The sequence below is a fragment of the Acinetobacter sp. YH12086 genome (genome assembly GCF_013419345.1).
Classification (GTDB): Bacteria; Pseudomonadota; Gammaproteobacteria; order Pseudomonadales; family Moraxellaceae; genus Acinetobacter; species Acinetobacter amyesii.
Genome location: NZ_VPAF01000001.1, coordinates 1 through 461,373, shown reverse-complemented (window position 1 = coordinate 461,373; position 461,373 = coordinate 1). Strand labels below are relative to the sequence as shown.

The 461,373-nt window shown below is 39.5% G+C and carries 439 protein-coding genes, 6 tRNA genes, 1 other RNA gene and 11 pseudogenes; 187 read left to right on the top strand and 270 right to left on the bottom strand.

The annotated features are described in order from the left end of the window. Positions 1-367: 367 nt before the first annotated feature. Together FTU29_RS02280 and FTU29_RS02275 are read right to left on the bottom strand one after the other, a co-directional pair. Positions 368-640 carry a hypothetical protein gene (locus FTU29_RS02280; RefSeq protein WP_180120104.1) on the bottom strand — a complete coding sequence of 91 codons (273 nt, stop codon included), beginning with the start codon at positions 638-640 and terminating at the stop codon, positions 368-370. Positions 641-655: 15 nt separating this feature from the next. Then, complete coding sequence (locus tag FTU29_RS02275; protein ID WP_180120102.1) at positions 656-1,879, bottom strand: phage/plasmid replication protein, II/X family; 1,224 nt, start codon at positions 1,877-1,879, stop codon at positions 656-658. A 114-nt stretch (positions 1,880-1,993) separates the two neighbouring features. Here FTU29_RS02275 and FTU29_RS02270 point away from each other — a divergent pair, with 114 nt between their 5' ends. Further along, complete coding sequence (locus tag FTU29_RS02270) at positions 1,994-2,197, top strand: hypothetical protein (RefSeq protein ID WP_180120100.1); 204 nt, start codon at positions 1,994-1,996, stop codon at positions 2,195-2,197. A 624-nt stretch (positions 2,198-2,821) separates the two neighbouring features. On the opposite strand, the gene FTU29_RS02265 is transcribed toward FTU29_RS02270, so the two are convergent. The 7 genes from FTU29_RS02265 to FTU29_RS02235 form a co-directional block, all read right to left on the bottom strand. Then, on the bottom strand, positions 2,822-4,159 hold the full coding sequence (locus tag FTU29_RS02265) for an MFS transporter (RefSeq protein ID WP_180120098.1): 1,338 nt from the start codon (positions 4,157-4,159) through the stop codon (positions 2,822-2,824). A 202-nt stretch (positions 4,160-4,361) separates the two neighbouring features. Further along, positions 4,362-5,387, bottom strand: coding sequence for an enoyl-CoA hydratase/isomerase family protein (locus FTU29_RS02260; protein ID WP_180106501.1), 1,026 nt, complete (start codon positions 5,385-5,387; stop codon positions 4,362-4,364). A gap of 23 nt (positions 5,388-5,410) precedes the next feature. Beyond that, a complete protein-coding gene (locus tag FTU29_RS02255) occupies positions 5,411-6,184 on the bottom strand; it encodes an enoyl-CoA hydratase (protein WP_180120096.1) in 774 nt (257 codons plus the stop codon). Positions 6,185-6,264: 80 nt separating this feature from the next. Next, positions 6,265-7,392 carry an acyl-CoA dehydrogenase family protein gene (locus FTU29_RS02250; protein WP_180120094.1) on the bottom strand — a complete coding sequence of 376 codons (1,128 nt, stop codon included), beginning with the start codon at positions 7,390-7,392 and terminating at the stop codon, positions 6,265-6,267. Positions 7,393-7,512: 120 nt separating this feature from the next. Continuing rightward, positions 7,513-9,168, bottom strand: a complete 1,656-nt coding sequence (locus FTU29_RS02245) for an AMP-binding protein (protein ID WP_180120092.1) — start codon at positions 9,166-9,168, stop codon at positions 7,513-7,515. 89 nt (positions 9,169-9,257) lie between these two features. Next, positions 9,258-10,151 carry a 3-hydroxyisobutyrate dehydrogenase gene (mmsB, locus tag FTU29_RS02240; RefSeq protein ID WP_180120090.1) on the bottom strand — a complete coding sequence of 298 codons (894 nt, stop codon included), beginning with the start codon at positions 10,149-10,151 and terminating at the stop codon, positions 9,258-9,260. Positions 10,152-10,166: 15 nt separating this feature from the next. After that, entirely contained in the window at positions 10,167-11,684 is a 1,518-nt protein-coding gene (locus tag FTU29_RS02235) for a CoA-acylating methylmalonate-semialdehyde dehydrogenase (RefSeq protein ID WP_180120088.1), read from the bottom strand. 163 nt (positions 11,685-11,847) lie between these two features. Here FTU29_RS02235 and FTU29_RS02230 point away from each other — a divergent pair, with 163 nt between their 5' ends. Together FTU29_RS02230 and FTU29_RS02225 are read left to right on the top strand one after the other, a co-directional pair. Continuing rightward, positions 11,848-12,729 carry a LysR family transcriptional regulator gene (locus FTU29_RS02230; protein ID WP_078193328.1) on the top strand — a complete coding sequence of 294 codons (882 nt, stop codon included), beginning with the start codon at positions 11,848-11,850 and terminating at the stop codon, positions 12,727-12,729. A 121-nt stretch (positions 12,730-12,850) separates the two neighbouring features. Beyond that, positions 12,851-13,009 carry a hypothetical protein gene (locus FTU29_RS02225; protein ID WP_168379604.1) on the top strand — a complete coding sequence of 53 codons (159 nt, stop codon included), beginning with the start codon at positions 12,851-12,853 and terminating at the stop codon, positions 13,007-13,009. Between the two features lie 219 nt (positions 13,010-13,228). Here the strand turns inward: FTU29_RS02225 and FTU29_RS02220 are convergent, their stop codons facing one another. Beyond that, positions 13,229-14,044: a hypothetical protein gene (locus tag FTU29_RS02220; RefSeq protein ID WP_180120086.1), complete on the bottom strand. Its 816-nt coding sequence runs from the start codon at positions 14,042-14,044 to the stop codon at positions 13,229-13,231. 197 nt (positions 14,045-14,241) lie between these two features. Between FTU29_RS02220 and FTU29_RS02215 the strand changes: the two genes are divergently transcribed. Next, positions 14,242-15,666, top strand: coding sequence for a PLP-dependent aminotransferase family protein (locus tag FTU29_RS02215; protein ID WP_180120366.1), 1,425 nt, complete (start codon positions 14,242-14,244; stop codon positions 15,664-15,666). Between the two features lie 120 nt (positions 15,667-15,786). Beyond that, positions 15,787-17,223 carry an amidase gene (locus tag FTU29_RS02210; protein ID WP_180120085.1) on the top strand — a complete coding sequence of 479 codons (1,437 nt, stop codon included), beginning with the start codon at positions 15,787-15,789 and terminating at the stop codon, positions 17,221-17,223. A 106-nt stretch (positions 17,224-17,329) separates the two neighbouring features. On the opposite strand, the gene FTU29_RS02205 is transcribed toward FTU29_RS02210, so the two are convergent. From FTU29_RS02205 to FTU29_RS02190, 4 genes are all read right to left on the bottom strand, one after another. Further along, positions 17,330-19,459 carry a TonB-dependent receptor domain-containing protein gene (locus FTU29_RS02205; protein ID WP_180120083.1) on the bottom strand — a complete coding sequence of 710 codons (2,130 nt, stop codon included), beginning with the start codon at positions 19,457-19,459 and terminating at the stop codon, positions 17,330-17,332. Positions 19,460-19,828: 369 nt separating this feature from the next. After that, positions 19,829-21,091: a DcaP family trimeric outer membrane transporter gene (locus tag FTU29_RS02200; RefSeq protein ID WP_257226889.1), complete on the bottom strand. Its 1,263-nt coding sequence runs from the start codon at positions 21,089-21,091 to the stop codon at positions 19,829-19,831. Positions 21,092-21,268: 177 nt separating this feature from the next. Further along, positions 21,269-22,642 carry an MFS transporter gene (locus tag FTU29_RS02195; RefSeq protein ID WP_180120080.1) on the bottom strand — a complete coding sequence of 458 codons (1,374 nt, stop codon included), beginning with the start codon at positions 22,640-22,642 and terminating at the stop codon, positions 21,269-21,271. 191 nt (positions 22,643-22,833) lie between these two features. Then, positions 22,834-23,748 (bottom strand): LysR family transcriptional regulator, encoded by a 915-nt coding sequence (locus FTU29_RS02190; protein ID WP_180120078.1) that lies wholly within the window; start codon positions 23,746-23,748, stop codon positions 22,834-22,836. Between the two features lie 281 nt (positions 23,749-24,029). On the opposite strand from FTU29_RS02190, the gene catA reads away from it, so the two are divergent. The 6 genes from catA to benE all read left to right on the top strand — a co-directional run bounded on the left by catA (position 24,030) and on the right by benE (position 30,136). Next, complete coding sequence (gene catA / locus FTU29_RS02185; RefSeq protein WP_078193335.1) at positions 24,030-24,950, top strand: catechol 1,2-dioxygenase; 921 nt, start codon at positions 24,030-24,032, stop codon at positions 24,948-24,950. A gap of 85 nt (positions 24,951-25,035) precedes the next feature. Then, positions 25,036-26,433, top strand: coding sequence for a benzoate 1,2-dioxygenase large subunit (gene benA, locus FTU29_RS02180; RefSeq protein ID WP_180120076.1), 1,398 nt, complete (start codon positions 25,036-25,038; stop codon positions 26,431-26,433). Further along, positions 26,430-26,939: a benzoate 1,2-dioxygenase small subunit gene (gene benB, locus FTU29_RS02175; protein ID WP_078190730.1), complete on the top strand. Its 510-nt coding sequence runs from the start codon at positions 26,430-26,432 to the stop codon at positions 26,937-26,939. The genes benA and benB overlap by 4 nt, the downstream gene beginning before the upstream one ends. A 94-nt stretch (positions 26,940-27,033) precedes the next feature. After that, entirely contained in the window at positions 27,034-28,050 is a 1,017-nt protein-coding gene (gene benC, locus FTU29_RS02170) for a benzoate 1,2-dioxygenase electron transfer component BenC (RefSeq protein ID WP_180120074.1), read from the top strand. Positions 28,051-28,064: 14 nt separating this feature from the next. Beyond that, positions 28,065-28,850 carry a benzoate diol dehydrogenase BenD gene (benD, locus tag FTU29_RS02165; protein WP_180120072.1) on the top strand — a complete coding sequence of 262 codons (786 nt, stop codon included), beginning with the start codon at positions 28,065-28,067 and terminating at the stop codon, positions 28,848-28,850. 62 nt (positions 28,851-28,912) lie between these two features. Beyond that, positions 28,913-30,136, top strand: a complete 1,224-nt coding sequence (gene benE / locus FTU29_RS02160) for a benzoate/H(+) symporter BenE (RefSeq protein WP_180120070.1) — start codon at positions 28,913-28,915, stop codon at positions 30,134-30,136. A 377-nt stretch (positions 30,137-30,513) separates the two neighbouring features. Here the strand turns inward: benE and hcaR are convergent, their stop codons facing one another. Both hcaR and FTU29_RS02150 read right to left on the bottom strand, forming a co-directional pair. Continuing rightward, positions 30,514-31,407: a DNA-binding transcriptional regulator HcaR gene (gene hcaR, locus FTU29_RS02155; RefSeq protein WP_180120068.1), complete on the bottom strand. Its 894-nt coding sequence runs from the start codon at positions 31,405-31,407 to the stop codon at positions 30,514-30,516. 307 nt (positions 31,408-31,714) lie between these two features. Continuing rightward, positions 31,715-32,551: an SDR family oxidoreductase gene (locus FTU29_RS02150; RefSeq protein ID WP_078193339.1), complete on the bottom strand. Its 837-nt coding sequence runs from the start codon at positions 32,549-32,551 to the stop codon at positions 31,715-31,717. A gap of 526 nt (positions 32,552-33,077) precedes the next feature. Between FTU29_RS02150 and FTU29_RS02145 the strand changes: the two genes are divergently transcribed. Next, positions 33,078-33,518 carry a DUF2147 domain-containing protein gene (locus FTU29_RS02145; protein ID WP_078190743.1) on the top strand — a complete coding sequence of 147 codons (441 nt, stop codon included), beginning with the start codon at positions 33,078-33,080 and terminating at the stop codon, positions 33,516-33,518. 87 nt (positions 33,519-33,605) lie between these two features. On the opposite strand, the pseudogene FTU29_RS02140 reads toward FTU29_RS02145, so the two are convergent. The 3 genes and pseudogenes from FTU29_RS02140 to FTU29_RS02130 all read right to left on the bottom strand — a co-directional run. Then, a pseudogene (locus FTU29_RS02140) lies at positions 33,606-34,448 on the bottom strand (Rieske 2Fe-2S domain-containing protein); the annotation flags it as partial. A gap of 28 nt (positions 34,449-34,476) precedes the next feature. Further along, positions 34,477-34,929: a GNAT family N-acetyltransferase gene (locus tag FTU29_RS02135; protein WP_180120364.1), complete on the bottom strand. Its 453-nt coding sequence runs from the start codon at positions 34,927-34,929 to the stop codon at positions 34,477-34,479. A gap of 304 nt (positions 34,930-35,233) precedes the next feature. Continuing rightward, positions 35,234-35,629: a hypothetical protein gene (locus FTU29_RS02130; protein ID WP_180120067.1), complete on the bottom strand. Its 396-nt coding sequence runs from the start codon at positions 35,627-35,629 to the stop codon at positions 35,234-35,236. Between the two features lie 265 nt (positions 35,630-35,894). On the opposite strand from FTU29_RS02130, the gene yddG reads away from it, so the two are divergent. Further along, on the top strand, positions 35,895-36,818 hold the full coding sequence (gene yddG / locus FTU29_RS02125) for an aromatic amino acid DMT transporter YddG (protein ID WP_180120065.1): 924 nt from the start codon (positions 35,895-35,897) through the stop codon (positions 36,816-36,818). A gap of 23 nt (positions 36,819-36,841) precedes the next feature. Here yddG and FTU29_RS02120 read toward each other — a convergent pair whose 3' ends face one another. The 14 genes from FTU29_RS02120 to FTU29_RS02055 form a co-directional block, all read right to left on the bottom strand. Beyond that, positions 36,842-38,140 carry an MgtC/SapB family protein gene (locus FTU29_RS02120; protein WP_180120055.1) on the bottom strand — a complete coding sequence of 433 codons (1,299 nt, stop codon included), beginning with the start codon at positions 38,138-38,140 and terminating at the stop codon, positions 36,842-36,844. 275 nt (positions 38,141-38,415) lie between these two features. Then, entirely contained in the window at positions 38,416-39,303 is an 888-nt protein-coding gene (locus tag FTU29_RS02115) for a DMT family transporter (protein ID WP_111885468.1), read from the bottom strand. 241 nt (positions 39,304-39,544) lie between these two features. Then, the gene (locus FTU29_RS02110) at positions 39,545-41,173 is read right to left on the bottom strand and encodes a long-chain-fatty-acid--CoA ligase (RefSeq protein WP_180120053.1); all 1,629 of its coding nucleotides are present in this window, start codon (positions 41,171-41,173) and stop codon (positions 39,545-39,547) included. 405 nt (positions 41,174-41,578) lie between these two features. Continuing rightward, positions 41,579-42,325 carry an OmpA family protein gene (locus tag FTU29_RS02105; RefSeq protein WP_249679969.1) on the bottom strand — a complete coding sequence of 249 codons (747 nt, stop codon included), beginning with the start codon at positions 42,323-42,325 and terminating at the stop codon, positions 41,579-41,581. Between the two features lie 20 nt (positions 42,326-42,345). Further along, positions 42,346-43,305, bottom strand: a complete 960-nt coding sequence (tagF, locus tag FTU29_RS02100) for a type VI secretion system-associated protein TagF (RefSeq protein WP_078190765.1) — start codon at positions 43,303-43,305, stop codon at positions 42,346-42,348. 57 nt (positions 43,306-43,362) lie between these two features. Further along, entirely contained in the window at positions 43,363-47,193 is a 3,831-nt protein-coding gene (gene tssM / locus FTU29_RS02095) for a type VI secretion system membrane subunit TssM (RefSeq protein WP_180120048.1), read from the bottom strand. A 28-nt stretch (positions 47,194-47,221) separates the two neighbouring features. Next, positions 47,222-48,667, bottom strand: coding sequence for a hypothetical protein (locus FTU29_RS02090; protein ID WP_180120046.1), 1,446 nt, complete (start codon positions 48,665-48,667; stop codon positions 47,222-47,224). 2 nt (positions 48,668-48,669) lie between these two features. Continuing rightward, on the bottom strand, positions 48,670-49,662 hold the full coding sequence (gene tssG / locus FTU29_RS02085; protein ID WP_180095180.1) for a type VI secretion system baseplate subunit TssG: 993 nt from the start codon (positions 49,660-49,662) through the stop codon (positions 48,670-48,672). Further along, positions 49,626-51,434, bottom strand: coding sequence for a type VI secretion system baseplate subunit TssF (tssF, locus tag FTU29_RS02080; protein WP_180120044.1), 1,809 nt, complete (start codon positions 51,432-51,434; stop codon positions 49,626-49,628). The genes tssG and tssF overlap by 37 nt, the downstream gene beginning before the upstream one ends. Positions 51,435-51,449: 15 nt before the next feature. Beyond that, positions 51,450-51,926, bottom strand: a complete 477-nt coding sequence (gene tssE, locus FTU29_RS02075; protein WP_078190770.1) for a type VI secretion system baseplate subunit TssE — start codon at positions 51,924-51,926, stop codon at positions 51,450-51,452. Positions 51,927-51,996: 70 nt separating this feature from the next. Next, positions 51,997-52,500: a type VI secretion system tube protein Hcp gene (locus tag FTU29_RS02070; RefSeq protein WP_078190771.1), complete on the bottom strand. Its 504-nt coding sequence runs from the start codon at positions 52,498-52,500 to the stop codon at positions 51,997-51,999. A gap of 48 nt (positions 52,501-52,548) precedes the next feature. After that, positions 52,549-54,033: a type VI secretion system contractile sheath large subunit gene (gene tssC / locus FTU29_RS02065; RefSeq protein ID WP_180064163.1), complete on the bottom strand. Its 1,485-nt coding sequence runs from the start codon at positions 54,031-54,033 to the stop codon at positions 52,549-52,551. Beyond that, the gene (gene tssB / locus FTU29_RS02060) at positions 54,026-54,529 is read right to left on the bottom strand and encodes a type VI secretion system contractile sheath small subunit (protein ID WP_078193364.1); all 504 of its coding nucleotides are present in this window, start codon (positions 54,527-54,529) and stop codon (positions 54,026-54,028) included. The genes tssC and tssB overlap by 8 nt, the downstream gene beginning before the upstream one ends. 15 nt (positions 54,530-54,544) lie before the next feature. Beyond that, entirely contained in the window at positions 54,545-55,156 is a 612-nt protein-coding gene (locus tag FTU29_RS02055; RefSeq protein ID WP_180023731.1) for a hypothetical protein, read from the bottom strand. 465 nt (positions 55,157-55,621) lie between these two features. Between FTU29_RS02055 and tssH the strand changes: the two genes are divergently transcribed. Genes tssH through FTU29_RS02025 form a run of 6 tightly spaced genes read left to right on the top strand, consistent with a single transcriptional unit; the run spans position 55,622 to position 63,264 of the window. Further along, positions 55,622-58,294, top strand: coding sequence for a type VI secretion system ATPase TssH (tssH, locus tag FTU29_RS02050; protein ID WP_180120037.1), 2,673 nt, complete (start codon positions 55,622-55,624; stop codon positions 58,292-58,294). A 19-nt stretch (positions 58,295-58,313) separates the two neighbouring features. Continuing rightward, the gene (gene tssA, locus FTU29_RS02045) at positions 58,314-59,444 is read left to right on the top strand and encodes a type VI secretion system protein TssA (protein ID WP_078193367.1); all 1,131 of its coding nucleotides are present in this window, start codon (positions 58,314-58,316) and stop codon (positions 59,442-59,444) included. Between the two features lie 5 nt (positions 59,445-59,449). After that, entirely contained in the window at positions 59,450-60,814 is a 1,365-nt protein-coding gene (gene tssK, locus FTU29_RS02040; RefSeq protein WP_078193368.1) for a type VI secretion system baseplate subunit TssK, read from the top strand. Positions 60,815-60,823: 9 nt separating this feature from the next. Next, on the top strand, positions 60,824-61,627 hold the full coding sequence (gene icmH, locus FTU29_RS02035) for a type IVB secretion system protein IcmH/DotU (RefSeq protein WP_180079158.1): 804 nt from the start codon (positions 60,824-60,826) through the stop codon (positions 61,625-61,627). Positions 61,628-61,639: 12 nt separating this feature from the next. Continuing rightward, positions 61,640-62,311: a hypothetical protein gene (locus FTU29_RS02030; protein ID WP_180120030.1), complete on the top strand. Its 672-nt coding sequence runs from the start codon at positions 61,640-61,642 to the stop codon at positions 62,309-62,311. Continuing rightward, positions 62,308-63,264, top strand: coding sequence for a M15 family metallopeptidase (locus FTU29_RS02025; RefSeq protein WP_078193371.1), 957 nt, complete (start codon positions 62,308-62,310; stop codon positions 63,262-63,264). The genes FTU29_RS02030 and FTU29_RS02025 overlap by 4 nt, the downstream gene beginning before the upstream one ends. A 45-nt stretch (positions 63,265-63,309) precedes the next feature. Here the strand turns inward: FTU29_RS02025 and FTU29_RS02020 are convergent, their stop codons facing one another. The 5 genes and pseudogenes from FTU29_RS02020 to FTU29_RS02000 form a co-directional block, all read right to left on the bottom strand. Further along, entirely contained in the window at positions 63,310-64,071 is a 762-nt protein-coding gene (locus tag FTU29_RS02020) for an alpha/beta fold hydrolase (RefSeq protein WP_180120029.1), read from the bottom strand. Between the two features lie 176 nt (positions 64,072-64,247). Further along, positions 64,248-64,691 (bottom strand): annotated as a pseudogene (locus tag FTU29_RS02015) (hypothetical protein); the annotation flags it as partial. Between the two features lie 330 nt (positions 64,692-65,021). Then, positions 65,022-65,267: a hypothetical protein gene (locus tag FTU29_RS02010; protein ID WP_180095205.1), complete on the bottom strand. Its 246-nt coding sequence runs from the start codon at positions 65,265-65,267 to the stop codon at positions 65,022-65,024. 43 nt (positions 65,268-65,310) lie between these two features. After that, positions 65,311-66,066, bottom strand: coding sequence for a zeta toxin (locus FTU29_RS02005; protein ID WP_227591799.1), 756 nt, complete (start codon positions 66,064-66,066; stop codon positions 65,311-65,313). A gap of 3 nt (positions 66,067-66,069) precedes the next feature. Beyond that, on the bottom strand, positions 66,070-66,330 hold the full coding sequence (locus FTU29_RS02000; RefSeq protein WP_078193376.1) for a hypothetical protein: 261 nt from the start codon (positions 66,328-66,330) through the stop codon (positions 66,070-66,072). Positions 66,331-66,497: 167 nt separating this feature from the next. Between FTU29_RS02000 and FTU29_RS01995 the strand changes: the two genes are divergently transcribed. Then, positions 66,498-66,689, top strand: coding sequence for a hypothetical protein (locus FTU29_RS01995; RefSeq protein ID WP_180023739.1), 192 nt, complete (start codon positions 66,498-66,500; stop codon positions 66,687-66,689). Between the two features lie 199 nt (positions 66,690-66,888). Here the strand turns inward: FTU29_RS01995 and FTU29_RS01990 are convergent, their stop codons facing one another. Further along, a complete protein-coding gene (locus FTU29_RS01990) occupies positions 66,889-67,266 on the bottom strand; it encodes a hypothetical protein (RefSeq protein WP_180120025.1) in 378 nt (125 codons plus the stop codon). An 18-nt stretch (positions 67,267-67,284) separates the two neighbouring features. Then, the gene (locus FTU29_RS01985) at positions 67,285-67,653 is read right to left on the bottom strand and encodes a hypothetical protein (protein WP_078190788.1); all 369 of its coding nucleotides are present in this window, start codon (positions 67,651-67,653) and stop codon (positions 67,285-67,287) included. Between the two features lie 1,119 nt (positions 67,654-68,772). Between FTU29_RS01985 and aroQ the strand changes: the two genes are divergently transcribed. Genes aroQ through accC form a run of 3 tightly spaced genes read left to right on the top strand, consistent with a single transcriptional unit; the run spans position 68,773 to position 71,039 of the window. Beyond that, complete coding sequence (gene aroQ / locus FTU29_RS01980) at positions 68,773-69,228, top strand: type II 3-dehydroquinate dehydratase (protein ID WP_067766951.1); 456 nt, start codon at positions 68,773-68,775, stop codon at positions 69,226-69,228. Positions 69,229-69,243: 15 nt separating this feature from the next. Then, a complete protein-coding gene (gene accB, locus FTU29_RS01975; protein ID WP_078190790.1) occupies positions 69,244-69,660 on the top strand; it encodes an acetyl-CoA carboxylase biotin carboxyl carrier protein in 417 nt (138 codons plus the stop codon). Positions 69,661-69,677: 17 nt separating this feature from the next. Next, complete coding sequence (accC, locus tag FTU29_RS01970) at positions 69,678-71,039, top strand: acetyl-CoA carboxylase biotin carboxylase subunit (RefSeq protein WP_111885487.1); 1,362 nt, start codon at positions 69,678-69,680, stop codon at positions 71,037-71,039. Between the two features lie 70 nt (positions 71,040-71,109). Here the strand turns inward: accC and FTU29_RS01965 are convergent, their stop codons facing one another. After that, positions 71,110-71,592, bottom strand: coding sequence for a hypothetical protein (locus FTU29_RS01965; RefSeq protein ID WP_078190792.1), 483 nt, complete (start codon positions 71,590-71,592; stop codon positions 71,110-71,112). A gap of 251 nt (positions 71,593-71,843) precedes the next feature. Here FTU29_RS01965 and FTU29_RS01960 point away from each other — a divergent pair, with 251 nt between their 5' ends. Further along, positions 71,844-73,274, top strand: a complete 1,431-nt coding sequence (locus FTU29_RS01960) for a GGDEF domain-containing protein (RefSeq protein ID WP_180079153.1) — start codon at positions 71,844-71,846, stop codon at positions 73,272-73,274. A gap of 24 nt (positions 73,275-73,298) precedes the next feature. Here the strand turns inward: FTU29_RS01960 and FTU29_RS01955 are convergent, their stop codons facing one another. Next, a complete protein-coding gene (locus FTU29_RS01955) occupies positions 73,299-74,459 on the bottom strand; it encodes an MFS transporter (RefSeq protein ID WP_180120023.1) in 1,161 nt (386 codons plus the stop codon). A 250-nt stretch (positions 74,460-74,709) separates the two neighbouring features. Next, entirely contained in the window at positions 74,710-76,107 is a 1,398-nt protein-coding gene (locus tag FTU29_RS01950; protein WP_180120020.1) for an iron-containing redox enzyme family protein, read from the bottom strand. A 247-nt stretch (positions 76,108-76,354) separates the two neighbouring features. On the opposite strand from FTU29_RS01950, the gene FTU29_RS01945 reads away from it, so the two are divergent. The 5 genes from FTU29_RS01945 (at position 76,355) to FTU29_RS01925 (ending at position 80,746) form a co-directional block, all read left to right on the top strand. After that, positions 76,355-76,828: a CinA family protein gene (locus FTU29_RS01945; RefSeq protein ID WP_180120018.1), complete on the top strand. Its 474-nt coding sequence runs from the start codon at positions 76,355-76,357 to the stop codon at positions 76,826-76,828. Between the two features lie 189 nt (positions 76,829-77,017). Next, positions 77,018-77,425: a hypothetical protein gene (locus FTU29_RS01940; RefSeq protein WP_180120017.1), complete on the top strand. Its 408-nt coding sequence runs from the start codon at positions 77,018-77,020 to the stop codon at positions 77,423-77,425. A gap of 84 nt (positions 77,426-77,509) precedes the next feature. Beyond that, positions 77,510-77,806, top strand: a complete 297-nt coding sequence (locus FTU29_RS01935; RefSeq protein ID WP_078193446.1) for a hypothetical protein — start codon at positions 77,510-77,512, stop codon at positions 77,804-77,806. Positions 77,807-77,845: 39 nt separating this feature from the next. Beyond that, the gene (locus FTU29_RS01930; RefSeq protein ID WP_078193447.1) at positions 77,846-78,541 is read left to right on the top strand and encodes a DUF421 domain-containing protein; all 696 of its coding nucleotides are present in this window, start codon (positions 77,846-77,848) and stop codon (positions 78,539-78,541) included. A gap of 126 nt (positions 78,542-78,667) precedes the next feature. Beyond that, positions 78,668-80,746 (top strand): catalase, encoded by a 2,079-nt coding sequence (locus FTU29_RS01925; protein WP_180120015.1) that lies wholly within the window; start codon positions 78,668-78,670, stop codon positions 80,744-80,746. 45 nt (positions 80,747-80,791) lie between these two features. Here FTU29_RS01925 and FTU29_RS01920 read toward each other — a convergent pair whose 3' ends face one another. Beyond that, positions 80,792-82,762, bottom strand: coding sequence for a choline BCCT transporter BetT (locus tag FTU29_RS01920; protein ID WP_180120013.1), 1,971 nt, complete (start codon positions 82,760-82,762; stop codon positions 80,792-80,794). Positions 82,763-83,163: 401 nt separating this feature from the next. Here FTU29_RS01920 and FTU29_RS01915 point away from each other — a divergent pair, with 401 nt between their 5' ends. From FTU29_RS01915 to FTU29_RS01905, 3 genes are all read left to right on the top strand, one after another. Further along, on the top strand, positions 83,164-84,033 hold the full coding sequence (locus FTU29_RS01915; RefSeq protein WP_180120363.1) for an IS982 family transposase: 870 nt from the start codon (positions 83,164-83,166) through the stop codon (positions 84,031-84,033). Positions 84,034-84,266: 233 nt separating this feature from the next. Further along, positions 84,267-84,827, top strand: a complete 561-nt coding sequence (locus FTU29_RS01910; protein ID WP_078190805.1) for a lipocalin family protein — start codon at positions 84,267-84,269, stop codon at positions 84,825-84,827. Between the two features lie 175 nt (positions 84,828-85,002). Continuing rightward, positions 85,003-85,236 (top strand): DUF2171 domain-containing protein, encoded by a 234-nt coding sequence (locus tag FTU29_RS01905; protein WP_078193451.1) that lies wholly within the window; start codon positions 85,003-85,005, stop codon positions 85,234-85,236. A gap of 776 nt (positions 85,237-86,012) precedes the next feature. Here FTU29_RS01905 and FTU29_RS01900 read toward each other — a convergent pair. The 7 genes and pseudogenes from FTU29_RS01900 to FTU29_RS01870 all read right to left on the bottom strand — a co-directional run. Beyond that, positions 86,013-86,222, bottom strand: a complete 210-nt coding sequence (locus FTU29_RS01900; protein ID WP_180115730.1) for a cold-shock protein — start codon at positions 86,220-86,222, stop codon at positions 86,013-86,015. Positions 86,223-86,585: 363 nt separating this feature from the next. Then, complete coding sequence (locus FTU29_RS01895; RefSeq protein ID WP_078193453.1) at positions 86,586-86,855, bottom strand: hypothetical protein; 270 nt, start codon at positions 86,853-86,855, stop codon at positions 86,586-86,588. A 169-nt stretch (positions 86,856-87,024) separates the two neighbouring features. Further along, a pseudogene (locus tag FTU29_RS01890) lies at positions 87,025-87,369 on the bottom strand (hypothetical protein); the annotation flags it as partial. Positions 87,370-87,423: 54 nt separating this feature from the next. Further along, positions 87,424-87,636, bottom strand: a complete 213-nt coding sequence (locus FTU29_RS01885; RefSeq protein ID WP_180102256.1) for a hypothetical protein — start codon at positions 87,634-87,636, stop codon at positions 87,424-87,426. A gap of 3 nt (positions 87,637-87,639) precedes the next feature. Further along, positions 87,640-87,855 (bottom strand): cold-shock protein, encoded by a 216-nt coding sequence (locus FTU29_RS01880; protein WP_067766972.1) that lies wholly within the window; start codon positions 87,853-87,855, stop codon positions 87,640-87,642. 123 nt (positions 87,856-87,978) lie between these two features. Continuing rightward, complete coding sequence (locus FTU29_RS01875) at positions 87,979-88,200, bottom strand: transposase (protein ID WP_067766975.1); 222 nt, start codon at positions 88,198-88,200, stop codon at positions 87,979-87,981. A gap of 503 nt (positions 88,201-88,703) precedes the next feature. After that, positions 88,704-88,946, bottom strand: a pseudogene (locus tag FTU29_RS01870) (IS982 family transposase); the annotation flags it as partial. A 280-nt stretch (positions 88,947-89,226) separates the two neighbouring features. Here FTU29_RS01870 and FTU29_RS01865 point away from each other — a divergent pair. Further along, positions 89,227-90,401, top strand: a pseudogene (locus FTU29_RS01865) (IS256 family transposase). 161 nt (positions 90,402-90,562) lie between these two features. Here FTU29_RS01865 and FTU29_RS01860 read toward each other — a convergent pair. Beyond that, a complete protein-coding gene (locus FTU29_RS01860; protein WP_078190858.1) occupies positions 90,563-90,793 on the bottom strand; it encodes a hypothetical protein in 231 nt (76 codons plus the stop codon). A gap of 236 nt (positions 90,794-91,029) precedes the next feature. Here FTU29_RS01860 and FTU29_RS01855 point away from each other — a divergent pair, with 236 nt between their 5' ends. Together FTU29_RS01855 and FTU29_RS01850 are read left to right on the top strand one after the other, a co-directional pair. After that, entirely contained in the window at positions 91,030-91,506 is a 477-nt protein-coding gene (locus tag FTU29_RS01855) for a CinA family protein (RefSeq protein ID WP_180120012.1), read from the top strand. 78 nt (positions 91,507-91,584) lie between these two features. Beyond that, positions 91,585-92,202: an aminotransferase gene (locus tag FTU29_RS01850; protein ID WP_180120010.1), complete on the top strand. Its 618-nt coding sequence runs from the start codon at positions 91,585-91,587 to the stop codon at positions 92,200-92,202. A gap of 65 nt (positions 92,203-92,267) precedes the next feature. Here the strand turns inward: FTU29_RS01850 and prpC are convergent, their stop codons facing one another. Both prpC and prpB read right to left on the bottom strand, forming a co-directional pair. Then, positions 92,268-93,404 (bottom strand): 2-methylcitrate synthase, encoded by a 1,137-nt coding sequence (prpC, locus tag FTU29_RS01845; RefSeq protein ID WP_111883699.1) that lies wholly within the window; start codon positions 93,402-93,404, stop codon positions 92,268-92,270. Between the two features lie 3 nt (positions 93,405-93,407). Then, positions 93,408-94,292 carry a methylisocitrate lyase gene (gene prpB / locus FTU29_RS01840; RefSeq protein WP_111883701.1) on the bottom strand — a complete coding sequence of 295 codons (885 nt, stop codon included), beginning with the start codon at positions 94,290-94,292 and terminating at the stop codon, positions 93,408-93,410. A 239-nt stretch (positions 94,293-94,531) separates the two neighbouring features. Here prpB and FTU29_RS01835 point away from each other — a divergent pair, with 239 nt between their 5' ends. The 3 genes from FTU29_RS01835 (at position 94,532) to FTU29_RS01825 (ending at position 96,785) form a co-directional block, all read left to right on the top strand. Continuing rightward, positions 94,532-95,185, top strand: a complete 654-nt coding sequence (locus FTU29_RS01835; RefSeq protein WP_078188637.1) for a TetR/AcrR family transcriptional regulator — start codon at positions 94,532-94,534, stop codon at positions 95,183-95,185. 112 nt (positions 95,186-95,297) lie between these two features. Further along, positions 95,298-96,218, top strand: a complete 921-nt coding sequence (gene argF, locus FTU29_RS01830; protein ID WP_180120008.1) for an ornithine carbamoyltransferase — start codon at positions 95,298-95,300, stop codon at positions 96,216-96,218. Between the two features lie 90 nt (positions 96,219-96,308). Beyond that, entirely contained in the window at positions 96,309-96,785 is a 477-nt protein-coding gene (locus tag FTU29_RS01825) for a hypothetical protein (RefSeq protein WP_180120006.1), read from the top strand. 47 nt (positions 96,786-96,832) lie between these two features. Here the strand turns inward: FTU29_RS01825 and FTU29_RS01820 are convergent, their stop codons facing one another. The 8 genes from FTU29_RS01820 to rpiA all read right to left on the bottom strand — a co-directional run bounded on the left by FTU29_RS01820 (position 96,833) and on the right by rpiA (position 103,911). After that, positions 96,833-97,186, bottom strand: a complete 354-nt coding sequence (locus FTU29_RS01820) for a YnfA family protein (RefSeq protein ID WP_180120361.1) — start codon at positions 97,184-97,186, stop codon at positions 96,833-96,835. 76 nt (positions 97,187-97,262) lie between these two features. Next, positions 97,263-99,539: an ATP-dependent Clp protease ATP-binding subunit ClpA gene (gene clpA / locus FTU29_RS01815; protein WP_078188640.1), complete on the bottom strand. Its 2,277-nt coding sequence runs from the start codon at positions 99,537-99,539 to the stop codon at positions 97,263-97,265. 12 nt (positions 99,540-99,551) lie between these two features. After that, positions 99,552-99,965 carry an ATP-dependent Clp protease adapter ClpS gene (gene clpS, locus FTU29_RS01810; RefSeq protein ID WP_078188641.1) on the bottom strand — a complete coding sequence of 138 codons (414 nt, stop codon included), beginning with the start codon at positions 99,963-99,965 and terminating at the stop codon, positions 99,552-99,554. Between the two features lie 18 nt (positions 99,966-99,983). Continuing rightward, positions 99,984-100,733 (bottom strand): hypothetical protein, encoded by a 750-nt coding sequence (locus FTU29_RS01805; protein WP_180120004.1) that lies wholly within the window; start codon positions 100,731-100,733, stop codon positions 99,984-99,986. 79 nt (positions 100,734-100,812) lie between these two features. Continuing rightward, the gene (argC, locus tag FTU29_RS01800) at positions 100,813-101,865 is read right to left on the bottom strand and encodes an N-acetyl-gamma-glutamyl-phosphate reductase (protein WP_180120002.1); all 1,053 of its coding nucleotides are present in this window, start codon (positions 101,863-101,865) and stop codon (positions 100,813-100,815) included. Between the two features lie 184 nt (positions 101,866-102,049). After that, positions 102,050-102,421: a hypothetical protein gene (locus FTU29_RS01795; protein ID WP_180120001.1), complete on the bottom strand. Its 372-nt coding sequence runs from the start codon at positions 102,419-102,421 to the stop codon at positions 102,050-102,052. An 11-nt stretch (positions 102,422-102,432) separates the two neighbouring features. Then, positions 102,433-103,113 carry a SprT family zinc-dependent metalloprotease gene (locus tag FTU29_RS01790; RefSeq protein WP_180119999.1) on the bottom strand — a complete coding sequence of 227 codons (681 nt, stop codon included), beginning with the start codon at positions 103,111-103,113 and terminating at the stop codon, positions 102,433-102,435. 126 nt (positions 103,114-103,239) lie between these two features. After that, positions 103,240-103,911, bottom strand: coding sequence for a ribose-5-phosphate isomerase RpiA (rpiA, locus tag FTU29_RS01785; RefSeq protein ID WP_078188646.1), 672 nt, complete (start codon positions 103,909-103,911; stop codon positions 103,240-103,242). A 107-nt stretch (positions 103,912-104,018) separates the two neighbouring features. Here rpiA and ilvA point away from each other — a divergent pair, with 107 nt between their 5' ends. From ilvA to FTU29_RS01765, 4 genes are all read left to right on the top strand, one after another. After that, entirely contained in the window at positions 104,019-105,557 is a 1,539-nt protein-coding gene (gene ilvA, locus FTU29_RS01780) for a threonine ammonia-lyase, biosynthetic (protein ID WP_180119997.1), read from the top strand. A 189-nt stretch (positions 105,558-105,746) separates the two neighbouring features. After that, positions 105,747-106,214, top strand: a complete 468-nt coding sequence (locus FTU29_RS01775; protein WP_180119996.1) for a hypothetical protein — start codon at positions 105,747-105,749, stop codon at positions 106,212-106,214. Positions 106,215-106,318: 104 nt separating this feature from the next. Further along, positions 106,319-106,978, top strand: coding sequence for a TrkA family potassium uptake protein (locus FTU29_RS01770; RefSeq protein WP_078188649.1), 660 nt, complete (start codon positions 106,319-106,321; stop codon positions 106,976-106,978). A gap of 51 nt (positions 106,979-107,029) precedes the next feature. Next, entirely contained in the window at positions 107,030-108,367 is a 1,338-nt protein-coding gene (locus FTU29_RS01765) for a TrkH family potassium uptake protein (protein WP_078188650.1), read from the top strand. A gap of 64 nt (positions 108,368-108,431) precedes the next feature. On the opposite strand, the gene FTU29_RS01760 is transcribed toward FTU29_RS01765, so the two are convergent. The 4 genes from FTU29_RS01760 to FTU29_RS01745 form a co-directional block, all read right to left on the bottom strand. Next, positions 108,432-109,589: a phospholipase A gene (locus FTU29_RS01760; protein ID WP_180022830.1), complete on the bottom strand. Its 1,158-nt coding sequence runs from the start codon at positions 109,587-109,589 to the stop codon at positions 108,432-108,434. A gap of 18 nt (positions 109,590-109,607) precedes the next feature. Beyond that, positions 109,608-112,547, bottom strand: a complete 2,940-nt coding sequence (locus FTU29_RS01755; RefSeq protein ID WP_180119994.1) for an insulinase family protein — start codon at positions 112,545-112,547, stop codon at positions 109,608-109,610. A 141-nt stretch (positions 112,548-112,688) separates the two neighbouring features. After that, a complete protein-coding gene (locus tag FTU29_RS01750) occupies positions 112,689-113,462 on the bottom strand; it encodes a hypothetical protein (RefSeq protein ID WP_373423552.1) in 774 nt (257 codons plus the stop codon). Between the two features lie 167 nt (positions 113,463-113,629). Next, entirely contained in the window at positions 113,630-114,079 is a 450-nt protein-coding gene (locus FTU29_RS01745; RefSeq protein WP_078188654.1) for a GNAT family N-acetyltransferase, read from the bottom strand. Between the two features lie 277 nt (positions 114,080-114,356). Here FTU29_RS01745 and FTU29_RS01740 point away from each other — a divergent pair, with 277 nt between their 5' ends. From FTU29_RS01740 to FTU29_RS01730, 3 genes are read left to right on the top strand one after another with little or no spacing between them, the layout of a single operon-like run. After that, entirely contained in the window at positions 114,357-115,361 is a 1,005-nt protein-coding gene (locus tag FTU29_RS01740; RefSeq protein WP_180119993.1) for an adenosine kinase, read from the top strand. Next, the gene (locus FTU29_RS01735; protein WP_078188656.1) at positions 115,361-115,687 is read left to right on the top strand and encodes a Rieske (2Fe-2S) protein; all 327 of its coding nucleotides are present in this window, start codon (positions 115,361-115,363) and stop codon (positions 115,685-115,687) included. Before FTU29_RS01740 ends, FTU29_RS01735 begins: the two co-directional genes overlap by 1 nt. 16 nt (positions 115,688-115,703) lie before the next feature. Next, positions 115,704-116,312, top strand: coding sequence for an OB-fold-containig protein (locus FTU29_RS01730; protein WP_180041403.1), 609 nt, complete (start codon positions 115,704-115,706; stop codon positions 116,310-116,312). Between the two features lie 98 nt (positions 116,313-116,410). Here FTU29_RS01730 and FTU29_RS01725 read toward each other — a convergent pair whose 3' ends face one another. Together FTU29_RS01725 and FTU29_RS01720 are read right to left on the bottom strand one after the other, a co-directional pair. Next, positions 116,411-117,037 carry a YidB family protein gene (locus tag FTU29_RS01725; protein WP_180119991.1) on the bottom strand — a complete coding sequence of 209 codons (627 nt, stop codon included), beginning with the start codon at positions 117,035-117,037 and terminating at the stop codon, positions 116,411-116,413. Positions 117,038-117,149: 112 nt separating this feature from the next. Beyond that, positions 117,150-117,620: a DUF6231 family protein gene (locus FTU29_RS01720; RefSeq protein ID WP_168378602.1), complete on the bottom strand. Its 471-nt coding sequence runs from the start codon at positions 117,618-117,620 to the stop codon at positions 117,150-117,152. 34 nt (positions 117,621-117,654) lie between these two features. Here FTU29_RS01720 and FTU29_RS01715 point away from each other — a divergent pair, with 34 nt between their 5' ends. After that, positions 117,655-118,524 carry a DUF2797 domain-containing protein gene (locus FTU29_RS01715; protein ID WP_180120357.1) on the top strand — a complete coding sequence of 290 codons (870 nt, stop codon included), beginning with the start codon at positions 117,655-117,657 and terminating at the stop codon, positions 118,522-118,524. 77 nt (positions 118,525-118,601) lie between these two features. On the opposite strand, the gene FTU29_RS01710 is transcribed toward FTU29_RS01715, so the two are convergent. The 4 genes from FTU29_RS01710 to FTU29_RS01695 all read right to left on the bottom strand — a co-directional run bounded on the left by FTU29_RS01710 (position 118,602) and on the right by FTU29_RS01695 (position 122,691). Next, entirely contained in the window at positions 118,602-119,528 is a 927-nt protein-coding gene (locus FTU29_RS01710; protein ID WP_257226888.1) for an alpha/beta fold hydrolase, read from the bottom strand. A 255-nt stretch (positions 119,529-119,783) separates the two neighbouring features. Then, positions 119,784-121,649 carry a SurA N-terminal domain-containing protein gene (locus tag FTU29_RS01705; protein WP_180115749.1) on the bottom strand — a complete coding sequence of 622 codons (1,866 nt, stop codon included), beginning with the start codon at positions 121,647-121,649 and terminating at the stop codon, positions 119,784-119,786. Positions 121,650-121,781: 132 nt separating this feature from the next. Further along, positions 121,782-122,054 carry an HU family DNA-binding protein gene (locus FTU29_RS01700; protein WP_078188662.1) on the bottom strand — a complete coding sequence of 91 codons (273 nt, stop codon included), beginning with the start codon at positions 122,052-122,054 and terminating at the stop codon, positions 121,782-121,784. Between the two features lie 166 nt (positions 122,055-122,220). Beyond that, entirely contained in the window at positions 122,221-122,691 is a 471-nt protein-coding gene (locus FTU29_RS01695; protein WP_078193479.1) for a phasin family protein, read from the bottom strand. A 205-nt stretch (positions 122,692-122,896) separates the two neighbouring features. On the opposite strand from FTU29_RS01695, the gene FTU29_RS01690 reads away from it, so the two are divergent. The 8 genes from FTU29_RS01690 to fdx all read left to right on the top strand — a co-directional run bounded on the left by FTU29_RS01690 (position 122,897) and on the right by fdx (position 129,072). Beyond that, positions 122,897-123,544 carry a hypothetical protein gene (locus FTU29_RS01690; protein WP_180119989.1) on the top strand — a complete coding sequence of 216 codons (648 nt, stop codon included), beginning with the start codon at positions 122,897-122,899 and terminating at the stop codon, positions 123,542-123,544. Between the two features lie 112 nt (positions 123,545-123,656). Continuing rightward, positions 123,657-124,130: an Rrf2 family transcriptional regulator gene (locus tag FTU29_RS01685; protein WP_078188665.1), complete on the top strand. Its 474-nt coding sequence runs from the start codon at positions 123,657-123,659 to the stop codon at positions 124,128-124,130. A 1-nt stretch (position 124,131) separates the two neighbouring features. Further along, positions 124,132-125,349 carry an IscS subfamily cysteine desulfurase gene (locus FTU29_RS01680; protein WP_180119987.1) on the top strand — a complete coding sequence of 406 codons (1,218 nt, stop codon included), beginning with the start codon at positions 124,132-124,134 and terminating at the stop codon, positions 125,347-125,349. Positions 125,350-125,453: 104 nt separating this feature from the next. Next, a complete protein-coding gene (gene iscU / locus FTU29_RS01675; RefSeq protein WP_078188667.1) occupies positions 125,454-125,840 on the top strand; it encodes a Fe-S cluster assembly scaffold IscU in 387 nt (128 codons plus the stop codon). 37 nt (positions 125,841-125,877) lie between these two features. Continuing rightward, the gene (gene iscA, locus FTU29_RS01670; protein WP_078188668.1) at positions 125,878-126,198 is read left to right on the top strand and encodes an iron-sulfur cluster assembly protein IscA; all 321 of its coding nucleotides are present in this window, start codon (positions 125,878-125,880) and stop codon (positions 126,196-126,198) included. Positions 126,199-126,302: 104 nt separating this feature from the next. Then, positions 126,303-126,818 (top strand): Fe-S protein assembly co-chaperone HscB, encoded by a 516-nt coding sequence (gene hscB / locus FTU29_RS01665; RefSeq protein ID WP_180034816.1) that lies wholly within the window; start codon positions 126,303-126,305, stop codon positions 126,816-126,818. Between the two features lie 39 nt (positions 126,819-126,857). Further along, a complete protein-coding gene (hscA, locus tag FTU29_RS01660; protein ID WP_180119985.1) occupies positions 126,858-128,717 on the top strand; it encodes a Fe-S protein assembly chaperone HscA in 1,860 nt (619 codons plus the stop codon). A gap of 16 nt (positions 128,718-128,733) precedes the next feature. Continuing rightward, positions 128,734-129,072 carry an ISC system 2Fe-2S type ferredoxin gene (fdx, locus tag FTU29_RS01655; protein WP_180119983.1) on the top strand — a complete coding sequence of 113 codons (339 nt, stop codon included), beginning with the start codon at positions 128,734-128,736 and terminating at the stop codon, positions 129,070-129,072. Between the two features lie 174 nt (positions 129,073-129,246). On the opposite strand, the gene FTU29_RS01650 is transcribed toward fdx, so the two are convergent. The 5 genes from FTU29_RS01650 to aspA form a co-directional block, all read right to left on the bottom strand. After that, complete coding sequence (locus FTU29_RS01650; protein WP_180119981.1) at positions 129,247-130,713, bottom strand: adenylate/guanylate cyclase domain-containing protein; 1,467 nt, start codon at positions 130,711-130,713, stop codon at positions 129,247-129,249. A 61-nt stretch (positions 130,714-130,774) separates the two neighbouring features. Continuing rightward, positions 130,775-131,209, bottom strand: coding sequence for an HIT domain-containing protein (locus FTU29_RS01645; RefSeq protein WP_067762788.1), 435 nt, complete (start codon positions 131,207-131,209; stop codon positions 130,775-130,777). A 222-nt stretch (positions 131,210-131,431) separates the two neighbouring features. Next, positions 131,432-134,899: a transcription-repair coupling factor gene (mfd, locus tag FTU29_RS01640; protein ID WP_180120353.1), complete on the bottom strand. Its 3,468-nt coding sequence runs from the start codon at positions 134,897-134,899 to the stop codon at positions 131,432-131,434. A 179-nt stretch (positions 134,900-135,078) separates the two neighbouring features. After that, complete coding sequence (locus FTU29_RS01635; protein WP_078193486.1) at positions 135,079-135,435, bottom strand: hypothetical protein; 357 nt, start codon at positions 135,433-135,435, stop codon at positions 135,079-135,081. 317 nt (positions 135,436-135,752) lie between these two features. Then, on the bottom strand, positions 135,753-137,201 hold the full coding sequence (aspA, locus tag FTU29_RS01630; protein ID WP_171319157.1) for an aspartate ammonia-lyase: 1,449 nt from the start codon (positions 137,199-137,201) through the stop codon (positions 135,753-135,755). 423 nt (positions 137,202-137,624) lie between these two features. Between aspA and putP the strand changes: the two genes are divergently transcribed. Beyond that, positions 137,625-139,127 carry a sodium/proline symporter PutP gene (putP, locus tag FTU29_RS01625; protein WP_078193488.1) on the top strand — a complete coding sequence of 501 codons (1,503 nt, stop codon included), beginning with the start codon at positions 137,625-137,627 and terminating at the stop codon, positions 139,125-139,127. Between the two features lie 62 nt (positions 139,128-139,189). On the opposite strand, the gene FTU29_RS01620 is transcribed toward putP, so the two are convergent. After that, positions 139,190-139,684, bottom strand: a complete 495-nt coding sequence (locus tag FTU29_RS01620; RefSeq protein WP_078188676.1) for an Lrp/AsnC ligand binding domain-containing protein — start codon at positions 139,682-139,684, stop codon at positions 139,190-139,192. Positions 139,685-139,817: 133 nt separating this feature from the next. On the opposite strand from FTU29_RS01620, the gene putA reads away from it, so the two are divergent. The 4 genes from putA to FTU29_RS01600 all read left to right on the top strand — a co-directional run bounded on the left by putA (position 139,818) and on the right by FTU29_RS01600 (position 145,844). Continuing rightward, entirely contained in the window at positions 139,818-143,549 is a 3,732-nt protein-coding gene (gene putA, locus FTU29_RS01615; protein WP_180119979.1) for a trifunctional transcriptional regulator/proline dehydrogenase/L-glutamate gamma-semialdehyde dehydrogenase, read from the top strand. Between the two features lie 229 nt (positions 143,550-143,778). Continuing rightward, on the top strand, positions 143,779-144,861 hold the full coding sequence (trmA, locus tag FTU29_RS01610) for a tRNA (uridine(54)-C5)-methyltransferase TrmA (RefSeq protein ID WP_180119977.1): 1,083 nt from the start codon (positions 143,779-143,781) through the stop codon (positions 144,859-144,861). A 252-nt stretch (positions 144,862-145,113) separates the two neighbouring features. Then, entirely contained in the window at positions 145,114-145,338 is a 225-nt protein-coding gene (locus FTU29_RS01605) for a hypothetical protein (protein ID WP_078188679.1), read from the top strand. 257 nt (positions 145,339-145,595) lie between these two features. Next, complete coding sequence (locus FTU29_RS01600) at positions 145,596-145,844, top strand: hypothetical protein (protein WP_180119975.1); 249 nt, start codon at positions 145,596-145,598, stop codon at positions 145,842-145,844. A gap of 56 nt (positions 145,845-145,900) precedes the next feature. Here FTU29_RS01600 and FTU29_RS01595 read toward each other — a convergent pair whose 3' ends face one another. Further along, entirely contained in the window at positions 145,901-146,677 is a 777-nt protein-coding gene (locus FTU29_RS01595) for a phosphodiester glycosidase family protein (RefSeq protein ID WP_257223090.1), read from the bottom strand. A 135-nt stretch (positions 146,678-146,812) separates the two neighbouring features. On the opposite strand from FTU29_RS01595, the gene FTU29_RS01590 reads away from it, so the two are divergent. After that, on the top strand, positions 146,813-147,349 hold the full coding sequence (locus FTU29_RS01590; RefSeq protein WP_111883727.1) for a lecithin retinol acyltransferase family protein: 537 nt from the start codon (positions 146,813-146,815) through the stop codon (positions 147,347-147,349). 139 nt (positions 147,350-147,488) lie between these two features. Here FTU29_RS01590 and FTU29_RS01585 read toward each other — a convergent pair whose 3' ends face one another. Beyond that, positions 147,489-147,947, bottom strand: a complete 459-nt coding sequence (locus FTU29_RS01585; RefSeq protein ID WP_372491103.1) for an SRPBCC domain-containing protein — start codon at positions 147,945-147,947, stop codon at positions 147,489-147,491. Positions 147,948-148,027: 80 nt separating this feature from the next. After that, complete coding sequence (locus FTU29_RS01580; RefSeq protein WP_180119973.1) at positions 148,028-149,092, bottom strand: aldo/keto reductase; 1,065 nt, start codon at positions 149,090-149,092, stop codon at positions 148,028-148,030. A 96-nt stretch (positions 149,093-149,188) separates the two neighbouring features. On the opposite strand from FTU29_RS01580, the gene FTU29_RS01575 reads away from it, so the two are divergent. Further along, positions 149,189-150,112 carry a LysR family transcriptional regulator gene (locus FTU29_RS01575; protein WP_180119971.1) on the top strand — a complete coding sequence of 308 codons (924 nt, stop codon included), beginning with the start codon at positions 149,189-149,191 and terminating at the stop codon, positions 150,110-150,112. Positions 150,113-150,121: 9 nt separating this feature from the next. Here the strand turns inward: FTU29_RS01575 and FTU29_RS01570 are convergent, their stop codons facing one another. Together FTU29_RS01570 and FTU29_RS01565 are read right to left on the bottom strand one after the other, a co-directional pair. Continuing rightward, positions 150,122-151,033, bottom strand: coding sequence for a bestrophin family protein (locus tag FTU29_RS01570; RefSeq protein ID WP_180119969.1), 912 nt, complete (start codon positions 151,031-151,033; stop codon positions 150,122-150,124). 136 nt (positions 151,034-151,169) lie between these two features. Then, positions 151,170-152,897 (bottom strand): glutamine--tRNA ligase/YqeY domain fusion protein, encoded by a 1,728-nt coding sequence (locus tag FTU29_RS01565; RefSeq protein ID WP_078193499.1) that lies wholly within the window; start codon positions 152,895-152,897, stop codon positions 151,170-151,172. A 168-nt stretch (positions 152,898-153,065) separates the two neighbouring features. Between FTU29_RS01565 and FTU29_RS01560 the strand changes: the two genes are divergently transcribed. Together FTU29_RS01560 and FTU29_RS01555 are read left to right on the top strand one after the other, a co-directional pair. Next, positions 153,066-153,575, top strand: a complete 510-nt coding sequence (locus FTU29_RS01560; RefSeq protein ID WP_078193500.1) for a peptidylprolyl isomerase — start codon at positions 153,066-153,068, stop codon at positions 153,573-153,575. Positions 153,576-153,713: 138 nt separating this feature from the next. Then, positions 153,714-154,433, top strand: coding sequence for a UDP-2,3-diacylglucosamine diphosphatase (locus tag FTU29_RS01555; RefSeq protein WP_180119967.1), 720 nt, complete (start codon positions 153,714-153,716; stop codon positions 154,431-154,433). Positions 154,434-154,668: 235 nt separating this feature from the next. On the opposite strand, the gene FTU29_RS01550 is transcribed toward FTU29_RS01555, so the two are convergent. Together FTU29_RS01550 and FTU29_RS01545 are read right to left on the bottom strand one after the other, a co-directional pair. Continuing rightward, positions 154,669-155,928, bottom strand: coding sequence for a monooxygenase (locus FTU29_RS01550; RefSeq protein WP_180119965.1), 1,260 nt, complete (start codon positions 155,926-155,928; stop codon positions 154,669-154,671). A 12-nt stretch (positions 155,929-155,940) separates the two neighbouring features. Beyond that, positions 155,941-157,188, bottom strand: coding sequence for an SfnB family sulfur acquisition oxidoreductase (locus FTU29_RS01545; protein WP_180119963.1), 1,248 nt, complete (start codon positions 157,186-157,188; stop codon positions 155,941-155,943). Between the two features lie 304 nt (positions 157,189-157,492). Between FTU29_RS01545 and FTU29_RS01540 the strand changes: the two genes are divergently transcribed. Further along, positions 157,493-158,878: an LLM class flavin-dependent oxidoreductase gene (locus FTU29_RS01540; RefSeq protein ID WP_180119961.1), complete on the top strand. Its 1,386-nt coding sequence runs from the start codon at positions 157,493-157,495 to the stop codon at positions 158,876-158,878. A 75-nt stretch (positions 158,879-158,953) separates the two neighbouring features. On the opposite strand, the gene FTU29_RS01535 is transcribed toward FTU29_RS01540, so the two are convergent. Both FTU29_RS01535 and hpaI read right to left on the bottom strand, forming a co-directional pair. Continuing rightward, positions 158,954-159,172 carry a transposase gene (locus tag FTU29_RS01535; protein WP_111883736.1) on the bottom strand — a complete coding sequence of 73 codons (219 nt, stop codon included), beginning with the start codon at positions 159,170-159,172 and terminating at the stop codon, positions 158,954-158,956. Positions 159,173-159,500: 328 nt separating this feature from the next. Continuing rightward, positions 159,501-160,295 (bottom strand): 4-hydroxy-2-oxoheptanedioate aldolase, encoded by a 795-nt coding sequence (hpaI, locus tag FTU29_RS01530; protein ID WP_078193506.1) that lies wholly within the window; start codon positions 160,293-160,295, stop codon positions 159,501-159,503. A gap of 252 nt (positions 160,296-160,547) precedes the next feature. Here hpaI and nfsB point away from each other — a divergent pair, with 252 nt between their 5' ends. Continuing rightward, on the top strand, positions 160,548-161,201 hold the full coding sequence (nfsB, locus tag FTU29_RS01525) for an oxygen-insensitive NAD(P)H nitroreductase (protein ID WP_111883737.1): 654 nt from the start codon (positions 160,548-160,550) through the stop codon (positions 161,199-161,201). Between the two features lie 115 nt (positions 161,202-161,316). After that, positions 161,317-161,550, top strand: a complete 234-nt coding sequence (locus FTU29_RS01520; RefSeq protein ID WP_078188692.1) for a hypothetical protein — start codon at positions 161,317-161,319, stop codon at positions 161,548-161,550. 338 nt (positions 161,551-161,888) lie between these two features. Here FTU29_RS01520 and FTU29_RS01515 read toward each other — a convergent pair whose 3' ends face one another. From FTU29_RS01515 to FTU29_RS01500, 4 genes are all read right to left on the bottom strand, one after another. Beyond that, the gene (locus tag FTU29_RS01515; RefSeq protein WP_180084315.1) at positions 161,889-162,743 is read right to left on the bottom strand and encodes an EamA family transporter; all 855 of its coding nucleotides are present in this window, start codon (positions 162,741-162,743) and stop codon (positions 161,889-161,891) included. 111 nt (positions 162,744-162,854) lie between these two features. After that, positions 162,855-163,892, bottom strand: a complete 1,038-nt coding sequence (gene fba, locus FTU29_RS01510; RefSeq protein ID WP_078188695.1) for a class II fructose-bisphosphate aldolase — start codon at positions 163,890-163,892, stop codon at positions 162,855-162,857. Positions 163,893-164,014: 122 nt separating this feature from the next. Next, positions 164,015-164,290, bottom strand: a complete 276-nt coding sequence (locus FTU29_RS01505; protein ID WP_078193510.1) for a hypothetical protein — start codon at positions 164,288-164,290, stop codon at positions 164,015-164,017. Between the two features lie 151 nt (positions 164,291-164,441). Then, positions 164,442-165,629, bottom strand: a complete 1,188-nt coding sequence (locus FTU29_RS01500; RefSeq protein ID WP_180078411.1) for a phosphoglycerate kinase — start codon at positions 165,627-165,629, stop codon at positions 164,442-164,444. Positions 165,630-165,769: 140 nt separating this feature from the next. On the opposite strand from FTU29_RS01500, the gene FTU29_RS01495 reads away from it, so the two are divergent. The 4 genes from FTU29_RS01495 to FTU29_RS01480 all read left to right on the top strand — a co-directional run bounded on the left by FTU29_RS01495 (position 165,770) and on the right by FTU29_RS01480 (position 168,661). Continuing rightward, on the top strand, positions 165,770-166,153 hold the full coding sequence (locus FTU29_RS01495; protein WP_078188698.1) for a DUF2237 family protein: 384 nt from the start codon (positions 165,770-165,772) through the stop codon (positions 166,151-166,153). Continuing rightward, entirely contained in the window at positions 166,153-166,746 is a 594-nt protein-coding gene (locus tag FTU29_RS01490; protein ID WP_180027243.1) for a nucleoside triphosphate pyrophosphatase, read from the top strand. Before FTU29_RS01495 ends, FTU29_RS01490 begins: the two co-directional genes overlap by 1 nt. Positions 166,747-166,852: 106 nt before the next feature. Beyond that, the gene (locus FTU29_RS01485; RefSeq protein ID WP_180119959.1) at positions 166,853-167,398 is read left to right on the top strand and encodes a hypothetical protein; all 546 of its coding nucleotides are present in this window, start codon (positions 166,853-166,855) and stop codon (positions 167,396-167,398) included. A 96-nt stretch (positions 167,399-167,494) separates the two neighbouring features. Then, entirely contained in the window at positions 167,495-168,661 is a 1,167-nt protein-coding gene (locus FTU29_RS01480; protein WP_180119957.1) for a cupin domain-containing protein, read from the top strand. A 63-nt stretch (positions 168,662-168,724) separates the two neighbouring features. Here FTU29_RS01480 and FTU29_RS01475 read toward each other — a convergent pair whose 3' ends face one another. The 6 genes from FTU29_RS01475 to FTU29_RS01450 all read right to left on the bottom strand — a co-directional run bounded on the left by FTU29_RS01475 (position 168,725) and on the right by FTU29_RS01450 (position 174,349). Then, the gene (locus FTU29_RS01475) at positions 168,725-169,408 is read right to left on the bottom strand and encodes a hypothetical protein (RefSeq protein WP_180119955.1); all 684 of its coding nucleotides are present in this window, start codon (positions 169,406-169,408) and stop codon (positions 168,725-168,727) included. Positions 169,409-169,431: 23 nt separating this feature from the next. After that, positions 169,432-171,324 carry an ATP-binding protein gene (locus tag FTU29_RS01470; RefSeq protein ID WP_180119953.1) on the bottom strand — a complete coding sequence of 631 codons (1,893 nt, stop codon included), beginning with the start codon at positions 171,322-171,324 and terminating at the stop codon, positions 169,432-169,434. Beyond that, positions 171,324-172,007 (bottom strand): response regulator transcription factor, encoded by a 684-nt coding sequence (locus FTU29_RS01465; RefSeq protein WP_180119951.1) that lies wholly within the window; start codon positions 172,005-172,007, stop codon positions 171,324-171,326. Before FTU29_RS01465 ends, FTU29_RS01470 begins: the two co-directional genes overlap by 1 nt. A 225-nt stretch (positions 172,008-172,232) precedes the next feature. Next, positions 172,233-173,012 (bottom strand): glutathione S-transferase N-terminal domain-containing protein, encoded by a 780-nt coding sequence (locus FTU29_RS01460; protein ID WP_180119949.1) that lies wholly within the window; start codon positions 173,010-173,012, stop codon positions 172,233-172,235. A gap of 148 nt (positions 173,013-173,160) precedes the next feature. After that, positions 173,161-173,673 carry a ribonuclease E activity regulator RraA gene (gene rraA / locus FTU29_RS01455; protein WP_180059082.1) on the bottom strand — a complete coding sequence of 171 codons (513 nt, stop codon included), beginning with the start codon at positions 173,671-173,673 and terminating at the stop codon, positions 173,161-173,163. A 10-nt stretch (positions 173,674-173,683) separates the two neighbouring features. Then, positions 173,684-174,349 carry an NAD(P)H-binding protein gene (locus FTU29_RS01450; protein WP_180119947.1) on the bottom strand — a complete coding sequence of 222 codons (666 nt, stop codon included), beginning with the start codon at positions 174,347-174,349 and terminating at the stop codon, positions 173,684-173,686. A gap of 215 nt (positions 174,350-174,564) precedes the next feature. Here FTU29_RS01450 and rpsT point away from each other — a divergent pair, with 215 nt between their 5' ends. After that, positions 174,565-174,831, top strand: a complete 267-nt coding sequence (rpsT, locus tag FTU29_RS01445) for a 30S ribosomal protein S20 (protein WP_078188707.1) — start codon at positions 174,565-174,567, stop codon at positions 174,829-174,831. 104 nt (positions 174,832-174,935) lie between these two features. On the opposite strand, the gene FTU29_RS01440 is transcribed toward rpsT, so the two are convergent. Then, on the bottom strand, positions 174,936-177,593 hold the full coding sequence (locus FTU29_RS01440) for a M66 family metalloprotease (RefSeq protein WP_180119945.1): 2,658 nt from the start codon (positions 177,591-177,593) through the stop codon (positions 174,936-174,938). A gap of 382 nt (positions 177,594-177,975) precedes the next feature. Between FTU29_RS01440 and FTU29_RS01435 the strand changes: the two genes are divergently transcribed. Continuing rightward, positions 177,976-178,419: a hypothetical protein gene (locus FTU29_RS01435; protein WP_078193520.1), complete on the top strand. Its 444-nt coding sequence runs from the start codon at positions 177,976-177,978 to the stop codon at positions 178,417-178,419. An 89-nt stretch (positions 178,420-178,508) separates the two neighbouring features. Here FTU29_RS01435 and FTU29_RS01430 read toward each other — a convergent pair whose 3' ends face one another. Then, positions 178,509-179,252, bottom strand: a complete 744-nt coding sequence (locus FTU29_RS01430) for a histidine phosphatase family protein (RefSeq protein WP_078188709.1) — start codon at positions 179,250-179,252, stop codon at positions 178,509-178,511. 69 nt (positions 179,253-179,321) lie between these two features. After that, the gene (locus FTU29_RS01425; RefSeq protein WP_180119943.1) at positions 179,322-180,173 is read right to left on the bottom strand and encodes a 3'(2'),5'-bisphosphate nucleotidase CysQ; all 852 of its coding nucleotides are present in this window, start codon (positions 180,171-180,173) and stop codon (positions 179,322-179,324) included. A gap of 13 nt (positions 180,174-180,186) precedes the next feature. Here FTU29_RS01425 and FTU29_RS01420 point away from each other — a divergent pair, with 13 nt between their 5' ends. The 4 genes from FTU29_RS01420 (at position 180,187) to FTU29_RS01405 (ending at position 183,234) form a co-directional block, all read left to right on the top strand. After that, positions 180,187-180,888, top strand: a complete 702-nt coding sequence (locus FTU29_RS01420; protein ID WP_180078393.1) for an HAD-IA family hydrolase — start codon at positions 180,187-180,189, stop codon at positions 180,886-180,888. Then, on the top strand, positions 180,881-181,321 hold the full coding sequence (locus tag FTU29_RS01415) for an RNA-binding S4 domain-containing protein (RefSeq protein ID WP_168377604.1): 441 nt from the start codon (positions 180,881-180,883) through the stop codon (positions 181,319-181,321). Before FTU29_RS01420 ends, FTU29_RS01415 begins: the two co-directional genes overlap by 8 nt. Positions 181,322-181,466: 145 nt before the next feature. After that, positions 181,467-182,510: a recombinase RecA gene (gene recA / locus FTU29_RS01410; RefSeq protein WP_078193524.1), complete on the top strand. Its 1,044-nt coding sequence runs from the start codon at positions 181,467-181,469 to the stop codon at positions 182,508-182,510. Positions 182,511-182,589: 79 nt separating this feature from the next. Then, a complete protein-coding gene (locus FTU29_RS01405; protein ID WP_180119941.1) occupies positions 182,590-183,234 on the top strand; it encodes a regulatory protein RecX in 645 nt (214 codons plus the stop codon). Positions 183,235-183,340: 106 nt separating this feature from the next. On the opposite strand, the gene ffs is transcribed toward FTU29_RS01405, so the two are convergent. Next, positions 183,341-183,437, bottom strand: an RNA gene (gene ffs / locus FTU29_RS01400) — signal recognition particle sRNA small type. Between the two features lie 291 nt (positions 183,438-183,728). On the opposite strand from ffs, the pseudogene FTU29_RS01395 reads away from it, so the two are divergent. Beyond that, positions 183,729-184,590, top strand: a pseudogene (locus FTU29_RS01395) (YbgF trimerization domain-containing protein). Positions 184,591-184,649: 59 nt separating this feature from the next. Here the strand turns inward: FTU29_RS01395 and lpxA are convergent. From lpxA to rimO, 12 genes are all read right to left on the bottom strand, one after another. Then, a complete protein-coding gene (gene lpxA, locus FTU29_RS01390) occupies positions 184,650-185,438 on the bottom strand; it encodes an acyl-ACP--UDP-N-acetylglucosamine O-acyltransferase (RefSeq protein WP_180119939.1) in 789 nt (262 codons plus the stop codon). After that, positions 185,435-185,920 carry a 3-hydroxyacyl-ACP dehydratase FabZ gene (gene fabZ, locus FTU29_RS01385; RefSeq protein ID WP_171263789.1) on the bottom strand — a complete coding sequence of 162 codons (486 nt, stop codon included), beginning with the start codon at positions 185,918-185,920 and terminating at the stop codon, positions 185,435-185,437. The genes lpxA and fabZ overlap by 4 nt, the downstream gene beginning before the upstream one ends. Before the next feature lie 5 nt (positions 185,921-185,925). After that, positions 185,926-186,996 carry a UDP-3-O-(3-hydroxymyristoyl)glucosamine N-acyltransferase gene (gene lpxD / locus FTU29_RS01380; RefSeq protein WP_180084304.1) on the bottom strand — a complete coding sequence of 357 codons (1,071 nt, stop codon included), beginning with the start codon at positions 186,994-186,996 and terminating at the stop codon, positions 185,926-185,928. A gap of 3 nt (positions 186,997-186,999) precedes the next feature. After that, positions 187,000-187,500: an OmpH family outer membrane protein gene (locus FTU29_RS01375; protein ID WP_180023808.1), complete on the bottom strand. Its 501-nt coding sequence runs from the start codon at positions 187,498-187,500 to the stop codon at positions 187,000-187,002. Between the two features lie 41 nt (positions 187,501-187,541). Beyond that, a complete protein-coding gene (gene bamA, locus FTU29_RS01370; RefSeq protein ID WP_373423558.1) occupies positions 187,542-190,004 on the bottom strand; it encodes an outer membrane protein assembly factor BamA in 2,463 nt (820 codons plus the stop codon). 85 nt (positions 190,005-190,089) lie between these two features. Continuing rightward, positions 190,090-191,445, bottom strand: coding sequence for an RIP metalloprotease RseP (gene rseP / locus FTU29_RS01365; RefSeq protein ID WP_180119937.1), 1,356 nt, complete (start codon positions 191,443-191,445; stop codon positions 190,090-190,092). Between the two features lie 3 nt (positions 191,446-191,448). Further along, positions 191,449-192,645 carry a 1-deoxy-D-xylulose-5-phosphate reductoisomerase gene (ispC, locus tag FTU29_RS01360; protein WP_180119935.1) on the bottom strand — a complete coding sequence of 399 codons (1,197 nt, stop codon included), beginning with the start codon at positions 192,643-192,645 and terminating at the stop codon, positions 191,449-191,451. Next, the gene (locus FTU29_RS01355) at positions 192,646-193,470 is read right to left on the bottom strand and encodes a CDP-archaeol synthase (RefSeq protein WP_078193533.1); all 825 of its coding nucleotides are present in this window, start codon (positions 193,468-193,470) and stop codon (positions 192,646-192,648) included. Further along, positions 193,471-194,226 carry a polyprenyl diphosphate synthase gene (gene uppS / locus FTU29_RS01350; protein ID WP_180041113.1) on the bottom strand — a complete coding sequence of 252 codons (756 nt, stop codon included), beginning with the start codon at positions 194,224-194,226 and terminating at the stop codon, positions 193,471-193,473. A gap of 6 nt (positions 194,227-194,232) precedes the next feature. Beyond that, a complete protein-coding gene (gene frr / locus FTU29_RS01345; protein WP_078188724.1) occupies positions 194,233-194,787 on the bottom strand; it encodes a ribosome recycling factor in 555 nt (184 codons plus the stop codon). 79 nt (positions 194,788-194,866) lie between these two features. After that, positions 194,867-195,595: a UMP kinase gene (gene pyrH / locus FTU29_RS01340; protein WP_078193535.1), complete on the bottom strand. Its 729-nt coding sequence runs from the start codon at positions 195,593-195,595 to the stop codon at positions 194,867-194,869. A gap of 45 nt (positions 195,596-195,640) precedes the next feature. Next, positions 195,641-196,984, bottom strand: coding sequence for a 30S ribosomal protein S12 methylthiotransferase RimO (rimO, locus tag FTU29_RS01335; RefSeq protein WP_111883759.1), 1,344 nt, complete (start codon positions 196,982-196,984; stop codon positions 195,641-195,643). Between the two features lie 352 nt (positions 196,985-197,336). Between rimO and glnL the strand changes: the two genes are divergently transcribed. Further along, positions 197,337-198,443 (top strand): nitrogen regulation protein NR(II), encoded by a 1,107-nt coding sequence (gene glnL / locus FTU29_RS01330; protein WP_180119933.1) that lies wholly within the window; start codon positions 197,337-197,339, stop codon positions 198,441-198,443. Then, complete coding sequence (glnG, locus tag FTU29_RS01325) at positions 198,433-199,908, top strand: nitrogen regulation protein NR(I) (protein ID WP_180115185.1); 1,476 nt, start codon at positions 198,433-198,435, stop codon at positions 199,906-199,908. Before glnL ends, glnG begins: the two co-directional genes overlap by 11 nt. A 70-nt stretch (positions 199,909-199,978) precedes the next feature. Here the strand turns inward: glnG and FTU29_RS01320 are convergent, their stop codons facing one another. From FTU29_RS01320 to mnmG, 3 genes are all read right to left on the bottom strand, one after another. After that, positions 199,979-200,305 carry a hypothetical protein gene (locus tag FTU29_RS01320; protein WP_078193710.1) on the bottom strand — a complete coding sequence of 109 codons (327 nt, stop codon included), beginning with the start codon at positions 200,303-200,305 and terminating at the stop codon, positions 199,979-199,981. Between the two features lie 114 nt (positions 200,306-200,419). Then, positions 200,420-201,625, bottom strand: a complete 1,206-nt coding sequence (gene mhpT, locus FTU29_RS01315; protein WP_180109131.1) for a 3-(3-hydroxy-phenyl)propionate transporter MhpT — start codon at positions 201,623-201,625, stop codon at positions 200,420-200,422. Positions 201,626-201,966: 341 nt separating this feature from the next. Continuing rightward, on the bottom strand, positions 201,967-203,847 hold the full coding sequence (mnmG, locus tag FTU29_RS01310) for a tRNA uridine-5-carboxymethylaminomethyl(34) synthesis enzyme MnmG (protein ID WP_180119931.1): 1,881 nt from the start codon (positions 203,845-203,847) through the stop codon (positions 201,967-201,969). 253 nt (positions 203,848-204,100) lie between these two features. On the opposite strand from mnmG, the gene FTU29_RS01305 reads away from it, so the two are divergent. The 8 genes from FTU29_RS01305 to purD all read left to right on the top strand — a co-directional run bounded on the left by FTU29_RS01305 (position 204,101) and on the right by purD (position 212,120). Beyond that, positions 204,101-204,451, top strand: coding sequence for a hypothetical protein (locus tag FTU29_RS01305; RefSeq protein ID WP_078188731.1), 351 nt, complete (start codon positions 204,101-204,103; stop codon positions 204,449-204,451). A 147-nt stretch (positions 204,452-204,598) separates the two neighbouring features. Further along, on the top strand, positions 204,599-205,477 hold the full coding sequence (locus tag FTU29_RS01300; protein WP_180119929.1) for a bile acid:sodium symporter family protein: 879 nt from the start codon (positions 204,599-204,601) through the stop codon (positions 205,475-205,477). Between the two features lie 75 nt (positions 205,478-205,552). After that, positions 205,553-206,440, top strand: coding sequence for a bile acid:sodium symporter family protein (locus FTU29_RS01295; protein WP_180119927.1), 888 nt, complete (start codon positions 205,553-205,555; stop codon positions 206,438-206,440). A 126-nt stretch (positions 206,441-206,566) separates the two neighbouring features. After that, positions 206,567-207,469 carry a 50S ribosomal protein L11 methyltransferase gene (prmA, locus tag FTU29_RS01290; protein ID WP_078188734.1) on the top strand — a complete coding sequence of 301 codons (903 nt, stop codon included), beginning with the start codon at positions 206,567-206,569 and terminating at the stop codon, positions 207,467-207,469. Positions 207,470-207,487: 18 nt separating this feature from the next. Next, positions 207,488-208,372 carry a DUF3426 domain-containing protein gene (locus tag FTU29_RS01285; RefSeq protein ID WP_180119926.1) on the top strand — a complete coding sequence of 295 codons (885 nt, stop codon included), beginning with the start codon at positions 207,488-207,490 and terminating at the stop codon, positions 208,370-208,372. Between the two features lie 392 nt (positions 208,373-208,764). Further along, the gene (gene fis, locus FTU29_RS01280) at positions 208,765-209,034 is read left to right on the top strand and encodes a DNA-binding transcriptional regulator Fis (protein WP_001086304.1); all 270 of its coding nucleotides are present in this window, start codon (positions 208,765-208,767) and stop codon (positions 209,032-209,034) included. 95 nt (positions 209,035-209,129) lie between these two features. Beyond that, entirely contained in the window at positions 209,130-210,704 is a 1,575-nt protein-coding gene (gene purH / locus FTU29_RS01275; protein WP_180119924.1) for a bifunctional phosphoribosylaminoimidazolecarboxamide formyltransferase/IMP cyclohydrolase, read from the top strand. A gap of 132 nt (positions 210,705-210,836) precedes the next feature. Then, positions 210,837-212,120, top strand: coding sequence for a phosphoribosylamine--glycine ligase (purD, locus tag FTU29_RS01270; protein WP_180102149.1), 1,284 nt, complete (start codon positions 210,837-210,839; stop codon positions 212,118-212,120). A gap of 61 nt (positions 212,121-212,181) precedes the next feature. Here the strand turns inward: purD and FTU29_RS01265 are convergent, their stop codons facing one another. Continuing rightward, positions 212,182-212,961 (bottom strand): hypothetical protein, encoded by a 780-nt coding sequence (locus FTU29_RS01265; RefSeq protein WP_180119922.1) that lies wholly within the window; start codon positions 212,959-212,961, stop codon positions 212,182-212,184. Positions 212,962-213,017: 56 nt separating this feature from the next. On the opposite strand from FTU29_RS01265, the gene FTU29_RS01260 reads away from it, so the two are divergent. After that, positions 213,018-213,575, top strand: coding sequence for a GNAT family N-acetyltransferase (locus FTU29_RS01260; RefSeq protein ID WP_180119920.1), 558 nt, complete (start codon positions 213,018-213,020; stop codon positions 213,573-213,575). A 242-nt stretch (positions 213,576-213,817) separates the two neighbouring features. Here the strand turns inward: FTU29_RS01260 and FTU29_RS01255 are convergent. Next, positions 213,818-214,138: pseudogene (locus FTU29_RS01255) on the bottom strand (pyrimidine/purine nucleoside phosphorylase). Between the two features lie 657 nt (positions 214,139-214,795). On the opposite strand from FTU29_RS01255, the gene FTU29_RS01250 reads away from it, so the two are divergent. The 14 genes and pseudogenes from FTU29_RS01250 (at position 214,796) to FTU29_RS01185 (ending at position 232,875) form a co-directional block, all read left to right on the top strand. Beyond that, entirely contained in the window at positions 214,796-215,668 is an 873-nt protein-coding gene (locus FTU29_RS01250; protein WP_180023817.1) for a MetQ/NlpA family ABC transporter substrate-binding protein, read from the top strand. A gap of 74 nt (positions 215,669-215,742) precedes the next feature. After that, complete coding sequence (locus FTU29_RS01245; RefSeq protein ID WP_180119918.1) at positions 215,743-216,768, top strand: methionine ABC transporter ATP-binding protein; 1,026 nt, start codon at positions 215,743-215,745, stop codon at positions 216,766-216,768. Then, a complete protein-coding gene (locus FTU29_RS01240) occupies positions 216,765-217,460 on the top strand; it encodes a methionine ABC transporter permease (RefSeq protein ID WP_180119911.1) in 696 nt (231 codons plus the stop codon). The genes FTU29_RS01245 and FTU29_RS01240 overlap by 4 nt, the downstream gene beginning before the upstream one ends. 587 nt (positions 217,461-218,047) lie before the next feature. After that, a complete protein-coding gene (locus tag FTU29_RS17380; protein ID WP_257226882.1) occupies positions 218,048-218,332 on the top strand; it encodes a hypothetical protein in 285 nt (94 codons plus the stop codon). A 129-nt stretch (positions 218,333-218,461) separates the two neighbouring features. Further along, complete coding sequence (gene dnaE / locus FTU29_RS01230; RefSeq protein ID WP_180084291.1) at positions 218,462-222,034, top strand: DNA polymerase III subunit alpha; 3,573 nt, start codon at positions 218,462-218,464, stop codon at positions 222,032-222,034. A gap of 51 nt (positions 222,035-222,085) precedes the next feature. Continuing rightward, entirely contained in the window at positions 222,086-222,928 is an 843-nt protein-coding gene (locus FTU29_RS01225; protein WP_180106543.1) for an RNA methyltransferase, read from the top strand. After that, the gene (gene cysE, locus FTU29_RS01220; RefSeq protein ID WP_111883774.1) at positions 222,921-223,730 is read left to right on the top strand and encodes a serine O-acetyltransferase; all 810 of its coding nucleotides are present in this window, start codon (positions 222,921-222,923) and stop codon (positions 223,728-223,730) included. The genes FTU29_RS01225 and cysE overlap by 8 nt, the downstream gene beginning before the upstream one ends. A gap of 106 nt (positions 223,731-223,836) precedes the next feature. Further along, on the top strand, positions 223,837-224,751 hold the full coding sequence (locus FTU29_RS01215; protein ID WP_078193555.1) for an ABUW_2363 family tetratricopeptide repeat lipoprotein: 915 nt from the start codon (positions 223,837-223,839) through the stop codon (positions 224,749-224,751). Positions 224,752-224,879: 128 nt separating this feature from the next. Next, positions 224,880-226,886, top strand: a complete 2,007-nt coding sequence (locus tag FTU29_RS01210; protein WP_180094456.1) for a triacylglycerol lipase — start codon at positions 224,880-224,882, stop codon at positions 226,884-226,886. Between the two features lie 520 nt (positions 226,887-227,406). Next, positions 227,407-227,589 (top strand): annotated as a pseudogene (locus tag FTU29_RS01205) (diguanylate cyclase domain-containing protein); the annotation flags it as partial. Positions 227,590-227,876: 287 nt separating this feature from the next. Continuing rightward, positions 227,877-230,507, top strand: coding sequence for a DNA mismatch repair protein MutS (mutS, locus tag FTU29_RS01200; RefSeq protein ID WP_180119901.1), 2,631 nt, complete (start codon positions 227,877-227,879; stop codon positions 230,505-230,507). 386 nt (positions 230,508-230,893) lie between these two features. After that, on the top strand, positions 230,894-231,217 hold the full coding sequence (gene fdxA / locus FTU29_RS01195; RefSeq protein WP_004651686.1) for a ferredoxin FdxA: 324 nt from the start codon (positions 230,894-230,896) through the stop codon (positions 231,215-231,217). Positions 231,218-231,355: 138 nt separating this feature from the next. Then, on the top strand, positions 231,356-232,078 hold the full coding sequence (locus FTU29_RS01190) for a D-Ala-D-Ala carboxypeptidase family metallohydrolase (RefSeq protein WP_078188751.1): 723 nt from the start codon (positions 231,356-231,358) through the stop codon (positions 232,076-232,078). Positions 232,079-232,209: 131 nt separating this feature from the next. Beyond that, positions 232,210-232,875 carry an O-methyltransferase gene (locus tag FTU29_RS01185; RefSeq protein ID WP_078193558.1) on the top strand — a complete coding sequence of 222 codons (666 nt, stop codon included), beginning with the start codon at positions 232,210-232,212 and terminating at the stop codon, positions 232,873-232,875. A 211-nt stretch (positions 232,876-233,086) separates the two neighbouring features. On the opposite strand, the gene FTU29_RS01180 is transcribed toward FTU29_RS01185, so the two are convergent. From FTU29_RS01180 to FTU29_RS01130, 11 genes are all read right to left on the bottom strand, one after another. Next, positions 233,087-233,929, bottom strand: a complete 843-nt coding sequence (locus tag FTU29_RS01180; protein WP_078193559.1) for a universal stress protein — start codon at positions 233,927-233,929, stop codon at positions 233,087-233,089. A gap of 130 nt (positions 233,930-234,059) precedes the next feature. Beyond that, positions 234,060-234,677, bottom strand: a complete 618-nt coding sequence (locus FTU29_RS01175; RefSeq protein WP_180102636.1) for a DapH/DapD/GlmU-related protein — start codon at positions 234,675-234,677, stop codon at positions 234,060-234,062. Continuing rightward, a complete protein-coding gene (locus tag FTU29_RS01170; RefSeq protein ID WP_180119899.1) occupies positions 234,670-235,269 on the bottom strand; it encodes a YigZ family protein in 600 nt (199 codons plus the stop codon). The genes FTU29_RS01175 and FTU29_RS01170 overlap by 8 nt, the downstream gene beginning before the upstream one ends. 102 nt (positions 235,270-235,371) lie before the next feature. Continuing rightward, entirely contained in the window at positions 235,372-236,562 is a 1,191-nt protein-coding gene (locus FTU29_RS01165) for an HlyD family type I secretion periplasmic adaptor subunit (RefSeq protein ID WP_078193562.1), read from the bottom strand. A 3-nt stretch (positions 236,563-236,565) separates the two neighbouring features. Then, positions 236,566-238,692 (bottom strand): type I secretion system permease/ATPase, encoded by a 2,127-nt coding sequence (locus tag FTU29_RS01160; RefSeq protein WP_180119897.1) that lies wholly within the window; start codon positions 238,690-238,692, stop codon positions 236,566-236,568. Beyond that, positions 238,689-240,212, bottom strand: a complete 1,524-nt coding sequence (locus FTU29_RS01155) for a TolC family protein (protein ID WP_180120351.1) — start codon at positions 240,210-240,212, stop codon at positions 238,689-238,691. The genes FTU29_RS01160 and FTU29_RS01155 overlap by 4 nt, the downstream gene beginning before the upstream one ends. Before the next feature lie 166 nt (positions 240,213-240,378). Beyond that, positions 240,379-241,122 carry an LPS export ABC transporter ATP-binding protein gene (lptB, locus tag FTU29_RS01150; protein WP_078188759.1) on the bottom strand — a complete coding sequence of 248 codons (744 nt, stop codon included), beginning with the start codon at positions 241,120-241,122 and terminating at the stop codon, positions 240,379-240,381. After that, positions 241,122-241,688: a lipopolysaccharide transport periplasmic protein LptA gene (lptA, locus tag FTU29_RS01145; protein WP_180119896.1), complete on the bottom strand. Its 567-nt coding sequence runs from the start codon at positions 241,686-241,688 to the stop codon at positions 241,122-241,124. Before lptA ends, lptB begins: the two co-directional genes overlap by 1 nt. Beyond that, the gene (gene lptC / locus FTU29_RS01140) at positions 241,678-242,220 is read right to left on the bottom strand and encodes an LPS export ABC transporter periplasmic protein LptC (RefSeq protein ID WP_180027055.1); all 543 of its coding nucleotides are present in this window, start codon (positions 242,218-242,220) and stop codon (positions 241,678-241,680) included. The genes lptA and lptC overlap by 11 nt, the downstream gene beginning before the upstream one ends. Positions 242,221-242,255: 35 nt before the next feature. After that, the gene (locus FTU29_RS01135; RefSeq protein ID WP_078188762.1) at positions 242,256-242,795 is read right to left on the bottom strand and encodes an HAD family hydrolase; all 540 of its coding nucleotides are present in this window, start codon (positions 242,793-242,795) and stop codon (positions 242,256-242,258) included. Positions 242,796-242,799: 4 nt separating this feature from the next. Continuing rightward, complete coding sequence (locus tag FTU29_RS01130; protein WP_078193567.1) at positions 242,800-243,777, bottom strand: SIS domain-containing protein; 978 nt, start codon at positions 243,775-243,777, stop codon at positions 242,800-242,802. A 356-nt stretch (positions 243,778-244,133) separates the two neighbouring features. Between FTU29_RS01130 and cysS the strand changes: the two genes are divergently transcribed. The 3 genes from cysS to FTU29_RS01115 all read left to right on the top strand — a co-directional run bounded on the left by cysS (position 244,134) and on the right by FTU29_RS01115 (position 248,416). After that, positions 244,134-245,555, top strand: coding sequence for a cysteine--tRNA ligase (gene cysS, locus FTU29_RS01125; protein ID WP_180114022.1), 1,422 nt, complete (start codon positions 244,134-244,136; stop codon positions 245,553-245,555). Between the two features lie 62 nt (positions 245,556-245,617). After that, a tRNA-Gly gene (locus FTU29_RS01120) sits at positions 245,618-245,693 on the top strand. A gap of 623 nt (positions 245,694-246,316) precedes the next feature. Then, on the top strand, positions 246,317-248,416 hold the full coding sequence (locus tag FTU29_RS01115) for a TonB-dependent siderophore receptor (protein WP_180119894.1): 2,100 nt from the start codon (positions 246,317-246,319) through the stop codon (positions 248,414-248,416). 87 nt (positions 248,417-248,503) lie between these two features. Here FTU29_RS01115 and FTU29_RS01110 read toward each other — a convergent pair whose 3' ends face one another. Then, positions 248,504-248,779: a hypothetical protein gene (locus tag FTU29_RS01110; protein WP_168377639.1), complete on the bottom strand. Its 276-nt coding sequence runs from the start codon at positions 248,777-248,779 to the stop codon at positions 248,504-248,506. A gap of 417 nt (positions 248,780-249,196) precedes the next feature. Here FTU29_RS01110 and FTU29_RS01105 point away from each other — a divergent pair, with 417 nt between their 5' ends. Beyond that, complete coding sequence (locus tag FTU29_RS01105) at positions 249,197-249,904, top strand: glutamine amidotransferase (RefSeq protein WP_180119892.1); 708 nt, start codon at positions 249,197-249,199, stop codon at positions 249,902-249,904. Positions 249,905-249,970: 66 nt separating this feature from the next. After that, a complete protein-coding gene (locus tag FTU29_RS01100) occupies positions 249,971-250,600 on the top strand; it encodes a LysE family transporter (RefSeq protein WP_180023833.1) in 630 nt (209 codons plus the stop codon). Between the two features lie 75 nt (positions 250,601-250,675). Here FTU29_RS01100 and FTU29_RS01095 read toward each other — a convergent pair whose 3' ends face one another. Beyond that, positions 250,676-251,272: a YceI family protein gene (locus FTU29_RS01095; protein WP_078188771.1), complete on the bottom strand. Its 597-nt coding sequence runs from the start codon at positions 251,270-251,272 to the stop codon at positions 250,676-250,678. 286 nt (positions 251,273-251,558) lie between these two features. On the opposite strand from FTU29_RS01095, the gene FTU29_RS17375 reads away from it, so the two are divergent. Continuing rightward, positions 251,559-252,074, top strand: a complete 516-nt coding sequence (locus FTU29_RS17375; protein ID WP_257226881.1) for a nuclear transport factor 2 family protein — start codon at positions 251,559-251,561, stop codon at positions 252,072-252,074. Positions 252,075-252,139: 65 nt separating this feature from the next. On the opposite strand, the gene FTU29_RS01085 is transcribed toward FTU29_RS17375, so the two are convergent. From FTU29_RS01085 to FTU29_RS01070, 4 genes are all read right to left on the bottom strand, one after another. Beyond that, a complete protein-coding gene (locus FTU29_RS01085; RefSeq protein WP_373423551.1) occupies positions 252,140-252,583 on the bottom strand; it encodes a GNAT family N-acetyltransferase in 444 nt (147 codons plus the stop codon). Between the two features lie 187 nt (positions 252,584-252,770). Next, positions 252,771-252,986: a hypothetical protein gene (locus tag FTU29_RS01080; RefSeq protein ID WP_180119888.1), complete on the bottom strand. Its 216-nt coding sequence runs from the start codon at positions 252,984-252,986 to the stop codon at positions 252,771-252,773. Between the two features lie 181 nt (positions 252,987-253,167). Beyond that, positions 253,168-255,156, bottom strand: a complete 1,989-nt coding sequence (gene tkt / locus FTU29_RS01075; RefSeq protein WP_180119886.1) for a transketolase — start codon at positions 255,154-255,156, stop codon at positions 253,168-253,170. A gap of 464 nt (positions 255,157-255,620) precedes the next feature. Next, the gene (locus tag FTU29_RS01070) at positions 255,621-256,046 is read right to left on the bottom strand and encodes a pilin (RefSeq protein ID WP_180078335.1); all 426 of its coding nucleotides are present in this window, start codon (positions 256,044-256,046) and stop codon (positions 255,621-255,623) included. 444 nt (positions 256,047-256,490) lie between these two features. On the opposite strand from FTU29_RS01070, the gene metK reads away from it, so the two are divergent. The 5 genes from metK (at position 256,491) to FTU29_RS01045 (ending at position 260,958) form a co-directional block, all read left to right on the top strand. Further along, positions 256,491-257,657 (top strand): methionine adenosyltransferase, encoded by a 1,167-nt coding sequence (metK, locus tag FTU29_RS01065; RefSeq protein ID WP_078188779.1) that lies wholly within the window; start codon positions 256,491-256,493, stop codon positions 257,655-257,657. A 169-nt stretch (positions 257,658-257,826) separates the two neighbouring features. Beyond that, entirely contained in the window at positions 257,827-258,267 is a 441-nt protein-coding gene (locus FTU29_RS01060; protein WP_180119884.1) for an SMI1/KNR4 family protein, read from the top strand. A 151-nt stretch (positions 258,268-258,418) separates the two neighbouring features. Beyond that, positions 258,419-258,763: a hypothetical protein gene (locus FTU29_RS01055; RefSeq protein WP_078193577.1), complete on the top strand. Its 345-nt coding sequence runs from the start codon at positions 258,419-258,421 to the stop codon at positions 258,761-258,763. Between the two features lie 146 nt (positions 258,764-258,909). After that, the gene (locus FTU29_RS01050; protein WP_180034757.1) at positions 258,910-259,611 is read left to right on the top strand and encodes a VIT family protein; all 702 of its coding nucleotides are present in this window, start codon (positions 258,910-258,912) and stop codon (positions 259,609-259,611) included. Positions 259,612-259,746: 135 nt separating this feature from the next. Then, a complete protein-coding gene (locus FTU29_RS01045) occupies positions 259,747-260,958 on the top strand; it encodes a YeeE/YedE family protein (RefSeq protein WP_180119882.1) in 1,212 nt (403 codons plus the stop codon). Positions 260,959-260,997: 39 nt separating this feature from the next. On the opposite strand, the gene FTU29_RS01040 is transcribed toward FTU29_RS01045, so the two are convergent. From FTU29_RS01040 to FTU29_RS01030, 3 genes are all read right to left on the bottom strand, one after another. Next, the gene (locus FTU29_RS01040; RefSeq protein ID WP_180106561.1) at positions 260,998-261,519 is read right to left on the bottom strand and encodes a hypothetical protein; all 522 of its coding nucleotides are present in this window, start codon (positions 261,517-261,519) and stop codon (positions 260,998-261,000) included. Positions 261,520-261,583: 64 nt separating this feature from the next. Beyond that, complete coding sequence (locus FTU29_RS01035) at positions 261,584-262,363, bottom strand: TIGR03915 family putative DNA repair protein (protein WP_180119880.1); 780 nt, start codon at positions 262,361-262,363, stop codon at positions 261,584-261,586. Between the two features lie 9 nt (positions 262,364-262,372). After that, entirely contained in the window at positions 262,373-263,632 is a 1,260-nt protein-coding gene (locus FTU29_RS01030) for a putative DNA modification/repair radical SAM protein (RefSeq protein ID WP_180119878.1), read from the bottom strand. 213 nt (positions 263,633-263,845) lie between these two features. Between FTU29_RS01030 and FTU29_RS01025 the strand changes: the two genes are divergently transcribed. Further along, positions 263,846-264,889 (top strand): nitronate monooxygenase family protein, encoded by a 1,044-nt coding sequence (locus tag FTU29_RS01025; protein ID WP_111883795.1) that lies wholly within the window; start codon positions 263,846-263,848, stop codon positions 264,887-264,889. 219 nt (positions 264,890-265,108) lie between these two features. Here FTU29_RS01025 and dusB read toward each other — a convergent pair whose 3' ends face one another. Next, positions 265,109-266,155: a tRNA dihydrouridine synthase DusB gene (dusB, locus tag FTU29_RS01020; protein WP_180119876.1), complete on the bottom strand. Its 1,047-nt coding sequence runs from the start codon at positions 266,153-266,155 to the stop codon at positions 265,109-265,111. A gap of 103 nt (positions 266,156-266,258) precedes the next feature. Here dusB and FTU29_RS17365 point away from each other — a divergent pair. Beyond that, a pseudogene (locus FTU29_RS17365) lies at positions 266,259-266,614 on the top strand (site-specific integrase); the annotation flags it as partial. Between the two features lie 16 nt (positions 266,615-266,630). Here FTU29_RS17365 and FTU29_RS01015 read toward each other — a convergent pair. Next, positions 266,631-266,978 (bottom strand): hypothetical protein, encoded by a 348-nt coding sequence (locus FTU29_RS01015; protein ID WP_168377460.1) that lies wholly within the window; start codon positions 266,976-266,978, stop codon positions 266,631-266,633. Positions 266,979-267,542: 564 nt separating this feature from the next. On the opposite strand from FTU29_RS01015, the gene FTU29_RS01010 reads away from it, so the two are divergent. Then, a complete protein-coding gene (locus FTU29_RS01010; RefSeq protein WP_180119874.1) occupies positions 267,543-267,917 on the top strand; it encodes a hypothetical protein in 375 nt (124 codons plus the stop codon). 313 nt (positions 267,918-268,230) lie between these two features. Continuing rightward, entirely contained in the window at positions 268,231-268,401 is a 171-nt protein-coding gene (locus FTU29_RS01005; RefSeq protein ID WP_168377461.1) for a hypothetical protein, read from the top strand. Positions 268,402-268,492: 91 nt separating this feature from the next. Here FTU29_RS01005 and FTU29_RS01000 read toward each other — a convergent pair whose 3' ends face one another. Together FTU29_RS01000 and FTU29_RS00995 are read right to left on the bottom strand one after the other, a co-directional pair. Next, positions 268,493-268,708: an acyl-CoA thioesterase gene (locus tag FTU29_RS01000; RefSeq protein WP_306422792.1), complete on the bottom strand. Its 216-nt coding sequence runs from the start codon at positions 268,706-268,708 to the stop codon at positions 268,493-268,495. A gap of 115 nt (positions 268,709-268,823) precedes the next feature. Then, the gene (locus FTU29_RS00995; protein WP_078193584.1) at positions 268,824-269,006 is read right to left on the bottom strand and encodes a hypothetical protein; all 183 of its coding nucleotides are present in this window, start codon (positions 269,004-269,006) and stop codon (positions 268,824-268,826) included. Positions 269,007-269,282: 276 nt separating this feature from the next. On the opposite strand from FTU29_RS00995, the gene FTU29_RS00990 reads away from it, so the two are divergent. The 3 genes from FTU29_RS00990 to FTU29_RS00980 all read left to right on the top strand — a co-directional run bounded on the left by FTU29_RS00990 (position 269,283) and on the right by FTU29_RS00980 (position 271,464). After that, the gene (locus tag FTU29_RS00990) at positions 269,283-270,488 is read left to right on the top strand and encodes a DUF1615 domain-containing protein (RefSeq protein WP_078193585.1); all 1,206 of its coding nucleotides are present in this window, start codon (positions 269,283-269,285) and stop codon (positions 270,486-270,488) included. Further along, on the top strand, positions 270,455-271,084 hold the full coding sequence (locus FTU29_RS00985; protein WP_180115211.1) for an HAD-IB family hydrolase: 630 nt from the start codon (positions 270,455-270,457) through the stop codon (positions 271,082-271,084). The genes FTU29_RS00990 and FTU29_RS00985 overlap by 34 nt, the downstream gene beginning before the upstream one ends. 176 nt (positions 271,085-271,260) lie before the next feature. Next, positions 271,261-271,464: a hypothetical protein gene (locus tag FTU29_RS00980; protein ID WP_180003812.1), complete on the top strand. Its 204-nt coding sequence runs from the start codon at positions 271,261-271,263 to the stop codon at positions 271,462-271,464. A gap of 82 nt (positions 271,465-271,546) precedes the next feature. Here FTU29_RS00980 and FTU29_RS00975 read toward each other — a convergent pair whose 3' ends face one another. Then, positions 271,547-272,641 (bottom strand): acyl-CoA desaturase, encoded by a 1,095-nt coding sequence (locus FTU29_RS00975; protein ID WP_078193588.1) that lies wholly within the window; start codon positions 272,639-272,641, stop codon positions 271,547-271,549. 12 nt (positions 272,642-272,653) lie between these two features. Continuing rightward, positions 272,654-273,721, bottom strand: a complete 1,068-nt coding sequence (locus FTU29_RS00970; protein ID WP_180119872.1) for a ferredoxin reductase — start codon at positions 273,719-273,721, stop codon at positions 272,654-272,656. A 168-nt stretch (positions 273,722-273,889) separates the two neighbouring features. Here FTU29_RS00970 and fabR point away from each other — a divergent pair, with 168 nt between their 5' ends. Beyond that, entirely contained in the window at positions 273,890-274,564 is a 675-nt protein-coding gene (fabR, locus tag FTU29_RS00965; RefSeq protein ID WP_372491111.1) for an HTH-type transcriptional repressor FabR, read from the top strand. Positions 274,565-274,627: 63 nt separating this feature from the next. Here fabR and FTU29_RS00960 read toward each other — a convergent pair whose 3' ends face one another. Next, positions 274,628-275,425: an alpha/beta fold hydrolase gene (locus FTU29_RS00960; protein ID WP_180119871.1), complete on the bottom strand. Its 798-nt coding sequence runs from the start codon at positions 275,423-275,425 to the stop codon at positions 274,628-274,630. Positions 275,426-275,531: 106 nt separating this feature from the next. After that, positions 275,532-275,795, bottom strand: coding sequence for a PAAR domain-containing protein (locus FTU29_RS00955; RefSeq protein WP_078193592.1), 264 nt, complete (start codon positions 275,793-275,795; stop codon positions 275,532-275,534). Positions 275,796-276,310: 515 nt separating this feature from the next. Between FTU29_RS00955 and FTU29_RS00950 the strand changes: the two genes are divergently transcribed. Further along, positions 276,311-276,748: a hypothetical protein gene (locus tag FTU29_RS00950; RefSeq protein WP_180119869.1), complete on the top strand. Its 438-nt coding sequence runs from the start codon at positions 276,311-276,313 to the stop codon at positions 276,746-276,748. 112 nt (positions 276,749-276,860) lie between these two features. Here FTU29_RS00950 and rapA read toward each other — a convergent pair whose 3' ends face one another. The 5 genes from rapA to FTU29_RS00925 form a co-directional block, all read right to left on the bottom strand. Continuing rightward, the gene (gene rapA / locus FTU29_RS00945; protein ID WP_180119867.1) at positions 276,861-279,698 is read right to left on the bottom strand and encodes an RNA polymerase-associated protein RapA; all 2,838 of its coding nucleotides are present in this window, start codon (positions 279,696-279,698) and stop codon (positions 276,861-276,863) included. 141 nt (positions 279,699-279,839) lie between these two features. Next, on the bottom strand, positions 279,840-280,484 hold the full coding sequence (locus FTU29_RS00940) for an RluA family pseudouridine synthase (RefSeq protein ID WP_180119865.1): 645 nt from the start codon (positions 280,482-280,484) through the stop codon (positions 279,840-279,842). Positions 280,485-280,617: 133 nt separating this feature from the next. Beyond that, positions 280,618-281,322, bottom strand: a complete 705-nt coding sequence (locus FTU29_RS00935) for a phosphopantetheine-binding protein (RefSeq protein ID WP_180119864.1) — start codon at positions 281,320-281,322, stop codon at positions 280,618-280,620. Positions 281,323-281,483: 161 nt separating this feature from the next. Beyond that, positions 281,484-281,816: a hypothetical protein gene (locus tag FTU29_RS00930; RefSeq protein WP_078193595.1), complete on the bottom strand. Its 333-nt coding sequence runs from the start codon at positions 281,814-281,816 to the stop codon at positions 281,484-281,486. Between the two features lie 384 nt (positions 281,817-282,200). Then, the gene (locus tag FTU29_RS00925) at positions 282,201-282,983 is read right to left on the bottom strand and encodes a hypothetical protein (protein ID WP_180119862.1); all 783 of its coding nucleotides are present in this window, start codon (positions 282,981-282,983) and stop codon (positions 282,201-282,203) included. Positions 282,984-283,139: 156 nt separating this feature from the next. Between FTU29_RS00925 and FTU29_RS00920 the strand changes: the two genes are divergently transcribed. Further along, positions 283,140-284,054 (top strand): LysR family transcriptional regulator, encoded by a 915-nt coding sequence (locus tag FTU29_RS00920; RefSeq protein ID WP_180119859.1) that lies wholly within the window; start codon positions 283,140-283,142, stop codon positions 284,052-284,054. 115 nt (positions 284,055-284,169) lie between these two features. On the opposite strand, the gene FTU29_RS00915 is transcribed toward FTU29_RS00920, so the two are convergent. The 4 genes from FTU29_RS00915 to FTU29_RS00900 form a co-directional block, all read right to left on the bottom strand. Next, entirely contained in the window at positions 284,170-284,580 is a 411-nt protein-coding gene (locus FTU29_RS00915) for a heme-binding protein (protein ID WP_180119857.1), read from the bottom strand. Between the two features lie 102 nt (positions 284,581-284,682). Beyond that, positions 284,683-285,981: a glutamate-1-semialdehyde 2,1-aminomutase gene (gene hemL, locus FTU29_RS00910; RefSeq protein WP_180119856.1), complete on the bottom strand. Its 1,299-nt coding sequence runs from the start codon at positions 285,979-285,981 to the stop codon at positions 284,683-284,685. Positions 285,982-286,016: 35 nt separating this feature from the next. After that, positions 286,017-286,637: a thiamine phosphate synthase gene (gene thiE, locus FTU29_RS00905; protein ID WP_078188828.1), complete on the bottom strand. Its 621-nt coding sequence runs from the start codon at positions 286,635-286,637 to the stop codon at positions 286,017-286,019. Between the two features lie 592 nt (positions 286,638-287,229). Further along, complete coding sequence (locus tag FTU29_RS00900) at positions 287,230-287,613, bottom strand: DUF962 domain-containing protein (RefSeq protein WP_180119854.1); 384 nt, start codon at positions 287,611-287,613, stop codon at positions 287,230-287,232. A 320-nt stretch (positions 287,614-287,933) separates the two neighbouring features. On the opposite strand from FTU29_RS00900, the gene FTU29_RS00895 reads away from it, so the two are divergent. Further along, on the top strand, positions 287,934-289,394 hold the full coding sequence (locus FTU29_RS00895) for an inorganic triphosphatase (RefSeq protein WP_180120346.1): 1,461 nt from the start codon (positions 287,934-287,936) through the stop codon (positions 289,392-289,394). Between the two features lie 223 nt (positions 289,395-289,617). Next, positions 289,618-290,049 (top strand): hypothetical protein, encoded by a 432-nt coding sequence (locus tag FTU29_RS00890; RefSeq protein WP_180119852.1) that lies wholly within the window; start codon positions 289,618-289,620, stop codon positions 290,047-290,049. 66 nt (positions 290,050-290,115) lie between these two features. Here FTU29_RS00890 and FTU29_RS00885 read toward each other — a convergent pair whose 3' ends face one another. Continuing rightward, on the bottom strand, positions 290,116-290,805 hold the full coding sequence (locus tag FTU29_RS00885) for a TetR/AcrR family transcriptional regulator (protein ID WP_306422784.1): 690 nt from the start codon (positions 290,803-290,805) through the stop codon (positions 290,116-290,118). A gap of 117 nt (positions 290,806-290,922) precedes the next feature. Between FTU29_RS00885 and FTU29_RS00880 the strand changes: the two genes are divergently transcribed. Beyond that, on the top strand, positions 290,923-292,167 hold the full coding sequence (locus tag FTU29_RS00880) for an MFS transporter (RefSeq protein WP_180119850.1): 1,245 nt from the start codon (positions 290,923-290,925) through the stop codon (positions 292,165-292,167). Between the two features lie 35 nt (positions 292,168-292,202). On the opposite strand, the gene FTU29_RS00875 is transcribed toward FTU29_RS00880, so the two are convergent. Beyond that, complete coding sequence (locus FTU29_RS00875; RefSeq protein ID WP_180119848.1) at positions 292,203-292,835, bottom strand: hypothetical protein; 633 nt, start codon at positions 292,833-292,835, stop codon at positions 292,203-292,205. A 106-nt stretch (positions 292,836-292,941) separates the two neighbouring features. On the opposite strand from FTU29_RS00875, the gene FTU29_RS00870 reads away from it, so the two are divergent. Together FTU29_RS00870 and FTU29_RS00865 are read left to right on the top strand one after the other, a co-directional pair. Next, positions 292,942-293,343: a DUF3144 domain-containing protein gene (locus FTU29_RS00870; RefSeq protein WP_180119846.1), complete on the top strand. Its 402-nt coding sequence runs from the start codon at positions 292,942-292,944 to the stop codon at positions 293,341-293,343. 172 nt (positions 293,344-293,515) lie between these two features. Then, positions 293,516-294,580, top strand: a complete 1,065-nt coding sequence (locus tag FTU29_RS00865; protein ID WP_180119843.1) for an amidohydrolase — start codon at positions 293,516-293,518, stop codon at positions 294,578-294,580. 81 nt (positions 294,581-294,661) lie between these two features. Here the strand turns inward: FTU29_RS00865 and FTU29_RS00860 are convergent, their stop codons facing one another. Together FTU29_RS00860 and FTU29_RS00855 are read right to left on the bottom strand one after the other, a co-directional pair. Continuing rightward, complete coding sequence (locus tag FTU29_RS00860) at positions 294,662-297,430, bottom strand: pitrilysin family protein (RefSeq protein WP_180119841.1); 2,769 nt, start codon at positions 297,428-297,430, stop codon at positions 294,662-294,664. Positions 297,431-297,579: 149 nt separating this feature from the next. Then, the gene (locus tag FTU29_RS00855) at positions 297,580-298,401 is read right to left on the bottom strand and encodes a PhzF family phenazine biosynthesis protein (protein ID WP_078193606.1); all 822 of its coding nucleotides are present in this window, start codon (positions 298,399-298,401) and stop codon (positions 297,580-297,582) included. A gap of 104 nt (positions 298,402-298,505) precedes the next feature. Between FTU29_RS00855 and FTU29_RS00850 the strand changes: the two genes are divergently transcribed. Beyond that, entirely contained in the window at positions 298,506-299,114 is a 609-nt protein-coding gene (locus tag FTU29_RS00850; protein ID WP_180119839.1) for a flavin reductase family protein, read from the top strand. Positions 299,115-299,223: 109 nt separating this feature from the next. Then, a complete protein-coding gene (gene gloB / locus FTU29_RS00845; protein ID WP_180094232.1) occupies positions 299,224-299,955 on the top strand; it encodes a hydroxyacylglutathione hydrolase in 732 nt (243 codons plus the stop codon). A gap of 91 nt (positions 299,956-300,046) precedes the next feature. Here gloB and FTU29_RS00840 read toward each other — a convergent pair whose 3' ends face one another. Next, positions 300,047-300,313 (bottom strand): hypothetical protein, encoded by a 267-nt coding sequence (locus FTU29_RS00840; RefSeq protein WP_111883866.1) that lies wholly within the window; start codon positions 300,311-300,313, stop codon positions 300,047-300,049. A gap of 441 nt (positions 300,314-300,754) precedes the next feature. On the opposite strand from FTU29_RS00840, the gene FTU29_RS00835 reads away from it, so the two are divergent. Beyond that, on the top strand, positions 300,755-300,958 hold the full coding sequence (locus tag FTU29_RS00835) for a hypothetical protein (protein ID WP_078188846.1): 204 nt from the start codon (positions 300,755-300,757) through the stop codon (positions 300,956-300,958). A gap of 305 nt (positions 300,959-301,263) precedes the next feature. Here the strand turns inward: FTU29_RS00835 and FTU29_RS00830 are convergent. From FTU29_RS00830 to FTU29_RS00805, 6 genes are all read right to left on the bottom strand, one after another. After that, a tRNA-Leu gene (locus FTU29_RS00830) sits at positions 301,264-301,348 on the bottom strand. Between the two features lie 73 nt (positions 301,349-301,421). Next, a tRNA-Leu gene (locus tag FTU29_RS00825) sits at positions 301,422-301,506 on the bottom strand. Between the two features lie 38 nt (positions 301,507-301,544). Next, positions 301,545-301,618, bottom strand: a tRNA-Trp gene (locus FTU29_RS00820). Between the two features lie 37 nt (positions 301,619-301,655). Then, positions 301,656-301,740 (bottom strand) — tRNA-Leu (locus FTU29_RS00815). A gap of 107 nt (positions 301,741-301,847) precedes the next feature. Beyond that, positions 301,848-302,672 carry a protein kinase gene (locus FTU29_RS00810; protein ID WP_180119838.1) on the bottom strand — a complete coding sequence of 275 codons (825 nt, stop codon included), beginning with the start codon at positions 302,670-302,672 and terminating at the stop codon, positions 301,848-301,850. Further along, positions 302,650-304,161 carry a DUF3336 domain-containing protein gene (locus tag FTU29_RS00805; protein ID WP_180119836.1) on the bottom strand — a complete coding sequence of 504 codons (1,512 nt, stop codon included), beginning with the start codon at positions 304,159-304,161 and terminating at the stop codon, positions 302,650-302,652. Before FTU29_RS00805 ends, FTU29_RS00810 begins: the two co-directional genes overlap by 23 nt. A 189-nt stretch (positions 304,162-304,350) precedes the next feature. On the opposite strand from FTU29_RS00805, the gene FTU29_RS00800 reads away from it, so the two are divergent. Further along, a complete protein-coding gene (locus FTU29_RS00800; protein ID WP_180063101.1) occupies positions 304,351-305,223 on the top strand; it encodes an ATP-binding protein in 873 nt (290 codons plus the stop codon). A gap of 69 nt (positions 305,224-305,292) precedes the next feature. On the opposite strand, the gene FTU29_RS00795 is transcribed toward FTU29_RS00800, so the two are convergent. After that, the gene (locus tag FTU29_RS00795) at positions 305,293-306,636 is read right to left on the bottom strand and encodes an amidase (protein WP_180119834.1); all 1,344 of its coding nucleotides are present in this window, start codon (positions 306,634-306,636) and stop codon (positions 305,293-305,295) included. Next, positions 306,633-307,928, bottom strand: coding sequence for an MFS transporter (locus FTU29_RS00790; protein WP_180119832.1), 1,296 nt, complete (start codon positions 307,926-307,928; stop codon positions 306,633-306,635). The genes FTU29_RS00795 and FTU29_RS00790 overlap by 4 nt, the downstream gene beginning before the upstream one ends. Before the next feature lie 97 nt (positions 307,929-308,025). Here FTU29_RS00790 and FTU29_RS00785 point away from each other — a divergent pair, with 97 nt between their 5' ends. Next, complete coding sequence (locus FTU29_RS00785; RefSeq protein WP_180023872.1) at positions 308,026-308,994, top strand: Lrp/AsnC family transcriptional regulator; 969 nt, start codon at positions 308,026-308,028, stop codon at positions 308,992-308,994. A gap of 38 nt (positions 308,995-309,032) precedes the next feature. On the opposite strand, the gene tsaD is transcribed toward FTU29_RS00785, so the two are convergent. Continuing rightward, entirely contained in the window at positions 309,033-310,049 is a 1,017-nt protein-coding gene (tsaD, locus tag FTU29_RS00780; protein WP_180119830.1) for a tRNA (adenosine(37)-N6)-threonylcarbamoyltransferase complex transferase subunit TsaD, read from the bottom strand. A gap of 146 nt (positions 310,050-310,195) precedes the next feature. Here tsaD and rpsU point away from each other — a divergent pair, with 146 nt between their 5' ends. Together rpsU and FTU29_RS00770 are read left to right on the top strand one after the other, a co-directional pair. Beyond that, the gene (gene rpsU / locus FTU29_RS00775) at positions 310,196-310,411 is read left to right on the top strand and encodes a 30S ribosomal protein S21 (RefSeq protein ID WP_001136722.1); all 216 of its coding nucleotides are present in this window, start codon (positions 310,196-310,198) and stop codon (positions 310,409-310,411) included. 39 nt (positions 310,412-310,450) lie between these two features. Next, a complete protein-coding gene (locus FTU29_RS00770; RefSeq protein WP_078193617.1) occupies positions 310,451-310,897 on the top strand; it encodes a GatB/YqeY domain-containing protein in 447 nt (148 codons plus the stop codon). Positions 310,898-311,010: 113 nt separating this feature from the next. Here FTU29_RS00770 and FTU29_RS00765 read toward each other — a convergent pair whose 3' ends face one another. The 14 genes from FTU29_RS00765 to FTU29_RS00700 all read right to left on the bottom strand — a co-directional run bounded on the left by FTU29_RS00765 (position 311,011) and on the right by FTU29_RS00700 (position 324,570). Beyond that, positions 311,011-311,568: a GNAT family N-acetyltransferase gene (locus FTU29_RS00765; protein ID WP_180119828.1), complete on the bottom strand. Its 558-nt coding sequence runs from the start codon at positions 311,566-311,568 to the stop codon at positions 311,011-311,013. 47 nt (positions 311,569-311,615) lie between these two features. After that, positions 311,616-311,975, bottom strand: coding sequence for a hypothetical protein (locus tag FTU29_RS00760; RefSeq protein ID WP_180119826.1), 360 nt, complete (start codon positions 311,973-311,975; stop codon positions 311,616-311,618). A gap of 121 nt (positions 311,976-312,096) precedes the next feature. Beyond that, positions 312,097-313,536: a M48 family metalloprotease gene (locus tag FTU29_RS00755; RefSeq protein WP_180119824.1), complete on the bottom strand. Its 1,440-nt coding sequence runs from the start codon at positions 313,534-313,536 to the stop codon at positions 312,097-312,099. 85 nt (positions 313,537-313,621) lie between these two features. Next, positions 313,622-314,593, bottom strand: coding sequence for a D-glycerate dehydrogenase (locus tag FTU29_RS00750; protein ID WP_180119822.1), 972 nt, complete (start codon positions 314,591-314,593; stop codon positions 313,622-313,624). 20 nt (positions 314,594-314,613) lie between these two features. After that, a complete protein-coding gene (locus FTU29_RS00745) occupies positions 314,614-315,261 on the bottom strand; it encodes a hypothetical protein (protein WP_180063108.1) in 648 nt (215 codons plus the stop codon). Positions 315,262-315,435: 174 nt separating this feature from the next. Further along, on the bottom strand, positions 315,436-317,325 hold the full coding sequence (locus FTU29_RS00740) for a M48 family metalloprotease (protein WP_171263783.1): 1,890 nt from the start codon (positions 317,323-317,325) through the stop codon (positions 315,436-315,438). Between the two features lie 91 nt (positions 317,326-317,416). Then, positions 317,417-318,955: an amidophosphoribosyltransferase gene (gene purF / locus FTU29_RS00735; RefSeq protein WP_078193623.1), complete on the bottom strand. Its 1,539-nt coding sequence runs from the start codon at positions 318,953-318,955 to the stop codon at positions 317,417-317,419. A gap of 24 nt (positions 318,956-318,979) precedes the next feature. Further along, entirely contained in the window at positions 318,980-319,567 is a 588-nt protein-coding gene (locus tag FTU29_RS00730) for a CvpA family protein (protein WP_078188866.1), read from the bottom strand. 5 nt (positions 319,568-319,572) lie between these two features. Continuing rightward, positions 319,573-320,574 carry a quinone-dependent dihydroorotate dehydrogenase gene (locus FTU29_RS00725; RefSeq protein WP_078188867.1) on the bottom strand — a complete coding sequence of 334 codons (1,002 nt, stop codon included), beginning with the start codon at positions 320,572-320,574 and terminating at the stop codon, positions 319,573-319,575. A 90-nt stretch (positions 320,575-320,664) separates the two neighbouring features. Further along, complete coding sequence (gspM, locus tag FTU29_RS00720) at positions 320,665-321,144, bottom strand: type II secretion system protein GspM (protein ID WP_078188869.1); 480 nt, start codon at positions 321,142-321,144, stop codon at positions 320,665-320,667. After that, a complete protein-coding gene (gspL, locus tag FTU29_RS00715; RefSeq protein ID WP_078193625.1) occupies positions 321,144-322,283 on the bottom strand; it encodes a type II secretion system protein GspL in 1,140 nt (379 codons plus the stop codon). The genes gspM and gspL overlap by 1 nt, the downstream gene beginning before the upstream one ends. 27 nt (positions 322,284-322,310) lie before the next feature. Then, a complete protein-coding gene (locus FTU29_RS00710; protein WP_078193626.1) occupies positions 322,311-322,766 on the bottom strand; it encodes a histidine phosphatase family protein in 456 nt (151 codons plus the stop codon). Between the two features lie 79 nt (positions 322,767-322,845). Next, a complete protein-coding gene (locus tag FTU29_RS00705; protein ID WP_180023883.1) occupies positions 322,846-323,919 on the bottom strand; it encodes an NAD(P)H-dependent glycerol-3-phosphate dehydrogenase in 1,074 nt (357 codons plus the stop codon). A gap of 60 nt (positions 323,920-323,979) precedes the next feature. Further along, entirely contained in the window at positions 323,980-324,570 is a 591-nt protein-coding gene (locus FTU29_RS00700; RefSeq protein ID WP_171525909.1) for a nitroreductase family protein, read from the bottom strand. Positions 324,571-324,782: 212 nt separating this feature from the next. On the opposite strand from FTU29_RS00700, the gene FTU29_RS00695 reads away from it, so the two are divergent. Beyond that, positions 324,783-325,172 carry a hypothetical protein gene (locus FTU29_RS00695; protein WP_078188876.1) on the top strand — a complete coding sequence of 130 codons (390 nt, stop codon included), beginning with the start codon at positions 324,783-324,785 and terminating at the stop codon, positions 325,170-325,172. Positions 325,173-325,270: 98 nt separating this feature from the next. On the opposite strand, the gene rhlB is transcribed toward FTU29_RS00695, so the two are convergent. Both rhlB and FTU29_RS00685 read right to left on the bottom strand, forming a co-directional pair. After that, on the bottom strand, positions 325,271-326,422 hold the full coding sequence (gene rhlB, locus FTU29_RS00690; RefSeq protein WP_180003018.1) for an ATP-dependent RNA helicase RhlB: 1,152 nt from the start codon (positions 326,420-326,422) through the stop codon (positions 325,271-325,273). A 99-nt stretch (positions 326,423-326,521) separates the two neighbouring features. After that, the gene (locus FTU29_RS00685) at positions 326,522-326,734 is read right to left on the bottom strand and encodes a cold-shock protein (protein WP_005014923.1); all 213 of its coding nucleotides are present in this window, start codon (positions 326,732-326,734) and stop codon (positions 326,522-326,524) included. Positions 326,735-327,149: 415 nt separating this feature from the next. Here FTU29_RS00685 and FTU29_RS00680 point away from each other — a divergent pair, with 415 nt between their 5' ends. From FTU29_RS00680 to FTU29_RS00655, 6 genes are all read left to right on the top strand, one after another. Then, positions 327,150-327,344, top strand: a complete 195-nt coding sequence (locus FTU29_RS00680; protein ID WP_078189214.1) for a sulfurtransferase TusA family protein — start codon at positions 327,150-327,152, stop codon at positions 327,342-327,344. 142 nt (positions 327,345-327,486) lie between these two features. Beyond that, positions 327,487-328,356 carry an RNA polymerase sigma factor RpoH gene (gene rpoH / locus FTU29_RS00675; protein WP_078188879.1) on the top strand — a complete coding sequence of 290 codons (870 nt, stop codon included), beginning with the start codon at positions 327,487-327,489 and terminating at the stop codon, positions 328,354-328,356. A 168-nt stretch (positions 328,357-328,524) separates the two neighbouring features. Beyond that, entirely contained in the window at positions 328,525-328,890 is a 366-nt protein-coding gene (locus FTU29_RS00670; protein ID WP_180010328.1) for a DUF423 domain-containing protein, read from the top strand. Between the two features lie 57 nt (positions 328,891-328,947). Continuing rightward, a complete protein-coding gene (thiS, locus tag FTU29_RS00665; protein ID WP_180007313.1) occupies positions 328,948-329,145 on the top strand; it encodes a sulfur carrier protein ThiS in 198 nt (65 codons plus the stop codon). A gap of 12 nt (positions 329,146-329,157) precedes the next feature. Beyond that, complete coding sequence (locus FTU29_RS00660; RefSeq protein WP_111885685.1) at positions 329,158-329,943, top strand: thiazole synthase; 786 nt, start codon at positions 329,158-329,160, stop codon at positions 329,941-329,943. 67 nt (positions 329,944-330,010) lie between these two features. Beyond that, on the top strand, positions 330,011-330,697 hold the full coding sequence (locus FTU29_RS00655) for a hypothetical protein (protein WP_180119820.1): 687 nt from the start codon (positions 330,011-330,013) through the stop codon (positions 330,695-330,697). Positions 330,698-330,779: 82 nt separating this feature from the next. On the opposite strand, the gene FTU29_RS00650 is transcribed toward FTU29_RS00655, so the two are convergent. Continuing rightward, positions 330,780-331,391 (bottom strand): glutathione binding-like protein, encoded by a 612-nt coding sequence (locus tag FTU29_RS00650; RefSeq protein ID WP_078188886.1) that lies wholly within the window; start codon positions 331,389-331,391, stop codon positions 330,780-330,782. A gap of 215 nt (positions 331,392-331,606) precedes the next feature. Here FTU29_RS00650 and FTU29_RS00645 point away from each other — a divergent pair, with 215 nt between their 5' ends. The 3 genes from FTU29_RS00645 to trmB all read left to right on the top strand — a co-directional run bounded on the left by FTU29_RS00645 (position 331,607) and on the right by trmB (position 336,170). Further along, positions 331,607-333,049 (top strand): SulP family inorganic anion transporter, encoded by a 1,443-nt coding sequence (locus FTU29_RS00645; protein ID WP_180119818.1) that lies wholly within the window; start codon positions 331,607-331,609, stop codon positions 333,047-333,049. A gap of 289 nt (positions 333,050-333,338) precedes the next feature. Further along, positions 333,339-335,279: a sensor histidine kinase gene (locus FTU29_RS00640; RefSeq protein ID WP_257226886.1), complete on the top strand. Its 1,941-nt coding sequence runs from the start codon at positions 333,339-333,341 to the stop codon at positions 335,277-335,279. 174 nt (positions 335,280-335,453) lie between these two features. Then, complete coding sequence (trmB, locus tag FTU29_RS00635; RefSeq protein ID WP_078188891.1) at positions 335,454-336,170, top strand: tRNA (guanosine(46)-N7)-methyltransferase TrmB; 717 nt, start codon at positions 335,454-335,456, stop codon at positions 336,168-336,170. A gap of 103 nt (positions 336,171-336,273) precedes the next feature. Here trmB and FTU29_RS00630 read toward each other — a convergent pair. The 6 genes and pseudogenes from FTU29_RS00630 to FTU29_RS00605 form a co-directional block, all read right to left on the bottom strand. Beyond that, a pseudogene (locus FTU29_RS00630) lies at positions 336,274-337,890 on the bottom strand (GMC family oxidoreductase). 214 nt (positions 337,891-338,104) lie between these two features. Next, complete coding sequence (locus tag FTU29_RS00625) at positions 338,105-338,788, bottom strand: methyltransferase (protein ID WP_180119814.1); 684 nt, start codon at positions 338,786-338,788, stop codon at positions 338,105-338,107. 62 nt (positions 338,789-338,850) lie between these two features. Beyond that, a complete protein-coding gene (locus FTU29_RS00620; protein WP_180119812.1) occupies positions 338,851-339,627 on the bottom strand; it encodes a Rossmann-like and DUF2520 domain-containing protein in 777 nt (258 codons plus the stop codon). A 225-nt stretch (positions 339,628-339,852) separates the two neighbouring features. Continuing rightward, positions 339,853-340,065 (bottom strand): hypothetical protein, encoded by a 213-nt coding sequence (locus FTU29_RS00615; protein WP_078193638.1) that lies wholly within the window; start codon positions 340,063-340,065, stop codon positions 339,853-339,855. A 332-nt stretch (positions 340,066-340,397) separates the two neighbouring features. Beyond that, complete coding sequence (gene pepN / locus FTU29_RS00610) at positions 340,398-343,007, bottom strand: aminopeptidase N (RefSeq protein ID WP_180119810.1); 2,610 nt, start codon at positions 343,005-343,007, stop codon at positions 340,398-340,400. 354 nt (positions 343,008-343,361) lie between these two features. Then, the gene (locus FTU29_RS00605; protein WP_180119808.1) at positions 343,362-343,637 is read right to left on the bottom strand and encodes a hypothetical protein; all 276 of its coding nucleotides are present in this window, start codon (positions 343,635-343,637) and stop codon (positions 343,362-343,364) included. Between the two features lie 493 nt (positions 343,638-344,130). On the opposite strand from FTU29_RS00605, the gene FTU29_RS00600 reads away from it, so the two are divergent. The 3 genes from FTU29_RS00600 to thiM all read left to right on the top strand — a co-directional run bounded on the left by FTU29_RS00600 (position 344,131) and on the right by thiM (position 346,581). Next, on the top strand, positions 344,131-344,394 hold the full coding sequence (locus FTU29_RS00600; RefSeq protein ID WP_078188903.1) for a hypothetical protein: 264 nt from the start codon (positions 344,131-344,133) through the stop codon (positions 344,392-344,394). Between the two features lie 148 nt (positions 344,395-344,542). Further along, positions 344,543-345,700 (top strand): hypothetical protein, encoded by a 1,158-nt coding sequence (locus FTU29_RS00595; RefSeq protein WP_111885041.1) that lies wholly within the window; start codon positions 344,543-344,545, stop codon positions 345,698-345,700. 11 nt (positions 345,701-345,711) lie between these two features. Next, a complete protein-coding gene (gene thiM, locus FTU29_RS00590; protein WP_180119806.1) occupies positions 345,712-346,581 on the top strand; it encodes a hydroxyethylthiazole kinase in 870 nt (289 codons plus the stop codon). A gap of 95 nt (positions 346,582-346,676) precedes the next feature. On the opposite strand, the gene FTU29_RS00585 is transcribed toward thiM, so the two are convergent. From FTU29_RS00585 to FTU29_RS00575, 3 genes are all read right to left on the bottom strand, one after another. Beyond that, complete coding sequence (locus FTU29_RS00585; protein ID WP_180119804.1) at positions 346,677-347,228, bottom strand: hypothetical protein; 552 nt, start codon at positions 347,226-347,228, stop codon at positions 346,677-346,679. Between the two features lie 19 nt (positions 347,229-347,247). Further along, positions 347,248-347,976 carry a hypothetical protein gene (locus FTU29_RS00580; RefSeq protein ID WP_180084230.1) on the bottom strand — a complete coding sequence of 243 codons (729 nt, stop codon included), beginning with the start codon at positions 347,974-347,976 and terminating at the stop codon, positions 347,248-347,250. Positions 347,977-348,355: 379 nt separating this feature from the next. Further along, on the bottom strand, positions 348,356-349,876 hold the full coding sequence (locus tag FTU29_RS00575; protein ID WP_180119802.1) for a transporter associated domain-containing protein: 1,521 nt from the start codon (positions 349,874-349,876) through the stop codon (positions 348,356-348,358). 615 nt (positions 349,877-350,491) lie between these two features. Between FTU29_RS00575 and FTU29_RS00570 the strand changes: the two genes are divergently transcribed. Continuing rightward, positions 350,492-350,956 (top strand): MarR family winged helix-turn-helix transcriptional regulator, encoded by a 465-nt coding sequence (locus FTU29_RS00570; RefSeq protein ID WP_078193646.1) that lies wholly within the window; start codon positions 350,492-350,494, stop codon positions 350,954-350,956. A gap of 20 nt (positions 350,957-350,976) precedes the next feature. On the opposite strand, the gene FTU29_RS00565 is transcribed toward FTU29_RS00570, so the two are convergent. Beyond that, positions 350,977-351,636, bottom strand: a complete 660-nt coding sequence (locus FTU29_RS00565) for an SOS response-associated peptidase family protein (RefSeq protein ID WP_180119800.1) — start codon at positions 351,634-351,636, stop codon at positions 350,977-350,979. A 38-nt stretch (positions 351,637-351,674) separates the two neighbouring features. Here FTU29_RS00565 and FTU29_RS00560 point away from each other — a divergent pair, with 38 nt between their 5' ends. Beyond that, complete coding sequence (locus tag FTU29_RS00560; protein WP_180119798.1) at positions 351,675-352,646, top strand: hypothetical protein; 972 nt, start codon at positions 351,675-351,677, stop codon at positions 352,644-352,646. A 92-nt stretch (positions 352,647-352,738) separates the two neighbouring features. On the opposite strand, the gene FTU29_RS00555 is transcribed toward FTU29_RS00560, so the two are convergent. From FTU29_RS00555 to FTU29_RS00535, 5 genes are all read right to left on the bottom strand, one after another. Beyond that, positions 352,739-354,181: an aldehyde dehydrogenase family protein gene (locus tag FTU29_RS00555; RefSeq protein ID WP_180119796.1), complete on the bottom strand. Its 1,443-nt coding sequence runs from the start codon at positions 354,179-354,181 to the stop codon at positions 352,739-352,741. A gap of 111 nt (positions 354,182-354,292) precedes the next feature. Then, positions 354,293-354,769 (bottom strand): hypothetical protein, encoded by a 477-nt coding sequence (locus tag FTU29_RS00550; RefSeq protein ID WP_180119794.1) that lies wholly within the window; start codon positions 354,767-354,769, stop codon positions 354,293-354,295. An 88-nt stretch (positions 354,770-354,857) separates the two neighbouring features. Continuing rightward, positions 354,858-357,020: a malate synthase G gene (locus FTU29_RS00545; protein ID WP_180119792.1), complete on the bottom strand. Its 2,163-nt coding sequence runs from the start codon at positions 357,018-357,020 to the stop codon at positions 354,858-354,860. A gap of 526 nt (positions 357,021-357,546) precedes the next feature. Then, complete coding sequence (gene zapE, locus FTU29_RS00540) at positions 357,547-358,698, bottom strand: cell division protein ZapE (protein ID WP_111885050.1); 1,152 nt, start codon at positions 358,696-358,698, stop codon at positions 357,547-357,549. A gap of 84 nt (positions 358,699-358,782) precedes the next feature. Then, positions 358,783-359,790, bottom strand: a complete 1,008-nt coding sequence (locus FTU29_RS00535; protein ID WP_180119790.1) for an AraC family transcriptional regulator — start codon at positions 359,788-359,790, stop codon at positions 358,783-358,785. Positions 359,791-359,947: 157 nt separating this feature from the next. Here FTU29_RS00535 and FTU29_RS00530 point away from each other — a divergent pair, with 157 nt between their 5' ends. Both FTU29_RS00530 and FTU29_RS00525 read left to right on the top strand, forming a co-directional pair. Then, positions 359,948-361,477 carry an NAD(P)/FAD-dependent oxidoreductase gene (locus FTU29_RS00530; RefSeq protein WP_180120342.1) on the top strand — a complete coding sequence of 510 codons (1,530 nt, stop codon included), beginning with the start codon at positions 359,948-359,950 and terminating at the stop codon, positions 361,475-361,477. A gap of 49 nt (positions 361,478-361,526) precedes the next feature. After that, positions 361,527-362,435: a lysine exporter LysO family protein gene (locus FTU29_RS00525; RefSeq protein WP_180119788.1), complete on the top strand. Its 909-nt coding sequence runs from the start codon at positions 361,527-361,529 to the stop codon at positions 362,433-362,435. 77 nt (positions 362,436-362,512) lie between these two features. Here the strand turns inward: FTU29_RS00525 and pyrF are convergent, their stop codons facing one another. The 28 genes from pyrF to FTU29_RS00385 all read right to left on the bottom strand — a co-directional run bounded on the left by pyrF (position 362,513) and on the right by FTU29_RS00385 (position 384,545). Further along, complete coding sequence (gene pyrF / locus FTU29_RS00520) at positions 362,513-363,193, bottom strand: orotidine-5'-phosphate decarboxylase (RefSeq protein WP_180119786.1); 681 nt, start codon at positions 363,191-363,193, stop codon at positions 362,513-362,515. Between the two features lie 240 nt (positions 363,194-363,433). Continuing rightward, positions 363,434-363,799 carry a lipopolysaccharide assembly protein LapA domain-containing protein gene (locus FTU29_RS00515; RefSeq protein ID WP_180023907.1) on the bottom strand — a complete coding sequence of 122 codons (366 nt, stop codon included), beginning with the start codon at positions 363,797-363,799 and terminating at the stop codon, positions 363,434-363,436. A 24-nt stretch (positions 363,800-363,823) separates the two neighbouring features. Further along, on the bottom strand, positions 363,824-364,126 hold the full coding sequence (locus tag FTU29_RS00510; protein WP_067767464.1) for an integration host factor subunit beta: 303 nt from the start codon (positions 364,124-364,126) through the stop codon (positions 363,824-363,826). A 162-nt stretch (positions 364,127-364,288) separates the two neighbouring features. Beyond that, on the bottom strand, positions 364,289-365,968 hold the full coding sequence (rpsA, locus tag FTU29_RS00505; RefSeq protein WP_078193655.1) for a 30S ribosomal protein S1: 1,680 nt from the start codon (positions 365,966-365,968) through the stop codon (positions 364,289-364,291). Between the two features lie 107 nt (positions 365,969-366,075). Then, positions 366,076-366,759, bottom strand: a complete 684-nt coding sequence (gene cmk / locus FTU29_RS00500; RefSeq protein ID WP_078193656.1) for a (d)CMP kinase — start codon at positions 366,757-366,759, stop codon at positions 366,076-366,078. 17 nt (positions 366,760-366,776) lie between these two features. After that, positions 366,777-367,208, bottom strand: coding sequence for an SRPBCC family protein (locus FTU29_RS00495; RefSeq protein ID WP_180102905.1), 432 nt, complete (start codon positions 367,206-367,208; stop codon positions 366,777-366,779). A gap of 26 nt (positions 367,209-367,234) precedes the next feature. After that, a complete protein-coding gene (tadA, locus tag FTU29_RS00490; protein WP_180119784.1) occupies positions 367,235-367,786 on the bottom strand; it encodes a tRNA adenosine(34) deaminase TadA in 552 nt (183 codons plus the stop codon). Positions 367,787-367,793: 7 nt separating this feature from the next. Then, entirely contained in the window at positions 367,794-368,915 is a 1,122-nt protein-coding gene (locus tag FTU29_RS00485; RefSeq protein WP_078188941.1) for an enoyl-CoA hydratase/isomerase family protein, read from the bottom strand. Continuing rightward, entirely contained in the window at positions 368,912-369,625 is a 714-nt protein-coding gene (gene ung / locus FTU29_RS00480) for a uracil-DNA glycosylase (RefSeq protein WP_111885056.1), read from the bottom strand. The genes FTU29_RS00485 and ung overlap by 4 nt, the downstream gene beginning before the upstream one ends. A gap of 36 nt (positions 369,626-369,661) precedes the next feature. Further along, complete coding sequence (locus tag FTU29_RS00475) at positions 369,662-370,258, bottom strand: 6-carboxytetrahydropterin synthase (RefSeq protein ID WP_180077646.1); 597 nt, start codon at positions 370,256-370,258, stop codon at positions 369,662-369,664. 130 nt (positions 370,259-370,388) lie between these two features. Then, entirely contained in the window at positions 370,389-371,336 is a 948-nt protein-coding gene (gene gspK, locus FTU29_RS00470; protein WP_180119782.1) for a type II secretion system minor pseudopilin GspK, read from the bottom strand. A 39-nt stretch (positions 371,337-371,375) separates the two neighbouring features. After that, the gene (gene gspJ, locus FTU29_RS00465) at positions 371,376-372,005 is read right to left on the bottom strand and encodes a type II secretion system minor pseudopilin GspJ (RefSeq protein WP_180120340.1); all 630 of its coding nucleotides are present in this window, start codon (positions 372,003-372,005) and stop codon (positions 371,376-371,378) included. Between the two features lie 46 nt (positions 372,006-372,051). Then, positions 372,052-372,444 carry a type II secretion system minor pseudopilin GspI gene (gene gspI, locus FTU29_RS00460; protein WP_078188947.1) on the bottom strand — a complete coding sequence of 131 codons (393 nt, stop codon included), beginning with the start codon at positions 372,442-372,444 and terminating at the stop codon, positions 372,052-372,054. Continuing rightward, positions 372,434-372,991 (bottom strand): type II secretion system protein, encoded by a 558-nt coding sequence (locus FTU29_RS00455; protein ID WP_180119780.1) that lies wholly within the window; start codon positions 372,989-372,991, stop codon positions 372,434-372,436. The genes gspI and FTU29_RS00455 overlap by 11 nt, the downstream gene beginning before the upstream one ends. Before the next feature lie 9 nt (positions 372,992-373,000). Continuing rightward, the gene (locus FTU29_RS00450) at positions 373,001-373,615 is read right to left on the bottom strand and encodes a TetR/AcrR family transcriptional regulator (protein ID WP_078193665.1); all 615 of its coding nucleotides are present in this window, start codon (positions 373,613-373,615) and stop codon (positions 373,001-373,003) included. 42 nt (positions 373,616-373,657) lie between these two features. Further along, positions 373,658-374,431, bottom strand: a complete 774-nt coding sequence (locus tag FTU29_RS00445) for a TatD family hydrolase (RefSeq protein ID WP_111885060.1) — start codon at positions 374,429-374,431, stop codon at positions 373,658-373,660. A 31-nt stretch (positions 374,432-374,462) separates the two neighbouring features. Next, positions 374,463-374,804, bottom strand: coding sequence for a PilZ domain-containing protein (locus FTU29_RS00440; RefSeq protein ID WP_111885061.1), 342 nt, complete (start codon positions 374,802-374,804; stop codon positions 374,463-374,465). Positions 374,805-374,819: 15 nt separating this feature from the next. Then, a complete protein-coding gene (locus FTU29_RS00435) occupies positions 374,820-375,803 on the bottom strand; it encodes a DNA polymerase III subunit delta' (protein WP_180119778.1) in 984 nt (327 codons plus the stop codon). A 13-nt stretch (positions 375,804-375,816) separates the two neighbouring features. Further along, on the bottom strand, positions 375,817-376,578 hold the full coding sequence (kdsB, locus tag FTU29_RS00430; RefSeq protein WP_180119776.1) for a 3-deoxy-manno-octulosonate cytidylyltransferase: 762 nt from the start codon (positions 376,576-376,578) through the stop codon (positions 375,817-375,819). Positions 376,579-376,581: 3 nt separating this feature from the next. Next, on the bottom strand, positions 376,582-377,595 hold the full coding sequence (lpxK, locus tag FTU29_RS00425) for a tetraacyldisaccharide 4'-kinase (RefSeq protein WP_180119774.1): 1,014 nt from the start codon (positions 377,593-377,595) through the stop codon (positions 376,582-376,584). Positions 377,596-377,598: 3 nt separating this feature from the next. Continuing rightward, complete coding sequence (gene msbA, locus FTU29_RS00420; RefSeq protein WP_180119772.1) at positions 377,599-379,326, bottom strand: lipid A export permease/ATP-binding protein MsbA; 1,728 nt, start codon at positions 379,324-379,326, stop codon at positions 377,599-377,601. Beyond that, positions 379,326-379,748 carry a biopolymer transporter ExbD gene (locus tag FTU29_RS00415; protein ID WP_078193671.1) on the bottom strand — a complete coding sequence of 141 codons (423 nt, stop codon included), beginning with the start codon at positions 379,746-379,748 and terminating at the stop codon, positions 379,326-379,328. The genes msbA and FTU29_RS00415 overlap by 1 nt, the downstream gene beginning before the upstream one ends. A 13-nt stretch (positions 379,749-379,761) precedes the next feature. Continuing rightward, positions 379,762-380,403 carry a MotA/TolQ/ExbB proton channel family protein gene (locus tag FTU29_RS00410; protein WP_078188956.1) on the bottom strand — a complete coding sequence of 214 codons (642 nt, stop codon included), beginning with the start codon at positions 380,401-380,403 and terminating at the stop codon, positions 379,762-379,764. Between the two features lie 31 nt (positions 380,404-380,434). Further along, complete coding sequence (locus FTU29_RS00405; protein ID WP_111885065.1) at positions 380,435-381,322, bottom strand: ParB/RepB/Spo0J family partition protein; 888 nt, start codon at positions 381,320-381,322, stop codon at positions 380,435-380,437. Continuing rightward, complete coding sequence (locus FTU29_RS00400) at positions 381,319-382,101, bottom strand: ParA family protein (protein WP_078188958.1); 783 nt, start codon at positions 382,099-382,101, stop codon at positions 381,319-381,321. The genes FTU29_RS00405 and FTU29_RS00400 overlap by 4 nt, the downstream gene beginning before the upstream one ends. Positions 382,102-382,125: 24 nt before the next feature. Continuing rightward, positions 382,126-382,758: a 16S rRNA (guanine(527)-N(7))-methyltransferase RsmG gene (rsmG, locus tag FTU29_RS00395; protein ID WP_180003083.1), complete on the bottom strand. Its 633-nt coding sequence runs from the start codon at positions 382,756-382,758 to the stop codon at positions 382,126-382,128. Positions 382,759-382,842: 84 nt separating this feature from the next. Then, entirely contained in the window at positions 382,843-383,532 is a 690-nt protein-coding gene (gene murU / locus FTU29_RS00390) for an N-acetylmuramate alpha-1-phosphate uridylyltransferase MurU (RefSeq protein ID WP_180023918.1), read from the bottom strand. Continuing rightward, the gene (locus FTU29_RS00385) at positions 383,532-384,545 is read right to left on the bottom strand and encodes an aminoglycoside phosphotransferase family protein (RefSeq protein WP_180023919.1); all 1,014 of its coding nucleotides are present in this window, start codon (positions 384,543-384,545) and stop codon (positions 383,532-383,534) included. Before FTU29_RS00385 ends, murU begins: the two co-directional genes overlap by 1 nt. A 120-nt stretch (positions 384,546-384,665) precedes the next feature. Between FTU29_RS00385 and FTU29_RS00380 the strand changes: the two genes are divergently transcribed. Further along, positions 384,666-387,137 carry an LPS-assembly protein LptD gene (locus tag FTU29_RS00380; protein ID WP_180119770.1) on the top strand — a complete coding sequence of 824 codons (2,472 nt, stop codon included), beginning with the start codon at positions 384,666-384,668 and terminating at the stop codon, positions 387,135-387,137. Beyond that, a complete protein-coding gene (locus FTU29_RS00375) occupies positions 387,137-388,444 on the top strand; it encodes a peptidylprolyl isomerase (RefSeq protein ID WP_180119768.1) in 1,308 nt (435 codons plus the stop codon). Before FTU29_RS00380 ends, FTU29_RS00375 begins: the two co-directional genes overlap by 1 nt. Before the next feature lie 155 nt (positions 388,445-388,599). Here the strand turns inward: FTU29_RS00375 and hfq are convergent, their stop codons facing one another. The 4 genes from hfq to tsaE form a co-directional block, all read right to left on the bottom strand. Beyond that, a complete protein-coding gene (gene hfq, locus FTU29_RS00370; protein ID WP_168378882.1) occupies positions 388,600-389,109 on the bottom strand; it encodes an RNA chaperone Hfq in 510 nt (169 codons plus the stop codon). 92 nt (positions 389,110-389,201) lie between these two features. Next, positions 389,202-390,146 carry a tRNA (adenosine(37)-N6)-dimethylallyltransferase MiaA gene (gene miaA / locus FTU29_RS00365; protein ID WP_180119766.1) on the bottom strand — a complete coding sequence of 315 codons (945 nt, stop codon included), beginning with the start codon at positions 390,144-390,146 and terminating at the stop codon, positions 389,202-389,204. Positions 390,147-390,152: 6 nt separating this feature from the next. After that, complete coding sequence (gene mutL, locus FTU29_RS00360; RefSeq protein WP_180119764.1) at positions 390,153-392,165, bottom strand: DNA mismatch repair endonuclease MutL; 2,013 nt, start codon at positions 392,163-392,165, stop codon at positions 390,153-390,155. Further along, entirely contained in the window at positions 392,155-392,634 is a 480-nt protein-coding gene (gene tsaE / locus FTU29_RS00355) for a tRNA (adenosine(37)-N6)-threonylcarbamoyltransferase complex ATPase subunit type 1 TsaE (RefSeq protein ID WP_180119762.1), read from the bottom strand. The genes mutL and tsaE overlap by 11 nt, the downstream gene beginning before the upstream one ends. 135 nt (positions 392,635-392,769) lie before the next feature. Between tsaE and FTU29_RS00350 the strand changes: the two genes are divergently transcribed. The 3 genes from FTU29_RS00350 to FTU29_RS00340 all read left to right on the top strand — a co-directional run bounded on the left by FTU29_RS00350 (position 392,770) and on the right by FTU29_RS00340 (position 394,677). Further along, a complete protein-coding gene (locus tag FTU29_RS00350) occupies positions 392,770-393,675 on the top strand; it encodes a pseudouridine synthase (protein ID WP_180119755.1) in 906 nt (301 codons plus the stop codon). A gap of 112 nt (positions 393,676-393,787) precedes the next feature. Beyond that, positions 393,788-394,135 (top strand): type II toxin-antitoxin system RelB/DinJ family antitoxin, encoded by a 348-nt coding sequence (locus FTU29_RS00345; protein ID WP_180119753.1) that lies wholly within the window; start codon positions 393,788-393,790, stop codon positions 394,133-394,135. Positions 394,136-394,233: 98 nt separating this feature from the next. Then, entirely contained in the window at positions 394,234-394,677 is a 444-nt protein-coding gene (locus tag FTU29_RS00340; RefSeq protein ID WP_078193684.1) for a GNAT family N-acetyltransferase, read from the top strand. Positions 394,678-394,810: 133 nt separating this feature from the next. On the opposite strand, the gene FTU29_RS00335 is transcribed toward FTU29_RS00340, so the two are convergent. Beyond that, positions 394,811-395,530 carry a pseudouridine synthase gene (locus FTU29_RS00335; protein ID WP_180119751.1) on the bottom strand — a complete coding sequence of 240 codons (720 nt, stop codon included), beginning with the start codon at positions 395,528-395,530 and terminating at the stop codon, positions 394,811-394,813. A gap of 151 nt (positions 395,531-395,681) precedes the next feature. On the opposite strand from FTU29_RS00335, the gene FTU29_RS00330 reads away from it, so the two are divergent. Beyond that, entirely contained in the window at positions 395,682-396,137 is a 456-nt protein-coding gene (locus tag FTU29_RS00330) for a DUF441 domain-containing protein (protein WP_111885075.1), read from the top strand. Positions 396,138-396,169: 32 nt separating this feature from the next. Here FTU29_RS00330 and FTU29_RS00325 read toward each other — a convergent pair whose 3' ends face one another. From FTU29_RS00325 to FTU29_RS00280, 10 genes are all read right to left on the bottom strand, one after another. Continuing rightward, positions 396,170-397,336, bottom strand: a complete 1,167-nt coding sequence (locus tag FTU29_RS00325; protein WP_257226880.1) for a CynX/NimT family MFS transporter — start codon at positions 397,334-397,336, stop codon at positions 396,170-396,172. Positions 397,337-397,657: 321 nt separating this feature from the next. Continuing rightward, on the bottom strand, positions 397,658-398,668 hold the full coding sequence (locus FTU29_RS00320; RefSeq protein ID WP_180115275.1) for a sensor domain-containing diguanylate cyclase: 1,011 nt from the start codon (positions 398,666-398,668) through the stop codon (positions 397,658-397,660). A gap of 250 nt (positions 398,669-398,918) precedes the next feature. Continuing rightward, positions 398,919-399,185 (bottom strand): gamma-glutamylcyclotransferase family protein, encoded by a 267-nt coding sequence (locus FTU29_RS00315; protein WP_227591810.1) that lies wholly within the window; start codon positions 399,183-399,185, stop codon positions 398,919-398,921. A 69-nt stretch (positions 399,186-399,254) separates the two neighbouring features. Next, complete coding sequence (locus tag FTU29_RS00310; RefSeq protein WP_078189020.1) at positions 399,255-400,175, bottom strand: LysR family transcriptional regulator; 921 nt, start codon at positions 400,173-400,175, stop codon at positions 399,255-399,257. Positions 400,176-400,420: 245 nt separating this feature from the next. Then, positions 400,421-402,136, bottom strand: a complete 1,716-nt coding sequence (locus FTU29_RS00305; RefSeq protein WP_180003112.1) for an AAA family ATPase — start codon at positions 402,134-402,136, stop codon at positions 400,421-400,423. Between the two features lie 96 nt (positions 402,137-402,232). Beyond that, positions 402,233-404,248, bottom strand: coding sequence for a hypothetical protein (locus FTU29_RS00300; RefSeq protein ID WP_180119747.1), 2,016 nt, complete (start codon positions 404,246-404,248; stop codon positions 402,233-402,235). A gap of 212 nt (positions 404,249-404,460) precedes the next feature. Next, positions 404,461-405,228, bottom strand: a complete 768-nt coding sequence (locus FTU29_RS00295; RefSeq protein ID WP_180119745.1) for a 1-acyl-sn-glycerol-3-phosphate acyltransferase — start codon at positions 405,226-405,228, stop codon at positions 404,461-404,463. A gap of 11 nt (positions 405,229-405,239) precedes the next feature. Further along, a complete protein-coding gene (locus FTU29_RS00290) occupies positions 405,240-406,355 on the bottom strand; it encodes a beta-ketoacyl-ACP synthase III (protein ID WP_111885081.1) in 1,116 nt (371 codons plus the stop codon). 30 nt (positions 406,356-406,385) lie between these two features. Further along, positions 406,386-410,273 carry an ATP-dependent RNA helicase HrpA gene (hrpA, locus tag FTU29_RS00285; protein WP_218954841.1) on the bottom strand — a complete coding sequence of 1,296 codons (3,888 nt, stop codon included), beginning with the start codon at positions 410,271-410,273 and terminating at the stop codon, positions 406,386-406,388. 534 nt (positions 410,274-410,807) lie between these two features. Continuing rightward, positions 410,808-411,251 (bottom strand): hypothetical protein, encoded by a 444-nt coding sequence (locus tag FTU29_RS00280; protein WP_180119741.1) that lies wholly within the window; start codon positions 411,249-411,251, stop codon positions 410,808-410,810. Between the two features lie 357 nt (positions 411,252-411,608). Between FTU29_RS00280 and ahpC the strand changes: the two genes are divergently transcribed. The 3 genes from ahpC (at position 411,609) to FTU29_RS00265 (ending at position 413,364) form a co-directional block, all read left to right on the top strand. Continuing rightward, positions 411,609-412,172 carry an alkyl hydroperoxide reductase subunit C gene (gene ahpC, locus FTU29_RS00275; RefSeq protein ID WP_078193727.1) on the top strand — a complete coding sequence of 188 codons (564 nt, stop codon included), beginning with the start codon at positions 411,609-411,611 and terminating at the stop codon, positions 412,170-412,172. Between the two features lie 290 nt (positions 412,173-412,462). Then, positions 412,463-412,939 carry a hypothetical protein gene (locus FTU29_RS00270; protein ID WP_180119739.1) on the top strand — a complete coding sequence of 159 codons (477 nt, stop codon included), beginning with the start codon at positions 412,463-412,465 and terminating at the stop codon, positions 412,937-412,939. A 218-nt stretch (positions 412,940-413,157) separates the two neighbouring features. Then, entirely contained in the window at positions 413,158-413,364 is a 207-nt protein-coding gene (locus tag FTU29_RS00265) for a KTSC domain-containing protein (RefSeq protein ID WP_078189026.1), read from the top strand. 86 nt (positions 413,365-413,450) lie between these two features. On the opposite strand, the gene FTU29_RS00260 is transcribed toward FTU29_RS00265, so the two are convergent. Both FTU29_RS00260 and FTU29_RS00255 read right to left on the bottom strand, forming a co-directional pair. Further along, a complete protein-coding gene (locus FTU29_RS00260) occupies positions 413,451-414,044 on the bottom strand; it encodes an O-methyltransferase (protein ID WP_180119737.1) in 594 nt (197 codons plus the stop codon). Between the two features lie 57 nt (positions 414,045-414,101). Then, entirely contained in the window at positions 414,102-414,320 is a 219-nt protein-coding gene (locus tag FTU29_RS00255) for a DUF1653 domain-containing protein (protein ID WP_180119736.1), read from the bottom strand. 283 nt (positions 414,321-414,603) lie between these two features. Here FTU29_RS00255 and ahpF point away from each other — a divergent pair, with 283 nt between their 5' ends. The 3 genes from ahpF to FTU29_RS00240 all read left to right on the top strand — a co-directional run bounded on the left by ahpF (position 414,604) and on the right by FTU29_RS00240 (position 417,109). Then, on the top strand, positions 414,604-416,169 hold the full coding sequence (gene ahpF / locus FTU29_RS00250; protein ID WP_180119734.1) for an alkyl hydroperoxide reductase subunit F: 1,566 nt from the start codon (positions 414,604-414,606) through the stop codon (positions 416,167-416,169). Positions 416,170-416,435: 266 nt separating this feature from the next. Continuing rightward, the gene (locus tag FTU29_RS00245; RefSeq protein ID WP_180119732.1) at positions 416,436-416,678 is read left to right on the top strand and encodes a hypothetical protein; all 243 of its coding nucleotides are present in this window, start codon (positions 416,436-416,438) and stop codon (positions 416,676-416,678) included. Between the two features lie 236 nt (positions 416,679-416,914). After that, positions 416,915-417,109 carry a hypothetical protein gene (locus FTU29_RS00240; protein WP_111885752.1) on the top strand — a complete coding sequence of 65 codons (195 nt, stop codon included), beginning with the start codon at positions 416,915-416,917 and terminating at the stop codon, positions 417,107-417,109. Positions 417,110-417,178: 69 nt separating this feature from the next. On the opposite strand, the gene FTU29_RS00235 is transcribed toward FTU29_RS00240, so the two are convergent. Continuing rightward, the gene (locus FTU29_RS00235) at positions 417,179-417,826 is read right to left on the bottom strand and encodes a LysE family transporter (RefSeq protein WP_180119730.1); all 648 of its coding nucleotides are present in this window, start codon (positions 417,824-417,826) and stop codon (positions 417,179-417,181) included. A 145-nt stretch (positions 417,827-417,971) separates the two neighbouring features. Beyond that, positions 417,972-418,544 (bottom strand): FxsA family protein, encoded by a 573-nt coding sequence (locus tag FTU29_RS00230; protein WP_180119728.1) that lies wholly within the window; start codon positions 418,542-418,544, stop codon positions 417,972-417,974. Positions 418,545-418,676: 132 nt separating this feature from the next. Between FTU29_RS00230 and ruvC the strand changes: the two genes are divergently transcribed. Then, complete coding sequence (ruvC, locus tag FTU29_RS00225; RefSeq protein WP_078189034.1) at positions 418,677-419,222, top strand: crossover junction endodeoxyribonuclease RuvC; 546 nt, start codon at positions 418,677-418,679, stop codon at positions 419,220-419,222. 71 nt (positions 419,223-419,293) lie between these two features. On the opposite strand, the gene FTU29_RS00220 is transcribed toward ruvC, so the two are convergent. Both FTU29_RS00220 and FTU29_RS00215 read right to left on the bottom strand, forming a co-directional pair. Then, positions 419,294-419,569 (bottom strand): acylphosphatase, encoded by a 276-nt coding sequence (locus FTU29_RS00220; RefSeq protein WP_180120334.1) that lies wholly within the window; start codon positions 419,567-419,569, stop codon positions 419,294-419,296. A gap of 1 nt (position 419,570) precedes the next feature. Continuing rightward, entirely contained in the window at positions 419,571-421,058 is a 1,488-nt protein-coding gene (locus tag FTU29_RS00215) for an NAD(P)H-hydrate dehydratase (protein ID WP_180119726.1), read from the bottom strand. A gap of 20 nt (positions 421,059-421,078) precedes the next feature. Between FTU29_RS00215 and queG the strand changes: the two genes are divergently transcribed. Continuing rightward, a complete protein-coding gene (gene queG / locus FTU29_RS00210; protein ID WP_111885754.1) occupies positions 421,079-422,173 on the top strand; it encodes a tRNA epoxyqueuosine(34) reductase QueG in 1,095 nt (364 codons plus the stop codon). 277 nt (positions 422,174-422,450) lie between these two features. Then, the gene (gene bioB / locus FTU29_RS00205; RefSeq protein ID WP_111885747.1) at positions 422,451-423,443 is read left to right on the top strand and encodes a biotin synthase BioB; all 993 of its coding nucleotides are present in this window, start codon (positions 422,451-422,453) and stop codon (positions 423,441-423,443) included. A 125-nt stretch (positions 423,444-423,568) separates the two neighbouring features. Here bioB and FTU29_RS00200 read toward each other — a convergent pair whose 3' ends face one another. Together FTU29_RS00200 and FTU29_RS00195 are read right to left on the bottom strand one after the other, a co-directional pair. Further along, a complete protein-coding gene (locus FTU29_RS00200) occupies positions 423,569-423,793 on the bottom strand; it encodes a hypothetical protein (RefSeq protein WP_111885746.1) in 225 nt (74 codons plus the stop codon). Positions 423,794-424,329: 536 nt separating this feature from the next. Then, complete coding sequence (locus FTU29_RS00195; protein WP_180119724.1) at positions 424,330-426,534, bottom strand: OsmC domain/YcaO domain-containing protein; 2,205 nt, start codon at positions 426,532-426,534, stop codon at positions 424,330-424,332. A gap of 368 nt (positions 426,535-426,902) precedes the next feature. Between FTU29_RS00195 and FTU29_RS00190 the strand changes: the two genes are divergently transcribed. Continuing rightward, positions 426,903-426,979, top strand: a tRNA-Ile gene (locus tag FTU29_RS00190). A 559-nt stretch (positions 426,980-427,538) separates the two neighbouring features. Here FTU29_RS00190 and FTU29_RS00185 read toward each other — a convergent pair. Next, the gene (locus tag FTU29_RS00185) at positions 427,539-428,303 is read right to left on the bottom strand and encodes an IS5 family transposase (protein WP_373423550.1); all 765 of its coding nucleotides are present in this window, start codon (positions 428,301-428,303) and stop codon (positions 427,539-427,541) included. Positions 428,304-428,611: 308 nt separating this feature from the next. Here FTU29_RS00185 and FTU29_RS00180 point away from each other — a divergent pair, with 308 nt between their 5' ends. Then, complete coding sequence (locus FTU29_RS00180; RefSeq protein ID WP_111885726.1) at positions 428,612-429,637, top strand: SUMF1/EgtB/PvdO family nonheme iron enzyme; 1,026 nt, start codon at positions 428,612-428,614, stop codon at positions 429,635-429,637. 408 nt (positions 429,638-430,045) lie between these two features. Here the strand turns inward: FTU29_RS00180 and FTU29_RS00175 are convergent, their stop codons facing one another. From FTU29_RS00175 to FTU29_RS00165, 3 genes are all read right to left on the bottom strand, one after another. Continuing rightward, positions 430,046-431,041 (bottom strand): hypothetical protein, encoded by a 996-nt coding sequence (locus FTU29_RS00175; protein ID WP_180119722.1) that lies wholly within the window; start codon positions 431,039-431,041, stop codon positions 430,046-430,048. Positions 431,042-431,194: 153 nt separating this feature from the next. After that, entirely contained in the window at positions 431,195-431,932 is a 738-nt protein-coding gene (locus FTU29_RS00170; RefSeq protein ID WP_228144798.1) for a putative type VI secretion system effector, read from the bottom strand. A 17-nt stretch (positions 431,933-431,949) separates the two neighbouring features. Continuing rightward, the gene (locus FTU29_RS00165) at positions 431,950-432,153 is read right to left on the bottom strand and encodes a hypothetical protein (RefSeq protein ID WP_180119720.1); all 204 of its coding nucleotides are present in this window, start codon (positions 432,151-432,153) and stop codon (positions 431,950-431,952) included. Between the two features lie 128 nt (positions 432,154-432,281). Here FTU29_RS00165 and FTU29_RS00160 point away from each other — a divergent pair. The 3 genes and pseudogenes from FTU29_RS00160 to FTU29_RS00150 all read left to right on the top strand — a co-directional run. Beyond that, positions 432,282-433,198, top strand: a pseudogene (locus FTU29_RS00160) (IS5 family transposase); the annotation flags it as partial. 699 nt (positions 433,199-433,897) lie between these two features. After that, positions 433,898-434,467 carry a 1-acyl-sn-glycerol-3-phosphate acyltransferase gene (locus tag FTU29_RS00155; RefSeq protein WP_180119718.1) on the top strand — a complete coding sequence of 190 codons (570 nt, stop codon included), beginning with the start codon at positions 433,898-433,900 and terminating at the stop codon, positions 434,465-434,467. Between the two features lie 302 nt (positions 434,468-434,769). Continuing rightward, the gene (locus tag FTU29_RS00150) at positions 434,770-435,522 is read left to right on the top strand and encodes a YebC/PmpR family DNA-binding transcriptional regulator (protein WP_078194353.1); all 753 of its coding nucleotides are present in this window, start codon (positions 434,770-434,772) and stop codon (positions 435,520-435,522) included. An 89-nt stretch (positions 435,523-435,611) separates the two neighbouring features. On the opposite strand, the gene FTU29_RS00145 is transcribed toward FTU29_RS00150, so the two are convergent. Beyond that, on the bottom strand, positions 435,612-436,082 hold the full coding sequence (locus FTU29_RS00145) for an Lrp/AsnC family transcriptional regulator (protein WP_067763303.1): 471 nt from the start codon (positions 436,080-436,082) through the stop codon (positions 435,612-435,614). A 484-nt stretch (positions 436,083-436,566) separates the two neighbouring features. Between FTU29_RS00145 and FTU29_RS00140 the strand changes: the two genes are divergently transcribed. Further along, positions 436,567-437,895 (top strand): hypothetical protein, encoded by a 1,329-nt coding sequence (locus FTU29_RS00140; RefSeq protein ID WP_180119716.1) that lies wholly within the window; start codon positions 436,567-436,569, stop codon positions 437,893-437,895. Between the two features lie 81 nt (positions 437,896-437,976). On the opposite strand, the gene FTU29_RS00135 is transcribed toward FTU29_RS00140, so the two are convergent. Beyond that, the gene (locus tag FTU29_RS00135) at positions 437,977-438,741 is read right to left on the bottom strand and encodes a glutathione S-transferase family protein (protein ID WP_078194356.1); all 765 of its coding nucleotides are present in this window, start codon (positions 438,739-438,741) and stop codon (positions 437,977-437,979) included. 270 nt (positions 438,742-439,011) lie between these two features. Between FTU29_RS00135 and ychF the strand changes: the two genes are divergently transcribed. Together ychF and FTU29_RS00125 are read left to right on the top strand one after the other, a co-directional pair. Continuing rightward, on the top strand, positions 439,012-440,103 hold the full coding sequence (ychF, locus tag FTU29_RS00130) for a redox-regulated ATPase YchF (RefSeq protein ID WP_078189045.1): 1,092 nt from the start codon (positions 439,012-439,014) through the stop codon (positions 440,101-440,103). A gap of 231 nt (positions 440,104-440,334) precedes the next feature. Then, positions 440,335-440,769, top strand: coding sequence for a hypothetical protein (locus FTU29_RS00125; protein WP_180119677.1), 435 nt, complete (start codon positions 440,335-440,337; stop codon positions 440,767-440,769). A gap of 63 nt (positions 440,770-440,832) precedes the next feature. Here the strand turns inward: FTU29_RS00125 and FTU29_RS00120 are convergent, their stop codons facing one another. After that, positions 440,833-441,372, bottom strand: coding sequence for a DUF962 domain-containing protein (locus tag FTU29_RS00120; RefSeq protein ID WP_180119714.1), 540 nt, complete (start codon positions 441,370-441,372; stop codon positions 440,833-440,835). 100 nt (positions 441,373-441,472) lie between these two features. Between FTU29_RS00120 and FTU29_RS00115 the strand changes: the two genes are divergently transcribed. Beyond that, positions 441,473-442,180 carry a Crp/Fnr family transcriptional regulator gene (locus tag FTU29_RS00115; protein WP_180119712.1) on the top strand — a complete coding sequence of 236 codons (708 nt, stop codon included), beginning with the start codon at positions 441,473-441,475 and terminating at the stop codon, positions 442,178-442,180. A 96-nt stretch (positions 442,181-442,276) separates the two neighbouring features. Here FTU29_RS00115 and FTU29_RS00110 read toward each other — a convergent pair whose 3' ends face one another. Then, positions 442,277-442,435 carry a hypothetical protein gene (locus FTU29_RS00110; protein WP_227591814.1) on the bottom strand — a complete coding sequence of 53 codons (159 nt, stop codon included), beginning with the start codon at positions 442,433-442,435 and terminating at the stop codon, positions 442,277-442,279. Positions 442,436-442,868: 433 nt separating this feature from the next. Further along, positions 442,869-443,348 (bottom strand): hypothetical protein, encoded by a 480-nt coding sequence (locus FTU29_RS00105; RefSeq protein ID WP_180119710.1) that lies wholly within the window; start codon positions 443,346-443,348, stop codon positions 442,869-442,871. A 103-nt stretch (positions 443,349-443,451) separates the two neighbouring features. On the opposite strand from FTU29_RS00105, the gene FTU29_RS00100 reads away from it, so the two are divergent. The 6 genes from FTU29_RS00100 to dapC all read left to right on the top strand — a co-directional run bounded on the left by FTU29_RS00100 (position 443,452) and on the right by dapC (position 450,554). Next, positions 443,452-444,204, top strand: coding sequence for an AzlC family ABC transporter permease (locus FTU29_RS00100; protein ID WP_078194362.1), 753 nt, complete (start codon positions 443,452-443,454; stop codon positions 444,202-444,204). Further along, positions 444,201-444,548 carry an L-valine transporter subunit YgaH gene (gene ygaH / locus FTU29_RS00095; protein WP_078189050.1) on the top strand — a complete coding sequence of 116 codons (348 nt, stop codon included), beginning with the start codon at positions 444,201-444,203 and terminating at the stop codon, positions 444,546-444,548. The genes FTU29_RS00100 and ygaH overlap by 4 nt, the downstream gene beginning before the upstream one ends. Positions 444,549-444,776: 228 nt before the next feature. Beyond that, complete coding sequence (locus FTU29_RS00090) at positions 444,777-445,289, top strand: hypothetical protein (protein ID WP_180119708.1); 513 nt, start codon at positions 444,777-444,779, stop codon at positions 445,287-445,289. A gap of 160 nt (positions 445,290-445,449) precedes the next feature. Then, positions 445,450-446,664, top strand: coding sequence for a formate-dependent phosphoribosylglycinamide formyltransferase (gene purT, locus FTU29_RS00085; protein ID WP_171263820.1), 1,215 nt, complete (start codon positions 445,450-445,452; stop codon positions 446,662-446,664). A 29-nt stretch (positions 446,665-446,693) separates the two neighbouring features. Then, on the top strand, positions 446,694-449,360 hold the full coding sequence (glnD, locus tag FTU29_RS00080) for a [protein-PII] uridylyltransferase (RefSeq protein ID WP_180119706.1): 2,667 nt from the start codon (positions 446,694-446,696) through the stop codon (positions 449,358-449,360). Between the two features lie 24 nt (positions 449,361-449,384). Beyond that, entirely contained in the window at positions 449,385-450,554 is a 1,170-nt protein-coding gene (gene dapC / locus FTU29_RS00075) for a succinyldiaminopimelate transaminase (RefSeq protein WP_180119704.1), read from the top strand. 364 nt (positions 450,555-450,918) lie between these two features. Here the strand turns inward: dapC and FTU29_RS00070 are convergent, their stop codons facing one another. The 3 genes from FTU29_RS00070 to msrB form a co-directional block, all read right to left on the bottom strand. Beyond that, entirely contained in the window at positions 450,919-451,428 is a 510-nt protein-coding gene (locus FTU29_RS00070) for an energy transducer TonB (protein WP_180119702.1), read from the bottom strand. 112 nt (positions 451,429-451,540) lie between these two features. Beyond that, positions 451,541-452,029 carry a glutathione peroxidase gene (locus FTU29_RS00065; protein ID WP_078194370.1) on the bottom strand — a complete coding sequence of 163 codons (489 nt, stop codon included), beginning with the start codon at positions 452,027-452,029 and terminating at the stop codon, positions 451,541-451,543. Then, positions 452,026-452,445, bottom strand: coding sequence for a peptide-methionine (R)-S-oxide reductase MsrB (gene msrB / locus FTU29_RS00060; protein ID WP_078194371.1), 420 nt, complete (start codon positions 452,443-452,445; stop codon positions 452,026-452,028). Before msrB ends, FTU29_RS00065 begins: the two co-directional genes overlap by 4 nt. Before the next feature lie 229 nt (positions 452,446-452,674). Between msrB and FTU29_RS00055 the strand changes: the two genes are divergently transcribed. Both FTU29_RS00055 and FTU29_RS00050 read left to right on the top strand, forming a co-directional pair. Further along, positions 452,675-454,105, top strand: coding sequence for a pyridoxal phosphate-dependent aminotransferase (locus tag FTU29_RS00055; protein WP_180119700.1), 1,431 nt, complete (start codon positions 452,675-452,677; stop codon positions 454,103-454,105). A gap of 232 nt (positions 454,106-454,337) precedes the next feature. After that, positions 454,338-455,513, top strand: a complete 1,176-nt coding sequence (locus FTU29_RS00050; RefSeq protein ID WP_180119698.1) for a YbfB/YjiJ family MFS transporter — start codon at positions 454,338-454,340, stop codon at positions 455,511-455,513. A 302-nt stretch (positions 455,514-455,815) separates the two neighbouring features. Here the strand turns inward: FTU29_RS00050 and FTU29_RS00045 are convergent, their stop codons facing one another. Both FTU29_RS00045 and icd read right to left on the bottom strand, forming a co-directional pair. Beyond that, a complete protein-coding gene (locus tag FTU29_RS00045; RefSeq protein ID WP_168379654.1) occupies positions 455,816-455,992 on the bottom strand; it encodes a hypothetical protein in 177 nt (58 codons plus the stop codon). Positions 455,993-456,397: 405 nt separating this feature from the next. Then, on the bottom strand, positions 456,398-457,651 hold the full coding sequence (gene icd, locus FTU29_RS00040) for an NADP-dependent isocitrate dehydrogenase (RefSeq protein WP_180119696.1): 1,254 nt from the start codon (positions 457,649-457,651) through the stop codon (positions 456,398-456,400). Positions 457,652-458,028: 377 nt separating this feature from the next. Between icd and FTU29_RS00035 the strand changes: the two genes are divergently transcribed. Genes FTU29_RS00035 through FTU29_RS00025 form a run of 3 tightly spaced genes read left to right on the top strand, consistent with a single transcriptional unit; the run spans position 458,029 to position 460,168 of the window. Continuing rightward, positions 458,029-459,240 carry an integrase arm-type DNA-binding domain-containing protein gene (locus FTU29_RS00035; protein ID WP_180119694.1) on the top strand — a complete coding sequence of 404 codons (1,212 nt, stop codon included), beginning with the start codon at positions 458,029-458,031 and terminating at the stop codon, positions 459,238-459,240. Between the two features lie 9 nt (positions 459,241-459,249). After that, positions 459,250-459,474 carry a hypothetical protein gene (locus FTU29_RS00030; protein WP_180119688.1) on the top strand — a complete coding sequence of 75 codons (225 nt, stop codon included), beginning with the start codon at positions 459,250-459,252 and terminating at the stop codon, positions 459,472-459,474. Continuing rightward, positions 459,467-460,168, top strand: coding sequence for a hypothetical protein (locus FTU29_RS00025; RefSeq protein WP_180119686.1), 702 nt, complete (start codon positions 459,467-459,469; stop codon positions 460,166-460,168). The genes FTU29_RS00030 and FTU29_RS00025 overlap by 8 nt, the downstream gene beginning before the upstream one ends. Positions 460,169-460,173: 5 nt before the next feature. On the opposite strand, the gene FTU29_RS00020 is transcribed toward FTU29_RS00025, so the two are convergent. The 4 genes from FTU29_RS00020 to FTU29_RS00005 form a co-directional block, all read right to left on the bottom strand. After that, on the bottom strand, positions 460,174-460,323 hold the full coding sequence (locus tag FTU29_RS00020; RefSeq protein ID WP_373423549.1) for a hypothetical protein: 150 nt from the start codon (positions 460,321-460,323) through the stop codon (positions 460,174-460,176). Continuing rightward, complete coding sequence (locus tag FTU29_RS00015) at positions 460,304-460,693, bottom strand: hypothetical protein (RefSeq protein ID WP_218954836.1); 390 nt, start codon at positions 460,691-460,693, stop codon at positions 460,304-460,306. The genes FTU29_RS00020 and FTU29_RS00015 overlap by 20 nt, the downstream gene beginning before the upstream one ends. After that, positions 460,675-461,181 carry a lysozyme gene (locus FTU29_RS00010; RefSeq protein WP_180119682.1) on the bottom strand — a complete coding sequence of 169 codons (507 nt, stop codon included), beginning with the start codon at positions 461,179-461,181 and terminating at the stop codon, positions 460,675-460,677. Before FTU29_RS00010 ends, FTU29_RS00015 begins: the two co-directional genes overlap by 19 nt. Then, positions 461,165-461,373 (bottom strand): hypothetical protein (locus FTU29_RS00005; RefSeq protein WP_180119680.1); only part of this gene is annotated, 209 nt, incomplete at its 5' end. The genes FTU29_RS00005 and FTU29_RS00010, both read right to left, overlap by 17 nt.

Below are 461,373 nucleotides of genomic sequence, written 5' to 3'. Positions count from 1 at the left end.
GGTTGTGATGTGAAATGCGACAGTTTTTTAAATACCCACGCTAATGCGAAATTAGCAGCGGTTAATGCCAAAAGCTGATTTATGTCGCTGTAAGTCAGCATTGACAATTCGATAAGAAAGTTAGACTGTTCAAGCCATAGATCACATTGTTTAGTAACCTCGTTCGGTACTTGACAGACATACGACATTCTTAAATTCTCTTTGTACAGTTATAAAAATGTTGGCAATAAACCAATTGACTTTGGAATTTTGCCCCGCACTTCTTGCACTTATAATAAGCTTGTGACATTATGATTATTATCCTAAGTTATTGATTTATTTACATATTATACATTATACGAAATGTTCTAAACTAAACCTTTGATACTTAAGGGTTTTTCTTAGGCATCGGCTTAACACTGAAAATTTGCATCTGTGGACCATACTTAGTTTGAGATTCTGTGAACTCAATTTCGACCTCTTGAGAATTTTCAGCACACTGTTCAATAACAGCTTTCATTTGCTCAACTGGCATAAGACCTTCACCAAAGCTCAAGCTATAGCGAACTGGCGAAAACAACGTGGTGTTGTAATAAGTTGTACCTTTGTCATTGGTAAATGTTGTTGGCAAGATTGAGCGTTTGTTAAATTGAATTTGCATGAGTGATAACCTCTCTTAGGCAACTAAATGTAAGCCACGTTTTGGGCTGTATTGTGAAACTGGAATTTGATAGTCAGATGGCTGCTGATCGCACATCTTAAGTTCAAGCAAACGAACGAATGGAATGACTTTGCCGTTTGGATTTTTATTTAAATTCTGTAGGTGTGATTTACTAATATCGCAGTCTAAAAGTGAATTAACGCACTTATAAAATTGTGCTTCGCTATAAAGGTCTTTAGTAGCCTTTAAACCCATTTGACGAACCAATGAATAAAACTTCATTGCGTTGGTAGCTTTGGTATAACTTGGCTTACCAGTCTTGGTGTAAGTAACTAACTTGGACTTAAGCAAATCCAAGATTTCTCCATCAGATGAAAAATTCATATATTTGCCCTTCATTGTGTCTAAGATCGGGTCGAAAGCTACGTGCCAGAGTCGTAGCAATAATTCTGGCTGTTCATGTTGCAAATTAATAAGCTGAAATAAATTAGACGGATAACCGTTTTTAGTTAGATAGGTCTTACAAATACGTCCTTCCATACGGACTACAGCATTAGAAAAAGGTAAAGCATCGTGCATTGCACAAACTAAAGCTTTAGAGCGCATACAGCCTTTGTCTGCTTGCTTTTGGATTTTATTTAATTGGCTTTTTACTTCTTCAAATTTGCCATAAGCCTTTGGACGTACACTGGCACCATCATTACCCCAAGTGATGTAATTTTCATATTTCACTTGGCGAGCCTTACGATGACCAGATGCAAGATTTGCCATGTAATCCAAAACAGGTTGAACCATGTTCTGATGTGGCAATCTAAAAAGATAAGTCGTGTCTAAACAAAGAACTTCTGTTTTATCTACATCAAGAATTGGCGCTAATTTAGGAAATGCTTCAAGCAACATGCCAAGCATGTGAAATGCACCAAGTTCAATTGAGTCAAAACCATAAACATTGTGCCCTTGGAGAAGCTTTAGTGGAGATGCTTTTATCTCAACATAAGGCACAGTGTTCATCGTATTTGTATAAAACTTTACAGCCATATCAGTAAAGTCTGATGGAATGGCTTCATAAGGATGGTACAAGTCCCCTGTTATGGTCTGTCCATCATCGGTCTTACTAACATGACGAGTTGCAGCAGGAATTCCAAAGTCGCGAATATCACCATTAAATTGATGGTGATTGTCAAAACTACGCACATGCGTAGGAATGACTGGAATCGCTAAACGGAGGAAATCGAGCATATGAAATCACATATTCATAAATCACTTTTAACACATAAAAACATAAATCACATATGTATTCAAGCACAAATCACAAATTCATTTAGAATTAAGTGATTTTAAAAGGATTATCAAATGGCTAAGACATTTCGATTTACAGATGAAGAAGAACAGGCACTAAATGAAGTAGCCTTAAAACTGAATAGAGATTTAGTTAAAGCTGGCAAAAAGCCATTAAGAGACACAGAAATATTTCATGAGATCATCAAACAAACTTTGCTTGATGGAATAATTGAAGTAACTAGAGACGGGAATGTAAAAGTAGAAACAAAAAACTAAATATATTGTTTATTATTTAATCAATATAATTAGTTAATAAGAAATATTCTCAATAACTCTGGAAGCTCCGTTATATATAGCTCATAGAGCGAATTGCAAAAAACTTTCGAGAGTCAGGCACACTATTAGACAGTAGTGTGCCTCCTCAAAAACGATCAAAAAAAGAACTCAAATGTCCTTCTTCCTCCGCCTCCTGTCTCAGTCCTCATGCTTCGTCCTCGTCGTCGTTGTCGTCAGAAAGACTGATTTCGTATAATGCGGATTGATGTTAAATGCACTTCTCTGCCCTCTGCGATCCTAGCAACATTGACAAATAAAAAGCCCACTGGAGAGAATTTACCAATGGGCTTTTTATTTATAGCAATGTGAAGTGCAAGTAACATAATCACGGCTACATTATACGAAATGCTTCAACTTTATTTACAAAGATGATAATTCACAGCTCTTGCACATAAACCGTATTCAAATTGCTATGTTCCTAAGCTACGCTAAAAATAAATTTGTTCTGGCACAATCCTTAAACAAAAAAAAGCCATAACAACGATTGCTATGGCTAAATCACATGTATTTCTATAGTTGAAATTCTGAATTTTAAATCAATCAATTGTTTTACTGATTGTTGATTTAGGAAGATTTGATTTCCTCACTGCTAAATGCATTTTCCTTTCGCTCTATTTGATCCGGCTTTAAGAATGATGATGCAATAATCGCAATCACTGCAAAGCCTGAAATATAGGCAATAATTAAATTTGGGCTTCCATCACCAATACTTAGCAATTTTGTCGCGATTAATGGTGCTAAACCGCCACCTAGCACGCCTGCAAATTGAACTGAGATTGAAATACCGCTATAACGTATTTCTGCTGGAAATTGGCGTGAAAATAACTGTGACTGCGGCGCATACATCAAAGGAAAAACCACGCCAATACCAATCACAATGGCCGTCCAAACCAATACAGGATCCTTGGTATTTAACATCGCAAAAAATGGATAGCTATATAAAGCCAGTACACATAAACCAAATCTAAACATGTTTTTTTGCCCAACTTTATCAGACAAATGTCCAAAAATTGGCGTAATAACCATGATGACTGCAGCACCACAAATCGTTGCAAACAAGATATCTTGTCGAGGAATGTTTAACTGTGTGGTGGTATAAGCTAAAGCAAATGTCGATGCCAAATAGAACCAAGCATTTTCAGCAGCTCGAGATAAAATAATCGTAATCAACTGCTTAGGATGATTTTTAAACACTTGTTTTGCTGGAACTTTAATTGATTTGGTTTGAGCTTTAACTTTTTCAAAGTCTGGTGATTCAGGTACTTTTACACGAATATACCAACCTACAGCCAGTAAAATAATGCTGGCTAAAAATGGTAGACGCCAACCCCAGCTAAATAACGCTTCTTCAGGTAACATTGAGACTAGACCTAAAGCCACCGAAGCGAGCAATAAACCACCACCTGTACTGGCTTGCGGCAAACTTCCCCAAAAGCCTTTTTTACCCGCTGGCGCATGCTCTACCGCCATGAGGACTGCTCCGCCCCATTCTCCACCCATGGCCATGCCTTGTATAAATCTTAAAATAATTAAACAAACCGTTGCCCAATAACCAATGGTTTCAAATGTCGGTAACAACCCAATCATCACCGTTGGAATACCCATCAACATTAGTGTGACCAATAACATTGATTTACGACCAATTTTATCGCCAAAATGGCCAAAAACAATGCCACCAAGTGGTCGACCAATAAAGCCTACAGCATAGGTAGCAAATGCTGCCAATACGCCAGTTAAGGGATCAAGATTTGGGAAAAAAAGTCGATTGAAAATGAGTGCTGCGGCAGCACCATAGATAAAAAAGTCATACCATTCGATGGTTGTACCCACCATGCTGGAAATACCCGCTAAACGATGCGAGGACTTAGCTGGTGGAGCTGTGTTTCCCTGTACATTTTGCATTGTTATCTTCCTTATTCTGCAAGATATTTCTACGTTGCATTTTCACGATGCTTGATTTGTATGATGATTTTCTTCATGAAAATCAATATTTTTAGATCTTATATGTGTTTAATTTACGCTGAGTCACTGGTTCATATCGAACATAAAATCAAATATGAATATTGACCAAGGGTTTGAACCGTTAAAAATATAAACCTACTGATTAAATAGATATTTCCTCCATTATTTTGTCTAAAGTCGGACTAGACTGTTGCCACTTTGGCTGTTTGTCTTTATCCACAATTAATGCGCGAACACCTTCGACAATATCGCCATGTTGAAACCAAACATCTTGCAAATGTCGTTCAATTTGCATGCATTGCTTTAGAGAAAGCCCACGACCTAAATGCTGTAGTTGTAAACTGATCCTTTTCGCGATTGGAGAGCGTTGTTCCAAGGTATTGCGTATTTTTAACGCCCACACTTGAGCATCATTATGCTGTTCATTTTCAAGACTATTTTCAATCGCATCAATGCTCTCAAAACCAAAATGCTTACGAATTAAATCTGCATTTTGACTAAGTTCACTTTCCGCTGGTCGAGTAATATATTTCGCAATCAATTGTTCAATATTTTCCTTACTTAGTTGCTTAGAATTTCTTAAATCTTCTTCTAATTGAACAAGTTGCTCACTCGGAACATGGTAGTCAATCAAATCTAGGTATAACGCATCGCTGGCACTGATTTGATCGCCCGTAGTTGCCATGTACACACCAATATCATCCAAACGTGATAAAAAATGTGTCGCAGCCACATCTGGGAAAAATCCAATGGCAGTTTCAGGCATGGCAAATCTAGATTTTTCGCTACTCACAAGCACATGACATGCTTGCGCTAAGCCAAATCCACCGCCAAGTACATAGCCATCGAGTATGACAATAATGGGTTTTTCATACGCACGAATGGTATTCAGCATTTCATATTCAGCTTGAAAATAAGCTTGATGATCTTCTCTACCATTCATATAACTATCATAGAGATAGCGAATATCTCCACCTGCACAAAATGCTTTGGGACTATTTGAGCGAATAAGTACGGCATGAATATTGGTTTGATCAGCCCATAGTGCTAATTGCTGTTGAATTCCTTGGATCATTTCCAAAGACAAGGCATTTAAACTTGCCACGCGATCTAAGCTGATTTGGCCTAAATGTCCATGTTCTTCAATCATTAAGTTATTTGTACTCATATCCGTATCATCCTTTTTTATTTTTAATTGTTTTTAAAATTGGCTTGGCCCTTTTCAACAAATGCTTGCATGCCTTCTTTTTGGTCTTGAGTTGCAAAAATCGAATGGAATGTTCTGCGTTCAAAACGTAAACCTTCTTGCAAACTGACTTCAAATGCACGGTTAATTGACTCTTTGATCATCATGGTTGCGACTACAGATTTTTCGGCTATTTTTTCAGCAGCTTTTAAGGTTTTTTCGACCAACTCCTCTTTAGGGAAGACTTGAGCAACTAAACCACTCTGCTCTGCTTCTACTGCGCCCATTTGTCTCGCAGTCAGACACATTTCCATGGCTTTGGCCTTACCTATAGCAAGCGTTAAGCGCTGTGTCCCACCTATCCCTGGGATTACTCCTAATGTCACTTCTGGTAAACCGAATTTTGCATTGTCGGCACAGTAAATAAAGTCGCACATGAGTGCTAACTCACAGCCTCCACCTAACGCATAACCACTGACAGCTGCGATTAGAGGTTTACGGCGCTGAGCAATTCGATCTGCCAGATGAAAAAAATCATCCAAATAAATATTCGGAAAACTCAGTTCAGCCATTTCTTTAATATCTGCACCAGCGGCAAAGGCTTTTTCTGAACCTGTAATAACCATACAACCGATGGTTAGATCTCGATCTAGATCATCCAAGGCAGAATTAAGGTCTTGAATTAATGTACTATTTAACGCATTTAAGGCCTGAGGACGATTTAAAGTAATGAGTCCAACACCCTTGTTCTTTTCAAGCAGAATCGTTTCAAATTGCATGTAATATCCCTATATATGTTCAATATTTATAAGTAGGCTTCGTCTGAAGCCTTGTCGTTTTAAATGTCTTAAAGACAACGTTATAAGCTGCGGGCAATCACTAAACGTTGGATATCACTCGTACCTTCATAGATTTGGCAAATACGTGCATCACGATAAATACGCTCTATAGGGAAATCTTTGAGATAGCCATAACCACCAAAGACTTGTAATGCTGCGGAGCAAACACGCTCAGCCATTTCAGATGAAAAAAGCTTGGCCATAGACGCTTCATTTAAACAAGGTTGTCCTGCTTCTTTTAAACGTGCCGCGTGATAGACCAATTGGCGTGCAGCTTCTATTTCTGTTGCCATACTTGCCAATCGGAACGCAACTGCCTGATGTTCAAAGATCGGCTTTCCAAAAGTAATACGCTCTTTGGCATATCGGGTTGCTTCTTCTAATGCTGCTCGTGCAAGACCAACCGCTTGCGCCGCTATACCAATACGACCGCCTTCTAGATTTGATAAGGCGATTTTCAAACCTTCACCTTCTTTTCCTAACATTAGGCTTTCATGCACTCGCACGTCTGTGAGTGCGATTTGGCAGGTATCTGAGGCATGTAATCCAAGCTTTTCTTCAGTACGAATCACTTCATAACCAGGTGTTTCTCTTGGGACAATAAAAGCACTCATGCCTTTTTTCCCTGCACTTGGATCAGTCACAGCAAAGACAATAATGACCCCTGCATTATGACCAGAGGTAATAAACTGCTTAGCACCATTAATCACCCATTCATTGCCATCTTTAACTGCACGAGTTTTAATGGCAGCAGCATCTGAACCTGTATGCGGCTCAGTTAATGCAAATGCACCGATCATTTTGCCTTGTGCTAAAGGCACTAAATATTTCTGCTTTTGTTCTTCTGTGCCAAATTTAGCAATAGGAACACAGCCTACAGAGTTATGTACACTCATAATGGTTGAGGTTGCCCCATCGGCCACGGCAATCTCTTCTAAAGCCATAACATAAGCAAGATTACCTGTGTCTGAACCACCCCATTCATCTGATACCAGCATGCCCAATAAACCCAGTTCACCCATCTGCGCTAAAGCCGCTTTGGGAAAGGTACCGTTTTTATCCCATTCAGCCGCTTGAGGTTTAATTTGTTCCTGTGCGAAACTGCGTGCCATGTCCTGAATTAATAATTGTTCTTCGGTAAATTGCATCTTATCTTCCTGTACATCAATCAATTGCTTTCATCCAGTTTGAAAATGACTAGAATTGAATGAAAGCTTGATTTTGATCCTGATTGTTCGGCATTAATTAAGGGTTAATCGTTGCGTCTTTTAACTTGCATGCTGCGTAGATTGTTTTGCAATCTCTTGATTTCTTAATAAGAAGCGCTGAATTTTTCCGCTTGGAGTTTTCGGTAGTTCTTGAACGAACTCCACCAATCGTGGATAAGCATGTGCAGATAGGCGCTTTTTCACAAATTGCCCCAGCTGCTCCGCTAATTCTTCTGACGCTGTGACATGCTCAGCTAAAATCACAAAAGCTTTTACGATTTCTGTCCGATCTGGATCAGGCACACCAATGACCGCAGCTTCAATCACTGCATCATGCTCAAGTAAAGCGCTTTCTACATCGAATGGCCCGATACGGTAACCGGATGTTGTAATCACATCATCATTACGACCAACGAAGCTCATACTGCCATCTGCGTGTAATTCTGCGGTATCACCCGTGAGGTAATAATGCTTTACAAAGGGTGACTTACGACTTTCTTTATAGCCACCAAACCACATCATCGGTGATTGACTGATATCGACGGCAAGCACTCCCGGCGTTCCTGCAGCTAGCTCTTGCCCTTGTTCATCAACAACCGCCACGCGATATCCCGGACTGGCATAACCTGCGACACCTGCGCGAATATCATGTTGTAAGCCATGATGATTACACACCACCATACCAACTTCAGTCTGACCATAATGGTCAAAGATCGGTGCATCTAAAACTTGTTTAAACCAGCGGAACACTTCAGGGTTAAGCGGTTCACCAGCGCTACTGACGACTCGAAATTTCCCTTTGAGTTTTGCCATTTGTTCAGGATCAGCTGCCATCATCATCCGATACGCTGTCGGTGCGCCTGCAAGGTTCGTCACCTTGTAGTCATCTACGATCTGACACAAACTATCAATGCTAAAACCACCTTCGTAAAAGAGTGTTGCATGTCCCAGTAAAAGTGGCCCAGTGATTCCGTAATACAAACCATAAGCCCAACCCGGATCGGCAATATTCCAAAACGAATCATCTTCACGTAGCCCTACCGCATTTTTCATATATTGACCAAAAGCGATTAAGGCTTTGAGCGGGACTTCTAAAGGTTTTGCGGGACCTGTAGTACCTGAAGTAAACATCAAAAGAAATGGATCATTGATGCTCTGTAGGACAATTTCACAATCTGTAGACTGTGCTTTGACTTCATCCCAAAAGTTTAAATCCCCCAGTTGAATCCCTTGATCCGCTGGATCTGCAACAGTAACGATTTGGGGACAATGTGCAACTTCATCTAATTTACTGAGATTACCCACATCACTGATCACCAATTTGCTTTGTGCAAGGTGTAAACGATGTTCAATGGCTTTGGGGCCAAAGGCGGTAAATAGCGGTTGATATACAGCACCTATTCGCCAAGCCCCTAAAATCACCACAAGTAATTCAACTGTACGGGGTAATAAACCCGATACACGATCACCTTTTTGCACACCCTGTGACTTTAAAAAATTGGCAAATTGGCTAGACCACTGTTGCAGCTCTGCAAAGGTATATTGTTCTTTCCGTCCATCTTTGCCTTGCCAATACAGTGCAACCTTATCTTGATCAATCGCATGACGGTCGCAGCATTCATAACATGCATTTAATTGCTCTAAAGAGCCTGATAGCATTTCTTTGGCAGCATGATTTAAGTCAAATGCCTTTGCAACATCTTGATAATTCGACATCTTCTCTACCTCAGTCTCAATTTATTGTTATTCCGACACGAGTGTTTATATTGTTAGCCATCCCTAGGCTAGATTGGTGTTCAAAACGATTATTCAGCGTCCTTAGGTAAGTATTGTTGCACAATGCTGGAAAAATCTAAGTGTGCATTACCTTGTAAACACAGCTGTTGATACATTTGCTGAACCAATCCGCCTAAAATAATTGGCTGTTTGACTTGTCCTGCGGCTTCTACAGCTAATCCTAGATCTTTCAACATCAACTGCGTTGCAAAACCATCGGTATAGCCACGTCCCGCAGGTGCATTTGCTGAGATACCCGGCCATGGATTACATACATCCGAACTCCAGCAACGTCCGCTCGAACTATTCACCACACCTGCTAAGGCTTGAGGATCAATCCCCAGACGCGCACCGAGCGCCATACCTTCAGCAACGGCTGCCATGGAAATACCAAGAATCAAGTTATTGCAAATTTTCGCAATTTGACCTGCACCCACATCACCACAATGCACAATGTTTTTACCCATGTGGCCCAATACCGCTTTGGTTTTTTCAAAGGTTTGATCATCCGAACCGACCATAAAGGTTAATGTACCTGCCTGAGCACCAATAGTGCCGCCTGAAACAGGTGCATCACAGATTTTTATCTGATGTGCAGCACCTGCCTCGGCTATGTCCTTAATGGTTTGCGGATCAATGGTACTGCTATCGATACATAAGCTTCCTGCTTTCATTACCGCCAATACACCATTTTCTCCCAAGTACACCTCTTTGACATGCTTGGCAGCAGGCAACATGCTAATCACGACATCTGCTTGCTTCGCGGCATCTTGTGGGCTGTGGCAAACAATGCCACCTGCTTCAGTAAAATGCTGAATCGCAATTTCGCTTAAGTCGAAACCGTAAACCGTAAAACCTGCTTTGAGTAGGTTTTGGGCCATTTTTCCGCCCATGTTTCCTAAACCGATAAAGGCAATATTCATCCTTGAACTCCTAAATTAACGTAGGTTAATGGTGGTATTCACTTCACCTTTTTCTTGTGTATCTTCGAACCAACGACTGGTGATGGTTTTGGTTTGTGTATAGAACTGAACTGCTTGCTTACCATATGGACCTAAGTCACCCAGTTTTGAACCACGCGATCCTGTAAAGCTAAAGAAAGGTACAGGTACAGGAATTGGAATATTGATACCCACTTGACCAATATCGATATCGCTTTGGAATGTACGAGCCACTGCACCGCTTTGTGTAAATAGTCCAACACCGTTGCCAAATGGATTGGCATTAATTAATTCAATCGCCTGCTCTAACGTATCGACATGAATAATGGCTAATACGGGTCCAAAGATCTCTTCGGTATAGATACGCATATCAGTTGAAACTTGATTAAAAATCGTTGCTCCGACAAAGTTTCCTTGCTCATAGCCGATGACTTGAACATCACGACCATCCAGCAGCAACTCCGCACCTTGCTCTACACCGCTTTGAATTAAATCCAGTACACGTGCTTTTGCGCGAGGTGAAATAACTGGGCCAATATCGGTATTCGGCTCATGCCCTGCATTGACCTTCAGCGTTTTGGCTTTTTCAACCAGTTCATTGACCCATTCTTTACTTTCACCAACCATGACAGCAACCGACAAAGCCATACAACGCTGACCTGCCGCACCGAATGCTGCACCAACGAGGGCATTTAAAGTTTGTTCTTTATTGGCATCCGGCATTACCACCACATGGTTTTTGGCCCCCATCATCGACTGCACACGTTTTCCATGCTGTCCTGCAAGGTTATATACATGTGTACCAACGGCTGTAGAGCCTACAAATGAAATGGCCTTAATAGCTTGATGTGTGCATAAACGATCAACAACGTCTTTACCACCATGCACTACGTTTAATACACCTGCTGGAATACCGGCTTCAATCGCAAGTTCGACAAGCATCATGGTCGACAATGGATCTTGTTCAGATGGCTTTAAAACAAAGGTATTTCCACAGACGATGGCCATTGGGAACATCCACAGTGGAATCATCGCAGGAAAGTTAAATGGCGTAATTCCTGCACATACACCCAAAGGTTGCTGCAAAGTATAGGTATCCACACCACGTGCAACACCTTCTATATATTCACCCATTTGAAGTGTGCCAACCGAACACGCATGCTCAACGACTTCTAAACCACGTTGAATATCACCTTCAGCATCTGCAAGTGTCTTTCCTTGCTCAGCAGTCAGTACACGGGCAATGTCTTTCATATTGCTACGGATGAGATCTTGTAGCTTCAGCATAATGCGCATACGTGCTTGTACGGGTGTTAAGCGCCAAGTTTTAAAAGCCTCGTGCGCTGAAGCAATCGCTGCATCCACTTCTTCCATAGTCGCCATTGGAACACGACCTAAAACCTCTTGAGTTGCAGGATTTAAAATGTCTTGCCACTCTGTAGTGTTTGACTCTACAAATTTACCGTTAATTAATAATTTAGCCGTCGCTGACTGAATATTTGACATTGTGTTCATGACCTCTCCATAGGCACTTATTGTTTTGTACTGACTTAGAAAATATCCAAAAGCCTTATATTTATATTTTCCAATTCACTTCAAACTAGCAAAGAAAATTTTGACTACCAATAGAGATTCACGCACGATTGATGTGCAAATATGCACAGGGATGACAATAACAATGAAAGTAGACTGGGATCATTTACAGTATTTTTTGGTTTTGGCTCGTGCGAAAACCCTAACCAATACCGCCCGTATTATCGGTGTTGAGCACAGTACGGTTTCTCGACGTATACATGCGCTAGAACTGGCTTTAGGCACACCATTATTTAAACGTGAAGCCACAGGTTATGAGCTCACTTTAGAAGGTTTGGCACTGGTTCCTCGCGTTGAACAAATGGAACAGGCTTTTTTACAAATCGAAAAACCTAACCAACCTATGCAAGGTCGTGTGCGAATTGGCACACCCGAAGGGTTTGGAACAGCATTTTTGACACAGCTCTTGGCAGAATTGTCCAAAAAATACCCTCTATTGACTATCGACCTTATTCCTGTCCCGAAAATGATCAAACTTTCACATCGTGAAGCAGATATTGTTATTTCCATCGATCGACCGAAATCAGGACCTTATATTATTACTCGACTGGCAGACTATTGTTTAAAGATTTATGGCAGTAAAGAATACTTAAAAAACACGCAACCCATTCATACATTAGAAGATTTAAAATCACACACTTTTGTGAACTATATAGATGATCTAGTCTATAGCCCCGAACTGTATTGTTTAGAGCGCTTACCTATTCAGCTCAATGCCAACTTTAGAAGTAGTAGTATTTTGGCACAACAAATTGCCGTGAGTGCGGGTGCAGGATTGGCAATATTGCCCAAATTTTTGGCCGAGGAAAAACCCGAATTAGAACAAGTCTTGGCACAAGATGTTCGTTTTGTGCATACCTTTTGGATGCTGACCTTAGTCGATTTACAGCATGAGCCGCGTATTAAACTGGTTTGGGACTTTTTGAGAAAAAGAACCGACCAATATCATAGTTTATTAATGGATTAAGTCAGGATGGCTTCTTCCAAACTATAACTGTTATAGAAATTTAGATGAATGTTGTATCTATGCTTTCAAGCGATATACCCCAATAATCACCTATAACCACTAGGGATTTAGAGTACATCTTATGAGCAATCAAGAGCCTAAAAAACCGCAAAAATATGCAGACAGTGAAATTTCAGATAAGGCCTTTAAACGTGCCATTATTTGGTTCTCTATCTATGTGCTTTTATTCTGTATTGGTGTAGCGTTTGTCGTTGGTGCAGATAATTCTTATCTACCTTAAGCGATAATCTATTCGCTTATTGCAACTCGCTATTACATGTTCATCTTACATTTCATGTTCGCTCATGATCAGTTCATAAAGTATTAATCGGATCATTAGGCCAAATAAATTGGTTTAAATTTGAATTTAAAAAAAGCTTGTAAGTCTAGATTTACAAGCTTTTTGCATTTTTAAAGTGATCAATTCACAGCTATAAACTTAATTAGTCATCTTTATCGCTTATGCAGGACTCTGTTTTTTAACTTGGTGCTGAAGATGCGTTTGAATGTATTCACCGTAGACCGACATTTTTTCAAAGATATGCTCTGAATAAAACATGTCTTCTACCAAGACTTGCGCACGGTCAAATTCATATAAACCTAATCGTTGTAAAATTTTCGCATTGATAAATGAAAACTTTTGGCATAAATCGATATATTGCTGATCTTTGTCTTTAAATAGCAGCTTTAACATATTGATTTTATTTAGATCAAAATCAATCGGTTCAGCTTTATCCGCCAAGACATAGATTTCAACATCTAAAAATTCAGTGAGCTGTTTTAATTTTTCTAAGTCGATATCTAGATGTGTAATACAAATGATTTTGGAAACTTTCGGATTACATAAGCTATTGATCAAACTAAAATAGAAGTATTCTGCTGGCGATAGCTGTTCATTATGTAGCTCAATGTAGACATTTAGTCCCGATAAAACATCATCAACTTTAAATGCGCTAAGTTTGGCCTCAGCATGATAATAACGATTTAATATCGCAACATTTTCAGGACTTTGCGGTGTAGCGTAGATCACCTTCTGATTCAAATTCGCCAGGATAAATGGTGCAAATAAAAAAGCCGCATTTTCAGCCTTGGCTTGCATATGCTCCTGACAAATACTGACATAGCCCACTTGCTGTACTTGGCGCAAAATTCGACTGCGTAACAGCACCGCTTCTAAATTTGTATGTTGTTGTTGCAACAGATGCAGCGTTGAATCTGTCAATGGAACATCCACCAGTAAATGTTGTAACAGTTCTAATTCACTGGCTTTAAACATATTCAACTCCCTAACTTCCATACCATTTGACGCCACAAGTGTTGTGGTCAATGCACCTTATAAAAAATTCAAACTTAAAACTAGATACAGTGATTTTGAAAAAACTTATAACAGTACAGACTCATCTGTTATAAAAATATAATGTACAACTAATTTTACTGATATATTTATAACAGAATCTTGTCTTGTTAATGACTATGTATAAATCGGAACAGCTTGCTCAGCACCTACGTCAACTGATTGAAAATGGCACTTTAAAAGCTCACGAAAAGCTCCCGTCTTTGCGTGAACAAGTGCAGTTGTCCGGCTTTAGTTTAATCACGGTCATGAATGCTTATCAGGAGTTAGAATCGCGTGGCTTAATCTATGCACGTGAAAAATCAGGCTACTATGTGGCGCAAGGCTTAGTCGAAATAGAGGCTGAACACGCTCAAATCGTGTCCTTAAACACTCCTGTTGAAATTAACTCTCTGGTATTTAAGTATTTAAAATCGATACAAGATGAAAAAATCGTTCCATTGGGATCAGCTTTTCCAGCTCAAGACATTGTTTTTTCTAAAAAGTTAACCCAAATCATGGGGCAAATTTCCCGAAATCCCAAAAGTTACGATGCCATTGATAATCTTCCACCCGGTAATTTAGCCCTTCGTAAGTTGATTGCACAGCGTTATTGCATGCAAGGCATTGCCACAGATCCAGAGGATATTGTGATTACCTCAGGCTGTATGGATGCACTGAATCTTTCCTTACAGGCCATTGCGTCACCGGGTGATTATATTGTGTTACAGCAAAATATTTTCTATGGCGCCTTGCAAGCTGCAGAGCGCTTAGGCCTTAAAGTGGTGACCTTACCGGAACATCCACAAGACGGTTTTGATTTAACCGCGTTTGAACATATTCTAAAAACTTATCCCGTCAAGATCTGTTGGTTGATGCTGAATTCGCATAATCCTGTGGGCTTTACTGTCAGTGATGAAATTAAGCAAAAAATTGCCGTGTTATTACACCAATATCATGTGCATTTAATTGAGGACGATGTGTATGAAGAAATGCATTATGCGTCTAAGAAACCCGTATCAATGAAATACTTTGACCAAAATAATATGGTCTTACATTGCTCATCTTTTTCTAAAACTTTGGGCGCTGCATTTCGGGTCGGTTGGGTGCACGCCGGTAAATACTCTCAAGCGATTCAACACTTACAGCTTATGAGCACTATTTCCGTCAATACCTTATTGCAAAATGCCTTGGTGGAATTTATTTCAAATTATCATTATGAAAAACATTTACGGGTCCTAAGAAAAAGTCTACAGCAACACAAATTACAGTTTTACCGTTATTTGGAATGCCGCCTACCGACTGGATGCAAATTACAATATCATCCATGTGGTTATTTTCTTTGGTTAAAATTACCGGAAAATGTTGAAAGTATGGCAGTCTATGAAGCCTTAATTCAACAGCAGATCGGCATTGCACCAGGCCGTTTATTTAATGTTGCGGAAGCCAAAACTCAATATATCCGTTTAAATTGTTCCTTTGCATGGAAGGATGAGATTCAACAGGCTTTAGATGCCCTCCTTAGTACAATCTCTGCACTTTCCTCAGATCAGACGAATATTTGACAATTTTTATTGTCATTATTATGCTCAAACAGATATTGTTCAAATACATATATTTGTTGTTGAGATAACAATGAATTCATTCAATATTTACCAAAATTCAAAAAACAAATAGGTTAGTTCATGGAAGATCAAAAACACAGTCAACGCATACATGCCTTTAGTTCGGATGTACTCACAGATCTAGATGCTGTGGGGATTGCACAGCTCATCAAATCTAAAGAAGCTTCTGTACAGGAAATAACACAAGCGGCCATTGCACGTGCGGAACAAGTCAATCCGCATCTAAATGCCATTGAACTGGACTGTTTTCAACGTGCTTTAGAGAAAAATCAATATGTTGAACATGGTCTATTTGCGGGCGTCCCTTTTTTCTTTAAAGATAATCTAGATTATCAAGGCTTGCCATCACGCCATGGTTCAAAGGCCATAGGTTCAAAACCAGCCGATCGTAATCCTCAAATTAGCCAACAAATCTTAGATCAAGGTTTTGTCGTATTAGGAAAATCTAAACTGCCTGAATTTGGTCTAAATGCCAGTACCGAATATAAAGATGGATCAGCCACCTATAACCCTTGGAATCTAAGTTATTCCTGCGGCGCATCTTCTGGCGGTTCCGCAGCTCTCGTTGCAGCCGGTGTAGTGCCGATTGCCCATGCCAATGATGGCGGTGGTTCGATTCGTATCCCTGCTGCATGCTGCGGTTTGATTGGATTAAAGCCTAGTCGTGGTCGTACTTATGACAGTGAAGCAGCAGGCTCTCTTCCGATTAATATCATCAGTGAAGGTGTCTTAACCCGTAGCATACGAGATACTGCGCATTTCTATGCAGGAATGGAGTCAAGTTATTACAATAAAAAGCTGCCACGCATAGGCATGATTCATGGCCCTTCTAAACGTCGACTACGCATCGGTTTAGTCCCGCAATCGATTACAGGGCAAATAGATAGCGAAACAACTGCAACATTAATGAATAGCGCAGCACTCTTAGAAAAATTAGGTCATCATGTTGAAGAACTTCAGTTACCTTTTTCCTTAAGCTTTGTTGAAGATTTCAGTGAATATTGGGGGATGTTGTCCTTTTTACTGAGTACCTTTGGCAAGAAAATCTTTGGCGCTGACTTTAATCCAAAAGAGTTAGATCACTTAACCGTTGGTTTATCGAAGTTGTATAAAAAGAACTTTTATAAAACCCCGCTATTTCTGTATCGATTAAAGAAAATGCAGCAACAATATCGTGAAATCTTTAAGCATTATGACGTTTTGCTATCGCCTGTACTTGCACATACCACACCTAAAATCGGCTATTTGTCACCTCAATTACCGTTTGACCAGTTATTTGAACGTATACAGAACTATGTGACTTTTACCCCTATCCAAAATGTGGTGGGTGCGCCGGGTATGTCGATTCCTATGGGAGAAACGCACAACGACGGACTACCGATCAGTATGCAAATATCAGCCGATGTCGGTGATGAAAAAACCTTGATCGAACTGGCATTTGAAATTGAAGAAGCTCAGCCATGGCGACGTATTCAAGATATACCTCGAACTGCTTAACAAACTAATCAAAGAGTAAAAAAAGGGAGCTGATTGGCTCCCTTTTTTTATTCAAATCCGCAGAATAAGGCTTTTTAATTGTTCGCTGTATTTAAATATAAGAGGCTTAATTAAAATGATACGTCAGTCCTGCATATACGGCCCGACCTTCACCCGGTGTTAAACGAGCAGGATCTTTGCCAGCATCGTTATAGCCCGGTGTCACGGTAGATGCATATTTTTTATTGGCTATATTTCTAAAATCCAACCACGCCATATATTGTTTTTGTGGTTGTATATAGCCGAACGATGCTCCCCAAATTTGCCAATCTTTTGCGTAGAAACTATTGGCATAGTCGGTTGCGACCTTTGCGGCATAAAGTGTATTCACCGCAGTATAAAAGCCTAAAGGATGTTCGTATTTAAGTTCAGCCTGATAGATGTGTTTCGGTATACCTGCAAGTTCATTTTTTCCAAATACCGCATCATTTTTATAGTGAAAATCATTCAAGGTATAGGCTTGTTTCAGTTGAACTTGTCCATATGTATCATTTTGCCAAAGTGAACTGTTTAAACCGAGTTCAAGCCCCTGATGGACGGTGTCCGAAGCATTCGATTCGGCAATAATCTTTTTAGGTTCTAATTGGATTTCAACAGCCAACAGTTCATTTTTAACCTGTGAATAGTAATATGCAATATTCCACTCACCCAGTGCATGTTGACCACGCCCACCTAGTTCAAGAGTATTCGCTGTCTGACTATTCAAATGAATCGGAGCACTTTGGCGTCCCGTCGCTGCGCCACTACCATCAGGGAAGTATTGATCCGAACCCCAAATTAAAGCCCATGGATGTGGTGCTTCTAAGCTTCGACTGACATTGGCAAAGAGCTGTGTTTCAGGTTGGATTTGATATCGAACGCCTAGCGATGGCAGGACATTCCATTCACGAATATTTTCTTTATGACTTTGCACAGGCCATGTCACTTCACTTTCACGATGGGTGTACGCCAATGCAACACGACTATCGAGCCAAAACTGTGGGTGTAGTGCCAAGGCGTTGGCATAATGTAAAACATAGTCACCACCTTGGTAGGTGTAATGCCGCGTTTCTGTACCCGCAGCATACGTGCCTTGCGCAACACGCAAGCGTTCAACGACCTGACCATCTGGCAAATGCGTGGTACTACGGAAACCTAAAGTATTTTGGCTTTCATGCTCCCATAGCATCCGGTCAAATCGGTAGTTAAATAAGGTGCTGATATCGTCATAGTCAACATCTGTACTATACAACCCTTCTTGCAAATCCATCGGATAATGATGATAAGCCAGACCCAACTGTAAACGATCGCCCGAGTCCAAAGTCATATTGGTTTTATTCGCCAACCAAAGACTTCCCGGCTGCGGACGATTATTATTCAGCGAGATATTTTGGGCTACTGCTTGTTTTGGATCTTGTTCAATCTGTTGTTGGGTTAGACGTCCCGGTGTTTGGTGTTTAGTTTCTCGGAAACGCAGATAAAAACGTGTATCAAGGTTAGGATTTATTTGATATCCCACATTGGCCGATATACCTTTACTCTGGCTTGAAGCATGATCTTGAAAACCGTCATCATCACTTTGCGTTAAGGAAAGATAATAATCTAAGTCACCAATTTGTTGTCCTGAATTGATTTCACTTTTTTGATAACCGTGGCTGCCCATTTCATGATGCACTGACAGTTTTGCTGCATTTTTTCCTGTTGGGCTTGCATAGTTAATTAGACCACCCAAGCTTAATGCGCCACGTGTTAAACCATTAGCCCCTCGTAAAACCTCTATATGGTCTACCCACAGCGGCTCAAGCAGTTCATAAGGTGTTCCTCCTGGCCCTGTAAATGGCAAATCATCTAAGGTCACATACAACCCTGAAGCATGCGCCCCCGGTGCACGATTGATCCCCGAGCCACGTATCGACAGTTTCACCCCTTCATTTCCTGAAGATGCCGCGTATATCCCCCGTTGATTTTTAAATAAATCAGCATTTGTTCGCTTGGGTACATCTTGAATGTCTGCTGCAACGATCGCATTGGTTGCACCATTTACTTTAGTCAGTGCTTTTTTTATTTGATCATCCATTGAACTTTGTTCAACGTTAATGGTGATTTCAGGTAATACATTGCTATCTGCAACACTATATTGTGCCATTGCAGTAAGCATCATCAGGCTTAAAAGCTTAAGTGACGTGTTGTTATATTTGGAAAATTGAGGGACATCCATGATTGCGTCTTCTAAGTGAAACGAATTTGACGGCAAGGATTGTAGTGTGTTTTATCATCATGTATGTATCAAAATATTTCAAAATTCATGATTTTTATCGATATTCTTCTTCGTATTTTTATATTCAAATGATTTGTTAAATGAAATAAAACAGATAATTATATTTTTTAGTCAAAAAATAAAATTTTCTAAATAAGATAAAAGCCCTCAATTGATAAAGATCAAGGGCGTGTATTGATTAAGAGTAGGCATTGAAAGATTGTCGGAAAGTCAGATGTCAAAACCTGAACATACTTCCAATCACGCTCTCGTTAAATTGATATTGAAATTTCTAAGGCAATTTAAATTAAACAATTCTCTGTAACAGCATTAGAAGTTGTACATCGCGACTGCATTGATTCGATTATCTTCACCTTTAGTACTGCCATTTGGTGCAGCGCCAAAAGCTTCACGTTCACCATAGACATATTCCAGACCTAAACTAATCGGCTTAACAGGGCTGTAAAATACATTTGCCCATGCTTGCCACAAGTTTTTATTGGCCTTGGTTTTATCAACTAATGAGTTGACATAATCTGCATTGTTATCTGCTTTCATATAACCATAGCCCAATGTTCCGCGCCATTGTGCTGAAATTTGTTGAGTTAAACCTACTGTAATCGAGTCAAATTCATTGGTGGCGATGATGTCTTTATCCGCATTGGTCACAAAACCTTGGTTGGTCCATGACACAAAACTGCTGTCGCCTTTGACATGGTAATAATCCGCTTTGAACACTGTTTTATCCGTCAAATCTAGTTTTGCGCCCAGACCAAGCCCCCATGCAGTTTCTGTGTCCGTATCCGTTTTCTTTTCAGCACCCATCGCACGTGCGCTTAACATCAGCGTATCTTTCATTTTATGGTTTAAACGCGCTGTTAATGCAGGCAAACGCATATTTGAGCTGTCATCCTTAGAATCTTCTGCAGCGAGTACAAGATTTGTTTCTGGACTAAATTTGTAACTATAGCGAACTTGCGGTGTACGTTTAACAGCACCACCGACATAGCCCAATGCATCAATGGTTTCAGGCATATAATCAGGTACAGCAAAGTTAGACCATGTTTGCCCCACCAGCCAATCACCATAGGTCAAATAGGCATGACGAATCCGCAGTCCATCATTTGCACCCAAAAAGTCGACTTCAATTTTACCGCCTACATCGCCCACTTGAGTCGGTGTTTTAAAGTCTAGTCCTAAACGTGTGGCAGCAAGTGTTGCTTTTAAACGATCTGAACTTTCAGCATTCCCTTCTAGCGGAACACTATTCATTTGGTTATACAGGCGAGATAAACTGCCGCCTTCTGCCTGATAAGATGCATCTGCTCGCACATTGCCATACAAGCTAAACTCAGCGCCCGATTTGGTATTTAAACTCAGGCTCGGTGTTTGAGTCGGTTTTTGATTCTGCACAGCAACTACAGGCCCTTGTTTTACGTCTTTGATTTCACTCGACAAGGTATTTTGCTGTTGAACATATTGCTGCATCATGGCTTTTAACGCTTTGAGTTCTTCACGCAACTGTTCAACTTCAGCCTCGCTGACTGCCGCATGTGTCCACATGGGTAACACGGCTGCACAAGCCAGTAGCATCGGTTTAATTTTAAAGGTTTTTTTGACTAAATTTAGCTTTTGAGTTTTCATCCTGACCTCGATTTGGGCGATGCCCTTTCCTTATTTTTTGTCACAATTTCCCACTAGCCCTCATGTTGTGCATCAGGGCCTAGAAACTTAAAATTTTGGGGTAATGTTAAATTTATTTAAGAATGCTTAATTCGCTGTATTTTTGATGGCTTGCGTATTGAGCTTTGGCGATTGACCTTGAGTAGACGCTTCTACTGAAGCTTGTAAATTCACCATAAAGATTGCTAATGCAGCGATGACACCGGGAATGGCAATCACCAAGAAGTTCATTTGATGCGGTAAATTCATGGTTAACAGCGCACCAGTAAGTACCGGTCCAACGATTGCACCAATTCGTCCAATACCCGATGCCCAGCCCATACCTGTAGAACGTACCGTGGTTGGGTAGTATTGTGCGACAAAGGTATAAAGTAAGATTTGCGAACCGATGGTAGCTGCACCTGCTACAGCAATTAAGGTATACAGAACCATTTGCGGACTGTTAAAGCCTAGTAAGATTAAAGCCAATGCGCCACACATGAACATGATGCTCAGTACTTTTTTGATATGGAAGCGGTCTGCCAAAGCACCACCACCAATAGCACCTACCATTCCACCAATATTCAGTGCAAAGAGGAAGATCATACTTGCACCAAGCGAATAGCCGGCTTGAATCATCAATTTTGGTAACCAGCTTCCAAGTGCATAAACCATCAATAAGCACATGAAAAATGCAATCCAGAACATGAACGTACTGAAGCTACGGCCTTGTTGAAATAATGCTTTTAACGGAGCTTTGTCTTCTTCAGAAATTTCATTGAGTACAAATTGAGTATCTGTTGTAAGGACTTGTTCAGGCGCAATTTTAGAGACAATCGTTCGAGTCGTATCTGTTTGATGCTTTGAGGTTAAATACATCAATGACTCAGGGAGGAATTTCCAGATTAAAGGCAGTGCAAGACATGGAATAATTGCAATATAAAACATGATTTTCCAGCCATATACTGGCACCAACCAAGCACCCAATAACGCTGAAGCCATACCACCAATAGCATAACCACTAAACATCAGTGCAACCAAGGTACTACGTATACGTTTTGGCGCGTATTCTGTCATTAACGCCACAACGTTCGGCATAACGCCACCGATGCCTAGACCGGCAAGAAAGCGTAAAATACCAAACTCGACTGGCGTACTTGCAAAAGCGCCGCAGAAGGTAAAACCACTGAAAATACCGACACAGATCATAATGGTTTTTTTACGACCAATTTTATCGGACAGTGTTCCAAAACACATGGCACCAAACATCATGCCAAATAAAGCCGTACTTGCCAGTAAGCCAGCTTGTACCGCAGATAAGGACCATTCTTGCATCAACAGCGGTAAGGCAACGCCATAGATCACCAAGTCATAACCGTCAAAAATAATAATCAAAAGACACCAAATCAAAACACCCCAATGAAATGGCGTAAATTTGGCTTCATCAACCAAGGTATTAATATTAATTTTCTGGTTTTGCATAGCCCACCTCCTAATTGTGAAGCTTGTAAAATTCGCTTTTCACAATGAATAAGTCGGTGCTTAATGTCCAAAACCGATTAGGCATGTTTGTATACCTAAAAAGTTGAATACAAATTAATTCCTTGATTCCACTTTATTTAAATAGATCATTTCATATGTGCAGTTCATCTGAACGTCTATCAACACATTACTTAAAACACAGCACGATCATATGGAATCGCTTCTAAATCATATACTTGATAAACACTATCAAATAAACCACGAATATCTTCGCTTTCATCCATATTACGCACAGCCATAAATATAGGACTAATCGCGGCTTCATCTAAGATCGGAACAAATGTTAAATGTGTTAATTGCACACTTTGGGCACTCATTGGGGTGATACAAACTCCTTCATTCGCTGCAACAAAGCCCAAGGCCAGTTGTAATTCACGTACTTCACGTACTTTTTTAGGTTCCAAACCATACTCTGAAAATATGCCACGCACTTGGGTCGAAAAGTTTGGTTTGTTGTGATTTGGGTAAAAAATCAATTGCTGATCGATCAGATCTGCAAGATAGACTCCTTCCTTTTTTTGTGCCAAAGGATGACTTGCATGTAAGGCTACCACTAAGCGTTCTTCACGCAGTAAAACCCGTTTGATCGCGGGGTCTGAAATACGCAAACGCCCAAAGCCGACATCTATACGACCTTCTTTTAATGCTTTGATTTGTTCAGTGGTCGCCATTTCCTCCATTTCTATTTTTAAATGTGGATGTTGTTGTTTGAATAAATACAAAATATTCGAGAGTAAACCAAACAATAAAGAGCTCACAAAACCGATTGTCACTGTTCTTTCTGTCAAACCGATTCGTTTCGTCATCGATTTAATTTCTTCTGCATTAGACAAAAGTTTTAAAGCATGATGATAAAAAAATTGACCTGCTTCTGTAGTCTTAAGCGGACGGCTACCTCGTTCAAATAACCGAATTCCAAGCTCATGTTCCAAATTTTGAATCTGCCGACTCAAAGGTGGTTGAGCTATATATAGTTTTTCTGCCGCTTTGGTAAAACTCTGCTCTTCAACCACCGCGACAAAGTATCTTAAGTGTCTTAGTTCCATAGTTATCGATACCTATTAAGTATAATAAAATGCAAATTTGATCTTCGACGTGAAGATTTTATTCTTTTAAGGTATATCACATAGACAGGATTAAGCAAATTTAATCCCATCCAACAGATCAAAAACATCGTGCAGCGCATTACCTGAAAGAGGCTTCAACCGCTACACGAAACAACTTAAAAAGTATTGTTAGACAACCAAACAAGGAACGTGGCAGCCAAAGACCTCTTTTATCGAGTGATAGCCACCCAAACTTAAATGCATACTTAAGGAGATATAGTATGAACCGTCAAGAGATTGATGTTCTGGTTAAACAAATGAACGTAGATACAGCGACAGGGCCTGTTGACCAACGTGTACAGCAAGTTGTGGTACGTTTATTGGGTGATTTATTCCAAGCGATTGAAGATCTAGATATTACTCAAACTGAACTATGGAAAGGTCTAGAGTATTTTACAGACGCGGGTCAAGCAAACGAATTGGGTCTTTTAGCCGCTGGTTTAGGTTTAGAGCACTATCTAGATTTACGTGCCGATGAAGCTGATGCGAAAGCAGGTATTACAGGTGGTACACCACGTACCATTGAAGGCCCTTTATATGTGGCTGGCGCACCTGAATCAGTGGGCTTTGCTCGTATGGATGATGGTACGGAAACCGATAAAATTCCAACTCTGTTTATTGAAGGTACGGTAACAGATACCGAAGGCAACATCATTGAAGGCGCTAAAGTTGAAATTTGGCATGCCAACAGCCTAGGTAACTATTCTTTCTTTGATAAGTCTCAATCTGACTTTAACCTTCGCCGTACGATTCTTTCTGACCAAGACGGTAAATATGTTGCACAAACTACGATGCCCGTTGGTTATGGCTGCCCTCCAGAAGGTACAACTCAATTTGTTTTAGACAAATTAGGCCGTCATGGTAACCGTCCATCACATGTTCATTATTTTATCTCTGCACCGGGTTACCGCAAGCTAACTACTCAATTCAACATCGAAGGTGATAAATACCTTTGGGACGACTTTGCCTTTGCAACTCGTGATGGTCTGGTGGCAACTGCTGTTGATATCACAGACGAAGCTGAAATTGCACGTCGTGGTCTAAACCAACCGTTTAAGCACATTAGCTTTAATGTTGAGTTAGTTAAAGAACAAGCTGCTGCACCAAATACTGAAGTAGATCGTCGACGCGCTAGCGCTTAATTACTCAATCTAAGGAAGCCGAGCTGTCTCATCCAAGTTTGACAACTCGGTGACTATCCCCTCATTGGACAGTCGGAGAATGGACATGCCACGTATTCCTGTAATTAACACCAGCCATCTAGATCGTATTGATGAACTTCTTGTCGATAATTTTGACACTGGTGAATTTAAACTGCACCGCTCAGTATTTACCGATCAAGCGTTGTTTGATCTTGAAATGAAATACATTTTTGAAGGTAACTGGGTATATTTGGCACATGAAAGCCAAATTCCAAATAACAATGATTATTACACGACTCATATCGGTCGCCAGCCCATTATCATTGCACGTAACCGTAATGGTGAACTGAATGCCATGATCAATGCCTGCTCACACCGTGGCGCACAGTTATGTCGTTATAAAAAAGGCAACAAAGCAACCTACACCTGTCCATTCCATGGTTGGACTTTTAATAACTCAGGTAAATTGCTCAAAGTTAAAGACCCTGCCGAAGCGGGTTATTCAGATTGCTTTAACCAAGATGGTTCACATGACTTGAAAAAAGTCGCGCGCTTTGAAAGTTATAAAGGCTTTTTATTTGGTAGCTTAAATCCTGATGTGCCAAGCCTTGAAGAATTCTTAGGTGAAACCACCAAAATTATCGACATGATCGAAGGTCAGTCGGAAAACGGTTTGGAAGTTTTACGTGGTTCATCTACCTATACCTATGAAGGTAACTGGAAACTGACAGCTGAAAATGGCGCAGATGGCTATCACGTATCAGCCGTGCATTGGAACTATGCAGCGACCACTCAGCACCGTAAAGAAGCACAAGCGGCAGATAATATTCGTGCCATGAGTGCGGGTTCTTGGGGCAAGCAAGGTGGTGGTTCTTATGGTTTTGACAGTGGTCACATGTTGTTATGGACCCAATGGGCAAACCCAGAAGACCGTCCAAACTTTAGCAAAGCCAATGAATATACCGAAAAATTTGGCGCGCCGATGTCGAAATGGATGATTGAACGTTCACGTAACCTATGTCTTTATCCAAACGTTTATTTGATGGATCAATTTGGTTCACAAATTCGAGTTTTACGCCCGATTTCTGTCAATAAAACTGAAGTCACCATTTACTGTATCGCCCCTGTCGGTGAAGAGCCAGAAGCACGTACACGTCGTATTCGTCAATATGAAGACTTCTTTAATGCTTCAGGCATGGCAACACCTGACGATTTAGAAGAATTCCGTGCCTGCCAAGCAGGTTATGCAGGGATTGAATTGGAATGGAACGACATGTGCCGTGGTTCAAAACACTGGATTCATGGACCGGATGATGCAGCCAATGAAATTGGATTAAAACCACTATTAAGTGGCATCAAAACCGAAGATGAAGGTCTTTACCTTGCTCAGCATCAATATTGGTTAAAAACCATGAAACATGCCATCGCTGAAGAAAAAGAATTGGCAGAACAAGTCGCAAATGAACAAGGAGATGTCGCATGAATGCAACTGCACATTTAGACAGCGTAAGCATTGAAGCTGTATCTCAGTTCCTCTACCGCGAAGCGCGTTTTTTAGATGATGAACAGTGGGATGAATGGCTAGCGTGCTATGCCCCATCTGCATCATTTTGGATGCCTGCTTGGGATGATGATGACCGCCTGACAGAAGATCCTCAGTCTGAGATTTCTTTGATTTATTATCCAGACCGTCAAGGTTTAGAAGACCGTGTCTTCCGCATTAAAACCGAGCGTTCATCTGCCACGATGCCAGATACCCGAACCAGCCACAACATTAATAACGTCGAGATTATTGAACGTGATGGCGACAAAGTGACGGTGCGTTTTAACTGGAACACCTTAAGTTTCCGCTACAAAACCAACTATAGCTACTTTGGCATGTCACGTTATGAAATTGATTTTTCAGGTGAGCAGCCAAAAATCCTCAGCAAATATGTTGTTCTGAAAAACGATTATATCAACCAAGTTATTGATATTTATCACCTCTAAAAGCTTATTTCACTAAGCAAGGTTTTACTTTCAGCCAGAAGGATATTTGGCTGAAAGGACACGTTATACCAGATTTTCAAAAGGATATTCAGCCATGTCAAACCATAATGTTGCACTTCAATTTGAAGATGGCGTTACTCGTTTTATTAGTGTTGCTCAAGGTGAAACCCTTTCCGACGCAGCCTATCGTCAAAAAATCAATATCCCTCTAGATTGCCGTGATGGCGCATGCGGGACATGCCGTGCATTTTGTGAGTCGGGTACTTACGACATGCCTGAAGAATCTTATATCGAAGATGCTTTAACCCCCGAAGAAGCTGAGCAAGGTTATATTTTAGCTTGCCAATGTCGTCCAAGTTCAGATGCTGTTTTCCAAATTAGTGCATCATCTGACGTGTGTAAAACTGAAATTCATGAGTTTCAAGGCACATTGTCTCGTGTTGAAAATATGTCGGATTCTACGATTACCTTTGATATTCAACTGGATGAAGATCAACCGGACATTAACTTCTTGGCAGGTCAATACGTCAATGTCGGCATTCCGGGGACTGAAGAAACTCGTTCGTATTCGTTTAGTTCAAAGCCGGGCAATCGTTTAACAGGCTTCGTGGTTCGTAATGTCCCTGAAGGAAAAATGAGTACCTTCCTGAGTGCCGATGCGAAAGCCGGCGACAAAATGACCTTCAAAGGTCCTTTTGGTAGTTTTTATCTGCGTAATGTCGTCCGCCCTGTGGTCATGCTTGCAGGTGGTACAGGTATTGCGCCGTTTATGTCCATGTTACAAGTGCTTGAAGAAAAAGGTTCTGAACAACCTGTTCGTCTTGTATTTGGCGTAACCAATGACTTTGACATCGTGGCAAAAGACAAGCTCGATGAATTACAAAGCAAACTCCCTTGGTTCGAATACCGTACTGTGGTCGCTCACCCTGAATCACAGCATGAACGTAAAGGCTATGTGACCAGTCATGTTGAAAAAAATTGGTTAAACAACGGCGATGTAGATATTTATCTCTGTGGTCCTGTACCGATGGTTGAAGCTGTACGTGGCTGGTTAGATACAGAAGGCGTTAAACCTGCAAACTTCTTGTTTGAAAAATTCTCAGCGAATTAAGGGAGAATAGTTTAATGTCAGAACAAGCCAGATTTAACAATAAAGTTGTCATCGTTACCGGTGCCGCTCAAGGTATCGGTCGTGGAGTGGCACTACAAGTGGCTCGAGAAGGCGCTCAAGTAGTATTGGCAGATCTCTCAGATTTTGTTGAAGATACGCTAAACGATATTCAAGCCCATAATGGCGATGCCATTATTGTTAAAGCCAATCTTGAAACATATTCAGGCGCTCAATTAGTTGCTACCCAAGCCATTAAAAAATATGGCCGAATTGATATCTTGATCAATAACGTTGGCGGTGCGATTTGGATGAAGCCCTTCCAAGAGTTTTCAGAAGAAGAAATCATTAAGGAAGTTAATCGTTCATTATTTCCAACTATGTGGTGCTGCCGAGCCGTGTTACCTGAAATGATTAAAAATCAGCAAGGGACGATTGTGAATGTATCTTCTATTGCAACCCGTGGTATTAACCGTGTGCCATATTCAGCGTCAAAAGGTGGGGTCAATGGCTTAACCGCTGCACTCGCTTTTGAGCATGCAAAAGATGGTATTCGAGTCAATGCCGTAGCCACAGGTGGCACAGAAGCGCCACCACGGAAAGTACCAAGAAACGCCAACCCATTGTCAGATCATGAAAAAAAATGGATGCAAGACGTAGTCGATCAAACCATTGACCGTACATTCTTGGGACGCTATGGCACAATTCAGGAACAAGTCAATGCCATCTTATTTTTGGCATCCGATGATTCATCTTATATGACAGGAACAGTCGTCCCTGTTGGTGGTGGAGATCAAGGTTAAACGATACCGTCATTGGTTGAATTCAACAGGCTCATTGACATAGTCGCATGGAGGCAAAAGCGATGGCACCCCTGTTAAAAACATTAAAAGAAGATTGGTCGATCTCAGCGACGGTTGCAGGATTTTTAGCCGTGCTGATCTCCTATTCAGGTCCACTGATTATTTTTTTCCAAGCCGCACAAAAAGCCCAAGTCTCCCCAGCCATGATGATTTCATGGATTTGGGGGATTTCTATTGGCGCAGCACTGGCGGGTATTTATCTCTCTATTAAATATAAAACCCCGGTGATTACCGCGTGGTCAGCGCCCGGTACGGCTCTTTTAGTCACTCTCTTTCCGAATATTTCGCTGAATGAAGCCATAGCAGCTTATATCACGTCCGCTATTGTTATTTTTTTGATCGGCATCACTGGTTATTTTGACAAACTCTTAAAATGGATTCCTCAAGATGTCGCTGCGGGGATGATGGCAGGTATTTTATTTCAGTTTGGACTTGGACTGTTCATTGCTACAGATAGTATGCCGATCATTGTCTTTGGCATGTTATTGGTCTTTCTGATTTCTAAAAGACTATCGCCACGCTACGCGATGATTTGGGTCTTACTGACTGGAGTCGTTTTGAGTTTTTCATTAGGAAAAATTAATCCTGTTGATGTGAATTTTCAACTCGCTATACCGCAGTTTATTGCCCCAATTTGGACTTGGAACTCAACTTTAAATTTGGCGATTCCCTTAATCTTAGTCAGTCTGAGTGGTCAATTCCTTCCGGGGATGGCGATCATGAAACTCAGTGGATATGACACGCCAGCCAAGCCGATTATCACAGCGACCAGTATTGCCTCGCTCGCTGTCGCATGTGTCGGAGGCATTACCATTGTTTTAGCGTCTATCACCGCAGCCATGTGTATGGGCAAAGATGCACATGAACTGAAAGAAAAACGCTATATAGCCGGTATTGCCAATGGTATTTTTTATATTTTAGGCGGCTTATTTGCAGGCAGTATTGTCATGTTATTTAGCCTATTACCTAAAGAGTTGGTCGCTGCACTTGCAGGTCTAGCGTTATTAGGTGCGATTGGAACAAATATGTCGGTTGCGATGAAAAATGAGGCCAACCGTGATGCAGCGCTGATCACATTTTTAGCGACAGCCTCAGGTATGCATTTTTTAGGGCTAAGCTCTGTATTTTGGGGGATTTGTATCGGTGTTGCGGCACATGTCATTTTGACCAAACGAGTAGCCACACAAGCACCGATAACAACGACTCAAGATTCTAAAAGTTCATAATATCCAAAAGCATTACTACTACAAAGAAGATGGAAAATTACATCTTCTTTGTTTAATCAAAAATAAAATGCTTCCGTTTAGACTTCGGTTAATTCAGGCAATTCTCGATGAGCGATTTCAAAAGCTTCTTGCACATCTAATCCCACAGCAGTCAATAAAAGCTCTACAACTTTAGCAATCCAGTGAACCCTTTAGGCAAATAAGCATAGCACCACACAGATTCAATTTTTAGGATGAAGTAATCGCCACCTAGCCTTAGTTTAAAAAAACCATCTAATTTGAACCAACATAAACTTTATCATCAGCGTAAATCTAAAGGTTTTTACCCCCTAAGCAGATCATTTATTAAACAGAATCAATTAACTAAATGATATACTTCAATCAAACTTCAAATGAAAAAAATCGTTAATTAAATTTATAAATGCTTGCACACTAGGTGATGTATTTGTACTGCGCTTACTCATATATAAGTTGATTGTTGGAAGATCCGTATCTAACTTTTTGACAATAATATTTTCATAAGCAATATCCGCAATATAACTCGGTAAAATCGTACACGACTGTGTGATATTGATTGAATTAATGTTGAATAAAATATTACTGGCGCGTTGGATGATTTTTAAGTTGATCTTTTTATCTTCTGCAAATTTTAAAATCTTATGATGCAGAACTGACGACACTTCCTCAGCAGGTATAATAAAATCTATTTCTTCTAAAGATTTGACTGATATTTTATTTTGATTTGCAAATGGATGCTGATTATTCATCAAGAAAATCAAAGGCTCTTCAAAAATTAACTGACTCGAAATTTCATGGTTATTAATATCTGCCCTAGAAATGGCGATATCAATACGTCCATTATGTAAATCACTGATGATTTGAGTGTCATTTAAGCTTAAAAGTTCAACCTTTAAGTCAGGAAATATCTCTGTGAGTTTCGGAATAATAAAAGGGAAAATTTTCATTTCTGCAACAGGTACAAAGCCAATGGTGATTTTTTGGTCTTTGGCTTTTTTGACTTGGCGCGTCATTGCAACTGCTTTATCGGCACTTTCTAAAATGTTTTTGGCATGTTCTAAAAACACAATTCCTTCATCGGTCAGTTCAACTTTACGTTTAGAGCGAATAAATAACTGTACGCCAATAAACTCTTCGAGGTCTTTGATTTGTTGGCTAAGAGAAGGCTGAGCCGTATAAAGTTTTAAGGCCGCTTGGCTAAAATTAAGTTCTTGTGCAACCATGACAAAATATTTTAAATGTCTTAATTCCATTTAAGTCACCTGTGTAGTCCAATCCTTAGGACGTTTTTAATACAATTCCGTTAGCAAGCTAAAATAGTCTTATATTTTGTGGTGAAGTGTTCATTTTTTATTTAAATATCATTTTTTCTCATATTTTACTTCTAAATAGTTCAAAATTTTTAATCAATTGAACTCATGCTAAATTTTTGTGATTTCAAAATAGCGACTTCTCTAGCACCGCAAAATTCAGTTTAGAAATACATTTTCAAATATATATTTTGACAAAAACAAAAAAAAGGGATCATGTTGCATCATCCCTTTTTTACTTATCTTTGAATTATTTACGCTTTTTCTTACCACTGAGCAGATCTATGGCTTGGGCATAACGTGTAGGTGCAATCCGCTGAATTAAATCAATGATTTTGGCGTCATTGCCGATTAAAACACGACGTTTATTCTGTTTCACTGCATCTAAAATCACTTTTGCTGCAACTTCAGGCGGTGTTTTCAGCACTTTATTAAAGGCTTTCGTGGCTCTATCTGGGTTCATACCCAACGCGCGAATACTGTCACTCATACGTGCGCTATTTGCAATATTGGTTCGAATTCCACCCGGATGCACGCAGGTAGCGCTCACTCCGACATTTTCCAAGTCTAATTCTTGACGTAAAGATTCTGTAAAACCACGGACTGCAAACTTCGTTGCATTATAGGCACTTTGAGTCGGTTGAGCTGTCAAACCAAATAAGCTGGAAATATTCACAATATGTCCATCGCCACTTTGTCTTAAGTACGGTAAAAATGCTTTTGTCCCATACACCACGCCCCAGAAATTGATATTCATAATCCACTCAATTTCATCATAATGCATACCTTCTACTGTACTGGCTAGCGCGACACCCGCATTATTAAAGATCAAATTGACCTGACCAAATTCAGCTTGGGTTGCAGCCGCCCATTGCTCGACAGCGGCACGATCAGATACATCTAACTGGGTCTGAGTTATTTTCACACCGGTGTGCTTAATCATTTCAGCCGTTTGTGCAAGGCCGTCGAGGTTGCGATCACTTAATGCTAGATGCGCACCTGATTGAGCCAGTTGAATGGCTAATTGCTGCCCAATACCTGAACCTGCTCCAGTAATGGCAGCGACTTTGTTGTTAAAATTTTTCATCTTTATTCCTATACATACTTAATCCAGTTCAGTGATCAAGCCGCATTTTCGTATTATTCATAGCTACAAGCTTAACGAGTTCTAATCTATGAATGAAATGATTTTATTTAATTCTAAAATATGAATGCTATACATAGCTATTTAGCGTTATTTCTTCAAATCAAATGAATGTAATTCGCCATGATTAGAGCAAAAATTAAAAGCTTTAATGAGCTTTTTAGCTCATGCTTTTTTTACGGATTGTAGCTCCAATTCTTTTAAATCAAACTGCGTTTGAAATTTATAAAAGTGATACAAATGCCAAATGTTATAAACAAAGCTCAACATTTATTCTATTTTTCTACACGATCCAGATTCTAGATATTCAAAATCAGTATATAAAATCCACAATATATACTTATTTTTTTGTGAATATAGCCCTTGAAGACAGCAAGGCTGATGCTTTGTAATTTTCCAAGTCTTGTGTATCCACCTTTTGGAAGATCAGGGATGCACATCTCTTACTATGTTTAATAGAGGTTCTAAAATGATAAAAACAACTCTTAGCCTAATCGGTTTGTCACTGGTGTCTAGCTTAGCTTTGGCTGCTGATCCATTGCATGGTACTAAATGGAAAACCATCGATGATCAAACCAAAAAACCTTTATCCGTAGTTCAATTTAACGAAACCTCAAATGGCGTTTTATCTGCAAAAATCGTGGATGTACTCACCCCGGGTGAAGCAGAAAACTGCCAAAAATGTGTTGGTAAATTCCACAATAAACCATTACTCGGTGTACAAATCGTGAATGGTTTGAAAAATACCGGTAAAAATACCTATGATGGCGGTAAAATTACTGACCCGAAAAATGGTAAAACCTATAGCTTCAATGCCAAAATGTCGAATGACGGTAAGACCTTAAATGGTCGTGGCTATATTGGTGTATCTGCGCTTGGACGCAGCCAAACATGGATACGTGTAAACTAATCCTTAGCCTACAAATTCAAAAAGCGACTCGATTGAGTCGCTTTTTTGCATGAATACTTCAAATATAAAATTATGCGATTATAAAAATTATACGGTATAACGTTTGCTTAGCCCCCACTCAGCTAATATTCGACGATACATTGTGGATGAGCGATCTGCTTCGAAATGCGCCTCCATACTGATATCCAGTGGCAATTCCTCAGGTTTTTGACTTTCCACCATGTCCTGATCTTCAGCAAAAATTTGTGCATTAAAATCATAGACCGCTTGTAAATCTCCTGTGGTATCAAAATTACGAGTTAAAGGCACAAATAAACGGGTTTTATTATGCGATACAGGACAACAGGCATTTAAGATTTTCAACACCCCATTTTCAGGAAAATCGATGGTTAAAATTGCTGAAAATGGCGGATAGACATCAAATGTTCTTTTCCATAAAAAATCTTCTGGCGCTAAATGTTGTAAGCCATGCGGATAATTACTCACATCACTGAGATATTCTGTATGTAGTCCATAGTCCGTACGTACTGTGGAATATTTTTGTACTTTAGGATTTTCACGGTCTGCAAAGCTCTCATGATGCACCCATGCGAAATGTGCAACATCAATAAAGCCTTCGAGCTGACGCCCACTTGAACCACCAATATCTACATAAGGTGGCAATATCGATTGGTGCTGCTCGGTATCCCACGTGTCTAAATCTGGAAAATTGGCCGTAGATTCGTCTCGGTTAAATAAACTGGTCCACACTAATCCATATTTCAATACAACTGGAAATTTAGTTAATGAAAAACGCTCTGAAATTTGAGTCAGCTCTGGCTGTGCGGGAATTTTTACACACTTTCCTGCGCCGTTATAATGTAAACCATGATATGGACAAATAATGTCTTCACCCTTGACCCAGCCTTTAGTTAATGGCACCCCACGATAATGATTTTTAAATAAGATTTAATATTTTTCAATGTTTTATAGGTTTAGTTATCTGCTTTCTCATAGGTATGTAGTGAATTCCCCATTGCTGAGTTAATTCACCTACAATCTCAAAGCCAAATTTTTTATAAATTTCTAAAGCATAGAAACTCGAATTTACCGTAATATGCTCAGGCTCATACTGCATTATTACGCTTTCTATAAACTCCCACATTTGACGTCCAAAACCTTGGCCATGATATTCAGGTTTCAAGAAAAAATGCATGAGATGTGCAGGATGCACATAAGCTACATTGCCAACGATTTCTTGATTTATTTCAGCAACAAAATAATGGATTAAATCACGCTCAAAAATATGTTTGAGCATGTGGGGCTTAAAGCGCTCACGACCTTCTTCACTGCAAATAACATCATCGACAAATGGTTCAATGACTGCCGCGATTCCATCAACATCCTCTACACAGGCTGGGCGTATGATCATTTTTAGCATGTTGTTCTCTTTATAAAAGTAATCCTTAAACTTCCTCCGTCAAAGAAAATAAACTTTCTTAAAAGAGTCATTTAATGAATTATCGCTTTTAGCTGTTATTTTTCAATACGTTTAAAAGTTACTTCAGCTAAATTTAAAGTAGATGTTGTACATCCAATATGCAATTGTCATTCAAATATTTTTCAGCACAATTTTAAAATATATGTGAGGCATAAATGCTGAATGAATTCAGAAAACATAAAAATCCCCCACGTTTGGAGGATTTTTTAATTTATTTATTGAATAGCCATTATTTTTAATACACATCACGGCGGTAACGACCTGCTTTACGCAGTGTATGCAGTTGTTCAATGCCCAGTATCTCTTGCAAAGTGGCATCTACCGCTTTGGCCATATTCAAACTGCCGCAGATATAGAGACAAGCCCCTTGCTCTAGCCAATCAATCAATTCAGCTTTTTTTACAACTAGGACATCTTGCACATACTTTTCAGCAAATCCATCACGAGAAAATACCCGATCGATTTCTGCAATTTTACCTTGGCTTTGTAATTCATGCAGTTCATCAGCAAAAATTGCATCAAAAGCATGTTGACGTTCACCATAAATAAACCTGTTTTGATAGTGCTCTGTTGCGACACGTTGCTTAAGATGTGAAAGCAAACCCGCCATTCCTGAGCCATTGCCAATCATAATTGCCGACTTAACGCCCTCTGCTAAGTCAAAATTTGGATTCGCACGAATATAGGCATGAATACATTGTCCAAGTTTTAAATCTTGTGTTAATAAACCAGAACCTAAACCTAGTTCATCGCCATGCTGCTCTTGACGTACGACGAGCTCTAAATCTTTTTAATTAAATAGAGTTTGATAATTTCACGCTTATACTAAACGACTGAATAAAGACTATAATAAAAATTAAAAATTCATTCGCTATTTGCGAAATCTTCGAGCAATCATGTCCAAAAATCTTGCAACGCTGATTGGATTCAGTGCAATCTTACAATGGTCTTCTATTGTTGGTTTACTTAAGAAAATTAGTTTCAGTATTGGCCCTGATCTTGCTGTGCTCTTTATGTATACCTTGAGCGCAATTATTCTATTGCTCTTATTTAAAATTCCAAACCTTAAACTGGTTCCGCGCCAATTTTTGATATATGCCACCCTTTTATTTGTGATTTATGAGTTGTGTTTTTCGTATGCCATTGCTTTGGCTCAAACAGCTCAACAAGCGATTGAAATCAGTTTAGTCAACTATTTATGGCCGAGTCTGACAATTGCCGCGTTAATATTATTTAAAGAATTAAAATTTAACTTTTTCGTAATCATTGGTTTAGCCATTAGTTTGGGCGGCATTATTTTGATCCAAACGGGTAATGGAAGTTTTAACTGGTCTACAGTCTTTACGAACATTCAGTCCAATCCATTAAGCTATTTTCTTGCTTTTATGGGCGCGAGTTTATGGTCACTCTACTGTGTGATTACCCGTAAATACAGTCATGGACATAACCCTATTTCATTCTTTTTCGTCGTGATCACCATTGTGCTATGGCTAAAAATGTTGATATTTCACGGTATCCCGCGAATGCCTGCCGTAGACTTACATACCGGTAAGTATATGTTAATCGTGTCCATCGTGACCGCATTGGGCTATGCAGCGTGGAATGTTGGTATTATAAAAGGCAATATTACGATATTGGTGACCTTATCGTATTTTAGTCCGATTTTTTCTTCGGTTATTTCAATGTTTATATTACAGACACCACTGAGTTTAAGTTTTTGGCATGGTGCCATTTTGGTGACATTAGGTTCGCTGGTATGTTGGATTTCAACCAGTTGGCCACAAATTAAAGCCAGATTAATGCAATTGCGCCATGAATAATAAGAAGCAGTCACTTGGCTCATTTATCTTAAACTGAATAGCAAAACCGCGATTAGGCACAGCATGTGAAGTAACTGTGTTGGTGCAAAATATAGAAAATATTTCCATCCACCTGTGAGAAATGCATTCACACATTTTGAAATTGCATGGGCTGATAATCCAATCACCACAGCATAAACCAGTGTGAAATTGTCGATATTACCTTGCATCACCACGGTTGCCATAGCGGCATGGACTTCAAATAGTGATGCTAATAATGTCCCTAAAATTAAACCTTTATCACCTAAAGCGAGATTTAATCCATAGACAAGTGTTTGAATCAAAGTAAGCGTGATGGCTATGATTGCCGCCTGTTTTAAGCTAAACATTCGACTATCAGTCTTTTCTAACTTTGCTGGTTCATTCGCTTCTACACGAAGCATTTCAGGTTCTGACTCTTTATTATGCTGAACTTGAGATAAGCCATAAATCAGATATAGCGCAGCAAGGACCAATATCAAGATGCCGACGATACTTGGTATAACTAATATTTTAAACCATGCAAAACTCACCCCAAGGACGATGATCAAGAGTTGAACCAATGTCGCAACACATGAAAAAAGTCCTGCCCCTGCATTACTTTTGGCACTGGCTTTTCCTGCTCGCACTTCCATGCCTAAGCTTGCGATTGTTGCTGTGCTCGACACAAAACCTGATGCCAAGGCCGATAAGATAATCGCTTTATCAGAGGATAATAGCCGCTTAGCGATGTGCGCTAATGACTGCACCACCAAGATCAATATCAGTAATTTTAAAATCACATAGGGATTTAATACTGAACCCCAATAGGCTTGATTCGGCGTTAAAGGTAAGGCAATTAGGATCAATGCCAGTAAAAAGACCCCATCTCTTAACTCATAGTCTTTGATCCAATGCGCTGCAAAATGATGTAAGCCTTTTTTTCCAAATAATATGAGGGTCAACACCACAGCCAAACACGCAGCAAGTGGAATATTAAAAACACAAGCGGCGCCGATCAAATAAGTCATGACAAAAGCAAGTTCAGTCGTTGTTCCAATATCTTGTTTTTGTTGACTTAATCCATAATAGCTAAACATACTGACGACAATTGCACCGATTACACCAACAGCTAAATGGATTAAAAAACACAATGCTCCAAACAGCGCACAAATGGTAAATGAGCGTAAACCGGCAAAGCTCTGTTCACTGTCCAAATTGTTGTTACGTTGACGCTCCAAACCAATGAGCAATCCACAGCCTAAAGCCGAAGCTAAAATAGTTAACAACGCTGGGAAGGATAATGTTTGTATGAGTATTTCCAAATTTAAGCCCTCCCATCAATACATTGTTTATTTTGGCAATATAAATAAAAAATAATATAAAAATTTAACGCTAAAATTTGAAAAAAACATATAAATTGAACAACTTGAGCATTTTCAATCATGTTCAAAGTTTAGTCATACTTTAAATCATAAACAATTCAATGATAAATATCCTAGTGGACATCAAATATTTCTCATCTTTTAATTAAAAAAATATTCGAAAATCTGACTTAAATTCGGACTTTTTTTACCTTCATGTCTGTTTAAAGCACACATTAAGCCCAAATCACCATAATGGCCGCAATCACCACTAAGGCTAAGCCCCAATGATCAGTTCTTGCGAGTTTTTCCTTAAAGAAATATGCAGAGATTAAGAGGCTAAATAAGATTTCGATTTGACCTAGGGTTTTGACAATCGCAACCGTTTGCATACTCATAGCAGTAAACCAGCCCAAGGATGCTAGAAAGCTACAGACACTAACGCGAAAGGTCAGACCGACTCTATCCCACATGGCAATGAGCGTTTTGCGGCTAAATAGACTGAGGTAGAGCAGCATAATCACACATTGAAAGCCAATTACACTCAACAATACCCACGCCGCACGATGCAAAGTCGGTAAATCACTTAGCTCTAAACTGGCTTCACGAACCAATAAAGAGGTAATAGCAAAACTTAATCCACTCCCTACACCGATGCATAACGTTGGCAGAGATAATTTTTGTCGTTGAGAACCTTTGCTTAAAAGAAAAACGGCAACACCACCAACCAAAACACCAATCCAACCAAATAAACTTAAATGTTCACTTAAGAAAATCACCCCAACAATGGCCGCAAATATCGCTTCACTTTTCGCTAAACCAACACCAATGGCATAATTCTTTTGTTTAAAAAGCAAGACCATTAAAATCGTCGCTAAAATTTGACTTAGTCCTGCAATCACCACATAGACCCAAAACATAGTTGTAAATGTGGTCACCTGAGTCACAGGCTGTTGTTGGTACAGCACATATAAATAAATGCAGGCAAATGGGAGCCCAAAAATAAACCGTGCAAGGGTGACACCATACACATCAACAGTGGTACTGAGTTGTTTTTGAAATGCATTGCGCCATGACTGCATAAAAGCAGCCATTAAAGTGAATAAGATCCAAACTGGAAACATAAGAAAGGTGGTTTAACGGTGGATGCCTCATCAATTTACGCTTTTATTGAATTGAATGCGACCTAACACGGCTAGATTATTCATTGAACTTGGTTATGGATTCATTGAAAAAATTTTATTTAAAAACCTCATATTAAGAATATGGTATTTATCAAAATTTAAGTTTTTATAAAAATACGCAAAGGCATGTTACCTTTGCGTTTTGCTCTTTACCAATATTTAGTTGGTAACTTACAGTAAGTTAGCTTTCAAGTAGTACAGCACCAAATTGCTCACGTAGATCTTTTTTCAGCATTTTACCTGTTCCGCTCAAAGGAATAGCATCCACAAAAATCACTTTATCTGGCACCTGCCATTTAGCAACTTTATCTGCATAATAATCCAAAATTTCTGTATCAGATAAATCGACATCTGGCTTTTTAATTGCAATCAATACAGGACGCTCATCCCATTTTGGATGGGTTGCTGCAATCACTGCCGCCATTGCAATTTTAGGATGTCCCATAGCTAAATTTTCTAACTCAACGGAAGAAATCCATTCACCGCCCGATTTGATCAAATCTTTTGAACGGTCACTAATTTTTAAGAAACCATCTTCGTTCAGGGTTGCAATATCCCCGGTATCAAACCAACAATCTGAGGTTAATGCAGATTCTGTTTTGCCAAAGTAATTGCCAATAATCCAATGCCCTTGGATCTGTAAATTACCCGTCGTTTCGCCATCACGTGCAACTTCGTGTGTACCGTTTTCTTCATCGGTAATACGTAAATCGACCCCAAATGGTGGACGACCTTGTGACAATCGTACTTGTAATTGTTCTTCTTCAGATAATAACAAATGTTTGGCTTTAAATTGGTTTGAAGAACCTAATGGACTGGTTTCGGTCATTCCCCAAGCATGAATCGTTTCACAGTTAAATTGTTCTTTAAACACTTTTAACATCGCAGGAGGACAAGCAGATCCACCAACCACATTACGCACTAAACTTTCAAGCTGACTACCCGCTTGTTGCGCAGCATTAATCAAACCCTGCCAAATCGTTGGAACACCCAATGCAACGGATACTTTATAGTCATCAATCATTTGCGTCAGGCTTGCTCCATCTAAACCTGGGCCTGGCAGCACTAAAGTACATCCCACCATTGCCGCAGCATATGGCGTACCCCATGCGTTGACATGGAACATCGGCACAACGGGCATCATAATATCTCGCGCTGAGATATTTAATGAATCCGGCATACAAATCGCATAACTGTGTAAGACTGTTGAACGATGACTATACAACACGCCTTTCGGATTGCCTGTGGTACCTGAGGTATAACATAACGAACTAGCCGATAATTCATCTAATTCTGGCCATGTATAGTCTGCAGATTGCGCCGCGATGAGTTCATCATAAAATTTAACTTCTGGTACCGCTTCGATAATTGCTGCATCTGGTGCATCTAAACAAATAAAATGTTCAACAGATTTTAATAAAGGTTTTACTGCTTTGATTAAAGGCAAAAAGGTTTTATCAAATAACATCACGCGGTCTGCGGCATCATTGATGATAAAAATTAATTGTTCTGGAAATAAACGTGGATTAATGGTGTGACAGACATAACCACTACCTGAAATAGCGTACCAAGACTCTAAGTGACGGTGGTTATTCCAAGCGATCGTCGCAACACGATCCCCTAAATTTAAACCGAGAGATGCAAGAACATTAGCAAATCGTTTTGAATTTTTATGGACTTCACCCCAAGTGGTTTTCGTAATCGTCGAGTCTGTATTTTTTGAAATGACTAAACTATCCGCATGATAGCGACCCGCATGTTCAATCATGCTACTAATCAAAAGCGGTTTAAACATCATATTACCAAGCATTCTTTGCTCCCACATTCATCCATATTGAGTTGTTGTTTTTCCGCACTGTCCTGCAGATTTTTTAAAACTTTGCACCATGTCAAAAGTGATTATTCTTCATCGGCAAGGTTGAAAGCAGTAGATATGAAACGCATATCCAAAACTGATTCTTATGTTTTAACCTTAATTGATTTTAGAATCCACTGTTTTATTGCTCAAAATATGAATGCTTTAGTGGTATAAAATGCAAAAATTAAAGCTTTAGCCCTATTCAAAATATAGTCTTATTTAGTTATAACACTGCTGCTTTAAAAAATGTCGTTTTCAGTTATCAAATAATTGACTGAGTCAATTAGCATAAAAAAACCCAGTCTAGATACACTGGGTTCATTCATAGTATTAGCCGTTGTAGTTAAGTTAACATAGTTACAGTACTTCAAACTCAATACGACGGTTTTTCTTACGACCTTCAGGCGTAGCATTGTCTGCTACAGGCTTATTTGATCCCATCCCTTCAGTACTTAAATTCGCCGCCGCAATATTTTTTGAAATCAGGTAGTTTTTAACCGCATTAGCACGATCTTGGCTTAAACTTAAGTTTTTCTCAGGATTGCCCGAACTGTCTGTGTGACCAATAATTCGTACTTTTTTCCCACCGACGCGGTTCAGTGCGACAACCATTTCATCTAAGATCTGTACCCCAGATGGCGCTAAAATAGCACTGCCCGATTCAAATTCAATAATACGATTACGTAAAGCCGCATCAATAATGGCTTGTTCAGCCTGATTGACAGAAAGCTGTGCATTGAAACGAAAAGGTGCTGTGACCAAAGACTGAAACTTGGTGGTCGTGGGTTGGATATCATTTTGATTTGACATCTTGCCACTTAAATCGACTTGCGTTCCGCGTACAGAGAGTTTCCCCTGTTTTACTTTTTTTAGGTCATCATTAATCATTTGGCTTACGCTATTACCCCAACCATTAGGTGCTGTAACCGCTCGAACCTGAATTTTATCAACCACATTTGCCTGACCATAGGTCAAATAGGCTTTATTTAATATTTCTTGCTTGGTTGCTTCATTCGGTACAGCACCTTCAATCACAATAGGCTCTGCCCAAAGCAAAGTCGAACAACCTAAAATGCATACACTCGCAATAAATTTGGGCAACATTGATAAGATTCTTTGCATCATTATTCTTCTATAAAAGTCTGTCTAAAAAGTTTAATGCCATGAATAAGGCTGATCTGACGCTCACTCAAAGACTGTTCCAAAACGGCTAAACCTGCATTTTGTTCAAGATAAGGATCAATCCAACTGGCATCGATCAGGGAAACCCAATGATCACTTTGCATATTTTGGGTAAAAACATCACTGAGTGCAGTAATATCAGCACCTTGAAAACCAAACAGTAAAACAGGTGAATCACTGTGTAGGATGCCAATGAGTAACTCAGCATCTTGGTTTTCGACAAAACGACTAATTAAATTGACCCAAAAAGCCGCAATTTCATAGCAGTAACTAATATTATTGATTGGTAAGATCAGCACTTTATTCAACCGAGACGTACCCTGATGAATAATCGGTTGTAGCAGCAAACCGAGACCAATCATGCTTTGCGCCAACTGATAAGGCGTAAAATTCAATAAACGTGCAAATGAATGCAACGTATGATGCTCATAAAAAGAAGAGGTTTCTTCTGTCCCGAACACTTGAATTTCGTTATTCAGTTTGCCTAATTTATCGAGCAAAATATCGGGATCGCGAATAGAACGCATCACTCGGTTACGCTGATATAAGTCAATTAAGGTTTGTTTATAACGATAAGGTGCATACAAAATATTATCGAAAGGATCATCGATTTCTAGCAGATGAGCGAGCACCATTGGAAATTGACGCTTTGAACTGTCTTCACTACTAATCAAATTGGCAACCAAAAAACGCTTATCTTTTGGACTGGCAATAAAGAAATCTAATGAAGGCAGTGAGTTATACGCTGCATTAAAATTGTCTGAACGCATAGCGAACTCAAGCGCCTCCGTGATCCACTGATCGATTAACTGAATCAGTGAATATTGTTCACGGCTCTTTAAGAAGTCACCACGAGCTGGACATTTCCCATAATACAGCGGTGTCGTTCTCACTTCATACATCGTCACACTCCTTGTTCTTTTGCACGAATGCCACCGCTCTCATTTTTAAATTCATCATCATGGCGTTGCTGTTCCTTGTACAACACTCATCGGTGAAGTCGCTGGAGCTACAGGCGCTTGTCCTGCAGGCATCGTTTGCGCTGCGACGACACGAACACCTTTATTCGTCACCACTTGATCAACAAGAGTCATACCTGAATAGCCTGAACCTGTAGTTGGGCCAGATGCGTTACCACTAATTAAACGGAAATTCACTTTAACAAACACTTTTGGATTTTGTTTGCTACGCCACACCATTTCAAATGAATTACCATTTTGTGTACGCTGAGCGCCTTCAACCAATCGGTTAATACCATATTCACCCGGCTCATCAAAAATCGTATGCGTTTGACCTTCCAAGTCAATTGCAGTAATACGTGCACCCGGAATTGCCCCTTTATTTGGCCAAACGAAGTTCACCCATTGCTGAACACCGTTTTCATACACCATACGCTGACCATCAATATCAATGGTATATGAAAGCAACTGTGTATTTTCTAATGGGAAGAACTGGAAGTTCGATTGATTGGTTGCCGCAGGTGCTGCTTGACTCAACTCCCCTGTAGCAACGCCATTACTTGGCGCAACATAGCGTTGGAAATTCGCTACGAATTGTGGATTTAAACCAATGCCCAAATCTTTCCATGTTTTCGTGGTTAAGGTATAGCCACGACGAATCACCAATGGATCTAAATATTCTTTTACAAAGCGAGCGATACTTCCGTTTTCACCAAAAATTTGGCTAATTTCATTACTGGTCGCTTGTAAAGTAGCATTGCTATTAAATGGATATTTAGGCGCAAGATTGGTTGTAAATGGTTGATACGCCTGCATTGCCCACAACTTATTAATTTCGTTTTGCGCTGGGATCAAAAGAACTTCAAATGACTGTGTCACCGGCTGCATAAAGAGTTTTTGAATCAACTGTTGATCTAATTCATTCAGACCGACAGACATTTTTTCATCCACAAATTTTTGCGTGCTATTGAAGACAGAGCTTTGATCATTGATGGTTTGTTTCACCAATGTCATGCTTGCAGGTCCCATATCACCGCCACTCTTCAAGTCATTGAACTTGCTGCGCACTTGACTCAAAGACAGCATGTATTCATCTAAAATAGATTTGTTTTGCTGATCATCACGCTTACGAACCAATTGATAGAACACATCAAATTCTTTTGCAATAACACCTTGACCGGCTTTAGAAGCCACTTGCTGTGCCTGCTGCGCATCATCACGGCTGAGAACTTTACGTTTAAACCACGCAATAAAACCTTTCTGAGGCGCAGCCAGTTCTGCTTGAACAATTGGATTATCCCAACTGGTTTCTTTCGCAATACGGTCCACCACTTTACGAATTGGCGAATTCTCAGGTTCACCTAAAATATCGATAAAACGTGACTGCTGAGCAACATCTGCACCTTTTCCATAATGCACAGCATTTAAAAACTTACGCCATTCAGCGACATATTCCTGCTTATAAAGTTCGGTTAACTGTTTACTGATCTGATCTGGACTACCACTAAACGTCAGGTCATCAGAGCGATTGGTATTGAGTACCCAATCTTGAGTATCCGTCGGATTATTCGCGGCTTGGTTAATCGCATCTTTTACATAATCATTCCAAGCTTGGTAAGTAAAGATACCCGGCAAGGCGTAACTACCCAACATGCTGTTTTGGCCTGTTTCACCTAATATTTGCTTCACTGTCACCGCAGGGAAACGTACCGAACCACGCATTTTAATTTCGTTATAAACGCGGTCACGTGCAGGAATACCCATAGTAACAGCCGTCAATAATTGACGTGTTTGATCAACCAATAAAGGATCAGATTCCATTTGCGGGAACGCAGGATCAGCAGCTAAAGTCATCGCATAAGATAAAACTTGTTCAGCTTTTTGAATCATTTCCCCACGTGGCATTTGACCGCGATTTGAATCTAACCATGAACGCCAGAAACGAGTAACTTGGTCACTCAAATGGCTCGATTCCATATATTTATGATTGCTCATCATCAAATACGCCTTCAGTGCATTGTAGGCATCCTGAGGATTAGTATCCGATGGTTCTAAATAGGGCTGATTTGATTTCACAGCTTGAGTGATTTGCACATTGACGTGATTTTCTTTCAACGTCGCTTCATTGGCTTTAACGCGTTGTAAGTACTGTGCCATATTTTGCTGAGATGGTGCCAATACAATTTGTTGAATACCACGTAAATACTCAACTTTAAGTTTTTCACGGATTTTATTCCCTTGGTATAAACCAAAGCTGTATTTCAAAGGACGATCTTCATCAAAGTGATCGAGCTGCTGTAAATGCCCTTGTAATATCAGCAATGCATCCAATTGAGTCGAAAGCTCACTTCCGCTACGGCTTTCCATTTGCACAACTTTGTCTAAGTCAGCTTGAACTTCCGCCACGAGTTGTTGGTTATTACGATACGACCAAACCCATAACCCAAGCACCACAGCAACCAATAACAATGCAGCAATAAATGCCATAAAGCGCTGACGTTTACGTGCAGGATTGATATGTTGTTTAACTAGATTTTTATCTTTTAAAATGACGGTTGAAAAGAGTCCTTTTAAGAAATAACCATGGTCTTGCGAAACAGAATTCGTAGGAATGCCAAACTCACTATCCGTACTTTTCACCAAATGAAAATCTTCAGCGATTTGCTCCGTCATTGGACTTTCAATCACACCTTCTTGCAACGCACTGGTGAAATAGAACCCACGGAATACCGGTTTAAACTGATAAGGGTTGTCTTGAAACAACGTACCAATAAAAGTTTTTAACACTGGCTTTAAACTTTTAAACTCAAGTGGAAATGTCATTACACTTGGAGAAATATTTTGCGAATGACGACGACTCAAGTGCGTAGTACTGACACTCTTCAAACCATCGTATAAAATTGAATAATGCTTTTCGAACATCTCAACGGCATGCTCAGATGAGTCTGGATCATAAGGCAGTGTTGCACCCCAAACTTGATCAAATTCATCCTTATCATAACAATCAAAAAATTCAGTAAAGCCGGCAATCAAATCCATTTTTGAAAAAACGATATACACTGGCGCAAAAATTTCTAAACGTTCCGTCAAATCCTGTATACGTGCGCGTAAGTTTTTGGCTAATTTGATTGATTTTTCAGGACTTTGACTAACAAGCTCCGCCACAGAAACAATCACGATTAAACCGTTAATTGGTGCTTTAGAACGGTTTTTCTTGAGAATATTTAAGAAACCTAACCATTCTGAATGGTCTTCGGCATAAACTGAATATCGACCTGCGGTATCGAGTAACACACCATCTGTAGAGAAAAACCAATCACAGTTACGAGTACCACTTAGACCTGCCGACACCATTTTCTGATGGGTTTCTTCAAATGGAAATCTAAGGCCAGAATTATAAATCGCTGAACTTTTACCCGCTGCTGGGTTACCAATCACCATGTACCAAGGTAATTCATATAGCGCTGCATTTCCCTTTTTGTCGCCAAGTTTTGATTTACGGATAAGTTGAATCGATTCTTTCATTTGCTGATTGATCAGCGCAAGTTCTTCTTTATTCTTTTGTTTGCCGTATTCAGCTTCATTATCTTTGGCAATCGCCTCAGCCAGCTCTTCGCCTTGCTGTTTATGACGATAATGCTGCACTAATTCATAAATACCCCACAGAATTAATCCGAGAATATAAACAGCAACCACAATGTAAAAAGTCTTTTGTGGAATCGAATTATGCATAGCCACAATGGCCACAAAAAATGACAAAGCCACCATCGCTTTAGGATTGGTGACGTACTGCCAAACATAACCGAGGATCGTATAAAATAGTGTGTTCACAATGTTCTCAATTTCGTCTTAATTCTAATTAAACAGTTTCTTGTTCAAGTTCATCTTCTACTGAAAATGCTTGAATAAAAGCAAATGTCGATTCTTGGTCTGTGCTATAAATCATGGCAGTTAACTCTTCTGGCAAGTGCATACCCAACATGAATCCAAAAATTTTTGCCAATTGCTGGGTATTTCCAAGATTCTGTTTTGTATATAAAAAATGATAGGTTTCAATCGCGGTTTCATTAAATTTATACTGTAATTTTTTCACCACTTTCATATCCGTTACATCATCTAACATCAATAAAAAGGGTTGTTCTTGATCATACTGATCTAAATTATTCAGTGCTTTAAGCTCTAAATTACGTTTCAACTCAGGCTCATGTGCCACCACTTGTAGCACTTTATTTGGAGTTAAACCTCGAACTTGAACGTCTGAAGCAGCCAAACACCAACTCGATGCAAACTCTGCAGCAATGTATTTTTCTTGTAACCACATCTTTTCATCAATCCATTCTTGGTCGATTTCAGAGTCAGCATTGAGAATCAAACTGACTTCAAACTTTTGTTTTGAAATCATCTCTAAAATGCTTAACCATTCTGAATAAGCGACTTGAGTGCCGATAAAATGTGGCTCGATATGAATTTGTTCGGGAATGATCGAAAATCCGTCAGATAGATACTGCTGAATAATTTGAGCATAATCATCATTCCATTGATGAATCAAATTATCAGCAAGCAAAATATGGACATTTAAACGATTTAAACGTGAAACTTGCTGTGCATTGTTCGCCAAATGTTCTGGATGTTCATCTTGCGTATAATCTGGATCCACCCAACCCGGATGCATACGATACTGATATGCCAATTCACTATCATAAAAGAGTGCTGATTGCTTCAGATGCTCAGCAATTAAAAATAGACTTTCAGCGTGTTGTTCTAGTTGTTGCTGAATAAGTGACTGGATTCGTTTTTCACGCATGGTGATGGCACTATATTCATCATCTGCTTCTTCATTAGTGAGTTCATCTAAATCTTTGATTCGAAATGAAAGAACAGGCAAACCGTATGCATTAAATAACTTATCATCGAGTTCAGGACTTTTGAATTGTTGAATATCTTGGATAATTTGTTCGTTTTCACCAAAACTATGCCAAGCCGCTGAAGAATAAACATTTAAACGAAATTGCTGTACATCAATAGGCTTCGGTTTTGCTTGTTCATTGGCCTCAAGTTGTTGTTGCTCAGCTTGTTCTTCTGCACGTTTTTCAGCTTCAAGTTTTTTTTCTTTTTGATGTTGAATGCCCTTGTAAAGCAAATAAGGCGACAAAATAATTGCACATAAAGCTAAAGGAAGAAGTAAAAAGTATGTGACTAAATCGAAAGCCGTCGGGTCATAGCCTGTATCTCGCCAGTAAAAAATCACGAAAGCAGTACACAAAACAAAAAGCGTACTAAAGGTTCCAATTATTAATTTCAGCATTATTATGCATTCCCCATTAAGGCATAACAGGTTTCTGTATTATCGACCTGTTTATTCGGCTGTAAAAATGCTCCCTGAGCTAAACCAATTCCGCTCAAAGAATTTAAACATACCGGTTTTATTTCTTCTTTTTGTAAAATTAAGCGCACATCCACCATTAATGTTGGACTGCACCAAGTTTGAATCATTTGTTTTAATTTTAGGCTGCGTGCCTGATTCGGTAAAAATGTTAAATAATCTTCATGATTTAAAGGTCCAATCACGATTTCAATTTTTTCGTCAATCTGTTGAATCTTCTCACCACAAAAAGTATTCAGCCCCAATAAGCTCGGCTGAGATCCACCTAAACATGTTCTCTGATCTTCTTCAAATACAAAAGTTTCAGGGATAAATTCTCGAATATCAAATTTCTGCTTAAAGATACAATTCAGCATGGTTTTTAATGCATAAGCTGTATTGTTTTGCCCCTGCATTAAACCTGAGAATTCAGCAAAATAATCATCTAAATCTGGCTGATCATGCTGGCTACTGATATAACCATTTAATGCATGTAAAATATCAAGATAGTGATTATCCTGCTCGATTTCATAACGAATAGGTAAATGATAATTTAAACTGGCATCAACATAATGTGCTGTTAATTTATGATTAAACAGCCCTAAAAACTTTTGTGTTTCGTGTCGCTGATGTCGCCCGCTGAGCTTAATCTTATTGGTATAGCTATAAGGTAATGCACCTTGAATACCCGTTAAACCCACCATTAAATTTGTCAGTTCAACTTTCTCATCGTTGAACTCTAAACTTTCAATTTCAGTGTTCGGGAAGTTCAAATTAAGTGAACTATTAAACTCAAAGTCATTGGCCCAATGGACTTGAGCTGCTCCATAAGGTGCATGTCTTAACAAACGAGTAGCTTGAACAAACTCGTAGGCTTTCGGTTCTTGGAAAAGTCCGTCAATTACAGAGCTTTCTTGCCACCAACGTTCTGCACGCATTGGTATAACTCCTGTTGACTATTTGCATCAAAAACCGAGACATCGACAAAGCTGTTCATATTGACTTTTAAATTAAAGATATGGGCTAGCAATTGACTAAATATATACAGGCTATGCCCTCTAAATATATCCGCATCGATATCGAGCTGTACTTTTAAACCTCTGACAAATAATGGAAACGGTTTACTATCTACAAGTTTCTGTGTGGTAGAAAACTGAATATTTTTTATGGAGTCGATAATAATTTGGTTTTCTTTCGATTTAGGTAAATTATACAATTCCAAAAGTTCTTTAATATGAGAGACCGTATCGCCTTTCATTAAAGACATATTATTCAAAGATAAATGTGAAATGACCCGCCACTGTTCTTGTTTATTTTGCTCAAAATAATACGGTAACGACGGTCGTTTGAGCATCAGGGCACGACGGGCCAAATTACTATCATTCAGAGTTAATGCATTCTGATCTTTATTATAACTTTCGTAAGGTAACTCACGATTACTACATAGTAGTTCAGTACTAATAAAATCGGACTGAGTGCTATGTGGGTCTAAAGCACGAGATATGATTGAATAGTTTAATTCCTGATGTTTATTCTTCATCTGCTGCGGATTTAAACTATAAAAAAACTGGACTTTATCCTGATGATAATGACTCATTGCAAAAAAAGGCAGTACCGGATAATACACTTCATCTTGGTTGCTTTTTTCACGCACCATATTCATTTTTAAAATGCTATAGGCTTGAAAATATTCAGGATGGTGTGCATCTGTCACCAATGGATATTCCATTCGCTTATGATTAATCTTTTGCGGCTCTGCTTGTTTATTGAAAAGATTAACAATTGGTGTAGCAAACAATTTAAAATTTGCCGCATTTAATTCTGAATAATTTCGAATCGCCGCTTGATCATTTAAATTGAGTTTAAAGTGCATTTGAACTTCAAATTCACTATGTTCTAAACTTAAAAACTTAATGAAATCTAAATTTAGATTTAAAAAATTGAATTTTTCAGGAACACAAAAATATTCCATCAATAAACGATATGCATGATGTGTATGTTGATCGATAGGTAGAACACTTTGAACTTCATCAAAGCCCATAATTTCAAATGGATTGGCAATATCAAAAATGTGCTGCCCCACACGAATCGAAAAACTTGTAGTGGATTTAAAAATACTATCTAAAACCTGCAAAGGAAAATTAGAAATAGCGTCTAAAAATATCGGCAAAGTTTCATTTTTGAGTAAAGCGTGCTTATTCGAAAAAATTTCAAATCCTAAGCTCAATGTAGCATTTTGATTTAAATGCATATGTGCCGATGGATGAGTTTTAAAATGGAACTGTTTTAATTGAATCGGTAATAATGTGACTTCTTGTACCGTCTGATATTCACATTGAACACCGCGCGTACTTTTGGCTTTTAGACTGGTCGCCTTTGGAATAACGTGTCGATCTGTTAATTGCTTAATTTTATTAATATCTTCGAAGCTTACTACAGAACATGCAGGAAATGGTTTTAAATATTGAGGAAACATCACCTCAAAAATTGAACGGGTAAAAACGTCATAACTATCTGCAAGTTTTTTATCAATCCGTGCAGAAATTAGAGAAAATGCTTGAATTAAACGCTCAATATGCGGGTCATCTATTTGTTCTTGGTTTAAAGACAAACGCTGGGCGATTTTGGGGTATTTACTGGCAAACTCACGGGACTGTTGTCCAAATTCCTGTAGTTGTTTTTCGTAATACGGTAACAGCTCTTCAATCACAGATAACCCACTTCATTAAGCTCTTGGAGAAATAACATATTGTTGTGTTGTTGGTTTTAATAAGGCATCAAAAATAACCGGTTCATATAAAGGATGAATATTTAAATATGCTTGAATACTTAAACATAGTGCCCCCATATTATGACCATCCATGAGCATTTCGACTCGAATCTGCTTTAAACGCGGTTCATGTGCAGCAATCGATTGTTCAATAGACTGGCAAATTTTGTCGCGATCCGATGGATTTGCTGTCGATAAGCCCACAAAATCGATAATGCCAAATTGCAAAATAGACTTTTTTGCTAATGGAAAGTCATCAATCAGTTCATCTAACTTTGCCACCCGACTATTGAGGAGATCCTCTAAATCGGAAGCAACAGATTCACGAAGTTCTTGCAAAGACAGACCTTGAGTCTGTTGAGCATCAGCTGGTAATAAGCGGTCAAATAATGTCGTTCTAAAACCATAAGGATAAAGCTGATCGAGATTCATATCTTCTTATAAATATTTAAAAAAATGAAAATAGAGGCTACCCAAGTTAGCCTCTATCTGAATCCATCTATTACGCTGCGTATGAAGCAGTGTTGTTAGATAATGACCACTTCTTAGTAACAGCACCTTTCGCAGTACCGTTAATATCTTGTTGGTTATATGTCCACTCTACTGCAGCATATTTCAAACCAAATGATTCGTGTGGAACACCTTCATCATTTACAGTTGGAGTCACGCTAGAAACCAACACATGTTTCAGTTTGATTTGAAGATATTTAATACGTTTGTCGCCATTCGCACGGTAGAAATCAATTTGAACTTCATCAAATGTATAACCTGCTGAACATGCTTCCCAAAGTTTAGGGCTTGTCGCGTCTAAATCTTTAACAAAAACCATGTCAGAATGCTCTACACGTTCTGCAGTGTGACCACCCACACTTGAAGAAGTCGCAGATTTAGGTTGACGGATGTTATGCGTCCAAGAGTTAACTTCTAACCAACTCTTGTGCTCTGCATCACGAGATTCGCCGTCTACTTTGTACTTACCACGAAATTGAATGTATATATCTTTCATTGTTCTGAATACCTATTTATTTAAAGTTATTATAGTGTTGACCCAAAATTAATTTGAGGACTGAGGTAACTCGGTCACAAGTCGTAATGAAACAGACAACTCATCCAACTGGAAATGTGGTCTTAAGAAAACCACAGATTTGTAGTGACCAGGCAAAGCTGGATTTTCTACAACTTTTACAGAAGCTTCACGCAATGGATACTGAGCTTTAGCTTCTTGAGATGCACCATCATCAAGTAATACATATTGCGACAACCATTCATTTAAGAAGGTCTCAACATTACCCGCTGATGCAAAACTACCCACTTTGTCACGCATCATTGCTTTTAAATAATGTGCAATACGTGAAACTGCCATGATGTATTGGATCTGGCTAGACAATGCAGAGTTGGCATTTGCTGTATCGCTATCATATTTTTTAGGTTTTTGCGTCGATTGCGCACCGAAAAATGCTGCATAATCCGTATTTTTGCAGTGTACCAACGGAATAAAACCAAGGTCACTCAGTTCTTTTTCACGACGGTCAGTAATGGCAATTTCAGTTGGGCATTTAAAGACCACTTCGCCATCATTGGTTTTGAACGTATGGACAGGCAAGCCTTCAACTAAACCACCACCTTCTACACCACGAATCGCAGCACACCAACCATGCATATCAAATGCATTGGTTAAACGCGTACCAAAGGCATAAGCCGCGTTCATCCATAAATATTCATTATGATTTTCACCTGAAACTTCTTCAACGAAGTTAAATCCTTCAGTGGCAATGCCTTCTTTTGGATCATATGGCAAACGACCCAATACACGTGGCATTGTCAACGCAACATAACGTGCATCGTCACTTTCACGGAATGAACGCCATTGTACATATTCAGCAGTTTCAAAGATTTTAGACACATCGCGTGGACGATCAATATCTGTAAAAGATTCTAGACCCAACATATTTGGGCTTGCAGCCGAAATAAACGGTGCGTGTGCAGCCGCCGCGACATGTGAAATTTGCTCAAGCAAATACATATCAGAAGGTGTACGGTCAAACTCAAAATCACCAATCAGTGTTGCATAAGGTGCACCACCGAATGATCCATATTCTTCTTCATAGATTTTTTTGAACAACGTGCTTTGGTCAAAATCGGTCGCACCTTGGAAATCTTTAATCAATTCTTTTTTCGTCGTATTTAACATACGAATTTTTGTTAAAGAATTTGAAGGTGTTTCTTGGCAGAAATAATACAAACCACGCCATGTCGATTCAATTTTTTGAAATTCAGCATGGTGCATGATTTTACTTAACTGAGATGAAATCAACGCATCAATTTCAGCAATACGCTTATCAATTGATAAAGTCATATTGTCTGAAACGGTGATGGTACCTGCCATCACTTCTTTAGCAAGTTCACCAATCAAACTTTTTGCACGATCATGTTCTTGATCTGTACGCGCGATACGACTTTGTTCGACAATTGAATCTAAAAGTGAATATTCTTCGGTTGCTTCAAGGTTTGCAGCAGTTGCAGTATTATAATTACTCATTTTCTGCCTCCACGCTCAACTTACGAATTTGATCAGTGTTATGTAACACTTCATCCAATAAATCTTCTAAGCGTTCATTATTTGAAATTTTATTACGCAAGTCAGACAGACGCTCACGCGCAGCAACTAACTTTTGTAGTGGATCAACCTGTTGTACAACTTGCTCAGGAGTAAAATCGGCCATGCTCTTAAATGTAAGATCTACCGACATTTTTCCACCGTCTTCAGTCAAGGTATTTTCAACTTGAAAATTAGCACGTGGCGCTAAAGACTCCATGACTTCATCAATATTATCTAAATCAACATTAATGAATTTCTTGTCTTTTAATTTGGTTTTCTCTACTTCAGATGCCGCTGAGAAATCACCTAACACCCCTACAACGAATGGTAATTCTTTAATTTCTTTACCGTCGCCAACTTCAACATCGTAAGTCAATTGAACACGAGGAGGACGAATTCGTTGAAGTTTTTTCTGTACACTTTCACGTTTTGCCATGAGTGCTTTTCCTTGTTATTTATTTTTTAATGTATCGAAAGGTGAACCACTGGCAGCAGGTTTTTTCGCTGTAGTCTGCGTTTTTGCTGTCGTGGTAGTTTTCTTTTTGCTTGCTGCTGTAGTCGTTTGTTTAGACTTGGTAGACGCTGTATTGGTTCGTTTTTTAGCTGGTGTTGTCTGTTTAGATTTCACATTGCTCGAAGATTCTGTACTTTTTTCACGAACATCTGCTGCAGCAGACGTAGATTTATCAATCGTCGGCTGAATATAACGAATATTATCCGACAACACTTTGGCAGGAGAATAGGTCTGTTCATCTAGAGTACGATTTTCATTACTCCGCATATGATTCAGCGCATTATAAGAAATAGCGATACCTGCTAAAAAAGTGACATCAGTAAGTTCAGGCGACTGATAGTTCTTTTCTCGCAGCAGATTGACCGCTTGCAATGCTTTTAAATTGTAACCATTAGCTTGATATTTTTTGGCAATATCTACAAAAATTTCATTTTTTAAGTTCTCATTTTTCTTATTTTTTTTGTCACATAACTGATTATAAAAACCAATAATCTCTGGATCTGTATCACCTACTGCCAGTGGATAATCCTTTAAACAGGATTTTTTCACAGATGCCGCTTTATCTTTTGCAAAAACGGTTTGTGTTAAACTAGCTGCTAAAATTATAGGTAATAAAACACTAAATTTATTCAAAATTGCCTCTGTATTTCTACGTGCTAAAACTTAATTTATGTGGATATGTGGAGAAATCACCACTTATTTTCCCGTGGGTTTTCTCTTCATTTATCAAAATTAAAAATATGCTGCAGATTTAACAAAAAATAAGCACATAGAGTCAATACAAAAATGTGCCAAATACTCCAAAGTTTGTCGACGATTTGTTTTTTTTTGTTTCATTTTATAAAAAAATCTTTTTCCTTTTTTTATTTAGTCTGTATTATATCGCCTAAAGCAAGACACTAAAAATATATAAGGTGTTGATTTTAAAGTTTTTATTTTTATAGCAAGAAAAAAGAGATCACAGTCAAACTTGTAAAATTTCGTACTGTGGATTCTAAATTTGATGAGTTATTTATGAATAATTTAAAAGTTTTAATTACTAAACTTTCACCTCACGCCCGCATTTCACTCGAAAAGTCAGCCAATACATGTATTTCACAGCAAAATTATGAAATCGAAATTGAACATTTTTTACTCGAATTATTAACCTATAACAATAAAAATGACCTTCAAATACTCTTAGAAAAATACAAAGTTTCTGCAGACGGTTTGACAGATGACCTCAAAGAAAGTATTGCTCAACTACCAAAAGGAAATACGCGCACCCCTATTTTTGCCCAATCCATTGTGCGCTTACTTGAACAAGCTTGGTTATTAGCATCCGCTGAACAAAATCCACAAATTCGTAGTGGTCATTTACTTGTTGCGCTCCTTACCGCGCCAGATTTATACCAAATTGCAGCAAGAGCTTCTTCTCTTTTCGATTTATTACCTATTGATACGATTAAACATAAATTTTTAGATCTTTGCCTAAAAAGCATTGAAAATGAAGATTTAGCAACAGCATCACTTGATGAAAAATCAGCAGCACAAACGAATGCAACTACGCCAGTTAAAACACCAGCTCTAGACCAATACACCATTAATCTTACGGAAAAAGCTAAAAATGGTGGCATTGATCCTGTGATTGGTCGTGAGTTTGAAATCCGCCTAATGCTCGATATTTTGATGCGTCGTCGTCAAAACAATCCGATTTTAACGGGTGAGCCTGGTGTTGGTAAAACGGCCGTTGTTGAAGGTCTTGCATTAAAAATTGCAACCAACCAAGTTCCAGATGCTTTAAAAAATGTCAGCATTCATACTTTAGATATGGGCTTACTACAAGCGGGTGCCAGTGTTAAAGGTGAATTCGAAAATCGCTTAAAACAAGTCATTCATGAAGTTCAAGCCTCTGCACATCCAATCATTTTATTTATTGATGAAGCACACACGTTGATTGGTGCGGGTGGTCAAGCAGGTCAAAATGATGCAGCAAACCTGTTAAAACCGGCGCTTGCACGTGGTGAGTTAAGAACCATTGCCGCAACCACATGGGCTGAATATAAGCAGTTTTTTGAAAAAGATGCCGCATTAAGCCGACGCTTCCAAGTAATTCAGGTTGAAGAACCGACTGAAGAAGTCGCAATCGATATGCTGCGTGCCATGATTCCCGTGATGGCAAAACATTTCAATTTACAAATTGACGATGAAGCTATCGTTACTGCAGTCCATGCTTCGCACCGTTATATCACTGGCCGTCAATTGCCTGATAAAGCGATTAGTGTCTTAGATACAGCTTCTGCGCGTGTTGCGTTAACGCAAAATGCACAACCAGTAAAATTGGATCAACTTCAAGCTCAATTACATAATTTGAAGCTTGAATTGGCGATTCTTGAAAATGAACATAAGAATATTCCGATTCACCACGAACGCATTGAAAGTGTAAAAACACAAATATCCGCGCTTGAACAAGAGATTCAGTCAACAGAAACGCAGTGGAAAAAAGAACTCGAAATCATTCAACAGATTAAAACGCTTGAACAAGAGTCCGAGCAAAAACCAGAAAATATTGAAACTTTAAGCAATATTCGTAACCAACTGGCAACTTTACAAGGTCAAACGCCGCTGGTTTTTGAACGTGTAAATGCTCAAATTATTAATGAAATCATTTCAGACTGGACCGGCATCCCTGTTGGTAAAATGGTGAATGATGAAATTCAGCAAATTTTGAAGCTTGAAGCACAGTTAGAACAACGTGTGATGGGTCAAGATTATGCACTGCATCAACTGGTACAAGGCATTAAAACCTCTAAGGCAAAATTGGAAGATCCAAATAAACCTCAAGGCGTTTTCATGCTGGTTGGCCCAAGTGGTGTGGGTAAAACTGAAACTGCACTCGCGTTAGCAAACGAGTTATATGGTGGTGAGTCACATTTAATCACCATTAACATGTCTGAGTATCAAGAAGCACATACCGTGTCGTCTTTAAAAGGTGCCCCTCCGGGCTATGTCGGTTATGGCCAAGGCGGCGTACTGACAGAAGCAGTTCGCCGAAATCCATATAGTGTGGTTTTGCTCGATGAGATTGAAAAAGCACACAGCGATGTTCAAGAGCTATTCTACCAAGTATTAGATAAAGGTACTTTGGAAGATGGCGAAGGTCGTGTCATTGACTTTAAAAATACTACGATCTTATTGACTTCAAATGCAGGCTCAAGTGCCATTATGCAGGCCTGTTTGAATCAGCCAGTAGAAGAATGGCCGTCAGCAGAAGAACTTTTAGATGTATTAAAACCAGCTTTATATAAACAATTTAAGCCGGCATTTTTAGGTCGTATGCGTATCGTACCGTATTTCCCATTGCACGATGATCTGCTCGTACGCATTATTCAGCATAAATTAGGTAAAATCACCGTGCGTATTGAAAAACAATATGGTACGCAAACACGTTATACCGACGATTTAGTCGAATTATTATTAAGTCGCTGTACTGAGGTCGATAGTGGTGCGCGTAATGTCGATAACATTTTAAATGCGACGGTCTTACCTGCTTTAGCCACTGAATTGTTGATGGCGATGAGTGAACAAAAGATACCATCAGTCATTGAAATCGATGTCAAAGACGATGAAATTATTTATGTTTTAGATCCTAAAAGTAAACCTGCGAAAAAACGCAGCAGCAAAAAGACTAAAACCTTAGAAGCATAAGTTAGGAACGATGTAGAATATGAGTTTAGAGCTCGACGCTTTATTGCAACCGATTACGGATGATTTACCTTGTGGTAGTGATTTTTCATTTTCAAATGATTTTCATGCAATTAAAAAAGCTAAAACACAAGATGACCCGCTCTTGGATCAAGGCGACTGGATCGCAGAACCAAAACAGGCAGATTGGGGCTTTGTGCACCAAAAATCGTCAGATCTACTTCGCGAACATACAAAAGATATTCGCTTATATGGTTGGTTGCTTGAAGCGTGGACTCACATTCATGGTTTCGAAGGGATTGCCAAAGGGATTGAACTTACACAAAAAAGTTTGCAAGACTTTTGGCTACAACTTCATCCTGAAATTGAAGATGATGACCTTGATCAACGTCTAGGTTTATTACAAGGGATAATTAATCAAATCCCAACATTAATTAAATCAGTTTCAATCGTTCATGGCGCGGCAGCTTATTCCCTATCCGACTATGATCGACTACTTCATGTTCAAAACCAAAGACGTAAATCCAACCATGAAGATGATGATCAAGAAGAGTCTTTTAATGGTATGGAACAGTTTGAACATGCCTTGTTCAATACGTCAAAATCAATTCAATACCAGTATTACCAACAGTTTTTAGATATTTTAAACCATTGGGAAAACTTAAAAACGACTCTTGATGATTTGATGGGTTTAGATGCGCCAAGCTTTGCTGGCATTGACTCTCAAATCGAAATGATTCACTTGAGCTTAAAAAAAATCTATAAAGCAGATGCTTTTATCAATTCATCGAGTGCTGAACAGGTTCAATCAAATTCTCCAATTGAAAGCCAGACACTTTCCACTGTAACTTCCGTGCAGAATGATATGCAAATAATACAACAACAGCATACACAGCAGTTTAAACCTCAAGTGCAAAATCATCTTGAAAATCGTGAACAAGCCATGAAAGTCTTGCAAGATATTGCTGACTATTTTCAAGTGAATGAGCCGCATAGCCCTGTCAGTTATATGCTGCAAAAAACCATTAAATGGTCACAAATGCCTCTACATGAATGGTTAACTCATGTGATTAAGGATGAAAACCCTCTTGAAGCTGTACAAGAAATGTTAGGTGTTCAGCAACAAAGCAATGAATCGAATAGCGACTGGTAAAAACAATGTTTAAAGCAGAAAAAATTTTATGGGGCGAAGGATTATTTTTACGCCCACAACACTTTCAATTACAAGATGCTTATCATGAACAGCGTTTAAACCATACGGTTCGCGCAACAATACCGTTCGCTTATGGTATTCAAAGTTTAATTTTTGATGAATCACAACTCAGTACCAATACTTTGGCTTTAAATAAAGTTGAAATGATTTGGCAAGATGGCGAGATTTATCAGGCGCCTGCACAAGACTTATTACCTGAGCCTGTACTACTTGATTCATTAAATTTACGTGGTGAAATGCAAATTTATTTAGCATTACCGATCGTTCAACCGAATAAACGAAACGTCAATTTTGAAGAAAATACCCAATCAAGTCGTTATCATTCACATTTGACTGAAACTCATGATTTGTTTACAGATGCGACGGCTGCTGAAATCACTTTATTACGCCGCCGTGCAGAGTTTAAAATCTTTGAATTAGGCCAAGAACCACAGCACAATCTTGATGGTTTTCTTTACATGCCTATAGGCCGAATCAAGCGCCAAAGTTCAGGTAATTTTGTCTTAGATTATCAATTTATCCCACCAATATTACATATTAGTTCGTGTGATTCGCTGATTACTGGGCTCAAACGAACGCTCAATATCATCAAAGCTAAAATTAAAACCATTCAATCGAATAATCGTGAAAACGAACAAAAGTTAATTGAATTCCGTTCAGGTGATATTGTGTCATTTTGGTTGGTTAATGCGCTAAATACTGCACATGCGACCTTAAATCATTTATTGCAATATCCACTGATTCATCCTGAACGTTTGTATTTTGAATTATTACGTCTGACAGGTTCTTTACTCACCTTCTCTACAGCTTATGAAGTAGATCAACTCCCACAGTATCAACATCATAATTTGCAAGAAAGTTTTGCTCAATTAGATGTGATTTTACGTGAGTTGCTCGATACGATTATTTCAAATCGATATATCAGTATTAACTTGAAAGAAACGCGTCAATCCTACTGGGTGGGCAGCCTTGAAAGTGACAAAATTACTCGCGATTCTCGCCTGTATTTAGCTGTTTCAAGTAGTGTGATGCCTACACATGACATTATTTCTTATGTACCGCTGCGCTTTAAAGTCGGTAATACCGTTGATGTTGAACAGCGTGTCATGGCGGCATTACCGGCTGTGCCATTGCAACATATGATGCAAGTGCCAACAGCAATTCCGGTACGTTCAGGTGTGAGTTATTTTGAAGTTGAGCCAAATAATGATTTGTATCAGCGTATGCTTGATTCTGAATCGATCTGTGTTTACATACCAGCTGGCTTCCAAGATATCTCGATTGAACTTATTGCAGTGATGAATGGTTAAGGAGCAATCATGAATATTTCAAATAATGCCCCTTCACTTTTTGACGATGGTCAAATTGGATTAGGCTCTTCAAAACCAAGTTCTGAACCTAAAATCAACAGTTCAACCAATTTAGTTGATCTACTGCATGATGGTTTTTACATCGTATTTTTACTCAAAAATCAATATGTTCCATCCAGCCCTGAAAGTTTCAGGACAAAAATTATGGATCTATTAAACCGATTTGAAAGCCAAGCCCGTAAGCTTCAATTCAGCAATGAAGATATCACGGACGCAAAATATGCCTATTGCGCTTTATTAGATGAAACCATTGTCACCCAACAAGATGCACGTTTTTTTGATTTACAAAACAATTGGATGATGAATCCACTGCAATTAAGTCTTTTTGGTTCACAGCTAGCAGGTTATCGTTTTTTTGAAAATTTAGAGCAAATTCGTTCTAAGAATAAAGATCGCTTAGCAGCACTTGAAGTTTATCATTACTGCATGCTCCTTGGTTTTCATGGTAAATACCGACTTGAATCGATTGAAATGCTCAATTCACTCGTTGCACGTGTCGGCGATGAAATTGATTATATGAAAGGTAAAAAGGCGTTTTCGCCTTTCGCGGCACTGCCGGATCAAATTAAAAATATTATTCACCGTGAATTACCATTTTTTTGGATCATTATCTTTTGGGCATTGTTTGCTGTATTAGCATTTGGTGGACTGAAATATATGTTATCCAGCCAAAATAATCAGGCGTTATCACAATATCAAAATGTCATAACTGCACCATCGGAACAGGCTTATATCACCATTCATTTACCATAAGACTTAGACACCATGGCAAACGAAAAATCGAATAACGTTAGAATTTTACAGTCGACTCAAAAGAATAATTTACCGCCTTTAGCTCATGCTGCGATTGGCTTTCTTGTTGGTGCTGCGGTCATTATTGTTGTTGGCCTGGGATATTTTTATCTAAGTTCTGACGATCAGCCTGCAAATACAGAAATGACTACTTCTGCCCCAACTGAAGATAAAGCTGAAACTGAGGCAACCACTGCACCCCGTCAAAGTGAAAATGAGCAATCTTCAGCTGAAAAAGCACTGCAAAGCGTTCATGCTATGGACGAAAAAGATCAGGATAATGGTTTATATTCGAATGATTTAGCTACTGCTTTCAATCATGGCAATACGGCTAAAGTGACTCAGCCTGTTCAAGCTGTAGCGAATAACCGTTCGCCTTTTGAAATTACCCAACCGCAGCGCCCTGTTGTAGCTGCTACAACAACCGTTAAGCAACATATTCCAACTACATTAGTAAAACCAAAAGCTGTGCCAACAACAGCTAAGGTGACCAAACCTACAGAGCTTTCTACGAAAGCAGCAAAAGAAGAAGAGCACTTTGAAGAACCGATGGGTGGAACGCAAATTTCTGAAACTAAACGTCCGAAAGTGGTTGCTGCAACAAACACTGCTAATGCGACTGTGAGCGCTACAGTTTCCCCATGATCATCTTTTTGGTTAGTTGTTTCTTTGTCTTAGCACTGGTGACAGTGCTTTGTTTTTCTTATGAACTCAGAGTTAAAGTTCAGGATTTTTTCTTTCAAATCATTCCACAAAGTAAAAAAAGAATTCAGCACGCCAAAAATTTTGCTTATGAACTGAACTATGCAGCAGCACCACAACAAATTCAATCACACTGGCATTTACAACAATGGTGGATTTTATTTGCAGGCTTCTTACTGTTTGCCAGTATTTTATTATTTGCTTTTACTCGCCCGATTACTGCAAGTAAAGTGGAAGCTGATTATTTGCGTAAAGTCGACCCACAAATTTACGCCATGCTTGATGGACAGGTTTTAGATGCGCCTCCTGAGGTTGAAGAATATCTTGTTCAAGAAGCGATCGCTGAAGAAGCAGCAATGATTGAGCAGCCATCTGTTATGGCTTCTAGCTTTAACCCAGAAGTTCAAGATATCCATACGCACTCATACTCAACAGATGTACCTTCAGCAGACCGTAAATGGCATAAAATGAACCCTCGTTATAAGCAGCGCTTATTAATGGTGTTTAAAATCATGCGTGAACAACATGGCTATGAAATGGTTTTACTCGAAGGTTATCGTAGTCCAGAACGTCAAAATAATTTAGCCACCAATAAAAATACCACTCGTGCCCGTGGCTTCCAAAGTTATCATCAGTTTGGTTTAGCAGCTGATGTTGCATTTAAACGCAATGGCAAAGTGGTCATTACTGAACGAGACCCTTGGGCTATGCGTGGTTATCAACTTTATGGTCAAGCCGCTGAGTCTGTTGGTTTAACATGGGGCGGACGCTGGAAATCTATTCAAGATTATGGTCATACAGAATATCGTATGCCAGGCCTGAAAAAAACTGCAGAGATGGCCGCACTACTGACCTCAGAAGGTCAGCTTCAAGCCAATAACATTTCGATTGAGTAATATTTCAATGTTTTGCCTTCAAAATATAATTGAAGGCACACCGTATTAATTTAAATAATTTTGTATTTGCTCTAAAACGTCAGTTGTTTTTTCTGCATGTAACCAATGGCCTGCACCTTCTATTTCTACAATTTTCGCATGTGGAAATTGGTGTTCTATCGCCTTAGTATGTTCCGTGTTTGAAATATAAGGTGACTCTCCACCTTTGATGAACAATACAGGCTGTTGCCAAGTATTTCCGATATTTTCCCAACCAATAATCTGGTCATACTGTTTATACAACGCATCTACATTAAACAACCATTGTCCTTTACTAAACGATTTGAGTAGAAACTGTATAACCATATCCGAATGAATATACTCACGCATAATTTCAACCGCTTGCTGTCTAGATTGAATTTGTGCATTTTGTACAGCGATCAAAGCTTTAAATATTTCATCATGATGACGTTCTTGATATGCAAAGGGTGCGATATCCAATACAACAAGTTGCTCTACCCGCTCTGAGATTAAAGCCAATTGCATTGCGACCTTGCCTCCCATGGAATGGCCAATCACTGAAAACTTATCAATGCCAATTACATCTAATGTCTCAAGTACATCGTTTGCCATCTCACGATAATCCATTTCTGTACTTTGAGGTGATTTACCATGGTTTCGTAAATCAAGCTGAATGACAGAATGTGAATTTTGAAAAGCTCTGGCAAGCATCCCTAAGTTACTGAGGCTGCCAAATAAACCGTGAATAAAGACTAGTGGGTGAGTTTCGCCTTCTAATTTTTGATGATATTCGTAATTTAGGATCATTTTTGAATACTTTGCTATGTTGATATAATGATGCCTAGTTGAATGAATGAAATCAAATGACAGTTAAAACTTATTGATCTTACTTAGGCTATTTTTAGGTGGCAATCAATTAACTTGCTTAGGCTATTTTATTAAGTGAAATAGCCAACCGCATTCAACCTAAAGGTTCTTTGTCTTTAATTTGCAGATTTAAAGTGATTAAAAGGAATTTTTAAATAGCGAATACCATTCCCTTCTGGTTTTGGAAATTTACCTGCATCCATATTGATTTGTATTGCAGGTAAAATCAGTTTTGGCATAGCCAAATTTGCGTCACGCTGAGTTCGCATTGTGACAAAATCTTCTTTTTTCGTACCAACGTGGATATGAATATTCTGCTGTTTTTGCGCATGCACACTGCTTTCGCAGCAGTATTTTGACCGGTTTTCTGGTAAATAGTCATGACATAAAAACACGCGCATTTCGTGTGAATTAAAATATTTCATATCAAAATTTTAAATGGCGCTAAATTTTTCCTGCATAATCTTAATCTTATATATCATCGTAATTTTACTACCAAGAAACTGTTTTAAATATTGAGATGAGATTAATTGATATGCGTGCACATGCATTTCTAAAATCTATTGTATGCTTAGGCTATTTTACTGAAGTAGCCAACTGCCTGCACACCCATAAAGTTCTCGCCAATAAAAGCGGTTAGAAATGGATGCATATTTATCAGCCATAAAACATATATGTTTTTATAATATGTTATTAAAAAAAGATGCAAACTCGCCAGTCTAAATATTCATTCTGACATGCCTTTCCTGATTGAAAAGTTTAACGCTTCAAGAGTGTTTGATTAGTTTTATTTAGAATTAATTTATAAACTTGAAAAATCACGAAATATATCCTCGGAGATTTTTCAATAAAGGCTGTTTATTATGAAGTTAATTGAAATAATAGATAATTTATAGATCAATACTGATATCGCTGAGTGCATCGCTCACCCACGTTAAAGCACCTGAACCCAAATCTATAATATTCGAACCAATTTCAGCTAAGTCAGTCAAATCTAGAGAAGATAAAGGATCAGATGATGTACTATTTTTTTGCTGTTCTTGTTCAGCTTGCTGCTCAATGGCTTGATCAAGATTAGTTTGATCTAGTGGAGATGAGTTTGAATGTTGTTGTAATTCATAGTCGTTATTTTGCATAGGTTCATTCTGGTATTTTGTTTTATATGATATTCAGTTGACATTAATTTGGCTCAAACTCTTTAAGCACCTTATCTACAAACCACCACGGTAAACGCTGAATACCTGAATTCATCTTTAAAATTTCAGCCTGTTCAATTTCCGCAATGAAAGAAGCATGCTGTCCATCGGCAGAGTTATCAAATAAATAACTTCGATCCGTTGCTTCTACCGCCTGCATTAACAGATCCATACTTCGATAATAACGTTCGCGAATTTTTTGTTCTGGCACTCCGTGTCCACCCGTTTTCACTCGGTACTGAACACGTGAAATATTGATAACAGGATCAATAGTGGAAACATAATACAGATAGGTTTTAAAGCCTTTTCTTTTTGCTTCGCGTAGAAACTCCACCTTTGAAATATGGGACATCACCGTTTCAAAGGTAAAACTAATTTTTAGTTCTAAAAACTGCAAACGAATGTAATCGATAATTCTTGCACAAAGATATGAGTCAATCTGGTCTGGATGAAATTCTATTTTCCACGGATCTAATATCTGCGGTTTTCGTGCTAATAGCGGAATAAATTCTCCATTCGCGGGACGTTTTTTCGTATCGAGAAAGTCAATTAATGCTTCTGATTTTAAAGCGGAATGGTAATCCAACAAATTGAGCCGGTGTGAATGTTTCAGTTGAGCTTCGAGTTCATCCGCATTTAAATATGCCCCAATATGATGGGGCAATAAATATTCTTTAACTGTGCTTTTACCTGAACCATTTGGACCCGCGAACATTCTAATGCGAGGTTGTGGAGGCATGTATTAAACAATTTCCTCTGTTTTCTTTTTACGTTTTAAAATTTTTGGTAGATCATCCACTTGTACGAAGTCGGCTGATACATCTTTTATTTGTACTTCTTGACCATTTTGCAGACGTTGAACCAGTTGTAGACCTTTTACATAAACCACAGTGGATGACGCACTTGCTTGTTCAAAAGCATGGCGAAATGCATGGATAGCAAGGCTCGGGATCATATCGTCCTCATATTGGCTTGCTTTCATTACTGAAGTATAAGCTGTCATGTAACAACTCCTCAAACATCAAAAATAATGTGCTCAATCATCTTATCATACTCGCAATATTTGTCTATTTATCCATCACTCATATCGAGAGTAAAATAATAAAAATACAAAGTGATTTAATCATTTGATTGTATTCCTCGAACCAAACTGCACATATGAGTCAATGTATGGGGATGCCACATCATGAAAAATTTAAATTTTATCCAAATTCGATTTATAATCTGATTAAGCATTTAATTTTTCACAAAAAAATAGCCACTTATTCAGTGGCTAAAAGAGAACGACATCAACAAGTTGATGTATTAGGACTGACCTATGCAACAGGACCAGGGATGTTTGTTGCATATAAATCGTTCTAACTTGATCATAATAATGTGATGGACTTATCATTTTAAGCATATTTCATATCATTTCCTGACAATCTGCATTTTCAATTTCTAATATTATTAGAAACTGCACTTATAGTGAATAATGCTGTAATAATTTTGAAAAATAGAACAAAATGAAAGAAAGTTAGACTATAGCCCAAAAGTTTTAGAAGAGAAATTTAAACCTAAATTATTTTGTAGGACTCGAACAAAATGCACTTTCATTTAAGCCAGATGACTGCATACTCTGTTGCTGTTGTAGTAAATAATGTTGTGAAGCCACTCGCATTAGATTGGCCATTTCAAGAGCTGAGTTTTGCTGAGATATTTCTAAAATCTGTCGATATGCATTCAATCTTAAACAAAAAGCTTGAGTTTGCTGCTGACCCGTTGCTGTAGATGCAGGGTCATCTAAAATAGCTTTGGTTGAATTAATTTGCTCAGTATATGCTTTTATCTGAGCATTATATTCAGCTTGAGTCAGTTGTGGAGTAACCGCTTCATTCACATTTGCATATGCTACAGAAGCAGTAAACACAGAGAAAATAAGGACATAAAGTTTATACATCAACGGAGAATGCGTAAATTAAGCCTCATCACCTTCTTTCCAGACATCTTCATAATCATCAGCATCGATCATAAAACGATAACCTACATCCAAAGCTAAATACGGTAGCACTTCAGGCACGACATCTTGCAGTTTACGCACAGTCATTGTTTCAAAGTTATCTGCGCCTTCAAGCTCCCCGCCATAAATATACCAACTGACATTTTCATCACCTTCTGCAGGCTTACGAATACCGACTATTGGATCTTTATTTAAGGTATGGACAGCCACAGCAATTACATCATCGCCCTGCACTTCTACATATGCAGATCCCACTTCTTCACATAAAAGTTTTTGTTCTGCAATCAATTCTGCCAAAGGTGATGAATTTTGCGTATGTTTTGCCATGTTTGTTCTCAGGCCATATAGGTTTCGGGCATTCTACCGTGAATTACACTTATATAGATAAATTTTTTCCGCGGGAAAGCATTCGAGCCTTGTTTTATCAATTCATTTATAGAAAAAGACTCAATGCGGTAGATTCCACCTAAAAGTATAAACAAGAAGAAAGGAAACTTATTCAACACATATACCGCTAAAACATAGAAATAGACGAATAAAAAATAGAATCAGCATGCAAACAGCAAGCTTCTTTACCACCACAGATTTAACTTTTGCCAATGCCTGTGCAAATTTGGACAAATACCCGATTTTCCAAACTTACATGATTTATGAAAGAAATCGTCAATGCCTTGCACGTTTCATAGATTCAAAACACTGACTAGAAAATACACAGGATGGTTAATACGCTTATATATAGGTCTATAAAGTATGACTTAGCTAGGCAATAAATGTTCATCATATCTAAAGCTGCCTACTTATAAGGAAATGCTCCCACAGAATATTTAATTCGCTAAGGCAAACAAAATATCTAGCTTGAGCCCTATCATCTATGAAAAAAATTTCATTGGCCTAGAAATATGCTTTATAAATCATAGAAAAATTAACTATCTTTTAATTTTTATATACTTAGCACACAAACCTGATTTATTCTTTCAAATAACTCGATTGAAAACTGAGAACAATTTAGATTCCTTTACGCGTGAAATAAGTTAAACCTTAGAATTTTTTAAGTCGCTGTATAAATACCATCTTTACGACTATGCATGCGTAGGCTGTTCAACTGACGATCTATAAGACAAATGTACAAGCCATCTCACCTTTCAAATCATTTATACTGGTTATTGCTACACGAATGCACCACGATAAAGCAAGTTTACACAAAAGATATCAACAGTTTTAGCCAATTGGGTTTAAAATGATGTCCTACAATATAATGATAAAAATGTAATTTTTTAACATTGCCAATTCTTTGCAAAGTTCGCATTATATAGCCCATTCTCGGCACATGCTTTTCACGTCATTTCAAAGAAATTATAAAAAAAATGTGGAATTTTATGCCATAATGAGCAAACTTTGCAGGTATCTTGCAAAGTAAATTTGCAACTTTTTATTGGAGCAGGCTGAATGAGCTCGACCATTTTGGTCATTCATGGACCGAATCTCAACTTACTGGGAAAACGTGAACCCGAAGTTTATGGCTATCTAACACTCGATGATATCAACCAAAAACTGATTTCACAGGCTCAAAACGCTTCCATTTCTCTCGACACTTTCCAAAGTAATTGGGAAGGCGCTATCGTCGACCGAATTCATCAAGCGCAACAAGAAGGCGTTCAATTCATCATTATTAACCCAGCAGCCCTAACACATACTTCGGTTGCTGTTCGTGATGCCCTTCTTGGTGTAGCCATTCCGTTTATCGAAGTACATCTATCAAATGTCCACGCTCGCGAAGCATTTAGACATCACTCCTATCTATCTGATAAAGCCGTTGGCGTTATTTGTGGTTTAGGTGCAAAAGGCTATGCCGCAGCACTAGACTTCGCCATCGAAAAAATTCAACCAACTTCTCAATCTTAATTAGGAATACTGTTCATGGATATCCGTAAAATCAAGAAACTCATCGATTTGATGATTGAATCTGACTTACAGGCGATTGAAGTTAAAGAAGGCGATCAATCGATTGCTCTAACTCGTCGCAATCCAGTAGTTGCTGCCGCTGCGCCTGCTATGGCTGCACCTGCCGCTGCGCCTGCTGCACCTCGTTCACCACGTGGTGCTGTTGAGCCGTCTCCTATGGTTGGTGTGTTCTATGCTGCGCCAAATCCAGGTGAAGCACCATTTGTGAAAGTTGGTCAAACTGTATCTGCTGGTGAAACACTCGGTATCATCGAAGCAATGAAAATCATGAACCCAATTGAAGCAACTCAAAGCGGTGTAATTGAAGAAATTTTGGTTAAAAATGGCGAAGTGATCCAATTCGGTCAACCATTATTCCGCTATCGCGCTTAAGACCACGGGGAATCACAATGTTGCAAAAAGTTTTAATTGCAAACCGTGGTGAGATTGCGCTCCGCATCACCCGCGCTTGCAAAACTTTAGGAATTAAAACCGTAGGGATTTATTCCGATGCCGACAAAGACCTAATGCACTTACGCTTCTGTGACGAAGCAGTGTGTATTGGACCAGGTGCCAGCAGCGAAAGTTATCTCAATATCCCTGCCATTATTACAGCGGCTGAAATCACCGGTGCAGATGCCATCCATCCAGGTTATGGTTTCTTATCTGAAAATGCTGAGTTTGCTGAAATTGTAGAAAACTCAGGTTTTATCTTTATCGGCCCGCGTCCTGAACACATTCGCTTAATGGGGAACAAAGTTTCTGCCATTATTGCCATGAAAAAAGCCGGCGTACCGACTGTTCCAGGTTGTGACCATGCTGTAACGATTCACAATGCTTTGGCAGAAGCTAAAGAAATTGGCTTTCCATTGATCGTAAAAGCAGCTTCTGGTGGTGGTGGTCGTGGTATGCGTATCGTTGAACGTGTAGACACACTCCTCGAATCTGTACAAGCTGCTCAACGTGATGCTGAAATGTGGTTTGGTGACGATACCGTTTATATGGAACGTTTCCTTCAAAAGCCACGCCATGTCGAAGTGCAAGTTCTTGCAGATGGTAATGGCCATGCAATTCACCTTTATGATCGTGACTGTTCATTGCAACGTCGTCATCAAAAAGTACTTGAAGAAGCTCCTGCACCGGGTCTACCTGAAGAAGCACGTGCGCATATTCTTGAAGCATGTGTAAATGCTTGTAAATTGATGCAATACCGTGGTGCGGGTACATTCGAGTTCTTATTTGAAGAAGGTGAATTCTTCTTTATTGAAATGAATACTCGTGTGCAAGTAGAACATCCTGTTACTGAGCAAGTGACTGGCGTAGATATTATCGAGCAACAATTACGCATTGCTGCTGGCTTAGGTTTGGATCTTCAACAAGAAGATATTCAACTTAAAGGTCATGCGATTGAATGTCGTATTAATGCAGAAGATCCATCTACATTTATGCCTTCACCGGGTAAAATCGACCATTTCTATGCACCGGGTGGCGCAGGTATCCGACTAGATTCTCATATCTATCAAGGATATAGCATCCCACCATACTATGATTCAATGATTGCAAAACTCATTGCGCATGGTAAAGATCGTGAAACCTCTATTGCGCGTATGAAACAAGCTCTCGAAGAGATTATCTTAACTGGCGTGAAAACCAATATTCCGCTACATAAAGATTTGATTCTTCAAGATAAAAATTTCTGCGAACAAGCAATGGATATTCACTATCTTGAAAAGCATCTATTAAAGAAAGTCGAAGGACATGAAGATAAATAAATCTTCAGCGTCAAAAAAACCACTCAAATGAGTGGTTTTTTATTTTCATAAGAAAGATCTATAGTCATGCTTAAGGCAATACTCGACGCAATGTCGCAAAACACTGCTGAGCCTGATCGTTAGCACAGAAGTTAATGACCGATGGACTTTTCCACTTTACAAAGTACTGTGAAATTTCGCCGGTTTGATCTTGAATATTGCCCGAACAATCCATCTGATTATTGTCATATTTCACTTGTAAAATCAGTGCTGGAATTTGCACATTCGGATCTTGCGCAGGTTGATAGTCATATACCCCAGATGACCACTCTTCACCGCTTTTGATCACAACATCATTATTGCTCTTAAAATTATAATATTCAACGCACTTTTTATTGGTCGGAATTTCCATACCCCATAAGCCGACCAATTCAGAACGTGTTGTCACCCTAAAGCTATTCACCGCTTCAACTTGATTTTTAGCCTCTGAATTTTGAGTTGTATTCTTATTATCTGCCGCCATCACCAACGATGAACTCAACATGAGTAAAACTGTAAGATATGCTATTTTCATACATTTAATCAGTCATATAAATCATGCTCTTAAAGTAACACATTTTTTTACAAATCCGCGGTTTATCACATTTTCATAACAATCATTTTTCCTATTTATCCAAAAAATCAATCTCGGTTAACGAAACTACAAATCAGCTAAATGCCAAACAAATCACACTATTTACAATAAAATAATATAAAATCTTTTTTATCGTTTAATATACGAAAAAAACGAATTCTCCCATATTTAACCTAGGCTTACATAAGCTAATGAAACTGCATTCGAATAGTCTTGCTCCGCTTAATGCACGCCACAGCATGGCTTTTGTCATAGTCGCTGCAGTTATTCTTTGCTGCTGCTTAATCGGTATTTTCACCCGCCCATTAAGCTATTTAGCGATTTTTTGGCCTGCGAATGCAGTATTGTTAGCAATATTCTTAAGGTTCCCTAAACTGAGTAATCTGGGAGGATGGTTAGGTGCATTTACCGGTTATATGCTCGCAGATTTAGTGACGGGCAATTATTTCCAACTCACTTTATTTCTCACTTTTTCAAATTTAACCAACAGCATGGTATCGCTATTTTTTATGCGATATTTTCAGGTGAACTATCAAAACTATAATAAAGGTTTCACCTTTCTGACCATGATTGTCATCATCGCTTGTGGTGGATGCCTTGCAGGTGCTCTTTTTGCTATTTTCACTGTGCCTTATATCCCCAACACGTTTATGTCGACCGATAGATTATCGATTGATTTTGGTATGTGGTGGATTACTGAAATATTAAATGCGCTGATTATATTACCGCTTATTCTGTCTTTTCCTAAACTGGCCGATCTTAAACTTTATTTCAAAGATCGACGTCATCAAAGCTTTCAGATCAATAAAATATTTCCGGCAATTGCAGTTATCTTCTGTGTATTTTTAACAGCTGTTTCTGCAGGTCCAGGGGCAATTCTCTACCCTTTAGCGGCTCTAATTTGGGCAGCATTAACCTATCGCTTATTTACCTTATCCCTAATTAATGCCGTGGTAATTTTAGCGACCTATTACAATTTAAATGCGTTCTACTTACACGATTCTTCATTAGCCTATTTATCGACAGCAATTTCAGTTCGTATTGGCCTAGCCATGCTGATTCTCTCGCCGTTGATTCTTTGTATTATTAGCCGAAATCGGCACGAACTATATAAAGAGGTTTTATACCTTGCAAATCATGATAGTTTAACGCATGCGATGAATCGTCGATATTTTTTCGAGCAAGGTGAGCTTTACCTACAAAACCAAATTCAGCTTAACTTTTCCATTATCATGATGGATATTGATCATTTTAAAAAATTAAATGATCAATATGGGCATTATGTCGGTGACCAAGTTTTACAAGAATTTTCGAGTATTGTGCGTAAGAATTTACGTGAAACTGATTTATTTGCACGAATTGGGGGAGAAGAGTTTAGTGTATTACTCACGAACATTGCTGCAACTGAAGCTCAAGGTATTGCTGAACGCATCCGAAAAGTCTTTGAAACTACACCTATCATCATTGATGAACAAAATACGATTTATATTACGGTGAGTATTGGTCTGATTCATCAGTCTTTGCCCAATGCTCCAAGTTTGCAAAGTATGATTAATCAAGCCGATCAGGCCTTATATCAAGCCAAAGAGCTCGGCCGTAATCAGGTGATTTTAGTTCATTGAGATTTATCAAAATACTGAATTGTTTTAAGTTGGCTTTTGGATCGTTTTAGGCAAGCCCACGACCAAAAACATGGCAGGTATAACAGCCAATCCCGCGATCATAAAAATGACGGGTCCCGAAAGCATGTCCCAATATCGACCTGCTAAAATACTGCCACTCGCAACACCTAAGCCCCACATGGTACTATATAGCGCTTGACCACGCCCTTGTTGACTTGCGGTAAAATTTTGAAAAATGATTCGCATAGCGATTAAGTGGAATAATCCAAAACTAAAGGCATGAATCGTTTGCGCAGCAAATTGAGTGATAAACACCGTCGGATATAAGCCTACAATCAACCATCGCATCCCTGTTAGCCCCAAACAAATGAGCACTAAGTTACGCCAAGAATATCGATTAAAAAAGACATTGGCATAGGCAAACATAATGATTTCCGCAATGACTCCGACAGACCATAAAAAACCGATTTGGCTCGTCGAAAAATCAGCCTGCATAAGGTAATTGCTATAAAAACTATAAAACGGTGCATGCGAAAAGAGCAGAAAAAATTCAATGATAAAAAAACTCGCTACAGCTGGTCGTTTTAAGATAGGCCAAAGTGGTTCAAGTTTTTTCTGTGAAGATGGTGCAGTAGCGGGCTCTTTAATCGTAAATGACCAAATAAATGCGAGAAATGCAATGCATAACAACATGATAGGTAGCATTGAAACAGGTATTATTTCTAGCAAAGCCCCTATTCCAAATACTCCAATAATGAAGCCAACTGATCCCCATTTTCTGACTTTTCCATAAAGTTCTGCACGCCGCTCAGCTAACCAAAATAAAGTTACTCCTTCAAACTGAGCCAATATAGCATTTTGAAAGAAACTAAAAACCAGCATGAGTAATGCAACAGACTGAAAACTGTTGGGAATTATAAAAATCAGAAACCAAATACAGGCTTCCATCCATGTTGCTATTCGGACTAAAAGCATGCGCTTGCCGGATTTATCTGCAATCCAACCCCAAATAAATGGGGCAAAAAAACGTGTCACAATTGCAATCGAAGATAAAACCCCTATTTCTTGATAATTAAACCCTTGATCCTCTAAATACAAACTCCAATACGGCATGAATGTACCCACTATTGAATAATAGAAAAAGTAGAATCCACCTAGTTTTGTTTGGATTGGAATTGATTGCATTTGGTTATATTCACTTGTATTTTCAAACACTTAAATAAGTTAATGGTTATATAAGATTGCACTCATTTGGCTGTATTTGTAGCTCAACAGTCTACAAATTGCAAAAAAATATTTTTTTTGATTTTTTGTAGACTGCTTTAAAAACTCATTAATTTTCACTATTTTATCACTGTTTTTCGCATAAAAGAAAAACCGCCCGAAGGCGGTTATTTTTGACGATGAAAGTTATAAATCTTTTGGAGTATTTATTTTATTGGCGGGCTAGAGATGGAAATAAACTCTCTACGATACGCTGGGTACTCCATAAACCAATTTCTTGATGATGCATATGAGGTGCTAAATACTTTAGAAGTTTGTTGATCTTATATCCTGTATTCGTACTTCCATCAAATTGTTTCTTAAGCTCAACCATTTCATGATTGGCTAAATAATTAAATGAATTGGTCTCTAGGAAGTTTTTCACAAACTCATTATTCACTTGATTTTGTTTGGAATCTACTGATTTACCTGCAATCCAGTCATAAATAAAAGTTTTTTCAACAGCATTAAACACTCCAAACATTTTACCATCTTCGTCGTGAATCATCTGCCAAAATCTACTCTCTTCAGGTGGTCGATTCAATTTTATCCAGCCCATACGTACAAGCTCAAAAATAAACTCTTCAACACTATCATCTTCAGACAGCCATTCATTCGTTGTTTTATTATTAAACATGCACTTATTGCTATGCATGTGTTTACCAACGATCGCCTTTTTCTTAAATATTTCTAGCACCATCTTTTCAGTGCTTAAATTTTTAATTATCTGAACTGAACTCATTCCTTTGTTATTTAGGAGATAGCCGATTTTGAGTTTACGAATGAACTCTTCTTTAGATCTGTACCTTGTAGAAAGTTTTTTAATGGCATTGGTCGCAAGCTGCGCATGCCCATTATCAAAATTATCTATCGTGATATGAACATTAAAATAGTGTGCATCAATTCCAAGTTCTTTTAACTCGTAATTGCTAATTAGCAAATGTAAAGGAAGTTGTTCATAGCCTAAATTAAAACCTGCTATCTCTGGTATAAACTCTGAAGGTGCATATGCAAGCGCAAGCTGTATGGCTGCCTGATGGTAATAGGCATCAGATAAGTTTAAAGATAGTTGATTCAAACCATGTGCCAGTAGTAGGTTGTCGTACATTCTCACGTGATTGGCTTTTTCTGAACCGAGACCAAGTTCCTCTAAATATATCTGAATAAAATCTCTAAATACTGGATCATTCCAATACTGAGTAAAGCTATATAGCCATGAACCATCCACTTTTTTTGTGGGTGCAACCTTGTATAAAAACTCATAAGCTTTACTAACTGATGAAAAATACTCTCTTCCTCCACCTTGCTTTCTTCTATCTAGATATTCTTTATAATATTCACACTGTGTACGGTTATTATGATGAATCCAATCGACAAGATGGTCTATCTCATTTGGCATCTCATCAATGTGCTCGAGAGTTAGAATTTCATTTTCTAAAACCTTAAATGCCTTTAATTCTTTGGCTGAATTAGGTATTGAAGCATCTAAGAAGAACTCAACAATTTCGAAATATTTCTGATGATCTTTGGTTATTAAATTTAAGATTCTTTCTTTTACTGCTGTAGGCATTATAATTCTCACGCGGTAAATGATTCTTCTTAACCATAGTTTAGAAAATAAGTAGTATTTGTTAATTTTTTTTAATAAAATTTAACGCAATGTAATATTTTAAAAATTTTAATATATAAAACACACCTTTAGCATAATTTTTAACAAGTTTTTAAAAAGTAACATTTTTTTGATGTGACATAATTCACATATTCATATTTAAATATCAATTATGATTCTTTTATAAAATATTCATAGGATAATTTATATGAAATCAATTTTTGACTTTATTTCTAAAAAATCCCTATCGATAACGCTATTTGAAAGTGCGAGTGCAGGTTATTTAGCATATAGAATTTCACAAGATAAAAACTCTGGAATACTTCTGGATGGTTCTATTGTTAGTTATGACTTACTATTCAAGAAGCGTATTTTAAATATAAAACAATCACTTATAGATAAATATACTGCTGAATCCCCAGAAGTAACCACTCAAATGATTGTAAATGGAAAAAAATTATTCAAATCAGATATTTATATATCTTGCACTGGACTTTTAAAGCGCGGAGGATCCGAAAACAAAAAGAAACCTGTAGGTACTTTTTTCTATTGCATTTATTTTAAGAAAAAATTTTATAATTTCAAAATTTTAACTAAAGGTAAGCCTATCAAAAAATTAAAAATACTATATAAAGCTCTATGCAAGTCACTCACTAAAATATTAAAAAATTATTATTGTTAGTTTCATGTAATTAAAAAATAACTATTTATGTATATAAAACAGCCCCCAAAGTATTACTTTTAAACAAATTGAAACTTAATAAAGATTATGTAACATCTTTAATAATCATATTAGCAATATTCATGTTAATAATAAATGATCTACTGTAATTGAGTAGATTATCTAATTAATCTTTAAAGGAACAGTATTATGTCTAATTATAACCAAGATCAAAATAATGATACTCGCTTACAGCACCAACGTGGCGATACTCAAAAACCTCAAAACCAACAAAATCAGCAGTCTGATCAACAGCGTCAGCAGAATGATCAGCAACAACAGCAGCAACCCCAACATCAACAAAATCAACAATCTGATCAGCAGCGCCAGCAGAATGGTCAGCAACAGCAGCAGCAACCCCAACGCCAACAAAATCAGCAGTCTGATCAACAGCGTCAGCAGAATGATCAGCAACAACAGCAGCAACCCCAACATCAACAAAATCAGCAGTCTGATCAGCAGCGCCAGCAGAATGGTCAGCAACAGCAGCAACCCCAACGCCAACAAAATCAGCAATCTGATCAACAGCGTCAGCAGAATGATCAGCAAGACCAATAGTCAGAGTAACAACATTAATTTTTATTTGCAGAAGTAGCTCAGGGATCGCTACTTTTGCAATTTATTAAATAATTTATCGGAGTTATTACTATGAACGACCATCAAAATGAACATCCAATACATCATGACTGGCGCACGGATTACTCCAATAGACCGTACTATGGGGATCTGCAACGCGAAGTGCCAGATATAGATTATGACCGTGATCTAAGGTCAGCTTATGAGCTTGGAGAGAGGGAACGTCATTTATACGGTGAAAATGCGCGTTTCGAAGATTCTGAGCCGGATTTACAAACCAAATGGGAAGAGTTTAAAGCAGATTCTCGCTTGAAATGGGAACATGCTAAGCATGCGATTAAGGATGCTTGGGATAAAATTTAACCCTGTATGTATAACTAGAATTAATAAATTGTATCAAATATGGACTTCATAAAAATAATTCTGCATGACACCTCTTTTAACTTTGCATTGGAAATTATTTTCCGATGCATCATTATGTTTATCTTAATTATTATTTTTTTAAGATTTTCAGGTAAAAGAGGTGTTAGGCAACTTTCAGTATTTGAGTTAGCTATTATTTTAAGTTTGGGATCTGCAGCAGGCGACCCCATGTTTAATGATGATATCCCCATCATTCAAGCACTCATTGTATTTGCAGTCATTATTCTTCTCTATAGATTAACTACATACCTCATCATGAAATCAGATTCGTTTGAAACCATGTTAGAAGGTAGGCCAATGTATATCGTTAAAGATGGCTTATTGATTGTTGAAGATATCAAACAGGAAAAGTATTCATATGACGAATTTTTTGCTGAGTTAAGGCAAAACAAAATAGAACACTTAGGGCAAGTCAAATCAGCCTTACTTGAAACAGATGGATGTCTAAGTGTAATCCCTTATGCCAAGGATAATATTAAATGGGGACTACCAATTTTTCCTGATCACTACCAAAAAGCACAGCGTTTTGATTCCAAAAAATACTATTCGTGCATGCTGTGTGGTCAAACACAATTTATTAGTTCTCTAAATGCTCAGTGCCCCCGCTGCAAATGTGACCGCTGGGCTGAATCTGCTTTTTATTGTGAAAGTAGCTCCAATCAACCATCAGATTGAACATAAAATAGACAATTTTTTACTCTAATTTTGCCAAGCATTTTTATTGTCTATATTAGCTTTATGCAATAGCAAAACCTTATCTAGCACATGTACTAAATAACATCAGACAAAGGGATGTAGCTCATGAAAAAATCAAATAATCCTAAAATTGATCAGTTTGAAAAAGAGGCATATGTAGACCCTAAAGGTAAAACACTGACCTCATCTTTGGGTGTACCTGTAGCTGACAATCAAAACAGTTTAAAAATAAATCAGACTGGTCCTACTCTGTTAGAAGATTTTCTCTTACGAGATAAGTTAATTCACTTTGACCGTGAACGTATCCCTGAGCGTGTTGTGCATGCTCGTGGTGTTGGAGCGCATGGTTATTTTGAAGCTTATGAAGGCAACGAAAAATGGACTAAGGCTAAATTTTTGACTAATACTCAAAATCCAACACCAATCTTTGTCAGAATTTCTACAGTACAAGGCGGGCGCGGCTCAGCTGATGTAGTCCGTGATGTACGCGGATTTTCCATCAAATTTTATACCGAAGATGGAAACTACGATTTAGTCGGTAATAACATTCCTGTATTTTTTATTCAGGACGCAATCAAGTTCCCTGACTTTGTCCACGCAGTGAAGCCTGAAGATCCGAACGAAGTTCCTACTGGTCAATCTGCGCATGATACCTTTTGGGATTTTATTTCTTTAAATACCGAAGCCTCTCATATGACAACCTGGGTGATGTCAGATCGTGCTATTCCTAGAAATTTACGATCGATTCAAGGTTTTGGTGTACATACCTTCAGATTAATTAACAAAGATAATCAGGCGCATTTGGTTAAATTCCACTGGACACCGAAACAAGGTGTTGCCCAAGTCGTTTGGGATGAGGCCTTAAAGCTTAATGGTAAAGATCCTGACTTCCATCGTCGCGATCTATGGGATGCCATTGAACGTGGCAATTATCCTGAGTGGGAATTAGGGGCACAGATCTTTACTGAAGAAGAAGCGGCTCAATGGGACTTTGATGTGTTGGATGCTACAAAATTGGTACCTGAAGAGCTCGTACCTATTACTCCACTAGGTAAATTTACTCTAAATCGAAATACAGATGATTTCTTTGCGGAAACAGAGCAAGTTGCTTTCAGTCCAGCCAATATTGTTTCAGGAATTGATTTTAGTAACGACCCTTTATTGCAAGGCCGATTGTTCAGCTATACAGATACGCATCTGCACCGCTTAGGAACAGCAAACTTTAATCAAATCCCAATCAATAAGCCTGTCTGCCCTTTCCATACCAATCGTCGTGGCGGCTATGCAAACCATGAAGTCTATAAAGGTAAAGCGAATTATGAGCCAAATTCTGTAGATGAAAATTGGCCTAGAGAATCTAATAATGATCCGCATGCATTTCGGACCCATCCTGAACAAATCGAAGGCAGTAAGTTAAGAATCCGACCAGAAAGCTTCGCAGATCATTTCTCGCAAGCGACAATGCATTACCAAAGTCTTGCTAAGCATGAACAGCAGCATATAAAGGATGCTTATGCATTTGAACTCTCAAAAGTGAAAGCTATTGAAATTAGGGAGCGAGTTGTAAATGAAGTGCTTGCAAATATTGACTTGGATTTAGCGAAATTTGTTGCAAATGAATTAGGGTTAGCTGCTCCGACTAAGCAAAATAAATCGGTTAAGAAAGCTACCGTCGCTAAATCTGATCACTTAAGCACATTGGCATACCCTGCATCTGATATTAAGCAACGTAAAATTGCACTGTTGGTACACAACGGTGCTAATGCTTCCTCTATCGATGCAATCAAGACTTGGGGCGAATCAGAAAGCGCTGTAGTTGAAGTTTTAGCCCCTAATGCAGCGCCGGTGAAATCTAACGATGGTAAAGAAATTGCAGTTGATGGATGTCAGAATGGCGAACCTTCAGTTACCTACGATGCCGTCGTTGTTGTTGATGGTGATAATCTAGATGAGTTCTTAAATGATGGTGTAGCAAAACACTATGTTTTAGAAACATTTAAGCATCTTAAACCTATAGTTTTATTGGGTGATAAAGAGGCTTTAATTAAAGAACTGAATCTCACCAAAGATGCTGCACTTCTCACTTCACAAAGTTTCAAAGATGTCAGTGATCAATTTAAAACAGCGATACAGAATCACCGTTGTTGGGACCGTGAAGATAAGGTTGCTTCTATACCGGCCTAATTTAACTAAGAAGAAAAAAACCGCCTTTCTGGGCGGTTTTTTTATCTATTGGTTCTTGGTTCGAACTAGATTTAAAAAATGTAGATGACGTTCGTATTGATCAATAACATCTTGCAAAATATCTTCTTGCGTCCATTCGATGATGTCATAATTTTGACCACCTTCTCTCAAAAACACTTCAGCTTGGTAATCTTGCATAATTTCATCTGAATCAATCATAAAACTTGGTGTATTTTTTTCTTGAACAACCACTTGGTAAATAAAGTTAATCTCATCTTGATGGTTTACACGTAACTCCAAGCCATCATCAATCATGTTTACTATTACATCCAAATGACGACGCATAAATTCTTTCTGAAGATTTGAAAATGCCTGACTTACCGTTTTTTCAATATAATCTTCAACTTCTTTACGTGTATGCGGATAATGCATAATCAATCCTAAACGTTGCTGCCAACTTCTTGGATTATGAATTGCTCTAGGTGTAATACGTGCATCCTGTAATGCTTGCATCTTGGTTGCATCTAAATGTAGAGCCTTGACTAGCCCCCAGCAAATTAAAAGCATTACAAAAGTAAATGGTAATGCACTCAACATAGTCGCTGATTGCAAAGCACCTAAACCTCCAGCGAACAACAAAACAATCGCAAGCACTGCCATTAACGTTGTCCAAAACAATCGTTGCCAAGTCGGAGAGTTTTCCGATTTTGCTGTTAAATAGTCTGTAACTAAAGCCCCAGAGTCTGCCGATGTCACAAAAAACAACATGACCAGAATGGTCGCCACAAAACTCATCACACCTGAGAATGGCAAGGTCCCTAAATATTCAAATAATGCAACGGATGAATCTCGTTGCACTGCAGAAATCAGCGAGGTGTTCGCTTCGTTTAAAATGCTATATAGTGCGGCGTTCCCCATAACTCCCATCCAGATCAGCGTAAAGCCTGTTGGAATAAGTAAAACACCTACAATAAATTCACGAATAGTACGTCCTTCAGACACACGGGCAATGAACATACCTACAAATGGTGACCATGAAATCCACCATGCCCAGTACATAATGGTCCAACCACCGATCCAACCATCAGACTGGTAGGCATATAAATTAAAGGTCATATTGAACAAATTTGAAATGTATTGCCCCGTGTTTTGGATAGTCGTTTGCAATATAAACATGCTTGAACTAGCAAAAAATACAAATAGCAACAGCACTAAAGCTAGGCCCAGATTAATCTCTGATAATCGTTTAATACCCTTGTCTAAGCCCATAAATACAGATAAAGAGGCCATAGCTGTAACAATGACGATTAGAATTAGTTGCGTCGTCGTTGAATATTCAATCCCGAATAGATAATTCAGGCCGGAGTTAATTTGTGTTACACCAAAACCTAAAGTCGTTGCGACACCAAATACAGTACCGATCGTTGCAAAGGTATCTACACCATCACCAATTGGACCATAAATTTTCTTTCCAATAAGAGGATATAAAGCAGAGCGAATCTTAAGAGGTAGATTATGTCTATATGCAAAGTAAGCTAAAGCTAAGCCCACAATTGTGTAAATTGCCCAAGCATGAAGTCCCCAATGAAAGAATGTTACACGCATGGCTTGCTGCGCTGATTGAATTGTTTCAGGTTCATCAGTTGGAGGTGAAACATAGTGCATCACTGGTTCCGCGACACCGAAGAACATTAAGCCAATGCCCATACCAGCTGTAAATAGCATAGCGAACCAAGAGCTATTACTAAACTTTGGCTGGCTATGGTCTAAACCAAGTTTAATTTTACCCATATTTGAACAGGCAATATAAATAAGCACTAAGAGAAAAATGGCTACAGATAGTACATAGAACCAACTGAATGAGTTTGTAACCCATTGATTCAGTTGTTTAGTTATTAAATCAAAAGCATTGGGAGCTAAAAATACAATGGCAATAAAAATGCCAATAATAACAACTGTGCTAATAAACACATTTGGATTCACATTGGAATACCATGACGGTTTCAATGAAGACATACCTTCCCTATTCCGTTTTATTTGTAAGACAGATCTAAATTGATCAAAGAGATATCCGCTATTTGCGGAAGAAACAGGCTTGTATTGAAAAGTGCTGGCATTTTCATTTTCGTTTGAAAATTTAAAGCTGACTCGTTCAAAGCCGTTGTTTAGAGTTTGAGCATGTTATCATATTTTTAGATATATAATCTAATATTAAGTAGTAAAGCAAATTAAGACCATTACTAAACTATTTATTTCGTCAATTAATTTTCTTATTCAATACTCTCTTGAAGTGCTTTAGAAGTAAGTGAGTTCTTAGAAAGTAATTAACCCGAATCGCGGATAAGAAATAAACTTGAAAATAAGAAGACTAGAGCCATCAGTTGAGTTACCACACAAAACTCACAACTCTAGTCCTAATGTTCAATAGTACCGAATTATTCTGCGTAATTGATGATTTCTTTCTTAAATTTGAAGCAACTTATTGGAACTTTCTCAAACAAAATAGCCATTCTTTAAGAATCAGACGTGCTCATCTGACGATCTCAGAAATCTGCTTTATTGCCATTTGGTATAAATGTTCTTATTTCAGCAATTTCAAAGCCTTTTTCACATGGTTAAAAGAAGATAAAAGACATTTGTTTAAAAGCTTACCATGTTACCAACGGATGATTCATCTGATCAATATGCACCAATTAGCAATACATGCTTTACATGTGGCTCTGATGAAAGGTCAAAATACCCAATATTTGTGGATTGATTCAACGACTTTGCCAGTCTGTAAAAATCAACGTATTCAACGCCATAAATCATTAGCTCAAATAGCATCTCGTGGTAAAAGCTCGATGGGCTGGTTTTATGGCTGTAAGCTACATATTGCGATGAACCCATTTGGTGAAATCGCTTGTTATGCTTTATCAAATGGGCATATAGCTGACATAAAAATGGTTGAGCAATTGGCTGACGGCTTAGAAGCAAAGCTATATGGAGATCGTGGTTATATCAGCCAGGAACTAAAAAGCAGGTTAAAAGATCAAGGTATTGATTTAATTACTTACCATCGAAAAAACATGCAATCCATCCAACTATCTGCATCAGATGAATATCACTTAAGACAACGAAATAAGATAGAAACGTTATTCAGCTTATTGAAAGGACAATACAATTTAGTGACGAGTAAAGCTCGTAGTATTCATGGATTTCTGAGTGGGATTTACGCATCGTTATGTGCATATCAACTTAATCATCAAAATAAACCAACAATTCAAATTATGGAATCATTGGCTTAAGCGGGATTCGGGTTAATTATAATTTTGCTTAATGTAAGCATTTTTTCACTTAGTTTTTGGGCTTATATAAGTAATATTATTTTATCTGTTAAAAATGGTAGTAAAAGGATTAATAAAACTTGAAAAGTTAAACAATGATTAAAGATCAAATACTTAATACATAAAAAAACAAAATGACCTTAAAAGCAATTTATAGTAATTAATTCACTTTCAAATTAAAGTAGGCTTATAACATGAATTCAAAAACCCGTAAGCTCCTTTTAGCTGGTGGTGCAGTACTTATAGCTGGTTCAATGCTCTCAACTGCAAATGCAAACACTACGGAAGTCCAAGCGGTATCAAAGGTAGATTTAAATAAATATCTTGGTACATGGCATGAAATTGCACGTAAGCCGCTATATTTCCAGAACAAATGTGATTACAACGTCACTGCTAAATATTCTTTAAATGAAAATGGTAACGTGAAAGTAGATAATAGTTGCTATAGTGCAGACGGCAAACTTAACCAATCAATTGGTGAAGCATATGTTCAGAATGCGCCAGCCAACTCGAAACTTAAAGTGAGCTTTTTACCAAAAGCAATTCGTTGGTTGCCAGTAGGCCGTGGTGATTATTGGGTTCTAAAAATTGATGATGACTATCAAACTGCATTAGTTGGGTCACCAAATAAAAAATATCTTTGGGTACTCAGCAGAACTGCTAACCCTGACCAGGCCACAGTTGATGAATACTTAGATTATGCAAAATCCATCGGTTTTGATTTATCAGATCTGATTAAGACTAAGCATAAGTAATAATCCAATAAGTCCCCATCATGGGGACTTATTTCTAAATAATACAATGTAATTTATCTGGCCATGAACGTAAGAATATAAGGCCCTTTGTATCCCTTCTATTTCAATCCCTGATATCAGCGTCTATTTACGATAGGCTGAATGCTCACTCACATTGAAATAGGATAATATTCTAATGACTACTATTAATGTTGAAAATATTAAGAGCCATGCAGATGTAATTGCTTCATGTGGGACTAAAGTTGGTGAAGTAGACCACTTGCAAGGTTCGGATCAAATTAAACTGACTAAGCATGGTGATGGTCATCACCACTTAATTCCAGTTTCATGGGTTGGTGAAATTACAGACAATAAAATTGTACTGACTAAAGACTCTCAAGAAGTTAAAGATAATTGGATTGAAGCTTAAAACCCTAATCCAAAAAAACCCTCTTAATGAGGGTTTTTTCATATCTGCTGTAATAATCATTGGAGGAAGTTAGTCTTTATCTAATGTATGAGGTGTTGTCGTCTCTTCATTTTCATTGCTGTCTTTTTGCTGGCAACCTACCAGCCCCAATACGAGTACCACGCTTATAATGGCTAACGTTTTCATACTTTAGGCCTATATATTTGTTAAAACTCTACACTAACAAAGCATGACGATTACTGTGTAAATTTATGAAAATCATTGATGAGATAAATAATAAGAAATTCTTTAAATAAAGTTTTTTCATATATTAATGATTGTCTAGATTATGAAGTTATCCCTACATTTAAATAATTATCTTTCACCCAGGCCAATAATTCTTGTGCTGCTGCAAGACGTATGGCGTCTTCTTCCTCGGCCTGATCAATTAGATCTGAAGGAGGGAATGGTCTAAAGTATTCCAAGTTTAGCTCCTATTATTGAGCGTGACTTAATCCTGCTCTAGCTTCGACGATGATTTTTTGAATTTCTTCCCGTCGTTGTTTCTTCTTTTCATGGTAAATCCACACAGAAGAAATCAACACACTTATAATTAGTCCGCCAATCAGTACTTGTAGTCTTGTAAAGGCCATTTTTTATTGCTCTTATCATGTAGTTTTCATTTAATTAAATTAAGCATTTAAATATTAAAACTTAATGGCAATTAATGACAAAAACCCGTCAATTATTGACGGGTCAAGACATGACATGTCATTACATGTTTAGTAAATATTTTTTTAGAGAATTTGGATATTGCTGGCTTGCTTGCCTTTCTTGCCATTTGTAATTTCAAACATTACGCGCTGACCTTCCTCTAGTATTTTATAGCCATCGATTCGTACTTCACTATAGTGTGCAAATAATTCTTCACCAGTATCGGAAGCAATAAATCCAAAACCTTTTGTACCGTTGAACCACTTCACTGTCCCGTTTGTTAAATTAGACATTCATATTTCCTTTAAGTAATTATAAGTTTAGAAATTGCTGTAAATATTAATTAACAAGCATATTCAATATAACCAATAATCCTTAAATATGAGGATACAACTGTTAGATCTATGTGAATCAAGTTCTTGTTTTATTTCGCAATTACACACAAAAGTGATAAATTTCTCTCATATTAAGGTAATAATCAGATATAGATTGTAATATTCGATCATTCACACTTTCCATAAATTGAATGAAAAAAGCCCCACATATACATGTGGGGCTTCACCCAATTCATTTGCGCTGATATGAGCCAGTAAATTATAAAGCACTTTAATCAAAATATGTATTCAAAATATATCTTTAAAGCTAATTAATATAAACTATCGATTCAACTGCGTGTATGCCCATTTTAAAAATTTATCTTTATCATGAAAGTTTGGTACATTGATTAAGTGAATAAAACTCACTGCTCCAAATTTACCCGCAATCTTTTTAGGATCAACAATTTCAAAATCATTGTCATTACCTAAATTAAGTTCTTTGAAAAACTCCAGAACCTTGTTATGCAAACCTTGCTGTGAATGTTCAGTTCGCTCTATCAGAAAATCATAAATCTGGCTTAAAACATGTAATTCAAAATTTTTATTCATGACTTTCTTCTCATAATTGTTAAGGTTGGAATCCCAAACTAACGGTTATTATGAGAAAATTAAAGTAATCTAGCATCCTGAAACAATATGCTTTGAAATATCTAATTTAAGATAACTCATGTTTTTTTTAAGCTTTTAGTCAGGCCTTTGCCCGCCCCATATTGATATCTGCAAGTTCAAATCTGTGAAATCGATACCCCAATTCTTCAGCATGGTCATAACGATCCATACTCCAAGCCTTTGTTGCTAGTTTACCCTTGCGACCTCCAGACCATGGACCAGTTGCTATTTCAATTAGCATGCGATGTTCGATGAGGTGTAAATCAAAACGCCAATGTTTGGTACTTTTGAAATGAAAGTACTCCTCATACTTCATTTCCATCCGGTCTAATATTTCTTTTAACCTCTCGAATGCTTCTAAGTATTTTTCACTGGCTTTAGGTAAAGGCCTGGTGCGTGGTTTCTTTTTGGGACGTATCTTTTTGGTTAGCGCTTTATATACATCAGGCTCCATATTTCACCCAATAAAAAACCTCCCGGAGGAGGTTAATTTAATTGCATGTAAAAATTAAAATAACTTAAATATTTTTCCAGTTTTATCACTGTAGAAATGCATATCAAAGCTAGGCTTAATTATTTCATCATCTATATTTAGATAACGGACGCAATCCCCAAAACTATTTGGCTCATCAGATGACTTTTCGCACATAGCTTCTAGTGTATAGACAGCGCCATGTTGATCAACCACATCTAACATTACTTTGTTTAGTAAAGTATCCATGTATTAGCCATCAATCCCAACGATTTCACTCGCTTGGAAACCACGTTGACCTTTTGATACGCTAAATTGTACACGCTGACCTTCAGCAAGTGATTTGAAACCACCTGAAATGATTTGAGAAAAATGAGCAAAAACTTCTTCGCCATTATCAGCCGCGATGAAACCGAAGCCTTTAGTATCGTTAAACCACTTAACAGTGCCTGTAGTTAAATTTGACATAATAATTTCCTTTAATAATATTTAATTTAGAGTTCTTCAAAAATTAAGAAAATAAATAGTTAATCTATAAATAATTTAATTAAAAAATTTAGCTCTAAACTGTTTAGGTTTGAGAGTGAATGTTTAAAAATACAATTTATATAGTTTATTTAGTTCAGTATAAAAAGATTTACCATCAATATTTAAAGTTAACTTTTGTCCTGATTCCAAGACAACTTGTTTAGCAACTTCAACTAAGGTTTTACCATTCAAATTGCTTTGAATTTTTTTTAACGGAATAATATTCACACGAATTTCATCGCCGTTAGTTGCTGAAGCAGTAGTCCAGCCGTTAGATATGTTCATTTATTGACTCATATAATGAGCTTTTGTAAACAGAATAGTATTAAAAATAAAACCAACTTTAATTTTGGAGATTGTTCACTTAAGAAAAATTTAAACTTATGATATTTACAGTAGCTGTGAAATTTAAGAAAAGATATAAAAATTAAATCATTATCTTAAAAATATGATTTAAGGAAAACCCACGGATAGCTGCAGGCTTCCCTTGATCGGCATGATGCGAATTCATGCTATGCGTTAACTGTTTGAATTTGATGCTTGAACATCAGAATGGAGGGAATACGCAATTCCGTTAACAACTCAAACACTACCGTTCCGCTTACGGATTCGATCAAACACACTATATCAAATATTTTAATATATACCTAATGTTATTTCAATTTTATTTATATTTCATAACTTATAAATTAACTTTTTTGTTAGCTAGGCATATTCGGGGCATTAGGATTACAACACTTCATACTAATTTCTAAGTCTAGGTTCGCCTGTGCTTTGTCTGTCATATGGTAACATGGTAAGCTTTTAAACAAATGACTTTTATCTTCTTTTAACCATGTGAAAAAGGCTTTGAAATTGCTGAAATAAGAACATTTATACCAAATGGCAATAAAGCAGATTTCTGAGATCGTCAGATGAGCACGTCTGATTCTTAAAGAATGGCTATTTTGTTTGAGAAAGTTCCAATAAGTTGCTTCAAATTTAAGAAAGAAATCATCAATTACGCAGAATAATTCGGTACTACTGAACATTAGGACTAGAGTTGTGAGTTTTGTGTGGTAACTCAACTGATGGCTCTAGTCTTCTTATTTTCAAGTTTATTTCTTATCCGCGATTCGGGTTAAATAATATCTGGGGGATTAAATAGCTGTTAGTCGAATAGCGAAGACGACACGATCAAGTGGTCTAAAAGAGACTGTAATTTAAATTGTGTAATTGCCTGAATTTGCTACCTTCATATTCACAACGGAGTCAGGCAATATGATGAACGAACAAAAACTAAAAGACCTTGCAGCAGAATTTGCTTAAGGAATCAAAACAGAAGACGATCTCAACCAATTCACCCGATTGTTGACTAAACTCACTGTTGAAACGGCTCTCAATGCCGAACTTACCGAACATCTCGGACATGAAAAAAATGCCCGTAAATCTGGCTCAAATTCACGCAATGGTTATTCTAGTAAGACTGTACTTAGCGATGATGGGGAGATTGAGATCACCACACTAGGTGATCGTTATGATACTTTCGAACCTCAGTTGATTAAGAAAATCAGACCCGTATCACGCAAATGGATAACCAGATTCTATCCCTTTATGCCAAAGGTATGACCACCCGTGAAATCGTTGCTACCTTCAAGGAAATGTACGATGCCGATGTATCTCCTACGCTCATTTCCAAGGTGACTGATGCCGTCAATGAGCAGGTTGCTGAATGGCAAAACCGTCCGCTGGATGCAATCTATCCCATCGTTTATATGGACTGTATTGTGGTTAAAGTCCGTCATAATGGCAGTGTCATCAACAAGGCTGTATTCCTTGCCTTAGGCATTAATCTTGATGGACACAAAGAACTGCTCGGCATGTGGATGGCTGAGAATGAAGTTGCCAAGTTCTGGCTAAATGTTATGATTGAGCTGAAAAACCGAGGGTTGCAGGATATTCTGATCGCCTGCCTTGCGAAGCAGCGCTTCTCGGGACTAAAAGGCTTTCCTGATGCCATTAACAGCGTATACCCGCAAACCCACATCCAGCTGTGCATTATCCACATGCTACGCAACAGCTTGAAATACGTGTCATGGAAAGATTACAAGGCGGTCACTCAGGATTTAAAAGCCGTTTATCAATCACCCACTGAAGAGGCAGCCTTGATGGCCCTAGATCAATTTGCCCAAACATGGGATGACAAGTACTCACAGATCAGCAAAAGCTGGCGTACGCATTGGGAGAATCTGAATACCTTCTTTGCTTATCCAGCCGAGATACGCAAAGCCATCTACACTACCAACGCAATCGAGCCATTAAACAGCGTAATACGCCAAGCGATCAAAAAACGTAAAGTCTTTCCAACGGATGATTCTGTACGTAAAGTGATTTACCTGGCCATTGATGCTGCATCTAAAAAGTGGAATATGCCGATTCGCGACTGGCGTTTAGCCATGAGCCGCTTTATTATTGAATTCGGTGACCGCTTAAGCAATCACCTTTAAATTGATGAAAAGCAATTACACAAAATTATTTACATGCTCCATTAAAAATACATATCTCCTTTAAATCTAGATTTATATATAAATTTGAGTCTGTCAAATACAAAAAAAACAGCTCCCAACTCAATGAGAACTGTATTTTTAATACTACAAATTGATCGAAATTAAACGGCAAGTACTTTCACAATAATGGTTTGCATGTCTTCATTTTCTTCCGCCAAATAAACACGCTTTAACTCTTTGCTTTTCACTTTGAATTGATGATTTTGATACTGAATTACAGCCGGAATTTGATCAAAATACAGGCTATCTGCGTCTAATTCTTCTTGAAAAAGTGGCGTGCCCAATTGATAGTCTAGGCTTTTTAATACTACATATTTTACAGTCGTTTTCATTGAAATAAACCTACTTTTGTTACGCTCTTTATTTTAAGTTTTAACATCGTTTTCCTTCCGAAGAAACCTTTATTTCATATTTTCGTACAGCTTCTAAACAATCACGCTATTTTCGTGAATTCCACAACACACACAGTACCAACTTAGACTTTTAGTGAAATTACAGGCGAGCGAAATCAATGCTAAAATTTTAAGAATACTAATGATCATTCACCATTCTACTTTGGGGTAAGCACATGCTTAAACAGTGTTGCGATGCTTTAGAACAAAAATCCATGACTATCGCGTTTATCGAGAGTGCAAGCTCTGGTTATTTATGTAGTCAATTTTCAATTTATAAGAATAGTGGTGCAGATATCTTATTAGGTGGACTAGTGAGCTATGATCCATCAATCAAGCGTGAAATTTTAAAAGTAGATCCTCTACTAATAGAAAAATTTACGGCCGAATCCGCAGAAGTGACTCAAGCGATGGCTGAGCAAGGACAACAACTATTTTTATATGCGGACTTTGTGGTGGCCTGCACTGGATTACTCAAACCTGGTGGCAGTGCAACCGTAGAAAAACCCGAAGGTACATTTTATATTTCAATCTTACATGACGGTCGTATATATAATTATCACTATTTTATTTTGGGTACGGTGTTAGAACGCTTAGATCAGTTAACTGAAAATGTTGCTCACAGTGTATTAGACATCTTAAATGCAGAATAAAACATACATAATCTTCATATTTAAATATCATTTTGCATCGCATACTGTATTGAGGAATTTACTTATCAGGACAAGAAAATGCAGCTACGTCATTTCAATGCATTCGCAATTAGCACCCTACTGTCCTGCTCTGCTTTCGCGACGGTAGGCGGCCCTCAAAACATTGAGGTTTTGGGTTTTGATAAAAAAGACCAAAAAATCTATTTAATGCGTCATTTTGAAGATGGTCGTGGTCGTTTACCACAATTATATTATTATCAATTAAATAGCCAAAAACCGACGCAATTAATTACAGTGAAGTCTTTGTATATTAATCCAAAGACAAAACGGATTGATTACGATCAAGACAGCACCCAGTTTGATAAAGAAATCGCGAAAATAAAAAAACGTTTGGTCGAATTAACACCTGTAAATAACAATAATGCTCGAATACAGGTATTAACAACCATGAATGGCACTGCAAAATCATGGTATGACCCGAATGAAACCATTGATAAATGGACCTATCAATATCGTGTTAAAAATTCGCAGTATAAAAGCGCTGTACAAAAGGCTGAGACCTATAAAGAAGGTTTAAAAATCTCTAAAACTTATCGTGTAATGCAAAAGCCCTTTTATTTAGTGACTGTTAAATATCTAGGGATTCCATTTGAAACAGGATATAGCGTTGAAGATCCGGTTTTACTAACCAAATAGATTGTTAACTCAAATACCAAATAATAAAAAAGCCTCTTTTGAGGCTTTTTTATTACACTTCAAAATTATGCCGCTGAACGTTCTGCAATCGGCACAACTTTACGTAGTTCAGGACCTGTATAATCAGCACTTGGGCGAATAATACGATTGTCCGCACGCTGCTCCATTACATGTGCAGCCCAACCTGTTACACGTGACATTACAAAGATTGGCGTGAACAACTTGGTTGCAATATCCATGAAATGATATGCAGATGCATGGAAGAAATCAGCATTACAGAATAATTTCTTCTCACGCCACATCACTTCTTCACAGCGCACTGATACAGGATAAAGTACAGTATCACCGACGTCTTTTGCTAGGCGTTCAGACCATTTCTTGATAATGCCATTACGTGGATCGTTATCTTTGTAAATCGCATGACCAAAGCCCATGATCTTTTCTTTACGCTCAAGCTTGCCGAGCATTTCACGCTCAGCTTCTTCTGGAGACGTCCAGTTTTCGATCATTTCCATTGCGGCTTCGTTTGCACCGCCATGTAATGGACCACGAAGTGAACCAATTGCACCTGTAATACAAGAATGCATATCAGACAATGTTGATGCACATACACGCGCTGTGAATGTAGAGGCATTAAATTCATGCTCTGCATATAGAATCAGTGACACGTTCATCACTTGCTCATGCAATTCATTTGGTTTTTCACCACGCAGTAAATGTAGGAATTGTGCGCCGATTGAATCATCATCAGTGTTTTCTTCTACACGTACGCCATCATGGCTGAAACGGTACCAATAGCAGATGATTGCCGGTAGTGTTGCCAAAATACGGTCTGCAACATCTTGTTGCTCTTCAAACGATTTTTCAGTTTCTAAATTTCCAAGCATTGAAACGCCTGTACGCATCACATCCATTGGGTGCGAGTCAGCAGGAATGCGTTCTAACACCTCTTTCAACGCCTGCGGTAATTGACGCAATGATTTGAGTTTGGCTTTGTATGCTGCAAGCTGTTCTGTTGTTGGTAATTCACCAAAGAAAATCAGGTACGCGACTTCTTCAAACTGACAGTTTTCTGCCAAGTCTTGAACGTCATAACCACGATAGGTTAAGCCCGCACCACTTTTGCCTACAGTTGACAATGCAGTTTTACCAGCTACTTGTCCGCGCAGTCCTGCGCCCGTGAGTACTTTTCCTTCAGCCATTTTTTATTTTCCTTCAGTGAACAATTTATCTAAGGTGTTTTCAAAAGTGTGATAATCGAGGAATTGATAGAGTTCTTTTCGTTGTTGCATTTTATCCAGTACATTGACTTGTGTACCGTCATTGCGGATCGCATGCATTACTTCGAGTGCCGCTTTTTGCATTGCACGTGTTGGTGATAATGGGTAAAGCACCATTGCAATACCCTGCTCGCCTAGTTCTTCTTTGGTGTAGTAAGGGGTATCACCAAACTCTGTAATGTTTGCCAGTACAGGTACACCCACAGCATCGCAGACAGTTTTGTACATGGTAATATCAGTCATTGCTTCAGCAAAGATCGCATCAGCACCGGCTTCAACACATGCACATGCACGGTCAATCACTGCTTGCAGACCTTCTTTCTGCAAAGCATCTGTACGTGCCATCACCACAAAGTTTGAATCAGTTTTTGCATCGACAGCCGCTTTAATACGGTCAACCATTTCCTGCTGCGTCACAATTTCTTTGTTCGGACGGTGTCCACAGCGTTTTTGCGCGACTTGGTCTTCGATATGAACCGCTGCTGCACCCGCAGCAATCATTTGTTTCACAGTACGAGCAATGTTAAATGCACCGCCCCAACCTGTATCGATATCGACGAGTAATGGCGTATCTACACGTTCAGTAATACGACGAACATCTTCCAAAACATTGTCTAAACTGGTCATGCCTAAGTCAGGTAAACCATATGAATAGTTCGCCACACCTGCACCAGATAAATATATGGCTTTATAGCCAACTTCTTTTGCCATCATTGCTGCATAGGCATTTACTGTGCCAATGATTTGTAATGGTTTTTCGATTTCCAATGCTTGTCTAAATCTTAAGCCTGCAGACGTTTGTTGTGTCATATTCCTTTCCACGGCATTTACTTTAATTTTCGAAGTTTGAGTATATCCATATTTTTTTCCAACTCTATGGCTTTGTAGAATATTAACTCTAAAACTTTAGTCAAATATTTCACTTGTCACCTATCTGTTGTTATTCTTTAGTCAAAGATCCCTTATTTATGAGCAAAGCAGAAAAGTACTGAATTTTTTGCTATAATTATCGTCAAATCAGCTCTTTTTTTGTTAAATATTATCACTTTATGCAAGATTTAATACACATTGAACCTTTAACGCATGACCAGCCACAAACGCGGCGCGGACATGAACGATGTGTTGCGCTTTTAGAAAGTGCTACGGAGCTTTTTTTAAAACGTGGGTTTGATGCAGTTTCATTAGATGACATCGTGAATCATGCGGGTGGTTCAAAAGCGTCAATCTATAAATATTTTGGTAATAAAGACGGGTTATTTAAGGCTATTTGTGACTATCGTCGCTGCTTATTTTTCAAAGATATTTGCCTACCATTTACAGTCAGCCCTGACACCGATATTCGTGCTTATCTCATCAATACTTTAAGTGACTTTCATCAGCATATCGTGATGCCTGAAAATGCGGCATTTATGCGGTTAGTCTTAGAACAAACAGGACGTAATCCTGAAATAGCACGTTATATTCATGAGCAAGGCCCAAAACAAATTCAGAACACCGTTGCAGAAATTTTAAATCAAGCGCATCAACACGGTTTGCTGTATTGTGAAAACCCGCTGTTTTCGGCTCAATTTTATTTTGGAATTTTGCGAAATTTAGAATGGCGCGTTCTCATGGGCATCACCATTGATGAAAATGATCAAGAAACCATCAATTACATCAGTTATTGCGTCGATCGTTTCCTAGACGGTCACCAAAAGCGCTAGATTTTTTGCAATTTACCTCTCTTATAGTATATTAATCGATTCCTTTTTCTCTAACCAACCAACAACTAATTGTTGTTTTGTTTTTTGATTCAGCAATTATTGTGGAGTAACAATGGCTCTACGTCACTTTCTAACTTTACGCGATTTATCGACTTTAGAACTTAACCAAATTGTACAGCGCGGTATCGAACTCAAGCGCAAACAGCATAACAATGAAGTTTTCCAACCTTTCGTTGGTAAAGTCATGGGCATGATTTTTGAGAAATCGAGCACCCGTACACGTGTATCGTTTGAAGCAGGAATGAGCCAATTTGGTGGTAGTGCAATTTTCCTTTCATCTCGCGACTCTCAATTAGGTCGTGGTGAGCCAGTGGAAGATTCTGCACGTGTGATTTCAAGCATGCTTGATATTGTGATGATTCGTACTTTTGGTCATGACATTGTTGAACGCTTTGCTTCTTATTCAAAAGTTCCTGTCATCAATGCATTAACAGATGATCACCACCCTTGCCAATTACTTGCCGATGTTCAAACATTTGTTGAACACCGTGGTTCTATTGAAGGTAAAACGGTTGCTTGGATTGGTGATGGCAACAATATGTGTAACTCATATATTGAAGCTGCTCATATGTGGGGCTTTAAATTAAAAATCGCTGCACCTAAGGGCTATGAACCTAAAGCAGAATTTTTATCTGAATTTGCACACTGTGTGGAACTTGTTGATTCTGCCGAAGATGCTGCAGTTAATGCAGATTTAATCGTGACAGATGTTTGGGCAAGTATGGGCCAAGAAGAAGAGCAAAAAATTCGTGAAAAAGCGTTTGCTGATTATCAAGTGAATGAACGCCTGATGGATCTTGCTCACGCTGACTGCTTATTTATGCACTGCTTGCCTGCGCATCGTGGTGAAGAAATTTCTGAAAATATGCTTGACCACAAAAATGCCATGGTTTGGGATGAAGCTGAAAATCGCTTACATGCACAAAAAGCACTTGTTGAATTCTTAATTAACGAAAATCTTAAAAAAGACTAAGGTTTTACTTAGATAAAAAAGCACCTTCGGGTGCTTTTTTTGTTTTTGCATGCTTTAATAAAACCATAACTTTTATAAGTGATTAAGATTATGCGTTTAAAAAATATTTGCTTATTGGCTCTTGGATTGAGCTTATCTACTTTTAGCTTTGCTGGTGAACCAAGTGAATTAGATCAATACTTGGTGAAAAATCAGATTTTAGATAGCAATTTTAAAATTAAAAATAAAACAGGTTTAAACGAAATACTGGCTGCCATTAGTGATGAAGATTCACGCACTCTTCCCTATCAAGTTGATCAGAATATGTTGATGGAAAAAATGGAAATTGAAGCGGATAAGATTGAAATTGATGGTATTATCACCACCCCTGATTTTGCGCAATTTGAACAATCAGTCGGTGAACATAAGGTGAAGCAACTCATCAAGCATAATTCACTCCAAAACTGTGAATTACTATTCGAGCATCAATTTCAACGTGTTAATCCATATAAAATTGAAATGGATCTAAGCTCGGGTAGCAATCAATACGAAATTATCATTAAAAATACAGAGTGCAAATTTAAATAAATATCTAATTTCTTACAGCTCTTGGTTTAACTTTTGCATTGTTTAACTTAACGAATTAAACCTTGAGGCTGTAATACAATCACAGCTGTGCCCACCAACACAATGACGCCACCTAGCATATCCCAACGTGTTAGAACTACGTGATCGACAAAACGCAACCACAGTAACGCAGAAAAAATGTAGATTCCGCCATAGGCTGCATAGATACGACCCGAAGCTGCTGGATGTAACGTCAATAACCAAACAAATGCAGCCAATGCAAGCGCTGTTGGAATCCATAACCACTGCGATTTTTGCTGATTTAAAATCAAATATGGGAAGTAACAGCCTAAAATTTCCATCAGTGCTGTCAGTGCAAATAAACCAAACGTGGTCAGCACTTTTGTAAATGCTATGTCCATCATAGAAAAATCCAAATCTAGCGTCGAATAAATATAAAAAACCCGTGCAAGCACGGGTTTTTTATAAATAAATTATTTAAGCAGGTTCAGCGGTTTGGTCTTCAAACACTTCGAGTTTTAAGCCCACAGCTTTACCATTTTCTTTCTTCACTGAAACAGCAACATTGCCGCCATGTTCCGCAAGCTCACCAAACAGAATCATTTCAGCAAGCGGTTTTTTCAAATGCTCTTGGATTAAACGCTGCATTGGACGAGCGCCCATCAAGCGATCGTATCCTTGCTCAGCCATCCATTCACGTGCATCTTGATCAACTTCAAGAACCACTTTCTTATCATCTAACTGTGCCTGAAGCTCTGTTAAAAACTTATCAACCACACTTTCAATGACAGTTGTTGGCAATGCTTTAAATTGAATGACACCATCTAAACGGTTACGGAACTCTGGTGAGAAGGCTTTTTTCATCGCGTCTTGGTTGTCATTACTGTTGTCTTGATCCATGAAACCAATGCTCACACGTGAAATTGATTCTGCACCAATATTAGTCGTCAGTACTAACACGACGTTACGGAAGTCAGACTTACGACCGTTATTATCCGTTAATGAACCATGATCCATAATTTGAAGTAACAAATTAAAGACATCTGGATGTGCTTTCTCAATTTCGTCTAGTAATAGCACGCAATGCGGATTTTTATGAATCGCGTCGGTCAGCAAACCACCTTGATCAAAACCGACATAACCCGGAGGCGCACCAATTAAACGTGATACTGCATGACGTTCCATGTATTCCGACATATCGAAACGTACAAGTTCAACGCCTAACAATTTCGCCAATTGCTTAGTGACTTCAGTTTTACCCACACCTGTAGGACCCGCAAAGACAAAATTACCCACTGGCTTATCTGGTGCTTTAAGACCTGCACGAGATAATTTAATCGCAGATGCGAGCGCTTCAATGGCCTCATCCTGACCAAACACCACACGTTTCAGATCTCGCTCAAGATTTTCAAGAACGCTCTTGTCATCTTTAGACACAGTTTTCGGCGGAATACGGGCAATTTTCGATACGATATCTTCAATGTTTTCAACTGAAATGACCGTATCATCTTGCTCAGCTTTTAAACGACGCTGCGCACCAGCTTCATCAATCACATCAATGGCTTTATCAGGCAAGAAACGATCATTGATAAATTTCGCTGAAAGCTCAACCGCAGAAACCAACGCTTGATCTTCGTATTTCACATGATGGAATTCTTCAAATTTGCCTTTTAAACCGCGAAGAATATCAATCGTTTCTGAAATAGATGGCTCATTGACATCAATTTTTTGGAAGCGACGTGATAATGCATGATCTTTTTCAAAGACTTGGCGGTATTCTTGGAAAGTCGTTGAACCGATACAACGCAAAGTACCATTCGCCAAAGCTGGCTTGATGAGGTTCGATGCATCCATCGTGCTGCCCATACTTGAGCCTGCACCGATGATCATGTGAATTTCATCAATAAATAAAATAGCTTCGGGCTTTTTCTTCAAGGCATTTAGCAGTTGTTTTAAACGCTTTTCAAAATCACCACGGTATTTAGTTCCTGCAACTAAAGCACCAATGTCTAAACTAAATACTTCTGCATTTTCAAGCGGTTTAGGTGCTTTGCCATTTACAATGAGCCAAGCCAAACCTTCAGCAATCGAAGTTTTACCTACACCCGGATCACCCACCAAAAGTGGGTTGTTTTTACGGCGACGGCATAGAATTTGAGCTGTACGTTCAATCTCTTTTTCACGACCAATCAGTGGATCTGTTTTGCCTTTTTGAGCTTCAACATTGAGATTGGTCGTATATAGCTCTAATGGGCCAGAATTTGAAGACGTGGTGCTTTCACCATCGAGCTCTTCGATTTCTTCTTCGGCTTGGACTTCATCTTTACGTGTGCCATGTGACAAATACTGCGTTAATGTCAAACGGTTGATTTGATGGCGTTTAAGTAAATACACCGCAAATGAATCACGCTCTGAATACATCGCAACTAAAATGTCTGCACCTTCTACAGTGCGGTCATTACCACTCGATTGCACATGGAAAATTGCACGTTGCAAAATGCGATCAAAACTTTCTGTAGGATGTGGTGCTTGATCGCTATTTTCGCCAAGCTTAGGGGTATGTTGTTCTACGTATTCTTCAAGTTCTTTGCGAAGCACAATAATGTCTGCGCCACATGCTTTCAATGCATTAACAGCGGAATCATTATCCAGTAAAGCCAATAATAAATGTTCTACCGTCAAAAATTCATGTCTCTTTTGACGAGCCATGCTGACAGCCAAACGTAGTGATACTTCTAATTGACGACTGAGCATGTAATCCCCTTATTAATCTTTTGGCTCAATCTGACAAAGTAATGGATGACTTTGCGACCGAGCGTAATTATTGACCTGATTTGCTTTAGTCTCTGCGATGTCTCGCGGATAAACCCCTGCAACACCCTTTCCTTCATAATGTACAGTTAGCATTACTTGAGTGGCTTGGTCAAGATTCAAAGCAAAGTATTGTTGTAAAATTTCAATTACAAAGTCCATTGGGGTGTAATCATCGTTCATTAAAACGACAGCATACATAGGAGGACGCTTTAACTCAGGTGGCGCAGTCAATACTTGAATGTCTGAATCACCATCATCCTGCGTACCTTGGCTGAGAGTCGGGTTTAGATGCCAGTCCACTAAACCAGATTGGTAAAATGAATTTTTAATGTCAGATAAACACGTTTGACGCTTATTGGTTCGCATAGGATTTAGGTTTCACACTTAGTTTGCACTTGCTTCAGTTTGAGGAATTTCTGAAAGGAAGGCAGATTGATTTTCAACAGGCTGACCTTTCGACCAGCTAAAACGGCGAATAACGGGTTTAGAACCGGTTAAACGCACTTCAATAAAGTCTGGACTAAAGCCTTTTGGCATGGTCCAACGTCCAGTGAGTCGCTCACTTTCGCTAAAGTTAAAGTTTTTGTCTTCTAAAGGCACTGCAAGTACTTCTGTACCCTTAATTAGACGCAGCTCAACACTTCCAGACACATTACTTTTTGACGGACTTACTTGAACGAGATCAAGTTGGTATTCATACGCATTTTCAGGTAACGGTTTAATCGCTAAATGTTGTACTGCAAGCGGCATACCACCACGTTGGCGCAATACTTCACGATACAAAACACCCAAATTACCGGTTAATTCTTGATCATCACGTGCTTTTTTAACAGCCAAATATAAATCATTTGAATTACTTACAGCGACATCACGCTCTTGAATTGCCGCATTCAAACTTTTATTCAGGCCTGCTAATTCATTTTTTTGCTTTTGCACCACATCAACCAGTTGCTCTGCATCTGCATCATATCCGACCACAGTTAAGCCCTGACGATGACCGATACTATATCCGAGCAAACCGCTGCTCAATGCAAGTACAACTGCACCAATCGCCAGTGGCATATTCGTCTTCATAAAAGGCGTTTTTTCACTGTTTTCTGGTTCTGACTTGAAATTAGATTCTGTATTCGACATCGTCATCTCTTATTTTTAGTTCACTCAAGGCACACATTTAAATCCAGTTTTAAATGTGTGTGAAGTTTTAAATCGTTTCTTATGGTAATAAACCAATGCCTTGAAGTCCTGCATTTTCAGCAAAACTAAACATCAAGTTCATATTTTGTACGGCTTGACCTGCAGCACCTTTCACCAAGTTGTCTTGAGCCACCAAAATCACCAATTTTTTCGGTTGAGGCTTGCAAATCGCAATACGTAATTGGTTCGCACCACGCACAGTACGTGTTTCAGGTGAGCTACCTGCAGGCAACACATCTACAAACTGCTCATTGGCATAGAACTGTTCATATATGCTTTGTAAATCCGCAGAAGCACCTGCGTCTGTCAAATCAATATAGATAGTGCTGAGCATGCCACGAATCATCGGTACTAAATGCGGTACGAATAAAATTTCGTTAAACACACCTTTTTGACCTGAAATATTTTCTAAGGCTTCTACTATTTCGGGATGATGACGGTGACCCGCTACACCATATGCTTTAAAGTTATCTGCATTTTCAGAATAGATCATACCTAGGCTGGCTTTACGACCTGCACCAGACACACCTGATTTTGCATCAATAATAATGCTTTCAGGTTTCACTAATCCTTCGGCTTTTAATACTGGCGCTAAACCGAGCTGAACAGTTGTTGGGTAACAACCTGGGTTACCAATCACTGAAGCCTTTTGAATTTTTTCACGGTTTAATTCAGACAAACCATAAACTGAATCTTTTAATAGCTCTGGACAGGCATGGTCTAAACCATACCATTTCTCAAATTGAGCTAAGTCTTGCAAGCGGAAGTCTGCTGCCAAATCGATCACTTTCGTATTTGCAGCGACCAATTCTTCTGCATGCTTCATTGCTACACCATGCGGCGTCGCAAAAAATACAACGTCACATTGTTTTAGTTCTTCAATATTTAGATCTGAATAGCAAAGGTCTGTATGTCCACGCAAGCTTGGGAACATATCATCCACACGGCGGCCATTTTCAGTACGCGAAGTTAAAACTTTCACTTCCGCATTTGGGTGTCGCAGTAAAATACGCAGTAATTCAACACCTGTGTAACCTGTACCGCCGACAATACCTACTGAAATCACGCTCATTACCTCTATTCAAAGTATCCATTTGATGACTGCGTAGTATGACAGGAAGTTGAGGATTTCTGAACTGTTTTGGTTGGGTTTATTTCTTCATACAGGATAAATTTATAAAAAAACAATAGTGCTCCATAAACTGCTTCAAGCTAGGATTACAGAAACTAAGTAGCGAGTAGTAAATATAAGTTATCTAGTCAAAATAAAGTTTGATACGATCTACCTTTAAACTAATTATTTTATTGTCTAAATACCCGTATTCACTTAATAGAATTTCATCTTTAAAAAAGATATCTCCTACTGATAAAGTTCCGTTATTTAACATCCCAATAATTTCATAAGCAAAAGACTGATCAATATTTCTAAATTGAGGTGAGTTATCTGTTATCTTGGGTACATACTCATCAAATATTTCATATTCTAATTCAACATGATAAACACTATTAACGTTGAAAACAAAATTATAATCACTACAAAAAACGTTTAATATTTTTCCATCAACTTCAATCCAAAGTGATTCTTCAACATGCCCATCTTGAGACAGTATTTTAATTTTATAACTCATTTGTATACCCCCTATTTTTCCACCCACCACCAAGGCATTGCCGTCATTTTTAGTATTTTTCGATGCTGCTGAAAATTTATATCATGCTTTTGCACTTCAGCCCAAAAATTTAGACTATGATCAAAGTGCTTAGTATGCGCTAACTCATGTACAGCCACATAACGCGTGATTTCCAACGGAAAAAGTACCAGCCCACTATTCAACATAATGTCATGCTTTGCAGAACAGCTGCCCCAGCGAGTTTTGGGCTGACGAATTGAGCAATCACCATATTTCAAGCCTGTTTCACTGCTCACTTGCTTTAAATAAATTGGTAAATACTCTTTGGCATAAGCAATCACAAAGCTTTTTAAATATTGCTCAGGCTGCCGAACACTGATGAAAAGCTGATGCTTTTCTTCATCTAAGATGAATGAGTTTTTTTGTACTTTATAAACAATACTTAGAGGCTGCTCTAAATTGAATAGTTTTAATTCTACTGGTAGCGTTTTATCAATCTGCCCTGTTTTTTCCTGCTGCTTCTGCCATGTCTCAATCATCCATTGTTCCGATTGTTTAAGAAAATCTTGAACTTGGCGCTGTGTACAAAACTGGGGAACCGTTAATTTAATTTGAGTTGGTTCTACACGCAGTCTTAGGCGTGTGGCACGTAATTTTCGGGTGATTTGAATTTCAGGAAGGTTGGGAGTCATATTTTTTATTAATTTTAAATCCTCCCTAACCCTCCTTTTACAAAGGAGGGAAAACCACCTAAATAAATTCAGGTGAAAAGTCCCCCTTTATCAAAGGGGGATTTAGGGGGATTCTAATAGAACAGATTAAACCGCAGTACGCTCTTCAATACCGTTATCAGTGGCTACAACAGCAATATCCGCCTTGTTTAGAGCAAAGATACCGTTACACACTACACCCGGAATGTCATTCAAAGTCTTTTCAAGCTCTAAAGCATTTAAGATATTTAAGTTGTGTACGTCTAAAATTACATTACCGTTATCAGTTACTACGCCTTCACGGTACACAGGGTCGCCGCCTAAAGAGACAATTTTACGCGCAACAGCAGAACGTGCCATTGGAATCACTTCTACAGGAAGCGGGAATTCACGTGCCAACTGATCAACCCATTTAGAATCATCTACGATACAAACGAATTTTTTCGCAATTGATGCAACGATTTTTTCACGAGTCAACGCAGCGCCGCCGCCTTTAATCATGTGCATATGACGGTCGATTTCATCAGCGCCATCCACATAGGCATCTAAACCACCAACATGGTTCATATCAACCACTTCAATGCCTAATTTTTTCAAACGTTGTGCAGTTGCTTCAGAACTTGCAACAGCAGCTTCAAGTTGAAGCTCTGGCAATAATTCGATGAGGAAGTTCACAGTACTTCCTGTACCAACACCCAAAATGCCGCCCTTTGGCAAATGCTTTAACGCAGCTTTTGCGGCAGCTTGTTTCTTTTCATCTTGGGTAGCATACAGACTCATAACTTGGCTCAACTATTTTTTGACATTTGTTGCTGATTTTACAGCCCAAATGTACGGGTGTTTGTTACAATGAACGCCTATTTTAAACTGTTAGATGGAAAATTAACATGCTGTCTCGTTTGGTTCGACAAATATTACAGGCAACGGTCTATGACGTTGCAATCGAAACCCCACTCGAAGCAGCGCCACGAATTAGTGAAAAACTAAACAATAACATTCGCTTTAAACGCGAAGATTTACAACCTGTCTTTTCTTTCAAGCTACGCGGTGCCTACAACCGTATTAGTCAATTACCGAAATCTCAGTTGGAACGTGGCGTTATTACTGCTTCTGCAGGTAACCATGCTCAAGGCGTGGCATTATCTGGTAAAAAGTTGGGTATTCGCGCCATTATTGTTATGCCTAAAACCACACCAGACATTAAAGTACAAGCGGTTAAACGCTTAGGCGGTGAAGTGGTTCTGCATGGCGATTCTTTTGATGTAGCCAATAAATACGCAATCCAATGTGCAAAAGATGAAGGTATGACCTTTATTCCACCTTATGACGACGAACTCGTTATGGCCGGTCAAGGAACCATTGCCAACGAAATTTTGCGTCAATGGCGTGATGTAGACTATGTATTTGTTGCTGTGGGCGGTGGTGGTCTCATTGCCGGTGTAGCTGCTTACTTAGGTGATGTGGCACCGCATGTTAAAGTCATTCCTGTTGAATATGACGAATCAGCATGTTTAAAAGCAGCCTTTGAAGCTAATGAACGTGTCATTCTTCCATCTGTAGGTTTATTTGCCGACGGTACAGCAGTTGCTCAAATTGGTGAAAAACCATTTGAAGTGATTCAGCTACAAAAATCAGATAACTCAGGCCCTATTGTTGAGCGTGAAGTTGTACTGGTAAATACCGATGAAATCTGTGCAGCGATTAAAGATACCTTTGATGAATGCCGCAGCATTGTAGAACCGTCAGGTGCAATGGCGCTTGCAGGTATTAAGAAGTATGTTGCTGAGCATGGTCTAGAAGGCAAGAATATGGTATCGATTGTTTGCGGTGCAAACATGAACTTTGACCGTCTGCGCTACATTGCAGAACGTACCGAACTGGGTGAACGCAAAGAAGCGATCTTTGCTGTGACCATTCCAGAAGAAAAAGGTTCTTTCCTTAAATTCTGCCGTGCACTACAAGGCCGTAACATCACTGAGTTTAACTACCGCGCAAGCAACTCAAGTGCCGCTCAAGTATTTGTGGGTATCAGTCTCAAAAATGGCGAAAAAGAACGTCAGGAAATTTTTGAAACCTTAAAATTCCAATACGATGTAGACGATCTTTCCGATGATGAAGTGGCTAAACTGCATATCCGTTATTTGATTGGCGGTCATGCCGATATTGAAAATGAACGCCTATTCCGCGTGGAATTCCCCGAACGTCCGGGCGCACTACTGACTTTCTTAGAACGTCTTGGACCTACACATAACATCACCCTATTCCACTACCGTAACCACGGTGCTGCGGAAGGTCGTGTATTGGTGGGTATGGAAGCAACTGATGCGAAACAAAACCCAGATGGTTTAATTGAAACATTGGAAAATATTACCTATCCATATGCTGAGATTACCAATAACCTTGGTTATCAACGTTTCTTGAAATAAATAAAACTTCTATAAAAAAGCTGGGATCTAGATTCCAGCTTTTTTATTTGTATCAACTATTTTCTACATCAAAATGAATATATTCATCAATTTAATTCATCAACGCTGTCATTGTTGTTAAATTCACCACACCCTATAATCCATTAAAAATAAAATAGATATTTAAAATTGAATTTTTATGCCTTATTTATGATCGTTATTGTGGGTATAGGTGGACATTATTATGTATATCCGGCTTATCAACTTAAGCAAGAGGAAGATAAGATTCGTCAAAGTATGAAACAAATTCCAAATCAGTCCCGTACGCAAAATCTAGAAAATATTTACGGCTATACCGCGCAGGCTGAAATGTTGAATCAATATCCAAATTACATTGTATATATTCGCTTTGATGAGCTAAGTGATCAAACCGCTCCCGAATCTGTTCAAGCCATTATCCGTGAATTTTCATGCGATGGCTTAAACCGTTTAAAGAACAATTCCGAGCTCGTTCGTAAAGCTACCCTAAATGTCATTAAAGAAGATCAACATCAATTTCAATATATTCTAAAAAATAAATTAGGCTATGAAATTTTTAAATATCAACAAGTTATGGATAATTGCCCCAGTATTGCTGAACTTTATGCCTATCAAAACACTGAAGAAATTAAAAATTAGAGCTTTTCGGTTTAGATGGATTATGTAAATTTTCATAGCCGCTCTAGGCTGAACAAGCTAACATCAACATATTCAATAACTTTAGAATAATTTAGGAATACGGCATGGCTCAATTCGCTGTGATTGGCTTAGGAAGTTTTGGCGCAACTGTAGCCACAGAACTCATGGGTTTAAAACACGATGTCATTGGAATCGATAGCAACAAAAAGTTTGTTGAAAGTATTTCGGACCAACTGACCCATGCAGTGATTGCTGATGCAACAGATGAGCACGTTTTACAAGAACTCAATATTCAAAATTGTGAAGCCGTCGTAGTCGCAATTGGTGAAGATATTGAAGCCAGCATCTTATGTGTGCTCCATCTTAAAAATATGGGGATCAACAAAATTTGGGCCAAAGCTAAGTCCAAAGCGCATCACATGATTTTAACCCATTTAGGTATCAGCAAAATCATCCACCCTGAAGAAGATATGGGCGTCCGTGTTGCCCAGTCACTGAGTTATCCGATGGTGAGTCGCTACATGGTGCTCGAAGATGATCATTATTTGGTGAAGGTTGAAATTAAAGAATCACAACAAGGTACGCGTTTAAATCAAATTATGGATCATGTCCCTGAAGTGAAGACGATTCTGCATAAACGTGGCACCGAGCTTCAATATAGTTTAGATCCGAACCTGATCTTACAAACTGGTGATATTTTAGTGGTTGAAGGTTTACTCGAACATTTACGTCGACTGGCTAAACACTTTAAAGCAACTTTGTAATCAGCGTCGTGTCTATTTGCACACAATCGCGCAAGATGACAGTAGAAAAACATGAAACTGCACAATAAACAGCGTAATACCATTAATCTTAGCCCACCCAGTATTTTGGCATTGGGTTTTCTTGGGCTTATTATCATTGGCACCTTGCTGTTAAAACTCCCTTATTCACATCATGGCGATTTAAGTTGGATCAATGCCCTCTTTACAGCGACCTCTGCCGTAACCATTACAGGACTTTCAGTTGTAAATGTCGGCGAGGCCTATACGGTATTTGGTAAAGTCGTGATTATGGGTTTACTACAATGCGGCGGTCTCGGCTTTATGACCTTTGCGATATTAGCCGCTATGAGTTTGTCCCCTAAAATTGGGCTAAAACAACAAATTATGGCTCAAGAAACCATTGGACAGACCAGCCTTGCCAAAGTGACCATGACCATCAAAGGCGTACTGCTGTATTCACTATTTTTTGAAATGGTGGGAACGGTAATTTTGACCATCGCTTGGATGCAAGAATACAATTTTAACCAGGCCCTGTTTTATGCTGCCTTTTATAGTGTTTCAGCATTTAATAATGGTGGATTTTCATTATTTCCCAATAGTTTAATGAGCTTTGCTGACCGTTATTTCATTACGTTTACCATCAGTATGCTTTACATCATTGGTGGTATCGGCTTTTTGGTACTAATGGACATTAAGCGCAATAAAAGTTGGAAAAAACTCAGCACCAATAGCAAGCTGATTTTATCGACTATTGCGGGTTTAAATGTCTTTGCCTTCATCACCATTTGGTTATTAGAAGCCAATAATGCTGCTACCTTAGCTACGATGTCACTTGGTGACCAAGCCCTCAACGCATGGTTCCATGCAACGGTTCCGCGCTCTTCGGGTTTTAACAGCTTACCCATGGAAAGCATGAGCGATGCATCATCACTCATCACGATGTTACTGATGTTTATTGGAGGTGGTTCTCTCAGTACAGCTGGTGGCATCAAAGTCGGGACGTTTATTATTGTTGTACTCAGTGTGGTCAGTTTTTTAAGACGTGAAGATGAACTGCGTGTGTTTAACCACTCTGTTTCAGAAAAAACCACCTTTAAAGCATTAGCGGTAATTTTCATTACAGTGACGTTGATATTTATTGGTTTTTTCAGTCTATTGCTTCTCGAACCTGATAAACGCTTTTTAGATTTGCTGTTCGAAGCGGTATCCGCTGCTTGCACCGTTGGTCTATCTCGTGGCATCACCAGCGACTTACAACCCGCCAGTTTAGTCGCCCTGATGTTATTAATGTTCGCAGGCCGCCTTGGACCCTTAACACTGGCTTATCTGATTGCTACACCAAAGAAGAGTCGTTTAAAACACCCGCCTTCTGAGATCCAAATCGGTTGATTTATACATTTTCTCTCAGTCATAAAAAACCACGCCGTAGCGTGGTTTTTTTATTTGCGAATCTTTAGAACCAATTCATTAATGACACACCGACACCGACATAGGTTGCCCGATGGTTATAGTCAATCAGGCTTTCACCATAGCCATCAAACAATTGAACTGTGCCGCGCAATTTACCATTGATTGGGAAAGTCCAATCGAACTGCACAGCACCATGTGAATCATCACCACCTTTCAATGAATGACGTAACATCAAACTAAAGTCATGATCTTTATGACGATAAAATGCTGTTAAATCCCCACGTCCCACATAATCGGTAATATCTGGGTTGTTATCATCTTTGGTATCTTCTTCGAAACGATACCAAGGACGTAACATCAGTGCAAAATTGTCACGTTCAAATCCTAGATTTAACATGACACGGTTCCAACTCCGCGATAAGGGATCAGAACGTCCATTAGACTGATGGTTAAAGGTTAGACCCAACATACGCCAGTTCAAACCCAAGAGTTCATAGTTGGTACGAAAAACCAGACTGGCTTCAGGTTCATAGTTGGTTTCACGGAATGGTCGAGATTCATCTTCGTTGTAGACTTGCCAACGAGAAGACTGGGTATAGCCCAACCAGATATCACCATTATCACCAAATAAGTTTTCAACAGCTTTGGTTTTTAATGATAATTGGAACTTGGCTTCCATCGATTTCAGGTTTTGTTCCTGATCGGCTTGTACCGTGTTATTTTCATTCGGGCTAGATGGACGTTCATTTTTATCCGACGTCCAATATCCCGGCATTAAATACACAGGTTGATAGCCGCGAATATTCCATGTTCCCAATTTACTTTCTGGAGAAAGCTCCCAACGACTATCCAATAATGAAAGATTTGGATTGAGGTTCGGTGCTTCTACAGCAAATAAACGGTCCGTAAACGCATGACTGACTTTTTCTTTGAAAGTTAGCTTCTCTGTCGGTTCAGGCTTAATTTCTTGTGCGGCTTGACGCTCAGAGACCAACATTTCTTTTTCAGCAGGTTGCACTTTAAACAAAGCGTCATAACACGATAATCGCTCTGCATTTGACTCAAGTGCCACACATGCTTCTGCGGTTGCAGGCTTAGCAGCCACATCCGCATTTTGTGCATTTACAGTACTGACATACATTGAACTGAGCGCAATGAGGCTCAGTTGCAATGTCGTACGCTCAAGAGATTTGAACGCCATAAAAACCCCTTTTTTGTTTTAATTCACTTGTTTTATTTCGAAACCAAGCTCAACCAAAGTATCTCGCTTAGCCACCGGTGCAACCACAGCTTTTGTCGGTTGTTGTTCAACCAAATACGCCACAGCAACACGTTTTAGATCTTCCAAAGTCACATTCAAAAGACGTTCACGTAACATTTGACGGAAAGCTGGCGTGCGTTTATGCAATAAAGCATAACAAGCTGTAATGGCTTCACCCGCTGGTGATCCTGGTTTATCCATGCTAGCAATTAGGCCCAAAATCGCTTCTTCTAGCTGATGAGGTTGTTGTTCAGCATTCAGTAGCCACTGCACACTTGCGTCAAAATCTTTAAACGTTTCAGCTAAACGTGGGTCACGGTAGCTATAGAAACGGAATGAACATGCATTACCGTCATAGCTTGCACCACCACCATAAGCACCACCTTTTTCACGAATCGCGCTATGTAAGAAGCCATTCCGTAAATAAGCCGCCAAAATCATTAAAGGTGCTGCATCTGGATGCGACACTTCCACCGCAGGATATGCTGAAGCACAGAACTGAACATTGGCTTGAATGAGCCAAGCTTCGTCATTGTTGCTATCTGCAAAATTCACTTGAGTTAAAGCATGCGGGTTATCATCAATCGCCACTTTATCCCAAATGGTTTGAACTTCTTCAACCAATCTGTCTGAATGATGCTCCTCACACACCACCAAGAATTGTTTTGGTGCTTTAAGCAAACGGTTGTGAATTAACTTAAGCTCATCAATCAAAGCATTATAAGCCGTGTCGTCTTGCTCAATTTTGCTGACAAGTTCTGACAACCAGTTCAGCGCGCCTAGGCCTGTATTATGATAATCACGTAACGCCAATGCACTATGTTGACGACCTGCAATTTGCATTGCATAGCTATGACCAGAGCCAGAAACACGTGAATGCCAACGTGCTTTACGTTGTTGCAATAACTCTACGATACGGTTTTTCTCATCAAAACGTAGCTGTTCAAAAGCCAATTTCAATAAGCGAATTGCTTCAAGATTATTCACCAATGATTTAGTGGTCAACGTTAGCCAAGCACTAATTTGACCTTTATCGTCCACTTTTGAACGCAGGGATGCACCCATACCTAAACCGCCACTCACAGCTGTTTGCAACTGTTGTAGCTCTAAGTAGTCGTATTCACCTGCACCAACTTCACCCATCAAAATCGACAAGAGGTTGAAATACGGCGATTGCACCACTTCATCAGGAATCTGAATCAAAACTTGTTGGTAATAAAGACCATTGGTGCCTGCGTGGTAAAGATTTAACGGTGTATCTAATCCATTACTGATAATTTCGCGTAATTGACCTTGTACAATCTGTAATTGTGCAGGAACGTCTTCTAAACCTACTTTAGGCAATAGGTTCAAATCATCTGGGGTATCTTGACGAATGTTCAGTGCTTCAGTCTGCGCAATAATCTCTGCTTTTTGCGCTTCAGTTAAGTTCGCAACAATTTCTTTTAAACGTGCTTTTTCTGCTGCCGCTTCCAACGCATTTTTTTCAGCATCTGGAACCAAAGTTAATTGCACACGATGTTGATTATCAAGCAAGTAAGTTTTGATTAAGTTAGATAACCACATTGGGTCTTTCAACTCTTCCTTCACTTGTTCAATGGCCGTATCCACATCCCAAACATCCACAGGGTCTGAATGGTGAATCGCACTGCTTAAACCATTCAGAATTAAGCTTAGGCCATATGGTGTACCATCACCATTAATTTCACGCTGATGCAATTCAATTTGATGCAAAATCGCCTCAACGAAAGTCGGATCAACAGGCTTAGCCGCAACGTCTTCTAATACTTTAAACACGCCATTTTTAAATTGTTCTGCATGCTCAGGGTTTGAACCTTGAATTGCACAGTAGAACGTCATTTCATAGTTTGAGTCATCTACGCCCATGAATGGACCAGTCGACTGTGCATAACCACAGGTTTCTAAGTAATGACGTAATGGTGAAGCAGAATCTTCAAGCAATACCCCCTCAACCAAACGCATACCTAAACGTAATTTGATATTACTTGCTTCTGGCAATAACCAAGAAAGCACATGATAGGTTTTGTCTTTGAGGTCTTCAGCATCAACTGCATACGTTTCAGTTACAGTTACAGGCGCAGTTAAACGACGTTCAGGTTTTGAATACAGCGTTTGACCTTTTTCAAATTTAGACAAAGCAAGCGTTTCAAACTGTTCTTGTAAATTATATGCAGGCTCATTACCAAAGGTCATGAACACCGCATTACTTGGGTGATAATGTGATTTGTAGAAACTGACCAACTCTTCATAGCTTAAGTCAGGAATGTCTTTCGGATCACCGCCTGAGTTGTAGTGATATGTTGTTTCTGGGAATAAATGATGGGCAAGTTGGTGATACAATTGATCTGAAGGTGAACTCATTGCACCTTTCATTTCATTAAATACCACGCCTTTATATACAGCTTCGCCATTTTCTAGCTCAATACGAATCCCTTCTTGCGCAAAATCAAGCGGGTTCAAATTCGCAGCAAAAGCAGCATCCATATAAACTTCTAACAAGTTTTGGAAATCTTTTTTGTTTTGCGTTGCAAATGGATATGCTGTCCAATCCGCTGCGGTAAACGCGTTCATAAATGTATTGAGTGAACGACGAATCATTAAAAAGAATGGGTCACGTACAGGGAACTTTTCTGAGCCACACAGTGCTGTATGCTCAAGAATATGCGCCTCACCTTTTGAATCCATCGGCTGCGTACGGAAGGCAACTAAAAATACGTTTTCGTCATGGTTTGTGGCTAAGTGATAATGCACTGCGCCAGTCACTTTGTGTTTATATTCAGACACTAAAATGTCTAAAGCTTCAACATGATGTTGACGAATCAACTGAAACGCGGGATGTACAGTTTGAGAAATGGTTTCAGTGACATCTACAGTCATGTGTGCTCCTAATCTATTCATTTAAATTAGGCAAAGTATACCTTAAAAAATCACAACTAGATTCACCGAAACAACATTTCCAACTGTTTTAATCAACTTGAACTTTAATTTTAAAAATCACTTGTTTTAGCTCTAAAACATTTAGACAGATTTTATGGATTGCCTATCATTTCGTGTTGACCAATAAACACAAATCACAATCGCCAATAACAATACAAAAGAAGCCATAAAGCGACTCAAATCCAATCCACCTGAACTGATTGGCTTATCTAGAAAATCGCCGACAACTGCGCCCAATGGACGTGTCAAAACAAAAGTAGCCCAAAATAAAATCGTCTTTGAGACCTGACTAAAAAAGTACAACAACGCCATCAAGATAATTAGACCACCAAATAGCCAAATGCCACCGCTATAGCCTAATCCTGCACTATCGGAAGTCCAGTCCCCCAAAGCTGTACCTAGCGTTTGAGAAAATGTAATCGTCAACCAATAAAAGATCTGTGTTCGCGGCAAATTCACTACACTTGGATTGATCGATCCTTCGACTCGATACCAACTAAAAAGCGATATGAGCACCAAACTCAGCAACAGCAAACTACCACCCAAGTAGCCAATCCCTAAAGAACGATCTACAAAATCCGCTAAAGTCGTACCTACCGTGGTACTGGCAATAATCGTGGCCCAATATAAATAAGGTTTATAGGCTTTGGACTGTATTTGAAAATACAGCAGACTGATAAATATGCCTGCGAAAATAAAGGTACTGAGTAGATAGCCCAAATTTAAGGACATGGACAATGCATCACCACTGGTTTCACCAAAGGTGGTCGCAAAAATTTTGGTCAACCAAAACAGTGCTGTAATCTCAGGGACTTTTTTAACGTAGTTTTGTAGCTCAGACACTTGCATATGCATCACTCTATGCAGTTATTTTGATGCTTATATCTTCGATAACTAAAATGAATTTTTGCTTAAAAATTTGCTTAAAATAAGGCGCTCTTTTTTAGAATTATCACAAGAAAAAAGCACCCGATATCGGATGCTTGATTTATAGTGTTTACTGTCTATTTTTGGATTGAAAACTAAACCAGATATTTGAAATAATTATAATTTGGATGGCTTTCAACATAGACATAATTCTGTTTTTGATAGAATTTTGCAGCATTTTTAAGTTCTGTATTTAAGCATAATGCAGAAAAGTGTTTTTTTGCACCCTTTTCCAATTCCACCAATAGCTGCTTACCCACGCCATGCTGACGGTACTGCGGATGCACATAGAAACGGCGAACTCGTCCAATCCGTTCTTCTACACCAGTATCACCCCATTGCTGATTTAAACCGCCACAAGCAATCAATTTATCGCCATCATAAGCAAGCAATAATTGCTCACCCGTTTGGTCAAAACGATTTTTACCACTTTGATATTCTTCAATTAAACGGTGTATAAATGTATAGCCTTCATGCTGCGCCAAAGCAGCAATATTTTCGATTTGAGCAGGAAGTTGCTCTGCTGGACGAATCGTAATTTCCATATATTCACACTTTTAATCTGTTATCTATTTATGATGACCAAATCATCTTGATTCAGTCTGAACACCCTATAGCTCTATAAAAGTAAAAATTTTCGATTTGCACAATAGCAAAGCTGATTAAAACGGCAACTAATTCAAAAAAAATGTAAAAATATAATGGATTTGCCCGATTTTTATACACACCTGTCCTTTAATTGAATTTTCTTCAACAAACTACAGCATTCCTGAGCATTCGTGTAAACTTAGCACTTTCATTTTTTTGATGTGATTATACAACATGGCAACTGTTGACCTTTTTGCAATTGGTAATGCACTTATTGACCAAGAATTTAAAGTCTCTGACGAATTCCTAATTCAACACAATCTGCAAAAAGGTACGATGCAACTGACTGATGGTGATACTCAAGCAGCCCTTTATAACAATCTAAAAGCGACTCAAGAATATAAAGGTCAAGCTTCTGGTGGTTCTGCAGCAAATACAACGGTTGCTTTTAGTGCTTTAGGCGGAACTGCATTTTATGGTTGTCGTGTCGGCAATGATGACTTAGGTCAAATTTACCTAAATGGTTTAAACGACGCAGGTATCCAAACTGCAACTCAATCAATCAGTGAAGGTGTAACCGGCACATGTATGGTATTGGTCAGCCCTGATTCTGAACGTACGATGCATACTTACCTCGGTATTACTGCTGAATTAACTGATAGCCAAATTGATTTTGGCAGCTTAAATACTGCGAAATGGTTATATATCGAAGGTTATCTTTCAACATCAGATAGCGCGCGTCTTGCGGTAAAACAAGCACGTCAAATCGCCAAAGCCAATGGTGTACAAATTGCATTGACCTTATCTGATCCAGCAATGGTGCAATATGCACGTCAAGGTCTAGATGAGTTACTCGATGATGGCGTAGACTTATTGTTCTGTAACGAACAAGAAGCACTGATGTACACCGAAACAGATCATTTAGATGCTGCACTTGCTAAATTGCAATCACTAAGCAAACACATTGTCATTACATTAAGTGCCAAAGGTGCCTTAATTCATACTGAAGCAGCAACATTTACTGTGCCAGGTCGTAAAGTTACCGCAGTTGATACCAATGGTGCTGGTGATGCATTTGCTGGTGCTTTCCTATATGCACTGAATGTAGGTCATGACTATCAAACGGCTGCTGAACTTGCTATCCTGATTTCAAGTGAAGTTGTGGCTCAGTTTGGTCCACGCCTAGCAGTTGAAGACTATGCTCAGCTTTTACAATCATTTCAAAAGGAATGTGCTTAATGTTTAAAATTTGCATGACGGATGATGTACCTGAACGTGAAGCACGATCATTCGAAACGCCTGAAGGTGAAACGATTTTTATCACCCAACGCGACGGCATGTTTTACGCTTATCAAAATAACTGCCCACACTTGCACGTAGAACTTGAGTTTCTAGAAAATCAGTTTCTAGATCGTGACCAAGAATTTATTGAGTGCTCAACACATGGCGCCCTGTTTATGGTCGAATCTGGGGAATGTATTTCTGGTCCATGCCAAGGTCAAGCCCTTGAAAAAGTGAACATTAACGTGCATTCTGATGGTGGAATCTACCTCACAGAAGAATAAACACTGGAATACAACCATGTCCGCATTTTTAACAGACTATAACTTAATACCCTTTCATTTAAGTTTATTGGCCGTACTGTTATTGGGCATGGTTGAAACCATTGGCTATTACATCAATATTAGTCCTAGCCAAGTTTTAAAAAGAATTGCCCCTCAGCGCATACAAGAGTTGGCATTATTGAATGTCAAATTTTCCAAGTCTCTGATTTTGTTCTTTTTACTGATGAATTTTAGCTTTGCAGGCTATGTACTTCAGTTTTGCATCCATGCCAAAGAAGGTCAATTCGTTCCCGCTTATTATTTAATTTTACCTGCGTTGATTATTGCCATATTCTTTACGGTATTTATGATTCATTGTTTGGATCAGGTTATCCCGCCCAAATATAAAAAACAAACCGTTAACCTACTGGGTCGTCTAGCCACCATTTCAAGTGGAAATGCCCGTCCCGGCTTTTCAGCTCAAGCGCGGGTGCGTGATGAGTTTGGTCAACTACATTATGTGCAAGTTGAGCCAGAATTTGGTGAGTTAGAGTTTCAGTCGAAAATCATTTTGATTCGTCAAAAAAAATCACACTATATTGGCAAAAAAATCAGTATGTCGAACCGTTTATTTAATCCATCCTAGTGACAATCTAAGCGTCACATTGTTATCATTTTTCAAATCATAAAAAAGCCAGTGTTCACTGGCTTGTATTCAATCAAATCCCTAAATCGATATTTTGATTAACGCTTCAGGAAACCTGAGACCAAATTCATCACGTGTTGAATATCAGCATTCGCTTCTTGCTGATTGGTTTGTCCAGCTTGTGGCGTCAATGAGTCAATAATTTGCGGCAATACCCTTGAAATTGCGCTATATACATCTTGTTTCTGAGTTTGTGTTTCTTGTGCAACTTGCTCCACTTCGGCATCATCAAATAAATTTTGTACTTGTTGATTAGTCACAGCAGCATTATCACCAGGGCCTGTAGATACCCAATCATCAACCTGACTGCTCAAGCCCTGTCCACGTAATTTATCCAAAGCACCTTGTAGGCCACCTTGTTTTTGAATCCAAGCCAGCACCAGAGGTAACACTGCTACTAAAATGGTTGATGCATTACCCCCGCTACTACGTTGCTGCGGCTGCGCTGCACCACCCAGTTGGCCCAACACAGAGCCTAAAATTCCACCCAAACCACCCGCTTGGTTTTGAGCATTGGTCTGGGTATTTTGAGTGCCTGCATTTGCGCCCAATTGACCCAGCACCGAACCTAAAATACCACCCAAACCACCTTGTTGATTTTGATTGTTTGCACCACCAAGGGCCTGCTTTGCTAAAATCTCAACAATATTATTTAAATTTGTCATTTTATTTTTCCCAGTGAAACCTAGATAAACTTAATTACAGCATACGTGGGAAAACACAGATTTATCATAAATGTTTGTTAATTTTTGCAATTTCTCGCAGGCTAAGTATTTGTTACCAACGGAATTTATCCCAGTTTTCAGGATTCGCCCAAAATTTAGAGTTAAACCAATCTGGAATATGTTTATAAGTCAAAATATTAAACTGCCATAAAGCAAAATCACTTTCATGCGTGGTTTTATCAATGAGCTGAGTAAAGCCTAAAGCACGTAATAATTGTTCATCGTGTAACTTACTCACCACCACGATGCGTTTGGCAAATAGGTCACGCAATTTTACCAACATCTGAGTTTTCTGCTGCTGATCCAAACTCAACATCATTTCAGTATCAAGAATCACAAATCCAAGGTCAAAACGCTGGGTAAAAGGCAGATTTAAAAACTCAGTTACGTTAAAATGTTGCCATTGAATTGGATGAAATTGATTGTATTGCTCAAGATCCTGACCAATACAGATTGCGGTTGAAATGGGCTGCTCTTTTGACAAATCGTCTAGCATAGAAGTGATGACATTTTGCTCAGCCATTGACCGCATCCTTAATAATGAAGTGAGTATTCGTATGGAACTACAAGGCATTTGCCATAAAATGCATGCAGGTCTTAAAGACCTTAGTGTAACTGATCAACATACACACAAGGCAAATGTTGAGTATAAATTTATTCTAGATCGCTCAGAAGTTGATCTACCGTTTAGCCTTGGCCAAGAAATTGAAATTGAAGCCACTGGAAATATCTACTGCATTTCTTGCGGTGCAAAAACGCCTAAATCGTATTCACAAGGTCATTGCTTCAAATGCATGAAGACTAAGGCTTCTTGTGATATGTGCATTATGAAGCCTGAAACCTGTCATTATCATCTCGGGACTTGCCGTGAAGATGATTTTGCCCATGAAGTTTGCTTTCAACCGCATATTGTCTATTTAGCTAATTCGAGTGCCTTAAAAGTGGGGATTACTCGACTTGGTCAAATGCCTACACGTTGGCTGGACCAAGGTGCGACGCAAGCTTTGCCTATTATGAAAGTTGGTTCACGTCGTCTATCTGGTCAGCTTGAAGTCATGTTTGGAACGCAAGTGGCCGATAAAACTGATTGGCGTAAATTGCTCAAAGGTGAAGCAGAACCCATCAACCTGATCGAAATTCGCGACCAATTGGTAGAAGAATTCGCACCTAAAATTCAGACCATTCGCGAAGAATTTAGCCAAAATTTAGATTTTAATGAAACCGTCGAACTGTTAGAAGATGAGTTACCACGCCAATTTATCTACCCGGTAGATGAATATCCTGAAAAAATCAAATCGCATAATTTGGACAAAACACCGATTATTCGAGGAAAATTACAAGGGATTAAAGGTCAGTATCTGATTTTGGATACCGGTGTGATTAATATTCGAAAATACACGGGCTATGAAATTAAAGTACGTACTTAAATCGACTTAACGTGTCTAATTAAGTTTAAAAAAGCGAGATATTTCTCGCTTTTTTTCACACACTTTACCGATTTGATTCATTGAACAGTTGAAAGAAACTTTAAATATGGCAACGCCATTAACTGCTCCGCTTCTAAGATAGGCATATGACCAACATGGTCTAAAATCAGAGGCTTTTCGGCTTTTTTAAATAAGCGTCTCAGTTCTTCTGCCACTTCAACATTGATAATCTGATCTTGCTTCCCCCAGATAATAAACACAGGTGCATCAATGCCTCGTGCAGCCAAAGCAAAGGACTCTGGCGTATACAAGATCGCCATTTTTTGCAGTTGCTCCACCATTTTATTGGTTTGTTTAGACTGAACTATCATCAACTTTTCTTGCCCAATTTTTAATTCTTGTGGAATAGAAGGCGGGGATTGCATCACGATCTTCATCACGCGATCAAAATCACCAGTTTTTCTGACCACTAGCTCTGCAAGCTTTGCCGTATCTTTTAGATACGCTGTATTGCTCGACTTAAAGACACCTGCCGAATCCACCAACAATAAAGATTTCACTTCTAAGGGATACTGAGCACTATAGAGCATGGCAATTGCACCACCCATCGAATGCCCTGCGATATGTAAATTTGGGTCTAACTTTGTAGCATCAATAAATCGTCGTAATTTTTCTGTTAAATTTGGAATCGATAGATCAAATTGATCTGCGACAATAGTTTCTCCATGTGCTGGCAGATCTGGAATAATGACATGATAGTTGGCCGTTAAATAACGGGCAACGCGGTTCCAATTATCACGCGTGCCTGACAAACCATGCAGCAACAGCAGCGTCGGTTTTTGTGGATTTCCCCCTTCACTGTATGTCCATTCGATTTCATTATTTTTGACTTTTTTACTGGTCAAGCCCGCCCAAGCTCTTTCCTGCTCTAGAACATTTTTAAAGTTCAGTTCGGCAGCTTGAATACTACTAGCAACGCAAATCTTTAGTAGCATCAGTATCATGTGCTTAAAATAATGATCCATCCATCGCAATAAGAAGTTCTTTAAACGCTTAAATTGAAGCATATACAGAGATGTCATCCGCTTAATCCTTGCCGTGATGAGTTATTTCTTCTTCATATTATTTTTTTGAGAACACCAATCTACGATGCTAGAGTCGATATTTCATTTGCCAAATCTTTTAAATAAAAATTATATCTATCAATTTAAGTCAAAAAAAACCAGCTCAGAAGCTGGTTTTTTTTAAAGCTGCCTTAATTATTTAATTTTGGCATGATCTTTTAGATAACGTGTGTAGTCATCAAATTCTTGCTGACCACGAAGCTGTTGATAAAGTTTTTTTAACTCATCTAACTGCTCACCCGTTAATGCCGCATCAGATTGTTTATTCACTGCAGTCACAGCAACCACAACTAACTCATTTGGTAGATTGGTTGTAGTAACAGACCAATGACCTGCTTTCGGCGCTTTTACACTAAATGCAGCACGTTGAATTTCGCGTTTCAACAAACCATCAGCACGAGTGAAAGTACCCGCATTTTCAAAGTTTAAATTGCCTTTCGCGACTGAAGCAGCAGGTTTTGCAGCAAACTCTTTCAATGTCGCTTGAATTTGGGCTTTTGCAGCATCAGACGCTTTCTTTTCAATCAGCTGAGTTTTCACATGCGCTTTCGCTTCAGCTAAGGTTTGAACACCTGCAGCATGATAGTTACGCACTTTTACCCAAACTACATCACCGTTTTTCAACTGAATGCTAGATGAAACATTACGTTCACCATTTTTAACATCATCGTTAAACAATTTAACTTTGACGTTTGCATCACTTAAAACTGGATGTTGCGATGCTAATGTTAAGCCATTCAATGATTGAACTTTTACACCTTTCACTTCTTGACCCACGACATCAAGGGCATCACTGCTCACAACCATATCATTGAGGCTGTTTACAGTGTCAGAAAAAACATTGGCTTTTTTCGAAGCAGCGACTTCTGCTTGCAGACGAGCTTTTTCTTGTTCAAATGAAGCCACTTTTACAGCTGGCGCCACTTTTTCGATCAAGTGATAACCACTGTCTGTTTTCACTGGAGCAGTCACTTGACCAGCTTGAGCACCTTCAACTGCTGCATCAAATGCATCACCAAATACACCTTTTTCATAAGCAACCAGTTCACCACCTTTTGCTTTAGATTCAGGATCTTCAGAGAATTGCGCAGCAGCTTGGTCAAAGCTTAAACCCGCTTTAATTTTAGCTTGAACACTTTCAGCCAGTTTTTTAGCTTCGGCATCTGAACGATTGTCCGCAGTGATCATAATGTGCTTAACGATAGGTTTAACTGACTTCTGTGCATTCTCAACAAAGCTGTTATATGCTTCTTTCAGTTCAGCATCAGTTGCAGCTTCTACAGGTGCAGTAATATTGGCAGGTGTTAATACGACAAAATCTGCATCAACACTAGTTGCTTGCTTAAATTTGTTTTTATGTTGCTCATAATAAGCCGCAATTTCTGCATCAGATACTTTTACATTTTTCTTGTAATTTTCAAGATTAATGCTTGCCAACTGAATACTACGTTGTTCCGTTTGTAAGTTCGCAATTTGCAAGATATCAAGCTTACTCACCAATGCATATTCCATAAATGTTGTAGACAACATTTTTAAAGCATGGTCTTTACGTAAATTATCAATGAATGTGCGATTCGTCATACCAATCGATTCGAGGTATCGCGCAAACGCTTCATCAGAAAATTGACCATTGACTTGAAAGCTTGGCTGCTGATGAATCATTTGCACAATTTGTGCATCACTCAAGCTAATGCCTAATTTATCAGCTTGTTGCAATAGCAATTGGCGTGAAACCAAAGTATCCATCGCTTTATTGCTAATGAAATTTTGATTCAATAATGTTTCATCACCCTGAGCATATGCCAGATATTGTTCTTTTAATGAGTTCGTCAGTGCTTCGAGTTCTTTTTGAGAAATTTCAGTACCGTTTACAGTCTTTGCTGCATCTTTAGATCCACCACTAAAATATCCTTCAATACCTACAAGTGCTAAAGGGGTCAAAAACAAAACGAGCAAGACCTTGCCCAGCCAACCCTTAATGACTTTACGAAACGATTCCATAAGTATTCCAATATTTTATTTGCGGTGAATTTTAACCGAAAACCCGAGATGAATGAATGCGATATATCAATTAATCACATTTACCAATAAAAAACGCGCCAATTTATGGCGCGTCTCATGTGCTTAATAAGATTAAGCTACAGAATCTTTCAAGCCTTTACCCGCTTTGAAGCTAGGAACTTTGCTTGCTTTGATTTCTAAAGTCGCACCAGTTTGTGGGTTACGACCAGTACGTGCAGCGCGTTCTTTTACGCTGAAAGTACCGAAACCAACTAAAGTAACTGTATCACCAGCTTTTAATGCATTGGTAACTGCAGCAATTGTAGCATCTAAAGCTTTACCGGCATCGGCCTTAGATAATCCCCCATTTTCGGCAATTGCATCAATTAATTCTGATTTATTCATGAAAATTACGTCCTCTTAATATCGTTTATTTAAGGTTCAAGAATTTGTATAAAACGCCATAACGCCTTTATAGCAATGCTTTAGGGTTAAACGCAATACTCCTCAACCTCTTTTTATAGAATTTTTTGACGAAAAAAACCTTGAAAATTCGATAATATTAAAAAAGTTAGTGTTTTTTTAATATTTCGGCCCTCAGTTGGGCATTTTCTTCGGCTAATTGGTCAACTTTAGTATGTAATTGAAGTATAAGCCTTTCTAAGTGCTGTAAATCCTTTACAGTCACCAATCCTAAACGGTTTAAAGAATGATTAACACTATTATCTAAAATTTTTTCCACTTTATCTTTCGTATCGGTTACAGATTCCTTGGCTTTTTCTGAAACTTTTTCGACAGTTTGATCTGCAATATCAATCGTTTTGGACTCAAGCTCCTCTCCAACTTTGACTAAAGAGTCAAAAAGCTTATTTCCCTCTCCCTCAGCACGTGAAAAAGCACCTAATCCAGCCAACCAAATCTGTTTGGTGTATTTACGAAAATCCATTTTAGAGCGACGATCAGAATGACTACGTACCCGAGGTTTAGCCAGCTTTTCTGATGTTTCCTGTGCATCGTCAATTATGCTTTCTTTATTTTCCATAATCCGCACTTCTCCTGATTATTTTATGTGCACATCAACACGTGATTCTTCATTTTAACAACATAATAGCAAACATATAACTTGATAGATTGATTAAACTGTTCTACAAAGCTAGTGAATTACCAACTTTTTGGTATATTCTAAGTTCCTCTAGAGCAGGACGCTCAGTTTCCAGTGCTTTCAGATTTTAACAAGGACATTTTTTATGAGCGATACGCAACAAACACAAGCTCAACCACATTTGTTGCTTACTATGACCCTGATTGTTTTAGAAACGATTTTTACCTTCATTTTAAAACATGACCGTGTTGTAGCATTACAAGCTAAAAAATTTGTTGATCAAAAAGTCGCACTAAAAATAAATAGCTACATCCCTTATTTTGACTTTTATGTTCAGTTTACTGAGCACGGTATCCTGTTCGACACGAAATCTCCAGATAAACCGATCGACCTTGATGTCCGTACGACATTAATGGATTTGGTGAAAATTTTTGTATTTGGTAATCGTAAAAGCATCAAAATCATGCGTATCGATGGCGATGTGGTTTTAAAAGATGAATTTCGTGATTTGGTTTCTTTATTTAGTGTGCCGAAAATTTTATCTGACTGGAAACACTGGTTGTCTGAACCTGTCGAAGAAAACGATATCGTTGCGTCTAAAAAACGTATTGCCCCACTTTTAGAAAAAATCGAACAGCAACGCTCTAAAATAAACACGCTACAAGTTGAAGTTAAACAATACAAAAACCGTATTAAGCGTATCGAACGTCGTCAAAAGCGGATTAATATCGCTTTTAGTCTAATATCTGTTCTTTTAATAACGTTATTAGTGTATAATGTGTGGTTCAAATAAATACATAATTTTTCAGACAAAATAAAACAAATAAACAATCTCAAAAAAACTTGACTATTTTAGTCAGGATTCATAAAATCTGCACATCTAGACTTAACATGTGTATCGAATCATGCGCTTAACAACTCGCGGTCGCTACGCAGTGACTGCTCTACTTGATCTAGCTTTGCAGCCAACTGAACAAACGATCACTCTTGCAGAAATTGCAGCTCGTCAAACCATTTCAGTGGCCTATCTTGAGCAGTTATTTGCAAAATTAAAGCGTCACGGCTTAGTTTCCAGCATCCGTGGAGCAAACGGTGGTTATCACCTTGCTCGTAGTGCTGAAGACATCACTGTTTTGGAAATTATTGAAGCTGTAAATGAAACAGTTGATGCAACCCGTTGTGACCACAAAGGCAACTGCCAAAATGGTGCAATGTGCTTGACTCACGATTTATGGCAGGAACTCTCCCACCACATTGCCGATTATCTTGCAAAAATCACCCTTGCTGACCTTGTAGCACGCGATAACGTTCAAACCGTATCAATTCGTCAAAATTCAGCAAACTTTGATTCAGCCCTTTTATCGGTTACAGGTATTTGACATGAAGCGTCCTATTTATCTTGACTATGCAGCAACTACACCTGTAGACCCTCAAGTCGCAGAACGTATGATGGAATGTCTAACGTTTGACGGTACTTTTGGTAATGCAGCTTCTCGTTCTCATGCTTACGGCTGGCAGGCAGAAGAAAAAGTAGAATATGCACGTGAACAAGTTGCTAATCTAGTAAAAGCTGATCCACGCGAAATCGTTTGGACTTCTGGTGCAACTGAATCTGACAACCTTGCGCTTAAAGGTATTGCTCAGTTCTATGCATCTAAAGGCAAGCACATTATTACAAGTAAAATTGAACATAAAGCAATTCTTGATACTTGCCGCGAGCTTGAAGAAGAAGGCTTCGAAATTACTTATCTTGAGCCAGAAGCAAAAACAGGTTTAATCACACCTGAAATGGTTCAAGCAGCCCTTCGTCCAGATACAATTCTTGTATCTTTGATGATGGTGAACAATGAAATCGGTACAACTACAGATGTAGCTGCAATCGGTGAATTGACTCGTGCAAACAAAACTTATTTCCATGTAGATGCTGCGCAAGCTGCTGGTAAAGTAGAAATTGATCTTTCAACAATGAAAGTTGATTTGATGAGTTTCTCTGGCCACAAAATCTATGGTCCTAAAGGTATTGGTGCTCTTTATGTACGTCGTCAACCACGTGTACGTATTAAAGCGCAAATGCACGGTGGCGGTCATGAACGTGGCATGCGTTCAGGTACGTTAGCGACTCACCAAATCGTGGGTATGGGCGAAGCGTTCGAACTTGCCGGCAAAAACCTGCATGCTGAACAAACTCGTATTCGTGCACTTCGTGACAAACTTTGGAATGGCTTGCAAGATCTTGAACAAGTCTTCCTGAACGGTCACCCAGAATACAACGTTGCAAACTATTTAAACGTCAGCTTTAACTTTGTTGAAGGTGAATCGTTAATGATGGCACTTAAAGATTGCGCAGTATCTTCTGGTTCCGCATGTACATCAGCAACCTTAGAACCATCCTATGTACTTCGTGCATTGGGTCTTTCAGACGAATTGGCCCACAGCTCGATTCGTTTCAGCTTTGGTAAATACACCACTGAAGCCGATATTGACCACGTACTTGAAATTACCAAAGCAGCAGTTGAAAAACTACGTGATCTTTCACCGCTTTGGGACATGTACAAAGAAGGTATCGACCTTAATTCTGTAGAATGGGCTGAACACTAATTCATCCCGGTGAGATAGCTTTTATTTTAAGGCTATCTCATTGATTAACGTAATTTCACCCCCATATTAATCTTAAGACTGACCCCGAGGTTTGGAGAAGCATCATGGCTTATAGCGAAAAAGTAATTGATCATTACGAAAACCCTCGTAATGTTGGTGTTTTAGACAAAAATGCAGAAAACGTTGGTACAGGTATGGTCGGTGCACCAGCTTGTGGCGATGTTATGCGTCTACAGATCCAAGTTGATGACAACGGCGTAATTGAAGAAGCTCGCTTCAAAACTTACGGTTGTGGTTCAGCAATTGCATCTAGCTCATTAGTAACAGAGTGGTTAAAAGGCAAAACTCTTGATGAAGCTCAAGCAATTAAGAACATTGATATTGCAACTGAACTTGCACTTCCACCAGTAAAAGTACACTGCTCTGTACTTGCTGAAGATGCAATCAAAGCTGCTGTAGAAGACTACCGTAGCAAGAAAGTAAAAGCTTAATTGTTTACGTGTTTTAAAAAAGATTAACGGAGTTTTCATGATTCATTTAACTGAAAATGCTGCAACTCATATCAGCAATTACATCAAGAATCGCGGTAAGGGTGAAGGTATTCGCGTTGGCGTGAAAACTTCTGGCTGTTCTGGTTTAGCTTATGTACTTGAGTTTGTCGATGATATTGACACGCATGACCAAGTATTCGATCAGTTTGGCGTAAAAGTATTCGTTGATCCAAAAAGCTTAGTTTATCTTGAAGGTATGGAGATGGACTATGTGAAAAATGGTTTAAACGAAGGTTTTGAATTTAATAACCCAAATAAAAAAGGCGAATGTGGCTGCGGCGAATCGTTTACAGTTTAAGCCATTTCCACGCTCCTTTTTCGCATTAAAACAGTGTAAAATTCACTGTTTTAATTGCATTTAAAGCAACACTTTTTGCACCTCTATTGCGGACACCATCTCCCATGAATCATTTTGAGTTGTTTAACTTACCTGTAGCACTCGATATTGATTTAGCAGTTTTAAAAGCTGAATTTTTAAAGTTGCAGCAACAATATCATCCAGATAAAGCCGAAGACAAAGATCTAGCCCTGATAAAATCTAGTGAGATTAATCAAGCATTTAAAGCTTTATCCAATGTTGATAGCCGCGCTGCATATCTTTTAAGTCTCAAAAAACAAGATTATCACCTTGATCAATCGATTAGTGATTTTGAGTTCCTACAAGATGCCTTAGAAATTCGTGAACAGTTAGATGAGGCAGGCTCTGCTGATGACCTCACTTCACTTAAAACTGAAGTTCAGCAATGGATTGACGGTTTGGTTCGTGAATTCAAGATTGATTATGACGACGAAGACTGGGCTGAAGCACGTGATACTGTACGTAAATTACGCTTCTTCCAAAAAGTAATGGCTGACATCGATAAAGCTGAAGATCGCTTCTTAGACGACGATAGCTTTGATTTAGACGATGATTTTTAATTTATTTTTTATATTTGACGTTCAAAGGATGTAACACACATGGCTCTCTTGCAAATTGCAGAACCTGGTCAATCAAGTGCGCCGCATGAACACCGCATCGCAATTGGTATCGATCTTGGGACTACACACTCTTTAGTAGCCACGGTACTTTCTGGTAAAGCGAAAGTGCTTAACGATGAACATGGTCGTGTGTTACTCCCTTCTATTGCACACTATGGCGAATCCACTACGCAATATGGTGACGACGCAAAGGCATTCTTAACGACTGATCCTAAAAACACCATCGTTTCTGTAAAACGTTTTATGGGGCGCTCTAAAGCAGATATTAAATTCCAACACCCGTACAACTTAGTCGGTGAAGGGAATGAAATGCCTGCTTTTGAAACTGCACAAGGTCGTAAAACACCAGTTGAAATTTCTGCTGAAATTTTAAAACAACTTAAAGACCGTGCAGAAATCAGCTTAAACAATCCAGTAAATGGTGCTGTCATTACAGTGCCTGCCTATTTTGATGAAGCACAGCGTCAAGCAACGCGTGATGCAGCACAACTTGCAGGCTTAAATGTACTCCGTCTTTTAAATGAACCGACTGCTGCGGCAGTGGCTTATGGCTTAGACCAAGACACCAATCTTGCACATGATCAAAACTATGTGATCTATGATTTGGGTGGTGGTACTTTTGACGTTTCAATTTTACGTTTCTCTCAAGGCGTTTTTGAAGTTCTAGCAACGGGTGGCCACACGGCGCTTGGTGGTGATGACTTAGACCGTCTGATTGTAAAATGGGCAAAAAAACAACTGAATATTGAAACTTTAGATGATGCTGAATATGCCCATTTCATCGTTTCTGCTCGTAAAGCAAAAGAAGCTCTAACCGAGGCTGAATCTGTAGAGCTTAAAGTTCTTGATCAATCATTGACTTTAGACCGCCCTACTTTTGAATCCATCATCAAAGTTGCTTTGGATAAAACCATCAGCGTTTGTAAACGTGTCATGCGTGATGCCAAGCTTGAACTCAGCGATATTCAAAATGTGGTATTGGTCGGTGGTTCTACCCGCTCGTATGCTGTACAAAAAGCTGTTCAAGATGTCTTCAATCAAGAACCGCTCTGCACTATTAACCCTGATGAAGTTGTGGCCATTGGCGCGTCGATTACAGCGAACCAGCTTATTGGTAACTCTAAAGATGGTTCATTGCTTTTAGACGTCACACCGCTTTCTTTAGGTTTAGAAACCATGGGCGGTTTGGTTGAGCGCCTTATTTCGCGTAATACAGCTATTCCAGTGGCTCGTCGCCAAGAATTCACAACCTATCAAGATGGTCAAACAGCGATGTTGATTCATGTTGTACAAGGTGAACGTGATCTAGTTGAACATTGCCGTAGTCTAGGTCGTTTCGTGCTTCGTGGTATTCCACCGATGACTGCGGGTCAAGCGCGCATTGAAGTGACTTTCCAAGTTGACGCAGATGGTTTACTCACGGTGTCTGCCAAAGAAACCACTTCTGGTGTGCATGCCCAAATTGACATCAAACCTTCTTATGGTTTATCTGATGCCGACACTGAACGCTTACTGATTGATGGTTATAAGTTTGCTGAAGAAGATAAAAACTTACGTCATCTTCAAGAAACCAAAGTGGAAGCAAAACGTGAACTTGAAGCACTTGATCAAGCACTTAAAGTGGATGCTCAACTTCTCAGCCAAGAGCAACTCAGTTCCCTCACTGCAGCACGCACTGTTTTAGATGCTGCACTTGAAACGACAGATATTAAAGCTATTGAACATGCTGTAGAACAGCTTAAAATACATAGCGATGCATTTGCTGCAGCTCGTATGAATCAGCACATTGATGCCGCACTGAAAGGCACAAAACTCGATGACTGGTCAAACTCAAATTAATTTATAGGTCAAGATTATGCCACGTATTAAAGTACTGCCTCACGCAACAATCTGCCCAAACGGCGCTGAGTTTGAAGTCGAAGCAAATGCTAACCTTTGCGAAAGCATGTTAAAAAACGGCATCAAAATTGAACATGCATGCGACATGTCTAAAGCATGCACCACTTGCCATGTGATTGTACGTAAAGGTTTTGATGGTCTAGATGAAATGGATGATGTCGAAGCAGATCTTCTCGATCGTGCTTGGGGGTTAGAACCAGACTCTCGTCTGTCATGCCAAGTAAAAATTGAAGATGAAGATTTGGAAATTGAAATTCCTAAATACACCATCAACCATGCTTCAGAAAATCATTAATTTATAGATAATTTTCTATAATCAAAAAGCCAGTTCATCGTAACTGGCTTTTTTATGCATAAATCTATTCAAGAATTCAAAAAAAGAAGACGTTTTGATAAAAGAATGAATTGAGTTATTTTTACAATTTAAGGCAATACGATTAGATCTAATTTTTATAATGTATATGTGAAATTAAGAGTGAGATTCAGTTTTTTTGACTTCTTCGATCACTTCGTCTTCTAAATTCAGTTTAACAATACCAGCAGAGTTGGTCATTTTTTGCTGAGTTTGTAAGCGTTTAATCATACGTTCTAAAACATGTATTAGTTCAGGATATTCAAAGTTTTGTACTTCATCTAAGTTCAACAATAGATTAAAGCCTTTATATTCGTAATCGAACCAACGTTGATAATCTGTTTTCTGTGAGGTGTATTTTTCCATCACTTGCCAAGTACGTACTGGGCCTTTGATGCCTTTTAAGAAGATCGGTGCTTTAGGTGCACATAAATAGTCATTTTTCACTAAATGATGCGTATCGTCTGAAATCAAAATTTCATCGACTTCGGCCGCACTTTGCAATCGTGCAGCCAAATTCGCATCACGCCCCACGATGGTATAAGCCATACGGTGAGCCGCACCATAGTTCCCAACGTGACAATACCCTGTAGAAATACCCATACGAATGTGTAGCGGCGGATAACCCATTTTAATCCAGCGTTCACGCAGCAACTTCATTTGCTGACGCATGACCATTGCCATCTCTAAACAAGTTTTTGCATCTTGCTCTACACCTTGGCTATGTGGATCACCAAAGAAGATTAGAATTGCATCACCCATAAATTTATCGACAGTCGCTTCATACTGTTTGGCAATCTCAGTCATATGACTCAAATAGTCATTGAGTAGAAATGCTAAATCGTCTGGGATTAATGTTTCAGAAAGTTCTGTGAACCCTTGGATATCTGAAAAGAAAATCGTGAGTTTTTTCCGTTTATATTCGATTTTAGCTTCAGACTCACCTTTCATAATCGATTGCCAAAGCTGCATTGGCGCATAACGACTCAATTGATTAGCGAATTCCATATAACGATTCATCTGATCATAATAGTGGTTCTTTTTATTGCTCAAAGACTGAACTTGGGTGTGTTGATAAAATGTCCCCACACTGAAATATGTAATAAGACACAAAAAACCTAGAACGGTTAACTCACTGCTGGTTGACTCAAAATATTCTTGAAAACCAAAGATATAAATATTACATAAATAAAATACAGTGACACCAACAATCCCAGCCAAGGACATCATTAAGAAATTAATTTTGTTATAAATGGTTGTATATAGCAGCGCAAAGACCGCAAGAAAGGTTAAAACGAGGCTTAAATGTACTGCAGACATCAGTACAGCAATAACGATGATATCGATCAGAAAAAGCACATTACGCTTAACTTGATTGCTATATCGATAAATTAACCAATGAGAAAACTTAGGAACGACTAAAATCAGAAAAAATAAAAATGCAGGAATATAGATTTGATATTGCGTATCTGGCTGAGTGTAATGATAGACAACAATCACCAAAGACAGCATGATATATCCCATCAAACGATGAAAATATTCAAACTGTTTAGGCTCTTTGCTGATTAAATTGTCTAACGGCACTCGATCGCCCCCATACGGACACTCATTCTTCTACTATCCTGATATTGTCCGTAAATCGGGATTAGTCCATACGCCAATCAAAAGGCATATCGCCTTGACCACGTAGTGCAAGCATTAGTGTTTGGCGCATGTGTGCCAAGACATCATTGTTATAAGGAACTGCTGGCGTACCCCAAACTGGTTTCGGCCAAGCCACATCATTTTGATAACGAACAACATGATGAAAATGTAATTGTGGAACCATATTACCCAATGCAGCTACATTCATTTTGTCTGCACGGAATACACGTGACAATTGGCTTGATAACCAGCTTGATTCACGTAAAAACTGCTCTTGGTCTGCCTGACTTAATTCATAAAGCTCTGTAATTCCCGGAACACGTGGAATCAAAATAAGCCACGGGAATTGCATATCATTCATCAAACGACATGTTGACAGAGGAAAGTCGCCTACATAAAACGTATCTTGAGCAAGTTGTGGATGTAAACTAAACATATCTTTATAAATGATGCAAAATTAGAATGATGGCTAATACTATCACATCCTTATGGGTGTGAATATTCTGTACAGAACGTTTCATTACAAATAAACTGTATTTGAATAAAACGTTGCTTGCTTATGACTCTAATAAATTTTTCAAAAAAATCAAGCGTTTCTTCTATATATAAAACACGCATAAAATCTACTCATTCTGAACAAGCAATTTATACGCCAAATCTAGTGATTTGGCGTTAATTCCTTCAGTAAACTGTCTAATATGTCATTTATAAATTGAATTCGTTTGTCATATTCTTCGAGCATGACCATCACTTTTAGACGCTGTCCACCTTCCATTCGGAAGAAAGTCGGATGCTTTTGCATCATTTGGATGATGGATATGGCTTGAACTGGTGTATCTGGCGAGAACTCAATACTGCCGCCATGTGAGCTGATATCAATTTTAGTAATACCCAATTGTTCCGCTTTTAAACGCAACTGATGGACAGAGAATAACTGCTTAACTGCTTGTGGTGGTAAGCCAAAACGATCGATCAACTCCATACGAATGTTATCGAGTTTCTCTTGAGTATCCGTATTACTAATGCGTTTGTAGAACAATAACCGTTGATGTACATCACCTAAATAATCATCTGGAATTAAGGCTGGCATATGCATGCTAATTTCAGCCGTTAATGATAATGGTGAGTCAAAATTAGGTGTTTTGCCTTTTTGAATGGCTTTGGTGGCTTTTTCAAGCATTTCCATATATAGACTATAACCGATGGTTTGCATTGAGCCACTTTGCTGTTCACCCAGCAACTCACCTGCACCACGAATTTCTAAGTCTTCTGTAGCCAACATGAAACCCGCACCCAAAGTCGATGCACGTGAAATGGCATCTAGGCGTTTTTCAGCATCACCCTTTAAGCCTTTGAGCGAAGGTACAAGTAAATAGGCGTATGCTTGATGGTGCGATCGACCAACACGACCACGTAATTGGTGCAACTGCGCAAGCCCCAGTTTATCTGCACGTTCAATCAAAATGGTATTGGCGTTTGGCACGTCAATCCCAGTTTCAATAATGGTTGAACACACCAGCACGTTATATTCTTTGTGATAGAACTGTTGCATGATTTGCTCTAGTTCACGCTCACGCATTTGACCATGAGCAACCGCAACACGTGCTTCAGGGACCAATTCCCGTAAGGTTTCTGCCGTACGTTCAATGGTCTCGACTTCGTTGTGTAAGAAATACACTTGTCCACCACGTAGCAATTCACGCAAGATGGCTTCTTTGATCGAATCTCCAGTATGCTCTTGTACAAAGGTTTTCACAGCAAGTCGACGTGCAGGCGGCGTTGCAATAATAGATAGATCACGCATGCCACTAAAAGCCATATTCAGCGTACGTGGAATAGGCGTTGCAGTTAGCGTCAGCATATCAACATCGGCACGTAAGGCTTTAATTCGCTCTTTATCACGCACACCAAAACGGTGTTCTTCATCCACGATCATGAGACCGAGATTTTTAAATTGCACACTTTCCTGCAAGATTTTATGTGTACCAATTACGATATCCACTTTGCCTTCTGCGAGGTCTTCAATGGTTTTAGTATGTGATTTTGATGAACCAAAACGTGAAAGGACTTCAATACGTACAGGCCAGTCCGCAAAACGGTCTTTGAAAGACTCGTAGTGCTGCTGCGCCAACAACGTGGTTGGCACAAGTACAGCCACTTGTTTGTTATTTTGTACTGCCACAAATGCAGCACGCATGGCCACTTCTGTTTTACCAAAACCGACATCACCACAAACCAAGCGATCCATCGGCTTCGCTTGTTGCATGTCATACAGTGTCGCTTCAATAGCATTGGCTTGGTCTAAAGTTTCTTCATAGGCGAAGCCACTTGCAAACTGCATATAGAGGCTCTGATCCAGTTCAAAACCATAACCCGGTTTCGAATGACGACGTGCTTGAATATGCAAAAGTTCTGCCGCCACATCATGGATCTGCTCTAAAGCCTTGCGTTTGGCTTTAGACCATGCATCTGTGCCTAATTTATGTAATGGTGCTAGATCAGGGTCACCACCGCTATATCGGCTAATTAAATGCAGGTTTGTTACAGGGACATACACCTTAGCTGCATCGGCATAATCTAACTGCAAAAACTCATGGTCTTGGTCATCGATACTCAAGGTGATTAAACCTGCATATCGCCCCACACCATAATCAATATGAACCACAGGTGCGCCAATACTTAGCTCGGTTAAACTACGAACAAGAAACTCTTCTGATACTTCCTGTTGGCGTTTACGACGACGTTGAACCACACGGTGTTCATAAAGCTGATTTTCAGAAATTACACTGAGCTTGTCAGTTAGCAATAAACCACGATCTAAGGGCGCATTGGTGATCGCAATCGCATGCATAGAATGCATAAAATCATCAAAACTTTCGACCGTTGGGATATCACCCAAACTTGGACGCAATGCATCTTTTAAAGTTTCACGTCGACCAGCGCTTTCAGCCACTAAAAGCACTGGATAATTTGCCGCATCGATATATTGCTTAACAGCAGAAAATGGCTTTTCACGTTTTGGATCGACAGGTAAACGGGGTGGAATCTCAGCTGCAAGATTGATCACGCCATTGCGTTCATCAAAAGCCTCAGGCGAAGCCACGATACGACGGCAGAGATTTAATTGTTCTAACACTTGATTTGGTTGTAGGAAAATCTGCTCTGGCGGCAAAATCGGTTGGTCGACATTATGACGCCGGTCTTCATAGCGACGCACAATATCCGACCAAAACTGAATCAATGTATCATCTATGGCTCTGTCTGTAATGACAATGCCATTCTCAGGTAAGTACGAAAACAGGGTACTTTGCTCTCGCATGGCTTGTTCAGAGAAGAACAACGGAAAATAAAACTCAATACCCGGTGAAGCTATACCATCTTGTACATCTTGATAAATTGGGTTTTTCTTTGGATTTGCTGTCGGAAAATTTTCCGCATATCGATCACGAAACAGTGAACGCGCTTCTTTTAATGGAAATTCTTTTGCAGGTAAAACCGTGAAATGATCTAAATTTTGGGTGGTTCGCTGAGTTTCAGGATCAAAGAATTTGAGGGTATCGATTTCATCATCAAATAAGTCAATACGAATCGGTGAACTTTGTCCCGAAGCGTAAATATCCATGATGCTGCCGCGTACTGCAAATTCACCATGATCATAAACGGTATCCACCAAGTGATAGCCCGCTTGTACTAATCTTAATTTTTGTTGTTCTATATCAAATTTTTGACCCACTTTAATATCAAAGTGTTCACCTAATACCCAAGACGCAGGCGCAACTCGCTGCGCCAAGGTTGTTGCCGAAACCAACAACACACCTTGCTGTGGCATATTGGACAAAATCGCCAAGCGCTCAGAAACGATGTCTTGATGTGGCGACAGCCGGTCATAAGGTAAAATTTCCCAATCTGGGAAAATAGTCGGCTTAATTCCGTAAAATTCCAGCTCACTTTCTAACTGCCCGAGATGCTGATTATTACGTGCTACAATCACAAACAACTGTTTCGATTGTTTGCTAATTTCTTTAAATAATAATGCAGCAGATGAGCCTTGTAAGTTTCCGACCCACCGCTTTTCGCCAGCTTTGAGCTGTTTAAGATTGAGTTGTGAAATTTCTTGCTGGAACATGATGTAAATAGCTTTTAATGTTTTAATCACTTAGTGATCATATTAACACGATGCTTTTTACATTCCGAGATTTAAGCAACTATATACAGTGTTTTAACCAATATGGATTTGCGTTTGTATTTTCTATTGATGAGTACCATTAACGCACCCATCAAACTCAAACACTGCAGTCCATTCACTTACTTACGATCACGGATGAATTGACGATAATAATCATTCAATAGTTTGACATAGAGTTTAAACTGCAACAGATTTTCTTCAGTATTGCCTAATCGTGCAACAAAGCGTTGACTTGCAATTTCCAAGTCTATTTTTTCATTGATAATCATTGCAGTTGCATAGAGCTGTTTTAAATCATCGAAATTTGTCATTTTTCTATTCGACAGATATTCCATACGTTCAGACAATGTATTTAAAACTACGCCTTCAATGATATAGCCCTGTGTTTCATCATATTGAATGTGGTGTTGTTCTAAGTAAAGTTGCTCAGGCGACTCTTTAGCGCCTTTGAATAAATCGACTAACTTATTAAACATCTGACTATCTACAACATGATAAAAAACCTATTGTACTTCGATTACATCCTTTTTTGGGCAAGTTAAAGTATTTCTGACTTTATCTATGCGCTAAATTTTTCATCCAAACCTTCATGACTATATATAGAACTATAATTACGATCTTAAGCAAATATAGCGTTTTATTTTCAACCCAATACTTTCTTTTAGAAACCTAAAACATCACTGCCATCAGATTAGTTTTCTAGATTTACCACTAATTTCTTCAAATAAAAAACGAAGGATTAACCTTCGTCATTTACTCATCATGGGGCTATTTAAAAGTCTTAAATAAGCATTTAACTCACTTGAGCGAGTGGCATACTAAATGGTGTCACTTCAGAAACTAAATTTTCAATCGAGAAAATTTCATCCAATTGACTTTCAGTTAACAGCTCTTGCTCTAAAACCACTTGGCGAATGGTTTTATTTTCGGCAATACATTGCTTACCGATTTCATCACATTTTGCATGACCTAAATATGGATCGAGTAAGGTCACGATTCCTACACTACGCATCACAGCATCAAAACACGCTTGCTCATTTGCCTGAATCCCTTGAATACATTTGCTGTCTAATGTTTTTACGGCATTCACCAAAAGCTCAATCGATTCATTCATGGACAATGCAATGACCGGCTCCATGACATTTAATTGTAATTGCCCTGCTTCTGCAGCCAAAGTAATGGTTAAATCATTACCCATCACTCGAAATGCAATTTGGTTGACCACTTCTGGGATCACTGGATTAACCTTTGCAGGCATGATCGACGAACCTGCTTGTAACTCAGGTAAACGAATTTCCGCTAAACCTGTTCGTGGCCCCGAACTTAAAAGACGTAAGTCATTACAAATTTTAGAAAGTTTGACAGCTAAACGTTTTAAGCAGCTTGATAATAAAATAAATACGCCACAATCGCTGGTTGCTTCGACATAGTCTTCTGCACCTTGCAATTTTAGACCGGTCAAATGAGCTAGATTTTCAACGGCCTTCGCTGCATAACCCGCAGGAGAATTCACGCCAGTGCCAATTGCCGTCGCACCTAAATTAATTTCCAATAGAAGCTGTCGATTTTGCTCAATCAACTTCAAATCTTCTTTTAATAATGTTGCAAATGCTCGGAACTCTTGCCCCAAAGTCATCGGAACAGCATCTTGTAACTGTGTACGCCCCATTTTGATGACATGTTTAAACTCATCGGCTTTAATATGTAAGCTTCCAATTAGCTGATTTAAAACCACAAATAAAGCATCAAAAGCGCTAAATGTTGCTAGACGCAGCGCTGTTGGATAGACATCATTGGTGGATTGTGACTTATTAACATGATCGTTTGGATGAATCCGTTGATAACTGCCTTTAGCATCTCCGAGCGACTCAAGGGCAATATTGGCAATGACTTCATTGGCATTCATGTTAATAGAAGTGCCTGCTCCACCTTGATAAATATCAATTGGAAATGAATCCGACCATTGTTCTGGATGATCAATCAATGCATCACACGCCTGCTGAATCGCTTGGCGAATATCATCTTGTATTAAGTTAAATTGATAATTGGTTTCTGCTGACGCTTTTTTTACCTGAGCAATAGCGCGTACAAAGTTTAAATTTTGTCCGACATGCTGCTTTGATATTTGAAAGTTTTCGATGGCACGCAATGTGTGTATGCCGTAATAACATGACTGCGGGACTGCCTTATCCCCCAGTAAATCATGCTCTATTCTCGTTTTTTCCATTTGAACCGTTGTCACTGCGCATTCCCTCTAATTACGCACCAAGACTGTGCATACCTCATATTCGACCTGTTCAAATCATCTCACTACAGATGATGTGATGCACATTTGCAACCAAATATTTCAAATGCACATTTCTTGTTCAATATGTAACATTGTGTAATTTTTACATATTTTCATTAGTTCTCTTTTTGTGATGAAAAGTCTTAGGTAGATTTACTTAACAAAATTTAAATTCCCTTCAGGACAACATTTCAGCAGTACAATAAAAAATTCGATTTGTAATAAGAAAAAATAGTGTTTACACAAAATATACATAAAATATGCTTAAAGGTTACAGAGTGTAATTTTTAAATCGTGCTTGAATCTGCGACTTACGACAGAAGTACAAATTTTCATCTAGGACAGAGATGATTTGCTTTCATTAAGGACGAACCGCCTATGAGCCATTTAAACCCGACATTAGTCACCTTTATTTTTTATATTCTTGCAATGCTTGCCATTGGTTTGTATGCCTACAGAGCTACGCATAACTTTGACGAATACATTTTAGGTGGACGAAGTTTAGGAAGTGTTGTGACCGCACTTTCAGCAGGTGCATCCGACATGAGTGGTTGGCTACTCATGGGTCTCCCTGGTGCAATTTATCTATCTGGTCTTTCTGAAGCTTGGATTGCAATCGGCTTAATTATCGGTGCTTGGTTGAACTGGCTGATCGTTGCCGGACGCTTGCGTGTTCATACCGAATATCAAAATAATGCCCTGACCCTGCCCGATTATTTCACAAGCCGTTTTGCAGACCGTAAAAAGATTTTACGTATCATTTCAGCTGTAGTGATTTTAGTTTTCTTTGCGATTTACTGTGCTTCTGGCATGGTGGCTGGCGCACGACTTTTCGAAAGTTTATTCGGTTGGAACTACACAACAGCACTGTGGATTGGTGCCATTGCAACCATCAGCTATGTCTGTATTGGTGGATTCTTAGCGATCAGTTGGACCGATACTTTCCAAGCGGGTCTGATGATCTTTGCACTGCTGATCACACCGATCATCGCCTACCTTGCTTTAGGTGATAACAGTCAAAATCTTGCTGCTATTTTGGAAACAGCTCGTCCGCAAGCTTCTAATTTATTTGAAGGTTTAAGTACAGTTGCGATTTTATCCAGCATGGCATGGGGCTTAGGCTATTTTGGTCAGCCGCATATTTTGGTTCGCTTTATGGCAGCCGATTCTGTTAAATCCATTCCGAATGCACGACGCATTGGTATGACATGGATGATCCTGTGTCTAGGCGGTGCTGTAGCAGTGGGTTATATCGGTATTGCTTACTTCCAAGTCCACCCAGAACTGGCAAGTGTCGTTAATGCCAACCCTGAAACGGTATTTATGGAGTTGACTAAAATTCTATTCAATCCGTGGATTGCTGGGATTATTTTAGCCGCAATTTTAGCTGCGGTGATGAGCACACTTAGCTGTCAGTTATTGGTGTGTTCAACAACCTTGACGGAAGATTTGTACAAAGGATTTATTCGTAAAAACGCATCGCAAAAAGAATTGGTTTGGATTGGACGTGCGATGGTTTTGGCAATTGCCGTATTTGCAATCACCTTTGCAATGAACCCTGCAAGTAAAGTTTTAGGCTTAGTGGCTTATGCATGGGCAGGTTTCGGTGCTGCATTTGGCCCACTGATTATTCTTTCATTGCTGTGGAAACGTATGACGCTTAACGGAGCAATCATTGGCATGATCGTGGGTGCTGTGACTGTCATCGTGTGGAAAAACTACTTAGGCCACCTTGGTTTATACGAAATCATTCCAGGCTTTATTTTCTCTGCGATCAGTATCGTTGTGGTGAGCTTATTGGGCAAAGCACCAGAGGCGGATGTGGTTGAACGCTTTGAAAAAGCCGAAGCGCAATATCAAAAAGAAATGTCTGAAATCTAAAATTTTTGACACTAAAAAAGGGGCTAAATGCCCCTTTTTAGTACTCAATTATTGATGATTAGCTACTTCGGCCGAGCCGCAGGTTTCAGTTTAATTTGCATACTTTCTTTAATTACTTCCATCACAGGATAACTACGCGTTTCCTTGATACCAGGTAATTGCCAAAGCACCTGCCCTGAAATTTTTCTAAATTCTTCCATGTTTGCACAGCGTATTTTCACTACAAAATCAAAACCACCACTGATCATGTGACATTCTACGATTTCTGGAATTTGACGTACTGCATCCGAAAAATCTTCCAATACATTGGGCGTGGTTTTATCTAGTAAAATCTCCACAAAAACCACAAATCCATTGTTGAGTAAGACCGGATTTAAACGTGCTTCATAGCCTAAAATAAAGCCCTCTTTCGATAATTTTTGCACACGTGCCAACGCCGCAGTGGGTGATAAATTCACCATTTCCGCAAGCTTAATATTGGACAATTTTCCGTCTTCTTGCAACAGCTCTAAAATTCGAATATCTATACGGTCTAAGCTCAAATATGGGCTAGTCATCTGAATTTTTCTCTAAATATTATTAAAACTATAGTGAGTTATTCGCTAAATATTCTGTGATGATAAATTAAATAAAGGATCAAGCTCAAGATTTATTTGCTCGTCATAGAACTTTGACACGGAAAATTGAAATATGAATGGAAAAGTATTTGAAGTCACGGGAAGCGATGACTACATCACTGAATTTAAAGACAAGAATAGCTTTGAACAATCGATTAATACAGCATGGCGTCGTGCTGAAACTGAGTGCATTGAAAACTTATTAGCACACAGTGAAATCCCTTCCCCGATCAGCGATCAAATTCAACAATTGGCTTTTGACTTAGCCCATTCATTACGTGAACGTAAAAGCGGTACAGGTAAAGCAGGCATTGTGCAAGGCTTGCTACAAGAGTTTTCATTGTCTTCTCAGGAAGGCATCGCGCTCATGTGTTTAGCTGAAGCGCTACTCCGTATTCCAGACAAAGCAACACGTGATTTACTGATCAAAGATAAAATCAACCAAGGTAACTGGAAAGATCATGTTGGCCAAAGTAGCCTCATGTTCGTAAATGCTGCTGCTTGGGGCTTAATGCTGACGGGCAAACTGATGGAAACCCCTCAACAAAAAAGTCTGTCTAGCCTACTGACCGGTATTTTAGCACGCAGTGGACGTGGCATTATCCGTAAAGCTGTAGACGTGGCTATGCGTATGATGGGCGAACAGTTTGTTACAGGTGAAACCATCAATGAAGCGCTTAAACATGCAGAAATTTTAGAAGACAAAGGCTTCCGTTATTCATATGACATGTTAGGTGAAGCAGCATTAACTGAACCTGATGCTGAACGATATTATCAAGACTATACCGATGCGATCCACGCGATTGGTCAAGCTTCTGAAGGTAAGGATGTTTATAACGGAGCAGGCATTTCGATCAAATTATCTGCCCTACACCCGCGCTATCAACGTTCACAGATCGACCGTGTGCATAACGAACTTTATGGCAAAGTGCTTGAACTTGCAGTATTAGCCAAGCATTACAATATTGGTCTAAACATTGATGCTGAAGAAACTGACCGCCTAGAAATTTCTTTGGAACTACTTGAGCGCCTGTGTTTTGAGCCTAAATTAGCGGACTGGAAAGGTATTGGATTTGTGATTCAAGCCTACCAAAAGCGCTGTTTCTATGTGGTCGACCATATTATTGACCTCGCTAAGCGTAGCCAAAAACGTTTAATGATCCGCTTAGTGAAAGGTGCATACTGGGACAGCGAAATTAAGAAAGCGCAAATTGAAGGTATGAGTGACTATCCTGTATTTACGCGCAAAGTTCATACCGACCTGTCTTATATTGCATGTGCTAAAAAACTTTTAGCAGCGCCTGAGCAAATTTATCCTCAGTTTGCAACACACAATGCGCAAACCGTTGCTACGATCTACCAATTAGCACAGCCAGAGCTTTACTATCCAGGCCAGTATGAATTTCAGTGCCTTCACGGTATGGGTGAACCCCTCTATGAACAAGTGGTGGGTTCGAAGTCTGATAACAAACTGGGTGTGCCTTGTCGTATTTATGCACCAGTGGGTAACCATGAAACCTTATTGGCCTATTTGGTTCGACGTTTACTGGAAAATGGTGCGAATACCTCTTTCGTCAACCGTATTGCAGATAAAAATTTAAAAATTGAAGATTTAATTGAAAATCCAAGACAGACGATATTAGCGACGGCTGAAAAAGAAGGTATCACTGGAGCTAAGCATCCTTCTATCCCATTTCCGCAAGATTTGTATGGCACAGAACGTCGCAACTCAAAAGGACTCGATTTAGCCAATGATCGCGACTTATCTCAGCTCAATACCACGGCAGTACAGCATGCACATACCCAGTGGCATGCTAGTGCAATGGGCGCTAATTTAGAAGAAATTCATACTGCAAGTATCAACATTACAAACCCTGCAAACCGTAGTGATGTGGTCGGCAGTGTCAGTGAAGCTAGTCTAGAGCAAGCGGAAATCGCTCTCAATAATGCTGTAAATGCCCAAGCTTCATGGAAAACTTTAGCCAAAGATCAGCGTGCAGCATACTTAAACCGTGCGGCAGATTTGATGGAAGCACAATTGCAATCTCTCATGGTGTTGTTGTCACGTGAAAGTGGTAAAACTTATGCCAATGCTATTGCTGAAGTCCGTGAAGCTGTAGATTTTCTACGTTATTATGCAGCTCAAATGATTGATCTAGCAGAAAATACGCAAATTGAACCCCTAGGTACTGTGCTGTGCATTAGCCCATGGAACTTCCCGCTTGCTATTTTCACAGGTCAAATTGCTGCAGCCTTGGTTGCAGGTAATACCGTGATTGCCAAGCCTGCTGAACAAACGCCACTGATTGCTGCTCAAGCTGTACATATTTTATGGGAAGCAGGTGTTCCCTTCGATGTATTGCAACTCCTTCCTGGCCGTGGCGAAACCATTGGTGCCAAACTCAGCGCGGACTCACGTGTCCAAGGCATCATGTTTACAGGCTCCACTGAAGTCGCACGTATCTTGCAAAAAACCGTGGCACAGCGCTTAAACCAATTTGGCGAAAGTGTGGTTTTGATTGCTGAAACTGGCGGTCAGAATGCCATGATTGTTGACTCATCTGCATTGACAGAACAAGTGGTATTAGATGTCGTTAACTCTGCCTATGACAGTGCAGGCCAACGCTGTTCTGCCCTACGTATTCTCTGTGTACAAGAAGATAATGTGGACGTTGTCCGTACCATGTTACAAGGTGCGATGAAGCAACTTCGTGTCGGAAATCCTGCACTTTTAGCAACTGACATTGGCCCAGTGATCGACCTTGAAGCACAGCAAAATATTGAAAAACATATTGAGAAGATGCGTAGCAAAGGCTATCCAGTACATCAAATCATGTTTAATGTTGATGGCAATTCCTTAAGTACGGGAACTTTCGTTGCACCAACTTTGATTGAACTGCCAAATTTAAATGATTTAGAACGCGAAGTTTTTGGGCCAGTATTGCATTTAATTACCTACAAATATGGTGAGATTGAAAACCTATTAACACAAATTAATGCCAAAGGTTATGGTTTAACCATGGGCTTGCATACACGTATTGATGACACGATTCAAAAAGTCATCGGTCATGCAGAAGTCGGCAACCTGTACATTAACCGTAATATTGTAGGTGCTGTGGTCGGTGTACAACCTTTTGGTGGCGAAGGCTTATCAGGTACAGGTCCAAAAGCGGGCGGTCCTTTATATCTTTACCGTTTAATGCATCAAATTTCTGAGAAAAAATTGGCTACACCTTATGCTGCTCAGGCAGAAACACAAGCTGCACACTTCCCTGCATATGAAGCTTTTAACGCTTGGGCGAAGCAGCATTTTTCAGGCATTGCGATTCAAACACCACAGGCCATAGCCGCAGGACAAAGTTTTGAACTGCAAGGACCAACCGGTGAAAACAACCAATATGCCATTTTGGCACGTAAGGGTGTGCTTTCATTAGCTAATAATGATGCAGATCAACTGAATCAAATTGCTGCGATTTTATCGGTGGGTAGTCAGCCTGTTGTACTTGCAGACAATACTTTTGTGTTGAAACACTTAAATAGCATGCCAAAAATCCTCGTAGACCAATTTAAAGTGATCACGGATCTTTATCATGGCAATTTTGATGCGGTTTTACACCATGGTGAACAAGCTGAGTTATTAAAGATTCAACAGGTTATCGCTTCTCGTGAAGGTGCAATTATTGGCATTACGCATTTAGCTTCAGGCCAATATGACATCCCTGTAGAACGTTTCGTGATTGAACGGGCAATCAGTGTCAATACAGCGGCAGCCGGTGGTAATGCCAGCTTAATGACAATGAATTAAACACTGAATTGAACTCCAACTAATCAGTTCCTCACTTAGCTCAATCTTTATGAATGTTCCATAAAGATTGAGCGTTTTTTTAACTACCCCTAGATAAATATTCTGTTTAGCGCATTCAGACTCATTTTCTCGACAGATAAATACAGCCAAAAGTGGAATTAATTTAGTCTTATAATGTGAATTTTGCTAACATGACTTTTTTTAATATGTTTGCGATTTTTTACTGCATATGACTTCAACTTATCAGCAACAACTTGATGCCAAAGTTGCCCGCATTACGGCTCAATTTTCAGAATACAACCCTCCCTCTTTAGAAGTTTTTCCTTCTGCTGAACAAAACTTTCGTATGCGAGCGGAATTCCGAATTTGGCATACTGAAAATGATATGTTCTATGCAATGTTTGAACGCAATGCAGACAATGAAAAACAAGTTGTCGAAATTAAAGATTTCCCGATTGCAGATAAAAGCATTAATGATTTAATGCCCGTATTATTAAATGAACTCAAGGCACAAGAGATCTTATCTAGCCGATTATTTGAAGTTCATTTCTTAGCAACGCTGAAAGGTGAAATGCTGGTTTCATTGGTTTACCGCTGCCCGCTCAATGCTGAATGGGAAGTTGCTGCCAAAGCGCTGTCTGAAAAGCTCAATATCAAGATTTATGGTCGTAGTCGTGGTCAGCGCGTGATTTTAACTGATGACTATGTGGTTGAAGAACTCCAAGTATTTGACCGTAAATATCAGTATAAACAAATTGAAAGTAGCTTCACACAGCCAAATGCCGGCGTATGTCAAAAAATGCTGGAATGGGCGTGTCAGGTTGCGGATCACTCAGACAAAGACTTACTTGAGCTCTACTGTGGTAATGGTAATTTCACGCTGCCTCTTTCAACACGCTTTAATCGCGTTTTGGCAACAGAATTAGCCAAGTCTTCAGTCTATGCAGCACAGTGGAATATTGAGCAAAATGGCATTAATAATATCCAAGTGGCTCGTCTATCAGCTGAAGAGTTTACCCAAGCCTACAATGCTGAACGTACATTCCGCCGCCTTGAAGAAGCTGAAATTGAAATTTCAAGCTATAACTTCGATACGGTATTTGTCGATCCACCGCGTGCAGGCATCGATGATGAAACACTAAAACTGTTGCAACGTTTTGAACGCATTATCTATATTTCATGCAACCCAGATACTTTGCATGACAATCTTAAACTGCTTTCACAAACGCATAAAATCAGCAAATTCGCCTTGTTTGATCAATTCCCTTATACACACCATGTAGAGTCTGGTGTGTTTCTTGAGAAGATTTAAACAAATTATTTCAAGTCATGTTATTGTCATAAAAGGAGCTTTCTAAAAGCTCCTTTTTTATATACCAAAAAAGCTTTATTTTCTCGCCACATGCGGTGTAATGGATGCCTTTTTATATCAATTAGGCAAAGATTCTAAAAGTCCAATCGAAAAAATGATCATTCAACTGGCTAAAATATCACTTTAGTAGTCTTGCTTTATTTATTGGATTGGTTATATTTCGTCCTATGTTAGGTCGCAAATGAAGGCTCTATGAGTTTTTGGCATAAGTTGTTCGCTAAAGAACAGCAAAACGGGCATAAGAATCAAATTGCCTGTGTTGAAAATGATTGCTCTTGTAAAACCAATGAACAGCTTATTGCTGCTCTTACAAAGGCAACGGATGAAGATGTTATCCTCGGTATTAAAAAAGTACTCGCTTCGCGCGGTTATAGCCGTAAGGAATTAAATGAAATCCAGCATCTACCTCTACAGTAGAGTCTGAACATTCAATGTTCAAACAAGGCATTCTGTTTTACAGAGTGCCTTGTTTTTTTGTCTAATCAAAAATATGCCGCTTATTTACAGAACGGGTTTTGTGGATCGGCCACCTCTATTTACAGACCTTATGCTATGCTCCAAGGCAACTCAGTGATGTCTAATTTTTAAACATACGACAATAAAACCTAATATTGCATCAAATAAAAAGCAGATAACCACTAAACTGGATTGATATAAAAACTAAAGGAATGAACATGAATAAATTAACAATTTGCCTAATCGCCTGCTGTATACTTAGTCTAAGTGCTTGTAGCCAAATCCCCCAAGAATGCGAAGAATCCTGGGATAAACTCGAAGCCTTGTCGAAACAAATGGGCTTAAACGAAGAACAAATCAAAGAACAGAAAAAACAGTTTGAAGAAAGTATTAAAAAACAATCTAAAGAACAAGCCATTCAAATGTGCCAAACCCAAAGTACCTTTTTAGGTTTAGTCGGCAAATAAACAGTAGTTTCTATCAATCTAAACACTGTACAGATGAAACCCGATTATTCGGGCTTTTATTGTTTGCATTGAGATGCTGTTGTATACGCTACAATTGGCCCTAAAGGTTTCAAACTTGAATCATGTCTATTCAATGCTTGAATATCTGCACTAGACACAGATCCATCTAAATACAAGGCATTGTTAATCGATAATTGCTGCTTAAAATATTGTGCAAATGCATAAAACGACACGCCTTCACGACTGATCACAAAATACAACTTCCCGTTCTTGATCCCCACGCCATTGCGGATTTTCAATGAATCTGACTGTGGGATAAAGTTTGGATTGATTTTTCCATCTACCACCAGCATTGGACCTGACTGCGTTGCATAACGTGCCTTAAAATCTGTGGAAGCATATTTTTGTGTAGTTAATATCACCGCTTGCTTGTCATTCCATGCCAGAACACCATTCGGCTGAATTAAAAAATTACCAAAGCCTCGTGTTGCACGATTCAAGGCTTTTTTCTGCAGCCCATTTTCAACGTAAAGACCAACAGGCGCTAAGTCTGCATGATACATCCCTGCATTCATTGCGAAGTTCATCGTATTACACTTACGCGCTAATGACTGCTTTAAACGCTGTAGGTCTCGATATGGCTGCTGCTCTGCATCATATAAATAGAGCTCTAGTTTACTCAAATCCGAAATTTCAACCACATCCACTGCAATGGGCTGACTGACACGTTTCGCTTGAATATTGGCATAGGAAATAGTCGGTGAGAAAATCAGACCGAGCAGCATCATAAAGCGCATTTTTTTAAACATTGAGGTTGATTGAAGACCAAGCATGACCCTATCCATAGTGCACGTTAAAAATCGAACAAATTTTAGCTAAATCATCGCTAAAATAGTCGATTAATTCACAGATTAAAAGTAGACTAATCTTTAAAAATAATTCGGATTTAAAGTAGGACTGGTAAATTCATGCACGTGCAGAAAGATGGTTTTCCTCTTGGAACACATCTGATTGTTAAACACTTCGGTTATAGCCATCATGGCATATATGCCGGCCGCGGTAGAGTCATTCACTACTCTGGTTTTGCACACCTTTTCAAAAAACATCCAATTGAAATGACTTCTATCGAAAATTTCAGCCACGGCAAAAAAATTATCGTTCAGTCATATAGCAATCCAAAATTTAAAGGTCGTAAAGTGGTGCGTCGTATGCGCTCTCGCATGCATGAAAACAACTATCATCTGATTATTAATAACTGTGAACACTTATGCACATGGGCTATTACCGGCGTTGAAAGTAGTCCTCAAGTGTTCCGTATGATGAACCGACTCACCACGATTGGCTATGTCAGTTCTCTGATGAGTTTTATGAGCAGTATGATGCTGACCGTGACCACCACTTGCTTTGCACTGGTGTTCTATATCAAAAAGAAACTGCGCGAAAAAGCCAAAATGCAAATGCCGGTTTATACCTATTTAAAGCGTGAAGAACATAAAAATCGTTAATTCACTGCAGCAGCATTGAACCGTGGCTTTATCAAATTTCAATACATCAGCACATTGCTTAGAAATACTGCGCTAATACACAAGCTTTTCCTTACGGCGTATCAGATGTCATGCTTAATTTTGGTCACTCTTCACATTGCTAAAAGTTCGCATTGCTAAAAGGTGGAAATTTATCTTCAACCAAATTGCTTTGCAGGCCATGTTCTAAATAAATTTTGGCTGCATCCAAAACCGTTGTAAAACCACCTGTACTATCGATAATAAAATCAATTAATGCCTGACCTTGCAGAGGAATCTTTGAATTTTTGATACGAACGTAGGTTTCCATCGGGCTAATCTGCTCAAAAATAAAATCGACTTGAGTTTTTGGTTCTCCCCACTGTATTTGAATTAATTTGTTTTCCTTAATACTCAGCACGTCTACATCGGCGACTGCATTATATTTCTGCCAAGTCCATTGCACGGTTTTACCTTCTTCTAGATAGCCACTCGATGCACTAAACCAAAAATGCTGTGTTATTAAAGGATCAACAAAAGCATTAAATACGATATTGATGGACTTACGAATTAACATCTGGGTTTCAATCACGACACTCATCAGCATTCCTACAGTATTTTAATTTTATTCAGTGATAGCACAGAGCACTGATCATTGCCTACCACTGAATTGTTATTGCCCTATTCTGCTGTATGTTCTGAAATAAATGCTGATGTCACTAGCGTTGGATTTTTCTCTGCAAATTGCCCATTCCAATACGGATAGTATGGATAAGGTGGATACACTGCACTGACTGCGTCTAATCGGGCTAACTGCTCTACGCTTAATGACCATTCCTTCGCCGCAAGGTTATCCGACAGTTGCTGTTCATTACGTGCGCCTATCAAAATACTAGACACAGTCGGTCTGGTTTTCAGCCAATTCAATGCAATCTGCGGGATAGAGTGCCCTGTTTCCATGGCAATTTCTTGCATTACATCTAACACTGCAAATAACTTTTCATGTCGAACTGGCGGTGCGAATTGTGCTGTTTCATGCAGCCGACTTTGCTTTGGAATCGCATGCTCACGATCAAATTTTCCTGTTAATCTCCCCCAGCCCAGCGGACTCCAAACCACTGCACCAATCTGTTGATCATGCTGCGCAGGCATCAACTCCCATTCATAGTCACGTCCAATCAAAGAATAATAGACTTGATGCACACTTAGCTTTTCATAGCCATGCTGTTGGGCAATCGACTGTGCTTTCATAAGCTGCCAGCCTGAAAAATTCGATGCACCGATATAGCGAACTTTTCCACTACGTACCAAGTCATCTAAACTGCGCATCAGCTGCTCAAGTGGCGTCGTGCTATCAAACTGATGCAGCTGCAGCACATCAATATAATCTGTGCCTAACCGTTTTAAACTCGCCTCCACGGCTTGTATTAAATAACTTCTAGAATATCCACCTTGATTGATTCCATCATTCAATCGAATACCCACTTTGCTGGAAATAATCACCTCTTGGCGTTTTGATTGAAGTAATGCACCGAGCATCTGCTCAGAGGCACCATTTGAATAAGCATCTGCGGTATCGAAATAATTCACGCCTTGATCAATACAGAGATCAATCATCCGTTGGGCATCATTTAAACTCGATTGCCCCCATGCAGAGAAAATAGGGCCTTGCCCGCCAAATGTACCTGCACCAAAGCCGAACTCTGAAACTTGTAAGCCAGATTGCCCTAGATTGTGATAGTTCATGGTGATTTCCTGTGTTTGATTTATACACAGAATAGGCACAGATATTTATCAGAAAAACCCTGAATATCAAGAAAGACTTTCTTGATTATATTGATAATGCTAACTGAAGATTTCGAGTTATTCACACGAATGGCGACACTGGGTTCAATCAGTCAAGCCGCAAAAGAGGCCAATCTCTCTGTTTCTGTCGCTAGTAGCCGTCTACACAGACTTGAACAAAGTTTAGGGCTACGCCTATTTCATCGCACTACACGGCAACTACATTTAACACAGGAAGGTGCTGTTTTATTGCAACAAGGTTTTCCCTTGCTCGAACAATTTAATTCTCTGATAGGCCAATTTCAACCTGAACCACAACAACTTAGTGGGGTATTAAAAATCACATGTTCAGAAGTTTTTGGAAATCGTATTTTAGGGCCAGTATTTGCAGCCTTTGCCAAGTTGCATCCAACATTGACTTTGGATATTGAACAGACCGATCAAAATTTAGATTTGGTCTCCGCAGGTTTAGATGTTGCGATACGTATTGGACAGTTAGAAGACTCATCACTGATTGCTAAACCGCTCAGCTTAAACCGTCGTATTTTGTGTGCCTCGCCTAGCTATATCGAACAACATGGCGAACCTCACTCCCTAGAAGAGCTCTCTATACACCAATGCATTTTACAGAAATACCCTAAGGGTGTTTCGCAGCTTTGGACATTCGTCCAAGATCAACACAACATAAATATACCTGTTTCAGGACAAGTTCATATCAACTCAGGTGAAGGCGTACGCCAAGCAGCACTTGCAGGTTTAGGCATCTCAAACCACTCCATCTGGCATGTGGAGGACGATCTACTCTCTGGCCGACTTATCCAAGTTCTACCCAAGATCCCTGTTCAAAGTACTGCAATCTATGTGGTAATTCCGCATCGACATTTTGTTCCGCCTAAAGTACAGGCTTTTATGCGACACTTGGACGATTATTTTCAGCATCAATATGCTTGGTACGTATCGCCGAATTTATCTGAAAATTAGGCCAAAAATTTATCTTAAATTACTGTTAAAAGTCTTAATCAGCGGCGGAAGTTCAACTTCTAAGCTGCTATACATTTCACGCTCAATGTTTCGTACAATCGAGTCCAGCGGTAAATCATTTTCCTGCAAGCCAAAAGGCTCTTCCAGTTCTGCACTTAACGCATCCAAACCTAAAAATAAATATGCAATCAAAGCCACAATGACAGGTGTCCATATCCCTAAACTGGCCTCTAGGCTAAATGGCAAAATCAGACAAAATGAATACACTGCGCGATGTAAAAGCACCGAATAGGAAAATGGTAATGGCGTGGTCATAATACGGTCACAGCCTGCATGGATATCACCCATCGCTACAGTATGACGTGTGAGCGTGCTGTAAATAATGTCTGTAATGTGACCTTGCTTATAGGCTTTGACTAAATCTTTTTGAATAATTTCAAGTAAATACTGTGGTGCATTGATATTGTCTCGGCATTGCTGCCATTGCTGATCCGTCAAAGCTACGCCGTCTTTAAAATGTGCAATATCTTGTGATTCATAGCGTAAGCGATCACGTAACAAATTGCAAAACAGCATGATGCGGTACATCAACACGTTTCTTTGCTCATCTTCAAGGACATGGCTATCACGAATCATGTGGCGTGTATTGGCAATCAATGAGCCCCAAAGCTTGCGCCCTTCCCACCAACGGTCATAACAGGCAGTATTTCGAAAGCTCAAAAAAATCGACAGAATCACCCCAAAGATGGTAAATCCGATGGCTGGAACTTCAGGCGTATTCAGGTAGTGTGCAGCGCTTAGATACACCAAAATCGCCGACAAACTCACGACGATAGCCAACGCAGGCATGACTTTTGGGAGTATCGTGCCATGCCATGCAAATAAAAGTTTAAAGCTATTATTTTTATTTCGAATGATCACTTATTTCCCCTCTGTACTGCCTTAATGAACCATCTCAAGCATGAAAAAAGCCCAACCGAAGTTGAGCTTAATCTTAACCTACTTGATCTTAACCTATTGGGGGATTCAAAGATGAATCCCTTTAAAAACTAAGATTTTATTTACCCGGTTTAAAACTGTCTTTCAAATCTAAGATGCGGTTAAACACTGGTTTTTCAGCTGTATGATCAAACTGATCTGCAACAAAGTAACCTTCACGTTCAAATTGGAAACGATCTTCAGGTTTTGCTTCTGCCAATGCAGGCTCAATGACCGCTTGAACCACTTTAAGTGATTCTGGATTTAAGTTTGCAAGGAAGTCATCACCCACTTCAGGGTCTGATTCAGTGAATAAACGGTCGTAGATACGAACTTCCGCAGCAATACCCTTGCTTGCAGAAACCCAATGTACAACACCTTTCACTTTACGGCCTTCAGGGTTTTTACCTAAAGTTTCAGGGTCGATTGAACATTTCAATTCAACCACTTCACCGTTCTCGTCTTTAATCACTTCATCACACTTAATGACATACGCATGACGTAAACGCACTTCACCGCCCGGAATCAGACGTTTAAAGCCTTTAGGCGCAACTTCTTCAAAGTCTTTACGATCAATGTAAATGTCTTGAGTCAACGGAATGATACGGTCACCCATGTCTACATTTGGATGACGTGCATGCACCAAATCCATTGCTTCAGGCAAGTTAGTTAAAGTCACTTTGAGTGGATTCAACACTGCCATACCACGCGAAGCAGTATTTTCTAAAGACTGACGGATGCAATATTCGAGCATTGCAACATCAACAATACTACCATCGACTTTAGTTACGCCAACACGTTTACAGAAGTCACGCAGACCTTCTGGGGTAAAGCCGCGACGGCGCATACCCACAACGGTAGGCATACGCGGGTCATCCCAACCATTCACAAATCCACCTTCAACCAATTTACGTAATTTACGTTTAGAGGTAATGGTGTAATCTACATTTAGGCGGCTTGATTCATACTGATGTGGTACAGATGGTGATTTAACTTTCTCGACAACCCAGTCGTAAAATGGACGGTGATCAACAAACTCTAGTGTACACAGTGAATGCGTAACCCCTTCAATGGCATCTGATAATGGATGCGCATAATCGTACATTGGGTACATTTTCCATTTATCACCAGTTTGGTGATGTTCAGAATGCAAAATACGATACAAAATAGGATCACGCATATGAATGTTAGGTGAAGTCATGTCAATTTTGGCACGTAGTACTGCCTGACCTTCTCCCAACTCACCATTACGCATTTGTTCAAAACGCGCTAAGTTTTCTTCTACGCTAGCATCACGTTGCGGCGAATTTTTACCCGGCTCCACAAAATTACCGCGGTTTAGTTTGATTTCTTCAGGGCTCTGCAAATCCACATAAGCATCACCTTGTTCAATCAATTGCACTGCCCAAGTGTAAAGCTGATCAAAATAGCTTGATGCATAACGTGGCTCGCCGTTCCACTCAAAACCTAGCCATTTCACGTCATTGGCAATACCGTCTACATACTCTTGCTCTTCGGCATCCGGGTTTGTATCGTCAAAACGGAGGTTACATAGACCTGCGAATTCTTGAGCAATACCAAAGTTTAGACAAATAGCTTTTACATGACCAATATGTAGGTAGCCGTTTGGCTCTGGTGGGAAACGTGTTACAACTTGTTCGGTACGACCTGCAGATAAATCATCGGTAATGACTTGACGTACAAAATCTAAGCCTGGCTGTTGTTCCTGCTGCGCAGCTTCGACAGGGGCATTGTTCTTGGTTGTCGGATTGTTAGGCAGGGATGAAACAACATCGTTTGGCTTCATGGTAATAAAATCACTTCTATAAAGATAAAATTAGGATAATTAAAACGCTTTTCTTTATTTTTAACAAAGAAAGTAACGTTTTTACTTGCCTTGTAGTTTACAGTTTGCTTATGCTTCTCACAACCAAAAAACCCATGGCTTTCATGTCCATGTACAGGAGATTACACAATGAGTTTTCCTCAAGTCGAATTAAACACCAATAAAGGTCGTATTGTTCTTGAGCTTAACACTGAAAAAGCACCTAAAACTGCTGAAAACTTCTTACAGTATGTTCGCGATGGTTTCTATGACGGCGTGATTTTCCACCGTGTTATTGATGGTTTCATGATCCAAGGCGGCGGCATGGATGAAAACTTCAAAGAAAAAACAACTCGTGATTCTATTGAAAACGAAGCTGACAACGGTTTAAGCAATGATGTTGGTACGATCGCTATGGCACGTACTCAAGCACCTCATTCTGCTTCAGCTCAATTCTTCATTAACGTGAAAAACAACTCCTTCCTTAACCACACTGGTAAAACAGCGCAAGGTTGGGGCTATGCAGTATTTGGTAAAGTAGTTGAAGGTCTTGACGTTGTTGACGCAATCAAAAGCGTTCGCACTGGTAACCGTGGTTACCACGCAGACGTTCCTCTAGAGAACGTTGTAATTGAATCAGCTAAAATCATTTCTGAGTAATTTTTAAATTCTCCCTGAGTAGCATTGCTGCGCAAGTCCCTTTAATAACGGAGGGAGTTTCAATATTAAATAAATGTCGGAACTCCTCCCTTTTCTAAAGGGAGGCTGGGAGGGATTTTTAGAATAAGGAAAAGATTCGTGACCTATCTGTTTATCGCTGATTTACATTTGTCACCTGAACACCCTCGACTCGTTCGGGGGTTTTTAGCTTTGTTAGAACAATACAAAACTCAAAATACCCAGCTGTATATTTTAGGTGATTGGTTTAATGCTTGGATTGGTGATGACTTTACTGCTCCATGGTTAGATGAAATCATTGCAGCGCTAAAAGATTTTACTGCTTTGGGAAATCAAATTTATTTCCAAGTAGGTAATCGTGACTTTGCATTGGGTCAAAAGTTTTTAGATAAATTTCACGGTCAATTATTACAAGACGTGGATTATCTCCACATTAGCAACTATAAAATTCGCCTTGAACATGGAGATTTACTTTGCACCGATGATGTGTCTTACCAAAAGTTTCGTAAAGTGATTCGTAATCCTTTGCTTTTAGGTTTCTTAAAAATCTTACCGCTTAGCATTCGACAAAAAATCGCCAATGGCTTCCGCAAAAAAAGTACAGAAACCAAGCAAGTTAAATCTTATGAAATCATGGATGTAAATGCCGAAGCTGTAGAAAAAGCTTTAGAGCATGTCGATCTACTGATTCATGGACATACCCACCGGCCCCAAATACATGATGTGCATGGAAAACTACGTATCGTTTTAGGGGACTGGCGCGCAGAACAAGCTCAAATATTAGAGGTTGGTGAAAACCCATCTGTGAGTGATTTAAAATTAAAAAAATGGTCTTACTAACCCTTAGGCTTTAGTTAAACCTGCCGTCATATTTGGTTAAAACAATACATCCAGATATCAAGACATAGCCTTTTACCAGACTATCTCAACAGATTTTCAATTGAACTGAATCCTACATATAGCAGATCAACGTCATTTAAAATCTTAAAAAAAACAAGGTTTAAACTTAAAAATAATTTCACGAGGAATTCACTATGGACTACTTTCATCCACAGTGAACATCTTCAGATATTAATTAAGCAGCAATGACAGGTTGCTCAACTGCTGGACTATTACCAATTTGCCATACATATGGTAGCGGCGTTTGATTAATCTCCCAATCACCAATGACTTTCTGTTTATAAATAAGTGGATTATGCGATGACACTACACGAGCATTACGCCAAAAGCGGTCTAACTGTTTAGTTGTCGAGCTTGCTGAAGCGCCCAAGGCATTAAACAACTCACTACTCAAATTTAGTACCAACTCTGATATGACCACTTGCCCTTTAGAGGATTCAAGCTCCGCACGGTCATTCGCTTGCTGATCCAACTGGGTATCAGACTGAAAATGACTTAAATATGCGACATCCAAAGCTTCTGCTGCACGAAGTGTAATTGCTTCAGCTGCATAAGACTGTGCCGACGCCTTACCAATCACTTGTAAAATTTGTGCATCATCTCGAACTAAATCAGCATTACCATGGCTGTAAATACGTGTGCGTTCACGGACTTCATTACTGAAAACGTCCACAGCATTCTGTGCTATACCTGCCAGCGTTGCCAAATGCACGACCTGATAGAACGCCGTTTGATATTTAAAGCGCTGATCGAATGGCAAAATATGATCACGATCAATGCTGACATCTTGAATATTCAGTGTGCCGCTGCCTGTGGTTTTTTGGCCAAAGCCATCCCAGTCATCGTATACTTGTATGCCAGCGTCATGTGTTGAAACTGCGGCTATAACATGTTGATTCGTTGTTTCATCTAAAGCGAATAGATCGATCCAATCTGCAAAGATTGTTCCGGTAGAATAGTATTTTTGACCATTGACCCTTAGCTGACCTTGCACATTTTCAGTAACTCGGGTAGCAACATCTCCAATTTCAACTTTTCCGATTTCTGTCCAAGCATTACCGACCAAATCGCCTTGCAGAAAGCGCTTAAACCAAACTGTTTGATCTTGTGTTTTTTGCGCATTTAAACGGTCTTCTACAAAAGCAAAATGACCTCTTAATGCCTGTACAACATTAGAATCGGCCTTAGCCAATTCAATTAACAGCTGAAACAACTGTTTTTGTGAAACCCCGTCACCGCCAAAAGCCACGGGTACACGGACCGCACCAAATCCAGCTTGTTTTAACCATGAAATTGCATCATACGGCAGTTTCCTATTTTGTTCCCGCGCCAAAGCGCCTTCTGCAATTCTCTGAAAAATCGGACGGAACTTAGCGGCCACTTGATCATAGTCAGCACCTAAAGATAAGGGCTGTTTATTATTTTGAATCGTCATAATCTTCTCCTCTTAACTCCAAGCATGGCGCGGCGGTGGTACATCATTTAAATAGTAGTTGCCTACAATATTCAGCTTCCAACGTACGGGATCGTGCAAAGTATGCGTGCGCGCATTACGCCAATGACGGTCTAAATTCAGCTCAGACAATGTTGATCGTGTGCCTGAGAGTTCAAATAGTTTATTCGCCGCAAGTAACGCAATTTCAGTCGTCAGGACCTTAGATTCTGCTGTTAGTAGTGTTGCCTCTGACACCGTTTCTTCTGTTGGGTTCTCTACGGCTCGGTCTATCGCTTCACCCGCCAAAGCCAACACTGCCTCTGCAGCTCGGAGTTTAATTTTCAACTCGCCGATGTTGGCAATCGTATACGGATCTTGCACCGCCTTTTCTAAGCCCGAATCAATCCAAGGACGTGCATGCTGGCGCACATATTGAATCGTTTCATTAATCGCACCGCGCGCAATACCAGCATCGACAGCAGATTGAATGAATTGAGAAATAGCGCCCGCAGCCGTTGGACGTTCAAAAGCTTGATGAATGGATACAATGTGATTTAAATCCACTTTGACATTGTCCAACAGTACAGAACCGCTGACTGTCGTTCTTTGTCCAAAACCACTCCAGTCGTTAATAATGGTTAAACCAGGCGTATGCTGGGGTACTAAGGCTGCATAAGGCTTTCCATCATTCACTGCAACCACAGGTATCCAATGTGCAAGCAAAGCGCCTGTTGCAAAGAATTTTTGACCATTAATGAGCGCATGATCATCTTTAAACTCAATGGCTGTTGTTAAATCTGCAACTGTTTTGGAACCTTTTTCTGAAAATGCATTGCCAAAGCGTTTACCTTGTAAGACTTGATCAAAGAAAAACTCTTGCTGTGATAGATTTGCATCCAAACGAATATGCTCGACAAAGGCCCAATGGTTTTGGGCAATTTGTCCTAGGGATGAGTCTGCACTAGAAATAATTTTGACCACTTCTGCAAGGGTTTTATAACTCACTCCTGCACCACCAAATTGACGCGGTACAGTAATGCCCCACAAGCCTGATGCTGAATATTGCTGTACTTCCTGTAAAGGTAAGCGGCGTTCATGATCGCGTTTAGCTGATTCTTTTGTAAATTCCACAGCTAATTGTTCAGCAACCTCGATAGCTTCTTGATCAGATCGAATAATATGCGCTAAACCGTTAGATTGATAGAAATCGCGCGGAATGTTTTGCGCCTCTTTTAGTTTAATTTCAATTTTTGAAGTCATTATTAAAATGCTCAGTTTAGATATTATTCAAATAAGCTAGCACTTTTTATTTTGATTATTTATAGAATTATCATCAAAACAAATCAGTTTTCATGACATGGAATTTACATTTTTAATTGTCAAACAAAATCTTTATAAACCGTACCAAACAAAAAAAATATCTGCTTATCCATATGAATATATGAAGTATTCAAAAATTATGATTAGCATTTATTCAGATTTGTTTTTGACTTTTTATTAATAAATGCAGCTGTATTTTTATATACCCTCTTATGCAAGAGATTAAATAACCCAGTAAAAAATCATGTCTAAAAATATTCGCTTCAATGCCTTTGAAATGAACTGTATTGCACATCAGTCACCCGGTCTATGGCGTCATCCATTAGACCGTTCTACAGAATACAAAGACCTAGAATATTGGACCGACTTAGCTAAAATTTTAGAACGCGGAAAATTTGATGGTGTCTTTATAGCAGATGTTTTGGGTATCTATGATGTCTATCATGGTTCTGCTGAACATGCGCTGACTGGCGCAGTGCAAGTGCCAGTGAATGATCCTTTGCAAATTGTTCCCGCAATGGCAGCTGTCACCAAACATTTAGGCTTTGGTGTCACGACTTCGATTTCATTTGAACATCCCTATCCTTTTGCACGACGTATGAGCACTTTAGATCACCTGACGAAAGGCCGTGCAGGTTGGAACATTGTGACTTCTTATCTAGAAAGTGGCTCTAAAAATCTAGGTCTGAAAACCCAAGTCAGCCATGATAACCGCTATGACATTGCAGATGAATATTTAGAGGTCCTCTATAAACTCTGGGAAGGTTCTTGGGAAGATGATGCTGTGCTACGCGATAAGCAAAAAGGGATTTTTGCCGATCACCGTAAAGTGCATCCAATTCAACATGAAGGAAAATACTTTACTGTTCCCGGCACTCATATTTGTGAACCTTCACCCCAGCGTACACCGGTTTTATATCAAGCTGGCGCTTCAGCACGCGGACAACAGTTTGCTAGTCAAAATGCGGAATGTGTTTTCATCTCTGCACCAACTCAAATTGCTGTAAAAAAGCTGGCAGATGGTATTCGGCATAATTTAGTGAAAGAAGGCAAAGATCCGAATTCTGTTCTGATCTATACCATGCTGGCCATAGTGGTTGATGAGACCGATGAAAAAGCCCAAGCTAAGTTCCGTGAATATCAGCAATATGGCAGCTATGACGGCGGCTTGACCCTGGTTTCTGGCTGGTCAGGTGTCGACTTTTCTCAGTTTAAACCAACAGATCAAGTGGAATACATTCAAACCGATGCCATTCAATCTATGCTGCAATCTTATGTAGAGGCAGATCCTGATAAAATTTGGACGATTCAGGAAATTGCAAAATGGACCAGTGTCGGCGGTAACGGACCTGTTATTGTCGGCTCTCCAGCAACCGTGGCAGACCGTTTACAGGAGTGGATTGAGTACACTGGTATCGATGGCTTTAACTTAGCCTACATATTGGCGCATAAGAGTTTTGAAGATATTGTGGAATACGTGGTACCAGAATTACAACGTCGTGGTGTATATCAAACAGAATATGCTGACGGAACCTTGCGTGAAAAACTCTTCGGCCAAGGCGCGAAATTGCCCGACAACCACCGTGCGGCGCAATACCGATATAAAAAATCACGCTCAAGTTGCGAATAAGCATCAACACCTTGAAATGGCTTAAGCCGCTTTTTTAGGCAAAAAAAACAGCAGATGATCTGCTGTTTTTTTCATTTAAGCTAAGCGATATAGCTGGTTTGGGCCAGTATAGAAGCTTTTGCCATCTAGATTCAGGTTAAATGTCTCGCCTGTTTCTAATTCAATCATTTGCCCAACATCAACCCAAATTAAACCAGCATTGGTATTTTGTTGACGTTTCAAAGGCACCAATTTCACATTAATTTCATCGCCATTTACAGCTTTGGCAGTTTGCCAAGTATTTAAAATATTCAAAAGATTTACTCAACATGTGAGCTTTTTGTGACAGAACAAAGAGATTAATCAATCGGGTTTGGAATAATAATTCTGTAGTTACAAAGATAAGATTCAAGTCAGAAGCTTGAATACAGATAAATCACAATCAGCTAAATAAAAAAGATAAGCAGGAACATTACCCGCTTCGAGTTAAGCAGAAGTATACAATATTGCGCTTTGATTAGCAAAAGTAGAGTTTACATATACTCTAAGCCACTACTTTTGCTAAAATTATTGAATTAAAAATTTTAACCATCGAGTAAATTAATTACCCATACAGTGAATAATATAACGAAGGATGTATCGCTTAGTAACCACCTTCTGTTTTCGTAACTGGGGTATCATTTTTGTATTTCGATAAAAGTTCACGTAACGAATTCATGAGCACACTGGTATCGACACCCACGGCAACAAATTCTGTGCCTAACTCGATATATTTCTGAGTCACATCATGTTGTGTCGACAAAATACCTGCAGCTTTACCCGCCTTACGTATGCGCTGAATCGCATCAATCACGGTTTTTTGTACTTCAGGATGATTCGGATTCCCTTGATAACCCATCGTCGCCGACAAATCCACGGCACCAATAAACACCCCATCGATGCCATCAATTTTCAGTATTTCATCTAAGTTTTTAATCCCTTCAATTGACTCAATCTGAATCAGTAAACAGATATTTTCATGTGCATTTGCATAATAGTCAGGAATACTGTTCCAACGTGTTGCACGTGCTAATGCTGCACCAACGCCTCTAATACCCTCGGGTGGATAACGTACTGCCTTAACCATAAGTTGAGCTTGTTCAACAGTTTCGACCATAGGGATGAGCAAGGTTTGCGCACCGATATCCAACAATTGTTTAATCAGTTGCACACTACCAATTGGAGGTCGAACCACAGCCTGCGAAGGATATGCTGCAATACTTTGCAGTTGCGACAATGTCGTCCGCAAGTCACTTGGCGCATGCTCACCATCAATGAGCAACCAGTCATAACCTGCATTTGCAGCTATTTCAGTACCATAAGCATCGGCTAAACCGACCCACAAACCAATCTGCTGTTCGGTTTTTAATTTTTTCTTGAAATGATTGGTGTAATCCATCGCTGCTGTCTCATGCTTAAACTATGATTAACTACAATTGATTAAACGCCTTTTGGCAAAAACTACCAATAGCATTTATCTATCTTATGATTTTATATAACTCTAATTCGCACTTCATACAGCTTAAATCTGTTAATTTTTAGCCAATGAGTACAGCATATACAACTAAGATCTATCTTTGGAAAATTTTCTCCTTAGACCATTTGGCCATTTATCCGCTAAACTACAGCAAACTATATCTGGAGATATTCGATGGATCTGTTAAACGTATCAAAACAACGCTATACCACGAAAGCATATAATCCTGCTAAAAAAATTCCACAGGAACAATTTGAGCGTTTATTACAAATACTCCGTTTAACACCATCTTCCATTAATATTCAGCCTTGGCATTTTTTTATTGCAGATCATGATGCAGCCAAGCAACGCATTGCCAAAGCCTTAGTAGGAAAATATGCCTACAATGCCCCAAAAGTTTTAGATTCATCACATACGATTTTATTCTGTACTAAAGCAGACATCACTGCAGAGCATTTAGATAATCTTTTAAATCAGGATGATCGTAGTGGTCGCTTTAAAGATGACAAAGCCAAACAAGGTCAAAAAGACAGCCGTACAGGTTATGTCGATTATTATCGTAATGAAAAAGGTGATATTCAACGTTGGGCTGAAAACCAAACATTTATTGCTTTAGGTCAAATGCTTTTGGCAGCAGGCATTGAAGGTGTGGATGCAACACCGATTGGTGGATTTGACGAAGCGATCATCACTGAAGAATTGGGCTTAGTTGAACAAAACTTGATTCCTTCTGTACTGATGACTTTAGGCTATCGTAGCGAAAATGATTTCAATGCGAAATTACCTAAATCACGTCTGAATGCTGAAGAAATTTTTACACACCTCTAAGCTTTCCATAAAACCGACGAAAGGGGCAATTTTGCCTCTTTTTTGTCATTTCGGGACTTATTATTTAAACAATTATCGAGTATATTCTGCTCAAAATATACTCAGGTTTCTCCCTATGCCTACAGCTATAAAATTACCTATGAAATTTCATTGCGAAGCGTGCAATACGGTTTATTTACAAAAATATGCGGGCGATATGCTTCATAGCTATCCAAACTGCCCAAACTGTAAACAACCGGGTCAGTTACAAGGCACGATTGAAACTCAAGATTTCCTAAAACACCCCGTTGCAGTGGGTAAATGTTATTTTGAAAATACCTTACAACGATTTCAACAACTCACACGTTAACTAAGCATCTAAAACTAAAAGCCCTCAACTCGAGGGCTTTTTTTATAAAGATATATTTAGCAACAATGTGAAAATATAATATTTATAAATTGGTCTGAACTTTGCTGAATAAATTGAATAAAAACAACAAATCAAGCAGAGGTGGGACATGTCATATTTACTACAAATGCCGATGAAGTTTGAATGCGGTCATTGCCATCAAATGTATCTACATACTTATCAATATACTGATCATCACTGCCCTGAGTGTCCAACCTGTCGAGATCAAGGACTGCTCATGGGCGTGGCTGAATGGGATGATTTACTACAACACCCGATCGTTTTTGCTAAAAATTATCTTAGACATACATGGCATATGCTAAGCAAACCACACTCATGATCCCTGCAATCAAACCAAAGACGGTTGCGACTCTCAATTTTTCTTTAAAGATGATGAGGCCCGCAACCACGCCTAAAACCACGACCAGAATATTCATGCCAGCAAATACGATTGCAGGTGTGTCTTTAAGCAACATGTGGGCTTTCACATACAGTGCGATATTGGCAAAGTTCAAGAGACCTAAGCCCAATCCAGCGAGGATATTTTTGGTCTGCCCCAAACTGCCGTGCTGTACGATGTTATAAATACTCGAAAGTAAAAATGCACAAATAAACACCAAATTTAAAGTCACCGCAAACTGCATGCCCAAACCTGAAGCAAATTTTAATAGCACATCAATCAGTGCATAGCCTGCCCAAACGCTTAATAAAAATAAAATACCCTGCTTTCCATCAATGCTTCCCTTGCGCTGTGAAAATAAAATCAGCAATACCGCAAGTACACCAAGTGCTATACCAATGAGCTTAATAGCATTAAAATATTCACTGAAAATAAAATAGGCTGCGCTAAGAGAAAGCACAACAGATAAGCGCTGAGCCAATTCGGTTTTTAAAATACCCGCTGTTTGCAGTGAGCGTGCTAAGCAATAAAAAATCGTCGGCAGTAATACACCCAAAGCCGCAATTAAAACCCATGGTGTTTTATTAATCGAAATATGAGCTAGATCCGGCTTAAACCATAGAAAACATAAAATACTCGCAGATGCATAATTCCATGTGATCATTTGTGCAGGGTTAAAACCCCGATCACGACAGAGTTTTAGAATTACTGAAACGAGAACACTGCAAATCGCGGCAGCAAAGATCAATTCCATGACACGCTCTTATTCTTGAGTTGTATTTAAAGCAATTTTTCTAAGTTCAAATCAAAGAAAAGCCCACTTAATTGTGGGCTTTTCTTCAAAAATAATCTATCTCAAGACAAATTATTTATAGTGACTCACCATTTTCTCTAAAGAAATTGGACGAATCTTGTCAGCATTACCCGCTGTACCAAATGCTTCATAACGATCGATACAAATTTGTTTCATTGCATCAACAGTTGCAGAGAAGAATTTACGTGGGTCAAATTCAGCTGGTTTTTCAGCCATCATACGGCGCATAGCACCTGTAGAAGCAAGACGTAAGTCAGTATCGATATTAATTTTACGAACACCGTGTTTGATTGCGTCTACAAGTTGTTCTACTGGAACACCGTAAGTTTCGCCGATGTTACCGCCGAATTCATTAATTACAGCTAACCATTCTTGTGGCACAGAGCTTGAACCGTGCATTACAAGATGCGTATTTGGTAACGCAGCGTGAATTTCTTTAATACGGTCAATCGCTAAGATGTCACCTGTAGGTGGGCGAGTAAATTTGTACGCACCGTGTGAAGTACCCACTGCAATTGCAAGTGCGTCAACATTGGTATCAGCTACAAATGAACGCGCTTCTTCAACTGAAGTTAAAAGCTGAGAATGATCAAGTACGCCTTCAGCGCCTACACCATCTTCTTCACCAGCCATACCAGTTTCAAGGCTACCTAAACAACCGATTTCGCCTTCTACTGAAACGCCACACGCATGTGCCATTTGAACAGTACGACGAGTCACGTCTACGTTGTATTCGTATGAAGTTGGCGTTTTACCGTCTTCACCTAAAGAACCGTCCATCATCACTGATGAGAAGCCAAGTTGAATAGAACGTTGACATACATCAGGGCTAGTACCATGGTCTTGGTGCATAACCACAGGAATATGTGGCCATTCTTCGATTGCTGCCAAAATCAAATGACGCAAGAACGGAGCGCCTGCATACTTACGTGCACCCGCAGATGCTTGTACAATTACAGGTGAATTTGTTGCATCTGCTGCAAGCATAATTGCACGCATTTGTTCTAAGTTGTTTACGTTGAATGCTGGTACGCCGTAAGCATGTTCGCCGGCGTGATCCAAGAGCTGGCGCAATGAAATAAGAGCCATAATATCCTCCCAGGTAATGCCGCATATTCTACATGCTCAATCATTTCAATTCAGCAACAAATAACACTATTTAAAAAAAAATCCCTGCATTTGCAGGGACTTTTTAAATAAAGACAACAATCTTAGTGAGCTGCTGCTGCTGAAGCGGCTGTTTCAGCGTCAGCCGTTGCTTCGTCTGCAGGTGCATTTGCAATTTCAGCAGGAACATCTTGGTTCTTTTCATCCAATACTGGCTTATCAAGTTCATCAATGGCTTTTTGTTGTTCTGGCGTTGTTTGAGCATTGTCTACGGCAACAGCAGATGCTTCTGATTCCGTTGGTGCAGACTCTTTTTTAGCACAAGCTGTCAAAGTTAATGGTGCGATTAAAAGTACAGCAAGTGCAAGTTTTAAGTTCATCGTTGTTTCCTACTACTGCGAATTAGGTGTTGCGATGAATTTTATTGCAGAAATATTGCACTTTGATGACGGCAAAATGAATGGGCGATAAAAAAAGGCTGACCGAAGCCAACCTTTTTTAATACTGTACTATCTTATTAATAATACTAAATTAAGCACGGTCAAGAAGCGCTGCTACAGCAGGAAGAGTTTTACCTTCAACGAATTCAAGGAAAGCACCACCACCAGTCGAGATGTAACCAATATTGTCTGCAACTTCATATTTATCAATTGCAGCAAGCGTGTCACCACCACCCGCGATCGAGAAGCCTTCAGATTCTGCAATCGCTAAAGACAATGCTTTGGTGCCTTCGCCGAATTGATCAACTTCAAACACACCTACTGGACCATTCCATAGAATAGTTTTTGAAGTTTTCAAGATTTCTGCAAATGCTTTTGCAGTTTCAGGACCTACATCCAAAATCATGTCGTTGTCTGTTACATCTTCAACTTTTTTCACAACAGCTTTTGCAGCAGCTAATGAACCAAGGAAGTCAGCAAAATCAATTTCAGCAGCATCAGCAACAACAACATCTGTTGGAAGTGGTACAGATACTTTTGCAGCAATGGCTTTTGCTGTATCGATCAAGTCATTTTCACAAAGTGATTTACCAACATTGAAGCCCGCAGCAGCTAAGAATGTATTGGCAATACCACCACCCACGATCAATTGATCACAGATGTCAGATAGTGAAGTTAATACATCTAATTTAGTAGAAACTTTTGAGCCTGCAACAATCGCAACCATTGGTTTTGCAGGAGTTTTAAGTGCACGGCCTAGTGCATCAAGCTCAGCAGCAAGTAAAGGACCTGCAGCAGCCACTTTTGCACAACGTGCTACGCCTTCAGTCGATGCTTCTGCGCGGTGAGCCGTACCAAATGCATCCATAACGTAAACATCACAAAGTGCTGCATATTTAGCTGATAATTCAGGATTGTTTTTCTTTTCACCCACGTTGAAACGGCAGTTTTCTAGTAAAACCACTTGACCTGGCGCAACGTCAACACCGTCTAAATAATCAGTGATCAGTTGAACATCTTGACCCAAAGCTTCTGTTAAATAAGCGGCTACAGGTGCTAGAGACTGTTCTGCTTTAGGCTCACCTTCAACAGGACGACCTAAGTGTGAATACACCATTACAGCAGCACCTTTTTCTACAGCTGCTTTAATTGTTGGCAACGCCGCACGTAAGCGTGCATCGCTTGTAATCACGCCATTTTTAACTGGTACGTTAAGATCTTCACGGATCAGAACACGTTTACCCGCCAAATCTAGGTCAGTCATACGCTGAAAGTTCATGCATTACTCTCTTTTATTGATATCAAAACGCGACGATTTTAAATGATTATGCAGAAAAACGTTAGCTTCTTTTGCAGAAAAGCTATGTCGAGCCAAAGTTTTGTTATGATAGCGAAAAGCCTTATAAAGATTCAGCGCTTATGTCGATTCATCCAGACCCAAATATTAATCGTTTAAATGTTTTAGGCGAACCCTTGGCAAGCTGTTGTTTTGATCCGATTACCGGATATTTTAGAAATGGCTTTTGCCATACAGCAACAACAGACCTTGGTCAGCATACGATGTGTGCACAAATGACATCTGAATTTTTAAACTTTTCCCAAAAAGTTGGCAATGACCTAATCACACCCTTACCCGAAGTTGGTTTTCCAGGACTACAACCTGGTGACTTCTGGTGTATCTGTGTGACTCGCTGGGTGGAGGCATATCAAGAAGGATTTGCCCCACCTATTAAAATACAAGCGTGTCACCAAGCGGCGCTGTCTTATGTGCCGCTTGATGTACTTATGGAATATGCAGTGTAATGAGTACTCCCAAAATCATTTTGGCTTCGAGCAGCCAAACCCGTAAAGACCTGATGGACCGTTTACGGATTGATTACCACTCAATCGTACCAGATATAGACGAAACACCTCGTGGTGAGAACCACGCTGATGAGTTAGCAAAGCGACTGGCATTTGAAAAAGCTTCAGCAATTGCAAACCAACACCCAGACGCGATTGTGATTGGTTCTGACCAAGTCGCATGGCGCGAAGGCGCACCAGATATTTTTATCGGTAAACCACTTTGCGATGAAAAAGCCATTAAGCAGCTTCAAGCCAATTCTGACAAAATCGTTTATTTCAGTACGGCACTCAGTGTCCAACAAAAATCGACAGGTTTTGAACAAACCCTTGTCGAGCACTATAAAGTGAAATTTCGCAAACTAAGCTTGCCTGAAATTGAACGTTATGTTCAGGTTGAACAGCCGCTGCACTGCGCTGGCAGTTTTAAATGTGAAAGTTTAGGGATTAGCTTATTTGAAGAAATGATCGGGCAAGACCAAACCACACTCATGGGTATGCCGATGATTAAACTCTGCAATATTTTGCGTGAGCTTAAGATTTTAGTCCCATAATTTTAAAATTATTATCTGTTACAGCATAATAAACACATCATTAGCTCTTTATGGGCTAATGATTAAAAAGTCACTTACTTATTTATTACAACCAAGAACTGAAAACATGAAAACGTTTAATTTACTTTCATCTAGCCTCATTAGCATTAGCCTTCTATTTTGTTCGACAAACGGTCATACCAATACAGTAAATCAAACTATGACCAACTCTCAGCAATACAATAAAAACTTAGTCAATGAATGGGTTCAATATAAATTTATCTATGCTGAATTAGAACAACAAGGCGCTGCAATGCAGGAGCAAATCATTCAACAGCTAGGCACTAAGACCAAAACCGGTGGTAGTAACACGCCAGAACAACAAATCAATAAACTGGTTGCTCTAGGCAAACAAAAATTTGAAAGCATTCAGCCACAAACAGTTGAAGTAAAAAAACTTCTAAAACTACAAACCGAAAATGTTGAAATGATGGCAAAAGTCATGCCGAATCATTTCAAATTAATGTCTGATAAAGAAAATACTAAAATTGACACCAATGCACATTTTGAGCAATTCATGAAATTTTCAGCGACCACGGCTGCTGCCAATAGCTATGATTTGGAAGTTGAAAAATTAGTCATGCAATATCTCAAAGACAATCCTTTAAAATAGTCTCAAGCTAATCGAAATAATTTAATGAAATAGAGCCTTGCTAAAAACAGGAATCTCAAGGGACAATATATCCATTGAAATTGTATGTATTTAGCTATGGCTCATTCTCTTGACATCCTCGGCGGCATCAGCGCTGAACAATTCCTTGCCGAATATTGGCAAAAAAAACCATTATTGGTTCGAAATGCACTCCCTGAAATTGCCCAAATACTTGAACCGAAAGACGTTCTAGAATTGGCTTTAGAAGATAACGTCACTGCACGTCTCATCAAACAAAAAGATCGTGATCCTAACCAATGGACAGTAAAATCTTCTCCACTACTTAAAGCTGATTTTCAAAAAATGCCGAAACTGTGGACTTTATTGGTTCAAGCTGTCGATCATTATTCTTTTGACCTAGCCGAGCTTTGGAAGCAGTTTTCATTTATTCCGCAATGGCGTCGTGATGACATCATGGTGTCGTATGCACAAAAAGGCGGCTCTGTCGGACAACATTTTGATTTTTACGATGTCTTCCTCGTACAAGGCTATGGTCATCGCCGTTGGCAATTGGGTCAGATGTGTGATGCAGATACTGCATTTGTAGAAGGTCAACCACTTCGCTTACTACCAGAAATGGACGTACATTTTGATGAAGTGCTTGCTCCCGGCGACTTACTTTATGTGCCACCAGGCCTATCACACTATGGCGTAGCTGAAGATGAATGTCTGACCTATTCATTTGGCTTCCGCATGCCAAATGTCACTGAAATGATGGATCGAGTGACAGACAAATTCACAGACAATCCTCTACTTAAAAATCCATTAACTGACATTTTACGTGACCAAATCAGTGCGATTGGCCAAGTGACTGAAAATGAACTTGAGTATTTAAAAGAAAAGTTATTTGAACAATTGCAAAATTCAACCGTACTTGAAGATGCAATCATGAGCTTAATGTCAGAACCTAAATATCCTGACAATATTCCTGAAGCCGAAGAAATCGGCACTGGTGATCTTGAAGAGGCCTTAGATCAAGGCTATCAACTCATGTTAGAACCGGCTTCACGCTTACTATATACAGAGCAAGACGGTGATATTTTGTTTTGGGCAAATGGCGAAGGAATCTGTATCTCAGACGAATTTGCAGTGCATTTAAAAACCATTGCCGATGGCCAAAGTCTAGCGCTAGACGAATCTTTATATGATGCTGATATCTTAGAAGATATTGCCATGCTATTAAATGAATCTGTGCTGATGCTCGTCCCAACGGAAGCTGAATAAACTCAATAAAAAGGGAGCGTCATGCTCCCTTTTTATACTGCTGAATAGCATTATTTTCGCTTTCTACGATTTAAAAAATCTTCGACTTGATCGGCTTTTTTTTTCCACGATGACGTGATAAACCCATACTATCAACAACACAAATCCAATAAACCACAGATAGCGCATTACACCGTATTGACTACCTTTGCCTTGCCAAATTTGTAATTCAATACTTTGAAACTCCACATTCCTCGACTCTAACAAACTTAGTTGACTGGTCATACTATTTGGATCAATGGCAGCATTGACTGAAAAAGGCGCACCGTCCATAACAAAAATAAATTCTTGTCCTGCATCCAATGTTTCTAATCGTTCAACCTGATCAATACCTGCATCCATTTGCATAAGATTGCTTGAGGTTTGTTGAATAGCGGCATTGTAGTTATCAATTTGAAATATTACAGATACCTCACCACTGGTCATTGCCCTACCTTTGACCAACAAGACTGCACGATATGGGTTTTGGCTCGATGTCGCCGTGTAATCCACTGCAAATTTTTTAGTGTTTAATGTATTTGTATCGCTTTGATTTTCACTGAGTAATTGTTGAATTTCTTCAGTACTTAACACCGCATGCTGGAACAAAATCTGCCCATACTCACCTGGTTTAGGCGCATGATCCTGCGAACCACAAGCTGCTATAAAAGTGACACAGCAGAAGAATGCAATGCGCTTTAGATGACTTAATATCGAATTGATCATCATTTTTATTATTTCAACATATTATTTTATGCAGCTGATTTTAAATTAATTTCTGTTTGAATAATGGTACAGCCTTGCTGAGAATGAATTTTGAAATTTCCGCCTATACGCTCCACACGCATTTTCATACTTCTCATACCGATACTCATGCCATGATTTGAAACACTCTCAACATCAAAACCGACGCCATCATCTTCAATAGTTAATAACAATGCGCCATTTTCGAACTGTGACAGCGTGACATTGACATGATTTGCTTGGCTATGTTTCACAATATTGGTCAGGCTTTCTTCAATCACTCGTATTAAAGTCAGACACTGAATTGCCGTTGGTTTGATCGCCCACTGCGAAGAAATACACCATTTGGCATTCATTTCCACTTCATCCATCAACTGACTAAAGCGATGTCGAACAGGTGCGATCCAGAGCAAAGGTGAATCTGGCACTTTACTGTCTAAAGAAGATCCACTATCAATAATTTGCCTTAAATCATCGCGCAATAATTTCAACATCGACAAGAACTGTCTGTTTGGAATATTACTTTCACACTGATCAACCAAGATCATCGAGCGCACAATGGATGCGCCCAGACCATCATGCAGATCATGCGATAATTTAATCCGTTCCTGCAGGCGTACATTACTCAGTTCAAGCTGATGTTTATCATTCAAGCTACTACATAGTTCATCACTGACTTTCTGAACTTCAAATGCCAAATCATCATTATATTTTTCAATTTTCTGTATATTTCGATTGAGTCTCGCCCCCAAGATCACCACTATAAATAAGGTTATAATCGGTGAAGTAAAGGGTGATAAAGGTGTAAAATTTTCTTTTGGAAAGAGTACCAAGACCATGATGTCAGCTATGACTATCACAATTATCGCAGTCAAACAGATTGCTAATAAAATATAGTCCTTTCTTCGTTCTTTGAAACAAATTTTACACAGATAGAGGTAAGTGATAAAAAAGAATGCACAATACAAAAAGAAAATAAGGCTCGAAATATCTGCATTTTGTTCGAATGGCCAAATACACACCACACCAATCAGTGCAGCAGTCAACATTGTAAATGACAGTTCTATTCGTGGAAACTTACGCCCAAGAAAGCGCAAGATATAGATACTAAAGCACTGAAAGTACAGCATTACAAATATCAGATTAGCTTTGGCAGAAAAAACCGAATCTGGGTATGGAAAGGTTTCAGTAGTCAGGGCATTACTGAGAAATAAAATCCACAGCACTGTTGAAAGCGCAAACCAGCCAAAACTGGTATCACGAGGACGCATCAACCAAATGATAAAGCAAATTAGACCCAAGACCCCAGAAAGAAAAATATTTAACTGTAATATGGTCCGACGTGTAAATGTTGTTTTTTCGACTTGCTCTACCGTTGCCATTACATTGTTAAATACTACTGGGCCCAAGCCAGCATTTAAACTCGAGTAACCATACACATAGATCAAAGTTTCATTATGATCATGTTTGATTCCACTTATCGGTAAAATCCAATAGCGCGCAACATTCCAACTTTTAGAAATCGGTTCTTGAAGATTTTTATTGGTCCACAGCAAGTCGCCATTCAGAAAGACTGAACCCGTATTAATGATATAATCAATATATAGTACGATGGGTTCTGCCAAACGGGCATTATTTTTACAGTACCAAGACCAGTCTAGTTTATACCAAGCACCACCTTGATAACCTTCCCAGTCTTTATCTTCTTTCCAACGATCAGGTAATTGTGTGGTTTTCCATCCCGTTCTGGGTAATTCTTGATTGGATGGTGTTTTCACCCGTGAAATGCTATTCACGGTCACATTACATTGATCATTTACAGGGAAAACTTGCTCTGCATGACTCAAGCTCCCCCATACTAAACAGAGGATAAATAATAAAAAATATCCTCCTTTACGCATTATAAAATACCCATAGATCTTGCTGTACTCACGGCTTTTGTTCGTTTCGTTACGGCTAATTTTCGGTAAATATGTTTAATATGGCTTTCTACGGTATAGCGTGATACAAAAAGCTGTTCAGCAATCTCACGATTACTCAAACCTTGAGCAACCAAACATAAAATTTCTTTTTCACGACTGGTCAGCAGGTGTAAGTCTGCTTCATCGGCGACTGTTTGTTCTGGACTTGGTGCTTCAGTTTCGGATATTTGTTTTAGGATTTCTCGTGCAATAAATGGGTCAATCGGCGCCCCACCACGTAAAATACTCCGAATAGATAAAAGTACTTCAGCATCATCACGTTCTTTTAATACATAGCCTGTTGCGCCTGCTTTAATCGCAGCAAATAAGCTTTCTTGTGTACTCCATGCAGAGACAACCAAGATCATGGTATTACTTTCGAGGGAACGTATTTTTTCAATAATTTCGATACCACTACCATCAGGCAAACCTAAGTCAACTAAGGCTAATGATATCGGTTGTGTCTCTACGGCTTGAATAGATTCTTTAACATTTTTGGTGAAGATAAGCTCTTCACGCTTATAACCCAGCTCCGTCAAAATTTGACGTAAACGTAATTGAATAATTTCCTCATCTTCAACGACAAGCACCGGTACGGGTAGTATGACTTCTTGTGGTGACATGATTTACTTCCCCCGAAAACATGAAATGTCTTTTACATTAATCAGTTTAATCCTTTTAGGATATCCCTGTAATTAAGTAAATTTCTTATTTTTAATAATTTATTCTAATTCAATTGATGCAGTTACGATGCATTTTTCTTCTAATTTTAGACCCATTTATCATTACAATATGTGTATAGCCATCTGTCTGACTATACACTGCACTTAGCTTAAACTTGAGTAAGATTAGCTCAAATATTGCTTTTTCAGATATTGCACAATTTTTTCAGATTCGAAAAGTTCAACACCAGTATTGGGATCTTTCAAGTATGGTACTTGAATATTGTTCCCCATGATTTTTAACACTTGTTCACGCTTACCACCTTTTAGAGGTACATATTTACCAGGTTTTAAGCGCATTATCGCTAATCCTTGATCTTGCCAACGCTCCTTAGCCACATTATGAAAGGTATATGCCAATTCCATTTCAGACAATGCGCTACGTACGATACGTGTATATGGACTCGCTTCAAAACCCCATAGTTCTAAGAGTTGACTTGGTGCATCACGATGGATAACTTTACGCTGCACCCACACGCCTTGAGCCCCATTAATTAAGGTTCCAACATAGGCAACATACGGAATTTTAGGATAATTGGCATACCTCTTAGGAGTCTGACCTGTTTTGCCATAATGTTTAAATAGATGATGAATTATTTGCTGAGATTCGTACAAACGATCCCCAGTATTGTCATCCACCAAGAAAGGAAATTGTTGTTTTCCACCCAATTTCTGCACGTCTAAACGGTATTTTTTAGCCCCTTTGGGACATGGGTAGACCTCATAATCCAAATTGAGTGTGGTTAGTACTTCTCGTACACGACGACAATAGGGAGACCCTTCAAATTCGTACAGTTTAAGGGCTTTTTCAGGTTGTTTCGGATAAGGCGTCCCATTTGTACCACGTCCGCCCTCTGCTACGCCTGAGAGCAACGCTTGCGCCACTTTTAATTGATGCAACAACATACTTTTTTTTCCTTTCTTTTTTTATTTCGTATTTTTATACATCAGCCGAGAGTCCTCAGCTGATGTTTGTATTTTCTTTTTCACATTTATATCGTCATGTATGAGCAAGAATTACGCTTTCATTCCACGACTAAAAATTCAAGTACGCTTATAAAGCAACCAATTGCTCTTTTGAAACAACGATGCCGTTATTGTCAGCATAAATAAAATCACCAGACTGAATGTTTACACCACCAAAACTTAATGGAATATCTGTTTCACCCACGCCTTTGCGGTTACTTTTTTGTGGAATCGCAGCCAAAGCATGCACACCTAAATCAAGTTCTGCAATCGCATCAACATCACGCACGCAGCCATAAATAATGACACCATTCCAATGATTGTTAACTGCAGATTCAGCAATCATATCACCCATCAAGGCACAGCGCATCGACGCACCACCATCAACAACCAATACTTTACCCGTACCATCGGTTGCCAATAATTCTTTAACACGAGAGTTATCTTCAAAACATTTGACCGTCATCACCTGACCGCCAAAACTTTTTCGTGCACCATAACTTTGAAAGAATTTACCATCCAACGACGGGATCACCACTTGTAATTCTTTATCTGGATGATCATCAAGTAAATCACAAGTGACGAATGGAACTGTAGACACGGTATTTCCCTCATTTAATTGTTAGTATGCGTAAATTATCATAAATCTCGAACTTTTCAGTCTGAGTTTGTGCCGCCTCGACCATAGTATGAGCCACTTGCTGTGCTGTCACTGGCTTAAATTTGAAACGATCAGGTACAAAATGCGAAAAGCGCATATAAAGTTTCTGTGTCGCATCTTCTAAACGTCGAGATTCATGACGCTCACCAAGTAACAGCGAAGGCTTTAATATCGAAAGTTGATTTAACTTTAAGGTTTTTAAATAATATTCCAATTCACCTTTGACTCGATTATAAAAAAACGCGGAATTGGCGTCAGCGCCCATAGCACTGACAATGATCAAATGGGTGTCTGTATATTCTAATAATTCAGCAAAATGCGCATTGATGCTAAAATCAATTTGATAAAAATGATCTTTAGACCCTGCTTTTTTAATGGTCGAGCCTAAACAACTAAAGGCATGACTATAATCTCTTACATCATCCTGAGTCAGGGAAAGAAAGTCACTGATCACCATTTGTTGAACTTTTGCCAGTCCATTCAGTTCATGGTCACGCTGACGTACCACAGCCGTAATATTCTTACATCTTGCATTTTGACTGAGCTGACGAACCAATTTCCGCCCGACCAATCCTGTTGCTCCGATGACAATCGCATTCTCTATACTTTTAGTCATTTTTCATACAATCTCAATCACTTTAGACTAATCTAACGTTTTCTTTAAAATTTTTCTGCATCTAAAATGTTGTCAAAGCATGTCAAGACTTGACTTAAGCGCTTAGTTTAATCACAATATGGCACTTGTTTACGGGCTGGTGATAGTTCTTCTGATGTTGGTTTTCAGATGTAATTTCAGCCCGCCCAGACCAATCTATTTCAAGGAGTGCACGAGTGGCAAACTCTGCTCAAGCAAAAAAACGTGCTCGTCAAAACGTTAAAGCACGTCAACACAACGCAAGCTTACGTTCTATGGTTCGTACTTATCTTAAACGCACAGTAGCTGCTATTGCTGCTGGTGATTATGCTGTCGCTACAGAAGCTTACAAAAAAGCTGTTCCTGTAATTGACCGTATGGCTGATAAAGGCATCATCCATAAAAACAAAGCTGCTCGTCATAAGAGCCGTTTAAATGCACAAGTTAAAGCTTTAGCTAACTAATTTGTTGCGATAAAAAAAGCCCTTTTTAGGGCTTTTTTTGTGCCTATTGATTTTTAAAAGCAAAAAAATAAGGTCCTTATTGGACCTTATTTTCTTTTTACAGATTATTTATTAATCAGTTTCATATTCGTCGCTGATAAATATGTCCATAATAAGTTTTTGCTTGCTGTCAAATTTGTCCAACGTTGATTGCCACCGTTGGTACAGCTATATCGAATTAAATCCGCACGGTTATTTTGCAAACGTCCCGTATTTAAATCCATGCATTGACCATTCTGACGAATCGTTGTAGTCGCAGGATCCATGGTCCAAATTTGGTTTGTTTGGTTTAACACGCAACGTTCTAGCGTCACTTTAGCTGAACCACCGTTGCCTGTTATGCATTGATCTGGATTTGACTTACTGTGTATCCGACCAATGGCATCATATACCCACTGTTCAGTATCATCCGCCGTACAACCGCTTGGGCCACTGATGTATAAATTTAATGTTCCATCAGTTAAGGTTTCAGATTTCAAACAATTGTTACCATTTTTGATCAATGTCGCCTGCTCGAACAAACCTTCTTGAGTGACTGAAAGCTTTTTCATAAATGCTTCGAGCGCGCTTTGCGCCTCAGGTACTTGATTGGTTAGGTCTTGTGCATATACATTCATCCAACGATTTAGTCGGTATGCTGTGTTTTGTTGCGACTCATAACGGGTTAATTGCTGACGCGCCACACTATTCATCAATGACTTGTCATTTTTATAGGACTCGTACAGCATTTTTTCAGTTGGATTAAGAGCAACAACAGCATTTGCAGCTTGCGCTTCCAAAGCACTTTCTAATTGAGGAAGCTCGATAGCACGTAAAGCACTATAACCATGCTGACGTCCAATTTTGACGGCCGGCTTGATCGCTGTACTGTAAACTGGAATATCAATATTTGCTAATAATTTGGCTTCTTCACCTGCTTTTTTACAATATAAATCAACTTTCTGTGGTTGATCTGCCAAAGCTAAATTGACATGCAATTTATTGGCATTACTGCCTAATCGTGCAGGTGCTAAAGCAATATTGTTGACTTTATTCGTGTATTGCACATTCAACCAACATGCCGCTTGATCCAAAGCGGTATTGGCAGCATTTAAGTCATACACATTACCCCAGTTTGAACGTGCAGCAGGATACAACAAACCAACTTGATTGACTGGATCATAGCCCCCTAAAATGGTAATGACAGGCTGACCAAAAACCCGTGGTCGTGGATAATTTTGATCTGCGTTATACCAAACCGGAGCCGTAGAATTTGGCATCTTCGGTTGAGCGACTTCCATTTCACGAGTGGTTTTGTTCCACTTTTTGTAGCCGGTAGGCGAAGTTTCATCCCAGACATAACGGTCAAAGTGTGGTTGAATTTTCAGGAATGTGCTGTAACCCGTATAGTGTGTGTAGCGTGATACATTACTATCAGGATACCCGCCGGACATGGCATCTTTTCCGTACGGGAACAAATTTTTAAAATTTGGGATACCATTCGCTCCATCCCACTTCCATGTCGCCGTCCATGATAGATTTCCGCGCATCATATTGCGATTGGCAATATAACCCCATCCACTGTCCGCATGATGTGCAGCCCAAAATAGATTGTCACCTACCTGACCAGGGTAATGTCCTAAACCATAGTGATGGCCAATTTCATGGCTAAATTCATTCCCTACAGAATCATAAAGCGTGAGCATGCCATTACCACCACTCAGTCCATGAGTATGCACACCATTGGCATAGTTCCCCTTCGTATGATGGACAACTACTGTTTGGGTTAATTGTGGCTGACTTTGGTTGGCCATAGATGCACTGGTAATACCCCAGTTAGCAAGGTTTATACCAACACTAAAGGTTGATTTACCGACATCCTCACGCATGTCTCCTGCATAAACACCACCATCTCCGGCACTTTTACTGTCATAAATAACACCTGAAGATACCATTGCACGTGTTAACTGAATATCATCATATTGTGCAACCGTCATTTCTGCTGCAGGAATGGTTTGGAAATAATCTGTGCCCGCTTTTTCAGGCTCTAGTAGCATATAGTGGCCGGTAGAATTTGGCTTATCTGCCAACATACCAACACGGATATTATTTAGAACCAATTCACCTGGTGCAGCAAAATCGATTTTATCCTCAGCCAATTCACCGCTGACTTTATTTGCGTCAATAAATTTTAATCTTAGACCGGGTTTAACTTCATCCCAATTGAGTTTCGTGGTCCACGCGCGTTTACTGTACCAAACATCTGGACGACCTCTTTGCCCACTCTGGTCTGAAACAGGCATTTGCGTCGGATCATCCAATGTCGCGGTACGAACTAAGCGGTTGTTTTGATAGATTTCTACTTTGAGTTGCTTGATGTTTTGCATATCAAGTGTTGGCGTCACGATAAGCAGCGCTTCTTTTTCACTGGTTAACCGTGGCATTTTCTTAGCTTCGTTCGCATTCGGATCGACGACATGACTTTGACCAAATTGAACTTGCGCTGAAAAGTTGCCGACTAAATCATTTCGTATTTCACGAACAGCATCATTTGCATCGTAGTCATAAAAGCCAATACTGGTATCATCGACTATGTCTTGGGTCGGTTCTGGATAACTGGCAGTTGATGCAGAGCCACCTGAACTATCACCACCACCTCCGCCACCACAAGCAACTAACATCAATGACACAATACAAATTGATAACTTGTTATATGAAAAACCTATCACACTTTTCACTACCATTCCCCCAATTAGCCACAATAAAATCCAATAAAGAGACTTACATAAAATATATAAATCAATAATTTATAACAAAGTTAATGCTATTTTCTTTTTTTAAATCATTCAATTGCCGTGTTTTGTCACTTTTTAACAATTCAAATAAAATCTAAATATTTAGTATTGGCTGAATCACGATTGGTGTGACAGGTATTTCACTTTTCAACTAAAATTAAGATGTAGGCCTTTAAATACAATCGTATATTCCCGACAGAAATTGTCAGGATATTTTTAGAAACTTTGTAAATAAAAATTTTAAGAAATGGATTAATCCCATATATTTTTTATGGTATTTTAATTTTCATCCTAGGCAGCCATTGCTGTACAAATGAAAAGAGGGATAAAAATGTCGATTAACCAATTTTTGCCATCATTAGAAAAATTTGCAGAAGCAGAAAATCAATATATTGAATATTTTACATCTAAAGGTGAAAAAGACATTTTAGGTAAAGTCATTTCAAATATGAAATCGACCGCTGAGATTCAAGCCTCTCAAGGTGTAGACTCATGGTTAGCATATGGCGTGTACTTACCAGCTGTAGAACGTATCTTTGCACTGCATCAAGGGGAAACAGAAGCTGAATTTTTTGAACGCACACAATATCCAGCTGAACTCGTGCAAGCGTATAGCATTAAAGATCATGACATTGCGACCTTGATTGCCGCTGACAAATATAGTCGAATCCACCAACAGCACCTCCCAGTTAATACTAGCCGCTGGCCTTATAGTGACGATGGTTCAAGTATTGATTTAAATCAGTATCCTGCGCGAATTAAAGCCAATATTTAATCTTTTACATAATGAAATATTGAATCAGATAAAAAAGGCATCCATTTATAGGATGCCTTTTATAAATTTTTTATTATTAGCAAAATTTCTTAAAGTTGCTGTTCAGCTTGCTGAAATTCACGAATATTTAATTCATTTAGTTCACCACGCCAAATCCATTTCAGTTTTGACTCAAGGAATACATCTCCTTCAAACCAAACAAATAAACCTTCCATCATTTTAGGCCAATCTTCGCGTGTCACGATATTTTTACCTGAAATAATGGCAAGAATTGCAGCCAAAATCGTATCATGACTCACCGCTAGACTCAGACCATAATCATTGGTTGGATGAGTGTTGTAAATCAACTCCAAAACATCTACCACCCCATGAATGGGCTGTTTCATACCCGGCAAAGCATTATTCACAAAACTATTGATAAAGCCCAAGGCACCTTGCTTTTGAAAGTATGGTCCTGCTTTTTTAATATCGAGCACAAAACTTCCCGGCTCGACCAATAATCCTTGTTCAATGATCTCGATATGGTGGGTATTCGGTTCAATCGTGACATTATCCGCACCTTGAATCATCAATGCTGCCGTATCCACACAGCGCTGAATTGGACTCGAAATACAGTGCTGAATAACACGGTCGGTATTTTCAACCAAATAGCTGCCCCACGCTTCGGCTAAATCTCGTCCTTGATGCGTAAGTTGTAAGTCATAACCGGCCAAGCCTTGTCCTTGTACAACTTCACGAATGGAATGACGTGTAAACAATGTTACAGGCGTCTTTTCATCCGGCAATAAGTCTATTGCTTTCAGCATACTAGGAGGGAGCAAATCTAGGGCCATAATTGACAGTTCTTAAATGCAGGAGATTTAACGGAGTGTGCTGACACTATAGCATGAACCCGATTTAGCTCAAGTTTTGTCAGGCATGTTTGCCAAAGCATTTAAGGCCAATGCTTTCATTTCGGCATTTTTAAATGCAATAAACCCACCATTTAATAAAGTCTTGCGCTGGTTATATAAAAATGCGCGACCTTTAAAATCAACCAAACCACCACCAATACGCTCGATTAAACATTGTCCAGCGCTGGTATCCCATTCACAGGTGGGGTGAAAACGAGGATAAATATCCACTCGATCTTCTAACATCATACAAAACTTATACGCACTACCAGCATGGTATGCCTGATAAGGAGTGAGTTTTTCTAAAGCGTCTAGATAGTCCGTATAAATCGGCTTATTTTTGGCACTTTGACTCAAGCCAACGTGTACGACATTCTCTAAAGAGGTTTGAACATATTCATACCATGTGGTTGACTGGCTATCATATTTCAGCGGCAGTCCCTCAAAGGGACAAATATATACGCTGTATTCCCCGGGAATCGCCAATATGGCAAAGGTAGTATTAGCACCCTCAACCAAACTCAGATTAATGGTAAATTCAGGTCTTTTATGTAAAAACTCTTTGGTACCATCTAAAGGATCAAGCAGCCAAAATTTTTGCCATTGCATACGTTCAGACTTGTCACCTTCTTCTGACAATACAGGCAAGTTAGAAACTTTGGATAATGTTTGAGTAATATAGCTATTTGCACGATAGTCAGCTTGCGTTACAGGTGAATCATCACTTTTACGTTCCACATCAAAATCCGCACCTGAGCAATAACGCTGATATTCTTCTCGCAAAATTTCGCAAGCTTGTGTCACAATGGGAACCAACTGCAAAATCAGTGGGTCTTGCGGTGCTGTTGTTGTTTTAAACATAGAATACCTTTATATGCCAAATTACTCAGAAAAGCCGACTATAATTTTCGATATGGACGGTACTTTACTCGATCTTGCTTATGATGATTTTATCTGGAATGAGCTGCTGCCAATTCGCTATGCTGAACAGCATCAGTGCTCACTCGAACAAAGCAAGCAAACGCTATTTAGTTTTTATCAACAACATAATCATACCCTAAAATGGTACTCCTCTCGCTTTTGGACGTCACAAGTTGGCGTTGATGTTTTGGCAATGCAAATAGAACAAAAAGCCAAAGTAGCTAAACGCAAAGGCTGCATTGAGCTACTCACCTATCTAAAAGAAAATGGCTATCCTATTTGGCTTGCGACCAATGCCGACTATGCAGGCCTACAATTCAAACTTGAAGAAACCGGTCTTCGTGATTTTTTCGATGTTATCGTCAGTTCAGAAACTCTCGGTCATGCCAAAGAGTTTATTGAGTTTTGGCAAATATTAGCAAGTAAACATCCCTTCGATGCAAAAAACTGTTACTTCATTGATGACACAGAAAAAGTGCTTAATGGTGCAAAACTTTTTGGGATTGAACAGCTCTATTCGATTCAGCAGCCTTCATCTGCCAAAGCGCCTCGCGAGACTTGTAATTATCCAATGCTGTCCGCATTAACAGATTTAATCCCTATTTTAGAAGCTCAAATGACTGAGCAAGCCGAGGAACAGAAAAAATATGCGTAAATCAAATCTAGCCGAAGATGCGGTTGGTATGCGTATAGACAAATGGTTGTGGGCTGCACGTTTTTTTAAAACACGCTCTATTGCCAAAAATGCTATTGAAGGCGGTAAAGTTCATCATAATGGCGAACGCGTTAAAGTCTCTCGTGAAGTTCGTGTAGGCATGGAGTTAACCATTGCACAAGGCCTTGAGAAAAAAACTGTGGTGGTGAAAGCACTGTCGGATGTTCGTGGGCCTGCCCCAACCGCTCAGCTGCTTTATGATGAAACTGAGGTCAGTATTGCAAAACGGGAATTGCTCGCATCACAAAGAAAGTTGCATAATCTAGCTCGGCCAGATCATCGACCAAGTAAAAAAGATCGTCGCGATATTGGTAAATTTAAAAGAGAAAATGATCAACAGTTTGACCAGCAATGGTCTTATAATGATGATTAAGTTAAAGCGTCACAACATGTCGCACCTGTTGTGATTTTCATAGAACAAAAGGATGATTTCTGTCACTATACCCTCGTGGAACAGATCTAAACTGAATACATCCACTTGAGTATATTGTTTCGTGACATCGTATTGAGGTTGTAAGATGGATGATAATAAAAGCAAGGCGTTAAATGCGGCCTTAAGCCAAATTGAAAAGCAGTTTGGTAAAAACACCGTTATGCGTCTTGGTGATAACACCGTACAGGCAGTTGAAGCTGTCTCTACAGGTTCTTTAACATTAGATATCGCACTAGGTATTGGTGGTTTGCCTAAAGGTCGTATCGTAGAAATCTACGGTCCTGAATCTTCTGGTAAAACGACTATGACATTACAAGCTATTGCACAATGTCAGAAAGCTGGCGGTACTTGTGCATTCATCGATGCTGAACATGCATTAGACCCTCAATACGCACGTAAACTTGGCGTAGATATTGATAACTTACTTGTTTCACAGCCAGACAATGGTGAACAAGCACTTGAAATTGCAGACATGCTGGTACGTTCAGGTGCCATTGACCTGATCGTTGTCGACTCTGTAGCTGCACTTACCCCTCGCGCCGAAATTGAAGGCGAAATGGGTGACTCACACATGGGCTTACAAGCTCGTCTGATGAGCCAAGCACTGCGTAAAATTACCGGTAATGCGAAACGTTCTAACTGTATGGTAATCTTCATTAACCAAATCCGTATGAAGATTGGTGTAATGTTTGGTAGCCCAGAAACCACAACTGGTGGTAATGCACTTAAATTCTATGCATCTGTACGTTTAGATATCCGCCGTATTGGTCAAGTGAAAGAAGGCGACGAGATCATTGGTTCAGAAACCAAAGTGAAAGTTGTGAAAAACAAAATGGCTCCTCCATTCCGTGAAGCGATTTTCCAAATTCTTTATGGTAAAGGCGTGAACCATTTAGGTGAGCTTGTTGACCTCGCAGTACAACAAGAAATTGTTCAAAAAGCAGGTGCTTGGTATTCATACCAAGGTGACAAGATTGGGCAAGGTAAAAACAATACCATTCGCCACTTAGAAGAACACCCTGAACTTGTGCAAACTATCGAAAAACTGATTCGTGAACAACTTCTGACTACGGGTACAGCACCTGTAGAAGACAAAGACGAAGAAGAACCAGACTTTTTAGATGCTTAATACAGCATACTTTAATAGCACACGAAACGCCCTACGGGGCGTTTTGTTTTGCACTCAAAATTTGTATTAAAATGACCCCATGACTAAAGACCATTTTCCACTCTTGCTTGATTATGAAGCACTGAAACAACAGTTTGCAGAAGCTGAAGAAACTACCTGCGTAAATCATGCTGCACAAACTGACATTTCACATGACAATACTTCGGTGATCGATCACACTGCGTTGCATTTTGACACCAATGGTAAAGATGTTCATGCTGAAAAAAAACCAGGACTGCGCGGCTCTCGTCTACGCTCGTATGCTTTTGCAGTACTCACACGTAAAGAATACTCAAAAGCGGATTTAATCGAAAAATTAGCACTGTATGCGGATAGCCGAGAAGAAATCATACACTTGGTGGAGGAACTCGCGCGTGAGAACTATCAAAGCGATCAGCGTGTAGCAGAGATGGTGCTATCGAGTCAAAAACGTAAAGGTAAAGGCCCTAATCGTATAAAGCTCGCGTTAAAAAATAAAAAAGTAGACAGTGAATTAATTCAGGATGAATTAAAAGAAACAGATTGGGTCACTGAAGCCTACCAGCTCAAAATAAAAAAATTTGGCAAAGCTGTTGAACGTGATCCAAAACAAAAAGCCAAACAAATACGTTTTTTACAATATCGAGGCTTTGACCTCGATACGATTTTTAAAGTGATTGCACGTAAAGAATTTGAAGACGAATAATAAAGATATAGATCTAAATGATGAATTAATAAAATTAAAATAAAGAAGAATCTAGGATTGAAAAATGAGAGGAAGTTTAATTTATTATTATTGAAACTGGTGGCAACCCTACCAGCAAGACTTCGGCACATCATATTTCTACTACCGTTGCTACCTTCCGGTCCTGGCGGGGTTTGTAGAGTACAATTGCGAAGTAACCGGCAGGGCTACCATTGCAAGAACAGAGTATAGAGATTTTTAATAAACATGCAAGCCTAAAACCAAGAATTCCTGAGTAGAAAACACTGTTTGATTATTTATAAATCAATATGATGGTCGATGATGTAGAAAACGTGAAACTTCACCACTATATTTTTACTTTAATACACAACAAGATTGTAAAAGCTTATTGCAATTCAGATCTTTGGCGTTTTTAATGTGCTTATCGTTTTATCTAAAGCTGTCTGTAATAAAACTATTCTATACGGACATGCTTGTAACTACATGGAATTTTTATGATGTTTAAACAGCATGTATTGTGTGCCCTTACATTGACTTGCTCAGGTGCATTATTTGCCAATATTCCAATTGAATCTCGTGGTTTGAGTGGCGCTAATAATGGCACTGTGTATACAGCAAATAATACAGCCATTCAAACAGGAGCTGGCTCTACCCCTATTCCAACCAATTTGAATTGGCAGCTTATGCAGAAGAACCAACAGCTCGAAAATGAATTGCGTAGCTTACGCGGTAAAATGGAAGAGCAAGACAATATTATCGAACAATTAAAAAGTGAACTTACAAACCGCTATGCAGATTTAGATCAACGTTTAGAACTACTCCAACAAAAAGTAGATCCAAGTGAAGACACAGAGGCTGCGGAGGATAACCAACAAGGTACTGCACCCAGTAACAGCTAATACAGCGCCTACTCCTGTTAAACAACCTACGACCCAAGCAACATTAAGCTCATCTGCAAACCAACCTGTAAATGCAGGTGGTGACTCACTTGAGCTTGAGAAAGCAGCGTATACCGTTGCTTTAGACGCATACAAACAAGGTGGTGCAAAGAAAGCCATTGCACCAATGAAAAACTTTATTAAGAATAATCCTAACAGTGTCTATATTAGCAATGCATATTTTTGGTTAGCTGAGTTCAACCTTGCTGTTGAACCGACCAACTACGCGGAAGCGAAAAAGAACTATAGTATCGTGGTAGATCAATACCCTGAGTCGACCCGCGCGCCTAGAGCGTTATATCAACTGTATAGCATTGCAAAAGATGTCGATCGAAATAGTAGTTTAGCAACGCAGCTCAAAAGCAAGCTTATCCAAAAGTATCCAAAATCTGAAGAAGCAGGCTTTGTTAAAAAATAGTCCTATTTTTAACGCAAAAAAAAGACACCTTATAAGGTGTCTTTTTTTATTCGCAGCATTTAGCGCACAATACCGCGCTTAGACTGCTCAAGTGAGTCAATCAACAATTGCGCTTCTGCCACATCAGGCAAAATTTCAGTACGAATACGCTCAATCGCTTCATTCGTCGTTAAACCATCTTTATAGATCAATTTAAAGGATTCACGTAAACCTTGAATCACATTTTTTGACCAACCTTTACGACGCATGCCTTCAATGTTCATGGCAAAAGCATGGGCTGGATTACCAGATACCATGACATAAGCAGGTACATCTTTCAAAATAAGCGAAGCACCACCGATCATACTGTATGAATCGATTTTACAGAATTGATGAATACCAGAGTTACCACCTACGATGACGTAATCACCAATGTGGACATGACCTGCAACGCCGACGTTATTAGCAAAAATATTATGATCACCTACTACACAGTCATGTGCAATATGTGTATTTACCATCAATAAATTATGACTACCAACTTTAGTTAGACCCTGATCTTGAACAGTACCACGATGTAAACTACAGTGTTCACGAATCGAGTTATAATCACCGATTTCTAACCACGTTTCTTCACCAGCATATTTCAAGTCTTGGCAAACTTCACCAACACTGGCAAATTGAAAAATTTCGTTATTTTGACCAATACGGGTATAACCACCCACCACAACATGTGAATGCAGTTTAGTGCCCGCTCCAATTGTGACTTTAGGACCAATAATACAATATGGTCCAATTTGCACATCCGGAGCAATTACTGCTGATGAGTCAATAATGGCGGTAGGATGAATTAATTCGTTATTGCTCATGCTGTCTCTGTTTTCTGATGCGAAACCATAATTTCCGCGGTTGCTGCGACTACGCCATCTACAGTGGCAACACAATTATATTTGTAAATGCCACGCTTTTGCATCACTAATTCCGATTTTAATACAAGTTGATCGCCTGCAACGACTTGTTTTTTAAATCGAACCTTCTCTGCACCAGCAAATAAGAACAGCGAACCCGCTGAAGGTTTCTCATTATTCATAATGAAACCTAAAATACCCGATACTTGCGCCAATGCTTCAACAATCAACACACCCGGCATAATTGGGTATTCAGGGAAATGGCCTTGTAAAAATTCTTCATTAATCGTTACATTTTTATAGCCTACAATCCCGTTGTCAGTCACTTCAACAACACGATCAACCAATAAAAACGGATAACGATGTGGCAAATATTCACGAATAGTCTGAATAGTCATTGGTAATTCAGGTTTTGTGAAAGCTGGGGTATTCGACTCTGTCATCATAATTATTTACGCAATTTAAATGTTGATTCAAGGGACTCAATTTGAGACTGCATATGATCAAGTCGTTTGACCAATTGGGTCAATGGCACATCTGCTAATTGTTTAAAGCGGATTGCTGCCTTTTTCCAAGAACCACTTTCAAGCATTGGCGTACCTGAAGAATAACTCCCAGCAACGGAAATACTTTTTGTGACCATTGACATACCGGTAATTGTCACATTATCTGCAATATTAATGTGACCTACGATACCAACAGCCCCTGCTAGCACACAATTTTTGCCAATAGTTGTACTACCGGCAATACCACATTTCGCAGCCATTGCCGTATTTGCACCAACTTTGACGTTATGCGCGATTTGCACAAGGTTATCAATAATGACACCATCTTCCAAAATTGTGTCATCTAAAGCACCACGGTCGATACTACAATTTGAACCAATACGCACATCATTACCGATACGTACAGAACCTAATTGAGCAATACGATGCCATTTCCCTTGATAAGGTGCAAAACCAAATCCTTCACCACCGACCACCGTATTTGCATGAATACGTACACGATCACCTAACTTGGCTTCACCAGTAATCGTCACATGCGAATCGATAAAACAATCTTTACCAATTTCAACACCATGATCAATCTTCACTTGTGATTCAATGCGCGTTCCTTCACCCACCACACTATTCGCACCAATCACCACATAATGCCCAATATAAGCAGTATCAGAAATGATTGCTGAAGGATGAATTTGAGCAGTACTTTCAATTCCTATTTCTACAGATTTTTTTTCAAAAACATGCGTTAGAATAGCGAAAGCCAGATACGGATTGGGTACAACAATGAAGTTTTGCTGTGAAGGGATTTGTGACTGCATGTCTGCAGTCACAATCAGCGCACCAGCCTGAGACTGTTGAGCTTCATTCAGATATTTATCTGCGTTTAAAAATGCAAGCTGATGCGGTTGAGCACTCTCCAAACTTGCCATTCCACTGAATTGCAAGTCTAGCTGACCAATACATTGACCTTGAACAAGTTGAGCAAGCTTTTCTAAACTGAATTTTTGAGAATTCATTGATTATTTAATTGCATTAACCTTTTGAATCATTTTATCAGTTAAATCAAACTTAGGGTCATACGCAAGTGCTGAATTTTTATTTAAAACAACATCTAACTTATTTTCTGTGCGCAATTGTTCTGCAACTTGCTTGATTCGAGTATCCATCGTGCGATTTAAGGACTGGATATTACCTTGAACCGAAGCTTGAACTTTTTGCTGTAAATCAGTCAGCTCTTTGAGTTTAGTTTGATACTGTTGACCCATTTGCTGCTTTTGCGCAGCAGTCAACTTATCACCACCCTGCTGAGCTTTCTGTTGCATTGCTTCCAGCTCTTTAGCCAGTGATTCAATTTTAGTGGTTTGTGGTTTCAACTGCTGTTGAATTTGAGCATTTTGTTGTTTTAGATAAGTGCTTTGATCAACCACCTTTTCTAAATCAACCACACCGTAACCTGCTGCATGTACCACTGCAGAACATGACATACCCAATACTGCCAAACCAGCAAATAATTTATTCATCTTATCAACCTGTAATTTTGTTATTCCCCGAAGGGTCGTACTTAGAACGTACGACCAATCTCGAATTGGATTTCTTTTGTTTCATCGCCAGCTTTGTCATTCAGCGGGAATGCATAACTCAGTGAAATTGGGCCAATCATCGTGATCCAAGTAAAACCTGCACCAACGCTATAACGCATGTTATTCATATCAAAGCCGTAGTTATCTTTACAGTATTGACGGTCTTCACTAGATTTAGGAACGTCACATTGGGTGTCAAATACTTGTGCGCCTTCAGCAAACAATACTGGACGAACTTGACGCGCCCAATCGCCTTTAAATGGCACAGGTAAAGCCAATTCAGTACCAAATTGAATTAAAGCATTACCACCGACTTCTTCTGGATCGTAGTCAACCTGATTTTGCGCATCATAATACACACCAGGATATTTCGGCCCTAGAGTACTATTGTCATAGCCACGTACCGAACCAAAACCACCTGCATAGAAATTTTTGTAGAACGGTAAATCATTACCATAGCCTAACTTACCGTAACCACGTAACACAAAGTCTTTACCTAGTGGGAAATAAGCTTGTGCATCATAAGTGATTTTTTGATATTCAACATCACTGCCCGGTAATGCAATTTCGGCATTGACGCGGTGTGACATACCCGATGTAGGGAATACCGGGCGATTCAAGGTGTTGTACGACCAACCTAAGTTAAGGTTATAAGTTAAGAAATCACCTTTAAATTCATTATCATAAGTAATTTCTTCAACAGCACATTTATAACCAATTATTTCGTTTTTATCATTATAAACAGGTACAGTATTTTGAGACTCACCATTAGCATCTTTTGGGCAGTAAGAACCTTTCCCTGTAGCTTTACCACCGTTAGCAAGTAAGTAGTCACGGACATACGTAGATACATATGGGCCTGTAGTTACATCAGTTTGATCAATATTCAAACCCATACTGATACTTTGGTTTTCATCGATCGGATAACCAAAGTTGATACCACCACCAAAACTGTCAGTGACGTAGTTGTTAACGTTATAGTCGTTATCTAACTTGGTTTTACGGTAGTACAAGTTATAACCACGGCGTACACCATCAATAGTGAAGTATGGGTCAGTTACACTGAGGTTGTAATAATCTTGAGTCTCTGAACGAGATAAATCGATAGAAACTGCATTACCTGTACCCAAGAAGTTGGTTTGACTCAAACCTGCTTGGAAAGTTACACCGCCACTTTGTGAGAAACCAACAGCTAAAGTACTTGTCCCCGAATGCTGCTCTTCAACATTTACATTTAAATCAATTTGATCTGGCGTGCCCGGAATACGTGCAGGCTTAACATCAACGGTTTTAAAGAAACCAGTACGTTCTAAACGCACTTTAGACAAATCAATTTTTTCGTTACTTGCTAAGGCGCCTTCCATTTGACGCATTTCACGACGTAGAACTTCATCAGCTGTTTTCGAGTTACCTGTGAAATTAATACGGCGAACAGTGACTTGCTGGCCCGGATTCACATAGTAATTTAAATCAACCAATTTGGTGTCTTTATTGATTTCAGGAACAATGTTCACTTCTGCAAAGTAGTAACCTGCATTACCATATTTACGAAGTAAAAGCTGTTTCACACCATTCACTTTTTCTTGTGAATATAAATCGCCATCTTTATAAAGTTTTAAAGCGTTTAAATCTGTTTGCGTATAAAGCGTATCACCTAAAAAATGGGTTTCACCAAACTTAAATTGTTCACCTTCATCCACCGAAACTTCGATAAAGACGTGTTTTTTATCTTCACTCAAATTCAGACTTGAATTGGTAATGTTGAAGTTGATGTAACCTTTATTGAGATACATCGCACGTAAAGCTTCTAAACTCGCAGCCATCTTTTCACGTGCATAGCGGTCATTTCGAGAAATGATCGAGTTCCAACCACTTTCTTTTAATGCAAAAATTTGTTTAATTTCGCTTTCTTTAAAGACCGTATTACCAATGATATTAATATCAAATACTTTGGCAGATTGACCTTCTTCAAACTCGATTAAGACATTGACACGGTTATTCGGTTGAGCGGTTGTAATCACTTTGACATCAGCATCGTAGCGACCTTGCTGCATGTACTGTTGTTCTAATTCAGTTTCAACCGTTTGCAAAGATGATTTCTTTAAAACTTCACCTTCGGACAGACCCATTTTCTTTAAGCCTTCTTCCAAGGCTTCTTTAGGAATAAGTTTATTGCCTTTTAGCTCAACTTTAGAAATTACTGGGCGTTCAACCACTGTATATACAAGGGTATTACCGACTTGTGAAGACTTCACATCATCAAACAAACCCGACGCAAACATGCTACGAATTGAGTTTGAAATGATTTGATCATTGACACGATCACCAGCGGAGAATGGGATCATTCCGGCTACATTGTCAGGAGTTAAACGCACTAAGCCATCAACACGAATATCTTGTACTACAAAATCATCTGCTGCATATACTTGTTGTGCTACGGCCATAGCACTAACCAGTGCCAATGGCATAAATAAATGTTTGTGCTGCATGCCAGTCTTTTCCGCTGTTAATTTATTTCGTATAACGTTCTTATAAACGCATAATGTCATTGAATAGAGCCAGTAGCATCATGCTACCCAGCAATACCATACCAATTTTTAATCCAACCAATTGTATTTGTTCAGAAACAGGTTTACCACGAATTAATTCAATAAAATAGTAAATTAAATGACCGCCATCGAGCATAGGAATCGGTAGTAAATTTAAAATACCCAAACTTACACTCATCAGTGCCATAAATGAAATGAAGGTTTGCCACCCCATCTCAGCACTTTGTCCAGCCACTTTCGCAATAGTAATCGGACCAGATAAATTATCTAAACCAACCAAACCACGCACCATTTTTACAATAGAATTCAGGATCATACTAGATATCTGACCTGTTTTTTCTACCGCTTTGCCCATCGCCTCTACAGGCGTGTATTGAATGGTTTGTTTGTATTCGGCTGGAATATTGACTTTACCCGGATCACTTTGTACACCTAAAAGCCCTGTGACTTTACCCATTTGGTCACGCTTACCTTGCGGCATCACGTTTAAATGCACAATTTTATTTTGTCGTAAAACATCAATTTTAAGTAACTTTTCTGGAGAAGCTTGTACAACTTGTACAACATCAAACCAGTCTTTCATTTTTACGCCATCGATCGAAACAATTCGATCACCCACTTGCATCCCTTGGCGAATCGCTGCGCCATCTTCACTGAGTTTTGAAACCACTGCAGGAATTTTAGGACGATACGGTGTAAAACCTAGAACATCGAGTGGTGACTGAGTTTGATCACGTAAGAAACTTTGAATAGGTAAACTGAAGTTTTGAATTTGCCCTGCTCGTTCAGCTTGAATTTGAATATTGCCAGTTTCACCTACACGATCAACCAAGGCATAATTCAAGCGCTCCCAAGTGGATACTTGAGTGCCATCTACGGCAGTAATTTTATCACCAGACTGCATTTGCGCAGCTGCTGCAGGCGTATTCGGTAAAATTTTACCTACGCGCGTATTCAGCTGTTCCTGAGCTGGTAAAAATAAAATCCAAAACAACACTACTGCAAAAGCCAAGTTAATGAGTGGCCCTGCCGCAACAATTGCAATACGCTTCCAAGGGTGTTGTCGGTTAAATGCTTTTGGTAAGTCTTCTGCTGCGACATCACCTTCTCGTTCATCCAACATTTTGACATAACCACCCAGTGGTAATGCAGACAGTTGATATTGAATACCTGATTTCTTCGACGTCCACTTGAGCAGTGTTGGGCCAAAACCAATCGAATACACCAAAACCTTTACGCCCAGTTTACGTGCAACGAAATAATGCCCAAATTCATGAATCGCTATCAGCGGTCCAAGTAGCAATATTGCTGCAATAATCATAAACAAGGCATTCATGTCTTAACTTCCTGAATTCAATACTGCTTTTTCAGCAACCATACGTGCCGATTTATCTGCACGTAAAATAACATCAATATTATTTGCAGCTGAGTTTTCAACTTGCCCCAACACATGTTCCACAATTTGAGGGATTTGAGTAAAGCCAATTTTCTCATGCAAAAATGCTGCCACGGCGATTTCATTGGCTGCATTTAAAATCGTAGGAGCTAAGCCTCCAGCCTTCATGGCTTGACGTGCTAATTTTAGCGCTGGGAATCGCTGTATATCAGGCTGTTCAAAATTTAACTGAGAATGAATAAATAAATCTAATGGAGGCACATGTGTTTGAATACGCTTCGGCCATGCTAATGCATGAGCAATAGGCGTACACATATCAGGATTACCCATTTGCGCCAAAGTCGAACCATCTACATATTGAACCATTGAATGAATGATACTCTGTGGATGGACAACAACTGTTACAAATTGTTCTTCAACTGCAAAAAGATGACAGGCTTCGATCAATTCCAAGCCTTTATTCATCAGCGTTGCAGAATCAACTGAAATTTTTTGCCCCATCGACCAATTTGGATGCTTACAGGCTTGGGCCGGCGTTACACTTTGCAATTGTTCTAAACTATGATGTAAAAATGGACCACCAGAAGCGGTAAGTAAAATTTGTTTGACACCTAGCTTTGGCTGACCATGACGCTCACCTTGTAGATAAGTTTCAGGCAAGCATTGGAAGATTGCATTATGTTCAGAATCGACTGGCAGTAACAAAGCATTATTTTCACGTGCGGTCTGAATCATGATGTCACCCGACATCACCAACGCTTCTTTATTTGCTAGTAAGACACGCTTACCCGCTTTCGCAGCAGCCAATGTAGGTAGCAACCCTGCAGCCCCCACAATAGCGGCCATGACCACATCAACTTGTGGATGTTCTGCCACTGCGATTAATCCTGCTTCATCATGCAGGATTTCAATATCAGTTAATTTTTCAGCTACGAGTAATTGGCGCAGTTCATCCACTTTATTGAATGGAACAACTGCGATTTTCGGTCGATATTGTTTGCATATTTCGACAAGTTCTACAATTCGGCTATGTGCAGTGACTGCAAAAACTGAATACTCTTCGGGGTGCTGTTGCAGAATCTTTAAAGTACTTTGACCAATGGATCCTGTTACACCCAATATACAAACAGATTGTGACATCTATAAATCTACGCCAATTAATTTTAAAACATACATACCTGCCGCAAAGATAGGTGCTGCAGCAAGCAACGAGTCAATACGATCCAGCACACCACCATGTCCGGGAAGAATACGACCAGAATCTTTGATCCCTGCACGACGCTTGATCATCGATTCAAATAAATCACCAAGTACTGAACTAAATACTGTTATTACTGAAAGTATTAAAAATAAAATATGTTCAGCGATGCTTAAATCAAGATAAATAATTTCAACAACAATAACAATTAGCATTGCAGTGAATAGACCGCCATATAAACCTTCGATCGATTTATTTGGGCTCACATCTGGTGCAAGTTTTTTCTTACCAAATTTACGTCCCACGAAGTATGCACCACTGTCTGCACCCCATACCAACAGGAACAGATACATGAGCCACCAAGGTGAGTTCATCCACACAGAAAAAATAGCAGTTACCGCAGCAGGAACTAAGACTAAACCAATACCACTCAGACTCGGGTTATACCAGTTATCGTAATCAGGATAAGACTTCACCCAATAGACACTTAAGATCCAAGTAAAGATCGAAGCCGCCCAAAGCAGTAATGCAACATCTGTAAAATGCAATGCTAGTGCTGAAAGAATAGCAGTGACTAGACCATAGCCCCAAGCGAAAGGTTTAATCACATTTTGTGTATTCCGCGGCATGAGTTTGAACCACTCATAACCCGCGACAGCTGATGCAATAATCATCAGCACAAGCATTGGGTATTTAGACTCGGTTGCAAACATGCAACTCAGTACAACTGAAACCAGTACCAATGCGGTTATTATCCGCTCTAACATTTATTTATTCTCAAACTGCTCTTGTTGAATCTGCTCTGAAGTCTTACCAAAACGACGTTCACGACCACCAAATACCGCTAGTGCGTCGTCAAATTCTTCAATGGTAAATTCAGGCCATAATGTCTGGGTAAAATAAAGTTCTGCATACGCAGCTTGCCAAAGCAAGAAGTTCGAGAGACGGAAATCACCACCTGTACGAATTAACAAATCTACCGGAGGTAGATCACTTAAACTGACATATTGACCAAAGACTTCAGCATCCACTGCTTCAAGATTTATTTTGTTAGTTAAAACATCTGCTGCGATTTTTTTTGCAGCCTGTGTCATATCCCACATACCACCGTAACTAATTGCAATAGTTAAAGTCATGCTGTCGAAATTAGCAGTCCTTTGTTCAGCTTGCAACATTAAGTCACGTAAGTTAGGAGATAAACGAGAACGATCACCAATAAAACGTAGGGAAATGTTAAATTTTTCCATGCGTGGCAACTGTTCATGAATGGTTTCTTCAAGAAGAGCCATCAACAAATCAACCTCAAACTGAGGACGATTCCAATTTTCACTCGAAAAAGCAAAAACGGTCAGTGCTTGGATATTTCTTTTACGACAATGTTCAACGATGGGATCTAGGATGTCCTTTCCAGAACGATGCCCTTCACCTTTTTGCATTTGATTCTTTTTGGCAAAACGATTGTTGCCATCCATAATGATGGCAACATGTTTTGGAAGACGGGAAGTTTCTTCAGATGAGGTCATTAAAACTTAGACCTTCATCAATTCAGCTTCTTTTGCAGCCAGACGTTTTTCAACTTCAGCAACGAATTTGTCTGTGATTTTTTGAATGTCATCACCCGCACGACGCTCATCATCTTCAGAAATTTCTTTTTCTTTCAACAATGCTTTGATATCACCCAAAACATCACGACGGATGTTACGGATCGCAACTTTTGCATTTTCAGCTTCGTTACGTGCAACTTTCTGCATGTCTTTACGTGTTTCTTCTGTTAATGCAGCCATAGGAACACGGATGGCATCAGCAGTAATCGGGTTTAAGCCCAAGTCAGATTCACGGATTGCTTTATCAATTGCAGCAACCATTGAACGTTCAAAAGGCTGAACAAGTAAAGTACGAGAATCTTCTACACCCACGTTCGCTACTTGGTTTAATGGCACATCAGAGCCATAGTAAGGAACCATAACACCATTTAAAATTGATGGGTGCGCGCGCCCTGTACGAACTTTAGCAAAACCATGCTCTAGAGAATCTAGAGATTTGTTCATACGGTCTTCTGCGTCTTTTTTAAGATCGTTAATCATGTGATCTTCCTTACTTAATTCGAAAAGATGTAAATTCTAAAATAGCTTGTAGTATAAAGAGCTTTAGGGTCCACGTACATTAGTTCGTAACGTGAGTACCCTCTTTTTCACCCATTACCACTGAAAGTAATGAACCTGATTTGTTCATATCAAATACTTGAAGTGGAACGTTGTGGTCACGGCATAAGCAGATCGCTGTTAAATCCATCACACCCAGTTTTTCATCTAAAACTTGGTCAAATGTTAATGCATCATATTTCACTGCATCTTCATATTTGCTTGGATCTTTGTTGTATACGCCATCAACTTTCGTCGCTTTAAGAATAAGATTGGCTTCAATCTCGATACCGCGTAAGCATGCTGCTGTATCTGTCGTAAAGAATGGGTTACCCGTACCTGCGACAAATACACAAACTTCGCCACGTGTTAAATGACGAATTGCATCACGGCTAGAATATGATTCAACTACAGCACCAATGGGCAAAGCTGACATTAGACGAGTTTTGATATTACGACGTACCAAAGCATCACGCAGTGCCAAACCGTTCATCACAGTGGCCAACATACCCATTTGGTCACCTGTTACACGGCCAACCAAACCATCTTTTTGTAATTGGCTACCACGGTAAAGGTTACCACCACCGACAACGATACCCACTTGAACACCCAAACCAACAAGGTGCGCAATTGCGAGTGACATTTGATCGAGCACTTGTGCATCGATACCCATCTCTTTATTGCCCGCTAAAGCTTCACCTGAAAGCTTAAGCAGGATGCGACCAAAACGTGGTTTTTTAGAATCAAGCATCATCAACTCCGAATTATTTAATTTCAATTATTTTTAATGAATCGTTTAAGCAGACTTAACCGAGATCAGTTTTGCAAATAAGTCATATTCATCTGCATCTGTGATTTCTACTTCAAGTAAATCACCTGCTTTAATCACTGACTTATCGATATCTTCAACAAATACATTACCGTCAATTTCAGGTGCATCTGCATAAGAACGCGCAACAGCAACTGGGAACTCTTCTTCAAGATCATCCACCAGTACTGTCATTTTCTGACCGATACGGCTTTGCAATTTCGCAGCAGAGATTTCTTGCTGAACTTGCATGAAACGTTCATAACGCTCTTGTTTGATTTCTTCAGGCACATGATCTGGCAAATCATTTGCAGTCGCGCCTTCAACTGGTGAGTAAGTAAAACAACCCACACGATCAAGCTGCGCTTCTTTTAACCAATCAAGCAACATTTGGAAGTCTTCTTCAGTTTCACCCGGGAAGCCCACAACAAATGTAGAACGAATCACAAGATCAGGACATTTCTCACGCCAAACTTTTAAACGCTCTAGTGTATTTTCACTGTGCGCAGGACGTTTCATGAGTTTTAAAATCTTAGGACTTGCATGTTGGAATGGAATATCCAAATACGGCAGGATTTTGCCTTGTGCCATTAAGTCAATCACAGCATCCACATGTGGATATGGATATACATAGTGCAGACGCACCCAGATACCCAATTGACCCAATGCTTCACACATGTCATAGAATTTGGTTTTAACGGGCTGACCGTTCCAGAAGTCCAATTTGTATTTGGTGTCTACGCCATAAGCAGATGTATCTTGAGAAATCACTAAAACTTCTTTTACGCCTGCTTTTTTCAGTGCTTGAGCTTCAGTCAATACTGAACCTACTGGACGAGAAACCAAATCACCACGCATGCTCGGAATAATGCAGAATGTGCAACGATGGTTACAACCTTCTGAAATCTTCAAATAAGCATAATGTTTTGGTGTTAATCGAATACCTTGTTCAGGTACTAGATCAATAAACGGATTGTGTTTCGGTGGCTCAGGCACGTATTCGTGCACAGCTTCCATCACTTCTTGATATGCCGCAGCACCTGTCACTTTTAAGACATTTGGGTGCATTTGGCGAATTTTGTCTTCGTCTTTACCTAAACAACCAGTCACAATTACGCGACCGTTTGAACTCATCGCTTCGCCAATGGCATCTAGCGACTCTTGTACTGCAGATTCAATAAAACCACAGGTATTTACAACTACTAAATCGGCACCATCATAATCTGATGCTACATCATAACCTTCAGTCTTTAACTGAGTTAAAATTCGTTCGGAATCTACCAATGCCTTAGGACAACCTAAAGAAACAAAACCGACTTTGGGGGATTTCATGAATCTGCGCTCCACTATAATCCGCGTATTGTATGTCTTTTCAAAACATAAAAACAGGTGAAAAGGCCACTCTTTATATCACGCACCAAAATAATGCTATAAATTCATCCATATAATTTCATTTGCACCATTTTAATGCATTTTAGATTTACAGCCTGTTTTTAATCAGCTATACACTTTATTTAAAGTCTTAAATAAGCGCATTTATTCAAATAAGCATCAAAACTTAGCGTATTTCTGAAATAGTTGGCTTATATCTTGCATAACTTGCATCAATTCGAACCTTATTAGATTGAACGATTTGCTTTATGAAGATGCCATTGCGCCATTTTAAGACAGGAACCTCTCGCTAATGGATCAGACTATGACGATTGATTACCGGCTTTTAGTGGATAATTTAACCACTGCCATTTTATTGGTCGATAGCAACCTGAATATTTTTTATTTAAATTCATCATGTGAAGCGCTTTTTGACATCAGCTTACTTCGTGCATCAGGTCAGCCTGTATTAAATTTACTCCATATGCCCGATGATGAATTCAATACGCATGATGCATTAATGAATACATTAACTTCTGGCCAGCACTATACGCGCCGAGAAGCAACGATTAATGTCAACTTTAAAGACATTCATGTTGATTACACCGTGTCACAACTCAACTCTGGCAAACCCTACCACCCGTTGCTATTGATTGAACTCAATCAAATCGACCGGATGTTGAAAATCTCTAAAGAAGAAAACCTGATTCAACAGCATCAAGTCGCACGACAACTGATTCGTGGTGTTGCCCATGAAATTAAAAATCCACTTGGTGGTATCCGTGGGGCGACACAACTTTTAGCGCGTAGCTTAAATGATCCGAAGTACAGCGAATTCACCGACATTATTATCAGTGAGGTGGATCGATTACGTAATCTTGCTGACACTATGCTTGGCTCTAGACAATTGCCAAGTTACGAGCCAGTCAATGTGCACGAACCACTTGAACGCGTCCGTTCACTGATCGTCAACCAAACCAAGAAGAAAATTAAGATCACCCGTGATTACGACCTTTCTTTACCGGATGTTTTCGCAGATCGTGATCAATTGATTCAGGTCATGCTGAATATCAGTGTTAATGCCGTTCAGGCAATGACGGAAAACAAAGAGTTCTTTGTTGAGCACCAACCAGAACTCACTTTGCGCACACGTATTCAACGTTTAGTCACCATCAACGGTGTATTAAAACGCTCTGCGGTACGCGTTGACATCGAGGACAATGGACCGGGTGTCCCACAAGAAATATTAGAATCCGTATTTTACCCTTTAGTGACAGGACGAGCGAAAGGCACAGGTCTCGGTCTAAGCATTGCACAAAATATTATGCATCAACATAACGGAATGATTGAATGCCAATCAGTTCCTGGAAAAACAGTATTTAGCCTATATTTACCTTGGGAGTCAGATCATGTCGCGTAATAAGATTTGGGTCATCGATGATGATCGCGCCATGCGTTGGGTGCTGGAAAAAACATTCAAAGAAGAAGGTTTTGATGTTACCAGTTTTGAAGAAGCACAATCCGCTTTAGATCAGTTAAGTGTCGATGCGCCAGATGTTATTTTGACAGACATCCGTATGCCGGGTATTGATGGACTGACCTTTTTAGGTAAAGTCAAAGGCAACTACCCTGACTTACCTGTGATCATCATGACCGCACATTCAGATTTAGAATCTGCTGTGTCGAGCTATCAAACGGGTGCATTTGAATATCTACCAAAACCTTTTGATATTGATGAAGCTTTAGCACTTGTAAACCGTGCAATTTTGCATATTGCCAAATTACAACAACAAGAATCTGCTAAAACCATTCAACCGATTCAATCTACAGAGATTATTGGTGAATCACCTGCTATGCAGGAAGTCTTCCGTGCCATTGGTCGTCTTTCTCAATCACACATTACTGTATTAATTAATGGTGAATCAGGCACAGGGAAAGAATTGGTTGCGCATGCGCTGCATAAGCATTCACCACGTGGCAACAAGCCTTTTATTGCGCTCAACATGGCGGCAATTCCAAAGGATTTGATCGAAACTGAATTATTTGGTCATGAAAAAGGCGCGTTCACCGGTGCCAACACACAGCGTCAAGGTCGTTTCGAACAAGCCAATGGCGGGACTCTTTTCCTTGATGAAATTGGCGACATGCCATTTGAAACCCAAACCCGCTTATTGCGTGTTTTAGCGGATGGCGAATTCTACCGCGTTGGTGGTCACATCCCAGTCAAGGTGGATGTCCGTATCGTTGCAGCAACGCACCAAGACTTAGAAAAGTTAGTACATGAAGGTCGCTTCCGTGAAGACTTGTACCACCGTCTAAATGTGATTCGTATTCATATTCCAAAACTTGCACATCGTAGTGAAGATATTCCGATGCTTGCACAGCATTTCCTTGCAAGTGCAGGTAAAGAACTTGGGGTAAGTCCGAAGATTCTGCGTCCTGAAACGCAAGAATACATGCAAAAACTGCCATGGCAAGGTAATGTGCGTCAGCTTGAAAATACCTGTCGTTGGTTAACGGTTATGATCACAGGCCGTGAAGTTTATCCAGAAGATTTACCGTCTGAATTAAAACAGATTCCAATTCAAGGTACAGATGGCAACCCTTCTGCTCAAGGGATTGATCGCATCGGTGTGCATCATTGGGATGAATTACTTGGTCAATGGGCCGTACAAAAACTGAAAAACGGTGAGATGAAAATTCTCGACATTGCCACACCAATGTTTGAACGCACCCTCATCAATGCTGCACTACAGCAAACACGTGGGCGTAAGCGTCATGCTGCAGAACTTTTAGGTTGGGGTCGCAACACCTTAACCCGTAAACTCAAAGAACTTGGCATGGACAGTGCCGAAGATGATGTCGAAGAAGAATTAGAAAGTTAATTTTCTGATTTACATTAAAAAAGCCAGTCACTTGACTGGCTTTTTTATTTTGAGATTTTTTAGCAATATTTTATGCCGTAAAGCCGACATAACGTGAATAACCTTCCACCCCTAAATCAGACTTATAAATCAGAAACTCAGGGAAACTTGAGGCGGTAATTTCAGTAAACATATGATACTGATCATCATTAGCATGCAAGTCATCGACTGTATGCTGCATAGTTTGCTCAAATTCATCGGTAATAAACTCAAAACCAATATCCATTGCAATAAACAGCACATGCTCACATGGCTGTACATACTGCTCTTCTGACCAATCAATCACTTGCTGCTGACAATGTGGACACTGAATGTTATCTGAAGGAGAAATATCAAGTTCGATCAATTGATAAGACATAGAAGTAAATTTATTCATGAATATTAGATTTATTCTAACAAAACTTAGTTTCAGCTAAAGATATTTATTCAATAAAAAAGGAGCCGTAGCTCCTTTAAATATGACTGATTTCGATTATTTCTTAAGGGATGACTTATAGGCAGATAATGCAGCCACCGCGATAGCCGACAAAGCAATACCCGGCGCACTTGCAATTAAAATACCTGTCGTTCCTAGACCTAGCGCCAAAATCTTGCCTGTAAGTAATGGACCTGTCATTGCACCCAAACGTCCCCATGAAATTGCACTTCCCACACCTGTCACTTTCCCAGCTGGTGTATAGAAAATTGGAGAGATCCCATACAAAATCGATTGACCACCTGTAGAGAAAATTCCGCCCATGATGCCTGCAGCAATGAGTACAGGAATGGAATTTGTTGTAAACAGCACAAATAATGCCACAAACAAACCTGAATAGATAATCACTGCCATTTGCCATAATTTTAGGCGATCTAGCAAGTAGCCTAAACCCAGCGTACCAATCACCGCGCCCACTTGGAACATCAACATGATCATAAAAGCTTGTTGCTTTTCCAACCCTTGTTCCATAAGCAAGTTAGGCAACCAACTGATCAGAATATAGTTCACCATTAAGGTAAAGAAGAAACTCAACCAAAGCGGCAAGGTATATTTATAACGCTGTTCAGCAAAAAGGATTTGCCCCATCGGAGGAACCGCTTCTTTGCTTTCTGCCTGAACTTTTTCAGTACGCTTATCTTTTAAGATAATCGCCATGAATGGAATCAAGATTAAAGGCGTTAAACCACCAATTAAAAACAGTGTATGCCAAGAGATATCTTTAAAAATAATACCCAAGCCAGCAACAAAGATTGCACCTACAGGTAAGCCGCAGTACATCAAACTATTTAAGCGTCCACGGTTAGCATCCGTCGCTTCATCACCCACCACCGAGATCATCGTTGGCATCGCAGCGCCCAAACCTAAACCTGTAAAGAATCGTGCGATATATAAAATTTCAATACTTGGTGCAACTGCCGTTATAGACATAAATACACCGAAGATAAAAATCGACAACATTAGGACTTTCTTCTGCCCCAAATAGTCAGCGACACGCCCCCCAAAGAACGCGCCAAATAACATACCAAATACACCCAAGCTAAACACATAGCCCATTTGCACCTGATCTAAGGAAAATGTCGCTGCGATTCCTTTTGCTGCGATACCGGGTGCTTGTAGGTCAAAACCTTCAAAAAATGCCACCCAGAAACACAAAAATACTGTTAGAATTTTTTGCATTTTTCCCGATTGTTGATTTGCCATAATCAAACTCCATTCATGTAGCGTAAACCCACTTGTACGCCATGCCCTGAAGTTTCGGCTTTATTGGGTAGAATAAATACCACTACAAAGGTCGGAATTCACACGACCAAAAGCCCACCATTAAGACTTAAAACTTTGTATATCAATAGTTTTTAGATCTTATTTTTTGTATTTATAATTAATTATCAATCACTTAGGTTTATGAAAGATTTTAATAATCAAACCATAGCTAAAACTAATGATGATCAAAATATTCATTTAATCCGATCAAATACCAACAGCCAATAATTTATTGGTAATAAAAAACCCGCAACTGAGCGGGTTTTTTATTGCTTAAAACCTTATGCAGATTTTTTTGCTGCATTATTCTTACGGATGGTAATCATCACCAATTGAACAGCCGCAGGTGTAACACCCGGAATACGACTTGCTTGTGCCAATGTTTCAGGCAATACATTTTTCAGCTTCATGGTGATTTCACGTGAAAGACCAGAAACGACATCATAATCAAAATCAGCTGGAATACGCGTATCTTCCAAACGCTTCATTTGCGCAACGTCTTCTTGCTGACGGTTAATATAACCTGCATATTTCACAGCAATTTCAATTTGCTCACCCACAAATGCCGAAACTTCAGAACCCGTCAATTCAGCAATTTGAGCAAAGTTGATATTTGGACGTTTGAGCAAATCAATTGCATTGGTTTCTTTTGACAGGTCATCGCCAGTCATTTCAACGAATTTTTTGCCTAGTGGATTGTTTGGCGCTGCCCAAAGGTGTTGTAAACGACCTTTTTCAGTTTCAACAGCTTCCATTTTTTGACAGAAAGAATCCCAACGTGCGTCATCCACCAGCCCCATTTCACGGCCAATTGCTGTTAAACGCTGATCCGCATTGTCTTCACGCAACATCAAACGGTATTCCGCACGCGAAGTAAACATACGGTACGGTTCTTTAGTACCGAGAGTAATCAAGTCATCAACCAATACACCCATGTACGCTTCATCACGTTTTGGTGTCCATTGCTCTTGATCCCATGCACGACGTGCTGCGTTTAAGCCTGCAAGCAAACCTTGCGCACCCGCTTCTTCATAACCCGTTGTACCGTTAATTTGACCTGCAAAATACAGGTTATTAATCGATTTGGTTTCTAAAGAGAATTTCAATGATTGTGGATTGAAATAATCGTACTCAATCGCATAACCTGGACGCAAAATGTGCGCATTTTCCATACCACGAATCGAGCGAACCAATTCAAACTGAACATCGAATGGTAAAGAAGTTGAAATACCGTTTGGATAAAGCTCATGTGTGTCCAAACCTTCAGGTTCCAAGAACACTTGATGCGAATCTTTATCGGCAAATTTATGAATCTTATCTTCAATAGATGGGCAGTAACGTGGACCCACACCTTCAATCACACCAGTATACATTGGTGAACGGTCTAAGCCGCCACGAATGATATCGTGAGTTTTTTCATTGGTATGTGTGATATAGCAATTGATTTGCTCAGGATGCATCGATGCATCACCCATGAACGACATACTCGGAGATGGGAAATCACCCGGCTGTGGCGTCATCACAGAGAAATCAACTGATCGTGCATCGATACGAGGTGGTGTACCAGTTTTTAAACGACCTACGGGTAAGTTCAATTCACGAAGGCGCGCAGCCAATGAAATTGAAGGAGGATCGCCCGCACGACCGCCTGAAGCATTATTTAGACCTACGTGGATCACACCACCCAAGAATGTACCTGTAGTCAATACAACAGTTTTCGCATCAAAGCGAATACCCATCTGAGTAACCACACCTTTTACAGTGTCGCCCTCAACGATTAAGTCGTCAGCTGCTTGTTGAAAAATATCCAAGTTCGCTTGATTTTCTAAGGTTTCACGAATCGCAGCTTTATAACGAATACGGTCAGCCTGCGCACGAGTCGCACGAACAGCCGCACCTTTACGTGAGTTTAAAATACGGAATTGAATACCACCTTTGTCGGCAGCCAATGCCATAGCACCGCCAAGCGCATCAATTTCACGTACTAAATGTGATTTACCAATACCACCAATGGCTGGGTTACAGCTCATCTGCCCTAAAGTCTCAATATTATGAGTTAAGAGTAAAGTCTGTCGACCCATACGTGCCGCAGCAAGAGCTGCCTCAGTACCCGCGTGACCGCCGCCGATAACAATGACATCGTAAACTTTAGGATAATGCATAGTGGTAAAGGAGATTAAAAAAGGATGACGGAAGATTATAGCAAAAATTCACCGATAAGTTGACTGATTAACTCGATTTTATTGTTATTGGCTACTGTTTTATTCCTATATATTTCTTTATGAACATACATACTTTGCATATTCCACATAAAAATATACATTTCTCAAGCAAATGTTACTCGAAGATTGTTGTTTTATTCTGATGATTTTTTATTCTGTTATAGATCCCATGAGAATCATAAGGACCATAAGCATGAATAAGAATATTTTGCTATCCACGGTTTTATGCGGTTTATGTTTATCACCACTTGCTGCCTCAGCCAATGATAAAGTTGAGAAAGTGTATGATGCACAGCGATATCAACAAGTCTGTAAAGGTAAAAGTCAAGGCGCTCAAGTATCATTTGCCTATCGCGGTATTATCTGGAATGGTACTTGCGAACCACAATTTTTTAGCTCTTCCAAAAATGCAAATCTGCATGGCGAAGAAGCAGAATTATTAAGCACATGTAGTGCAGATGCAAAAGCCACTACTGCAACGATTAATGGGCAAGAAATTAAAGGAAAATGTGCTTTAGGGTTCACTCCTCCTCGTCCTAAATAAACAGTTGTCGATAAAAATATCGACCAATTAACAGATCAAAAATAAAGCGGGTAAAACATCAGTTTTTACTCGCTTTTATTTATTGCTTATTTATCAAACTGAGATAAACTCAAAAACACTATAAGGATAAAAATATCAGGAAATTCCATGGATTCGGGATTATTTGCATTTTTTCTACCCATTGCTTTAGCCATTATGATGATGGGTTTGGGACTTGAACTTTCAATCAAAGACTTTTTACGCGTTGGACGCTATCCAAAAGTTATTTTCATCGCTTTATTTACTCAGCTTATTCTACTGACCAGCATTGCGTTTTTCCTGTGTAAGTTGCTTGAGTTACCCCCTTTACTCGCGGTCGGGCTCATGTTGCTTGCGGCTTCACCCGGTGGCCCCACAGCAAACCTTTATAGCTACCTATATAAAGGTGATGTTGCATTAAATATTAGCTTAACGGCCATTAACTCAGTTGTTTCGTGCTTTACATTACCTTTTATTGTCAACCTTTCCATTTTGCATTTTGTTGGTGAAAGTACCAGTATTGGCATGCCTATCGATAAGATCACCCATGTATTTCTGATTATTTTGATACCGGTATGTTTCGGTATGTTTATTCGTAACTCCTTTCCGACCATTGCATATCACATCAACAAACCGATGCGAATGTTATCTATTTTTTTATTAATTCTTATCTTTACACTCGCAGTTTTGCGCGAACAATCCAACATTATTACGTATTTTGCCAGCGTCGGCATTGCAACCTGTTTACTCTGTTTCAGTGGACTATTTTTGGGTTACTTAATTCCATTCCTCTCGGGTGTACCTGAAAAACAGGCTCGTGCGTGTACCTTTGAGATTGGTATTCATAACACCAGTATCGCCCTAACCATCGCACTGAGTGTGCTTGAAAACACCACAGTGGCGATACCTGCCGGTGTTTATTCTATTTTTATGTATTTATTGGCGACCTTATTTGGTTTTATTTTGACGCGCCGTGGCAGTCACTTGATTCAACAAGTGAAAACCTAAACTATTTTTTCTAACGCAATCACCATAAGGACTTTGGTGAAAAACCATTAAATATGCTCAAGGAGAATAAATAAGATGGATTCTGGAATTATTACGGTTCTTTTGCCATTAGCACTGGCCTTTATTATGATCGGGCTTGGGCTAGAACTTACCCCCAAAGATTTCGCACGTGTCACCAAGCACCCTAAAGCCGTGTTGATCGCATTATTTTGCCAGCTCGTGTTGCTTGTCGGTATCGCCTTTCTACTATGTAAACTGCTAGCATTACCACCACTGCTTGCTGTCGGATTGATGCTACTCGCAGCCTCACCCGGTGGTAGCACAGCTAACTTATTTAGCTATCTATTTAAAGGTGACTTGGCTTTAAATATTACCCTGACCGCCATCAACTCAGTCATTGCAGCATTAACCCTTCCATTGATCGTGAATTTTTCGATCATGCACTTCATGCAAGAAGGGCAACAAATCAGTCTACAGTTTGGAAAAATCCTCCAAGTTTTCGGCATCATTATCATCCCAGTCTGTATAGGTATGCTGCTTCGTCACTATGCACCTAAACTGACTGAGAAACTGCATAAACCACTCCGCATCTTTGCTGTGGTCTTTCTCATCTTAATTATTATCGGTGCTATTTACTCTGAACGACATAATATTGCGGCTTATCTAACCCAAGTTGGCTTAGCTACGGTTCTATTCTGTATTTTCAGCTTATGTATCGGTTATTTTGTTCCGAGACTATTCGGCATCAATAGTGCTCAGGCACGTGCTTGTGCATTTGAAATCGGGATTCATAACAGCACGTTGGCCATGACCATCGCCTTAACAGTGATGGCAAGCTCTGCAGTTGCAATGCCTGCGGCAGTATATTCAATCTTTATGTACATCTTTGCCGCTGTATTTGGTTTCGTAATTACACGTTTTGCACCGATCTCGACAACAGCTACCGAAACAATTAAAAGTTAAGGCGCTGAAAAGTTAAAAGGATGCCACATGCATCCTTTTATTTTTTGTCAATTTTGATAATCGCTAGCTGCAAGTTGCCGAGTTCCGTTACAATAGCTTTTTATAAAACTCATTTAGGTTATGTCCGTGAAGTGGTTACAAATTCATATTACTGTTGAAAAAGCTCAAGTTGATTACACTGAAACGCTGCTCAGTTCTTTAGGTGCAGTCAGTGTCACGCTAGATGATGCAGAAAATCAGGATTTACTTGAACCACTTCCAGGTGAAACACCACTTTGGAATAAAGTGATCGTTACTGGTATCTATGCACAAGAAGATGATGAAGAAATTGATGTTGCTGCATTAGAAACATTTATTAAAGCGCAACTTCCTGAAGCACCAATGCGCAGCGAATTCATTGAAGACCAAGAATGGGAACGCACATGGATGGATGCTTATGAGCCTATTCAAATTGGTGAAAAATACTGGATCGTACCAGAATGGATGGAAGCGCCAGAAGCAGACGCCGTAAACATCAAACTAGACCCAGGTCTTGCTTTTGGTACTGGTAACCATGCATCAACATTCTTATGCCTACAATGGTTAGGTAAAGTTGACCTTAAAGATAAAATCGTAATCGACTACGGTTGTGGTTCTGGTATTTTAGGTGTTGCCGCTTTACTTTTGGGTGCCAAAAAAGTTTATGCCACTGATATTGACCCACAAGCCGTTTTAGCAACACAACAAAATGCCGAATTGAATGGTGTACTGGAAAATTTGTATGTAGGCCTACCTGAAGAGTTCAACCAAGAGCTCGCTGGACAAAAAGCCGATGTATTTGTTGCCAATATTCTTGCAGGCCCTCTAATGGCCTTGGCTGCAGAATTCTCAACTTTAATTAAATCTGAGGGAGAGTTCGCACTTGCAGGTGTGATTGAAGAGCAAGTTTCTGATGTTTCTAGTGTTTATTCTGAATTTTTTGATATATTAGACGTAGAAAAACGTGACGAAACATGGTGCCGAATTTCGGGTAAACGCCAACAGTATTAAAATTTAAAATGTGTACTTATGAGCGACAAATTAACTAACTGCCCTACTTGTTTTACAACATATAAAGTAACTGTTCCGCAGCTTACTGTCGCTCAGGGCATGGTTTGTTGCCCAAAGTGCTCTACATCTTTTAATGCACTGTCTCATTTGGTGGTAGATAAAGCGTTGTCTTTTTCTACCCCTGAGCAAGAAAATGCACCGCAGAAAAACTCCAATACTATTATTAATGTCAGCGAATTTAATAATACGCTTACACCAGTGACTGTTGAAGAAACACCAACCCACCATTTATTAAAACTATTTGATCAAAAAGTCGAAAACTCTAATATCGATCTAAAAACGTATTTAAATAACTTAAATTATTTCAGCACCGAACCGATCGGCAACCTGCCTGCTGTAAATTGGGCAGAACAGGCTGAAAAAGATAAAAAACGTACACCACTGAATTATTTTATGTGGTTCTGTATTAATGCCTTCTTATTTGGTGCACTTATATTCCAATTTTTCTGGTTCAATCCACAATATTTAAAAAACAGTCCAGTGATGGGTGCTGCATTTACTGCGGTCTGTGATGTATTCAATTGTTCACGCCTAGAGGAACATTACAGTTTAATTAGTACCAAAAAAGTCAAAATTCGTAGCATTGGAAATAATGAAACACGTTTTACAGGTGAAATGATCAATTTTCATGACCGTAGCCTAGCCTTACCCAATATGAAAATTTCACTAAAAGAAAATGGTACTGAAATAGCAAACTATACGCTTTTACCTGAAGAGTATTTGGACAAAAGTCTGCATGGCATCCAACGGATCCCAAAAAGTAGTCCTTTTAAATTCCAATTTAGCCTACCAATTGCACGCAAAAGCTTCGATAATCATTCAATTGAGTTGATTCGCCCCTAATATTGGAAAAAACTATTAAAAAAGTAAAAAAAACATAAAAAAAATGCAGTTTTCTTGCTCACTTTTTCCTAGACAATGGTATGATACGCGCCACGAAAGCTTTGTGCTGCAAACTCCTCGCTAATTTTTCACAACAAATACAATCCCAACCGTGCGCTTTAATATTTATTGCGTATTGAGTAGATTTTTTGTTTGTTTTTTAGGCTGTAACAATTATTAATCTATTGTTACGCTTATTTTTCGAACAATTTTGCGAGTTGTGTCAAGCTACAAGTAATGTACAAGTTTTAGAACTCCGCATTAGGAACTAAAACGGAGTTCATTCAAGTTTATAGACCACTTTTAACAAATCACTTTACCCAAGTGATATTTGATTTTTCGGATTAATTCGCATGAATAGCAAATCTCCTATTTTTACTGCACAATCTGATGTCGCTCTTCGTATTCACGTAGATCGCGCAGTTCGCCACTACTTTGCACAATTGCAAGGCGAGCAACCATCTCAGGTATACGATATGGTGCTGGCGGAAATGGAGAAGCCTCTTCTATCTGTAGTTCTTGAATATACACGTGGTAATCAAACCCGCGCTGCTGAGATTCTCGGCTTAAACCGTGGTACTTTACGTAAAAAGTTGAAAGCTCACGGTTTAATGAGTGAATAAATGATAAAATGCTTGCGGCTTCCGCAGGCATTTTTTTTAACCTGCATTTTGCTAATTTTGTTTTAATCTGTTCCTTGAAAACTGTGACGAAGATCATGACTATTAAACGCGCTTTAATCTCTGTGTCTGACAAGACTGGAATTGTTGAATTTGCACAAGAACTTGCTGCTCTAGGGGTAGAAATTTTATCTACTGGCGGAACATACAAATTGTTGAAAGACAATAATGTTGCCGTAGTTGAAGTTTCAGAGCACACAGGTTTCCCAGAGATGATGGACGGCCGTGTAAAAACGCTACATCCGAAAATTCATGGTGGTATCTTAGCTCGTCGCGGTCTAGACGAAGCTGTGATGGCTGAACACAACATCGATGCAATCGATTTAGTTGTTGTTAACCTTTATCCTTTCGCTGCGACTGTGGCTAAACCGAACTGCTCACTTGCTGATGCTATTGAAAATATCGACATCGGTGGTCCGACTATGGTTCGTGCTGCTGCGAAAAACCATGCATCTGTAGGTATCGTAGTAAATGCATCTGACTATGGAACTGTTGTTGAAGAGTTAAAAGCTGAAGGCGCATTATCACATGCAACTCGTTTTGACCTTGCCGTTAAAGCATTTGAACATACTGCACAGTATGACGGCATGATTGCATCTTACTTAGGCGCTCGCGTAGGTAAGGAAGAAGGTCAAGCAGATAAATTTGCGCGTACTTTCAATACTCAATTGAACAAAGTTCAAGACTTACGTTACGGTGAAAACCCGCATCAATCTGCTGCTTTCTATGTAGAAGACACAGCAACTGAAGCATCTGTTTCTACTGCGAAACAACTTCAAGGTAAAGAACTCTCTTATAACAATATTGCAGACACTGACGCTGCACTTGAATGTGTGAAATCATTCGCTAAACCTGCTTGTGTAATCGTTAAGCACGCAAACCCATGTGGCGTTGCAGTTTCACTTGACGGCATTCAAGCTGCTTATGACCTTGCATACGCAACTGACCCTGAATCTGCATTCGGTGGCATCATTGCATTCAACCGTGAATTAGACGTTGCAACTGCTCAAGCCATTGTTGACCGTCAATTCGTTGAAGTGATCATTGCTCCTAGCGTTGCTGAAGGCGTGCTTGAAGTGACTGGCGCGAAGAAAAACGTACGTGTACTTGTATGCGGCGAGCTTCCTGCGATCACTGAGCGTAAAGCACAGCTTGACTACAAACGTGTAAATGGCGGTCTATTGGTTCAAGACCAAGACTTAGGCATGATCACTAAAGATGACCTTAAAGTTGTGACTAAACGTGCGCCAACTGAAGCAGAAATTGATGACTTGATCTTTGCTTGGAAAGTTGCGAAATACGTTAAATCTAACGCGATTGTTTATGCGAAAGGCCGTCAAACGATTGGTGTTGGCGCAGGTCAAATGAGCCGCGTTAACTCTGCTCGTATTGCTGCGATCAAAGCTGAACATGCTGGTTTAATAGTTGAAGGTGCGGTAATGGCATCTGACGCATTCTTCCCATTCCGTGATGGTATTGATAACGCTGCGAAAGCGGGTATCAAATGCATTATCCAACCAGGTGGTTCTATGCGTGATGAAGAGACAATTGCTGCTGCTGATGAAGCTGGTATTGCAATGGTCTTCACTGGCATGCGTCACTTCCGTCACTAAGTTGGCAACTTGATCATGACAATTAAGCACATTTTTTTGCTTAATACACTAGATTTCTAATCTTGCATAAAGTCCTCTCCTATTTTTAGGCTGAGGACTTTATGTCATTTTCGATTCATGGAGTATGAACCGATGAATATTTTAGTTTTGGGTAATGGCGGTCGTGAACATGCATTAGCCTGGAAAATCGCGCAAGATGACAAAGTCGCAAAAGTCTTTGTAGCACCGGGTAATGCGGGTTCTGCAACTGAAAATAAATGCGAAAATGTTGCGCTTAACATTTTAGACAATGCAGCGATTATCGACTTTGCAAAAAACAATGCTGTTGATTTAATCGTGGTTGGTCCAGAAGCACCGCTTGTCAATGGTGTAGTCGATGCTTGCCGTGAAGCGGGTGTAAAAATTTGGGGTCCAACTCAATTTGCAGCACAGCTTGAAGGCTCTAAAGCATTTGCTAAGCATTTCTTAAAACGCCACAACATTCCAACTGCTTTCTATGATGTATTTACAGAAGTAGATGCAGCAAAAGCATTTGTTGAAAAAAATGGTGCACCAATCGTTATCAAGGCAGATGGCCTTGCTGCGGGTAAAGGCGTAATTGTTGCCATGACCAATCAAGAAGCATTTGATGCGATTGATGACATGCTTGCAGGCAACAAATTTGGCGATGCTGGCTCACGTGTAGTAATCGAAGAATTCCTTGCAGGTGAAGAAGCATCTTTCATTTGTATGATTGATGGCGACAACATCTTGCCGATGGCGACTTCTCAAGATCACAAACGTATCTTTGAAGGCGACCAAGGTCCAAATACGGGCGGTATGGGTGCTTACTCTCCTGCTCCTGTGGTGACGGCTGACGTATTTGAAAAAACCATGAATGAAGTGATGCGTCCTACCGTTGAAGGTATGAAAAAAGACGGTCATGTTTATACAGGTTTCTTATACGCAGGTTTGATGATTGATGAACAAGGTCAACCAAAAGTGATCGAGTTCAACTGTCGTTTTGGCGACCCTGAAACTCAACCAATTATGATGCGTTTAAAATCATCTCTAGTTGATTTGGTTGAAGCTGGTATTGCAGGTAACTTACCAAAAGAAGCAGATTGGGATGAGCGTAAGACTGTAGGTATCGTACTTGCGTCACGTGGCTACCCAGAAACGTCTAGCAATGGCGATGTAATTTCAGGTTTAGACACTGAAATGGCTGATGCGAAAGTATTCCATGCAGGGACTAAAGCACTTGAAAATGGTGATATTGTGACTGCTGGTGGTCGTGTGCTTTGTGTGACTGCGCTAGGCAACACCATTGGCGAAGCTCAAGCGAAAGCATTAGAGCTGTGCCAAAAAGTAACGTTTGACGGCGTTCAATACCGTAAAGATATTGGTTACCGCGCAATTGCACGTGAAAATGCTTAATCATTAATTTAATTAAGTAAAAAAACCCCGCTTATTGCGGGGTTTTTTAACAATATAAGTTCTAAGCACTAGGCTTATGCTGAGGACTGCCTTTCCATTTAAAAGCGTTTAAAACTTCTGTCAAAATACTTTGCAAATGATTCATCGATTCAGGTGATACATCTACTTCACCATAATGACCATCTGCCATAGTTGATCCATACTTAGAGCCATTTAAACAATTTAATATTAATGCACCTTGTTGAGCATTAATAAAACTATTCTCAACAGGCTTTAAATCCAAAGGCTTATTATATGCTCCCAATCCCCTTGATCTATCTTCGAGATGCTGGGCGGTATTCCTAACATCACGTAAATCAGGAAAAAATTCTGACATTTTCAAATACGCAGTTTTCAGCTCCGTTGGAACATCTTTATTATTTGATAAAACTTTAAGAAATTTATCAAAAGTATCCAAAGCATATAAAAATGCTCGTGCATATATAAATGCTAAATTATGATTAAACTCCCTAGGTATATGACCTTGACTCCATTTTTCTCTTTTAAAAATAATTTCCGTTTTTAAATTAATCTCTTCCATATAATCCCAATGATTCTTACCCTCTTGTAAAATCTCTACTTCAATCTCCTTCCTTATTTCACTTCTTCTATTATTTTCTCGAAGCCAATCATCTTTAGAAGTTGATTCTTGGTGAACCATTGAATGGAACAGATTTAAAGCTAAATTTGCCTCAAAAAATTGCGCTTCTAACGAACGAAGCTGATTTTCAATCGCCCAACTCCATTCACGATCTTCATAATCAAGCCAAGTCCCAGGTATAATTATTTCAAAAATATACATCACATCTACTCACGGTCTTTTTATAATAAGAATAAGGAAATTATAGTATTACATATATGATACAACTCCCAACCCCTCGCCTTATCCTCCGCCAATGGCAAGACTTCGACATTGCTCCATTCACCCAAATGTGTGCAGATGACGATGTCATGCGCTATTTTCCTAAAAAACTCGATGCTTCTGAAGCTACTGCCTTTATACAACGCATACGTGATGCAATCGAAACACGCGGCTGGGGCTTATATGCTGTCGAGCTTAAAGCTACAGGTGAATTTATTGGCTTTATCGGCTTACACATACACCCACCTGAGTTTGAAATAGCCGATGCACCTGAAATTGGCTGGCGGCTACTGCCGCAATATTGGCATCAAGGTTATGCTACTGAAGGTGCGAAAGCAGTTCTCAAACATGCTTTTCGAAATCTAAGACTTGAGAAAGTCATTTCATTTACAGCGTGTTTAAATAAACCATCCGAACATGTTATGCAAAAAATTGGTATGCAAAAAGTCCGTGAGTTTAATCATCCACTTGTACCACTAGAGCATCACTTAAATAAACACGTGCTGTATGAAATACAACGTAGTGATTATTGCACATTCCATTTTGCTAATTGAATATTTATTCACAGCAAAACCAAAGCACATTAACTCTGCCAAACAGTGGTTATAGGTGATGTTAAATTCTTTAATTTTAGTAACTACAGGATTTCGTATAAGAAAGCTAATTCATTCATTAAATCATATAAAAAACCCCGCTAAATGCGGGGTTTAAACTCTAAACATATCAATTACTATGGCTTTGGAAGTAAAAATCATAAGTCACAATGCTAAAGCAACTCCAACCTGTTTAAGCATGCTTAATCAAAATGGCATACATAATCAACGACATCAGTACATTGCACTTTAAAAATAGAATCTTGTGGAACAATAAAGCTTTCGCCAGAAGTATATTGAACAAACTCGACCTGGTCCCCAATTTGCACAACACACTACCCCGATGTGATTTCAACACGTTCTTTCACATGCACCTCAAACGTCATAGGTTGTTCTGATATCAAAAATACAGCGATAGTTTTTTGGCTATCATCTTCCATTTTTTAAACATGGCTCACCGATATACCACCATAATGAACCGTAGGCTTTTTTACAAATGAGACGAAATCAAACTGATTTAACATAGCGTGCCGCACATAGCAATTTATTATGATCAATTATTAATCAGCCTATCTTAAACTGCTGTAGCGGATTCAATCTTCCTCAGATTTAGATCTATGATTTTGAAAAACCATGAATCAGAGTTGAACTTCAAATATATCAATAAAGATTTCAATGCAGATTAGATTGAAGCTCTCCGTTATTTTCACATATGAATGTTACAAATTTTGTGTATGACAGGACTTATTTCATTTTTATCATTTTTTCAGCAATACATTTTAAAATTTGTTATATAGACCTAAACTTATATAAATGATGTACTTAAATAGTTTAATTATAAATAATATATTGTTTTTACTTATTAAATTATTTAATTAAACATATTCCATATACATTTTTGCTGCTAAGCATAACTTTTTAAATCACTATATTGAATAATAAAAAATTGATATGATGCCTAGCGAAATATAGAGATTCGCTTTATTAAATCTTTTGTTTACAGCAGCTTGCAATGGCTATCTTTTCCCATTTGGAAATAGAATCAGATCTAATTGTATAAGTCTGTGTAGCATTTTAAATTATTAAGCATCTATCAGCCTGTCTGATAAAAGACTTAAGTAAATCTCTCCATAATATGATTTGTGAATTTATTAATTTTATAAATTTACTCGGGTGAATATATGAAAAAGCTCCTAGGATTAGTTCTCGGTTTATCTGTGGGCCTTTCAGGCTGTGGTAAACAAGAAGCTCCTGCAACTGACGCCGCACAACAAAAAGACACTGCAGAAGTGCAAACTGTTACCATGGCTTCGACTGGTTCAGATGCTGATATTTGGCGCTATATTGCTACGCTTCCTGAAACCAAAGAAGCTGGCATTAAACTTGAAGTGAAAAACTTTACTGACTATGTGTCTATGAACACTGCTGTAGCGAACAAAGAAATTGATGTTAATGCATTCCAGTCATATGCCTATATGGTTGCGTTTAATGACAACAATAAAGATAAAATCGCACCGCTTTCGACTACTTATTTAGAGCCAATGGGTATCTATTCAAGCAAAGTCAAAAAACTTGAAGAGTTCAAAACAGGTGCAACAATCGCGATTCCAAATGATGGCGCAAACGAATCACGTGCATTGTTGCTACTTCAATCTGCTGGCTTAATCAAACTTAAAGCTGATTTTGACGATGTAAAAGGCACACCTGCTGACATAACTGAAAATGCGAAAAAAATCGTAATCAAACCAATTCAAATGGCGACTGCGGTTCGTGTTAAAGACGAAGTTGATGCGATTGTTTTGGGTAATACCCTTGCAATGGAAGGTGGTTTAAACGTACTGAAAGATGCGGTTTACTATGAGCCAATCGATCAAAGTACAAAAATGAACGTGAACATTCTTGCTGTTGCTGCTGACCGTCAAAATGACCCAGTACTACAAAAAGTAGGCGCGCTTTACCACACTCCAGCAGTTAAAGCTTACATCGATGAACATTTTGGTGGTACTAAAATTGATGTAAACAAACCAACTAGCTACCTCACTGAAGCAAAATAGTAATATAATTTCTTCAAATAAACAGGCAAAGTTTACTTTGCCTGTTTTTTCATTTCTGAACCTTTTTTGACGCTATGATCCAATTTAAAAATATCTCCAAGCATTTTGAGCTAAAAGGCCAAACCGTTACAGCACTGGATCAGATTAATCTGGACATTCCAGATGGCTGTATTTTCGGTCTAATTGGCTACAGTGGTGCAGGCAAAAGTACCTTAATCCGTTTAATTAATTTGCTAGAACGTCCTAGTGAAGGGCAAATTATTATTCATGATAAAGACTTTACTGCTTTAAATTCGGCAGAGCTACGTCAAGAAAGAACCAATATTGGCATGATCTTCCAGCACTTCAATTTACTGCAAACCAAAACAGTTGCAGAAAATATTGAAATGCCGCTTAAACTTTTAGGTGTGTCTAAAGCTGAACGCCAAAAACGTTTAAAAGAGTTGCTCGAATTTATTGACCTAAAACATAAGAAAAATGCCTATCCGGATGAGCTCTCTGGTGGCCAAAAACAACGTGTCGGGATTGCCCGTGCGCTTGTCAATCATCCTAAAATTTTACTGTGTGATGAAGCAACATCTGCTCTCGATCCGCAAACCACCAAGTCGGTATTGGCGTTATTAAAGAAAATCAATCAAGAACAAGGCATTACTATTGTGATGGTCACCCATGAAATGGATGTGATTGAATCTGTTTGTGATTATGTTGCGGTGATGGAACAAGGGAAAATCATCGAACATGGCTCAACCTTAGAGATTTTTAGTCAGCCAAAACACAATACAACCAAAAACTTTATTCAAACTGTTTTGCAGCAACAGCTCCCTGTTAATATTTTAAATAATCTAGAAAATCAAAACCATAACAGTATTTATTGTTTAAAATTTCTGGGCAGTTCGGCACAAGAAACTGTCATTCAGGCGGTAATTAAACAGTTTGATATTAGCCTGAATATTTTGTTTGCCAATATGACTGAAATTAATGGTGCGGTAATTGGGCAAATGTTCGTTCAGCTATTAGGTGATGCAGCATTGATTCAACAAGCGTTGGAGTTCTTAGAGCAACATGGCGTTGAAGTCACTCAAGCAGGAGTTCAGCAATGAGAGATTTAATTGTTCAATGGCTGACTCAAATTACCGCACCCTTTTGGAAAAGTTCTTTGTCTATGGATCAGTTCGTCACTGCCCTACAAGAAACTTTTCATATGGTGTTCTTTGCCATGCTCTTTGGCTGTATTTGGGGTTTTATCCAGGCCGTGATTTTATATGTCTCACGTCCACAAGGCATTTTGCCTAACCGTGTCATCTACCATGGTTTGAACCCGATTGTGAATGCGCTGCGTTCATTACCATTTATTATCCTCTTGATTGCTGTCATTCCTTTGACCAAAGTCATTGTAGGGACATCGATCGGGACTTGGGCTGCAATTGTTCCCCTCACAATCTATGTTGGTCCGTACATTGGTCGTCTGATTGAAACATCATTGCTTGAAGTGAATGACGGCATCATTGAGTCTGCTCAAGCGATGGGTGCATCTCCGCTGCAAATCATTACTAAATTTGTTCTGCCAGAGTCTCGTAGCTCTTTAATTTTAAACTTAACGACTGCAACCATTAGCTTGATTGGCGCAACAGCTATGGCGGGTGCAGTAGGTGCAGGCGGTATCGGTGACCTTGCTATTTCTTATGGTTATCAACGTTTTGATAGTAGCGTGGTCATCATGACCGTCATTATATTGTTGATTTTGGTACAAATTGTTCAAAGTCTGGGAGACTGGTTATCGAAGTTACGTTGAGTCATCACGATTTATATTATAAGCTCTCTTCGGAGGGCTTTTTAGTATTTAAGATTTGGTTTTTTTAAGCTGTACTTAAACCAAATTTTTTTTTTAGTTTTAAATTATTTTGACGGCAAATTAGTAACACCATAAAATTTAAAATGTAACCTTCAATATTACGTTTACAAAAACTTGAATGAGTACAAAATATCAAAAGAACAGGATTTTATATTCCCCATGGAAACTACACTGACAGCACAAATTTTCCGCTTAAATTTTTTTCACAACGGTGATATTGATCACTTCAGCTGCATCTGCATCCATTGCTGATTATGACTATGTCACTAGTATTAAGGTAAATGATGTTGACTTAGCCTTACCCTTGCCTGCATCAAAAGCAAATGCATTAATCAGCAAAAATCCAGTAAAGCTTAAAATTTGAATATTCAGAATGTACCGGCAATACTGAATTTCATATCACATCAAAAGGTAAATTTCTAAAATTTGAAATTTATGCTGAGGACAATCCTCAAGTTAAACATGATTCATTCTCTAAAAATAAAAGCAGCTTCGTCCAACTTGGACAGACCAAAGGGGATGTTTGGATGGAATGGGATAAATCCACTCAAATACGCGATAAAATTCAAATTGGGTCGAAACATCTGATAAGCCAATATGACTATCAACAATTTGTAAAAGACTTTATCAAAAGTGCAAAATTAGCCAATCCAAATGAAGTTACTTACGTAATTTTACTCTCACCGACTCATGCAAAATCCGTGCTGAAAGAGCTGCATAACTATGATTTACCCAATATTGGCAATCTAGCCTTCAACTTTAAAAATAGCAAATTAACTGCCTTTTCAGTTAATCAAGGTATTGCTTGCTAAATGGTGATTGTCATACAGCGTTTATTGCTTAAACAGTGAATTTATAAATCTGCATAAAGCCATGCAATAAACGCAAGTTTGAACTCAGAGCATGCTAAAATCAGCAGCTGTTTTCGCAGGGACTCATCTATGCACTTTGTACATCTTGGTATTTTTACAGAATTTTCCATTACTGAATCTATTGTACGTATACCTGATCTTGTAAAAGCTGCAGCTGCAGATGAAATGCCCGCTCTGGCCATTACTGACCTTTCAAATCTACATGCTGCTGTAAAATTCTATAAAAAGTGCTTAGATAAAGGCATTAAACCCATATTTGGTTCAACCATTCGTTTGAATGATGCTGAACACAAAGCTACTCTTCTAGCGATGACCAATAAAGGTTGGCGCAGTCTAACAGAGTTGGTTTCTGAAGGTTATATTTCAGGTCAACAGCTTGATATTCCTTGCGTAAAAAAAGATTGGATTTTAAATCAACACCAAGACTTGATTGTTTTACTGGGTATGCAAAGTGATGTCGGCAAAATGCTTTGCTCTTCCAACCCGCAAAAAGCTGAACCACTGTTAGCTGAATGGGTCGAAAAATTTGGCAATCGTGTTTATCTAGCGATTACACGAACTGAGCGCTCGGGTGAAGAAGACTTTATTCACGAAGCAGTAAAACTTGCGAAGAAATTTAACATTGGTGTGGTTGCTCATAACGATGTGCATTTTATACGTAAAGAAGATTTCGAGGCACATGAAGCACGCGTTTGTATTGCCGATGGCTATGTCCTCGGTGACAATCGTCGCCCTAAAAATTACAGTCCTGAACAGTATTTTAAAACTGCCGAGGAAATGACGGAGCTGTTTGCAGACATTCCAACGGCTATAGAAAATACCTATCACATTGCGCGACGCTGTAATGTGTCATTACGTTTAGGCTTCCATGACCTTCCCGATTATCCAATTCCTGAAGGTCATACAATTGACACCTATTTTGAACATTTATCAAAAGAAGGTTTAGAAGAACGTTTAGCGCATTTGTACCCTGTCGAACAACGTGGTGACGACTGGCCAGAAATTCGTAAGCCTTATGATGAACGTTTGGCTTATGAAGTCGGGATCATCCTGACCATGCAATTCCCAGGTTATTTCCTAATTGTCATGGACTTTATTCAATGGTCTAAAGGTAATGGCGTGCCTGTTGGTCCAGGCCGTGGTTCGGGTGCAGGTTCCTTGGTTGCCTATAGTTTAAAAATTACTGACCTAGACCCACTACGTTATGACCTACTGTTCGAACGTTTCTTAAACCCTGAACGTGTATCAATGCCCGACTTTGATGTCGATTTCTGTATTGCAGGTCGTGACCGTGTTATTGACTATGTTGCACGCACCTATGGTCGAGATGCGGTCTCTCAAATTGCAACTTTCGGTACCATGGCGGCAAAAGGTGCAATTCGTGACGTAGCCCGTGTCTTGGGTAAATCTTATGGTTTGGCTGACCGTATTTCTAAAATGATTCCGACCAAGCCTTTAGGTTTAAGTTTGGAAGAATCCATTGAGGCCGAACCACAGCTAAAAGATATTGTCACCAACCCATCAAATCCTGATAACGACGATGCAGCCGAAATTTGGGAAATGGCACTTAAACTTGAAGGCATTACCCGTAATACAGGTAAACACGCCGGTGGTGTGGTAATTGCACCAACCAAGTTAACCGACTATTCCGCTGTACTGTGTGATGCAGATGGAACTAACCGTGTAGCCCAATTCGATAAAGACGATGTGGAAGCTGCAGGTCTAGTTAAATTCGACTTCTTGGGCTTACGTAACTTAACGGTAATTGAAGATGCCATTAAGCACATTAATGCCCGTCCAGATATCACTACACCTGTCGACATTTCCTTGATTCCTTTGGATGACAAACCTGCCTATGCTGTGTTCGCAGATGCAAATACCACAGCGGTCTTCCAGTTTGAATCCGTCGGCATGAAAAAAATGCTGAAAGAGGCACGTCCAAGTAAGTTCGAAGAAATTATTGCTTTCGTGTCTTTATATCGTCCAGGCCCCATGGATCTGATTCCTGACTTTATTTACCGAATGCATGGTGGCGAGTTTGAATACTTACATCCATTACTAGAAAGTGTCCTTGAACCGACATACGGCATTATGGTGTATCAGGAACAGGTAATGCAGGCAGCGCAGTTCTGTGCTGGCTATAGCTTGGGTGGCGCGGATTTACTTCGTCGTGCCATGGGTAAAAAGAAAGTCGAAGAAATGATTAAGCACCGTCAGATCTTTACTGAAGGTGCTGCAACCAAAGGTATTGATGCAGATACGGCCAACCATATCTTCGATTATATGGAAAAATTCGCAGGCTATGGTTTTAACAAATCCCATGCCGCAGCCTACGCCCTTGTTGCATATCAAACCGCTTGGTTAAAAGCACATTTCCCTGCTGAATTTATGTCAGCAGTGATGACCTCGGAAATGCAGAACACGGACAACGTGGTGTTCTTGATCGATGACTGTCGTATTAATGGTCTTGAAGTCTTACCACCTTCGGTCAATATGTCTTTATATAATTTCCATGCCAGCGATCCAAAAACCATCGTCTATGGTTTAGGTGCGATCAAGGGTGTCGGTGAAGCTGCCATGCAGTCTGTGATTGACTCACGTATCCAAGATGGCCCATATAAAGATCTGTTTGACTTCTGCCATCGTATTGACCTTAAAAAAATCAATAAGCGCACGCTTGAAGCATTGATTCGTGGTGGCGCATTGGATTGTTTAGGATTAGAACGCGCTGACTTGATGGCGCAATTGCCAGAAGCTGTACAAGCGGCTGACCAAGCCCGTACAAACCGCGAAACGGGGATGATGGATTTATTTGGTGAAGTTGAAGAAGTTCAACGTAAACCTTCTAAACCTGTTAAACCGTGGTCAGATGAAGTTCGCCTTAAAGGTGAAAAAGATACTCTTGGGCTTTATCTAACAGGTCATCCGATCGATGTGTATCGATCAGAGCTAAAAGCCTTTATTTCACAGCGCATTAATGAGCTTACGCCTACACGACGTGGTGTCACTACAGTATTTGCAGGCCTCGTCGTCGATATTGCCAACTTCCCGAACCGCATGATGGTGACGCTCGATGATGGTACTGCACGTATAGAAGTGTCTGCGAATCACGAACGTTTTAACCGCTTCAAAGATGTGATTCAAAACGAAAAAGTGGTGGTCATTGAAGGTGAAATTTACGAACGTGAAGGTTTTGATCGGCCAATGGGTCGCTTAACTAAAGCCTTCAGTTTGAATGAAATCCGTCAAAAACGTGCCAATGCCATTCAAATTAAATTAACACCTGAACATTTTAGTAAAACGCTATCACGCGACATCCAAAATATTTTACTGCCTTTTTGCAATGTCGATATGTGTACGCATATCCCTGTGCAGTTATATATAGACTATCCATATGCGACGGCCGACATTCATTTGGGCTTAAACTGGAAAGTTGCCCCACTAGATGAATTACTGTCTAAGCTGCGTGACTACTTCGGCAAAGAATCTTTGCATGTCGAATATCATGTCAAATCCAAAGCTGCCAAAGCGGTAAGTTATGAACAAGCCTCTATTCCTGCGCAGGTTCCGCCACCGCCAGATGGGATGAGCATGGATGATGCCATGGATTTATACCAAGCAGAAGCCAATCAATTTTCTTAAAGTTTAAACGCTGTTTGAACTGCTTTTTTAAATAAACATATTGGAAATATCATGAATCAAACTGACAATGCTGCGGTTTCAGCACATCTCTCCCATGTGCGTATTGTCATGGTGAATACAACATTACCCGCAAATATTGGTAGTGCATTACGTGCCATGAAAACCATGGGACTTTCAAAGTTGGTCTTAGTTGCACCGAAGACTTACCCGCATCCGGACATTAATGCTTTGGCTGCCGGTGCTGTCGATTTAATTGATCAAATTGAAATCGTTGAATCACTAGAAGATGCCATTAAAGATTGTCATATTGTCTTTGGTACTAGTGCGCGTAGTCGTACCATCCCATGGCCATTACTTGATGCTCGCCCTGCTGCTGAAATGTCTCTCAAAGCAGTCTGTGAACAACAACAAGAAATTGCCGTGGTGTTTGGCCGTGAAGACCGTGGTTTGACCAATGAAGAATTGGCAATGGCCAATTATCACGTCACTATTCCAGTAAATACTGAATATGGCGTATTGAACGTTGCCCAAGCGATTCAAGTCATTTGCTATGAAATGCGCATGGCCGCCCTTGCACATACTGAGTTAACTGCAAACCCTGATGCCAAGATGCATGTGACAGATGACATCGATATGGAATGGGATGAACCTTTGGTGACCCATGAAATGATGGAACAGTTCTACCCGCATATTGAAAAAATGCTGGCAGAGATTGAATTTATGGATCCAAAAAATCCAAGATTATTACCTTTACGCTTGCGTCGCCTATTTGGACGTATACAATTAGATCGTATGGAATACCACTTATTACGTGGCATCTTTAGCCGAGTACAGGCTTTAAATAACGGAACATGGAAAAAATCTACAGACAATGAGGATCAATCTAATGCTTAAGCAGCTCAAAGAAGATATACAGGCTGTATTCGCGCGCGATCCTGCTGCACGAAATACACTCGAAGTCTTAACGACTTATCCAGGAATTCATGCCTTGATCATGCATCGTATGGCACATGAACTTTGGAAAAAAGAGTGTAAAGGCTCAGCCCGCTTATTGTCTTCTTTTAGCCGCTTTGCCACAGGCATTGAGATTCATCCGGGTGCGAAAATCGGTCGTCGTTTCTTCATTGACCACGGTATGGGTGTGGTGATTGGTGAAACAGCTGAAATTGGTGATGATGTCACCCTCTACCATGGTGTGACCTTAGGTGGCACGACTTGGAACAAAGGCAAACGTCACCCAACTTTGGAAGATGGTGTAGTGGTTGGCGCTGGTGCAAAGATCTTGGGCCCATTTACGGTGGGTAAAAATGCCAAAGTCGGTTCAAATGCCGTCGTGACTAAGGAAGTTCCTGCAAATACTACTGCTGTGGGCAATCCAGCACGCTTTATCACCAAAGATAAACCAAAAGATGAAGCGGAAACACGTCGTCGCGACTATGCAGAAAGTATTGGTTTCCAGCCTTATGCTGCAACCCAAGACCAAACTGACCCGATGTTAGAAGGTATGCGTGTATTGTTAGATCGTATTCAGCACAATGAAAAACGTATGAATAATTTGTGTCAGCGTTTGTCTCTCCTTGACCCAACGTTCAAAAAGCAACAGCTTAATGAACAACCTTTTAGTCAGGAAGAACTTAAAATCATTGAAGATGTGCGCCGCGAATGCGAAGCGCAAAGTTCACAATCTAAAGCTTAACCAAAAGCAATCAGAATAAGTTGCCTTTAACTTGCATGTTGTTCAGAGTTTTTTTAGACTGACCAACATGCTTTTTTTTATAAAATAAATTTAATGGATGAATCATATGACGCTTAAGCCCTTGGCAGTTGCTTGTATTGCTTTAACCCTTGCCGCTTGTGGAAGCGCCCCAACTAAGAATAATGCACCTAAAGATGCCATGATTTTTGTAGAGCCTGAACTGACTCCACCTTTCTACGCACTCAACCCATTTAACTACGATGCACCACCTCCTTTTGAATTAAATTTACAAAAAGCTGCAGCACAGCCTGTGACTAAGATGGTGGTAACTAGCCCAACCGACCCATCTAAGCAATTAACTCTTGAAGAAAACCGCCTGATTATCCCCACTGTTGACAGCAAAGAACGTTCGATGAAATTTGCTGCTTTAGCAGGTGACAATGAAATCGACATTACTGAAATTGATGATTTCTTACAGCTTGTTGAAGGTAAAGCACGTCACTATCCACCACGTTTTGTTCAACGCCAAGAACGCAAAGGGTTTGAGCTTAAACTCAAGGAAGTTACGCAAAAATTAGATACGCTTGCGTCTAAAGACAACGCTTCTTTTGATATTTTAGTTCGTGCATTTAAAGCCAGTGTGATGGCACGTAACCTTGATTTGGGTTCTGTGTACACAACTAAATCATTAACTTACGCACAACGTATTTTAAAAATCAACCAAGATGATGCAGAAGCAAACTTCTGGTTCGGTTTTGGTTTATCTGAAGGTGGTGGTCAACGTGAAGCGATTCCATACTTAGACAAAGCAATGAAAGCCGGTGTTCAAGAAGCGTATCTTTCTGCAGCAAATAACTATATTGCCATGGAACAAAAAAAGAACGCCATTCAGGTTTTAAAGAACTATAAAGTTAAATATCCACAAGAAGCAGAAGTTGCTGATCGTTTAATTCAAGAAATTGAAAAGCAAGGTCGCTGGAATGTTTGGCAAGTTTTAAATCCACCTAAAGCTGCGTCTTAAATCTGACGATTTAGAAAATTCTTTTGAAAAAAGACCGTTTTAACGGTCTTTTTTCATTTAAGGTGAATTGAAAATCCTGATAATTATCGTATGATTTGAAAATACTTAACCTTATGTGCGGCCTCTTTATGCAGCAAAATATTAAAAAAATACTGCTCCTTGGAATCATAAGTACAAGCGTACTGAGTGGATGTCAGGTCGTCAGTGTCAAAAATCAAAAACTCAATGTTTCGATTGCCAATGAACGTGAAAGTATTATTTCTCGAAATAAACTTAGCGAAGCCAGTTTAAATGTCTTGTCGATGACAGGTCGGGAAGCCAAAGCCTGCACAGAAGACCCGAAAGCCTGTGTTGATGAGTTACAACAAATTCCTCAGATTCAAGATGAACAATTACTTTCTACAGCAAGTGAATTATATTTAGCTAAAGCTATAGAATATGAATCTTCTTCAGCCTGCAAGTTAGGTGTGCTCAGTAGTCACAAATCTGAAGAAAAACAAAAAATTGAACAAGACACTTATAATAAGTGTTTAGATCAACAATTGATACTACTCGATAAAAGTATTCGCTATAGCTATGCGTACATGTTTAAAACCAAACGTGCGCCTGCTGATCGTATTTTTGATAACCGTCAAGTTCAAATCCGTGATTTCTATAATCAAGGGATTGCCAAATTGGTTAGCAGCTATGCACTACGTTATAAGCCGCAAGAAGTCACCCAACAGATTAAAGTCGGACAAACCACCTATCACATAGACTTCAGCCACTACCCAGAACTCAAAAATCGTAAAATTGAACAATTGATGTCAACCTATAACCTCAACTTCTCAGGTTTACGTTCAATTACCCGCCGAGATGGTTTTGGCTCCGAATTTCTTGTAGTTTTACCCGAAGAACATACGATTGAAACAGGCAAAGCAAAATATATTATCAACCCGATTGATTTTAAATATCCGTCTGGTTCAAACCCTAATATCCATCAAGCGCGCTATTTAGCTGCAACCTTAACGGCTGAACCACTAAGCGCTACAACTACAGTTGATCAAATTTTGAATCAACATGAGTTTCAAATTAAAGCTTACGACCCGTATAAGTATGAACAGGTCAATATTGCCAATAAAAACTATGCGCTTGCTGCCAATTTTTCTGCTCCATATGGTCTTTGGTTAGCACAAAATAACTTGGGTAAGGCAGCTTATTTATCACTGATTGACCGAGATGAAAAACTGACGATGCCGCATCTCTACATGCTTGAACCATATAATCCTGACAAGAAAGTTATCGTCTTGGTACATGGCCTTGCTAGCAGCCCTGAAGCATGGATTCGTCTGACTAACGATATTATGGGCGATTCAGTGCTACGTGAACATTATCAAGTGTGGCAAGTCTTCTATTCAACTAATATGCCGATTATTGAAAGCCGCTTCCAAATTTATTCCATTTTGACTCAGACCTTTAGCAAAGTAGACGCCAATGCCGCAGCTAAAAAAGATGCTGTTCTAGTCGGTCATAGTATGGGCGGCATTATTGCACGACTACTGGTCAGCCAAGCCGATACCACGCAAGCAGCTTTGAAAATGATGAATTCACGTCAATTAAATCAGTACCGAAATATTCCAGTAGTGAAGCAACGTATGGTGATTGATGATATTCCTAATTTCAGCCGTGCAATTTTTTTGGCTGCACCTCATCGTGGTACAGAATATGCAGATCGCTGGTTTACCAAAGCCGCTCGAAAAATTATTAAACTCCCAGGAGCTTTTTTATCGGCCATGGGTGATGTGTTAACTCAAGAAGAAGACCTGAAAGATTTATTTCGTGAAATTGACCATGGCTTGATCCAAAATGGACCAAGTGACTTAAGTCATCAATCAAAATTTATCGCGCTCACTGAAGATATTCAGCCACGTAAGGGTTTGAAGTTTCATTCAATTATGGGAAATAACACCAACAGTCAAGATAAAAATATTATGACGGATGATATTGTACCATACACTAGTGCTCATCTAGAGGGTGCTGTTTCAGAAAAAATCATTAAAGGGGGTCATTCGATTCAAGAAACCCCTGAAGCTGTACTCGAACTACGCCGTATATTACGTTTGCATTTGATTGAACTTGGCCTCTATAAACCATAAGGCAATACAGCATTTAAATCGATCTACATATTTTAAAACCGATCTCAGGATCGGTTTTTTTTATTTCTGCATTTACTTGAATATGCCATTATTCAGGTAATTACTATATAAGCTTTTTTTTAATTATTTTAAAACTCAAAGGCACTCGTTAAACTTTACATAAACCTTATATTGGAGATAAATTATTGTAAAATAAATTCAAAATATTGTGCGATTTTCCTTATTATTTTATGCGCATATCGAATTATGAAATTTTAAGGCTTAAAGTCACTTCATCTGGATGAAATTGGGGGTTAAATCATAACTATATAAAATTAAGTATATTTTACGTCAAGTTTATAATCCATTTATCAACCGCTCTACCGTGAGGTTTTGTCTCAAATCACCAATCGAAATGGTGAGTTAGCTGCACACTATGGCAGCAAAGAGTTTTTACTACTCTTTAGGGTGTTAACTGAAGCTGAAAATTGAACCTTTGGCAGCCAATTTATTACGCAGAATTTAATCACTCGAACTTCCACATCCAGCCAGCCATATGTCTAAATTTGTGACGATTAGCATCGGTACGGCAACAATCATTCCATCTGAATCTGATCAAATTCAAAAATTTATATTGGCTGCCGATCGTGCACTTTACCTTGCAAAAGGCAGCGGTCGCAACCAATATCGATTAGCTCAGGCTGAAGCGCAGCTTGATGTTTGAGTCAGTTAATCGCATTGTTAATTTATCCATTGTTGAATTTACACACAGACTTTTTTAGCGTTTATAAATAATATTTTGACTGCTTTTTTTACATGCAGACAAACCTTTTCTGGCATTTTCCTGTCACTTTTTTTGCTAGAATCAGCAACACGATTTGTTAACGTACACCTGTGGTTTTGAACGAAGAGACAATATAAATATAAGGACTTTTTCTAAATCCAATTTTCATCAAAACAGTGTTTTTCGTTTAGCAGCGCACAAATTTTTATTTTAAGGTATTTCGTTTCATGCAAGCTGATAATTCCAAAGTTGACCTTTCAACGCTGACCCCAATGATGCAACAGTACATGTCAGTCAAAATGCAAAATCCGCATTCACTGATGTTTTATCGGATGGGTGATTTTTATGAGCTCTTTTTTGAAGATGCGCATAAAGCAGCAAAACTTTTAGGAATTACACTAACACATCGTGGTAAAGCCAATGGTGAGCCTATTCCTATGGCGGGAGTCCCGTACCATGCAGCTGAAGGCTACTTAGCCCGCCTTGTAAAAAAAGGTGAAACGGTGGTGATCTGCGAGCAAATTGGTGAGGTAACAGGTAAAGGTCCAGTTGAGCGCGGCATTGTTCGTATCATTACCCCGGGGACATTAACGGATGATGCACTAATTGCCTCTCATCAAAGTTCAAATTTAGTCGCGATCTGCTTACAACAAAATCAGATCGGGATTGCTTTACTAGACCTCAGTGCAGGTATTTTCAAAGTTCAGCAAATGGACTATCAGCTGGAACAATTAGCAATCGAACTTTCACGTTTAATGCCGAGCGAAATTTTGATTGATGAAGATCTTATTGATCCGAATATTGTCGAGCAAATTAAACGTCAATTAGACTGCCCTGTCACTAAACGTCCAAACGTCGACTTCAATTTAAATAACGCACAAAAAACGCTGTGTGACCAATTTGCAGTTGCCACACTTTCAGGTTTTGGTATTGACCATTTACCTTTGGCGAAAGCTGCCGCAGCGGCTTTGATTCACTATGCAAAAGTGACTCAAAAAACTGCTTTACCCCATATTCGCAGCATTCAACTCGAACAAAGTAGTGATTTTGTCGCGCTCGACCCCGTCACTCGTCGTAACTTAGAACTGATTGATCCCCTATTTGAACATGGTACTTCCCTGTTCCAACTAATCAATGATTGCCAAACTGCGATGGGTGGCCGTCTATTAAGTCGTACCTTAATGCAGCCTTTACGAGATACCGCTTTATTGGATGCACGTTTAGATGCATCACAAGCGATGCTGCAAGGCTATCATGAGTCTCCGATCCGCTTAGTTCTCAAAGAAATTGGTGATATTGAACGTGTGCTATCTCGTGTAGCTCTCGGCAGTGCTCGTCCACGAGACCTAGTTCAGTTACGTCAAACTTGTGCACAAATTCCCTATCTTCGACATGCACTTGAACCGATCATTCAGGCACATCAATCTAAGCTGATCGCTCAGTTAAATGATGAAATGGGTGATTTTCACGGCTTACATGAGCGTCTCATGTCTGCCATCGTAGAAAACCCGCCAGTGCTTTTACGTGATGGAAATGTGATTGCCGAGGGTTTCGACACTGAACTTGATGAACTACGTAAAATTCGTGACCATGCGGGACAATTCCTCATTGATCTTGAAATTAAAGAGCGTGAACAAACCGGAATTTCAACCTTAAAAATTGGTTATAACCGAGTTAGTGGTTACTATATTGAACTGACTCGCGCACAAGCTGAACAAGCACCTGATCATTATATTCGCCGCCAAACCCTTAAAAATGCTGAACGCTACATTACCCCTGAGCTGAAATCCTTTGAAGATAAGGTGCTTTCAAGTGAGTCACGTGCATTAGCGCGCGAAAAAATGCTTTTTGAACTATTACTCGATGAATTACGTGCAGATATTGGCAACTTACAAATGATGAGCGCCGCTATAGCGCAAATTGATTTACTGGCTAATTTTGCCCATCAAGCTCGATTACGCAATTGGTCACGTCCTGAATATAGCCCTGAAGTTGGGATCAAAATCAAAGCCGGACGTCACCCTGTTGTGGAATCTCTGAGCAAATCGGCATTTACCCCAAATGATACCAGTTTGGACTTTAATCACCGTATGGCGATTATCACAGGGCCAAATATGGGCGGTAAATCGACCTTTATGCGCCAAACTGCCTTAATCAGCTTATTGGCCTACTGTGGTAGCTTTATCCCTGCCCAATCTGCCGTATTAGGGCCGATCGATCGGATATTTACCCGTATAGGATCTGCCGACGACTTGTCTACAGGCAAATCAACCTTCATGGTGGAAATGACTGAAACCTCACAGATTCTACATCATGCGACCAATCAATCATTGGTACTGATGGATGAAGTTGGGCGTGGTACGAGTACCTATGACGGCTTATCTTTGGCGTGGGCATGTGTACTCGATCTCACGCGTCGTATTAAATGTTTATGCCTATTTGCAACGCATTATTTTGAACTCACCGAGTTAGGCAAAGACGCTAATATCGATAACTATCATGTGACTGCTCGTGAGCTAAATGGCAACTTGATCCTATTACATAAGGTCCAACAAGGCCCTGCGAGTCAAAGTCATGGTCTACAAGTGGCAAAGCTTGCGGGGATTCCTGCAGCTGTGATCAAAGAAGCGCAAAACCGACTTCGTATTTTAGAAACTCAACAAAAACAGCAACTCAATACTGCTGTACAAACCGATCTATTCTCGGCACTCACAGAGCCCGAAGTCATTGAACGCGTGGTGGAAGTTGAAAAAACATCGCCCGTACTTGATGCCTTAGCAGATTTAGATGTAGATAACTTAAGTCCACGTGAAGCATTACAACAGCTTTATCTCTTAAAGGATTTACTTAAGATCTAATTGAGCAGAAGCGATAGATGAGATATGCAAAGAACACCTATGAAGGTGTTCTTTGCATTGACACCATTGAAACGCGTAAATTAGTGAATGTTTGCTATTTACTTATGCGGCTACTCAGCAATAAATTGATAAAAAAATTAGTGTTCTAAAATGTTTCATGCTTAAAATCCACATTAAAAATATTGTTCGATAAACAGATGTAATTTAATCAGTTTTTGAGTATGATTCTCATTCATTGTGAAATTTACATAAATTGTTCAGTTTTTAGTGATTTTAACAGCACTGCATATAATAATTATCAATAAAAGGAATTGTTAGTTACCCTATTTTTTGCCTAAAATACACCATTAGTTTATTAGAACCATATTTTTTAGGTAGCTGTCGCCATGACCTTTGTTGTCACTGAAAACTGTATTAAATGTAAATATCAAGACTGCGTAGAAGTTTGCCCTGTTGACTGTTTCTATGAAGGTCCAAACTTCCTTGTTATTAATCCAGATGAATGTATCGACTGTGCGCTATGTGAACCTGAGTGTCCAGCTAACGCGATTTTCTCTGAAGATGAGTTACCTGAAGGTCAAGAAGTATTTATCGAACTTAATACTGAACTTTCTCAAAAATGGCCGAACATCACTCAAATTGGTGATCAACCTGCCGACCGTGAAGAGTGGAACGGTAAAGCTGATAAATTACAATATCTTGAAAAGTAATTTTACGCCTTCATGAAAAGATCAGCACATGCTGATCTTTTTTTATACTTAAAGCACACATTTCATTGCAAATTATTCAAATTTTCTCAATCAAATTGGATTAAAATAGAACGAGTTTATAAATAATTGATTTCTATAATGAAGCATTTACTCAAGGGATTATTGTCCGTTGCAATATTCCCTCTTGTTTTCATTGGTTGTACAACTACACCACAAAAACAAGGTCACACTATTACAACTCCCGACGGTAAACGTATTTACATACCTCAAGAAAAAGTGACGACCATCAGACAAGCCCCGCCTAAAGTGGTGCCTTATGCATACAACTCATGGGTCGCGTCTGTTGATAATTTACGTCGCGTTCGAGACTATGAAGTCTTTTTAGAGAAAAATGGTGTAGGCAATATCATCCCTTCATTTGAGCTGATGCGTACTGCACGTGATTGGCAAAAATGTGGTCGCTCAGAATATATGGTGCCTAACCGTGAATTATGGCAAAACCAAATTGCGACCTTACGTGTCTTTAAATATTTAGTTGCTGCAAATATCTTAACGGACTTTGAAGTGACTTCGGTTTATCGTGATTTGCCTTTGAACCAATGTGCCGGTGGTGCAAGTTCATCTCGTCACCTATATAACTCGGCGATTGATTTCCGTATTGGACCTGCGTACCCGCAGCCCGAAGACTACAGTTATATTGAAAATACCAAGTTCCGTTTATGCCAATTTTGGTCACAACACGGGCAGAGTCTCAATATGGGATTAGGTTTATATGCCAGCGGACAAATTCATATTGATACTCAAGGCTACCGTACTTGGGGGCCTGATCACTCAAGTCGCTCATCAATGTGTAATTACTAAAACATTACATCGTCATATCAAGACCTCTTCGGAGGTCTTTTTTGTACATAAAATATTCAAATATAGAACAATAAATTGCGATGTTGGTGGAAAGGTTTAAAATGCTTGCATCAATCACGAGGTGCGACAACATGCAACAAATGTGGACAGACATTGATGCTTACATCGATTCACATTTAATTCCTGAAGATCCAATATTGACCCAAACACTTCAACATACGGATGAACGTGGCTTTCCTGATCATCTTGCTGTAGCGGCTAATCAAGGCATGCTGCTTCAAATGTTAATCCAAATGAACAAGTGTAAACGCGTTTTAGAACTTGGAACTTTTGCAGCCTATAGCACCATGTGGTTAGCACGTGCATTACCTGAAGATGGTTACATTCTGACCATTGAAGGTCGTGATACACATGCTGCCCTCGGTCAAGAAAATATTGATAATGCAAAGCTTGCACAAACGATAGAACTGAAATGTGGTCGTGCGGCAGATATTTTACGTGCCCTTCCTGAAGATACCGAACCTTTTGACTTTATTTTTGTCGATGCAGACAAACAGAGCTACCCTGAATATTTAGAATTAAGTTTAAATTTATCTCATTCAGGTACAGTGATTGTTTTAGACAATGTAATTCGTGCAGGTGAGATTCTAAATGCTGAAAACCATAAACCCAGCATTGAAGGTATCCGTGATATGTTCAAAGCCATGCAAAATCATCCGAAAATTTTATCTTGCACAGCACTTCAAACTGTTGGTTGCAAAGGTCATGACGGTTTTGCAATTGCAATCGTTAAATAATCTCAATCGAGGTGTTTTTTAAACACCTCGAATAAAGGTACAAAAAACAATCAATATAATATTTTATTTTAAAAACAATTACTTACAAACACTACACACAGAGTTATCCACAATTTTTGAGGATAACTCTGATTATTTTTAAATCAACAACTTATTATTTATTTACTCGTAATTGTCCGTCTATTAAATCAACTCTGTTCGTTTGCTCAACTTATTTTACAACCAACAATGGAACACTGGAATTTCTGAAAATACTGGTAGTGATACTGCCCAAGAAGAACTGATGGATTTTACTGTGGCTAAAAGCGCCAAGTACGATTAACTGAATACCATGCTCTTGTTGATAGTCCAGAATATTTTCCGAAACATCGCCATAACGGTATTCTGTCACCACATCGAGACCGGCATTGGTTAAATAATTTTTTGGATCATCCAAGATTTGTGGGTGATCTCCAACATAAACCAAATGACATTGTAAGAGTTTGAGTAGATCACTTTGTGCCACACGCTTCATTAACTCAACGCATTTAGGCGAATATTCATAGGCAAAAATAAAGCGAGTCGGTGGTTTAAACGTTGGTCCTACGGTCATAACTGTACAACTTGCACCACGAATAAAGTTTTCAACATTACTACCCAGCGGCTTATTACGCTCTGCTGAACGTTCACCAACGCGACCAATTAAAACAATATCGTCATCTTGCAAAATATTAAAACTTTGCTCTAAGAAGTCACCCTTTTCCTGAATATGGGTGGTTTGAATACCATGCTTATCTTGGATCATTTCAGAAATGTGTTTGAGCAAGTTATTACTATAATCTAGCGCTAAATCACTTTGTTTTTGTTCTAACTCCGCGAGTTCTTTTAAGAGCATGGCATTACTTTCAAACCCAATCACGCCGCTAATTTCACCTAAGTGATAACTTGCCGGATAGTAATCAAGTATTTGCAGTAAAACCAACTCACGGTGAGTTTGTTTAGCAACCCAAGCAGCAGCATCAGCTAGTGCATTAATGCATGGAGAAGAGTCGATACAGGCGATAACTCGTTTCATGATTAGCCCTCGTTTTATTATTGCTTGGCTATAAAATGTTGTTTGTTATTTTTAACTTATCACAACTCTGTTTCACTGTGCATGCATTTGTGTAAGCATAAAAAATATTTATGACCTATTTGGCGATTATTTATTCACGATATCGAATGAATTTTGCAGGATTTCCCGCAATGATTGCACGCGCTTCGACATTTTTCGTCACCATACTGTTCATGCCGACTACAGCCTGCTCAGCAATGTGAATACCATCCTTAATTCCAACATGCGCCCCTAACCAAACATCATGCTCTATCTCAATCCCTTGTGATCGTACAGCCTGCTGATAGATCGGTTGATTGACATCCATTCCATGATCAAAAGCGTATAAATGGCAATATGCCGCCATACGAACTTGATCATGAATTTTTATGCCCACGCGCCCACCATCTAAAATACAGTGATGATTGATCGCCACTTCATTGCCAATTTCTATTGGGCCATGCAAAGTGCAATCTGCTGCAATAAAGCTGTTATCTCCAATAACAATCTTACGTCCCGGTTCGGCAAAAATATGAGCCAAGGGCGATATAAAACAATTTTCACCAATTTCCACAGTTTCCATCGATTTGAGATAGTCTTGATATTCCTGTTGCCAAGCTTCAGCCCAACCACGATTTTTCGGTTTGAGTGACCAATACAACCAAGGCATATAATTCAGACGATGCTTATGTTGCTCTCGATATTTCAATAATGGATCTATTTCATTCATCTTCAGCAGCCTCAACGATATGCAATTGTTCACGTCCGCGAGTTACATCTTGAATCTTTAACTGTAGCGGTTGGATTTGATGAATTTGCAATGATGCAAGTACATTTACGCCCTGCGCTGTATATTCTTCCTGAAATTCAATTTGCTGCTGATTGAGTTCGTATTGGAAAATTGCCCATTCATTAAACTGACAACTAAATTGCACTTTTTTCTTCTCAATGAGTTCAATTTTTTCAGCTTGTAAAAGGCATTGACCTGCACAGCCACCATAGGCGCGTACCAAGCCCCCAGTCCCGAGCTTAATTCCGCCATACCAACGATTAACCAAGACCAACACGTTGGTTAGGTCATTCCCTTCTATGGTTGCTAGAATGGGCCGACCTGCTGTGCCTGAAGGCTCACCATCATCATTAAAACGTACGGTATGTCCAATTTTCCATGCCCAACACTGATGTGTTGTTGAGATATCTTTATGGGCTTCGAGAAATTCTTTAACGGCTTGTTCATTTTCCACAGGAACTGCGATGGCTTGAAAACGACTTTTTTTAATGTCTTCTTCATATTCAAACTGTGCGGCGAGTGTAAATGGCATAACGTCTTTAGATCCTGTATCAAAGGATATTATAGCGTTTTTTGAAAGACTTACATCCACAAAAAAGCCCCCAATGCTGGAGGCTTGATTGGCACTGCGCTATTAACGTTCGCGAAGTGCTTCTTTTGCTTTATTGAATGGCTTGATTAAGTACTCAAGTACAGTTTTCGAGCCGGTACGGATATCAACTGTCGCCACCATACCCGGAGTGATACTAAAACTTTTACCTTCTTTATTGCTTAATTTATCACTATCTGTACGGATATAAACACGATAATAGAACTGATCTTGTTTCACTTCATCACGTAAAGTATCTGGTGAAATGACGGTCACTTTACCTTTTAGACCACCATAGATCGAATAGTCATATGCCGTAATTTTCACTAAGGCTTCTTGACCCGGACGAATAAAAGCAATATCTCGTGGTGAAATACGTGCTTCTACCAAAAGCTGTTCATCCAAAGGTACAATAGTCATCAATTTACCATTTTGCGGAATCACACCACCCAATGTCATCACATCAATCTCTTTGACCACACCACGAACTGGAGATTTAAAAACGGTACGGCTGAGTGTATCTGATTTGCCTTTCACCACTTGTTGCTGTGATTCAATATCAGTATTGGCTTTCGACAATTCTTCCCGTGATTTTACCAAATATTGGTTACGGACATCATTTAACTGATTTTGTAAGTCATTCGCTGAACGCTTTAAACGAAGTACTTCAACTTCACTTGCTGCCCCTTTAGCAACAAGCGGCTCAGTCATGGCCAATTCTTGTTGAACTAACACCAATGCCTGTTTTAAGCCGGCAACAGATTCTTCCAAGTTTGCACGACGTGAATGATATAAAGCTGTTTCTTCCTTCACTAAAGCTGGAATCTTTTGAACATCTTCAGGAAAGGTTAATGGTGTACCATTCACTTCTGCACGTAAACGTGCTGCTGTCGCACGTGATGCCACAAGTAAAGACTCGGTTTCACCAACATTTGATGCGAAGCGTGTTGGATCGAGTTGCGCAAGGACTTGACCTTGTTCAACAATTTGACCTTCCTTCACATTCAACTTAGTTAAAATCCCTCCCTCAAGCGACTGAACAATTTGTTCTTTCGAAGATGGAATCACTTTACCTGTCCCTGTAGAGACTTCTTCTAATTTAAACAACCAAGCCCAAACTAAAAGGATTGCCAGACCAATCGTAATAATCCAAATGATTAAACTCGATTTCGGTAATGGTGGCTCTTTAAAGCTGACTTTGGTCGAGCGTTGTATTTCTTGTTTATTTTCACTCATGATTTAAGCCCCAGCTACTTTTTTCTGAGCATTCTGATTCAGAATTTGATCACGAGGCCCATCCATGACAATTTTACCTTCATTCACCACAATAATGCGGTCAACCAACTCAAGTACCGCACGGCGATGTGTTGCTACCACCATAGTTCGGTTTTGTAAATAACCTTTTAAATGATCGATCAACTGCTTCTCAGATACGTCATCAATGGCTGCTGTAGGTTCATCAAGCAATAGAATATTTGGTTGACGAATCAATAAGCGTGCAAGCAACAAAGCTTGGCGTTGACCGCCAGAGAAGCCTACACCACCTTCTAAAATGATATGGTCTAGCCCTTCTTTTTTCTCTTGAACAAAGTGAATTGCACCCGTAATTTTCAGTACTTCAATCAATTGTTCATCCGTAGCCAACGGAGCACCCAAGGTCAAGTTTTCACGAATCGTACCATAAAATAACTGTGCATTTTGGTTCAATAGCCCCATATCACGGCGTACATCTGCGGGGTCAATTAAAGACAGCTCAATCCCATCTAATTTAACTTTGCCTTGTACTGGCGTTTGCATACCCGATAACAATTGGAGTAGCGTCGACTTACCAGCACCGTTACGGCCCAAAATTGCGATTTTTTCTCCAGCCTTAATTTCCAGTTTTGGAATTAAAAGACTTGGACGTGGGTCATCTTCACCATACTTAAATGACACACCATTGAGTTCATAATGACCATTAATTGATGGTCGATGAATAAGATGAGAATAATCCGGTTGATCGACAGGTTTCTTCATGAGCTCATCCAGACCGGCTTTTGCCACTTTAGCCTGTTGTAAACGACCTAATACCCCTGCCAGTGCAGAAATCGGTGCCAACATTCGTGAAGACAAAATCGAACAAGCCACCAAAGCACCTGTGGTCATTTCACCTTTCATCACAGCAAAACAGCCGACAAGTACAACAATTGCAAACGTTAGACCCTGAATTTTTTGCGTCCATGCCGACATTAAGCCTACAATTTTACGTTGACGCATGCTGACATCAGCAGACACTTCATTCATGTGGTTCCATTGGTTTTGGAAACGTGATTCAGCACGAAGTAATTTGATATCCTCCATACCTTGCACAGATTCAACCAATAAGGCATTACGAATCGAAGACTCGCGCATACCCATTTGTGCAAGTTTAGCCAATGGTTTTTGCGCCAAAACCCCTGGAATAATCATCAAAGGAACCACCAACAGCATAACCCAAAATAGATTGCCGCCAATTAACCAGAAGATGAACAGGAACAAGAAGAAAAACGGTAAGTCGGCAATCGCAGTAACAGTCGTCGAGGTGACCATCTCACGCACGCCTTCTAATTCACGAATCTGTGAAATAAAAGTACCCGTTGATTTTGAGCGTTCGCTATTTTTAATTCTTAATGCATGACCAAACACACGATCGGAAATTTTCAAATCGGCACGTTTACCAATAATATCCGACAAATAAATTCGTGAAACACGTAGTGCAAACTCAAATATCGCTGCAATTAACACCCCACCGGCAAGTACCCATAAAGTCGGTACAGATTGAGATGGAATGACGCGGTCGTACACGTTCATTGAGAACAAAATAGTGGCTAGGGCCAAAATATTCGCCATTAATGAAGCAAACATAATGTCGATGTAGCGTTTCCAGTCTTTTAAAACGATCGACCAGAACCAATTTTTTTCAAACGGCTTGATGTATTCATCGACACGTGCATCGGGTACAGATGACTCTGGACGCAGAATATATATATTGCGAACGCCATGGCTCAATCGTTCAATAGAGAAGACTTGAGATAGGCCTTCATCACCGCTTAGTTGAACACTGGCATTGCCGTCTACGTCGATGCGTTCTACTACACCCACTTCACCACTGATAAACTCGACCAATACCGGTAAGCGCCATGGATTGAGCAGATTTATGTCGTATTTGTTTTTACGAACACTTAACCCAATTTGGCGTGCCATCACTGCGACCAGTTCATCGGCATTTTTGTGTTGATCCCAATCCAACTGCAACCGTATACGTTCTTCAGAGGGTTCAATTCGATAATGCTTTGCAATATTCAGAACCGCTTGTAGCCACGGTTGATAATTTATTGTATTACTCATGGCTGAACTTCAAACCCCTGAATAGATATATTATTAAGTTCATAAATATTTCGTGAACGCCCTGTCACTTGGATGTACTGTGCAAGTGCAGAGTAAATATCATATTGCGATGTCACAATTTCTTGTGCGGCACTATGTATGGCTTGCTCTGCATTCAGTAGATCGACAACCGTTCGAGTTCCTAATTTATATTGTTCTTGATACAGCTCTTTGGTTCTTACCGTTGTTTCACGGCGCTGCACCAATATCGACATTTGACGCTTTTTATTTTCGATTTGTTCACGAATCATTCGGACTTGATCAATCACATCCAAATACACTGTATTTACTTGTGCTTTTGCTGCTTCTTCTGCATAGCTTGCGGCACGTGTTTGCGCTGCAATTGCTCCACCTTGGTAAAAATTACTGGTCGCTTCCAACATGATTGAATTATATAAACCATCATCTTCGTCATTATTTGGATTGCGACCATTTACCGCCTGACTCAGACTACCTTTGACATTGAGGGTTGGATAAGCACTTAATTTTGACTGTTGCTTTTGTAATTTGGCAATTTCAACCCCAGCCTGCGCTTGCATCATGCTCGGAATCATCTTGAAGTCTGGATCCTCATATAAAGCCGCTGCAGTTAAGATCCGATCAGGTATCACCCAATTGATCTGACTTACATCAAAACCTAACAAGGTACGAAGTCGCTGTTGATACTGTCGAAGTTGAGTTTCTTGCACGATTAAATTTGATTCTGCAGCTTCTAAATTTGACTTGGCTTGAATAGGGTCTGCTTGACTACTGATCCCTGCGGTTGCACGTAAATTAGCAATCTCAGCAATCCGACTCACACCGGCAATTTGCTGCTGCGCAATTTTAGCCACTTCTTGATATCGTTTAATGTTGATAATTGCATTTGCAACATCAAAAGAAACTTCATCTAAATTTACAAGTACATTAGCCTGCTCTTGTAACATTTTTGCTTCTTCGATACCAACAGCACTTTTGGTTTTACCAAAGTCATATAACATCTGCGTCGCATTTAAAGATACCAACTGACGTCCACGCTCGCCTTTTGTCAGATCTGCGGTACTTAATCCACCTGAAATTTGGGGATAATATGCAGCATTCGCAAGGTCAATATTGGCGTTTTGCGATGCGACTGTAGCAATACTTTGTGTGATTTCTGGACGTCTTTGGACGGCGATATGTATCGCATCAATAAAACTTAGATTCTTCGCTACTGTGTTTGGATTATAGCTGCCTTGTTGCGTTCGACCATAAGCAACGGCTGGCATTTCTTGGACACGTGAGGTATCTAAATTATATTTACTGAGTTCTGTGATGTTAATTTTTTCGGCAGAAGGTTTCGGCTTATTAGGTAAAAAAATCTTATCTAATGTCTTTTGAATGGTACTTTGTGCAGTGCCGGTATCTGCTGCATACACTGAACCAATGGAAAAGGGTAATAATAATATACAAAAGAAATTGCACTTATTTTTACGCGGACGCCCAACTTCTGGACCATTCATCTTTCGTAATCGCATGATTTTTGCAGGTCGTATTTTTAGTTTAAAGTATACTGAATTCTTGTTAATTTTTTAGATTAATCGCTCAGTTTTTGTCATTTCAGACAATAACATAAACCCGCTGAATGAAACTAGCGCCATTCAACGGGAAATTTCTTATTTTATTCAATTAAACAGTAAAATCATCACCAAGATAAACTTTACGTACCGTTTCATCTGCAAGGACTTCTTCTGGAGTACCTTCTGCAATCACTGAACCTTCGCTCACGATATAAGCATGCTCACAAATCGCAAGGGTTTCACGCACATTATGGTCGGTAATTAATACACCAATACCACGATCTTTCAATGTTCGGATAATGTCTTTAATATCACCCACTGAAATAGGATCGACCCCTGCAAAAGGTTCATCGAGCAACATAAATTTAGGGTCTGCCGCTAACGCACGCGCGATTTCCGCACGACGACGCTCACCACCCGACACACTCATACCAAGAGAATCTTTAATATGAGTGATTTTAAAGTCAGCAAGCAATTCCGTTAGACGTTGCTGACGTTGTTGCTTATTTAGATCTTTACGGGTTTCTAAAATCGACATGATATTTTCAGAAATCGTTAATTTTCTAAAAATAGATGCTTCTTGAGGTAGATAACCAATACCTTTACGTGCGCGCTCATGCATTGCCAAGTCAGACAAATCAAGATCATCTAAATGAATCTCACCTTTATCCATACGCACTAGGCCAACAACCATATAGAAACTTGTGGTTTTACCTGCACCATTTGGACCAAGTAAACCCACAATTTGACCACTTTGCATGCTAAAGGACACATCCTTTACCACCCAACGCTTACTATAGTTTTTAGCTAAATGTTTAATACATAAAGTTTGAACTTGCGAGGTTTGCTCCATTAATCACGTGCTCCTGGGAAGGACTTAGTGCTTGACGGTGGAATCACGATTTGAACACGACCCGAAGAAGATCCAGATTTATTTGGTGTACCTTCAGCTACGATATCGCCTTTATTCATACTGTATTTCAGGCTATTACCACGAATACTTGCACCATCTTGTTGTAGCAAAGCACCACCCGTCATGGTGATAATACCCGTTTCAGCATTGTAGACGATCTTCTGTGCTTGGCCTTTTGCATAGCCTTTGGCAGGGTCAGTTTTTTGTTGGAAATGTGCTGGCCCACCCGTTGCTGTAATCGTACTGATCTCTTTTTTGCTGTTTAAGTTCGCAACGATTGAGTTTGCCTGAAGCTTCATCGTACCCTGTTCAATGATGACATTACCGGTATATGTCGTAATCCCAGTTTTTTCATTAAATGTTGCACGATCTGCAACCAATGAAATCGGTTGATTACGATCTGAAGGCAAAGCAAAAGCTGCAACCGAACATAACGCCAGTGAACCGAGTAGCGCTGTACGTTTTAGGAAAGTTTTTGCAGTTTTTCGATTAAAATTATGGTTCATACTTTCCTCGAATATTAAAAAATTCGTATTGACCGTCGTTTAAATTTGCTTTTAAACCTTGGCTGACAAATTCGGCTTGTGGTGAAATCACCGTTACAGTCTTGTCCGTTTCTATTTCACGCTTTTTTGGAAAAGCAGTTAGTTCCTCAGTACGAAACTCCATTTGCCCTTCACGCATCAATTTCGTTGCAACCACATTGTCACTCAGTACGACTTTTTGGTTATCATCCATACCATTGGCTTGTTTAGCAAAGAACGTGGCATCGACAGCACCATCTTGATAGGTCGATGCTTTCAGATTGACCAAATGAGACGTTTGCTTTTGCAAATCCTGCTCAAGTCGATCGACTTGCGCACGAATATGCAATTTTCCCTGCTCATCAGTCTGCGTCAGGTTAATGTTTTCAGCTGAGTAAGTCATACTTTTCGAAGAGTCCGCCTGAAGCTTATTACCCTTTCCACCGAAATAGTAAAAACCACCGCTTACTGCAGCAATGACCACAGCTGTCACGTATAAAACTTTAGTATCCATAAGCGGAGATTCAATCCAATGACTGCATCAATTTATTAATAAGGTGCACTTGCATATTTTTCAAGTAGTTCCTGATATACACCTTTAGAAACTAAAAGCATATCGCAGATTTCACGAACAGCACCACGTCCACCCATCGCCTGAGTAACAAGATCTGCACGGCGACGTACTTCTAAATGTCCATTCGGTACGGTCACTTTCATCCCTGCAATAGCAAAGGCTGAAAGATCGGGCCAATCATCGCCCATATATAGGCAATCTGAAGGATCAATACCAAACTGTGCGCAGGCTTCAGTCAAGGCAACGCCTTTATCTTCACGACCTTGAAAAACCAAGTCCACACCTAAGTCAGACATGCGTTTTTCAACAATATTACTTTTACGGCCAGTAATAATGATGACTTTGATACCCGCTTTTTGCACCAACTTCATGCCTAAGCCATCTCGAATATCAAAGGATTTGATTTCATCGCCGCTATTGGTCAACGTTACAAATCCATCACTTAAAATTCCATCTACATCCAGTACTAGTGCTTCTATGTGACGCGCTTGTTCTAGCAATACATACGATGCCATTTTCTTAATTTACCCCAGCCTGAATCAGATCATGCATGCTGATAATCCCAATCACTTTATTGACATCATCAACAACTACAAATTGTGTAATTTTCTTTTCGTTCATACGTTCTAAAGCATGTACCGCGCGTTCTTCTTGTGAAATGGTCAAAGGATTTTTAATCATCACTTCTGAGACTTTCATATTCACATCAAAGCCTTGCTGTTTATCAATCAAACGACGTAAGTCACCGTCAGTAAAGATACCCAATAAGGTATCGTTTTCATCGACAATCGTGGTGAGACCCAAACGTTTATTTGAAATTTCATACAGAACTTTATTCATTGGTGTCTCTGGCGACACTTTTGGTAAGTCTTCACCTGTATGCATAAGATGTTTTACATGCAATAACAAACGTTTACCCAACGCTCCAGCAGGATGAGAACGTGCGAAATCATCTGAAGTAAAGCCACGTGCATCCAATAATGCAACTGCAAGTGCATCACCTAAGGCTAATGTTGCAGTGGTACTGGAGGTCGGGGCTAGACCCAAAGGGCATGCTTCTTGAATATTACCCAAGGTCAATGCGACATCAGCATTTTGTGGCATTGGGCCTTTATTGTCGCCACTCATGGTAATTAAAGGAATGCCCAAATGTTTGATCAATGGCATGAGCATCATAATTTCATCACTCTTACCTGAGTTTGAAATTGCAATGAGCACATCACCTTTAACCAACATGCCCAAATCACCATGTCCAGCTTCACCCGGATGCATGAAGAAAGATGGCGTACCAGTCGAGGCAAATGTAGCGGCCATTTTACGACCGATATGACCCGATTTGCCCATACCTGTAATCACTAAACGCCCTTTGCACTGTAAAATGATTTCGCAGGCTTGGCTAAAACGATCATCTATTTGCGTCGCTAATACTTGTAAAGCATGCTCTTCAATACGCAAAGTTTCTAATGCGACTTTCTGAAAATCGACTTGATTCGGCATATTTGGTGGATTCAAAGTTGTTATACCTTAAGCCGTGAGAGGTGCGCTCTCACTTTCAAAATAAAAAATTTTCACAATTTTATCATATCTATGCAAATAGCACGTTTCCAAATGTATAAGAATTCATGAATTATGCAGAAAAGATGCATTTCTTCTTTTTTATCTTAGGAACAGATAAATTGAATTCAACTCTCAAATGAAATTCAGCCCGAATCAAATGAGCCTTCAACTTCTTTTTCCAGCAGTACAATTACATCAAGCATTAAAAAATATCTGCTTTTTTGGGTTTTAACTTTATGAAAAAAAATGCTTAGGTTAAGATGAGCCATCTTTTGGTAGAAACAATTTGAAGACCTATGCAACCTTTTGTTCTATATAACTCAGAGCAACGTAAAAAAGTAGAATTCGTACCTCGCAAAGAAGGACATATCGACATGTATGTCTGTGGAATGACTGTGTATGACTACTGTCATATTGGTCATGCTCGAGTTATGGTTGCATTTGACTATATTATCCGTTTCCTGCGCAGTCAGGGCTGGAGCGTTAAATACGTTCGAAACATTACCGATATTGACGATAAGATCATTGCCCGTGCCAATGAAAATGGCGAAAGCATTACTGCTTTAACCGACCGTTTTATCAAGGCCATGAACGAAGATGCTGCCAATTTAGGTTGTGCAGCACCTGATGAAGCACCACGTGCAACAGACTATATCGATCAAATGCAGAATATGATTGGCAGCTTGGTTAACAAAGGTACAGCATATCCATCTGCAAATGGCGATGTTTATTTTGAAGTTGAAAAGTTTGCCAAATATGGTCGTCTTTCGGGTCGTAAACTTGACGATATGCAGGCTGGTGCTTCTGAACGCGTTGATGTAGAAGTAGAAAAGAAACATCCTTTTGACTTCGTGCTTTGGAAACATGCCAAAGAAAATGAACCTTCTTGGGCTTCGCCTTGGGGCAATGGCCGTCCGGGCTGGCATATTGAATGTTCAGCGATGTCGACCTGCTGCTTAGGTAACCATTTTGATATTCATGGTGGCGGTTCAGACTTAACTTTCCCGCATCATGAAAATGAAATTGCGCAATCTGAGGCATCTACTGGCGAACAGTATGTTAATTACTGGATGCATGTCGGCTTTATTAATGTCGATGGCGAAAAAATGTCGAAGTCTTTAGGTAACTTCTTCACTATTCGTGATGTGATGGATAAATTCCACCCTGAAGTGATTCGCTTCTTTATTGTGTCATCACATTACCGTAGCCCAGTAAACTTCTCTGACACTGCTTTAAAAGAAGCGAAAAATACCCTTTCCCGTTTCTATCATTCATTTAAAGCTTATCAGCAAGTCTATGGTGAAAAAACCGTAGAAACTTTGGATGATGCTTTAGTTGAGCGCTTTAATGCCGCTATGCGTGATGATTTCAACACCGCAGAAGCAATTGCGGTATTGTTTGAAGTCAACAAAGAATTGAACCGTGCCGTAAAAGATGAAAATGCTGAACAAGCGGCTGTGTATTATTCGACATTGCGTCACTTGACCAATATTTTAGGTTTGGTTCAACACAATGTTGATGAATTTTTAAAATCAGATATCGGTCAGGAAGCATTAGGCTTATCAGAAGAACAGATTGAAGATTTAATTCAACAACGTAAAGATGCGAAAAAAGCCAAAGAATTTGCCAAAGCAGATGACATTCGTCAATCTTTACTGGATCAGGGCGTAGTTCTTGAAGATACACGTCAAGGTACTATTTGGCGTCGCGCTGATTAATTAAGCAAACAGAAGCATAGAGAGTTGACAGTTGCGTGAAATTCTCTATAATTCACCTCATTGCGGGAATAGCTCAGTTGGTAGAGCATAACCTTGCCAAGGTTGGGGTCGGGAGTTCGAGTCTCCTTTCCCGCTCCAGAATACGAAAAACCCTCATCGAAAGATGAGGGTTTTTTTATGTCTAAATCTTTCTTCAAAGGCTTATTTTTATATGTATTTACTCATGTTATGCACATGAAAGCCATTTCACATTTTTAAAATAATATTTAAATCTGACGAAGTCTTACATTTAGGGATTAAATACAGGGATTAGCTTTCGGCTGGAAGTACTCTTACGAAACGTTGTTTCTCATTCGGCAAAATGAGATGCGAAGCTTCGCAAGGAAACCATCTTGCGGTGCAATGCACCTCACAGACAAAACTCGTTCACTACCGTCAAATTATTCAAAGTATTAAAAAACATTTTGATTAGAAGTCGTCCTGTCTCAAACAATTGCGGATGACATTACTGCGTATCTTTATTATTTGAAGCAAAGTACGCTTCTGATGTTACTGCGTAACATCTGTTATTTATCGTATTGTAGCGACGTTAATAGGCCTTAATTTCCTCTCAAAGATTAAGGCTTTCCTTATTGCAATATGACCTTTCGCCTACCTGTTAAAAAATAATCTGATGAAATGCTCATCTCGCCAATTTTCCTCAATTTTTCTCCATAATTTTCCGTTATTCTTTGCCAAAATTACATTTGGACAACCAAATAATGCACGGCGTGCACACCACACTCAAACTGACCAGCTTAAGTTACGCATTAATTACGATCTCAACATCAATTTGGGCCGCAGATACTGTTCAAAATCCTCAAGAATCTGCAGCAGTTCAGCAAATGGAAACTTTAACATTTGAAGTTCCAACAGCAAGCACTAAGCCCAAAGACCCAGATATCAGTGCTGTCGCAAAAACCATTATAAGCCGTGATGAAATGTTGAAATTTGGCGATCAGTCAATCAATGATGCGCTGCGCCGTGCTGCAGGGTTTCAACTACCCGGTGCTGGCGTTGGTCCACGTGGTGGTGCAGGTGCTGGCGGCATGCGCTTTCGTGGTGGTGGCGCACCCGTTTTCTTAATCAATGGTGAACCTGTACAAGGTGGTCCTCGTGGGGGCATGTCAGTTGTTGATAGCATTACACCGGAAATGATCGAACGCCTTGAAATCACCAAACAACCAAGTGTAGCTCAAGGCTCGGTTGCTTCATCTGCTGTCATTAATATTATTTTAAAAGAACCATTGAATGGCACGCGTTTGAGTGGTTCTGTACGTGCTGGTTATGGTCTAACAAAGTCAAATACACGTGAAGAAGAACGCACTAATTTAAACTTTCAAATGGATGGTCGTTCAGACCCTTGGATCTATAGTTTATCTGGGAGCCAAATGTGGAATGATTCAGATACGCTCATCCGTACACAAGATGCAACAGGAACGAAAACTCAAAAACGCATCACCAATCGTACGTCGCAAATGCTGACCCCACGTGTTGAATATCAACTTGATGATCAACAAAAACTGGTCGCTGAAATGTTTTATCGCAACAATGAAAGCGAAGGCACAAGTGGCTCCCAAGTCCAAAAAGATAAAAATGACAGTATTCGACTCAACACACGATATGAGCGTAAAGACCAAGGTAATTCCGACAAAATTCGCTTATCAATTGAGCAGCAAAATGAAACAGAATTAACAGAGTATAGAGATTCCCAATCATATATTGATGAAAAAATTAATGAATATGGTTTAGGCTACGACGGTGTCCGAAAGTTCGATTCAAAACGCCAAATAAAATTTGGTACCGACCTACGAAGCAATGAACTTGAAAGCAATATTGCAGAGACCTTAGATGAACAATTGTATGCTGCTTATGTTGAAGGAAGTTGGAAATATACGCCGCGCCAAACCTTAACTTTAGGTGTACGCCAAGAGTGGATTGATCGTTCAGGTTTAGTGGATTATCAAGATCAGCATTTAAGTCCTGTATTAGCACACCGTTTTGACTTTAATGACCAATGGTCACTCCAAACCAATTTGAGTCAGGCTTTTAAAAACCCACGTAGCAATCAATTGATGCCGACTGTTTCAGTTTCTACAGATAGCGATGCAGGGACACTAAACAACCCTGACCGTGGGGGTAATCCTGACTTACGACCTGAAACTATTAATGCTTACGAAACAACCCTAGGTTATAACACCCCTGCTGGCGGCGTAAATATCACTGCATATTATCGAGAAATTAATGACTATATCGAAAAATCGATCCTGTCAGAAAATGCTACGGGCGGTCGTTGCGAAACAGGAAATACCGATTGCCGTTTTGTCGAACGTCCTTATAACCAAGACAGTGCAACCACCTATGGTGTGGAAATTGCTGGACGTTATGCACTAAAGCAAACGGAGAATGGTCATTCATTTATGTTGAATGCTCAACTTTCAACTGTACGTGCAAAAATTGAAGAAGCTGACGGCTCTGACCGTTTGGCAAGCGATGTTGCACCTTATACCGCAAGTGCTGGTTTATCTTATAACTATCAACCGTGGCGTATTGCAACAAGTGTGAACCTCAATTATACCCCTGAATATACACGTGCGCTGAGTAAGGAACCTTACAATCGCACCAGCAATGAACGTGTCAACATGGATGTCAGTTTTACTAAACGCTTTGATCAAAATTGGTCTGCATCAATCAATGCACGTAATATTCTCAGCTCAGATTATAAAGAAGTGTTAAGAGAACAAAGTTCTGGCGCGCTATACCAATCTCGTATTAATGAAGCAATTCCAAGCTTTATGTTTACCTTAGAAAAGAAATTCTAAACCGTTTCTAAGAGACTTCTAAGAGATTTAAAATAAAAAACCGATACGGACAACGAATCGGTTTTTTTATGCGTACACGACCGCAAACTAGCGCTCAATTGCCTTCAACATTTTCGCAATTTTTAGGGTATGTTCCTTCCGCCCTTTTTTCTCTAAGACCTTTTGCTCAACCCACCATAAATATTCAAAAATTTCTGATTCACTTGAATCCTCTTGAATTAATTTAAAAATATTGGGCAAATAATCATCATATTCATCACGTAAAGCAGGAATACGGCGAATCCCTAACGGGTCCCATTCCTTCAATAAAATTTTATGTATCGCATGCAAGAGACTGGCATCTCGATTATGTTTTGACTGCATACAAGTTCCCTGGCTTATATTTTTTTACTTTTAAAATCAGTTATCTAATTATGTGATGATATTAAAAGAAAAATGAACTGTTGTTTGTCGAAGATTTCATCATACGCATCTCTAAACGCTTTTCCATTGGTTTTTCATCTTTTTTTTATACTAAACCAAAGCTTTATCAAAATTTCATGCACTTTTTCTCATAAATTTTACCAATAAAGCCTTTCTGGAATCCCCTAATTCACAATACAAAGGTTTTAAATGCTAAGTTCAACGATCGAACCTAATCATTCAAAGAAAAAAAATATGCTTCAGCCAACTTCTATATTTATCTCTTTTCGCAATTGTGAAAAATTTACAGTTTTCCTTTTTAATCTCCGACAATTCAAGCTACATTCTATTTTGAAATTTTAATCCTGAAAAATCCCTATGAGTACTGCATTAAACGAAACCATTTACGTCATTCAACACCTTGCATTTGAAGATTTGGGTTCATTGGAAGATGTATTTTATCAACTGGGTTATCGGGTGAGATACTTCGAAGCTGGTATCGATGACCTCAGTAAAGCTATGCAACATACAGGGCTTACCATCATTTTGGGCGGCCCGATCGGAATTTATGAAACTAATGACTACCCCTTCCTACAAAAAGAAATAGACTTACTTAAAGTACGTTTAGAGAGTAATTTACCGACTTTAGGCATTTGCTTAGGTGCTCAGCTAATTGCGCATGCATTGGGAGCGAAAGTTTATGCAGGTCATAGCAAAGAAATCGGTTGGAGTAACTTAGAACTTGATGCTATTGCTGACAATATATTAGCGCCATTAGATCAAGTGCCTGTACTGCATTGGCATGGTGATACCTTTGATTTACCTGTAAATGCACAGTTACTCGCCAGCTCAGCAATTTATCCAAATCAAGCGTTTAGCTATGGGCCCAATATTCTAGCTCTACAGTTTCATATTGAAGCAGAAACACAGGCCATGGAAAAATGGCTAATTGGGCATACATGTGAACTGCATAAAGCACAAATTAACATCCCAAATTTACGCATGGAAAGCCAACAACATGCACCTCATTTAGAACGTGTTGCTCCCCTTATTTTGCAACAATTCTTACAACAGCTTGAGCTTTAAAACAGCTATTAATTTAAAGCTAAATGGCTTATAACGGTTGCACTTCAAAACGTATAAGCCATTAGAATGACTCCCTTACTCAGCATTGCGCTCATCCACTTTTTTGCTCTCATCAGCCCAGGCCCAGACTTCTTTTTTGTCACTCAAAGTGCTATTCGACAATCCAGATCACATGCATTATTTGCCGCATTAGGTATATCACTTAGTATTTTAGTTTGGTCAATTTGTGCAATAAGTGGCTTACATTTTCTATTTCAAAAAATGGCTTGGTTACAACAATGCCTCATGATTTTGGGTGGCTTATATCTTTTATATTTAGGCTCTCAGTTATTAAAATCTGCATGGAGTAAAGACCTCGGCACAATAACGAAACCAACCGAGCAAGCTGTACAGAAAAAATCGCCTTTGACGCTGTTATTCCAAGGTTTCTTGACCAATATGGCCAATCCTAAAGCATTGGTTTATTTCAGTAGTGTATTTTCCATTGGGATCAGTGCAAAGGTCAGTATTTTTGATCAAAGCTCTTTATTGGCTTTAGTCTTTATTGAAAGTTTGATTTGGTTTGCATTGGTTGCGGTCTTATTCTCAGCACCTAAAATGACCCATTACTATCAAAAATTTAGTAAAAAAATTGACGCCATTACCGGTGGAATCTTCATCAGTTTTGGCTGCCTGTTACTACTCAATCGCGATTGATCACACACCAGTTAAATAAGACATAAAAAAGCACCCAAATGGGTGCTTTCCTAACTTAGCTGAGGGAGCTAAATCTTATTTCGCTGCTGCCTTTGCTGTAGATACAGCGGCTTCAGTCGTAATATTTACCGTAATTTTGTCGCCTACATTCGGTACATATGCACCAACACCAAATGCTGAACGATCAAAAGAAGTCGTTGCATTGAAACCAATCGTTTCTGCCTTAGTCATTGGGTGAACGGCTTGCTTGTTCAATACAGCATCCAATACCACTGGTTTAGTCACATTTTTAACTGTTAAATCACCCGTGATTTTGTATTTAGTTTTGCTGATGGCTTGAACTTTTGTACTTTTAAACGTGATATTTGGATATTTTTCAGCATCAAAGAAATCAGCTGTTTTTAAATGATCATCTAATGCTTTGACATTGGTATTTAAGCTCGATAATGGAATCGTCACATTCACAGACGAATTTGCAGGTTTTGCATTATCGACATTGATTGTCCCTTGAATGTCACTAAAGTTTGCAGAAGGCGTTGAGAAACCAAAATGATTCCAAGTAAATACTGTTGCTGTATGAGTAGGATCAATTTGATAGGCAACAGGTTTTGCCATAGAAATTGTTGTAACTGATGCTACCGCCAAACCGATTGTTAATGCTTTAAAGTTCATGTTTTTATCTCACTTTCGAATACCATTAAGTCTATAGATTTTTAGCCGTATTACAGCTTTAAAGATAAAACGTTTTGTTGCATGTTTAGAACGATAGTTTTGTAAAATCTGTAGCAGCATCCAAAACTACTCTCAATTATTAAATTTCCCATATATTTCAAATAATTAATTTAGGCTATGAGCTATTTATCCTAAATTTAGGAAACATCAACCCATCTGAGTCGTAGGTATTCAATACAAATCCACTTAAGATTTTTAGACATCATAAAAATCTGAGTACCGAAAAATGACAGAACAATCGCTGGCTATTGAAAAAGCCTTAAACACTAAAACACCCAAAGATGTGGTTTTGGCATTTCTTATGAATACTTCAAAAGAACTCATTGAAAATGCAACTCAGCTACTGGTAGCCGAAGACGCAGCATATGTTTCCTTAAACTTCAGCAACCCAGAACTTAAACAAATTGAGCCGTGGGCTGGGTCTGGCACAGGCAGAGACATTTATATTTATACCTTTGCCAACGTCGGGACCTACTGGAATATCGCCGACTTTCAAATCACGGATATGATCGCTGAAGATGAAACCGTAGCTGTATTTGGTCAATTCACCTACACCTCAGTCTATGCAAAAAATACTTTCACCTCGCCTTTTTCAATTAAAGCCAAAGTTCAAAATGGTTTAATCAGCTATTTCCAATTCATGGAAGATACCTATGCCTCAGCATCATCTTTCCGCGTAGGCGGAGAATGGATCATTCAGCAAGATGCAGACCCGACTAAAAACTTTAAAGTTTCAGCTTAATACTTAGATGCAGCAGCTCTTCACGCAAGAGCTGCTGTTGATTTGGAATGGCCTTTTACATTAAGTTAATGACAGCGATATTGGATAAACCCTGTTTTTCTCGCGATTTGATCATACAGCTTTTGTGCTGTTTCATTGTCCTGATGCGTTAGCCAATACACACGGTCACACTGCCGCTGATCACAATATTCTTTCACTTTCGCGATCAGCGCCTTGCCAATACCCTGCCCGCGATATTCTTCAAGCGTATATAAATCTTGCAAATAGGCATAAGGCTGCAATGTCCAGCAGCTCTCATGTTCAATGACATGCACGATCCCAACCACTTGATGTTCAATTACGGCTGCAAAGCCATACATATGTTCGCACTCAGCAGCATGTAACCTTTGCCATGTTCGCTCGGTCACTGCATCCGCCACCTGACTTTTATAAAATTCTAAATACAGCTCCCAGAGCGGCTGCCATTGGCTTTTTAAAATTTCAGTTAAATTTTTAATTTGTATTTGCACGTTCAATGTCTTTTTTAAATGATCACTGGATTTTTATAACTGAAATAAAGCTTTTTGTGTTGAAAACACTGTATTTTATGCGCTCTTTTTAAACATGATGAGTCTTGAAAGAACGTTTTCTTATCTGTTTTGTAAATACAATAGACAAATAAAAAGCCCGAAGATTCGGACTTTTTAACCATTCAGCTTATAGCTTTTCAACCAAGATCCGATCTACCTGCTTTAAACCTGTATGCTTTTCATGGTTCTTACGGCGAATCTTAATCACTTTGTCTTCTTGCAAATCTTGCAACATCAATTCTACTGCAACCATGGCTTCAAGCTCTAAGTTCGTGCCTATCCATTTCTGTTCACCAGCATCCATCAGTACAATTTCATCATTTATCTGATCGTAAAGGCTCATCGTTTCCTCACTTGGGGCAACATTGCACCCGTGGCTGAATACTGCATGAATGAATTAATTTTAAACCAATGCTTTAATTCATTCGTTACAAATCGTTATTTCACAATTAAAAAATATATTTGATCTCTGCAATAAAAAACGCCCCTTCTCTGGGGCGTTTTTTACTGTTAATCTTTATAGATTAAGCGGTAATTTCTTTCACTGCAGCAACAACAGCATCAGCTGTGATACCGAAGTGTTTGTACAAGTCTTTTGCTGGAGCAGATTCACCGTAAGTCGTCATACCGATTACACGGCCATCAAGACCTACAAATTTCCACCAGTAGTCCACATGCGCAGCTTCAACAGCAACACGCGCACGGATCGCAGCAGGAAGAACCGCTTCACGGTAAGCAGCGTCTTGTTTTACGAATTCTTCAGCACATGGCATAGAAACAACACGTACGCCGTCAAGCTGTGCGTAAGCATCCATTGCCAATGAAACTTCTGAACCAGTCGCAATGATGATTGCTTTCAATTCGCCTTTTTCTTTTGCAAGTACATAACCGCCTTTCGCAACGTCAGCAATTTGATCTGCTGTACGAGTTTGGAATGGCAAGTTTTGACGAGAGAAGATTAATGCTGTAGGGCCTTCTGAACGAAGCAGCGCAGATTTCCAAGAAATAGACGCTTCTACAGTGTCACATGGACGCCAAGTGTTCAGATTTGGTGTACCACGTAAAGATGCAATTTGCTCTACAGGTTGGTGTGTAGGACCATCTTCACCTAGACCAATTGAGTCATGGGTATACACATGAATCACACGCTGTTTCATCAATGCAGACATACGTACTGCATTACGCGCATATTCCATAAACATCAGGAATGTTGCTACATAAGGAACGAAACCGCCATGAAGTGCAACACCGTTAGCAATCGCAGTCATACCGAATTCACGTACGCCGTAATGAACGTAGTTACCCGCTGGGTTAGATTCAACGCCTTCTGCGCCTTTCCATAAAGTCAGGTTAGAGCCTGCAAGGTCAGCAGAACCGCCTAGAATTTCTGGAAGCTGCGGCGCAAATGCTTGAATGGCATTTTGGCTCGCTTTACGAGTAGCGATTGTTTCAGCTTTAGCATTTACTTCAGCAATATAAGCATCCGCTTTTGCTGCGAAGTCAGCAGGAAGGTCACCAGAAAGACGACGTTTTAGTTCAGCTGCTTCTACTGGATATTTAGCAGCATAAGCAGCAAATGTGTCGTTCCAAGCAGATTCAGAAGCAGTACCTTTGGCTTTTGCATCCCAAGCTGCATAAACATCAGCAGGAATTTCAAATGGACCTTCTGCCCAGCCCAAAGCTTCACGAGTTAAAGCGATTTCATCATTACCAAGCGGCGCACCGTGGCAATCTTCTTTACCTTGTTTGTTTGGCGAACCTAAACCAATAATGGTTTTACAGATAATTAAGGTTGGTTTCGCAGTTTCAGCTTTTGCTTCAACAGTTGCCGCACGGATTGCGTCTGCATCATGGCCGTCAACTTTAAGCACTTGCCAGCCGTATGCAAGGAAACGCTGTTCTGTATCATCAGAGAACCAGCCTTCTACTTCACCGTCAATCGAGATGCCGTTGTCATCGTAGTAAACAACTAATTTACCTAGACCCAAAGTACCAGCCAATGAACATGCTTCGTGAGAAACACCTTCCATTAAACAGCCGTCACCTAAGAAACAGTAAGTGTTGTGATCTACAACTGTAATGTCTTCTTTGTTGAATTGAGCTGCTAAAGTTTTTTCAGCAAGTGCAAAACCTACAGCGTTTGCAATACCTTGACCCAATGGACCAGTCGTTGTTTCGATACCCGGTGCATAGCCCAATTCTGGGTGACCCGGAGTTTTAGAGTGCAATTGACGGAAAGATTTCAAATCTTCAATAGACAGGTCATAACCTGTTAAGTGCAATAACGCATATTGCAGCATAGAGCCATGGCCGTTAGACAATACGAAACGGTCACGGTTTGCCCATTGTGGGTTTGCAGGGTTGTGGTTGAGGAATTCACGCCATACCACATCAGCAATATCTGCCATCCCCATTGGAGCACCTGGATGTCCTGAATTTGCTTTTTGCACAGCATCCATTGCCAATACACGAATTGCGTTTGCAATACGACGTTCGTTAAGCGGGGTTGTCATAGGTCAGAGTCCAAACAAATGGTTTAAAAGAGTAAGATGAATAAGAATTCAAAGATGAGCATATTGTCTTAAAAAAAGCGGAATGGGTAAAGCCTCAGGGGCAAATTTTCGCTAATTATTCCTGCACCACCTGTATTTTGGGCGCTTATTGCTCAATTTCAAGCCTATGCATGTCGTTTATTTTGTATACAGTAACGCTTTTATATAGCGAATCAATGACAGCGCAATGCATATTTAGAGTTTGGTGGTGAAAGCAAACGCTTCGTAATTGATAAAAGTCCAATACATCGAAAGGCAATTGCAAATAAAAGTAGTAGTCAAAGCTTGTCTAAATAAATGACCATTTTGAAATATGAAATACTTTCAATAATTAAACCCACTATGCTTTGGGTAACTCAAACGTCGTAATCATCCCTGTAAAATCAGCACTTATCCAATATACTCACGGTTTCACATTCAATACTTTAGATCCCACGACATGTAGCAGGTAAATTTCGCTGCGAAATATCATCCGATTGACAATTCCAAGCACCATTTAAATCATCTGGAATATTAAAATAGATCTGCTTTGAGCGAAGAGCAAAATTGACATCTGTTGATTTAAACGTAAAAACCACTGAACACGTTCCTGCCACATCAGTAATGTCACTACTCGCAATATATTTGGTACTGATACTTTCATTCAGCGCTGTATTCAAATCTACACAGCTTTGTTCCTCTGAATAATTTTCAATCAGTTTCAATTTATAGGATGAAATCATTGTTAAAACTTCAGCCACTTGCGCTCGAGCGACATAGCCATTGTAAGATACAGTAGCAATTGCAGCCAAAATGCCGATAATTGCCACTACCATCATGATTTCAATGAGTGTAAAACCAGACTGTTTCATTACGTTTCCCCATTCAACGTAATGACAAATAGGCAATTTGCGTACCAAGTCTCAAAATCTCGCATTTATTGTGTTTTATTTTTCAAATTAAACGAATAATTGTCGTTTACAGTCATATTCTGGCAGTTCATGACATTCATTATTGATAAATCTCAGGATATTGATTTGATTTTTTCTTATAATTGATTCACTTAAAATGCCACTTTAGGCATTTTAACGCCTAATCACATTGTTGCTTGTGCCAAAACAAAATATCTCAGTTTTATCTCATCATAAAAAATTAAATTGAGAAATCCATTGCTCATATCAATTTTTTAGATGCCTATATCAATTAAAAAGTCATTGAAATGAATTAATTTCATCCAATTTGGTCATGTTAAGCTAGTCCTAAACGCTTTCTCGATGTAACATATTGCGTCTTTAAATTTAACTGTGATAGGACTTATGCGCGAGTACGCTGTATTTACCTCGGAATCTGTAAGCGAAGGCCATCCGGATAAAATGGCTGACCAAATCAGTGATGCTATTTTGGATGCAATCTTAAAAGAAGACCCATATGCACGGGTTGCTTGTGAAACGCTTGTAAAAACGGGTGCGGTTGTACTTGCCGGTGAAATCACAACAACTGCAAATGTTGACTTTGAAGCGATTGTTCGTAATACCGTAAATGGTATCGGATATCATCATTCAGATCTTGGCTTTGATGGTTCAACTTGTGCCGTGATCAACATGATCGGTAAACAATCACCTGAAATTGCTCAAGGTGTAGACCGTCAAAAACCTGAAGATCAAGGTGCGGGCGACCAAGGTTTAATGTTTGGTTATGCAAGCCGTGAAACTGATGTGCTTATGCCGGCACCTATTTCATATGCACATCGCTTAATGGAAAAACAAGCTGAACTACGTAAACAAGGCAAACTTGCTTGGTTACGTCCTGATGCAAAAAGCCAAGTAACATTTGCTTATGAAAATGGTATGCCAGTTCGCTTAGACGCAGTTGTACTTTCAACTCAGCACGATCCAAAAATTACCCAAGCTCAATTGAAAGAGGCGGTAATAGAAGAAATCGTGAAAAAAGTGATTCCTGCTGAAATGTTCCATGCAGACACTAAATTCCACATCAACCCAACAGGTATGTTCGTCATTGGCGGCCCTGTAGGCGACTGTGGTTTAACAGGCCGTAAAATCATTGTAGATACTTACGGTGGTATGGCTCGTCACGGTGGTGGTGCGTTCTCTGGTAAAGATCCATCAAAAGTGGACCGTTCTGCTGCTTATGCAGGCCGTTATGTTGCTAAAAACATTGTGGCTGCTGGTCTAGCTGACAAATGTGAAATTCAAGTGTCATATGCGATTGGTGTTGCAGAACCAACATCTATCTCGATCAACACATTCAATACTGCGAAAGTATCTGAAGATTTGATTATTGCACTTGTACGTGAACACTTTGACTTACGTCCATACGGTATTACTCGTATGTTGAACTTAATCCAACCGATGTACCAACAAACTGCTGCGTATGGTCACTTCGGTCGTGAAGGTTCTGATACCGCATTTACATGGGAAAAAACTGACAAAGTGGAAGCGCTTAAAGCATCTGCTGGTCTTTAATCTTAATAGATTAATTTCCCAAAAAAGCCTGCATTGATTGCAGGCTTTTTTATGGCCCGTATGTCCATAACTAAAACATCTAGGATAAAAATAACGAGTGTAAAAAATATTGACTAAAATTTACGCCTAGCTTATTCATAAAACACCAAAATAATTTAAGAACAACATCATGCCCTTTCCATTAGACTTAAAATTTATTACTGCAACTGAAGAACAATTAGGATTTAAGTTTCCAGAAAAATATAAAGCCAAAATGCAAATTGAAAATGGTGGCGAATTCGGCATTAGCTTTTCTAGTGCGGATGAATTTAAAGATGGTGATGACATCGAAGCTTGGTGGCTTTTTCCCTTCCAAGACACCAGCGATGTGAAAAGAATAAAGCGTACGATGAATCATCTAGCCGCAGAACATCAATCCATCAGTGAAATTGAAGACTTCCCTGAAAACAGCATTGCTATTGCACATAACGGCGATGGCGATTATTTATTGATGCGTACGGTAGACGATACACAATTGGGGGAAGAAATATATTTATGGCGCCATGAAGACAGTGAATTTATCTATCTACTTGTTAACTCAATTGAAGAATTATTTACTCAAAACCCTTAACGCCATAAGCAGATATAAAGCCTTTCAAACTACAAAATAAGCTAGATAAAATTACACTAAATCAACAATTTTTGATCGATTTTTGAATATTTTTTCAGCTAATATAAATTCAGCCCATGCTACGGGCATAACAAAAAAAGGAAAGATCAAAATGAATAAATTACTTGTTGCTTTAGGTTTGGCTGCAACTGTTGCACTTGTTGGCTGTAATAAAGACAAAGCGCCAGAAACAGGTGCAACAACTGGTGAACACTTAGAAAACGCTGCTGACCAAGCAGGCCATGACATCGCTGATGCAACTTCAGATGCGGCAACTGCGACAGCGACTGCTGTTGATAATGCTGCAACTGCAACTGCAACAGCAGCCGAAAATGCTGCAGAAAATGCTGAAGCTGCTGCACACAATGCCAAAGAAGCAGCTAAAGACGCAACTGCTGCAACAGCAGGTGCTGTTGAACAAGGTGCAGCTGACGTGAAAGAAAAAGCGCAGCAATAAGCATTTTATAAAAAAAGCACCTTCGGGTGCTTTTTTTATATCTGTATTTTATTCAACTTACTGTTTCAATCTATTTTTAACTTGAAATTTAACCGATGTCAGGTCAATCTTATGAGGTCATATAAATAACAAATTTAGAGAAAATAATGTCTTACTCACATCATGCCGAAAAACATTTTATGGAACGTACGGGTTGGCTACGTGCATCTGTACTCGGTGCAAATGATGGCATTATCTCCGTCACTAGTTTAATTATGGGCATGGCTGCAAGTGGTGCTTCTAGCCATACCTTACTCATTACCTGCATTGCAGGACTCATCTCTGGTGCAACCTCTATGGCGGCGGGCGAATATATCTCTGTGAAATCTCAAGAAGACGTCGAAAAAGCAGATCTTCACATGGAGCATAAAGAACTGCAAAAGAACCCTGAGCTAGAACTTAAAGAACTTACCCAAATTTATATTCAACGTGGTTTAGAGCCTACACTTGCCCATGAAGTCGCAGTCCAATTAACTGCACATGATGCACTTGAAGCCCACGCCCGAGATGAAATTGGAATCCATGACAATACCGCAGCAAAACCCGTTCAAGCAGCACTCTCATCGGCTTTAGCATTTTCAATTGGTGCACTATTTCCGATGGTTGCGATCTTGATCAGTGCTGACATGCATATTGAAAAAACTGTTATGGCCGTTGGCGTGATTTCCCTAGCACTCCTCGGTGCTTTAGCCAGTTATGCAGCTGGCACTTCTATGTTGAAAGGCAGTCTACGTGTTGCACTCTGGGGCATTGCAGCCATGCTATTTTCAAGTTGGATTGGTTCTTTATTTAATGTAAATCCAGTTTAATGTTTCTTTTATCAGTTTTACAAATATTGAAAATCAATTATTCACAGCAATGATTGTGTGAATTCTAAACAATATTAATTTTTACAATATATAAAAACCGTAAAATAGAAATACATTTTTTAAGCTTTTTTCTCCATGTCTGTTATTGCTGCGCCAGCCAATCGATCCAATGTATCGATTTGGGTGGCTTTTGTTTTATTAATTTTAGGCACCATTGGTGCTTATCTGGTTGTAGGCGTTAACCAAGCATTACTATTTTTAATTGGCGGTGCTTTGGGTATGACGCTTTATCATGCGTCTTTTGGTTTCACCTCGAGTTGGCGTGTCTTTATTAAAGAGCGTCGTGGTCGTGGCTTGCGTGCACAAATGATCATGTTGGCTTTGGCTGTATTGCTCTTCTTCCCTGCTTTAGGTGCGGGTGAATTATTTGGCAACCCAGTCAAAGGTAACGTTAATCCTGTTTCAATGTCCGTGATGATCGGTGCCTTTATTTTTGGTATTGGTATGCAACTTGGCGGCGGCTGTGCATCAGGGACCCTGTACACTGTGGGCGCAGGTAGCGCACGTATGATTGTAACGCTGATCTTCTTCTGTACAGGTTCATTGATTGCAACTTCACATATTCAATGGTGGTTTGACCTTCCCCACTTTGAGCCAATTTCTTTAGTCAAAAGCTTTGGTGTAGTTCCTGCACTGGCATTAAACTTTGTGCTCTTTGTATTGATTGCCGCAGCAACAGTTTATTTTGAAAAGAAACGCCATGGTCAGCTTGAGGTTGAGCCGCAAGCAATGCAACACGGCTGGAAACGTTTTCTACGTGGACCATGGCCATTGGTTTGGGGCGGAATTATCCTGACTTTACTGAACTTTGCCACACTCGCACTTGCAGGCCGTCCTTGGGGCGTGACCTCTGCCTTAGCCGTTTGGGCCGCAAAATCAGCAAGTGTTATGGGGATCGATGTTGCATCTTGGGCATATTGGCAGCAACCTGCAAATGCCAAAGCACTCACCGAATCATTATGGTTTGATATCACGTCGATGATGAATTTCGGCATCATGCTCGGTGCCTTACTCGCAGCAAGCCTAGCTGGTAAATTTGCACCAAACTTTAATATCCCAAAACGTTCACTGCTAGCGGCTGTGATCGGTGGTTTGATGTTGGGTTACGGCGCACGTTTAGCATACGGCTGTAACATTGGTGCGTATTTCAGCGGTATTGCTTCAGGTAGTTTACACGGTTGGGTATGGTTAGTATTTGCCTTCATTGGGAACGGTATTGGCGTCAAACTACGTCCAATCTTCTTCCCCGGCGAACGTCCACAAACTGAAAAACTAACAGACTGCTAATTTCTGTGAAATAAAAAGCCCCTCAAATGAGGGGCTTTTTTAATCTTTCAGTGCGCCTTTTAGATTACAACCATATTGCATGGTTTCTTGTGCCTGTTTGTATGTGGTATAGCGGTTGATAATAAAATCATAAAATTGGTCAGCATTCGCAAACACCTGACTCAAATCTTCATTTGCGGCATTTGGCAGTTTAACGTCTTTCACCAAGGCCAAGTTCACATGTCCGAGATGATACATTTCAGAAAAATAATGATTCATTACTTCGCAATAGGCAATTTTGGAGCTTTTTAAAGCGGTATTAGCAACAAAATGCTGATTTAAAGTTTTTAAGTTCTGAACATCTAAAGCGGATTGATCTGAAAAAGCCATACTTTCTACTTTTTTTAGTTGGCTAAAATCAGCTGCTAGAGTCTGATTTAATTGTTCAAAGCGTTGTTGTAATCCCGCTGTATCGGCAACTTGATAACTTTGTGGATTGAATGTTTTCTTTTCTTGCTTATTTGCAGAACACGCCGTTAATGCCATTGTCGTCAGAACGGTCGTAACAAGAAATAATTTCATCAAGGTCTCACTTAAACAATCAAAAGCGCAATCATTATGCCCGAAATAGCCAGATGATTCGCACTTAAATCGCTTTCTCATTCATATAACGCCAATAACGACGTGGCACATACTGCACATGTAATTTCATATTACGTCGGGCTTCAATATTGACACTTCTAAAATAATCTTTCCAAAGCTGATCATACAAAACCTCATCATCATCCAGTTCGATATTAAAGGATTGACTATGGCCTGATTGTATTTGCCTATCTATGGTTGTGGCATCCATATCCACTTGATGCACCTGTTTTAAATCATAATAAATGCCATAATTTCGTTTTTCATCGTAAATCAGCCAACGTTGATCTTGATAGCGTGATTTGAAATGCCGTTCGATCAAAGGCAATACATTAAAGTCAGGTGAGACTAAACTGATAAACAAGCCATCCTGACATTTTTTAAAACGCACAAAAGCTTCCATTCGGTGCTTTTCACGCTCCACTTGCTTCGCCCACTGACTCATCCCTAATACATCAGCATGACCATAGTTTTTAGACACATCACGCTGTTGCTGGAACACATAAATCGCAAAATTAAAACAATGCTGAAAAGCCTGCTGCTGCTCGGATAAAAACGCATAATAAAACTGCTTTAAAGCACTTTCAGATGCTTTAAGCTTTAATCCTTGCCATACTCGCTGTGCTTGTTCATCATGACTAGCCACATCAATGACATCGGCGAAAAGGCCTGCCTGCACTTGCCCATCTGTACAAATCTGAACGTCAAATTGCTTAAATTGAAAGGCCCGAAAAACACAGCTTAACAATCCTGTCATCGTGCCATCAAAGACATAAATACTCACGACTGTGTCCTAAAAACCGAAGTTCAATTGTGGAGAAACTTGCTGCGTATATTTCGACTGACCACTTTGCAAAATCTGCTGTCTTATTTGATGAGGCTGTTGTTCACGAATAAATTTAGGTGAATCTTCACAGCGTATAAAATGTTGTGCTCTGTTGTAGGAAATACCCATACGTTTTAATTGGTCGATATGAATTTTACCAAAACGTCGTGCTTGAACAATTTTTTTAGCAGAACGCACACCGATGCCCGGCACACGTAAGATCATTTGATATTCAGCACGATTGATATCCACGGGAAATTGCTCGGGATGACGCAGTGCCCACGCTAACTTAGGGTCAATATCCAATTCTAAATTTGGATGCTCTTCATCGACCAACTCTGTCGCTTCAAATCCATAAAAACGCATTAACCAATCACTTTGATACAGCCGATTTTCTCGTAATAAAGGTGGCGCAGACCCCACAGCTGGCAGCGCACGCTCCTCTTCATTAATGGGAATATAACCTGAGTAATACACACGCTTGAGCTTAAACTCTTTGTAATGACGGTCTGCCATCAGTATTACATCACGGTCAGACTCTTGATGTGCGCCCACCACCATTTGCGTCGTTTGTCCTGCGGGTACAAATTTAGGGACTGTACGTATTATTTTTCGTTCATCTTTGAATTGAATCAAACGATCTCGCACAATACCTAAGTCTTTTTGGACTTCGACATGACTTTTTTCAGGTGCAAATTTTTTTAAACCATCTTCTGTCGGCATTTCTAAATTAATGCTCATACGGTCAACATATAAACCTGCTTCGGTAATGATTTCCTGAGATGCCCCCGGAATAGTCTTCAGATGAATATAACCATTAAAATTTTCTTCTAAACGCAGTTTTTTTACCACCTGCAACATACGTTCCATGGTGTAATCCGCCGATTTAAAAATCCCCGAACTTAAAAATAGCCCCTCAATATAGTTCCGACGATAAAAATTCATAGTCAAATCGACCACTTCCTGTACCGTAAATGCTGCGCGCTTTACGTCGTTACTTCGACGGGACACACAATATGCGCAGTCAAAAATACAGACATTGGAAAATAGAATTTTTAATAACGAAACGCAGCGGCCATCTTCTGTATAGCTATGGCAAATACCGTTTCCAGTATTACCCAGACCTTTGTCTTTATTTTGGCGCTTGCTACCACTCGAAGAACATGAGACATCATATTTGGCAGCATCGGCTAAAATTTGCAGTTTTTCACGGATACGTTCAGACATGGGAGAATTATAAAATTTAAAGTGAACACAGCACTATTTTAAAAGCATCCCCGTCAAAAGTCGGGTCATACATCCTTAATACGACATGAGGTGTCGCTTAATTTTAAGTACAGCATTTTGTAGGCTCAAGACCATTTTGATAAGAAATAACGAATATTATTTGCTTAATTTCACTCGCTTGGGCAAAGTATTTAGAGTGATTGGAGTATGCACATGACTTTATTAGAAAAACTTGGCATCAAACACCCTATATTTCTTGCCCCAATGGCAGGTGTTTCTACACCTGAACTTGCTGCAGAAGTGTCAAATCAAGGTGGACTTGGTTCACTGGGTTTAGGTGCAAGCAGTGTTGAGAATGCACGTCAACAAATATTACAAACTCAAGAACTCACTGAACAACCTTTTCAGGTCAATTTTTTTTGTCATGACACAGTAGAACTCGATGAACAAGTTGCTGCCAAATGGATCATGCAATTTAAATCACGCTTTGCTCAATATAATGCAGAAGCTCCAGAAGCACTGAACTGTATTTATCCAAGCTTTAAAGACAATGACCATTTTCTAAACCTCTTACTGGAAACGCGCCCTAAAGCGGTAAGCTTCCATTTTGGTATTCCACATCCACATCAAATCCAAGCCTTGAAACAAGCGGGTATTTTGACTCTAGTTTCTGCAACCAACTTAGCAGAAGCTAAACTGATCGAAGCTGCAGGCATTGATATAGTGATTGCTCAAGGTATTGAAGCTGGTGGTCACCGTGGCATTTTCAATGAAAACTTTGATAGTAGCGTTAAGACACGTGACTTGGTTCAGCTCTTGAAACGCCATATTCAATGTCCAGTCGTTGCGGCTGGTGGTATTATGAATGGACATCAGGCCTATCAAATTATGGAATTGGGTGCAGATGCTGTTCAATTGGGCACTGCTTTTGTGCAATGCAAAACATCAAATGCAAATGAAGCTTATCGCAAAGCATTATTTGATGCACCCATCACGCAGATTACATCAAGTATTTCAGGCCGCCCTGCTCGTGGCATTATCAATAACTGGCACACAGATATTGACACACCGACTCGCCCGACCGTCCCGGCTTACCCATATAGCTATGATTTAGGCAAACAATTACATGCCGCTGCTAGCAAGCATGGTGTACATGAATATGGTGCTTTTTGGGCGGGAACCAATGTCTCTCAAATACGTGAATTGGAAGCACCTGACTTGATCAATCAATTGGTTTTAGAAATGCGCTTTAACTAAGGCCTCGCTCAACGCGACATTCAAACATGAATGCTTACAAAAAAGCCCTCAACATTGAGGGCTTTTTATATGTAATTTAGGCCATCATCGATGCACAATTCAAGAATTGTTTCAGATCATTTGAATCAAGTTAGTTAAATCTATTTCAAATCAATCTAACTAACTTAAAGCAGCCTACTTTGCATCAAATTGTGCAGATCCATTTCGTTTGGCTTTAAATTATTTGGTTTCAAGCAAGTTGACCTGATCAACTTGAACATCACTCATGATCTGACCATGATCAAGTAAGTGATTAAAATAGTTCTCGACGACTTTATATTGATCTGCTGTAGATTCAATTTTATACATATTTTGGCGGAACTCATTACTAGAGCGTAGACCCTTGGTGTACCAAGCAATATGTTTGCGTGAAATTCGACAACCTGAATATTCGCCATAAAAACCATATAATTCAGACAAGTGTCCAAGCAATACGTCACGGACTTCCATAATACTTGGCGCCGCCATATGCTCACCTGTCGTCAGGTAATGTCCTATTTCACGGAATATCCATGGGCGACCTTGAGCTGCACGACCAATCATGACTGCATCAGCACCAGTATAATCCAGTACATATTTGGCTTTTTCAGGTGTATCAATATCACCATTGGCAATCACAGGAATATTGATCAACGATTTCACATCTTTAATTAAGCTATAACGCGCCGTATTCAGATACATATCTTCACGTGTACGACCATGAAGTGCCAATGCAGCAATGCCAGCTTCTTCGGCACGTTTCGCAACGCGCATAATGTTTTCATGACCATTGAGATAGCCCAAGCGGGTTTTTAAAGTCACGGGTACATCAACTGCATCAACCACAGCATCTAAAATGCGGGCCACCAAATCTTCATCTTTGAGCAGCGCAGAACCTGCCAACTTATTACAAACTTTCTTCGCCGGACATCCCATATTAATGTCGACAATTTGCGCACCATTTGCCACTTGATAGCGAGCGGCTTCAGCCAGTTCAGCTGGATCTGACCCTGCAATTTGAGCTGAGATAGGTGCTATCTCACCATCAAAATTGGCACGATAAAGACTCTTTTTACTCATGCGTAAGGTCTTATCTGCCGTCATCATTTCACTGACAGCATGACCTGCGCCAAAGTATTTGCAAAGTGTACGAAATGGGCGATCTGTAACCCCTGCCATAGGTGCCACCCACAGTTTTCTCTCGATGGGACGATCGAATAATTCTTGAATGACATTGTTTTTACTCAAAATCTTTTAACCTCGTTTAACTTCGTTTAGTCGCTTCGTATTGACTTTTAATGCTCTTTAGTTGCAACCTATTTGCACCACGAAATTTCAATGTTGCAAATTTATAGGTACAGTCACTAAGCGACAAACAAAAGACGGTACAACTCGGTATAGAGCTCAAGTCCGCGTACAACTTCAAGGCTACCCAGAATTCAAGCAATCCAAAACATTTAGCTAAAAGTCTTTGGCTGATGAGTGGATTAAACGCGCAGAGGCAGAAATTGAATTGCACCCTGAAAAAATGTTGAACCCTGAGGTGCAACTTAAGCAAAAACACTCAGAGAATTCATATTTCAGTATTTGGATGAGGCGGACAGTTTTGCTAGGACAAAAACAGGAGCACTACAGCATATCGCTAGTTTAGATATTTCTGAAAAGAATATCTATTATTTAACGCGACAAGACTTTTCTGATTACGCCGCTTCTTATAAAAGTATTAATCTTTCTGAACACCAACATTATCTGCATCAAATTCTAATGACATTTTCTCATATAGCTTGCTTTCAGCTGCATCTAAGCGAGCTTTTGCGGCAGCTAATGGTTTCCGGTAATAAAGATAGCTTTTCATATCTTTATCACAGCTATCCAGTTTTTCCTCACAATCACTATCATTCCTTTTGGCTTCTCTAGACTCTCTGATTATTCTGTTGTAATTATTTTTGGCTTCGTACCATTTAAATTCAATTACATTATGAGCATTTGATGGTTCATCTTTAGCATAGCAGTTCACTGATGCTAGGAAGCAAATTGTTATTCCGTTAATAATTTTGGTTAGATAATGCACTTTTGATGCTCGTTAAATTGGATGTTATTGTAAATAGTAACGTAATCTAACCCACCTGCCATAGGTGCCACCCACAGTTTTCTCTCGATGGGACGATCGAATAATTCTTGAATGACAGGATGTTGACTCAATGTTTTAACCTCTAGCTATATTTAGCAAATGATACCCGAACCACATTCGAAATCTTCGAATCCACTTTTAACAATGCTAAATTCAAATGTATGTTCGCAAAATCTGTTGAGCGTAAAAACGTTTCATGGCAATGATTATGCAATTGAATGATGACAATGAACATCAACATCGTTCAACGCTTAAATTGAGGAATTTGAAGCTTCGGAATTGGACGGCAAATTTGCAATGCGATAGTTTAGTAATTCCAAACAAAAATTTCTACGCTTTTGCTTAAGAGTCGTTGAAAGTTATGCATATACCTTCTAGCTAACACACTATCGATTCAACATCAGACTTTCAGCAGATCTGCCTGTACAGGTGTTACTATAGAGGGATACTGCTAAAATCATTGAAAACTTAAATCTATAAATTCACATCAGTGAGTTGAACTTTATGAAAAAATTGAAAATTCTCTCTTTTATATTTTTCGCTACCATATTGACTGCCTGCCAACAACCGAATGACGAGGTAGCTGCAGCTGAAAGTCAAAACGCTGATTTAACAACGGAACAAGCGACTCAACAATTTGAGCAGTCAGATGCGCAAATCAGTCAATACCTTGATGTTTTAGATGCCCCAAGCACATCGATCAAGGAAAAAACACAAGTCTTATGTCATGACTACCCTCATGAATATAAAACCAACTATATGCCTGCCATGCTCAAACTCGCAGCCCAAGATTATACTCAAGATAAAATGTTAAATGATTTGAAGATTGCACAGGACTACTACAAAGTAAAACTCAAAATTGAATGTCCTGCCGAATAATCTCCCTTTCATCATGGCGTCATATTTCAGCGATAAATTGTAATTAAGCGAAAAGTGTGTAAGTTTCGCTGTAATAACAACGTAAAATATACTTCCCGATTTATTCGGGTTTTTCTTTTTAAAGCCTTTCAAATAATTAACGACAATTGAATGGCACATATTATTTTGTGATAGACTTCAAAATACTGATTTAATTTGATAATTTTTTCGTTGGAATTCACAATTTGGACACAGAACAATCTATTTTAATTACACTTTTCTCATGATTAATACATTAAGTTGTTTTTTCCAAAAATAGACTGAAGATTGAATCATGAAAACTTTAAATAAAGCACTTTTTGCTGCACTTATCTCTGCTGCTACTGCAACTACATTTGCTGCGGAAGAACAAAAAGTTGAAGCTGCTGCATCTGAAGCTCAAACAACTGAAGTTGCTCAAGACGCAACTGAAGCGGCTCCTGCTTCTGAAGCTGTTGCAAAATAATTCAGTAAACATTTAAAAACCCACAGTTTGTGGGTTATTAAATTCACAGACATTTTATGTTTGTCACAGTATACAATCACTTTGACATCTGTTATTTAAAGTATAAACGTTGAATTTGTCGTGCCCGCCGGTTTAAACCTAATATTTCTTTTCTTTGTAAAATGTCTTCTTCACTAAATCCCAAGCGCTGGATTAATTCAGACATAGCTAAATCTGCATGTTCGATCAACACGGCATCTTGTTCCGTTGACCAAATCACGGTTGATACCGTTAATTTGTGCTGACGTTTTAACTTTCTCATTTGCATAGTATAAAAGACTTTTGGCTAATTCACAAAAAAGCCCACCCTAGGTGAGCTTTACGCAAAGACTGTTTATTCTTCATTTATATAGATTGAAATATTGATTCACTGTGCAATGACGTTAAAGATTTTCATCCTTCGTGATCATCACAGATGTTAAAATTGGAACAGCAAAACAAGGTAGTAAGAGTAAGATCCAATATTCCACCATCGGTTTAGCCACAACAAAGTTAATAACGATTGCCCCCAACACCATAACTAACGCAATCAAACCTAAGAAACGACTGAAAAATTTAGCTGGCATAACAATCCCCTTAAAAAATTATGGATTTCAGCTAGTATATACCTTCATTTTTTATAATCTGTTGAAAATGATATTGGAATATTCATCTATTTAGCTCAAAAAGCATTCTTTTTCCAATCATCCTGACAGAACTGCTTGTTTTTACACGCGTAGATCTCCATAAATAGATTGACAGTCACCTATGAGGCATATACATATTTATTCATTACTTATGTATTTTGCATAGTATACTGCTCCTGCTTTGTCGCCCCCATATGGCTGAGTTTATTGGAAAATATGAACAAAACTTTTTCGACCACATTATGCTTTAAATCCCTTTCTGTACTGGCTTTATCCATTGGCTTGGCTGCTTGTGGTAATGGTTCATGGTGGAGCAAAGATGAACCCACTATGGAAGCGGAACAGATTAAAAAAGCCATTCCACCTCGCGTGAATGATCGTCTGTCATGGGCCAATGATATCTACGACATTAGTGATCAGCTCGGTATTCCGACCACGAAAGAAAATGTCTGTACGATTGTTGCTGTGGTCGATCAAGAGTCCAATTTTGTTGCTGATCCGCATGTGCCGGGGCTCGGTGAAAAAGCCGTTAAAGAAGTTCAAGATCGTCTTGAAGAAAAGTTTAAAGATAAATTGGGTGATGGCATCGGTGGTACAGTCGCTGGCTATTTCCAAGATGTGTTAAAAAATCAGCCGAGTCCTGAAGATAACTATTTGAGCCAAATGCGCCGCGTTCAAACTGAACGTGAACTAGACGAGTTATATCGTGAAATTTTTGACTATATGTCTAAACATTATCACGTGAGTGCTTTGACGGGCGCAGCAAAACTGGTTGGACAAGATATTGGTGAAAAGCTCAATCCCATTACCACTTTGGGTTCGATGCAAGTCCATATAGGCTATGCCAAAGACCACAAACGCCAAGGTGGAAATATTGCGGCACTACGTACAGATATGTATAGCCAATATGGCGGTTTGTATTACGGCATTCACCGTTTAATGATGTATCCAGCTGAATATGACAAACCGATTTATCGTTTTGCAGATTATAACTCGGGTCGTTATTCGAGTCGTAATGCGGCATTCCAAAGCATGTTGAATGACTTAACCCCTGCTGAGCTCGGCTTAGATGGTGACCTCTTACTTTATAATAAAGATGGTTCTCCACGTTCAGCAAAAAGCCAGTCTGAAACCGCGCTGATTGCCGTTTTTGCAGAAAACAATGTGATCGCGACGCCACGTCAAATTCGTTCAGATCTTAAAAAAGAAAAAGATCAGGACTTTGAAGATACTTTGACGTATAAAGCGGTCAAAAAGTTGTACCAAGAAAAGACAGGTAAAGAACCATTTTATGCCATGATGCCTGAAGTCGTAATTTCTGGGCCGAAATTAAGCCGTGATTACAATACCAATTGGTTTGCCACACGAGTCGATGGACGTTATCAAACATGCATGCGCCGCATCAAAAACCTAAAACTCTAGCCTTATTTGATTTTGACGGAACCCTGTGTAACAAAGACAGTTTTACAGGGTTCATCTTCTATTCCCTGCCTAAAAGGCATATCGTGCGCCAAGGGATTAAAATTCTCCCTTGGATTCAAGGCTATTATCTCAAGCTATATCCTGCACATGCAATGCGTCCTCGCCTATATGCCGCAATGTTTAGCCAAGCCAATCATGAGCAGGTTTTAAATCAAGCAGCGCAATATGCTGAACATTTGATGGCAGAACTCAATCCTTCACTGTATGAACAATTACAGCAACACCAAAAACGCGGTCATGAAGTCGTATTGGTTTCTGCATCCGTCGATTTATATCTTAAACCTGTGGCCAAAAAGCTTGGGGTCAAACTGATTTGTACCGAAACAGCAGCCAATGACCAAATACTGACTGGTTTGTATCAAACCTTAGACTGTAGTGGCGAGCAAAAGAAAATTCGCGTTTTGGAGCAATTTAACCTTCAAGACTATGAGCATGTTTATGCCTATGGAAATAGCGATGAAGACCTCGCTATGTTTGAATTGGCCACCCACCATTTCATGAATGGACAGGATAAACGCCTACCTGAACTCGACTAAAGTCGAGTGATTTAGTTTGGTTTATTAATCAAAGTTAACAATTACAAACTTAAATTTAAGTCGCTCTAATATATGATTAAATTTTGAAAATTCTGCTTTTATTTTGACTTTATAGTGTGCTATTTTTCTCATTAATTAGAAATAATGCGGTCAAATATTAAAAGCGGGAAAAGAATATGAATCAATTCAATCCACCGAAATATGTCAAAGGCCTCCATATTAAATTTGGCGAAAATCCATTTGTACTCCTTGCTCAATTTGCCTTCTCAGCCACTCGCCAGATGTGGACGAAAGAAGAAATTGAATTGGTCATTCGTATGGCTAAAAAAGGAAATTATATGAATTTGATTAAGATCCTCAAATTACATATCAAAAATTGAAATAAATATTTTCCCCAAAGTTAATATAAAAAAGCCATGCAATTGCATGGCTTTTTTTCCCGTAAATTTAGTGTAGCGTTTATTACTTTTTAAATGGAAACGCATATTTCACAATACGTTTTAGTACACTGCCGTACTGTTTCACTAAACTTGCGTTGTTATAGTTCAAACCATATTTTTCACAGACCGCCTGCACTTTTGGCGCCATTTTACGATAACGACGTGCAGGAACGTCAGGGTATAAATGGTGTTCGATCTGATGGCTTAAATGCCCTGTCAAAATGTGAAATGCTTCTGAACCAGTAAGGTTTGAAGAACCACGGATTTGACGCATGTACCAATGTCCACGGCTTTCATTTTCAAGTACTTTTTTCGGGAAAACTTCAACATCTTTGGTGAAGTGACCACAGAAAATAATGCTAAACGTCCAAATATTACGAAGACCATTCGCAACGAGGTTCCCTGTGAGCACAGGTAATGCTGCAGGCCCTGCAATAAGCGGGAAAAACACATAGTCTTTAAATAATTGCTTGCCGATTTTGGCTTGCATTGGCTTCCATTCTTCTTTGGTCTGCTGTTTTGTTTTGCGACCTTTAAAGTATTTACCCAATTCAAGGTTTTGAATGGCAACACCCCATTGGAACAATAAGCAAAATGGAATGCTATAAATCGGTTGTAATAGATAGCCCGGCTTCCAACGCTGTTCTGGGAATAAACGAACGAGACCATAACCAATATCATCATCCATACCTTTAATGTTGGTATAGGTATGATGTTTAAAATTGTGAGTTTGGCGCCAGTTATCTGCAGTACCCACGATATCCCATTCATAAGTCTGACCATTGAATTTAGGATCATTCATCCAGTCATATTGACCATGCATGACATTATGACCTAATTCCATGTTTTCCATGATTTTGGCAAAACCTAAAAGACCTGTGCCTAAAATCCACGCTGGCGGAAACCAACCTGCAAACAATAATGCACGACCTGCCATAGATGAATATCGAATAGTCGAATACACACGACGAATGTATTTCGCATCCTTTTCACCTAAGTCATCTAAAACTTCTTGCTTAATCGCGTCAAGCTCACGCGCCAGTTCATCTAATTGCGATTGGGTTAACTCACGGTTTTTAGGATTTTTAAAATATTCAATTTTTACAGGCATGTTCATATTTTTTCTACCTTATAAATCAATAACGAGATCTGACTGTGCTGAGTTCACACAAATTTTGAGTAAATTACCCGGTTCTGTATTTTGGCTACCATTGACCATATTTTTAGTCGAACCTTCAACTTTGTTGCAGGCACATTTATTACAAATGCCCATACGGCAACCGTGGTTTGGTTTGATATTTTGCTGTTCAAGACTGGCTAGAATTGATTGGCCTTTTGGAATACTGACGGTTTTATTGGATTGCGTAAGCGTGACATTCACAAAACCAATGTCATCCGTTGCAATTGGACTCATGCTAAATGCTTCACTCATAAAGCACTGTGCATGATCAAATAACGCTTCGGCCTGAGTGACGAAACCCGATGGACCACATGCAAACACAGTACTGTGCTCAATGTTGTCAAATTGAGCAGCGTGAGAGGCATTTAATCGTGGATCGGGAACATCTTCTTGGGTAAAGAAAATTTGAAATTTAAAGTTTGGATATTGATTTGCCAAAGCTTCGAAGCGTAATTTGAATGCGGCATCATCGTGATACTTAACCCAATACATTAACTGAATTGGTTGCTCCGCAATTTGCTTGGTTTTGCTCATCGCTTTCAACAAACTCAACATTGGCGTAATACCACTACCCGCAGCCAATAGTAGCAACGGCGCAGAATTTGACACCAAAGTCATATCACCAAAAGGCTGACCAAATTCTAAGATGTCACCAACTTGTGCTTGTTCTACGAGCCAAGTACTCACGATACCCGTATTCACTTTTTTTACGCTAAGTAATACGTGTTGATCATCCAACTGAGTCAAACTATAAGTACGTTCGTAACGGATACCATTTACGCAAGCAAAAACAGGATGATGCTGACCAGCTTCGCCAATTTTAAATAAACGGTTCACCTGTATGGTTAGGCTGACCATCTCATTTGCTGCATTTTCTTTTTGTACAATTTTGCCGAGAGCCTGATTACCAGACCATAACGGATTAAATTTCTGCAACCAGAAATTCACCGCATTGACGTCTATAACACTGTCTTTGAGTGCGTTTAAAGGCTTTTTTGCTTTTTCGAGTACATGCATAATCAAATACAACTCATGGGAGGTTTTTAATTATTATACACATGTATATATATTTGTATATACGCTTGTGCATTTAATCGACATTTTCACAAAAGCTATTAGCAGACGCTATAATATGTTAATGTTTTTAATCTATTAAAAAATATGACTCAGTCTGCACAGACGAATATGGTTAACATGTACCAGGAAGAATTACATTCTGAAGCTGAAACTCCACTTGCAGTTCGCACTGTAGGTCGTAAAGCAACAATTACCAAGGAAGAACTGTTTCAGGCAGCGCTTAATTTAATTGGTCCACAAAAAAGTATTTCATCACTGAGTTTGCGTGAAGTTGCACGTGAAGCTGGCATTGCTCCAAATAGTTTTTATCGTCACTTCAAAGATATTGATGAATTAGCCATTGAGTTGATTGATCGAGCTGGTGGTGTGTTACGTCAAATTTTGCATGAAGCACGCCTTCAGGCATCACGCCAAAGCAGTATTATTCGTAGTTCAGTTGAAGTATTTATTCAGCAGCTAGATGCCGATGAAGGCAACTTAAGCCTTTTACTTCGTGAAGGCTATACTGGTTCGCATTCCTATAAAAATGCAGTTGAGCGTCAACTTAACTATTTCCAACAAGAATTAAGAGAAGATTTAATCGTACTAGAACGTTTAAATCAGAGTAAGTTGGCTCATCCTGACATCGTGGCACGTGGTATTACCCAATTGGTGTTTAACATGGGTGCGAAAGTCATTGATCTACCGACAGAACAACGCAAAGAAGTTGCCGAACAAACCATGATTATGATTCGCATGATCCTGGAAGGTGCTCGCCATTTAGACGAAGCCCAGATTCGATAAAAATTAACGGTCAAAAAAAAGGAGACGTTCAGGTCTCCTTTTTTATGAGCAAAATTTATTTTTCTAATGCTGTAAGTACTGCATGACGTGTAGCGCTGTCTGTTTCGGCTGCTCAAGTGGAAACATGTGCCCACCTTCAACTACACTATAATCTATACCATAGGTTTTCTTCATTCCGTCAGGCAAACCTTGTTTATAAAAATGGCTGTTATCTGCGGTGATAAGGTGTACAGGCATTTGAGGGGCTTTTCGTGGAGTACGCCACCACCATGCAGGCACTGTACGGAAGATTTGCGCTTCCACGGCTTTTGGAATGCTGAGGGTCACGCCACCGCGTTTTTCATCAGCTTGAATGCCTTGTGCAAAGTAATCTTCAAAACACTGCGCATCAAAACTTTTAAATAAACGATTATTCCGTAGTGCCGTATATGCTTCATCCAAATTTGACCAATGATCATTGCGCTTCAGTGTAATTGCTGCAGGGGTAATTTTATCGACAGCTTTGAGCTTTAATTTTTGCATGCCCTCAAAAATGGCGGACTTAGGGCCGATTACGAAAGGTGGATCCATAATAATCAGTTGTGAAAACAGGTCTGGACGTTTATAAGCCGCCATAAGGGTGACTAAAGAACCAAAAGAATGCCCAAGCCCAATCACTTTTTGCTTTGGAAATTGGTGCTCGATATCTGCTACGACTTGATCAACCAAATATCGCCAGTCTTTGGTGATCGGATAGCGCTCATCCATACCAATCAGCGGAATCGCCTTCACATCAAATTGCGGTGCAAAGTAGGATAAAAACTTTCGATAACTTGCAGCAGGAATACCATTGGCATGGGTAAAATGGATCGCGCTTTTCATCTAAAACTCATCCAATCAACTGATGATGCCACATCATAAAGAGATCTATACGATTTAAACAGGACTCAATGAGTTTATCTATATGACCCCAAAGTCAGTTTGCAGATTATTTTTGTGAACCGACCATTGATTGATTCGGTAAAAATGTTGCGCCACAAGTGGTTTTATCTCCAGCAACCACAACACCTCGCCCCTTTACCGTTGTACTTTGATCTGCCGCGATCGCAGCCACAGTCGAATTACATTTCGGGCAATAATGTTTCATGCCGTTTAAATGCACCGCAATACCATTAATCACAAATGAAGGTTCACATTCTGAAACCACACCACCGTGTGACGTTTTACTACCTAAGGTAATTAAGGATTTCATATTTTTATTTTCTTCTAACGAACTGCTGAAATTTGAAGCATTTTAACGGAACTGCCCTCAACTCGCTAGCATCGACGTATAAATTTAACCAAGCCAAAACTTTACTTAACTAAAGCATTAAAACACGACCTTAAGGCAGTTCGTGAACAATCATTTGATTATGATGCTATCGCTATATGCCCGAATACATTTAATCATTTCACTTTCAGGATTCAATCGATATCAATAACGACAGCTTATGTCGCGATGCCGATTCTTTTATTAATCAAATCTTGTATATTGGGTATAGCAATGAGCATGAAGCGTAGCGCCCTATATTAACAATTTCAGTATTTAACTGAACTTCGAATCAGAACAAGGTGTGTTTCTACGACATGATTAACCTTAGAACGTTCTTAGACTAAACACATTATTCAAAACCATTTTTAGTAAATATTTAGACTCAATACGTAGCACAACTTCATATAAATAGCGCAGATAAATAAAGCATAACCATTCTATTTTCAGGAGGTTTTATGATTTTAATAAATGACTTTGATTTAACCCAACCGCAAAAAGTCATCGTGTTAGACCATACACTTGATGACTCAACCCTATTAACAGAAATACTGGCCTTGTGTAAGACTGCAGACCCAGAGCTCATCGTGGCGGAAAGCAAAGAGGCAGATTTAGTCTTACGCTTATTGCCTGAAATACATGCTTATTGTGGTGCAATCGCTTTAAAACAGCCGCTATGCAATGACATTAACTTTGATTTACTTACAGCTCATTATGCAACACGCAGCCAAGCAGACCGATGTACGATCCAAATTCAGTTAGCAAAAAATCATCCTGACTATACAAAGCTTGATGGCATATTTTATATGTTGGATGAACATGAAGATTTTGATCAAGCTGTAGAATTGCTGAAAAATAGTTACTTTTTTTATGCCGATGTCGACAATTTATATTAAAAATAAACAATACAAAACTTAGATTTAGCGTAAATCTGTCGTGATTAATTTTACAGTTATAATTTTAGCCATAAAAAAAAGCACCCTAAGGTGCTTTTTTAAGATTCTTAACTTATGGCTTAACCACTACCATAATTTGAATCGCTTCTGGTGTAACCGCCAGACCATCAAGCAGTGTTAAACCTTCTTTTTGCAGTTTTTGTAAACGTGCAATTTCGTCTTCACGAATACTTGGGTTGAACTGCTTCAAATAAGTTAAACGGTCAATTTCATATTGCCATTTGCTACCGTAGATTTCTTTGGCTTGTTGTTTAAAGCCCGGTAATGCACCACGAGCAATTTCAAGCGCTTGCGTATAACGCTGTTCAATGACATCACGACGCGCCTTAACCACTTGGCGGCAACTGTTGCCATCAAGATGATGTAAATAAGGACGTAAAATTTCAGGTGCAATTTTTTGCGATAAATCCTGACCTTTTTCGCTCAGTAATACACGAACCAGCTGTTGTGGCAAACTTGACGGCAAATTCAATGCTTTCGGTGCAACGACATCGACTTTAAACCACACTTCCATTAACACAGAACCTTGCGGTAAAGCGGCCGATTTCAATACAGCAACGTTGGTACTACCAAAGCCTTGCGTATTAATCATTTCCATCACACTTTCAGTGAATGGATGCTCAAGTGTTAAATATTGAGCATCTTCACGGATCTGTGCTTGGTCACGATAGAACGTCGCCGTCATACCTTCTTCGTCCAAAGTCAGACCTTGAACTTGCATTTGATCCGTTGGCTTGATGATCACGGTACCATTACTTTGCTCATCAAAATCAATGTTTGTAGACGCCATAAAGCGTTTCATAAACATTGGCAAAGTCGTGTTGTCATCATAATCTTCAAGTGCAGTCACAATTTCTTGTGCCACGATTGGACGGCAAGAGTTGTATTCAAGTAAACGGTCACGACCTTCTTGAAGTTCAGCTTCAAGTGCTTCACGTTGTACACTCACCGCTTCGAGCAAATCTTCAAACTCTTGGCCTTTATCTGCCAACAAACAATCTTTCAGATTGACGATGAAGTTTTCTTGTAAGGTTTGCGCAGTCGGCGAAATATTACAGAAAATATTTAATGCTTCGTTATACCAACGGAACATACGCTCTTGAGCAGTACCAACAAGATAAGGCACATGAATTTGAATACGATTTTCTTGACCAATACGGTCTAGACGACCAATACGTTGTTCAAGTACATCTGGGTTAGCAGGTAAGTCAAATAACACAAGGTCTGATGCAAACTGGAAGTTACGACCTTCAGAACCAATTTCTGAACATAGTAAAATTTGCGCACCGTATGACTCTTCAGCAAAGTAAGCTGCTGCTTGGTCACGCTCTAATAAGCTCATGCCTTCATGGAACATCGCTGTGCGAATACCCGCATGCAAACGAAGTACATTTTCTAAAGACTCAACCACTGGACCACTACGTGCAATCAATAACACTTTTTTGTGTTTCAAGTCCGTACGCAGACGTTCCATCAACCACATCACACGTGGGTCGGTTTCCATCCACGAGCCATCAAGCTGCGCTTCTTCAGGCCACATTTGTTCACGTAGCTTGCCATCTTTAGACCAGTTTTCTGGTGCAGGTAATGGCGCAGGCTGACAGTCACGCCCGGGGAAGCCTTGAATCGCTTCACGTGTATTACGGAATAAAATACGGCCTGTACCATGACGGTCTAATAATTCGTGAATGGCACGGAAGCGTTGTTCTGGCTCGTCAGTAATTCGATGACCTAATAGGCTTTCAATCGCTGCCAAATGCCCTTCTTCGAGTGGCAGATCAGACATCAGCACTTCAGCAATTTTAGCTGTTTGGTGATACTGCTCTTCTTCATCCAAGAAACGATCAAGCGAACTAAAACGTTGTGGATCGAGCAGACGCAAACGTGCAAAGTGACTTTCCACACCTAATTGTTCAGGCGTTGCGGTTAGTAACAAGACACCCGGCGTTTTTTCAGCAAGTTCTTCAACAAGGTCATATCGGTCATTGCCGCCTTCTTCTTCTGACCACATTAAATGATGAGCTTCATCGACTACGAGCAAATCAAACCCAGCTTCAAGGGCTTGTTCACGCAAGTCATCATGGTCGATCATCAAATCGACACTCGCAATGATGCATTGTTCTGTTAAGAATGGGTTGAGATCTGGATCGTGTTCTTTAATCGATGCTGTACGTGTCAGATCAAATAATGAGAACTCAAGATTGAAACGACGACGCATTTCAATCATCCATTGATATTGCAATGAATCAGGTACTAAGACCAAGATACGTTCTGAACGACCCGTTTTGAGTTGCTGATGAATAATCAGACCTGCTTCGATGGTTTTACCTAGACCCACTTCATCAGCAAGTAATACACGTGGAGCAAAACGTTTACCTACTTCATGCGCAATATACAGTTGGTGTGGAATGAGACCCACACGTGAACCTACCAAGCCACGTAGAGGGCTAGACTTCATATTGGCTTGAAGAAGCAGTGCTTCGATACGCAGGTCATACCATTCTTTATAGTCCACTTGGCTTGCAAGCAAACGATCTAATGGTTTTGCTAACTGAATACTTGCACCAATACGTGTTTCATTCAGTGCTTTACGCTCTTCTGTGCCATCGGCAAGTTTACGTACCGCGTTATAACGAACCACGCCACCACGGTCTTCAAGAGATTCAACAGTCCAAATTTGACCTTCTTGGTCTTGGACTTCGTCATTTACATTGAAAATAATACGAGATAAAGGTGCATTGTGACGGGCATAGACACGAGTTTCATCACTTTTTGGGAATAAAATGCTGACCGATCGCTCATCAACATCAATAAGAACACCTAAACCCAGTTCCGTTTCTGTATCTGATAACCAACGTTGACCAATAGCAAACTGCTGCAATTTTTCCACCTTTTTCTCAAGTTCGGTCTGAAAATATTATGCTCAAACTGTGAACGTTATTTGAGCAAAAATCTAGACCATAAAGCAATATATTTTGACATAAAGCCCACTAAATAGTGAGCAGAATTCTTAGGGATTTAAATGATTTTCCTAAAATGGTACAGGACAGTGAAATTCCACTGTTTGCTCAGTTTCAGGATTGTTAAAACTCAAGCGCTCAGCATGTAAACATAAGCGCGGCATCAGCTGCTGTTGCTCAGGTGTTGCATACAAAGTATCGCCAACAATAGGATGACCTAAATATTGCATATGAACACGAAGCTGATGTGATCGACCAGTAATAGGAGTTAATACTACGCGTGTTACAGCTTGCCCCTGAATATCAAAATGTTCAGTGGCTTTCCAATGCGTAAGCGCAGGCTTATTATGTGCAGGATCGGCAATATGCAGTGGCGGATGTTTTGGGTCATACACGACGGGTACATCAACAGTACCTTCACCTTCAAGCGTACCCGCAACCAATGCCTGATATGTTTTTGAAGTTTGACGTTCTTGGAACTGGCGTGAAATTCGATTTTGCCCTTGACGGGTTAATGCAAAAACCAAAATACCTGAGGTATCACGATCCAAACGATGAATGAGCAAAGTATTCGGCTCAATTTGTAATAATCGATTGATAACACAGTCTTGTAAATCTGCTGTTTTTCCCGGAACTGTGAGTAAACCTGCTGGTTTATGGATCACCATAAAGTCAGTGTCACGATGTATCAGGTGTTCGGTTAGAAAATTACTCAAAGTTCAATCCAGTTCTGATCTCGAAAAACAAGGCGGCAATAATAAAAAGCTTAGCCAACAATTACAATGCACAAAGCCATATTTCCCGACGTATTTTCCGATTTAGAACAAAAATAATTCCAATTGGCTTTGTTTAGTCTGTACTGAGCAATTTTTCTAGCAATGCTTTTAAACTTGCATCATCTAAAAAGTCTTCATAACGGATGTTTGCACCATTGGCACGCCACAAACCAATTAAGCTGACCATGGCAACGGAATCAAGCCCATAACTGCGTAAATCGGTTAAGGGATCTATTTCCAATGCCTCCATATCTAGCTGCTCTGCAATAGCCAATAATATGCCTTTGGCTGACAAAACGAATTCCGTTGGCGCTGACAGATTCCAAAGCCGCATCAAATTATAACTACTCATATGATGAATACCTTGGCCTGACATGGAGTCCACCCACTGAATATGCTGTTCCTGATTATTCAGCACAATTGCGTCATCAACAATACAGATTTGCTCTGTTACCCTATATAGATACAGCAAGATCTGTTTCAGCATAGGCGTGATTTGCCCTGCAAAGATGAGCTGAGGGTGTATGGTTGCATATTCACCGAGCTGCTGCATGCCTTGAAGTAAATCATCGCCATATAAATCGACAATAGGAATCTCTAAGGCTTTGGCTTTATTGGTCAGCTGGATCAAATTTTCCATCAACTGCGTATCTTGTATACCCTGCTGCATGCGTAAATTTTGTAAGCCAACCAGTACCAATACTGACTGTGTTGATGACAGCTGCCATTTTGCTTGAGATGGTGCAAATTGGATTTTTTTAGGCATGGGATACAGCATACGGGCTCGGCACAAAACTGATGTTAGAACAACTGTTATGCTAACGCAGAATCATATCTGAAGGTGACTTTCGGCTACTGATGATTTACTTTTTGGTCAACTTTAAACTTATAGATTTTTTTAATTCTATTAAGTTTATTAGATAAACCTAAGTTTTGGTTTTATTCAAATTCGGATAAAAAATAATCTTGTAAATATTCAAGTGATTTACCCTCATACAGCAAAGAAAAATCACCATCGTGCTCTTCTAAACTTGAGCTGCCATCAATAACACCTAATACATTACTAATTGAATCAATCATTACTTGTCGTAAGATTGAGAAAAAAATTCTCTTATGTTCGTCTGGCAAAGTATTAAAAAAACTTATTGCTTCAATAAAATAAGGATCTTTTATTTCTGATGGTGAGCAGTCTGTGAACAATCCTTTATAAATTTCTAGGTTTTCGTTAATAATTCCTTTTTTGAGCAGATGAGCTAATTCTTTTGAGTCCATACCTTTCCCTTTATTTTAATTTGTATAACGTCCATTCTTTTTTAAATGAGCATAAAAAATTTTCAAATATAGATATTTTTCTTCAAATATCATTTTTTTTATTTTAGGATAATTTCTTTAATATTCTTTTCATCCCCAAACAATATTCGAGATACATCAATACTCATAATTGTAAAATATATGTATCGCTGCAGCTCATCCCTAATATACGCATCAAGAATTACATTATTTAATGTAATTCCTAAATCAGTATATTACATAGCATATAAAACTAGCACTGATAGTACCCTAATAAACCCTGATACTTCAAACGACAAGATTTGCTAGACAAGTTTCTTAAATGTTAATGCTGACAAGAGCAGTACTCCTGTCAGCTTATCGTGTTTATTTCTGAGGTTCGACATTCAGTGCAGCCAAAGGTGGTGACATCGGATGTACCGAAGGTTCACCGCCTGCAACACGAGACAGAGGCAGCCACTGTGCAAGTATTGGATTGGTTCGATCAAATAGTGGAGTTAACTTTAATTCAGAAGGTAACAATTCGCTCAAAGAGCTCATGCTTTCAAGTTTAGCCAAAGCCTTGATGCTATCCTCAGCCGCATTACCTGTATCCACTTTGGCAGCCACGGTCACAATACTGACTTGCTTTTCATCTTGATTAAACATCAGCCAAGCACTGGACAAACCTTGCACCTTCGCTTGCTCTCGCAAAGTCGGCCAAACCTCTTTTAGCAGCTGATCTAACTGATCATGCTGTGTCGAAAACCGCTCAAAACGAACAACATGATGCGATGTTGCTAAGGATTTAAAATCATGCGCACCAGCAACACGCCAAATATATCGCTGTACATTCAAGAAAAATGGGCGGCTCCAAAACTTTACATTCGGCTCAAACTCCAATTCTTCGCTGGTGAAACGCTCATAATCTTTTACATTTTCCCAAGTATCAAATAAGTAGCGTCCACCAGTCCAAAGCGCACCACTAAAACGGTCAAAACCAAGTGGCATATATTTGTGGCGCATGCCCGGGCGCACATCCATGGTACGACGTTCAATTTCCTGCATATTCACTAAATCATGCATCTTGATTTCACTTGCAACTGGGAAGTCTGAAGTAAACGCTGCTTCTACCTGAATCGGGCCTGTTTCGTAGTTGAGAATCGCCATATGTATCTCCGATATTCGTTGTGGAGTTGTATAAATAATTGCTCTCAGCCAGTGCTGAATCAGCTGTTAAACCCACTTTATCGAAAATAAATTATTGAAAAAGACCTTCAAATTTAATTTACTTATTACATCGTGTAATTAATAAATAGAAATATTATGCTGCGTCACTATGATGATCTACAAATCGGCAGTCTTGAATTGTTTTGTTTAACCGTGGAAAAGAAAAGTTTCTCTGCTGCAGCAATTGCAGCAGGCATTTCTCCTGCCGCAGTCAGCAGAGCGATATCACGCTTAGAAGCAAAATTTGGGGTAAAGCTATTTGTCCGCACTACACGCCAACTTAAAATTACCGATGCTGGGCAGCATTATTATTATTTTTGCAAACAAGCCCTTAACAGCCTACTCGAAGGTGAAATGCAAATCAGCGGTGAACAGGAACACCCCATCGGCTTACTGAAAATTAGCGTGCCCACAGCTTATGCACATTATCGTCTGCTGCCTAAAATGGCTAAGTTTACCGAACTGTTTCCACATATTAAGCTCGAGATTCATGTCAGCAACCATAATGTAAATTTAGTGACTGATGATTATGACATTGCGATTCGCGGTAATGAGTTAACCGACTCTGGCTTAATTGCACGTAAACTTGAAGATGCTGCATTATGCATTGTGGCTACACCTGAATATTTGAAAAGGCACCCTGCACCTATGAACATCCAAGACTTACAGCATCACGAATGTATTTTGTTTGAATTACCGAGTTCAGGTAAGTCTGGACCGTGGTCACTCATGGATGCAGGCAAAAAAATTATGGTTGATGTCCAAGGAAAAATTACCTGTAAAGATGATTATCTCTCGACCTTAATCTTAGCTAAATCTGGTGCAGGACTGATGCAGGTCTACCGCTTTTCAGTGGAGCAAGAATTACAAAGCGGCGCGTTGGTGGAAGTTCTCAAATCTTATAGCCAAACAACTCGGCCTTTTTATTTACTCTATCCAAAGTCTAACTATCAGTCTTCTAAACTCAAAGCATTTATCAATTTCATGCTGAATGCTTCGGCTCAATCTTAGAAAATTTCGATTTAATGCTATGGGCGAAGTTCCTAGACATTTAAATCAAAATAAAAAAAAGCCCAACATATCGATTGGGCTGAATTATCTATTTCACTCAAGATCATGCTTAGTCTTACTGTTCCAAAAACTTCTCAATCGCCTGCTGTGCAATTTCTGCATCCTGAAAAGACTTTACTCCAGACACGCCCATCGCACCCACCAACTGCCCTTCGTACAAAATCGGCTCACCACCTTCCAACATTCCCGAAAAGGTATCCATAGTCAAAAACCCCATCTGGCCGCCTTTAATAATGTCTTCAAATAATTTTGAAGGACGGCGACTAATCGCAGAACATTTGGCTTTTTCTAAGCATAGATTTGCTGTCATTGGCGATGCACCATCCATACGCTTCATTGCCAATAAATTGCCTGTTTCATCCATTACCGCAATACTGACATTGAAACCTTGTTCAACTGCATAATCATGTGCTGTGTTTAGTAAAAATTCTGCGTCTGCCAAAGTTAAATAGTGCTTGGTTTTCATTTAAAAATCCTTTTCTTAAAAAGCTGAACTTAAATCAACAAAAAAGCCCACAGCAGGCTGCGGGCTTTATTCTAAAGCAGAATTTACTGTTTTAAATGAAAATTACTTCATTTCAGCAAAAACTTCTTTCGCCATTTCAATGGTAAATGCAATATCTTCATCGCTATGCGCGCTTGAGAAGAAACCTGCTTCAAATGCTGAAGGCGCTAAGTTTACACCGCGCTGTAACATGCCGTGGAAGAAAGTACGGAAAGCATCTACATCACATTTCAAAATTGAATCAAAACCAGTAATTTCAGTTTGATCAGTGAAATAAATACCGAACATGCCGCCCACTTGCTGCGTAAAGAACGGAATGCCCGCTTCGTCTGCAGCTGCCTGTAAACCAGCAAGCAAACCTGCCAATTTTTCAGTCAAAGTTTCATAGAAGCCCGGCTTACGCAGATGTTTAAACATCTCAATACCGGCACGCATAGCCAATGGGTTACCAGACAATGTACCTGCTTGATAAACTTTGCCAAGAGGTGCAATGCATTCCATCACTTCACGCTTGCCGCCAAATGCACCCACAGGCAGGCCAGCACCAATGATCTTGCCTAAAGTAGTCAAGTCAGGCGTTACGCCATAATGCGCTTGCGCACCGCCAAGACCGACACGGAAACCTGTCATTACTTCGTCAATGATGAAGACAGAACCATGTTCATCACATACATCGCGAATGGCTTGTAAGAAACCGTCAATTGGTTTCACCAAATTCATGTTGCCTGCAACTGGCTCGACAATTACACCTGCAATTTCTGAACCGAATTTTGCAAAGCATTCTTTAAGCATCGCAATATCGTTATACGGCAGTGTTAAAGTGTGTTTGGCGAAATCAGCTGGAACACCTGCAGAAGTCGCTTCACCCTCACCTTTAGTAAGTAGGCCAGAACCCGCTTTCACTAAAAGCGAATCTGAATGGCCATGGTAGCAGCCTTCGAATTTTACAATCTTGTCACGGCCGGTGTAGCCACGAGCAAGACGGATGGCGGTCATAGTCGCTTCAGTCCCTGAGTTGGTCATACGAACCAATTCAATAGACGGCATAATTTCGCAAATAATATCCGCCAAAGTTGTTTCATGAACGGTTGGCGCACCAAAACTCAAACCATCAACAGCCGCGTCTTGAACTGCTTTGATAATGTCGGGCTGCGCATGACCTAAAATCATTGGGCCCCAAGAGCCGACATAGTCGACATAGCGTTTTCCGTCTACGTCATAGAGATATGCACCTTGCGCTTTTTCGATAAATACCGGTGTACCGCCTACACCATTAAATGCGCGTACAGGAGAGTTTACACCGCCAGGAATATGCTTGCTGGCTTGTTTAAATAATTGTTCTTGCTTAGCAGATAAGCTCATAAAAATTCTCTACTTATTCAATCTAAAAAATAAAATTAAGCTTGTTCAGCAAAAAGCTCAGACCATTCATAAACACGACTGCTAACAGCAGACATTGAACGACCTAATACATCACTAATCACAGCACAAAGATCAGCACCTGCTTCAATGACTTCTGCTGAATTTTCTACAGTTAAACCACCAATTGCACAAATAGGTACATTTAGTTTCGCTTTGGCTTGTTTTAGCGTTTCTAAGCCAATATTGCCTGCTTCAGGCTTAGTTTCAGTTGCAAAAATGGCACCAAAAGCCACATAGTTTGCACCGTCTGCAATTGCCTGCTCAGCCAGTTCTAAAGAGTTATTGCAGCTTCGACCGATCAAAACATTTTTAGGTAAGCGTGCTACAGCTTCAGCAATTGAACCGTCATCTTGCCCTAAATGGACACCCACACCATATTGAACTGCAGTTTCGAGATCATCATTAATGACAAAAGGCACTTTGTACTGATTACACATATTTTTCATGTATTCAATTTCATAAGCCTGATCTTCCTTTGCCACTTTTTTACGACGATATTGCAAAACAGCAACTTCATAAGTTGCCATCGCGCCTTCAAGCTTGGCTAAAAGCAATTCGATAGGATCATCATTGGTAATGAGGTATAAACCACGCATAGTTCAATCACAACTTAAAACTTTTGAATATTATAACGATTAGGTCTGTGAAATGTTGCTTGGGACATAAAATTTTAATGCTTTGCTGCTGAGAAAGTTATATTCCTTTTCACAGGACTACTTATATAAATGTTTAATTAAATTTTCTGTAGAAAATGGCAAAAAATACCTATTTTCAGGTATAGAACAAAACTGATACAAATTATTTAATAGTGCACCAGAAGAACTCAAAACGCAGCGCATAAAAACACAACACTTTTATAAAAATAAAAATGTGTAACCTATTAGACTTTTTGGTGCTTGGTAAGAAGCGTTTTGGGGAGCGTTCAGAGCATCAAAAAGTCTAGCCTATTTTATGAAAATTTTTATTGTTATATCTTTCAAACAATAGACTTTTCTAAGGCCATAAAAAAAGCCTAGAGAAGGTCACTCTAGGCTCGGAAAACTGGGGTTTATCGACTATTCATGTTTTAGATAAGAATTAAATAAACAATATGAACATTATTAGACTAATCACTCTAATTTTGCAAGTCATTTACTCAAAAAAATCACACCCATATCCATAAAAATTAAGCGTTTGATTAATAAACAATTAACTATCAATCTCATCTAAATTACGGTGTTTTAAGCTTAAGTTCCCCTTCACAATATCAGACAGCATGCGCCAATCGGAAATAAAGCTGTACAAAGGTTGCTTGAAACTAGCTGGCTTATTTTTTTCAAAGAAAAAATGTCCGACCCATGCACAGGCATAGCCTGAAACCAGGCCATAAGCAAAATACTTCGGTTGTCTTTTTAAAATTGCTTTTGCAAAGAAATAGAGTCCTATACTGCTGCCTGTGGCATGTAAACGTCGGCTCATGATATTTCGATGTTCAGTCAAATAAAATCGATAAAATTGCGAGTAGTCACGAATAGGCAACTGAAATTCGGGCTTTAAATCTCGATTAAACTCGGGTTGTACTTGTGAATTCATTTTGTGCTCATCCTGAACTTATTTTAATCAACATAGCTCAAAACTCGCCCACTTTAAAGGCGTAAAATTTTATTTTGTTCCAATGAAAATTGAACTATTGTGAATTATACAATTGATGGAATATCCATTTTTAAAACTTTTCTTTGGCCAAAATCAGCGCTTTCAAATCAGTCAAGTCTTACTTCTCAACTGTTTTTCGCTACAATCGAAACGCGTTTAGCTCATAGAAAATTTACGTACGATTTAGTTTTTCATTTTTATAAAAATTTAGAGATCGCTTCATGCCAGATTATGAAGTTGTAACATCAGGACAGAAAACCATGGTTGAAGTTGAATTAAAGTTCCAGATTCCAGAAGCACGTCGAACTGCATTATTAAAAGCACTCGATCCAAAAAAATCGGAACAAATTCAACTTAAAGCTAAATATTTTGATACCCCAGATCGAAAAATGGCACAGCAGCATGCAGCTTTGCGTCAACGTTTAGAAGGAACGCGCTGGATTCAAACCCTGAAAGCTGCAGGTAAAAGTCACATTGAACGGTTTGAACATAACTTAGATTTGGGCGAGCATGAACAAGCCCCTGCCCTAGATTTATCGGTCTATGCCAATGAAGCTGAAGTTCAGTCAGTTTTAAAAACCACTTTAGGCGATCAGCAGGATTCGTTACAACTTCAGTTTGAAACAGATATTCTCAGAACTTATCGCGTCATAGAGTTTGAAGATGCCAAGATCGAAGTTTGCTTAGATGTCGGCTGTATCCGCAGCAACAGCACAGAAACAGAAGTTCATGAAGTTGAATTTGAGCTTAAAAGTGGCTCTATTCAATCACTCCTTGCCTTTAGTTTCGAATGGGTTAAAAAGTATCATTTATGGTTAGATGTTCGCAGTAAAGCGGAAATCGGGAATTTGCTGGCGTTTAATCAAACTGTGAGTCCAGCAGTTGAGGCTAAAGAATTTCAACTCAGTAAAAAAGATACTGCCGCAAAAAACTTACGACTTTTAATTGCACAGGAAATGCAGCACCTTCTGCCTAATATTGCCGCAATTTCTGCAGGCGTTGCTCAGGCAGAGCACATTATACAAGCTCAGAAAGCACTCCATCATCTACAATTAACCATTTCGCTGTTTAAAGATTGGAACAGTGATATCGTTGAAAAATGGGCATTGCAATTAGGCGCATTTAAACAGCAGTTTGAACAATTACATCATTTTGAGCACATGCAAAATACTTTGGGAGGCTTTTTACAAAACCCAACGACTTCAGAAAATTTAACTAAAGATATTTTGTATTGCAAAGAGAAGTTAGGCAATTTGGTTAAATCGACTCAAAATGTACATCATTATCTTGAGCTTTTAATGTTTAGTTTGAAAGTCGATGATGCGCCGCAGCAACATGATTTTAAATGGTATGCTCAAACAACCCTGCAAAACCAATATAAAGCCCTCCAAGAGGCTTTAAATGATGCCGACATTAACAATTTTGAAAGCTTAGACGTGCTTTCTCAACGCATACAAGAGCTTAAATTTAGCTTCCCAATTTTGACGTCGATTTACGATGTAAAAAATTTGCAGAAATACAGTAAAGCACTCAATGATGCACAAGTTGCGGCACAGGAATACCAAGTCCTTTCCTCTTCTGCACAGTATATTCAGCAAACAGAGCTGGAAGCTAGCGATTGGTTTGTTCTCGGTTGGTTGACTGCAAAGCAAGAGGTTTATGCAGATAAACTTTTAGAAGCGACAGAACAATTCCTTGTCAGCCGAAAACTTATTAAATAAAACCTAAGGGAGATTGAATGAGTCTCCCTTTTTATTTGCGTCCCACATTATTATATAGATATTCATTTATTGGACATTCAGATTCAAATTCGCCTAATTTCAATTCATCAATTCCTTAGTTTGTCTCAGTTACATTGAAATATTTTGAGAAGCTATTATTTTTGTTTTTTGAGTAAAAACTTTTAAAATAAGCTATCTGAAAAATTAGATTCAGGGTGGTTTTATGTTGAAAATTCACATACCTGTAATTCATCCACTATTTTCATTTTCACTTATTTTTATCTTTTTCCCATTACTAAGTGCTTGTAGTGAACAACATAAGCCTGTGCAAAGCACCGAATTAAGGCGCACGGCATCCTTACAAGTCGAAAAGCCGTTTTCTCCAACTCAAAACTTTGATCAGACACAACGAACCTTTAAAGTCCTGCGCAATAATAATGAGGACTATGGTGATGAGTCTTACCAAATCAAAACTGATGCAGGCACACTCAGTATTTACAGCATGAACTTGAATCCGCAGCAAGGTCAGCTACTATCCAGCGTCAAGTCTGGAGAATGTCTAACTCTATCGAGTCAAAGTGACAATTTAATTGCGGTTGATGGTTATATCAGTGTAATGGAATTAGGCGACATCAAAATTCACCCCTGCAAATAAACTTCAGCATATAATTTGCATATCAGTCATTCAAAAAAACTAAAAAATTGTGTTAAGGCTATGCTGCTATTGGGGGCTTAATTCATGATCGATACTGATTGGGCCTTGTGCTAAAAACTCCCATGATCTCATTGCATTACTCACCATGCGCTGTAATTGTATCAAGCCCATGCCATCACGCGCTTGTATGGTCATCCCTTGCAATAAGGTCATATAAAAATCAATCAATTGCTCTGCATGAGCCAAACTTTCAATTTCCGAATTTTGCACGCCTATAGCGAGCCGATCCATAATTTTTGTTTTGGTATAGGCACGACGTTGTTTGAGCTGTTCTTGTACGGTTTGGTTTTGCTGTGAACAATTCATTGTTGCCACCACCACCATACAACCTTTAGGTTTTTTGGCTTGTACCAAATGCTGAATACTGTCATATAGGTACAATTCCATCGCAATTTTAGCCGTTTGACCTGCTTGTAGAATTTTTTCTGCAGGCTGAACTTCGTGTTCACTATAGTATTCAATACATTTTTCAAAAAGCGCCGTTTTGTCGCCAAATGTGCCATATAAGCTAGGTGCTGTGATATTCAAAGCTTGAGTCAAATCACTGATGGACGTTCCTTCATAGCCAAATTGCCAAAACAACATCATCGCCTTTTCCAAAGCTTGCTGTTCATTAAAACATTTAGGTCGTCCACGCTTCTTGACCGTATCGGCTGGATTAGCGTGCTGATTTTCTTGCTTTGAATCATTCATCATAAGCTAACATTTATATTTTATAACGTTCACTATTAAAATAATTGACGCTCACAATTTAATCAAATAATTTATTTTTATAACAGTCACTATTAAATTAAATAATTAAGGTGTAACGCTATGAATCCGCATGCTACAGCTTTAAAACAAGATAAACAGTTGACGCAGCAGCCTGATGAATCTTCTCGCAATCAAGGGAATTGGTTTGCAATCCTCACGGTTGCCATTACAGCTTTCGCCCTTGTCACCAGTGAGTTTTTACCCATTGGCGTGTTAAATGCCATTGCTCAAGATTTAAATATTAGTGTAGGTACCGCAGGTTGGGTGATTACCCTCCCTGGCATTATGGGTGCGATCGCAGCGCCCCTGCTTTCTGTTGCTGTGAAGCAACTTGACCGTCGTATCTTACTGATTGCCTTAACCGTGATTATGGTCATTTCTAATTTTATAACTGGCTTCGCAGAAAGCTTTACGCTGTTGTTGTTTAGCCGTTTTCTATTGGGTATTGCTATCGGTGGATTTTGGGCAACAGCCATAGCCTTGAGTGGACGTGTCGCACCCAGTCATCTCGCCATTGCCAAAGCCACTGCGATCGTCATGGCAGGTGTTACCTTAGCGACGGTATTAGGTGTTCCATTAGGTACATGGCTAAGTGAATGGTTGGGTTGGCGTAGTGCATTTCAAATCATTGCAGCAGTCGGAATCATCATTTTAGTTTTAGAAATCAAATTTCTCCCAAAACTTCCACCGACATCGGCTATTCGATTTAGTGATTTACCTGCACTGATTCAACATGATAAAGCACGTAAAGGACTGATTATTATTTTATTAATTGGTTTTGCTCATTTTTCTTCTTATAGCTATCTCGCCCCATTTTTTAAAAATCATGCAGGCTTTGATGCGACCACCATCAGTTCATTATTATTGATCTACGGCATCGCAGGTTTCTTTGGTAATTTATTTGCGGGTTATAGCAGTAACATCAATGTCCGCTATACCCTTGTTTTTGTCGCCTTCAGTTTTATCGTGGTATTTTTTAGCTTTCCACACTTTGCAGTTCACTTATTCGGTGCATATCTTTTAACCGCATTATGGGGTTTCGCCTTTGGTGCATTTCCTACAACGGCCAATATCTGGATGTTTGTACATGCCCCTGAAGCTGTTGAAAAAGGCATGCCGCTGTTTATTGGTATTTTCCAACTTATGATTGCGTGTGGCTCTCTATTTGGCGGCTATATTGTTGATCATTTTAATGCCAATACCTTATTGCATTCAGTGATGATCTTTGTCGCATTTGCCATAGTGGCTATATTCACTTTAGGGCGTGGATTAAATAACCCGAAGCTTCCTTGTACAGCGAACTAAGTCCACGCTCTAAGTGATATCGTCAATACATTTGATTAACGATATTTCCCAAAGATTTTCCACGTATTGTTATCGGCTAAAGGGTCGCTATAGCTATCACTACGGGCTTTACGTGGTTTGTCACGGGCATCCACCAATTTAAAGTCGTTTTCGACACTGAGAACAATGCCATTCACATAAAAACGGGTACGGGTGTATTCACTTTGTCCATGTTGAAATACATAGGTTCTGAGGTCAATAAATTCACGGTGTGCGACCAAAGCTGCCGTATCATCGCTGTCTAGCCATAGTCGCATCGCTTGAATTTGATCTGCTTCAAATTGCCCACATTTTTCAATTAAGCTGGCAATACCACGAAAGGTTTTAGATTCTTTCGCACGTGTTTTGTTGATTCGAATACGATCCACGTGAAAATAAAAAAGCGGCAGATTCAAATGACTCGGCAAATGAATTGCATCAAGGACTTCATCTTCCATAAAGGGCTGAAATAAGTCTTGAGCACGTTCGATTAAGCCTGTCCACTGCGCATAATATTCAGCCACTTCAGACTGTGTACCATAATAAATGGGCAGCCCTTCTACATTGGCTAAGGTTGAGGGCGGCCAAATATTTTGTCGAAGTAAGGCAATATCACTTTTCAGACTTTGCACTGCGATTGCATCTTGCATGGAGCATTCCATTCTACTTAGGCTATTTTTAGATTAAGTCAAAGGTTTAGTTTCTGCAAGGCTTTGCCTATAATACTGCATTAGATTTTTATGCTAGGACACATTCATGGTTCAAAAGATTGAAGCTACTGATGTAACCGAAGAAGAAGCGTTGAATGCAGCTTTCTTTGAACGTGCGGATGAATTTATTAAACAAGCCAATGAATTTTGTCGTGTTGAAAAAGGTTCTCAAGTCAAACCTGCAGAAATGCGCGGTCAAGTGAGTGCTGCCATGTTATTTGGTACTGCTCGCTTTAATACTTGGGTTGCTGCAAATGGCTTCAAAGATGGCAAAGAAATGCGTGATGCCAAAGATCAAGTGATGTCTTATATTCTTCAACAATTTCAAATGATGCTTGAAGATAATTATGATGAATATTGCGAACAGTTTGAAAACTATCTTCGCTTCCGTCATAACGAAGAATTCCATGCAAATAAGCAGGATCACGACCACGATCATCAGCATTAATCAAAAGCCCTTCGGGGCTTTTTTTATACAACTTCTCTTTCACAAAGCTTTGATTTAATATTTAGTCATAACGTTGTATTTTCATCATTCATGCTATTTTCAGTGCCTCGCGTATTCGAAAATACAATGAAATACGTAAGAAATGGACATGGTTTTAAGGACAAGGATAGCAATGCAGACGCTCGATTTTGCCATCGTGGATTCACATATACATCAATGGGATCCATACAATACCCCACATGCCGCTTCACTTGCCGTGAAATTATTGGGTAAACATCCCTACTTGCTCGACAAAATGATGCGCTTAGTTAAGCCGCAAGAATTAATTGACACGGTTGGCTTAACCAAACATGTGACGACACCGTATTTGCCTAAAAATTATAAGCAAGATGCAGGACATTATTTGGTTGATCAAATCGTACATGTAGAAGCGAGCTGGCATGACCATAAAGGTAAAGGGGTAGTTGGTGAAACCAAGTTCATTGAATCCTTAGACTTTAACGCTCAAAAAATTAAACTTGGCGCCATAGTCGGCACTGCAGACCCATGTGACAGTAGTTTTAAGAAAATTCTTAAAATGCATAAACAAGCCTCCCCACATTTTCGTGGCATACGAAAAATGGCAGCTGTACATGAAGACCCGAAAGTTCATGCATGGACCAATGAACCGCATCTCTATACCAATAAAAAATTTATGAAAGGTTTTGAAGCTCTTGCTCAAATGAACTTAAGTTTTGATGCGTGGGTTTATTCAGACCAAATTCGTGATTTAACCGCTTTAGCACGTGCTTTCCCTGAAACATCTATCGTGCTGGATCATTTTGGGACACCTGTCGGTGCCTTTGGACCTGTCGGCTCACATACAGGCTTAACCCAAACTTCACGTGACAATATCTTGTTTCGTTGGAAAGATGATTTAGCTGAACTGGCAAGTTGCCCAAATGTTTATACCAAAATGTCTGGATTATTCATGCCTGTACTGGGTCATCAGTTTCATAAAGAACAACGCCTTGCATCCAAACAAGAGATTTTCGATTGCGCCTTTCCGCTTATTTCTCATGCTCTACAATGCTTTGGGAAATACCGTGTGATGTTTGGCTCTAACTTCCCGATGGATAGTGTGAGTGCATCCTTGGTGAATATTATTGACGCATTTTCAGATGCGGTCGCGAGTTATGATCATGATGCACTGACTTTAGTCTTCCAACAAAATGCCCGTCAGTTCTACCGCCTATAAGTTCGTTAAGATAATCTTACAATCAAGTCATACAATGCAGCTCAAAAAAAATCCTCCAGATGGAGGATTTTTTTATTAATTTTATTTTTGAGTAGATTTTGCGGCTTGACCATATTGGTCAGCCATCACCTCAACCAAACGCTCAGGTTGAATATATTTTTTGATGACAGCATTAACATCCGCTTTGGTCAAACTAGCAATGCGTTGATCACGCTTTTCACGATAGTTTAAATCACGACCTTTTTCTAACTGTGGAATCAACATACTATGAATGCGACGGTCATCTTCAAGTGCAGTTAAACGCTTTTTCAAAATACTGGCTTTGGCTGCTTCTACTTCCTGTTCCGTCACGCCATTTTTCAATAAGTTTTGCAACACTTTATGAACAGACTGAGAAACTTGTGCTGATTTACCCGCAGTGTAGTTTGCATCAATACTCAGTACACCTGAATTCACCCATTCATCAAAATTAATGTCTGCACTAAAACCATAAACCAGTGCATTCTTTTCACGTAACTCTTGAGCTAAACGTGAAGACAACTGTGAATCACCAAGTATGTGGCGTAATACTTGTAACGCAGGAGAATCGGTATGCTCTACACCTACAGGTAGAGTCATAATGGCTTGGTAACTACCAAACTCACGCTGTTCAGACAATGCATGCACTTTCTGTGCAGGATACGCTGTAAATGTAGACTCTAAGCGTTGATATGGCTCGCTGGTTTTCCAATCTGCAAATTCTTTTTTCAGAATTTTTTCTATTTGCTTGGTATCAAAATCACCTGTTACCGCAATTTGTGCGTGATGTGTTTTAAAGAATTTCTGATGTAACTGCTGCACTTGATCACGTGTAGCCGACTCAATTTGTTTTTTCGCAAGTTCAGGTTCGAAGTGATAACGAATATCCCCCGGTTTATAGATCTCGACAATACGCGACAGAGTCATTGCTGCAACGGTATCCGGCTCTGTATAAGGTCGATCCAAACTCGACAAACTTTGCGCTTTGATTAAATCAAATTGTGACTGTTCAAATGCTGGTGCTTTAATAACATCAATGAAATATTGCAAAAATTCAGCAAATTTTTCTTTACGAGCAACCACTTGAATCATCAGGCCATTATCATTTGCACTAACCGTTGCACCACCACCGACATCAATAATTTTATCGGCAATTTGCTGCAAACTTTGATCTTTAGATGCACGGAACATGAGATAAGCTGTCAAATCTAGCAACTCACCTTTATTCATTAAGCTTTGCGCTGTACCAAAATCCAATGCAATCGTAGCATAGGTCTTGTCGTCACGTGTTTTAGTTGGAAACAACGCATACTGAATGCCGTTTTTAAATTTAGCGCGCTGAATCTGCTTTTCTTTCTGATTTAAATATTGCTTAGACTCTGCAACATATTGCTTCACTTCAGCACGATAAACACTCGCATCTTTCAACGGCTCTTCTGCAGGCGCTTGCTGATCTAAAGTTTCAGCAGGTTTCGACGCAGCCTGTTGCTGTGCTTTCTTCTGGTCTTCAGGTGTTGGTAGAATATTTCCTGTGACACGGTATTCAGGCTTTAGAAAATCCTTATACACTTGATTCACGTCGCTTACACTCAGCTTTTGTACTTTATCTAAGTCTCTGAAATATTGAGACCAGTCCCCGTTATAAGCCACAGTATAAGAACTAAGACGCTCGCCAAGTGCTGTTGCGCTATTTTTGACATTGTCAGCCATATTTCGAGTCAGGCTTTTAACACGGTTCAGCTCAACATCATTAAAGGCTTTATTCTGCTCTACACCTTGTGCCAGACTGGTTGCCACTTTGTTAGCATCATGACTTGGGCCATATATCGCCCCCATAAACACCAAATTAAAATCTTTATCTAACCATGTGGTCGATTGAACTGCGGTTGCTGTCCCTGTTTCCACCATGCTTTGATACAAATGCCCACTTGGCTGTAAGGTATACAAAGTTGGAGATACCGCCAAAGCAGTTTTAATCGGTTCGACTGCACCATTTAAATAAATATTAAATTTGCCAAAGTCACTACCCTTATGAACAGTAAATTCGCGTTGCTTTAATTTCGTTCCATCTAATTTAGGGACTTTGGCCTGTTCAGGAATTTGACGTGCGGCAATTGGGCTAAATTGTTGATCAATTTGTTTTAATACAGCCGCTTTATCAAACTTACCAGAAATTACCATCACTGCATTATTTGGCGCATACCAACGGCGATAGAACTGGTTTAATTCGTTCATATTGATCGATTGAAGTTCTTTCAAATCACCTATCGGTAAGCGGCCTAAAGATTGATTGCCATAGGCTTCTTTTAAAACTTGGTCGATTAACACTGAAAATGGCTGATCTAAACGAATTTCACGTTCACGCTTAACGATATCAATTTCTGTCGGTACAAATTTTTCCTGAAGTACCAATTTATCCATCCGTTCTGCTTCCAAATGCAAAACTTGATCGATTGAACTTTGTTCAGGACGAATCACATTGGTGTATTTCGTTGAATAATAATCCGTACTGGCATTGGTCATCAGCGTGAATTGGTCTAAGCGACGCTGAAATTCATCACCTTTGACATTTTCAGTGCCTTTAAAGGCCAAATGTTCGAGCAAATGTGCCAAACCACCTTTGCCCGCAGGGTCATTTAAAGAACCCGTGAAATACACCGTATTCATAAACACTTTGCTTTCTTTATCGTTTTGCGCCAAAACCACACGAAAACCGTTATCTAATTTATATTCTTCAATGGTTTGTTCAGTTTTAACCAATACAGGTTGAGCAAAGAGGCTTGTACTTAAACCTGCAAAAAAAAGTGAAAGCGTTAAATGTTTAATACGCATGTAATTCAAGTGTCCTTTATATTTAGCATCGATCAGCGTAGTGCTGTCGATCAGATTGGTTTTGATTTTATGCTGAGCTTTTCAGGATTAATAGTTACTTTTTATTAAATACATGCCGCAGATTTCGACAGCATGTATTTGATTTATGTTCAGATATAAATGTCAGACTGCATATACAAACACGCATAGCCTGAGATTTCTATACGGTCATTTTCAAGCATTTGACAGTGTAACTCACCACCACGACTCGATGCTTGATACGCCAAGATTTGACGTTTTTCTAGACGTTCTGCCCAAATAGGCACGATTCCAGTATGAATAGAACCTGTAACAGGATCTTCATTGATGCCATTGCCCGGTGCAAAATAGCGTGAAATGCAGTCATATTGCTGGGCTGCCGCAGTGATTGCAACATCAGTGATCGTACCCGGCGCTGTGATGGCGGTGCGGATTTTGCCAAGACGTTTTAAAATTTCAAAATTCGGTTGTTCGTCCAAAACTTGTTGAGCCGTTTCGTATTCCACGATATACGCCTGCGTATTCAGATAAACCTGCTTAAAAGGTTGACTCAACCCTAGACGTAGCTCTTCAGGATATTCACTCACGACCTGTGCCCGACGCACAGGGAAATTCATCAGAATTTTTCCATCTTCAGCTTTATTTACGCTAAAAATACCGAGATTTTTGACATGAAATTGGATGTTTTTTTCAGCCGTATAAAACTCAAAAAGCACATAACTACTGGCCAATGTCGCATGTCCACAAAAGTCCACTTCAGTGGTCGGTGTAAACCAACGAATTTCATAATTACTGCTGTCAATTTTTTTCACAAATGCAGTTTCAGACAGATTATTTTCCAAAGCAATCTGTTGCATCAAGTGTTCATCTAACCATTCATCCAACACCAAAACCGCCGCTGGGTTGCCTTTAAATAACACTTGGGTAAATGCGTCTACTTGATACATTTTCATTGATTGAACTCCTGATTTAGTGATTTATATTAAAGGCTTTTGAAAATATTTCATGCGTTATATGCTATGTAGCAACACTTTTTAATAAAACATCTAAGTTTTAGATGAACTTAAATATAGGCACAATTTTGAAAACGCATATTCACCCTGTTCCTTTAGAAAAATCATACCGACTTTTAAATCATGGGCCGACTGTGCTCGTCTCTGCTAAAGACCAAACCCATACTGGTGTCATGACTGCAGCATGGGCATGCGCCTTAGAGTTCAATCCTGCAAAAGTGACAGTAGTACTGGATAAATCAACTAAAACCCGTGAGATTATTGAGAATTCAGGCTATTTCGCCTTACAAGTTCCGACACTAAAACAACTCAAACTGGTCTATGCACTTGGCATGATGAGCCAACGTGATGCGCCAGAAAAATTACGCCAATGTGGCATGGAATTATTTCAATTTAATGCCTCAGATATTCCTGTAGTTGAAGGTTGTGCTGCTTGGCTACTGTGCAAACTTATTCCTGAGCCGCACAATCAACAAGCGCACGATCTGTTTATTGGCGAAGTCATTGCTGCCTATGCTGATGACCGCGTCTTCCGTAACGGACATTGGTATTATCATGAAGTAGCAGATGAATGGAAAAGTCTGCACCATGTTGCTGGTGGGCATTTTTATACCATTGGTAATTCTGTATCTGTAGACGAGACACCAGACTAAAATAGCGCTGTGAGATATGTCGTTTATCTAGGGCTAAAAATGGATAATCATCCGTTTTGAGCATTTTCATGCTAAATTTAACTTAATTTAAAATATTGAATGAATGGATATGGCGTTTAAAATACATACATTGGATGTCAAAAATTCACTGCAAAATTATATTTGGCTGCTTGAACACACCGAAAGCCATGATGTCATTGTGGTAGATCCTACTGAAGCTGCCTTAGTCGAGCGCTATTGTCAGGAACATCAACTCAATCTTACACAAATTTGGTTAACGCATTGGCATAAAGATCACGTCGGTGGCGTACCGGAACTTATTCAGGATAAAAACATTGCCGTTTACGGTCCCCGTGCAGAATTAAGCCGTATTCCATGGGTGAATTATCCTCTCGATCATAATGACCGTTTTGAATTTCATGGGCTTGAAGTTGAAATAACAGCAACGCCCGGCCACACCCTCGGTCATATCGTATATTTTATCGATGACATTCATACGCTTTTCTGTGGCGATGTATTATTTGCTATGGGCTGTGGACGTGTTTTTGAAGGCACCTTTCAACAAATGTACGATTCATTGAACCGTATAGCCGCATTCCCTGCTGAAACTCAAGTGTATTGTACTCACGAATACACCCTATCGAATGCGCAGTTTGCGCGGCATGTTGAACCTGACAACCTTGCCATACAACAGCGGTTTGATGAGGTTGAATCCCTACGCATGCTCGGACAATGTACTTTGCCAAGCAGCATTGAATTAGAACTAGAAACCAATCCATTTTTACGCGCAGAAAGTGTTGAAGCATTTCAACGCTTAAGAGAACTCAAAGACAATTTTTAATTGGATTGCGAGTTATAAGCATTTTAGATTTCATCACGAATATACTGTTTTATTTGTGATGAATATTTCGGGACGATTTATCATTCTATATTTATAAAATTTGATTAGTTGCAGCAAACTCATCCAATTCAGCTTGAGTCACAACTCGTACGGCTTGCATTTCATCGATACGTACCATCAATAAACCACCTAATGCCGGTTGATAACGTCGTGCACTACCAAATGGTGTATATGCCACTTTGGATTGCTCCGAAAAGACCAACCAATCTTCATGTCCAAGCATCACCGCAACAGGCGTCTGTCCCGCTTGTTGCATCTGTTCAATTTTTGCTTTTACAGCGTGCTCAATGTTCTGCATGCGTTCAATCTACTTATACCAATAGAACATAGTATAAAAACTTTTCGATAAATCTTGATGAGAAATAGCATTGCAAGCTCACCTATCCAGCGAATTAGGCTTTGAACAAGCTGTTATTTGCAATCCACAACTGCATGCCCAAACAGCTGTGCATTCTAAGCCAAACAATCGTTTATTTTGCGCACAGCTTCTCTATAAACATAGTTCAGATTTTAAGCCAGCAGTTAAAACCCAAATTTTTAAAATACGTTATATTTACTTACATTAAGTTTAGCTTGTTATAAAACAGCGAGTTAAATAAGTTTATACCGTTTACAAGCCGATAATCTGTTTATTTATCCATCAAAATTTCATATTTTAAATAAAAGTTTTCCATTTCCCCTTTAAAAAATATTTTGACACCCCTATTTAATATTTTAATGATTGATAAGGAGTTCGCTCGTGAAAAAAGTGGTTAAAGCAAAAAATTTAGTTGCCTTCCGTCTTTGGTTAGAAAAGTTAGGATATTCTGTTCGTACACTGGCAGATAATCGTGGATTTACATTCAGTTTTAAAAAAGAATATGGTCTAGTGACTGTAGACTTGTCTGGTAATGCTTTGGCCATGCAGCTCGGTGAAGAGTTTGAAGATCATTTAAAGGCATAATCTTCTTTAAAATTTATTCGAACGATTAGAAATAAATGATTTAATTCGATTGATTCGAATCCGCATTTCTAAATTTGCCCGTATATTCGGGCTTTTTTTCACCTTTGTTTTACTGACTCATTTTAACGAGAGAAATTTCAGACCATAAAAAAGCAAGATTAGACATCTTGCTGTATCTCTTGGTTCATCATCTTTATTAAGATTTATTTCATTAGATTATGTTTTAAAAAAAACCACGTTTGAGACACTGATTTTTTCGAATTTCAAAAACAAAAAAGCAAGGTATAAAACCTTGCTTAATCTAATGGTGGGGACGGAGAGACTCGAACTCTCACACCTCTCGGCGCTGGAACCTAAATCCAGTGCGTCTACCAATTTCGCCACGTCCCCAACTCGGGTGCTGACAATGTCAGACTTAAATTTGTTTTAAAAACCTGTTTATTTGGCAACTTAATAAATTAAGTGGTGGGGACGGAGAGACTCGAACTCTCACACCTCGCGGCGCTGGAACCTAAATCCAGTGCGTCTACCAATTTCGCCACATCCCCAACAGGGTTGCTGACAATGTCAGACTATTTTTAAAACTTGGCAGAGGATCAAGGATTCGAACCTTGACGAACGGTTTTGGAGACCGTCATGCTACCATTACACCAATCCTCTGTGACCTTCACTACTAAACTCATGTTTAGTAATTCAGTGGTGGGGACGGAGAGACTCGAACTCTCACACCTCGCGGCGCTGGAACCTAAATCCAGTGCGTCTACCAATTTCGCCACGTCCCCGATGGCTGTGTATATTATAGAGATCACCCTTACATGACAAGCCTTTTTTATAAAAAAGCATCTTGTTTGTTTAAATAAAAAACAATAGTGCTTTTTTTGTATTTTTCTTAAGCAAATTCAGCAACTAAGTCGCTTTTTAAGCGATAAAAATCCACCAATCTGTCATTTTTTTGCTTCATCAACATGTGTTGCAATAGCTGACTAAACCCTTGATATTGCATTGGCAGATCAAGCTTTAAGCGTTGGCAATGTAAATAGGCCCAATCTTGATAGTTTTTTGCATCTAAACGCTGTGATGTCAGCCATTCCAAGAAAATAATCCCCAAAGCGTAGATATCACTGTGCAAAGATTTTGCTTGTCCATGGAAAAGTTCTGGAGCCATATAACGTGGTGTCGCAGTTAAGGCATTTTGCTGATCAAAATCTAATGGTAGCGCTTGCTCAAAGTCGATGAGTCTGCACTGCCCTTGCCAATTCACAAAATGCTCTTGTTTTAAATCTGCATGTATCCAACCGTGCAAGCTTAATCGTTCAACCACATCGAGAGCTTGCCATAGCACCTGCCTCACCTGTTCGATGCTCAAACTCGATGCAGGCTGTAAGAACCAAGGCTCAGCATTGGGCAGTATTAATAGGCGATCAATAGGCTCTTGCTGAATACTGAGATGCGACTGTTTTATCATTTGAAAAGGTAGTGTGATGCTGTTTTGTGTAGACGCTTGATTGAATAGCTGGTACAGCTCAATTTCTTGACCAAAACTAGCTACATGTTCAGGGCTGCTGTCACTGACTTGCGCCTTGAGCCAATAACGTTGTTGATTGAATTGAAATTGATATAGACGACGGCCAAAAACCAAACTTTTGGTTTTGGTTTTTGGCTCGCAAATGGTTTGCGCTAAATCTGTGGATTTAAACTGCAATAAATTCTGCATGTCGTTGACTGGATTCATTTTGATAATTTAATAATTCCAAACAATGCTGAATGGTCTTACCAATGCGGGCTTGCGTTTCGATTAATGAAATCTTCGGCCAAGTGGCTCTTTCACCTTCACGTTGCAATACTTTAAACAGGTAGGGTCGAGGATTTTGCAACATATAACTATAGTGTCTTAAGCCATATTTCCCCACAATATTGACATCACCATAGTAACGCTGATCCACCACGCCATAACCATGATCAAGCAACCGTCTTACCGGTGGAATACTTCCTGCTCGCTCACGGGCAAAATCCATCACCCCTTTACTAATTACCTTACCTTGACGTCGAACGATCCGCTCAGGCCAACTCAACATGCTTTTACGAAAGCGTGAAGCATCATCCTGCATAAACGGCACAATATGCGGATTGACCTGACTAGCGATACTGTAATTAATATTATACAAACGCGCCATTTTCTCCTGTGGGAAATCACTGCGCACACTGCCATCCACCCAACGCGTTGCCGACATATATGGCGTAAATTGCCCGTCATAACGCTTACTGGTCAGTCGTACCGGAGGAAATAGAATGGGCACTGCACAAGATGCCAATACTGCACTCCACACCAACAAATCGGGTGATGTATAGGCATTCATAATTCGTGCATCTTGTGATGCATCATAAGGCGCAACTGCCACATTGATATGCAGACCTGATTGCTTATATGCTTCGGCAAAAGTTAAGTCACCTAAGTTTTCAACCAAAAACTTTTTCAGATATTTTACATCTGCCAAACCGCCATTACCCTGCACTAACTCAGTCAATTTACGAAAGTGAAATGCCTCACTAAAGAAGTTTTGTCCATTTAATAAATTGGTAAATTCTGATGGTTTAGATACACCCAACATCCCGGTCATAATGGCGCCAGCACTGGAACCAGACAGAACTTTTGGCATCAAATCTTGTTCCATCAGTGCTTTACACACACCGGTATGAAACAAACCTAAAGTTGAACCGCCTGAAAACATCAAAACAGGTTGACCATAGGCTTTTTGGCTTTGTTCAAAGAATTCAATTTTTTGTGCAGCATCAAGACAAACGCATTCTTCAGATGCGATAAATGCCAAACTTTGACTCACCTCATCAACATAGTCTTCAATAATTTTTTTGGTACCGACGTAGGCTTCTGTAAACAGCAAGGGATGGGCAATATTGCCCACATCATAAGTTAAACCTTCACTTAAAATGTACATCAAATCTCGAGTACGTTTCTGAGCACGATATCGTCTCAGCAACCCTAAACGATGAGTGATAATTTCTGCATCAAAATACGGTGAACTATTATCGAGTTTCCATTCTTGCGCACCCGATTCTTCATCTATTTTAAGTGCGATATCTTTCCATTCTTCATAACACTCAGCACGGTCAAGCTGACGCTTTAATTTTTTTATCCGATATGCCTGATGTGGATTAATACTTTTTGAAAACCCTGTAAACAACATGACTATCCCTCAGCACATTTTAAACTGTTCACTCGGCTAGATTTATAACAACTTTTTGGTTGTTCGAATAGCGCTGATCTGCCAGAACAATCATTTAACTTTGACATATTTAGGCGATTATAACTACATTATTGATGTACACTGCTGTCATATACTAACCAACAACAAGACACGACAAGCTGACTTATCATGGCTACAATTGATTTACCTGACAACATCCTTCAATCACTATCTACTGTACTCTTACAACTACAGCACAGTTTGCCTGAGCTTAAAAAAGCACCCGATTTTTCGAGTATCGCGTTTAAATGGCAAGATAAACAGCTTAAAGCCATTCAACAGCCCAAAGTCATGTATTTAGAAGATTTAAAAGGAATTGAGCGTCAAAAAGAAAAAGTGATTCAAAACACTTTACAGTTTTTAAATGGCTTACCTGCCAATGATGTTTTACTCACTGGCTCTCGTGGTACAGGTAAATCATCCATCGTCCGTGCTCTGCTCACCCATTATGCAGACCAAGGTTTACGTTTAATTGAAATTGAGCGTGATGATTTATCTGATTTGCCAGAAATCCAAAAGTTGATTGAACATCGCCCTGAAAAATTTATCGTATATTGTGATGATTTGGCATTCAATGCTGAAGATGAAAACTATCGCAGTTTAAAAAGTGTTTTAGATGGTTCATTACAATCAGGTTCGAGTAATTTTATTATTTATGCTACCAGTAACCGTCGTCATTTATTGCCTGAATTTATGCACGAAAACACACCAATTACCCGTGTAGATGTGCCTCAATATACTGAGCTCCATCCACAAGAAGCGATTGAAGAAAAAATATCTCTTTCTGACCGCTTTGGGATGTGGCTGTCTTTTTATCCAATGGATCAAAATTTATATTTAGAAATTGTTGAACATTATTTGGCTAAAGCCGAGATGCCATGGACAGATGAAGCGCGTGCTGAGGCACTACGTTGGTGTCAAGGTCGTGGGCAACGTTCAGGGCGTGCTGCTTATCAATTTTCAAAGCATTGGATTGGGTCAGAACAACTTAAACAAGCCTAGAGCCAAAAAACTAAATAAAAAAAGAACCGCTATAGCGGTTCTTTATTATTGAATATGACAAATGATTCTTTAATTCTGACAAATAGGTGGAAGGACAGAACGAATACCTAAACCATTGGCAATTTTCTGCACTGTGTTTACCACATTAACATCATTAGCTTGATATGAAACCAACTGAATACCCATCGGCAGTCCACTTTCACTTTGAGCCATTGGAAAAGCATAACTTGGTGCATCTAAATAGTTAAATGGACGCGTGTATTCACCCACATGACTAAACTCGATATCCATTGAGCTAGACACAGCTGCAAGGAATGGGCTCACTGGAAACAGCAAACATTGACCATTTAAAGAAGCTTTAAATGTTTGCTGAAACTCAGTTCGCTGTGCAATCAATGACTCGTATTTTTCCTGTGTAACACTCTTACCGCGCAGCACACGCTGACGAACTAATTCCCACATCTGTGTTTCAGCATTTTCAGCTGTATCGCCATGATATAAATAACTTTCATAAGCAATAATGTCAGACGTCCGGTCCGATAAATCATGAAAATCGAAATGTGCAGGTGGTTGCCAGTTTTTAATTTCGATTCCCAATGATTCAATGCGTTTTAGCCCTTCGCGCCAAAGGGTTAATACCTCAGGCTCAAGCGGATATGGAAATGCAGATTCATCTAAAGCATAAATTACATTTTGACTTGATGCCGCTCCAACATCTACATCCATCAATACATTGACTAAAGCGCTAATATCATCTGCAAATCGTGCAAAAGGCCCTAGAGTATCTAAAGTTTTGGATAAAGGTACTGCACTCGTGTCGGCAATTTTATGGGCTGAAGGTTTAAAACCAAATATGCCATTTAATGCTGCTGGTGTACGAATCGAACCACCTGTATCACCGCCAAAGGCCATAGGACTAAGACCACTAGCCACAGCAACCGCTGAACCTGAAGATGATCCACCCGGTGCAAATTGCTGCTCTGCCCACGGGTTTTTAGGTGTGCCTTGCATTGGATTTTGACCAGACAAACCAAAAGCCAACTCGGTCATTTTAGTTTTACCTAAAATCACAAAACCTAAATCTTGTAATTGATCAACCAGTTTACAGTTCGCTTGCGCTTTTTGATCTAAATAAACCGTACCTGCATAGGTGATATGACCCGCTACATCCAGATTATCCTTTAGTAAAATTGGCACACCATGAAATGGACTCAATCGTGTGCCTTGCTGAAGCAACTCATCTAAATGTTGTGCCTGTTGCAAAGCCTCAATTTCGAATAATTCCGAAATACAATCTAGATGTTTAAATGTTTGGTTTCGATCAATATAAAATTGAACTGTCTCTACTGAAGTTATCTTTTTGCAGGCAATCTGGCGACCAAGCTCAAGTGCAGATAAATTCACAATATTCATTTTATATCTTCCAAACCTTTTCCTGCCGTTTCAGGCATTTTCATAAATGTGATTAATGTTAATAATGCGCCAACCAATACCATAAAGTAGAAATAATCTTGTTTACCAATACTTTGTAGCCAAGTTAGCACATACGGTGTTGTGCCGCCGAGTAAAGCCACCATCAAGTTGTAGGGTGCGCCAATGCCAACTGCACGAACTTCTGTCGGAAACTGTTCAGACATGACAGCTGGGCCAATGGAGGTATATAAAGCATATAAAACCAAGCCGAAAAGCTCGACCAATAAAATTGATGCAAACGTGCCATCCATCCATTTAACGATTGGATAAAAGAACACTAAATATCCCACAGCAAACACGATCAACTGCGGTTTACGCCCAATTTTGTCTGATAGCCAGCCAAATACAGGCTGACACAGCATAAAGATAATTAAGCCAACAGTATTTGCAGCAAAGGCTGTTTGTGGCTCTGCGCCTAAAACTTTAATGGCATAGGTCGGGACATAGACCACAAAAATATAGAATGCAAATGTTGTTAAGATAGAAATACCCACAATACGAAGCGTTTCTTTCGGATGACGTTTAACCAGTACTACCAAAGGATTTTTTACTGATTCTTTTTTATGGGTCATTTCGCTATCAGGTACTGATTTACGAATCCACATCCCCACCAAGCCGCCAATCGCACCCAAAATAAATGGAATACGCCATCCGTATTCGCTCATTTGCGTTTCAGTTAAAGTACTTGTTAAAGCCCAAGCAAGACCTGAGGCCATCAAAATACCAATCGCTGAACTGAAAAACATAAAGCTTGAATAGAATCCGCGTTTATTTTTCGGTGCCATCTCTGAAAGATAAGTTGCCGCTGAAGCGAACTCACCACCCAAAGATAAACCCTGAAGTAATCGCGCTAATACCAAAATAATCGGCGCAAAAATACCAATTGATTCATAGGTTGGTGAAAGACCTATCATCAAAGAACCACCTGCCATCATTATGATGGTTGCGGCCAAAGCTGCTTTTCGACCATAGCGGTCAGAAAAGATACCCAATACGATTCCACCTAATGGACGCATGAAGAAACCTACAGCAAAAATTGCGAAGGTCGCAAGCAAGGATGCAGTTGGATCATCTGAAGGGAAAAATTGTTTCGCGAAAAATACTGCAAAAGTTGCATAAATCGTCCAATCGAACCATTCAATAGCATTTCCTACAGTTCCTGCAAGAATAACTTTCTTTTGTGATACATTTCCTTGTGTGGAAATTGAGTTTTGCATTTTTGACTCATCCATAAGCGTCTCATTTAATATTTAGACATAAATACAGGTTGTATTTTATTTTCTAGACTTAAATTTAGATTATAATTAGTTTTTAGACAAGTCAATCATCATGAGTGAATCTTTTAGTTTCGACGAAATCGATACTGCATGCATCAAAGCTCTTATCTCCAATCCGAGAGGATCATGGCGAGAACTGAGCCAGATTAGTGATGTCCCTGAAAAAAAGCTGTCTCGACGTCTAGGTAGATTGCTAGATGACCAAGTTATACGAACTGCAATTGAATTAAATCCTGTGGTTGCCAATAAGGGTTACACCGTTCATGTCTGGATCAGTGTGAAATTTGGGAAGGAAAAAGAAGTTGCGCAATTTTTTGCAAACCGTCCAGAAGTACGCATTGTTTTTCTAACCACAGGACTTGCCGATATTTTTCTTGAAATTGGATTAGAAAAGGCCGCCGATCTCTCTGTTTGGATGCATGATTTTGTTACGCATATTCCGGATATTAAAACCGTAGAAACCCAAGCCGTATTAAAACCATTTACTTGGGCAAGCAAACCCAAAGCTTTAGAAGGTACAAGCGATAAAAACGTCAATTTTAGAAGTTTGACTGAAATAGAGTTAAAACTGATTCATGCTCTGTCTATTGATGGGCGTTCATCTATTAAAAGTTTGGCAGAGCAAATCGAACTCAGTGAACATAAAACTCAGAAATTATTGAATGATTTATTGGAAGAAGGCATTTTCAACATTCGTGTCGATGTAGAACCCAGTTTGATGGGCTATAAGTCCGAAGCGATTATTTTGATTAAAGCTCGTCCAGATGCAGCAAATCAAATTGCCAAAACCTTGTCTGAACTTAAAAACACACGCTGCCTATTTGGCATTAGTGGAGATTCACAATTTTTCTGGCATGTCCTATGTAATGATTTAAGTGATTTATGGAAACTCATTACAGAAGATCTTGGTAATTTTGAAGGCATTCAATCTTGCAATACCAACATGGTGACATTGGCATTAAAACGTGCAGGATTTATGCGAAAAATCAGTAGCGCGCAGTTATTTTCAAATTTAGATTAAAAAAAGAACCGCAAATGCGGTTCTTTTTTTAACGATTTTTACGCTTCGTTTGGATTACTTAATTCCGTCATCGACCAACGCGGTGTAGTTGTAACAGACAAACCATCATGCTGACCCGCTTTAAGACGCTGATAACCTGCAAACGCAATCATTGCACCATTATCTGTACACAGCGCAGGTTCTGCATAAAACACATTTGCACGGATTTTTGCCAAATCAGCCTCTAAGCGCTCACGTAAACGCTTGTTTGCACTTACACCGCCGGCAATAACTAAACGTTTTAAACCCGTTTGTTTTAATGCTTTCACTGATTTTTTCACCAATGTGTCAACCAACGCTTCTTGGAATGATGCAGCGATATCCGCCTCACGACCTTCGCCTTCAACTTTTTTCAATTGAACTGAAACGGCAGTTTTTAAACCACTAAATGAAAAATCTAAACCTTGGTGTAGCATTGGACGTGGAAATTCAAAGGCATTGATGTCGCCATTGATCGCCAATTTCGAAATATTTGGACCACCTGGGTATGGTAGACCCATCATTTTAGCGACTTTATCGAATGCCTCACCTGCTGCATCATCAATCGACTCACCCAATAATTCATATTGACCAATTCCATAAGCAGCCATCAATTGAGTATGTCCGCCAGAGACTAAAAGTGCCACAAATGGAAATTCTGGTGGAGTTTTAGACAACAAAGGCGCCAACATATGACCTTCCATATGATGTACACCAATTGCAGGTTTATTCAGTGCAAATGCCAACGTACGACCAAACAATGCGCCTGTCATTAATGCACCCATCAAGCCCGGCCCGCGAGTATATGCGATGGCATCAATTTCAGATTTATCAACTTTACTTTCTTCAAGCAATTGTTTTAATAACGGAATTAACTTACGCACATGGTCACGTGAAGCTAATTCAGGTACCACACCACCATATTCTGCATGCAGTTTGATTTGGCTATACAATACTTGTCCGCGTAATCCTTGCTCACTATCGTAGAGTGCTAGTCCTGTTTCATCACACGAAGTTTCCAAGCCTAAAACGATCATTAAACTGCCTTTTGCCCATTTCAAAATATTGCGAAACCTATTATAGACTTGTGATATGAGATGTAAATGAGTAAAATACTGACCTTCACTTGTGATCAAGGGTAATTCGACCCGAGATCTTATCCATAACTTAATGAGGATTCTTCATGCCACAAGTTAAATTGAAAGAAGGCGAACCAGTAGACGTAGCTATCCGTCGTTTCAAACGTTCATGCGAAAAAGCGGGTGTTCTTGCTGACGTTCGTAAACGTGAATTCTACGAAAAACCAACTCAAGAACGTAAACGTAAAAAAGCTGCTGCTGTTAAACGCTACCAAAAGAAATTGGCTCGCGAATCAGTACGTACTACTCGCCTTTACTAAGATTAATTTGTGATTGATTGACTAACTTGGACAAGATAAATGACTACTTTAAAAAACCAAATAACTGAAGTTTTAAAAGCCGCTATGCGTGCTAAAGAAATGGACAAGTTAACGGTAATACGTAGTCTACAGGCAGCAATCAAGCAAATCGAAGTCGATGAGCGCATAGAGCTTGACGATAAGCAAGTTCTTGCGGTCATTGAAAAGCAAATCAAACAACGCAAAGAATCGGTTAAAGCCTTTTTAGGTGCAAACCGAGATGATTTAGCTAGTAAGGAACAAGCCGAGATTGAGGTGTTATCTCAATTTCTACCAGAAGCTATGACTGAGGAAGAACTTGATTCCATCATTGCGCAAACAATTACTGCGCAAGAAGCTACTAGCATGAAAGATATGGGTAAGGTGATGAACTCTCTACGTCCGCTCATAGCCGGACGTGCCGATCCTGCACAAGTTTCAGCTAAAATTAAAGCGAAACTCTCTTAATCTTTCATCTATATTGTTTGATTTGGTCTATTTAAGTACGCTGATGACTTAAATAGCCAAATTATCCAAATTCAAAAATAATTCAAATACATACATCATTTATTTTTTCTTTATTATCTAACGATTTCATACTTACAAATATCTCGCCAACTTCCATCTACTGGATTTTGAATTGCCGCTTCATCGATTTCAATCAATTTAAAATCTGCTCGTTCACATAGACGTCGCGCTCGCTTGTTTTCCACATCTACAAAAGCGTTTAATTGCTGAAATCCTAGACCATTTAATAATTGATCCACAAATAACTGCAAGGCTTCAGTCATCAAACCCTGCCCTTTAAATTCAACATTTCCCCAAAATCCAACGTTAGCTTGGTTTTCCATCCAATTGATTTGATGAATATCCATGACACCTAAAAAGTTATGCGACTGTTGCTCACGAATCACATAAACAAAATTTTCCTGATTTAACGCAGCCAACACTCTCGAATCACAAAATGCCAATGAAGCATCTAAATTAGGTTCTTGTAAGGACCAAGCCAAACTTGCAGGAAACATTCGTAAGGTTACTATACTTTGACAGATCGCTTCATAAAGTGCTTTTGCATCGTGACGCTGAATCAACTGAAGCGTGATTCTGCCATGACTCATATCAAAATCATCGAGTTTCATTTTTATTCAGTTTCTCGTGATGATTTAAAATGCTTATAAATTTATTTTTAATTTAGGACACATTGCACATTATATTTTTTTAATAATTGCATCTCTTTTGATGCGATCACCTGCTGAATCACATCCTGCTTATTCATATTACGGTACTCACGATCTAAAAATGCACGATTTTCGTCTGCAGCACGATAAAGATCATTCACATAAGTCTGAACAATACCGCAGTATTTCACTTGCTGGTCTGCTTTAAATCCCTGTTGCTGCGGATCTAACTGACTAAAAAATTGGCGTACATCGGTTTTATATTTTTCGTTAATATCATTAACAGCAATCACATATTGTTCTGCGCTAGCTGCTGCAATATTCGTTGCTAAGCCCAACAGACAGGCCGCCAAAATCATATTTTTCATTTGTAAGTTCTTAATCATAAATATTTTACATCCAGCTAGTTTACACTGATTTATCTAAGCCACTAAAACTACAATTTGCACTTTATAATCGACATAGATAAGTGCATCACAGTTGAAATCTTTATATTTTTAATTTCCGTTCATTTTGCATTTCGTCTACACGCTGCTTAATTTTTGCAGCAAGACTTTTCGAGTCTTTGGCGATGCGCTGCGCCTGTAGCAAAGATTTAATCGCCCGTTCTTCATCCCCGCCCCAATACTCTACTTCAGCTCGATATCGCAGCACATTGACCGAACGGAAGCTTGCATCTTTGTCTGCATCAGCCATTTGCAACATCAGTCGCCAACCACTCAAGTCGCGTGGATTTGCTTGTAAAAATCGCTGTAGAATCAGTTGTGCTTGCGCATATTCTTTGTTTCGAATCAAAGCCTCTGCATATTTATAATTTAATGCACGATTTTCAGGCATGATGATTGCCGAACTTTTCACAGCGTTCACAGCATCGGCTGTTTTGTTTTGTCCCAACAGCACATCGGTCTGTAAAATCGTAAAAAGTGCATGCGATGCATTTTGTTTTGCTGCTTCATTTAATAACTTTTGAGCAGCACTAAAGTCACCTTGCTTAATATGCAAGCTCACCAAAGCCAACTCAGCTGCATAATTCTTTTGCGCCACCATCGCATTTAATTGCAATTCAGTCGCCTGACCTGACAATACTCGACTATACCAGCGCAGAATTTCAAAATCTTGATCAACCAAACTGGTTTTAACTTGAGGCAACTGATTGGCACGTAAGCGCGCTTCGCTCATACGCTCCGTGGTTAAAGGATGCGTCAACCAAAAATCAGGCAGAAAGCTCACTCGACTCGTAGAGCGATGCATCACCTCAAAGAAGTCAGCCATACTCTGCGGATTGTATCCAGCACGGTACATATACTGCATCCCAATACGGTCTGCTTCACGTTCTTGGTTTCGGCTATAGGTTAGCTGTTTATCCATCAAAGCGGCTTGTGAGCCCATCATTACAGCCGCACCGACATCACCATCTGCCTGTGAGGCCACCAAGGCGCCGACCAAAATACCAGCTAGTGACAATAAACCTTGCCCTTTAAAGGCTTCTTGTGAACGACTGTAATGACGTTGTGATACATGTGCAATTTCATGCGCCATCACCCCTGCCACTTCATCCATGTTACGTGCTGAATTAATTAATCCTGCATTTAATGCAAATAAACCACCAGGTACAGCAAAAGCATTAATTTGTGGATCATTAATTAATAACAAACCAACCGGTTGATTGAGTTGAGTTTGACTCAAAATATGCGTAAAGACAGATAAAAGACGATCTTCCATCCACGGATTTTCAGTCACAGGGAGTTGACGATGCACCTCACGATACACTTTCTCACCAATGGCACGTTCTTTTTGTTGATCCAACAAGCCGACGCCACTACCAATTTCAGGCACAGAAAATTGTGGGGATGAACTAAAATCTACGGACTGCGTCTGCGCCAATGTCGAACAAAGCCCGAGACCACATGCCAGTAAAATCTTTTTCAAAGTCTATTCTCTAAATTTCATATTCGTACTTCATCGAATATAGCATTGAATTTTGGTGAATTATGGAGAAAACTGTTGTGATTGTTTATTCAAATTTTGGATTGACCACATAGCGTGGCGCGCGTTCATGTACCAAAACATCCACTAGATTTTGATAAGCCAATTCCGCCATACGTTTACGAGTTGCCGCTGTTGCTGAACCCACATGGGGTAATGTCACGACATTGGCTAATGTAAATAATGGCGATTCTTGAAGTGGCTCTTGCTCATACACATCTAAGCCTGCTGCAAAAATTTGACCACGACTTAATGCATCGATTAAAGCGGTTTCATCAATCACTGAACCGCGTGAAATATTGACCAATACAGCATGCGATTGCATCAAGGCCAACTCACGTTCACCAATTAAAGCTTTCGATTCTGCATTTAAATCCACTGCAACGACCACAAAGTCAGCACGTTGCAACAAATCATCCAAATCGCAATATTGCGCTGATAACGATTCAGCCAATTCAATTTTTTCTCGGCGATTATGATAGAGTACATTCATATTAAAGCCGTAGCGAGCACGACGCCCAATGGCTGCGCCAATATGTCCTAAGCCAATAATACCAATAGTTTTAGCAAAGACATCCATGCCAAATTGCTCAGGGCCCACTGTACGCTTCCACTGCCCTTGTTTGGTCCATTGATCCAATACAGGCACTTTACGTGCTGCACTCATCAATAAGGTAAATGCTAAATCTGCTGTAGTTTCCGTCAATACATGCGGAGTATGGCTCAACCAGATATTTTTTTGATTTAAAAATGCTAAATCATAGTTGTCATAACCGACACTTACACTTGAGATGACTTTTAATTGTGATGCATGCGCTAAATTTGAGGCATTCAACAAACGTCCCGCACCAATCATGGCGTCAGCATCTTTTGAATGCTCAAGAATTTGCTGATTCACATCGCCCAATTTAGGACTAATTTGGAAAACTTTAAATTGCTGTTCTAAACTTTGGATTATTTCTTGATCTATTTGACTAAAAACCACTACTTTTTTTTGCATAAATTTTCCATTTACGTAATTTAAGTATTTTGTCCTGCCTTATTTTGCATAAATTGCCATAGGCGTTTTTTCAATAAAGGCTGTTCAATCATTTGCTGTAAAGATGCCAATGGATACACCTTCGCATGCTCTAAATGCGGAATATCGCCTAGACAAATGACATTTTTATCCAAGCTCATCGCATCGATAAAACCCTGTACATAAGATGCTGCACCACGACCATCTTGCAAATTCACCCAGCCAAAAGGCCACTGTAAAGCAAAGAAATCGGCACTGACTGCGCGCTGAATATTGCTCCACAAAACTTGCTGCTCTGCCGTTAATTCTGTGGCATCAATGACAATGACACAGTGCATTAAACAGATGGCTTCTAAGTTAAACGAAGGGATTTGAACAATTGGACGAATTTCAACAGGCTCAACAACCTTTGGTTCATCTTTAGGTGCTTCTACAGGTTGATTTACAACAACATCAACGTTCTTTTTAAGCTCAGTCTGTGATGAAACAGGCGTTGGCTGAGGCGCATTTTTGAGTAGAATTTCAGAGACTATTTCAGGAGCCGCCTGATCTCGCCAAATATTTGAGCTAAATTGCTGACACGGAGCCGCCTGAGGAATCCATACATCAATTCCCATTGCCGCCATTATGCTTCGCTGATGCCCAATCATGCTTTCATTTTCACCTATTCAAGGCTTGATATTCTAACGGGATTCACTCTGTTTTGCTGAACTTTTATAAATCAATTAGATCATACTATTTCTTTAAAGATTCTGTAGACTTGCTCAGACTAATTTTGACTTAAAATTAAACAATTTATTCATAAATCAAGCCGCTATAAATAATTATACAATCATCAAACTATTTTTCTTTTGCATTAGTTCAACTATCTCAGCTGATTCAAATCCAATACGCCAATATAATAGTTGCAAAACATCCAACTCATCTTGCGTGATAATTCGATCATTCCATAAACATATTTCAGCAACCCCAAGAATGCTTAACCGCTCACGCAGCAGCAGCCCAGAAATATCATTTAGGATTTCAGCCAAATCAATTGGCTCATCAGATATATCGCGATAGAACTCAAGTTCTTCTTTCGTTAAGATTCGATTGAGGATTTTTTCACGCACTTCGAGCTGGTTATCACTGTTAATTTGTTGCACATGCAGCAAGGCATCAATCAAACGCACAATACTCGGTTTTACATCTTCTAAAGACGTAGGTGTATGTGCAGGCAACAGATTCAACTCATATTTCACTGTTTCAAGTAGTAAGGCGTCGAGTAATCCAATTTCACCATCTTCTTGAATAATCTTGGCAAGCTTGGTTAAGAACTGCCGTGAAATTGTTGCTGGCATAGTACCAATATTTTTACATGCCTCATGAAAAATGGAGATATGCACACGACCATCAAGATTCAATAATGCATCTACAATCGCACGACTCACTTCAGCTTCAGTCGGAATAAACTCTCGATACTGACGAATCATTAAAATAGCAACCATCACCTCACGCGAACCCGTTGCTGTTTGCAAGGCACGTTGGATCAATTCAGGCCGCTGCCAATTTTCACGAATCTCAGGGTTCAACGGTTTAATTGCATCTCGTATCGCAAAACTAATCGGTGACAAGCGCAGTAAAGGTAATGGTTGTGGCGAGTTCCATGGTGTTGCAACATCTGGACTAGCTTCTTCTAGTGAACGGAATAAATAAAATAGCGGCTGGTTTCGCAGTTTTTTTAAATTTTCTAGTTGCAGGTCATGAATGAGCGCTGGATTTAATTCAAAAATGCGCTGTTCAATACTTGGGTGAATATTCATCCAGTTTTGCGGACTGAGTGAGTTTGCAAAACACATATGAGAAATCGATTCCGCATATTCACTATGAATTTGCGAACCTGAATGATGCACATAAATCCTTAATAAGGTTTGAATATTGGCATCATTTTGAATCAGACGTTTAGTTTTCTGGTCATTACGATAGGTTCGAGAACCCAAAGAAATATATTTAATAAAGCGGGAAATCAAAACACCTAAACTACCGATCAACCAAATAACTGCGCCAATCGCTACAAAGAGCGTTTCAAACTTATTGTCCCGTGCTTGTCCATTTTTATAGAAACCACGTTTTGCAATTTTACTGCCCCACTGACTAAAGGTCGTCAACCCGCTATATAAGATTTTCAAACGGGTATTTTCCGCAGCTTCCCCCGACAAGATTTTATTAAATTCATGGCTCAGCAAACCATACATTTCCATCTCATCTAGGGTTTGTAAGGCTCCCCAAGTTAAAATGATCGATGTATCTCGAGGGCTAAAACCAGCGGTGAGCGCATTCACCCCCACTTCATCAGGTAGGACATAAAGTGCAGGAGTATCGATTAAAAAAGTATCTGCCAGCTGCTCAGTCATACGCAGTGCAACACTTTCTTCAGGAATACTTTCTATCAGACTGAGACGACGCGCACCTAATTGTTTGGCAAGTGAATAACCACCTAAACGAAAGGTGTAAAAATCATAGAGAACTGAAACCAACATAATCAGCAGTACAGCAGCCACTAAAAATGGGCTAAGGACATGCCAATAGATAGACTGAGTGGAATCACAATAATCCACAATTAAACCGACAATTACATTAATAATTGCGACGGTCAAAAACACTGCCGCCATACACATGGTGACAGGCCAAAACATATTTTTGTTTTTTATAAAATCATAACCCACACGTCTCAATGTAATACCCTTAAGCTACATTGTCTTTTGTTTGCTCATCATAAATGAAAAAAGCGGGAAATTCCCGCTTTTTCAGTGTGTTTTCAGCAGATTATTCTTCGCGAACACCTGTTAAATCCACAGAAGCTGCATCAATGTTAACATCGATATAAGCTGGCTTTTCATTTTTTGCAGAGTCATTACGCTTACGCTCTAAAGCTGCCAAATATTCAGCATCAATACCGCCTGCCACATATTTACCATCAAATACCGAGCAATCAAAGTCTTGTAACTCAGGGACTTTCTTGGTGCGTACTGCAGATTTCAGATCTTCCAAGTCTTGGAAAATCAAGCGATCAGCACCAATAATTTCACGGATTTCTTCAACGCTACGTTCAGACGCAATCAGTTCAGATTTGGCTGGCATATCGATACCGTACACGTTTGGATATTTCACCATCGGTGCAGCAGACGCAAAGAATACTTTTTTCGCACCCGCGTCACGCGCCATTTGAATGATTTCGTTACAAGTCGTACCACGTACAATCGAGTCATCAACCAAAAGTACGTTTTTGCCTTGGAACTCTAGCTCTACAGGGTTGAGCTTTTGACGCACAGATTTCTTACGAAGTTGCTGACCCGGCATAATGAAGGTACGACCGATATAACGATTCTTCATGAAGCCTTCACGGAATTTCACACCTAAGGTATTTGCAAGCTCTAGCGCTGAAGTACGTGAAGTATCAGGAATTGGGATCACGACATCGATATCGTGCTCATCACCCCATTCACGTAGAATTTTCTGAGCAAGTTTTTCGCCCATTTTCAAACGTGCTTTGTAAACTGAAATACCATCAATAGTCGCATCTGGACGCGCAAAATATACGTATTCAAAGATACAAGGACGATATTCAGGGGCTACTGCACACTGCTTGGTCGACATCACGCCATCAGCAGTAATATAAATTGCTTCACCCGGTGCAATATCACGTTCAACCTTAAAGCCGAGCGCGGTAATTGCGACAGATTCAGACGCAATGATATATTCCATACCATTTTCAGTTTCACGCGAACCGTAGATCAATGGACGAATACCATTTGGATCACGGAAACCTACAAGGCCCTGACCGGTGATCATAGCAACAACCGCATAACCACCTTTGCAACGTTCATGCACACGTGATACCACGTGGAATACATCTTCAGCACTTGGTGTAAGTTTTGCGCGTTTTTGCAATTCATGTGCAAATACGTTTAATAATACTTCTGAGTCTGAATCGGTGTTCATATGACGTAAGTCAGTCTTGAACAAGTCATCATGAATTTCAGCAGCATTAGTTAAGTTACCATTATGTGCAAGCGTGATGCCATAAGGTGAGTTTACATAGAATGGCTGAGCTTCAGCACTGCTTGAAGAACCAGCAGTTGGGTAACGAACATGGCCAATACCATAATTACCCTGTAATGCACGCATATGACGTGTGTGGAACACATCACGCACCATACCCGTATCTTTACGCAGGAATAAACGACCATCCTGACAAGTTACGATCCCGGCTGCATCCTGTCCACGATGTTGTAACATCGTTAACGCATCAAACAACATTTGGTTAACAGGTGATTTACCAGCTATACCAACTACTCCACACATAGCAACCTCGCAGACAAGCTAGGGTTAATAAAAAGGATTATTTGTTGACTCACCCGATCCAGAACGTCCGTGCTTGTTCTGCGACTCAGATGGGAGGTCTGAAGATTTCTGAGCATCTTCAGACTGAATATGATGAAGTGCTTGATTTGCAGCATCTTTGGACAATTCGGTTGCCCAAGGCGCATATGGCAATAATGACTGAACCATTTTAGATTGTTTCCAATGTGGTGAACTTTCTACCCAAGGACCTAGCCCCTGCATAGTGATCAGCACCACCAACAATCCTTTTAAGCTTCCAAAAACACCACCTGCCAGTCGATTTAACGGACCGAGCTTTAATGTTTTCAAAATACTGTTCAATAACCATGTCGCGACCCAAGTCATGACTACAATCAACAATACAATAAATGCGAACGCGGCAATCTTCTGTACCACTGGATCTGTACTTAAAGATGTCATCGAAGGTGCAAGGACGGTTGCATACTTTGCCGCAATGACAAGTGCAAGAATCCATCCAATGAAGTTCGCAAAGGCTTTTACAAATCCTTGACGCAAACCGTTAAGCCCTCCAATGAGCAAAATAATCAGTATAAAGATATCAATGGTATTCATGATATTTACAATGCGTCTACGCAGTCTTTTACAAGTGTCGGACCTGTATATATGAGGCCACTATACACTTGTACAAGGCTTGCTCCTGCTTTTTGTTTCGCAACAGCATCTGCGCCCGACAAAATACCACCCACACCGATCAATGGAATTTGACCGTTTAATACTTTAGCAAAAGCAGCCAAACATGCCGTACTTTTTTCAAAGACTGGCGCACCGGATAGACCACCAGCTTCATCACCAAATGGAAGGCCTTCAACACCTTCACGTGACAAAGTCGTATTGGTAACAATCAGACCATCAATTTTAAATTTTAACAATTGTTGGGCAATAAAATTAATGTCTTCTGGTTCTAGATCTGGTGCAACTTTAAGTACTAAGGGTACATAATGTTGATTTTCATCCGCCAACTCGAGTTGACGTTTCTTGAGCGTCTCTAACAGTTCAGTCAAAGCATCACCGCTTTGTAAGCTACGAAGATTTTTTGTGTTAGGAGATGAAATATTAACGGTAATATAAGAAGCGTAGTTATAAACTTTTTCTAGACAAATCAGATAATCGTCAACTGCTTTTTCAACAGGTGTGACTGCATTTTTACCGATATTGATCCCAAGTACACCCTTAAATTTTGCAGCTTTGACATTTTCGATCAGCTGATCCACGCCATCGTTGTTAAAACCCATACGGTTAATAATGGCTTTTGCTTTCGGTAAACGAAATAAACGAGGTTCAGGGTTCCCTGATTGTGGAAGTGGTGTAATTGTACCAATTTCAATAAAGCCGAAGCCCTGGCTCGCCAGCGCATCGATATAAGCACCGTTTTTATCAAGACCGGCTGCTAAACCAACAGGATTCGGAAATTCGATTCCCATACATGTTACTGGTTTAGACGCCACGTTTTGACGCATCATTCCCATCTTGTGAGAAGATTTCAACAGCGATAATGTCAGCTCATGTGCACGCTCTGGTGCTAAAGTAAACAACAAAGGGCGGGCTAGAGAATACAACATATCTATAAAAGTCTACTGCTTTTTAAGTCGGCATATTATAGGCACAGCACAGATAAAACACCATGCTTAGCAGATCTTTATTTTTACCGATTATTGTACACTCGCTGTTAATTTAACCTGTCCTGCTTCAGAACTTAATTCCATCTTTTCAATACTTAAGCCCATTTGAACCAATTGCGTCAAAAAATTGGCCAGAATTGCATAATTTTCATGCATCACAGCAATCTGTATTTGCTCGCCGACTTGTTGAGATGCTACTGACAAGCCCTGTTGTTGCGATACACGCTGAACTTTTTCCAACGCGCTCAGTTGTGTATCACCTGCTGGTTTCATCGTGACGGCATTACTTTGCATCCAAACAACAGTATCCTTAAGTTCATTCACGCGCTTTTGTTGAAAATTTGCAGCTTTGTTCATATAAAACAGTGCCGAACCAATCGCTGCCACTACAACAAAAATCGTGGTAAAGATCACCATGACTCGTTCACGAGTAGAAAGTTGGTCTAAATAATCAGTGATGCGCTCAATTTGCCCATCTATACGTTGCTGTAGGTTTTCCATTTTTGTCATTATTGTATTTTCACCAATCCAATCGCGCCGTTGGCACTTGGTTGAATATTCCCTAATTCAACTTTAAAACCTTGTTGTTTTAATTGATTGGTTAGGGTTTGTAGTACTTCTGCCGAATTGGCTTTTAGCTCCATATTTAACATCGAGGCTTCATAGCTCACACGATTTGCAGAAATTTGGTTTTGCATTAGAACAGGACCAACACGGCTCAGTAAGGACAGCGCCTGTGCATTGCCTGTTTGACTCTGACGCAATTGTGACTCGAACTGGCTTTTCAGCGTTTGTTCGGTCACAGGATAGCTTTGCCCGAACCAATATTTAAACTGATCAATCGCTTGTGTCGCAGTGATATTGGCCACTTTTTTGTATTGATACCAACGAACTGCATCATAGCTAAACTGTGTAACTAAAGCTGCGACCAAAACTGCTGCACATGCTTTCCAATAGCCACTCACACCCGTATTGGCTTTGGCTTTCGGCAAAACATTGAGTGGATGTTGTTTCGGTTTTTTTATATTGGGTAATTCATAATGAAATGATTCAATGTGATCATGCGTTACAGTGGCTTCAAGACTATGCGTCTGATCTGAACTTAGATTTGAAATCTTATAGTTCGGCTGACCAATTTGATAATCTAAGTACAATGCCAAATCATCAACAGACTGACCGACATATTCACTATTTCGGACCAATAAATGACCGCTGACATTTGCCAAAACATGTTGCCCTGCTTCTGGACTTGGCAAGACCAAAAAGTCAGGTAATAACGAAATGACTTTCACAGGGATTAGTGTCAAAGCATGCTGCATCGTTTCGACTGCACTATGCGCAACCCCCATGACCGTTAATTCATCTGGACTTTGAAAATGATGCAATACTTTCATTGCATCCAAAGGCAAAATGACATATTCCTCAAGTAAATATTTTACGCCGTCTGGGCCAAGTTTTTTATATTGGTTTTTTGGAAAATTTTGCTGAATGATTTGTACATCACGACTTGGAAAGAAAACAACCGCTTCCTTTCCCGCATATGGCTGAATTTCCTGAATCAATTGTTCAAGTGTCGATGACTGCTTCCAGAAATCCCCTTCTGACCATTGCCAAACCCCATTGGCTTCGGGCATCCATAAATACAACATTAATTTTTCTGCCGTTTTAATTGGTTTTTATGTTGATGGTATAAACGTTTTAATTTGTGTTGATAACCCTGGAGCAATGACCGCTTGTTCATAAATGCGCGCTTCTGCCAAAGCATAGGGATTAAAATATTCTGAGACCAAAACACTGGCCATATGTGCCACAACGTTCATATGGCACACCACCACAATAGACTCATACGGTAAATGTGACAACCATTCCACTGCAACTTTGGCATCATCTTCCGGTTTGATGGCATTACAAATAACCACAGGCACATGTGGAAAATGTTTTTGCAAAGATGAAAGTGTTTGCTGCGCCCGCAGTAGCGGACTCACCACAAAAACGTCTGGTTGAATTATATCTTTCAAATATGCTGCAGTTTCTGCCGCTTGAGTTTGTCCGCGCGCTGTTAAAGGACGCTTTTCATCATTCCCCATTACTGGCGGAGCAGCTTCGCCATGCCTAACCAATGTCAGTTGCATAAAATTTCCTTATTCTATTCCGCACATTATATACAGCCAGTATGACAAAGCTATGTGCATTGCATATTAATCAGCAAACTTAAACTTGCTGATGTGGCAAGACAAATTCAACATCACTACGATGGCCATTTTTCATCAGTGACAATGCAATATTCAGTGCCGGTGCACCTTCAAAAATCACTTCGTACAAGGCACTGGTAATTGGCATATATACACCGAGCTCTTCAGAGCGTGCGCGTACTTGCACAATGGTATTAATACCTTCCGCAGTTTGTCCCAGTTCTTTGGTGGCTTGCTCTAAGCTTTTACCACTACCGAGTGCAAAGCCGACTTGGTAATTACGGCTGAGCGGGCTACTACAAGTTGCAAATAAATCACCGACACCAGATAAACCTAGGAATGTTAATGGGTTTGCGCCTAATTTCACTGCAAAACGGCTCATTTCTGCCAAAGCACGTGTCAAAATCATACTCTTGGTATTTTCACCGACACCATAAGCCGCAGCTAGACCCATCGCGACTGCATAGATATTTTTCAGAGCACCGCCCAATTCCACGCCATGCACATCATCACTGGCAAATACACGGAACAACGCACTGTGTAGCGCTTGTTGAACTGCATAACGAACCAGCTCAGATTGGCTTGCGATCACTGTTCCTGCTGGTTGTCCTGCAACAATTTCCTTCGCCAAGTTTGGCCCTGAAAGCACCCCATAAGGGACTTCAGGAAGTTCTTCACGAATAATATCGCTCATAAAGCTAAAGGTATTGGCTTCAATACCTTTGGTTAAAGACACCACTGCTTGTGACGTGATAAAAGGCTTGATCTGCTGTAAAACACTACGGAAAGAATGGCTCGGAATGGCCACCAAAATAATGTCACGATTACATACTGCTTTTTCTAAATCTGAAACAGCAAGCAAACTTGCTTCTAATTGAAAATCTGGCAAGTAACGTTTATTGATATGTGTTGCATTAATGTCCGCAGCTACCGCCTCATCACGAATCCATATCATGGTGTCACAGCCATTACGTACTGCGGTATTGGCCATCGCAGTACCAAAACTCCCACCACCCAACACCGTAACACGTAGTGCAGTTTTTTGGTCAACTGACACAGGGCTAACAAGACTTGCAAAATCAAGTTCTGACATTGTTCTTTTATCCTAATTTCTTTACTGATCGAACTTCATCAATCGATCTATTTTTCACTTTTATTGGTTTGCTTTATGCCAATGGCTTACAAAGTCAGCAGACTGTATTTCAGCACGAGGTGGAATTGCTTTCACAGCTGTACCGATATAAATAATGCCTGAAATCAAATCGTTTTCCGTTAAGCCTAAGGCTTGTTTAAACAATTTAGATTCAACCACCGCCCCACTACGCCACATGGTTGAAAAGCCCTGTGCTTGTAAAGAGAGCAAAAAGTTTTGTACTGCTGCGCCTGAACTTAAAATTTGTTCGAAATGCGGAACTTTGGGATGATCTTGTAATTGAGTTAAAGCCAAAACCAATAGTGGCGCACGAAATGGATGGTGTTTCACACGTTCCAACTGCGCTTCTTCTGTTTGTCCAGTATCGGCTAAAGCATGTGAAAGCAACTCACCAAATGCTTCACGTTCAGTTTCAGGAATAATCACGAAACGCGTAGGCTTAAGACGATGATGATCTGGTGCCGTTAAAGCGGCTTGAAACGCATTTTCCAATTGCTCAGCATTCGGCGCAGGTTCAATTAAATGACCAATCGACTGACGCTGATGAATATTTTGATGAACTGTATCAACTGCTGATTTTAGAATTGACATCTATACACTGTACTTTAAAACGTTTGCTCAAGATTAGCATATTCTCAATAACTTACTCTAGAATGTTTACGTCAGACTCGGTGCTTATTTGTTAAGTCAGCTTTATTCACAGATTTACTATAAAAAAACCGCATAACTTGTACAGCAGTTCCCTGTTCTATAAGAAATTTTATGTTCAAATAAATCAAATTATTTCTAACTCGGGGCACCGCATGAAAAAATTCAACAAAACTGTTGCCATTGTTAGCACGCTAAGCGCAACTGTGCTTTTAGCTGCATGTACATCTACGCCAACAAAATCTTTAGCGATTCAAAAACCAAATAATCAATATGAAGTGACTGCCGTAGGTAAAACCAGTTTAGCGGCAAAAAATAATGCAATTGCAGCTGCAAATAGTACCTGTGGTAAAAATGCGACCCCTGTCGTGGTGGATGAAAAGCAAGAATACAACGGAGTTTTAAAAGGCGTGGTCGATGAAAAGACAGGTCAAATGATTCAGGCGGCGGCTGGCGTACTTGGCACCATTACTGGAAATAGCGGTAGCATCAGCAAAGATGATGATTACCAAACCGTACTAACCTTTAGTTGCCGTGCAAACTAAAACGTTAGTCTGTGATTTCGTTTTGCCATTAACTCAAAATGAAATAGTCGACATGAAATAAAAAAGCCTGCAAATCTGCAGGCTTTTTAGAAGCAAAATTAGCAATAACCGTCTAAACGGGTTAAAGGTAATTTTTGACCAATGGCTTTTTCAATTTCAGGCAGTGAAAAAGCATCATCTTCAGACAAGAAACTAATACTCACACCACGAGTACCTGCACGACCTGTACGACCGATACGGTGTACATAATCATCAGACTGTTCAGGAAGTGTGAAGTTCACTACATGAGAAACACCATCGACATGGATACCACGACCCGCAACGTCTGTTGCAATCATGATGTTATGTTGACCATTTTTGAACTGATCAAGCATTTTCAAACGTTTATCTTGAGCGATTTCACCTGACAACATCACCACTTTATAACCATCTTTTTTGAGGTGATCATAAAGTTTACGCACTTGATCACGACGGTTGGCAAAGATCATGACCTTTTCAATTGGTTCATCACGTAAGATGTCTTCCAACAATTTATATTTATCAGACTTCGCCACCATGTAGACACGTTGCTCTACATCTGCATTAGTTTTTTTCTCAGGTTCAATTTCAACAGTTACTGGTTCAAACAACCATTGCTGTGCCAAATTTAAAACGTCATAACTAAATGTTGCAGAGAACATCAAAGTTTGTCGTTGTTCTTTACGTGGTGAAAAGCGCACGATACGTTTTACAGATGGGATAAAGCCCATATCTAATAAACGGTCAGCTTCATCAATCACTAAAAATTCTATTTGATCGAGCCAAACTTCTTTTTGTTCAACAAAGTCAATTAAGCGACCCGGTGTCGCCACCATAATGTCGACAAAATTACGATTTAATAGATTTTTTTGCTTATCAAAATCTACCCCACCGAGCAAAGTCATGACATTGAGATCAGTGTATTTCACTAATTCTTTTGCATCACTTTCAATTTGCAAAGCAAGTTCGCGCGTTGGTGCAAGAATCAATGCACGCGGTTCACCACGATAACGCTGTTCTTTAATTGGATTATTCAACAAGTCATTGATCACACTGACCAAGAAAGCCGCAGTCTTCCCAGTACCAGTTTGAGCACGACCAATAGCGTCATGTCCAGCCAATGTAAATTTTAAAACCTTTTGCTGAATAGGCGTCATATCCTTAAAACCTAAAGCATCAATGGCTTTTTTAAGGTTCGGATGTAAATTTAAGGTTTCAAAACCTGATGACATATAGATGTGCCCTAAATGAATAATCACAAAATTGCTGAAGCATTATAAACAAAAAACGCCCCAATTTACATTGGAGCGTTTTTGAGTACATTCAGACGATTAGTCTAAAGGTTGTACTTCTTCAGCTTGGAAGCCTTTTTGACCTTTAACAACGCTGAATTCTACGCGTTGGCCGTCACGAAGTGAACGGTGGCCTTCGCCCATAATTGCGCGGAAATGAACGAATACGTCGTCGCCGCCGTTACGTTGAATAAAGCCGAAGCCTTTAGTGTCGTTGAACCATTTAACAACGCCTTGTTCACGAGCTGTCATAAGTTAATCCTTATCGTATTTAAAAAAGAAGGACCACCCGGTGTTGCAAACAGCAGACCAAACAAGGTTAAAAAAAATATTTTTATTTCTAAGCTTGTAATCATTCTGTAAAACTATCAACAAAATCCCGGTTACATCCAAATATATCAAGAGTTAAGAGGCTTCACAGCCAACAAAAATCTTAACAACGCAACGAGCTTAACACGGGTTTACCGCAATTAATAGATTTTTTTGATCTATTTTCCTTTTGAATATTCTTATTTTTTCACATCGTTTGAGTTATAAATCACAAAGGATTTTTACCTATTTTAGGTTGGGATTTGGCACTGTATTTGCTAATATTTCCATTGAAATGTAAACATGTTGGATCTGCTTCGTGAGTGACAGCCAAAATTCGCTTTTAACTGTAGATGCAATGGGTAAACCCTGCCCGATGCCACTATTGATGCTCAAAAAAGCTTTAAAGAAAAGTCCAGACCAATCTTTATTGTTAAAGTCATCCGATCCGCACAGCCAACAAGATGTATCACGATACTGTCAAATACATCAGTTAAACTGTGAAATGCGCAAAATTTCCGATTCTGAGTTTCATTACTTGATTGAATCTTAAAAAGATTCAGTTAAACTAAATTGCTTCATAATTGAATAAAAGTTTACATTTCTATACCCAATTTTCCATAATTTACGGAAATATTGGATTAAGATGAATCTTAGTTATTGGGCTTACCCATTTTAATTCTCAAGGAGAAAACATGAGTGACAGCAGCAATCAATTGATGCCCCTGTCATTATCGGCACCTGGGGTGAATCTTGGTGCTTATATTAGTACTGTTAATCAGATTCCAATTTTATCGGCCGAACAAGAAAAAGAGCTGGCCGAACGTTATTATTATGACCAAGATTTAGACGCAGCTAAAATGCTGGTGATGTCACATCTTCGTTTTGTTGTACATATCGCACGTAGCTATGCAGGCTACGGCTTGCCACAAGGTGACCTGATTCAAGAAGGTAACTTGGGCTTAATGAAAGCGGTAAAACGTTTTGACCCAAACATGGGCGTACGTCTCGTATCTTTTGCTGTGCATTGGATTAAAGCAGAAATTCATGAATATGTGATTCGTAACTGGCGTATTGTCAAAATTGCGACCACTAAAGCGCAGCGTAAATTATTCTTTAATTTACGTAGCTTAAAAAAGTCATCTAAAAAATTAACTTTGGCTGAAGCACAGTCGATTGCCAATGACTTAAATGTAACACCTGAACAAGTCTTGGAAATGGAAGGCCGTTTAACTGCTTATGATGCTGCCTTTGAAGCTCAAGGTGATGATGACGATGAAGGTTCGACCCATGTCGCTCCTGCCCTTTATCTCGAAGATAACCGTTACGACCCTGCGCGTTTAGCGGAAGATGAAGATTACGAAGAACAAAGCACTTCAGCTTTACATGAAGCCATGGATCAGTTGGATGACCGTTCACGTAACATCTTACAACGTCGCTGGTTAGATGACGAAAAGTCGACGCTGCATGAATTGGCGGCGGAATATAATGTATCTGCTGAACGTATTCGTCAGTTGGAAAAAAATGCGATGGAAAAAATTAAAGTCGCAATGTCCTCAAACTAAGTTGAAGGCTTTTCCAGTCATTCTTAAAAAGAGCATTTCGATGCTCTTTTTTATGTCTGAATAGTATTGAATGACAAGCTACAACACAAAAACTTTGGGCATTTTTGCTTTAACCCTGCGTGCTAAATATGCTATGGTTATGCGCAAATTTTGTTAAGGTGAATGCACATGTGGATTGCCATTTCCGCACTTAACTTAGCTTTTGCTGTAATGCTTGGTGCCTTTGGTGCACACGGATTAAAAGCTCGCGCGACTGAAGCCCAATTGGCTTGGTGGCAAACTGCAACGGACTATTTCTTTTATCATGCACTAGGCTTACTTGCCCTCGCGATCTTATCCAAAGTCATTCCCCAACTTCCAATTAAAGCTAGTTTCCTCCTTATACAAGTTGGTATTTTCTTCTTCTGTGGTTCTTTATATGTGATGGCTCTAGGCTTACCACGTGGTCTCGGTGCAATTACCCCGATTGGTGGAGCGCTGATGATTGCTGGATGGCTCATATTGGCATGGAATGCGTTTAAATACGCAAAATAATCAACAGCAGATATTGGTCTTACTCAACAGGTAAGGCAGCAAGAACGGAATCCGCAAATGCAAATCTATTTAAACGGCGAAGCTACACAAACCGAATGTGTCAACCTCTTGCAATTGGTTCAACAATTACAACTGGAAGGCAAACGCTTCGCTGTTGAAAAAAATGAAATGATCATCTCGAAAAGTAAATTGGAACAAACCCCAATTACTGAGCAAGATCATATTGAAATTATTCATGCCGTAGGTGGCGGCTAAAATGGAGCTCCCATGGAAGATACACCCCTAATCATTGGTTCACGTACATTTAATTCACGACTTTTAGTTGGTACAGGTAAGTACAAGGACTTAACGGAAACTGACCAGGCCATTCAAGCCAGTGGTGCTGAAATTGTGACCGTTGCCATTCGCCGTGTGAATATTGGTCAACATCCAGACCAGCCGAACTTGCTTTCTGTAGTTCCACCTGAGAAATATACGATTTTGCCAAATACAGCCGGTTGTTTCGATGCGAACAGCGCGGTTCGTACTTGTATGTTGGCACGTGAACTCTTAGATGGTCACAATTTGGTTAAACTTGAGGTTTTAGGCGATGAGAAAACCCTATATCCAAATATTACCGAGACTTTAAAAGCTGCACGTACATTGATTGACGATGGCTTTGAAATCATGGTTTATACCTCAGATGACCCAATTGTGGCACAAGAACTGGAAAGCATGGGCTGTGTAGCCATTATGCCTTTAGGTAGTCTTATTGGCTCAGGTTTAGGTATTCTCAACCCACATACTATTTCGATCATTAAAGACAATGCCAAAGTACCTGTTTTGGTCGATGCTGGTGTCGGTACAGCAAGTGATGCAGCGATAGCGATGGAATTGGGCTGTGATGGCGTATTAATGAATACTGCCATTGCAGCAGCTCAAAACCCTGTTCTGATGGCGTCAGCGATGAAAAAAGCTGTTGAAGCCGGTCGTGAAGCGTTTCTAGCAGGACGTATGCCGCGTAAACGCATGGCAAATGCCAGTTCACCTGAAACCGGATACTTCTTTAAATAAGAACTCATTCACGGTATAAAAGAGGACTCTATTGAGTCCTCTTTTTGATTTTTCAAACCTGATAATAATGAAAATATTCCATATATTCTGTACCTTGAGTCTTTGTGCCGCATCTAGTTGGCTGTCTGCCCAAGTACCCAGCACAGCCAAATCACTTGCACCGCAAGGTTGGAACATTTTGATGGCTACGACTGGCGACCTAAACAAAGATCAAATGCCAGATATTGCGATGATCGTGGAAAAGCAAAAAGTCGATGTAGCGACCTATGATGACGATGGCAAAGTCGTTCATAACCATCCACGAAAACTCATCGTGTTTTTTAAAACCGCAAAGGGATATCAACGTATCGTTGAAAACAACAGTATCCCTGTCGCTCAACAACCCAATTCATGCTTACTTGACCCACTTGCTGAAGCAGAAGACATCCAAATCAGTAAAGGAAATTTACTCGTTCATTTTAGTTATTTTATGGCTTGTGGCGGCTGGGAATGGCCCCGACATAGTTATACCTTCCGTTGGCAAAATCAATGCTTTGACCTGATTGGTTTTGACTACAGTAGCTTTCACCGAGCTTCTGGTGAAGAAACATCGAAAAGCTATAATTTTTCGACCTTAAAACGTAAGGAAATTGTAGGCGGCAATATGTTTGAAGATGCCAAAACTCAAACCAAATGGTCAAGCTTCAAAGCACCACAACAACTGACGCTTAAAAATATTAACTTTGATGATTTCTATACACAGTTCGAGTACTAAGTTGAACCTGAGCAATGCCAATCTAGCAATAAAAAAACCGCCAATTTCGGCGGTCTTTTTTAATTCAATTTGAATACACAACTTAAGGAATTAAACCTTCATCTCGCATCGCAATTTGAACTGATTGGCGCTCTGCAACTTTGTTGCGTAATGCAATGATATTTTTATATGGCGTTAAATCATGACCGATGCCATTTGACCAATTTGTCAGTACAAAGAGATAAGCATCTGCTGGGCCAAAGTTATCATCGACCAAATAGTCGTTATCCGATTCACCAATCGCTTTATCGATATATGTCAATAAACGATCAATTTCTGCATAAGCTTTTTCTTTAGCGTCTGCATCTAGTGGAGCACCAAAGAATACGGCATAAGCATCATGTAATTCTGAGTTCAAATAGCCAAGCCATTCTAAAACTTTGGCACGACCTAAACCTGATGGTGGAATTAAGTCTTGTTTTGGATCATGCTGTGCAAGAAACGGTAAAATTGCCACGTTCTCGGTCAGGATCAAACCTGGGTTGATTTCTAATGCAGGTACATAACCTTTTGGGTTGATCTCGTAATAATCCACCCCTTTTTCTGTTTTATGGTTTTTTAGGTCAACACGGACCAAATCAAAATCGACATTAATTTCATTTAAAATTATATGTGATGCTAATGAACATGCACCTGGAGAATAATAAAGCTTCATATCTGATCCTTGTTATGTACTATTCAATGTTTTAAATCTCTTCTGTCAAACTTTCAAGTGATCAAACCTGTAAATTGCAAAAAAGCGTAAATGCTGAAACATATATACTCATTGACTATTATCCATATTTAAGAAGATTTCAAGTCACTGTGTTATGCATTTTTATACTCAGTTGTTTTAACATAGCCGCGTTTAAAATTTGATGAAAAGTTACCGTGTTACAACTTAAAAAAGAACAATGGTTTTCCAATATTCGTACTGATGTACTCGCTGGCTTGGTGGTTGGACTTGCGTTGATTCCAGAATCCATCGCCTTTTCAGCTATTGCTGGAGTTGACCCTCAGGTTGGTTTGTACGCTTCGTTTTGTATTGCCGTCACCATTGCCTTTTTTGGTGGTCGTACAGCAATGATTTCAGCTGCTACGGGTGCGATGGCCTTACTTATGATCACTTTGGTCAAAGATCATGGTTTGCAATACCTTTTGGCTGCCACGGTTTTGACTGGTGTGATTCAAATCATTGCTGGCTATTTTAAAGTCGCAAAACTTATGCGCTTCGTCTCGCAGTCAGTGGTGTATGGTTTTTTAAATGCACTCGCGATTTTGATTTTTTTCGCACAGCTACCTGAAATGACAAAGATGGATAGTTTGGGCTATGTCTTTATGCTTTTAGGGCTTGCGATTATTTATCTTTTTCCATATCTACCTAAAATTGGCAAAGCCATTCCATCACCGCTGATTTGCATTATTGTCCTCAGTGGCTTGGCATTATTTTTAGGTGCTGACCTGCGTACTGTGAGTGATTTGGGTAAGTTTCCAGAGACTTTACCTATTTTCTTGATTCCTGAAATTCCTTTTAATCTTGAAACCCTCACGATTATTTTTCCCTATTCCATTACCCTAGCAACAGTTGGCCTATTAGAAACCATGATGACCACGACAGTGATCAATGAAGTCACTGGAACTGAAGGTGATCGTCATCAGGAATGTCGTGGTCAAGGAATTGCCAATATAGTCAGTGGCTTTATGGGCGGCATGGCTGGATGTGCCATGATTGGGCAGTCGATTATTAATGTTAGTTCTGGCGCGCGAACTCGCCTTTCCACTTTGGTTGCAGGTGTATTTTTGTTGTGTTTGGTGGTGTTCTTAAAAGACTGGCTGGCTTATGTCCCAATGGCGGCCTTAGTCGCGATTATGGTCATGGTGTCATTCACTACTTTCCAGTGGAATTCCGTCAAGCAATTTTCAAAGCATCCAATGTCTTTTAATGTCGTGATGATTGCTGTGGTGATCGTGGTGCTTGCAACACATAACTTGGCGCTTGGCGTATTGGTTGGTGTGCTCCTCTCTGCGTTGTTTATTATCAATCAACTAGAAAGTTCGGTAAAAGTCACATCAGAACTTAAAGACAAAGTCCGTAGTTACACGGTCTATGGGCAAATTTTCTTTAGTGGCTCTGAGAGTTTTTATCAATTTTTTGATTTTCAGGAGAGGGTTAGTCATGTTCGAATTGATCTGAGTCATGCACATATTTGGGATATTACTTCCGTTAATATTTTGAAGAATGTCGTGCAAAAATTTGAATCAAGACAGATTCAAGTAGAGGTTTTTGGCTTAAATGAAGCAAGTAGCACTTTACTCGACCGTGTCAGTGACTAATGGATTTTTGAAATATTCACTTTGAATCCAATCAATTTTCAATAAAGTGTGACCTATTGAAACCCTATTCAGGATGTATATAGCAAAGGGTTTCAATAATCAAAGTCTCATTTGTAATGACATTACATAAAATACTAAGGCAATAAAAAAGAGAAAAATTCACCATTCATTCGATTTAACTGTATAATTCATCTCATAAAATTATAACTATCAAAAATAAAATAAAGATTTGATGTGACTTTCTATTTATTTTTTTAAATTGTGGATACACAAAATTGGGGGAATTTTGATGGTATGGTTTTGGTCACGACACTGCATTCAAGCAAATCGGCTGCTGGTCTTAGCGAGTCTATTTTGCCTGCTATGTTGTATTGCTATACCCACTTTTGCCAATTCCACCCCTCAGATCTCAAGCAGTCATTGTCCTGTTGAAATTACCCATATTGCCACAGCTAAAAGCGCTGTCGAGCAAGAGCGCCCACGTACAGGTTGGCAAAATCTGCAAAAGCTTCCAGACACTTGGAATAAACGTTGGCCGGATTATCATGGTATCGCTTGGTACAAAATCCAATTTAAGTTGAACTGTGACCTCCATCAGTTAAATCAACCCATTGCTATCGCTATACAAGGCATCACCCAAAGTGGACGGGTTTATATCAACGATGCCCTGCTTTGGCAAGATTACATTTCAGCACAACATTTTTCACGAAGCCAACATCAACCTAGACTATTGAACTTGCCTAGCTCGAGTTTAAAGCAAGGTGTAAATACCATTTGGGTGCAAGTGTATGGTTCAGTGACCCAAAAATCAGGACTCAGTTCAGTTCAAATTGGGGAATACCCGCAAGTCTACGACACCTTTAAGATTTGGCTACTCGAACAACGACAATTAGTAGAACTGAATACGATGATTAATTTCGTCGTGGCTGTGTTCTTTTTTTTAGCATGGCTCGCCAATCGTAATGAAAGAGCCTATTTATGGTTAACCATTACAGGCATGGCTTGGGTATTTTATAGCCTGTGTATTATTTTTAATGGGCCAATTGCATTTCTAACCACCGTACAGGTCGACCGCCTACAAAATATTATTTTCTGTTTTTATACGGTTTTTGGCTGTATTGGTGCGTGGTATTTTGCAAACCATCCCTTCCCGAAAATTCAAAAACTATTATTAAGCCTTGCCACTATCGCAGCACTCTGTATCGGTTTTGCACCAGAGGCTTATTTAAAGACCGTCATCCAAATTTGTTTTAGCTTCTTTGTTTTGGTCTTTGTGGCCAAATGTATTAGCTATCCGTACTTGGCGTATAAAGCCAAAATGGCTGAAACCTATTTGCTTGCAACGCTGTATCTGATTTATTTACCAATTGCGGTACATGATGCGCACTTTATGATGACCATGGAAGGCCATGCGCTCTCACCATATACTGGCCCACTAACCACCCTCGTTTTGGGCGGCGTACTGGCTTTGCGTTTAGCTCGACACACCCGTCAAATTGAGCGTTTTAATAAGACCTTAACTGAAAATGTTCAACGAGCTGAACTGAAACTCGCCACTTCACTTGGTCAACAACATCAACTCGCACTTGAAAATGCACGACTTCAAGAACGAATTCATTTATCTCATGACTTACATGATGGTTTAGGCGGATCAATTGTCCGTTCAATTTTACTGTTAGAACAAAATGACAAAATTGAAAAACCACAAATCATGTCGATGCTTAAACTGTTCCGAAATGATTTAAGACAAGTCATCGATTCAGGTTCGAGTATAGGAACGAAAGTTCCAGACACCCCGATCGAATGGGCGGCACCGATTCGCCATCGCTTTGTACAGCTCTTTGAAGAATTAGACATGAGCTCGAGCTGGAAAATTGCTGCCGAATGGATTCACTCACCTTCTGCGACCCAATGTCTCAATTTGACTCGCGTTGCAGAAGAAACCCTCACCAATATTTTAAAACACAGTCAAGCCAGCAAAGTTCATTTCAGTTTGTGCCAAACAGAAACTCAGTTGGTATTACGTATTGAAGATAACGGTATAGGCTTCGACCCTAATGATGTTGAACAAGGTCTACATGTTGGTCTACATAGTATGCAAACACGAATCCATCGTATCGGTGGTGAATTTAAAATACAGTCACAGCCGGGTTCTACCGTTCTTGAGGCCATTTTGCCATTTAAATCTGATGGTGCTGACAGTGAAGATCTTGATGAAAAAACAGCCTAGATTAATGTTAATTCATGACTTTTGAGCTGAGTAATTCACTGTACATGGCAAATGCTCAGCACGGCTCCAATCAGTAAGATTGAGCAAAAAGCGGATTTATTCACGGTAAAAATTTGACTTGTGTATCTCAGGACTTAAAATACGGCATTCGAATTTTTTACATTTGCCAAAGTTATGTCGAACGATCAATTAGACCAGCACGCAGTAGATCTGGATAACCTGAACGAACACCGTGAAATCGTGACGTTTATGCGCCGCTCTGCGCCACTTAATACTTCGCAACGTACTGCGCTGGAACAATATGGTCATCTAATTTTGGAATATCCTGTTGGGGATTTGCGTCAGCATTTTGAACACCCTGAACGTCCATTAACTGTTGAGATCGGTTTTGGTATGGGGCGTTCTTTGGTACTAATGGCAAAAGCAAACCCTGAACGTAACTTTGTCGGTATTGAAGTACATGTTCCGGGTATCGCTCAATGTGTGTATGAAGCCGGTCTTGCAGGTTTAACTAACCTTCGAGTATTGGATGCTGATGCCATCCAAGTGCTACGTGAAATGCCAGACAACAGTATTAACACTGTGCAATTATACTTCCCAGATCCATGGCAGAAGAAACGTCATTTCAAACGTCGTTTTGTATCTCATGACCGTATGCCATTGGTTGAAGAAAAATTAGAAATCGGGGGTACATTCCATTCAGCAACTGACTGGGAACCTTATGCTGAATGGATGATCGAAGTTCTTGAAGAACGTCCACGTCTGGAAAACCTTGCAGGTAAAGGCAATAGCTACCCTCGTCCAGATTGGCGTCCGCAAACTAAGTTTGAACGTCGCGGAATTGAAGCAGGCCATAAAATTAATGACTTCATCTTCAAAAAAGTAAATTAATTTTTGAATGAAATAAAAAACCACCGTTAGCGGTGGTTTTTTATTGCTGTTTTTGATCTAAGATTTTTCTGTGTTGTATCAAATCATATAAAACGAATAACCATTAAGCTACTTGCGCTTGGAGCTGACTTTGTCGAATCATATCCACGGCTTTTTCAGCAATCATCACTGTCGGCGCGTTGGTATTACCATTCACCACAGAAGGCATGATAGATGCATCGACGACACGAAGGTTTTGAATCCCATAGACTTTCAATTCAGGGTCAACCACAGACATCTCATCCACACCCATCTTACAACTACCGACAGGGTGATAAACCGTATCCACACGCTGACGTAAGATTGCACGTATATCATCATCTGTTTTGACCAGTGAGGTAAATAAATCTTGCTGATAATGACTCGATAAAGACGACGACATCATCAATTGCTGCGTCAACTTAAAACCTTGTACCAAATCTTCTAAATCCTGTTCATCCCCTAAAAAGTTTGGATCAATCAATAATGGATCATTGACACTGAAACCACTTAGTTTGATCGTGCCGCGACTTCTTGGATTGAGCAGACACACATGACACGACAAACCATGACTTACATGAAATTTCCGTGCATGGTCATCTACTAACGCCACGACAAAGTGTAATTGCAAATTTGGAATGGCTAAATCGGGTGAAGACTTTAGAAAACCACCACATTCTGCAAAATTTGAAGCAATCATACCCCGTCGTTCCTTACGATAGCGACTGAACTGCTTGAACATATCAATTGAGCCAGGTAAGGACACGCCAAATGTGCCTTGGTATTCTTTGACTTTATAACCAAAAATGAAATCGGGATGGTCGTGGAAGTTCTTTCCTACACCCGGTAGATGGTGTTTCACTTCAATGCCATGCGCTTGGAGCTCGGCCTGATCTCCCACTCCAGACAACATTAAAATCTGCGGTGATTGAATCGCACCGGCACTGAGCAAGACCTCTCGTCTTGCTTTTAAGTGTTTCATTTGCCCTGCATGTTGGACTTCAACACCTGTGGCCACTTTATCTTCTATAATGATTTTATGTGTTGTGGCTTTGGTCAATACCGTTAAATTTGGCCGATCTAAATGTGGAAATAAGTACGCACGCGCTACACTACAACGCTCTCCATTGATATGTGTTACCTGATAAACCCCTAAGCCTTCTTGTTCTGCGCCATTAAAATTATCAAGGACTTTATGACCTTGTGCACGAGCCGCTTCGGTATAGCGTTGATGGAAAATATTATCGCTTTGCACATCTGTCACGGAAAGAGGGCCGTCATTACCGTGAAATTCATTGTGTATTCGGTTGTTATTTTCCGAGCGAATAAAATATGGCAAGACCTCGTCGTATGACCAGCCAGTATTGCCCTGTGCCGCCCATTGATCATTGTTATTTTTATGTCCACGAATATAAATCATGGCATTAATACTGGATGAACCACCAAGACATTTTCCACGTGGTTGATAGCCTTTACGACCATTCAAGCCAGCTTGAGGCACAGTTTCAAAGGCCCAATTATTGATCTTAGTCGGTAAACTCACCACGCATGCAGCTGGAATATTGACCGTCCACTGATCACCTTACCCACCTGCTTCTAATAAGCACACAGATATATGTGGATCTTCACTGAGGCGTGCAGCCAGTACGCACCCCGCACTTCCACCACCAATCACAATGTAATCAAATTCCATTTTTGACATTATTTTCATCCAATTGATTATTTTTATAAATGCACAATAATGGATTTAACGCTGACAGAAAAGTTTCTTTCTTAAAATAATGAGCGCCATACCGAGCAAGAAAAATGAGACTATTGATCAAAATTTTGATGCAAGTTTCACTCATGCAACGTAGTAGCTATATCGGTGAAAATGATCGATAAACTTAATACACTCAAACTTGGTCTTTATTCTTTTAATCCATAGCCGTTTTAAATGCACTGTAAGCTGCATAGCTAAAGATTTGACTGAAACAATAAATTTGATCAAAGCCTATTTCCGTCAGTAAGCTTTGATAGTGCTGCTGGCTAATCAGTTCAAAATCATCTTCTAAACGCTGCATCATTTTTGTCGCTTGCGCAGCAGATAAACCTTGCATTTGGCAAAATTCAGGCAGGACACGCTGCTCAAAATTCGAATGAGTTTGCATCAAGTCAAAACTTAAAAAAATGCCATGCGGTTTAAGTAATTCAAAAGCTTTAGTTAAAAATTCATTTTTTTCGGACAATGGAATGAAATGCGTCACCAAGATACTCAGCACCGCATCAAAACAACTCGCCTGCTCAAAAGTAGTGTGACTGCCCAAAACAAATTTGACGCGATGCAACTGTCCAGCAGCTTCAACACGTTGGCGTGTTTGATTCAGCATGTTTTCAGACAATTCTGTAACGGTAAATGACCATGTTGGATTCAAGGCCATGAGATAACCCAATTCATAGCCCGTCCCACATCCAATGATCAGTACATGGGCACCTTCAGCGACATGGCAATTCAACACCGCCTGAATTTGTTGATGGACAAGTTCATAGCCGGGAATTAATTTTCGTATATGTGCATCATAACTTTCGACCACTTGTGGGCTATTAAAATCTTTTGCCATGTAACATCCTGTTTGACATGTATGTCTAAGCTAATAAATATTCATTATTCTATATGGATTGTTTATTTCTGATGATGCCCAAGAATCTGCTGACTCAACATTTCATAGACCACTTTCAGATCGACTTGATCAGCTTGCTCAAGCATATGGGCGTGCATTTGCATGATATTTTGATCCCCACGCATGGCAGGACCTGTTTGCATGTTACGTGGTTCAGCCTGAGTAGCTTTATTGGCTGTCTCTAAAATCAAAGGATAAAGTAAGCTAAAATCGACGTGTTTTGCATCGACAATCTGCTTTGCCATGTCATAACAATAATTACTAAAATTACAGGCAAACACCGCAGCGAGATGCAAACTCAAGCGCTGTGCCGAATCATATTGATAAACCCTTTGGCTAATGCTGTTTGCTAAATCTGTAAGTGTCGTCAAATCTGTAGGATCTGCCGCTTCTACAAAGATCGGTGTCGACGTCCAGTCCACATCTCGATCTAAACTAAAAGTTTGTAAAGGATAAAACACCCCTGCTCGCGAATGCTGCTGGGTCAGTACTGTGATATTGGTGCTACCTGACGTATGCACAATCAGAACTTGTGGCAGATAGGCTTTGACCTGCTGAATAACGGTTGCAATCGACTGGTCGCTCACCGCTATGATCAATAGATCAATCTCAGCATTCAACTCACTTGGGCTATGAATGGCTTCTGCGCCTACACTTGCTGCAAGTTTTTCTGCCTTATCAAGATTTCGCGCATAAACTTGCACAATGTGATGTTGTGGATGAAGCACATTGAGCAAATGATGTGCAACACGACCTGCACCCACAATACTGATTCGCATATAGTTTTAACTCATTTTGGACGGCTACAGCATGTCAGGAAAATATCCGACGTGCAAATCGAGTCGTATCGATAGAATGATTTATTTTCAATTCTTTACATCAGTTTCGCTCAGATAAGACAAAAAAGGGATGCGCTTCATCCCTTTTGCTAGATGTCAATCTGAGTCTGATTCGTATCTTGCCCATTTCAATCTAGACAATATCCACGATATACACTTTAGCTTTTACGATTTACCAATGATTTGATTCAGAGTCTGTAGGTATTGTTCTGCATCGCGGCGCGCATTGAATTTCTTTTCAAATACACCTGTGTTTTGCACACTATTGGGCGTGTATTCTACCGACACAACAAAGGTATCAAGCAAATCTCTATTAATCCGAATTGCAATAATATGATGTGAGTTTAAATAAAAACCTTCATCAACCTTAACTAACATGACCCGCCTCAAAATCTTACACAATGAAATAGATAAAAAATCTAAACATTCATAAACTTGGATGCCTTACCGCATACAGCCATTCATGTGTTAGACCTATTTTATTGTAGCGCCATTATGTGATTTATGTTGCAATTATTATGCAATTTAAATAAATACTCAGAGAAAATTCTTGAGTTTCAGCCATCTAAACATGATTGATTTTCAATTCTAGCTAAAGATTGAATAAAAAAAATTGGATATAAAAAAAGCCTGTTGCCATAGCCATGACAACAGACTCATTTTAGTAAGACTGATTTAACTCAAATCAATCTTACTGAGAAGTAGAACGATTAAACACTCAACATACTGTTTAAGGTTTCTGATACATTCTTCGATTTCACGACAGGGTTAAGCGCTTCAAGTTCGGCTTTGACTTCACTACGCTGCGGCTCTGCCAACGTGTACCAACGGGACAAAATTTGCAGTAACCGTGAACCGACAATTGGATTTTTCTCATCGAGGAATTTTGCTAATTCAACAATATGCTGCACACCAAAGCTCCAAGTGTTGACAGGATTGCTATTTAAGCCACCAGTAACCGCACGAATACGGTTCGGTACTTTCAAGTCATAGTCAGGATGAGCAGTCAGTGCCTTAATGGTTTCCGCAGTTGCTTTCGGATGTGCCGCTTGCAACATAAACCATTGGTCCATCGACAAGGCTTCATTTTTAAAGCGTGTATAGAAGGTTTCTAAAGCTTGCTGTGCTTGTGGTGCATCATTCCAAACCAATACTTTTAAAGCACCAAGACGTTCAGACATATTGCCTGTAGAGCTGAATTGTTCATAGGCCAATTCAAATACGGATGCATCGCCTTGACGTGCCATCATACTCAACATGATGTTTTTCAATGCACGAACACCCATGGCTTGTGAAAATTCTTTCTGCGCATCTGGGTCTAAAGTTGCATAAGTCTCTTTAAAGAAAGCACCTAACTCACGTGCCACACGACTTAACAGTGCTTCACGCTGTTCTTGCACTTGGGCAGGACTGTAGTCGGTATCAATACGGCTACCTAAATAACCCTCTGTCGGTACATCGAATAAACGTGAAGCAAGTAATGGATCACGCTCAACCAATGCTGGTAATGTATTTTGTATAGCTTGGACATAGATATCAGCATCATGGCCATTTAACAAAATACGTTCTAACAAGGTTTGGCTGGCTTGCCATTGGTTAAAACCATTCGGCTCGTACTGCATCAGGAAAGCAAGCTCTTTATCTGAATAGTTAAATTCAAGATTAACGGGTGCAGAGAAATTACGCAGTAAAGACACAACAGGCTGGGTTTTTACACCGCTAAATGTAATCGTTGCAGTATCGGTATCAAATAAATACACGCCATCTTTGATGCCATTTTCAACCAATGCATCTGAGCTGAGAACTAACTGTTCACCACTCGTCGCATCAAACAATGCCAAAGCCACAGGAATAGGCACAGCTTTTAAATTTGGATATTTCGGATGTGCTTTTAAGCTTTGTTTCAAGCTTAAAGTATAGGTTTGATTTGCAGCATCGTACTCACCTTTTGCTTCAAGTTTTGGTGTACCCGGTTGGTTATACCAAATCAAGAAACTCGACAAATCTACACCAGAACCCGCTGTCAGAGCTGCTACCCAATCTTCAACAGTCACAGCTTGACCATCGTGGCGTTTGAAATATTCGTCAGTACCTGCACGGAATTTTTCTTTGCCCAAGAGTGTCGCCATCATGCGGTTAATTTCCGCACCTTTTTCATACACAGTTGCGGTATAAAAGTTATTAATTTCAACAAAATGATCTGGACGCGGTGGATGTGAAAGCGGGCCTGAATCTTCTGGGAACTGATGAGCTTTTAACACAGCAACATCATCGATCCGTTGTACCGCAGCAGATTGTAAATCTTCTGAGAACGACTGATCACGGAATACTGTCAAACCTTCTTTTAAGCAGAGTTGGAACCAATCACGACAGGTAATACGGTTACCCGTCCAGTTATGGAAGTATTCATGTGCAATCACAGACTGAACGCGCATGATCGCAGCATCAGTGGTGTATTCTTCATCAGCAAGCACACAAGAGGTGTTGAAAATATTCAAACCTTTGTTTTCCATTGCACCCATGTTAAATGCACTGGTTGCCACGATCATATAATTGTCTAAATCATAAGGACGACCATAATGTTCTTCGTCCCAACGCATCGAATGTTTTAAAGCTTCCATGGCAATATGACATTTTGGAATGTCTTTTTCTTCTGCATAGATTTCTAAAGCAACATTACGACCTTCAGACGTCACATAAGTGTCTTTAAGTACTGCCAAATCACCAATCACACAAGCAAATAGATACGATGGTTTTTTGGTTGGATCTTGCCAAACGGTATAATGACGACCTTCACCGGTTTCACCCGCTTCAATCAAATTACCATTGGCAAGTAATACAGGAAATTTTTTATCCGCTTCAACACGTGTGGTAAATACCGATAGCACATCAGGACGGTCAGGATAATAGGTAATTTTACGGAAGCCTTCAGGCTCGTTTTGGGTAACGAATAAATCGCCTGCCGCTTGGTACAAGCCTTCGAGTTGAGTATTGCTTTCAGGATGAATCACGACTTCGGTTTCAATGATAGCTTGGTCAGGTGCATTTGAAATCACCAGTTGTTCTGCATCTACCACATAGGCATCTGCTGGCAAAACTTGACCATTTAAGCGAATTGATTTGAGTTCCAAATCACGACCCAATAACACCAAATCCCCAGCCGTTTGACGCTGCATCACTAATTTTGCATTTACATTGGTATGCTTATCAAAGACTTGAATATCTAGATCGATACTATCTACGACAAATGATGGTTTTTGATAATCTTTTAAATAAACAGTTTGGTCTGCTTCGACCACTGGATTTGCCGCAATATTCATATCTCGTCCTATTCCTTAGTTATTGCTTCATCAGCTTTTTGAACACATTGTGAATGACTTGATCATACGACAAGATGCATAAGCTGTCTTCGCATTTACAATGATTTATATATGGGCTCAGCGCATGTTGTTTTCAATCATCTTTATAGAATAATTTAAAGGCTGGCACATATTTTCGCCATGTTTAAGCAAAATAAATGCCTGAGTTGAGTACAGCTATAACAATGTGCAAATTTTTTTATCTACCTAAAATAAATAAAGCGCCTATATACTAGAAAGAGAAAGTACAGGTGCTTAATCCATCTGTACGTTCAAATTATTGCGCTCAAACTTTCCTGCTTAAGACTTAGAGGATTATTGATTTTCGAAAATTAAATCGAGCGCGCTGTCATAGTCTGCAGCAAAGTAAAATTGAAATGCCGTGACTTTTGAGGTGAGGAATTGCTGAATTTCTTCCGTCCCACCCGCCACATAAATTTTAGATACTTGATGTTGCTGCGCCAGGCCAAGTAACTCGATCGTCTTTTCTAAAGTTTGATCATGCCCAATAATCAGCGCACCAACCGTACCCTGTGGCTGCTTATATAATTGCATACGGGTGATATTGCTGTTTTTAAGTGCGTCTGACATGTGTATTCCATACAAAGAAAGGATAAAAAAGATCAAAACCTTTAGAAATCAAGCTGAATCATGCTGTGTATCAAGTTCAGTAGATTCCGCTTGGTTTCAATTCTAGAAGTTGAGATCATTAGAATTATAAGCTCAATATATACAAATATACTTTTCAAATCCAATCGCTTAGGTGATTCCTTCCAAAAAGCACCTTAGTACGTAATTCATATCAATCTTCTAATTTGTATTTGATTGCATACTTCTATTTAAACCATGCACCAAGATGTTTCTTTTTCAACAGTTTAAGCATTTTGAGAATTCATTAGACATAGCCATACGCATCAATATTATTTTGTTACTTTTAAATTAATAATTTATTTTCAATATCTTAATAAAACAATATGCCGTTTATCTGCTTTAAAATGTCTACTCAAAACATTTGAGCATGCGTTTTGCATCTACTTAATTGCCAAAAGCAAAATCATCAGGCTAAAACAAAAAGAGGTGCATTATGTTTATTAAAGAACACATCATCCGTATTGAAAATATGAAGACCCTGCAAGCGCTTGATGCTGCAAATATCGACCATCAAGTAATTGCAATGTTTATGACTTGCGAAGGGATTCCACTCAAAGCCTTTGAGGTCAGTTCATTACTTAACTCATATAGTGCATTAGGCACTAAGAAAGTTACGTCTAAAAAAGTGCAAGCTTTAATACAAGCCAAACAACTTGGAGAGGAGGACGAATCGATCCCATGCCCAGCCGCTTATTAATAATCCATTCTGACTAAGAGCTGCATCATCACTATGCAGCTTTTTTAATTGTCGACTTCTCGCCTGAGCTGCCGCAACTCAAATTCCAAACCCGTCTTTAAACAGAGATGTGTATAATCAATTTAACCTTTCAAGAAACGCTGGCAACATGTTCAATATTCTACGCAAACAAATGGATGAAAGTACACAATGCCCGTTGTGTCGTGCATCAATGTATTGGGTAGATGCTGAAAAATTAGATGAGCAAGAATTTAATTTTTATCAGTGTAGCCACTGTCATCATCAAATATTTCCAGAACAGCAATACAACTGTCATTGTGAAAACTGTCAGGCTGCGCGAAAAAAACTACTGAAAGAAACCCGTTTACAAGAACAGCGTAAACTCAAAAATAAAGATATCGTTGAACGTGAATTAAGTGAACTGAGTTTTTTACAGAAACTCTTTTTGCTGGCTTTATTGGATAATCACGTCCAAGAACATACGGCGCATCAAGAATTTATCGACTGGGACGCTATTAAGTATCATAACATCAGCCCGAATTATTTCTTCCAACAATCACTCAAAAAGCATCTCGTGCATGAGCAAATTTTGATTGTGAAAGATGATGCACTACAAGCTGAACAGTATTATATCAATGTCCGTTTGGATGGATATTCAGAGCCCAGCCTTTTTAGCGTAGCACAGCAACTGCGCCATTGGTTTTATGAAAATTTAGCTCTGGGTGTTCCTTTTAAAAGCGCTGACGAAGTGAAAGAGTGCTTGTATCTCCTACTGTTTCAAGAAATTGTCCAATTCATGCAGTTTTACTGTAAGACATGGGGTATTCAAATTGCAGGGAATAAAAGCTTTCAAGTGTTCTGTTATCGCCTACTCGACCATCTAGCGGTTGGGCAGATTTATTATATGATTCAGTCAGCACTCGAATACCTACATAAACAAAAAGCCCTGCAAGTTCGTAATGAAAATTTCATTAACACCAATCTGTTAAAAAAGACCTTACAGCAATACCGTGAACGTGGCTTACAGGAAAAATGGGAAACTTTTACCCTCCCTCGTCCGCCACAACTCCCCTTTAGTAAAATGAGTGAAATTTTGCTCTTTAACTTTTTAGGACTCGATGAAAGTATCTTTGTGCAACCAATACGCCATGCTTGGAAAAAAATCGAACCTCGCTTAAATTTTTATTCCACAAAGCGTTGCATGTACTGTGGTTCACAAGAACTCTCTGTCGATTATGATGCCGCAGATTATGTGACCCTGTTCTGCCGTAATTGTAAACATCAAGACCATTACTTCACCCGCTAAGGGAGAAACCGATGAATCAATCTGAAAATTTTGAAACGACCATGAACAGTGAATTAACTGACTTAAATAGCCCGCTTTTGCAAAGCGTCATCAATGCGTGGATTGAACTTCAATCCAAACAACCTTTGGTGCATATCCTCACCAATGCAGTCGCGAGCAATTATGTCGCCAATGTCCTTTTGGCTGCGGGTGCTTCTCCTGCAATGATTGACAATCCCTTTGAAGCCGAAAGCTTTGCCTCAATTGCCAGTGCCTTGAATATCAATTTAGGCACGCCAACGTCTGAACAAATGCAGGCCATGCAAATTGCTGCACAAACAGTACAAAATTTAAATAAACCTTGGGTGCTTGACCCTGTCGGTTATGGCCCCGTTTTGCCGTGGCGATCTGAAATGGTTGATCAATTACTCCAGTACAAGCCAAGCATAATCCGTGGCAATGCATCAGAAATCAGTGGTCTTGCAGGTAATCAAGGTGAGTCACGCGGTGTCGATAGCACGCTCAATAGTGCAGAAATTTACTTAAATGCTGCGCCCTTATTAGAACACTGTGAATGTGTGGCAATTTCAGGCGAATCGGATTTCATCTTATCGAAAGAAATGAATGCGGTGATACAGATTAATGGTGGATCTTACTTACAACCCAAAGTGACGGCTTCTGGCTGCGCTTTAGGTGCGTTAACAGCGGCTTATTGCGCCGTGAGTGAAACGCTAACTGCTGGCACGGTCGCAGCACATTTGCACTTTGCGATTGCGGGTCAAAAAGCCTATGAAATTAGCTCAAGTGTCGGCAGTTTTAATGTTGCATTTTTAGATGAAATTTATAATCTCAATGAAGATGATTTCAATCAACTTGCCAACATACAAATTTATGCACTATGAACTACGATAGCTTGAGAAAAAAACAGCTTGAGTAAAAGGTTCAAGCTGTTCAGGGTTTCATGCTGTTTTTGAATAATTAGAACGCGTCAAAAAGCTTACTGTGCCGTACTATCACTTGCAGCATTGGCATCAAACATTTCTGAATCTTCGATCGTTTCTGTTGGATTACTCAAAATCATGTCTAGGTCATAGTCCCCCACATAAACAATATTTTTGATTTTTGAACAGTCGCCATCACTCATTTCATAATTTAAGACTTTGGCTTCATCACCAATTTTAAACTCAGCACGAACAACGTTTTTATTTTCATCAAAACTCAGTTTAGGCTCAACGCCTTTTTTCGAATCTTGCTGCGGATCTTGGCTATCCGTGAAAATACCAAAATCCACATTACACTCTTGTCCCGACTGCTTACAGTTAATTTCTGCTTGCATACGTTCCGCTAACGATGGCTCAAAATAGGCAGTAAGTTGATCTTTACTCAAAGCGTGCAATTTCAACTCTTGATCATAAATTTGTTTGACCAATTTTTCCGGTGCAACACATTTCTGCGATTGCTCCTGTACTTTTTGCTCTGCTGGCTGACAAGCCGTTAAAAAGATCGCCGCGCCGAAACCGAATAATCGATATATCGTCATTTGTCGCATAACACATCCATGTCCATCATTAAACTGCCCGCCCAACTGCCAGATTCATACTTGCTTCAAAAATGGTTGAAACATTTAATTTACAAATGCACATTAAACCCATGCCATCAAAATAATCTGGCACGTGCTGCATAAAAAATTGAACATGTTCATCAGATTTTTTCCGTAGCCGAACCAATTGCTCAGGCGTCACCTTCGGTAAATCACAACGATGAACAAAAATATCCTCAGCCCGATGCTGCACATCATGCTGACGGATTTTATAACTATTTAAAACATCCACATACTCGGTGGGCATCGGGACACCATGCCTTGGATAAAACTTAACAGAGCGCGAGGCAAATAATGTATATACCTTTGGTTGTGCCAATGTAGCCACAAACCACATCGGAATCGCTGGAAATCGAATCTGATGCTGCATCGCCACTTTAATCGCCGAGTTTAAGGTCAGGTTTTTCCGACGATAATCAACCAATACCCCTGCCCGTGAATTAAAAATAAAAATCGGCCGATTGTTATGCATAATTTTTAATATACGCACAATATTTTGCCCGATCAGTTTATCGTGCTCAAAATACTGAATGATTGGTAATGCAACAATATCTGGGTCATGCATGTATTGATAAAGTTGCTCAATCTTAGAAGTTGGGAAAATACATTGATCAAACTCCCAGAGCCGTTGAAACAACTCATGTTTTTCTTCAGTCGTGAGTTTGCAAAAATCAATGATATTCTCAGTGATCGCCATACCAACACCCATTTTTTTAATGGATTAACTTTGAATTTCTTCAAAGTACCTAGTTATAAAGTTTTCCGAAGCGGTATTTAAATGAAATAAAATTATTCATAGATCATCAATGATGATTAAAACCCCAAGTTAAAAATGAATCGCTATTTAACCTCATGCTTTTTTAAAATCAACCCTATCAATATTTTTTACTTTTGAACCGCTTTAACCCTCTAAAAGCTCAAAAGTTGCAGTGTTTTTTGACTGTTACATCATGTAAATATAATACGTTTTAACATCGTGAATTGCAGCTCTCGTTATATAGGATTTCTTATACTTTCTAGTCATAAAAAAGACAGCTTCGAAAAGCTGTCTTAGGGTCATTTTTAATATTTGAGCATTAGGCCTGGTAATAGATATCAACCGTTTTAATGCGGTTTTCATCCATTGCCGTGACTTTAAATTGAATGCCTTTAAAATCAACCACAGTACCGACTTCTACATTGCCGTGGGTCTGATCTAAAATAAGACCTGAAACACTGATATAACCATCATCTTCTTCGATCAAGTCCAGCATTTCCAATTCAAGTTCTAACTGATACAGATCGAGCATGCCTGAAGCTTTCCAATGTGCATCATCGATTTTAATCAAATCAAGTTGTTCATCCGCATCAGGGAATTCACCAGCAATTGCTTCAAACACATCGAGTGGTGAAATCAGACCTTGTACCGCACCAAACTCATCCGTAACCAATACCAAAGAGCCTTTAGAAGTCCGCAAGGTATTAATCGCATCAATCACCTTCATTTTTTGGAAAATAAAGATCGGACGATGACGTTTAATCAATGCTTTTAGATCATCTTCACTGTCTAGAACATCAATAAGTTCTTTCGCGCGGACAATACTAATCACTTTATCCAAGCTACCACGACACACAGGGAATAAACTGTGCGGCACTGAAAGGACTTGCTCACGAATTTGCTCAGGTGTGTCATTTAAATCCACCCAAGAAATTTGATTACGGGGAGTCATGATCGACGCAACTGAACGCTCTGCAAGCGTCAATACACCACCAATCATATAACGCTCTTCGTCTGCAAAGGTTTCTTGCGCCTGATTACCGACTTGATCAGCTTCTAAGCGCCCACCCATCAGTTTTAAAATACTGTCTGCAGTACGATGGCGTAATGGAATTTTCGCTTCATGTTTTTGAGCATTGCGTTGACTAAACTGGTTAAAGGCTTCGATGACAATCGCAACACCAATACCTGAGTAGATATAGCCTTTCGGAATATGGAAACCAAAACCTTCTGCTATCAAACTAATACCGATCAGTAATAAGAAGCTTAAACATAGGATCACGACGGTCGGATGTCGGTTTACAAAAGCCGTTAGCGGTTTAGATGCAAGTAACATCACTGCCATTGCCACAATCATTGCTGCCATCATGACATAAATGTTGTCGACCATACCGATCGCTGTAATGACAGAGTCTAAAGAGAAAACCGCATCTAAGACAACAATTTGCGCAACAACTGCTGTAAAGCTGGCATATGCCACTTTTGTTGTCACTTGAACTTCTGGTTTTCCTTCTAATTTCTCATGTAGCTCTGTGACTGCCTTATAAACTAAGAACAATCCACCGAACAATAATATGAGATCTCGACCAGAGAATGTCCAATCAAAAACGGTAATCAGGGGCTTTGTTAATGTGACCAACCAAGAGATTGCAAATAACAATCCTAATCGCATAAATAATGCGAGTGAAAGACCAAGTACGCGGGCTTTATCACGTTGTTCTGGAGGGAGTTTTTCTGCCAAAATGGCAATAAAGACTAGGTTATCAATCCCTAGTACAATTTCTAAAATAATTAATGTAAGTAAACCAACCCAGATTCCGGGATCTAACAAAAATTCCATTAGCTCTCTTCCTCATTCTGGATTGTAAGAATATCTTCAAGCAGACCAACGCACGGCGACGGATCCATAAATTTAACCTGTGTAACTAGAGACCATTCCATTATGCATAATCTTGCGCATTTGTAATGTATTCAAGCATATTTTTTTGCATCAACAATATGACAAAATGTTAAAAACGCTGAATGTATTACAAATCGAATGGGCGATATAAAATACACCTCTAGATGTTAAAACCTACTTTTTGAGATCTCCTCTTCCACTTTAAAATAAGTATGAATTCACCTGACTTTTAATTAAATGTAATTAAATACGTTGTATGAGATTGTATGACAAATCTAATGAATTATTTATTTCTACCTTTTGGTAAAAAATATTAATATTCAATTCAAATTAAAAACTTATTTATTTTCACTACACTATCTCTATACCTAACCTTATTTTTAATTTCTGTTAAGCATTTAGACAGAATATCAATATAATCTATTTAGATAATCTAAAAATGAGATATCCTCTACTTTCTATTTTTTATTGTGAACTCTTGCTATTACCCTCCATTTTTCAATAGAATGTTAGAACATTAAATAAAATTAAAACAAATATTCAGGGGACTCCTTTATGACAAAAAAGTATTCAAAATTTTTACCATCCACCGATGACTTTAGTTTAGAAAATTTTCCTTTCTACTGGGTTACTCAGGTGCATTCACAATATGTTTTAAACGTCGACCATGCATTGAAAAAGTATGGCGTTGATAATTCACGTCGTCGTATCCTGCTCGCACTCAAGTCTAAACCACATGCTAGCGTTTCAGATTTATCTGAAATGGTCGTATCTAAAATGTCGACCACAACCAAGATCGTTTATCGCTTAAAAGATGAAGGCTTGGTAGATACTTATTCTTGTGAAGATGATGCACGTATTACCCGGGTTGTATTAACTGATAAAGGCACTGCAATGACGCAGAAGATTAACGATCTAACGAATGTCGTTCTAGAGCAATCTTTTGAAGGCTTAACACCCCTACAAATTGAAAAAACCATGGAAAGCTTAAAGCATATCTTTAAAAACTTAGCTCGCTAAGCATTTGCATCACCGAAATATCAATCGAAAATATTCAGTTGGGGACTGATTTTTTCGATTTTTATTTTGGGTGCGTGCGCACATTCAAACTCATTAACAGGAAAACCTTGTACAAAACTTTGGATGTTGGGTGATTTCCAACTCAGCCACTCTTCTAACCTCGCATGCGGAATTACAATCACCGAACGTTTAACATTGCCCGGCTCATGAAAATGCTTCATCATCTCATGCTGAATAGCATCCATTGTAATCATGGTACTTGAGCGTACAATCTCATCACCTTGTCTACAAATGTCATATAAGGCAGCAATATAAAACGCTTCTCCATCTTTGCGCTTAACACTCCAACGCTGCGGCTTATTATCGATATACATTGACTCATAAAATTCAGACACGGGTATCACGCCAAACTTACATTTTGAAATCGCATTAATAAACGTAGGCTTTTGATACAAAGTCTCATTTCGGGCATTATAGGTTTTAAGTGCAATTGATTTGTCTTCAGCCCATTTAGGCACCATGCCAAAATTCACTTTTCGCCACTCTAACCCTTGTTCAGACTTAAAGAGTAACGGCAAATCATAATTTGGATAGACTTCCTCAGGATATTCAAAGCTGATTTCAGGCAAGTTTTGAGACTTTAATTGCGATAAGGTAATCGGTTTGAAATTAGCACACATATTTGCCATAATCCGCAAAAAATCAATCTTTATAATAAATGAAAAATCTAGACCGAAGTCGCTTTATCGTCTTAATTCTAAGTATGTGCCTGTATCCAACCGCACATGCCGCAAAAGTCTCTGTACATACCGTTTCATTTCTACCTTTTAGTCTCGACGCGCTCTATCTCAACGAATATCCATTTAAACAAGACCTAATCAATGAGACTGAGATTCCGGCAGGCAAATACCGCATTCAGCACAAGCATTTACGCAATCAGCAAATGATCAGTACACATCATTGGGTGACGGTCAAAAATCTTCCCAACACCCAAGAACAACAATTTTCATTGGTCATATTGCCTGATGGTGAAGTAATCAATGTCTCTGATTTTAAAATTACTTCTCCAGAGATGTTTCCTGAAATCCGTTTTGCAAAACGTGCTCAAAATAGTTATCGCTTGATGCAAAATCAGCAAAGACAAAGAGATCAGTTTGGCATGATTCTTCCTGACGTAGATGAAGCCCATACGACGGAATTGGAAGATCAATTTGGCTGGTTTACGGTGAACGCATATGGAGGCCGTGTCAGGACTAATTGTACAGGCACGTTTAAGATAAATCCTCAAGATGCGCTCCCCTATTTCACCACTGCAAATTCAGCCATTCAGTTTAATTATCAACAAGGGAACCAAAAACATAACGCATACTTAGCGTTTAGTGATAACAATCCGCTTATTCCAATCGAAGATCGAACAGTTCATGAGGCAACGGATTACAAAAATGGCTTGAAGTTTGATGTGTATATTCACCATATCCAAAAAATAAAAACCGAGACTATTTCTTCTAATTATTCAATCTACAATTATAAGGTGCAGGTCAAGCTGTATATGACGGCCTCGCAGCGCAAACCCATGCTGTTAATGAATCACAAAATGTACTATCAGGATAATTGTTCAAGCCAAGATATTGGCGCTTTTCTGTATTACAAATACACGTTGGAGCCGTTTTTGGGACTATATTCTGCCTGATATTTCATGGAAATAAACTAAAAATGTCCTGCGTAACAGAACCTGCAGTGAAGTCGATTGCACAAGATTAAATAGACTTCACTTTGAGTATTTTAAGCAGGGAACGTTTGCCAATGGGTGCGGGTGAATTCCTCAAATATCCACTCACCATTAAAACGACCAAGCCCTGAATTACGTTCACCACCAAAGGGTGCATTAGAATGATCCGCCACACTGATGCCATTGATATGCGTCATGCCTATATCTAGCTTGGCAGCAAACTCTCCACCGCGTGCTAAATTTGAGGTACATACTGCACTCGATAAACCAAATCGGGTTGAATTTGCCAATTCTAGTGCATGCGCTTCATCTCGCGCTTTTAAAATCGGCAAGATTGGCCCAAAGCTTTCTTCTAATGCAATATCAGCATGTGCATCCACATGGGTGAAAATATGCGGTGCAACCAATTGACCTTCAATACCACCTGCGTAGGCTAAAATTGCATCTTGCTGAATAGCATTTTGAATAATAGTTTTTAATTTATCGATTTGCGACTTATTGATAATGGGCCCTATCAGAGTTTCAGCATCATTCGGATCACCGACCACAATGCTTTTTACCCGTTTAATTAATTTTTCAACATAAGCATCGTGCAAGGATTCATCCACAATCACTCGATTGGTACTCATGCAAATTTGTCCTTGATGCAAAAAACGCCCCATCACGGTCAGTTCAACGGCTAAATTTAAATCTGCATCATCTAAAATGACCAAAGGCGCATTGCCGCCAAGTTCCAGCGCTAAACGCTTAATCCGTGAACTTCCTAGCGCTTTCACCCCCACCTGTTGACCCACTTCAGTTGAACCTGTAAATGAAATCAATTTAGGTACAGGATGCTCTACAAAATAGTCGCCAATTTCACTGCCGCTGCCTGCAACGACATTTAACACACCATGCGGTAAACCCGCTTCTTCAAATAACTTTCCGAGCAACGTTCCACCTGTCACTGGCGTGTCACTTGCAGGCTTCAGCACCACACTATTGCCGCAAGCAATCGCAGTCACCACAGAACGCATCGATAAATGAAATGGAAAATTCCAAGGGCTAATCACTGCTATGACTCCCAAGGGTTTGCGCAGTACAAAACTCTTTCGGCTCGGGTCTTTACTCTCTAGCTCCGTAGTTTGCATTTTTTCAGGAAAACTCAGAGATTCTTGGATAATGCCAAGCGCTGCATCAACTTCAATATTGGCTTTTAAACGTGTACTCCCAGATTCATCTATCAGCCATTGAATAATTTCTTCTCTGCGCTGCTGAATGGTTTGAGCTAATTTGTTGATAACTTGCTGACGTACTTTAATAGACTTGGTCTTTTCTGATTTAAATGCTGCTTCTGCCGCACTATAAGCACTGTCTACATCGACACTGCTGGCTGCCTGCAATTCAAAAATCTGTGCTTGGCTAAAGGGATTGATATTCTTGATGTGACGCGTTGAAGTCCCTGCTCGCCATTGCCCACCAATATATTGCAAATCTAATGCGGTATAAGCTGACATCGTTTCCATCCTATTTTTATCATTCATCCCAATGTAAAGGCTTCAGCATTGAAAAGCTATAAGAAAAACAGGATAAAACTTTATAATTAATTTCTTTTACAACCTTATACTTTAAACAGGCTGATGAATCTGCCGCATCGCTTTATAGATTCGCCAATAAATATAACAGCTAAAGATGACTTCAAAACTTAGATCTTTAACTGTGGTGAGTTGCTCAAGCGCAGCCTCCTCCATGTTTAGGGTCAACATGGGTAACAGCCCTTCGACAACAACAGCGATCAAGATAAAGAGGACTAAACTCTGAATCGTTACGGGCAAATACAATGCAATAAAGCGCTTTAAAAAATCTCGGCCTTGCTCGCCGCCATTGGCTTTAAATATGGCATTCACCCAGCTAATCAGCAGACCAACTTGTAAAACAAACGAAGCCCAAGCTTCTGTAGGTTTGGATTCTGGGGTTAAGGTCAGCGCTAAATAACTGAAGAAAATCAATATTGAGCTGGCAATATAATAGTTTTTATAATGGCTTTCAGAGACTTTATTCAGTCTTATATCATCCACCAACCGATTTACATTCCATAAATACATGGAGTTTTCTTTTCATTTTTTATGTCGACATTCTAACTTTCTCAAGCAATAAAAAAAGCCTCCGAAGAGGCTTTTTTTGATTTACAGATTAGTCACCTGTATAACCTTTTAATTTTAAACGGTAAGCATGAAGAAGCGGCTCTGTATAACCAGAAGGCTGCTCGCCACCTTTGAATACTAGGTCATATGCAGCTTTGTATGCATAGCCATCAAAGCTTGGTGCCATTGGTGTGTAAAGTGGATCGTTGGCATTTTGCTCATCCACAACTTTCGCCATGCGCTTAAATACTTCTTCAACTTGCTCAGCAGTTACGATACCGTGACGTAACCAGTTTGCAACGTGTTGAGAAGAAATACGTAAAGTTGCACGGTCTTCCATCAAACCAACGTTGTTGATGTCTAGAACTTTTGAACAACCTACACCCAAATCAACCCAACGAACTACATAACCCAAGATACCTTGAAGGTTGTTTTCGAGTTCTTTGGTTTTCTCTTCTTCAGACCAGTTTGTATCTGTCGCTAAAGGCGGTGTTAACAAGTCATCTAAAGATAGCGGTTGAGTATTCAACAACTCTTTTTGACGCTCAGAAACATTGCACTGATGGTAGTGAATCGCGTGAATTACAGCGCCAGATGGAGACGGAACCCATGCACAGCTTGCGCCAGCTTCTGGATGCTCAATTTTAGTTTTGTACATATCAAGCAACATATCTGGTTTTGGCCACATGCCTTTACCGATTTGCGCTTTACCACGTAAACCTGCTTGTAGACCGATCATCACGTTACGGTTTTCATATGCAGGGAACCAGATTTGAGACTTCACTTCGCCTTTACGAACGAATGGACCTGCTTCCATGAAAGTATGGATTTCATCACCCGTACGGTCCATGAAACCTGTATTAATAAAGATCGTACGATCTTTTGCTTGTGCGATACAGTTTTTCAAGTTCACAGAAGTACGACGTTCTTCGTCCATGATACCGATTTTCAAAGTCTTCGCAGGTAGACCAAGCGCTTGTTCAGCACGCTCGAACAATTCAACTGCAAATGCCACTTCTTCAGGACCATGCATTTTTGGCTTCACGATATACATTGAACCTTTACGCGAGTTCTTAATCGTGTTTTCACCACGGATGTCAGCAATCGTAAGAAGCGGAGTAACCAAGGCATCCATGATACCTTCATAAATTTCTTCGCCATCGACAAGGATCGCAGGGTTTGTCATCAAATGACCTACATTACGAAGCAACATCAATGAACGACCGTGAAGCGTAGTTTCACCACCGATTAAGTTTTTGTGCGTACGATCTTTATTTAATGTACGCGTGATGATCTTACCATTTTTCTCGATTGACTCAGAAAGTGTACCTTTCATTAAGCCTAACCAGTTACGGTAGCCTTCAACTTTCTCTTCAGCATCAACTGCTGCAATTGAGTCTTCTAAGTCTTGAATTGTGGTTACCGCAGCTTCAAGAACTAAGTCTTTAACGCCCGCAGCATCAGTTGAACCAATTGGGCTCGTCGCATCAATTTCAATGATTACATGCAATCCATTGTTTAAAAGTACGATTTCGGTTGGCGCAGCTTCGTCACCATTAAAACCAACAAACTGAGCTTCTTTCGCTAAAGTTGCAGTTGAGCCATCTTTTAGGCTTACAACTAACTTTTTGCCTTCTACCGCATATTTAGTTGCATCTGCATGCGAACCATTAACTAGCGGGAAAGTTTCATTTAAGAAGTTTTTAGCAAATTCGATAACTTTTGCGCCACGAGCTGGGTTATAGCCCTTACCTTTTTCCGCGCCGTCTTCTTCAGAGATCACGTCAAAACCGTAAAGAGCATCGTAGAGTGAACCCCAACGTGCGTTCGCAGCGTTTAAGCAGTAACGTGCATTACGTACAGGCACTACTAATTGCGCACCAGCCAATAATGCGATTTCTTCGTCTACATTTTCTGTGCTGATTTGGAAATCTTCTACTTCTGGTAATAAGTAGCCAATTTCAGTAAGGAAAGCTTTGTAAGCTTCGAGTTCAAATTTGTTGTTGCGGTGCCATTCATCAATTTTAGCTTGAATGTCGTCACGCTTAGCCAATAGTGCTTTGTTCTTTGGGCTAAGATCGACAACGACTTGTTCAAAGTTTTTCCAGTAAGTTTCACTGTCTAAACCTGAACCCGGTAGTGCTTCATTTTCGATGAAATCGTAAAGTTCTTTAGCAATCGCTAACTTGCCTTTTTGAATACGTGCAGTCATTGTCTTTCCTGATATTGCTATTTTTTATAACAAGAGATTCTAGTATACCCATTTATACTTTGCTGAATAGTACTATCACATTCCTAAATAATGATCATTTTCTATGTAATGAAATACCCTCATCATTCAACATAATAAAGATCAGAAATACGACGTCATCATCAGCCTGAATACCTTTTTACAGTGTATAAAGTTTTTGAAATGTCGAAATTAGACTTAAGTGCAGAATTTTGTTCTAAAACTGAACAAATAGACCCAAGCGTCAAACAAACTCACTCGATTAAGCCATGAAATGCTGCCAATGTCGATGCTACAACTTCAACCAATCAGTTTAAATTTAACGCTTTTATCGATGAATTATTAAACAACCCTTCTTCTTATTAAATGATGCTTTTATCTTCCGACCTCGCTTTTAAAGTCTATTGTTCGATCTATACTTTTTCTTATCTATGCATGTAATCTAAAACTAAAAATCAAAAAAAAAGAACGCCATCAAGACGTTCTTTTTTCATTCCAACAGAAACGCTTAATTTTCTGCAGTAGATTCTGGTGCATTGATTTGACGGTGAGAGGTATGTAGATAATCATCAGATTGCATTTCCAATAAGCGCGAACGTGTACGCTCAATTTCAAATGCCAATTTTTCACCTTGATATAATTCAATAATCGTATCTTCTGAAGTAAGCAACAACTTCACACCACGGTCATAAAATTCATCGACCAAATAGATAAAACGACGAGTCCCTTCAGACAAATAATCCGTCATGTGCGGCACATTACTTACCAAGACTGTATTATAAATATTGGCAATTTCAATAAAGTCCGCTGGGCTACGTGGTTTTAGGCAAAGTTCAGAATATTCACACCACAGTACATCTTCCGTATGACCAATGGTTTCCACAATACGCTGATTAATAATAATTGGCTCTTGTGAAACCGTTTGGGTTTGCGTTAATGCTGTAAAACGCTGTGCCATCCACAACTTATGTTCATGTGTTAAAGGCGACTTAAACAACTGCGCTTGTTTCAATACACGTAAACGATAATCTACGCCTGAGTCTACGTTTAAAATCACACAGTTCTTTTTCACCATTTCAATGGTTGGGATAAAACGGTCACGATGGATCCCGTTTTTATACAAACCATCTGGTGCGATGTTAGATGTTGCAACAAGGGTGATCCCACGCGTAAATAATTTTTGGAATAGATCACTCAAAATCATCGCATCTGTGACATTGGATACAAAGAATTCATCAAAGCAGATCACGACTGCTTCTTTATAAATTTGGTCGGCAACAAGGTCAAGTGGATTACGCTGACCTGAAAGCTTATTTAATTCACGGTGTACGTACTGCATAAAGTGATGGAAATGCATACGAGTTTTGCGTCGAAATGGCACAGAATCATAAAACTGATCCATCAGCCACGTTTTACCACGTCCTACACCGCCCCACATATACACCCCTTTCGGTGCAGTTTGACGACGGAAACGACGAAACGCTTTTTTAGAAGCCTTAAAACGTTGGATTAATTCTTGCCAAACTCGATCCAACTCATGCACCGCTTGCGCCTGTTCCTGATCTGGTAAAAACTGACCAGATGCTAAGGCTTGAGCATAACGCTCAGCCGGTGAAATCGGAGTAAATGCGGTGTTGTGTGGTGACTGAAAATCTGACATATCATTAAATACTTTTTTGGGCTAAATGAATTATAACGAAGAATAAACTCGAAGATATAACACTTTGGCAGTAAAGCGCATTGGCTATTTATTATATTGTCTCGGACTATGCCCAAACCAACGTTTAAATGCATGATTAAACGCCGCGGGTTCCGAATAGCCCAGCAATTCTGCAATCATTTCAATTGAATATTCATTATATTCAATCATACGGAGTGCTTTATCTTTAATAATATCTTCACGAATTTGCTTATAACTGGTATTTAACTGTTGCAGTTGATGACGCAAAGTTCTTTCTGGCAAATTCAATGCTTGAGCAGTTGCTGCCATACTTGGCATCGCACCACTTTGTAATTCCAAATAATCTTGCACACGTTGAACCAATGATGGTGCATCTTCATCGGCGCTTAAACGTTCTAACTCCGCAATACATTTCGACTCATATAATCGAAAAGTAATAATATCTGCGGATGGAATACGAATATCTAAAACATCCTCATCGAACCAAAATGCCGCAAATGGCGCACCAAATCGAACTTGAGAGCCATAATAATCAGTAAACATTTTTAATTTTTCAGGATCTTTGGGTTCAGCAAACGGCAAATCAATTTGAACTTGTGGTGTCGATAACCCCATCATTTTGTAAAGATCGCGGATGAATTTATAAGTTCCTGAAATCTCTGACTGCGCCAATAATGCACCCAGTGGCGCATACACATCTTGCGGTTGGTAGCATAAAGCCACTTTATGCTGTCTGATTTGCAAACTCAAACGCCCAGTTAGATGTGTCAACTGTTGAAAGCGAATTCCCTGATTTAAAGCTTGGCGTAAAGTATCACTGGTGACCAATAACATCAGCAACGGACCATAACCCGCCAACGTATAATGCTGACCAATAAATAACCCTTGCTCAGGTTCTACATCTTTACCAATGACTTTCAGTACATCCCACTCCAAACTCGGATGAATCACTGAAGTTGGATCGAGTGCATCGACACGCAGCCCAATAGTTTGCAAACGTTGATCGACATCTACACCTGCTTTACGCATTCCTTGTACTAAATACATCAGGCTTAGAATAGATCGTTTCATAAATCGCAAAATGACATTAAATTTCTTCTTTTTTACTACAAAATTGCAATTATGAACATTGCCGTTTCGATCAATTTTTCTGTCACCTTAATCATATTGTTCTGGTTATGAACTCAAGTATGCTTAGCTTGTAATCTCGCTTGGAATTAAAAAAATGATGCAGGAAGCGCAAACAAAAACAGTGCAAACCCCAAACGCCAATTCTGAAATACATACACAAATCGCCATCATCGGCGGTGGTTTTGGTGGTATTGCTATGGCGATACGACTTTTACAACAAGGCAATCAAGATTTTCTAATCCTCGAAAAAGCCAATGATTTTGGTGGAACCTGGCGTGAAAACCGCTACCCTGGCGCTGCCTGCGATGTGCAATCACATATGTATTCACTTTCTTTTGCACCCAAAACAGATTGGTCAAAGCGTTACGCCGAAGCGCCGGAAATATTTGACTATATCCAACAGGTCACCCGTGAATATAATTTAAAACAATTCTGTCGCTTTAACAGTGAAGTGCTTTCAAGCCAATACAATGAATCAACCTGTGACTGGCATTTAGAACTCAAAGATGGCGTTAAAATTACCGCTCAATATGTGATTTTTGCATCTGGCCCGTTACATGTCCCACAAATTCCACATATTCCAGGCATTGAAAAATTTAAGGGTAAAGTGTTCCATTCTTCGCAATGGGATCATCAATATCCATTAGAAGGTAAAAAAGTCGCATCTATTGGTACAGGCGGCAGTGCCATCCAATACATTCCTGAAATCGCACCACAAACAAAGCAACTGTATGTTTTTCAGCGTACAGCGGCTTGGGTCATTCCACGAGATGAGCGTAGTTATCATGGTTTAGAAAAATCACTATTTAAAAAATATGATTGGTTTCGAAAAATTCACCGTGCTCGCCTGTATTGGACCAACGAATCACGTGTCGTGCCAATTGTTAAACCAACCACCATGAAATATGCGCAAAAACTGGCAGAACTATATATTAAGTATCAAGTGAAAGATGCTGAACTTGCCAAGAAACTAACCCCAAACTACATCATGGGCTGTAAACGCATTTTAATTTCTAATAAATACTTTCCAACCTTTAATCGACCGAATGTGGAATTGGTCAGTGATGCAATACAAGAAATCACTGAAAATGCCATTATTACCAAAGATGGAAAATCCCGTGAAATCGATTGTCTGATCTATGGCACAGGCTTTATTACCGATCCAAGAATTTATTTAAAATCATTTGAATGTATTGGTGAAAATTCTCAAGAACTCAAACAAGTTTGGCAAGCTGGCGCAGAAAGCTTTTATGGCATTTGCACCAAAGGCTTTCCAAATCTGTTCCAATTATTAGGCCCCAATACCGTACTTGCCCATAATTCAGTGGTATTTATGATTGAGGCACAAGTCGATTACATCTTACAAATGATGCAATTGGTTTCAAAATCTAATGTTCAAGCCATCGCTGTCAAAGATCAGGTGCAAGATCAATTTAACACTCATGTACAAGACATGCTTGATGGTACGGTATGGCAATCAGGCTGCGTGAGTTGGTATCAGCAAAATGGCGGTAAAAATTTTGCACTGTGGCCAACTTATACATGGAAATATTGGCTGGCTACTCGAAAAATAAATCCAGCCGATTTTCGACTCCTCAGTAAAACAAAATCTAGTCATGCAGCTTAAGCAATAACAGGTCATAATAGGCAGGTATTCATTATCTGCCTATTTTTGTATGCAATCTTTCTGGTTGATTTTCCAGCTCTTAGCCTGTTTAGGGCTTGGTTTTATTCTTGCACGTCGCCTACCCACTTGGCTTGAAAAAATCGCCTTTAAACTCCTGCCGTACTTTACTTATATTTTGTTATTTGCGATTGCGATCGAATTTTCTGAAACATTACACACTATTCCAGCACCTCTGCAAATCCTCTCTTCATCAGTACTTATTGCACTATTGACCTCAATGGGTGCTTTTATTTGCTGCTATATTTTGTTTAAGCTTTTAGGCTACAAACCTAGTCATGGCAAAGTGTCCATGCAGTTAGTGACAAGCTCACTCATCAATATTAGCTATGCTTTTATTGCATTAGGTTTAGGTTATGCTTTTGCCGAAATTGCAGCACATTTTAGTCTTCAGCCACATATGAGTACTTGGGATCTACTTTTAGTCTTCATGTTTCTGATTGGTCTAGATCTCGCCTACTCACCACTCGATCATTCTTGGTTAAATTGGAAAATTCTACTTGTTCCTCTGGGCTGTATCGTCGGTTCACTTTTGGGCGCTTTTGCTGCAGCCTATCTTTTGCCACAAATCAGCCTGAAAGATTTGATTATGCTGTCACAAGGCTATGGTTTCTATTCGATGACAGGTATCGTCGTGACTGAATTAAAAAATGCGCATCTAGGCAGTATCGCGCTGATGAATGATTTATTCAGAGAAATTTTTGCGATTGTATTTATGTATATTATTGGCTGGCGCTACCCACGCTCTGCAATTTCATCTGCGGGTGCAACAGCTATGGATGTCACCCTACCTATGGTCAAACAAGCCTGTGGTAATGATTTTATTCCACATGCCATGGTCAGCGGCTTTATCCTTTCTGTACTTGCACCGATATTGGTGAGTATATTGGCGGCTATCTAACCCCTCACCTAAATCCTCTCCCAAAGGGAGAGGACTTTCTCTCTCCCTTTGGGAGAGAGTTAGAGAGAGGGTAAATATTAAAGTGTCGCCAAAATATCTTTTAAAGTCTGACGCATATTATCCGATTTAGTAATTGGACGGCCAATCACCAAATGTGTAGAACCATCAAGCATGGCTTGTTTAGGTGTCACAATTCGTTTTTGATCATCCGCTGCAGAACCCTCAGGACGGATACCCGGTGTTACTAATGCAAAGTCAGCACCCAAAGTTTCACGTAACATTTTCGCTTCTTGTGCCGAACAAACTACACCATCCAAACCACTTTCTTTTGTTAAAGTTGCAAGACGCTTCACATGTTCAAAAGGTTCCACATCTAAGCCTAATTCCGCAAGATCTTCACGACCCATTGATGTCAAAACCGTAACAGCAATTAGCTGAGTATTGTAATTGCCCGCCTTTAGGCGCTCTACACAGGTTTCCATCATTTTACGGCCACCTGATGCATGGACATTGACCATCCACACACCCATATCCGCAGCTGCACAAACTGCTTGTGCTGTAGTGTTTGGAATATCATGGAATTTAAGATCTAGAAATACTTCAAAACCTTTATGGTGCAATGCTTTAACGACACTTGGACCCTCATGGGTAAATAACTCTTTACCAACCTTAACTCGACATAATGCAGGATCTAACTGCTCTGCAATTGTAAGTGCGTCATATTGGCTTTTAGCATCTAGTGCAACGATGATACTCAAGAGACTTACCCTTCATTTTGACAAAATTAGTGCATTATAGATGGATTCAACTTGATCAGAAAGTCATAAAACTCATGTTAATTGAAATGATTAATTTGAATTTAGCTATCTCATTATTTTATTTAAGATATATGGCTTATTTGTTCAGCCCATAAAAAAACACCCCGATGATCCACCAGAGTGTTTAATATAAAATTTAACTATACTCATAAAAGTAGTTAATTTACTTCATAAACCAAATTATAACGGGTTAGAAGGACGCTCATTTGCATCAATATCTAAAACTGTTTTTTCATGACGTGTATGTGCAGCCGCTTCAGCAGCAGCCAGTTGAGCAGTTTGAATTTGCTCTTTACGTAGGCGCTCAATATCTTTACGTAGACGTTTAATTTCCCAGTTATTTTGAAATACTCGGAATACTTGCACTGCCAATAAAAGACCTAAAACCAAACCTAATGACAATGTTAATAGCAATAAAAGCCCTAAACGCATTGCAGGCACTTGTGTAAACAACAAATCGACTGAAAGTTCAGTTCCGTTTTGCAGTACCAAAGCCAATGAGTATCCAAATAGGACTAATAGAATTACGACCAATACGTAACGCATAAACACCCCTAACTATGTTTTAAATTAGTTTGCAGATTCGTTTACCGCATCACGTAAAGCTTTACCAGGTTTAAAGTGCGGTACAGCTTTTGCTGCAACTTCAACTGATTTGCCGGTTTTTGGGTTACGACCCACACGTGGTTCACGGTGATGTAATGCAAAACTACCAAAACCACGGATTTCAATTCGGTTGTCTGTAGACAAAGCTTCGATCATTTGATCGATCATTATCTTAACGGCCTCTTCCACTAAGGGTTCAGCTAAGTGTGGGTTTTTAAGAGAAATACGCTCTATTAAGTCAGACTTATTAAGTGCTTCAGTAGTCATCTGCGACCTCTTTAATTATCAAGCTACCTAGGATCAGTTTCCCGATAATAACCTGTTTAAATACAAAACGGTAGCGTAATAATCACTTACTACGCTACCGTTACAGTAATTGTGTAAAATATATTAATTAATTTACATTAACAATACAATTCAAACACTTACTTAGTGGTTCATTTGAGCTTTGATCAAATCACCAATAGTCTTAGGACCATTGTCTGAAGTTGCTGTAGCTGTCTTGTTCAAGTTAGCTACTGCTTCTTTTTCTTCAGCTTCGTCTTTCGCTTTGATAGACAAGTTGATAGAACGTGATTTGCGGTCTACGTTGATGATTTTAGCTTCAACTTCTTGACCAACTTCAAGGAACTTAGTTGCATCTTCAACGCGGTCGCGGTTGATTTCAGATGCTTTAAGAGTCGCTTCAACTTCGTCAGCTAACTTAACAGTAGCGCCTTTAGCGTCAACTGCAGTTACAGTACCTTTAACAAGCGCACCGCGCTCGTTAGCAGCTAAGAAATCGTTGAACGGATCGCTGTTCATTTGTTTGATGCCAAGGCTGATACGGTTGCCTTCAGCGTCTACTGAAAGGATAACCGCTTCAACTGTGTCACCTTTCTTGTAACGACGGATAGCTTCTTCGCCTTGTTCGTTCCAAGAAATGTCAGACAAGTGAACTAGACCATCGATACCGCCTGGTAAACCGATGAAGATACCGAAGTCAGTGATTGACTTGATAGTACCTGAAACTTTTTCACCTTTATCGTGTTCTTTAGCAAACTCTTCCCATGGGTTAGCACGAGTTTGTTTGATACCAAGAGAAATACGACGACGCTCTTCATCAACTTCAAGAACCATAACGTCAACTTCGTCACCGATCTGAACAACTTTAGATGGGTGGATGTTTTTGTTAGTGTGGTCCATTTCTGAAACGTGTACTAAACCTTCAACGCCTTCAGCGATTTCAGCGAAGCAACCGTAGTCAGTTAAGTTAGTTACACGAGCTTTAACGATAGAACCTTTAGGGTAACGGTTCATGATCGCTAACCATGGATCTTCGCCTAATTGTTTAAGGCCTAAAGATACGCGGTTACGTTCGCGGTCGAATTTAAGTACTTTAACAGTAACTTCTTGACCAACTTCAACAACTTCTGAAGGGTGCTTGATACGTTTCCAAGCCATGTCAGTGATGTGAAGAAGACCATCAATACCGCCAAGGTCAACGAACGCGCCGTAGTCAGTAAGATTTTTGATAGTACCAGTAACTGTTTGACCTTCTTCAAGCTGAGCAAGAAGAGCTTCACGGTCAGCTGAAGATTCAGCTTCCATAACAGCACGACGAGATACAACAACGTTGTTACGTTTAGCATCTAGTTTGATTACTTTAAATTCTAACTCTTTACCTTCTAAGTGAGTAGTATCACGAATAGGACGAGTATCAACTAAAGAACCTGGAAGGAACGCACGAACTGGACCGATGTCAACAGTGAAACCGCCTTTAACCTTACCAGAGATAACACCAGTAACGATTTCGCCGTCTTCAAAGATTTTTTCAAGTTTAGTCCAAGTTTCAGCACGTTTAGCTTTTTCACGTGATAAAACTGTTTGACCCATACCGTTGTCAAGAGCTTCAACAACTACATCAACAGTGTCGCCAACTTGAACTTCAAGTTCACGTTGTTCATTTAAGAATTCAGCGCGGTCAACAATACCTTCTGATTTAAGGCCAGTGTCAACTGTTACCCAGTCAGAGTCGATGCTTACTACAACGCCTTGGATGACAGCACCCTTTTCAACGTTGAGGTTTAATTCGCTTTCTTCAAAGAGGGCTGCAAAAGATTCGGTCATGATATACCTAGTAAAGTCAGCGGTCTTGGATCAGACAAGGCCGGTTTAATTAAGCGTCTACATAGTCCGTATAAGACTGATCAAGCTATGCTTCTGCTGAAAATTCTTTAGTTTGCTAATTGCTGATCGATGTAATTCGTCATCAGCGTGAATACTTCATCAATACTCAAAGTTGAACTATCAATGAAGTAAGCATCTGGCGCAGGCTTGAGTGGAGCGACTGCGCGTTCCATATCTCGCTTATCACGCGCTTCGATATTAGCTAAAATGTCGTTTATTTTAACATCCACGCCCATAGCCTGCAACTGATTTACACGGCGCTCCGCACGGGACTGAGCTGAAGCCGTTAAATATATCTTGGCTTGAGCATTTGGAAAAATCGTAGTTGCCATATCACGGCCATCTGCAACCAAACCAGGTGCTTGAGCAAAGGCATGCTGACGTTCTAAAAGCGCAGTTCTAAGTGCAGGAATTGCAGCAACTTTTGAGGCAAACTCTCCGACTCTCTCAGTACGGATAACTTTTGAGACATCTTCACCATCTAAAAGCACCGAAACACCTGCTTCATTTGTCACAAATTGTATGTCTAAATTTGTTGCAATTTTTACGCATTCATCCAGCTTAGAGTCTAATGCATCAATTAAGTCTTGCTTATGCAATGACAATCCCAACAGACGATATAACGCACCTGAGTCGAGTAAGTGGAACTGATAATGTGCCGCAATTTTTGCTGCCAATGTTCCTTTACCTGAGCCACTTGGGCCATCAATTGTAATGATTTGAACTGTCATTGCTCTTCCACTTTTGTTTATACGGTTTTTGCAAGTTTTGAAAAACCAATTTTAATCGCTGACTTCAGTTGCGCAAGGATTAAATGACTAACGAATGGCGCACGCGTCTGTAATTCAATCGTATAAGTGATTAAAGTACGCCCGGCATCGATCGCTTCGAATTGAATCACGCCCAAATGATGTTTCACCAATGGGTTTTTAATAATTTTATATTCAATACGTTGGTTTGGCTCAAGCAAAGTAATTTGCTCTTGTAATGGCTTCACGGGCCCAAAGCCCATACGACGTACAGAACCTACACCATCAGGACGTTCAGGATCTGCTGAATCTTTTACGCGCACCACTTGAATCGGCGCAAAAGCCACGTTATAGGTCGAATGTTTTGAAAGTAATTCAAAAACCTGCTCGACCGGTGCATTAAATTCTTTTTTTACTTGAATGGATTTCATGTTGTACCCTATTTTATTTGACAATATTAATTGTCAGTAGAGTTTACTTGATTTTTTAAATTAAGTTCAGTCAAAGTGGCTTTTTCCTGTAACTTCATCAGTCGTTTTTGTTCACGACGCATTTTAAAAAAATCACTTAATTGTTGGGAGCATTGCTCTTGTAGGCAACCATGCTCAAACTCAAAGATATGATTATAGTAGCCTGAATTTAATAATTGACGCGAACTGACCAAAGAACCTGCTTTAGGTTCAGTCGTCGCAAATACCACACGCTTAATTCTCGAATGTACCAAAGCGCCCACACACATTGTGCATGGTTCCAAAGTTACATATAAGGTTGCATCGTCAGGTAAACGGTAATTATCGATATTTAAACAAGCTTGACGCAAAGCTTGTACTTCCGCATGTGCGGTGGGATCTTTCAGAGAAATCGGCGCATTAAACCCTGCACCTATGACTTGATTTTGACTCACAATGACTGCGCCTACAGGAATTTCTTGCAATTCGGCAGCCTGTGCAGCCTGCTCAAAAGCAAGCTGCATCCAATGTTCATCACTATATTGGTTTTGTTCAGACATCAATTAATTAAATTACACCATACTGTCTTAACAGTGCATTCCAACTGTCAATATTGGTTACAGGAGGCTCATCAGCCAGAATTCCTTTAAGGGAAAGATCTGTACCTTTTTTCCATTCTGGAGACAGGTCTTTATCGACTAGACGTGCGCGCACACCTTCCACAAAGTCTGCATGACGAATTTTCCAATCCGAAATTTGGGTTTCAAGTTCAAACACTTCATTCCAAGAATGCACTTGCTTGCCCCACTGCCACAACAACCATGTTAATGCGGCGGTTGCAGGTGAACCTTTTTGTAGATTTTCACTGGCTTGACGTAGCCAATCACTGCGTGCATCGCTTAAACCAATAATTGATTCATAGTCATGTTCAAAATTATGTCCGCGGCACACACTTTGAATTACATCCAATGAATTTTGTAATGGGCCAGGCCCCACAGGACGATGCATACTATTTAAAGTGTCATCGATGGCACGAAAATCGCCAGCTGGATAATGATCCCAATCAATATTAATGACAGTTTCAAGTACGTTATCACGCTGTGCATCACAAATATGCGTTGCCCAACCGATACCATAAGCACCTGCTGCGGTCATAATAGAGCCAGTTAACCCAGTAAACAACCCAATGGCGCCACGATCAGCCAAGAAACGTGTCGCACCGACATCTGGATACAAACCGATATTAATTTCAGGCATTGCTAAACGTGAATAAGGTGTTACCAAACGGAAAGGTGCGGCCATAAATAGACCTAGGCCACCACCCATCACATAACCTTCGCCCCAAACCAAAATCGGCTTTGCATAGTTATGCAGCAGCAAATCTAGGGCATATTCTTGTTCAAAGAATTTATTCGCCGTTTCAACTTCATCATTGACCACCAATTGTCGCAATTTGCGTACATCGCCACCTGCACAAAATGCTTTCGGCGTAGTGGAATCTAACCAAATTGCTTTTACAGCATCATCGTGTTGAAAGTCCTGAAAGACTTCAAGCAACGCTGTGCAGATTGATTCATCTAATGCATGAAGCGATTTTGGGCGATTCAAGCGAACAATGCGCCAGCCCTTTTTCGCTTCTTCAACAATCAGATCTGGGTGATAATTTTTTGAAACGGGAGAATAAGTCATGCGTCCAGCTGCCAGTCTATTGGCTCAATGCCATTTTGTTTAAGATAATTATTACTTTTTGAAAACACCTTACAACCAAAAAATCCACCGCGGTTTGCAGCCAAAGGAGATGGATGCGCGGCTTTTAGCACTAAGTGCTTATTTTGGTCAATGCGTTGTCCCTTACGCTGTGCATATGCCCCCCATAAAATAAAGACGATATGCTCACGTTGTTCATTTAAAACATCAATCACATGGTCTGTAAAATCTTCCCATCCACGTTTTTGATGTGAAGTTGGTTGCCCAGCCTCAACAGTCAGTACCGCATTTAAAAGCAAAACACCTTGTTCTGCCCAGCGTGTTAAGTCCCCATGTTTTGACACAGGAACCCCGAGGTCAGCATTTAACTCATGGAAGATATTACGTAAAGAAGGTGGTAATGCAACCCCCTTTTGTACCGAAAAGCTTAAACCATGTGCCTGATTTGGCCCATGATACGGGTCTTGGCCTAAAATCACCACCTTTACATTTGCCATAGGTGTCGTGTTTAAGGCATTAAAGATCAGCGGATTCGGTGGATAAATCACTTTATCCTGTTTGATTTGTTGTAGCAGAAAGTCTTTTAACTCATCCATGCGAGGGCTAAGCAAAAACTCACTTAGGGCATATTTCCAGCTAGGCTCAAGCTGCACTTTAGCGAGTTTTGCTTGTTGCTCTTCTGTTAAAGACATCACTGTTAACCAATCCTAATAAAACCAAATATTTACTTAAATTCTAACTTGTAAATCAACTGCAGGGTTTAAAAATTTTTGACCCTGTTTTAATTTTTCATACATCTGGGTATCGTTCCATTCCGACTGAACCTGTTCGGAGAAGATAATTTGATCTAACTGCAACAACCCCATTTGTGCGTTGTCGATATCTTCTAAGAAGCTTTGCGCATAGCCTGTGTCTGTCTCATGCACGATCACAGAATACACCTCAACATCACCCTCACCATTTTGAGTTTCTGTTGATTTTAGAACTTGTTGTGCTAAGTAAAAGAAGATTCGTGAAAATTGTTCCGCTGAGGGCGATACGGGTAGTTCGACCCAACGTGCACTGAACTGTTTGCAGGCACGAATGTACTCAGCATCATCGTGTTGCCAAAAACAAATCGCGTGATCAAAACTGTCAAATAAGTCTTTAATTACCCCTTTGAGCAAACCGAAATCGTAAACCATTTGCCCATGGTCAAGTTTCGACGCTTTGAGTAATAGTTCGACTTTATAACTGTGTCCATGAATGGAACGTTTGCAACGGTCTGACGTGCAATTACGCACGATATGCGCGTTTTCAAATTTAAATAACTTACGAATTAACATGTGTCGTAATGCAATCAAATAATCTATGGGTTCTCAGAGATTATAATGCAAAAGTCTAACAAGAGGCATTAATTTTGCTATTCAGCACAATTGGGAAAAGGCATCATGAAAATTTAGCGACCTTTAAGACCTAAAATGGTGCCATACTGCGAAAAGCCACATATACATCTTTATCTTTTCGCACTAACTCACTGGTAAATTGACGCTTTCTTTCATTTAAAATAATTTCAATTTGCGCTTTAAAATAGTTCGACTGCACACCCAATTGTGAATTTAAAACTTCCCTATTTTCTGTGCTCACCTGTGCAAATGGCTCCATTGCCCATAAATCATTGATATTTTCGAAATGTTCAAATTTGGCAGCTTTTTGTTGCAAAGCTTGCTCAACTGCATTGACATCTAAACGATCATCCATGGTCGCTAACAAAAATGCAGAAGCGGTATTAATGTTTACCGTTGTTTCATGCGAAGGTAAGCTACTCACATAAGGCGCAATTAGTTTATATTTAGCACCGTCAAAACCACGCACTGATTTCAGCTCTTCCACACTATGAAATTTTGCATTTGGTGGTAGCGCCGCATTATTTAAACTACGATAGTACGCCAGCTCTGCGCCCATCGGGCCAGAGGTCTCATCATCTTCATCTTGCCAATCAATCACGGCTTGACTTAATTCTGCGGGTAAACCAACACGCTGCAATATTTTTTCAAACCATAGCTTTGCTTTGTCATTTACCACACCCTCTTCTGAAACCAAACTATTGAGGTTAAATTTTCCAGATTCGTCTTGGAGCACACCTGCAACAGTTCCACCTTCCACAGGAAAGGCTGGCATAGGCTGAGCCCAATTTTCTTGGAGGTGATCCACCTGCCCTGCATTTTCGGCATCATTCACCAAAAGTTCAGCAAAAAATGCTTCGGCACTTTTCGCATATAACAACGACTGATTTTGGCGCATCACATAAGCGGTATTTTCAGAAGTATTGGCTTGTTGTTTTGCGATGCCTGCTGCAACTATGGTTGCCAAAGCTACCATCATCAGGATAGTTAACAAAGCGATGCCACGTTGCTGTTTCATACGCAACTCCGAACTTCAAATGCCTCTACTACCTGAACGTTAACCATTCTTATTTTTATCCAATAAAAAATCAGTATTTAACAAACTGAATAACCATTCGTAGTTTGTCCCATCAACTGTGAGCTGCATCCTGATACCCCGCGGTAACAGTTGTATGGTTTTTTCATTATTCAAATCAGCGGCAGCATCTGGCCAATTCTCTAACTCATTTGGATTGAGTACCGTGATTTTAAATTGCTCTACATTATCCAGTAACACACTCGAATCTGGCTGATCATGCCCCGTTTGGTTTAGATTTTTAAACTTTAGCCGATACAATTTTTTTTCATCAGCTTTGTATTGATATTCCACTCGCTCATCAGGTGCAATGCCCTGATTTAATGGATCAGTGACACCTGTCTTACTGAAATTAAATCGGCCATTTTGCAATACTAACGCTGGTTGAATATCTCCATTAATATTGGCAGTTAAGGGCACAGCTTGTACTGTGTCTCTGAGTATTTGCTGATGGGCATCTTGCAACTGACTGAGCCTTACTTCATGGGTTGCGTTTCGCTCTTTCACTTTCGAGACATAATCAAAGACCTTCCAGCCCAAAGCAGACAGCACTGCGAAAATAGCAATCGCAACCAAAAGCTCAACTAAGGTAAATCCTGCTCGATTCCTCATTCCTTGCTGCACAAGCACAGGCATATCTTGAGATGTACGTTTTTTTCTAGTTATTATTTTCATCCAACGGAGCCTTATAGTTAAAGAACACCAAACTGCTAATCCCTGCTTCAACATCGCCTGTTTCAGCATTCATCAAACTCACTTGGATATCAATACGTTGTACATTTGGACTAATGGTGGCTTGGGCTTTTTTGTCAATTTGCCATTGTTCGCCTTGTTCAGTGACTTGTTTAGATGCAGTACCTGTCATCCATTCACGATTGATTTCCATCTTAGCGATTTCATTCAACGCGACGAATTGTGCTTTATTTCTTAAAATTGCGTGTGCTGTCGACTGTGTATATTGCATCGCAACATTAGACAAAGCCATTGCCGCCGTCGCAAAAATCGCCAATGCCACCATGACTTCAAGTAGCGTAAACCCTTTAGCCCGCATTGACTTTCCCTAAATGATCAATTTCGATTTCATTACCAATGGGACGTTCTTCAAAATAAAACTGTATACGCACAGGCTTTACCTCACCATTGCCCAACCATATCAACTTGGGTGCATTGGTATTTAACAAATCATCATTATTGGCATTTTCATACTGCTGATCTAAAGGCTGAATTGTAAAAGAGACATTTTCAGGTAATACTCGGGTTTCAAAATCTTTATAGTTTTGCCATTTATTATTTTGATTTAAAATACTATTTTCTACACGTTTTTGTTCTGGTAAATATTCTTGTACCGCATAGCTTTGGGTGTTGACATCCGTTCCAGCTTTTTGCTGTAGGGCCAATATCAAAGCTTGATCATTTGCATCGCGTAAAATTCGTTTTAGATCCATCACAAACACTTCACGTGCCTGCATGGCTTTGCGTTGATCTGTCCCACCGATATTTAAAAGCACTAATGAGGCCATAATGCCCATAATCACAATCACCACCATCAATTCTACGAGGGTGAAGCCACGAACCAATGATGGTGATGCTATTTTCATAAGTAGCCTTTAAGCGAATTGAGCAACCGCATGCACTTGTTTTGGTAAGGCCAAGGCTTGATCAATATAAGCAACCCGCAAGGTGTCTCTTGAACCCAAATAACGCTGATAAAAACTAGAGTTCAAAATTGCTGCAGCGCCATGTGTAAGTGACCAAATTGAAGCAAGATAATCACGTACTGGCATGCTACTTTGAATCGACTCCAAATAATGCTCAGTCATACGAATGATCAATCGTAGGCGTTGTTTGCGCACTTGATATAGTTCACTAAACAAGTGCTGAATACCCACACCCGTTGTCGATAGACGCTCTTCAATTTGATGAAACAACACTGTACGTTCTGGGTGATGTAAGTGATGCAACATAAAGAAAGCAAGGTGTTCAGGAAAAGCTTTATCGGTGTCTTTAATCATTTCCAATAACATGCGTTCATTACGAATAATGAGCAACATATATAGTTCATCTTTACTTTGAAAATGTTTATATAACGTCCCTTTTGCCAAGTCGAGTTCTGCCGCTAGCGCATCTAGTGTCATCCCTGCTTCGCCATTTTCCAATAGCAGCTGCTCTGCCACTTGGAAAATTAATGCCTCTCTTGCTCTAAACTGAGCTTGACGATCCATCTTCACCCTATACTCTCTTACTCTTATATCAATTCAAATTATTTACTTAAGATTGAGGAGATTTTCAAAGTTTTGCATTGTAATGAAAGCCATCTCTTCAATTGACTTATCATATACATCACTTAAGGCTTTGGCTACATAAGGAACGTATTTTGGTTCATTAGACTTTCCTCTATAGGGCATCGGTGCAAGGTATGGGCTATCTGTTTCGATCAGCACGCGATCCAGTGGTACTTGCTTAGCCACATCACGTAAATCTTGCGCATTTTTAAAAGAAACAATGCCTGAAAATGACACGTAATAACCACAATCTAAGACCGCTTTTGCTGTTTCCCAATCTTCAGTAAAACAATGCAAAATCCCGTGAGTGGATTTCTCTGCACGGATAATATCCACCGTATCATGCTTTGCAGAACGGGTATGAACAACCACTGGTTTTTTTACAGCTTGTGATGCGTGAATATGGCGGGCAAAGCATTCTTTTTGCTCTGCAATAAAGTCTGTACTATGAAAATAGTCCAGCCCTGTTTCACCAATCGCCCAAACCTTTTCAGGTTGTGCTAATTCAATGAGATATTCTTCTGTTGCCCGAGCCATCGTTGCAGGATCTTCACATGGGTGTACCCCAACGGAATAACCTACATCGGCATGACGTGCAGCAATTTTTGAAAGTTCAATATGGTCATCTAGATCAACCGAGATACTCATAAATTTTGAGACCCCGGCTTGACGAGCCTGATCCAATGCAAGATCTAAATTACCCTCATAAGGGCTTAAGTCGAGCATGGTTAAATGGCAATGGGTATCTACAAACACAATATGTACCTACAAGTCTTCACTGTTGTAACTACATAGTGTAACTTCTACGCCCCTCAGATTTAAGCCCTGCAAGTAAACGCTCTGCTTCTGTTTTGAAATAAACGCCTTTTTCGCCACTTAATTGAATTCCAAAGCCTTGTGGTTTAATGCCATTTTGCTTTTGCGAAATCCAAATCACTTTTCCTGTCAAAGGAATTTTTATACTTTGTTCAGGCAAAGTCGCCAATAAGAAAACCTCATCACCCATTTTCACAGCTTGCTTTGATGGTACAAATAAACCTCCACCAACGACATAAGGCATGTAGCTCGCAAAAAGTGTTTCCACATCTGGAATATTAGCGTGAACAATCCCGCCCATACGTGGTTGCATGATGTTTCCCCTTAATTAAACATTCATCAGTTTGATGCAAAGCTCATCTACGACCAGATTCCCCTGTACGTTCTGCTCGATGAACCGCTTAGACTGCTGTAATTCTGTATAAATCCCAAAGAGTGTTTCGAGCGAATATTGCTCTGCCAACACTCCAAAATCCAAATCTATATTTTTTATGGATTGATTTAGCTTGACACAAATTATATCGGACAACAAGTATTCAAACATTTGACTAAAATCACTAAAACTCAGTGCTTTATTCCACTTGGTCGCAATTGCCATCGGCATGTTTTTTTGAGTCACAAGTTTTTGCCAATCTTGTAGAAACTCTTGGCGCATATTTAGCCATTCGCTATTTGCCAATGAAATTGCTTGTAATGGCATTTGACTGGCTAAGTTCATGAGAACTTTGCGCTGAGTTTCACCACTATCGGGCAAATGCTGCTGTAAATATTGCTGTGATTGTTCGGGTTCAATACGATCCAATGCATAGTGCTGCATTCGACTACGAATGGTTGCCGGCAATTTCAAATAATGCTCTGCCAACAACATAATCACAATGCGTTCGCCTGGCTCTTCAAGTGTTTTCAGCAATGCATTTGATGACGCAATGTTTAATGCTTCAGCGGGCTCAATCAACACAACTCGCCAACCGTCTACGGTTTGCTGCACAAAGGGTAATAAATCACGAATTTTTTCGATTTTAATTTTGGCGTTTTGCTTTTTATTGTCTTCATCTGTGCTGATGTGGACAAAATTTGGATGTGTATCTGACTTTAACCACTGGCAACTCCCGCACTCACCACATGGCTCAGTCCGCTCATCACGTTTTTGACACAGCACCCATGCAAGAAATTGTTTTGCAAATGCCTCTTTACCACAGCCTTTTTTGCCATACAAAAGCACGCCATGTCCCAGTTGTGGAAAACGACTGGTTAATGTATTCCATGTGTTTTGCTGCCAAGGATACACTTGCGCCACAATGTCATTTTGCATAAATCGTTTAACCTTATTCGAAGTTTGAAACATCCATTTGGTTCAAACGATCAAGGTCAGCTTGAGTGTCTACGCCCGGTGGAAGATTCGCTTCTGCCACAGCAATGGCAATACGGTGACCATTTTCCAAAACGCGTAATTGTTCAAGGCTTTCTAATTTTTCTAGTACACCCATATCCCAAGTGACATATTCTTGTAGTAGTTTTACGCGGTATGCATAAAGTCCTAAATGACGATAAGCCTGATCATGCAAGGTTTGTTCTACTTGCTTTGCACCGTCTCGGTCATACGGAATAGTCGCACGGCTGAAATACAGCGCTTGATTGTGCTTTGACATCACCACTTTGACGATACTGTCACGTTGAAACTCATCCAGACTATGAATCAGCTCACAGAGCGTCGACATTGAACATGTCGGCTGATCTACAAGTAATTGTGCAACTTGTTTTACCAATTGAGCGGGAAGCAAAGGTTCATCGCCCTGCACATTGACAATAATGTCATCACTCGCCCAACCTTTGATGCGTGCAACTTCACTTAAACGATCTGTACCAGATGGATGCTCTGCAGAGGTCAATACCACATCAACCCCTTCCGCACGACATACTGCTGCAATACGCTCATCATCTGTAGCAACACATAGGTCATCGAATCCTGCAACTTTTTTAGCTTGATCGACTACACGTAAAATCATCGGACGGCCATGAATTTCTAGCAATGGCTTACCTGGTAAACGTGAACTTGAAAAACGTGCAGGAATAACAATATGTTTCATAAATTAAATGCCTTCGGGAAGTTTCAGACCCAGTTGTTTCAACTGCGCATGCAAAGTTTCATAACACGCAGGTGATAACACTGCATCTACAGGAACAACCCATATTTCTCTTTTAAAATCTGGATTATTTTTGAGGATCGCTAAAATTTTAACTGCATCTTTTTCAGTGGTAATGATGGGATTGGCATCTTCAAACTGCAAATCACTCAGTTCATATTCATAATGATCTGGAAATTCATGACATTGAAATTGATGAATCCCCATATTTTCTAAAGTTTTATAAAATCGTTGCGGAAAGCCAATACCCACCACAGCATAAAAATCTTTATTTGCATCAAATGTCGTCACAAGATCTTTATTGAGCAAATAAGGCTGCGCCGCTTCTAGGTGCATATTCAGTGGAGAACTTGGATCTGCTGCATGTTCAATGACCGTTCCACTGGCAAGGCGCTTTTTCGGTTCACGCAAATAACCTTCGGGTAATAATTTTTCATTGCCTAAACCACGGTTATTATCCAGCACGATCCACTCCAACTGACGTTGAAGCGCCCAATGCTGCAAACCATCATCACAGATAATCAAATCCAATTCATGCTTAGATAGCAGCAACTCAATACTTTGTTGGCGATTTGGACCGACCGCCATCGGCACACCTGTAGACTGAACGATTAAGCTCGGTTCATCACCCACGATTTCAGCCGTCGAATCTAAATCCACATAGGCCGGAAATGGTCCTTGACCACCATAGCCACGACTGATCACACCAACACGCAGCTTTAAGCTATTTAAATAACTAACCAAGTGAATGAGCAAAGGGGTTTTACCACTTCCACCGACTGTGATGTTACCAATGACCATGACTGGAATGGGCGCTTTATAGCTTTGCTTTATACCTGATTGATAGAGTTTTTTATTGAGTAAAAAGCCGCCACGATAAAGCCATGACAAAGGTCTAAACACAACGAGCCACTTTGCCTGTTCATTCCAAGCATCCTGAATCAATTGTGTAAAAGACATGACTTAATTTTCCTCAAAATTACGCTGATGAAGTTGGTAATATGCACCACGTTGTGCCATCAATTCTGTATGCGAACCTTGTTCAATAATACGCCCTTTATCCATCACTACAATACAGTCTGCATTTTCAATGGTCGATAAACGATGCGCAATCACGATCGTGGTACGATCTTGCATCGCAGCATCAAATGCTTGCTGAATGAAAAATTCAGATTCGTTATCTAGCGCACTGGTCGCTTCATCTAAAATTAAGATCGGTGCATTTTTCAAAATGGCACGAGCAATTGCAATCCGTTGACGTTGACCACCAGATAGGTTTAAACCTTGGGCACCCAATGGTGTGTCATATCCTTGCGGTAAATCCATAATAAAATCATGTGCAAATGCAGCTTTGGCAGCAGCAATGACTTGCTCATCTGTTGCATGCTCGAGCTGACCATAAGCGATATTTTCACGTACTGTACGGTTAAACAAAACCACTTGTTGATTGACCATCGAAATCTGAGTACGCAAGCTATTGAGTTCTATATTGTGAATATCATGCTGATCAAGCAACAATTGCCCAGAAGACACCTCTTGGTAACGCACCAACAGATTGACCAATGAAGTTTTACCTGCACCTGAACGCCCAACTAATGCAATGGTTTGCCCTGCATTAACTTTTAAATTGAAGTCATGAATCGCATGGTGACCATCAGCATAGATCAAATTGACATTTTTAAATTCGACATCACCTTTCAAAGCAGGCTTCAGCGTACCGTTATTCACTTCTTCAGGCATATCTAGCAATTCAAATACCGAATAGGCCGCTGCCATGCCTCGTTGTAGTTTTTCGTTGACATCCGTCAAGGTTTTAATTGGCTTACTCAGCATACCTGCGGCAGTAATATAGGCAACAAACTCACCTGCTGTTGTATCTTGTAAAATCTCTGGGCGTAGCGCGATATACATCACGATACTGAGCGCGATCGACATAATCAGCTGAACAATTGGGCTATTGAGTTGCTGCACCACAACCATTTTTAAGCCGCGGCGTAAGTTCTCCATTGAGCTTTCATAAAAACGTTTTTGTTCATAATCTTGCCCTGCAAAGCCCTTCACTACCAAGTTGCCTTGTACTGTCTCTTGCACCACATGGTTAACATCCCCCATTGTACTTTGTACTTGCATGGATAATTTACGCATGCGCTTGGACGCTTTACGGATGATCAGACCAATAATTGGGCCAAAAATCAAAATACACAGGGTTAAACGCCAATTGGTATAGAGCAAATAACCCAATAATGCGATGGTAATCAGACCCTGTTGTACAATCGTTTTCAGTGACTCAGACGATGCCGCCGTCAACTGTTCAACGTTATACATAATTTTTGCAGTGATATGACCGCTCGAATTATCTAAATAATATTGCGAAGGCAAACGCATGAGTTTTGCGAACACTTGCTGACGAATATTAAAAATTAAGTTTCGAGAAATCACTGCGGTAAAATATCCCCCCATGAACAAACCGAGTCCACGGAAGAACATCAATAAAACCACCAAGAGTGGAAATAAGGTTGTAAAGCTTTGATCTTTGTTTTGAATGGCTTCAATAATGCGTTCCAATAATTTTGCGACAGAAACTTCTGTCGCAGCATTAATACCGAAACCAAGCAAAACCAGCAGGCCGATTCCCCAAAAAGGTTTTAAATAACTTAATAGGCGTAAATAGACCTTAAAATCGTGCTTCACTAATAACCTCGAGTTGGAACTTTGGTACTGATGTTGATATTCACAAATCCAAGTTGACCTGCAACATCCATCACCCGAATCACATCCTGATGTGTTGCTTTTGCATCTGCTGCAATCACAAACATTAAATCACGACGATCATTGGCTGTCTGTTTAATTGCAGTATTCAAATCAGAGACTTCTTTACTCGCCAATGACTGACCATTGACAGAATAATGTCCTGTTGAATCCACCACAACTTCAATCTTTTGATCATAGTTTTTAGGTGGAACACCCTGTGCATCTGGCAAAGTCAGGTTCATTCGACTCATCTGGTTAAAGGTGGTCGAGAGCAACAAGAACACCAAAATGAACATCAAACAGTCAATCATCGGTGTGAGGTTGATATGAATATCTTCAACCTGACGACGTTTAAATTTCATGCGCAGTCTCCACTCAGCTGGCTTTCTGAATGTCCTGACTTTCTACTTCAGGTGTTTTTTTATAAAACAAAGCGGCATGAAATAATGTCGACTGCTGTTCTAACTCAGCCACATATTCCTGAACCAAACGTTGGAAATAGCGATGTGCAAATAATGCAGGTACAGCAATTAACATACCGGCAGCAGTGGTAATCAAGGCTTTAGAAATACCCGGCATCATCAACACTGGATCACTATTGGTGCCTATATCAATCATTAAGAATGCTTCAATAATACCGATCACCGTACCCAACAAACCTAGTAAAGGTGCAACAGCGCTTAAAGTGCCCAAAAAGTTGATATTTTTTTCTAAATAACCAATTTCTTGTGACGCTGTGACTTCCATTTGCGCACGTGCATATTGCTCGTTTTGATCTTTACTAGCGTAACCTGCGCCCAATACACGACCCAATGTACTTTGTTGTAAAGTTGGACTTTGCTTTAGCTGCTGCACCACATCTTTCACCGATGTGTTTACATTCATCATCAAGTCTTTTGGTAACACCATTGATTTCTTTAAACGAATAAAGCGCTCAATGGTAATGGCTACCGTAAAGATCGAACAAATGACGAGCGGGATCATTAACCACCCGCCCGCTTTGACTAATTCCCACATTTGATTTTCCCCAATAAATCGAATTTAAAAATTATTCAGCTAGACAAATATTTAAAATGCCATCTAGCTCTTCAAGAGTATGGTAGCTAATCACCAGCTTGCCTTTCCCTTGTTTATTATGATCAATTTTCACGTCTGCACTGAAACGATCAGAGAGACGTTGTGTCAGTTGTTGAATGTCTGATGAAACAATTGGTTTAGCTTTTTGTTGTTTTGGTGCATTCAAATCACGAACAAATTGTTCGGTTTGACGTACAGACATACTTTTTTCAATCACCATTTCAGCAACTTTAAGCTGATCTTTGGCTTTTAACGTCAAGATCGCACGTGCATGCCCCATATCGAGCAAACCTTGCTGCATAAAGTCTTTGACTTGATCCGCTAAAGACAAGAGGCGTAGCAAGTTACTAATCGTGGTACGTGCTTTACCGACCGTATCGGCAATCTCTTGATGACTTAAACCAAATTCGTCATGGAAGCGTTGTAAAGCCATGGCTTGATCGATTGGGTTCAAATCTTGACGTTGAATGTTTTCAATCAATGCCAAGGCAATTGCCACTTGGTCACTCAAGTCACGAACAATGGCTGGAACTTCGGTTAAACCTGCAAGCTGAGCCGCACGCCAACGACGCTCACCTGCAATAATTTCGTAGGGATGCTTTTCATCTTCGACAGGACGAATCACGATTGGCTGCATGACGCCATGCTTTTCAATCGATGCAGCAAGTTCTTGTAAATCTTGTTCTTTAATGAAACGACGCGGTTGATACTCACCGCGTTTCAATAAATGCACATCAATTTGTTTTAACTGTCCATGATCTAAAGCTTTTGCTTCGAGCTGTAGTTTTTCTTTTTGGATTGAGCCGAGTAAGGCATCCAGACCACGACCTTTAGCCAGTCCGCGTTTTTTTACGGTCATGCTTTAGTTCCTTTTTTTACTTTGGTTTTTTTTAACATCTCAGCTGCCAAGTTCAAATAAGCAACTGCACCCTTCGAGCTTTTTTCAAAATAAATCACTGGCAAACCGTGCGCAGGCGCTTCAGCCAAACGAATATTACGCGGAATGACCGTGTCATAAAGTTTCTGACCGAAGTATTGTTCAAGCTCAGCAGACACATCACGTGTTAAGGCATTACGTGCATCGTACATGGTACGCAGCACACCCACGATCTCTAGATCTGGGTTCAATGCTTGCTGAATACGGTCAATGGTTTGGGTTAGGTCAGCCAAACCTTCTAGGGCATAATATTCACACTGCATTGGAATAAGCACAGCACGTACCGCTGCAAGTGCATTGACAGTGATCAAACTTAAACTTGGTGCACAATCGACAATAATATAGTCGAAGTCTTTTTCGACGCTTGCCAATGCTTCACGTAAAATAAACTCACGACCGTCTTGATCCGCAATCGCCAGTTCAACACCGGCTAAGTCACGGTTTGCACCTAAAACTTTATAGCCCACTTCCGCTTTATAAATAGCGGTTTCAATCGGCACTTCACCAAGTAAGACATCCGTGACTGAATACAACAAATCATTTTTTTGAATGCCCGAACCCATCGTGGCATTGCCTTGTGAATCCATGTCCACAAGTAAAACTCGTTTTTTTAATATGGCTAGGGATGCAGCCAAGTTCACAGCAGTTGTGGTTTTACCTACGCCACCCTTTTGGTTTGCAATCGCAATAATTTGAGCCATGGTAACCCCAGTCCTTTGAAAATTTTAAATACGTTTAAGAAAAATTAAATGACGCTGCTCATCAAGTCGTGGAACTTTTAATGCAACGATATCAATCTTGAAATCACTTTTTAGTGTTTCAACTTCTTCTTCAGGAATTAAGCCTTTCATCGACGCGATAATACTTTGCGCATGCATATACGGTTTAGACGCATCCACAAAATCCGTTAACGATGCAAAAGCACGACTGGTGATCACATCAAACTGCCCCAGTTCATTAATGCTGTCTTCATTTTCAACACGTGTTTGTACCGCAATGACATTTTTTAGTTTTAAGTCAGCAATAAATTGTTTTAAGAATCGAATTTTTTTACCGTTGGCATCTAAAAGCACACATTCACGTTCAGGCTGACACAGTGCAATGATCATGCCCGGCATGCCACCACCCGTACCGATATCCAATAAACGACCTGCAGGCAAATCATTTAGGATACTTAAGCTATCCAATAAATGCTTAACCAACATTTCTTTAGGATCACGAATAGCAGTCAAGTTATACGCTTTGTTCCACAGCACTAGGGCATCTTGGTATTTCAGCAATAGATTTAATGCTTCTTCACTCAAATCTAAGCCAAGCTTTTGACTACCTTGCTTTAAGTCTTGAAAAAAAGGATGCATAAAGAAGACATCTCAATAAAAATTAACTGAAGTATACCGATTTCTAAGCCGTGGAACAGTAGCTAACGCTTAGCGAATATGCACTTAATCGTACATGCCTTGGCGAATCTGTAGATCTAGATCACTTAAACGCTCAGGTGTGCCAACATCAACCCACGCAGTTTGCATTTTCTCTGCAGAAATTTTTCCATCCAACATGGCTTGTTTCAATAATGGTGCGAGCGGACGCTTACCAGCTTCCAATCCATCAAACATATTTGGATGTATAACTGCGATTCCGCTATAGGTGAGTGCCTCGCCTGCATGTTCTTGCTCAAAGGTATAACTACGCCCAGCATCCAAGATAAAATCACCCTTAGGATGTTGCGCTGGGTTAGTCACATAGACCAAGTGTGCCAAGTCATCATTTAGCTCAATATTGAGCAAGGCTGAAAAATCGTAGGTCGTCCAAACGTCACCATTCACCAAAATAAACGGTTCTGTCCCAAGCAAAGGTAAAGCATTAATAATGCCACCGGCTGTTTCCAGACCTTCCGCTTCACGTGTCCAGCGAATATTCACACCAAACTGCGAACCATCACCCAAAGTACCAATCAGGATATCTGCAAGCCATGCAGAATTGATGATAATTTCAGTTACGCCAATTTTTTTTAGCTTTTCTATATGCCAAACAATCAGTGGTTTTCCACCCACTTCAAGCAAAGGCTTTGGCTTATACAATGTTAAAGGGCGCATCCGATTTCCGAGACCCGCAGCTAAAATCATGGCTTTCATTATGCAACAACCTCATAAGTGCCGTATTTGGCTTCAAATTTCGGCAATACTTTATCCTGAATAAATTGCATAAAAGGTTGTAATTCTGCATATGGTTTACTTTCTTCAAGTAAATACCACATCACACGAGGCAAATCTTTGAGATAACCTGACTTACCATCACGCTCAAATAAGCGCACAAAAATACCTAAAATTTTGATATGACGTTGAATCGCCATCAGGTCAGCGTCTTGTTTGAATTGCTCAAAGTTACGACCTTCTTTAGCCGATGCAGGTAGCAAATCATAGAACGTCTTAAACCATGCATAAACACGATCTGCATTCCACTGCACATAAGCATCACGTGTAATAGAAATCAAATCATAAGTATCTGCGCCAATCACAGCATCTTGGAAGTCAATCACACCCTGATCTTGCTCACCATCAAGTACCATCAAATTACGGCTATGAAAATCACGATGCACAATCACTTGAGGCTGAGCCAATGCAGCATTGGCTAAGATAGCAAAGGTACGTTTAATCAGTGCCGATTCTTCTTCAGTAGGCTGCACTTGTAGAGATGGCAATAACCAATCGGTTAACAGCTCCATTTCAGAAATCAGCTTTTCATAGGCATATGCAGGAAAATGAGCAGTTCCATCAATTGACTGCAATTGAATCAACTGTTTAAAACTTTGAGCATAATGTGCGTCTACGGTTTGATCATTCAACAACGTCGACAATAAAACATCACCAAAATCTTCTAACAATAAGAAGCCTTGATCGAGGTCTTTGGCCACGATATGTGGTACACGCACGCCATGTGCATCAAAAAATTCATCAATCGACACAAAAGGACCACAATCTTCTTTTTCTGGTGGTGCATCCATGAGCATAAATGTTTTATTATTCAATTTGATTCGTGCATAACGACGGAAGCTTGCATCGCCTGCTAAGAAGTTAATTTCAAATTGATCTGAACCGAGTACAGATGAAATCCATGTTTGTATCAATTGTTCACGTTGTGTATTCATTTGCGATAAATTCTAATACAGGCTGAGTTTTTAAAGTGCTAAGTGTAGCTACTTATCAACTTTTTCTCTATGATGCGACAATAATTAATTGCGATTAAGCATACCTGGTTAATGAGACAAATGAAGCATCAGTTTAAATTTAATCCTTTAGCGACTGCGATCTTAACCCTTCTATGTGGTAGCTCGTTACCAAGCTATGCAGCACCTGTTTCAAACCCGTCCACGGATGACGATACAGAACAACTCAAACAAAACATTTCAGAAGCTTATCCGGGTCAGCAGTTCTTCGAACAATATTATGTCGATAAATCTGCACCTGAAGCACAGATTCGCAACACCAATCAATTAAGTTCAGCGTTTTGTACAGGCACGTGGATTACCCCTGTTGCGCCAACAACAAAAGCAGTCGCACCTGAAGATGCAACTTCTACCATTACCGCAGACTATGGTCATTTTGACCCGAATGGCGATTCCATTCTTGAAGGTAATGTTCTGATTGACCAAGAAGGTCGTCAAATTCGTGCCGATCAAATCAAAATTGATAAAACCCAAACCTATGCCAATGCGTCTGGCCGTGTGCAAATGGCACAGTCAGGGCTGATTTCTCAAAGCGATTCAATTGATTACAATTTAAAAACCCAACAGGGTGATTTAAATAACAGTTTCTTTATTGCTGAACAGCAGCATGCGCATGGTCGTGCTGAAAAAATTTCACGTACTTCAACCGAAACCCTTGAATTAGAAAATGCGGTTTATACCACCTGTCCACCCGATGAAAAACCAACGTGGAAAATTCAAGCAGACAAAATTAAGCTGAATCAAGAAACCGGTCGTGGCGAAACCAAGGGGACAACACTTTATGTAAAAGATGTTCCTGTCATGGCTGTACCCTACTTCAACTTCCCGATTGATGACCGTCGTACCACAGGTATTTTGACCCCAAGCTTTGGCTTTACCAATGACGGTGGTATTGAGCTTGCAGTACCGGTTTATTTAAACCTTGCGCCAAACTATGATGCTACAGTAACACCACGTTATATTGCAGACCGTGGCGCAATGATGGAAGGTGAATTCCGTTATTTGACCAAAAACTTTGGTTCAGGGATGGTGTGGGGTGGTTATTTACCATCCGACCAAAAGTATGATGATCAGGATCGTAAAGACTTACATTTCCTACATAACTGGAAAATTAACGATCAATTTACAACCAATTTAGAATACAATTATGCATCTGATAAAGACTATTTCTCAGATCTCAATAATAATCCAAACTCAAAAACTGACCTGAACTTACGCCGTGCATGGGAACTCAATTATAAAAATGGTATCCCTGGCCTAAAAGCACAGCTTAAAGTGGAAGACTTCCAAACACTAGATAAAACTGTCAGTGATGAAGACCGTCCATATGCGCGCTTGCCGCAATTCCTACTGAACTACAAGACTGGTAATCCGCTCGGCTTACAGTACGAATTTAACAATGATACGGCTTACTTCAAAAAGAACTTACGTAGTAATAATATTCCAAGCAATACTGGCGATTCGCCAATGTATGAGCCAAGTGGTGCACGTATTTATAACGACTTTAGTGTGCGTTATAACTATCGTAACCCATGGTCTTTTGTAATCCCAGAAGTGTCTATTCGTAACGTCAACACGATTTACGATCAAGATACCGTTAATGCACAAAACATTAGTTCATCAAATGAAAGTAAATCGGTCGTTGTACCGCAATTTACTTTAGATGCAGGTCTTGTGATGGAGCGCGAAGGTCGTTATCTTCAAACCTTAACGCCACGCTTCTTCTATGCGTATTCTCCATACAAAAACCAAGACACTAATCCGAACTTTGACTCAACCACAGCGTCAATTAATTATGACCAATTGTTTAGCCCGCGTCGGTTCTATGGTAATGACCGTTTAGAAGACAACAACTTCGCATCTCTAGGCTTGAGCTATAGTTTATTTGATGATGTTGGTCTTGAGCGTTTAAAAGCCAGCGTTGGTCAAAGTTTCTATTTTGAAGACCGCCGCGTCACGCTAAACAACGTCTCTGATAAATTTGATACCGAACGCCATACCGGCCCTGTCGTGAGCATTTCTAGCCAGCTATCTGACAGCATCAGTGTGAATGCCAATTCAGCATGGATGGCGAATGGTGATAATGCTCAGCGCGATATTCAAATGTATTACACAGGAAATAAAGGCAATTTATACAATGTCGGTTATTTCTATCGTAAAGACATTCCTAATCGCCAAGACAGCTATGACCAAGCAGTAGCATCGTTTATTCAACCTATACACAATAACTGGCGTATTATTGGTCATGCACAATATGACCTCGACAACAGTATTGCGCGTGAATATTTACTGGGTGTGAACTACGAGTCATGCTGCTGGGGTGTTTCAGTTTATGGTCGTTCGTACTATAACGATTTAGATGATGTAACATCTTCAGATGTTAAACCAAAACGTGCCATTATGGCGGAGTTCACTCTAAAAGGGTTAGGTGGCTTCAACAATAAATTAACCTCTTTGCTTGAAAACCGAGTGTTGGGTTTTAACAATATTAATCAATCTTGGACAGAACGTTAATGAAGACAAAACAGTTAAAACAAATTTTTAAAGCGTCAGCCTTGGCACTTTGCCTATCGACTTCTGTATCTGTATTTGCTGCTGCGCAACCTAAAGATGAAATTGTAGCTGTCGTTGACAATAGCGTGATTTTACGTAGTGATCTTGATCAAAGCATTGCAGAGATCACTCATCAATTTCAAGCAAAAAAACAAACCGTCCCACCGACTGAATATTTGCAGCAACAAGCTTTAGAACAGCTGATTTCGCGCCAAGCACAGCTTGAACAGGTTAAACGATACAATGTCAAAGCGGATGAAAAATCGCTCAATGAAGCTGTACTTAAAGTTGCAAAAGATGCAGGTTCTCCAAGCTTAGAAGCGTTTCAGCAAAAATTAGATGCTGTTGCACCAAATACCTATGCAGGTTTACGTGCACGTATCGCTGAAGACATCGCTTTACAACGTCTACGCCAACAGTTGGTCACTTCTCGCATTCAAATCAGTGATCAAGATGTGAAAAACTTCTTAAGCTCACCACAAGGTCAAGCTGCGTTAGGTAATCAAGTTCATGTCTTACATGTACGTGTAGCTAGCAGTGATAATGCCGTTAAAATCGCGGAAGACATTCGTAAAGAACTTGCAGCAAGCAACGATGTTAAAGCGATTACTAGCAAATACAGTACCAAAGATATTAAAGTTGACGGTGCCGATATGGGCTTCCGCAACTTATCTGATATTCCAGATGAACTTGCTGCACGTGTAGCTCCTTTGCAAGTTGGTCAAACCACTGAACTAATTTCAGTACGTGATGGCGTTCATGTTTTAAAATTGGTCGACCGTAAAAGTGGAAAACAAAAAGCCATTGTTCCTCAATACCAAACTCGCCATATCCTGATTCAACCATCTGAGGTCGTGAGTCCTGAAAATGCCAAGCAAATGATCGACAACTTGTATAATCGCCTGCAAAAGGGTGAAGATTTTGCGGTCTTGGCTTCAACGTTCTCGAATGACACTGGTTCTGCTGCCAATGGTGGTAGTTTAGGTTGGGTTAGCCCAGGTGTGATGGTTCCAGAATTTGAAGCAATGATGAAATCAACAGCGAAAGGTGAAATCAGCAAGCCTTTTCAGTCACAGTTTGGTTGGCACATCCTTCAAGTGACCGATACACGTCAACAAGATATGACACATGAAGTACAAGAACGTATGGCCCGTCAGATTTTAGGTGAGCGTCAATTTGACACCGAACTGGACAGCTGGTTACGTGAAATTCGCAACAATGCCTATGTTGAAATTAAAGATCCTACTCTAGATCGTAAAAAGAAATAAGTGAATAAACAAAAAACTAGCTTCGGCTGGTTTTTTTTATGTCGATTCTTATCATCATTCAGCACTTTAGTAATTATTACATACCCTTTGTGAAAACAATCTACTCTTTTATAGGCAAAAAAAAACCTCCCATTTGGGAGGTTTTTTTAATTCAATTAACGATTGTTGTTTTCGTCGTCTTGAGCATCTTCAAATTTAGTTTCGCCATCAAAACCAGCATTTTGACCGCCGAAACCACTTTGACCACCGAAGCCACCTTGACCACCAAAGCCACCTTGAGAGCCAAAACCACCTTGACCACCGAAGCCACCTTGACCACCGAAGCCACCTTGACCACCGAAACCACCTTGACCACCGAAGCCACCTTGGCCACCAAAGCCACCTTGTTGACCGCCGAAGCCGCCTTGTTGACCACCGAAGCCGGCAGCGCCTTGAGCACCAGCAGGAGCACCAGCAGGACGTGGATTACGTGCTGGAACAACAGTTGAAATAGCATGTTTGTAAACCATTTGGCTTACAGTATTTTTTAATAAAACAACGTATTGGTCGAAAGATTCAATATGACCTTGTAATTTAATACCGTTGACAAGGAAGATCGACACAGGAATACGTTCTTTACGGAGAGAATTTAAGAACGGATCTTGTAAAGTTTGACCTTTAGACATGTTATAACTCCAAAAAATAATAAAAATCAGCGCAAAAGCTACCTTTACTTTTCAATTAAAAATTATCAAAAAGGTAGTCTGTAAATTTTGCTTTATCCGTAGCACTTTCGCAAGTCTTCTTGAGCCTGCTGCGCAGTTAAATATGTAGTAAATTTATGCGTTTCTTGCAAAGATCTTAACCAAGTATATTGACGTTTTGCAAGTTGTCGTGTTGCAAAAAGTGCCTTATCCTCCATTTCACGCTGTTTTTCGCTACTTTGATCACTATTTTTCAAAAAATCTAAAGCTTGACGATATCCAACTGAGCGCGTAGAGGGTAAATTTTCATCTAAATCGTATTTTTCAATGAGAGCTTTCACTTCATTTAAAAATCCAATTTCCCACATTGTTTTTAGACGTTGAGCTATACGCTCATGTAATTCTAATCGGTCGGGCAATAATGCGTAATTATGAAAATTGTAACGGTATGGTACGTTTTTAGGTTGCTCAGCTTGTAACTGCGTAATGGGTTTACCTGTTAATTTAAAAACTTCGAGCGCACGGATAATTCGTTGCTTATCACTCGGTTTAAATTTTTCACCTGCCAATGGGTCTACATTGCACAGTTCTGCATATACAGCATCCCAACCTTGCGACTCAGCTTTGGCTTCAATTTCAGCACGTACAGCATAGTCTGCACTTGGTAAGTTTGAAGATAACCCTTCCAATAAAGCCTTGTAATACAACATTGTACCACCGACTAAAATCGGTGTTTTACCTCGTACATGCATATCATCAATCAGTACACACGCATCTTCCACAAAGTTCGCTGCCGAATACACTTCTAGCGGACTGATAATATCAATCAAATGATGTGGATATTTCTCCAACTCAGCTTTACTCGGCTTGGCCGTACCAATATCCATATCCTGAAAAACCAAAGCAGAATCGACTGAAATTAATTCGAATCCACCTTGCTCGTATAACTCACATGCCAAGGCGGTTTTACCGCTTGCAGTTGGTCCCATTAAGTTGATGACCGGCAATTGATTTGACATGTAAAACTACTCTCCCCGAGCAAAAAGTTTATCTAGCTGTGCCAATGGAAACGCACGCCACGTCGGACGCCCATGGTTACATTGGCTGGCAAATTCAGTTTGTTCCATCTGACGCAGTAATGCATTCATTTCAGATAGACTTAAAATACGGTGTGCGCGTACAGCGCCGTGACAGGCCATGCCTGCCAATATTTGATCACGCTTTTGTAGTAACCCTGCAACCTGATCACTTGGGTCTAAATCATTTAATAAATCTGGGATCAGCGCATCAAAGTCTGCTTTATGCAAAATGGCAGGAACACCTCGGACAATGACTTGCTCATCGCCATATTGGTCTATTTCTAAACCTAGGCGTGCCAATTGTTCTTTGAGCTCATCGACGCGCATCGCTTGCATCCGACTGATACTGACGACTTTAGGAATCAGCAACTGCTGTGATGTCCAAAACTCAGGTTTATCCCAAGCTGTTTTCATCTGTTGCAAAACAATGCGTTCATGTGCCGCATGCATATCAACAATGATTAAACCTTCGGTGTTTTGGGCCAAAATATAAATACCATGCAATTGCGCAATGGCAATCCCCAAAGGATGCTCATCAACTTTCTGCTGAATATGTTCAGCTAAAGCGGTATCCGGATCATTTAACGACTCAGTTTGACGTAAAGGCGCTAAATAACTTTGCAATGCATTATTGAGCTGTCTGGAACCCGCTATATTTGACTGATATCCAGTGCTATTGTTCGACGCATTTGAATATTGCTGTGTATAAGTTTCCTGACCTGTTGGCGCATGATTTGAAGCATATTGCACCGTTGCTGGCGAACTAAAGTCAGTAAGTCCACCTGCGATCTCTGGACTGACAAAATTTGTGCCTTGCTCTGCAACTGGCTGAGGTTGATGTAATGAAAATTGTTCCTGATGACGCGGCTGCGGAATGATATTTTCGTGTGCCTGCCCATCGAGTTTCATTGCAGATGACAATTCAGCTGTCGCAGTTTGAAATTGCGCTAAAGTCGATTTGGCAAAATGGCGGACAAACTCATGTACTTCACGTTGATTTAGAAACCGAATTTCATGCTTGGTCGGATGCACATTCACATCGATATTTTCAGGATCAACTTCCATAAATAACAAATAAGCGGCATGTTGATGTCCATGCAAAATACCGTCATAGGCCATGCGAAGTGCATGTGAAACTGTCTTGTCTTTTACGATACGTCCATTCACATAGACATATTGCATATCGGCTTGCGCACGTGCATCTGAAGGATGACCTAACCAACCACTAAGACGCATATTGACGCTATCAGCATCCATCCAGTACGCATTTTCAGTAAATTGACGGCCTAGTAACTGCTGCACCCGCTGAAAACGCAGCGCGCCACTGTCTGCAATAGGCAAGTTCAGCTTAATGCTATTGTTATGCTCAAGGACAAAACGTATATCAAAATGGGTCAGTGCCAAACGACGGACAATTTCTTCGATATGTCCAAACTCAGTCCCCGGTTTTTTGAGGAACTTACGCCGTGCAGGCACATTAAAAAATAAATCTTGCACACGGATGGTCGTGCCTTGCGTCGCTGCCACAGGCTGAATTTCTTGCGAATCAAATGCGGTGCCATTTACTTCGACCTGATAGCCTACACCATCATCATTTTGGCTACTGGTCAATGTCAAACGAGACACCGCAGCGATTGAAGCCAAGGCTTCCCCACGAAAGCCCAGACTTACAATGGCATGTAAATCTTCAGCAGTTTGGATTTTACTGGTGGCATGGCGCATGACCGCCAAAGGTAAATCTTCAGGGTGGATGCCTCGACCATTGTCTATAATTTCAATCAGTGTACTGCCGCCTTGTTCAATACGAACAATCAGCTCAGTCGCCCCTGCATCAATGGCATTTTCCAGTAATTCTTTGACCACAGAAGCGGGACGTTCAATTACTTCCCCTGCGGCAATTTGGTTGGCTAAGGCAGGATCAAGCGTTCGAATGCGGCGGGCACTGATTTCATTCAGCATGGTTAAATTTTTGCTCCAAAGCGTTTTGCAAAGTTTCTGAAGAAAAGCTTAAAGTCGCTGTACGGGTACTTTCATCCACAGACTTTTCAATATTAATAATTAAATCAGCCGCAGGGATTTCATCGCCCCCTTTAGATGGCCATTCAAATAAAAATAGGGCGTTCGGCGTTTCTAAATAATCACGGATACCCATAAGTTCAAGCTCATAGGGGTCATTCAGACGATATAAATCAAAATGAAAAATATCTTGTCCTTGAATATTGTAAGGTTCAACCAATGTATAGGTTGGACTTTTTACCGCACCTTGATGACCCAAGTGTTGTAAAAAATAACGTGTTAACGTGGTCTTTCCTGCACCCAAGTCACCAATTAAATACGCTACACCCGTCGTAAAATGCGTCGCCAGTACGGTAGCTAAGTTTTGGGTATCGACTTCACTATTAAGTTCCAGACTGAATGAATACTGCATATTACTCACAACATGTACATAAGAATTAAATATGATAGCATCGCACTGGCTAAAATGGATATGTTCACACTATAGATTGAGCATTTTTCATGATGTGTTCTCTGCTTTATTTGCTCAGTTTTTAGATCTTTCTTCATGCACAGTTTTGAATTTACTCCCCCGATGATCAATGGTGTCAGTGCCAGCAAAGTCTTCCTTGACGGTCAACACACACAAGCCTCTACCGTTTATGCATTTTTGTGTGAGCAATTTCCTCATATCCAAGCAGTGGAGTGGCAACAACGATTTAAGGATGGTCTAGTCTATGCTGCAGATGGTGACGCTTTAACGATAGACAGTCCTTTTGAAGCAAATCGTCATGTTTATTATTATCGATTCTTAGCGCATGAAATCCATGTTCCCTTTGAGCATCAGATTTTATTTGAAAATGATCATTTCATCGTGGTCGATAAACCGCATTTTCTCACCATGAGTCCGACCGGTCAGTATGTACAAGAAACCTTGTTGGTTCGACTCAAAAAACAAACGCAGCTTGAACACCTAACACCGATTCATCGTTTAGATCGTGAAACTGCCGGCGTAGTTCTCTTCTCCAAATGTGTCGAAAGCCGTGGGCTATATCAACAGATGTTTGCCAAGCGGCAAGTTCAAAAAACCTATCATGCCATTGCAGCTTATCGAGATGACTTAAATTTCCCAATCACAACTCGCTATTGCATGGAAAAAGGTCAGCCATTTTATACCATGCAAGTGGTAGATGGTGAGCCAAATAGTGAAACATACATTAAGCTCATCCAGCAGCATGGAAACCATGCAAAGTATGAATTAAAACCCTATACCGGCAAGCAACACCAACTTCGTGTACATTTAAATGCTTTGGGCATTCCAATTCAAAATGATCCCTTTTATCCAATAGTACAACATAAGGCAGATGACGATTTCAGCCAACCTTTACAACTACTTGCGAAACAGCTTGAGTTTATCGATCCTGTGACAGAGCAGGCTTTTCAATTCAGTTCTGCCTATGAATTGACACTGTAAATCTATTGTCATTACATTAAATTGATAAAATACTGCCAAACTTTCTTGAATTTATAACAGTTTTGATTAGAATAAATGCGAAAAGTTAAGTATTTAAAAGCTTTCTAAGAATATGAGAAAAACTGAAGTCTACCAAATCCGTCTCGATTCACAGGAAAAGAAACAAGCCTTTGCCGTGTTTAAACAATTAGGCATTACACCTGCACAGGCTGTACGTCTATTCTTTAAACAAGTTGTTTTAACCAAATCGATCCCCTTCTCTATTGAAAACCAAAATATCAATATTGAACAATTGATTAAGTTACGCAAATTAAAACAACAAGAAGCCCAACCCATTTCAACCATTGAAATTAGCCCTGCTGAATTAGAAATTTTAAATAATGATCCATTATTAGATGATGATCATCTCGACTTGTTTGAAGAACTCAATGCAATTTTGGGTGAAGGTGACAAAACTTAACACTGTCGCATTTATAAACAATTTATAAATCAACCAATTTCGAAATTTCGATATGCTTCATGCAAGACTGATAAAAATAGCATGGAGTATAGAAAAAAATGATCGTTCGACGCGCAACAGAAGCAGACCTTCATCCACTTGCTGTTTTATTTGATGAATATCGCCAATTTTATGGCACCTCTTCTAATCTTGATATCTCATATAAATTTCTAAGACAACGTTTTGAAAATAATGAAAGCGTAATTTTTATTTGTCTAAAAGATGAAGTGATTACTGGGTTTATCTTACTATATTTAGGCTTTTCATCTGTGGCTTGTTCAACCTACTATATTTTAGATGATGTCTATGTCAGCCCTGTATATCGTCGTCAGGGTTCAGCCAAACAATTGATCGATACCGCGGTTCTCTTTGCACAACATGAAGGTGCGCTTCGAATCAGCCTCGAAACTCAAAAAAATAACTATCACTCACATCAACTCTATGAATCGATGGGCTTCATTAAAGATGATGAATTTCAAACCTATCATTACTTTATTCGCTAATGCTCTGCTAGGCATTAAAAACATCATCAACGCATATTAGAAACGCATCTTTAAATAATTAGCAGACATATTTATGGGCTTTAATACCGCACATTCATCCTTCAAATGATGACCTATCAAAGCCCAGTACCCATTACTGTGGAGCGATATTTTCGCGAAATTTCGATTGTTCAATTTGCGCTGCATTCAAATAGATCCACTCACCCTCAGCGAGATCTTCAAGCTTTAATTGTCCTATTTGAGCACGATGTAAAGTTTCAACTTTATTGCCGACAGCCGCCAACATCCGTTTCACTTGATGATATACCCCTTGATGAACAGTCATTTGTAATTGCTGTGAAGCCAATAGCTGCACATCGGTTGCAGCGAAAATGCCTTTTTCGTTTCGCAGCTCCACGCCTTGTTCTAATTGTTGTATTTGCTCAGGTGTCACAGGATCTGCGGTATGCATCGAATATACTTTGGCAACATGCTTTTTAGGGTGTGTCAGCGCTTGTAGATATTGACCATCATCCGTGAGCAGCAACAGTCCAGTGGTGTCTTGATCCAGTCGACCGACGCATTGCAAACCACGATTTAACAGCACATCATCAAATAATTCAAAAACACTAAAATGATGGGTTGCCTGATGCGAACATTCATAACCTTGAGGTTTATTTAACGCGATATAAACATGCTCACGATAGACATAGTCCTGACCATTCACACTGTAGCTTAAATCATTCAAGTCCAGTTTTTGCTTTGGATTATTTACAATCTCACCGTGTATTTCGACCGCACCATTTTTAATCAACTGTTGGCAATATTTACGCGAACCAAAACCTTGTGATTGCAGGATTTTTTCCAAAAACATAGAACAACCTAATAAACACCATATATTGCTATTTTATACTGAACACCGAGCCAACTTGCAGGAAAAATAGCGGAAATGATCTTGAACGCCAGTTTTTAATGTTTCTGCGCTACACTATTGATTATTTATTGAAGTTTCTCACGAATATCCTATGTCTCAGTTGGATTTAAATCTGATCGTGTTATTGGTGTTATTGGCTTGTGGCATCTTTAGCCACAATACAGCGATCACCATAGCTGCAGGTGTCTTGATTGTTTTCCGCATCACGCCTTTAAGTGAATTTTTCCCCTATCTGCAACAATATGGCTTAAACATTGGCATTATTATTTTAACCATTGGCGTACTCACGCCGATCGCTAGCGGAAAAATTCCTGGTGATTCGATTTTAAAATCCTTTTTAAGTTGGAAATCCCTCGTCGCAATCGCCATTGGCATCTTTGTCGCATGGCTAGGCGGACGTGGTGTCAAACTGATGTCCAATCAGCCAGATGTAGTTGCCGGACTATTAATTGGGACAGTCGCAGGTGTTGCGATGCTGCGCGGTGTACCTGTCGGCCCACTCATTGCAGCAGGCATCTTGTCGCTACTGATTGGGATTAAACAATAAAGCCGTTGCTGACATAGCGGTTTAACAAAATTTTAATTTGAGCCATGCTGCATTTGAAATAAACGTCGACTAAGCATGATTCCAACGAATGACAACGCTGACATCAAGATACCTGCCCAGAACCACGCTCCAGTCTGTGAAACTACGGTGGCAATCACAGGTGGCAAAACAAATTGGGAAATGGCAGAACATTGTAAAATCATGCCGACCGTCGTACTGATTGCCGCGGGATAAGGTGCAAAATGCAGTGCTTGTGCAAAGACCGTCGCAGCAACTAAGCCACCAAAAAGCGAAAAACTAAACACCGTTAAATATTGCAATAAAAACGGTAACGCATCTTTAGAGAGATAAAACCCTAAGGAGCAAATGATCAAAACAGCAAAACCCAGTTGGACTAAAGTTTTAGCTTGAAAACCACGCTGTAATAGCAGTCCACACCCCCAGGTGCCCACAGCATTCGCAACGGCAACACTGGCTGTTAAAGCACCCGCCAGTTCTGCTGAAATTTGGTTTTGGGCATAAATCATCGGTAAGAAGCCCACCAATGCAAACCACTGCCCTGCATATGTCCCAAAAATGAGCGCCAAAAGCCATGCTGCAGGATGTTTCAAGGTATCTCTAATGAGACCAATAATAGGTGTTGTATTCAGCGCCACATTAGGCTGAGGAATAAACATAGCGATACAGAGTAGTAATGCTGCAGTAATCATAGCGAAACTGAGCCAAACCACACTCCAACCATATTGAGCAATTAGAAATGGCGCAACCAATAAGGCTATGCCCATACCTCCGCCCATATAAGCACTCCACAGTCCCATCTTTGCGCTGATGTGCTGTAGCGGTACAAGCTGACGGATAAATGCAGGCCCTGTGAGTGTCACCAATAAGAAGCCAAATCCTTCTATGACACGCAGTAGCAACAAGACATCAAAGCTTTGTGCAAAGCTCCCCCATGCACTTGCTATCGTCAATAAACTTAAGCCTAGTAATATACATAGCTTAAATCCAATTTTTTGGATATAACTACCAATCAACAATGCAAAGCACATTCCTGCACCCTGTACTAGTGAGAGCAATAAACTAGACTGAATAAAGCTAATGCCGAGTTGCTGTTGTAATACAGGTATTGCGGGCGGTAGTTTCCCGATATGCATTGCAGCAATAAAACCTGCCGCAATAATGAATAAATCTTTTGACATCCCTTTCATTGAATTGTCATGCTCTTTTCGCCATGCAATAGTGCACAGCTTAACAATTCAAAATATTATTTTGAGTCAAAAAACAAATGACCTTAGATGATTTTTCAATTATTTAATCATCTTGCACCGTCACATGCTAAGCGCACTTTGATTTAAATTAAACAACGATACTTAGTCATGTCATCTGCAATTGTTTGAGACAACACGTATTCCCATCAAAAATGTTTTTTCTGATACTTTCAATAATTTGGCGGTAGTGAAGGAATTCACCTGCATAACAATTAGTGAATTATTTAAGCAGTGAGATATTTAGGCAGTGAGTTATTCAGGATTGATTTGTTTCCGTTCACGCTTATTGGCGTACATTTTTAAATCAGCCATTTCGACCAATTGATCGATGGATTGGGCATCCTCTGGAAATAAAGCCATGCCAATACTGGCACCAATTTTCAAACTCATTTGCTCAAATGCAAACGGTAGTCCGCAACTTTCTGCGATTCGATTCATCGCCGTTTGCGCACGCTCTAAGTTGGCAATATTGGTTAAAATCACAGCAAATTCATCACCACCCAAGCGTGCAACCAAGTCATCTTGACGTGTTTCACGCAAAATGCGCTGTGCAATTTCTTTCAGTGCAGCATCCCCAATGCGATGTCCAAACTGATCATTAATCGGCTTCAGACCATCCATATCAATCATCAAGATACCCAGTACTTTTTTCTGCGCACGTGCTTTTTCTATCCCTTGGCGTAAAAAGTCGACAAACAAAGCCCGATTGGCTAAGCCTGTTAAGCTATCTTGAGTCGCCAATTTATATAACTCTGTCGCACCGAAACGTGTCGCATGGTACATCGCCGCAGCGATCAACTCAGACATCAAACTCAATATATGTAAATCAGCTTCCTGAAAGGCATCGACTTGATCAGAGTAAATCTTTAAAACACCGACACCTTCATCACAGTGAATCAATGGCACTACTGCCATCGAACGCAATCCAACACGTTGACATGCCACGCGATCTACCCGTGCATCTTTTTCCGAATCTTGGCAATACAGTGTTTGTTTTTGTGCAATACATAGACCTGATAAGCTGTTTTCAATATGTAGTCTTAAACCTAGTAAATGGCTCGCCCCACCAGACACTGCACGATAGACCATATCACCATCTTCAGCCAACTCTACAACTGCACCTTTAGCATGTGTAATCTGCTGCGCCTGTTCTGCGACCACGGTCATCACTGCATTTAGATCTAAACCCAGTTTGGCAATAGCTGTCTGCGTTTGAATCACAGACATGAGTTGAGTTGGTGAGGGTTCTATAGTATTCGGCATGATTGAGTTCAAACAGTGTTCAGTATGAGATACAGCTCAATTCTAAAAATTATTCATCCACTTGTATAGCAATCTTAAAGTGATTTCTGTTCATTCAAGCACTTTAGATACAACTCTTTCAAATACTGCTCTTAAAAAAAAGCACTCAAGGAAAAAACAGAGCAAGCAGAATCATCGATAAATATTTCGAAGGTTAGGGAAAGTGATGATGTATGGATGACCCACGTATTTTACGACTCTCCCCTCAATATTATTTCAAGGCGTAAATTTCACTCTGCATCCATTCTCCGCCTTCCAATTGCACATCGACAGCCACACGTTGATATTCAGCCCCTTCAAATTCATCTAAAGCCGCCCAATGTGCGGCTAAGTTTTCAGAGATAAAAACATAGCCTTCAATGGCTTGACCTGCCTTCGATAAACGAATACCCGGACTGCCCATCGCCGCACCCCAGCCTTTATGTTCTAATTCACCCCAAACTACACCTTTCTTCCACTCGCCACCAATACGCTCCATCACGTGTGCATTGGGCTGACCTAGACGTCATGTCCCGTATACAAAAAGACTCTGAGTCATAGCTCCTCCTTAGTTGGAATAATATTGATTGCGTTTTTGTGAGAATTTGGCCAACTGTTTTAGGAAGCCTTCAAAATAGCTTTTTTCAGCCTCTTCGGTACGATAACCGGCGTACAATGTCCGTCTTAAACCTTCAGGTGAAACACAATCTAAACGTCGAGAGGTCACCCAACCTTTTTGTTCATATTCATTTACCACCCAATCTGGTAATGCCGCAATACCACGACCACTTGCAACCAACTGAATCAGCATCTGGGTCAAATCTGTAGTACGGACGTGTTTAGGCTGAATATTGGCCGGTAAAAATAATTTTGCCATGATATCTAAACGATGTTTATCGACCGGATAGGTAATCAGCGTTTCTTCTGCTAATTCTTGAACAGTCACATTTGTCGCACGAACCAATGGATGTGTATTCGACAATACCAAACGAGACTCATATTCAAAGATTGGGAAATATTCCACACCTTTTAAATTAATCGGATCTGCCGTAATCAGAAGATCAAACTCGCCAGTTTGTAATAGTTCATGCGGATTGGCTTCAAAGCCAGAAGCAAAGTCCAAATCTACATCGGGGTATTGCTGACGGTAGACATTCAATAACGGCATCAGCCAGTCAAAGCAACTATGACATTCTGAAGAAAAAATAATTCGGCCAGTTTGACCATGCACAATACGTGTAATGTCCGATTGCGCAATTTGAACTTGCGGCAAAATGTCATCGGCAAGGCGTAGTAAACGTTGCCCCACATTCGAAAAGGTCACAGGACGTGTGCGTCGGTTTACCACCTCAACCCCATACCAATGATCGAGTTCTTTCAACTGGTGTGAAAGTGCAGAAGGCGTTAAACACAGATCATTAGATGCAGCGACCAAAGAACCGTGTTCTCTAAGTGCCAATAAGGTTTTGAGATGGCGTAATTCCAACATGAATGTTCTCAACTAGACTTGGGAGCAACTTTGCAATCGAATAGTTTTCGCAAAGCATTAATGAATTAAACTCATCTTATCATTATTTTATTAAATTTTATTCATTTTAGGTTTTATTTGGAACTTTAATCACCAATTCATCGTTTTTAAGCAGATATAAAGGATGAAAATAAACACAATGCCCACTTATTAAAAAAGCCAGATCGATCAATCTGGCTTTAAATGTATGTAATCCAAAGAATGTGTTATTCCACAAATAATAAAGCCAAACGAACTTGGTCATATCCCATGCGTGGACTGGTCAACTCCACAATTGGGCGCAGCTTAACCGTGCCGTCATCATTATAATGTGCTGGGTCTTGTCGTTTCGCCAAACGTTTATAGATTTTACGCACCTGCTCAACCACGTCTTCTCCCGGATGTGCCACCGATATATCTAAACCTTGCTCTTTTTGCAGACGAGCCAAATGGTTAATAATCGTAGCTGGTGTTAAACCACGCTCCACTGCAATATCTTGAATTTCATAACCTTCTTCAAACAATTCACGAGTTTGATCTAAAGTCGCTGTGGCAAAGCTTTGTTTCGCACCAGTTTTGGCAATTTTCTTTTCATTGCGCTCGATTTCCACTTCATTCAGTGTTCCGCCACAGTGGCGAATAAAGGCTTTATGTTGTACTGTTAAATCAGCCTCTGCAAAATTGGTTTCCGCTTCATCAGAAAGTTCCTGAAAGCGTCGATCGGCTTTAATGGCCAAACTGTCGAGTTCTAAGGCTTGTTCATTAAAACCAAGTAAACGCAAACCATCTAATGTTTTTAAACGCGACAATGCCACATAACCCTGACCTTTCTCAAAAGTATGGGTCAAGTTAATTTCAGCCGCTGCAAGGGTCATCCCTTGAGATTTATGAATGGTAATCGCCCAGGCCAAACGTAGTGGAATTTGTTGGAAACTGGCAATGGTTTTACCATCATCATTATCGACAGACCATGTTTCAGGTTCTACCACCAAGGTCGTGCCATCAGTGAGTTTTACTTTAGGCAAGATGCCATATTCATCATCTTCTTCAAAACCTATCACTTCACCGAGGCTGCCATTGATATAGCCCACGTCAAAGTTGTTTTTTACAAACATCACTTTGGCATTTTTCTTTAAGGTCAAAGTTTCCGGCGCACGCACTGAAGATTTTAAGGTTTCGATCAGTTTATCATTACCATCACATTGGGCATCAAACTGGCGAGATTCTTGCTCAATTTCATTTAGATGTTTATAGTTAATACTATCTACATCCATATTATGTGTATACAAGCGCGTAAAGGTTTCACCTATATTTTGTGAACTTGTCTGCCTTAAAGCATGCAAATGATCACCCGTAATTTGCTGAGCACGAATCGCATTTAGAATATCATTGAGATAGTCATTACCCTGACGATGTTGTTCGGTCAAATAACACACGCGAAACTTCGCTTCTACCCATGCCTCAGACATAAAGCAAAACTTGTCACGGTTTAATTCACCTTTGCGTCCCACAGGGGGTAACTGGAAGAAGTCACCTGCAACAATGACTTGAATCCCCCCAAAAGCATCTTCACTGTCTTTAAAAAATTTTAAAACTTTATTCACCAAGTTTAATTGCTTGGCATGCAACATCGAAATTTCATCGATGATTAAAACTTGGGCATTTTCCAAATGCTCTTTTAAATATTTACGTTCTTTTAAGCGCTTTAACTCATCTTCGGAAATCGCATCTTTAATCCCAATCCCTGCCCATGTATGAATTGTCATGCCATTCATATGGGTTGCAGCAATCCCTGTAGAAGCCGTAATTGCCACCGGCACTTTGCGCGCTTTCAGATAATTGATGTATTGATTTAAAGTATAAGTTTTACCTGCACCAGCCGAACCTGTTAAAAACACATTTTCGCCTGCTTTGAGCAGCTTGAGTGCAGTTTCTTGTTTCATAAGACCTATACCGTAAAAGAACGGCTATAGCCTAACGATTTTTGACTCAAAAGTTAAGCGCACAACACAGTTTCCTAAATCCGTATTTCGCCAATCTTACTTTAAGCTATTGAACCTATTTAAAAATTCTTTGGCGATATTTACTTTTTCTATTTCTGCTTGGGTATTATTTGAATACTCAAGTTGATCAAAAACCAAAATGTGGTTTTGCACATGACAGCCCAAAGTCATCGATACATGCAAAATGGGATGGTACATATGAAAAGCTACATATACTCTTGCAATGATACTGGCGCTATAACTTGATGCCAAACAATGTTTAAATTGAATAGATTCATCAATAATTCGATCGATGGTTTTTAATTCTTCAAAGACCCACTCTTGAAAATAGATTTTGTCTTCTGTTGTAAATGGCTGCCAGACTGTTGTCTCAAATTTACGCTTTAATTGAGTTAACACTTCCTGCTTTTGTTGCTTGGCATGCCAATGCACCGCCTGATGAAAGACCCCATTCCAGGTAATATTTTTAGGGACTATATGACCTGTAGAATAAGTCGCACTAACATAGTCACGCACATATGCATCAAATACAGATACTCTTAAATTGGCATGCTTTAAATAAAATAAATTTCGAAAATCCTGCAGTTGAATTTTATGTTGTCGTAAAACACTTAAAAATTGGCGATTTTCTTGGGTTTCTGGACGAATAAAATCCATCAAAGCCTGTGGTAAATGCTGCGTACAACGTAATAAATGCTGCAGATAGGCCTGCATAATACGGCTCAAAGGTAGATAGACTTTTTTTATGGCCTGATCCTCCGCGCCTAACACCTGTCGCATTAAGATCAACCACTCATCTAAATACAAAATCGATGGGCTGATCACTACACGATGGTCATCATGCTGCTGATATTTTCGCTGTAAAACAAACTGTAGATTTTTTTCATGATTAAACCAATCATGTTCATGCGCAATCGTATGGCAATTTTGAATAAATAAGCGCGCTGCAACAAATTGGAAATGTTGTAGTGTTGCAAGAATCAATGCGGGATGCATTTGCTGTGTATCGACAAAACTTAATGCCGTCACAGTCACTCGTACATTACTGTGTTGAAAATTACGACTCAGCCAATCCAATACTTCGGCTGACTGCTTGAACATCCATCGCACTGCACGATTGTTATCGAGTAAAGGGAGTTTTCCACATTTTTTTTGCCAAATTGCTGTGGCTTGCACAAAATTGCTATGGCTTAATATGTCCTGCTCTGCCCAAACATCCCGATGCATCAAACGAATAAAACCCAGCAAATTGGGACGCTCATATGCATGGTCGAGCAACAAAATAATATCTTCTATATGTTCATTTAATTCTTGTAAATTGAACCGATCTTCATAGCTCAAACTCATGATCCTGTAAATCGTTGGATCTAAAAATTGTGCTGTAGCAAAACAAATCTCGTCCAAACTATCCATCAAGAGCTGTATCGGCAATATTTCAGCTTCTGTAAGTGAATGAAGCGCAAACATCTGCTCAATCTTTTGCACCAACCAATGGGGTAGACAGATTTGGCATTCGATATACGTTTGTAATAGCGGTGTCTGATAAATCTGCTGCTCTTGCATCAGCTGATCAAATATTTGCGCTTCAACTGCTGTCATCTGTGCTAAAAACTGTTGAACACGCGCTGGCCCATTTAGATGTTGAAAAACCGACTGTAAGATCAATTGTCTAAATTGCTGTGCTTTTTCTCTGAGCAAGAGTGAATGTTGCGGCTTTAGGTCGCCAGTAAAAAAATACAATTCATGAAATAAGAAATCTTCTATTGCCTCAATACATGGCACTGTCGAATGCAATTCAACAATTTTGATGGGTCTAAACGGACTTCTAGGAAACTGATATCCAATCGATTCACGACTTTGTAGTTGTAAGGTACACAGTCCATTACACAGTTGAATGCGGTGCTGCTCTTGTTCAATTTTAAAGATATTTTGTGAATTGAGTGCTGTAGCAAGTTCCATTTGCTCTTGATACAACTGCTTTAAACTTGGAGATATTCGAATAAGTTGCCGAGCAATATGCTCTAGCTGCGGGGTCAAGCTTTTCTTTTCCATCTTCCGCCCTAACGATCGTTGATTATTTTTCAACCTTCACTATAGTCAAAGTTTAATGCTCCGACTACTGCCATTAATCAACCAAATAGCTGTACAAAAGGTCAATGCAAAGGAATTATTTTGAAAAACCGAAAGGCCAATGTTGTGACTCATTTCTCTACGATTTTGAGCTGTGACGAATAAAAATGGATGAAGTTGAAGAGTAGTCACTATTATTGATCTGTAGAATGTTGTTCTGAACGGATTTTTTTAAGCTGTTCTATCGCAGTGTAAATATCTTGTTGTAGTGCCTCTCGATAGAGCTTTAAATCTTCCACACTCTGAATATGACTCAAACTTTGACGGGGTAAAAATTGAAAATAGAATGGAATGCGCTTGGGGATAATCCGTTTGGGTAAAGACGGAATCACATCACCATGACGTAATAATTTATCGATTTTTTGTATTTTTAATAGTTGTTTAAACCAACGATGTTCAACAATCACACTGGCATCAAAACCCAGTTCAAAGACTTCATCTCCACCTAAAGCGGCAAAAGGCACGATATCATAATTAAATTCTTGCGCCAGTTTTAAAAAGCCATAACGTTGCTTCCAAATCAGTTGATAGGCTTCGCCTTTTCGCTTCAAAACCTCTCGACCACCACCGGGAAAAACTAAAATGGAATAACCTTGTTGCATCACTGTTCTGACATAGTCCTGAATGCCTTGGACTGCACCGAACTTTTTGACCATGCCACGCCAACCGGGCAAATAAAAATGGCTATGATCAGCGATACTGACCACAGCCACTTTATGTTCATTGTAAAGATAATCAATAATCAACGGTGAATCGAGTACACCGTAAATTGTATGATTCCCTACATACATTGCAGGTTTTGATGCATCAATATATTCAGCACCAAAAAAGGTCGGCGTGAAATACATGCGGGATAAAGCGCTTAAACGCTTTATCCATTTTGCATCATGTTCAACTTGCAAATGTACTGACCTTAGGCAGCATCATGTTTTTGAACAAGTACAGAACCTACTGAGTAGCCTGCACCAAATGAGCAAAGCACACCGTATTCGCCATGGTTTACTTCATTTGCTGTACGGTGCAAAGCAATAATGACACCTGCTGATGAAGTATTGGCAAATTCATCAAGAATGATTGGCACAAGGTCTGGCTGAGCATGTTCTTTACCCACAACCAGTTTCAGAATCAATTCATTCATGCTGGCATTTGCTTGGTGTAACCAGAAGCGTTTTACATCTGTTGCCGCAATTTTATTGTCATCCAATTGCTTGGTGATCATTTTCGCCACTAATGGGCACACTTCTTTAAATACTTTACGACCGTCTTGACGGAAACGATTGTTGTCGATGTCAGCATCGACTTCACTCATATTTAAGTAACCGAAGTTGTTACGAATGTTGTTTGAGAACTGAGTAAACAGGTCAATATCCAACACTTCAAAACCAGCTTTGGTTTCAGTTTCTTCAATGATCGAAGCCGTTGCAACGTCACCAAAGATGAAGTGACAGTCACGCATACGGAAATCTGTATGACCAGATGTGATCTCAACGTTCACCAATAACACGCGACGAGCGCCTGATTTGATCGCGTCATAAGCTTGTTTGATACCAAAAGTTGCAGCTGAACATGCAACGTTCATGTCATAGGCATAGCCCTGAATACCCAACGCAGTTTGAATTTCAATTGAAACGGCTGGATATGCACGTTGAATGTTAGAGCATGACAAGATCACAACATCGATGTCTTCAGCAGTCACGCCTGCATTTTCCATCGCTTGTTTAGCAGCAGCTACGCCCCATTCCGCTTGAATAGACAATTCATCATTTGAACGTTCATGCAATACTGGACGTAAACGTTTTGGATCTAAAATACCGCTTTTTTCAGCAACATAACGTGCTTTTACGCCAGATGCTTTTTCGATAAATTCTGCACTTGAACCACGGCGCGCTTCTAGCTCACCGGCTTCAATTTTTTCAGCATTATCACTGTTGTACTGTTCCACATAAGCATTTAAAGCTTCAACTAACTCTTCGTTAGTAATTACGTCTTCTGGATGATAAAGACCTGTACCCGTAATGCGGATGCCCATGTAAAACTCCTTTTAGAAATTACCTATATCTTAACTGATTCCGAGCTTATCCCATACTTTTTGCAAGCGGGATGGAGAAATTGGCATCTTGGTCTTCATTGGTTGAGAGAAAATAGAGATGCGTAACTCCTCAACCATGAAATACAATTCTTTAAGGCGAGTGTCATTTTTAAACTTAAATAATTTTTCCATCCATGGGTCAACTTGATCAATGGCAGAATTGTCCCTTTGTAGGTTATTTGGCAAGCGGTCTAAACGCAAGACTAATGCCTTCAAATATCTTGGAAATTCGAGCCACACATCGGAAGTTTTGCCATAAACAAAATCTGAAAGTTGCATCAAATCGAGCTGATCTTCAATATCATCGATGTTCTTTCCAAACACAGAATCATCTAAAACCAACAATTTCCGACGTATATCCTGCCATTGAATATAGGTTTCGGTTAAAACGGCTAATGCTTGTTGCCCATGGGTTAAGAAAGATTTCTTTACATTTAAAATCAGGTTTTGGTACTCCTGCACATTGACAGGTAGCTCATTTATTGCAAGCTGAAGTGTGGCATAAACTAACATTTGCTCTAGTTTGGCTTTGTCACCTAGCGGTGAATAAGCCAATGCCAAGGGTTTAGAAATCTGTTTTTTCAACTGACGAACTAAGTCACCCAACTGCATATGAACCAAACGAATGATCCCTTCGCGGTGTTGTTTGACTGCTTCAAATTGGTCATTGAAAGTCTGAATCACCACACCAGATTCGTCTTTGGCATCCAACTCTGCAAAGCCTTTGACTGGAACAAGCGCTTGATATTGTTTCACTACCACACCCGTGACTTTTTGTGATGCTTCGAACACAAAATTATCAGGGAAGGTTTTAAACTCACCTTTTAACTGTTTGACTGGGCTATGAGTTTCCGTACGACAGCGTGCTTTGAGTTCATCGAGGTCACGACCTTGCTCAATCACACGGCCTTTTTCATCAATGACTTTGATTAAAGGCAGCAGATATTGCTCAACGCGTTCCCAAGAAAAGTCTTTGTCTGTGATTTGCTCACCACGCAGTTGGTATGCCAAGAAACTAAAAATATGCTCGCGCAAATGCATGGCATCGACACGATCCATTAATTTACGCGCCGTATCTGGTATTGGCACCAAGTGACGGCGTTTATCCTTAGGCAGTGCTTTAAGCAAGGCTTCAATCAGGTCTTGTCGCCAACCGGGTATGCCCCATGACCAAATATTTTCATCCACTTGCGGCAAAGCTTGAACTGGAATTTTGACCGTTGCACCATCTTCATCATGACTTGGGTCAAAACGATAACTTGCAGCCAAACGCAGTTCACCATTTCGTAGATAGTCTGGAAATTGCTGGGTCGTTGGACGGTCATTCATCCAAAGCGCATCATCATCGATAAATAAATACCGTGGATTTTTTGTTTCTACAGTTGCACGCCAGTCTTCAAAACTACGACGACTTGCCACCTCTTCAGGCACTTTTGCAGCATAAAATTGGTAGATGGTTTCCTCATCCACTACTAAATCACGACGACGCAGTTTATCTTCAACACGCTCAACTTCTTCGAGTTTTAATAAATTGTGTTTTAAGAACGGCGGCGTAATACCCAAATGTCCCGTCGTCAACGCATCGCGTAGGAAAATTTCATGCGCCGCCGGATGATCCACTTTTTCATAATTAATCTGACGACGTGGCTCAATAATCAAACCAAACAAAGAAATTTGATCATAAGCATTCACCACACCAGCTTTTTTCGACCAATGCGGCTCAAAATAATGATGCTTCAATAAATCGCCTGCAGCCAATAAAATCCATTCAGGTTCAATTTTCGCCAATGTACGAAGATATACCTGAGAGGTTTCCACCATCTCAAAAGCCATGACCCAAGGTGTATTGGTTTTATGCAAAGTTGATGCAGGGAAAATGCGTGCCTTTTGCTGACGCACTGCCATGAATACATTGCGTTCATCGGTTTTGTTGGCAATAAATGAAAGTAAACCCGTTAATAACGCACGGTGCAGATTTTCGTAATTGGCCTTCTTTTCATTAAAAGAGAGTTTCAAGCCCTGAGCTAAATCCACCAATTGCTCATGGGTTTTTTTCCACTCACGAAGACGTAACCAACTGAGGAAATGATTGCGTGCAAATGTACGACGCTTATTTTCACTCATGTCACGGTTAGCAACCAAAGCTTCCCATAACTTGATATAAAACAAGAAATCTGAGTCAGCTTCACGGAACAAAGCATGTTTCTGATCGGCCTGCATTTGTTTATCCGCAGGACGTTCACGTGGATCTTGTACCGCTAAAGCAGCGACAATAATCAAGACTTCATTTAATACACCAAAATGCGCTCCACCCAAAATCATCCTTGCAAGACGTGGGTCGATCGGCATTTTCGCCATTTGCTGACCAATTTTGGTTAAAGCACCATTTTTATTATTCGCATGTTTTGTGCCTTGTTTTGCTTGGTTTTCCGAAGCAACTTGCGGTGCATACGCCGATTTTTCTTTTAAAGCACCTAATTCAATTAACAGCTTACGACCATCATTCACCAAACGATGATCTGGCGGCTCAATAAAATCGAAGTCTTCTAATTCACCAAAACCCAAACTTTGCATTTGCAAAATAACCGAGGCCAAGTTGGTTCGTTTAATCTCCGGTTCGGTAAATTCAGGACGACTCATAAAGTCTTCTTCTGAATACAGTCGAATACACACACCCGGTGCAATCCGACCACAACGACCTTTACGCTGATTTGCTGCTGCTTGTGATACTGCTTCAATCGGTAAGCGCTGTACACGTGAGCGATAGTTATAACGGGATATCCGTGCAAAGCCACTATCAATTACGTAGCGAATATTCGGTACAGTTAAAGCCGTTTCTGCCACGTTGGTGGCAATAATAATACGTCGCCCACCACCCGATGGATTAAAGATCTTTTGTTGTTCTGCCAAAGCCAATCGTGCATATAAAGGTAAAACTTCGGTATGTCTTGGCCCAAACTTTTGCAGTGTTTCCTGTAACTCACGTATTTCTTGTTCAGTGCTGGCAAAAATCAAAATGTCGGCATGTTCAGGATGACCTTTTTCCTGCGCATCTTGAAAACATTCTTCTACGGCTGAAACCACAGCACGGGGTAAATTTTCTTCAAAATCATCAAATTCATCATCATCACTGCCAACAATGCTCAGCTCTGAAATCGGACGATAACGGAGTTCTACCGGAAAGCTTCGACCTTCGACTTCAAAAATAGGTGCCCCATTAAAGTAATTCGAGAATCGATTTACGTCTAAAGTTGCTGAAGTAATAATGACTTTGAGATCTTTACGACGAGGCAAGAGCTGTTTGAGATAGCCCATGATGAAGTCGATATTCAGCGAACGTTCATGCGCTTCATCGATAATAATCGTGTCATATTTATTTAAGAATCGGTCATTAGCCAGTTCAGCCAATAAAATACCATCGGTCATTAACCGAACGATGGAATCTTGTGAACCTTGTTCATTGAAACGAACTTTAAAGGAGATCGACTCCCCCAGCTTTTCGCCCACTTCTTCTGCAATACGTTGCGAAACACTACGCGCTGCTAGTCGACGGGGTTGAGTATGGCCAATCAAACCCGTTAAACCACGACCTGCAAGCATGGCAATTTGAGGCAACTGTGTGGTTTTACCCGAACCCGTTTCACCTGCCACAATAATCACTTGATGCTTTTGAATCGCTTCAATTAGTTTGTCCGCATACTGCGTAACAGGTAAGTCTTGATTTAATTTAATATTGGGAATGCGGGCAATCCGTTCGCGCACTTTCGCATTCGACTTTTCAAACAAATCTTGAAATTTTTCAGGATTGGCTTCTTTGCCTTTTTTCAGCCGACTTAAGCGATGGCGATCACGAACCATGACCAATTGATCGACATTTAACTGACTTGGCACAGATGCATTATCCTAATAATTAAAAATAGAACCGAATATTTTACGCTGTATGTAAAAATAGTGAAAGATGAATCTATTTTTTGCGTGCCTGAAACCAATAGGTAAAGCCGAACAGAATAAAATGATAAAAAACTAAAATTGCGGCCAATACCCAATAATTGCCACATGCTTCAATACTGCCATGTAATGGCTGATAAAATGACACTGTATAGAATATACTCAATGGCACAATTAAAAACATCAATAAAGTGAAAGTGATGATCAAGAAATGATGAACAGATTTTGCTAAGCACAAAAAAATTGAAAATAAAATGCAAATCAACGCAATAAAAATAAATAAAAAAGGTTCATCCGATGAAGAACCATTCATTTCAGCATAATAATTAATTTGATTCGGGCTAGCACCTTGAAATGAAAGCACATTCTTGATTCATCCAGTACAGAATAATAAAGCCATATGCTGACTAGAATAGGCAACTCAAGCCAATCCATTTGAAAGCTTTATACATTAGTTTCAGTGCCATAGAAAATGTAAACGAAACTAAAAACAATAAATATGCTCTGCCCGATCACCCATGCGAACAACCAACCATTATGACAATAAACAATACTGTCATAGATAATTTTTGAAATTGAAGCAGTTTCTATCATTAAAATGATGATGAATTGAAAAATCGCATATAGCCATAATATAACCACATACCAAGCACGTCTAAATGATAGCAACAGTGGAAAAAAAAAGAAGATTCCAACGATTCCCATGGTACTCAATAGCGTAGGATCATCTGACGAAGTTCCAAATAGTTCATTAAAATAGGTCGCTTTTTGAGGTTGCAAGTATTCATAGATACATAAATTTGTACCTATATCTTCAACTTTAAGAATACATAGTGATGCAAGTGCAAGACTGAGAATGGCAATGATACGAAAAAATTGACTAAGCACTTGATCAAATCTGGAATCATTTTATGTTCATGCCATCTTATATGAACACATTCTATAATTTGAAATATTTTTTATAACTTTTTTAGAGATCACCCTTGAAATCTTATGCCACAAGCATCATGTTGGTTACAGACTTTGAAAAAGATGATTTTGTCATTTTACTTTCAACTTTATATGGCATTGATATGGCTTATATCGAATGAAATAATGATAAATAATCGTTATTGCTGAAATAGTTCTGGAGTATACTAATTCGGATTTTCCGATATTAGTTATGTAAAAATACTATTTCAGCAATAAGAAAAATTTCTGTACCCTATTGGAAATCAAAAACAAACCTCAATCATGGAGACAATGATGAGCTTAATTAATACTGAAGTTAAACCGTTTAAAGCACAAGCATTCCAAAATGGTCAATTCATCGAAGTAACAGAAGCTGATCTTAAAGGTAAATGGTCTGTTGTATTCTTCTACCCAGCTGACTTCACTTTCGTTTGCCCAACTGAACTTGGTGACCTTGCTGACAACTATGCAGAATTCCAAAAACTAGGTGTTGAAATCTACTCAGTTTCTACTGACACTCATTTCACTCACAAAGCTTGGCACGATTCTTCAGAAGAAATCAAAAAAATCCAATACGTAATGGTTGGTGATGCGAACTGGACTCTTGCTAAAAACTTTGACGTATTAATCGAAGCTGACGGTCTTGCTGATCGTGGTACTTTCGTTATCGATCCAGAAGGTAAAATCCAAATCGTTGAAATCAACGCTGGTGGTATCGGTCGTGATGCTCAAGAACTTCTTCGTAAAGTTAAAGCAGCTCAATACGTGCACGCTCACCCAGGCGAAGTTTGCCCAGCTAAATGGAAAGAAGGCGACGCAACTCTTGCTCCTTCAATCGACCTAGTTGGTAAAATCTAATCTGTATTAGATTGAACTGATTCAAAAACCACGCTTTTAGCGTGGTTTTTTATGCCTATTATCTGCGAGTATATACCTCTATACACCCTACGCAGTTCACACTTTATTCATACAACTTTAACGTACTAGCACTTTCTACATATCTGTAGATATTCATCAAGTTAGAGCTTACACAAATATAATAAAAATGCGCCGCAAACCCGATTGTCTAGGCTTACATCTTTGCCAGTATTTCAGTATTTTTAACATGAATTTTAGGTCAATTGCTTATTTCAGGAAGATGTAAGCCCATGAAAAAATATTTCGTCTCAATCAGTTTAATTTTATGTTCGTTTACAACTTTTGCTGCCATGAACTGCGAAGGTGAAATTAAAAACCAAAGTATTCGTGAAGATATTAAAGTCAAAAAAAATTGTCAGCTTGAAGGTTTAATTGTTCATGGCAATGTTATTTTAGAAAATGGTGCAAGTGTTGAACTGCATGACAACCACATCAAAGGCAATATTGAATCGAATAAAAATTTTACCAAGATCATTGCCAATCATAACAATATCAGTGGCAATGTCGATTTTACAACTGGGAAAAACATCCAACTCCTCAATAACCAAATTTCAGGCGACCTCAAATTAAAGAAAAATAATGGCAATATTGTGCTAAATAATAATGAAATCGCAGGTAATTTGATTTGTCTTGAAAATGCTTTTTCAATTAATGGCAGCAACAACCAAGTCAAAGGCAATAAATCAGAACAATGCCGTAGTTTTTAACTCCCCCGACATCAAAAAGTGAGAATGACGCTTATGGCATTTCTCTGAACTGGCATTATTTTTATCAAATTAGTTGATAACGAAATGAAAAAAATATGAGATAAAACATTATTTTTTAACAATTCTGCAATACTCCACGCCCCGAATTTATCTTAATTTCAAAAGAGATAAACCTTTAACTGCAGTATGACTATAACAACGCAATAAGGGGGTGGCTTATGACAACAACTGTGGTAACTTCTTGGAAATACAGTTCTTCTTCACGTTACTTAAAAATATTTTATGCGAATGGCTCTGGGGACCTATTTTATCCAGTTTCACCTTTTATTTATGATAATTTACTTCGATGTAGTGATAAAACGGCATTTGTCCACAAATATTTAGAATATGATCTACATTTTTCACGCGTAAGCTTACAGGGTTAAACCGCTACGAGCTTGGCGCTATAGCAACAGTATTTTTATTAATTAAAAAATATTTTCAATCAAATCAGGGCTGAATGCCCTGATTTTTAGTTGCGCCAAGTCACCATAAAGAGCCCTGCGCCCACATTTAATGTCGTACTGATAAAACGGTCATCCGCTTCAACACGTTGGATAAATTCAGCGACCTCATTGGTATGTGATAGCACATTATCCACGATTAACACGCCACTTTGAGCTTGTATCAATTCAGCTAAATATGGCCAATATGCGATATACGCATCACGTTCTGCATCCAATAAAATGAAATCATAACGCTGATTTGACTGCTGTAAAAAATGCAGTGCATCGCCATGATGGAACTGGATATATTCGGATAAAGCTAAATTTTCCGCATGTTGTTTAGCTTGTTCGATACGCGCTGCATCAATTTCAATGGTTTCGACCCGCCCTTGTGTAGACTGCGCAGCATCTGCTAACCACAGCGTGGAATAGCCTGTAGATGTTCCAATTTCCAATATCTGTTTGGCTTGTTTTAAGCGAATTTGCATAGCCAAAAACAGTGCAGACTCAGGCTCAATATTTCGGTAACGCGCAAGTCGGTGATTTTGCGCAGCATCGTGAGCACTAAAGTCTGCATAGAGTTGTTGCATATAGTTTTTAAAATTTGCATCCATGGTCATGATTCTGTCCTTTTGTTATTTCTTTCATATTTATAAATTGAAGTACTAAATATCTACTTAGTGGGTTTCTTGGATCAGCTTAAAACGTGGAATTACTTCACCATCAATTTCAATGGTTTCCATAAACATCTCTAAGGGTCTGACCCACATGGAATAGTCGTCATACAAGCACTGATAGACCACAACTTTTTCACGCGTTTCACTATGTGTTGCAACATGAAAGACTTGATACAACTGACCTTTATAATGCTGATAAATCCCTTTCTTAACCTGCATGTCATTTCCTTAAAAAGTTCTCAATACAATTGTGTTGACTCTAGCATTCTCTCGCTTAAAGCGCGATGAATTCGTTTATTTTTCCACTATTTAACTTGTATTTTTCGATAGTGGCCCAATATTGACTGCATTCACATCGGTATATTCTTATGATTTAGAAAGAAATTTAATCTCTTGATTTGTAAAACCGATTAATTTTATAAAAACAAACCGTTTCACCTATTTAATGGTTTGTTCTATCATTCTCTCATCAAATAAATTTACTCCTCTGGAGACGTTAGCAATGTTAGATCAAAATACTTCTGCTCAATTAAAAACCTTACTTGAACGCCTTGAAGGCCCGATTGAAATCGTCGCGACTTTAAACGGCACTGACAAATCAGACAAAATTAAAGAATTGGTAACTGAAGTTGCTGCTTTATCTGATTTAGTGACAGCACGTTTTGACGGTAACAACAGCCGTGCGCCAAGCTTTGGTATTGCAAAAGCAGGTGAAAATCCACGTGTATTCTTCGCAGGTCTACCGATGGGCCACGAATTCACATCTTTGATTCTAGCTTTGCTACAAACTTCAGGTTATGCACCGAAAGTTTCTGACGAAGTACTGAACACTATCAAAGGTCTAGGTCTTAAAACTGACTTTGATGTGTTTGTATCTTTAAGCTGCCATAACTGTCCTGACGTGGTTCAAGCACTTAACTTGATCGCAATTTACAACCCGGGTACAACTGCAACCATGATTGATGGTGCATTCTTCCAAGACGAAGTGGAAGAACGCAAAATCATGGCTGTACCAATGGTATTCCAAGACGGCAACCACATCGGTCAAGGTCGTATGACTTTGGAAGAAATCATTGCTAAATTAGACACCAACTCTGCTGCAAAAGATGCTGAAAAGCTAAATGCCAAAGAAGCATTTGATGTCCTTGTGATTGGTGGTGGCCCTGCAGGTAATACTTCTGCAATCTATGCAGCACGTAAAGGTATCAAAACCGGTATCGTAGCTGAACGCATGGGCGGTCAGGTCATGGATACCATGGACATCGAAAACTTCACGTCGATTCAAAAGACTCAAGGTCCTAAGTTTGCTGCTGAAATGGAAGCACATGTACGTGAGTACGGTGTGGACATCATGAACTTGCAACGTGTATCTGACATCAAAGGTGCAGATGAAACAGCCAATGGCTTGGTTGAAGTGACTTTAGAGAATGGTGCAAAACTTGAATCTAAAACAGTGATTCTTTCAACAGGTGCACGTTGGAGAGAAATGAACGTTCCAGGTGAGCAAGAATACCGTACACGTGGTGTTGCATACTGCCCACACTGTGACGGTCCATTGTTTAAAGGTAAACGTGTTGCAGTCATCGGTGGTGGTAACTCAGGTGTCGAAGCGGCGATTGACCTTGCAGGTATTGTGGAACATGTAACGCTTGTTGAGTTTGATACTAAACTTCGTGCTGACCAAGTCCTTCAAGACAAGTTAAACAGCTTACCGAATACCACTGTGATCATGAATGCATTGTCTACAGAAGTGGTCGGTGATGGTTCACAAGTGACTGCATTGAACTACAAAGACCGTGCAACTGATGAAATCAAAACGATTGAATTGGCTGGTATCTTTGTACAAATCGGTTTGTTACCAAACACTGATTTCTTAAAAGAAACAGCAGTTGAACTTTCAAACCGTGGTGAGATCGTAATTAACGAGCGTAACGAAACCAATGTAAAAGGTGTATTTGCTGCAGGTGACTGTACAACAGTACCGTACAAACAAATCATCATTGCGACAGGTGAAGGCGCGAAAGCATCATTGTCTGCTTTTGATTACATCATCCGTTCGGGTCAATAATACAATTTAGACAGAACAGCAAAAGCCAGTTTTCGAACTGGCTTTTTTTATGTGTGAAAATTCACCTCTTGTTTCATTTATAAATTATTAATAAAACAAATATTTAACTCTCTGACGCTTTTCACTTACACAATAATGAGCAAAACAAACCGTTTAAAACTTGTACAGCAGCTTATTTGCACATTAAGATAAAACAATCATCACGGATTGATGGTTGACAATAACAACAAGAATGTTGGTCAAATTCGACTAAATGGAGAAAAGCAATGCACTATCAATATCACTGTGCTTGTTGCAATAAAGTATTGGCTTCAAGCGATAAAGAATGTTCCGAATGTGGCTCGCATAATATCCGTAGCCCATATGGCTTTTGGATATTTTGCATACTCAGTTGTTTGGCTGTTGCCATTCTATTTAAGAGTGTCCAAGTGTATTTGCAACAGCACGATACTGAAGCGACAACCCAACTCAACATCTTTGAAGTACTCAAGCAAGAGGGTAAAAATTAAGCTTTTTTTACAACAGCCAAATACAGCCCTATGAACAAGCTGGCAATGTGTAAAATTTTAGCTAAGCTGAATTTAAGCACCGTTATCGGGTCGCGTTAAAGTCATTCAAAGAGATAAGTTAAAATGATGAAAGCCTGAATGATTTCAGGCTTTTTTATGCGCTTGCGCTGCCCTGCTCACTTATCTTCACGAGGAAAATTCTTTAAACTATGGCAATAGCAATGAGGTTCTAGACGATGGTGCAGTTAATCAAAAAAGGCGGTTTGCGTGAACGCGCCAATCGTAGCCGATCATACAAAGGCTCTGAAAATACCGAAACCACCCTCAAACCGAACCGTTATCGTGATCATGCTGAAACTACCGATGTTGCACAAGATCCATCAAATACAGCACCATCTAAAGACCAAGATCAAACCAATCCAGAGCAATAGAACTTGGACATAAAAAAAGCCAAGTTTTAATACTTGGCTTTCGCTTTGCTGACAGCAATATGTTTGCAGCTATTGAAGATTGAACATTCTAATTGCGTCGAACCACAGCCAAATCGCAAAAATTAAAAATAACGCCCCTGAAACCACATCAATATAACTACCCGAACGTTGGTAGAGTACTTTAATTTTAGGCAAAGACATAATCATCATAAACAGACTAAACACAATAAAAGTTTGAATCGGAATGATGACAGCAAGCTGTGCTTTTAGGTTACTACTGGCTGATGAACTCAACGCCAGTGAGAACACACTACTAAAATAGATCAGTGTTTTCGGATTGGCTAAATTCGTAAATAAACCTAATAAGAAATAATTTTCAGTATTCTGCTGACTTAAAGCCTGCCCATCTTCTAAATTGGCTGTTTGATTTAAACTTTTTAGCCCGCCACTAAACATCGCCCAACCCATTTTCGCCAAGAAAAATCCACCAACAGCCATTAAAACTTGTTGTATCCATGGAAATTGCTCAACCAGAACCGTAAAGCCCAATAAGGTTAAAACGACCCACACCACAATCCCGACAGAGATCCCCGCAATAATTTTTAAGGTATTTGCACGCGTTGTTGATGCTGCACTTTTAGCAATTAATAATACATCTGGACCGGGACTCAACTGCGCAACAAAATGAAGCGCACAGATGGTGAATAACAGTGACATGCAAGCTGATTCATTTGAATTAAAACGTGAAGATTATATCGCTTGTTCAATTTTTTTGTTGGCAACACAAGGTTTATTTTTAGGCCGTATCAAAATTTACGCAAAAAAAAGCCGAATACACATTCGGCCTTTCATACTGAGTTAATTATTTTTTATTGACATCTTTCAGTTCAATTTGTTTCGCATCTGGCGTCACTTCACGAGCTTCACCATCAATAACGGATGAATCACGACCTGATTGCTGATTTTGCATATCTTGCATTTGACGCATCATATCTGCAAATGGGTTCTGACCTTGAGCACCGCCCATGCCTCCCATATCGCCCATCATGCCACCCATCATTTTTTCCATCATGGCTTGCTGACGCTTCATCATTGTTTTCATCATGACTGCTTTCATGGCATTTTGTACAGGTGGAATCAAAATAAGTAATGCCATAATATCTGAGATTAGACCCGGTAACAGCAATAAGAAACCAGCCAAAATTTTTGGTAAATTTCCAGTTAAAGCTGGATCATTACTCATTTGACCTGCTTGCATTTGCTGCATTTGAGGCATCAGATCTGATGAATATTTACGGATAATATTCATCCCTATAAAGAAGGCCGCCACGAACCAGAAAAAGACATACCACATGCTGCCGACGAGGTCGCCCACACCGATCCAGACAAACACTTCCAGGATCAAGCCTGCTAAAATCAGAAGAAATAATTTCATGAAAATTAAACAAATCTAAGTAAATTAATTTAAGGTGTTGCGTTCAACTGCTCAATCACTATCAAGCTTTTTTGACACGCTTATGTAACAATATGGGCATATTTTTATTTTTAAAGGGCAAATAGGGCAAACATGTCATTAATTATCGGTATTGACCCTGGGTCGCGCTTAACTGGTTACGGCATCATCGAAAAGGATGGTTCTAAACTACGTTTTGTCGATGCTGGCACCATTCGTACCGAAACGACAGAAATGCCTGAACGCTTAAAACGTATCTTTGCTGGTATTGATCGCATCGTAAAGTTTCACGGGCCTACTGAAGCTGCTGTTGAACAAGTCTTTATGGCTCAAAACCCTGACTCAGCCCTAAAACTAGGTCAAGCACGTGGCGCTGCTATTGCTGCTTTAACCAATTTAGATTTACAAGTCGCTGAATATACTGCGCGGCAAATCAAACAATCTGTAGTCGGCTATGGTGCTGCAGATAAAGAACAAGTGCAAATGATGGTTATGCGCATTCTGAACCTAAGCATCAAACCCCAGCAGGATGCAGCCGATGCTTTGGCTGCCGCAATTTGTCATGCGCATGCGTCTGGTAGTATGAGTAAAATGGCTGTACTGAATGCCTTAGGTGGTATGGCTCGTGGCCGAAGCCGTGTAAGCACTCGACGTCGATAAATAAATCGTCAATTCATATAGCTCAGTAATTCATTCTGTTTTCAAAAGCCCACTCAATCTAGTGATCAAATTTAGCGAATCATTTTAAAACCGCTATAGTCTAATTCATGCATTGGAATTTCTTGCTGATCGATTTTAGTCACGTCTGCTCGTAAAGGCACCACCAGACTGTGTTTCAGTATTTTATGAATGGTGTCTTCAGTTCCAATAATCAGCGCTTCAACTTCGCCCGTCGCTAGATTTTTCACATAGCCATTTAAACCAAGTGCAAGCGCTTGCTGTTCAAACCAACGACGATAACCAACACCCTGAACTTTACCTTGAATTCCCAATTTAACCGCATGCATTTTAGTCTTCAACTCCTGAATGATTGACCACATGATAAACCGCTTGGGCCATATCCTGCGCTTGCAAACCACGCATCCCCGGCTTCGCCAATACATCACCTGCTAAAGCATGCAGGCTTACGATTTCGTGCAGATGAATTTGCTGATGGAATTGTGCTTTTAAACTCGCAATCATCCCTGCAAGCACATCTCCCATACCGCCTGTACCCATTCCTGCATTACCTGCGGTGCAAATCCAAAGGTGATCTTCAAGTATTAAGCTGCCTGCGCCTTTAAGCAGCCATTGACCTTGAAATTTTTCTTTTAAATACTGAATTGCTTGTACACGATCTGCTTCAACTTCAGCAGTAGTAATACCCAGTAATTTCGCAGCTTCACCCGGATGTGGCGTTGCATAGGTTCGTGCATTCAAATTTTTAGGTGCTTCAGCTAGAAACCATAAGGCATCTGCATCCAAAACAATTTCCAAGGTTGACTGCTGAATCAATGGAAACCATGACTGAAACTGCTGTTGTGCCCAATCGTCACGACCAAGCCCCATGCCAAAGCTAATCGCATCGACTTGATCGATCAGTTGCCGAATCGCTTCTGTAGTTAATGCATTGATATCGCGTAGCATAATATTCGGTGCGCGCGCCAAAATAGCGGTGTGATGTCGTGCATCACAAACAACCGTAACCTTACCTGCACCTGCATGGAATGCAGCCTCAGCAGCCATAATCACCGCCCCGCCCATTTCAGCATGGCCACCAACAACCAAAACATGGCCATAACTGCCTTTATGACCAAAAGCTTGACGTGCAGGTAAAGTGATTTTCTGTGGCGACAAATACGCAAGTGGCGCTAGCTCTGCATCAGTCGGTATACATGCCATCACCACAACTTCACCTGCATATTCCTTTGCTTGGCCTGTAAATAGCCCTGCTTTTAGACCCAATGCAGTAAAGGTATAATCGGCTTGAAATGCGATGGGTAAAGGCTGCCCTGTATTGGCATGTAAACCGCTTGGAATATCAATCGCAACTTTGAGTCCCGTGCATGCATTTAATCGTTGAATAATGGCTTGCCATTCGCTAGAAAGTTCACGATTGAGCCCTATACCAAATAATGCGTCGATGTAGACGTCATAATCTCGCTGAAAATCAAAATGTGTATAGATCTTGAGCTTGTGATCTATCGCTTCTTTTACAGCAGAATGTAAATCTTTCGATGCTCCAATTTCAGCAGCGTAAATATCGACTTGAAAGCCTGCTTGCTGTAGGTATTGCGCTGTAAGATAGCCATCTCCTGCGTTATTGCCCTGTCCACAACATACAGCGATATTTTTTAAATTTTGCTGCTTTAACCTTGGAATGAGTTGCTGAGCAATCGACCATGCGACCTGCTGCATCAGACCATAACTGCTATTGTGCTGAGCAAACCAACGCTGCTCCCAAGCTTGAATACTTTGGCTAAGATAAACAGGGCTATGGTAAACTTGCAGACGCATTGTTTTTCCTTGTTATGATTATGGCCGCTTCAACTCCTGCACAAAAAATTCCTGTCGATCAATATGATCCAGAAACCCTAAAAGCATGGATTAAAGCACAAGCCTTAAATTTAGGTTTTTCTGATTGTGTCATCGCAAAGCCAGATGCTCAAGAGGAACTCCCTCGTTTTAAAGAATATTTAGAACGTGGTTATCATGGCGATATGAAATTCCTAGAGGAAAACCTTGAAAAACGTGCCAATCCTGCACTTTTAGTCCCCGGCACCCGCAGTATCATTTGTGTCCGCATGGATTATTTGGTCGAAACCCCAAAACCACGTTATGTTCCTGATGAGCCAAATGCAGCCATCATTGCACGCTATGCACGAGGTCGTGACTACCACAAAGTCATGCGTGGTCGTTTAAAAACCTTGTCGAATATCATCCGTGAAAAAATCGGAGATTTTGAATCTAGACCCTTTGCCGACTCTGCACCAGTGTTTGAAAAATCCTTAGCTGAAAATGCAGGCATGGGCTGGACAGGCAAACACACCTTACTGATCCATAAAAAATCAGGCTCATTTTTTGTATTAGGTGAGCTGTTTACATCACTCGATTTGCCTTTTGATTCGCCGGCAACCAAACATTGTGGTTCATGCACAGCCTGTATTGATATCTGTCCAACTCAGGCCATCGTTGAACCCTATATGTTAGATGCACGTAAATGCATTGCCTACTTAACCATCGAATATAAAGGCATCATTCCTGAAGAATTACGCCGTGGCATTGGCAACCGTGTGTTTGGCTGTGATGACTGTCAACTTATCTGTCCATGGAATAGCTTTGCGCATAAAACTCAAATTGAGGACTTTTATCCACGTCATGGCCTCGACCAAGTGAGTTTATTAGATCTTTGGCAATGGGATGAAGCCACTTTTTTAAGCTGTACTGAAGGCAGTCCTATCCGACGAACAGGCTATCAAAGCTTTATGCGAAATATCGCGATAGGCTTAGGCAATGCACCATACAGTTCAAATATTGTTCAATCATTAAAAAATTCTCGCGAAAAACATGACGCGATTGTGCAAGTTCATATTGATTGGGCAATTGCAGAACAAAACTCAAAAATGCTTTAAGGGTTTTTATTCTCTATTTTCCAGATCCTTACAAAGTTTGCATTTAAGCTAAAACTTAGTGACGTAATCCAAGAAAATCAATTTTTTTGCTCAAAATAAACATTGCAGCGATTGTGCTGTCATTTAGCATAACTTTGCAAGCATCTTAAATATCAAAAGTTCTTTGAAAAAGTCATTTCAATGCATTTTAGCTATATTGCAATGTTACAAAATAGTCTTGGAAGTCTGCAAATTTTACGTATGATGATCTGCATTAGGCAGAAAATATGGATCATTTATGAGCTACCGAAATGACTGGACACATCCAGAAATAAAAGAGTTGTATCAACAACCATTGATGGATTTATTATTCCAAGCACAGACCATTCACCGTGAATATTTCCAAGCCAATCATATTCAAGTCAGCACCTTACTTTCGATTAAAACTGGTAAGTGCCCTGAAGACTGTAAATATTGCTCTCAGTCTGCACATTATGACTCTGGATTAGAAGCTGAAAAACGTCTGGCTGTGGAAAAAGTCATCAATGAAGCGAAAGCTGCGCTTGCCTCAGGTTCTTCGCGTTTTTGTATGGGCGCTGCATGGCGCAATCCACATGAACGGGACATGCCCTATGTGCTAGAAATGGTGCGTGAAGTCAAAGCGCTGGGACTTGAAACCTGTATGACCCTTGGCATGCTGAATCAGTCTCAAGCAGAGCGCTTACATGAGGCAGGCTTAGATTATTACAACCATAACCTCGATACCTCTCGTGAGTATTATCCCAATGTCATTAGCACGCGTAGCTATGATGACCGTTTAACGACGCTAGACTATGTTCGCCAATCTGGAATGAAAATCTGTAGCGGCGGAATTGTGGGCTTAGGTGAAAGCCGTGATGACCGTATCGCCTTTTTGATGGAGTTGGCAACGCTGCCGATTCATCCTGAATCCGTGCCGATCAATCTCCTTGTCCCTATTCAAGGTACCCCACTTGCTGATGTAGAAAAACTCGAAGTCATCGAATGGATTCGCACCATTGCAGTCGCACGGATCATTATGCCAAAAAGCTATATTCGACTCTCTGCAGGTCGTGAATCCCTGAGTGATTCAGAACAAGCTTTGGCATTTATGGCAGGTGCAAATTCACTCTTTTCTGGTGAAAAACTACTGACCACGCCAAATGCAGGCGAAGGCAAAGATCAGCTTTTATTTAGCAAACTCGGTTTAGTGGCTGAACAGCCCAAACCAAATGCTGCACAGCTTTCAACTGATGCCATGCAAATGGCTTAAAATAAGCCCCGAAGTTCGGGGCTTAGTTCAATTGAATGATCAGTGATAGGTATCAAAGTGCAATGCAAGAGATGGTGCGAACAAATGAAATGGCTAAATCACCATGAGTAGGGAAAATATATCGTTTACTTCGCAAAGTTATGTGCTGTTATTAAAATTCCATAGCCTGCATTTAAATAATCCCCTTCACGAATAATGTCTTGACCATTAGCATGTTGAACCACCAATTGCTGCTGAATCACATCATAATGAAAAGATTCAAAGCAATCCTGATGTTGTAATAACCATGCAATGGTATCTGCCATATTGGCATCGACGGTATAACGCTCGGCTTGAAAATCTTTACTCATATCTGCATAAAAACTGTGAATGTATTTCTATTTTAATGATTTCAATATTGACCGGCATTAAAAAAGTGAGCTTTCGCTCACTTTTTTTTCGGCTTAGACTCTGCATTACTTTGTCACACCGCACTTACGACATTCCTTGTGCGAACCGATTTCTTCCATTTGCTCGTATTCGTAAATATGCATGCAAAATAGTTTTCTGAATAATTGAAGCATGTTGTTAAAACTCCCGTTTATTTATTAATGTGCTTCTAAATATTTCGTCCTGAAATATTATGATCATGCCTAAACACGCCATAGCTAATTTATTATCATATTTTTCCAATGAGTCAAATATCTTTACTTTAAAATGACACAATTTCGGATAATCGGTTATTTTTAAGCCTTCCTTATATTCACCTGAGTTCTAAGGTTTTTTATTAATATCAGCATCACAGATATAGATTATTTTTCAGCAAATTTTGCACAAAAAAACTCCCCCTTAGGAGAGTTTTTTCAAATAGATGATCACATGAGTAACGTTATTCACAAGGCCAGATTTAAACGTTCTGACTGGCAAACTTCGCACGTGCAGCATGCAATTTTTTATAGCTATCAATCAGACGTAAATGACGATCTAAACCTTCAAGTTGCATATTGGTTTCAGTTAAACCGTAGAAGCGAAGACTGCCATCCATTGAACCAATCACTGCATCCATACGTTCGTCACCAAACATACGACGGAAATTATGTTCATAGTCATTGAGATCTAAGTCATCGTCCAATTCAACTTCTAAAACCACATTCATGCATTGATAGAACAAACCACGTTCAACTGTATTAGTGTTGTACTGAAGGAAGGTTTCGACCAACTCTTTTGCTTCTTCAAATTCTTGTAAGGCAATATAGATCAGTAGTTTGAGCTCAAGAACCGTTAATTGGCCCCATACGGTATTGTCATCAAACTCAATCCCGATGAGCGTCACAATATCCGTGTAGTCATCCACCTCAAGCTCTTCCAAGCGCTCAACCAGTGACACTAACTCGTCTTCATCTAGGCGATGAATATTTAAAATATCTTCACGGAAGTCCAAAGCTTTGTTGGTGTTATCCCAAACCAAGTCTTCAACCAAATACACTTCAGAATAACCCGGAACTAAAATACGACATGCCGTAGCACCAAGATGCTGGTAGACCGCCATATACGCTTCTTTGCCCATATCTTTTAGAATCGCAAACATCGCTGCGGCTTCTTCCGCATTGGCATTTTCACCTTCAGATGTGAAATCCCACTCTACAAAATCATAGTCTGATTGTGCGCTAAAGAATTTCCAAGACACCAAACCACTTGAGTCAATAAAGTGTTCTACAAAGTTATTTGGCTCAGTGACTGCATTTGAGCTAAACGTTGGTTTTGGTAGATCGTTTAGACCTTCAAAGCTTCGGCCTTGTAGAAGCTCGGTTAAGCTACGCTCTAAAGCTACTTCGAGTTTAGGGTGCGCACCAAAAGATGCAAAAACCCCACCAGTACGTGGGTTCATTAAGGTTACGCACATCACAGGGTACTGACCACCAAGTGAAGCATCTTTTACCAATACAGGAAAACCTTGTTCTTCTAAGCCTTGTATACCCGCAACAATACTTGGATATTTGGCTAAAACCTCTTCTGGTACATCTGGTAGAGCCAATTCACCTTCTAAAATCTCACGTTTGACCGCACGCTCAAAGATTTCCGATAAACATTGCACTTGAGCCTCAGCCAAGGTATTCCCTGCACTCATCCCGTTTGACAAGTATAAATTTTCAATCAAGTTTGATGGGAAATACACTGTTTCACCGTCGGACTGACGGACAAATGGAAGAGAGCAAATACCGCGTGCTATATTTCCTGAATTGGTGTCATATAGATGTGTGCCTAATAACTCATTTTCTGGGTTATAAATTTCACGTGTATAGTCATCTAAGATTTCAGTAGGTAACTCGCCTTCTGGGCCGGGTTGGAACCATTTTTCATCTGGGTAATGCACAAAGTCAGCATTGGCAATCTCTTCACCCCAGAACTGGTCGTTATAGAAGAAGTTGCAATTGAGACGTTCAATAAATTCACCCAAAGCCGAAGCTAATGCGCTTTCTTTGGTTGAGCCTTTACCATTGGTAAAACACATGGGCGATTGTGCATCACGAATATGTAGAGACCAAACATTCGGCACGATGTTACGCCATGACGCGATTTCAATCTTCATGCCTAAACCAGCCAAAATACCTGACATATTGGCAATGGTTTCTTCTAATGGCAGATCTTTACCCGGAATAAACGTGGTACTGTCTGACGCTAAATTTGGCATAAGTAAAGCTTGTGCATCTGCATCAATGCTTTCTACTTCTTCAATGACAAACTCAGGACCAGTTTGAATCACTTTTTTAACCGTGCAGCGGTCAATTGAACGCAAAATACCTTGACGGTCCTTTTCAGAAATATCCGCAGGTAGTTCAACTTGAATTTTGAAAATTTGCTTATAGCGGTTTTCAGGATCAACAATATTATTTTGTGATAAGCGAATATTATCTGTCGGAATGTCTCGCGCCGCACAATACACTTTTACAAAATACGCTGCACATAATGCTGATGACGCTAAAAAGTAGTCGAATGGTCCGGGAGCAGAACCATCACCTTTATAGCGAATAGGTTGGTCGGCAATTACCGTGAAGTCATCAAATTTGGCTTCTTGTCGAAGGTTATCGAGATAATTAACCTTAATTTCCATGTGGGCACCTAAATATTCTTATGTGTCAGTGCAACACATAAAAATGAAAACATAAGCCGAATAACTGTAGGACATTGACTTAAAAATGTGAGGCCAGTACCAATCTAAGCGCTGTTGGGCACGGTACTGACAAGAATGGGCATTATTATAAGGTTATTTTGACTGTTTGATAACTTTTGTCGTGATTTACATCACAATAGGATTCGACACTTTGTGCATTTTGGTCGAATCCAAGCTCAACTGCTGCAACTACAGCCAATTTGTTGTGTTAGTGTGCAGCCGTGAAGAAAAAGGCTTGTCTTTTAAAAAAATCTTCGCTAGTATGCTTTGCGTCTGAACTTGTTGATAAATAACACATTCAGAATATAGGGCCTATAGCTCAGTTGGTTAGAGCAGCGGACTCATAATCCGTTGGTCCACAGTTCAAGTCTGTGTGGGCCCACCAATTTTTTGTAATCATATGCTCAACTTTGCAATGATTTAATATATAAACCCATGAATTATAATGATTCATGGGTTTTTTATTTCTTTTTTGCAATATGCTGCACTGTAATATAGAAAGCTTTTCTTTATAGGATTTGTGATCTATATAATTTAACTTCACTTTACTTTTAAATGGCTAAAAATTAAGTATAAAAATCAAGATTTTATAACACAAAAATAAGTATCTAACCGATAAGTCGTAAATGCATCAACGATGTACGGGTCATCTTCCGCGACCTGACATTCATACTCCACACTCTGAAGCCATTTAGGTTGTGTATCAAAAGGGCTTTGTTCACAAAGATTTGAAATGCAAAGCACCCCTAATTGAGCCAAATTTAAGGCGTAACTTGGGTAAGTGGTCGACCTAATTCCGTAAATCTGTTAAGGACTGCTACACGTGCATGGATCTCATTCACTTGGCTATCAAAACTCCTTGCACTGAGTTTATCTCCTAATAATTTGATGCAATGCATCTTATTTTCAATCATACTTCGCCGATGATAGCCTGACCATTTTTTCTATAGTGTCATGCCTACACGTTTAATTGTTCGAAGTAATTCATTTCGCTCTAGCGTGCTACTCTTTGTATCTTTCCATGGTTTCGCATTTTTTCTAGGTGCAATCACCGCATGCGCTTGCCGATCTGCAATGACCTGACGGCATTGCTTGGTGTCATAAGCTCCATCGGTATAAACAGAGTCAATTTGCTCATCTTGTGGAAACTGATTAAGTAAATCACCAAGCACCTGTGAATCACTGAAATTATTGGTTGTGAGCTGAATAGCGCGTATTTGTAGGGTTTTAGCATCTATACCAATATGTAGTTTACGACATTGGCGACGATATTCAGGCCCATGTTTCTTGCGTTTCCATTCTCCCTCACCTAGAAACCTCATGCCTGTAGAGTCTACGAGTAGATGCAGCCCATCGCTACTTTTTTTGGTAGCTGATTTCAATATCAATATGCTTTTGTCTTCTACAAATGGTGGAATACGAATATCACTAATATTCGGGGCTGCCCAATCTAATCTACAAAGATGAATAAAACTTTCAACAAAGCCAGTGACCATACGTAAAGACAAACGGAATAGAGATTTAATCATCAGACAGCATTGGATAGCAGCATCAGAATAGGTTTGATTTCGACCATGCTTGCCCTTTGGTTGAGCGTACCATTGAGTTTTGGGATCAAACCAAATAGAGATATTTCCTCGATTGATTAATGCTCTGTTATAAGAAGGCCAATTGGTTGTGCGATAGATTTTAGATGTGGACTTATTCATTTGAGAATTATAATGTTGAATAAGCCTTTAACCGTAGATTTGAGCAACAAAGCCTATCTAAACCATTTATGCAAATTGTCATATCAAACAAAGAGGCTGTACGAGTTGACCAGTGTCTTACGCCATGGATCAATTAATCTTGCTTCGGGTTAAGTAAAATTAAGATAATGCTTGCATGACCTTGATGTAAATCTTAGCTGGTAGCCATATTTAGAGTTGACTCAATAAATATAAAAACTTACTTTTTGAGATATTAAATTTGTTTTATTCTTTGATAATATTTAAACAACTCTATAATTTAAAAAAATATGATCAATCGACAAATCGCTTTTATTTTCCTCTCAAGCCTGACATTAGCGGCTTGTGCTAAAACGCCATCAGAGCCAAATGCATCTTCTCAAAAGCAAGCCAATCAGAAAGTTACAGATCCAAATTTACAGAGTGAAATTCATGAGCTTGTCGAGCGCACAAAGAAAAATATGGTGAATGTACAAGGTGGTTCATTCATTATGGGAGATTTCGGCACCATCACCAAAGAACTAGAAAAAACAGCTCCAGATAGTGTGGCAGTAACGAATCCCAAAGGCAATGTCGAGACACCTCCCTATAATAGCTATGTAGGTTATTCATCTGATAAGGATAATAAACCACCGCATAAAGTGGTCTTAGACAGCTTTAAGATGACCAATAATAAAATTACTTTGCAAGATTATTTGATCTATCTCAAGGCCACCAATCAAGTACAACCAGATTATTTAGAAGACTATCCAAAGGAAATTTTTCATAAACTCCCAGCAGGTGCAAATTGGTACAATGCACAAAAGTATTGTCAGTGGTTAGGCAATCAAATGGGGCAAAAAATGGATTTACCGACAGAAGCACAATGGGAATATGCTGCCCGAAACCGTGGACAATACCTTCTCTATGCAACCAATGATGGCACCATGAAAAATGGGGTAAATATTGCAAGCTATGAACAACTCAAAACCAATTCTGTTAAATATAGGTATAATAATTATGGACATCTTCCTATATTAGGAAAAGTATCACCAAATGCTTTGGGAATCTACGACATGGTGACAAATAATACTGAATGGGTCAGAGATTGGTATAGCGAAAACTACTATGCAGAGTCACCTGTTAAGAATCCACAAGGCCCTAAAGATGGCACAGAAAAAGTCTTGCGCAGCTCCTTTCCACAAGGTGGTGATAATGCTGCTGGTGGTGATGGCATGAATATTTACCGTCAAAAAGCCCCTCCATCCGCTATGTTCAAAGAGCATGGCAATACTATTGATGGAAGCCAAGATACCGCATTTCGTTGTATAAATTAATTTAAACTTTATACGTTCCATTTTGGTTATTTGATTCTAGTGAAGTATCAATCATCTCAATATTGCTTACCAACAGTGTATCTCTATCAAAAGGACCCGCTCCAATTCAGCTTTATTTTTTCGTGTTTCGGCTTTCCATATCGGATCTTTATAAACCCAATAATGTTCATGCTAAAATTGAGTATAGTCAGGCGTTTCTGAAAGCTTGATAAAACATCTATAGCCCGTTTGCAACAACGGTACAAAACTCTGCGGCTCACAGACATAATGCTTTATTTTTTCGCATCAAATTGAAATCAATAAATAATAAGCTAATACAATGCTTACGTGACTTTGATGTAGGCGTTGGGTGGCAGTCCGATTAAGCAGTTACCTTAATTTATATTAAAAAAGCCCCTGAGGGGCTTTTTATTTATCCATCATTTTAAACATCGTAAATTCAAAATTATCTTTTGCGCTGACTTCCTCTGGGCGCTCTAAATCCATTTTGTTTTTTCGTACTACATCTTCATGCCAAACGGGCAATGGTTTGATATGCAATAAAATTCTTCGTGCAACAAAGTTACACACATCAAATGGATAAGCAAATAAAGCTGGAACCCAATTATAATGATAAATGATTCGAAATGATTTCCATGTATCTCTCCAACTTTCTTTTGCACCCACGACCTTTTGACAATAGGTTAGTTGGGTAAACGGATCGATGGTACCGTACATAGGATGCGGTTTGGGGTAAAGCTCCTCTGGTCCTTTCATCATAAAATGACAAATAAAAGTCCATAAACCTTGAGTACGAAATATTCCAATCATTGGAAAGCCAATCACAAAGGTATGTTTTAGGATGCCGTCTTCGATGATATGTGCCCGAAGCTCTCGTAATGGAATGCCAGACAACCCAAAACTACTGCCCATAATATAAACTACATCTGTCCATTTCTTTTCTATATATTCTTGATCATTAATATAGAAAAAAACTTTACCTGTTTTTCTATTAAAAAGAACAGGCTTACAAATAGGTTGTTTATGGTCGTATTTAAAATATGGACTCATAAATGCATAAAAGACAAGTATTATAAAAAATAAATAAACAATTATAATAAATACATACATACCAATCCCATCATCAAAAAATGGATTAGTTAAAAAATAAATCAGCAAACCAATTGAAAACAACCATATAGGTAAAATAAAAATAAACATGCTTATAGACTTACCTAGCCGAGCATAAGATTGATCAATCAATTCAATATAATCATCATTCATGCTAATAAATGACCAGTTATGATTTCTCTTAGAATCATTGTCAACTTTGAGTAGAATATCCCCTTCATCTAAATGAGAAAAAGGAATATTCTGCTCAAACACATCATAACCAAAGACGTGTTTTTTAATTTTACTTTTCATATTAATTGTATACCGACTTTAGGCCCAACATTTGTTGTTGAATAGTATCTAACCTAATTATACTTTGATCCGTTGATAATAAACATTTACGAATCCATTTTTGGATATCATTATCTTGGGCAAAATATGCAATTAAAGATAAAATAGACTTTTTCATTTCTTATCAGAATAATCCTCAGGATAAGGATCATCTTTAATAACTTTTCGATAATCGTAAATAGATTCTAAAATTAATTTCTCTGATGTATCTTCATGTCGTGCAGTAAATAGATATATTTCTTGAGGATTTTTAAAGCCATACAAGTCAAAAATTTGTTCTGAGTTTTCACTGAGATATATTAATGAAGCTGCGGAACTTTTAATAATATACATAAATAAAAAATAAAAAGTAAAAATCGCAGAAAAGAATATTAAAAAATTTACTAAATCAAAATTTTGAGGGAGTACAATTATAAAAGTGAAAGCAATAACACAAGTTAGTGTAAACCATACTAGTCCCCCCTTGTTTGTGGATTTTTTAAAATTTGTTATCGAGGCCCCCATTCCAACTTGCATGTGTAGGATGCCTGTTGAAGGGCTTAGAACAGAAAATAACTCATAAACATTTTCTTCAATTTTTTTCGCAACACAAACTACATATTCATTCTGTTGTAATAAAACACGATGAAATTGGCCAACGCATATCTTTCCATTAATTTTCATAACAAGAGTTTCGATATGCAAACGTGACTGAGAAGCCAAAAAAACACTTTGTGTTCCCAAAGTAACATTGCCTGCTAAGGTTCCAAGAATTGCAGATGAAGCTATTAATGAGTCTCCCTTTCCACCTAGAGCATTTAATACACCCTGATGAACTTCTAACTCTCTAATATAGCCTTCTAATTTAATCATATCTTCTCTATACATACTTATAAGCTCAAAACAGCCTTAGCAAACTCTTGGTACACTTCAGTTGCATCTTTCCAAGGCTTTTCTTTACTATCTAATTTAAGAAATGGTGTTTTTTGACACCAATCTTTTAAAGCATCGTCAGACCCATTTTTTAGTTCTATTTCAACAGCAACCAGACTTAATGTTATTACATTCAAACCAGCAATCACACGTACACTCATTAAAAAGCCATGACTGCATGTTGCGACAGTTTTGTTGTCACATTTTTAAGTACAGCTGAACCCAGATGTGGCGCAACAGCACTAACAAGAAGACCAATCTGTCCAACGGTAAGTGCTAAACTTCATAAAAATCTACCAGACTACTAAATTGGTCCGCATATAACAAAGCTTTCATCAAGCGACGAAATATTTCAATCTGGTTTGATCCTAAGACCCAATGGTATGCGTAACCACAAAGTTAGCACGGACGAAATCAAACTTATTCCGATACAGCGATTCAATGCTGTTTTAATAATCAAATCTCTATTCCACCTTACTTTAAGCATGGTCACAAGCTTTGCTAAAGCCTGATTAAACTCTGTGGCTGAGCAGCCCCGAATATCAGTGATATTCGTACTCTACCCTTTGTAGACGACTAAAGCATATGGATATTGCGATAAGCTATCAGAAAAGTCTTAGTGGGTTACACTTACTCGTCGACTCTACGGGTTTAAAATTTTTAGGTAAAGGCGAATGGAAGCGTAAAAAGCATCAGCCTGAATACCGTCGGCAATGGCGTAAACTGCATATTAGTATTGATGCTGAAACGCTTCAAAGACGTGCTGTTCAGCTTAAGAAAAATAATGTCAGTGATTCACAAGTACTTAGTGATTTTCTGGATCAAATACCACTATATGAGGGAATAGATTCTGTCTATACCGATGGGGCGTACGACACGAAGTGCTGCAGACAAGTGAATTTAGATTGTCAAGCACATGCAGTGATTCCACCTAAGAAAAATGCAAAACCATCGAAAGATAAAAAGCTAGCTCGCTAGAGCGAAATAAGTTACTTCAAACGGTTAAACATTTAGGCAGAACTCTATGGAAAACTGTCAGGCTATCACCGTCGCAGTTTGGTGGAAACCAAGATGCATTGCATCAAATAATTAGGAGATAAGCTGACGGCAAGACATTTTCAAAGTCAGGTTAATGAAATTTATGCGCGTGTGGCAGTTCTGAATAGGTTTACGGAATTAGGTAGACCTCACACCCAAGTTGTTACTAAATTTAAATGGATTGGGGATAACTCACCCTTTGAAGGTTTATGCATCAAAGCCTTTTACAACTAGGAATAGCCATTTCTGAAACCTGCTCAAGTATATGTAATATTGAAAATCTTAAAAATATCAAATAAAAATTTCTATTGAGATACAAGCTTAAGATTCAACAAAAAAACCACATTAATATCTTTTTACTATTAATTAAACATAATTATTATATAAAATATATGGTATTAATAAATCAACTATGGGGCCTATAAATTTCGGCCAATATTAAGACTCAACCTGTTCAGGCTTTCTTAAGTCCAAATAAAACTCAACAATTGACCAAATAACAATCAAAGCAAACATAGCAACAGCGAATAACACAGCAGTTAAATAAATCATGCTTGAGTTCTCCGTTAGAAATCGAGTTAAGACCAACAGGTTAAAAGTTTTAACCTACGACAAAAGTCTAATAAGAATTTCTGACGGTGCCTAGCCATATTTAGCAAATTTTTAAGAGTATTTTTATCTATGATGATAGCTTTGCTATATAAAATTTAACCGATTTATTGCTAAAAAGTATAATTTTTCAATCCGCCCTTCTTATTCCGATTTGAAATATCTGCACAATTCAGATCAAAGCTCACTTAAATCCTCTTGACTCATGATCCAAACAAGCAGAAATTACACCTTTTTAAAATCACCGTATCACCGACTATGTTGAAAAAGTTTATTGGCGAATCTGCATTTAAATTGGCAGGCTGGAAATACCACGTAGAACCTGATGTTTTAGAAAATAAACAAGTGATCGTCGGCTTTGAACACACCTCAATGATGGATGCTGTTCTTTCATTGGCCCTTTGCCAAATTTACGACATTAAAATTCACACGCTGATTAAAAAAGAACTCTTTAAAGGTCCATTTAAACCTGTTCTTGAAGCGATTGGCGGTATTCCTGTAGACCGTAAAGCCAATAAAGACATCGTGACTCAAATGGTTAAGCATTTTGAAGCTAGCGAAAAATTTAATTTAGTCATTGCTCCAGAAGCGACCCGTGCAGTACGTGGTGAAGCACGAAAACCAATTCGTACAGGCTTTTGGTATATTGCTAAAGCAGCAGGTGTGCCGATTGTATTAATGTATGCCAACTCAAAAACCAAACAAGGTGGTATTTTCGGTAAGATTTACCCGACTGAGCTCGATCACGATTTAGCCTTAATCAAACAGCTCTATAAAGATAAAGTAGGTTTAGATATCGTGATCCCAGAACCTAAAAATAAAGACTAAGCGCCATTCATGTTTTAACGAACTACGTATTTAAAGATATAAATGTCACGTGCTCCATGCATTGTATACATTTATATCTTCCTGTTATAACAGGATCAGACTCCCCCTTTTAGCCTGATTCTCATCATAAGAAAAATTACAGTACGGGTGTTTAGACATTTCGCATTATTTTCTCAAATTTGGATATTTTTTTTTCAACTACACATTTCCTGAAATCCAGTACTTTCACACAAAAAAGCCATTATGGTAGAATTTGCTCAATTTGATAGGCATAAGGCCAATCTACAAGGAGCATATTTCGCATGGCGGGTCATTCCAAGTGGGCTAATACTAAGCATCGTAAAGCAAAACAAGATGCAAGCCGCGCTAAAGTATTCACAAAATTTATCCGTGAAATCGTGACAGCTGCACGCTTAGGCGGCGGTGATGTAGCGTCTAACCCACGTTTACGTGCTGTTGTTGAAAAAGCATTAGTTGCAAACATGACACGTGACACCATCAACCGTGCGATCCAACGTGGTGTGGGTGGTGAAGAAAATACCGATCTAAAAGAAGTAACCTACGAAGGATATGGCGTTGGTGGTGTTGCGGTCATCATTGAAACAATGACGGATAACTTGAACCGTACTGTTCCTGACGTTCGTCATTGCTTCTCGAAAACTGATGGTAATTTAGGTACTGCAGGTTCAGTGGCTTATATGTTTACCAAACGTGGTGAGATTACTTTTGAAGATGTTTCTTTAGAAGATCAAATCATGGACATCGCTTTAGAAGCTGGTGCTGAAGATATTGAAGTAGATGAAGATGAAATTCTAGTTATCACCACACCTGAAACTTTCGGTGAGGTTCAGGATGCACTTGCAGCAGCAGGTTTAAAATCTGATAACGCCGAAGTGGTCATGAACCCTTCAACTAAAGCGTTAATTTCAGATATCGAACAAGCGAAAAAAATCATCAAAATGATTGATATGTTTGAAGATCTAGACGACGTTCAAAACGTGTATACCAACGTTGAATTTACAGATGAAGTGATGGCTGAATTAGAAGCTCTTTAATTCAATCGAGTGAAGTATAAAACGCACCCTTCGGTGCGTTTTTTATTGCCTAGCTTTCAACTGTTTGAGTTTATATATGAGGGCTGCATTTAAACCTTATTTAATAAGCCATTACAGTTAAAAACATTATATTGTTTAATTACAAAGCTCGAATGTAATGCGACCACATGTTCAATTTTACCAATGCGTTTGAGTAAAATTTCACTATAGTTTTCCATATCTCGTGCAACGACTTCCACAATAAAATCGGCAGACTGCCCTGTCACTAAAAATGCATTGATGACTTCCGGAATACTTTCTAATTCTTCTAAAAATTTAGCAAAGGTGTCTGTATCATGTTTGCTTAAGGACACCTGCAGCAGCACATGCAAACTAAATCCCAATTTTTGATAATTAATTTCACGTTTTAGACCACTGATAATATTGTGATCAATCAATTGTTTGATCCGACGATGAACTGAACTGACCGATAAATTCACCCGCTCTGACAGTTCATTTAAATTGACATCTTCATGGGTCAAAATTTCTAAAATTTGTTTATCAAAACGGTCTAGTTCCATCAGTCTACTCCAGCCATTTTTGAAAACAGTGCTGATGATCCCGATTCATCAAACACCTGTTGTCATTTTCAATGTTATTTTAAGTTTTAAAATCAGCATTTATGTGCAAGTTTTCTCATGTATAGCATGATTTATTAAAAATAATAAAGCTCATATGCATTATGAACATAATAATTTGCATAAATATCGTGTTTAAATGAATGTTTTTTCATCAAAGTTTAGTTTTTATATTCTAAATAACGTCTTTAGACAACCTGCCAATAAAGCTTCTCGATGCATTCCATTGATCTGAATAAATCAATTTCAGATAAAAGGAAAATAAATTTTATTTTATATTTTTCAACTTTTTATTTTTACTATATTTTTCAATGTGCGCTCTATTTCACATTTTGCTTTTTTTCACTTATTTACTAGATTTGGTAATTACATTAAAAAATAGCGGCGGTTCATAAATATACAAAAAAACAAAAACGGAAGAATAAACATGGCAATTAAATCACTGAGTTCACTCAGCTCAAAATTAAGTTCTGTACTAAGTCCTTCCCTACAGCTCAGTACAATTAGCAGCACGGTCAGTAACCTACTTAGCCCACTTAAACCTACAACCAATATCACGGATACACTGACAGGATTATTGGGTAATTTAGGTGGCACAAAGTCTTTTGATTTTAGCGCACTGACTAAATCGCTTCCGCAAGTGATTAGCACGATTCAAAGTCTTACATCCAATAACGGTTCAAATTCGGATGCACTCAAGACATTGATGACAACTCTGCAACCACTCCTACAAAACTTAGATAGCAACGCTGGCTCAACAGAGATGAATCAGTTGGTTCAATCTTTACCTACCATTGTGAACAGCTTGCAAAGTTTACTGAGTAGCACCAATAATCAAGCCAATCTTCCTGACAATATCAGCAGCGCTGTAAATGCCATCGAACCACTGCTTGCTATGCTTGGAAGCGCAACAGGGTCAACGGATGCAACGCAAATTATCAATACACTCAGTCAAGTTTTAGAATATGCGCAACCTATTATTCAGATGATTGGGAGCTCGTCTTCTGGAAACATCGACTTTGGGCAAATTGCACAAGGTGCAACGACTGCCCTCCTACCTTTATTAGCTTCAATCAATAAAGACAACTCAACTATTGATATGGAACAGTTGAGTCATGCTTTACCGACAGTGATTGGAAGTGTGACCAATCTAGTGACCGCCATTTCATCAGCCAACCAAGGGAATGTCCCTGAGACCATTTCAGGGGTGATCAAAGGACTTAATCCGCTGCTAGATTTACTGGCAAAAAGCGATGTCATCGATACGGATCAGGCTCAAACCATCAAAGCGATTTATGATGTTTTAAATAGCGTGAGCACCATTTTGGATGTGGTCAACAATCCATCCTTACTGACGCTTTCAACTGATTTAAATCAAGTGATTGATTCATTGAAACCAGTCATTGCTCTGATGGACAGCAATGGTGAAGCGACGCAGTTCCTCGATCAACTGACCATCCCAAATCTTGGCGATTTACTCGGCAATCTTGCTGCAGAAAAAATTGATCTGGGTTCTATCTCGGATCAGTTCAACCAATTGACTGAAAACCTCACAGGCCAATTACCGAATATTAATGACCTATTGGAAAATTTAGGTTCTGCTCAAGGTGATTTTGATATCTCCACCATCATCCCAAGTATTAAAGATGCGATAGGAAATATCTTCTACCCAGTTATGCCGCTGAATACTTTACAAGCCGATAGTATCAGTCCAGTGCTGAATATTTTGGATATTCAACAACAAAGCTATATTTAAGGATTGAATGTCTGACGAAAAAGCGCGCTTTTAGGCGCGCTTTTTTAAAGCAATATGACGTAAATTTTTCATATAAAGGGTTTATACACCACGCCAATCTACCCGTGCATTTCGTTCTGTTTGGTATATGCGTTGTACATATTGACCTAAAGGCAAATCGCTCAAATAGGCTTTGTAAGCTTTAAACTCTTCTGACAAGGTTTCGCCATGCTCTTTTTCCCACGGCGTTCCAACAATCTCTAATATCGGCGCCAACATTGAACACACTGCAATATCAGCCAAACCTAATCGGTCGCCTACAAAATAACGCCCACCTTGTTCGATCAGACGTTGATTTAAATCAACCACAATTTCGTCCAATCGCTCACGTGAAGCCGCAACCTTATCCGTATCTAATTGATAACCTTTAGAAACCAGTGCCTTTATAATGGGCTTGGAATATTTTTCAAACTGACGTAAATAGCCCTTTTCACCAATTAAAATATCAAGTGATTCTTCACTTTCATTTAATGCATGTGCCAACCCCCAACGGCGCACATGTTGGCCTAACTCAATGGAGAGTTCATTAATTTCTAAAGCGTCTTCACGCAGTTTGACATCTGGACGGATCAGACTATGTTCGGGGTAGGTCGCATCCAAGTAAAAGGCGATTTGAGTTGAATCTGCAACCCAATGATCTTGATCACGTAAAATCGGTAATTTGTTTTGCCCTGTTTTAAGCTGTGCAAATGCACGATGTACACCCGGCATTAAATTATGAGCCACATAATCCAACTCTTTATGATCGAGTAACCAGCGCGCCTTTTCACAAAAATGTGAGAGTGGAAACTGGTAGAGAGTTCGCATAAATGCTCCAAGTTTTTGTTGTAACTGTGGTTTATAAAACCCAGTAATTTTATAGGGATACTTTAGTCACTGTGTTATTGAAACACAATGTCATTTTTGCAACTATTCTGCATCCGTAGTGCAACTTAAGCTTTATTCAGACGTGAATTCATCTCGATCTCAGCGCGATTCAATAAGTTATACATTCTCCCTCCCATATCACCTGACTTTATTATGGCTTTCATGTAAAATCATCCACAATTTTTTTTATAATACTTTGTGAGTTATTTCATGGGTTTTAACTGTGGTATTGTCGGCCTGCCGAACGTTGGTAAATCAACGCTTTTCAACGCATTAACCAAAGCTGCGATTGCTGCTGAAAACTTCCCATTCTGTACAATTGAGCCAAATACTGGGATCGTACCTGTACCTGACCCACGTATGGATAAACTTGCTGAAATTGTAAACCCACAACGTGTTGTCCCAACCACGATGGAATTTGTGGATATCGCAGGTCTCGTTGCTGGTGCATCTAAAGGTGAAGGCCTTGGTAACCAATTCTTAGCCAACATTCGTGAAACGGATGCTATTGCACATGTTGTACGTTGTTTTGAAGACGAGAATGTCATTCACGTAAATGGCAAAATTGATCCACTTGACGATATCGCAACAATCAACACTGAACTTGCACTTGCTGACTTAGAAGCTGTTTCTAAAGCAATTACACGTCTAGCAAAATCTGCAAAAGGTGGCGATAAAGAAGCGATTGCGACCAAAGCTGTTTTAGACAAAATCTTACCTTTACTGGATGAAGGTAAACCTGCGCGTGCAGCTGACCTTGATGAAGATGAACGTAAATTGGTGCGTGGTTATGGCTTCTTAACCCTTAAACCAACCATGTATATTGCCAACGTTGCAGAAGATGGTTTCGAAAATAACCCTCACTTAGAAGCAGTACAAAAATTAGCTGCTGAAGAAAATGCGATTGTGGTTCCACTTTGCAACCAAATCGAAGCAGAAATTTCATTACTAGAAGACGAAGACCGTGCGGAATTCCTTGAAGCTTTAGGCATGGAAGAACCTGGTCTTAACGTAGTTATTCGTGCAGGTTATGGCTTACTCGGCCTTCAAACATACTTTACAGCTGGTGTACAAGAAGTTCGTGCTTGGACAGTAAAAATTGGTGCAACTGCACCTCAAGCTGCAGGTGTGATTCACACTGACTTCGAAAAAGGCTTTATTCGTGCTGAATGTGTTGCCTACAACGACTTCGTTCAATACAACGGTGAAGCTGGCGCTAAAGAAGCAGGTAAATGGCGTTTAGAAGGTAAAACATACATCGTTCAAGATGGTGATGTTTTACACTTCCGTTTTAACGTATAAGATAGTACTCATAAGAAGCCAGCAATTTGCTGGCTTTTTTAATTTCAGGCAAAAGCTCAAGCCAAAAAATAAGCATATTTAAAAACTTAAAACCTGCTTAAAAACAAAATTATATCGACACGAATACATGATTTGGTTGCCGAGTCACCACAGTGCAACGACTTAAATCTCTACCGTTCTGCTATAAATTTATTCATAGGCACTAATGCCTATTTTCATAGAACAATAGCAATGAAAAAAATCAGCACAATTCTAACAGCAGGTATCTTTACAATGCTTAGTGCAACTGCGTTTGCATGTCCACAAGGCACCACACTTACAGATGGTACAGGTGCAAACCATAAAGGTGGTACTTGTGTTTCAATTGCAAAAGATGCAAAACATCAGGAACATACTGCTACACATGCAGCACAAGTTGCAAAGCATGATGCAAAAGTCGCTCGACACGATGCAAAACAAGCCAGCCAATTGGCTCAGAGCAAAGTGAAACATAATCAAAAATTAGCAAAACATGATGCAGCTCAAGCACAGCATCTTGCAACACAAGCAAAATCAGAAGCTAAAACTTCAGCCCATGCTGCCAAAGCTGCAAATACTGACGCAAAAGCAAAAATCGCTGCACAAAAGGTCGCAGCGGAACAACATAAAGCTGCTGTGAAATCATAAACAGTTGAGAATTAACACATCGCAAAAAAAGCCGGAATTATCCGGCTTTTTTATTCAAATCATTTATGGGTGAGCAGTTTGTAATGATTTTGCATCCATCTCTGCGCGCTGTCTTCTTGCTTCTGTCAGCATGCGTTGTTCAAGCTCTTTACGAAAGCCGAGTAGAAACACAAACTCAGCTAGAACAAATAAAGGTCCTATTGCCAAGCCAATAACATCATCCATAAACGCAGGCTTTTTCTTTTCATAATAATGGCCGATAAACTGGATGATCCAACCCACTACAAAGATCCCCACACTCCAAATCAGCCATGACATAAGGCTCATTTTTGCGATCATTAAGGCTAAGGGATACGTGACGGCAAATACCAAAAGCATAATCAAACCGAAAATTTTATCTAAACTCAGGTAATAAATGACACTGGCAATAATCAACAACAATGCAAGGGTCAGTTCAAAACCTGAAATCATTAGCCCTGCTCGTGCTGTTAGACACATAATCGAAAATACAATAAGCGGAATACCCACAAAATGCGTCAGCACATTTTTTCGATCTAAATGATATGCTGCATATTGGCTTAGCAGCCTTTCAAGTTTGCTCATCAACTTACTCCTTGTTCATTCACTCATTTCACTATATAAAAAATGCATCAATAAAGTTGTCAGCTAATAGACAAGTTGGACCATAAAATAAGGATATGCTGTGCTGGACGCTCAATATGTGCATCAACTCAATAAAAATGTGTGGTATTCAGGCTTAAATGTTTCCTTCCAAGACTTTATCTGCCGCCATGCCCTGACCTTAACTTTTGAAAAAGACGCACGTGTTTTTTTATCAGGACAGCGTTTTAATGGTATGTATGCAGTCTTAGAAGGCGCAGTTCGATTAGGCTATATCGATATTCATGGCAAAGAAGCGATTGCCGCCATTGCTGAGCCGATTATGTGGTTTGGCGAAATATCCTTGGTTGACCAATTACCACGTTCTCACGATGCCATCTGTACCAAAAAATCCACCTTATTACACTTACCGGCTCAAGCAATCCAGCAATTATTACAACAACACCCCGAGTTTTGGTTTCATATTGCTCAGCTCACCAGTCAAAAGCTTCGCTATGCCTTTATGGAACTCATAGCCTTACAAACACAGAGTTTAAGTCAACGTCTCGCACAGCGTCTGCTGTTTATTTTAAATGGATATGGAAATCATTTGGAAATTGAGCAACACACCATACATATCTCGCAGGAACAACTCGCGCAACAGATGAATTGCTCACGACAATCAGTCAATCAGGAGCTTCAGCAGTTGGAAAAAATACAGGTGCTTCGTGTTGCATTTAAACAAATTGAAATTTTAGATCTAGCGCAGTTACATCAGATTGCTCATGCACTTCCTGTGCATGATGTCTGACATTTGTGATTTAAATAAGTGCATTTAATTGCACCAGAATGATTCTTTATAGTTATTTTGCTTTTATTTGTGGCACTTCGCTTTATCGAGTTTTGATCACGACAATAATTGGCAAACATTTACACTGTCAAAACCATTTGTACATGCTGCAACTTCTTGAGTTGATGCTTCTGATTTGTCTTCAGTCGCTGCTTGTACATTGACCGCTGTAGTCAAAACAGCCAAAACCGATAACTTCATTAATGTTTTTTTCATCTTAATCACCTATTCAACGTCTTTAATTTAATTTACACATTTCATCTTTTACGCAGTAATTTTTACACACTTTATCAAATAATGATAATTTTAATTTTTTATCACATTATCTATACTTTGTATTATTAATATTTTATAGATATTAATTAAAGAGAAAGACAGACGACTAGCGTTCTAAAATGGGGGAATTTTTAACAATGAATATTTCTCAAAAGATATTTTTACTATTCATTATCTATGCTTTATCTATTTAAATTCAAAAAATAACATGCAAATTTGAAACTAAGCTCAACACAAAGACAGCAGTCTGATTTATTTTTTATATGAAATAGCAATGTTTTTAGGAGAATTTTCCAATCCTCTATTATAGATTTATTCTTGTTTTTTGATATTTTCCAAAAAAAAGCAGTGAAAATTCACTGCTTTGATCGGGTTAAATGCCTACTTTTTTCGGATCGGTATTTCCGAGTTCAGGGTTTTCAATCGCACCTTTGCATTGATTTTTATCACGCTCATAATCTGCTTGCTTTTGTGCAACAGTCGAACTCTGATCAATACTTTCACGTGCCCAAATTTCCAAACTTGTCAAAGCCTTACGACACAGTGCATATTTACCTTCAGTCACAGAATCGGTCATTTTGACATTGATACGCCATTCCGTACTCAATTTACGTGCTGGAACACGAACTTTCTCTTCCATCTGATCGACTTGTTTTGCATAAACAATCGGATCGACTTCATTGATAAACGCCCAAGCTTTGGCAGCATACTCCGTTGCATCATTGGTTAATTTAGGTGCTGCTTTAATTTCGACTTGAGCTTGTTCAGCTCCATCATTACCACAGGCCTGCAACAACACCGTGCTGCTCAATAATGAAACAATCAGTATCCCACGCATCTTTAACCTCTGCATATCCGGCTCATTTCAGCAAACATATTCGGCAATATGCTAGTGAATTCGAGTACAATACTCAATCATCATTTGACCTGTTGTTCAACTCTTTCAAAGGTGTGTCGTGTCTGAGCACAAACTTCCTACAGTTCAGCCTGCGGGTTTTTGGCAAGGTGCTAAAGATAGTCAAGCCATTATCTTTACCTATCTTCCTGTTTCTTTTGCATTTGGGGTGTCCGCGACTCAATTCGGTTTCACTGCGTGGGAAGCCTTATTTTTATCATGCTCCATGTATGCAGGTGCCAGTCAGTTTCTCGTCGTTGCGTTACTGGGAAGTGGAACATCTATTTGGATGACTGCACTCACTGTGATTGCTCTCGATATACGCCATTTGCTCTACGGTCCTGCTTTACAAAACCTGATTCAAGACCGACTCAATTTAAAGAAAACGGCAGTTTGGGCTTGGGGTTTAACCGACGAAGTTTTCGCATCAGGCATGATCAAACTGTCGCAACGTCGTCAAGAATGGTCAGAATCTTGGATGTTAGGACTCAGCTTATTTAGTTGGCTGTCTTGGGCAACAGGCTCATTTTTAGGCGGTTTATTTGCCGATCAAGTCAGCAACCTTCCACAATTTTTACAAGCTGCACTCGACTTCCTACTTCCTGCATTGTTTTTAAGCTTTTTACTCGCAGCATTTGAGAAAAAACATACATTTGTGGTCACGGTTACAATTATTGTTTCTGCGATTGCCTGCTACTTTATCGACTTGTCTGCTGCGATTTTTATCGGTATTTCTTCTGGTATTTTTGCCGGTTTATTCAAACATTATGTCTTAAAGAAACCTGATCCTGAACATATGGGTGAAGCATCATGAATCTAGAAATTATCTTGGTTGGGATCTTGGTCGGGATTGCGAATTTTGCATCACGGTTTGGGCCATTTTTTGTAATTCAGAAATTTCAGCAAGGTTCACAGCAGCGTGGTTCTTTATGGCTCAAAATCGCTTTGGGCTCGATTGGCATTGCCGCAATTAGTTCAATGTTGGTGGTTGCAACCTTACCACCTTTGCTTGAGACACCAAATAAAAGCTTTGCCATGTTGGTTGGTTTTGCTGTGCTTGCTGGCTTGTATTTCAAGTTTAAAAAAATTGTACCAGCTACGCTCACTGCGGCACTGACTTATGGCTTAGTCTATACCTATATACCTTTTCATCTCTAAAGCCGAGTCAGCGACAATCCAAATAAAAACCTCAAGCACAAGCTTCTTCAGCCTGTGCCTTTTAATTAGCAATATTTATGAGATAGTCAACGCATAACATAAAAAATGTAGCGAAACCCCATAGATGGCAAAGTACCATTGTATTCGAGGCAAAATTTATATTCATTCTAGACAACCATCTAAATTGAGTTGGGGACTGCAAAAGCCCATAGAAAGCGTATATTTTCAATGCTTCATTCAAATCAGCTGTTCAGTGGTAATTTCTGCGCTGTACATTACCAACCTGCAGATCAGATCCGCGCCATTTATATAGAGAAAAATCAACAAAAAATGATTGTGGGTTTATACAACTCCACACAGCAGATTCTGCACTTACATCCACGTCGCCTGATGTTTTTACACATCTCAATACCCCGCTTGTTCAGCAACTTTCTGCAGCTATCCGGTTTTTTATTGATTTTTCTACTGTGTATTTTCAGCCTCAGTTCATGGCTCAATTCATCATTTCACCTTCTATCGGGGGCTACAGACGCACTCTATTTCACTGCCATTTTAATTGGCTTAATATTGATTTTATGTATATGCACCGCACCACTGCTTGGTTTACTGTACTGGCCCAACTTCCATCAAACATCTGTGCAGCTCCGTGCGCTTCAATGTATAAATTTGGAAATTGAACCATTCCCTGCATGTGTAAAAAATGCAGGTATATTTAAAGTAAATTTATATAAAAACAACTAAATACCACTTTTTAAAGATTTTCACAGGTAAATAATTACATGAACGCTTACCCATAAAGATATAAAAAAAATTGTTGGACAATATCATTTATTTATGTGAACACTCGCTTATCTCTCGAACAAGTTCTGCTATGCTTAAATTCCCATAAAATCAAGCATGGATGATTTACATGAGCGTCACTATTGGTACTCCACTTCAGTCTTCAGCGTATAAAGTCTTACTGTTAGGTTCTGGTGAACTCGGTAAAGAAGTTGTGATTTCATTGCAACGTTTGGGTGTAGAAGTTCATGCTGCCGATCGTTATGACCATGCTCCTGCCATGCAAGTTGCACATTTTTCTCATACTTTAAATATGGCAGATCCTGAGGCACTTAAAGCCTTAATTTCTCAAGTTAAGCCTCATTTGATTGTCCCTGAAATTGAAGCCATTGCGACTCAAGTTTTGGTCGAGATTGAAGAACAAAATATCGCAACAGTAATTCCATCAGCAAAAGCTGTAAACCTGACGATGAACCGTGAAGGGATTCGCCGTCTAGCTGCCGAAGAGCTTGGACTCCCAACTTCAGCCTACCGATTTGCCAATACCCTTGAAGCGTTCCGTGCTGCATGCGATGACATTGGTTATCCAAACTTTGTTAAGCCTGTCATGTCGTCTTCGGGTAAAGGACAGTCACGTGTAAAAAGTTTTGATGAAGTCGATGCCGCATGGGAATATGCACAAACAGGTGGACGTGTAAATCAAGGTACTGTGATCGTGGAATCACAAATTGACTTTGACTTTGAAATCACCCTGCTAACTGTTCGTGCAAAAAATGCAGAAACAGGTGAAATTGAAACATCATTCTGCGACCCGATTGGCCACCGCCAAGATGCTGGCGACTATGTAGAAAGTTGGCAGCCACAACTCATGACTGCTCTTGCTTTAGAAGAAGCCAAGCGTATTGCCAATAAAGTAACCATTGCATTAGGTGGATGTGGCATTTTTGGCGTGGAACTGTTTGTCAAAGGCGATAAAGTATGGTTTAGTGAGGTATCACCTCGTCCACACGATACAGGCCTTGTCACTCTTGCATCGCAATTCCAAAGCGAATTCGAACTGCATGCACGTGCCATTCTTGGTCTGCCTGTGAATACTGCTCGACACAGTACTGCTGCAAGCGCAGTCATCTATGCAGGCGTGGATGATACCAATTTATCATTTACTGGCTTAAATCTTGCTTTGGCTAATCCAGACACCGATTTACGCCTCTTTGGTAAACCAGAAGGCTTTAAACGTCGCCGTATGGGCGTAGCAACAGCACGTGCTGAAACCACAGATCACGCGCGTGAACTTGCTCAACATGCTGCACAACAAGTCAGTGTTCAACAAAACTAAGTTTGTAACACCTTAACGGACCACTGTTCATGATCAATACGCTTCCTCTGCTGAATTACATTAAAAGTAACCACGACATTCAGGCGATTAACCAATGGCGCTCAGATGTTGAAAATCAGCTACAGGAATGCTTTGAAAATGGACAGTCGATTCGTGATGTGATTTTGGCTCGATCGAATCTAATCGATGAAGCCTTAAAGTTCTTATGGACACATGCTGAACTCGACCAAACCGATCTCGGTTTGTTTGCTGTCGGTGGCTATGGTCGCCGCGAAATGCTGCCTTACTCCGACGTCGATATCATGATTTTGTCTGAAGATGAAATCAGCCCAGAACAAGAAAAACTCATCTCCAGCTTTATTTCAACTCTTTGGGATGTTGGTAATTTCAAACCGGGCATCAGTGTACGTACTATTAACGATTGTGTTGCTCAAGCCACCAATGATTTAACCGTGGCAACAGCACTGATCGAAGCACGTTTGATCGTGGGCAATGAACACCTAGCCAAATGGCCACGCCGTATCGTGTCACAGACATGGACGGATAAAACTTTCTATGATGCAAAAATGCAAGAGCAAGCCAAACGCTATGCACAACATAATAATACCGAAAGCAACTTAGAACCCGATATTAAAAATGCGCCCGGCGGTATCCGTGATATCAACCAAATCGGATGGATTGCTAAGCGTCATTTCCGTGTCAATCGCATCTATGACCTTGTACATTTAGGTTTTATTTCAGAGTTTGAACTAGGTGTTCTTGAAGAAACAGAAAGCTTTCTTTGGGAAATTCGTCATCATTTACATCGCTTAACCAAGCGCGACGAAAACCGATTATTGTTTGATTATCAACGTGACATTGCTGCTAAATTTGGCTATCAGCGCGAAGAAGGTAAATCACCGAATTATCCAATCGAACAGTTCATGAAACGTTACTACCGTAGCGCTCAGCAAGTGACGACGTTAAATGAAATGCTCTTGGCTTATTTTAATGAATCTGTCATCACGCCGCGCTTGCCTGACTATGAACGTAAAATTGAAGAAATCAATGCCAATTTCAAATTAGTCGATGGCAAATTGGCGGTGCAGCATCATAAAATTTTCTCTGAAAATCCAAGTGCTATTTTAGAAATTTTCTACCTCTTGGCGAATCGTCCAGAAATTGAAGGCATTCGTGCCCGAACTTTACGTTTATTGTCACTTGCGGCAAAACGTATTGATCAAAACTTCCGTGACAATCCTGCACATCAAGCCTTATTTATGGCAATCATTCGCTCACCCTACCGTTTATATGACACCATGGTGGCGATGAAACGGTATGGTGTGCTCGGCAACTATATTCCTGCCTTTGGGCAAATCATGGGACTCATGCAATACGACTTGTTCCATATTTACACTGTCGATGCCCATACCTTATTACTACTACGTAATTTAAACCGTTTTAAAGAGCCTGAATTTGCTAAGGACTTCCCTGTCGTTAGCTCCGTATTCCAACGACTGGCGCGCCGTGACATTGTTTATTTAGCGGCAATTTTCCATGATATCGCCAAGGGTCGCGGCGGTGACCACAGTGAACTTGGTGCAGCGGATGCAATTGATTTCTGCCGTACCCATGGGTTTACCGAACGCGAATGTAACCTTGTCGCATGGTTGATTCAAAACCATCTCCTGATGTCTGTCACTTCTCAGAAAAAGGACATTTCCGATCCAGATGTGGTGAAAGAATTTGCTGAGAAAATGGGCGATATGGAGCATCTCGACTATCTCTACACCTTGACAGTTGCCGATATTAACGCAACTAATCCGACGCTTTGGAATACATGGCGTGCATCCCTCATGCGCCAACTGTATACACAAGCGCGTGATGTGATTCGTTCTGGTTTGGGTCGTCCTGTAGATTATCCAATGCTGATCGAAGACACTAAATTTGCGGCCAGTGAACTATTAGTCAACGATTTTTCGCTCTACGATGTAGAAACTGTTTGGCAAGAACTCGGTGATGAATATTTCCTGAAAGAATCTGCCGATGAAATCGCATGGCATACGCGCGCCATTTTAAAACATGGCAATAATGCAGAACCATTGGTACTGATGCGAGCACATCGCAAATTTGCACAAGATGCGGTACAGATCTTTATTTACACACAAGATCAGCCTAACTTGTTTGCAACAACAGTGGCAATTCTGGACAGAATGAATCTAGACGTTCAGGATGCCCGTATTATCACTGCATCCACTGCATTTAGTTTGGACACTTATGTTGTACTTGACCGTTTTGGCACCTTATTGACAGATCCAGAGCGTGAGCAAACCGTTATTGAAGCGCTCAAAAAAGCCTTAAGCCAATCTGACAAATACCCAGGCCTAATGCAGCGTCGTATTCCACGTCAACTGCGTCATTTTGATATTGAAAATACCGTGAGTATTTCTTTTAATGAAGCACTTCAACAAAATATGGTTGAAATTGCGACACTTGACCATCCAGGCTTACTTGCTAAAGTCGGTGGTTTATTTATGATGCAAGGTCTAGATATTCACTCTGCGAAAATTGCGACGCTCGGTGAACGTGCTGAAGATATTTTCTATGTCACTAAAAAAGATGGCTCACCTATGAGTGATTCAGAAGCGGAAACGTTTGCTGCACAGTTAAAGTCAGCACTCGATGAAGCTTCGAATCAGGTTTGTAGTCATCATTAACTTAAATTGATCGGTATCCATTCCATGAACTCCAGTTTGTCATTATTGCACCCTTATCCATTTGAAAAGCTAAATAAGCTATTTCAGGATGTGAAACCCGCAGATTTGCCTTTGATTCCCCTATCAATTGGTGAGCCAAAGCATCCTGCACCGGAGTTTGTGAAACAAGCCATTATTGATAATTTTCAACACTTATCCACTTACCCAAACAGTAAAGGTTTACCTGAGCTCCGCACAAGTATTGCAAATTGGTTAACCCGTCGCTTTAAACTCAATAGCATCAGTGCAGATACCAACGTCCTGCCTGTGTCAGGCACGCGTGAAGCGATTTTTTCTTTTGTGCAAGCTTTGGTTAAACGTGAAGATGCCCCTTATGTGGTGATGCCAAATCCGTTCTACCAAATCTATGAAGGTGCAACTTTACTTGCGGGTGCAGAACCTTACTTCATCAACTGTACAGAAGAAAATAACTACCTTGGCGACTTTGACGCTGTGCCAGCTGAAGTTTGGGAAAAAACCGCTTTATTGTTTGTCTGCACACCGGGTAATCCTACAGGTGCCGTACTCTCTAAAGAACAGTTTAAAAAACTGATAGCACTATCTGACCAATATAATTTTGTGATTGCATCTGATGAATGCTATTCAGAACTTTGGTTTGATGAAGCACCTATTGGTCTGCTTGAAGTCTGTGCTGAAATGGGTCGTGATGACTATAAAAACTGCGTGGTATTCCACTCATTGTCTAAGCGCTCTAACTTACCGGGTATGCGCTCTGGCTTTGTTGCAGGTGATGCAGCGCTTTTAAAACCTTATTTACAATACCGTACTTATCATGGCGCTGCGATGCCTGTTCAACACCAGTTGGCTTCAATTGCAGCTTGGGATGACGAAGCACACGTCGAAGAAAACCGCGTCCAGTACCGTGCAAAATTTGAATTATTCCAACGCGAATTGGGTCACCTACTACCATTACAAAAACCTGATGCAGGTTTCTACTACTGGTTAAAAGTGGATAATGATGAAACTTTTGCCAAAATGCTTATGGAAAAAGCACACGTTAAAGTGCTTCCAGGCCGTTATTTATCACGTGATACAGCACAAGGTAATCCGGGTGAAAATCATGTCCGCTTAGCTCTGGTTGCTGATATTGCACAATGTGAAGAAGTGATTCGTCGCTTAAAAGCAGTACTTTAATTGATTTAAAGTGTTCTGCTTAAAATAAATGCCCCCTAATTTGGGGCATTTTTATTTGAGTCATTTCTTAACATTCGTTCAGAGCTAATCATCTAGCAATAATTACTTATAAACAATCATTGAGAAATCATTGAAAACCATTAGAAATCAAATGTACCACCCAATTTAAATGTTCGAGGTTCGCTCAGTGTTAAACGCTGTATGAAAAATAAGTATGGTCATAACGGATTGTTGTAAAGCGAATAGATAAGCAGACATCTGAAAGGTTTTAGCTAGTTGCAAAGTAATATCTTTCATTATCAATTAGATATACCAGTAATAACAGATCATTTATGGAACTCAAAATTTGCCTTCTGCTATAAGCTTATTGAGGTGGATGAAGAGCAAATTCATGTTCAACGGTATAACTGAGATTTTTATCAACCATCGGAATAGGTTCAAGTCGCGCAACCAATAAGGATTTTTGTACTTTTTGATCAAAGTTTTTAGAGCCTGAACTTGCAATGAGTTTTGAGCCACCAATATAGCCTGTTGCAGCAATCACAGTAAGCTGTAGTTTGACAGGTTGTTTATATGTTTTCATCTCAGACGCAGACAGCACATATTGCGGTGCATTTACCCAAGAGACTTCATACATTTTCGGTTTTACATGTGGATCAATTACATCTGCAACACGCGTAGGTTGGTATTCTTCTATAGGTGTTTTTAATACTTGCAATAATGCGTTGACCCGAGCATCTGTAGCACGGTCTAGATTGCTTGCAACAACAGACATTTTTGTAGGTTCAGATGCACTTGGATTGCTATCTGCCCAAGCTAAGCCCACACATACGAGTAAAAAAAACGTTAAAACACAAATTCGACGTTTAACCATCTGCTTAAACAATGTTATGACCTTCAAATAAAGACACTTCAGTATAAAACATCCAAAAAATAAAGACGCTTCCGCGCCTTTATATCAACCTCAGTTCGGCCAATGATTCACTTCATTTTGACTGAGCCAAAGCTTTTTCAATATCTTCATTTAATGTTTCAGGCTTGGTCGTGGGTGCATAGCGGTTTAAGACCTGACCATTTTTTCCAATTAAAAACTTTGTAAAATTCCACTTAATGCCATTTCCCAATACGCCTTTCGAGTTATTGGTTAAATAACGGAAAATCACATGCGCTTCTGGGCCTTTTACATTCACTTTGGCAAACATTGGAAAAGATACGCCATAGTTTTTTTGACAAAATGCGCCAATTTGATCATTTGAACCCGGATCTTGTCCGCCAAATTGGTTGCATGGAAAACCTAAAACCTCAAAACCTTGATCTTTATATTGTTCGTAAATTTTCTCCAAACCAGCAAATTGAGGAGTAAACCCACATTTACTAGCGGTATTTACAATTAATAAAACTTTGCCTTCATAATCTGCAAAGGATTTATTACTTCCGTCCAGTAATTCTGCTTCAAACTGGTGAATGGTGGTCATGGATAAGTTTCCTCATCATTTTTTTCTTTTGTTTCTAATTCTAAGGATGCCGAATTAATACAATAACGTAATCCAGTCGGCTGTGGGCCATCAGTAAAAACATGACCTAAATGTGCGTCACAATGATGACAAACAATTTCTGTTCTGACCATACCGTGTGTCGTATCTACATTTTCTTCTACTGCAGCAGGTTCAATCGGCTTATAAAAGCTTGGCCAACCACAACCGCTATCATATTTGGTTTCAGAAGAAAAAAGCGGCTCCCCGCAACAACGACATACATACGTGCCAGCTTGTTTCGTATTCCAATATTTTCCAGTGAAAGCTTGCTCCGTGCCTTTCTGACGCGTTATGCGAAACTCTTCTGGCGACAATTCTCTTTGCCATTCTCTTTCTGTTTTATTGAGTTTTCCCATGATGACGTCCCTTTATATCGTGGTATTTAAAATAGGATAATCCTATATTTACGTCATTCAATCTTAAATTTCTAGTCTTTATTCAACAATTTACAAAATCTATATAATGACCCAAAAAGCAAAAAGTAAGCAAATATAAAATCGTGGTGAGCAAAATACAAAAATTAAATGCTTTTTTGTGAGCACCTTTAGTGATAATCTTAGCGCTACTCTTGCTCAGGATTAAAAAATGTCGCAGAAAAAGAGCGTAATTTTTAAAAATCTGCTGCCCGTGATCAAACAATATCAACAGGCAGGGTTTACGCATGAAAAAATAGTTGCTTTACTCAGAGACGAACATCATCTCGATTTAGTAACGACAGAGACATTTAAAAGCTATTTATACCGTTATGCAAAAGTGACCTCCACTCTTTCCGAGAATATAAAAATGCCGAATACCTTTAACACCCCACGCGAAATTAAGAAATCGTCTAAGCTCGAGCATGTTTGCTACGACATTCGCGGACCTGTGTTACGAGCGGCCAATGAGATGGAAGAGGCTGGCCATAAAATTATTAAATTAAATATTGGTAACCCTGCTCCTTTTGGTTTTGAAGCACCTCAAGAAATTATTAACGACGTGGCACTCAACCTGCCTAATGCAATTGGTTATACCGACTCAAAAGGCATCTTCCCTGCGCGTAAAGCGATTTGTCAGTACTACCAGCAAAAAGGCATCTTAAACATGCACGTCAATGACGTGTATGTCGGAAATGGCGTATCTGAACTGATTGTGATGGCAATGCAAGGCTTGCTCGACGATGGCGATGAAATGCTAGTGCCTATGCCGGATTATCCGCTTTGGACAGCGGCAGTTAACCTTTCTGGCGGTACTGCTATTCACTATAAATGTGATGAAGAAAATTTCTGGTATCCAGATATTGCCGACATGGAAAGTAAAATCACTCCGAATACTCGCGGTATCGTGGTGATTAACCCTAACAACCCAACAGGTGCAGTTTACCCACGTCATGTGCTTGAGCAAATTGTAGCTCTTGCGAAGAAATACGACTTAATTTTGTTTGCTGACGAAATTTACGACAAGATCGTTTATGACGGTATTGAACATGTTTCTGTTGCGTCATTGTCAGGCGATCAGCTGTGTATTTCTTTCAATGGCTTATCTAAAGCATATCGAATTGCCGGTTACCGTTCGGGCTGGATGGCAATTACAGGCGATAAATCACGTGCGCTAGACTACATTGAAGGTTTAGACATGTTGGCGTCGATGCGTCTGTGTGCCAACCACCAAGCGCAATATGCGATTCAAACAGCCTTGGGCGGTTATCAATCGATTAATGATCTCATCCGTCCGGGCGGTCGTTTATATGAACAACGCAACATTGCTTGGGAAATGTTGAATGATATTCCAGGTGTATCTTGTGTGAAACCAGAGGGTGCTATGTACTGCTTCCCTAAATTGGATCCTGAAATTTACCCAATCCAAGACGATGAGAAATTCATGCTAGATTTCCTCCGTGCTGAAAAAGTACTGTTGGTTCAAGGTACGGGTTTTAACTGGCCAACACCTGATCATTTCCGTGTGGTGTTCTTGCCTGCTGAAAATGAACTACGTGAAGCACTCACTCGTTTAGGTCGTTTCTTGGCGAAAATGCGTTAATTCATAAGTGCTTTAAAAATAAAAAACCGTACGCCATGTACGGTTTTTTTTATTACTGTATCTTTAAATTTGATTTCTTACTGTACGCACACCACAGCTATTTTTTTGAATAGTTAAATTTTTAAGAATTAATTTTTAGCTTAGACCTTAGTCAAAACTTTAAGATCTGTTGATTTTTCTACAGCATATTCATGTTATTTTTTAACCAATCATAAAAATACATGAGTACAGGATGTTCTCAAACAAAAGTAAACTGAGCTTATTTCTCTGTCTAAGTATGTGCCTTGGCATCGGGATCTTACGTTTTTCCTATACCGCACTACTCCCTTCAACCCGTGAAGCATTTGGTTGGAGCCCAAGTTTTGCCAGCATCTTAGGCAGTGCCAATTTGCTCGGCTACTTGATCGGTGCATTTTGGGCCATGAAATTACCCCAAAATAAAAGCATGGTGAATTATATCCAACTCGCAGCTATTGCAGGGACACTCAGTTTACTCAGTTGTGCCTTTTCAGGTTTTTCAGAACTTTGGTATAGCACTTGGCGCGTTATTTCAGGGATCAGCGGCGGCTTACTAATGATCCTCTCCCCAAGTGTCGTGGCCCAATGTTCACAGCTTCAAGACCGCTTTAAAATCAACTTTATTGGTTTCAGTGGTATTGGCTTAGGGGTGTTAATGGCAACGCTATTTTTGCCTTACATCCAAGATATTTCGACAATGTGGGCTTGGTTGATTTTGTTTTCTTTTTCAAGCCTGATTTGTATGTTACTCAGCGTGCTTTTAAAGAGTTTTAAATTACAGCTCACAACCCTCACCGCGATTCCTGCAGTAGAACATAAAGTCGATGGAATTTTCTATTGTCTCTTAATTGTGTATAGCACCAGTGCATTTGCTTACGTGCCCCATTCATTATTTTGGATTGACTATTTAACTCACACCCTACACCTGAGCCCGATCGGGATCAATTTCAATTGGATTTTATATGGTCTAGGAAGTGCTTTAGGAGCCTTTGCTGCTTACTGCCTAGCACAAAAACTGGGAAATATTAGTGCTCTTAAAATATTATATAGCAGCTATGTCTTGGCGATTTTTATAGCAATTATTAATATCCATCCACTTTTTACTTTTTTATCTTCTTTTGCTACAGGCCTGCTCAATCCAGCAGTGGTTTTTCTCACCTCTTATACCATTCTGCAAATCTATGGTAGCGCCTATAAAAAGCTCTGGAGTATTGCAACCCTGTGCTTTGCATCTATTCAATTAATCGGTGGTATAAGCTTTAGTTTTTTACAGCGAATTGGTATTGATTACTCACAGCAATTTATTTTGGCCGCATGCGTACTCTGCATTGGAACAATGCAACTCTTTTGGTTCACTCGAACAGCAAAATTAAGTAAGCATCTCGTCTAGGTAGATCACAAGACATTCAACTACATCACCAATCATGTATATAAAGAAAAGACCTATTTAAATAGGTCTTTTCTTTTTGATAAATCGTGAATGGACTAAGCTTTTTTCAGCTTTTTCTTTAACTTTTTCAAAGCAGAATTATGCTTTGAAATTTTGTTCAACCTCGCTTTAATTTCCTTTTTAAGTGATTTGGTTTTCTTAGACAAATTCATCTCCTTCTCGTCTACGTATAAAACTTTAATTTCGTTCAATGAGTAAATCGTTTGGCCAAATGAACTTTGACTCACAAAGTCTTTAGCCTATTAATGATGTTGTTGACGCTGATTTCGTTGATGTGGCTGTTGTTTCTGTTTCTTTTGGTCTTGTTGCTGTTGCTGTTGCTGTTGCTGTTGCTGTTGCTGTTGCTGTTGCTGTTGCTGATCATTTTGCTGCTGTTGTTGATCAGATTGTTGGTTTTGTTGATGCTGTTTACGAGACATTTCATTTCTCCTTATCATCATAAGTGTCACAATGTACTGTTACTAGATGTACATCTACTAAAGGACAACAACCAATGTACCGCTAATTTTCATGGAACCAACCCGATAAATGTTTCGAATTACGTCATTGTAAAATTTCTGGAGAATAATTAATTTGAAATCAATCCCCCTCTATTTTCTGCATTACTTAAGTTCACTCGAATAGTGCGGTTTTAAACTTTTAGTAACATGATAAGCATGCCAGACCATCTGATTGATTGCGTGAAGTCACCTTTTGAGTACTGTTTTTTGAATGGTATTGAGAAGCTATGATTCTGTGTTTTTAATGTTTAGTCCTAAAAAAGAACTGAATCATTCAGTCCTTTTTTCACCTAGCATTTTTTACACTTAGATTGGCAAATAAACTCAGTCCATATGCTCAATGATGGCTTGTCCAAACTCTGAACAACGCAAGAGTTTTGCACCTTTCATAAGTCTTTCAAAATCATAGGTCACTGTTTTGGCTTCAATCGCCCCCGCAATACCTTTAATAATTAGATCTGCCGCTTCTGTCCAGCCCATATTTCGCAGCATCATTTCTGCAGACAGAATAATAGACCCAGGGTTTACTTTGTCTTGACCCGCATATTTAGGCGCAGTGCCATGTGTTGCTTCATATACTTGCACAGCGCCACCAATATTGGCACCCGGAGCAATACCAATGCCGCCAACTTCTGCCGCCAAAGCATCTGAAATATAGTCACCGTTTAAATTTAGGGTAGCAATGACTGAATAATCGGTCGGACGCATGAGAATTTGTTGTAAAAAAGCGTCTGCAATCGCATCTTTAATCACGATCTCTTTGCCAGTTTTCGGATTTTTTATTTTGACCCAAGGACCACCATCTAGCAATTCACCACCAAAGCGCTCAAGTGCGACTTCATAGCCCCACTCTTTAAACGCTCCTTCGGTATATTTCATGATATTACCTTTATGCACCAAGGTGACATTCGGCTTATCATTATCAATGGCGAATTGAATAGCTTTCCGAACCAAACGCTGAGAACCTTCTTTAGATACAGGCTTAATACCGATACCGCAATTTTCCTCAAAGCGAATCTTGGTGACACCCATTTCCTCTTTAAGAAATTTGATCATTTTCTTGGCTTCAGGTGAATCTGCTTTCCATTCGATCCCTGCGTAAATATCTTCTGAGTTCTCTCGAAAGATCACCATGTCTGTACGTTCAGGATGCTGAACAGGTGAAGGAACGCCCTTAAACCAACGTACTGGGCGCACACAGACGTAGAGATCTAATTCTTGACGTAGTGCAACATTTAGCGAACGAATGCCACCACCTACAGGCGTCGTTAACGGTCCTTTAATTGAAACCACAAATTCGCGTAAAGCCTCAAAGGTTTCTTCGGGCATATAGTTGCCATAAATTTTATTGGCTTTTTCACCACAATAGACTTCCATCCATTCTATGGCACGTTTTCCACCATAAGCTTTTTGTACTGCGGCATTCACCACGGTTTTCATCACTGGAGTGATATCAACACCAATACCATCGCCTTCAATAAATGGAATAATTGGATTATTGGGAACATTGAATGATAAGTCTGAATTTACTGTAATTTTTGTCCCATCCACTGGAACGACGATCTTCTGATAACCCATTTTTATGATCCTCCCTGAGAAGCGAGTGAAAAATAATTGCTGTTTGATAAGACTTTTAATTGCGCTTCACGCATAATACTCTAAAGCAAATCTACCTTTTTTGAGATTTAGATGGGAAATAGCTGCATTTCCCTATTGAATAAATCTTAACCAATTTGAATTATTGTATTTAATAGAAGTTATTTCCTATGAAAATCGTCATCTTAAACAATTCTGATAATAATAATTCGTTATAATCCTATATAGTTCGCCACATCTGCCATTAACCCTTAAATTAGAATAATTAAAGTTCGCTACAGTTCGATAAATTCCATTTTAATTCGCATCAAAAACGGGTATCTTGGCGGGTAACATTAAAATTACCCGTGTTACCCGTCATGCTTTCAGATGCAAAAGTAAAAACACTTAAACCTAAAGATAAGTCTTATCGCATTTTAGATGCTGAGCGGCTTTATATAGAGGTTCGCCCTACTGGTACGAAGATATGGCGCTTCAAATACACACTGAATGGCAAAGAAGGAACTATTAGTTTTGGTGAATATCCTGCTGTAACCCTGCAGGAAGCGAGGAAACTAAAAGATGATGCACGTGCAAAATTAGCTAAAGGATTAAATCCATCACAAGAAAAGAAGAAAGAAAAATTAGAAAAAAGAATTAAAGCCAGCAATACATTCAAGGCTATAGCTGAAGAATATGCAGCTGAGCAAATGAAATACAAATCCCCTGATTATGTTGAGCGATTCAAAAATTGCATGCAGATGGATGTGTATAAAGAAATTGGCTCACTACCAATTAAAGACATTACATCTGCTCACATATTATCTGTGATGAAAAACACCATAAGTCGCATTAGTGCATCCCCTAAATTCGGAACAGGTGAAGCAGCAGCAAACTTAAATCGTAGATTTATCGGCCTAGTCATGCGTTATGCAATTATCACATCTCGATTGGATAATGATCCTACATACGCATTAAGAAGTGTGGTATCTCAGCCAGCAGTCGAGCATGCAAGAGCGCTTGATCCTCAGGAAAGAAAAGAACTGCGTAGAAAAATTGATAGCTATAACGGCTCTACAGTTGTCAGAAATGCTGGCTTAGCAATGCTTTATTCAATGTTGCGGACGGTGGAGATAAGGAAATTGGAATGGTCATACATTGATTTTGAATCCAAGACTATTACTCTCCCCCGATCATCAAGACAAACGCAGCAAGATCGTGTTATGAAGAAAAATAGGACTCATATCGTCCCAATTTCGTCACAGCTTTTTGATTTGCTTCAGCAGCAGTACGCATTATCGGGAGATCAAATTTATGTTTTCCCTTCACCTCAACGTCGTAATAATATGTTGTCTAGGACTACACTAAATAGAATGCTTGAATACATGGGTATGTCAGCAGTTACTGCTCATGATTTTCGTGCAACTGCTTCAACAGCTTTGTATGAAAAAGGCTATAAAGAAGATTGGATTGAGCTCCAGTTAGCCCATGTAAGCGGCAATAAAACTAAAGCTTCATACAATCATGCTAAACATCTAAATGAGCGTAGAAAAATGATGCAAGACTGGGCTGATATGGTTGATAGTTGGTGAGGTGAATCTATGATCGTCATGAAGAAAAATAAAAAGTACCTCTCCTATGTAAAACAAGAAGATGATTTGGGTTATTGGGAATTATCAGAAGTGAATTTTGTAGATCAATCGGGTTGGCATTGGACCAGTGATTACGAGAAAGCCAAGTATTTTATGAGTAAAAGAGATGCAAATATATTCTTGGCGAAAAAGAAAGGAAAGTTTTGGGAAGGTGTGGAGATAGTTAGTGAGTGATAAGAAGGTCAGAATCATAAACGACAAAGCTCAAACCGCAATCTTTCTGTGTTTCTTGATTATTTTTCCAGTGTTTGCTTTGGCTTTTAATTTTTATTCTCAAACGAACCTTGGTTTTTCCGAGGTATTGGATAAGTCATTTTCAGTATCGATAGGTTTTTTTGGTGGAGCAGCAACTCTTACTGCAGCTTATATTGCGTCTTTATTATTTAATGATTGGCGTGAAATGAAAAAGAACGAAATTCAAGTAAATTATGTGCTTGTGATAAAAAAACAAGTCCAAGATATCTTAAATAGAATAAATTCCAATAGAACCCAATTTTATAAGTGGAAAATAAAAATTCGTCGTAAAGAGTTTACCGTGGTTGAGTTGAGAAAACTCAGTAATGAAATTTGGGAATTTGAACATGAGATCATCGTATATTTGAATCAAATAATTTTGGATATGAATGAACTACATTATGTGATTCATAAAGAACCTGAAGACCCCAAATCCAATGACCTACGCAAAAAGATTGAGTCATTAAATAAAATTGGAATTAGAGAAGATAATTTTCATAAAGTATGGGAAGAGCGAATCACCACTAATGTATTAGATGATTACTTCAAGTACTTTACGAATGATCTTACTATGTTTTTGTACAATGAAATTATAACTCAATACTTGGACATATTAAGGGTAACTGATGAATAAAGCCCTCAAGTGAGGGCTTTCACAATTGCACCGTGCTTCACCTTACAGTCATTATATTTGGCCACCACATCAACTGACCACAACATCACCGCTTTACCCTGCCCCGACTCAAGTTGTTGCAGATCTGCGCAAGGCTCAAGGAGGTTTGCTGGCACCACTGGCGATAAGTGAGTTGAGTTGCTGCACGCCGTCGTCATCAAAGCAGTCATTACGATACACAGGCCGCTCAATGATTTTTTGAACTTCACGTGTGACTGTTTCTGTTTTAATGCGTTGCTCGGATTTAAGTGTTTCATAATCTGCACTTACCTGATTGATTAGATTTTGTTTTTCAGCCAAAGCTTTTAGGTGCTTCTGCTCGATTTCTTGGATTTTTGCATTACATTGTTCACTAGCTACACGAAGCTTTTTTGATAAGTGATTTGTGTATGCAATTTGCCCCACATATAAAACAAAAAAGACCGCAATAGCGATCCATGTTTTATATTTCCAAAGTAATAACGGCACTATTGAGCTCCTATGCATTTTTGATGACGCTCTAGTTGTCGAATCCATACGCCATAGCAATTGTTTGACCGCACCGAGCAATCGCGTTTTGCAACGAACTTCCACTTCAATAATGAATCGCAAGCGGCCTTGTACTGCCCAGCCTTCAGGCTGCGCAGCATTGAAGATGAGCGCCAATTCTCAGCACCAAAATTGTATGAAAAATCGAGGTACACATCGTATTCAGCTTGCGAAAGTTTCACGCCTTCAAGTGACTTTCGAAATGCAATCTCATCTTTAGATACGTGTGTCTTTGCCCATTCTTGAGCGGTCTTACGCGTGATTGGCGGATCAGTCATTTTGATTGGCTTACCATCTGGTTTGGTTGTAGATCCAATGCCCTGTGTTACAACCCCACCACTGTCTTTATATGGTTTTGCTGAGTAGCCTTCATACTTTTCTAGACCCACAAAAAAAGCAGCCGAAGCTGCTAATCCATACGTCCAATATTTAGTCTTGTTTGACATTGCATTGCCCTCGCAATTTCGCAATTTTTAGCTCATGTTCTTCCTGCTCACGTTGATCTTTGCGTTTTTGAAATTGCTTATTTGATAAGTAGTTTGCAAAACTGATCGCAAGACCAGCCAAGCCGATAATGACACCGACTAAAAAACCCCAATCCCACGTTGCAAGCCAACTTACAACAGTTAGCCCTGCAC

Bases quoted from the DNA above. Each gene is read 5' to 3' on its own strand.
- FTU29_RS00535 (WP_180119790.1), bottom strand. From the start codon at position 359,790: ATGAAACGATCTATTCTAAGCCTGATGTATTTAGTACAAGGAATGCGT.
- clpA (WP_078188640.1), bottom strand. From the start codon at position 99,539: ATGCTCAGTCGTCAATTAGAAGTATCACTACGTTTGGCTGTCAGCATG.
- FTU29_RS02220 (WP_180120086.1), bottom strand. From the start codon at position 14,044: ATGTTTAAAGCCAGTGAATTAGAACTGTTACAACATTTACTGGTGGAT.
- metK (WP_078188779.1), top strand. From the start codon at position 256,491: ATGCGCGAGTACGCTGTATTTACCTCGGAATCTGTAAGCGAAGGCCAT.
- FTU29_RS01725 (WP_180119991.1), bottom strand. From the start codon at position 117,037: ATGACAAATTTAAATAATATTGTTGAGATTTTAGCAAAGCAGGCCCTT.
- FTU29_RS01210 (WP_180094456.1), top strand. From the start codon at position 224,880: ATGCAGCAAAATATTAAAAAAATACTGCTCCTTGGAATCATAAGTACA.
- FTU29_RS02190 (WP_180120078.1), bottom strand. From the start codon at position 23,748: ATGGAACTAAGACACTTAAGATACTTTGTCGCGGTGGTTGAAGAGCAG.
- FTU29_RS01905 (WP_078193451.1), top strand. From the start codon at position 85,003: ATGACTACTATTAATGTTGAAAATATTAAGAGCCATGCAGATGTAATT.
- FTU29_RS01130 (WP_078193567.1), bottom strand. From the start codon at position 243,777: ATGCCGAATCAAGTCGATTTTCAGAAAGTCGCATTAGAAACTTTGCGT.
- FTU29_RS00595 (WP_111885041.1), top strand. From the start codon at position 344,543: ATGTTCAATATTCTACGCAAACAAATGGATGAAAGTACACAATGCCCG.
- FTU29_RS01575 (WP_180119971.1), top strand. From the start codon at position 149,189: ATGCTAACTGAAGATTTCGAGTTATTCACACGAATGGCGACACTGGGT.
- FTU29_RS00485 (WP_078188941.1), bottom strand. From the start codon at position 368,915: ATGACTTATTCTCCCGTTTCAAAAAATTATCACCCAGATCTGATTGTT.
- FTU29_RS02000 (WP_078193376.1), bottom strand. From the start codon at position 66,330: ATGACAGCTTATACTTCAGTAATGAAAGCAAGCCAATATGAGGACGAT.
- FTU29_RS01720 (WP_168378602.1), bottom strand. From the start codon at position 117,620: ATGGCTGAGCAAAATGTCATCACTTCTATGCTAGACGATTTGTCAAAA.
- FTU29_RS01470 (WP_180119953.1), bottom strand. From the start codon at position 171,324: ATGCGTAAAGGAGGATATTTTTTATTATTTATCCTCTGTTTAGTATGG.
- argF (WP_180120008.1), top strand. From the start codon at position 95,298: ATGGCTCTACGTCACTTTCTAACTTTACGCGATTTATCGACTTTAGAA.
- FTU29_RS02030 (WP_180120030.1), top strand. From the start codon at position 61,640: ATGGCAAACGAAAAATCGAATAACGTTAGAATTTTACAGTCGACTCAA.
- FTU29_RS01620 (WP_078188676.1), bottom strand. From the start codon at position 139,684: ATGACTAGCCCATATTTGAGCTTAGACCGTATAGATATTCGAATTTTA.
- FTU29_RS00810 (WP_180119838.1), bottom strand. From the start codon at position 302,672: ATGCAGAATTTATTGCAGTTTAAATCCACAGATTTAGCGCAAACCATT.
- FTU29_RS00915 (WP_180119857.1), bottom strand. From the start codon at position 284,580: ATGAAAACCAAGCACTATTTAACTTTGGCAGACGCAGAATTTTTACTA.
- FTU29_RS01490 (WP_180027243.1), top strand. From the start codon at position 166,153: ATGAGTACTCCCAAAATCATTTTGGCTTCGAGCAGCCAAACCCGTAAA.
- FTU29_RS00925 (WP_180119862.1), bottom strand. From the start codon at position 282,983: ATGGCGATTCTCAACTACGAAACAGGCCCGATTCAGGTAGAAGCAGCG.
- lptB (WP_078188759.1), bottom strand. From the start codon at position 241,122: ATGGAGCAAACCTCGCAAGTTCAAACTTTATGTATTAAACATTTAGCT.
- recA (WP_078193524.1), top strand. From the start codon at position 181,467: ATGGATGATAATAAAAGCAAGGCGTTAAATGCGGCCTTAAGCCAAATT.
- mutL (WP_180119764.1), bottom strand. From the start codon at position 392,165: ATGCTGAATGAAATCAGTGCCCGCCGCATTCGAACGCTTGATCCTGCC.
- FTU29_RS00515 (WP_180023907.1), bottom strand. From the start codon at position 363,799: ATGCGTTACGTATTGGTCGTAATTCTATTAGTCCTATTTGGATACTCA.
- FTU29_RS01165 (WP_078193562.1), bottom strand. From the start codon at position 236,562: ATGAGTGAAAATAAACAAGAAATACAACGCTCGACCAAAGTCAGCTTT.
- FTU29_RS01765 (WP_078188650.1), top strand. From the start codon at position 107,030: ATGAAACTGCACAATAAACAGCGTAATACCATTAATCTTAGCCCACCC.
- FTU29_RS00230 (WP_180119728.1), bottom strand. From the start codon at position 418,544: ATGAAATTATTTCTTCTGATTTTAGCAGGCTTGATCCTGGAAGTGTTT.
- FTU29_RS01680 (WP_180119987.1), top strand. From the start codon at position 124,132: ATGAAGCGTCCTATTTATCTTGACTATGCAGCAACTACACCTGTAGAC.
- FTU29_RS00875 (WP_180119848.1), bottom strand. From the start codon at position 292,835: ATGCAAGATGCAATCGCAGTGCAAAGTCTGAAAAGTGATATTGCCTTA.
- FTU29_RS02025 (WP_078193371.1), top strand. From the start codon at position 62,308: ATGATCATCTTTTTGGTTAGTTGTTTCTTTGTCTTAGCACTGGTGACA.
- FTU29_RS01580 (WP_180119973.1), bottom strand. From the start codon at position 149,092: ATGAACTATCACAATCTAGGGCAATCTGGCTTACAAGTTTCAGAGTTC.
- gloB (WP_180094232.1), top strand. From the start codon at position 299,224: ATGGCGTTTAAAATACATACATTGGATGTCAAAAATTCACTGCAAAAT.
- FTU29_RS02195 (WP_180120080.1), bottom strand. From the start codon at position 22,642: ATGCAAAACCAGAAAATTAATATTAATACCTTGGTTGATGAAGCCAAA.
- glnD (WP_180119706.1), top strand. From the start codon at position 446,694: ATGATCAATACGCTTCCTCTGCTGAATTACATTAAAAGTAACCACGAC.
- FTU29_RS00440 (WP_111885061.1), bottom strand. From the start codon at position 374,804: ATGCAACCACGTATGGGCGGGATTGTTCACGCTAATATTCCAGATGTG.
- bamA (WP_373423558.1), bottom strand. From the start codon at position 190,004: ATGGCCGTAGCACAACAAGTATATGCAGCAGATGATTTTGTAGTACAA.
- benA (WP_180120076.1), top strand. From the start codon at position 25,036: ATGCCACGTATTCCTGTAATTAACACCAGCCATCTAGATCGTATTGAT.
- FTU29_RS01500 (WP_180078411.1), bottom strand. From the start codon at position 165,629: ATGAACTTTCAGCGTATGACTGACCTAGATTTGGCGGGTAAACGTGTT.
- tssA (WP_078193367.1), top strand. From the start codon at position 58,314: ATGAGTTTAGAGCTCGACGCTTTATTGCAACCGATTACGGATGATTTA.
- FTU29_RS01590 (WP_111883727.1), top strand. From the start codon at position 146,813: ATGCACGTGCAGAAAGATGGTTTTCCTCTTGGAACACATCTGATTGTT.
- FTU29_RS01110 (WP_168377639.1), bottom strand. From the start codon at position 248,779: ATGCAGTCAAAACATAATCGAGATGCCAGTCTCTTGCATGCGATACAT.
- FTU29_RS01920 (WP_180120013.1), bottom strand. From the start codon at position 82,762: ATGTCTTCATTGAAACCGTCATGGTATTCCAATGTGAATCCAAATGTG.
- cysE (WP_111883774.1), top strand. From the start codon at position 222,921: ATGCTTAAGCAGCTCAAAGAAGATATACAGGCTGTATTCGCGCGCGAT.
- FTU29_RS00745 (WP_180063108.1), bottom strand. From the start codon at position 315,261: ATGATTGGGCATCAGCGAAGCATAATGGCGGCAATGGGAATTGATGTA.
- FTU29_RS01135 (WP_078188762.1), bottom strand. From the start codon at position 242,795: ATGGCATCGTATGTATTGCTAGAACAAGCGCGTCACATAGAAGCACTA.
- FTU29_RS00570 (WP_078193646.1), top strand. From the start codon at position 350,492: ATGACAAAAAAGTATTCAAAATTTTTACCATCCACCGATGACTTTAGT.
- rpiA (WP_078188646.1), bottom strand. From the start codon at position 103,911: ATGAGTCTGTATGCTACCCAAGATGAAAAGAAACAAGCTGCCGCAAAA.
- FTU29_RS00330 (WP_111885075.1), top strand. From the start codon at position 395,682: ATGTCTCAGTTGGATTTAAATCTGATCGTGTTATTGGTGTTATTGGCT.
- FTU29_RS01730 (WP_180041403.1), top strand. From the start codon at position 115,704: ATGTCCGCATTTTTAACAGACTATAACTTAATACCCTTTCATTTAAGT.
- FTU29_RS00065 (WP_078194370.1), bottom strand. From the start codon at position 452,029: ATGACCACCATTCACCAGTTTGAAGCAGAATTACTGGACGGAAGTAAT.
- msrB (WP_078194371.1), bottom strand. From the start codon at position 452,445: ATGGGAAAACTCAATAAAACAGAAAGAGAATGGCAAAGAGAATTGTCG.
- accC (WP_111885487.1), top strand. From the start codon at position 69,678: ATGTTGCAAAAAGTTTTAATTGCAAACCGTGGTGAGATTGCGCTCCGC.
- FTU29_RS00110 (WP_227591814.1), bottom strand. From the start codon at position 442,435: ATGAAAAAAACATTAATGAAGTTATCGGTTTTGGCTGTTTTGACTACA.
- FTU29_RS00555 (WP_180119796.1), bottom strand. From the start codon at position 354,181: ATGTCAGCTTATACCGCATTAGATTTGCAATATATTGGTGGGCAATGG.
- FTU29_RS00930 (WP_078193595.1), bottom strand. From the start codon at position 281,816: ATGGACTCAAAAGAATTAGCTCATCTGCTCAAAAAAGGAATTATTAAC.
- FTU29_RS00320 (WP_180115275.1), bottom strand. From the start codon at position 398,668: ATGCCGAATACTATAGAACCCTCACCAACTCAACTCATGTCTGTGATT.
- FTU29_RS00530 (WP_180120342.1), top strand. From the start codon at position 359,948: ATGCAGGAAGCGCAAACAAAAACAGTGCAAACCCCAAACGCCAATTCT.
- FTU29_RS01565 (WP_078193499.1), bottom strand. From the start codon at position 152,897: ATGAAGCCAAACGATGTTGTTTCATCCCTGCCTAACAATCCGACAACC.
- fdx (WP_180119983.1), top strand. From the start codon at position 128,734: ATGCCACGTATTAAAGTACTGCCTCACGCAACAATCTGCCCAAACGGC.
- FTU29_RS01180 (WP_078193559.1), bottom strand. From the start codon at position 233,929: ATGAAACGAGTTATCGCCTGTATCGACTCTTCTCCATGCATTAATGCA.
- FTU29_RS00900 (WP_180119854.1), bottom strand. From the start codon at position 287,613: ATGAATTCACAAGTACAACCCGAGTTTAATCGAGATTTAAAGCCCGAA.
- hrpA (WP_218954841.1), bottom strand. From the start codon at position 410,273: ATGGTTCGTGATCGCCATCGCTTAAGTCGGCTGAAAAAAGGCAAAGAA.
- murU (WP_180023918.1), bottom strand. From the start codon at position 383,532: ATGAAAGCCATGATTTTAGCTGCGGGTCTCGGAAATCGGATGCGCCCT.
- tkt (WP_180119886.1), bottom strand. From the start codon at position 255,156: ATGACAACCCCGCTTAACGAACGTCGTATTGCAAACGCAATTCGTGTA.
- tadA (WP_180119784.1), bottom strand. From the start codon at position 367,786: ATGTCTGAACAAAACCAATATAGTGATGAACATTGGATGCAGCTTGCT.
- FTU29_RS01685 (WP_078188665.1), top strand. From the start codon at position 123,657: ATGCGCTTAACAACTCGCGGTCGCTACGCAGTGACTGCTCTACTTGAT.
- FTU29_RS01105 (WP_180119892.1), top strand. From the start codon at position 249,197: ATGAGTACTGCATTAAACGAAACCATTTACGTCATTCAACACCTTGCA.
- FTU29_RS00660 (WP_111885685.1), top strand. From the start codon at position 329,158: ATGGAAGATACACCCCTAATCATTGGTTCACGTACATTTAATTCACGA.
- FTU29_RS01760 (WP_180022830.1), bottom strand. From the start codon at position 109,589: ATGGCGTTCAAATCTCTTGAGCGTACGACATTGCAACTGAGCCTCATT.
- FTU29_RS02010 (WP_180095205.1), bottom strand. From the start codon at position 65,267: ATGCAAAATAACGACTATGAATTACAACAACATTCAAACTCATCTCCA.
- FTU29_RS01060 (WP_180119884.1), top strand. From the start codon at position 257,827: ATGCCCTTTCCATTAGACTTAAAATTTATTACTGCAACTGAAGAACAA.
- purH (WP_180119924.1), top strand. From the start codon at position 209,130: ATGACTATTAAACGCGCTTTAATCTCTGTGTCTGACAAGACTGGAATT.
- FTU29_RS00310 (WP_078189020.1), bottom strand. From the start codon at position 400,175: ATGTTGGAATTACGCCATCTCAAAACCTTATTGGCACTTAGAGAACAC.
- FTU29_RS01880 (WP_067766972.1), bottom strand. From the start codon at position 87,855: ATGTCAAATTTAACTACAGGCACTGTTAAGTGGTTTAACGATACTAAA.
- glnG (WP_180115185.1), top strand. From the start codon at position 198,433: ATGTCGCGTAATAAGATTTGGGTCATCGATGATGATCGCGCCATGCGT.
- ychF (WP_078189045.1), top strand. From the start codon at position 439,012: ATGGGTTTTAACTGTGGTATTGTCGGCCTGCCGAACGTTGGTAAATCA.
- ahpC (WP_078193727.1), top strand. From the start codon at position 411,609: ATGAGCTTAATTAATACTGAAGTTAAACCGTTTAAAGCACAAGCATTC.
- FTU29_RS00380 (WP_180119770.1), top strand. From the start codon at position 384,666: ATGAAGCATCAGTTTAAATTTAATCCTTTAGCGACTGCGATCTTAACC.
- FTU29_RS00575 (WP_180119802.1), bottom strand. From the start codon at position 349,876: ATGGAATTTTTGTTAGATCCCGGAATCTGGGTTGGTTTACTTACATTA.
- FTU29_RS01855 (WP_180120012.1), top strand. From the start codon at position 91,030: ATGCTTAAACAGTGTTGCGATGCTTTAGAACAAAAATCCATGACTATC.
- FTU29_RS02230 (WP_078193328.1), top strand. From the start codon at position 11,848: ATGAAAGTAGACTGGGATCATTTACAGTATTTTTTGGTTTTGGCTCGT.
- FTU29_RS01170 (WP_180119899.1), bottom strand. From the start codon at position 235,269: ATGCCATTTACACTCGCCGCACAGTTTGAATATGAAGAAGACATTAAA.
- tssE (WP_078190770.1), bottom strand. From the start codon at position 51,926: ATGAATCTCGATCAGCTTTATCCTTATGGTTTTAGAACGACATTATTT.
- FTU29_RS01600 (WP_180119975.1), top strand. From the start codon at position 145,596: ATGAATAAATTAACAATTTGCCTAATCGCCTGCTGTATACTTAGTCTA.
- FTU29_RS00640 (WP_257226886.1), top strand. From the start codon at position 333,339: ATGGTATGGTTTTGGTCACGACACTGCATTCAAGCAAATCGGCTGCTG.
- catA (WP_078193335.1), top strand. From the start codon at position 24,030: ATGAACCGTCAAGAGATTGATGTTCTGGTTAAACAAATGAACGTAGAT.
- nfsB (WP_111883737.1), top strand. From the start codon at position 160,548: ATGGATCTGTTAAACGTATCAAAACAACGCTATACCACGAAAGCATAT.
- FTU29_RS02270 (WP_180120100.1), top strand. From the start codon at position 1,994: ATGGCTAAGACATTTCGATTTACAGATGAAGAAGAACAGGCACTAAAT.
- FTU29_RS00990 (WP_078193585.1), top strand. From the start codon at position 269,283: ATGAACAAAACTTTTTCGACCACATTATGCTTTAAATCCCTTTCTGTA.
- hpaI (WP_078193506.1), bottom strand. From the start codon at position 160,295: ATGGATTACACCAATCATTTCAAGAAAAAATTAAAAACCGAACAGCAG.
- FTU29_RS00895 (WP_180120346.1), top strand. From the start codon at position 287,934: ATGGTTGAAGTTGAATTAAAGTTCCAGATTCCAGAAGCACGTCGAACT.
- FTU29_RS00850 (WP_180119839.1), top strand. From the start codon at position 298,506: ATGAACTTAAATATAGGCACAATTTTGAAAACGCATATTCACCCTGTT.
- FTU29_RS01095 (WP_078188771.1), bottom strand. From the start codon at position 251,272: ATGAACTTTAAAGCATTAACAATCGGTTTGGCGGTAGCATCAGTTACA.
- FTU29_RS00620 (WP_180119812.1), bottom strand. From the start codon at position 339,627: ATGCGAATCAGTATTGTGGGTGCAGGTCGTGTTGCACATCATTTGCTC.
- FTU29_RS00270 (WP_180119739.1), top strand. From the start codon at position 412,463: ATGAAAAAATATTTCGTCTCAATCAGTTTAATTTTATGTTCGTTTACA.
- FTU29_RS00220 (WP_180120334.1), bottom strand. From the start codon at position 419,569: ATGCATGCGGTTAAATTGGGAATTCAAGGTAAAGTTCAGGGTGTTGGT.
- FTU29_RS01795 (WP_180120001.1), bottom strand. From the start codon at position 102,421: ATGAGTTATAAAATTAAAATACTGTCTCAAGATGGGCATGTTGAAGAA.
- purT (WP_171263820.1), top strand. From the start codon at position 445,450: ATGATTTACATGAGCGTCACTATTGGTACTCCACTTCAGTCTTCAGCG.
- FTU29_RS01055 (WP_078193577.1), top strand. From the start codon at position 258,419: ATGAATAAATTACTTGTTGCTTTAGGTTTGGCTGCAACTGTTGCACTT.
- FTU29_RS01425 (WP_180119943.1), bottom strand. From the start codon at position 180,173: ATGTTTAAAACAACAACAGCACCGCAAGACCCACTGATTTTGCAGTTG.
- rimO (WP_111883759.1), bottom strand. From the start codon at position 196,984: ATGAAATCCCCCAAAGTCGGTTTTGTTTCTTTAGGTTGTCCTAAGGCA.
- FTU29_RS01645 (WP_067762788.1), bottom strand. From the start codon at position 131,209: ATGTTTAGTTTACATCCACAACTTGCTCAAGATACGTTTTATGTAGGC.
- FTU29_RS02090 (WP_180120046.1), bottom strand. From the start codon at position 48,667: ATGCTGAAATTAATAATTGGAACCTTTAGTACGCTTTTTGTTTTGTGT.
- hemL (WP_180119856.1), bottom strand. From the start codon at position 285,981: ATGAGCTTATCTGCTAAGCAAGAACAATTATTTAAACAAGCCAGCAAG.
- FTU29_RS01715 (WP_180120357.1), top strand. From the start codon at position 117,655: ATGGAACTACAAGGCATTTGCCATAAAATGCATGCAGGTCTTAAAGAC.
- FTU29_RS00170 (WP_228144798.1), bottom strand. From the start codon at position 431,932: ATGATTAAATTAGAAGGCTATATTAGAGAGTTAGAAGTTCATCAGGGT.
- iscA (WP_078188668.1), top strand. From the start codon at position 125,878: ATGATTCATTTAACTGAAAATGCTGCAACTCATATCAGCAATTACATC.
- FTU29_RS02110 (WP_180120053.1), bottom strand. From the start codon at position 41,173: ATGCTTGGTAATATGATGTTTAAACCGCTTTTGATTAGTAGCATGATT.
- FTU29_RS01735 (WP_078188656.1), top strand. From the start codon at position 115,361: ATGTTTAAAATTTGCATGACGGATGATGTACCTGAACGTGAAGCACGA.
- FTU29_RS00165 (WP_180119720.1), bottom strand. From the start codon at position 432,153: ATGAGTGTACGTGTGATTGCTGGTTTGAATGTAATAACATTAAGTCTG.
- FTU29_RS00870 (WP_180119846.1), top strand. From the start codon at position 292,942: ATGGTTCAAAAGATTGAAGCTACTGATGTAACCGAAGAAGAAGCGTTG.
- FTU29_RS00545 (WP_180119792.1), bottom strand. From the start codon at position 357,020: ATGACTGCACGTATTCAAAAAGGCAAGTTAGCGATTGCTAAAGAACTT.
- lpxK (WP_180119774.1), bottom strand. From the start codon at position 377,595: ATGTCTTTTACACAATTGATTCAGGATGCTTGGAATGAACAGGCAAAG.
- FTU29_RS02280 (WP_180120104.1), bottom strand. From the start codon at position 640: ATGCAAATTCAATTTAACAAACGCTCAATCTTGCCAACAACATTTACC.
- ruvC (WP_078189034.1), top strand. From the start codon at position 418,677: ATGTCATTAATTATCGGTATTGACCCTGGGTCGCGCTTAACTGGTTAC.
- FTU29_RS00155 (WP_180119718.1), top strand. From the start codon at position 433,898: ATGTTGAAAAAGTTTATTGGCGAATCTGCATTTAAATTGGCAGGCTGG.
- FTU29_RS01215 (WP_078193555.1), top strand. From the start codon at position 223,837: ATGACGCTTAAGCCCTTGGCAGTTGCTTGTATTGCTTTAACCCTTGCC.
- FTU29_RS01190 (WP_078188751.1), top strand. From the start codon at position 231,356: ATGAAGCATTTACTCAAGGGATTATTGTCCGTTGCAATATTCCCTCTT.
- FTU29_RS01415 (WP_168377604.1), top strand. From the start codon at position 180,881: ATGCGTAAATCAAATCTAGCCGAAGATGCGGTTGGTATGCGTATAGAC.
- FTU29_RS00785 (WP_180023872.1), top strand. From the start codon at position 308,026: ATGAGTGAATCTTTTAGTTTCGACGAAATCGATACTGCATGCATCAAA.
- tsaE (WP_180119762.1), bottom strand. From the start codon at position 392,634: ATGCAGTATTCATTCAGTCTGGAACTTAATAGTGAAGTCGATACCCAA.
- purF (WP_078193623.1), bottom strand. From the start codon at position 318,955: ATGTGTGGAGTAGTTGGTATAGCTGGTAAATCACCTGTTAACCAAATG.
- rpsU (WP_001136722.1), top strand. From the start codon at position 310,196: ATGCCACAAGTTAAATTGAAAGAAGGCGAACCAGTAGACGTAGCTATC.
- FTU29_RS00150 (WP_078194353.1), top strand. From the start codon at position 434,770: ATGGCGGGTCATTCCAAGTGGGCTAATACTAAGCATCGTAAAGCAAAA.
- aroQ (WP_067766951.1), top strand. From the start codon at position 68,773: ATGAGCTCGACCATTTTGGTCATTCATGGACCGAATCTCAACTTACTG.
- fabZ (WP_171263789.1), bottom strand. From the start codon at position 185,920: ATGACAGAGTCGAATACCCCAGCTTTCACAAAACCTGAATTACCAATG.
- FTU29_RS01040 (WP_180106561.1), bottom strand. From the start codon at position 261,519: ATGAAATTATTTCTTGTTACGACCGTTCTGACGACAATGGCATTAACG.
- FTU29_RS01820 (WP_180120361.1), bottom strand. From the start codon at position 97,186: ATGGACATAGCATTTACAAAAGTGCTGACCACGTTTGGTTTATTTGCA.
- FTU29_RS00525 (WP_180119788.1), top strand. From the start codon at position 361,527: ATGCAATCTTTCTGGTTGATTTTCCAGCTCTTAGCCTGTTTAGGGCTT.
- fis (WP_001086304.1), top strand. From the start codon at position 208,765: ATGAATAGCAAATCTCCTATTTTTACTGCACAATCTGATGTCGCTCTT.
- FTU29_RS00090 (WP_180119708.1), top strand. From the start codon at position 444,777: ATGCTTCATTCAAATCAGCTGTTCAGTGGTAATTTCTGCGCTGTACAT.
- FTU29_RS00995 (WP_078193584.1), bottom strand. From the start codon at position 269,006: ATGCCAGCTAAATTTTTCAGTCGTTTCTTAGGTTTGATTGCGTTAGTT.
- FTU29_RS00185 (WP_373423550.1), bottom strand. From the start codon at position 428,303: ATGAATAAGTCCACATCTAAAATCTATCGCACAACCAATTGGCCTTCT.
- FTU29_RS00920 (WP_180119859.1), top strand. From the start codon at position 283,140: ATGCTGCGTCACTATGATGATCTACAAATCGGCAGTCTTGAATTGTTT.
- FTU29_RS01910 (WP_078190805.1), top strand. From the start codon at position 84,267: ATGAATTCAAAAACCCGTAAGCTCCTTTTAGCTGGTGGTGCAGTACTT.
- FTU29_RS01320 (WP_078193710.1), bottom strand. From the start codon at position 200,305: ATGTCTTATCAATTGATCGAACTTGATATTTCTCCTTCAGATAACATT.
- FTU29_RS01740 (WP_180119993.1), top strand. From the start codon at position 114,357: ATGGCAACTGTTGACCTTTTTGCAATTGGTAATGCACTTATTGACCAA.
- FTU29_RS00960 (WP_180119871.1), bottom strand. From the start codon at position 275,425: ATGAAAAGCGCGATCCATTTTACCCATGCCAATGGTATTCCTGCTGCA.
- icmH (WP_180079158.1), top strand. From the start codon at position 60,824: ATGAATATTTCAAATAATGCCCCTTCACTTTTTGACGATGGTCAAATT.
- rseP (WP_180119937.1), bottom strand. From the start codon at position 191,445: ATGAATGCCTTGTTTATGATTATTGCAGCAATATTGCTACTTGGACCG.
- FTU29_RS01750 (WP_373423552.1), bottom strand. From the start codon at position 113,462: ATGCATATGCAAGTGTCTGAGCTACAAAACTACGTTAAAAAAGTCCCT.
- FTU29_RS00880 (WP_180119850.1), top strand. From the start codon at position 290,923: ATGAATCCGCATGCTACAGCTTTAAAACAAGATAAACAGTTGACGCAG.
- FTU29_RS00700 (WP_171525909.1), bottom strand. From the start codon at position 324,570: ATGTCAATTCTAAAATCAGCAGTTGATACAGTTCATCAAAATATTCAT.
- rhlB (WP_180003018.1), bottom strand. From the start codon at position 326,422: ATGTCATCAGGTTTTGAAACCTTAAATTTACATCCGAACCTTAAAAAA.
- FTU29_RS01915 (WP_180120363.1), top strand. From the start codon at position 83,164: ATGTTCAATAGTACCGAATTATTCTGCGTAATTGATGATTTCTTTCTT.
- trmA (WP_180119977.1), top strand. From the start codon at position 143,779: ATGACTTCAACTTATCAGCAACAACTTGATGCCAAAGTTGCCCGCATT.
- FTU29_RS01240 (WP_180119911.1), top strand. From the start codon at position 216,765: ATGAGAGATTTAATTGTTCAATGGCTGACTCAAATTACCGCACCCTTT.
- FTU29_RS01775 (WP_180119996.1), top strand. From the start codon at position 105,747: ATGATCGTTATTGTGGGTATAGGTGGACATTATTATGTATATCCGGCT.
- FTU29_RS01480 (WP_180119957.1), top strand. From the start codon at position 167,495: ATGGCTCATTCTCTTGACATCCTCGGCGGCATCAGCGCTGAACAATTC.
- putA (WP_180119979.1), top strand. From the start codon at position 139,818: ATGAATGGAAAAGTATTTGAAGTCACGGGAAGCGATGACTACATCACT.
- FTU29_RS02105 (WP_249679969.1), bottom strand. From the start codon at position 42,325: ATGTTGCCCAAATTTATTGCGAGTGTATGCATTTTAGGTTGTTCGACT.
- FTU29_RS01695 (WP_078193479.1), bottom strand. From the start codon at position 122,691: ATGGAAAATAAAGAAAGCATAATTGACGATGCACAGGAAACATCAGAA.
- FTU29_RS01990 (WP_180120025.1), bottom strand. From the start codon at position 67,266: ATGTATAAACTTTATGTCCTTATTTTCTCTGTGTTTACTGCTTCTGTA.
- mutS (WP_180119901.1), top strand. From the start codon at position 227,877: ATGCAAGCTGATAATTCCAAAGTTGACCTTTCAACGCTGACCCCAATG.
- benC (WP_180120074.1), top strand. From the start codon at position 27,034: ATGTCAAACCATAATGTTGCACTTCAATTTGAAGATGGCGTTACTCGT.
- FTU29_RS00790 (WP_180119832.1), bottom strand. From the start codon at position 307,928: ATGGATGAGTCAAAAATGCAAAACTCAATTTCCACACAAGGAAATGTA.
- FTU29_RS01550 (WP_180119965.1), bottom strand. From the start codon at position 155,928: ATGACGATTCAAAATAATAAACAGCCCTTATCTTTAGGTGCTGACTAT.
- FTU29_RS01420 (WP_180078393.1), top strand. From the start codon at position 180,187: ATGCCAAATTACTCAGAAAAGCCGACTATAATTTTCGATATGGACGGT.
- FTU29_RS00010 (WP_180119682.1), bottom strand. From the start codon at position 461,181: ATGTCAAACAAGACTAAATATTGGACGTATGGATTAGCAGCTTCGGCT.
- FTU29_RS00335 (WP_180119751.1), bottom strand. From the start codon at position 395,530: ATGTTTTTGGAAAAAATCCTGCAATCACAAGGTTTTGGTTCGCGTAAA.
- FTU29_RS02215 (WP_180120366.1), top strand. From the start codon at position 14,242: ATGTATAAATCGGAACAGCTTGCTCAGCACCTACGTCAACTGATTGAA.
- FTU29_RS00695 (WP_078188876.1), top strand. From the start codon at position 324,783: ATGAAAAAATTCAACAAAACTGTTGCCATTGTTAGCACGCTAAGCGCA.
- FTU29_RS01755 (WP_180119994.1), bottom strand. From the start codon at position 112,547: ATGACTGTAGATGTCACTGAAACCATTTCTCAAACTGTACATCCCGCG.
- rpoH (WP_078188879.1), top strand. From the start codon at position 327,487: ATGAGTGACAGCAGCAATCAATTGATGCCCCTGTCATTATCGGCACCT.
- FTU29_RS01305 (WP_078188731.1), top strand. From the start codon at position 204,101: ATGAATAAGAATATTTTGCTATCCACGGTTTTATGCGGTTTATGTTTA.
- FTU29_RS01005 (WP_168377461.1), top strand. From the start codon at position 268,231: ATGAAAACTTTAAATAAAGCACTTTTTGCTGCACTTATCTCTGCTGCT.
- FTU29_RS00015 (WP_218954836.1), bottom strand. From the start codon at position 460,693: ATGCATAGGAGCTCAATAGTGCCGTTATTACTTTGGAAATATAAAACA.
- FTU29_RS01700 (WP_078188662.1), bottom strand. From the start codon at position 122,054: ATGAATAAATCAGAATTAATTGATGCAATTGCCGAAAATGGGGGATTA.
- FTU29_RS00325 (WP_257226880.1), bottom strand. From the start codon at position 397,336: ATGTCAAAAGATTTATTCATTATTGCGGCAGGTTTTATTGCTGCAATG.
- ung (WP_111885056.1), bottom strand. From the start codon at position 369,625: ATGTCTTTAACAGAAGAGCAACAAGCAAAACTCGCTAAAGTGCAGCTT.
- FTU29_RS00145 (WP_067763303.1), bottom strand. From the start codon at position 436,082: ATGGAACTAGACCGTTTTGATAAACAAATTTTAGAAATTTTGACCCAT.
- FTU29_RS01965 (WP_078190792.1), bottom strand. From the start codon at position 71,592: ATGAAAATAGCATATCTTACAGTTTTACTCATGTTGAGTTCATCGTTG.
- FTU29_RS02145 (WP_078190743.1), top strand. From the start codon at position 33,078: ATGATAAAAACAACTCTTAGCCTAATCGGTTTGTCACTGGTGTCTAGC.
- FTU29_RS00435 (WP_180119778.1), bottom strand. From the start codon at position 375,803: ATGCAAAATGACATTGTGGCGCAAGTGTATCCTTGGCAGCAAAACACA.
- thiE (WP_078188828.1), bottom strand. From the start codon at position 286,637: ATGCGTGGTTTATACCTCATTACCAATGATGATCCTATCGAATTGCTT.
- FTU29_RS00955 (WP_078193592.1), bottom strand. From the start codon at position 275,795: ATGAAATCCTTAATTACCTTAGGTAGTAAAACGTCACACGGTGGTGTG.
- FTU29_RS02245 (WP_180120092.1), bottom strand. From the start codon at position 9,168: ATGTCGAATTATCAAGATGTTGCAAAGGCATTTGACTTAAATCATGCT.
- purD (WP_180102149.1), top strand. From the start codon at position 210,837: ATGAATATTTTAGTTTTGGGTAATGGCGGTCGTGAACATGCATTAGCC.
- FTU29_RS01805 (WP_180120004.1), bottom strand. From the start codon at position 100,733: ATGTCGAATACAGAATCTAATTTCAAGTCAGAACCAGAAAACAGTGAA.
- FTU29_RS01115 (WP_180119894.1), top strand. From the start codon at position 246,317: ATGCACGGCGTGCACACCACACTCAAACTGACCAGCTTAAGTTACGCA.
- FTU29_RS00580 (WP_180084230.1), bottom strand. From the start codon at position 347,976: ATGGCGATCACTGAGAATATCATTGATTTTTGCAAACTCACGACTGAA.
- FTU29_RS01030 (WP_180119878.1), bottom strand. From the start codon at position 263,632: ATGTCTGAACGTATCCGTGAAAAACTGCAAATTTTAGCCGATGCTGCC.
- FTU29_RS00195 (WP_180119724.1), bottom strand. From the start codon at position 426,534: ATGGAAATTAAGGTTAATTATCTCGATAACCTTCGACAAGAAGCCAAA.
- fba (WP_078188695.1), bottom strand. From the start codon at position 163,892: ATGGCTCTTATTTCATTGCGCCAGCTCTTGGATCACGCCGGCGAACAT.
- FTU29_RS01925 (WP_180120015.1), top strand. From the start codon at position 78,668: ATGAAAAAATCAAATAATCCTAAAATTGATCAGTTTGAAAAAGAGGCA.
- lpxD (WP_180084304.1), bottom strand. From the start codon at position 186,996: ATGAATTCTCAAAAATTCAGTTTAGAAAAGCTTGCTCAACTTGTTCAA.
- FTU29_RS01430 (WP_078188709.1), bottom strand. From the start codon at position 179,252: ATGGCCCTAGATTTGCTCCCTCCTAGTATGCTGAAAGCAATAGACTTA.
- FTU29_RS01185 (WP_078193558.1), top strand. From the start codon at position 232,210: ATGCAACAAATGTGGACAGACATTGATGCTTACATCGATTCACATTTA.
- FTU29_RS02210 (WP_180120085.1), top strand. From the start codon at position 15,787: ATGGAAGATCAAAAACACAGTCAACGCATACATGCCTTTAGTTCGGAT.
- FTU29_RS02265 (WP_180120098.1), bottom strand. From the start codon at position 4,159: ATGCAAAATGTACAGGGAAACACAGCTCCACCAGCTAAGTCCTCGCAT.
- FTU29_RS00350 (WP_180119755.1), top strand. From the start codon at position 392,770: ATGCACAGTTTTGAATTTACTCCCCCGATGATCAATGGTGTCAGTGCC.
- FTU29_RS00615 (WP_078193638.1), bottom strand. From the start codon at position 340,065: ATGTTAGTTAAGGTTGATGAAGGTTTTTATTTAAACTCACATCATATT.
- FTU29_RS00975 (WP_078193588.1), bottom strand. From the start codon at position 272,641: ATGAACATGCCTGTAAAAATTGAATATTTTAAAAATCCTAAAAACCGT.
- FTU29_RS01250 (WP_180023817.1), top strand. From the start codon at position 214,796: ATGAAAAAGCTCCTAGGATTAGTTCTCGGTTTATCTGTGGGCCTTTCA.
- FTU29_RS00800 (WP_180063101.1), top strand. From the start codon at position 304,351: ATGGCTACAATTGATTTACCTGACAACATCCTTCAATCACTATCTACT.
- FTU29_RS01875 (WP_067766975.1), bottom strand. From the start codon at position 88,200: ATGAACATATCTAACGGCTGGACTACTGCTTCAGCAACTAACGGCGAT.
- FTU29_RS00400 (WP_078188958.1), bottom strand. From the start codon at position 382,101: ATGGCTCAAATTATTGCGATTGCAAACCAAAAGGGTGGCGTAGGTAAA.
- FTU29_RS01450 (WP_180119947.1), bottom strand. From the start codon at position 174,349: ATGACTAAAAGTATAGAGAATGCGATTGTCATCGGAGCAACAGGATTG.
- icd (WP_180119696.1), bottom strand. From the start codon at position 457,651: ATGGGTTATCAGAAGATCGTCGTTCCAGTGGATGGGACAAAAATTACA.
- FTU29_RS01895 (WP_078193453.1), bottom strand. From the start codon at position 86,855: ATGAATAAAAATTTTGAATTACATGTTTTAAGCCAGATTTATGATTTT.
- mfd (WP_180120353.1), bottom strand. From the start codon at position 134,899: ATGTTCCAGCAAGAAATTTCACAACTCAATCTTAAACAGCTCAAAGCT.
- FTU29_RS01225 (WP_180106543.1), top strand. From the start codon at position 222,086: ATGAATCAAACTGACAATGCTGCGGTTTCAGCACATCTCTCCCATGTG.
- FTU29_RS02275 (WP_180120102.1), bottom strand. From the start codon at position 1,879: ATGCTCGATTTCCTCCGTTTAGCGATTCCAGTCATTCCTACGCATGTG.
- hcaR (WP_180120068.1), bottom strand. From the start codon at position 31,407: ATGGAATTAAGACATTTAAAATATTTTGTCATGGTTGCACAAGAACTT.
- FTU29_RS00450 (WP_078193665.1), bottom strand. From the start codon at position 373,615: ATGGATCGTCAAGCTCAGTTTAGAGCAAGAGAGGCATTAATTTTCCAA.
- FTU29_RS01945 (WP_180120018.1), top strand. From the start codon at position 76,355: ATGAAATCAATTTTTGACTTTATTTCTAAAAAATCCCTATCGATAACG.
- FTU29_RS01770 (WP_078188649.1), top strand. From the start codon at position 106,319: ATGGCTCAATTCGCTGTGATTGGCTTAGGAAGTTTTGGCGCAACTGTA.
- FTU29_RS00405 (WP_111885065.1), bottom strand. From the start codon at position 381,322: ATGACCGTAAAAAAACGCGGACTGGCTAAAGGTCGTGGTCTGGATGCC.
- FTU29_RS00235 (WP_180119730.1), bottom strand. From the start codon at position 417,826: ATGTCACTGTTATTCACCATCTGTGCGCTTCATTTTGTTGCGCAGTTG.
- FTU29_RS00725 (WP_078188867.1), bottom strand. From the start codon at position 320,574: ATGTTGTATTCTCTAGCCCGCCCTTTGTTGTTTACTTTAGCACCAGAG.
- FTU29_RS01825 (WP_180120006.1), top strand. From the start codon at position 96,309: ATGCGTTTAAAAAATATTTGCTTATTGGCTCTTGGATTGAGCTTATCT.
- FTU29_RS01175 (WP_180102636.1), bottom strand. From the start codon at position 234,677: ATGAATGAAATAGATCCATTATTGAAATATCGAGAGCAACATAAGCAT.
- putP (WP_078193488.1), top strand. From the start codon at position 137,625: ATGAGCCATTTAAACCCGACATTAGTCACCTTTATTTTTTATATTCTT.
- FTU29_RS00385 (WP_180023919.1), bottom strand. From the start codon at position 384,545: ATGAATACACAACGTGAACAATTGATACAAACATGGATTTCATCTGTA.
- FTU29_RS00045 (WP_168379654.1), bottom strand. From the start codon at position 455,992: ATGTCTCGTAAACAGCATCAACAAAACCAACAATCTGATCAACAACAG.
- FTU29_RS01585 (WP_372491103.1), bottom strand. From the start codon at position 147,947: ATGAGTGTCGTGATTGAAACCCAGATGTTAATTCGTAAGTCCATCAAT.
- FTU29_RS02115 (WP_111885468.1), bottom strand. From the start codon at position 39,303: ATGTTTCCAGTTTGGATCTTATTCACTTTAATGGCTGCTTTTATGCAG.
- FTU29_RS01885 (WP_180102256.1), bottom strand. From the start codon at position 87,636: ATGGATACTTTACTAAACAAAGTAATGTTAGATGTGGTTGATCAACAT.
- rpsA (WP_078193655.1), bottom strand. From the start codon at position 365,968: ATGACCGAATCTTTTGCAGCCCTCTTTGAAGAAAGCGAATTAAACCTC.
- FTU29_RS00950 (WP_180119869.1), top strand. From the start codon at position 276,311: ATGATTTTAATAAATGACTTTGATTTAACCCAACCGCAAAAAGTCATC.
- mmsB (WP_180120090.1), bottom strand. From the start codon at position 10,151: ATGAATATTGCCTTTATCGGTTTAGGAAACATGGGCGGAAAAATGGCC.
- FTU29_RS01045 (WP_180119882.1), top strand. From the start codon at position 259,747: ATGTCTGTTATTGCTGCGCCAGCCAATCGATCCAATGTATCGATTTGG.
- FTU29_RS00035 (WP_180119694.1), top strand. From the start codon at position 458,029: ATGCTTTCAGATGCAAAAGTAAAAACACTTAAACCTAAAGATAAGTCT.
- benE (WP_180120070.1), top strand. From the start codon at position 28,913: ATGGCACCCCTGTTAAAAACATTAAAAGAAGATTGGTCGATCTCAGCG.
- FTU29_RS00860 (WP_180119841.1), bottom strand. From the start codon at position 297,430: ATGCGTATTAAACATTTAACGCTTTCACTTTTTTTTGCAGGTTTAAGT.
- FTU29_RS01010 (WP_180119874.1), top strand. From the start codon at position 267,543: ATGAAAAAATTGAAAATTCTCTCTTTTATATTTTTCGCTACCATATTG.
- thiM (WP_180119806.1), top strand. From the start codon at position 345,712: ATGAATCAATCTGAAAATTTTGAAACGACCATGAACAGTGAATTAACT.
- FTU29_RS00970 (WP_180119872.1), bottom strand. From the start codon at position 273,721: ATGCATGTACTCGAAAAAGCAAAAAAGCCTTTAAACGCACTCAAAGAC.
- FTU29_RS01155 (WP_180120351.1), bottom strand. From the start codon at position 240,212: ATGAATGGTCCAGAAGTTGGGCGTCCGCGTAAAAATAAGTGCAATTTC.
- FTU29_RS00650 (WP_078188886.1), bottom strand. From the start codon at position 331,391: ATGAAGCTTTATTATTCTCCAGGTGCATGTTCATTAGCATCACATATA.
- FTU29_RS01860 (WP_078190858.1), bottom strand. From the start codon at position 90,793: ATGAAAACGACTGTAAAATATGTAGTATTAAAAAGCCTAGACTATCAA.
- FTU29_RS00510 (WP_067767464.1), bottom strand. From the start codon at position 364,126: ATGACTACTGAAGCACTTAATAAGTCTGACTTAATAGAGCGTATTTCT.
- FTU29_RS01605 (WP_078188679.1), top strand. From the start codon at position 145,114: ATGAGTTTTTGGCATAAGTTGTTCGCTAAAGAACAGCAAAACGGGCAT.
- FTU29_RS02235 (WP_180120088.1), bottom strand. From the start codon at position 11,684: ATGAACACAATGTCAAATATTCAGTCAGCGACGGCTAAATTATTAATT.
- accB (WP_078190790.1), top strand. From the start codon at position 69,244: ATGGATATCCGTAAAATCAAGAAACTCATCGATTTGATGATTGAATCT.
- FTU29_RS00265 (WP_078189026.1), top strand. From the start codon at position 413,158: ATGACAACAACTGTGGTAACTTCTTGGAAATACAGTTCTTCTTCACGT.
- FTU29_RS01355 (WP_078193533.1), bottom strand. From the start codon at position 193,470: ATGTTAGAGCGGATAATAACCGCATTGGTACTGGTTTCAGTTGTACTG.
- FTU29_RS00670 (WP_180010328.1), top strand. From the start codon at position 328,525: ATGTGGATTGCCATTTCCGCACTTAACTTAGCTTTTGCTGTAATGCTT.
- tssB (WP_078193364.1), bottom strand. From the start codon at position 54,529: ATGGCAAAACGTGAAAGTGTACAGAAAAAACTTCAACGAATTCGTCCT.
- tssC (WP_180064163.1), bottom strand. From the start codon at position 54,033: ATGAGTAATTATAATACTGCAACTGCTGCAAACCTTGAAGCAACCGAA.
- FTU29_RS01705 (WP_180115749.1), bottom strand. From the start codon at position 121,649: ATGGAATCGTTTCGTAAAGTCATTAAGGGTTGGCTGGGCAAGGTCTTG.
- queG (WP_111885754.1), top strand. From the start codon at position 421,079: ATGGCCGCTTCAACTCCTGCACAAAAAATTCCTGTCGATCAATATGAT.
- FTU29_RS00625 (WP_180119814.1), bottom strand. From the start codon at position 338,788: ATGGCAAAAGATTTTAATAGCCCACAAGTGGTCGAAAGTTATGATGCA.
- FTU29_RS00600 (WP_078188903.1), top strand. From the start codon at position 344,131: ATGTTTATTAAAGAACACATCATCCGTATTGAAAATATGAAGACCCTG.
- FTU29_RS01435 (WP_078193520.1), top strand. From the start codon at position 177,976: ATGTCGATTAACCAATTTTTGCCATCATTAGAAAAATTTGCAGAAGCA.
- FTU29_RS01000 (WP_306422792.1), bottom strand. From the start codon at position 268,708: ATGCAAATGAGAAAGTTAAAACGTCAGCACAAATTAACGGTATCAACC.
- FTU29_RS00305 (WP_180003112.1), bottom strand. From the start codon at position 402,136: ATGAAACAAGAAACTGCACTCAAGCTGCTCAAAGCAGGCGAAAATGTG.
- FTU29_RS01460 (WP_180119949.1), bottom strand. From the start codon at position 173,012: ATGTTGTTGCATCAATTAAAAGTGGCGCAAGCGTTGCTCTCAGGCGTA.
- FTU29_RS02130 (WP_180120067.1), bottom strand. From the start codon at position 35,629: ATGATTGGCAATGGCTCAGGAATGGCGGGTTTGCTTTCACATCTTAAG.
- FTU29_RS01940 (WP_180120017.1), top strand. From the start codon at position 77,018: ATGTCTAATTATAACCAAGATCAAAATAATGATACTCGCTTACAGCAC.
- FTU29_RS00565 (WP_180119800.1), bottom strand. From the start codon at position 351,636: ATGTGTGCTAATTTCAAACCGATTACCTTATCGCAATTAAAGTCTCAA.
- hscB (WP_180034816.1), top strand. From the start codon at position 126,303: ATGAATCATTTTGAGTTGTTTAACTTACCTGTAGCACTCGATATTGAT.
- FTU29_RS00890 (WP_180119852.1), top strand. From the start codon at position 289,618: ATGTTGAAAATTCACATACCTGTAATTCATCCACTATTTTCATTTTCA.
- FTU29_RS01520 (WP_078188692.1), top strand. From the start codon at position 161,317: ATGCCTACAGCTATAAAATTACCTATGAAATTTCATTGCGAAGCGTGC.
- prpB (WP_111883701.1), bottom strand. From the start codon at position 94,292: ATGACACAACAAACGTCTGCAGGCTTAAGATTTAGACAAGCATTGGAA.
- FTU29_RS01285 (WP_180119926.1), top strand. From the start codon at position 207,488: ATGAGCGACAAATTAACTAACTGCCCTACTTGTTTTACAACATATAAA.
- ispC (WP_180119935.1), bottom strand. From the start codon at position 192,645: ATGTCACAATCTGTTTGTATATTGGGTGTAACAGGATCCATTGGTCAA.
- FTU29_RS00770 (WP_078193617.1), top strand. From the start codon at position 310,451: ATGACTACTTTAAAAAACCAAATAACTGAAGTTTTAAAAGCCGCTATG.
- FTU29_RS00475 (WP_180077646.1), bottom strand. From the start codon at position 370,258: ATGTTAATTCGTAAGTTATTTAAATTTGAAAACGCGCATATCGTGCGT.
- FTU29_RS00215 (WP_180119726.1), bottom strand. From the start codon at position 421,058: ATGCGTCTGCAAGTTTACCATAGCCCTGTTTATCTTAGCCAAAGTATT.
- bioB (WP_111885747.1), top strand. From the start codon at position 422,451: ATGAGCTACCGAAATGACTGGACACATCCAGAAATAAAAGAGTTGTAT.
- FTU29_RS00125 (WP_180119677.1), top strand. From the start codon at position 440,335: ATGAAAAAAATCAGCACAATTCTAACAGCAGGTATCTTTACAATGCTT.
- FTU29_RS00760 (WP_180119826.1), bottom strand. From the start codon at position 311,975: ATGAAAAATATGATTTTGGCGGCCTGTCTGTTGGGCTTAGCAACGAAT.
- gspI (WP_078188947.1), bottom strand. From the start codon at position 372,444: ATGCGGGCTAAAGGGTTTACGCTACTTGAAGTCATGGTGGCATTGGCG.
- FTU29_RS00290 (WP_111885081.1), bottom strand. From the start codon at position 406,355: ATGGGCATCCGCATTACGGGTACAGGTCTTTATCATCCAGAAGACGTA.
- FTU29_RS02205 (WP_180120083.1), bottom strand. From the start codon at position 19,459: ATGGATGTCCCTCAATTTTCCAAATATAACAACACGTCACTTAAGCTT.
- FTU29_RS00560 (WP_180119798.1), top strand. From the start codon at position 351,675: ATGAAAAATCTAGACCGAAGTCGCTTTATCGTCTTAATTCTAAGTATG.
- FTU29_RS02135 (WP_180120364.1), bottom strand. From the start codon at position 34,929: ATGATCATACGCCCAGCCTGTGTAGAGGATGTTGATGGAATCGCGGCA.
- FTU29_RS00730 (WP_078188866.1), bottom strand. From the start codon at position 319,567: ATGAATACCATTGATATCTTTATACTGATTATTTTGCTCATTGGAGGG.
- FTU29_RS00120 (WP_180119714.1), bottom strand. From the start codon at position 441,372: ATGAGCAAACTTGAAAGGCTGCTAAGCCAATATGCAGCATATCATTTA.
- FTU29_RS01560 (WP_078193500.1), top strand. From the start codon at position 153,066: ATGAGTTTTCCTCAAGTCGAATTAAACACCAATAAAGGTCGTATTGTT.
- ygaH (WP_078189050.1), top strand. From the start codon at position 444,201: ATGAATCTAGAAATTATCTTGGTTGGGATCTTGGTCGGGATTGCGAAT.
- FTU29_RS00375 (WP_180119768.1), top strand. From the start codon at position 387,137: ATGAAGACAAAACAGTTAAAACAAATTTTTAAAGCGTCAGCCTTGGCA.
- FTU29_RS00605 (WP_180119808.1), bottom strand. From the start codon at position 343,637: ATGTCAGACGCACTTAAAAACAGCAATATCACCCGTATGCAATTATAT.
- FTU29_RS01955 (WP_180120023.1), bottom strand. From the start codon at position 74,459: ATGCAATCAATTCCAATCCAAACAAAACTAGGTGGATTCTACTTTTTC.
- mnmG (WP_180119931.1), bottom strand. From the start codon at position 203,847: ATGCATTATCCTAAAGTTTACGATGTCATTGTTATCGGCGGCGGTCAC.
- FTU29_RS00980 (WP_180003812.1), top strand. From the start codon at position 271,261: ATGAATCAATTCAATCCACCGAAATATGTCAAAGGCCTCCATATTAAA.
- thiS (WP_180007313.1), top strand. From the start codon at position 328,948: ATGCAAATCTATTTAAACGGCGAAGCTACACAAACCGAATGTGTCAAC.
- FTU29_RS17375 (WP_257226881.1), top strand. From the start codon at position 251,559: ATGACAGAACAATCGCTGGCTATTGAAAAAGCCTTAAACACTAAAACA.
- FTU29_RS01950 (WP_180120020.1), bottom strand. From the start codon at position 76,107: ATGCCTACAGCAGTAAAAGAAAGAATCTTAAATTTAATAACCAAAGAT.
- FTU29_RS00455 (WP_180119780.1), bottom strand. From the start codon at position 372,991: ATGAAAATAGCATCACCATCATTGGTTCGTGGCTTCACCCTCGTAGAA.
- FTU29_RS00885 (WP_306422784.1), bottom strand. From the start codon at position 290,805: ATGATGAATGATTCAAAGCAAGAAAATCAGCACGCTAATCCAGCCGAT.
- FTU29_RS00935 (WP_180119864.1), bottom strand. From the start codon at position 281,322: ATGCTGTATCCCATGCCTAAAAAAATCCAATTTGCACCATCTCAAGCA.
- FTU29_RS00750 (WP_180119822.1), bottom strand. From the start codon at position 314,593: ATGCAAAAAAAAGTAGTGGTTTTTAGTCAAATAGATCAAGAAATAATC.
- kdsB (WP_180119776.1), bottom strand. From the start codon at position 376,578: ATGAAACATATTGTTATTCCTGCACGTTTTTCAAGTTCACGTTTACCA.
- tssK (WP_078193368.1), top strand. From the start codon at position 59,450: ATGTTTAAAGCAGAAAAAATTTTATGGGGCGAAGGATTATTTTTACGC.
- FTU29_RS00985 (WP_180115211.1), top strand. From the start codon at position 270,455: ATGCATGCGCCGCATCAAAAACCTAAAACTCTAGCCTTATTTGATTTT.
- FTU29_RS00680 (WP_078189214.1), top strand. From the start codon at position 327,150: ATGGGTAAACCCTGCCCGATGCCACTATTGATGCTCAAAAAAGCTTTA.
- FTU29_RS00315 (WP_227591810.1), bottom strand. From the start codon at position 399,185: ATGGAGCGTATTGGTGGCGAGTGGAAGAAAGGTGTAGTTTGGGGTGAA.
- tssH (WP_180120037.1), top strand. From the start codon at position 55,622: ATGAATAATTTAAAAGTTTTAATTACTAAACTTTCACCTCACGCCCGC.
- FTU29_RS01790 (WP_180119999.1), bottom strand. From the start codon at position 103,113: ATGACTCCCAACCTTCCTGAAATTCAAATCACCCGAAAATTACGTGCC.
- tsaD (WP_180119830.1), bottom strand. From the start codon at position 310,049: ATGATCGTTTTAGGCTTGGAAACTTCGTGTGATGAAACAGGACTAGCA.
- FTU29_RS01265 (WP_180119922.1), bottom strand. From the start codon at position 212,961: ATGTATATTTTTGAAATAATTATACCTGGGACTTGGCTTGATTATGAA.
- hfq (WP_168378882.1), bottom strand. From the start codon at position 389,109: ATGTCTAAAGGTCAAACTTTACAAGATCCGTTCTTAAATTCTCTCCGT.
- gspK (WP_180119782.1), bottom strand. From the start codon at position 371,336: ATGAAACAGCAACGTGGCATCGCTTTGTTAACTATCCTGATGATGGTA.
- miaA (WP_180119766.1), bottom strand. From the start codon at position 390,146: ATGTCAAATCAATTGCCGGTCATCAACTTAATGGGACCAACTGCAAGC.
- FTU29_RS02225 (WP_168379604.1), top strand. From the start codon at position 12,851: ATGAGCAATCAAGAGCCTAAAAAACCGCAAAAATATGCAGACAGTGAA.
- FTU29_RS00865 (WP_180119843.1), top strand. From the start codon at position 293,516: ATGCAGACGCTCGATTTTGCCATCGTGGATTCACATATACATCAATGG.
- gspJ (WP_180120340.1), bottom strand. From the start codon at position 372,005: ATGAGGAATCGAGCAGGATTTACCTTAGTTGAGCTTTTGGTTGCGATT.
- FTU29_RS00140 (WP_180119716.1), top strand. From the start codon at position 436,567: ATGGCAATTAAATCACTGAGTTCACTCAGCTCAAAATTAAGTTCTGTA.
- yddG (WP_180120065.1), top strand. From the start codon at position 35,895: ATGTCCAAAAATCTTGCAACGCTGATTGGATTCAGTGCAATCTTACAA.
- FTU29_RS01475 (WP_180119955.1), bottom strand. From the start codon at position 169,408: ATGATGATCAATTCGATATTAAGTCATCTAAAGCGCATTGCATTCTTC.
- lptC (WP_180027055.1), bottom strand. From the start codon at position 242,220: ATGGATACTAAAGTTTTATACGTGACAGCTGTGGTCATTGCTGCAGTA.
- FTU29_RS00840 (WP_111883866.1), bottom strand. From the start codon at position 300,313: ATGCAGAACATTGAGCACGCTGTAAAAGCAAAAATTGAACAGATGCAA.
- glnL (WP_180119933.1), top strand. From the start codon at position 197,337: ATGGATCAGACTATGACGATTGATTACCGGCTTTTAGTGGATAATTTA.
- FTU29_RS00345 (WP_180119753.1), top strand. From the start codon at position 393,788: ATGAGAAAAACTGAAGTCTACCAAATCCGTCTCGATTCACAGGAAAAG.
- gspL (WP_078193625.1), bottom strand. From the start codon at position 322,283: ATGTTGTATTTATGGATGCCCGAAGCCAATGGGGTTTGGCAATGGTCA.
- FTU29_RS00030 (WP_180119688.1), top strand. From the start codon at position 459,250: ATGATCGTCATGAAGAAAAATAAAAAGTACCTCTCCTATGTAAAACAA.
- FTU29_RS00550 (WP_180119794.1), bottom strand. From the start codon at position 354,769: ATGTATTTATGGAATGTAAATCGGTTGGTGGATGATATAAGACTGAAT.
- FTU29_RS00710 (WP_078193626.1), bottom strand. From the start codon at position 322,766: ATGCAACTGACATTGGTTAGGCATGGCGAAGCTGCTCCGCCAGTAATG.
- argC (WP_180120002.1), bottom strand. From the start codon at position 101,865: ATGAGCGTGATTTCAGTAGGTATTGTCGGCGGTACAGGTTACACAGGT.
- FTU29_RS00585 (WP_180119804.1), bottom strand. From the start codon at position 347,228: ATGCGACAAATGACGATATATCGATTATTCGGTTTCGGCGCGGCGATC.
- frr (WP_078188724.1), bottom strand. From the start codon at position 194,787: ATGATTAACGATCTTAAAAAAGACGCAGAAGACCGTATGAACAAATCT.
- cysS (WP_180114022.1), top strand. From the start codon at position 244,134: ATGCAACCTTTTGTTCTATATAACTCAGAGCAACGTAAAAAAGTAGAA.
- dapC (WP_180119704.1), top strand. From the start codon at position 449,385: ATGAACTCCAGTTTGTCATTATTGCACCCTTATCCATTTGAAAAGCTA.
- dnaE (WP_180084291.1), top strand. From the start codon at position 218,462: ATGCACTTTGTACATCTTGGTATTTTTACAGAATTTTCCATTACTGAA.
- FTU29_RS00340 (WP_078193684.1), top strand. From the start codon at position 394,234: ATGATCGTTCGACGCGCAACAGAAGCAGACCTTCATCCACTTGCTGTT.
- FTU29_RS01495 (WP_078188698.1), top strand. From the start codon at position 165,770: ATGTCGATTCATCCAGACCCAAATATTAATCGTTTAAATGTTTTAGGC.
- fdxA (WP_004651686.1), top strand. From the start codon at position 230,894: ATGACCTTTGTTGTCACTGAAAACTGTATTAAATGTAAATATCAAGAC.
- rsmG (WP_180003083.1), bottom strand. From the start codon at position 382,758: ATGCATCCTTTTTTTCAAGACTTAAAGCAAGGTAGTCAAAAGCTTGGC.
- FTU29_RS02070 (WP_078190771.1), bottom strand. From the start codon at position 52,500: ATGAAAGATATATACATTCAATTTCGTGGTAAGTACAAAGTAGACGGC.
- FTU29_RS02150 (WP_078193339.1), bottom strand. From the start codon at position 32,551: ATGAAAAATTTTAACAACAAAGTCGCTGCCATTACTGGAGCAGGTTCA.
- FTU29_RS00055 (WP_180119700.1), top strand. From the start codon at position 452,675: ATGTCGCAGAAAAAGAGCGTAATTTTTAAAAATCTGCTGCCCGTGATC.
- FTU29_RS00175 (WP_180119722.1), bottom strand. From the start codon at position 431,041: ATGAAAAGTAAAATTAAAAAACACGTCTTTGGTTATGATGTGTTTGAG.
- FTU29_RS00300 (WP_180119747.1), bottom strand. From the start codon at position 404,248: ATGGAAAAGAAAAGCTTGACCCCGCAGCTAGAGCATATTGCTCGGCAA.
- FTU29_RS01710 (WP_257226888.1), bottom strand. From the start codon at position 119,528: ATGATACTGATGCTACTAAAGATTTGCGTTGCTAGTAGTATTCAAGCT.
- FTU29_RS01930 (WP_078193447.1), top strand. From the start codon at position 77,846: ATGGACTTCATAAAAATAATTCTGCATGACACCTCTTTTAACTTTGCA.
- FTU29_RS02260 (WP_180106501.1), bottom strand. From the start codon at position 5,387: ATGAGTACAAATAACTTAATGATTGAAGAACATGGACATTTAGGCCAA.
- FTU29_RS00655 (WP_180119820.1), top strand. From the start codon at position 330,011: ATGAAAATATTCCATATATTCTGTACCTTGAGTCTTTGTGCCGCATCT.
- clpS (WP_078188641.1), bottom strand. From the start codon at position 99,965: ATGCGAACCAATAAGCGTCAAACGTGTTTATCTGACATTAAAAATTCA.
- FTU29_RS01160 (WP_180119897.1), bottom strand. From the start codon at position 238,692: ATGAGTAATACAATAAATTATCAACCGTGGCTACAAGCGGTTCTGAAT.
- FTU29_RS01545 (WP_180119963.1), bottom strand. From the start codon at position 157,188: ATGACTTCAAAAATTGAAATTAAACTAAAAGAGGCGCAAAACATTCCG.
- mhpT (WP_180109131.1), bottom strand. From the start codon at position 201,625: ATGGCAAATCAACAATCGGGAAAAATGCAAAAAATTCTAACAGTATTT.
- FTU29_RS01025 (WP_111883795.1), top strand. From the start codon at position 263,846: ATGACTTTATTAGAAAAACTTGGCATCAAACACCCTATATTTCTTGCC.
- FTU29_RS01295 (WP_180119927.1), top strand. From the start codon at position 205,553: ATGGATTCTGGAATTATTACGGTTCTTTTGCCATTAGCACTGGCCTTT.
- FTU29_RS00200 (WP_111885746.1), bottom strand. From the start codon at position 423,793: ATGAGTAAAGATTTTCAAGCCGAGCGTTATACCGTCGATGCCAATATG.
- FTU29_RS00180 (WP_111885726.1), top strand. From the start codon at position 428,612: ATGATCAATCGACAAATCGCTTTTATTTTCCTCTCAAGCCTGACATTA.
- FTU29_RS00765 (WP_180119828.1), bottom strand. From the start codon at position 311,568: ATGAAACTCGATGATTTTGATATGAGTCATGGCAGAATCACGCTTCAG.
- FTU29_RS01835 (WP_078188637.1), top strand. From the start codon at position 94,532: ATGCAAGATTTAATACACATTGAACCTTTAACGCATGACCAGCCACAA.
- lptA (WP_180119896.1), bottom strand. From the start codon at position 241,688: ATGAACCATAATTTTAATCGAAAAACTGCAAAAACTTTCCTAAAACGT.
- FTU29_RS01540 (WP_180119961.1), top strand. From the start codon at position 157,493: ATGTCTAAAAATATTCGCTTCAATGCCTTTGAAATGAACTGTATTGCA.
- FTU29_RS00855 (WP_078193606.1), bottom strand. From the start codon at position 298,401: ATGAAAATGTATCAAGTAGACGCATTTACCCAAGTGTTATTTAAAGGC.
- FTU29_RS01995 (WP_180023739.1), top strand. From the start codon at position 66,498: ATGGGGATGCCACATCATGAAAAATTTAAATTTTATCCAAATTCGATT.
- FTU29_RS01375 (WP_180023808.1), bottom strand. From the start codon at position 187,500: ATGAATAAATTATTTGCTGGTTTGGCAGTATTGGGTATGTCATGTTCT.
- FTU29_RS17380 (WP_257226882.1), top strand. From the start codon at position 218,048: ATGGAATGGGATAAATCCACTCAAATACGCGATAAAATTCAAATTGGG.
- ahpF (WP_180119734.1), top strand. From the start codon at position 414,604: ATGTTAGATCAAAATACTTCTGCTCAATTAAAAACCTTACTTGAACGC.
- FTU29_RS00245 (WP_180119732.1), top strand. From the start codon at position 416,436: ATGCACTATCAATATCACTGTGCTTGTTGCAATAAAGTATTGGCTTCA.
- benD (WP_180120072.1), top strand. From the start codon at position 28,065: ATGTCAGAACAAGCCAGATTTAACAATAAAGTTGTCATCGTTACCGGT.
- FTU29_RS00255 (WP_180119736.1), bottom strand. From the start codon at position 414,320: ATGCAGGTTAAGAAAGGGATTTATCAGCATTATAAAGGTCAGTTGTAT.
- gspM (WP_078188869.1), bottom strand. From the start codon at position 321,144: ATGACAAAAATGGAAAACCTACAGCAACGTATAGATGGGCAAATTGAG.
- FTU29_RS01635 (WP_078193486.1), bottom strand. From the start codon at position 135,435: ATGTTTAATAAGTTAGTCGATTTATTCAAAGGCGCTAAAGAGTCGCCT.
- FTU29_RS01080 (WP_180119888.1), bottom strand. From the start codon at position 252,986: ATGAGCCTTTACGATCAGATAAATGATGAAATTGTACTGATGGATGCT.
- FTU29_RS01515 (WP_180084315.1), bottom strand. From the start codon at position 162,743: ATGGAATTGATCTTTGCTGCCGCGATTTGCAGTGTTCTCGTTTCAGTA.
- pepN (WP_180119810.1), bottom strand. From the start codon at position 343,007: ATGAATATTGCGGCAAATCCAGTGGTCGAAGCAGACCAAACTGTTTAT.
- pyrH (WP_078193535.1), bottom strand. From the start codon at position 195,595: ATGCTTGATTCTAAAAAACCACGTTTTGGTCGCATCCTGCTTAAGCTT.
- FTU29_RS00805 (WP_180119836.1), bottom strand. From the start codon at position 304,161: ATGTTGTTTACAGGGTTTTCAAAAAGTATTAATCCACATCAGGCATAT.
- hscA (WP_180119985.1), top strand. From the start codon at position 126,858: ATGGCTCTCTTGCAAATTGCAGAACCTGGTCAATCAAGTGCGCCGCAT.
- FTU29_RS00240 (WP_111885752.1), top strand. From the start codon at position 416,915: ATGGTGCAGTTAATCAAAAAAGGCGGTTTGCGTGAACGCGCCAATCGT.
- fabR (WP_372491111.1), top strand. From the start codon at position 273,890: ATGGTTAACATGTACCAGGAAGAATTACATTCTGAAGCTGAAACTCCA.
- FTU29_RS01690 (WP_180119989.1), top strand. From the start codon at position 122,897: ATGAGCGATACGCAACAAACACAAGCTCAACCACATTTGTTGCTTACT.
- lpxA (WP_180119939.1), bottom strand. From the start codon at position 185,438: ATGAGCAATAACGAATTAATTCATCCTACCGCCATTATTGACTCATCA.
- FTU29_RS00070 (WP_180119702.1), bottom strand. From the start codon at position 451,428: ATGGTTAAACGTCGAATTTGTGTTTTAACGTTTTTTTTACTCGTATGT.
- FTU29_RS00050 (WP_180119698.1), top strand. From the start codon at position 454,338: ATGTTCTCAAACAAAAGTAAACTGAGCTTATTTCTCTGTCTAAGTATG.
- FTU29_RS02250 (WP_180120094.1), bottom strand. From the start codon at position 7,392: ATGCAATTTACCGAAGAACAATTATTAATTCAGGACATGGCACGCAGT.
- FTU29_RS02020 (WP_180120029.1), bottom strand. From the start codon at position 64,071: ATGATCCTAAATTACGAATATCATCAAAAATTAGAAGGCGAAACTCAC.
- FTU29_RS02255 (WP_180120096.1), bottom strand. From the start codon at position 6,184: ATGCAATTTGAAACGATTCTGCTTGAAAAGAACAAGGGTGTTGGACTC.
- FTU29_RS01960 (WP_180079153.1), top strand. From the start codon at position 71,844: ATGAAACTGCATTCGAATAGTCTTGCTCCGCTTAATGCACGCCACAGC.
- FTU29_RS02200 (WP_257226889.1), bottom strand. From the start codon at position 21,091: ATGCTACTGGCTTGTGCAGCCGTGTTACCCATGTGGACACATGCGGCA.
- FTU29_RS02005 (WP_227591799.1), bottom strand. From the start codon at position 66,066: ATGCCTCCACAACCTCGCATTAGAATGTTCGCGGGTCCAAATGGTTCA.
- uppS (WP_180041113.1), bottom strand. From the start codon at position 194,226: ATGACCTCATCTGAAGAAACTTCCCGTCTTCCAAAACATGTTGCCATC.
- FTU29_RS00415 (WP_078193671.1), bottom strand. From the start codon at position 379,748: ATGAAATTTAAACGTCGTCAGGTTGAAGATATTCATATCAACCTCACA.
- FTU29_RS01595 (WP_257223090.1), bottom strand. From the start codon at position 146,677: ATGCTTGGTCTTCAATCAACCTCAATGTTTAAAAAAATGCGCTTTATG.
- FTU29_RS00795 (WP_180119834.1), bottom strand. From the start codon at position 306,636: ATGAATATTGTGAATTTATCTGCACTTGAGCTTGGTCGCCAGATTGCC.
- benB (WP_078190730.1), top strand. From the start codon at position 26,430: ATGAATGCAACTGCACATTTAGACAGCGTAAGCATTGAAGCTGTATCT.
- FTU29_RS01100 (WP_180023833.1), top strand. From the start codon at position 249,971: ATGACTCCCTTACTCAGCATTGCGCTCATCCACTTTTTTGCTCTCATC.
- FTU29_RS00495 (WP_180102905.1), bottom strand. From the start codon at position 367,208: ATGAAATCCATTCAAGTAAAAAAAGAATTTAATGCACCGGTCGAGCAG.
- FTU29_RS01485 (WP_180119959.1), top strand. From the start codon at position 166,853: ATGAAAACGTTTAATTTACTTTCATCTAGCCTCATTAGCATTAGCCTT.
- FTU29_RS01850 (WP_180120010.1), top strand. From the start codon at position 91,585: ATGCAGCTACGTCATTTCAATGCATTCGCAATTAGCACCCTACTGTCC.
- ilvA (WP_180119997.1), top strand. From the start codon at position 104,019: ATGCTGTCTCGTTTGGTTCGACAAATATTACAGGCAACGGTCTATGAC.
- FTU29_RS00135 (WP_078194356.1), bottom strand. From the start codon at position 438,741: ATGCGAACTCTCTACCAGTTTCCACTCTCACATTTTTGTGAAAAGGCG.
- FTU29_RS01260 (WP_180119920.1), top strand. From the start codon at position 213,018: ATGATACAACTCCCAACCCCTCGCCTTATCCTCCGCCAATGGCAAGAC.
- trmB (WP_078188891.1), top strand. From the start codon at position 335,454: ATGTCGAACGATCAATTAGACCAGCACGCAGTAGATCTGGATAACCTG.
- FTU29_RS01405 (WP_180119941.1), top strand. From the start codon at position 182,590: ATGACTAAAGACCATTTTCCACTCTTGCTTGATTATGAAGCACTGAAA.
- FTU29_RS00705 (WP_180023883.1), bottom strand. From the start codon at position 323,919: ATGTCAGAACTTGATTTTGCAAGTCTTGTTAGCCCTGTGTCAGTTGAC.
- zapE (WP_111885050.1), bottom strand. From the start codon at position 358,698: ATGTCAGATTTTCAGTCACCACACAACACCGCATTTACTCCGATTTCA.
- FTU29_RS01050 (WP_180034757.1), top strand. From the start codon at position 258,910: ATGTCTTACTCACATCATGCCGAAAAACATTTTATGGAACGTACGGGT.
- tssG (WP_180095180.1), bottom strand. From the start codon at position 49,662: ATGCGTGCAGAACGTTGGTGGCAAGAAAGCTCTGTAATTGACGGACTT.
- FTU29_RS01465 (WP_180119951.1), bottom strand. From the start codon at position 172,007: ATGTCACCACAAGAAGTCATACTACCCGTACCGGTGCTTGTCGTTGAA.
- FTU29_RS01745 (WP_078188654.1), bottom strand. From the start codon at position 114,079: ATGGAAATTACGATTCGTCCAGCAGAGCAACTTCCTGCTCAAATCGAA.
- FTU29_RS01900 (WP_180115730.1), bottom strand. From the start codon at position 86,222: ATGTCTAATTTAACAAACGGGACAGTGAAGTGGTTCAACGGTACAAAA.
- FTU29_RS01985 (WP_078190788.1), bottom strand. From the start codon at position 67,653: ATGGCAAAACATACGCAAAATTCATCACCTTTGGCAGAATTGATTGCA.
- FTU29_RS01245 (WP_180119918.1), top strand. From the start codon at position 215,743: ATGATCCAATTTAAAAATATCTCCAAGCATTTTGAGCTAAAAGGCCAA.
- FTU29_RS01440 (WP_180119945.1), bottom strand. From the start codon at position 177,593: ATGGTAGTGAAAAGTGTGATAGGTTTTTCATATAACAAGTTATCAATT.
- prpC (WP_111883699.1), bottom strand. From the start codon at position 93,404: ATGGCTGAAGGAAAAGTACTCACGGGCGCAGGACTGCGCGGACAAGTA.
- FTU29_RS01300 (WP_180119929.1), top strand. From the start codon at position 204,599: ATGGATTCGGGATTATTTGCATTTTTTCTACCCATTGCTTTAGCCATT.
- iscU (WP_078188667.1), top strand. From the start codon at position 125,454: ATGGCTTATAGCGAAAAAGTAATTGATCATTACGAAAACCCTCGTAAT.
- FTU29_RS01505 (WP_078193510.1), bottom strand. From the start codon at position 164,290: ATGAACTTAAAACTTGCACTTGCTGTACTTTTAATCGCACCATTAACT.
- FTU29_RS00685 (WP_005014923.1), bottom strand. From the start codon at position 326,734: ATGACAGCTCGTGAACAAGGCGTTGTTAAATGGTTCAACGACACTAAA.
- FTU29_RS00105 (WP_180119710.1), bottom strand. From the start codon at position 443,348: ATGCAGAGGTTAAAGATGCGTGGGATACTGATTGTTTCATTATTGAGC.
- tagF (WP_078190765.1), bottom strand. From the start codon at position 43,305: ATGTATGAAGTGAGAACGACACCGCTGTATTATGGGAAATGTCCAGCT.
- cmk (WP_078193656.1), bottom strand. From the start codon at position 366,759: ATGACAGTTCAAATCATTACAATTGATGGCCCAAGTGGCTCAGGTAAA.
- FTU29_RS00410 (WP_078188956.1), bottom strand. From the start codon at position 380,403: ATGTGGGAATTAGTCAAAGCGGGCGGGTGGTTAATGATCCCGCTCGTC.
- FTU29_RS00260 (WP_180119737.1), bottom strand. From the start codon at position 414,044: ATGACCATGGATGCAAATTTTAAAAACTATATGCAACAACTCTATGCA.
- FTU29_RS01070 (WP_180078335.1), bottom strand. From the start codon at position 256,046: ATGAAACAGTCTGGTTTTACACTCATTGAAATCATGATGGTAGTGGCA.